Here is a 456561-nt window from a genome sequence, read left to right on the forward strand (position 1 = left end):
CTTGACTCATTATGGTGATACTCCATTACCAAGGAATGAGCGCGCATCCTAGCGATAAACTCCAATGAATCCCATGATATAAGCCATAAATTCGATTAATTACGTTTAATTTTGCATAAAATACTCAAGAAACGGGATATACCGCACATTATCGAATACCGGATTCAATCGCCCACCAGCGGATAATGCCCTGCTTTGCCGTGGATCCCGAAGCCCGCCACCACCACCTGCTCCGCCGTCAGCGGGGTGCTGAACAGGAAACCCTGGAACACATGACAGCCCTGGGCACGCAGGGCCGCCAGTTCGTGCTCGTCCTCCACCCCCTCCGCCAGGATGCCGAGCCCGAGACTGGTGGCCATGGCGACGGTGGCCCGGATCACCGGCAGGTTCAGACCGACCACGAAGGAGCGATCCAGCTTGATGGTATCGATGGGCAGGCGGTTGAGGTAGGCAAGGGAGGAGTAGCCGGTGCCAAAGTCGTCGATGGCGATCTTGATCCCCTGCTCGCTCAGGGCGTCGAGGATCTCGATGCAGCCCTTCATGTCCAGCATCAGCACGGTTTCGGTCAGCTCCAGCGTCAGCAGCCTGGCATCGACGCCAAACTCCCTCAGCTGCTCGGCCACCAGCTCCGGCAGGGAGGGGGTGAGCTGGAAGCCGGACAGATTGACCGAGACCGGCACCCTCACCTGGTATTGTTGCTGCCACGCCCCCATCTGGGCCAAGGCGGTGGAGAGCACCCAGCCCCCGATCTCGCGGATCAGCCCCATGTCCTCGGCCAGGGGAATGAACTCCGCCGGAGAGACCTGCCCCAGCACAGGGTTGTACCAGCGCAGCAGTGCCTCGTAACCGATCAGCTTGCCCTGCGCCACATCCACCAGGGGCTGATAGCAGAGGCTCAACTCCCCCCGGCCTATGGCCTTGGCCAGGAACTGTTTCAGGGTCAGCTTGCGGTGCAGGCTCTGCTGCATGCTGGGGGTGAAGCGCTGCCAGCGCAGGCGGCCCATCTGCTTGGCCTGATACATGGCCATGTCGGCGCGGGTGATCAGGTTGTCGCCGTCATCGGCGTCGTCCGGATAGATGGCAATGCCGATGCTGCCGCCTATGGTGACCTCGGGCACCCCACTCAGCTGCAGTGGCTTGGTCATCTGGGAGAGCATGAGATCCGCCACCTCCTGCGCCCGTTCGCTTGACTGGTTGAGCGGCACCAGGGCCGTGAACTCGTCACCGCCGAGGCGGGCCAGTTCGACATCCCGCGGGCAGATCTGCTTGAGCCGGCCAGCCACCCGCTCCAGCAGGCGATCCCCCGCCTTGTGGCCATAGTTGTCGTTGACCAGCTTGAAGTTGTCCAGATCCATGAACACCAGAGCGAAGCGCCCCCCCAGGCCGCAATAGGCCTCGAGGGACTTCATCAGGCCGTAGCGGTTAAGCAGGCCGGTGAGGGAGTCGTGCCAGGCCAGGTGGCGGTGCTCCAGCTCCTCGAGCTTGCGATCCGTGATGTCACGCATGGTGAGCAGGATCCTGGCCCCTTGCTGGATGTGGCGAAACTGGTACTGGAACCAGCGCATCCCCTTGAGGGTACGGCACTCCCCCTCGGCCACCACCTCGTCGAGATGGGACAGACGCCGGTAGAAGGCCTCATCGCTGCCGGAGAAGATCTGTGTCAACTGGGTGATGGCATTGCCGAAGCACAGATCGAAGTGATGGTTGCCGCTCTCGAGCCGTCCCTTGTTGTCGAACAGGCAGGCCAGGGTGTCGCCGGCGGCGAGCGATGACTCCTGATAGAGGGTGTCGGCATCGATCACCGCCTCCGTCATCATCATCAGGCGCCCGGCGATCTCGACCCCGGAGAGGCGCAGGTAGACCTGCTTCCTGACCCCTTTGGGGGAGATGGTCCACCACTCGTTGTAGCTGCGGCCCTGCTGGAAGTCGCCGAGATAGCGCTGCAGCAGCAGGTCGATGGCGGCGGCCATGTCGGCCGAGAAGTCGCGGGATTGCAGCTCGGTCAGTGAGCTCGCCTCCCACAGCACCAGCGCGGCGCCATTGGCCCAATAGATGTGGTGATGCTGGATGTCATAGATCCAGATGGGGGTATGCAGCACATCAATCGCATTCAGTAAGCGTTCGTCTAGCGTATTCATGTTGGGAAGTGATTCATGATGGAGCTCATAGCAACACCAGCCACGATGACGCGCCGAGCGGGGCCCTCGTGCTGGTACAAAATCAGATCCAGCCCATAATCTGGAAAAAAGCATGCGAAAAGAGGGCCGACTTCATATGAAAACGCTACATGTGATACCCATGGTCAGAAAAAATGGACTCACACTGGTATGGCTGGGCATAGCCGTAACCATTGCTATGATTTTTATACTTTTTTTGCTCCGCGAACAACCCTTAATCCCCGCCATGATCGGTCTGCTGGCTGGCTTGATGATGACGCTTATCGGGGCTCTGAAACTAAGTGAGCCTCATTTAAGCCTCTCCCTGTGTCACGATTGCCTGCAATATCACCATAAGTACGGGGGTTGGATCCTGAAATGGAGAAATATTCAGCGGATCGACCAGCCACGTATCCATTTAGGGTGGGATCTGGTCGCCCTGCCCTACATCGGCTTGAAAATTAAGGATTACGACGATTTTTTGACGCTGATCACACCCAGGCTGGCCGTCCGCCTGCTGACCGAGCAGCGGGCCGTGCTGCTGCAGGCGATCAACAGCGAGCGACCTGAGTGCCTGAGCGGAGGCTGCGGCGCCAATCTGCTGGGAGAGGGCTTGCTGGAAGAGAGCCGGTTTCGCTCCCCCTCCGGCCAGCGCTACGAGGGGGTCATCGCCATGCTGGGCAACCGCATGGTCCGCCTGCGCGATCTGCTGGGCTATGACCTGCTGGTACCCGACAACAGCCTGGATCGGGCACCCGCCGAATTTATCCGCCTATTGAACCAGTACAGACGCGAGTCGAATCTAATCCAGATCAATTAAACGCCGGATTGCGCTTGCCAAGCCGGGTGACTGTTTCATATGGTCACTGGCTTGTTACATTCAGAACACCCCTTATACCGCTTATGAAGTACATCGAAGAGTTCTATCTGTTCGTCAAGGTGGTGCAAGAGGGCGGTTTCTCCCACGCCGCTGCTGCGCTGGGCATGCCGACCGGCACCGTCAGTCGACGTATTTCCCAGTTGGAAGAGCAACTCGGCTGCACCTTGCTGCACCGCTCCACCCGCAAGCTGCGCCTCACCGACGAGGGGCTGCGTTATTATGAGCGCCTGTGCACGCCGCTGGCCGAGATAGAACAGGCAGCCGGCGAGATCCAGGGCCAGGAAACCGACATCAGCGGCGTGATCCGCCTCGCGGCCCCCATCGCCCTCTCCAATACCATCCTGATCGACATGCTGGCCGACTTCGGCCTGCGCTACCCCAAGGTGCAGTTCGACATCAGCCAGACCAATGATCACCATCCCCTGTGCGAGCAGGACAGAGACCTGATGTTCTTCAACGGCGAGCTGCCCCAGGTGCTGCCCAACGCCCAGTGCCTCGGCCACATCGAGTATGGGCTGTTCGCCTCCCCCCTCTACCTGGAGAAGATGGGGACCCCGTCCCACCCGGCCCAGCTGGAGGAGCACGATCTCATCTATTGCTGGCCACATCAGCACTGGCAGCTGATCGGGCGGGACGAGCAGAGGGTGCAGGTCAAACGGGCCGCCCGGCTGACCGTCCATCAGACCCAGGCCGCGGTGCGGGCCGCCCGCCGTCACCTTGGCATCGTCAACGCTCCGCTGCACTATGTGCACCCCTTCCTGCAGGACGAGCAGCTGGTGGCCGTCTTGCCGGACTGGCGCTCGGATCGGCGCCCCTTCTATATGCTGCGCTGCCAGCCCCAGTTCACCCCGTTGCGTGTTAAGATGTTCGCCGAATTTGTCGAGAAATACTCCGCCCACTACCGCAATCGCCAATGGGACGAGCAATTTTCACCGGCCACCCCCCAGCCCCATTGCATCTGACGGTTGGCGGCCCACACTTAGCGCAACTCTCGTGACACAGGTCTGCTAACACCATGAATGTATTGATATGTGATGACTCAGGGTTTGCGCGAAAGCAGCTGGCCCGGGCCCTGCCTGAGGACTGGAACATCAAGCTGCACCAGGCGGCCGACGGCCTGGCAGGGATAGAGCAGATCCTGATGGGGCACGGCGATCTGATCTTCCTGGATCTGACCATGCCGGAGATGGACGGCTACGGAGTGCTGGAGACGCTCAAGCGAGAGGGGCTGCGCAACAAGGTGATCGTGGTCTCCGGCGACATCCAGCCGGAGGCCCATCAACGCGTCATGGCGCTGGGCGCCCTGGACTTCATCAAGAAGCCGGCCGCCCCCGAGACCCTGCGCGCCCTCCTCCAGCGCCACGGCCTGTGGCAGGAGGCGAGCACCGCGAGCCGCGAGCCCACAGCCCCCGTCCACCCGGTGTTGGCCGAGAGCGCCATCCCGTTCAACGCCGAGCTGCGCGATGTCTATCAGGAGCTGGCCAACGTCGCCATGGGTCAGGCCGCCGATCTGCTGGCACGCCTGCTCGACGCCTTCGTGCTGCTGCCCATCCCGAACGTCAATGTGCTGGAGGTCTCCGAGCTGCACATGGCGCTCTCGGCCGCCGCCGAGTCGGATACCCTCTCCGCCGTCTGCCAGGGCTTCATCGGGGCCGGCATCGCCGGGGAGGCCCTCATTCTGTTCCACGACGCCAGCTTCCAGGATCTGGCCCGGCTGATGAAGCACCAGGGCGTGCTGGATCACGGTGCCGAGCTGGAGCTGCTGATGGACACCGCCAACGTGTTGATCGGCGCCTTCCTGCGCGGCTACGCCAGCCAGCTCGATACCCCCTTCAGCCAAGGCCATCCGGTGGTGCTCGGTCAGCACAGGCCGATCCAGGATCTGATCCGCACCAACCAGAGCCGCTGGCGCCGCACCCTGGCCATCGAGATCAACTACAAGATCCGGGACTACGAAGTGCAGTGCGATCTACTGCTGCTGTTTACCGAAGATTCCATCGCCACCATGAACAACAAGATCATGCACATGCTCTAGCGGTTTGCTCCCATCGCCAGCATCCATAACAACATCAAGCACATTCTCCAGGAGTGACCATGGAAATCCGTGAATTTCATTGGCTGATGAACATAGTACAGAACCTGGACGTGGGGCTGGTGGTGCTCGACAGGGAGTACAGAATACAGGTGTGGAACGGCTTCATGGAGAGCCACAGCAGCCGGCTCGCCGGCGAGGTGCGCGATCGGGTGCTGTTCGACCTCTTCCCCGACGTGGATCGGGCCTGGCTGGAGCGCAAGGCCAACATGGTGTTCAAGCTCAACAACCGCGCCTTCAGCACCTGGGAGCAGCGCCCCTACCTGCTGCGCTTCTCCAACTACCGCCCCATCACCGGCTCGGCGCCCCACATGTACCAGAACCTGACCCTGGTGCCGCTGGCCGACTTCGGCGGCCAGGTCACTCACATCGCCATCATGATCTACGACGCCACCGACGAGGCCATGCTGATGCTGGACAGACGGCAGGGCTGATGCTGTTACTCCGACCTCATGAAGAAGGGCGCCCCGGGGCGCCCTTCTTTGCATCTGTGACCGAAGCCACTGTTAGCGCCCCATGTACTCGGTGAAGGCGTCGATCACCTCTTCGATGTCGTCGTCATTGATCTGCAGATGGGTCACCAGCCGCAGTTCGCCGTAGCCGGAGAAGAGGATGCCCCGCTCCTTCATGAAGGCGAGCAAGGGGGCGCTCTCACCAGAGCTCAGCCGCAGGAACACCATGTTGGTCTGCACCAGGTCCGGATCCAGCTCGATGCCGGGCAAGGCCGCCAGCCCCTCGGCCAGCCGTCTGGCACGGCGGTGATCGTCCGCGAGGCGGGTCACATGCTGCTCCAGGGCGAACAGCCCGGCCTGGGCCAGGCTCCCCGCCTGGCGCATGCCACCGCCGAGCATCTTGCGCAGCCGTCTGGCCCGCGCGATCAGGTCCTGCGCCCCCACCAGCAGGGATCCCACCGGTGCGCCCAACCCCTTGGAGAGGCAGATGGAGACGCTGTCGAAGGGGGCCGCAATCTCGTGCACCGCCTGACCGCTCGCCACCACGGCATTGAACAGCCGGGCGCCGTCCAGGTGCAGCCGCAGCCCCTGGCTGTCGGCGAAGCGGCGCATCTCGTGCAGATAAGCCAGCGGCAGTACCTTGCCGTTGTGGGTGTTCTCGAGGCAGATGAGTCGGGTCTGGGCAAAATGAGCGTCATCGGGGGCGATGGCGGCGCGCACATCGGCCAGCGCCAGGGTGCCATCGGCCTGCATGGGCACCGGCTGCAGGGCCACCGAGCCCAGCACGGCCGATCCTTGCGCCTCATAGCGATAGATGTGAGCGGCATTGCCGAGCACGGCCCCTTCCCCACGCTGGCAGTGACTCATCATCGCCAGCAGATTGGACATGGTGCCCGATGGCACAAACAGCGCAGCCTCTTTGCCCAGCAGCTCGGCGCCGCGGCGCTCCAGCGCGTTGATGCTGGGGTCTTCCCCATAGACATCATCGCCCACCTCGGCGTGCAGCATGCTCTGGCGCATGGCATCCGTGGGCTGGGTGACGGTATCACTTCGTAAATCGATATAGCGCATGACATCCTCCTGATGCAGGAGGATGAAGTTAGCCAGCCAGGGCTGACTTGGCAAGCAAACCGTCGCGGGAATGTGAGCCCGCTGACGGCTCACCAGGGCAGCGGCCTCCCCTGCAAGTCCACAAATGAGCCCGACTGCGCCAGCGACAGACCCGCGATGAGATCCAGCAGTTGCGGCGCCACCAGGTTGGGATCTTGCAGGCTGTCCGGGGGCAGGTCGTGCAGGAAGGGTTGCTGCATGGGGGTGTCCATGAGTCCGGGGTGGACCGTGATGACCCCGGCCTGAGGGAAGCGTTCGGCCCACTCGGCGGCCAGGATCCTGGCGCCCATGTTGAGTGCGGCCTTGCTCATCCGGTAGCTGTAGCGGCTGGTCGAATGTGGACCGCCCACCTCCTGGCTGCCCAGGCTGCCCGCCAGATCGGAGAGGGAGCAGAGCCACAGACGGGCATCCGGCGGCATCAGCCGGCTCAGGCAGGCGCCGAGGGCAAGGTGCGGCCAGGCATTGGCCTGCAGGCTCTCCCCCAGCCACTGGGGTGTGACCTCTTCCACCCGCCGCTCCGGCATGAAGTTGAGATCATAGAGCAGGCCTATGGTGTTGATCACCACGCTCGGCAGCGTCGCGGGCTCATAGAGGGTGAACAGCGCCTCGAAGGAGAGCGGATCCACCTCCTGCAGCGGAAAATAGCGGGCCGGATCCAGCCCCTTTGGCGGCAACCTGCCCGCCAGCTGCCACTCCTCGCCACGCTTGGCCAGCTCCCGTGCCAGCGCCGTGCCCAAGCCTCCACTGCCCAGGATCAGATAGCCCATATCACTACCCTTGAATTTGCCGTTTGTTTAGAGGGTATCAGAATAATGGCCGACGGCAGGCCGGTCGCCTCTCCCTGACTCAGGCATCGCCCAGATGGCGGCCAAATTCACGGGCCAGCGCCAGGTCCAGAAAACCGTCTGCCTGCTTGTGGCTGCGCAAAAACTGGTAATAGGCGAGCAGGGTCACCAGCTGGTGCTCGTCAGGCAAGGGGGAGTCCGGCATCCGCTCCTGCAGCAGAATGCCAGCTGCGGCCAAGGCCTCCCTGTCGACCACCTCGGCCTGACGATAGAGGTAGCCGCAGCCGGTGGCGAGCCACTCAAGCGAGCAGTTGGCCCCCATGGCGATCTGGTTGGCCTTGCCCAGACCGGGCTCGGCCCCCTTCAGATATTTGCGCAGCAGCGCCTCACTCAGCCCCACCTTGCGGGCGAAGGCGCTGACACTGCCCTCCCCGATCAGGCTCTGCAGCCTAGCGGCAAATCCTTCCATCTTTCTCTTCCCCCAGAACCAAAGTTCGAATTTGCGAGGGGCGCATTATTGCCTTGTCCAACAGAAGAGACCAAGATGCTGGCAGCATTTATTCCTCTTCATCTATCCGCCTAGGAGTCACCATGTCCGTATCCCGTCTCGCCCTGCACGCCCAGGGTCCGACCTTCTCCCGCCTCATCATGGGCTACTGGCGCCTGATGGAGTGGCAACTCTCCCCGGCCGCGCTGCTGGATCTGATGAAATACCACCTGGATCTGGGGGTGACCACCATAGATCACGCCGACATCTACGGCGGTTATCAGTGCGAGGAGGCCTTCGGTCACGCCCTGCGCCTCGAGCCCTCCCTGCGCAGCCGGATGGAAATCGTCAGCAAGTGCGGCATCGCCCTCACCGCCAAGCCGGAGCATGCCCTCAACCACTACAACACCGGCAAGGCCCACATCATCGCCAGTGCCGAGGCCTCCTTGCAAAAACTCGGTACCGACCATCTGGATCTGCTGCTGATCCACCGCCCGGATCCGCTGCTGGATGCCGATGCGGTCGCCGATGCCTTCATCACCCTCAAGCAGGCGGGCAAGATCAAGCACGCCGGGGTATCCAACTTCAGCGCCCGCCAGTTCGAGCTGCTGCAATCGCGCCTCGACTTCCCGCTGGTTACCAACCAGCTGGAGATCTCGCCGCTCAACCAGGACTGCACCCTGGACGGCACCCTGGATCAGTGCCAGCAGCTGCGCATCAAGCCGATGGCCTGGTCCTGCCTCGGTGGTGGACGGCTGTTCAACGATCCCGCCTATGGCCCGCTGCGCGCCGAGCTCGAACAGATCCGCCATGAGGTGGGTGCTGAGCACATCGAACAGCTGGTCTACGCCTGGGTGATGATGCTGCCGAGCCAGCCGCTGCCGCTCATCGGCTCCGGCAAGCGGGAGCGGATCGCCGCCGCTGTCGCCGCCGAATCCATCCAGCTCAGCCGCCAGCAGTGGTTCCGCATCCGCAAGGCCGCGCTCGGTTACGACGTGCCCTGACCCTCGCCGGCAAACCGCACAAACAAAAACGGCATGGAGTGATCCATGCCGTTTTGCGTTATCGAGACGATTCAACGATGGCGCTGGGGGCGACCACGAGGTGCATCTGTCTTCGGTTTGGCCTGATTGACTGTGATAGTGCGGCCGCCTATTTCGGTGCCATGCAATCCGGCGATGGCCTTCTCGGCATCCCCGTTGACAGGCATTTCAATGAAGCCAAATCCCTTGGACTGACCGGTATCGCGGTCGATGATGATATCGACCTTCTCTACCTCTCCAAATTGGCTGAACACATTTGTCAGTTCGTCGGCCGTCATCCGGTACGACAGATTACCTACGTAAATCTTCATGCCATCCACTCTCGATTCAAGGTGCCTTATCTATGCATCCACCGACCTGGAAGTAAGGGCACAACCCCCAGGCCGGACCTGCCATGGCATCATGCCGTGGCACTCCCCACCCCGTAGCCCAAGTCATTGATCTCTTGGACTAACGGAGCAGGAAAGATCAATTCGAATCAGAGGCAGTATCTGAGCTTTATGGCAAATTGTCGAGAAAATAGTCAACTCATATGGGTTGCAGCACACTCAGCACCTCGCCGAGGGCACGACGGCCGTGCCAGGCTCGCTTAAAGCCGAAACGGTAGATGCCGGGCGCCACTTCATGGGTGCCTTCCCGGCTCAGCCCCAGCAAGGCTGCGGCCTCGGCCAGGGTGTCGGCATCGAGCGCGAGATCCAGGCTGAAGTCGAGCCACTGACCATCGTGACCCACCTTGCGATCCCGCGCTATGCCGACCAGCGCCGATCTGGGCAGGGCCAGCGCCTTGTCGTCGCCGCCGTTGAGCAGATAGAGGTGGCGCTCGTCCCAGGAGAGCTCGGCCAGCCGCCAGCGCTGCCAGTTGCGCGGCAGCACCATCATCAGCAGCACTATGCCGCCAAACACCAGGCCGACCCAGGGCAGCAGCCCCATCTCGGGGTAACCCAGCCACAGCGCGGCCACGACTGTGCCCAGGCTCGCCAACAGCAGGCCGATCATGACCCCGTAGAAGCGTCGCACCGGGGGCATCAGCCAGCATATTCCCGCCTGCGCTGCCAATTCACTGACTCTCATCTCCAGCTCCTCTCTCGATTGGAACGGTCTTGGTGTTCCTGTTTGGCGTTGGCGCGCATTGTGCGTGAGCCGGCCCGCCCGTGGCAACCCGCTTGGCGATGCGGATGACGACCGGCCGGCTCTGTTGATATGATTGAGGTTCTCTGAGCCCAGCCACGCCACCATCGTCGAGAGTCTCATGCTTGCCACCACCTTGCTGTTCATGACCAGTGCCCTCTACGCCGAGGCCATCGGCGGTTACTCGGCCGGTTGCCTGACCCATGCCATGGCCCTGCCGCTGGAGGGACCCGGCTATCAGGTGATCCGCAGCAAGCGGCTGCGCTACTACGGCCATCCCGATCTCATCCACTACCTCACCCAACTGGCCAACCAGACCCGGCTGGCGGGCATGCCGGATCTCTATATCGCCGATCTGGCCATGGCGCGGGGCGGCCCCTTCAGCTCCGGCCATCGCAGCCACCAGACCGGCCTCGACGCCGACATCTGGTTCCGGATGGCCGATCGCCCCATCAGCAAGTGGGAGCAGGATGCCCCCAAGGAGTGGGCGCTGATCGACGAGCCCAGCTACCGGCTGCTGCCGGGCCGCTTCGGGCCGCAGCAACTCACGTTGCTGCGGCTGGCCGCCAGCCAGCCCGAGGTGACCCGCATCTTCATCAACCCCGTGCTCAAGGCCGAGGTGTGCCGGCGCGCGAGTGACGAGCCCTGGGTGCACAAGCTGCGTCCCTGGGTTGGCCACTTCAGCCACTTCCACGTCAGGTTGCGCTGTCCGGCGGGCAGCCCGGATTGCCAACCCCAGGCGCCGATCCCGCCAGGCAACGGCTGCGGCGCCGAGCTGGCCTCCTGGATCAAGGACAAACCCCAGCTGCCCAGGGTGTCAATGAGCTACCAGGCCCCGGTGCTACCGAGCCGTTGTGGCGGCTGACCACAAGCTGGTATGGTGTCAGCGCCGAATCATATAGATCCAATGGAGACAACAAGATGGCCACTTCTCTCTGGCGCACGACCACGCAGAGCCTGTTGATGCTGACCCTGCTGCTGGGGTTGACCGGATGCGGCATGAACAACATCCCGACCCTGGATGAACAGGTCAAGGCGAGCTGGGGCCAGGTCGAGAACCAGTACCAGCGCCGCGCCGACCTCATCCCCAACCTGGTGGCGACCGTCAAGGGCTATGCCAACCACGAGCAGGAGACCCTGAAGGCGGTGACCGATGCCCGCGCCCGGGTGGGCAGCCTGCAGCTAAGCGATCCGTCCCAGCTCAAGGCGTTTGAAGCCGCGCAGGATCAGCTCTCCAGCGCGCTCTCCCGACTGATGGTGGTGGTCGAACGCTACCCGGATCTCAAGGCCGATCAGCAGTTCCTCACCCTGCAGGCCCAGCTGGAGGGCACCGAGAACCGCATCGCGGTGGCTCGCCGCGACTACATAGAGGCGGTGCGCCAGTTCAATACCGAGATCCGCACCTTCCCGGGCGTCATCTGGTCCAAGCTGCTCTACTCGGACTTGACCGCCAAACCCAGTTTCAGCGCCAAGCCGGGTGCCGATGAGGCGCCCAAGGTCAGCTTCCAATGAGCTCAGTGATCCGCTGGCTGCTGCCCTGCCTGCTGCTGTGGGTGACGGCGTTGCAGGCGGCCCCCGCGTTTCCGGCCCTCAGCGGCCGGGTGGTGGACGAGGCGAGCCTGATGTCGCGCAAACAGGCGCATCAGCTCACCCAGCAACTGGCCGCCTTCGAGAAGCGCAGCGGCATCCAGCTGGTGGTGGTGTCGGTCGACAGCCTGGATGGCAACACCATCGAAGAGTACGGCTATCAGCTCGGTCGTCACTGGGGCATCGGTCAGAAGGCGCGCAACAACGGCGTGCTGCTGCTGATCGCCCAGGATGAGCGCAAGGTGCGCATCGAGGTGGGTTATGGCCTGGAGGGGGCCTTGCCCGATGCCATCGCCGCCAACATCATCCAGACCCGGATCCTGCCCGCCTTCAAACGCGGCGACATGGTGGCCGGCATAGTCGCCGGCAGCCAGGCCATCATGCAGGCCCTGGCCGGGGAATACCAACCGGCGGACGCCCCCAAGCAGGACGACAAGCTGGGGGGCCCCTGGCTGTTCATCCTGGCGGTGATCGTGATGCTGGTGCTGCACAACCTGCGAGGTGGCGGCGGAGGTGGCTCGGGCGGGCGTCGCCGGGCGGCCTATCTGGCCACGGGCTTCGGGGCAGGTCGCTCCGGCGGCGGTTTCGGTGGCGGCGGCTTCAGCGGTGGCGGCGGCAGTTTTGGGGGCGGTGGTGCCTCCGGTGGCTGGTAATCAGGGATAAAGAGACAACATAATGATTTCGAAACAGTTTTATCACACCTTGCAGGCCAGGGTACGGCAAGCCGAACAGGCAACGGACGCCGAGCTGGTCACGGTGCTGGCCCCGGCCAGCGATGGGTATCGCTACATCCCCACCCTCTGGGCCGCGCTGCTGGCCATGCTCACCCCCCTGCTGGTGTTCCAGCTCGGCTTCTGGCTCGGCTGGTACGAGATCCTGCTGGTGCAATGGTCGGTCTGGCTGCTGCTCAGCCTGCTGTTCCACTGGACCCCCATCAAGATGCGGCTGATCCCGAGGAAGGTGCGCCAGCACCGGGCCGCGCTGATGGCCCGCCTGCAGTTTGTCGAGCAAGGGCTGCACCGCACCCGGGACAGGCTGGGGGTGCTGATCTTCGTCTCGGTGGCCGAGCACTATGTGGAAATCCTGGTGGACGACGGCATCGCCCAGCACATCGACAACGCGCAGTGGCAGCAGATCATCGACGACTTCGTGGTGCGGGTGCGCAACAAGGAGGTGGAGCAGGGTTTCCTCGAGTGTGTGGAGCGTACCAGCGCCATCCTGACCGATGCGTTCCCGGCCACCCGGGATCAGAACGAGTTGCCCGACAGCCTGATCATCCTGGACAAACCCTGAACTGGTGTAAAAAACCGGCATTCTGTTCAAGGGATAGGCATTCGATAAAGATTCTGAAAAATAAGGGGAAAAGTGTTTGACCCCGGGTCAGCTTTCCCCTAAATTACGCCCCGTTCCGGCGCAATGGCGCAACGAACCGGTGTTGGCTGAACACCTTAAACAGCAGACAAAAATTTGGTGAGGTGTCCGAGTGGCTGAAGGAGCACGCCTGGAAAGTGTGTATACGGCAACGTATCGAGGGTTCGAATCCCTCCCTCACCGCCAAATAAAGCAAAAGGGCCTGTCGCAAGACAGGCCCTTTTGCTTTATCCGGTGATGGGCGGCTCGGTTCTAACCCTGGTTCGACAAGGGGGGCAGGACAGCCCCCTTGGACAGCCGCAGGCTGCCCGCAGGGCGAGCGCCAGGGATGGCGCGAGTCAATCCCGACCCACCGCCAAACAGTAAAACCCGACCTCATGGTCGGGTTTTTGCTTTGAGGGCCTGTCGCAAGACGGGCCCTTTTGCTTTATCCGATGGCCGAAGACGCAAGCACCCCTTGCTTCAGCAAGGTGGTGGTCACCCTCCCGGACGGCCAAAAGCTGCCCATGGGGAGCGTGTGTAATCCCGATTGAACACTCCATCGTAATACCCCCCCAGCCGGGCTTTGCTGGCTGGCCCCCCCTGGTTGCCACCGCCTCTCCCCTGCTCGACTCGACTGTAAAAACCACTTTCTCCCCTTCCCCTCATGATTCTCTCTCCCCGGCCGAAAACAAGGGGGATGCCGGCGTCGGTTTGGCCTCTCAGATATTGTTCATCGATTGGATATCGTTTTGAAAAACTGATAGTTAAATGGCTACACTAGCCGCATTCAATACATAGGGATCTGGATACATGAGTCTGATCGGTTTGCTATTTGCCTTGGCAGCCATATTGGGTGGCAACATGATCGAGGGCGGGCATCCGAGCGCCCTGCTCGATCTGCCCGCCTTCCTCATCGTGATCGGGGGAACCGTGGGGGCCGCCCTGACTCAGTTCCCCTTCTCCGTCGTCGGTAAAACCTTCAAACGCTTCAAGTGGCTGCTTACTCCCCTCAAGCTCGACATGCTGGAGCAGGCCCAACTGCTGGAAACCCTGGCGGGCAATGCGCGGCGCAGCGGCATGCTGGCGCTGGAGGGCATGATCGACGACATCAAGGATCCCTTCCTGCAGAAGGGGGTGCAGATGATGGTCGACGGTTACGAGAAGACCAAAATCCACGAGGTACTGGAGAACGAGATTGAGTTCGAGCAGGAAGATCTCGAGCAGACCGTCAAATTCTACGAGGCCATGGGCGGCTACTGCCCGACCATGGGGATAGTCGGTGCCGTGTTCGGCCTGATCCATGCCATGGGGCTGCTCGATCAGCCCGACAAGCTGGGGGGCGCCATCGCGGTGGCCTTCATCGCCACCATCTACGGGGTCGGCGCCGCCAACCTGATCTTCCTGCCGTTTGGCAATCGCTACAAGGGCTTCGCCCACCAGATCCGCCACTACAAGGAGATGACCCTGACCGGCATCCTTTGCATCGTCGACGGCGAGTCGCAACAGCGGCTGCAAGTGACCCTGGAACCCTACCTCGGAGGCCACGGTGGCGAAAAAGAAAAAGGCTGAGGCGCCGGAGAACCATGAGCGCTGGCTGGTCTCTTATGCCGACTTCATGACCCTGCTGTTCGCCCTGTTCGTGGTGCTCTACTCCTTCGCCATGGCCAAGCAGTCGGAGACCCGGGTGCTGATCCAGGGCTTCATCGAATCCCTCGGCAAGATCGGCCTCATCTCCCTGCCCGCCGGCTCCCCCGTGATGCAGGGCGGCACCGGCATCCTGGAGCCCGAGTCCAAGACCACTCCGGGGACCTCAGACAAGGAGAAGGTGCTGGAGACGGAGGCCCCCACCTCGGCCGCCGATCCCTTCAACGAGACCATAGGCGCCTCGGAGAAACCCAGTGCGACCGAAGCCTGGCCGCACAAGACCAAGGAGCAGGAGTGGGCCACCCTCACCAAGCAGAAGCTGGAGCAGCAGCTCAAGAACCAGATTGAGTCCAAGGATCTGGAGGTGGAGCAGCTCGGCAGCCAGCTGGTGATCCGCATCGGCGAGAAGAGCCTGTTCCCCGCCGACTCGGCCTTCCTCCAGCCCCAGTTCATTCCCCTGGTCAACAAGGTGTCCGATGTGCTGGCCGACATCCCCGGCATGGTGGTGGTGACCGGCCACACCGACAACTCGCTGACAGCGGTGGAGCTCTATCGCAACAACTGGGAGCTGTCGGTGCTCAGATCCGCTGCCATCGTCCATATCCTGCTGACCAACCCCAAGCTCGATGCCAGACGGATTGTGGCCCAGGGCGTGGCCGACACCCAGCCTCGCTATGCCAACGACACAGCTGCACACCGGCAAGCCAACCGGCGGGTGGAGATAGTGCTCTCCCAGGGCAAGGCGGCGGAACAAGCCCTTCCCCTCCTGGCCCCCTGATGAAAAGACCCCGCATTGCGGGGTCTTTCGTTTTTCCGATTAGTTTATTTTTCAAGCGAACTTGCCATTTTCCTTACCCCGTAAAAGCGATTGAAAATGATTCTCAAACAGGAAGATTGACCTTGCTAGCAAAAAGCGATTTTCCTCCCGCTGATTAATAATTAATCCTTTGAAATGACATGTAAATCAGTATGGAACTGGCATAATACGTAGCATCCTTGTTAAGTCACATGATTAATTCGGTTAGGGAAAACTCCTATGTTTGCTGATATTGCTGTCCAGCATTGGGCCTTTGCTGTCTATGTCATTGGGGCCATCTGCATCTGCCTGACCATGATAGGCGTCGCGGCCTTGCTGGGGGGGCGAGCCTATGGCCGCGCCAAAAACCGACCCTTCGAATCCGGCATCGAATCCGTCGGCAACGCCCGTCTGCGTTTCTCCGCCAAGTTCTATCTGGTCGCCATGTTCTTCGTCATCTTCGACGTCGAGGCGCTCTATCTCTTCGCCTGGTCCGTTTCCGTACGGGAAAGTGGCTGGGTCGGCTTCATCGAAGCCACCATCTTTATCACCCTGCTGCTGGTAGGCCTCATCTACCTGTGGCGTATCGGTGCCCTCGACTGGGCCCCGAAGAAGCGCGTCCTGACTGACAAGAAGCCAGACTGATTTACCGATTATCCCTTTGAGGTTGCACCATGAAGTACACCCTGACCCGGATTGACCCGGATGCGCCCGTTGAGCGCTACCCCCAGGAACAGCGCCAGACCGTCGATGATCCGCTGGCGCAACAGGCGAGCCGCGGCATCATGATCGGGCGGCTCGAGGAGGTGTTGCAAGACACCGTCAACTGGGGCCGCAAGAACTCGCTCTGGCCATACAACTTCGGTATCTCTTGCTGCTATGTCGAGATGTGTACCGCCTTCACCTCCCCCCATGACGTGGCCCGCTTCGGCGCCGAGGTCATTCGTGCCTCGCCACGCCAGGCGGACTTCATGGTGATCGCCGGCACCCCCTTCATCAAGATGGCCCCCGTCATCCAGCGCCTGTATGAACAGCTGCTCGAGCCAAAGTGGGTCATCTCCATGGGCGCCTGCGCCAACTCGGGCGGCATGTACGACATCTACTCAGTGGTGCAGGGTGTGGACAAGTTCCTGCCGGTCGACGTCTATATTCCCGGTTGCCCGCCCCGCCCCGAGGCCTTCCTGCAGGCCCTGATGCTGTTGCAGGACTCCATCGGCAAGGAGCGTCGCCCCCTCTCCTGGGTGGTGGGCGATCAGGGGATCTATCGCCCCGAGATGCCGGCCGAGAAGGATCGCAAGCGGGAAGAGCGCATCCAAGTCACCAACCTGCGCACGCCGGATGAGATCTGACCATGAAATTGACCCGAGAGTTTCCCAATAACTACAGCATGGCCCAATGGCAGCCCTCCGATCACGCCGATGCCCAGGTGGTCGGCGAGCTGTTTGCCCATTTCGGCGCCGAGCGCTTCACCGTCCAGACCACCCGTACCGGGGTGCCTGTGCTCTGGCTATCCCGCGATCTGCTGCTGGATGTGGTCAGCTTCTTGCAAAAGCTCCCCTCCCCCTTCGTGATGCTGTTTGACTTGAGCGCCACCGACGAGCGGATGCGCAGCCATCGCCACGGCCTGCCCGAGAGCGACTTCACCGTCTTCTACCACCTCATCTCCATCGATCGTAACGCCGATGTGATGCTGAAGGTGCCGCTGATGGAGAGCGATCTGCACCTGCCGACCATCAGCCGCCACTTCCCCAACGCCAACTGGTACGAGCGGGAAGTCTGGGATCTGATGGGCATCACCTTCGATGGCCACCCCCACCTCACCCGCATCATGATGCCCAAGAGCTGGCAGGGTCACCCGCTGCGCAAGGATTACCCGGCCCGGGCCACCGAGTTCGATCCCTTCATGCTCGACGCGGTCAAGCAGGATCAGGAGCAGGACAACCTGCTGTTCAAGCCGGAAGAGTGGGGCATGAGCCGGGGCAACGAGAACGAGGACTACATGTTCTTGAACCTCGGCCCCAACCACCCCTCCGCCCACGGCGCCTTCCGGCTGGTGCTGCAGCTCGATGGCGAGGAGATCCGCGACTGCGTGCCCGACATCGGCTATCACCACAGGGGTGCCGAGAAGATGGGCGAGCGCCAGTCCTGGCACAGCTACATCCCCTACACCGACCGGGTCGAGTACCTGGGCGGGGTGATGAACAACCTGCCCTATGTGCTGGCGGTCGAGAAGCTGGCGGGGATCACCGTGCCCAACCGGGTCGACATGATCCGGGTGATGATGTCGGAGCTGTTCCGCATCCAGAGCCACCTGCTGTTCCTCGGTACCTATATCCAGGACGTGGGGGCCATGACCCCGGTGTTCTTCACCTTCACCGACCGGCAGAAGATCTATCTCATCATCGAGGCCATCACCGGTGCGCGCATGCACCCAGCCTGGTTCCGCATCGGCGGCGTGGCGCACGATCTGCCGATCGGCTGGGCCCGCCTCATCCAGGACAACCTGCTGAGCTGGCTGCCCAAGCGGCTGATGGAGTATGAGAAGGCCGCCATGCGCAACAGCATCTTGCGCGGTCGCACCATAGGCGTCGCCGCCTACAACACCGCGCAGGCGCTGGCCTGGGGCACCACGGGCGGCGGTCTGCGCGCCACCGGCCTCAACTTCGATGTGCGCAAGTGGCGCCCTTACTCCGGCTACGATCAGTTCGAGTTCGAGGTGCCGGTGGGCAGCAATGGCGATGCCTACGATCGCGCCACCGTGCGCATCGAGGAGATCCGCCAGAGCATGCGCATCATAGAGCAGTGCATGAAGAACATGCCGGAGGGACCGTTCAAGGCGGATCACCCGCTCACCACACCGCCGCCAAAAGAGCGCACCCTGCAGGACATCGAGACCCTGATCACCCACTTCCTGCAAGTGTCCTGGGGGCCCGTGATGCCGGCCGCCGAGTCCTTCCAGATGATAGAGGCGACCAAGGGGATCAACAGCTACTACCTGACCAGCGACGGCTCCACCATGAGCTACCGGACCCGGATCCGCACCCCGAGCTTTGCCCACCTGCAGCAGATCCCCTCGGTGATCCGCGGCCAGATGGTGTCGGATCTCATCGTCTACCTGGGCAGTATCGATTTCGTTATGTCGGATGTGGATCGTTAAGTCCCCGCAGTGACGGGACAAGAAGAATAAACGACAAAAGGTTAAGTCATGAGCCAGCAATGTCAGTGCAAAAATACATCGTCCTCAGCGGGACAGAGTGCGTGTCAGGGCAAGGGCGACGGATTCGCCCTGAGCCAGGCCGAGCGCGACGCCATCTTGCATGAGACGCACCACTACGAAGATCCCCGCGCCGCCAGCATCGAAGCACTCAAGATAGTGCAGCAGGCGCGCGGCTGGGTACCGGACGGTGCCATCCATGCCATCGCCGCCGAGCTGGGCATCCCCGCCAGCGACGTGGAAGGGGTCGCCACCTTCTACAGCCAGATCTTCCGCCAGCCGGTCGGCCGCCACATCATCCGTGTCTGTGACAGCATGGTCTGTTACATCAACGGCCATGAGCAGCTGCTGGCGGGTCTGAAAGATGTGCTGGATCTGGCCCCTGGTCAGACCTCGGCCGACGGCCGCTTCACCCTGCTACCGGTCTGTTGCCTCGGCAACTGCGACAAGGGGCCGGCGCTGATGATCGACGACGACACCTTCGGCGGGCTGGATGCGATCGGCTTGCTTAAAACCCTGGAGGCTTACCCATGAGCCTGGCATCCCTTGGCACCGCCAACCGCACCCCCCGTGCCCCCGAGACCCATCCCCTCACCTGGCGGCTGCGCGACGATGGCCAGCCGGTCTGGATCGAGGAGTACCAGGCCAAGCAGGGCTACGAGGCCGCCCGCCGCGCGCTGGGCCAGATGAGCCCTGACGAGATCGTCAGCACCGTCAAGGACGCGGGCCTCAAGGGCCGCGGTGGCGCCGGCTTCTCCACCGGGGTGAAGTGGGGCCTGATGCCCAAAGACGAGAGCATGAACATCCGTTACCTGCTCTGCAACGCCGACGAGATGGAGCCGAACACCTACAAGGATCGGCTGCTGATGGAGCAGTTGCCCCACCAGCTGATCGAGGGGATGATCATCTCCGCCAAGGCGCTCAAGGCCTACCGCGGCTACATCTTCCTGCGGGGCGAGTACGTGGATGCCGCCATCCACCTGCGCCGTGCGGTGGAAGAGGCCAAGGCCGCCGGCCTGCTCGGCAAGAACATCCTGGGCTCGGGCTTCGACTTCGAGCTGTTCGTCCACACCGGCGCCGGTCGTTACATCTGCGGCGAAGAGACGGCGCTGATCAACTCCCTGGAAGGGCGCCGCGCCAACCCGCGCGCCAAGCCCCCCTTCCCCGCCGTCTCCGGCGTCTGGGGCAAGCCCACCTGCGTCAACAACGTCGAGACCCTGTGCAACGTACCCGCCATCATAGGCAACGGCGTGGCCTGGTATCAGGGGCTGGCGCTGCCGGGCTCGGAGGATCACGGCACCAAGCTGATGGGCTTCTCCGGCAAGGTCAATAATCCTGGCTTGTGGGAGCTGCCGTTCGGCATCACCGCCCGCGAGCTGTTTGAGAACTACGCCGGTGGCATGAAGGCCGGTTATCGCCTCAAGGCCTGGCAACCGGGCGGCGCCGGCACCGGCTTCCTGCTGCCCGAACACCTGGACGCCCAGATGTATGCGGGCGGCATCGGCAAGGTCGGCACCCGCATGGGCACCGGCCTCGCCATGGCGGTGGATGACAGCGTCAACATGGTCTCCTTGCTGCGCAACATGGAAGAGTTCTTCGCCCGTGAATCCTGCGGCTGGTGCACCCCCTGCCGCGACGGCCTGCCCTGGAGCGTCAAGCTGCTGCGGGCACTGGAGCGCGGCGAGGGCCAACCCGAGGATCTCGCCACCCTGGAGCAGCTGTGCAGTTTCCTCGGCCCGGGCAAGACCTTCTGCGCCCATGCCCCCGGCGCCGTCGAGCCCCTTGGCAGTGCGATGAAGTACTTCAGGTCCGAGTTCGAGGCCGGGGTCAAGGCCCCCCATGACAATCACAAGCTGTTCAAGGGTATCCAGCCCAATCTGCTGGGCGAACGCTGGTAACACGAGGCGTCATGCCTGCTGCGAGCCATGGATTTTATCTAATTTGATGTCAGGGAAGTTGTATGGCCACCATTTATGTAGACGGTAAAGAGTTCGAGGTAGACGGCGCAGACAACCTGCTGCAAGCCTGTCTGTCGCTGGGTCTGGACGTCCCCTATTTTTGCTGGCACCCGGCGCTCGGTAGCGTCGGTGCCTGCCGCCAGTGTGCGGTCAAACAGTATCAGAATGCCGATGACAAGCGCGGCCGCCTGGTCATGTCCTGCATGACCCCGTCCACCGATGGCACCTATATCTCCATCGAGGACGAAGAGGCGAAGGAGTTTCGCAAGACGGTGGTGGAGTGGCAGATGACCAACCACCCCCACGACTGCCCGGTGTGTGAAGAGGGCGGCGCCTGCCACCTGCAAGACATGACGGTGATGACCGGCCACAACAGCCGTCGCTACCGCTTCACCAAGCGCACCCACCAGAATCAGGATCTCGGCCCCTTCATCAACCACGAGATGAATCGCTGCATCGCCTGCTATCGCTGCGTGCGCTACTACAAGGATTACGCCGGTGGCGAGGATCTGGGCGTCTATGGTGCCCACGACAACGTCTACTTCGGCCGGGTCGAGGATGGCACCCTGGAGAGCGAGTTCTCCGGTAACCTGGTGGAGGTCTGCCCCACCGGCGTCTTCACCGACAAGACCCACTCCGAGCGTTATAACCGCAAATGGGACATGCAGTTCGCCCCCAGCATCTGCCAACAGTGCTCGGTCGGCTGCAACATCAGCCCGGGTGAGCGCTACGGCGAGCTGCGCCGCATCGAGAACCGTTACCACGGCGCGCTGAACCACTACTTCCTGTGCGACCGCGGCCGCTTCGGCTACGGCTATGTCAACCTGGCCGACCGCCCCCGCCAGCCCCTGCTCCATGATGGCAACGACCGACTCGCCATCACGGTCGACGGCGCCCTCAACCGCGCCGCCGATGCCCTGCGCACCGCCGCCGGTGTCATCGGCATCGGCTCGCCGCGCGCCTCGCTGGAGAGCAACTTCGCCCTGCGCGAGCTGGTGGGTGCCGACAACTTCTATTGCGGTGTCGAGCAGAGTGAATGGGAGTGCCTGCAGAAGATGCTGCATATACTGCAGCACGGCGGCGTGCGTACCCCCAGCCTGCGCGACATGGAGGAGGCCGACGCCATCCTGGTGCTGGGTGAAGATGTCACCATGAGCGCCGCCCGCATCGCCCTGGCCCTGCGCCAGGCGGTCAAGGGCAAGGGCCGCGAGCTCGCCCGCAAGCTGAAGGTGGACCTGTGGCAGGTCGCCGCGGTGCAGACCCTGGCGCAGAACGATCGCTACCCGCTGCTCATCACCAGCCTGGATCAGACCCGCCTCGACGATGTGGCCAGCGGCACACTGCATGCGCCCCACGCCGATCAGGCCCGGCTCGGCTTCGCCATCGCCCACCTGCTTGATGGCTCGGCCCCGACCCCGCACGACTTGAGTGCCGATCAGCAGGCCCTGGCCACGCGCTGGGCCGAGCTGCTCGGCAATGCCAAGAAGCCGCTCATCATCGCCGGCTCCGGCGCCCGCTCCCAGGCCCTGCTCGAGGCGGCCAGCAACATAGCGCGCGCCCTCAAGGGTCGTGCCCAGGAGGTGAGCCTGGCGCTGGTGGCGCAGGAAGCCAACAGCCTGGGGCTGGCCATGTTGGCCGCATCGGAAGCGCCGCTGGAAGCCGCCCTGAGCCGTATCGAAGGGGAGGAGAAGCTGGCGCTGATCACCCTGGAGAACGATCTCTATCGCCGCGCTCCGCGCAACCGGGTCGATGCCGCCATCAAGCGCCTGCAGCATCTGCTGGTGGTCGATCATCAGGACACCCAGACCGCCCAGCAGGCGAACCTGGTGCTGCCTGCCGCCAGCTTCGCCGAGGCCGACGGTACCCTGGTGAACATGGAAGGTCGCGCCCAGCGCTTCTTCCAGGTCTATGCCGCCGCCTTCTACGACGCCGACATCCAGGTACGCGAGAGCTGGCGCTGGCTGGCCGCGCTGCAGGGGGCGCTGGATCACACGCCGCTGCGCTGGACCACCTTCGACGAGGTGAGTGCCGCCTGCGCCGCCTCAGTGCCGCTGCTGGCCGCCATGCTGGAGGCCGCGCCCAACGCCGGGCTGCGCATCCGTGGCATGAAGCTCGCCCGCGAGCCGCACCGCTACAGCGGCCGCACCTCCATGCTGGCGGATCAGAACGTGAGCGAGCCCAGGGTGGCTCAGGATCCGGACTCCCCCTTCAGCTTCTCCATGGAAGGCTACGCCGGTGCCCGTCAGCCGATGCAACAGGTGCCGTTCGCCTGGGCGCCGGGCTGGAACTCCCCCTCTGCCTGGAACAAGTTCCAGAGCGAGGTGGGTGGCAACCTGCGAGCCGGCGATCCCGGTCGCCGTCTGCTAGAGCCGGGTGAAGACAGCCTCGGCTGGTTCGACACCATCCCCGCCCCCTTCGGCGCCCAGGCGGCGCTGCAGGTGGTGAGCTACGAGCAACTCTTTGGCGGGGAAGAGCTCTCCGCGCGCAGCCCTGTCATCCAGGCGCGCATGGCCGCCCCCGAGCTGGTGCTGAACCCGAGCGACGCCGCCCGCTTCGCCCTCCATGCCGGCAACCTGGTAGCCTTCTCCTGGGGCGGCCACCACTGGCGGTTGACCCTGCGGGTCAGCGAGCGGCTGGCACAGGGGCTGCTCGGTCTGCCGCTGGGCGCCCATGGCCTGCCGACCGCGCTGCACCAGGCCTATGTGACTGATCTGCAGGAGGCCATAGCATGAGCGATGAAATGATCGACCTGTTGCTGGAAGTAGGCAAGGCGCTGATCGTGCTGGTGGGGATAGTGGGGGCCGGTGCCTTCATGAGCTTCATCGAGCGCCGTCTGCTGGCGCTGTGGCAGGACCGTTACGGCCCCAACCGGGTAGGCCCCTTCGGCTTGCTGCAGCTGGCGGCCGACATGGTCAAGATGTTCTTCAAGGAGGACTGGATCCCGCCGTTCGCCGATCGCCGGATCTTCGTGCTGGCCCCCATCATCGCCTTCACCTCCTTCATCCTGGCGTTTGCTGTGGTGCCCATCACCCCGACCTGGGGGGTGGCGGATCTCAACGTGGGTCTGCTCTACATCCTGGCCATCGCGGGGCTGGCGGTCTACGCCGTGCTGTTCGCCGGCTGGTCGAGCAACAACAAGTACTCCCTGCTCGGCAGCCTGCGCGCCTCGGCCCAGACCCTCTCCTACGAGGTGTTCCTCGGCCTCTCCCTGATGGGGATAGTGATCCAGACCGGCAGCTTCAACCTGAGAGAGATCGTCGAGGCGCAGGCTGGCCTGTGGAACGTGGTGCCCCAGATCCTGGGCTTCGTCACCTTCCTGTTTGCCGGCGTCGCCGTCACCCACCGTCACCCGTTCGACCAGCCGGAGGCCGAGCAGGAACTCGCCGACGGCTATCACATCGAATACGCGGGCATGAAGTGGGGTCTGTTCTTCGTGGGCGAGTACATCGGCATAGTGCTGGTCTCCTCCCTCATCGTGACCCTGTTCTTCGGTGGCTGGCACGGCCCCTGGTTGCCGCCCTTCATCTGGTTTGCGCTGAAGACCGCCTGTTTCATGGTGTTCTTCATCCTGCTGCGGGCTTCCCTGCCCCGCCCGCGCTTCGACCAGGTGATGTCCTTTGGCTGGAAAGTCTGCTTACCGCTTACCTTGCTCAACATGCTGGTAACCGGCGCCGTAGTGCTGATAAATGTGCAGTGAGGCACGACTATGAAAATTACTAGCATTATCAAGGGTGTTGGCACCCAGTTACGCAGCCTGGGGATGGTGTTCTCCCATGCCTGGCGGCCCCGTGAGACCCTCAGCTATCCGGAGCAGGCGGTCTATGCCGCCCCCCGTTTCCGCGGTCGCATCGTGCTGACCCGGGATCCGGACGGTGACGAGCGCTGCGTGGCGTGCAACCTGTGCGCCGTGGCCTGCCCGGTCGGCTGCATCTCGCTGCAAAAGGCGGAGCGGGACGATGGCCGCTGGTACCCGGAATTCTTCCGCATCAACTTCTCCCGCTGCATCTTCTGCGGCCTGTGCGAAGAGGCCTGCCCCACCACCGCCATCCAGCTCACGCCGGATTTCGAGATGGGTGAGTATCGCCGTCAGGATCTGGTGTATGAGAAGGAAGACTTGCTGATCAGCGGGCCCGGCAAATACCCGGACTACAACTTCTACCGCATGAGCGGGATGGCGATCGACGGCAAGCCCAAAGGGGAAGCCGAGAACGAAGCCAAGCCCATCGATGTCAAGAGCCTGCTGCCCTAGGAGTCAATCATGGAACTGGCATTTTATGCCGCGGCCCTGGTCGCCGTTTACAGTACGCTGCGGGTGATCAGCACCAGCAATCCGATGCATGCGCTACTCAATCTCATCATCTCCCTCATCGCCGTGGCCATGATCTTCTTCTGCCTGGGGGCCTCCTTCGCAGGCGCCCTGCAGGTGATCGTCTACGCCGGCGCCATCATGGTGCTGTTCGTGTTCGTGGTGATGATGCTGAACCTGGGGTCATCCCAGGATCAGGAGCGCAACTGGCTCACCCCCATGACCTGGGGTGGACCCGCCCTGCTCTCCCTCGTCCTGCTCGGCTTTCTGGCCTATGGCATCCTCGGGGTCACCGGTGGCGAGCTCGGCCTGACCGACGTCAGCGCCAAGGAAGTCGGCATCGCCCTGTTCGGCCCCTATGTGCTGGCGGTGGAGCTGGCCTCCATCCTGCTGCTGGCGGGTCTGGTCACCGCCTATCACCTCGGTCGTGAAGACAAGAGCGGGGAAGTGCTCTCCGTCCCCAAACCCACCGCTCGCCCGTCCCAGGAAGGAGGTCAGTCATGAACGGAATCCCAATGGAATACGGCCTCCTGCTGGCCGCCATCCTGTTCTGCATCGGCCTGTGCGGCCTGCTAATTCGCCGTAACTTGCTGTTTATCCTCATGAGTATCGAAATCATGATGAATGCATCCGCGCTGGCGTTCGTGGTGGCTGGCAGCCGCTGGGCCCAGGCCGACGGCCAGATCATGTACATACTGGTGATTTCTCTGGCGGCAGCGGAGGCCAGTATCGGCCTCGCTTTACTACTGCTGCTCTATCGTCGTTACCACACCCTGAACGTGGACACTGTGAGCGAGATGCGCGGATGAGCCTCTTATACCTGACTTTCCTGTTTCCCCTGTTGGGATGGCTGGTGCTGGCCTTCTCCATCGGCCGCTTCGGTGAGCGCAGCTCGGCACTGATCGGCGTCGGCAGCATCGGCCTGTCGGCCCTCACCACCCTCTGGGTCGGTCTCGACTTCATGACCAAGATGCCGGTGGGCGGTGTCTACACCCAGACCCTGTGGCAGTGGATGTCGGTGGGGGAATTCACCCCCACCTTCCGCCTGGCGCTGGATGGTCTGTCGCTGACCATGCTGGGGGTGGTGACCGGGGTGGGTTTCTTCATCCACCTGTTCGCCTCCTGGTACATGCGCGGTGAAGAAGGCTATTCGCGCTTCTTCACCTACACCAACCTGTTCATCGCCAGCATGGTGTTCCTGGTGCTGGCCGACGATCTGCTGTTCGTCTACCTGGGCTGGGAAGGGGTGGGGCTGTGCAGCTACCTGCTGATCGGCTTCTACTACCGCAACCCGGCCAACGGCGCCGCCGCCCTCAAGGCGTTCGTGGTGACCCGGGTCGGTGACGTCTTCCTCGCCATCGGCCTGTTCATCCTCTACCGCGAGCTCGGCACCCTCAACATCCATGAGCTGCTGGTGCGCGCCCCCGTGGTGTTTGCCGAGGGCTCCCCTGCCCTGTCGCTGGCCTGCCTGATGCTCTTGGGCGGCGCGGTCGGCAAGTCCGCCCAGCTGCCGCTGCAGACCTGGCTGGCGGATGCCATGGCGGGTCCGACCCCGGTCTCGGCGCTGATCCACGCGGCCACCATGGTGACCGCCGGCGTCTACCTGATTGCCCGTACCCACGGTCTGTTCCTGCTGGCCCCCGAGATCCTGCATCTGGTGGCGCTGGTGGGTGCCATCACCCTGGTGCTGGCAGGCTTTGCGGCCCTGGTGCAGACCGACATCAAGCGGATTTTGGCTTACTCCACCATGAGCCAGATCGGCTACATGTTCCTGGCCCTCGGGGTCGGTGCCTGGGAGGGGGCCATCTTCCACCTGATGACCCACGCCTTCTTCAAGGCGCTGCTGTTCCTCTCCGCCGGCGCCGTCATAGTCGCGACCCACCACGAGCAGAACATCTTCAAGATGGGGGGCCTGCGCAAGAGCCTGCCGCTGGTCTATGCCTGCTTCCTGGTGGGGGGCTCGGCACTGGCCGCGCTGCCGCTGGTCACCGCCGGCTTCTACAGCAAGGACGCCATCCTGTGGCAGGTGCAGGCCAGTGGCCAGAGCGCCCTGCTGTGGGCCGGTCTGGTGGGGGCCTTCCTGACCTCCCTCTACACTTTCCGTCTGATCTTCATCGCCTTCCACGGCAAGGCCCAGACCGAGGCCCACACCGGTCACGGCCTGGCCCACAAGCTGCCGCTGCTGGTGCTGCTGGTGCTCTCCACCGCCGTCGGCTCCATGATAGTGCCGCCGCTAGCCGGGGTACTGCCGGCCGGCCCGGGTGACAGCATCGAGGAGGGACGCCACAGCCTTGAGATCCTCTCCGGGATCATCGCCGTGGCAGGCATAGCGCTGGCCGCCTTCCTGTTCCTCGGCGAGCGTCGCCTGGCGAAGGGGATCGCCGAGAGCGCTCCTGGTCGTCTGCTCAGCACCCTCTGGTTCAATGCCTGGGGCTTCGACTGGCTATATGACTGGATCTGGGTCAAGCCCTACCTGCTGGTGACCCGACTGCTCGGCAAGGATCCGCTGGATCGGATGATGAACCTGCCCGCCGTGCTGGCCCAGAGTGGCCACCAGCTGCTGGCCTGGACGGTGTCCGGCAAGTTGCGCTGGTACGCAGCCTCCATGGGGATGGGCGCCGCCCTGATCCTGGCCCTGCTGTTGCTCGGCTGACCCCGATGCGGTCCCTGAACTCACGGCAGGCCCGCTGGGCCTGCACTGCAGCTAGCAGCATGACTAGCAAATAGACGAGAGCTGATATCGTGACCTTACTCTGGATCTTGTTAATTCCTTTTATCGGCGGCTTGCTCTGCTGGCAGATGGAGCGGCTCGGTGGGCAATTCGTTCGCTGGGTGGCGCTGCTGTCGATGAGCGCCTGCCTGTTGCTCTCCGGTGCCATCTGGCTCAGCGGTGACTTCTCCCTCGCCAACCCGGGCCTCCCGGTCTGGGCGGCCGAGTGGCAACAGCCCTGGATCCCCCGCTTCGGCATCTCCCTGCACCTGGCGGTGGATGGCCTCTCCCTGCTGATGGTGATGCTCACCAGCTTCATCGGCGTACTGGCCATCCTCTGTTCCTGGAAGGAGATAGTGCAGCGCATCGGCTTCTTCCACCTGAACCTGCTCTGGATCCTGGGCGGCGTGCTCGGCGTCTTCATGGCGGTGGATCTGTTCCTGTTCTTCTTCTTCTGGGAGATGATGCTGGTGCCGATGTACTTCCTGATCGCGCTCTGGGGCCACTCGGTCACCGACGGCAAATCCCGGATCAACGCCGCCACCAAGTTCTTCATCTACACCCAGGCCAGCGGCCTCATCATGCTGGTCGCCATCCTCGGGCTGGTGCTGACCCACCACGCCGCCACCGGTGTCTTCACCTTCAACTACCTCGACCTGCTCAACACCCCGATGAGCATGGGCGTGCAGTGGCTGCTGATGCTGGGCTTCTTCGTCGCCTTCGCAGTCAAGATGCCGCTGGTGCCGCTGCACGGCTGGTTGCCGGACGCCCATAGCCAGGCGCCGACCGCGGGCTCGGTGGATCTGGCGGGCATCTTGCTGAAGACCGCCGCCTACGGCTTGCTGCGCTTCACCCTGCCGCTGTTCCCCGAGGCCTCCGCCGAGTTCGCCCCCTACGCCATGCTCCTTGGCCTGTTCGGCATCGTCTACGGCGCCCTGCTGGCGTTCGCCCAGACCGACATCAAGCGGCTGGTGGCCTACACCAGCATCTCCCACATGGGCTTCGTGATGATCGCCATCTACTCGGGCAGCGAGCTTGCGCTGCAAGGGGCCGTGGTGCAGATGATCGCCCACGGCCTCTCCGCCGCCGGCCTGTTCATCCTGTGCGGCCAGCTCTACGAGCGGCTGCACACCCGGGACCTGCGCCTGATGGGCGGCCTCTGGGGCCGACTGCGCTACCTGCCAGGGGTGATGTTGTTCTTCTCGGCGGCCTCCCTCGGCATGCCGGGCACCGGCAACTTCATCGGCGAGTTCCTGATCCTCATCGGCAGCTTCCAGGTGGCCCCGGTCATCACCGTCATCGCCACCTTCGGTCTGGTACTGGCCTCGGTCTACTCCCTCATCATGCTGCAACGGGCCTGCTTCGGTGCGCCCAAGGATGAGAAGCCGCTCAAGGGGCTGGATGGCCGGGAACTGGCCATGATGCTCACCATCGCCGGCCTGCTGGTGCTGCTCGGCCTCTATCCCCAGCCCGTGCTCGACACCGCCAGCAGCAGCCTGCTGAGCGTGCTGCACTGGTATGCGCTGCCAAGCACAGGAGCGCTGCAATGATGCTTTCTCTTTCGCCTTCTTCGTCCACGTCAGGAGCACTGTCATGACGTTCACCGCTTCTCAACTGCTGGCCCTGCTGCCCCTGCTGCTGACCACCGGGGCCATGGTGGCCCTGATGCTGGCCATCGCCTGGAAACGCTGCGATGACACCGCCTTCGCGGTGACCATCACCGGCCTGAACCTGGCCCTCTTCTCCCTGCCCATAGTGATGGCCCAGGGGGATCAGGGTGTCACCCCGCTGCTGCAAGTGGACAGCTATGCGGTCTTCTACATGGGGCTGGTGCTCATCGGCGCCCTGGCCACCTGTACCTTCGGCCGCTCCTGGCTCAAGGGCTATCCGGACAACCGGGAAGAGTTCTACCTGCTGCTGCTGATCGCCACCGCCGGCGGCCTGGTGCTGGCGGGCTCTCGCCACCTCGCCTCCCTGTTCATCGGGATCGAGATGCTGACCCTGCCCATGTTCGGCCTGGTGGGCTACGCCTACCGCGAGCGTCATTCGCTGGAGGCCAGCATCAAGTACATGGTGCTCTCTGCCGCCGCCACCGCCTTCCTGCTGTTTGGCATGGCGCTGCTCTATGCCCAGGCGGGCAGCCTGAGCTTCAGCGACCTCGGCCTGACCCTGGCCCAGAGCCCGGCTCACCATCCGCTGCTGATGGGCGGCCTGGGTCTGATGCTGGTGGGCTTCGCCTTCAAGCTCTCCCTCGCCCCCTTCCACCTCTGGACCCCGGATGTGTACGAAGGCGCCCCCGCGCCGGTGGCCACCTTCCTCGCCACCGTCAGCAAGATCGCGGTGTTCTGTGTGCTGCTGCGCTTCTACCTGGCGGTGCCGGCCACCTCGGATCCCATGATCCACTGGCTGCTGGCGGCCATGGCGGTCATCTCCATCGTCATCGGTAACCTCTTGGCGCTGATCCAGACCAACATCAAGCGGATGATGGGTTACTCCTCCATCTCCCACTTCGGCTACCTGCTGGCGGTGGTGGTGGCGAGCCGCCTCGGCCAGATGCCGGTGGAAGCGGCCGGGGTCTACCTGCTGATGTACCTGTTCACCAGCCTGGGGGCCTTCGGCGTCATCAGCATGATGTCCAGCCCCTATCGCGGCAAGGATGCGGACTCCCTGCACAGCTACCGCGGCCTGTTCTGGCACAGACCCTACCTGACCGCCGTGATGACGGTGATGATGCTCTCCCTGGCGGGCATCCCCATGACGCTCGGCTTCATCGGCAAGTTCTACCTCATCGGGGTGACGGTCGATGCCCAGCTGTGGTGGCTCTCCGGCGCCATAGTGCTCGGCAGCGCCCTGGGGCTCTATTACTACCTGCGGGTCATGGTCACCCTCTATCTGCGGGAACCCGGCATGCAGCTGCGCGATGCCAAGGCCGACTGGGCCTTCTCCTCCGGCGGACTGGTGGTGCTGCTCTCCGCCATCCTGGTGGTGGCGCTGGGTATCTACCCCCAGCCGGTCATCAGCCTGGTGCAGGGCTTCCAGAACGTGGTGCTGCGCTAGCATCACGCTCAGTCCCAACGAAAAACCGGCCTTTGTGGCCGGTTTTTTTTATCTCGCCAACTTGCCGAGGTACGTATCGCGTCGGCTCGGCTCGCCGGCCAACCCTCCCCCTTCAGCCCGCTCTGCCATCTGCCATCTGCCATCTGCCATCTGCCATCTGCCATCTGCCATCTGCCATCTGCCATCTGCCATCTGCCATCAACTCACAGAACCGGATGACAGACTCTTGAGCCAATAAAAAAACCGGCCACGGGGGCCGGTTTTTGATTTTCTGCGCAGTACGGGGCGGGATTAACCCAGGCGTACCCGCGCGTTGCGGAACATCCGCATCCAGGCACCATCCTCGCCCCAGTTGTCCGGGTGCCAGGAGTTCGCCACCGTGCGGAACACCCGCTCCGGGTGCGGCATCATGATGGTGGCGCGACCGTCAACAGTCGTGACCGCGGTGATACCAACCGGTGCGCCGTTCGGGTTGGCCGGGTACTGCTCGGTCACCTGACCGCGGTTGTCGACGAAGCGCAGCCCCACCAGACCGCTGGCTTGCAGCGCGGCAAGGTGAGCGGCATCGCGCACCTCCACCCGCCCTTCACCGTGGGAGACGGCGATGGGCATCACCGAGCCCGCCATGCCCGCGAAGAAGGCGGAGGGAGAATCCTGCACCTGCACCAGGCTGAAGCGGGCCTCGAAACGTTCGGAGCGGTTGCGCACGAAGCGCGGCCACAAGTCGGCCCCCGGGATCAGGGTGCGCAGGTTGGACATCATCTGGCAGCCGTTGCACACGCCCAAGGAGAGGGTATCGCCGCGCTCGAAGAAGCGCTGGAACTGCTCGCGGGCACCGTCGTTGAACAGGATGGACTTGGCCCAGCCTTCCCCCGCCCCCAGCACGTCGCCGTAGGAGAAACCGCCGCAGGCCACCAGGGTCTGGAACTGCTCCAGCTTGATGCGACCGGACAGGATGTCGCTCATATGCACATCCACCGCGGTGAAGCCGGCACGATCGAAGGCCGCAGCCATCTCCACGTGGGAGTTGACCCCCTGCTCGCGCAGCACCGCCAACCGGGGGGAGACCCCACGGGCGATGTAGGGGGCGGCCACGTCTTCACTCGGGTTGAAACTCAAGCTGGCGTGCAGACCCGGATCCGCGGCGTCCTGACGGGCGGCGTGTTCCTGATCGGCGCACTCCGGGTTGTCGCGCAGGCGCTGCATCTGCCAGCTGGTCTCGCCCCAGGCGGTACGCAGGGCGGTGCGGCTGGCGCGATAGAGCTCATGGCCCTCCCGCTGCAACGAGATGACATCGCCGTCACAGGCGGTGCCCAGCACGTGGGAGCAGGCCGCCAGACCGTGACCGGCCAGCAGGGTCAGCACCGCTTCCTTGTCGTCGCGGCGCACCTGGATGACGGCACCCAGCTCCTCGTTGAACAGCGCCGGCAGCAGCTCGCCACCGATGCGATCGAGCTGGATGTCGAGGCCGCAATGACCGGCGAAGGCCATCTCGGTCAGGGTGACGAACAGGCCGCCATCGGATCTGTCGTGGTAGGCGATGAGCTTGCGATCCGCCACCAGTGCCTGGATGGCGTTGAAGAAGCCCTTGAGCTGGACCGGATTGTCGAGATCCGGTGCGCTGTCACCGAGCTGGCGATAGACCTGGGCCAGGGCCGAGGCACCGAGACGCTGCTTGCCGTTGCCCAGATCGATCAGGATGAGATCCGTCTCGCCGAGATCGGTACGCAGCTGCGGGGTGACGGTGTTGCGCACGTCCTCCACCCGGGCGAAGGCGGTGATGAGCAGGGAGAGCGGCGAGGTGACGCTGCGCTCCTCGTCATCCTGCTGCCAGCGGGTCTTCATGGACATGGAGTCCTTGCCGACCGGGATGGTGATGCCAAGCGCCGGGCAGAGCTCCTCGCCCACCGCCTTGACCGCCTCGTACAGGCCGGCATCTTCCCCCGGGTGACCGGCGGCAGCCATCCAGTTGGCGGAGAGCTTGACCCGCTTCAAGGAACCGATGTGGGCCGGTGCCAGGTTGGTCAGCGCCTCGGCCACCGCCATGCGGGCGGAGGCGGCGTGGGAGAGCAGCGCCACCGGGGTGCGCTCGCCCATGGACATGGCTTCGCCGTGATAGCTGTCGTAGGTGGCGGCGGTGACCGCGCAATCGGCCACCGGGATCTGCCAGGGGCCGACCATCTGATCGCGGTTGACCAGGCCGGTCACGCTGCGATCGCCGATGGTGATGAGGAAGGATTTCTCCGCCACGGTCGGCAGGCGCAGCACCCGCTCGGCCGCCTCGCTCAGGGTGATGCCGTCCAGCTGCAGCGCCTTGCCACGGGCCGGCAGGCTGGCCACGTCGCGGTGCATCTTGGGGGCCTTGCCGAGCAGCACGTCCAGCGGCAGATCGATGGGCTGGTTGTCAAAGTGGCTGTCGGACAGGGTGAGATGCTTCTCTTCGGTGGCGGTGCCGATCACGGCATAGGGGGCGCGTTCGCGCTCGCACAGGGCCTTGAACAGCGGCAGCTTGTCCTGGGCCACGGCCAGCACGTAACGCTCCTGGGATTCGTTGCACCAGATCTCCAGCGGGCTCATGCCCGGCTCGTCGCTGGCGATGGCGCGCAGGTCGAAGCGACCACCGCGCTCGCCGTCGTTGACCAGCTCCGGCATGGCGTTGGAGAGGCCACCGGCCCCCACGTCGTGGATGAAGACGATGGGGTTGTCATCGCCCAGCTGCCAGCAGCGATCGATCACTTCCTGGCAGCGGCGCTCCATCTCGGGGTTGTCCCGCTGCACAGAGGCAAAGTCCAGATCCTCGGCGGACTGGCCGGAGGCCATGGAGGAGGCCGCACCGCCCCCGAGGCCGATGTTCATGGCCGGGCCACCCAGCACGATCAGGGCGGCCCCGACCGGGATCTCCCCCTTCTGCACGTGCTCGGTGCGGATGTTGCCGATGCCGCCCGCCAGCATGATGGGCTTGTGGTAGCCCCGCACCTCGACGCCGTTGTGGCTCGGCACCTTCTCCTCGAAGGTACGGAAGTAACCGAGGATGGCCGGACGACCGAACTCGTTGTTGAAGGCGGCGCCGCCGAGCGGCCCCTCCTGCATGATGTCAAAAGCGCTGACGATGCGGCTCGGTTTGCCGAAATCCTGCTCCCAGGGCTGCTCGAAGCCGGGGATCCGCAGGTTGGAAACGGAGAAGCCCACCAGACCAGCTTTGGGCTTGGCGCCACGGCCTGTCGCACCCTCGTCGCGGATCTCGCCGCCGGAGCCGGTGGCCGCCCCCGGGAAGGGGGAGATGGCGGTCGGGTGGTTGTGAGTCTCCACCTTCATCAGGATATCGACCCGCTCCTGGTGATATTGGTACTCACCGCTGGCGGGGCTCGGGAAGAAGCGGCCACCCTCGCTGCCTTCCATCACGGCGGCGTTGTCTTTATAGGCAGACAGGACATGATCCGGCGTCTGCGCGAAGGTGTTCTTGATCATCTTGAACAGCGACTTGGGCTGCAGCTGTCCGTCTATGGTCCAGTCGGCGTTGAAGATCTTGTGACGGCAGTGCTCGGAGTTCGCCTGGGCAAACATGTAGAGCTCGATGTCGTTGGGGTTGCGACCAAGCCGGGTGAAGTTCTCCACCAGGTAGTCTATTTCGTCATCGGCCAGGGCCAGACCCAGTGCCACGTTGGCCTCCGCCAGCGCGGTGCGGCCACCGGTCAGCACATCCACCTGGGTGAAGGGGCGCGGCTCCTGGTGGGCAAACAGGGCGCTCGCTTGGCTCAGCTCGTCGAACACCGTCTCCATCATGCGATCGTGCAGCAGGGCCGCCAGCTCGCCGCGCTGGGCGGCGGTCAGGGCCTGCTTGGGCTGCAGATAATAAGCAATGCCGCGCTCCAGCCGCTTGACCTGGTTCAGGCCGCAGTTGTGGGCGATGTCGGTTGCTTTGGAAGACCAGGGGGAGATAGTGCCGGGACGGGGGGTAACGAGAAACAGCTGACCGCTGGGGGTGTGTTCTGGGATGGTCGGGCCGTAGCGCAGGAGCTGGCCCAAGGTCGCTCGCTCGGGCGGCGACAAGGGGGATGATAGCTCGGCAAAGTGCACATATTCGGCATAGACGCTCTCTATCTCTACTCCTCTCTGCACGCAGCTTTGCAGCAGCTTGTGGACACGAAACTCAGACAGTGCTGGGGCACCACGCAAGATTTCCATATACCTTTCTCACCAAGTTTTAGAGTGTGGGGGGATTTGAGACGCGCGTATTATAGGGATCAGGCCCACAACGGACAAACGTTTTTCTCACTTAGACCGATGTGACTCGCTCCACACACTCTGGTATAAAGGAGCCTCTTTTTTGACAAATGCCGATTTTTTCAACAAGGGTATTCAACTACTTGCGCTGCATTTTTCGACTGTGTATCGGGATGTTGCTGACGCTGGCCCTGGCCGGCTGCGACTTCTATTCCCCCTCCAGCCAGCTGGAGCAGATCCGTCAACGGGGCGAGATCCGGGTTGGCACCCTCTATGGCCCCACTTCCTATTACCAACGTGACGACATCGCCCAGGGCTTCGATTACGAGCTGGCGCAGAACTATGCCGACTGGCTGGGGGTCAAGCTGACCATCATCCCGGCCTACAGCACCGCCGGGCTGGTCGAGCTGCTGGAGCAGGGCAAGCTGGATCTCGCCGCCGCCGCCATAGTGGTGACGCCGGAGCGGCGCAAGCTGTTTCGCTTCGGCCCCGGCTTCTACCAGGTCTCCCCCAAGCTGGTCTATCGCAATGGCTCCCCCAAGCCGAAGGATCTCGGCGACATCAAGGGCACCATAGTGGTACCCGCCGGCTCCACCGGGGAGGATCTGATGAAGATACTCGCCAAGCAGTACCCCAACCTCGACTGGAGCACCAACCGGGATGCGGATGTGGAGGAGCTGCTCAAGCAGGTCGCCGACGGCAAGCTCGACTACACCGTGGTACAGGACACCGTGCTGGCCCGCGCCCAACGCTACTACCCCGAGCTCACCGAGGGGCTGACCCTCGACAAGAAGCAGGCCGTAGCCTGGGCCATGACCAAGCTGCCCGATGACAGCCTCTATGCCAGCATCATCGACTTCTTCGGCCAGCGCTTCATGGACGGCTCCATCGCCAAGCTGGACGAGAAGTACTTCGGCCATGTGCAGAACTTCGACTTCGTCGACACCCGCACCTTCCTGCAGCGGGCCAAGAGCCGGCTGCCCAAATACCAGGAGCTGTTCCAGACCCACGCCAAGGAGATCGACTGGCGCCTGCTGGCGGCCATCAGCTATCAGGAGTCCCACTGGGATCCGGAGGCGCGCTCCTATACCGGGGTGCGCGGCATGATGATGCTGACCGAGCCCACCGCCAAGGCGATGGGGGTCAGCAACCGGCTGCACCCGGAGGAGAGCATCAAGGGCGGCGCCCGCTACCTGCAGGAGATGATGGAGAAGGTGCCGGACTCGGTGCCGGACGACGAGAAGGTGTGGTTCGCCCTCACCGCCTACAACATCGGCTACGGCCACATGATGGATGCGCGCCGCCTGACCAAGGAGCTCGGCAAGAATCCCGACGCCTGGAGCGATGTGAAGGAGGTACTGCCGCTGTTGCAGCAGGCCCGCTGGCATCGCAAGGTGCGCTACGGCTATGCCCGGGGTGGCGAGGCGCGCAACTACGTCAACAACGTGCGCCAGTACTACCAGAGCCTGCTCTGGCTCGACAACGAGCAGCAGAAGGCCCACCGCCGCGAGGAGCTGGACGAGGATGACAACAGCGAGCCGGCAGCGAGCGATGAGCACCCCACCATCATCGCCGAGGTGGTCAAGCAGATCATCGCCCCTTGACCCGGGTGTGTTATCCGGTTGAGTTCTCTGTTAACATTGTTCCAGGCCTGAGCCTGTCTGACAGGTGCTTATCGCAACATATTCATCACGTTGCGATACTGATAACAGAATGCACCGACGGGCCTCAACATCAGTGCCAGGATGACCAGGGAGGAGAACAAGATGCGAACTCGCAGAAGAGCCACGTTGACCAGGAAGACCAAGTGTTCCTGGAGCCCAAGACGCAAGCTCAAACTCAATGACATGAAACGCAAGATATGGCGCCGAAACCGCTCCTACACCTTGCTGATCGCAGAGCACACAGAATAAAAAACCCGGCAAATGCCGGGTTTTTTAATGCCTCACGCCGGCTCGATCGGACTCGCCGCAAGGAGCACCGCCCGCTTAGAGACCAGGCTGTTGCAGTGATTGCAGAAGTAATCCACCGCCCCGCAGGCCCTCAGCCGCTCCAGCGCCTGCTGGCAGCTCGGGCAGCGGGCCAGGATCCGGTAGCGGGTCTGGCATTGGCCACAGGCGGTCTCGCCGCTGCGGCTGTCCAGCTCGGCGCTGCAGGCCGGGCACGTCAGGATGCTCATCGATGACTCCTCATGAAGTGAATGAGCGCCGGGTGGGCCCAGGGCTCATCAACCTCCCGGTTCAAGGTAAAAAAACGGCTGCCGCGAGGGCAGCCGTCTCGGCTTATTTCTTGCTCTTGGTCCGCGCCTTGAGCAGGCGGTCCCGTTGCCGCTCCTGGCTCATGGTCAGGGTATTCTTCCTGCCCTCGAAGGGGTTGGCAGACTCCTGGAACTCGACCCGGATCGGGGTGCCCATGATCTTCAACGACTTGCGGAAGTAGTTCATGAGGTAGCGCTTGTAGGAATCCGGCAGATCGTTGAGCTGGTTGCCGTGGATGACGATGCGCGGCGGGTTGTAGCCACCGGCGTGGGCATACTTCAGCTTGACCCGGCGACCATTCACCATGGGCGGCTGGTGATCTTCCTGCGCCATCTGCATGATGCGGGTCAGCATGGCGGTACTGGTGCGGCGGGTGGCGGATTGGTACGCCTCCTGGATGGACTCGAACAGGTGACCGACACCGCTGCCGTGCAGGGCGGAGATGAAGTGCACCCGGGCGAAGTCGATGAAACCGAGACGACGGTCCAGCTCGTTCTTGACGTCCTCCTTCACCTTCTGATCCAGACCATCCCACTTGTTCACCACCAGTACCACGGAGCGGCCGGAGTGGAGCACGAAGCCGAGGATGCTGAGATCCTGATCGGTGATGGTCTCGCGCGCGTCTATCACCAGCAGGCAGACGTTCGCATCCTCAATCGCCTTGAGGGTCTTGATGACGGAGAACTTCTCCACCGTCTCGTGCACCTTGCCACGACGACGCACCCCAGCGGTGTCGATGATCACGTACTTCTGATCGTCACGCTCCATCGGGATATAGACGGAGTCGCGGGTGGTGCCCGGCATGTCATAGACGATGACGCGGTCTTCACCCAGCATGCGGTTGGTCAGGGTCGACTTGCCGACGTTGGGACGACCGACGATGGCGAACTTGATGGGCAGGTCGGCGAACGGGGTCTCCTTGGTGTCTTCCCTGGTGTCCAACTCACCGGCGGCAACCATGCGCAGCAGGGCTTCTTCGTCGAAGTCCTCTTCCAGTTCCTCTTGCGCATCCTCCTCGCTGCCAGCGGCGGCCTCGACCAGCTCTTCCAGGTGGGGGGCCAGCGCCAGTTCCAACAGGCTCAGCACGCCACGACCGTGGGCGGCGGCGATCTGGTAGACCTCCCCCAGCGCCAGAGCGTAGAACTCGGACACGGCGGAATCACCGTCGATGCCGTCGGTCTTGTTGGCGACCAGGAACACCTTCTTGTGGGTCTTGCGCAGGTGCTCGGCGATGGCTTGATCCGCCGCCGTCAAACCCGCCCGCGCATCCACCATAAACAGCACCACATCGGCTTCTTCGATGGCCAGCAGGGACTGCTCGGCCATCTTCAGCTCGATCCCCTCCTCGGTGCCATCGATACCGCCGGTATCGACCACGATAAATTCCAGCTCGCCCAACTTCGCCTGGCCGTATTTACGGTCCCGGGTCAGGCCGGGAAAATCGGCGACCAGGGCATCCCGGGTACGGGTCAGGCGGTTAAACAGGGTGGATTTCCCCACGTTGGGGCGGCCCACCAGGGCTACTACAGGAGTCATAAAAGCCTCATTCTCAAGACGACAAAGGCTCCGGGTCCGAAGACCAGGAGCCGGATATTCAGATTGAAGGGTGATCAGGGACGCTGCAAGGCGTACAACTTGCCACCACGGCTCTGCACATACAGGGTGTCACCGTCCACCAGGGGGGCGGCATAGAGACCACTGCTGTCGAGCTGCTGCATCGCCTTGATGGTACCGTCGGTACGATCCAGCCAATACAGGTAACCTTCCACATCGCCGACCACCACGTAGTCACCGAAGATGACGGGGGCGGTGACGCTGCGATTTTCCAGCTGGGTGTTGGACCACAGCTCAAGTCCGTTGCGACGATCGACCGCGAACAGGTGGCTGCGACTGTCGGTCAGCACTATGGCGTTGCCGGTCACCGCCAGGTCACGATAGCCGGAATACTTGCGCTTCCACACCTCGTCACCGGTCATCAGCTTGCGCGCCATCAACTGACCATTGTAGGCGATGGCATAGAGCTCATCACCGGCGATGAGCGGGGTCGCATCCACGTCCACCATGCGATCCAGTTCGGTCGCACCGCGGGGATCCGCCACCTTGGACTGGCGCACCGGCTGGCCATTGCTGAGCAGGGCGATGCCGACCTTGCCATCGGCACGGCCATAGAGCACGGCGCCGTTGGTGATGACGGGGGCACTGGCACTGCGCAGGGTCAGCGGGGGCTGCTCCTCGGACAGGGTCCACTGCTGCTTGCCTTCGTCGGTGTCCAGGGCAATCAGGCGACCGGAGGTGGTCAACACCACCACCCGACCATCCTCGACCGCCGGGCTCGCCACCACTTCACCCGGCACTGTGGTCTGCCACAGCACTTCCCCGTCCGCCTCGTTCAGGGCGTAGACCACCCCGTTCTCGGAGCCGAGGAACAGCTTGCCGTAGCGAGAGACCAGACCGCCGGAGAGACGGGCGCTGCGCTTGTCGACATTGGCCGGCAGTTCCGCCAGATCCACGCTCCACAGCACCTGACCGCTCTTGCGATCGAAGGCGGTGACATCGCCATCCCGGGCGGCGGCATAGATATGATCTTCTTCCACCGCAGGTTTCAACTGGGAGTAGAAGTCACCTATGCCATCGCCGACGGAGGAGGACCACTGGGTATCGGCGGTGAACGCCGACTCCACCACCGGCAGCGCGGCCATCGGGGTCAGATCTTCTTCCGAGCTGAACAGGGAGCAGCCCTGCAAGGCCAGGGAGACCGCAACCCCCAGCATCATTCGTTTGTACAGATTACGCATCCGGTGCCCCACCCGCAGTCACGGCTGGCAGCGCCAGATCGTCCATCTTCAGCTTGAGCTCGGCGCTCGCCTGCAGGCCGCCGGCATCGGCCGCCGCCTGGTAGGCTTCGCGCGCCTCTTCCGGCTTGCCCTGCTTGAGCAGCACATCGCCACGGGCCTCGGCAACCTGGGCCTTGAAGGCGTCGTTGTTGATCTTGGCGAGCTGGGCCAGGGCCTCGTCGGCCTTGCCCTGATCGTTCAGGACCCGGGCCAGACGCAGGGCGGCGATGGGCTTGAGGCTCTCGTCCCCGCCTGTCGCGACCAGGGTCAACTGCTCGACCGCCAGATCCAGCTTGTTGGCCTTGACGGCAGCCGCCGCCAGTTGCAGGGCCGCCAGCTCGGCGTAAGCATCGCCCTTGTGCGCCGTGATGAAGCTCTTCGCCTGCTCAAGGGCGGCATCGTCGCCCTTGGCCAGCTGGGCGGTCATCTCGTTGTAAGCCTGGGAGGCGGCCTCCTGGCTGGTCAGCTGATGCTCGTTGTAATAGCGCCAGCCAAAGAGGCCGACCAGGCCGATCACAGTCCCTGCAAGTACCGAGGTCCCGTTCTCTTTCCACCAGCTCTTGATGACTTCGACCTGTTGTTCTTCGGTGGTATAAACTTCCACAGCTTATTCTCCTTTAGCTGCCAGCAGGGCGATGGCGGCATCGACCGTGACGGTCTGTTGCTCGGCCTGGCCACGCAGATACTTGATGGTGATCTCCCCGCTTTGCACCTCGGTCTCGCCGAGGATCAGGGCAATGGCCGCGCCGCTCTTGTCGGCACGCTTGAGTTGTTTCTTGAAGTTGCCGCCACCGCAGTGGCTCATCAGCCGCAGATCCGGCAGCGCATCACGCAGCCGCTCGGCCAGCTGGAAGCCGGCTTGCTCTGTGCCCTCGCCCACCATGGCGAGATAGACATCCACCGCCGGGCGGATGTCGGCGTTGAGCTCGAGGGTCTCCAGCATCAGCACCAGTCGCTCCATGCCCATGGCAAAACCGACCGCCGGGGTCGCTTGACCACCGAGCTGCTCCACCAGACCGTCATAGCGGCCACCGGCCAGGACTGTGCCCTGGGCACCCAAGCTGGTAGTGACCCACTCGAATACGGTGAGGTTGTAATAATCGAGACCGCGCACCAGCCGCTCATTCACCTCATAGCGAATGCCGGCCGACTCGAGCAGGCGCTTGAGCCCCTCGAAGTGGGCCAGGCTCGCCTCGCCAAGGTGATCGAACAGGCGGGGGGCGTCCGCCAGTATGGCCTGCACCTTCTCATCCTTGGAGTCGAGCACCCGCAGCGGGTTGCTGTACATGCGGCGCTGGCTCTCTTCGTCCAGCTGATCCTTGTACTGCTCCAGATAAGCCACCAGCGCATCGCGGTAAGCGGCACGCTCCTCAGTCTGGCCCAGGGTGTTGAGCTGCAGGGTGACGTGATCGCTGATGCCGAACAGCCGCCACAGGCGATGAGTCAGCATGATGAGCTCGGCGTCGATGTCCGGCCCGTTGATGCCAAACAGCTCGACCCCGAACTGATGGAACTGGCGATAACGGCCCTTCTGGGGACGCTCGTGACGGAACATGGGGCCCATGTACCACATCCGGCGTTCCTGGTTATACAGCAGGCCGTGCTCGATGCCGGCACGGACGCAGCTGGCGGTCCCTTCCGGACGCAGGCTCAGGCTGTCGCCGTTGCGATCCTCGAAGCTGTACATCTCTTTTTCGACCACATCGGTCACTTCACCGATGGCGCGTTTGAACAGATGAGTCTGCTCGACGATGGGCATGCGCACTTCGCTGTAGCCATAACTGGCCACGACCTGGCGCAGGATCTGTTCCACTTTCTGCCATACCGGGCTCTGCTCCGGCAGGCAATCATTCATACCGCGAATCGCTTGGATCTGTTTTGCCACGTTGATACTCGAGAAAAAGACGTGAAATTTGGCCGCATTATAGGGATTTTCGACCCCGAGGTAAAATCAGGGTGCCCAGATGCGGGATTTAAAATCAACTACCTAAAGCCGGGGCCACCCCAGGTGGCCCCGCTCTGGTTGAACCTTTACCGGTTCAACCCTTGTCTATCTGGATCTGGTTGGCCGGATCCAGCATGGCCGCCCGGGCACGGATGCGCCGCTCCAGGGTCGGAATAAGATCCTTGTTGTCGAGCCGGTCGACTCGCTGCCCCCCTTCGTAGAAGGCACTCTTGTTGGCGGCGCCCGCCAGCCCCAGATCCGAGACCAGCGCCTCGCCCGGGCCGTTGACCACACAGCCGATAATAGAGACATCCATCGGGGTGATGATGTCTTCCAGCCGCTCTTCCAGGGCGTTCACCGTGCTTATCACGTCGAACTCCTGACGCGAGCAGGAGGGGCAGGCGATGAAGTTGATGCCACGGGAGCGGATGCGCAGGGACTTGAGGATGTCAAAGCCCACCTTCACCTCTTCCACCGGATCGGCGGCCAGCGAGATGCGGATGGTGTCACCGATGCCATCGACCAGCAGCATGCCGAGCCCGATGGCTGACTTCACCGCGCCGGCGCGGAAACCGCCCGCCTCGGTGATGCCGAGGTGCAGCGGCTGCTCGATCTGCTTGGCCAGCAGGCGGTAGGCACCCACGGCCAGGAAGACGTCGGACGCCTTGACGCTCACCTTGAAGTTGTCGAAGTTGAGGCGATCCAGGTAATCCACGTGGCGCATGGCCGACTCGAGCAAGGCCTCGGGGGTCGGCTCGCCGTATTTCTCCTGAATATCGCGCTCCAGGGAGCCACCGTTGACCCCGATGCGGATCGGGATGTTGTAGTGGCGCGCACAATCGACCACGGCGCGCACCCGCTCCTCATTGCCGATGTTGCCCGGGTTGATGCGCAGGCAGTCGGCGCCGTATTCGGCCACTTTCAGGGCGATGCGGTAGTCGAAGTGGATGTCGGCGACGATGGGAATGCGGGTCTGCTGCTTGATGAGCTTGAAGGCTTCAGCCGCCTCCATGGTGGGCACCGAGACCCGGACTATGTCCGCCCCCACCCGCTCGATCCGCTGGATCTGCTCGACGGTGGCGGCCACGTCCGTGGTCTTGGTGTTGGTCATGGTCTGCACAGTGATGGGGGCATCGCCCCCAACCGGCACGTTGCCGACCATGATCTGCTTGGATTTGCGACGAATGATGGGGGATTCGTGAGCGGACATGGCGGACAGATTACTCCTGCGGCAGTGAGAAGCGAGCAGTCCGGCCGTTGTTGTAACGGCTCATGTCGAAGGACTTGCCCTGATATTCGAGATTGACCGCCATGGGCGCGCCAACGATGAATTTGAGTGGCTCGGGTCCTTCCAGCACGAGTACGTCATTTGCCTTCTTCAGACCGCTGAACAGGGTCTTGCCGTTGGCATCCTTGACATCCAGCCAGCAGTCGGCGGTGAAGCTCATCTTGAGCTGGGGTACCTTGCCCGGCTCGGTGCTGGCTTCATCGGCCGGAGCCACGGTCGCCACCGCGGCAGACGCCTCGGTTGTCACCGCGGCGCTGACCTCGACAACGGTCGGCTCGAGGGCAACGGCATCGCTCACCACGGGGTCGACGGCAATGGCCACCGCCTCGGAGGCGACGGGCAGCACGGGATCGGCCACATCTATGGCGGTCACCGAGTTGGCACTCGGCATGTTGCCGGTCGTCCCCATCTCGGTCGCCGCCAGGGCGTCATCACCGGCGGAGCGACGAGCCGTGCTCTGCCACCACCAGGCGATGGAGAGCGCGATCAGCACCAGGATCACCAACCAGGTCACCACCTTGAGCCGACTGTCGTTGGCTTGCTGGCGGGAGCGGCGGGAGAAGCTCTGCATGTCGATGTTATCGGGTGGCGTCAGCCCCAGCTTGTCGTAAGCCGCCAGTATGGTTTCCTCGGGGATGCCGACCAGCTTGGCATAGGCACGCAGATAGCCGCGGATAAAGGTATGAGAAGTGTGCTTGTCATAGCTATCCGCTTCGATCTCGGAAATCAGGGTCAGACGAAGGTGAATGCGGGACGCAACTTGCTCTCGTGTCCAGCCGAGCTGCTCACGGGCGTTGCGCAGCAGTTGGCCTGGGCCTACTGCCTGGGAGTCGTCTTGAAAATCGTGTGGCTGTTCAGTAGTCATTGGCTAAGTAACGCTTGGCTTGTTGCGAAGTGGGATATTGCTTTACCAGCTCAGTCCCGAATTGGTGAAGTAATGCCGGCTTGTCCATGGCTTGCGCCAGCCGTAGCCTCAACCAGAGGCTGTCCTCGTTTTCGTCTGCCACCTCGGCAAAACGAACGAGGTAAGACTGCACGTCAGGCAGCTTGCCATCTTTCATGGAAAGCTCGGCCATGTCCAGCAATAACCTTGGATTGCGAGGATTATACCCCAAGGCCAGACGATAGTATTCGCCAGCCTTATCATTTCTATTATTTTGCAGGGCGCAGAGCGCCGCATTCTCGTAGGTATCGGCGATCTTGACATAATCCGGCTGGCTGACCGCCTGCATGAAGGCCTTCTCGGCTTCGTCGAAACGCCCCCGGTTACAGAGGAAGGCACCGTAGTTGTTCATCGCGTCAGCATTGGTCGGATCTATGTCGAGGGCCTTGCGATAGTTGGTCTCGGCCGCCTTGAAGTCTTCGACCTGCTGGTAGAAGTAGGCGAAGCCGATATAGACCTGAGGGTTGCTGGGGTCGTACTGCAGGGCGCGATCAAGATTGAACTTGGCCTGTTCGGCATTGCCCTGGCGCAGATATTGAATGCCCAGATCGAGACGAGTCTGGGCAGCCGCCTTGAAGTCGGGTCCCACTTCACGCTGGGTCGAATTCTGGCCAGCGTAAGTGGTCTCGGTGACACAGCCTGGCAGCGCGCAGAGCGCCGCCACTACGATCAATGTACGGATATCCATTTCCTGTCTATACAATGGCTTAGCGGTTCAAACCATTTTGACGGAAATCCCATCCCGTTGCATCCGATTTTTCATGGTGCGTTTGGTGCGGTCGATCACCTCCCCCACCAGCTGGCCACAGGCCGCATCGATGTCTTCTCCTCGGGTCTTGCGCACTATGACGGTGAAGCCATATTCCATCAGCACCTTGGAGAAACGGTCGATGCGACTGTTGCTCGGCTTGCCGAAGGGGTTGCCCGGGAAGGGGTTGAACGGGATCAGGTTGATCTTGCAGGGGGTGTCTTTGAGTACCTTGGCCAACTCGTGGGCCTGCTGCATGTCGTCATTGATATGATCGAGCAGCACATACTCCACGGTCACCCGGCCACCGTTGGCATTGGACTTGGCCAGATAGCGGCGCACCCCGGCGAGGAAGTTCTCGATGTTGTACTTGTCGTTGATCGGCATGATCTCGGAGCGCAGCTCGTCGTTCGGCGCGTGCAGGGAGATGGCCAGTGCCACGTCAATCTGGTCACCCAGCATGTCAAGGGCAGGCACCACCCCTGAGGTCGAGAGGGTGACGCGACGCTTGGAGATGCTGAAACCGAAGTCATCCATCATCAGCTTCATGGCCGGTACCACGTTGGCCAGGTTGAGCAGCGGCTCACCCATGCCCATCATCACCACGTTGGTGATGGGACGCTTGCCACCGACGACCTTGGCGGCGCGCCACACCTGACCGATGATCTCGGACACCTTCAGGTTACGGTTGAAGCCTTGTTGGGCGGTGGAGCAGAAGGTGCACGCCAGCGCGCAGCCGACCTGGGAGGAGACGCACAGGGTGGCCCTGTCCCCTTCCGGGATATAGACGGTCTCGACTTCCTGATCGCCGACCTGCAACGCCCACTTGATGGTGCCGTCGGAGGAGCGCTGTTCGCGGCTGATCTCAGGTGCACGGATCTCGGCGATGGTCTTGAGACGCTCACGCAGCGCCTTGTTGACGTTGTTCATCTGATCGAAATCATCACAACCAAAGTGATAGATCCACTTCATTATCTGATCTGCCCGGAATGGCTTCTCGCCCAGCTCGACGAAGAAGGCACGCATGGCATCCCGATCGAGATCCAGCAGGTTGGTTTTTGTTTCGCTCATCAATGGCCTCAGCTCACACACTTCATAAATTATTGGCTGACTTACGTCAGGGGGCGGCATTGTACAAATAATGGGTCTGGCTTTCCACCTGGAGAATAAGAGGAGTTGGCCCAAAAGACCAAAAAACAAAAGGGAGCCGAGGCTCCCTTGGTCATCACCGGGTGAAATCAGCCGCGCGGGCAGATCTCGTCGTCGGAGAAGAAGTAGGCGATTTCACGGGCGGCAGAGGCCGGGGCATCGGAGCCGTGCACGGCGTTGCGATCGATGCTCTCGGCGTAGCAGGCACGCAGGGTACCGGCCAGGGCCTCTTTCGGGTTGGTGGCACCCATGATCTCGCGATGGCGACGGATGGCCTCTTCCCCTTCCAGCACCTGCACCATGACGGGACCGGAGGTCATGAAACCGACCAGCGCATCATAGAAAGGCTTGCCCTGGTGCTCGGCGTAGAAACCGGCGGCCTGCTCGCTGCTCAGGTGCAGCATCTTGGCGGCGATAACCTTCAGGCCAGCGCTCTCGAAACGGTTGTAGATGGCACCGATCAAGTTCTTGCTGACAGCATCCGGCTTGACGATAGAAAAGGTACGTTCGATAGCCATTGAGATCTTTCCTTAACTACAGAGTTTTATTGTAAGAATCCATGTTCGGCGGCGATTATACGTAAACAAAAACCGAAATAACACACAAAAAAGCAACTTTTTATTAAACAAACACATCGCTAAAACAACATCACCACTCATCTTGTCCCAGTGCGTCGGGAAAAAATGTGCGCTTGTGCACGATCACCGTGTTAACCCGCTAAAACTGTATCTATTGCTCAAGAAAACAGCACCATCGAAAAGGGCACCCTGGGGTGCCCTCGTTCTTCGTCATGCCGCTCAGCGCGTCTCCGCCAGCAGGGCTTGCGCTATGGTGCGCATCCCCAGGGTATTGGCGCCCGGTGACCACAGGTTGTCACCGTTCTCGCTGAAGCAGGCGGCGAGGTCGACGTGCAGCCAGCCCTGCCCCTCGTTGGCCACGAAGCGGGAGAGGAAGCCCGCCGCGTTGGAGGCACCGCCCGGGCCACCGCCCGGCACGGGGCGGCTGTTGGCCGTGTCGGCATAATGGGACGGGCACTGCTGCCGGTGCCAGGGCTCCAGCGGCAGCGGCCAGGCCGGCTCCTGCTCGGCATCCGCATAGGCCATGGCGCGACTCACCAGCCCCTTGTCCAGCCCGAACAGCGCGTTGTAGCGTCCCCCCAGCGCCATCACAGCCGCGCCGGTCAGGGTCGCGGCATCGATGACCAGCGGCGCCCCCGACTCGGCGGCGAGCTGCAGGCCATCGGCCAGCACCAGTCGCCCCTCGGCATCGGTGTTGACGATCTCCACAGTGGTGCCGTTCTTGTAGGTGAGGATGTCCCCCAGCTTGTAGGCATGGCCGGAGACCAGGTTCTCGGCACAGCAGAGGATGAGCTTCACCCGCTTGTCGAGCCCACGCAGTATGGCCAGCGCCAGCGCCCCTGTCACTATGGCGGCGCCTCCCATATCATGCTTCATGGTCAGCATGCCCTGGGAAGTTTTCATGGAGTAGCCACCGGAGTCGAAGGTGATGCCCTTGCCCACCAGGGCGGCGGCCACCGGGGCCTTGGGATCCCGGCTTGGATTGAAGTCCAGCTCCAGCATCACCGGCTCGCGATCGCTGCCACGACCGACCTGATAGAGCCCGACCCAGCCCGCCTGCTGCAGCGCCTCCCCCTTGAGGATGCGATGGCTGATGCGATCCGGCGCCAGCTCGGTGATGAAGGCGGCCGCCTCCACCGCCAGATCCAGCGGCCCCAGCTGTTCCGGGGTGGCATTGGTCATCTCGCGCACCCAGCGGCCGCACAACCAGCGCGCCTCCAGCTCCTCCCTGTCCTCTTCGGAGGAGGTCGCCCACTGCAGCTCGACCTCGGCCTTGGGGGTCTGCAGGCCCTGGGCAAAGGCCCACTGCTGCTCGCGTTCCCAATGACCGCAGAGCGCGGCCTTCTGGATCCCCTGACCACAGAGGCGGCGGGCCGCCTGCTGAATGTCCAGCAATGGGGTAGCGGTCACCAGATGGATCACCATGCCATCGGTGCGGTGCGAGAGCAGCGCCCCCTCGCCCCACTCGGGGGCGGCAAATTCGCGACTCAGCCAGACGTTCATGCACACACCTCCTGCAACCAGCGGGCGATAGTGCGCAGGCCGTGGCCCTTGGCGCCGGTCGCCCACAGCTCGTTGCCCGATTTTTGATAGGAGGCCGCCAGATCCAGGTGCACCCAGCCCTTGCCCTCATCGCGCACGAAGCGGGAGAGGAAGGCGGCCGCGGTGGTGGCACCGGCGGTGCCTTCGGCGGAGGCCACGTTGCCCAGCTCGGCGAAGGCCGAGGTGAGCTGGCCCGCATGCCAGGGTTCGAGCGGCAGGGGCCAGGCCTTCTCGTGCTCAAGCTTGGCGGCCACCAGGGCGCGCTGCTGCTCGGTTTCATCCAGCGCGAACACAGCGTTGTAGTCGCGGCCGAGCGCTGTCTTGGCGGCGCCGGTCAGGGTGGCGGCATCGAGGATGTAGGCGGCGCCACTGCCGCTCGCGGCCAGCAGGCCATCGGCCAGCACCAGGCGCCCTTCCGCGTCTGTGTTCTGGATCTCGACCGAGATGCCGTTCTTGTAGGTGAGGATGTCACCGAGCTTGAAGGCGTGGCCGGAGACCAGGTTCTCGGCGCAGCAGAGGATCAGCTTGACCCGCTTGTTCAGGCCGCGGCTGATGGCGAGCGCCAGGGCGCCGGTCACCATGGCGGCACCGCCCATGTCGGACTTCATCGGCAGCATGTTGTCAGAGGACTTCATGGAGTAGCCACCGGAGTCGAAGGTGATGCCCTTGCCCACCAGGGCCGCCACCACGGGGGCGTTGCGATCCCCGGTCGGGTTGTAGTCCAGCTCCAGCAGCACGGGCTCGCGCTCGCTGCCGCGGCCCACCGACCAGATCCCGATATGGCCGGCCTCACGCAGGGCTTCTCCTGCGGTGATGCGGGCGGTCACCAGATCGCCACCCAGGCCGCGGATCAGCAGCAGGGCCGACTCCGCCAGGCTCATGGGATAGATCTCTTCCGGGCAACCGTTGGTCACCTCGCGCACCCAGCGGGTCGCGCGGATCAACGCATCCAGCTCGCAGGCCTCGGCGGCACTCTGCTCGCCGAAGTGCAATTCACGCTGCCCCTTGGCGGCATAGAAGCCCTGGGCGAAGGCGTAACGGCGCTCCAGATCCCAACCCTCGCCGGCCAGGCTCACCCGCTTGATGCCGGTCGATTCGAGTCGGCGGGCCGCGCGCTGGATAGTGCGCAACGCATCCTTGTCCAGATGGATCAGGGTCTCGTCACCGCTGAAACTGAGCAGGGCGCCTTCGCCCCAGACGGCGGCGGCAGCCTGGGCGGATAACCGTACGTTCATCATGTCAGCCATCTTCTCTTGCTTCCTTTTTTATGGGCACTTGCATTAACGAATAGGGGAATAACGAATACAAAAAAGGCCGTACCCCCGAGGGTTACGGCCTTCACCATATCATTACTGCGCCATGAGATGCTGCACGTGCAATTCACTCATGTGTAATTAACGTCGCATCAATGGCGTTCGGAGGCGAGGTTGATGGTGTACTTGGGCAGTTCCACCACCAGATCCTCGTCCGCCAGGCGGGCCTGGCAACTCAGGCGGGATTCCGGCTCCAGCCCCCATGCCTTGTCCAGCATGTCATCTTCCAGCTCATCGCTCGGCTCGAGGGAGTCGAACCCCTCCCGCACCACGCAGTGGCAGGTGGTACAGGCGCAGGACTTCTCGCAGGCATGCTCGATCTCGATGCCGTTGCGCAGGGCGATGTCCAGTATGGTCTCACCGGTCGCGCCCTCGAGGGCAGCGCCGTCCGGACAGAGTTCGGGGTGAGGCAGAATGATCAGTTTTGGCATATTACACCTTGTTGACGTTTTGGCCGGTCAGCACCTTGCGAATGGAAGCATCCATGCGACGGGCCGCAAACTCGCCACTGACGGCATCCGCCGCCTCGATGGCATCTTTGATTTGATTGGTGGTGCCCGTGGCACGCATGGTCAGCAGGTGGGCGATGGCGGCGTCGATCTCGGCACGCTCGGCCGTGCTCAACAGCACCTCGCCATCGGCGGCCAAGGCGGCATTGAGGCTCTCGACCACGCGATCGGCCTCGACCTGCTGCTCCGCCAGCATGCGGGCCTCCATGTCCTGCTGGGCATTGGCGATAGAGGCGCTCAGCATGCCGAGGATGTCCTCCTCCGCCAGCCCGTAGGAGGGCTTGACCTGGATCTCGGCCTGCACACCTGAGGATTTCTCCATGGCGCTGACCGACAGCAGCCCGTCCGCATCCACCTGGAAGGTGACGCGAATGTGGGCGGCGCCGGCCGCCATCGGCGGAATGCCGGTCAGGGTGAAGCGGGCAAGGGAGCGGCAATCCGCCACCAGCTCGCGCTCCCCCTGCACCACGTGGATCGCCATCGCTGTCTGGCCATCCTTGAAGGTGGTGAACTCCTGGGCGCGGGCCACCGGGATGGTGGTGTTGCGCGGGATCACCTTCTCGGCGAGGCCACCCATGGTCTCGAGACCGAGGGAGAGCGGGATGACGTCCAGCAACAGCATCTCGGCATCGGGCTTGTTGCCCACCAGGATGTCGGCCTGGATGGCGGCACCGATGGCAACCACCTTGTCCGGATCTATGCTGGTGAGTGGCGGACGCTGGAAGAACTCCCCCACCAGCTCGCGCACCAGCGGCACCCGGGTGGAGCCCCCGACCATCACCACCTCCAGCACTTCCACCTGCTCCAGACCCGCGTCGCGCAGGGCGCGGCGACAGGCCAGCAGGGTGCGCTTGACCAGCGGCAGGATGAGCGCATCGAACTGGGCGCGACTCAGCTCCCCTTGCCAGCCGGCGAAGCTGCAGGCCACGCTGTCGGCATCGGTCAGGCCGTGCTTGACGGCGGCCGCCACATCCAGCAACTCGCGCTGGGTGCGGGCCTCGAGCTGGCCGCTCAGGCCGGCCTGCGCCTTGATCCAGTCCGCCAGCAGGTGATCGAAGTCATCGCCACCGAGGGCGGAGTCGCCACCGGTCGCCATCACCTCGAACACGCCGCGATGCAGGCGCAGGATGGAGATGTCGAAGGTACCGCCGCCGAGATCATAGACGGCGATCACCCCTTCCTGACCGGAGTCGAGACCGTAGGCGATGGCGGCCGCGGTCGGCTCGTTGAGCAGGCGCAGCACGTGCAGACCGGCCAGCCGGGCCGCATCCTTGGTGCCCTGACGCTGGGCGTCATCGAAATAGGCAGGCACCGTGATGACCACGCCGTCGAGGGCGCCACCGAGCGAGGCGACGCCACGTTCGGCCAGCGTCTTCAGGATCTCGGTCGAGACCTGCACCGGGTTGACCAGCCCTTGACGGGTCTGCAACTGGGGCATGCCGTTATCGGCGGCGACGAACTGATAGGGCAGCTGGCGGGTATCGATGTCGGCCAGCGCCTTGCCCATCATCCGCTTGACGGAGACGATGGTGTTGTGGGGATCGAGGGCGGCTTCGCGCTTGGCGTCGAAACCGACCCGGATGGCGTCGGCCTGATAGTGCACCACCGAGGGCAGCAGATCGCGCCCCAGCTCGTCACACAGGGTGTCGGCGTGGCCACTGCGCACGGCGGCGACCAGGGAATTGGTGGTGCCGAGATCGATGCCAACGGCACGTTTATGCTGATGAGGTGCGGCGCTCTGGCCGGGCTCGGCGATTTGCAGTAATGCCATGGGTAATCAAAATTCCAGCGTTAGAGGTTCAAGACTCGAACAGCGAGTCTTCGAATCGTTCCAGCTCCTCGAGGAGCTTGTCGACAAACTTGAGTTTGCGCACGCAATCGGCGGCAGTCTGATCCTCACCCGCGGTGAGACAGTCGGTCAGCCGTTGCATCAGCGACTGATGATCATGCCTGATCTCGCGGCGAAAATCTTCGATGGCGCGCTCAGGACTGGATTCCCCCTTCAACTCGGCAAGACGCTCACGCCACTCCAGCTGTTGCATCAGGAAGGCGGTATCTTGCAGGGTCTGTTGCTCGCCACGGATGTCGGTGCCACGCAGGGAAAGCAGATACTCGGCTCGGCGCAGGGGCGCCTTGAGGGTGGTGAAGGCATCGTTGATCTGGGCAGCACGCTGCACCGCGGCCAACTGCTCCCGTTCCGGGGCTGTGGCAAAACGATCGGGATGGAACTTGGTCTGCAACTGGCGGTAGGTCTCTGCCAGTTGTCGGGTATCGAGCTCGAAGCCCTGTGCCAGCCCGAACAGCTCGAAATGATTCATCTTGGATCCTCAGACAAGGAAGCTTGCGCCGCAATCACACTCGTCTTGAGAGTTGGAACGGCCGGATGGGAAGTCACCTTCCCGTCCAGCCGTATTGATTACCAACGCCTCAGACACTGAAGCTTTCGCCACAACCACACTCGCCCTTGGCGTTGGGGTTGTTGAACTGGAAGCCCTCGTTGAGGCCCTCCTTGACGAAGTCCAGCTCGGTGCCATCCAGATGGACCAGGCTCTTGGCGTCGATGATGATCTTGACGCCCTTTTGATCAAACACCTGATCCTCAGCGGTCAACTCATCCACGAATTCGAGCACATAGGCGAGCCCAGAACAGCCGGTGGTCTTGACGCCGAGGCGCAGGCCGATGCCCTTGCCCCGGTTGGTCATAAAAGAGGAAACCCGCGCCGCTGCGGCATCTGTCATGGTAATGGCCATACTGCTCTCCGGACCTTAGAGACCTTTCTTCTGCTTGTAATCGGCGATGGCGGCCTTGATGGCATCCTCCGCCAGAATGGAGCAGTGGATCTTCACCGGTGGCAGAGCCAGCTCTTCGGCGATGTCGGTGTTCTTGATGCCGGCAGCCTCGTCCAGGGTCTTGCCCTTGACCCATTCGGTCACCAGGGAGCTGGAGGCGATGGCGGAGCCGCAGCCGTAGGTCTTGAACTTGGCGTCTTCGATGATGCCGTCGTCGCTGATCTTCAGTTGCAGTTTCATCACGTCGCCACAGGCCGGGGCGCCGACCATGCCGGTCGCGATGCTGGGGTCGTTCTTGTCGAAGCCACCTACGTTACGGGGATTCTCGTAGTGGTCGATTACTTTTTCACTGTAAGCCATATCTAACTCCTGCTAATTCCGTTGTTCACCAAACCCTTGCCTCTCTGGCAAGCGATCAGTGATGAGCCCATTCGACCGTGTTCAGATCGACACCGTCCTTGAACATCTCCCACAGGGGGGACATCTCGCGCAGACGACCGATGGAGTCGCAGATGAGCTTGATTGCGTAATCAATCTCTTCTTCCGTGGTGAAGCGACCGATGCTGAACCGGATGGAGCTGTGTGCCAGCTCATCGTTCATCCCCAGGGCGCGCAGCACGTAGGAAGGCTCCAGGCTGGCAGAGGTACAGGCTGAACCGGAAGAGACCGCCAGATCCTTCAACGCCATGATGAGGGATTCACCTTCCACGTAGGCGAAGCTGACGTTCAGGTTGCCCGGGACGCGATGCTCCAGATCACCGTTGATATAGACTTCTTCGATATTCTTGATGCCATGCCACAGACGCTGGCGCAGGGCCATGATGTGCTGGCTCTCGCTCGCCATCTCTTCCTTGGCGATGCGGAAGGCTTCGCCCATGCCGACGATCTGGTGGGTCGGCAGGGTGCCGGAGCGCATACCGCGCTCATGACCACCACCGTGCATCTGGGCTTCCAGGCGCACCCGCGGCTTGCGGCGCACGTACAGGGCACCGATCCCTTTCGGGCCGTATACCTTGTGGGCGGACATGGAGAGCAGGTCGACCTTGAGCGCTTCCACGTCAACCGGGATCTTGCCGACGCTCTGGACCGCGTCCACGTGCAGCAGGATCTTGCGGGAGCGGCACAGCTCGCCGATGGCGGCGATGTCTTGGATCACGCCGATCTCGTTGTTGACATGCATGATGCTCACCAGGACGGTGTCATCGCGCAGGGCGCCTTCGATCTGCGCCAGACTGAACAGGCCGTTGGGCATCGGCTCGAGGTAGGTCACCTCGTAGCCTTCACGCTCCAGCTGGCGGCAGGTGTCGAGCACCGCCTTGTGTTCGGTCTTGGAGGTGATGATGTGTTTGCCCTTGCCAGCATAGAAGTGGGCAATGCCCTTGATGGCCAGGTTGTTGGATTCGGTCGCGCCGGAGGTGAAGACGATCTCGCGAGGGTCTGCACCGATCAGCTCTGCCACTTGATTACGGGCCTGATCCACCGCCTCTTCGGCCTGCCAGCCGAAACGGTGAGAACGGGAGGCAGGATTGCCAAACAGGCCATCCATGGTGAGGCACTGCATCATTTTTTCTGCGACACGCGGGTCCACCGGACAGGTTGCCGAATAATCAAGGTAAATAGGCAGTTTCATGTTTTTCTCCGTTACGACGGGGTCACACAGCGACCCGTCGTGGAAAGCACGTTTATAGTTGGACTTTCAAGCTCACATCACCGCGTTCAGCCCGTTCAACCAGGGACAACACGGTCTTCATTTGTTCATCTTGCTTGCCAGCGATGCGTCGCACGTCGGCTTGACCCACCAACTCCGCCAGGGTGATGTCCCCCAGGAAACTGGAGATGCGCTCGCTGAGATCGCGCCACAGGGAGTGGGTCAGACACTGGGTACCGCCATGGCAGCCCCCCTTGCCGAGACACTTGGTCGCATCGACCGACTCATCGACCGCGGTGATCACCTGACCCACCGAGATCTCGCCAGGGGCCAGTCCGAGACGATAACCGCCACCCGGACCACGCACGCTGCTCACCAGCCCATGTTTGCGCAGACGGGCAAACAGTTGCTCCAGATAGGACAAGGAGATGCCCTGGCGCTCTGAAATATCAGCCAGGGGCACGGGCCCCTGCTCTGCATGCAACGCCACGTCGAGCATGGCTGTCACAGCGTAACGTCCTTTTGAGGTCAGTCTCATATGCCTTACCGTCTTGCGAACAAATCAATATGGGCACATGGTCACATACCCGACTAAAACAGTCAAGTATATGGTTGAGTAAATCAGTCGGGATTAATCCTGCGGCCGGGCTTTCTGCACCGAGGTGAGAATACCGCGCAATATATTCAATTCAACCACTTCCGGCCGGGCACGATTGAACAGACGACGCAGCTTGCTCATCACATGACCGGGGTGCTCCTCGGTGATGAAACCGGTCTTCTGCAGGGTCTGCTCCAGGTGCAGATAGAACCCTTCCAGCTGCTGCGCACTGGGATAATCGACCCGCTCCTCGTCGGATTCGGGCAACTGATCCTGCAGCCAGCGCATCCGCACCTCGTAGCAGAGGGTCTGCACCGCCATGGCCAGGTTGAGGGAGCTGTACTCGGGATTGGCCGGGATGGCCACGTGATAGTGGCACTTCTGCAGCTCGTCATTGGTGAGACCGGTGCGTTCACGGCCAAACACCAAAGCGGCCGGGTGCTTCATTCCCTCCGTCACCAGCTTCTCGCCCGCCTCGCGGGGGTCCAGCATGGGCCAGCTCAGGGTGCGGGAGCGGGCGCTGGTGCCGATGACCAGACCACAATCGGCGATGGCGTCATCCAGCGTCGGGACGATGCGGGCATTGGTCAGCACGTCGCTGGCCCCCGCCGCCAGGGCGATGGCGTTGTCATCTGGCAAGGCTTGCGGATCCACCAACACCAGCTGAGTCAGCCCCATGGTCTTCATGGCGCGTGCCGCGGAGCCCATGTTGCCGGTGTGAGAGGTGTTTACCAAAACGATACGAATCTGATCCAACATGCCCAGTCAATCTTCAGTCAAAAAATGGCGCGTAATTGTAACATAACCAATCGCTATTTTGGCACCGGTTCTGACGCCACATTTCAGCACAAAAGTGGCCATTCGTATAACCAACCAGCATGAGCGCCGAGAAAGCGCGAGCTAACCTTAGAGGGTACAAGGTGCATCACCCGGAGTCGCCACCCCATGCTGCCCGCCTGGCTCTACGAGCAGTTACCCAACCTCTACCTGCTGCTGTCGGCGGGGCTGCTGCTGTTCGCCCAGACCCCGCTGCTCTGGCTGGCGGCGGCCCTGCTGTTTGTGGCAGGCGCCCTGGTCTGGATGATGCGCTCCAACTACAGGCGCACCGATCTCGTCATCTTCCCGGCCAAACACTGGTTTCAACCCGAGTGGTACTACGAGGCCCTGCCCTTCGCATGGCTGGCGCTGGGGCTCTTGCTGCTGCGCCTGCCCGACACCACGGCGCTGCTCGCCCTGCTACCCTGCCTGTGGGGTTGTCGTTGCCTGTGGGCCCGCCGCCATCGTCGCCACCATGCAGAGGGCATAGCACGGCACCTGAGGCGCAGCTCAGCCCACCGGCGCGGGCACTGGCTCCTGCGCTGAGCGGGTGCGCTCGACCAGGGTCGCCAGATCCATCAGGGGGTACTTCATCAGGCTGGGCAATGCCTCCAGATCCAGGCTGTCCAGCAGGTTCTTCAGCTCCAGCCCCAGCTCGGTATCCCCTTCGATCTTCAGCCTGCGCTGGAAGAAGAGGGAGTCCGGATCTTCCTTGCGACCGGCGATCAGGATGAGATCGTGACTGCAGCCACTGAAGCAGACATCGGCCCGCTCGCAGTCAGGGGCCACCACCAGCCTGCCCTCCTGCGCGCTGATGAACCAGCTGAGTTCGAGATCGGAGACCTCGACCTTGAGCCACTTGCCCGCCAGGAAATCGAAGTCTCCGTCCAGGATGGCCTCCTTGAACACTTGCGCCAGCAGGCGCTCCATCAGACTCTGTTGCAGGGTGAAGGGCACCAGCTTGAGCGGGCGGCGCAAGAGACGGGGTGCCTGTTCGACCAGGCGACGTTGCAGTTGTTGAAACACAATAAACTCCCAGTTTTTTGCGCATTCAAGCACAGGGGCCGCGGCAGGATCCTGTTGAAAATCAAACTTGTGCCGACTTACCTCAAGAAGGGTAAAGCCACCTAAAGCTGCCTCAGGTCAAAAAGTGGGGACGCGTCGATGCATACAATCGAGCCACTTTTGCATTTTTTGCCCTCTCGGAGCGTACTCGATGGAATTACTCTGTCCGGCAGGCAGCCTGCCGGCACTGAAAACGGCCGTGGATAATGGGGCCGATGCGGTCTATATCGGCTTCAAGGACGACACCAATGCCCGCCACTTTGCCGGTCTCAACTTCACCGACAGCAAGCTGGAAAGGGCGGTGGATTACGTACACCAGCACGGCCGCAAGCTGCACATCGCCATCAACACCTTCGCCCACCCGGGATCTGACGCCAGGTGGAAGCAGGCGGTGGATCGCGGGGTGGCGCTCGGAGCCGATGCCCTGATCATCGCCGATCTCGCCGTGCTCGATTATGCCAGCCGTCACCACCCCGACATGGAGCTGCACGTCTCGGTGCAGGCCAGCGCCACCAACGCCGCCGCCATCCGCTTCTACCAGCAGCACTTCAACGTCGGCCGGGTGGTGCTGCCGCGGGTGCTCTCCATGCATCAGGTCAGGCAGTTGGCCCGCGAGACCGACGTCGGCCTCGAGGTGTTCGCCTTCGGCAGCCTCTGCATCATGGCGGAGGGGCGCTGCTACCTCTCCTCCTACATGACCGGGGAAAGCCCCAACACGGTCGGGGCCTGCTCACCGGCCAAGTTCGTGCGCTGGGAGGAGACCCCGACCGCCCTCGAATCCCGCCTCAACGAGGTGCTGATCGACCGTTACGGCCCCGGGGAAAACGCCGGTTACCCGACCCTGTGCAAGGGGCGCTTCGAGGTGGATGGCCAGACCTATCACGCCCTGGAGGAGCCGACCAGCCTCAACACCCTGGGCCTCCTGCCCGAGCTGTTCCAGACCGGGATCCAGTCGGTCAAGATCGAGGGCCGCCAGCGCAGTCCCGCCTATGTGGAGCAGGTGACCCGGGTCTGGCGCGCCGCCATCGACAGCTACCAGGCCAATCCGCCAGCCTATAGCGTCAAGGCCGAGTGGGATGCCCAGCTCGCCCGCGTCTCAGAGGGGAGTCAAACTACCCTGGGCGCCTATCATCGCCAGTGGCAATAAGGAGACCCCATGCCATTTCTGCTCGGGCCAGCCGGCTCTGCCGCCAGCCTCTTCCGTCAGCGCGAGGACCTCATCTGATGCAATTTTCTCTCGGGCCCCTGCTCTTCTACTGGCCCAAGGCCGACACCCAGGCCTTCTACGACGCCGCGGCCCAGAGCCAGGCCGACATCATCTATCTGGGGGAGACGGTCTGCAGCAAGCGCCGCGAACTGAAAGTAGATGACTGGATTACCCTCGCCCGTCAGGTGGCCGGCTCGGGCAAGCAGGCCGTGCTCTCCACCCTGGCGCTGATCTCGGCCCCCTCCGAGCTCAAGGAGGTCAAACGGCTGGTCGACAACGGCAGCCTGCTGATCGAGGCCAACGATCTCGGCGCCGTCCAGCTCGCCCGGGAGGCCGGCCTGCCCTTCGTCTGCGGGCCGGCCATCAATGCCTACAACGCCGACGTGCTGCGCATGCTGCTTAAGAACGGGATGACACGCTGGGTGATGCCGGTGGAACTCTCCCGCGACTGGCTGGTGCAGCTCAGTCAGGATCTGGGCCCGGCCCGTCAGCAGTTCGAGGTGGAGGTGTTCGCCTACGGCCATCTGCCGCTCGCCTACTCGGCGCGCTGCTTCACCGCCCGCTCCCTCGACAAGCCCAAGGATGGCTGCGAGCTCGCCTGCATCCACTACCCCACCGGGCGGCTGGCCAGCAGCCGCGAAGGGCAGAAGGTGTTCAATCTCAACGGCATCCAGACCCAATCCGGCTACTGCTACAACCTTGGCAACGAGATCAAAGGCATGGAGGGCTTGGTGGACGTGGTGCGCCTCTCCCCCGAGGGGATGGAGACCCTGGACATGCTGACCCGCTTCAAGGCCAATAAACAGGGTCAGGCCCCCCTGCCTCTGCAGCAGGAGCGGGACTGCAACGGCTACTGGCGCCAGATCCCCGGCATGAGCCTGGTGGAATGAACCAGGATCCCCAGACAGCAAAAGGCCTTGGCGCGTCGACCGCCACGGCTACTGAGACCAGAAATCCCCGGCGTAAGCCTGGTGGAATGAGCCAAGAACCCCAGACAGCAAAAAGGCCTCGTTGAGAGGCCTTTTTTACATCGCTCGCATCCAGTATCAGGAGGCTTGCTTGCTGCTCTTGCCCTGTGCACTGGCACCCGGCGGCAGCGGCTTGCGCGCCATCAACTCCAGTTCGAGCAGGGCATAGCGGTGCTCGATGAAGTCATACACGTTGTTGGCGAGCGCCAGCTTGAAGTAGCTGATGGCTTCCTTGCGGTTGCCCTTGGCCAGCTCAAACTTGCCGAGGTAGAAGTAGGTTTCACACAGGCGCTCTGCCAGCTCCCGGTTATCCTTCACCCCTTTCACCACGTTGCCCATCAGCTGGGTGGCGTTGATCTCGCCGGTATAGAGGCGCACCAGATCCCAGTTCCAGGCGTCGTCGTCATACTTGCCCAGCCGCTCGCGCATCCGGCTCATGGCCGCCGAGGCATTGAGCTTCTGCTCGGCCAGATAGAGCCAGAGCACCCGGTAGGGATCTTCCGGTTGCGCCTCGTAGAACCGCTTCATGTCGGCGGCAGCCAGCTCGGGGCGGTTGCCGTAGTAGAGCGCTATGCCACGGTTGAGGTAGGCGTAGTCGTAATCCGGGGCCAGCTCGAGGGCGGAGTCGAATGCCTCGTAGGCCTCGTCATAGTTCTGTTGCTGAACCAGATAGACACCGATGAAGTTGTAAGCCTCGGCAAAATCGGGTTTTTCCCGCAAGGCGCGGTTGAAATCCAATCTGGCAAGGGAACGCAACCCGACCCGGTCAAACACCACGGCACGCTCATAAAACAGTTCGGCCCGCTGCTCTGTCGTCAATTCCATTTCACTGAGCATCTGCCCGAGTCGCGCCAGCGCCAACTCGCTCTGGTAAGAGACCTGCAGAGGGGTCGCCAATACCAGTGAAGCGGGTTGCGGCTTGGGAACTTGAGGAGCTTCAACCTGACTGCTACTGCTGCATCCCCACATGGGGAGCAACAACAGGATACCCGTGAGGTATCCAATCCCTTTCCTGACGTTCAATGAACACTCCGACGCTTACGCTTGACCCGCCATATGGTAAAGGTCCACCGACAGTTTGTCATGTGGCGGAACCCCTATCCTTCAAATAAATCAGGATTCGACAGGGTATCCGGCATCACTCCAACCACGAAAGCCCCCATCGACACTGACCACCCGGCTATAACCCATCTTCTGCAGGTTGGCGGCGGCCAGGATGGAGCGAAAACCCCCACCACAGTAAAGGTAAAGCTCGGTGGCTGGATCCGGATAACGGGTCTCGATGTCCCGCTCTATCACCCCGCGACCCAGATGCTCGGCCCCCGGCAGGTGACCTTTCGCCCATTCGTTATCTTCCCGCACGTCGATCAGATGAAAGGCCCTGCCCTCCTCTTGCCAGCGTTTGATCTGATGCACGTCAGTCTCTTGCACCTGGGGGCGAACGGCCTCTACCAGCGCCAGAAAACGGGGATTGTGATGCATGGCTTGCTCCTTGTTCTCGCACATTTAACCCAATTAATGGGGAGCATAATGACTCACCCTGACCCTAAGAGAAAGGGCGCCTTGTGGCGCCCTTGTCGATTACGGCAGGATCTCTTGTTGATCCGCACCCTCTTTTTCCACCTGGGTCGGCAGCATGTGCTCCCGCTTGACCCCGAAGAACATGGCAGAGGCACTCGCCACATAGATGGAGGAGTAGGTCCCGAAGGCCACCCCGATCACCATGGCGATGGCAAAACCGTGGATCAGCGGACCGCCCTTGAGCAGCAGCGCCACCACCACCACGAAGGTCAACCCCGAGGTGATGATGGTCCGGCTCAGGGTCTCGGTCATGGAAAGATCCATGATCTCGGCGGTATCCCCCTTGCGCACCTTGCGGAAGTTCTCCCGCAGGCGGTCGAACACCACTATGGTGTCGTTCAGGGAGTAGCCCACCAGCGTCATCAGCGCCGCCAGCACGGTCAAGTCGAACTCGTACTGGAAGTAGGCGAAGATACCGAGGGTGATGATGACGTCGTGCGCCAGGGAGAGGATGCCCCCCATGGCCAGACGCCATTCGAACCGCACCGCCACGTAGGCCAGGATACAGAGGATGGAGGCCAGCATGGCCAGGGCACCGTCTGTCGCCAGCTCGTCACCCACCGAGGGACCGACGAACTCGACGCGCTTGAGCACGGCACCTTCATCGATCAGCTTGGCGGCCGCCAGCACCTCGTTGCCCTGCTGCTCCACCTTGACCCCCTCTTTCGGGGTCATGCGCACCAGCACGTCGCGGCTGGAGCCGAAGAATTGCAGGGTAGCCCCTTCAATCTTCTGCTGATCCAGTGCCTCGTGCATCTTGTCCAGGCTCACCGACTGCTGGAACCCCACCTCTATGGTGGTGCCGCCGGTGAAGTCCAGCCCCCAGTTCAGACCGCGATCGAACAGGCAGAACAGGGCGAACATCGTCAGCAGGGCAGAGAACACCATTCCCGACTTGGCGAAGCGCATGAAGGGGATCGGCTTTTCAAAATGTAGAATCTGAAACATGTCTCTTCCTTAGATCGGCAGCTTGTCGATGCGCCGTCCACCCCAGGCCAGATTGATAATGGCGCGGGATACCGTGATGGCCGTAAACATGGAGGCGGTCAGACCGATGCCCAGCGTCAGGGCGAAGCCCTTGATGGCGCCGGTGCCGATACCGAACAGGATCACACAGGTGATGAGCGAGGTGACGTTGGAGTCGGCGATGGTCGAGAAGGCACGGTCGAAGCCCATGTGAATGGCTTGCTGCACCCCGCGACCATTGCGGATCTCTTCACGAATACGCTCGTAGATCAGCACGTTGGCATCCACCGCCATACCCAGCGTCAGGACGATACCGGCGATACCCGGCAGGGTCATGGTGGCACCCGGGATCATCGACATGATGCCGACGATCAGCACCAGGTTCATGCTGAGGGCCAGGTTGGCCACCCAACCGAAGGCACGGTAGTAGATCCCCATGAACAGCACGATCACCAGCATGGCCCAGCCGATGGCTTCCATCCCGCTGTCGATGTTCTGCTGGCCCAGGCTCGGGCCTATGGTGCGCTCTTCCACGATCTGGATGGGCGCAATCAGGGCACCGGCACGCAGCAGCAGCGCCAGGTTGTGGGCTTCGTTGGCGTTGTCGATCCCGGTGATGCGGAACTGGCTACCCAGTCGTGACTGTATGGTCGCGACGTTGATCACCTCTTCCTGCTTGCGGAACTTGCGCTTGCCATCCGGGCCAGGCTGACCCACCGGCTTGTACTCGATGAACACGGTCGCCATGCCCTTACCAACGTTGTCCTTGGTAAAGTTGGCCATCTTGTTGCCACCCTGGCCATCGAGCTTGATGTTGACCTGGGGACGGCTGTATTCGTCGAAACCGGACTGGGCACCCACTATATGGTCACCGGTCAGGATGATGCGCTTTTGCAGCACCACGGGACGGCCGTTGCGATCGTTGTAGACCTTGGAGCTCGGCGGCACCCGACCATCGGCGGCAGCCTGGATATCGGCGCTCTCATCGACCATGTGGAATTCCAGGGTCGCGGTCGCGCCCAGGATCTCCTTGGCACGGGCGGTGTCCTGGATACCGGGCAGCTCGACCACGATGCGCTCGGCCCCCTGTTGCTGCACCAGCGGCTCGGCCACACCCAGCTCATTCACCCGGTTACGGATGATGGTGATGTTCTGCTCGAGGGCGTACTTCTTCACTTCCTTGATCTTGGCGTCACTCAAGCCGGCCAGCAGGATGAAGTCGTCACCCTTCTGCTCGGTGGTGAAGGTGAGATCCGGATTCTGGCGGCGCAGGAAAGAGGCGGCCTTGGCCTGATCTTCTTCCTCGCGGAACACCACCTGCACCTGATCGCCCACCCGGCGCACGCCGGAGTAACGGATCTTCTGGGTACGCAGCTCGGTGCGGAAATCCTGCACCATCTGCTCTTGCTGCTTGGTCAGCGCCTCGGCCATGTCCACTTCCATCAGGAAGTGCACACCACCGCGCAGGTCCAGACCCAGCTTGAGCGGCGCCGCACCTATGGCTTCGAGCCAGGCCGGCGTGGACGGAGCCAGGTTCAGGGCCGTGATAAAGTTGTCGCCCAGCTTGCCGGCAACGACATCGCGCGCCTTGAGCTGATCTTCGGTGTTGTTAAAACGGACCAGGATGAAGCCGTGTTCGAACGCCGCATGCTTGACCGGGATCTGAGCCGCCTCAAGCGTCTCCTTCACCAGATCCAGCGTCTCTAGTTTGACTTCGGCGCCGCGGCTGGCAGATACCTGCAGGGCCGGGTCTTCGCCGTAAAGATTGGGGGCTGCATATAGAAAACCGATGGCGATCACGAAGACCACCATCAGGTATTTCCACAGCGGATAGCGATTTAACACGCTGTGCTCCTCGGGAGATTAAAGGGACTGGATAGAACCCTTGGGCAGAACGGCAGAGACGAAATCACGTTTGATGGTGACTTGAGTCTGATCGTTCAGGGCCAGCACCAGGTATTCGCTATCGGCGGAAACCTTGGCGATCTTGCCGACCAGACCGCCGGAGGTGAGCACTTCGTCACCCTTGGCCAGGGAGCTCATCAGATCACGATGAGTCTTGGCACGCTTGGCCTGGGGACGATAGATCATGAAGTAGAAGATAAGGCCGAACACGGCCAGCATGATGATCATTTCCATGCCACCACCCTGTGCACCCGGAACCGCGCCTTCTGCATATGCCTTGGAGATAATGCTCATTTAACAACCTCTTGTTTGATGTAGATTTGATAACTAGATTATAAATCGTTGTTATTTCACGTCATTTTCAGCTATCGGAGGCACAGGCTTCCCTTGCCGACGGTAAAACTCAGTTACAAAGTCGTCTAATTTACCCTGCTCGATCGCGTCCCGCAAACCCTGCATCACCCGCTGGTAATAACGCAGGTTATGGATGGTATTCAGACGAGCGCCGAGGATCTCGTTGCACTTGTCCAGATGGTACAGATAGCTGCGGGTGTAGTTCTTGCAGGTGTAGCAATCGCAGTCCGCGTCCAGGGTGCTGGTGTCTTCGCGATACTTGGCGTTGCGGATCTTGACCACCCCATTGGTGGTGAACAGATGGCCGTTGCGGGCGTTGCGGGTCGGCATCACGCAGTCGAACATGTCGACGCCGCGGCGCACCCCTTCCACCAGATCCTCCGGTTTGCCCACGCCCATCAGATAGCGTGGCTTGTCGGCCGGGATCTTCGGGCAGACGTGCTCGAGGATCCGGTGCATGTCTTCCTTGGGCTCACCCACGGCGAGGCCACCGACCGCGTAGCCGTCGAAGCCGATCTCCAGCAACCCGTTCAGCGATACATCCCGCAACTCTTCATACACGGAACCCTGGATGATGCCGAACAGAGCGTTCTTGTTGCCCAAAGCATCAAACTTGTCGCGGGAGCGCTTGCCCCAGCGCAGGGACATCTCCATGGACTTGCGCGCCTCTTCGTAGGTCGCCGGATAGGGGGTGCACTCGTCGAAGATCATCACGATGTCGGAGCCCAGATCGTACTGGATCTCCATGGATTTCTCGGGGTCGAGGAAGATCTTCTCACCGTTGATGGGGTGACGGAAATGCACGCCCGCCTCGGTGATCTTGCGGATGTGACCCAGGCTGAACACCTGGAAACCACCGGAGTCGGTCAGGATCGGGCCCTGCCAGTTCATGAAATCATGCAGATCACCGTGGGCGCGCATCACCGCCTGCCCCGGCCGCAGCCAGAGGTGGAAGGTGTTGCCGAGCAGGATCTGGGCGCCGGTCTCGCGCACCTCTTCCGGGGTCATCCCCTTGACGGTGCCGTAGGTGCCGACCGGCATGAAGGCCGGGGTCTGCACCACGCCGCGTTCGAATACCAGCTGACCGCGACGGGCGCGGCCGTCTGTGGTTTTCAGTTCAAATTTCATTGCTACCTCGATTCAGTCAGAGAAACAGTCTGACAGCAGAGGACCCGATGGGCCCGGTATAAAGGGCGAGGCTTATGCCTGCGCCCGGCGACGGGTGACGAACATGGCGTCCCCGTAGCTGAAGAAACGGTACTGCTCGGCCACGGCCGCCTGATAAGCCGCCATCACATGGTCATAGCCGGCGAAGGCGCTGACCAGCATGATCAGGGTCGACTCCGGCAGGTGGAAGTTGGTGACCATGGCATCGACGATCTGGAACTCATAACCCGGGAAGATGAAGATGTCGGTGTCGCTGAAGAAGGGCGCCAGCGGCTTGCCCTGGGCCAGGCTCACCTTGGCCGCGCTCTCCAGAGAGCGCACCGAGGTGGTGCCCACCGCAATCACGCGGCCACCACGAGCCCGAGTCGCGTTGATGGCATCCACCACCTCCTGTGGCACCTCGGCATACTCCGAGTGCATGTGGTGATCTTCGATCCTGTCCACCCGCACCGGCTGGAAGGTCCCCGCCCCTACATGCAGGGTGACGAAGGCCGTTTCAACCCCCTTGGCGCGGATCTTTGCCAGCAGGGGCTCATCGAAGTGCAGCCCCGCGGTCGGCGCCGCCACGGCGCCCGGCTTCTGGTTGTAGACGGTCTGGTAGCGCTCCTTGTCGGCGTCCTCGTCGGGCCTGTCGATATAGGGCGGCAGCGGCATGTGGCCGATGGCCTCCAGGATCTCCAGCACCGGACGCGGGTCCAGAAAGTGGATCTCGAACAAGGCGTCGTGGCGGGCGCGCATCTCGGCCTCGACCTTTTCGCCATCGGGACCGCCATCCAAAATGAGCCGGGTGCCGGGCTTGGGCGACTTGGAGGAACGCACGTGAGCCAGCACGCTGTGCTCGTCCAGGATGCGCTCCACCAGCACCTCCAGCTTGCCGCCGCTGGCCTTCTGGCCAAACATGCGCGCCGGGATGACCCTGGTGTTGTTGAACACCAGCAGGTCGCCGGGGTTGAGCCGGTCCAGCACATCCACAAATTGACCATGGCGCAGGGCGCCGCTTTGACCATCGAGCTGCAACAGACGACTGGCGGTACGTTCCGTCATGGGATAGCGGGCAATCAGCTCGTCTGGCAGATCAAAATGAAAATCGGATACTTGCATCTTTCACCTCGGGGGAATCGGCGGCTAGTCTAGTTATCCCCTTCCAGCAAGGCAACCCAAAAGACCAAAAACCCAAGAGAGACAAGGGATAGCGCTCGTTTTTGTGACACCTTGCCGGTTAATGATTCTTTAATGATCTGTATTGACCCTGATCATGTTTTGGCGCCAGCGGCTGGACTATGGTGAAACCAGAGACACAAGGAGTCCCACCATGATGACCCTGTCCGAAATCATGACCGAACATCCCTTCACCCTGGGGCCACAGAACAGCGTCAAACAGGCGATGGATCTGATGCAGCAGGAGCGGATCCGCCACATCCCCATCGTCGACGAACACCATCACCTGCTGGGCCTGGTCACCCTCTCCGACATCCTGGCCACCCGCGAATCCAAGCTGCTGCTGATCAACCCGGAGCGGGAGGCCGAGTTCACCGACAGCGTCCAGCTCGACGAGATCATGACCCGTCAGGTGGCGAGCGTGGATCCCCACGCCGGTATCAAGGAGGCCGCACTCTATCTGCAGCGCCACAAATATGGCTGCCTGCCGGTCATCCGGGGCAGCAAACTGGTGGGCATAGTCACAGAGTCGGACTTCATCGCCGTCGCCATCAACCTGCTGGAGCTGATGGAGGAGCAGGAGCCACCTGCGGACTTCTGATCGCCAAAAACTGTAATTAAATTACAATAAAAGCGTTTTCAGCGGAAAAAATCGGCCATTAATCTGAAAGCCTTTCATTTTGATTGAAAAATTACACCACAACCTTGATTTGTGATCGTCGTCACACTATAGTGCCCGTCATGCAATTATTGCCGAAGGGGAGATAAGGGATTGTGCACCCGGGTCTTCTCTTCATATGTCTGCAAGTTTGCACACCCCGTAGTAAGTCTTTGCTGTAAAGCATTTGTTATATCGCCATTCCTTGTTTGATGACCCGGCCCTATCCTCGCGATAGCGCCGGGATTTTTTTGTCCGCCTCTCCCTGCCCCCCCTCTTTCGCGCCACAGGCCGATTGCCGCCCTAGCTTCCTCACATTTCATAAAACAAGATCCCATCCGGGCCTTGAAAATGTGAGCTACAGGACAGAAATTGAACTTCGCCAATGAGTTATCTTCGAAGGCCTGAGATATTCATGTTAGGTACAGTTGCGATGGGCTATCTAATAAGTAGATTTAAGTGATTCAAAATTGTGGCTTTAACCGATTAGCGAAAGGCCCTATGATGACCCCATCGAAAGTTAAGCGCCTCGTCTGGCAAGACTCTTCACTACCGGACGGGCATATGTACATCACCAAGGAGCAAATACATGTCTACCTATATCAACACTGAAATCAAGCCGTTCAACGCTACCGCCTACCACAATGGCAAATTCGTTCAGGTGTCTGACGCTGACCTGAAAGGCAAGTGGTCCGTGGTGTTCTTCTACCCGGCTGACTTCACCTTCGTTTGCCCGACCGAGCTGGGCGACCTAGCCGACAACTACGCTGCATTCAAGAAGCTGGGCGTCGAGATCTACGCCGTCTCTACCGACACCCACTTCACTCACAAGGCCTGGCACGACACTTCTGACACCATCAAGAAGATCCAGTATCCGATGATCGGTGACCCGACCGGCGCCATCACCCGCAACTTCGGCGTGATGATCGAAGAGGCTGGCCTGGCTGACCGTGGTACCTTCGTGATCGACCCGCAGGGCGTCATCCAGATCGTTGAAATCAACGCCGGCGGTATCGGCCGTGATGCTCTGGAACTGCTGCGCAAGGTCAAAGCTGCCCAGTACGTTGCCGCTCACCCGGGTGAAGTGTGCCCGGCCAAGTGGCAAGAAGGCGATGCCACCCTGGCCCCGTCCCTGGATCTGGTAGGCAAAATCTAAGCCTCCTGCTCTCCAAGACCGGCCCATCCAAGGGCCGGTCTGCTTTCTGGCTCAGTGCTTTCTGTATTCACTGCTTTTTGCATCCAGTGCTTCTGTATCCAGTAATAGTGCCGACCCGCCATAACAAGAAGGAATTCGAAGATGTTAGATAACAACCTCAAACAGCAGCTCAACGGTTACTTGCAGTACATCGTCAATCCCATCGAGATCAGCGTGTCCGGCAATGACAGCGACAAGTCCGCGGAGCTGCTGGCCCTGGCCACAGAAATCAGCGACATGTCCCCCAAGATTTCCATGACCGATGGCACTGCCGCTCGCAAGCCTTCCATGAGCATCGCACCGAAGGGCCAGGCCCCGCGTGTTCATTTTGCCGGCATCCCCATGGGTCATGAATTCACCTCCCTGGTGCTCGCCCTGCTGCAAAGCGGCGGCCACCCCTCCAAGGCCGATCCGGCCGTGCTGGAGCAGGTCAAGAACCTGAAGGGTGAGTTCCACTTCGAGACCTATATATCCCTCTCCTGCCACAACTGCCCGGACGTGGTGCAGGCCCTGAACCTGATGGCCACCCTGAACCCCGGCATCACCCACACCATGATCGACGGTGCCCTGTTCCAGGATGAGGTGAATGAGCGTCAGATCATGGCGGTGCCGAACGTCTACCTGAACGGTCAGCCGTTCAGCCAGGGCCGCATCTCGCTGGAAGAGATCGTCGCCAAGCTCGATACCGGCGCAAGCGAACGCAAAGCCGCCGAGCTGAGCGAGAAAGCCCCCTACGACGTACTGGTCGTCGGGGGTGGCCCGGCTGGCGCCGCCGCCGCCATTTATGCCGCCCGTAAAGGGATCCGTACCGCCATCGTCGCCGAGCGTTTCGGTGGTCAGGTGATGGACACCGTCGGCATCGAGAACTTCATCTCCGTGCCCTACACCGAAGGCCCCAAGCTGGCCGCGAGCCTGGAGCAGCACGTCAAGCAGTACGGCGTGGAAGTGATCACCGAGCAGCGCGCCGCCGCCATCAGCAAGGATGGCTACGTGAACGTGGCGCTGGCCTCCGGTGCCACCCTCAAGAGCCGCGCCGTGATCCTGGCGACCGGTGCCCGCTGGCGCGATCTGAACGTGCCGGGCGAAGTTGAATACCGCACCAAGGGCGTGGCCTACTGCCCGCACTGCGACGGTCCCTTCTTCAAGGGCAAGCGGGTCGCGGTGATCGGTGGTGGTAACTCCGGCATCGAGGCCGCCATCGACTTGGCCGGCATCGTCGAGCACGTCACCGTCGTGGAATTCGCCGACACCCTGCGCGCCGACGAGGTGCTGCAGAAGAAGGCGCGCTCCATGGGCAACATCGACATCATCATGAGCGCCCGCACCACCGAAGTGATAGGTGACGGCAGCAAGGTGGTCGGCATGGATTACGAGGATCGCACCACGGGTGAGATCAAGCATCTGGCGGTGGCCGGTATCTTCGTACAGATAGGTCTGGTGCCGAACACCGAGTTCCTCAAGGGGAGCGAAGTAGCACTGACCCGCTTCGGCGAGATCGAGATCGACACCAAGGGCGCGACCTCACTGCCCGGTGTCTACGCCGCCGGTGACGCCACTACGGTGCCGTTCAAGCAGATCATCATCTCCATGGGTGCCGGTGCCACCGCCGCGCTGGGGGCGTTCGATTACCTCATCCGCAATGCGGCGCCGGAAGCGCAAGCCGTCAAGGCCGATGCCGTGACCGCCTGATAGGCGCATCGCCAATAAAAAAGCCGACTCCCTGGAGTCGGCTTTTTTTATCTCCCTTGCAGGCCTGGCATGAGAGAGATAGTGCCTCCCTGACCAGACGGCTTGCTAGCCCTGACCTCCCCGCCCCAATCGATAACCCCAGCACAGGCGGGCTATCCTTAATGGGGTCCCATCACGGAGGTAGTCAAAATGAGGCTCATGTTGTTGTTGGCAGGCCTGCTCTTCGCCGGCACTGCCTTCGCGTTTCACTGTCCCATGGACATGAAGAGGATTGACGATGCTCTGGCCGCGGGCCCTCCCATCAGTGCCGAGCGGCTGGCGGAGGTGAAGCAGCTGAGGGCCGAGGGCGAGACCCTGCACAAGGAGGGCAAGCATCAGGAGTCCATCGATACCCTGGCCAAGGCCATGACCCTGCTTGGCATCGATAAGACCTGATCCCGCCTGCACATCCTGGCGACGAGAGGCATCATCCGGCCGGTGATGCCCAACGCAGCGGCGATACAAACAACAAGGCCCTCGCCATGGCGAGGGCCTTGTCATGCGGGAGCCGTATCACGCTCATCGAGCAAACGGTATGCCGCTTACTCCCCCTCGATGCGATAGATGCGGTTCTTGCCAGCCCGTTTGGCCTGATACATCGCATTGTCGACCATGGCCAGCAGCTCCTCGGGGGTGCGGCCATTGCTGCTGCCGATGCCGGCACTGAAGGTGACCAGCATCCCCTTCTCCCGCCACTTCAGCTCGCTGACGCGGCAACGCCACTGCTCCATCAGCAGCTCGGCCTCCGCCAGCGTGCCGTGTTCGAAGAGGGCGACCAGCTCCTCGCCGCCGTAACGGCACAGGGAGGCACTCTCACCCAGCAGCTCCTGACCCAGCTCGACGCTGCGACAAAGCGCCGCATCTCCGCCGGTATGGCCATAGACATCGTTGATCTGTTTGAAGTTATCCAGATCGACCAGGGCCAGCACGAAGGGGCTTCCCTCCTCATGCAGCTGACGAAGGCGCCCATCCAGGAAGCGTCGATTGTAGATGCCGGTCAGGGCGTCCCTGTGTGCCATGTCAAACGACTCTTGCAGATGATCGGACACCTGATTCAGCGCCTGATCCAGCAGCGCCATCTCCGGGAACACCGGCAGGACGCTCGATGAGGGCCCACCCATAGCGCCGGCTCCGAGTTGGCGGATCCGGTTGACCAGGCTGTCGATGAGCACCAGCAACCGCAGGCGGAAGAAGGCCGACATGGTGATGAAGAGCGCACAAGCGACGACCAGCAGCCCCAGGGCGAGGCTGCCCCCCAGCACGGCCACCGAGTCTCGCCTTGGCTGGACGGTGATGGCCAGCCAATGTTCACGCTTGGGTAGCGTCCCATAGGCCACATACTCGTTGCTCTGCTCCGAGTAGAAGGAGCCGGATTGTGAGGTCAGGCGCGCCAGCCAGGGGGCCTGCAATATCTGGCCGTTGTAGGCCGACTGCGAGCTCACCAGGATCTGGTTGGTGCGGCGATCGATCACCATGTGGCTCAAGGCGTTGTCCCCGTACAGCATGTCTCTGAGCATCTGCGACCATTCCGCGACGTTCACATCGGTGCCGATGACACGGGCCCCCTCCTGCTGGCCATCCGTCAGCCGATGGGCGAGGGTCAGGATATAGTCGCCGGTTAAGATGTCCTGATAGGCCGGCGTCCAGTAAAACGTCCGGGCCGCCAGCGCCCCCTTGAACCAGGCGCGGGAGTTCACATTGACCCTGGCGTTCACCCAGGCCTGATCCGCCTCCTCACTGCCGGAGAAGAAACGTCCGGTCGAGTCGGCATAGAAGATCAGCGTGATCAGGGAGTCGAGGGCGGCCTTGTTACCCCAGAGTTCGCGGTATTCCTGCCGGGCCCGGGTCGACGAGATCACCGGGTTCAGTTTGTCCGCGGTAACCTCGACGGCCATCAGCTGCTCGATGTGATCGAGCATTCTCGCCTCGGCGACCACGGCCATGCTGTTGAGGCTGACCAGCTTCTGCTCAACGACCACCCCATGGTTGTAGACCGAGAGGGCAAACATGCCGCCGATCCCGAGCAGCATCGGCAAGGCCAACAGCCAGAGATAGCCCGTAATAAAGGCAAAATTTTTCTTCGTGCGTTTGAAAATCAACATATCTGGGGTCCTGCTCATCACCTCGTGGTGCAACCTGCATGCGGCATGGCTCCATCGGAGGGCGCACAGTATGCCGCCATCACTTTAGGGGTAGTGAATCATTTTCCCGACCTCATTCAACTGTGATTCAGGCAACTTTTTCATCAAAATGGGGTTTCGTTAAGTGGAACAGAGAGATAGGAGATATTTTCTGGACAAAAAAAAACCAGTGGGCAAGCCCGCCGGTTTCGCCCGCCGCGAGGAGGGATCCTGGAACAAGGGGACAAACGGGGCACTTCGTCGGCAGACAGCACCATCGGCATGGGGCTTTCGTGAACATCACCCTGCCCGTGTCTCCCCCTGGTGTCCCCCATCGCCCGGGGCTAGACCCGGCCGCTGTAGACCAGGGTGCAATAGTTGAAGGCTATCTGGCCATCGACGGCGCAGCGGGCAAACTCGCGGCGGATCAGCGCCGTCAGCCCCTCATAGGCCGGCGTGCCCATGGAGGGTGCATAGGAGGAGGAGTTGAGCCGCCCCAGTACCCCATCGAGGTCGAACAGCTGGCGGTTTTCGAAGCGATCGAGCCGATAGTCCCCCTCGAAGAAGGCGCGAAAATCGGCCTCGCCGAGATTGCGATGGTTCACCTCCTCATAATCCCCGGAATAGGTGCGCAGCCCCGCCTCATAGGCCTCGAGGAAGGGGGTATTGGTCAGCCTGTCGTTCCAGATCAGCGCTACCCGGCCACCGGGCCTGAGCAGCCGACGGCATTCGGCCTTGAAGGCGGCGCGGTCGAACCAGTGAAAGGCCTGGGCGACGGTGACGAGATCCACGGCGCCCGCAGGCAAGCCGGTCGCCTCCGCACTGCCACTGTGCCAGCTGAGGTTGCCGGCCCCCGCCAACAGCCGCTCGGCGGCGCTGCGCATCTCGGCATTGGGCTCCACCGCCCACAGCTGACTCACCCTGGGCGCCAGCAGCGCCGTCAGTATGCCGGTGCCCGCCCCTATGTCGGCGACCACAGCCGAGGGCCCCATGCCGAGCTCCTGCGCCAGAAAATCCAGCATGGCCGCCGGGTAGCCGGGGCGATACTTCACATAGGCCTCGACCCGGGCCGAGAATCGCTGGGTACTGTCCATTGCTCACTCCTCTCTGGTTATCTCTGTGCCAACCCTGCGCCACGCCGCCCACTGGCAATGATTCAGGCATGGGCGCGCGTCGCCCTCCCCTGGTGGCCAGATTCACTATGCCACTACACTCAACACAGCACGAGCACATCAGGTCGGCTATCCAGCACCGCAGGAGTCCCCATGCCGAGATCCCGCTATCTACTCCCCCTCATCGCGGCCCTGCTGAGCGGATGCGGCGCCGAGGTGGTTGGCACGGCCGTGATCAACGGGAAACTGCAGGCAGAGCAGGCGGAACAAGCCAAGGTGCAGGCGGAGCAGCTCAAACTGCAGCTCGATGAGGCCATGAGAGCCACCCAGGCTGCCGCTTCCGCGGCCAACGCCCAGTAAACACACCGCCCCGTACCGGCTCACCCCTTTACCCGACTCGCATCACCACAGGAGGATTGCCATGAGAAGAGTCATCGTCTCTGCCTTTGTGTCCCTCGACGGCATCATGCAAGCCCCCGGCGGGCCAGAAGAGGACCCCACCGGCGGCTTTGCCCTTGGCGGCTGGATGTTCAACTATGCGGACGACAGCATGGACATCTCGGCCGCGGGCTTCGACGGCAAGGATCGCGAGCTGCTGCTCGGGCGCAGAACCTACCAGATCTTCGAGGCCTACTGGCCTTATCAGCCCCATGATCACCCCATCGCCAAGACGCTCAACGCCGCGAAGAAACACGTCGCCTCGCGCACCCTGACGCGGCTCCAGTGGCACAACTCGAGCCTGCTTGAGGGCGATGTCGTCGCGGCCGTCATCGCCCTCAAGGGCCAGCCTGGCCCCGATCTGCAGGTGATTGGCAGCGGCAACCTGATCCAGACGCTCCAGGCCGCGACCCTGGACCCGTCGCTGGGTATGCCACTGCCGGGTATGCCGCTGATAGACGAGTACCACCTCTGGACCTTTCCGGTGGTGCTTGGCCGGGGCAAGCGCCTGTTCGGCGAGACGGCCAGGCCATCGGCACTGCGGCTGGTGCGCTCCCGGGTGTCAGACTCCGGCGTGCTGATGAGCACCTATGTGCCGGACGGCGATATCCAGCCCGGCACCTTCCCCGGCAGCGCACCGAGCGAGCTGGAGTTGGCCAGGCGCCAACGGATGGCCAATGATAAATGGTGACGAAAAAGGACCCGCCTCCCTTGTGGCGGCGCAGGACGGCCTATCAGGATGGAGAAATGACATGAATACCCCCGCAAAGAACACCATTTGCCTCTGGTATGACGGCGACGCAGAGGAGGCGGCGCAGTTCTACGCCAGCACCTTTCCCGACTCCTCCTTCGGTGCCGTCTACCATGCGCCTTGCGACTTTCCGTCTGGCAAGCAAGGGGATGTGCTGACGGTCGAGTTCAGGGTGATGGGGATCCCCTGCCTCGGGCTCAATGGCGGACCCGGGGTCAGGCACAACTGGGCGTTCTCGTTTCAGGTCGCCACCCAGACCCAAGCCGAAACGGATCACTACTGGCACGCCATCATCGACCACGGCGGCCAGGAGAGCGAGTGCGGCTGGTGCCAGGACAAGTGGGGCATCTCCTGGCAGATCACCCCGGTCGCGCTGTTGCAGGCGATCACCGATCCCGACCCCGCCGCCGCCAGGCGCGCGTTCGAGGCGATGATGCAGATGAGAAAGATCGACATCGCGACCATAGAGGCGGCGCGCCGCGGCTGAGATTATTATCGCCTCAGGACGCATCTCGTATAAAAACAAAGCCCTCGCCAACTGGCGGGGCTTTTACTGGGGATAAAACGGCTGGTTCAAGTGGGAAACTGATTGCCTATCAAATGCCATATCAGGCACCGTACCACAAACCTTTAGTCAGACAACATCACCTCGATAAAGGCCTTGGCCGCCGCGGTCAGGGTTTTATGGAGGCATAGAACAGCGAAAAAACGCGCAGGCGCCCGCGCAGTTCCGGCATGATTTCCACCAGAGTGCCGCGCGCAATCCGCTCGGCGACGATGAAATCATAAGCCTGACAAATACCCAGCCCGCTCTCTGCCAGCGACACGACACCGAGGGGATCATCTGTGACCTCCAGCGCGGCCTCCGGCATCCAATCCACATCCACGCCCCCCTCGCACAATTGCCAGGGGAGCGCGCGGCCGGTGCTGGGGATCAAAAACAGAATACAGCGATGGGTTTTTAATTCCGCCAACGAAGAAGGCATGCCCATGCGCTCGATATAGTCGGGCGCCGTGAATAGCCCCAGGGGTACCTCTTCCAGCTTGCGCGCCAGCTCGTTACGGCTTGGATGGATACTGCTCAAAATAGCGACCGGCCAGTGCCTGCGCCGCTGCCAGTGCGGCGGGGGGCAATTCCTTGGCCACAGCGTCGCGCCACTCAGCCGCCTTGCCACTGCCGTTGGCCGCGGCAACCGAGAACCAGGCATATGCCTGTTTGACATCCTTCGGCACCCCTTGGCCGCTGGCATACATCATCCCCAGGCTGGTTTGCGCCCCGGCATACCCCTGTTCGGCGGCCTTGCGGTACCAGGCCGCGGCCTGCTTGAAGTCCTTTGGCACCCCATCGCCGCGGTAATACATCACCCCCAGGCTGGTTTGCGCCCCGGCATACCCCTGCTCGGCGGCCTTGCGGTACCAGGCGACCGCCTGCTGGTCATCTTTTGGTACCCCCTGCCCGTGTTCATACATCACCCCCAGACTGGTTTGCGCATTGACCTCACCCTGCTCGGCGGCCTTGTGATACCAGGCGAGCGCCTGCTTGAAGTCCTGTGGTACCCCATCGCCGTGGTAATACATCAGGCCCACATTGTTTTGCGCATCGGCATCCCCCTGCTCGGCGGCCTTACGGTACCAGACGAGCGCCTGCTGGTCGTCCTGTGGCACCCCTTCACCCCGTTCATACATCACGCCCAGATTGAACTGCGCTTTGGCATATCCCTGCTCGGCGGCTTTACGATACCAGGCTAACGCCTGCAGGAAGTCCTGTGGCACCCTTTGGCCGCGGTAATTCATCACCCCCAGGTTGTTCTGCGCCATGGCATACCCCTGTTCGGCGGCTTTGCTGATCCAGGCGAGCGCCTGCTTGAAGTCCTGTGGCACCCCTTCGCCGTTGTAATACATTACCCCCAGGTTAAATTGCGCATGGGTATCCCCTTGCTCGGCTGCCTTGCGATACCAGGCAGCGGCCTGCTTGAAGTCCTGTGCTACCCCCTGGCCGCGGTAATACATCAGTCCCAGGTTGTATTGCGCCCCGGCATCCCCCTGCTCGGCGGCTTTGCGGTACCAGGCGAGCGCCTGCTGGTCGTCCTGTGGCACCCCTTTGCCGTGGTCATACATCACGCCCAGGTTGAATTGCGCATTGGCCTCCCCCTGCTCGGCGGCTTTGCGATACCAGGCGAACGCCTGCTTGTCGTCCTGAGACACCCCTTGGCCGGTGGCATACATCAGGCCCAGGCTGCTTTGCGCCTTGGCATCCCCCTGATCGGCGGCTTTACTACTCCAGGTGAATGCCTGCTTGAAATCCTCTGGCACCCCTTGGCCGGTAGCATGCATCAGGCCCAGGTTAAATTGCGCCTGGACATCCCCTTGTTCGGCGGCCTTGCGATACCAGGCCGCGGCCTGCTTGTAGTCCTGTGACCCCCCTTGACCGCGGTAATACATCAGGCCGAGGTTGTATTGCGCCCCGGCATCCCCCTGCTCGGCGGCCTTGCGGTACCAGGCAAGCGCCTGCTTGAAGTCCTGCGGCACCTCTTCGCCCGTGGCATACATCAGGCCCAGGTTAAATTGCGCCTTGGCATCACCCTGCTGAGCCAGAGCGACAACATCGCCTGCCGGGGCCTTCACGCTGGCTTTCTCTTGCTTGTCTGTTGTCGGCTCCGCTTGCCGATCGGGGCAACCGGTTACCAGCAACACCGCCAACAACGGTGCCAACATCGTTTTTTTCATCCCTGGATACCGCCCTGCTGATGTTTGTTCCCCTTTCGCATTGTAGTGCAGCCGGTTATTGAGTCTCCAATCACCACGGGATGGATGGCGCTGCCAGAACTCGGTGGCCTGGTGCAACCACAGAGCGCAGTCTCGATGGATGTCCGGCTGGGTGGATTGAGAGTCCTCAGGGGAGTTTTATTGCGAGCGATGAACATGCCGCGGCCTTGTTGATCAAGGCCGAGACCGGGCCACCACCAACGCCGCCAGAATACGAATAAAAAAGACCCTGCCAATGCAGGGTCCTCTAGTTTCCAACTTCAATGTCACGATTTCCAACTTAAATGGCCGTGATCATCACCACCTGATCACGACCATTTAAGTTGGAAACAGGCAGGTCAAAAAATTCAATAAGTTATCGATACCCAATGTGACATTTAAGTTGGAAACTCAAAAGCGAACCTCCACCTGTACCACAAGCAAATAAGGCATTGAAGTTGGAAACCAATCTCCGTTTGACCTGATAGCGTTCATGTAACTTAATTACAAAAATAGGTGACTATTGCAGGTGGCTTCACCTGCGAGGCGGGCAGCGAAAAATCCACTTCGATGCATAACGCCTCACGGTTGAAGTCGTCTATCACATTGAACAACCGTACCGATGCGTATTCCGGCCAAGTTGAACAGCGATTCCGGAATCTGTGTACACCATTTCCGGAAAGGATGCCGACAGGGAGTACTCGAGCAGAAGCTGAGCTTTGAGGGGAGGCATCTTTTCGACTCGCCGAACAAGCCAGCAGCCAAGCACAGCACAGCACGGCACGGCACGGCACGGCACGGCAGTTATCATGCCCACAGGTCGAATCATGACCGTTCATTTGGCTCCAGAGTACGTGTCCAGAGCAGTCCGGAATAGGTGTTCATTTACGGCCGGAATATGCAACCGAGCGGCCATCAGACAGTTGGTCATGCATGAAGTCCATCGACCAGCAACTATTGGACCGCCAACGCCGCCGGTTTGGCACGTACCAGCCGTTTCCTGGGCTTTATCCGCAAGTTGAGTGCCAGTTCCAGATAAATCCGGTGAGCTAAAGATCCTGTATATGAATGGATATTGATGAACTCGATTACCATTCGCTGACCACTTTTTTACTTTGTGTGTCGGGTGTACCGGACGCTCTCCGCCGTTTTTTTCCTGCTAACTTGGCAAGTTGAAGTGGTGAGACGGGCACTGGGGGCAGGAAGCTATCAAGCTGGTCGGCAATATTCATTGCTCGCATCAATCTGACGACGGTGACTAGATCGGCATTGCCTGTCTCGGCGTGGATCACTTTCTTGCGAGTCACACCTGCCAGTGTTGCAAGTGCTGCCTGAGTGATATTGAGATTCAACCGTACCCGCTGCAATCTCACCCCCAGCTCTTGGGTGATAGCATCGACAGGATCGCTATTGGAGATGTTCATGTTATGTTCCATTATCGGGACACTGGAGCCTTTTTATGCCGTTAAGTTCCATATATGGAACATAATAGAAATGACGAGTAACACCGTCAAGGTTCCTTTTGGGGAACTAATTTGGCAATAAATGCCATATAAATCCGTTTTCAGCTCTATCGTATTTGCTAAATATTCAACGGGCCACCGTACAACAGGCGGGTCATCGAGAAGCCTCAGGAGCAGTAACATGACGCATCAAACCCTCACCGTAGAAAATAGCCGCATTCGCGTCACCGTCAGCCGCGACCTAGCCGATCAATTCCTGCCTACGGGCGTTATCGGTCGCGATGAATCCCCCGGTCAGGCGCAACGTGGTCGTCTGCTTTCTGCCGCGATGGGCAAATTGGCCAGCGCAACCGAATTGCGCCTTCGGCTCACTAACGCTATCGAGCTGGCTGATGTACTCGCGCTGGCCCACAAGCTCCTGGTGCGTGATTATCTGGAGGAGCACAGTCACTACAACGTCAACGAGGTGATCATGCGCCTCGAAGAGGGTCATCTCATGCACAAATACATGGCCCAAGAGGTCACGCTTGCCAACGAGTATGCTCGCGGTGTCTTGAAGCCAATTTCGCAAGACGACGCCCGTCTTTACGTGGCGTCAAAGGTGATGGCTGGGGTGCTCTCCCCCCATGAATGCAGGCAACTGGAAACCCGCGTTGAGCTATTGCTGAGCCGCATTGGCATCAATGCAACAGAGGCCCTGGATAAAGCCCGTCACGCCTTGCAAGCGCAGGCCAACATCGCGCACTACTATCACATGTGTCGTGCCAATATGACGGGTTGGGAGATTGAGGTCATCGGGGAACTACCGGCCCAAGTGGGCCTATCTCGGTTGCTGCCAAAGGACGATTGATGTATCGCAATCCCAGACCCGATAAAGTCTGCTGATACAGGGTTTTATCGTTTCCAATTTTAATGACCGCGAGCACCCATGAATCGCTCTAAAAAGATCAAATCTGATCTGTTTTGTAATTTAATTGCATATTTTATGGACGAGAATAAAAAAGACCCTGCCAATGCAGGGTCCTTGAGTTTCCAACTTAAATGGCCGTGATTACTTGGCGTAATCCTCGGTGGGGATACAGGAGCAGAACAGGTTGCGATCGCCATAGACGTCGTCGATGCGGTTGACCGAGGGCCACAGCTTGGCGGCGCGCACGGCGTCGGAGGGGAAGACCGCCTCGGCGCGGCTGTAACCGCGCGCCCACTGCTCGTCCATCACGTCATCCTGGGTGTGGGGTGCGTTGACCAACGGGTTGTCGGTCAGGCTCCAGTGGCCGTCCTGCACCTTGGCGATCTCGGCACGGATACGGGTCATGGCCTCGACGAAGCGATCCAGCTCGCGCTTGGATTCGGATTCGGTCGGCTCTACCATCAGGGTGCCCGCCACCGGGAAGCTCATGGTCGGCGCGTGGAAGCCGTAGTCCATCAGCCGCTTGGCCACGTCCATCTCGCTGATGCCGGAGGCTTCCTTGAGCGGACGAATATCCAGGATGCACTCGTGGGCGACGCGGTTGTTACGACCGGTATAGAGCACGGGGAAGGATTCCCCCAGCTTCTTGGCCAGGTAGTTGGCGTTGAGGATGGCCACCTGAGTGGATTTTTTCAGCCCCTCGTCCCCCAGCATGGCGATGTACATCCAGCTGATGGGCAGGATGCTGGCCGAACCGAACGGGGCCGCCGACACGGCGCCGTTGTTGCGGCTCTCCTTGTCGGTCTTGACCACCGCATGGCCGGCCACGAACGGGGCCAGGTGTTGTTTGACGCCGATGGGGCCCATGCCAGGGCCGCCGCCGCCATGGGGAATGGCGAAGGTCTTGTGCAGGTTGAGGTGGGAGACGTCCGCACCGATGAAGCCCGGCGCCGTCAAGCCAACTTGCGCGTTCATATTGGCGCCATCCAAGTACACCTGACCACCGTGCTGGTGCACGATGTCGCACACCTCCTTGATGGTCTCCTCGTACACCCCGTGGGTGGAGGGGTAGGTCACCATCAGGCAGGAGAGCTGATCCCCCACCTCGGCGGCCTTGGCACGCAGGTCGTCGAGATCCACGTTGCCGAACTTGTCGCAGGCGGTGACTATGACCTTGAGGCCCGCCATCTGGGCGGACGCCGGGTTGGTACCGTGGGCGGAGGCCGGGATCAGGCAGACATCGCGATGCCCTTCGCCGCGGGACTCGTGGTACTTCTTGATGGCCAGCAGGCCCGCGTATTCGCCCTGGGCGCCGGAGTTCGGCTGCATGCAGACGGCGTCGTAACCGGTCACCTTCACCAGCCAGTCTTCGAGATCTGCCAGCAGCAGCTGGTAGCCCTTGGTCTGGGCCAGCGGGGCGAAGGGGTGCAGCTTGCCAAACTCGGGCCAGGTCACCGGGATCATCTCGGCGGTGGCGTTGAGCTTCATGGTGCAGGAGCCCAGGGAGATCATGGCGTAGTTGAGGGCCAGGTCTTTGGCCTCGAGACGGTGGATGTAGCGCAACATCTCGGTCTCGGAGTGGTACTTGTTGAACACCTCGTGGGTCAGCACCGCATCGCTGCGCAGCAGATCCTGCGGGATGGCCTGATGAGCCTGGGCCTTGGCATCCAGTGCCTCGACATCCAGCCCGTGCCCTTGGCCCAGGAAGAGCTCAAACAGCTCGGCCACGTCGCCACGGGTGCTGGTCTCGGACAGGGAAACCCCGACGGCGCCATCCAGATCGGCCCGCAGGTTGATGTGCAGGGCCTCTGCCTTGGCGATCAGGGCTGCCTTGTCGGCTGTCAGCACAGTGATGGTATCGAACCAGCTGTCGTGCTTGAGGCTCAGCCCCTTGGCCTTGAGCCCCAGCGCCAGGATGCTGGTCAGACGGTGCACCCGGGAGGCGATGGTCTTGAGCCCCACCGGGCCGTGGTAGACGGCGTAGAAGCTCGCCATGTTGGCCAGCAGCACCTGGGCGGTACAGATGTTGGAGTTCGCCTTCTCGCGGCGGATATGCTGTTCACGGGTCTGCATCGCCATGCGCAGGGCAGATTTGCCACGGGCATCCTTGGAGACGCCGATGATGCGGCCCGGCATGGAGCGCTTGTAGGCGTCGCGGGTGGCGAAAAACGCCGCGTGGGGGCCGCCGTAGCCCATGGGCACGCCGAAGCGCTGAGCGGAGCCGAACACCACGTCGGCGCCCAGTTCACCGGGAGATTTCAGCAGCAGCAGGGAGAGCATGTCGGCACCGACGCAAGCCAGCCCCTTCTGGGCCTGGACCGCGGCAATCAGGGCGCGCAGATCGGTCACATTCCCGGTGGTACCCGGGAACTGGAACATGGCACCGAACACCTCCTCGCTCACCGCCTGGGCAGCCGGGCCGACGCTCACGTCGAAGCCGAAGTGCACCGCGCGCTCCTTGACCACGTCGATCACCTGGGGGTGAACATCGTCGGCCACGAAGAAGAGGTTGGATTTGGACTTGGCCATGCGCTTGGCGAGCGCCATGGCTTCGGCGGCGGCGGTGGCCTCATCCAGCAGGGAGGCGCTGGCCAGATCCATGCCGGTCAGATCCAGGGTGAGCTGCTGGAAGTTGAGCAGCGCCTCGAGACGGCCCTGGGCCAGCTCCGGCTGATAGGGGGTATAGGCGGTGTACCAGCCCGGGTTTTCCAGCACGTTGCGCAGGATGACGTGGGGTACGTGGGTGTCGTGATAACCCATGCCGATGTAGCTCTTGGCGATCTGGTTCTGGACGGCGTAGCCCTTGAGCTTGGCCAGCGCCTCGACCTCGGTCATGGGGGCACCGATGCCGAGCGGGCCCAGGCGGCGGATGGCGGCGGGGACCGTCTGTTCGATCAGATCGTCCAGGCTCTCGGCACCCACTTCGGCCAGCAGGGCACGCAGTTCTTCCTCACCCGGGCCGATGTGACGGCGGATGAAATCGGTTTTTTGCTCGAGTTCAAACAGTGACTGGGTCATTTCCCTATTCCTGATAGATGTTCCTGATAGCCGGCATGGGCCGACTCCACTCATGTTCTGGGTACCGCGGGCACTCTTCTGGCGCGGGCGGCACCGGATGCTGCGGGAGCATCGGCGGGGGGTCGCGATGCTGGCGCCGGCTCACCCCCTGATGCGGGTGACAAGCTGATTGGCGCGGGCGACTTCACCCCGTCCACCTAGCGACGGACGCCGGTGGGCTGTCATACAAAAAAGCCCTGCAAATCATTGCAGGGCCCGACAGTCTTACTCTTCGTCTACCACGTTCTGGTAGCCTTCGGCATCCAGCAGGTTGGCCAGCTCAGCGGCGTCATCCAGCTTGATGCGGAACAGCCAGCCGGCGCCGTAGGGGTCGGAGTTGACCAGCTCGGGGCTGCCTTCCAGCTCTTCGTTGATGGCGATGATCTCGCCGCTCACCGGGCTGTAGATGTCGGAGGCGGCTTTCACCGACTCGGCCACGGCGCAGTCTTCACCGGCGCCAATTTGCTTGCCCACTTCCGGCAGATCGACAAACACCATGTCTCCCAGCAGATCCTGGGCGTGTTCGGTGATACCGACCACGGCCTCACCGTTGGCTTCAACACGGACCCACTCGTGGGAGGTGGCATATTTCAGTTCGCTCGGGATATGGCTCATTTGTGCTTCCTTTATGCTCTTGGATCGCTTCAACAAAAATGGTTCGGCGAAGGGGCACCCCTTCGCCGCGATGGATAATTACACCAGGGGCTGGCCGTTACGGACGAAGGCCGGCTTGGTGACTTTGACGGTGACCAGCTTCTTGCGGATCTCCACCTGGGCCTCGGCGCCGATGTCACGGGGCACCCGCGCCAGGGCAATACTGTAGCCCAGGGTGGGGGAGAAAGAGCCGGAGGTGATCACACCTTCGCGAGACTCACCGCTGGCGCTGGTGAAGGTGATCGGCATGCCGGCACGCAGCACCCCTTTCTCTTCCATCACCAGGCCCACCAGCTTGGGCTGGGTACCGGCGGCCTTCTGGGCCTCCAGCGCGGCGCGGCCGATGAACTGGCGATCGGCAGGCTCCCAGGCCAGGGTCCAGGCCATGTTGGCGGCGAGCGGGCTGATGCTCTCGTCCATGTCCTGGCCGTAGAGGTTCATGCCGGCTTCCAGACGCAGGGTGTCACGGGCACCCAGGCCGCAAGGGGCCACGCCGTTATCCAGCAGCGCCTGCCACAGGGCACAGGCCTGCGGCTCGGGCACCACGATCTCGTAGCCATCTTCCCCGGTGTAGCCGGTGGTGGCGATGAACAGATCCCCCGCCTGCACGCCGAAGAAGGGCTTCATGCCGGCGACGGCGGCGTTTTGCTCGGCGCTGAATACTTTGGCTGCCTTGGCCTTGGCCTGCGGGCCCTGCACCGCGATCATGGCGAGCTCGGGGCGCTCGGTCACGCTCACGGCAAAATCGATGGCGTGGTGGCGGATCCAGGCCAGATCCTTGTCGCGGGTGGCGGAGTTCACCACCAGGCGGTAGAAGGTATCGGTCAGGTAGTAGGTGATGAGGTCATCGATGACGCCACCGTCCGGATTGAGCATGCCGCTGTAGAGGGCCTTGCCGGGGACGGTGAGCTTGGCCACGTCGTTGGCCAGCAGGTGTTGCAGGAAGGCTTTGACCCGCTCGCCGGTCAGGTCGACGATGGTCATGTGGGAGACATCGAACATGCCCGCATCGGTGCGCACCGCGTGGTGCTCTTCCAGCTGGGAGCCGTAGTTGATGGGCATTTCCCAACCGTGGAAGTCCACCATCTTGGCGCCAGCTTCCAGGTGTTTGGGATGCAGTACAGTAGTCTGGATCATCGCTGTGTTTCCTTAAGCGTTAGCGACAACACTCGCAATCCGTCCCATCTCGCTTGAACATCAGGAAGGGAGACAGGATCACAAGGTCTGTGCTCGTTCCCGCCCTTGCGGGCAAGAGTGATTCCTTGAACGGAGCGGATTATATGACAAGAGCGCTAGGGCGCCGCTCAAAAAAAACTAATCCGCTCACGGCAAACTGACACCAGACACTAAGGTAAAAACAGTGATAAAAACAGTACATGACCGACATTTACGAGATTTAATGTTGATTTTTACCGTTACGTCACAATTTGCAGAAAAACGTTTCGCCTGGCGCCAACATTAAAGGCTGACGCCCCGCAGGGGCAATCAGCCTCGTCAGATTAGTTTTGTTGTTAAAAACCCCGAGTAATATTAGATTTTTTCACCCTTGGTCGGCGCCAGCGGCTCGCCGTCCAGTCCCATCGCGGCCCGGATCACCCTCCTACTTCAGCCGGGTCGGCAAATTTTTCCCCTTGGCCAGGGCGGGCAACTCACCGTCCAGCCCCATGGCGGCCCGGATCACCCCTTGCTTGAGCGGCGTCAGCCCATCGACCGCCCGCAGCCCCACCCCGCGCATCAGCTTCTTGAGCGGATGGTTGCCGCTGAACAGCCGCTTGAGCCCCTCCATCGCCGCCAGCATGCGGGCGGCCTCGCTCTTGCGCCAACGCTCGTAGCCGCGCAGGTTGGCCAGCAGGCCGATGTCCGCCCCCGCGCTGTGGCTGCGCAGCAGTTGCTCGGCCAGGGCCGCCGCATCCAGCAGGCCCAGGTTGACCCCCTGCCCCGCCAGCGGATGTATGGTGTGGGCCGCATCCCCCACCAGCACCAGCCGTTCGCGGGCAAAATCGCGGGCATAGCGGGCGGTGAGCGGGATGGCGCTGCGGGCCCCCTCCACCTTGCACAGTCCCAGCCGCCCATCAAAGGCGGCGGTCAGCTGGCGATTGAACCCTTCGTCGTCCAGGGCACACAGCGCCTCGGCGCGGGCGGCGGGCACCGACCAGACGATGGAGCAGAGATCTGGCTGCCACAGGGGCAGGAAGGCGAGCGGGCCATCCGGGGTGAAGATCTGGCGCGCCACCGCCTCATGGGGCTCCTGGGTGCGTACCGTCGCTACCAGAGCGTGGTGGCCGTAATCCCAGCTGGTGAGCGGGATGTCGGCCTGGCGGCGCACCCAGGAGTGGGCCCCGTCGGCGGCCACCACCAGTTTGGCCGAGAGGGCGCGGCCGTCGTCCAGCAGCAGCACTGAACCCGCCGGGCTGCTCTGCAGGCTGGCGGCCCGGGCCGGGGTGAGCAGGCTGATGTTGCTCGCCCCCGCAATGGCATCCAGCAGCGCCAGCTGGATGACCCTGTTCTCGACGATGTGGCCGAGTGCCGGTTGGCGCAGACTGGCAGCATCAAAATCGATATGGCCGAAGCTGTCTTGCTCCCACACCTGCATCCTGTCGTACGGCTGCAGGCGCCGCGCCGCGATCCCGGCCCAGGCACCGACTCCTTGCAGTATCTGCTGGCTGGCGAGGCTCAGGGCGCTGACCCTGTTGTCCGGCGCGTCCCCGAGCGCGGGATCGGGCAGTTGCCCCTCCACCACCACCACCTTGAGCGCACTCTCCCTGAGCGCGGCGGCGAGCCCAAGGCCCACCATGCCACCACCCACGATCACCACATCCACCGTCTGCATTTGCATCATCTATTTCCTTTCATACCCGGCCGCACCGGGCCACCGGGAACATAAACCGGGGCAGGTCTGGCCTGCCGGTCGGACGCTCGACGCATCCCTCACCTTGTCGCCGTCTGGCTGACGAACCCCAGCGTCTGGGCTGCCAGCGGTGCCTTGAGGCAGGGCAGCAGTCCCATCAGGGAGAGCGCCAGATTGCGGCCCGCCACCAGGGGTGCGTGGCCATTGGAGAAGAGCTGGGCCAGGGACGAGGTCAGCCAGATGGTGTGGGCCTGATCCTCCTGGCGCCGCCGCCAGTAGCGGCTCAGCACCCCGAAGCTGCCGATCTCTTCCCCGGCCGCCAGCGCCTGGGCCACCGCCTGGGTGAGCAAGTCCAGATCGCGCATGCCGAGGTTGAAGCCCTGGCCGGCGATGGGGTGCAGCAGATGGGCGGCATTGCCCACCAGCACGGTGCGCTGGGCCAGCGGGTAGTCGGCGGCGGTCAACACCAGCGGATAGAGGTGGCGCTGGCCGCTGCGCTCGAAGCGCCCGAGCCGCCAGCCAAAGGCCTGCTGCAGGCGGGTCAGGAAGGCGGCGTCATCCAGCGCCATCAGTGCATCCGCCTCGGCTCGGGCGACACTCCACACCAGGGAGGAGAGCCCGTCCTGCATCGGCAGCAGCGCCAGCGGCCCCCCCTCGGTGAAACGTTCGAACGCCCGGCCAGCCGGATCTTGCGCCGTCCTGACGGTGGCGATGATGGCGCTCTGCTCGTAGTCGTGGCGGGTCACCGCCAGCTTGAAGTGCTGGCGCACGAAGGAGTTGCCCCCGTCGGCCGCCACCAGCAACCGGCTCTGGTAGCGCTCACCGCTCGCCAGGGTCAGGACCACCCCCTCCTCGAGCGGCTCAATGGCCGAGAGCTGGGCCGGGCAGCACATCCGGATATGGGGGCAGGCGGCGATCCCCCGCTGCAGCTCGATGCCCGCCGCCGACAACTCGATCACCTGACCGAGCGCGGGCAGTCCGTACTCCGCCGCCGACAGCCTGGCCTGGCCGGGATGACCCCTGTCCGAGACGTGGATGTCGGTGATGGGGGCGCAGTGAGGGGCGAAGCGGGACCAGAGACCGTGGCGCTCAAGCGCCTCGCAGGTACCGGCCGAGAGGGCGATGGCACGGGCATCGAAGCCGGGATGGGCATTGAGTTCGGGGGCGCTCGCCTCCAGCAGCAGGATCTGCAGGGGCGCACCGGTCGGCCCGCGCAGGGCCGCGAGGGAGAGCGCCAGCACGGCGCCACTCATACCACCGCCGACGATAGCCACATCGACGTGAACCAGAGAGGATTGAGACATGAGATGAGGGGAAGCAGCTAAAACATGGGCTCATGCTATCACAAAGCCGGGGGGCAGGATGCGAAGCCACGGGCAAAAACCGATTCTGGGCCATCGCTTAGCCGGGCAATCCGCTGCCAGGATTGGCCGCCCCCAATACAACGCTCCCATACACAAAGAGCGCCCTTCGGCGCTCTTTTCATGCAATGACGGGCACAGTCACGGGGATCAGTGCAGGGTCGGCGGCGTGTTCGGGGCATCTGGGCGCTTGCCGAACTCTTCGAAGGTCATCATGACCCCGAGACGCACGTGCTCGTAGAGCACCAGGAAGGAGGCTTCGTTCTCGTCATCCTCCTGATCGAACTCGGCAGAGACCTGGGTGATGCTGGCGATGTCCTGGATCATCTCCTGCAGCTCTTCCGAGGCCTTGGACAGCTCCTGCTGCACCACGCCGAAACCGGCAAGGAAGGCCTGGGACCAGTCCACCAGGGCGTCGATACGCTCATCGAGCGGCTCCTCGTCGCTTGGCAACAGCAGCTCGACCCCTTTCTGGGCCATCAGGCTCTCGATCACCTCGTGATAGAGATCGGTCATCAGCTGGCGCACCGGTGCCGGCAGACCGAAACCGTCGTTGACCAGATCGTTGAAGGGGGGCAACCAGCTCTTGTCATCCAGTGCCACGCCACCGCAGACCAGGCCACAGATCACGCCATGGGCCTCGACAGCCGTAGCCATCAGCTCGTGCTGTTCCATCAGGTCGGCCACGACCGCGTATTTCGGGGGGTTCGTTTTGCTCATCGAAGATCCGCTCAAAGTTCAGGCAAATATGCAAAATTTATGGCAAGGATCCTAGCATTCTCCCCCTTCCAGGGCCAGCAAGGCCTTGAAACTTCTGTATCTGCGCTATATAGTCCCGCCCAGTTGTCCACGTGGATAAAGGCGGAAATCAGCCCCGCCGTATTGAGGAAGGCATGAGCATAGAGGCCGTAGAAATCGTCATCTTGGGACGTCCCTACAAGGTATCCTGTCCCCTGGGACAGCAGGATGCCCTGCGCCAGGCCGCCGACCAGCTGAGTGACAAGCTTATCGAGCTGCGTCAACGCTCCAAGGTCTCCAGCAATGAACAGCTTGCCATCATGGCGGCGCTCAACTTCTGTCATGAGCTCTGCCTTGAAAAAGACAAGAACCACCAATATTCTGAGACCATGGACAAGCGGATCAAGATGCTGCAGCGCACCATCGAAGCTGCCTTGATCGAGCACGGACAATATGGTGATTCCAGCGAGCAGGGCCTGCAGCCCTAAACGCGACCCGTTTTAAAATTCCCTGGGATGTGCGTCAGCCGGTTCAAGTCCCCGAGCCGATAATCATACCCAACAGGAGTTCTATCTTCTGACTATTGCGCATGCTCGGCCCGACCGAGAAGCCTGCGGTCAGTTTAGATCTCCGCCTTGAACTCACGGTTCAAGGGCCCAAACCGGCAACGGCATCTCCGGGGTACCTAGTGCAAAAGCCCGTCATTGATATGACGGGCTTTTTTTATCCGCGGCCCGCGCCCAGCCCCTCCAACACCGCAAAACCTTTATTAAAAATACGCATAATATCAATGCGATATCTATTTGTTATTTTTTTGTTGCTTCAGCCTTGCGAACTCTCCCTGTCTCACCTAAAAATGTAATCGATTACATTTTAAACACAGGAAGCTGGAATGAGCCGCACCACCGCCCCCGTCAACCCCATCTCCATGGCCGCCGTGGCGGCCCGGGCCGGGGTGTCGGTCGCCACCGTCTCCAGGGTGCTGAACCATCAGGAGGGCGTCACCGGCAAGACCAAGGCCAAGGTCAACCTCGCCGTCGAGGAACTCGGCTACCGGGTCAATCAGCTGGCCAACAGCCTGCGCACCGCCAGAAGCTGGCTGCTGCTCATCATGGTGCCCGACCTCAGCAACCCCTTCTACATCGAGATAGTGCGCGGCATAGACAGAGTGGCCCGCCAGCACGGCTACTTCGTGCTGCTGTGCGACACCGGCGCCGATCCGGGCCGGGAGCGCTCGGCCTTCGAGCTGCTGCGCACCCACAGAGCCGACGGCGCCATCTGTCTGGATCCCGACTCCATCCAACTGGGGCTGAGCCAGGAGATCAACGCGCTGCCCTGGGTCGCCTGCTGTGAGTTTGACCCCGCCATGCCGGTTCCCTACGTGGGCATAGATAACCAGGCGGCGGCGGCGGAGGCGATCCGCTATCTGCTGAGCCGGGGCCACAGCCGCATCGCGCTGATAGGCGCGGATCCCGCCTACCTCTACGCCCGCCAGCGCGAGGCCGGGGTCCGCCAGGCCCTGGCAGAGGCCGGACTGACCCTGGCGGAGGAGTGGAACATCCGGGTCACCAGCTTCAGCTTCCTGGCCGGGGCCGAGGCGGCAAAGCAACTGCTCCGTTGCCCGCACCGTCCGACTGCCATCTTCGCCGTCGCCGATGCGCTGGCCATCGGCCTGATGCACAGCCTGCAAGAGGCGGGGCTGCGCATCCCGGACGACATCGCCATCATGGGCTTCGATGACATCGCCATGAGCGCCCAGCTCAATCCGCCACTCACCACCATGGCGCAACCCATGGACGAGCTCGGTGCCGAGGCCGCCCGCCTGCTGCTGCAGCGCTTGAATGCTCCCGACACCCCGCTGACCGGCCGCCTGCTCCCCCATCGGCTCGTCAGCAGAGGGAGCGCCTGATGCAAGCCCCCACAAGCAGGCCATTCTGGCTGATCACAACAGGAGAAACTGATGAGCCTCAGTGTCGAATTTAGCGGCGTCTGCAAGGACTTTGGGCCCATCCGGGTGCTGCACGGGGTCGACTTCAGCCTGGCGCCGGGGCGGGTCTACGGCCTGCTGGGGGAGAATGGCGCCGGCAAGTCCACCCTGATGAAGATCCTCGCCGGTTACGAGCCGATCAGCGCCGGGCTGATCCGCATCGATGGCGAGGTGCGCGGCTGGCACTCCTCCCGCGAGGCGGAGCAGGCGGGCATAGTGCTGATCCACCAGGAACTCAACCTGGCCGAGCACCTCACCCTGACCCAGAACCTGTTCCTCGGCCATGAGCTGACCCGGGGCGGCCTGCTGGACGAGCGCACCATGGCGACCCAGGCACAGCACTATCTGGAGCTGGTCGGGCTGCAAAGCGCCCCCGCCACCAGGGTGCGCCAGCTCATAGTGGCGGAGAAGCAGCTGGTGGAGATCGCCAAGGCGCTGTCACGCCAGGCCCGCCTGCTGATCATGGATGAACCGACCGCCACCCTGACCCCGGGGGAGACGGCGCGGCTGTTCGCCCTCATCGCCAGGCTCAAGGCGCAGGGCACCACCATCATCTACATCTCCCACAAGCTGGACGAGGTCCAGCGCATCACCGACGAGGTGGTGGTCATGCGCGACGGCCGCTTCGTCAGCCGGGGCGAGACATCGTCGTTCAGCCGTCAGCAGATGGCCAACCTCATGGTGGGGCGCGAGATGTCGGACATGTTCCCGCCCAGGCTGCTGCCGCCGGAGGGCACGGAGATCGCCCTCGCGGTGAGCGGGCTCTGCGTCCCCGGCTGGGTGGAGGATCTCGACTTTGAGGTGCGCAGCGGCGAGATCTATGGCTTCGCCGGGCTGGTAGGGGCCGGCCGCACCGAGGCCTTCGAGGCCATCCTCGGCTTGCGTGAGCGCAAGGCGGGCAGGATCCAGCTGGCAGGCAAGGAGGTGCGCATCGACAGCCCGCGCGCCGCCGTGCGCCAGGGGCTCACCTATCTGCCGGAGGATCGCAAGGGCAAGGGGCTGCACCTGCAGCTCGGGCTGGCCGAGAACCTCACCCTGATGACGCTGGCACGCTATGCCCACCCCTGGCTGGACAAGGGGGCGGAGCGGGCGGCCCTCACCCGGGCCATCAATGATTTCGGCATCAAGGCCGGCTCCCACTCGGCCCGGGCCCGCATGATGTCGGGGGGCAATCAGCAAAAATTGGCCCTCGCCAAGTTTCTGCACCCGGACCCCAGGGTCATCGTCCTCGACGAGCCCACCCGGGGGGTGGATGTCGGTGCCAAACGTGACATCTATTTCCTGATCCAGCGACTGGCCGCCGAGGGGCGCGCCGTCATCGTCATCTCGAGCGAGCTGATCGAGCTGATCGGCCTGTGCCACAGAGTCGCCGTGCTGCGGGCCGGCCGCCTCCAGGCGGTGCTGCCCGCCCATCATCTGACCGAAGAGGAGTTGATCGCCTATGCAACAGGTACCCACTGAAAGCCGCAAAGAGCGGTTGCTCTCCCTGCTAGCCGGGACGGGCCCGCTGCTGGGGCTGATCCTGCTGTGCCTGCTCGGGACCCTGCTCAACCCCGACTTCGCCACCCTGGACAACTTGCTCAACGTGCTGACCCGCACCGCCTTCATCGGCATCATAGCGGTGGGCATGACCTTCGTTATCATGTCCGGCGGCATCGATCTCTCGGTCGGCGCCATGGCCGCCCTGATCGCCGGCGCCATGATCCTCGTCATGAACCGGCTCGGCGCCGGGGCGCTGGCGGATGCCCCCCTGCTGGTGGTGATCCTCGGCATAGGGCTGGCCTTGCTGCTCGGCCTGTTGTTTGGCGCCGGTCACGGCCTGCTCATCACCAGGGGCAAGATTGAGCCCTTCATCGTCACCCTCGGCACCCTCGGCATCTTTCGGGCCGTCCTGACCTATCTGGCCGATGGCGGCGCCCTGACTCTGGACGATGCCCTCAGCGATAGCTACAGCCCCGTCTATTACGGCAGCCTGCTGGGCGTTCCCATCCCGGTCTGGGTCCTGCTGCTGGTGGCGCTGGCGGGGGGGCTGCTGCTCAACCGCACCGCCTTCGGCCGCCATGTGCAGGCCATCGGCTCCAACGAGCAGGTGGCGCGCTACGCTGCCATCCGGGTCGATCTGGTCAAGCTGCTCACCTATGCGCTGCTCGGGCTCTGCGTCGGCATCGCCACCCTGCTCTATGTGCCGCGCCTCGGCTCCGCCACCCCCACCACCGGGCTGCTGTGGGAACTGGAGGCCATCGCCGCCGTGGTGGTGGGAGGCACCTCCCTCAAGGGGGGAGAGGGCCGCATCTTCGGCACCCTGGTGGGTGCCATACTGCTGTCGGTCATCAGCAATATCCTCAATCTGACCAGCATCATCAGTGTTTACCTCAATGCCGCCGTGCAGGGCATCGTGATCATCATGGTCGCCTTCATGCAACACAGGCGTTGAGACTGTTGTGGACAGGAAGGCGAAGAAACGGCAGTGAAACGAGCGGCGGGGTCTTCCCTCGCCAGCGACAAGGAACGGGCGCAAGCCCAACAGTCAAGAGGCTATCAAGATGAACAAGATGCTACATACCCTGGGCGCCTGCGCCCTGATGATCGCTGCCGGCAGCGCCTCGGCGGCCGAGAAGATGACCCTGGGGGTCTCCATCCCGACCGCGACCCACAGCTTCACCGCCGGCATCGTCTGGTGGGCCAACAAGGCCAAGGAGGATCTGGAGAAGGCCAATCCCGATCTCAAGGTGATCGTCAAGACCGCCGCCAATGCCCCAGAGCAAGCCAACCAGCTGCAGGATCTGCTGACGGTCAACAAGATAGACACGCTAGTCATCTTCCCGTTTGAGTCAGCCTCCCTGACCAAGCCGGTCGCCCAGGTCAAGCAGAAGGGGGTCTATGTCACTGTGGTCGATCGGGGGCTGACCGACGTCAGCGCCCAGGATGCCTACGTGGCCGGGGATAACACCGCCTTCGGCAAGCTGCCGGCCGAGTTCATGGCCAAGACCCTGAATGGCAAGGGAGACATAGTCGCCCTGCGCGGCATTCCGACCACCCTGGACAACGAGCGCTTCGAGGCCTTCAGCGGGGTGATGAAGCAGCATGGCGGCATCAAGATCCTCGACGCCAAATATGGCAACTGGAACCGGGATGATGCCTTCAAGGTGATGCAGGACTTCCTGACCCGCTTCAAGCATATCGACGCCGTCTGGGCCGCCGATGACGACATGGCGGTAGGGGTGCTCAAGGCCATCGATCAGGCCAAGCGCACTGACATCAAGCTGGTGTTCGGTGGCGCCGGGGCCAAGGGGGCGATCAAGACCCTGATGGACGGCAGCGATCCCCGCATCCAGGCCAACGTCTCCTACTCCCCCAAGTTCATGTATGACGCCATCATGCTCACCGCCCAGGCTCGCCTCAAGGGCGAGCGCCTGCCGGCCAACACCATCATCCCCTCGGTGCTGATCACCCCGCAAACGGCCAAGGAGTTCTACTTCCCCGACTCCCCGTTCTAAGGGATGGCTGGCGACCGGAGGCTCCGGTCGCCAGCCTGTCGTCCTGAGACTCATCCCTCTTTTATCCAGGAGTGCCCATGAAGACCATCAAGGGACCGGCCATCTTCCTCGCCCAGTTCATGGGGGAGCAGCCGCCATTCGATACGCTCAGCGGCCTGGCGGACTGGGCCGCCGGCCTCGGCTTCCGCGGCCTGCAGCTGCCGACGGACCCGCGCCTGTTCGATCTGGGTCTGGCGGCCAACAGCCAGGATTATTGCGACGAGATAAGCGGCCTGCTGGCCGAGCGGGGCTTGGTCATCACCGAGCTCTCCACCCATCTGCAGGGCCAGCTGCTGGCCGTCCACCCCGCCTATGACAGCCTGTTCGATGGCTTCGCCCCGGCGGCAGTGCGCGGCAAGCCCGCCGCCCGCACCCAATGGGCCGCCGACCAGCTCAAGGCGGCCGCCCTCGCCTCCCGCCGGCTCGGACTCAGCGCACACGTCACCTTCTCCGGTGCCCTCGCCTGGCCCTATCTCTATCCCTGGCCCCAGCGGCCCTCCGGGCTCATCGAGGAGGCCTTCGCCGAGCTGGCCAGGCGCTGGCTCCCCCTGCTCAATGCCTTTGACGAGGCCGGGGTGGACGTCTGTTACGAGCTGCACCCGGGGGAGGACCTATTCGATGGCGCCACGCTGGAGCGCTTCCTCGAGGCAACCGGCGATCATCCCCGCGTCAACGTGCTCTACGACCCCAGCCACATGCTGTTGCAGCAGCTCGATTACCTCGCCTTCCTCGACCTCTATCACGAGCGGGTGCGCGCCTTTCACGTGAAGGATGCCGAGTTCAGGCCCTCGGGGCGACAGGGGGTTTATGGGGGCTACGCCCCCTGGCTCGGGCGGGCGGGGCGCTTTCGCTCCCTGGGGGATGGCCAGATAGACTTTGGCGCCATCTTCAGCAAGCTCGCCCAGTACGACTACCCCGGCTGGGCCGTGCTGGAGTGGGAGTGCGCCCTCAAGCACCCGGAGGATGGCGCCGCCGAGGGGGCCGACTTCATTCGCAATCATATTATCCGGGTCGCCGAGCGCCCCTTCGATGACTTCGCCGGCAGCGGCCTGGCGCGGGAGGCGGTCAGAAGCCTGCTCGGCCTCGGCGATAGCTTGAGCGGTAATTCGGGCGGCAAGACAGGAGAGAAAAAATGACGAGACGACTGCGTCTGGGCATGGTGGGCGGTGGCCAGGGGGCCTTCATCGGCGCCGTGCATCGGCTGGCCGCCCGCATGGACGATCACTATGAGCTGCTCGCCGCGGCCCTCTCCGCCGATCCCGCCAACGCCCGGGCGAGCGCCCTCGCCCTCGGGCTGGATCCGGCCCGCGCCTACGAGGATTACGCCAAGATGGCCCAGGCTGAGGCGGCCCGGCCCGACGGCATCGAAGTGGTGGCCATCACCACCCCCAACCACCTGCACGCCCCGGTGGCGCGCGCCTTTCTCAAAGCCGGCATCCACGTGATCTGCGACAAGCCGCTGGCGCTGACCCTGGCCGAGGGGGAGGAGCTCGCCCGGCTCGCCCGCCAGCAGCGGCGGCTGTTTGCCCTCACCCACACCTACTCCGGCTACCCCATGGTGCGCCACGCCCGCGAGCTGGTGGCCGCCGGTGAGCTCGGCGAGCTGCGCTACGTGCAGGTCGAGTACCTGCAGGACTGGCTCGCCAACCCCATCCCCCCCGGTCAGAACAAGCAGGCGGACTGGCGGGCCGATCCGGCCCGCGCCGGGCGGGCGGGTTGCCTCGGCGACATAGGCACCCACGCCTACCAGCTGGCGGCCTTCATCACAGGGCAGCTGCCGAGCGAGCTTGCCGCCGAGCTGCACAGCTTCGTGCCGGGGCGGCTGGTGGACGATCACCTGCAGGTCTGGCTGCGCTACCCCAACGGGATGCGTGGGTCGCTCAACGCGAGCCAGGTCGCCAGCGGCGAGGAGAACCGGCTGCAGATCCGCCTCTATGGCGACAAGGCCAGCCTCATCTTTCGGCAGGAGGAGCCTAATCAGCTCTGGCTGACCCCTATTGGCGGGGCCAGCCAGCGGCTGACCCGGGGCCGGGTGGAGAGCGCGGCGGCGCGCCACGCCAGCCGGGTGCCCGCCGGTCATCCCGAGGGCTATCTGGAGGCCTTCGCCCAGCTCTATACGGACGCGGCCTTGCAGATCCACGCCCTGGCGTCTGGTCTGGCGCCGCCCCCCGAGAGCCTGGCCCTCACCACGGTGGAGGACGGGGTGGCGGGGATGCGCTTCATCGAGGCCAGCCTGGCCAGTCACGCCGCCGGACGCTGGCTCCCGCTCTCCTGACGCCTGCACAGGAGGGACCCACCGCACGCGGCCCTCCTCCTTCCAGTCACCGACAGCGGGCAATAAAAAGCCCGCCGACGAGGGCGGGCTCTTCACCTATCTTCGATGCACTCAGACGGCCATCTGCTCGTGGGGCGAGCCATGGTGGCGCAGCCAGGTGAAGCTCAGCACCACCAGCAACACCATCAGCGTCATGATGGCGCCCAGGGTCACCTGCCCTTCCATCGGGAAGCAAGCGGCCAGCAGGGTGACTATACCCGCCCCCAGGTTCTGCATCCCCCCCAGGATGGCGCCGGCGGTCCCCGCCTGCCCCGGGAAGGGCTCGATGGCGCAGGAGGTGGCGGTCGGGTAGAGGATGCCGCTGCCGATGAAGTAAACAGCCGCGCCGCCCACCAGGGAGGCCGCGCTCACCAGCCCGAACAGGCCAGGCACCAGTATGATGAGCGAGCCCAGCGCCAGGAAGACGATGCCAAGGCGCATCAGCTTGCCCTGACTCAGGCGGAAGCTCAGCTTGGCGGAGAGCCAGGCGCCGAACAGATAGCCGGGCAGCGGCAGCACGAACAGCACGCTCACGGTACGCGCGCTCAGCTTCAGTACGTCGCCGAGCAGCACGCCCGCCGCCGCCTCAAACACCGCCAGGCCGGCGAAGGTCGCCATCAGGCAGAGCAGGTTGCCCTGGAAGCGTGGATTGCCGAGCACGTGGCGATAGGCGGCACCGACCCGCAGTGGCTGTTGACGCGCGGTCACCGGCAGGGTCTCGCCAAACCAGGCCAGCAGGGCCAGGGTGGTCAGGGCGCCGAAGCCGAACAGGAACCAGTAACCGGCGCGCCAGTTGAACAGCTCGGTCAACCAGCCACCCAGCACGGGCGCCAGCAGCGGGGAGAAGATCACCCCCATGCTCACCAGGCTGTTGGCCCGGTTCAGCTCGGCGCCGCTGTAGCGATCGCGCATCACGGTGCGGCTCATGGCACCACCGGCACCTGTGCCCAGCCCCTGAATGAAGCTGCCGATCAGCAGCGCCATGAAGCTCGGGATCAGCTGGATGGTCAGGGTACCCACCAGAAACACCATCATGCCGATGAGCAGCACCGGGCGACGGCCGATGCGATCCGACAGCGGGCCATAGACAAACTGGGAGAGCCCGTACGGTATGAGGTAACAGGCCATCACCGCCTGCAGCTGGCCGGAGGCCACATCGAAGTCCCCCGCCATCATGGGAATGGAGGGCACATACAGGGTCTGGGTCATCTGACCCACGGCGACCATCAGAATGGTCAGAAGAAACAGGGGGTAAAAACTGTGCCGATACATATCTCAGTCCCGCAAATCATCAAAAAGCTGCCGCACCCCTGGCAGATAGCTGCGGAGGGGATCCAAACAAGGGTCAATCAAGGGTAAAAAAACAAGGCGGAGAACCCGCACCGGCCGGGAGCAGGACGCTCCCTTGGCTTGCCGTGATCTTAGTGATTCAGCTCACAAAAAACGAACGAATCTTTATAATCGGCTTTCCCTAGTTTTTCTAATATAACTATCTCTATGCCCCTTTCCGGCTCGCCAAATCAAGGTGTTATCTGCTCGGCGACCTGGCCTGTTCATAGCGGGCCTGATGACTACGAGAGCCGCACGCGGCCATGGGCAGAGAGGCCGTGGATCATGGGTCCGGCGCATCGGGGACGGGAGTTGTTCAGGCAAAATCGGATGACGGGCGGAATAGAAGGAACAGATAAAAGAGATGGCCCCATGACGGGGCCATCTTGACCTCAGCGGGTCATCATCTGCTGCACCCGCTTGGCCGCCTCTTCAGGCGTCTCTTCCTTGCGGGGCGGAATGTTGACCCCCTTCTGACACGCGGGCTTGGCGGCCATCCGCTCCATCCAGGCTTGCAGATGAGGCAGGCCATCGATGGAAATCCCGCTCCAGTCATGGATCCGCACCCAGGGCCAGGTGGCGATGTCGGCGATGCTGTACTCGTCGGCCAGGTACTCGTGATGGGCCAGATGGACGTCCAGCACCTCAAACAGGCGGCGCCCCTCCTTCTGATAGCGTTCGATGGCCGCCGGGATCTTCTCCGGGAAGTAACGGTAGAAGACGTTGGCCTGCCCCATCATGGGGCCGACCCCGCCCATCTGGAACATCAGCCACTGGATGGCCTGGGAGCGGCGCTTGGGGTCCTGCGGCAACAGCTTGCCCGCCTTCTCCGCCAGATAGAGCAGGATGGCACCGGATTCAAACACGGCGAAGTCACCGTTGTCCCGATCGACGATGGCCGGGATGCGGCCATTGGGGTTGATCGCCAGAAAGTCGGGCTGCTTCTGATCCAGCGCCGACAGGTCGAGCGGGATCACCCGGTAGGGAAGGCTCAGCTCTTCGAGGGCAATGCTGACCTTGAAGCCATTGGGGGTTGCTGCAGTATAGAGATCGATCATCGTGGGCTCCTTGTGATTCAAGCCTGGGCACTTGGACGGGCGCTGACCCGTTCATGCCAGTCCTGCAAATGCAATTGGTTGGGGGCGATGCGCAGTCCGACCACCTTGCCAAAATCTATGGTACAGAGGGTCAGGATATCGGCGATGGTGAAGCGCTCTCCCGCCACATAGGGGACCTCGGCCAGCCGCTCGTCCAGCTTGCCAAACCAGGCCAGCGCGTTCTGCTTGCACTCCTCCCCCCATTCGGGAAAGGGGGTCTCGCGATCCTTGTAGAACCCGGTGATGTGGCGAAATGCCATGCCGGTGGGCAGCCAGAGGTTGAACTCGATGAAACGGCTCCACATCTCGATGGTCGCGCGCTCCAGTGGCGTGGTACCGAACAGGTTAGGGTCGGGATAGAGCTCCTCGAAGTAGCGGCAGATGGCCAGGGTCTCGCTGATATGGGTGCCGTCATTGAGTTCCAGCACCGGGATGCGTCCGGCCGGGTTCTTGGCCAGAAACGCCGGGCTCAGGTTCTCCCCGGCCCCCAGGTCCACTTGCTGATAGGTCATCTCGACCCCCTTCTCCGCCAGAAACATCCTGACCCGGCGGGCGTTGGGAGCACGCTTGAGCTCATACACCTTCATCTCATTCTCCGTTGATCGCCATCCTGTTCGCCGTGTCCGTCGACCCTGAGAGTGACACAAAGCCGCGGCGCAATACCGGTCAGTTATGACAAATATTGCGCCGCTTGAACAGTCCATCAGTGGAGATAACTAGCTGAGCAGCCCTGCGGATTGGCGCTGGCGCAGCAGGGTGAGACGGGCCAGCAGGGGGAAATAGGACTCCAGCTTGCTCTGCAGCACACGGCTGCAGGCGGGATCCGCCAGCTCAGCCTCATCCAGCACAATGCCGTTGGAGACGAAGTAGAAACGTGGATCCCGCACATCCGGCCCCTGGGTGGGCAGGTTGTCGGCCTGCCGGCTCACCCGCAGCGGCAGGACGGGCAGTCCCAGAGGTGCATTGCCGAGCGGCCAGGCAAACTCGGGCCAGGCAACATCATCCTCTTCCTGCAACAGGATGGCGGCCTCCCCCGGCTCCGGCCGCCATTGTGCCGGTTGAACGACGCGCACCTCGTCGACGCAATGACCCTCACCACTGACGGCTTGCAACGCGATCAGCACTCCCTGTGCCGTCGCAGCCGATGGTTTTTGACTGATTAATGACAGATTCATGGTTCATATCCCTATGCTCACCACAGCCTGTTATTCAGCTGCCGCGATAAGACTAGACCAAAAAGAGCCTTTATTGGAGCCGTCAGATCTGGCAATCGTCAACGCGCAGGAACCCATGTATAACGGTTGCCATTCCTGAATATCCTGATAAGATACCGCGTCCTTTTGTCCCCCGTTCTTTAACATCCAGTGGTGAACCTATGCATCCGATGCTGAATATCGCCGTGCGCGCTGCGCGCAACGCCGGTCAAGTTGTAGTAAAAGCCTTCTCCCAGCCTGAGAATATCGAGGCTATCCAGAAAGGCAGCCATGACTTCGTGACCAACGTTGACCGTGAAGCCGAAGCGGCCATCATTCACACCATCAAAAAATCTTACCCGGAACACAGCATCATCGCTGAAGAGTCTGGTGAGATTGCCGGTACCAATCCGGACTACCAATGGATCATTGACCCACTGGATGGCACGACCAACCTGGTCAAAGGCATTCCGCACTTTGCCGTCTCCATCGCCCTGCGCGTCAAGGGCAAGACCGAACAAGCCGTCGTTTACGATCCTATCCGTGACGAGCTGTTTACCTCGACTCGTGGTAACGGCGCCCAGCTGAACGGCTACCGCATCCGTGTCGGCAAGGCCAAAGAGATGGCTGGCACCGTACTGGCGACCGGTTTCCCGTTCAAGCAGAAGCACCACATCGAACCCTATCTGAAGATGTTCCAGAGCATGTTTATCGAGTGTGCCGATATCCGTCGCGCCGGCTCCCCCGCGCTGGATCTGGCCTATGTGGCCGCCGGCCGCATCGACGGCTACTGGGAAATCGGCCTCAAGCCTTGGGAAACTGCCGCCGGTGAGCTGCTGGCCAAGGAAGCCGGTGCCATCGTCACCGACTTCGTCGGTGGTCACAACTACGAAAACTCAGGCAACATCGTGGTCGCCAACCCGCGCGTCCTGAAAGAGATGCTCGGCAAGATCCGTGAGAACCTGCCGGACTCCCTGGCCAAATAAGCCGGTGTTTTCCAATAAAAAGCCAGTCAGCTCAGCTGACTGGCTTTTTTTATGGCCGTCGTACGGGAAGAACGTGCCTTCGAAGGTTGCAAGGGAGGTGCGGCAACAAGCGCCAACATGGGGCAGACAGGAATGTAGAGAGGATAGAGGCGGCGCCGTCGCTCAGATGGTGCCGTTGCGCCCCATGTTGATCACCACGCGCCGGTTCTTGGCACGGCCACCTTCGGTTTCGTTGGATGCCACGTGTTGCTTCTCACCGTGCCCCTCCACCGAGATCTTGCCCTCCTCGACGCCAAGATCCATAAACACCTGCTTGATGGCGTCGGCCCGCTTCTCGGAGAGCTTCTGATTGGGCCAGCGCCCGCCATAGCTGTCGCTGTAGGCGTCGATCACCACCACGTCTATGCTCTTGTCCGCCTTCAGATACTCGCCGATCATCGCCAGCCGCCGCTTGGAGGCGGTGGACAACTCGTCGCTGTTCTTGTCATAGGAGAGCACGCTGAACGCGATGTCGTTGAAGTTGTAAGGCAGCAGGCCGCTCAGGCAGTCCATGAAGGCCTGGTATTTGACTCTGAAGTTGACCGAGGAGAGCGACACCCGCACCGGCCTGTCCTGGCGATACCAGTCGCGATACTGGAAGGTGGGCATGCGCCCCCCCTCCAGCTCATCCAGCATGGTCCAGGCGGTCTGGCCGGCCACCAAACCGTCAAACTGCTGGTAGAACTGCAGCTGGCTGATCTCGCGGCCAGCCACGCCCGGTCGCCAGATGGGGGGCATGATGCCGAGGCTCACTCGCTGGGTTCGCGCCTGGGGCCGTTGCCCCTTCAGCTCGAAATCCAGGTTGATCTTGCGACCGGCACGGCTGACGAAGGCCCCCGTGCCCCAGCGGGGAATGGGGTGCTCGAGGCGACACTCCACCTGGGTGTCCGAGGTCAAACGCCAGACGGATTGATCCAGGCCGGCACCAAATTCGGTGACCCCCGCCTGCAACTGCATACTCACTGATATGCTGACCAACCCTAACACCCAAGCATTCAACGGCTTGCCCTCCATACGATCTCGGATTAGGTATCGGCAGGGGCTGGGCAAGCTTTAGCAACAAACCAATGTGGCCTGAGGAGAAAAGCCGAGCGAGTGGCCTCGGCCTGACAAGCGGCAGTGCATCGGGCAAAAATCGCGGGCCAGGCCGCCGCTGACCGGTCGTCCGGGGGGACAAGGGCGCGCTTTTTTGCCATAATGCCGCCTTCTTTCACGCCGACCGAGATACCATGACCGACGCAGTTCACACCCTCAAGGGCCGCTTTCGTGGCTTCTACCCCGTCGTCATCGATGTTGAAACCGCCGGGTTCAATGCCAGCACCGACGCCCTGCTGGAGATCGCCGCCTATACCCTCAAGATGGATGAGCAGGGCTGGCTCCTGCCCGATCAGGTCTTTCACTTTCATGTCGAGCCGTTCGAAGGCGCCAACCTGGAGAAGGCGGCGCTGGAGTTTACCGGCATAGATCCCTTCAATCCGCTGCGCGGTGCCGTCAGCGAGAGAGAAGCGCTGACCGAGATCTTCAAGGGCATTCGCAAGGGAATGAAGGAGCACGACTGCGGCCGCGCCATCATAGTGGCCCACAACGCCACCTTCGATCACGGCTTCGTGATGGCCGCCGCCGAGCGGGCCGGCCTCAAGCGCAATCCGTTTCACCCCTTCGCCACCTTCGATACCGCCGCCCTCTCCGGCCTGGCCCTGGGCCAGACAGTGCTGGCCAAGGCCTGCCAGAGCGCCCGCATCCCGTTTGACAACAAAGAGGCGCACTCCGCCCTGTATGACACCGAGCGCACCACCGAGCTGTTCTGTCATATCGTCAACCGCTGGAAGAGTCTGGGCGGCTGGCCACCGGTCAACCCGGATGAAGTCCCCGCCGATGACAGCCCCCAGTAGTCGCGCCGGAGCATGAGAAAGAGGCTGCCGTGGCAGCCTCTTTCCATGAGGCAGCTGGGGCACCACCTCATGCCATCTGGTTCGACCAGAACGGCATAAACAGGGCCATCCAGCACCGTTTTTAGCATTCCATCCCGGCCATTCCGGATTAGCTCGGCAGGAATGCCGTGAAGAGGCTATTTTGCCGATTTTTTTCTCGACATTTGTCACGTTTTTCGCAAACTAGCTGACTTTCACACGACAGACAGCAACACAATCTATAAGGAAATCAAATGAATCCTGTTGTTATCGCGGTTGCGCTGATGCTGGTGCTCAGCCTGCTGCGGATCAATGTGGTGGTCTCCCTCGCCATCGGCGCCATCGTGGGCGGCCTGGTCGGCGGGCTCTCACTGGAGACGACGCTCAGCACCTTCAGTGGTGGCCTGGGTGGCGGCGCCGAGATCGCCCTCTCCTATGCCATGCTGGGGGCCTTCGCGGTTGCCATCTCCCGCTCCGGGATCACCGACTTGCTGGCCCGCAAGGTGATCAGTCAGCTGGGCAAGGATGCCAGCACCTCTCGCATCCTCTGGGTCAAGACCCTGCTGCTCTCCTCCGTGCTGGGGGTCTCCATCTCCTCCCAGAACCTGATCCCGGTGCACATCGCCTTCATTCCCATCCTGATCCCGCCGCTGTTGCACGTCATGGCCCAGATGCAGATCGATCGCCGCCAGGTGGCCTGCGTCATCACCTTCGGCCTGACCGCGACCTACATGCTGTTGCCGGTGGGCTTTGGTGGCATCTTCCTCAACAACATCCTGGCCAAGAACCTGATCGATAACGGCGTGCCGGTCGAGCATGGCCAGCTGCCGCTGGCGATGGCCATTCCGGTGCTGGGCATGTTCATCGGCCTGCTGGTTGCGGTCTTCATCACCTACCGCAAGCCACGCCAGTATGATCTGGAGAAGATCCTGGCCGCCGAGCCGGAGACGGTCGAGCTCAACCTCAACCACATCTGGGTCGCCCTGCTGGCCATCGCCGTCGCCCTGGGGCTGCAGCTGATGACCAACAGCATCGTACTCGGTGCGCTGGCGGGCTTCGTCATCTTCACCTGTGGCGGCGTCATCAAGTTCCGCGAGAGCCAGGATGCCTTCACCCAGGGCGTGCGCATGATGTCCCTCATCGGTTTCATCATGATCTCCGCCGCCGGCTTTGCCGCCGTGATGAAAGAGACCCATGGGGTGGAGAGCCTGGTGCAATCCGTCTCTGCGGTGATCGGGGATCAGAAAGGGCTCGCCGCCTTCCTGATGCTGCTGGTTGGCCTGCTGATCACCATGGGGATAGGCTCCTCCTTCTCCACCGTGCCCATCATCGCCACCATCTATGTGCCGCTGTGCATCCACCTCGGCTTCTCCCCCATGGCCACCATCGCCCTGGTGGGGGCCGCCGGTGCGCTGGGGGATGCGGGCTCTCCCGCCTCCGACTCGACCCTGGGCCCGACCTCGGGCCTCAACGCCGATGGTCAGCACGATCACATCTGGGACAGCGTGGTGCCCACCTTCATCCACTACAACATCCCGCTCATCATCTTCGGCTGGATTGCCGCCATGGTGCTCTGAGTCAGCGACTAAGATAGCTGCATACGAAAAGGCGACCCTGGGGTCGCCTTTTTTGTCTCTACAGGGAGGCGCCTCGGCCTCGTAATACCGCCGAGTGGACTCACTCCTGCTCTCCCCGTAGAGGAGCCCGGCAGAACCGGCGCTAGGCCACAGAGCCTCCCCTGCCCCCCATTGCCAGGCCAGCATGGTCCCGCTGGAACCCAACGTCCCCCAAGAAACATGCCCACCCTGAACAGGGTTGTGAGCCAGCCCCTCGCCGCCTCCCTCTGGCCATAGCTGAATGGCTGATGGGCGATCAGGGCACATGCCCCAGACCCAGCAAGACACCCCTACTCCTCTTCTGCCATCGACGCTCACGGGATACGAGATGAAGGAGAGCATCTTTGTTCGCGTAGAGGAGATAAGAGCGTCTCAACCTTCCCACCACTCAGGTGAATGCCCATAAAAAAGGCGCTGTCCCAATTACGTGTTGAAAGGCTAACCTTGAAGTAGGTCATCACCCTGAGGGCCGTCGTCATGGATACCCAAGCCTTTCAACACCTGCTGTCTCTCTTCCCACAGCTCACTTTACGCCAGCGCCGTCTCGCAGAGCAGGAACTCACAATCCCCCATCCCATCACCTCGCTGGCCGCTCAACTCCCTGCTTGCCGATGTTGCCCCCACTGTCAGGCCGAGGCCGCGCAATTGGCCCCCTGGGGCTGGAGCCGAGGACTGCGCCGTTATCGCTGCAAGCAGTGTCAGCGCACCAGTTCCGTCCTGACCAAGACGCCCATGGCCAGACTGCGCAAGGCCCAATGCTGGGAGGACTACGCCCAGGCACTCATCGACGGCCTGACTGTCCGACAAGCCGCCCTCCGCTGCGGGGTCTGCAAAAACACCGCCTTCTTGTGGCGTCACCGTTTCCTGAAAGCCATGGCAACCCATCAGGCGGCACGGGAAGAGGGTATCGTCGAGGTCGATGAAACCTTCTTCCTGGAATCGTTCAAGGGGCAACGTGGATTGCCCCGTCCAGCCCGCCGCCGTGGTGGCAAAGGCCGCCCCCGTGGCACCGGACCGGATTACATCCCAGTGATGGTGGTGCAGGACAGAGCTGGCCATCTGGCTGATTTTCAGCTTGAGCGGCTGGATGCCAGGACCGTCAGGACGGTGCTGCAGCCGCTAGTCGCGCCGGATGCGGTGCTCTGCAGCGATGGTGCTGGGGTGTATGCCAGTTTCAGCAAGTCGCAGGGCATGACCCACCAGGTGGTGCACAACCGTGCGGGAGAGCGAGTGGTGGGGGCGTATCACATCCAGCATGTGAATGGTTACCATCGGCGGTTGAAGGAGTGGATGGAGCGGTTCCATGGGGTAGCGACCCACTATCTGAGGAATTATCTGGGCTGGCGTAGGATGCTGGAACGTTATGGGCAGGAAGTGGATGTCCCACATTGCTTGCATGAGGCGCTGGGGCGCCCCATGCAACACGTAATTGGGACATAGCCATAAAAAAGGCCGCTCGATGAGCGGCCTTTTATCAGTGCGATCTGGACTTAGCTGTCGCGGCGCTTGGGGCCACCGAACTTGCGATCCTTGTTGAAGCCACCTTCACGGCGCTCCCCGCTCTTGTTGAACGGACGGTCACCGCTGGGACGGCGATCCTTGTTGAAAGGACGGTCCTTGTTGAAGGCGGGACGATCGCTGGACGGACGGGGAGCAGTGTTGCTACCGGCCGGCACTTCGGTGTAGTGGCTGATCTGCAGCGGACGCTGACAGACACGGGCCTTCTTGATCACTTCCAGCACATCGGCGGTCATGCCCTTGGGCAGATCGACGGTGGAGAAGTCATCGGCGATATCGATGTTACCGATGAAACGGCTCTCGATGTTCGCTTCGTTGGCGATGGCGCCAACGATCTGGCCCGGCTTGACACCGTGGTTAGCACCCACGTCTACGCGGTAACGCTCCATCTCTACGTCAGGATTGTCTTTGAGCGGGCGCGGCTCCAGGGAAGGCATGCGACGGGCAGGACGATCGCCACGGTCGGCGAAATCACGGGGAGCACGATCACCGAAGTCACGGCGCTCGAACTCACGGCCAGCACGATCGCTTGCCGGTTCAGTGATGGAGTCATCCAGCAGCAGCGGTTGGTCACCCTGCACCAGCTTGGCCAGGGCGGCAGCCAGCTCCAGCGGATCGGCAGAATCTTCTTCGATCAGCTCGTTCACCAGGTTCACGTAGATCTCAAGCTCTTCGCCCATCATGGTTTCCCGGATGCGCTCCTTGAACTTGGTCATGCGGTGCTGGTTGATGTCCTCGGTGCTCGGCATCTTCATCGGCTCGATGGCCTGACGAGTAGCGTGCTCGATGGCGCGCAGCATGCGGCGCTCGCGGGGAGCCACGAACAGGATGGCCTCACCCTTACGACCGGCACGGCCGGTACGGCCGATACGGTGAACGTAGGATTCGGTATCGTACGGAATGTCGTAGTTCACCACGTGAGTGATGCGCTCAACGTCCAGACCACGGGCGACGACGTCGGTGGCGATCAGGATGTCCAGCTGGCCTTGACGCAGCTTGTCGACGGTACGCTCACGCAGCTTCTGCGGAATGTCACCGTGCAGGGCTTCACAGGCGTGACCACGGGCGGCCAGCTTGCCGGCCAGCTCTTCGGCCGCGTTCTTGGTGCGTACAAACACCAGTACGGCTTCGTAGGGCTCGACTTCCAGCAGACGGGTCATGGCGTCCAGCTTGTGCAGACCGGTCACCTGCCAGTAGCGCTGGCGGATGGTCGGTGCAGTGGACGTCTTGGTGATGATCTTGATCTCTTTCGGCTGCTTCAGGTGCTTCTGGGCAACACGACGGATCTGGTCCGGCATGGTAGCGGAGAAAAGGGCAACCTGACGGGTGGCCGGGCACTGTTCCATGATCCAGTCCACGTCGTCGATGAAGCCCATACGCAGCATTTCATCGGCTTCATCCAGCACCAAGGCTTTCAGACCGGAGAGATCCAAGTTCTTGCGACGGATCAAGTCCATCACACGACCCGGGGTACCCACGACAACCTGAGCACCACGACGCAGGGCGCGGGTCTGGGTTTCGTAGGAGGAACCACCGTAGATCGGCAGGACATGGAAGTCCGGCATGTGCTTGGCGTAACGTTGGCACGCCTCAGCAACCTGCAGCGCCAGTTCACGGGTCGGTGCCAGCACCAAAACCTGGGTGTTACGGTTACCAGCTTCCAGACGAGACAACAGAGGCAAGGCAAAAGCAGCGGTCTTCCCTGTACCGGTTTGCGCCTGCCCCAGCAGATCGTGTCCCGCCATCAGGTGGGGGATTGCTGCGGCCTGGATGGGAGACGGGCGCTCATAGCCCACGTCCTGCAGCGCTTTCAATACAGGCGCGGCCAGTCCAAGCTCACTAAAAAGGGGCAGTTGTTCGGTATCAGACATAGATTCGATTCTTCCAGATTAAGGCAGGCGGCTAACACCGCGGAATAGCAAAAAGGCGGCGATTATAGCGCCACTTTGTTCTGCTGTCTTGAAAAATGTGATAAGCATCTCAAGACGTTGGCAATTATAGAGGGATCTCGCGACTATGGCTTGCTTATTTTGCACGCATGGTGCGTTATTGCAGATCACTTCTCGCGAAAGTCCTTGTCCAGCTTGTGTTTTAACACTGCCATGGTGAGCCGGCTGGTACACAACAAACGCCCCCTTTCATCCCGAATTTCAATCTGCCAGACCTGGGTCGTGGCCCCCAGATGCAGGGGCGAGCAGCGCCCTGTCACCACCCCTTCCCGCTTGGCCCGCAGATGGTTGGCGTTGACCTCCAGCCCCACACAGTAGCTGTCCGGTCCGACCGCCATATTAGCAGCCAGCGACCCCAGCGTCTCCGCCAGCACCACGGAGGCGCCGCCGTGCAGCATGCCGAGTGGCTGATGGGTGCGGTGATCCACCGGCATGGTGGCCTCCAGCCAGTCGGGACCAAAGGCCGTGTAGCGGATGTCGAGATGGGCCATCAGGGTATTGCGGGAGCTGGCATTGAGCACGTCGAGGCTCATGGGTTTGCGCCAGATGGGGGCGATATCTTGGTTCATGACGAGATGACTCCTTGTATGATCAATGGGTTGAAACATGCTGCGTCAGAGAGAACGCACAAGAAGAGATGCCCCGCAGTGCAGGGCATCCGGCAAAAATGATAACCGACTCACCAGGGGTAGGTCACCCCTGGCCACTCGGCCCAGGGCAGCTCCCGCCCCGGCAAGCGCGGGGCTGACCAGCGCCACGTATTGCCAAGCCAGGCGCGCAACTCGCGCTCCAGCTCGCCATCGCTGAGCGGTGCCTCGGCCACCTTCCAGAAGAACAGCTCCACTTCCACCTCCGGCAATACCGAGGGGTAGAGATAGACCCCGCCCCAGAACTGGGGCTCCCGCTCAGGGCTCCACAGGCCATAGGCGAAGGAGCGCTTGGCCAGAAACTCGGAGCGCTGCCACTCCAGATCGGCCTCGTGCTGACCCAGGCTGAAGTGGGCGGAGGGCCAGACATCGTCGGGCCGAAACAGCTGTTGCAGCTGCTGCCGCTCCCGCAGCATGGCGACGAACTCCACCACCGCCTGCTCCGGACTGGTCGGCAGCAACAGGAAGTGCGGGTGCCGAAAGGCGGGCGGCACCCGGAACCGTTTGGGCAGGGTCAGCATCAGAGCAGTTCCAGCAAGGCCTGCAGCGGGTGCTTGAGTTTCTCCCCTTCCATGCGTTTGACCTGGCTGCGGCAGGAATAGCCGGTGGCGAGGCAACGGGCCTTCGGCAAGCGGGCCAGCGGCTCGGCCCAACTCAGCCCGTAGATCCCCTTGGAGTTGTCCACCTGCTTGGCATCGTGGCCATAGGTGCCGGCCATGCCGCAGCAACCGACCGAGACCGGCTGCAATTTGGCGCCGATGCGGCCGAACAGCGTGCTCCAGTCGCCGTGGGTCGAGGGCTTGGCGGTCTTCTCGGTGCAGTGGGCAAACAGATACCAAGGTTCGGCCTGCTCGCCATCCACCGCTTTGGCTTCAGGGGCGGGCAAGGTGTCTGCCGGAAGAGAGAGCAGCCACTCCTGGGGCAGCAGCACCTGGAAGTCGCCACGGGCGGCGCCCAGCGCCTTCACATACTCATCCCGATAGCAGAGCACCAGGGAGGGATCCACCCCCACCATGGGGATGCCAAGGGCCGCGATCTTGTTGAGGAACTGGGCACTGTTGGCCGCGGTGCGGGCGAAGGCACGCAGGAATCCCTTCACGTGTTGCGGCTTGCCGTTGGGCTTGAACGGCAGCAGATAGGGCTGATAGCCCAGCTTGCTGGCGAGTCTCACCAGGTCGCGCACCACGGGGGCATCGTAATAGCTGGTGAAGGGATCCTGCACTATGAGCACCACCTGCTGGCGCTGCTCCGCCGTCATGGCCTCCAGGCCCGGCAGGTCGAAGTAGCGGGCGCGGTGATCGCGAAGAGAGTCCGCCAGGGTCGGCACCGAGAGCAGCGGCACATCCACCATGCCGATGCTCTTCTCGGTCGTCTTCTGGGCCCACTCTTTTTCCAGGAAGAAGTTGACCAGCTTCGGCGCCTTGGCGAGCAGCGGCGCATAACTCTCGACGGTGCCGACGAAGTAATCCTTGGGACCACGCAGATAGCGGCTGTGATAGAGCTGCATGAAGCGGGCGCGGAAATTGGGCACATCCACCTTGATGGGGCACTGGCTGGTGCACGCCTTGCACGCGAGACACCCTTCCATCGCCTCCATCACCTCGTGGGAGAAGTCATACTGGCCACGGGCGCGGGCCACCGTATTGCGGAACTTGTCGACGATGGCCTTGATGCGCAGTCCGCCGCTTTGCAGCGCCACCTCCTCAGCGAGAGGATCGAAGCCCTGCTCCGCCAGCTGGCGCAGCCATTCGCGCATCAGGCCCGCCCGGCCTTTCGGCGAGTGGCGCCTGTCCTTGCTGATCTTGACCGAGGGGCACATGGGGGAGTCGGTCTCGAAGGTGAAGCAGAGGCCGTTGCCGTTGCAGTCCATGGCGCGGGTGTAGCTTGTCCGCACCGCAATCGGGATCTGGCGGTCGAACTTGCCGCGCTTGGGGCCGTCTACCGACACCAGCTCGGCCCCGCTGCCATAAGGTATACAAATTTTGCCGGGGTTGATGCGGTTGTCGGGGTCGAAGGCCCCCTTCACCCGCTGCAACTCCTCCCACAGCTCGCCGAAGAAGGCGGGGCTGTACTCGGAGCGGAAACCCTTGCCGTGCTCGCCCCACATCAGGCCACCATATTTGGCGGTGAGCGCGACCACCTGATCCGAGATGCGGCGCAGCAGCACCTCCTGCTCGGGATCGCACAGATCCAGCGCCGGCCGCACGTGCAGCACGCCGGCATCGACGTGGCCGAACATGCCGTAGTCGAGGCCATGGCCGTCGAGCAGGGCGCGAAACTCCATGATGAAGTCGGCGAGGGATTCCGGCGGCACTGCGGTATCTTCGGTGAAGGCCACCGGCTTCTTGCGCCCCTCGGCGTTGCCGAGCAGCCCCACCGATTTCTTGCGCATGCCGTAGATGGTCTCGATGCTCGGCAGGTGGCTGCACACCTGATAGCCGATGATGCCAGCCTCGCCGCGCGCCAACAGCCCATCGATGCGCCGGCACAGCTCGGCCACCTTGGCCTGGTGCTCGGTTTCATCGGTGTCGGCAAATTCGACGATGTTGAGCCCCTGCAGATCCTTGCCGGGCACGTCCTCAATGAACGCCTTGACCGAGTGCCAGATGATGTCGGCGCGGGCCAGCCCCAGCACCCGGGAATCCACCGTCTCCACCGACAGGGCGTGGGCCTGCACCATAAAGGGGGCATTCCTGAGGGCCGAGGGGAAGCTGTCGTACTTGACGTTGACCAGGGTGCGATAGCGCGGAATGGCCGTGATGTTGAGTCTGGCCTCGGTGATGAAGCCGAGCGAGCCTTCAGAGCCGCACAACACCCGGCTCACATCGAGGGTGTCGCTGTCGGGCTGATAGAGATGCTTGAGATCGTAACCGGTCAGGAAGCGGTTGAGCTTGGGGAAGATCGCCTCTATGTCGGCGCGGCGCTCCTTACCGATGCGGTACAGGGTGCGGTAGATCTCCCCTTCCCGATTCTCGAGGGCCAGCTTGTCGGCCAGACGCGAGCCGGTGACCGGCTCTGTGGTCATGAGATCGCCGTTCTCCAGCACGGCTTTCAGGCCCAGCACGTGATCCGAGGTCTTGCCGTACACCAGGGAGCCCTGCCCCGAGGCATCGGTGTTGACCATGCCCCCTAAAGTGGCGCGGTTGGAGGTGGAGAGATCCGGCGAGAAGAAGTAGCCGTGGGGTTTCAAATAGGCGTTGAGCTGATCCTTGATCACCCCGGCCTGGGCCCGTACCCAGCCCTCCTCCAGATTAATTTCCAGGATCTGGTTCATATGGCGCGAGAGATCGACGATAATGCCGCCGCCCAGGGACTGGCCATTGGTGCCGGTGCCGCCGCCGCGAGGGAAAAAACTCAAGGCGGCATAGGCGCTCTCCTGAGCCAACCTGAGCATGACCGCAATGTCATCCGCGCTACGCGGATAGAGAACCGCCTGAGGTACGACCTGATAGACGCTGTTATCCGTCGCCATCGCCAACCGGCTTGCATAAGACTTTTCGATATCACCACGAAATGCGCTGCGTCCTAGCAACTCAAGAAACTGCAGGGTTGTGGGTGACAAACTGTCCTGGTAATCGAGTCTCGGGATCATGAATCCTTGTTCCCATCCTTTGCTTGATGCCGGAACTCCGGCGACAACGACCGCCAGGCCCGCCTCTATCGGGCTGCCTTGGCCGATCCGCTCACTGAGCGGGCAGTATATCAGCTAGAAAACCGCTTGCGCTCTGCAATCTTCACCATTTGAAAGGAGGACTTTTATGGCTCACCACAGCCATGTTATCAGTACGTTTGTCAGCACCGAGAAACAGGCTTTGACCCTGTCACTGTTCGGCTGCATCAGCTTCGCCATCTTCGGGATCGGCTACGGCCTGTTCGTCGGTTCCAACGCCATCATGCTCGATGGCATCTTCACCCTGTTCAGCATGGGCATGACGGGTTTAGGGTTAATCACCGCCTACCTGGTGACCCGCCCCTCCGACGATCGCTTCCAGTACGGCTACGCCCACTTCGAACCCATCACCAACGTCATCAACGGCACCGTCATCCTGCTGCTCTGCCTCGGCGCCTTCTATAGCGGCATCACCTCCTTGCTGGAGGGCGGACGGGAGATCGACCTCGGCCACGCCCTCATCTACGCCGCCGTCTGCACCTTCTTCTGCGCCATCATCTACCGGATCGAGGCCGGCGTCGCCGAGCGGCTCGACTCCGAACTGGTGCGGGTCGACTCCAAGGAGTGGCTGGTCGACACCCTGCTCAGCGCCACCCTGCTCATCGGCTTCGTGGTCGCCATCGGCCTCGAGGCCATCGGTTACGGCCACTACAACCGCTACATAGACCCCGTGCTGGTCACCCTGCTCGCGCTGTGCGCCACCCTGATCCCCATCAAGGTGCTCGGCCGCAACCTGCGTGAGGTGCTCAAAGTGGCCCCCAAGGGGGATGTGCCCCAGCGGGTCGAGCACGAAATAGAGGCCCTGCGTCAGCGCCATGGCATCGAGTGCTACAGCCATCTGGCCAAGAGCGGGCGCCGCTTCGATCTCGAACTCAACATTCTGGTCGCCCCGGATCAGGAGTGGTCCGTCGAGCGCCAGGACGCCCTGCGCCAGGAGCTCTGGTCCCGCCTCGGCGACACCCTGGGCGATGCCTGGCTCTCGGTCTGCTTCACCCGCGAGAAGCGCTGGCTCTGATCTGCCCCGTGGCGAAGGCCCTTGCCGGCCTTCGCCCATCGACCGGCAATCGCATCATCCCCCTTGCCAACGCCGCCATTCCCGTTATCATCGGGACTCACTTTCGCTAAAAGGTACAGTTGCCCATCATGGACAACCCTCGAAGTTGCTCATTTATCCCCCCCGTCAAAACCTATCTCTATCTGCTCAACCAACGCCTCTGAATCGCGCCGTCGCTATCGCTTTCTAGTTCGGCACCCTTGCCGCCATCTGCGTCTGTTCAATTGAGGTCATGTCATGGAATTTTTACTGGACCCTGCCATCTGGGTCGGTCTGTTCACCCTGATCATCCTGGAGATAGTGCTCGGGATCGACAACCTGGTGTTCATCGCCATCCTGGTGAAGAAGCTGCCTCCCGCCCAGCGGGACAAGGCGAGGCTCATCGGCCTGTCGCTGGCCCTGCTGATGCGCCTCGGGCTGCTCAGCATCATGTCCTGGCTGGTCACGCTCACCCAGCCCCTGCTGCAACTCGGTGAGTTCGCCTTCTCCGGCCGGGATCTGATCCTGATGGGCGGCGGCCTGTTCCTGCTGTTCAAGGCCACCACAGAGCTGCACGAGCGGCTGGAGGCCAAGCCGGAGGAGCAAGGCCCGGCCGGCGTCTATGCCGGCTTTGGGGTGGTGATCGCCCAGATCCTGGTGCTGGATGCGGTCTTCTCGCTGGACTCCATCATCACCGCGGTCGGTATGGTGGATCACCTCGGCGTCATGATGGCCGCCGTGACCATCGCCATGGTGGTGATGGTGCTCGCCTCCAAGCCGCTGACTCGCTTCGTCAACGCCCACCCGACCGTGGTGGTGCTCTGCCTGAGCTTCCTGCTGATGATCGGCTTCAGCCTGGTGGCGGAAGGCTTCGGCTTCCATATCCCCAAGGGCTATCTCTACGCCGCCATCGGCTTCTCGGTGCTGATCGAGTTCTTCAACCAGCTCGCCCAGCACAGTACCCAGCGCCATGAGTCCAGGCAGCCCCTGCGCGAGCGCACCACGGCCGCCATCTTCAAGCTGATGGGCGGCAACCGGGCCAGCCAGCTCCAGCAGCAAGATGAGGAAGAGGATCAGGGTGCCCCCCGCCCCATCAGTTTCGGGGACGAAGAGCGTTACATGGTGACCGGGGTGCTCTCCCTGGCGGAGCGATCCATTCGTACCATCATGACCCCCCGCGCCGAGATGGAGTGGATCGATCTCAACGACTCCATCGACGAGATCCGCGCCCTGCTGCAACGGGCACCCCACAGCCTGTTCCCGGTCTGCGACGGGGAGCTGGACGAGATCATCGGCGTGGTCAAGGCCCGGGATCTGCTGTTTGCCCTGAACGAGGGCCAGTCCCTTGCCCAGCTCGCCAAGCAGAACGACCCCATCATAGTGCCGCAGACCATCAACGTGATCCGGCTGCTGGCGGAGCTGCGCCAGGCCAAGGGCAGCCTCATCCTGGTGGCGGACGAGTTCGGCGTCATCCAGGGGCTGGTCACCACCCACGATCTGCTGGAGGCCATCGTCGGCGAACTGCCGGACGAGGACGAGACCCCGGACATAGTGCCCGACGGCGAGGGCTGGCTCATCAACGGCAGCACCAACATCCACCATGTGGAGCAGGTGCTGGAGTGCGATGGCCTGGTGAGCGACAGCGACGAGTACGTGACCCTGGCGGGCATGCTGCTCTCCCACTTCGGCGTCCTGCCCGACGCGGGCCAGCAACTGCGCCTCGGCAAGCTCTGCTTCGAGGTGCTGGCGGTGAGCGAGCGTCGCATCGAGCGGGTGCGGGTAATCCCGCTGAACGGCTGATAGCTCTGCCATGCCTTGATATGAAGAGAGGGCCCGCGGGCCCTCTTTCTCATGGTGCTAGGCAAATTGCTGCGTGAGCGACAATTCTCTTCTGCAATTACCCCTCTTTTTCACAATGACACCGGGGGGTAGAGTCGCCTCAATCCCACCATGAGGAACTCAACATGCCACACGATGCCCTGTTCTGCCCCCTGCGCCTCGGCCAGCTGCACCTTAACAACCGAATCGTCATGCCCCCCATGACCCGCTCCCGCGCCAGCCAGCCCGGCGATGTGGCCAACGCCATGATGGCCACCTATTACGCCCAGCGCGCCGAAGCCGGTCTGATCGTCAGTGAGGGCACCCAGATCGACCCTCTTGGCAAGGGCTATGCCTGGACCCCGGGCATCCATAGCGCCGAGCAGGTCGCGGGCTGGAGGCTGGTGACCGAGGCCGTGCACGCCAAGGGTGGCACCATCTTCGCCCAGCTCTGGCACGTGGGTAGGGTCACCCATCCGGACAACATCGGCGGCGCCCAACCCATCTCGGCCTCGGCCATCCCGGCCGCCGGCGTCAGGGTGTTCGTCGACAACGGCAGCGACGCCCCCGGCTTCGTCGAGACCGCCACCCCGCGCGCCATGAGCCAGCAAGACATCGACGCCGTGGTCAGCCAGTTCCGCCAGGCCGCCCGCAACGCCATGCTGGCCGGCTTCGATGGCATAGAGCTGCACGCCGCCAACGGCTACCTCATCAACCAGTTCCTCGACTCCGAGTCCAATGCCCGCACCGACGGCTACGGCGGCTCGCTGGCAAACCGGCTGCGCTTCCTGAGAGAAGTGACCGAGGCGGTCAGTGCCGAGATAGGGGCGGATAGGGTCGGCGTGCGGCTCGCCCCGCTCACCACCCTCAACGGCACCGTAGATGCGAAGCCGCAGGAGACCTATCTGGCCGCCGCCAGGCTGCTGGGGGAGCTCGACGTGACCTATCTGCACATCGCCGAGGCCGACTGGGACGACGCCCCGCTGATGCCGGAGGACTTCAAGCAGGGGCTGCGGGCGGCCTTCCCCAACACCCTCATCTATGCGGGCAAGTACGACGGCGCCCGGGCACGGGCCGCGTTGCAGGCGGGTTGGGCCGACATGATTGGCTTCGGTCGCCCCTTCGTGGCCAACCCGGATCTGCCGAACCGACTGCGCCACGGCTACCCCTGGGCCCCACACGATCCGGCCACCCTGTTTGGCGGTGCCGAGCAGGGGCTGACCGACTACCCCCTCTATCAGGGGATCCGCGAGCCGCAATCCGCCTGAGGCGAGGCGACGAGCCAGCAAGCCATAAAAACCAACGCGCCCCTGAGGGCGCGTTGTGCTTTGTCGCGGCGGCAGCCGTTCACACAGAGCCCTAGTTGAGGGTGACCCCGTGACAGGCGGCGTAGCATAGGATCTCCCGGGTCAACCGCGCCTTGTCCGCCAGATCGAGCCAGCTCGCCTCCACCCCGTTGAGGGACAGCCGACAGAGCTGCTCCCGGCTGGCGCCGAGCTCCGCCACCAGCGCCTGGAAGTTGGCGGCCATGTAGCCGCCGAAATAAGCGGGATCATCGGAGTTGATGGTGACGCACAGCCCCTGCTCCAGCAGCTGGAGCACGTTGTGATCGGCCATCTGCGCGAACACCTTGAGCCGGGTGTTGGAGAGCGGGCAGACGGTGAGCGGCAATCGGGTGTCCGACAGGTAGCGCAGCAGCTCGGGGTCGTCGACACAGCGCACCCCGTGATCGATGCGCCTCACCTGCAGCTCGTTGATGGCCTGCCAGATGTAAGACGCCGGTCCCTCCTCCCCGGCATGGGCCACCACCGGCAACCCCAGCGCCCTGGCCTGGGCAAAGACCCCGGCAAACTTGGTGGGCGGGTTGCCCAGCTCCCCCGAATCGAGCCCGATGCCGTGGATCCGCTCCAGGAAGGGCTCGGCCTCGCGCAGGGTGACGAATGCCGCCTCTTCACTGAGATGGCGCAGGAAGCTCATGATCAGCCGCCAGCTGATGCCAAAGGCCAGCTCCCCTGCCTGCAGCGCCCGCTCTATGCCGCCGAGCACTGTGGCCAAGGGGATGCCGCGGGCACTGTGAGCCTGGGGATCGAAGAAGATCTCCACGTGCACCACCTGCTCGGCGGCGCAGCGCTCGAGGTAGGCCCAGGTGAGATCGAAGAAATCCTGCTCGGTGATGAGCACGCTGGCGCCGCGGTAGTAGAGGTCGAGGAAGGATTGCAGGCAGTCGAACTCATAGGCGGCCCGCAGGCTCTCGACATCGGGCCAGGGCAGGGCCACCCCGTTGCGGCTGGCCATGGCAAACATCAGCTCCGGCTCGAGCGTGCCTTCGATATGCAGATGCAGTTCCAGCTTGGGCAAGCCGGCAATAAAGTTATCCATGATGACGGCTCCATCGTCAGACCCAGTGCGGGCGCCCCCTTGAGGCGCCCTCCCTCTGCCCCCATTGTGCACCTATCTGGCGCGGCGGGGGAGACTTGTCATCAAAGCGCCTTATAATGGCGACACAAAAAATCATAACCGATTGAAGACATTCAAAGTCGGCGCCCGCCTCGCGTCCGCTCTTGCGCCCTACAAGGAGTTCTTATGAAGAAAAACGTCATCTGTGATATCGACGGCGTCATACTGCACAACAACGATCTGGTGCCCGGCGCCGACCGTTTCGTCCATCGCCTGCTGGAGCAGGGCAGCAAGCTGCTGTTTCTCACCAACTACCCGGCCCAGACCCAGAAAGATCTGCAGAACCGCTTCCGCTCCGCCGGCATCGAGGTGCCCGAGGAGTGCTTCTATACCTCCGCCATGGGCACCGCCGACTTCCTCAAGCGCCAGGATGGCAAGAAGGCCTATGTGATCGGCGAAGGGGCCCTGACCCACGAGCTCTACAAGGCCGGCTTCACCATCACCGACATCGATCCCGACTTCGTGGTGGTGGGCGAGACCCGCAACTACAACTGGACCATGATGCAGCTGGGCGCCAAGTTCGTGGATCAGGGGGCGCGCTTCATCGCCACCAACCCCGATACCCACGGCCCCATGATGTACCCCGCCTGCGGTGCCCTCTGTGCCCCCATCGAGCGGATGACAGGCAAGAAGCCCTTCTACGTGGGCAAGCCGAGCGCCTGGATCATCCGGGCGGCACTCAACCGGATGGAGGCGCACTCCGATGACACCATCATCATCGGCGACAACCTGCGCACCGACATACTGGCGGGCTTCCAGGCCGGCCTCGAGACGGTGCTGGTGCTCTCCGGCGTGAGCAAGGTGGCCGACATCGACCGCATGCCGTTCCGACCGAACCACATCTTCGACTCAGTGGTCGACATCGATATCGTCTGAGCCCGCACTCGGGGCATCCTCATGCCCCGGCAGGGCGACCCCTTGGCAGGGGGAGGCAGATCGTTTAACTTAACTGCAACATCGTTAAGAAAAGTAAACGATAACGGGATCGGGACGATCCCGTTGCCCCTCCGCCATCGCAAGGAAGCCCCATGAAGAACCTGAATGACTGGATCCTGCTGGACCAGCACCCCGTCTCCCCCACCCCGCTGACCCCTCCGAGCGATCGCATCAGGGCGGGCAATCCGAGCCAGACCCTGTGGAATCACTACTCGGATCCGAGTCAGCAGTTTCACGTGGGCTTCTGGGCCTGCGAGCCGGGACGCTGGGCCGTCCACTACACAGAGCACGAATATTGCCAGCTGCTGGAGGGCGAGGCGCGGATCCACGACGGCCAGGGCGGCCAGCTGCACCTCAAGGCGGGGGATCAGTTCGTCATCCCGGCGGGCTTCGTCGGCGAATGGGAGACCCTCATCCCTTGCCGCAAACTCTATGTGATCTTCGAACCCGCCGCGGCCTGACGTCCACGTCAAGCACCCGCCCTTTTCCTGCCGCTTGTCCATGCCGCCAGCTTGACGCTTGCGGCATGATTTTCTGCGGTTTTCCCGCTTGCAAAAGGGTTTTACGCTAGGCATTGTGATTGGCGAGGAATGTAAATGGAATTTCGAGCCCAAACGTGGGGGGCTCACATAAAAATCAAGAGGATTACCGCCAATGTGTTCTATTTTCGGCATTCTGGACATCAAATCCGATGCAGCAGCCCTGCGCAAATCGGCCCTGGAGATGTCCAAGCGACTGCGTCACCGCGGCCCCGACTGGTCCGGCGTCTACAGCTCCGACAAGGCCATTCTGGTGCACGAGCGCCTGGCCATCGTCGATCCGGGCAATGGCGCCCAGCCGCTCTACAACCCCGAGCGCACCCACGTATTGGCCGTCAACGGCGAGATCTACAACCACAAAGAACTCGAGAAGAGCCTCAAGGTCGACTTCCAGTTCCAGACCCACTCCGACTGCGAGGTGCTGCTGGCACTCTACAAGGAGAAGGGCCCGGCCTTCCTGGACGATCTCAACGGCATCTTCGCCTTCATCCTCTATGACGCGGAGCAGGATGCCTATCTCATCGGCCGCGATCACATGGGGATAATCCCGCTCTATAGCGGCCGCGACGAGCACGGCAACTTCTATGTCGCCTCCGAGATGAAGGCCCTGGTGCCTGTGTGCAAGAGCGTCGAGACCTTCCCGCCCGGACATTACCTCTGGAGCAAGGATGGCGAGCTCAAGCAGTGGTACCAGCGCGACTGGATGGAATACGACGCGGTCGAACAGAACGTCAGCGACAAGGCCGAGCTCAAGGCCGCGCTGGAAGCGGCGGTCAAGCGCCAGCTGATGTGTGACGTGCCCTATGGCGTGCTGCTCTCCGGTGGTCTCGATTCCTCCGTCATCTCCGCCATCACCAAGCTCTACGCCGCCCGCCGGGTGGAAGACGATGGCAAGAGCGAGGCCTGGTGGCCGCAGCTGCACTCCTTCGCCGTGGGCCTGGAAGGCTCGCCGGATCTCGCCGCCGCCCGCAAGGTGGCCGACCATCTGAACACCATCCACCACCAGATCCACTTCACCGTGCAGGAAGGGCTGGATGCGCTGACGGATGTCATCTATCACCTCGAGACCTATGACGTCACCACCATCCGCGCCTCCACGCCGATGTATCTGATGGCCCGTTACATCAAGGCGATGGGCATCAAGATGGTGCTCTCGGGCGAGGGCTCGGACGAGCTGTTCGGTGGTTACCTCTACTTCCACAAGGCGCCGAACGCCCGGGAATTCCACGAAGAGAACGTGCGCAAGCTCGCCTCTCTGCACCTCTATGACTGCCTGCGCGCCAACAAGTCCATGGCCGCCTGGGGCGTGGAAGGCCGCGTGCCCTTCCTCGACAAGGAGTTCATGGACGTGGCGATGCGCCTGCAGCCCGCCGACAAGATGTGCGGCAACGGCAAGATCGAGAAGCACATCCTGCGCGAAGCCTTCGAGGAGCTGCTGCCCCACGAGGTGGCCTGGCGTCAGAAGGAGCAGTTCTCCGACGGCGTGGGTTACTCCTGGATCGACAGCCTGAAGGCCATGGTCGAGGTCGAGGTGACGGATCAGATGTTCGAGGCAGCCGCGTTCCGCTTCCCCATCAACACCCCGCTCACCAAGGAGGCCTACTACTACCGCGCCATCTTCGACGAGCACTTCCCGCTGGAGTCCGCCGCCCGCACAGTACCTTATGGCAAGTCGGTCGCCTGCTCCACCCCGACCGCGCTGGAATGGGATGCCAAGTTCAAGGAGATGGCCGACCCCTCAGGTCGCGCCGTGATGGACGTCCACCAGCAGAGTTACTGATCCGTTGACGGACAGCCTGTTGGCCCAAGCGCCAACATCAAAAAAGCCCCTTTCTAGGGGCTTTAATTTTTGGTCATTGTTCGCAGACGCTCGTCGGCTCAGCTGGCCGCCGTTGCCGCTGGTAGCGGCATCAATCCTTCTTCGCCTTGTTGGCAAAGAAGATATCGGCCTGAATATCCTGAGTGCGGACGGTAAAGATCTGGTTGGTCAGCGCCTCGGTCAGTGCTTCCGCATCCTTCATCACCCGCAGATTGAAGTCGTTGAGCATGCTGTTGGCCGCGGCCTTGTCCGTTTTCACCGTCTTCAGATAGCGGGCTTCCACCTCTTCTTGCTCTTTGGCGATCTCCGTCTCCCAGCTCTTGTATGCCTGCTTCACGATCGGAGCCAGTTTGGGGTAATCCGTCATCACCAGGGTCTGCAGCTTGCGGTATTTCCAGTAGATGGAGTCACTGTCCGCCTTGTCGCTGCCCAGAGCATAGTGGGCCGGATACGCCTCCAGGCCGCTGTAATAGGGCACAAATGCGGTCAGATCCGCCATCCCGAGGCCGACATAGGTCACCTCCCCCACCTCTTTCGGCATCCAGGGACGCACTTGCATCACATGGGCCTCATAGGTGCGAAACACGCTGATGGGGCGCCAGGGCTCCTGCCCGTTCAACCCCTTGCCGTAGGGGTCGTGCTCGGTGCCATCATAGTGATTGCGCAGCACCGCCTTGACCTCATCCAGGCTCATCTTCTTCTCGGGAGTCAGATAGACCGGGAATTGCCGGCCCGCATCCACCGCCTGCTTGAGCGAGGGGTTGAACATCTGCTGTATGGTCCAGACCCTGGGATCGTTGTAGGTACGATCCCGCTCGTCATCGCGGGTATAGGCCTTCGAGAAATTGAAGGCCCCATCCTTTTGTGGCTGGTAGAGCCCCTTCTGCGTCGCAAACTCGATGAGATTTTTTGAGCCCATCATGTCGGCACTCTTGGGATCGTATTGCTGCAGGCGCCCCTGATTGCCCGAGGCGAAATACTGGTTGTTGGGCACACGCTGCGCCATCCAGTGGTGGCCGGTCGCGGTTTCCAGATACCAGAGCTCGTTATCGTCCACGACGGCAACGCCGAAGCCCTCGCCCGCCCCTATGGTCTCGATGATGTTGCCAAGCAGGGCGACCGCCTCGCGGGCCGTGCCGGCGCGGGAGAGCAACACATCCGGAATGTCATCCTCGGTGATGCCCTTGTCCTCGACGTAAGGATCGAAGGCGAGCGCCGCCGGCGAGGCGAAGATAGATTCGGTACCGCTGACCCCGACGCCTTTCTCATAAAACCGGTCGCACCGTGCAGCTGGGTCTTCCAGTTCGGCACAGTGGTGTAACGCAGGGAGTTTTTCGGCAAGGGGTAGCTGAAATCATTGGCGCCGTTGTGGGCCTTGGAGCTGTGCACGCCGCTCTGCCCCTGCTTGGCCGGATGGATCACGAAATGCTGGGCTTTCAGCGCATCGCTGTCGGCACTGCGGGCCACCATCATTGAGCCATCGGCGGTGGCCTCACTGCCGACCAGCAGGGTCGTACAGGCGAACGCCGAAGAGAAGAGAGCCAGGTTGATAGAGAGTGCGACGACGCACTTCTTGAAGGAATGCATAATATCTCCTTGTGGCAGAATTAACGTAACGCTCGGCCCTCCCATATCGGGATGAATATAGGTAAGGCGGTGGTATGTTCGGTGAATATATATTCCCTGTGACAGGCCGGCTGATTATTCAAGCCACCTAGCCCAAGGCAATAGGTCAGGAAGATTATTTCCAGATGGGCAATAAGAGTTCAGGAGTTGTGCGGACAGGCCACCCATCATAAGCAATGCGTCTCACATGTCATGCACCCCAGATTGGCACAGACCCATGTTCCCGATAGGCGACCCTTCATATCTGCCTGAGTGTGGCGATACTAGGTTTTATCCACTGACATAAATGTGACAAAAGGCTCAAAACACCAAAAACGCATTTTTTTCAATTTAAAGTGTCGCCAAATCTGGCAATGGCAGAATCCTTGTCACGACTCAGCGCCCCGTTGCGGGAGCCCTATCCCCACAGCCCTGGAGTCGCACTATTGTGTGCACGCCGAGCCCATTAAAGGCCTCAACGAGCCGATTAAATGACGCTGGGAAGCTTAACCATATGGATTTTTAAAGCTGGGTTATCTTATATGTGGAGCCTGAGCGCATAGCTATATGGAAAGTACAGCTTACCTTTGGCGCCTGCACGGCTTGCATAAGGTCATCATCACCATGGGGCCTGACGATGCTATATAAACGAACATGACGGCGGCTTATTATTTACCATTTCCAAGCCATCAATAGCCTAGAGATTCAAGCCTTATTCCGCCCTCCCACTCATCCCCTTAAATACCCGCGTTCATTTTGCCTGTGACTGCACGCAATCGATCGTAATAAAGGGAATGCAGACATTCCGTCCGACGCTCTTTGCTGGTTTGACCACAAGCACGACTGCCCCACACTGGCCAAGATAGGGGCTCCTGCCTCTCCCCCATTCCCGTTTTTCGCATATTCACTGCCACTCTGGCTACTTGGCGAAGGGGCTCGCTCGTGTCACATTGTTCCGGCTTGGGAGCAACAAAAACAACACAAGGAGAATCTGATGAAGCGACTGCTATTGCCGCTGGCGCTTGGCGCCACCCTGTTCCACGGCGCGGCCCTAAGCGCCACACCAACCTGGACCCAGGCCCTGCCCGATTACAGCCAGGTGTATGACGAGAGGCGGGATCCGGCGCAGGATCTCGCCGCGGCGACCGCCAAGGCAAAGAGCGAGGGCAAGAAGGTCCTGCTGCTGGTGGGCGGTGAATGGTGCAGCTGGTGCCAGGAGATGAACCACTTCCTGGACCGGGAGCCGGACCTGGCAAGCCAGCTCAAGCAGACCTTCGTGGTGGTCAAGGTGAACGTCAGCAAGGAGAACAAGAACGAGCCCTTCCTCAAGCGCTACCCCGAGTATCTGGGGGTGCCCCACTTCTATGTGCTAGATGCGCAGGGCAAGCTGCTGGAATCCTTCAACACCGGTCTGCTGGAGCAGGGGAAGAGCTACGACGAGACGAAATTTGGCAAGTTTGTCGCCTTCTTCCAGCCCAAGACAACCCCTGGCTGAATGACCGGGCCATGATGCAAACGCCCCGCACGGTCGGCTGACGGTACGGGGCGTCGGCTGTGTATCCCTAAACTTGCAGTCATTGGCCTCAGGGCTGAGCATCCGGTTACGGCTTTTGGCGCAGGTAGAGATCGCTCAGCAGTAGCCATCGATTTCTCCGCTTGAGCGATGCAAGGCGGTCATCAATGAATCCCCGACTTTCCATGCAAGGATGAAGAGATGTTACGGATATTGGGCAAGGCCTCGTCAATCAATGTGCGCAAAGTGCTTTGGACCTGCGCCGAAATAGATCTCCCTTTCGAGCGAGAGGAATGGGGAGCTGGCTTCAAACCGACTGATACCCCCGAATTTCTGGCGATGAATCCGAACGCAATGGTGCCGGTCATTCAGGATGGTGGTTTCACGCTGTGGGAATCGAACGCCATCATCCGCTACCTGGCCTCGCGCTACGGTAACGCCACTCTCTACCCAACCGAAGCTCGCGCGAGGGCCATGGTCGATCAATGGATCGATTGGCAATCGTCGGATTTGAACCGGTCTTGGAGCTACGCATTCATGTCGCTGGTCAGGCATTCACCCTTGCATCAGGACAGCCGGGCACTCAGCGCAGGTTGTGCGGATTGGTCCAGATACATGCAGACCCTGGATCGGCATCTCCAATCAACGGGGGCTTATGTGGTTGGGAACAACTTCTCACTCGCAGACATCCCAATCGGTCTTTCAGTCAACCGCTGGCTGGAAACGCCATTTGACCGTCCATTACTGCCAGCAGTGAGTGACTATTACCAGCGATTAGGTCGTCGGCCTGGCTTTCGCCTGTATGGATGTAACGGGACGCCCTAGTCGAGCAAGGCAAGATGAGGATAGCAACGAGAAAAACGGCAGGCCGGGATAAGCAGACCTACCAACACAAGAGATCAAAGCTGGGCATCCGACTGATTGGCGGGAGCGGCCTTGATGAAGGCCTGCAACTGCTCGCAGTTGGCGCGATGTGGTTGATGATGGGGGAATCTTCCAGCGTCATGTCGTATATGTTGGGCTTCGAAACAAAGCCCAACATTCATATCTTGAATATCATTCGCCCGGTTTATGCTCATGAGGCTTTAGCGCTGGATGTTCCTTTTGCTTTTTAGGCGTAACCCGTTGCCGCTTATCTGGTGTTCCGTCTTCATTTTTTCTTTTTGGACCAGGTTTGATTCCCATCATTAACTCCTTCTAACAGTGGTTGACGTGGAAAATAATACTTACGGCTGGGCATCCGGCTGCAGCTCCGGGGCGGCCTTGATAAAGGCCTGCAGTTGCTCGCAGTTGGCGACGATGCGGGTAATGGTGGGATAGTCATCCAGCGTCATGTTGTAACGGCGGGCGTTATAGACCTGAGGCACCAGCATGCAGTCCGCCAGGGTCACCTCGTTGCCGACGCAATAGACACCGGCGGTGGTCATCAGCAGCGGCTCCAGGGCCTTGAAGGTCTCGTCAATCCAGTGGCGATACCAGGCATCACGCGCCGTCTTGCTCTGTCCCAGCTCCTGCTCCAGATAGTTGAGCACCCGCAGATTGTCCAAAGGGTGAACGTCGCAGGCGATCATGTTAACGATCTGGCGCACCCTTGCTCGCTCCTGGGCGGCCGAGGGCATCAGCGGATGGGCGGGATAGGTTTCGTCGAGGTATTCCATGATGGCGACCGACTGACCGACCTGCACCTCGCTGTCGATGAGAAAGGGCACCAGCCCCTGCGGATTGATCCGGCGGTAAGCCTTCTCCTTCTGCTCGCCCTTGCCCAGATGCACCGGGTGCTGCTCATAACTCAGTCCCTTGAGTTGCAGCACCAGGCGCACCCTGAAACTCGCCGATGAACGCCAATATCCAAACAACTGCAGCATAACTCTGTCCCTCTTACGCTTGGCGGACGGCGAGTGGCGAACGAAAATCGGCAGGTGGCCACCACCTGCCGTCTCCCCCGCCGACTCCCCCGCCGGCCACGGCTTCCTTAGCTCGTCTGGCTGGCGCCTCCTTGCGTGACGCGCTGCAAAATGGTGCCAAACAGACTCATTCCATTGCGATCCAGCATCGCGATGGACACTGTATCACCAAAGCGCAGGAAGGGTGTAGTGGCCTGACCTGACTCGATTATTTCCAGCATACGCAGCTCGGCGAGGCAGGAAGAGCCGGCGCTGCGGTCATAGTTGGAGACGGTGCCTGAGCCTATGATACAGCCCGCCCCGAGCGGCCGGGTCTTGGCGGCGTGGGCGACAAGCTCATGGAAGTTGAAGGTCATGTCCACCCCCGCATTGGGGGCCCCGAACAGGCCACCGTTGAGGTGGGTCATGAGCGGCAAGTGCACCTTGCCCTCCTGCCAGTCGCTGCCCAGCTCGTCCGGGGTGATGGCCACCGGCGAGAAGGCGCTGGAGGGCTTGGACTGGAAGAAGCCAAAGCCCTTGGCGAGCTCGCCCGGGATGAGGTTGCGCAGGCTGACGTCGTTGACCAGCATCAGCAGCTTGACGTGGGTGGCCGCGGCCTCCGGGCTCGCCCCCATGGGCACGTCGTCGGTGATGATGGCCACCTCAGACTCGAAGTCGATGCCCCACTCCTCGGATCCCATGACGATGGGACCACGGGGGGCCAGGAAGCTGTCGGAGCCCCCCTGGTACATCAGGGGATCGTGCCAGAAGCTGTCCGGCATCTCGGCGCCGCGGGCCTTGCGCACCAGCTCCACGTGGTTGACGTAGGCGCTGCCATCCGCCCACTGGTAGGCGCGGGGCAGCGGGGAGAGACAGGCCGCCTCATCGAACGGGAAGGCCTCGGGGCAGGCACCGGCGTTCAGCGCCTCATAGACGGCGGCAAGCCGCGGGGCCGTCTCGGCCCACTCATCCAGCGCCCCTTGCAGGGTGGGGGCGATCGCGGTGACCCGCACCGCCCGACTCAGATCACGGCTCACGACCAGCAAGGCGCCATCGCGCTTGCCATTGTTCAGGGTTGCCAGTTTCATAAAAGTCCTTATTTGCCGCTGTGGTCGGGGTTGAGTGCCGGGCGCAGCCAGCTGTTGACGTAGCGCGGGTTCTCCACCCCCTCGCACAGGCTGCCGACGCTCAGGGCGTCGCGGGTGTCGAGCATCACCGCCACCTCGTCGGTGAAGGTCTTGGCATGGGCGCGGCCGGCCGCGAACGCCTTGGGATGCGGGCCGTGGGTGAAGCCGGCGGGATGGAAGGTGACCATGCCCCGCTCTATGTTGTCCCGGCTGAAGAAGTCGCCGGCGTGGTAGAACAGCACCTCGTCGAAGTCGTCGTTGCTGTGGTAGAAGGGCACCCGCAGGGCGCCGGGATCGCTCTCGATGGGGCGCGGCACGAAGGTGCAGACCACGAAGCGGCTCGCCACGAAGGTGGAGTGGGCCGAGGGCGGCAGGTGATAGCGGTGGCTCATCAGCGGGCGGATGTCGCGCCAGTTGAGGCGCACCACGCAGAGATCCCCGTGCCAGCCCTGGGCATCGAGTGGGTTGAACGGCCAGGTTATGACCGACACCTGATCGTGACGCTTGACCTGCAGCGACCAGGGATTCTCATCCTGCTGGGCCAGGAAGGCGTCGTCGATGGCGGGCACGTCCAGCGCCGCCGGATCGAAGATGGCGTGCTGACCCACCAGCCCCTTGTCCGGCAGCTGATAGCTGTCCCCCGTCGCCTCTATCATCAGGATGAACAGCGGCGCGGTCGGCTCGATGCGCCACATGGTGCCACGGGGGATCACCACATAGTCCCCGTCCCTCAGGGTCAGATGGCCGTAATCGCAGTAGAACTCCCCGCTCCCCTCGTGGATGAACAGCAGCTCGTCGCCGTCGGCGTTGCGCACCAGGAACGGCATGGTCTCGGCCAGGCGCCAGATCCGGTAGCGGCAGTGGGCATTGTGCAAAATGTCCGGCATCACCCAGGGGGAGAGGGAGCTCACCTCCTCCTGCAAGCCGTTGAGATCGAACGCCCGCGGCCGCAGCGGTCCCTCCCAGTTGATCCAGTCGGTGGGGGCGTGTTTGTGGTGCATGTGCGTGGCGGGGCCGAAGAAACCGGCCCGCCCCAGTTCGCGCTCATAGATGGCCTGCTCGGGCAGATCGGCATGAGCCTGGCGGGAGTGGGTCCCCTCCCGGTGGGGGAAACTGATCCAGTTACGCATGGCTGAGTACCTCGTATGAAATGAATACCGCTCGACGGTCTCGCATCCCGTTACGCATCGCTGGGCTCGCCGCTCAAGACGCCACGGCGGATCTGGTCCAGCTCGATGGATTCGAACAGTGCCTGGAAGTTGCCCTCGCCGAAGCCTTCGTTGCCCTTGCGCTGGATGATCTCGAAGAACACCGGGCCGATGACGGTGTCGGTGAAGATCTGCAGCAGGATGCCATCCTTGGTCGGCGAACCGTCGATCAGGATGCGCAGCGCCTTGAGCGCCTCCAGATCCTCCTGATGCCCCTCCACCCGGCTGTTGACCTTCTCGTAGTAAGTCTCCGGGGTCGGCATAAAGCCGGTGCCACGGCCACGCAGGGTGCGGATGGTCTGATAGATGTCGCCGGAGGCCAGGGCTATGTGCTGGATCCCCTCCCCCTTGTACTGGCGCAGGTACTCCTCGATCTGGGACTTGTCGTCGGAGGACTCGTTGATGGGGATGCGGATCTTGCCGCAGGGTGCCGTCATGGCGCGGGAATGCAGGCCGGTCAGCTTGCCCTCGATGTCGAAGTAGCGGATCTCGCGGAAGTTGCCGATCCGCTCATAGAAGTTCGACCAGAGATCCATGTTGCCGCGCTGGACGTTGTGGGTCAGGTGATCGATCTCAAGGAGCCCCGCATCCACCTCGGCCATGCGCGCCTGCCAGTCGGGATAGAACACGAAATCCACGTCATATATAGAGCCCTTGTCGCCGTAGCGGTCGACAAATGACAGGGTGCTCTCGCCGATGCCGTAGATGGCGGGGATGTTGAGCTCCATGGGCCCTATCTTGCCGACGAACGGCTTGGCCCCCTTGCCGATGGCATGTTGCTGGGCCTTGCCCGCATCCGCCACCCGAAACGCCATGCCGCACACGCTAGGCCCGTGCAGGCTGGCGAACTGCTCGGCCTGGGAGTGGGGCTCGGCGTTGACCACGAAGTTGATGTCTCCCTGGCGGTAGAGCCAGCACTGCTTGTGCTTGTGCTGCGCCACCTCGGCGAACCCCAGCGAGACGAACAACGCCTTGAGGGCGGCGATGCCCTTGGGATCCGGCGCCGTGTATTCGACGAATTCGAAGCCATCCGTGCCGAGCGGATTGATGGTGTGGGAACGGGAAGAGGAAGTGGTCGTCATGATGCGCTCCTTGCGGCGCTGCCCTGTGGCAGCTGCCATGGCCAAACCGATGCAGATCCGCGCTGGGGGATCTAGTGTTAACAACTTGTTTCATTAGAGGCAGCGGGCGCGCAGAAGAGAAGAGGCGGGATGACGATAGTTTTTCCGGTTACCCCGTCAAAAATGTAAATGAATTGTGACATTGAAGGCGCAGCCTTGCGGGGCAACCCATGGCGACCCGCAGGGCTGTCAGCCCTGGCTTACAGCCGCCACTGTCTGGGTTCGATATGGGGCAGGCGCTCCCGCACCCGTTGCAGGCGAGCGGGGCTGGGATTGATGAGCCAGGCCTCTGCCCCCAACGCCAGCAAGGGCAGATCGTGCGGGCTGTCGCTCAGGGCCAGGGCGATCTCGAGACCCAGGATCCTCGGCAGTATCTTGTGTTGGCCATGACAGTAAAAACGCGGCATCAGGCCACCAAAGCGGTAGTGCATCCGCGAGCCGATGATCCGGTGCGGCATGCCTGGCAACTGCCGATGAAGCTGGCCACGCACCAGGGCGCGGGGGCTGGCGGAGAGCACCCAGCAGCGCTTGCCCTCGGCCACCAGCAAGGCGCGCGCCTCCTTGAACAGGCCAGGGCGGGTGCGGCAATAGTCCCGCACCAGGGCGCGCCAGCCGAGGGGCGAGAGCCCTAGGGTGATGGCCCACCAGATGAGCGAGATCCCCCGCTGCCGCTGGTTCGGCAATAGATAGACAAGCCCTCCCAGCGCGATCAGCGGCAGCAGCAACAGCGGCCAGCGACGACGGCGCAGTATGTAACGAAGCAGGCCGGCGTGGCTGTCGCCCGGGGCCAGGGTGTCGTCAAAGTCCGCCAGGATCCAGCCCGTGGGCAAGGCCCCCAGCTCGTGGCTCATTCGCTCAGCCCGGCGATAGCGGCATGGAGTTCGGGGGTGAGGAACTCGGCCCCCTCCTCCGGCGGGCAGATGAAATCGAAGGGCACGCCATCCAGGCTGAAACTCAGCCGCCAGGCATGGAGGTAGCCGCGATCCGCCGGGGTGCCGCCGTAGCGCTCGTCCCCCAGGATAGGCGCCCCTATGCTTTTCAGGGCGACCCGGATCTGGTGGGTCTTGCCGGTCTGGGGCTTGATGCGATAGAGCCGCAAGCCTTCGCGCACCGGGCAGGAGTCGAACCAGCTGATGGCGGGATTGTCCAGGCTGCGTGCCAGCATCCAGCTGCCGCCTCGCCCTTTCTGCATGTCGCCCTTGACCCAGCCCTGCTTCTTCTTCGGCTTGCGATCCGAGAGCGCCAGGTACTGCTTGCTCACCCGCCGCTCGGCAAACGCCATGCTGAGCGCCCGATTCGCCGCCGGGGTGCGGGCCAGCAGCAACAGCCCCGAGGTCATCTTGTCCAATCGATGCACGGGGTAGAGCTCCAGCCCGGTCTCGGCACGCATCAGATTGATCAGGCCGGGCGCGCCCGCCTCATCATGCATACCAAGGCCTGGCCCCTTGTTGATCACCATAAAATCTTTCTGCTGCGACAGTATCCGGTACATCTAGAACCCTTTAGAATGACATTTATTAATAAGTTGTGATCGGGCGACTGGCCACACCCCATGGACCTTCAGCACAAGAATCGCACGGATGAAGAGATGCTTGCTTTGGCTGCTATTGCTCGTTGCCAGTTCCCCCCTCCAAGCCGGTGAGCGCTCGCTCGACTCTCCCGATCGGGTAGTCCTGCAGCTGCGCTGGCTGCACCAGCCCCAATTTGTGGGCTACCACATGGCCAAGGCCAAGGGCTTCTATGCCGATGTCGGCCTGGATGTCGAGATCCGGCCGGGTGGCAAGGGAATAAGCCCGGTACAGGAGGTGCTGGCCGGGCGCGCCGATTTTGGCGTCGGCAACACCGAGGTGCTGACCGGCTATGCCCATGGCGAGCCCCTGCTGGCCCTCGCCAGTGTCTATCAGCACTCCCCCTCGGTGTTCCTGGCCCGTCGTGACAGCGGCATTCTCACCGTTGCGGACATGAGGGGCAAACGGATCATGATGTTTCCCGGCCATCAGGATGCCGAGCTGCTCGCCACCCTCTACTATCAAGGGCTGCACGAGCGCCAGCTCACCCCCATTCCGACCTCGGTCAATATCGACGATCTGATCGAGGGCAAGGTCGATATCTTCAACGCCTATCTCAGCAACGAGCCCTTCTACCTGGAGGAGCGAGGCATCGCGGTCTCCATCATCAACCCTCGCAACTACGGCATCGACTTTTACAGCGACATCCTGTTCACCACCCAGGCGCAAGAGCGGATCGACCCGGCGCGGGTGGAGCGCTTTCGCGCCGCCAGCCTGAAGGGGTGGCGCTACGCGCTGTCCCATCCGGCGGAGGCCATTGCCCTGCTGCGCAAGGAGTATGGCGTCAACCGCAGCCAGGCTCACATGGAGTACGAGCTGCAGATGAGCAAGGAGATGATACAGCCGCTCTATGTGGAGATCGGGTATATGAATCCGGACCGCTTCGGCCACATCATGGAGCAGCTGACGGAGATAGGCCTCATCCCGCGGCCCCTGCCGCTGGCAGACTTCCTCTATCAGGCCCCCTCGGAGCAGTGGGCATTCTGGCGCCCCTGGTTCTTGCTGAGCCTGGCCGTGGGCGCCCTCATCCTGCTGCTGAGCATCTACCTGCTCATCAACAACGAGCGACTCAACCGGGAAGTTGCCCTGCGCAAGCTGCGAGAGCAAGAAATATTACAGCTGGCGCGCCAGGATCCGCTCACCGGGCTGCCCAATCGCCTGAGCCTGATGGAGCAACTGGAGCTGCAGATCCAACACCCCGATCCCGGCTGCCTGCTGTTCTGCGATCTCGACAGCTTCAAGCAGGTCAACGACAGCTACGGCCACAGCTGTGGCGATGCCCTGCTCTGCCAGCTGGCGGAGCGGATCAATCACAGCCTCGGCCACCGACGTTTCTTCGCCAGGCTGGCGGGGGATGAGTTCGTGCTGTTGCTGCCCGACCACGACAGCTGGCAGGCCGAAGAGGTGGCCGAGGTGATCCGGCTGGCCATGATCCCGCCCTTCGAGGTCAATGGCCACTCCCTGTCGGTCGGGATCAGCGTGGGGGTCAGTCCCTACCAGGCCGGCTGGAGCGCGGAGCAGTGGCTGATCAACGCCGATCAGGCCATGTATGGCGACAAGGGCATAGTGCTGGAGAAACAGCGGACCCTGGGTTGAGTCGCCCCTCCCGGGCTTTCTCGTCACCAATCCATGCAGTCCTCATGCAACAAGGCCACCCTGGGGTGGCCTTGTTGCATTTTCTGCATTGAGACGGTCCCCGAGTCAGCCGAAGGTCTGCCCCAGAGACTTGAGTTGCCGTGCCTTGGTGAGCAGGATATCGCTCGATTCGTTCACCACCTGCATCTTGCTGCTGTTGGTGTGGGAATGCTGGGAGATGACGTTGACGTTCTGACTGATGTCCTCGACCACCACCTGCTGCTGCACCGCCGCGGCCGAGATCTGGGTCGAGAGCGCCACCACCTGCTCTATCTCCGTCAGCACCTGCTGCAGGCTGTCCGATCCCTGCCGGGTCAGGGCCACGCAGGACTGGGTCTGCTGCAGGTTTTTCTGCATCATCCCCTTCCAGTCGTTCAGGGTGCGCTGGATCTGCCCTATGCTGCCCTGGATCTGCTCGGTCGCCTTGTGGGTGCGGGTCGACAGGGTGCGCACCTCATCGGCCACCACCGCGAAGCCGCGCCCCTGTTCCCCCGCCCGCGCCGCCTCGATGGCCGCGTTGAGGGCCAGCAGGTTGGTCTGATCCGCTATCCCCTGGATCTCGTTCATCAGCACCCCGATGCGCTCCGACTCGTCGGCCAGCGCCACCGCCGCACTGAAGGCGTGCTCGGCCTGGGTGGCCAGCTCGGTGATGCCCTGCTGGGTGTCCCCCAGCTGCCGATCGGTGTGCAGGCAGTGCACCTTGGCCTGGGCTATCTGGCTATCCGTCTCCTCGATGTTGCGGGCTATCTCATGGGCCGTTGCCGCCATCTCGGTGATGGCCGCCGCCACCTGCTGGGTCTGGATATCCTGCTCGGCGATGTCGGCACTCGCCTCACTGGAGGCCGTCTTGAGGTGCACGGCCAGATCCTGCAGGGAGAGGGTCGCATCCTCCACTCGCCCCAGCACGGTCCGGATCCTGGCCTGCAGCAGCTTGATGTGGAAGTCCGCGATAGCCTTGGGCTCATTGCCCGAGTAGATGAGCCGGGTCAGGCTGTCGTACTCGCTGGCCAGCTGGCGCAGGTAACGGGGGGTGCCGATCAGCTCGTGGCGATAGAGCAGGACAAGCCAGGCCAGCGGCAGCAGTATAAACAGCGGCCCCCAGGCGCCCAGCAGATGGAGGCTCCCCCCCAGCATCGCCAGCAGCCCGAGCAAGGCCACCCCATGGCGCACCCAGCGGCCCAGGGCGACACCGGCGCGGCGCTCCCCGCGCTCACTCGCCTTCAGCCTGGTGTAGGTGCGGGTGGCAATGGCCTTCAGCTCGGGTTCGGCGCGGCTGCGCACCGACTGGTAGCCACTGATCCTGCCCTGCTCGAAGATGGGGGTGACATAGGCATCCACCCAGTAGTAACGGCCATCCTTGCAGCGATTCTTGACCATGCCGCGCCAGGGCTTGCCCTGTTTCAGCTTGCCCCAGAGATCGGCAAAGGCCACCTTTGGCATGTCCGGATGGCGCACCATGTTGTGATGCTGACCTATCATCTCCGCCTGGCTGTAGCCCGCCACCCGGCAGAAATTTTCATTCGCGTAGGTGATGACACCCCGCATATCCGTGGTGGAGACCAACTGCTCATGGGCGGAAAAATCTACTTCTTCATCAACGAGATGACTCTGCGTCTTACTCATGGCACACGCCTTTTGTGTTAAAACTCAATTAGCGTAGTCAAGGCGATTGACCCCGACAATAAAGGCCCTCATTCCGTAGGGAAACTGAGGGCCTTTCTGTTCATTTCATGACGCTGCGCTCAATTTTCCCTGGTCGCGCTCAGCTCCTGCTCCCGGATAAGCTTCTTGTTGACCTTGCCGACACTGGTCTTGGGGATCTCCTGCACGACCCGGATCTGGCGCGGGATGGCCCAGCGGTTGATGCGGCCGCTATCGACGAAGTGCTGCAGGTGGGTCGCGATGGCTTGTTGATCCAGGTGGTTCCCCTCCTTGCACACCACCAGCGCCAGCGGGCGCTCGCCCCACTGCTCGTCCGGGATCCCCACCACGGCCACCGCGTGAACGGCGGCATGGGCGCTGATGAGATTCTCCAGCGCCAGCGAGCTTATCCACTCACCGCCGGTCTTGATCACATCCTTGATGCGATCCTTGATCTCCACGGTGCCGTGGGGATCGATGGAGGCCATGTCCCCGGTGTGCAGCCAGCCGCCCTGCCAGAGCTCGGCGCCTTTTTCCGGCTCCTTCAGATAGCCCTGCGCCAACCAGGGGGCGCGTACCACTATCTCCCCCATGGCCTGGCCATCGTGCGCCACCTCCCGGCCCTGCTCATCGATGATGCGCAGATCTACCAGCGGGATCGGGGTGCCGGTACGGATCCGCAGGGGGAGCTGCTCCGCCATGGGCAGCGCCAGCTCCTCTTCGCTCAGGTGGACCACGCACAGCAGTGGGCAGGTCTCCGACATGCCATAGCCGGCGTGGATCAGAATCCCCTTGTGGTGTGCCTGGGTGGCCAGCCCCAGCGGCAGGGCACTGCCCCCCAGCAGCATCTTCCAGCCCTCAAACGAGGTCTGTCTGGCCTCCTCGCAGTCGAGGATCATCTGCAAGATGGTCGGCACGCAGTGGGAGAAGGTCACCCCCTCCTCGCGATAGAGGCGCACCAGCTTGTTGGGCTCATAGCGGCCCGGATAGACCTGCTTCACCCCGAGCATGGTCGCCACATAGGGCACGCCCCAGGCGTGGACGTGGAACATGGGGGTGATCGGCATGTAGACATCGTCGGATTGCAGCAGCGACTGGCCCGCGTGGGCCGCCAGGGTGCCGAGTTCGTTGAGGGTGTGCAGCACCAGCTGGCGGTGGCTGAAATAGACCCCCTTGGGATCCCCCGTGGTGCCCGTGGTGTAGAACAGGGTGGCCACCGACTGCTCATCGAAATCGGGGAAGTCGAAGTGACAATCCGCGTCGGCCAGCAGTGCCTCGTACTCGCCCAGGCTGGGCAGGCTGGTGGCCTGAGCCTCGCCATCGGTGAGCTGGATATAGCCGCGCACCGTAGGGAGCGCGCTCTGGATGGATTCGAGGATCGGCAGGAAGTCATCGTGCACCAGCACCAGGTGATCCTCTGCGTGGTTCATGGTGTAGGCGATCTGCTCCGGTGAGAAGCGCACGTTGACCGTGTGCAGCACGGCGCCAATCATGGGCACCGCGAAGAAACATTCGAGGGAGCGGTGGCTGTCCCAGTCCAGCAGGGCGACGGTGTCGCCGGGCCCGACTCCGGCCGCGGTCAGCATGTTGGCCAGGCGCTGGATACGCTGGTTGAGGGTGCGATAGTCGTAGCGCAACCTGTCTGCGTAGACTATCTGCTGATCGGGGTGATAGCGCACTCCCGACAGTAACAGACTCTTGATCAGCAACGGATAAGCATGGGCTCCCTGCGCTGGCGGTATGATCCTGGTCTTCACCATATTCACTCCTTGCGATTCATATGCTCAATGCGATGACTGACGAAGGGGGCATCCCTCCCCCTGTGAACTGACCTTGCCTGCGCCGCGCCTGCCGCTCAGGCATCGAGACTCAACAACAGGGCTTCCGCCTGGGGCCAGGGGCCGAAGCCGCTGGCCGGGTTGAGGTGACCCACCTCCCCGATATCGACCAGCTCACTCCCCCAGTCGTGGGCCAGGGCGCGCACCGCCTCCTGGCTGGCCAGGGGATCGTTGCGGCTCATGGCCACCAGGCTGGGAAAGGGCAGACGCATGCGGGGCAGCGGGCGCCAGCCACCTTCCGCCATGGCTTGCGGGCTGGGGTAATGGGCCGGCCAGCTGGCGTCCAGATCCGGTGGCGTGACCAGCAGCGCCCCCTTGATCGCACCTTGATGGCGCGCGGCCCAGTGCGCCGTCATCAGCACCCCGGCGCTGTGCGCCACCAGGATCACCGGTCCCTCTATGGTCGCCAGCGCCTGCTCAATGGCGTCGACCCTGGCCTGGCAGCTGAGCTTGTCCGAGGTCAAAGGCGGCACCGTATGCACCTTGGCCAGACGGGCCGCGAGCAAGGTTTGCCAGTGATCCGATACATGGTCACGCAGGCCGGGCACGATCAATACCGTGGCCCTGGTGTGCAATTTATTCATCTCACTCCCTCATGCTGGCTCGGCGCGGGCCAAGCGATTGAGAGACACAGTAAGGCGCCCCGCCGCCGGCTGCTTTACCTTGGGTGCCATGGGCTTGTCATTTTGTGACAGGGGGAACGAGGCGGCGGCGACCGCTTGGCCAGCGAAAAACGCGGCGCCCAGAATGGTGATCAGATGAAACACAGGACTAATTGACTAGTGACAAGTCGCTTCTCATTTTGTAAATGAAATGATAAAAGTAGGTTAATAACAAGCAAGTCAGCATGTGAGCCGTTGTCATTGGAGCTGTAATATGACCCTCTTCGCCAGAGCCGCTACCCTTACCAATTATCTCGACGTCGCCCGCCAATTGGGATTGAACACCCCCAGCCTGCTGGCACAAGCCGGACTCAGCGCCTCTGTGCTGGATGTCCCCAACCAACGGGTTCCCGTCTCGGCCATCGTCAAGTTGCTCGAGCTGTCGGCCCGGGTCGGTGCTTGCAGCAGCCTGGGTTTGCGCATGGCGGAACATCGCCAGCTATCGGACTTTGGCGAGGTCAGCCTGCTGCTCAGCTACCAGCCCAATCTGCGTGAAGCCCTGCAGGTGATGGTGCAATACATCCAGCTGTTCAACAATTCGCTGGCGATCTTCATCGAGGAGGCGGGCAAGACCGTCATCATCCGCGAGGAGATCATCACCGATGCCCCCATGCCGTCACGCCAGGTCACCGAGCTGGCGGTGGGCGTCATGTATCGCTTCTGCGCCGCCCAGGTCGGCGTCGGCAGCAACTGGCACCCCATCAGCGTCAACTTCACCCATGATGCGCCGGCGGATCTCAGCCTCCACAAGCGCCTGTTTGGCTGCAAGCTGGAGTTTGGCAGCGAGTTCAACGGCATAGTGTGCCAGTCCGTCGACCTGGACGTTCCCAACCCCCTCGCCAATCAGGCCATGGCCCGCCATGCGCGCCAGTACCTCGACACCCTGCTGGTGGAGACCCAGCAATCCGTGCTGGTGGAGGTGCGCAAGGCCATCTACCTGCTGCTCCCCATGGGGCGCGCCACCATAGAGCAGATCGCCAGCACCCTGGGGATGAACGTGCGCACCCTGCAGCGTCATCTGGAAGAGAGCGGCGCCACCTTCAGCGAGCTGGTCAACGAGGTGCGGCGGGATCTGGTGATCCGCTACCTGAAGAACGCGGGCTACTCCCTCGGTCACATCGCCGACATGCTCGGCTACTCCATGCCCAGCTCCTTCACTCGCTGGTTCAGCGCGCAGTTCGGCATGCCCCCCGCCACCTGGCGCTCCCGCCACAAGATAGTGCCCAAGGCGGTCCAGAGTGCCCGCACCAGCCTGGCCTATGGCTGAGTGACCCCCTGCGGGAGGCGACCCTCCCGATGCCATGAGATAACAAAACAGAGAGGGGAGGCAGATGCCTCCCCTCTCTGTTACTGCTTCTCCCTTTGTCAGGCCTGCCGACAACCCCTCACTGACATCGACAGCGGCGGGCAGCTGACTCGCGCAGCCTTGGTTACGTCTGATGAGGAGGGTTCGACGTGGGTGGCAAAGCGGTGCGCCCTGAGGGTCGTGACATGCTGGCCGACAGACGTAAGAGAGGGAGGCATCCTGCCTCCCTCTTATTGCTTTCTGGGTTCTCAATCATCCGAGCCTGGCGTGCTCGTCCGCCCTCTCCTCTTAACCGACGTCGACACTGGCGGCCATCTGGTTAGGCGTTACCTTGGCGGCGTCTGGCGAAGAGGGCTCCTCCTTTGCCTGGGGGGACGCAGCCGCCAGCCCCTTGGGGCCGGACAGCAGGAAGTAGGACAGCGCCGGGATCCCGATCAGCGCCCCCAACATGTTCCACAGGAACATGAAGGTGAGCAGTATGCCCATGTCGGCCTGGAACTTGATGGGGGACCAGGCCCAACCCACCACGCCGGCCGCCAGGGTGATGCCGACCAGGCCAACCACCCGGCCGGTGAAGGCCACGGCGTTGCGATAGGCCTCCATCAGCGGCATGCCCTGGCGCTGGTAGTGCAGCTGCACGCTCAGCAGATAGAGCGCGTAGTCCACCCCTATGCCGACCCCGAGCGCGATCACCGGCAGGGTCGCCACCTTGACGCCTATGCCCATGGCCACCATCAGCGCCTCGCACAGCACCGAGGTGAGCATCAGCGGCACCAAGGCCACCAGGGTCGCCCGCCAGCTGCGGAAGGTGATGAGGCAGAACAGGGTCACCGCCAGATAGACGTAGAGCAGCATGGTGCGGTTGGCGTCGTGCACCACCATGTTGGTGGCGGCCTCGATGCCGGCGCTGCCCGCGGCGAGCAGGAACTGGCGATCCGCCGTGCTGTTCTCACGGGCGAACTTGTCGGCGATGGCCACCACCGCGTTGAGCGTCTCGGCCTTGTGATCCTTGAGGTAGGCGATCACCGGCATCACGGAGCAGTCGGTGTTGAACAGCTCGGGGGCGTTGACCGAGGCCTGCTGGGCGGCATAGTTCAGCACGTTCTGGTTGCGCTGGATGCTGGCGAGCTTGGGGTTGCCCTCGTAGGTGCCGGCGGTGATCTGGCGTACCGCATTGACCAGCGACGAGGTGGCCTGCACCCCCGGGTACTGCTGCAGATCCCAGGCCAGGCGGTCGGCCAGGATCAGGGTCTTGTAGTCCAGGCAGCCTTCCGGCGCCGTCTTGATCATCACCGCGAACAGATCGCTGGAGAGCGCGTAGTGACGGGTGATGTAGCCGTTGTCCAGGTTGTAGCGCGAGTCGGCCCGCAGCTCGGGCGCCCCGCTGTCGAGATCGCCGATCTTCAGCTGCTGGCTGACCAGGAAGCCCCCAATCCCCATCGCCAGCCCCGCCAGCACTATGCCGGTGGCCCAGTTGCGGGTGGTGAAGCGATCGAGCAGATCCCACAGCTTGCCGAAGCCCCGGTGCGCCGCGGCGCGGTTATCGATCCGCAGCGCCCGCTCGGCCGCCTTGCGACCGACCCCGACGAAGGAGAGCGCCACCGGCATCAGCAGCAGGGAGGTGAAGATGAGCACCGCCACCCCTATGCTGGCGGTGATGGCGAGATCCTGAATGACCGGGATGTCGATCAGCATCAGCACCGCGAAGCCGACCGCGTCGGCGAGCAGCGCCGTGACCCCGGCGAGGAACAGCCGGCGGAAGGTGTAACGGGCGGCGATCAGGCGATGGGTGCCGCGGGCTATGTCCTGCATGATGCCGTTCATCTTCTGCGCCGCGTGGGAGACGCCGATGGCAAAGATCAGGAAGGGCACCAGCACCGAATAGGGGTCTATGGCGTAGCCGAGCCAGGCGACTATGCCCAGCTGCCACACCACGGCGATGAGGGAGCAGCCCACCACGAGCAAGGTGCTGCGCACGCAGCGGGTATAGAGGAAGATGATGCCGAGCGACGTCAGCACCGCCAGGCCGAAGAACATGATCACCTGGATGAGGCCGTCGATCAGGTCCCCCACCAGCTTGGCGAAGCCGATCACCCGGATCTTGTACTTGCCCTGCCCCTCCTCGCCCGCCTGATGGGGCGCCCCGGCGAACTCGATCTTGTCGCGCAGCTGCTCGATGCGCTGGGAGAACTGGTGGTAGTTGAGCGGCTTGCCGGTGGCCGAGGCCTTGTCCAGCAGCGGCACTATCAGCATGGTCGACTTGAAGTCGTTGGCCACCAGGCTGCCGACGATGCCGGCCCGGTTGATGTTCTGGCGCAGCTGATCGATGTCGGCGGGGGTGCCTTTGTAGGAGTCGGGCATCACGGGGCCGCCCTGGAAGCCCTCCTCCGTCACCTCGGTCCAGCGCACCGCCGGGCTCCACAGGGACTTCATCCAGGCGCGGTCCACGCCGTCGCCGAGGAACAGCTCGTCGTTGACCTGCTTGAGCACGGCCAGGTAGTCGGGATCGAAGATGTCACCCTGGCTGTTCTCCACCACCACCCGCACCGAGTTGCCAAGGCCCCGCAGCGAGTTGCGGTTCTCCAGGAAGTTTTTGATGTAGGGCTGGCTCTGGGGGATCATCTTCTCGAAGCTGGGGGACAGGGTCAGCCTGGTCATCGCCATGTAGCCGAACACCAGGGTGGCCAGCGTCATGAAGAGCATGAATAGCGGCCTGTGGTTGAACACCATCCGCTCCAGCAGATTGCCGCTGCGCTTGTCGAACTGTGCCAGGTCGCGGATCACCGGCATGGTCTCTTGCTTCACATTGCTCATGTCTGCGTTCTCGCTCTCGTTATTCTCGTTATTCTCGTTATTCGGCGGCCAGGGTGCGCACACCACGGCTGCCGACCAGCGCCAGCGTCCCGCTCGCGGTCAGCGCCGCGCCGGCCACCGGTGAGGGTTCGGCCTGGGGCAGTCGCTGCAGAGGGCCGTTGCCATCCTGCACCCGCAGCATCTGGCCGGCCTGGGTGAACAGGCGATAGTGGCCATCGCTGCCTTGCACCGCCGCGCTGATGCTGATGGGCAGGCCACTGTCGAGCTGGGCCCAGTTGTTGCCCCCGTCGGTGCTGCGGAACACATGACCGCGCAGGCCATAGACGATCAGCTCGCCGGCCCTGCCGATCACGCCAAAGTAGCTGCCTTCATAGGGGGTGGGAACGTCGAGGAAGCGCTGCTGGGTCTCGTCCCACTTGCGCAGCAGGCCCTGCTCACCGACCAGATAGAGTCCGTCGCCGGTGGAATTGATGGCATTGAGGTGAAACCCCTGCGGGTTGTCGGTGCGATCCTGCAGCGGCGTCCAGCTCTGGCCGCCATCCTCGGTGCGCAGGATCAGGTTGAAGACGCCGACCACGTAGCCGAGCCGGTCGTTGGCGAACCAGACGTCGAGCAGCGGCTTGTCGGCCCCCTCCTCCACCAGCCGCTGGCCCTCTTCGGTCAGGGCGGCCCACTGCTCGTTGTCCGGCTCGGCCTTGGCCAGGGCCGAGTAATGGCGCAAGACCAGCTCGCCTATCTGGCGGCCGTCCAGCTGTTTTTGCCAGCTGGTGCCGGCATCCTGGCTGTGCAGCACCACCCCATCGCCGCCCACCGCCCAGCCCTGTTCGGGGGTCGGGAAATAGACCGCATTGAGATCGGCGCTCACCGGCACAGTCGCTTGCTGCCACTGCTTGCCGGCATCGTCGGAGTAGAGAATATGGCCGCGCTGCCCCACCGCCACCAGCCGCTGGCCGGCCGTGGCCAGGTCCAGCAAGGGGCTGCGCTGGGCCAGCGCGCTCGGTTTGGCCGGCAAGTCCAGCACGTCAACATAGTCGGACGCCTGCGCCGCGCTCGGTGTCAGCAGGGCGCAGAACAACCACGGTGCCAACTTCTTGAATGAACCCATACCACGTCCTTTTGTCAGGGCGCGCCGGGGGACTGTGCCCCCGGCGCCAACATCAAGGGGTCCGGCCCCTTCCCGGGAGCCGGACCTCTGTGACGACTAGCGGATCCCGGCCCCGGCCAGGGACTCCGGCGACCACTTGGCCTTCGACAGGGAGGCGCCATACTTGATGCCGCCGTAGGGACCCACCACACCGTTGATGTTGTAAGAGCCCGCCACCAGGTCATAGATCATGAACGGCGTGGCATCCGGGGTCTGCTTGTCGTAGCTCTGGCTCAGGAAGGCGAAGGAGCCGCGATAGAGCTGACCACGGGCGTCGTACTGGTCGGAGGCCAGCGCCATCCAGCTGTCCTCGTCGATGTAGAAGCGACGCTTGGCATAGATGTGGCGCTCACCGGCCTTCAGCGAACCTTCCACCACCCAGACCCGGTGTTTCTCCCAGCGCACGAAGTCCGGCGACAGGGTGTTGGGGGTGGTCAGCGCCCTGGCATCGGGTTCATAGGTCAGCTTGTAGGTGTTGTAGGGCACGATCATCTCTTGCTTGCCCACCAGCTTCCAGTCGAAGCGATCCAGCGCCCCGTTGAAGACGAAGACGTCGTCATAGGTGCCGGCGCCCGAGGTCCCCGGGTTCGGGGTGTCATAGGCCAGGTTCGGTGCCAGCTTGACCCGGCGCTGCCCCGGCAGGTACTGCCAGGCCTTGCGCGGTTGCTCCAGGGGGTTGGCGGCATCGCGCAGCATGATGGCCTCACCGGCACGGCGGGCGGGCCCGGTGTAGTACAGCTTCATCTGGTAGTAGGTGTCCCTGGCCGAGATGGGCTTGGCCATGTCCTCGTAGATGGCGTAGTTGATGAAGGCCTGACCTGTGGTGGAGAGCGCCGCCACACCGGACGAGTCGACGTTCCAGGAGTCGTACTTGGTGGCGATGTTCACCCCCTGATAGCGCAGCAGGAAGTTCCACATCACCTCGGCCCCCGACTGGGGGATCGGGAAGGGAATGCCCGGCAGCACGTTGTCCACCGCCAGCCCGCCTTCCAGGGTCTTGGCGCTGAGCGCGTTCTTCTTGGTGTTGTCCAGCACCGCCTGTGGCAGGGCCACGCTGCGGTGCGTCGGGTAGACATCGACCCTGAAGTCCGGGAAGCGGGTCAGCAGCTCGGCGGTGGTCGCGGTCAGCTGGCCCTTGTACTGGGCCAGGTTCTTGCCGTCGATCACCAGCAGCGGCTTGTCGCTGGCATAGGGATCGGGGCGCATGCTGTCGCCGGCCTTGAAGCTGGCGGGCGGGGTGGTCAGGCCCCCGGTGTAGGCCGGGATGCTGCCATCGCTGTTGGCCGCCACTTCGGCGCCGACCTGCGTCAGGCTGCTGCCCAGTTTGCCCGCCTCGGTGGCGGTGACGGCCGCCTCGGCCTGACCGATGAGGGCCAGGGTGAGGGATGCGGCCAGCACTGTCCGTTCACATTTCATCATGTTGTGCTCCTGCTCGGTGACTCACCGAGGATCAGTAAGAGGTCTTCAGGGTCAGGTAGATGGCGCCTCTGTCTTCCGTGGTGGCGCCGCCACCGGAGAAGGAGGAGTAGCCGCCTGCGTAGCAAGTGTTGCGTTGGGTCGCGTCCAGCGCATTCGGGGTAGAGCCATCGGTGCCGCCGTCGTTGCAGTCGGCCGACTTGCCGAAGGAGTCCACGTATTTCAGGTCGACGAAGTACTGGTTGTAGATGGTGGCCCCCAGCCCGACGGCGTAGTTGCCGGTGTCTTTCGCCCCGCCGGCCTGCACCGGGGAGATGCCCGCCAGGCCCCAGTTGACCGACAGCGGCATGCTCATGTCGACACCCGGGAGCACCTGATACCAGATAGGCGTGAAGTTGACCGCCAGCCCCCAGTTGTCCGTGGTCGGCTTGTCGATGCCGGTGTAGCTGTCCTCACCCTTGTAGAGCGCCTTGTTGTGATCGTTCAGATCCAGCAGGTTGCTGTAGTAGAGCTCGCCGAGCAGGGCGGCTGCATCGAACAGCGGGGTGTCGGCTATGGTCATCAGGCCGTTGAGGGTCCAGTGCAGGGTCTCGCCGGTGGCGCTGTAGCCATCGCTGTCATCGGTGATCACCCCGGTACTGTCGTGGCGCGGAGGCAGGGCCCCCAGGCCGGCGGCCAGTCCACCCGGGCCCGAGGCACTGAGCAGCGCCGGGATGCTGGAGAGCGGCATGTTGTGGCGATAGTTCAGGTCGCTGCCGACGCTGACCCCGGCCACGTCCTTGGAGAGGCTGAGGCCGAAGATGTCGATGTCTTCGCCATAGGCCAGGGAGTAGCTGGTGGTCGAGATGGAGTTGCGCAGGTTGAGAATCGGGTTGGCGGTGGCGCCACGGACACTCAGGCCACGGGCATCCAGCACCGCCTGGGGCAGGATGTCGGCGGTACGGCGGTAGAAGGCGCCCAGGGTGCCGTCCAGTGCCTCCGGTGACCACTTGGCCATGATGCCCCAGTCGCCGTGCTTGCCCGGCTCGATGTCTTCACCGCGGCGAATGTTGCTCAGGGTGCCGCTCGGCCCGGCCAGGCCGGGTCCCCCGGTGTGACCCAGCAGGAAGGACTGGGCGCCGAAGCCCACCAGATCCGAGCTGCCGTAATAGGTGCCCGCCTCCGGCAGACGCGCGGCATCCCACTCGAGGAAGTACTGGGCGGCGAAGGTCAACTCCGGGTTGAGGGTGAAGGAGGCCGAGATCTGGTTGCGCGGCACGAACAGCTCCTTGGCCTCGGTGCCCGGGGAGGCCGCCAGCTTGGCGAGATCCAGGCCGGACTGGCCGTAGCTCATCGAGTGCACCGGGTTGAGCAGGGTCTCACCCCAGTAGAGGTTGTGCTGGCCGACCTTGACGCTGACCAGGGATTCGTCGCCCACCTCGGAGCTGAAGAACACGAAGGCGTCGAGCAGCTCGCCGGAGGGACCGTGATAGTAGCGATCGGCGTAGTCGCTCAGGTGACGGTTGCCCGCCACCGGGGGCAGCCCGACGATGCCGGAGCTCGCGCTGTTGCCGTTGATGAAGGGGTTGTCATCGGCGCCGACGTCGTTGTAGGCGTAGTCATACCAGCTGGCGGCGCTGATGCGAAAACCCTTGTTGCCCTGATTGACCACGTCCAGCTCGGTCAGCAGGTCGAAGCGGGTGGCGACGGTGTCACCGGAATCCTTGAAGTTGTAGTCGCCATCGTTGTTGTTCGGGGTGGCGAGCATGCGGTCATCGGCACTCTCGGTACGCATGCCGTAGTTGAACTTGCCGGTGTTGTCGAAGCGGACAGACCAATCCTCGCTGTCCGTGTCGATCTCGACGGCCTGGGCGGCTGGCATGAGGGCGGCCATGATGGTGGTGGCCAGCAGGCTGAGGCGAAGGGCGCCGCAGCCATGACTCGATTGCTTGTAATCCATTACAGTCTCTCCGAGTGTTGTCGTCGTTTTGTTATTTTTGTTGCCGTTTCCGTTGGCTTTTTTATGGCGCTGGCCGGGGCGTTTCGCCGGGTTTGGCAAGCTGGCCGTTGGCCGGTTGCCTCCCCTGGGTATCGCTTGTCCGAGTGCGCTCTGTGTTCTTAGTGCCGACTGTAAGGCCTCGCTCAGGGGGCGCGCTTGCCATTGAACGTCAGTCACTTTTCATTTGGTGACAGCGGCTGCATCCCGCGGCTGGCGTGGGATTCGCTCGTCGTCGACCGGCCCCATACAGCCCCTGTTCAGCTGAAAACAGTGATCTGGGCGACAGAAAAGGCGCCAAGGAAACCGGGGAGGAAAACCAGCGGGAAGCGACGGGTCGGTGCAGGATAGCCAAGGGAAAGAGGCGGGCATGGCGGGCAAAAAACAACGGGGAGTGCGCGAGCGCCCTCCCCGTGGATGGCTAACCGTCAGCGCAGTATGGTGCAGCCGGTGGCGGCTTGCAGCGCCTCGAACTCGATGCCGGGGGCCATCTCCACCAGGCGCAGGCCGGCGGGGGTGACATCCAGCACCGCCAGATCGCTGATGATGCGATCCACCACCCCGACCCCGGTCAGCGGCAGGTTGCACCACTCCAGGATCTTGTGTGCGCCGCCCTTGGCGCAGTGCTCCATCAGCACCACCACCCGCTTGACCCCCGCCACCAGATCCATGGCGCCGCCCATGCCCTTGACCATCTTGCCCGGGATCATCCAGTTCGCGAGATCGCCGCGCTCGGACACCTGCATGGCGCCGAGCAGTGCCAAGTTGATGTGACCGCCGCGGATCATGGCGAAGCTCTCGGCGCTGTCGAAGAAGCTGCTGCCGGGCAAGGTGGTGATGGTCTGCTTGCCGGCGTTGATGAGATCCGGGTCCAGCTCCTCCTCCCCCGGGAAGGGACCTATGCCGAGCAGGCCGTTCTCGCTCTGCAGCCAGACCTCCATGCCGCTCGGGATGTAGTTCGCGACCAGGGTCGGCAGGCCGATCCCCAGGTTGACGTAGAAGCCGTCTTGCAGCTCCAGGGCGGCGCGTTGCGCCATCTCTTCACGGGTCCAGGCCATGTGATAAATCCTTTCTCACTGTGCGCAGGTCGCTGCGCTGTTCAAAATGGGGGGAATCGAGTGCCCGTCGCGACACCTCAATACCGGCATGATCGCTCGGTCAGCTCCTCAGGGTGCGTACCTCGATGCGCTTCTCGGGATGGGGGTTGAGCACCAGCCGCTGCACGTAGATGCCGGGCAGGTGGATCTCGTCGGGGGCCAGCTCGCCCACCTCGACTATCTCCTCCACCTCGGCCACGCAGACGCGCCCCGCCTTGGCACAGAGCGGGTTGAAGTTGCGCGCCGTCTTGTTGAACATCAGGTTGCCCGCCTTGTCGGCCCTGGCGCCCTTGATCAGCGCCAGATCGGCGGTCAGGGCGCGCTCCATGACGAACCACTCACCGTCGAACTGGCGGGTCTCCTTGCCCTCGGCGATAAGCGTCCCGTAACCGGTGCGGGTGAAGAAGGCCGGGATGCCGGCGCCGCCGGCTCGCAGCTTCTCCGCCAGGGTACCCTGGGGGGTGAACTCCAGCTCCAGCTCGCCCGCCAGGTACTGGCGCTCGAACTCCTTGTTGCCCCCGACGTAGGAGGAGATCATCTTCTTGATCTGGCGGCTGTAGAGCAGCGGCCCCAGCCCGAACTCATCCACCCCGCAGTTGTTGCTGATGATGGTGAAGTCGCGCTTGCCGCTCTCGCCCAGCGCCTCGATGAGCCGCTCGGGGATGCCGCACAGGCCGAAGCCGCCCGATGCGATGGTGATGCCGTCCTGCACCAAACCGCTAAGAGCGGCCTGGGCGCTGGGATAAATCTTGTTCATAAATACCTCTCTGGCTAATCCATTGGCCACGGGGGCGCTGTCGTGTTTATTGCATTTTCTTGATTTGAGGTGATGTCGCGAGCGTCCGATTACGCTCACGCTTCGAACCCATGAATTCAGTTGGTGGTGTAGGTTCGATTAGTCGCGCAGCGGCGTAATCGGACGTTTGTTATCAAGGCTTCATGCCCCAGTGCATCAGCAGCAGGACCAGGGCGGCGAGGAAGGTGGTCTCCCCCACCATCAGCAGGATCGGCTTGATGCCCACCCTGGCCAGCTCCTTGAGCTGCGTCTTCATGCCGATGGCGCTGATGGCGATGACCAGGCACCAGCGCGACAGATCGTTGATCCCCCCCTGCACCACGGCGGGCACCCAGCCGGTGCTGTTGATGCAGGCCAGCACCAGGAAGCCGACGGCGAACAGGGGCAGCAGCGGCGGACGCTTGCCGGAGGCGGGATCCGCCCCCTGCATGCGGGTGATCATGGCGGCCACCACTATCACCGGCAGCAGCATGGCGACCCGCATCAGCTTGACCACGGTCGCCACGTCCCCGGTCTCGGTGGACATGCTGTAGCCGGCCCCCACCACCTGGGCGACGTCGTGGATGGTGGCGCCGAGGAAGACCCCGGACTCCACCGGCGTCAGCTCGAAGAAGCGGGCGATCATCGGGTAGAGGATCATCGCCAGGGTCGAGAGCACCGAGACCCCGATCACGGTGAACAGGGTGGCCCGCTCCTTCTGCGGATGGTTGGGCAGGGACGCGGCCAGGGCCAGGGCGGCGGAGGCGCCGCAGATGGCGGTGGCCCCCCCGGTCAGCATGCCAAACAGGCGCTGGAACCCCATCAGCTTGGCCGCTACCACCGAGAGTCCTATGGTGACCACCACCAGGGTCACCACCAGCAGCACCGGCATCCAGCCCAGCTCGGCTATCTGGCCGAGGGTGATGCGCATGCCGAGCAGGGCGACCCCGATGCGCAGCACGCTGCGCGCCGTGAACTCGATGCCCGCCTTGCAGGTCCCTTCGGCGGAGAGGAAGTTGAGCCCCATGCCGAGCAGCAGGGCAAACAGCAGCACGGGGGCGCCGTAGTGTTCGGACAGGAAGGTCGCGGCGGCCGCGACCGTGATGCTGACCGCCATGCCGGGCACCAGTTCGCGCACCCGCTGATAGCGATCTGTCATGGCTAGGGTGTGCATGGGATAGACTCCTGCGGTTCGATGACGATAAACAGGCTCTCACCCTCCTGCTCGACCGGATAACGGCCGACCCTGAGCTGATCCGAGTTGAGCAGATAGCCGGTATGCAGGTTGAAGCGCAGGCCGTGGGCGCAGCACTGGATCACCGCCCCCTCCAGCCGGCCCCCGCACAGGGAGGCGCCCTGGTGGGGACAGCTGTCATCGATGGCGTGGAACTGGCCGTCGATATTGAACAGCGCCAGGCTCTTGCCTTGCGCCTCGATCAGCGCCCGCTTGCCCGGCGCGGGCACCCGCTCGGCCGGCACGGCGATGCGCCGCCCGCAGGCCGGCGCTTGCCGCGCCAGCGCCTGGTGCAGCGCGGCCAGCAGTTGCTCGGCGGGCTGCGCCCCGGACAGGGTCAGGGCCTCGTCGATGACGAAGCTCGGCACCCCCTGGCTGGCCGCCCCGGCGACGTCGCACAGGAAGGGAGCCCCATCCCCCTGCAGGCTGCTCACCAGCGCGGCGGATGAGAAACCGGCCGCCTCGGCCAGGCCCAGCAGGGTGGCGCCATCCCCCAGATCGGCGCCCCGCTGGAAGTGGGCCACAAAGAGTTGCTCCAGCAGCGCCTCCTGCTGCGCCGCCGTGCCCAGCTGGCTGGCACGCTGCCACAGTCGATGGGCGTCGGCCGTGTTCGGCATGCGGGGAATGTTGCCAAAGTCCAGGCTGAGCCCGACGCTGGCCGCGGCCTGCTGCACCTGGGCCTGGCGCAGCCGCACCGCCTGCGCAGAGCCGAGGCGATGCTGATAGAAGCTGTTGAAGTCCTCCCCCTGCACCGGCAGATAGGGCAGCAACTGCACCCCGCGCCAGCTCACGGCGACCCGCACCTCGGGCCGCTCGACCCGCAACCGGGCCAGGGCCTGCTCCAGCTGGCGCTTGCCGATGAGGCACCAGGGACAGATAAAATCGAAATAGACTGCAATGTTCAGGGTACGACTCATGCCCTTTCCTCCGGGTTCTCGGTCCCTGTCCGGCGGCCTGCCGCGGGACAGCTCATATCCATCAAATCAAAATAGCCCCCTGTGTTCGGGGCACCGCTCATGCCCCTTCCTCCGGGTTCTCGGTCCCTGTCCGGCGGCCAGCCGCAGGACAGCTCACATCCATCAAATCGAAATAGCCCCCTGTGTTCGGGGCACCGCTCATGCCCCTTCCTCCGGATGCTCGGTCCCTGTCGGCGGCCTGCCGCAGGACAGGGAAAATCAACATGGTTCCCTGTTGTCAGGGTACGACTCAGGCCCTTGCCTCTGTGGTATGGGCGGCGCCGGTGACGGGGGCGCAGGCAACGGGTGGCTCGGACTCCCCTTCCAGCCTGGCGACATCCTTGTGGTAGTGGCGCTTGCCGTAGAAGAAGACGGCCGCCGCCGCGATGCTGATGAGCGGCACCAGCTGGAAGGCGTTGTCCAGGCCGATATGGTCGGAGACGCGGCCGGTGATGAAGGGGCCGGGGGCCAGCCCGAGCAGGTTGTTGGCCAGGGTCAGGGTGGCGAAGGCGGTGCCGTGCACGCTGTAGTGGGTCAGGTTGGCCACCATGGCGCCCGCCGGGCCCGAGGTGCCGGTGGCGATGAACATGCCAAGGCAGATGAGGGCCAGCTGGGGCAACCCGAATGGCAGGGCGAAGGCCAGCGACAGCAGGGCGCAGCTCCCGAGGCAATAGCCAATGGCCAGGCTGATCTTGCGATCCGGTCGATCTCGGCACAGCTTGTCACTGAGCATGCCGCACAGGATCATGCCGGCGCCGCTGCACAGCACTATGATGGCGGCCACCACCCCCGCCCTGTCCGTGTCCATCCCGTAGAAACGGTTCAGGTAGCTCGGCATCCAGACGATCACGGTGCCGCCGACGAACAGCTGCAAGCCGCTGCCGACGTAGGCCGAGAGCACGGAGCGCGTGGAGTAGAGGGTGCGCAGCGGCTTGCCGTGCGCCTTGCCAGCCGCCCTGGCTCCCGCCGGGGCGATCCGCGCCTCCTTGACGATGAGGGGGTAGATGGCCGCCAGCAGCAGGCCGAACAGCGCCATGCCGGCGAAGGCCCAGCGCCAGCCCAGCAGATGGGCCAGCACGCCGCCGGTGGCCATGCCCAGCACAGAGCCGAACATGCCGCCCGAGATGAAGGCGCCGGACAGGGTGGCCCGCATCTCCCGCGGGAACACGGACACCACCACGGCGATGCCGACGCTGCCATAGGCGGCCTCCCCCACTCCCACCAGGAAGCGGGCGATGAACATCTGCTCGTAACTCTGGGCCAGGGCGCAGCCCAGGGTCGCCAGGCTCCACAGCATGGCCATGATGGCAAGGCTCTTCACCCGACCGAAACGGTCCGCCAACAGGGAGAGCGGGAAGGTCAGCAGCCCGACCATCAGCGCCACTATGCCGCTGAGCAGGCCAAGCTGGGTATCGGAGAGGGTCCACTCCCCCTTGAGCATGGGGAAGACGGCGTTGAGCACCTGGCGCGACATGTAGTCGGAGATGAGCAGACCGAAGGTCAGCGCAAACACAATCCAGGCATAGCGACGCGGTACGGCAGCCTTGCCAGCGTCGACATCGTCATTGATATGATAGGTAGCCATACAGTCCCTCGTGCTACGACAAATTGGGTGGGGTACTCAAGCAGCGAGCCTGCGAGTCACCCACCGCCTTCCTTTGGTGATAGATGACTCAATTGCCCGCCCCCCGCATGTTGCAAGGGCAAACGTCATTTGGCAAACAGAGTTATAGGGGGCGCAGCCTCTCTTTAGTCGAGCTGCGACCCATCTGGCTCAGACGCCCCGTGGCACGCCTTTCTCCCCGGTACGGCGATTGGGCGCCATGCCGTTGGCCTGCAGCGTCTCTTCGATGCTGTCGTACTGGACGCCGATGCGATAGATGGCGCGGGCCTCCTTGCCGTTCGCCACCTCACGCCCCAGCTCGTGGGCGACCCGCACGCACTGGCGGATCTGCTCGACCGAGCTCATGCGCTGGCCGTGCTGGCCTATGATGGTGTCCTCGATGCCGCAGCGCGGGTGCAGCCCAATGGACATGGCCATCATGTTGAAGGGCAACACGTTCTTGAGCAGGGATTCGGCGGTCAGGGTGCAGCCATCCGGTGCGCGGTGGACGAAGTTCATGAAGTTGAACGGGTTCGGGCCGTCGAAGCCGCCGCCGATGCCGATCCAGGTCAGGTTGAGCGGCCCCATGTAGACGCCCCTGCGCACCAGCCGCTCCAGGGTCTCCATGGCGTGCATGCCGGTCAGCTGGAAGTGGGGCTGGATGCCGTTGGCCATCAGTCGCTTGAGGTGCTCGGCCACCCAGGCCGGACCGGCCGGGACCGTCATCTCGCTGTAGGCCGCCTTCAGGGCCGGGTGCTCCAGGGAGGTGCCCGCCAGGTATTCCGGGTAGAGCAGCTCCATGATGTTCATCTGGGTGGTGTTGATGGCGACCGTGACCTGATCCGGCTTCGGCGTCAGCTCGGCCAGCATGTGGCGGGTGTCGTCCGACAACCACTTGGCCGCCTCCCCCTCGCCTTCCGGCGCGAAGGAGATGGAGCCGCCGACCTGGATGATCATGTCAGGCACCGCCTTGCGCACCCCGGCGATCAGCTCGTTGAACTTGGACAGGCGCTTGGAGCCGGAGCCATCCAGCTCGCGCACATGCAGGTGCAACACGGTAGCGCCCGCTTCGTAGCAGTCGACCGCCTTCTGGATTTGCTCCTCCATGGTCACCGGGATGTCTTCCGGGAAGTCGCCAGGCGCCCACTCGGGACCGTACGGGGCCACGGTGATCACCACTTTTTCCATGTTTTCCGGGTGCAGGGAATCGTCAAAGAATTGCATCTGTTCTCTCCTTGAATGAAGACTGGCTGTGTGCCGGGCAACCCTGCCCGGCGTGATATCAGAAGGGTTGGTCGCCCATGATCCCGGCCCGCTCCATCTTGCGGTGGCAGGGCGGATAGTCCATGGCGGCATAATGCTGGGTGCTGCGGTTGTCCCAGATGGCGATGCTGTTGGGCTGCCAGCGCCAGCGCACCTGATACTCGGGGACATAGGCCTGGCTTATCAGATAGCGCAGCAGATCGCTGCCGCCCATGCTGTAGTCCTGACCAACGCGCACGTGCTCCGGGGTGTGGTAGTTGGTGAAGTGGGTGGCGAAGGCGTTGACGAACAGGATCTTCTCGTCGGTGTCCGGATGGGTGCGCACCACGGGGTGCTCGGCATCCGGGAACTGGGCCTTGAGCGCCAGCCGCTTCTCGATGGGCATGGCCGCCCCGAAGCTCGCCTCTATGCTGTGGCGGGCGCGCAGGCCGGCGATCTTCTGCTTGATCTCCTCCGGCAGCTTCTCATAGGCCACCACCATGTTGGCCCAGAGGGTGTCGCCGCCCACCGGCGGGCACTCCACGCAGCGCAGCACGCAACCGAAGGGCGGCTTGTCGCGCCAGGTGGCGTCGGTGTGCCAGGCGTTCTCGTAGCGATCGTTGGGCACCTCCGGCGACTTGTAGATGCGCACCAGCCCGGGATGCTCGGGATCGCTGCCCGCCACCGGGTGATCCTCCAGCTCGCCGAAGCGGCGGGCGAAGGCCACGTGATCGCTGCGGCTGATATCCTGCTGCCGCAAGAACAGTACCCTGTGCTTGAGCAGCAGGGAGCGGATCTCGGCGAACAGCCCTTCATCATGAACGGCATCCGCCAGGTTGACGCCACTCAGTTCCGCTCCGATATGGCAGGTCAGTTGTTCTACACGCATGTCATGCACTCCCTCGATGACAAGTCTGTTGCGCCATGCGCCTCGCAGGCCGGCTCCTCCCATGAGGGGCCGCCTCGCGCGCTTGCTAGATAACGAAAACCGATGAGCCCGTGGTCTTGCGCGACTCGAGATCGCGGTGGGCCTGCACCGCATCCTGCAGCGCATACTTCTGGTTGATCTCGATCTTGATCCGGCCGCTGCCCACGTGGTCGAACAGCTCATTCGCCAGGGCCGTCTTCTCGGCCGGGTCGGCGATGTAGTCGGCCAGAGCCGGACGGGTCAGATAGAGGGAGCCCTTCATCGCCAGCAGCTGCGGGTTGAACCCGTCGATGGGGCCGGAGGCGGTGCCGACGCAGACCATCAGGCCGCGGCGTTTGAGGGAATCGAGCGAGCCCAGGAAGGTGCTCTTGCCGACGCTGTCGAACACCACGTCGACGCCGGCGCCCTCGGTCAGTGCACGCACCCGCTTGGCCACGTCTTCATGGCTGTAGTCGATGGTGAAGTCACAGCCGTGGGCCCTGGCCACCTCGGCCTTGGCCTCGCTGGAGACGGTACCAATCACGGTCAGGCCGAGCAGCTTGGCCCACTGGGCGACGATGAGCCCCACCCCGCCCGCGGCGGCGTGCAACAGGATGCTGTCACCGGGTTTGAAGTCGTGGATGCGGCGCATCAGGTAGGCGGACGTCAGGCCCCGCATGGTCATGGCGGCCGCCGTCTCGAACGCTATGTTGTCCGGCAGCTTGATGAGCGGGGCGGCGGGGATCAGGCGCTCGGTCGAGTAAGCACCGAGGGTGTTGAGGAAACCGGTGTAGGTGACGCGATCGCCCACCGCCACATGGGTGACGCCCTCGCCGATGGCCTCCACCACGCCGGCCCCCTCGACGCCCATGCCGTTGGGCATGGGGATGGGGTAGGTGCCGTTGCGAAAATAGGTGTCGGCATAGTTCAGGCCGACCGCGGCATGGCGCAGGCGGACCTGGCCCGGACCGGGTTCACCGACCGCCACCTCTTCGTAGCGCAGCACTTCCGGGCCCCCGGTTTCATAAAAGCGTATGGCGTTGGCCATCTCAGTTCTCCAATCCGTTCGTGAGTGAAACTCTTCGTCCGGATTGAATCTAGGGGGTTACGTAAACGGCCGCTTTTCATCGGGCGACAGCCACTTTTCATCTCATGACAACCCCGCTCGAATTCGTTGCCCCCCCTCGGGGAAGACGCCAGAATCGGCCCTGACCCACCATGACGGCGCCGCGACGGCGACCGCCCATGTTGTTGGCAATGAGAGATACTTGATTGAATTAAATGGAATTATCCAAGAGGCAGCCGCCTGAGCCTGCCGATTGGCGGGCCTTTGACTTAAGCATAATTGACGTTAACGTCAACGTAGTGTGAGATGGGTATATCCGCAGCATGAAAGGAGTCACTATGTCTAACTTATCCCATTCGGCCGGGGCGCGTTTTCGCACCGCGCTGGCCAACGAGAAACCCCTGCAAATCGTCGGCACCATCAACGCCTACATGGCGCTGATGGCCGAGCGTAGCGGCTTCAAGGCGCTCTATCTGTCCGGTGCCGGGGTGGCCAACGCCTCCTTCGGCCTGCCGGATCTGGGCATGACCTCCATGAACGACGTGCTGATCGATGCCGAGCGGATCACCGCCGCCACCCAGGTGCCGCTGCTGGTGGATATCGACACCGGCTGGGGCGGCGCCTTCAACATAGCCCGCACCATCCGCGCCTTCGAGCGGGGCGGTGTCGCCGCCGTCCACATGGAAGATCAGGTTGCCCAGAAGCGCTGCGGTCACAGACCCAACAAGGCGGTGGTGAGCATGGCCGAGATGGTGGATCGCATCAAGGCGGCGGTGGATGCCCGCACCGACGAGAACTTCGTCATCATGGCCCGCACCGACGCCCTGGCAGTGGAAGGCATCGAATCCGCGCTGGAGCGCGCCGCCGCCTACGTGGCCGCCGGGGCCGACATGATCTTCGCCGAGGCGGTGACCAAACTCGACCAGTACGACCGTTTCAAGCAGGCGGCCGGGGTCCCCATCCTCGCCAACATGACCGAATTCGGCCAGACCGAGCTGTTTGACAAGGGTCACCTCGCCGACCACGGCGTCGACATGGTGCTCTACCCCCTGAGCGCCGCCCGCGCCGCCAACCAGGCCGCTCTCAACGTCTATCAGCAACTGCGCCAGGATGGCCACCAGCGCGCCGTGGTCGACAGCATGCAGACCCGGGAAGCGCTCTACGACTTCCTCGGCTACCACCACTACGAGCAGACACTGGATCGCCTGTTCACCAAGGAATGACAGACCCGCCGGTCGCCCCCTGTGTGACAGGTAAGGGGCGGCCGACAGGCTCAAATGTATAAGGAGAGACAAGCAATGAGCGCAATCACCGAGACCACCACCCCCGTCTTCAAAGCCAAGAAATCCGTGGCCCTGAGCGGCACCGCCGCCGGCAACACCGCCCTCTGCACCGTGGGCCTCAGCGGCAACGATCTGCACTACCGTGGCTATGACATCCTCGATGTCGCCACCAGCTGTGAATTCGAGGAGATCGCCCACCTGCTGGTGCATGGCCATCTGCCCAATGTCGCCGAGCTGGCCGCCTACAAGGCCAAGCTCAAGGCCCTGCGCGGCCTGCCCTCCGGTGTCAAGACCGCACTGGAGCAACTGCCTCCCTCCGCCCATCCGATGGACGTGATGCGCAGCGCCGTCTCGGTGCTGGGCTGTGTGTCGCCGGAGAAGGACGACCACAACCACCCGGGTGCCCGCGACATCGCCGACAAGCTGATGGCCTGCCTCGGCTCCGTGCTGCTCTACTGGTACCACTTCAGCCACAACGGCAAGCGCATCGAGGTGGAGACAGACGATGACTCCATCGGCGGCCACTTCCTGCACCTGCTGCACGGACAGACACCACGCGACTCCTGGGTGCGCGCCATGCACACCTCCCTCATCCTCTACGCCGAGCACGAGTTCAACGCCTCCACCTTCACCGGTCGGGTGATCGCCGGCACCGGCTCCGACATGTTCTCCTGCATCACCGGCGCCATCGGTGCCCTGCGCGGGCCCAAGCACGGCGGCGCCAACGAGGTGGCCTTCGAGATCCAGAAGCGTTACGACAATCCCGACGAGGCGGAGGCCGACATCCGTGCCCGCATCGAGAAGAAGGAGGTGGTCATCGGCTTCGGTCACCCTGTCTACACCGTCTCGGATCCGCGCAACAAGGTGATCAAGGAGGTGGCCCGCGAGCTCAGCAAGGAGCAGCACAACTCCAAGATGTTCGACATCGCCGAGCGGCTGGAGTCGACCATGTGGGACGCCAAGAAGATGTTCCCGAACCTCGACTGGTTCAGCGCCGTCAGCTACCACATGATGGGCGTGCCCACCGCCATGTTCACCCCGCTGTTCGTGATCGCCCGCACCTCCGGCTGGTCGGCCCACGTCATCGAGCAACGCATCGACGGCAAGATCATCCGCCCGAGCGCCAACTACGTGGGCCCGGAGGATCTGGTGTTCGTCCCGCTCAAGGATCGCAAGTGATGAACAGCCACTATCGCAAGCCCCTGCCCGGCACGGTGCTGGACTACTTCGACGCCCGTGCGGCGGTCGAAGCCATCCAGGCCGGCGCCTGGGACAAACTCTCCTACACAGTCCGTGTCCATGCCGAGAAGAATCAGGAGCGCAAGTGATGACCAACGCACAATACCGCAAGCCCCTGCCCGGCACGGCGCTGGACTACTTCGACGCCCGTGCGGCGGTCGAAGCCATCCAGCCCGGCGCCTGGGACAAACTCTCTTATACCGCCCGCGTCCATGCCGAGAACCTGGTGCGCAAGTGCGACCCGGCCATCCTCGGCGAGTGCCTCGGCCAGATCGCCTTGAATAAACGCGATCGCGACTTCCCCTGGTTCCCGGCCCGGGTGGTGTGCCACGACATCCTGGGCCAGACCGCGCTGGTGGACTTGGCCGGTCTGCGCGATGCCATCGCCGATCAGGGCGGTGACCCCGCCCAGGTCAACCCCGTGGTGCCGGTGCAGCTCATCGTCGATCACTCGCTGGCCGTGGAGTGTGGCGGCTTCGATCCCGATGCGTTCGCCAAGAACCGCGCCATCGAGGATCGCCGCAACGAGGATCGCTTCCACTTCATCAACTGGACCAAGCAGGCGTTTCGCAACATCGAGGTGATCCAGCCGGGCAACGGCATCATGCACCAGATCAACCTGGAGAAGATGTCGCCGGTCATTCACAACGACAGGGGCCTCGCCTACCCGGACACCTGTGTCGGCACCGACAGCCACACCCCTCACGTCGACGCCCTCGGGGTGATAGCTGTGGGCGTGGGCGGCCTGGAAGCCGAGAACGTGATGCTGGGGCGCGCCTCCTGGATGCGTCTGCCGGAGATCGTCGGCGTCGAGCTCAGTGGCAAGCCGCAACCCGGCATTACCGCCACCGACGTGGTACTCTCCCTGACCGAGTTCCTGCGCAAGGAGAAAGTGGTCGGCGCCTATCTGGAGTTCCGTGGTGAGGGCGCAGGCGCCCTGACCCTGGGGGATCGCGCCACCATCTCCAACATGGCACCGGAATATGGCGCCACCGCGGCCATGTTCTTCATCGATCAGCAAACCATCGACTACCTGCGGCTCACCGGCCGTGACAGCGAGCAGGTCAAGCTGGTGGAGACCTATGCCAAGGAGGCGGGCCTCTGGGCCGACTGCCTGGCGAATGCCCAGTACGAGCGCGTGCTGCACTTCGATCTGTCCAGCGTGGTGCGCACCCTGGCGGGCCCCTCCAACCCGCATCGCCGCCTGCCAGTTTCCGACCTGGCCGCCCGCGGCATAGCGGTGGATCTGGACAAGGCCCGCGCCCAGGAGGCCGACGGCCTGCTGCCGGATGGCGCCGTGATCATCGCCGCCATCACCAGTTGCACCAACACCAGCAACCCGCGCAACGTGATTGCCGCCGGGCTGCTGGCGCGCAACGCCAACCAGCTTGGCCTGACCCGCAAACCCTGGGTCAAGTCGTCCCTGGCACCGGGCTCCAAGACGGTGGCGCTCTATCTGAAGGAGGCGGGCCTTGACCACGAGCTGGAGCAGCTCGGGTTCGGCATAGTGGCCTTCGCCTGCACCACCTGCAACGGCATGTCCGGCGCACTGGATCCGGTCATCCAGCAGGAGATCATCGAGCGCGATCTCTACGCCACCGCCGTGTTGTCGGGCAACCGCAACTTCGACGGTCGCATCCACCCCTACGCCAAGCAGGCCTTCCTCGCCTCGCCGCCGCTGGTGGTGGCCTATGCCATCGCGGGCACCATCCGTTTCGATATCGAGAAGGATGTGCTGGGGGTGGTGGACGGGCGCGAGATCCGCCTGAAAGATATCTGGCCGTCGGATGACGAGATCGATGCGGTGGTCAGGGCCTCGGTGAAGCCGGAGCAGTTCCGCCAGGTCTATATCCCCATGTTCACCATAGAGGAAGACCATGGCCCCAAAGTGGCGCCCCTGTATGACTGGCGTCCGCAGAGCACCTATATCCGTCGCCCACCTTATTGGGAAGGGGCGCTGGCGGGTGAACGTACCATGAAGGGCATGAGGCCGCTGGCGCTGTTGCCGGACAACATCACCACCGATCACCTCTCCCCGTCCAACGCCATCATGATGAACAGCGCGGCCGGTGAGTACCTGCACAAGATGGGCCTGCCGGAGGAGGACTTTAACTCCTACGCCACCCACCGCGGCGATCACCTGACCGCCCAGCGCGCCACCTTCGCCAACCCTCAGCTGGTGAACGAGATGGCGGTGGTCGATGGCCAGGTGAAGAAAGGCTCGCTGACCCGCATCGAGCCGGAAGGCAAGGTGACGCGGATGTGGGAGGCTATCGAAACCTACATGGCCCGCAAGCAGCCGCTGATCATAGTGGCGGGTGCCGACTACGGCCAGGGCTCGTCCCGTGACTGGGCGGCCAAGGGCGTTCGACTGGCAGGGGTGGAGGTGATAGCGGCGGAAGGCTTCGAGCGCATTCACCGCACCAACCTGATCGGCATGGGGGTGCTGCCGCTGGAGTTCAAGCCGGGCACCACCCGCCTGACCCTGGGGCTGGATGGCACCGAGACCTATGACGTCAAGGGTGCACGCACCCCGCGCACCGATCTCGTGCTGGTCATTCACAGGCGCAACGGCGAGACGCTCGAGGTGCCCATGACCTGCCGCCTCGACACCGCCGAGGAAGTCTCGGTCTACGAGGCCGGCGGCGTGCTGCAGCGCTTCGCCCAGGACTTCCTGGAAGCGACCACCCACAAGGCCGCCAGTTGATATATGGTATTCCCCCTCCCCTTGCGGGGCGGGGGAATCGACCCTTATTACCCGAATCATTCAGGACGATCCTTATGGCCCATCCATCTGTGGCTCACCCAGGCCAAGTGAAAATCCCGGCCACCTATCTTCGCGGCGGCACCAGCAAGGGGGTGTTCTTCCGCTTAGGTGATCTGCCCGAGCGCTGCCAGGTGCCGGGCCCGGCCCGCGATGCGCTCTTCATGCGCGTGATCGGCAGCCCTGACCCCTACTCTGCCCACATGGACGGCATGGGCGGCGCCACCTCCTCCACCTCCAAGTGCGTGATCCTGGCCAAGAGCCGCCAGCCGGATCACGACGTGGACTACCTCTACGGCCAGATCGCCATCGACAAGCCCTTTGTCGACTGGAGCGGCAACTGCGGCAACCTCTCCACCGCCGCCGGCGCCTTCGCCATCCATGCGGGGCTGGTGGATCCGGCCCGCATTCCCCACGACGGCATCTGCGTGGTGCGGATCTGGCAGGCCAACATCCACAAGACCATCATCGCCCATGTGCCGATCAGCAACGGTCAGGTGCAGGAGACAGGTGACTTCGAGCTGGACGGGGTCACCTTCCCCTCCGCCGAAGTCGTGCTGGAGTTTCTCGACCCGTCCGACGATGGCGAGGACGGCGGCGCCCTCTTCCCCACCGGCAATCTGATCGATGACCTGGAAGTTCCGGGCATCGGTACCCTCAAGGCGACCCTGATCAGCGCCGGTATTCCCACCGTGTTCGTCAATGCGGAGGAGATCGGCTATAGCGGCACCGAGCTGCGCGAGGCGATCAACGGCGATCCCGAGGCGCTGGCCCGCTTCGAGGCCATTCGCATCGCCGGCGCCCTGCGTATGGGCCTCATCAAGACGCCTGCCGAGGCGGCCACCCGCCAGCACACCCCCAAGGTCGCCTTCGTCGCACCGCCCAGGGATTACCGCACCTCCAGCGGCAAGGAAGTATTGGCTGGCGAGATCGATCTGCTGGTGCGGGCGCTTTCCATGGGCAAGCTGCACCACGCCATGATGGGCACCTGCGCCGTGGCCATCGGCACCGCAGCGGCCATCCCCGGCACCCTGGTGAACCTGGCGGCCGGTGGCGGCGAGCGCGAGGCCGTGCGCTTCGGCCACCCCTCAGGCACCCTGAAGGTCGGCGCCCAGGCGAGGCAGGTGAAGGGTGAGTGGACAGTGACCAAGGCGGTGATGTCGCGCTCCGCCCGCATCCTGATGGAAGGCTGGGTACGGGTGCCGGGGGATGCCTTCTAGCCCCGGCAAGTCCTTCCGCCATCGAAATGAAAAGGCCCAGGCAACTGCTTGGGCCTTTTTATGGTGATGATCCTGTCGGGGCCTGACATCCCCCTGCCCGCTGGCAAGGGCCCCTGCTTATCCGCCAGCTATTGGGGGCGCGGCACGCACTCCACGTGGCGAGGGATATTCTTGCTCGCATCGCCGCCGATCAGCCGCTTCACCTGGCCATCCGGGCATTGGCCGTCGTCGACATAGACGACCCTCCCATAGGGGATGGTGCCTGGCGGGGGATCCTGGCTCAGATACTCGATGTGGGTCGGGGCGAAGTTGGCACAACCCGACACCAGCCCCACCAGCAACAGCCCTCCTGACAACACAACTCTCTTCCATATGACAACCATCGGCCGTTCCCTCTGTGTGATCCTGCTACTGCGCCAATCTGCGCACATGCCCTCCGTCCTTTCAACCCAGCCAGTGTAGTCACCGATCACCGCCGACCGATAGCCTCCCCCGGCGGCGCACCGACGGATCCAGACACAACAAAAAACCAACCCCTTTCCCATATTGGAAGCACTGGATTGGCCCTCTATCCCTCCTGCTGAGGAGATGGGAACTACGTGCCGTCAGGCTGCTCGTGAATGCATGCCGTCACGGAGGATGAGAACGCTACTCAAACCATTAGCAATTCCACCGTATGAACAGAGCAGTACACCGTCGAACACATAGATGTGTTGCATAAAAAGAGCGCAAACCAGGCCATCAAGACGCTGGATGCAGGGATGAAGCAGCTTGGTGTTCAGCGCTCTTACATTGGGGTGCAGGATAATACGCTAGATGCCACTGTCCGTAATCTCAGCACCACTCATGAATGTCTGAATGCGGTACGATCCCGGCTCAAAGGTACCAATATGGCTAGTGAATCGGCAAATTCAGTGCGCACTCAGATCTTGCAGCAAGCCAGCTCGGCTATCTTGAGCCAGACCAATAGCCGCCATAATATGGGGATCAGTCTATTTCAGGCTTGATCGGTATTAACCAGAAGTTCTTCATGACATTCGAGCCATAAAATCCAACATATAAATTTAATATGCATTTAGCGACCTGTGACACGAACACCTTTTGGTACTGGCAAGAGCCGTTGATGCATCATCTATACCCTCTGTAAATCCGACGAAACAAATCCAGGCACCTAACATGGGATCGGCGAAGAGCCTAAAAAAACGCCTGCTAAAAGCAGGCGCTAGCGTATTTATTTTATCAATCAGATATAGCGGATAGCTGTCAGCACCATCACCACAGCCATGCTCGCCATCATGGGCACGAAGGTGCGTTTCACCACATCCACCGGGCTCAGGTTGGCGATGCCGGCGACGGTAATGATCACCCCAGCGACCGGCGAGATGGTGCGGCCAATCCCAGCGGCAAACAGGATGGGCACCAGCAGCAGCAGCGGGTTGATGTCGAACTGGCCCGATACCAGCGGCACTATGGGGATGAACGCCATCACGGGGGCATTGCCAGAGCCGGTGATGAAAGCGGTCAACAGGATGAAGAGGGAGAATACCAGCGACAGCCCGAGGGGGTTGAGGTCGAAGGACTTGGCCAGATCGATCAGCTGGGTGATGGCACCGATATTGGTGAGGCCGGCAGAGAAGAACTCGGCCGCCAGCATCAGGGTCAAGACGCTGCCGAATATCATGCCGGTACCTGTCAGCCAGGCTTCGAAGTTGGCAAACGCCTTGTTGAGAGAGCGGTAACGCAGTGCCTCAATGATGATGCAGAGGGTCATGGTCGACATCATGGCCACCGGGATGGTCATCTTGATGACGCTGACAAACAGCTCGGAGAAGCCGAACAGAAACACGAAAGGGATCACTGGCAGCAGGGCGTAGTAGCCAGGTGTGTTTTCGTGTTTTGCCTCCAGCTCGTGCAGATACTTGCCCCGCTCGGCGGCAGCATCGTGCCCCTCTTTGCGGTCACAGTGACGCTGCCACATGATGTTGACGAACGGTATGGTCACCAGCAGCGCAATCTGGAACAGCAACTGGTGATCCACCACAAATGGCATCACCTCGATATGGATCGCCTTGGCACCGATCACCGCATTGATCTGGCCGGGGCCAAACTCCCAGGCGGTGGGAATGACGATGGTCGCCACCGCCGTCTTGGCGCTGATCCCGGCGTTACGCAGCAATGGATAGAGGGTGCCCATCAACAGCAGGGAGAGCGACGTCGCCCCCGTGATGAAGACATAGAGGATAGAGACCAGCAGCAGGATTATGGCCAGCAGTACATAGGGATTCTTGAGAGCCATGATTGGCTTGGACGTGGCCTTGACCAGAGCGGCAGAGGCACCAATCTGGTTGAGGTAGGTTGCCACACCGGCGATCGCCACCAAGGTCAGACCGGTGGAGGCCAAACGGGAGTTGGTCACCATGGCAAACTTCTCCCACAGATCGAAGAACCAGAATCCCTGGCTGTTCTCGGCAGGCAGAATATTGCTGATCCCCGCCCACTGGGCATAGGCCAGCAGCACCAGGCCCGCCGTCAGCAAAGTTGCCTGCGGGTTGAATCGCTTGAGCATGGCGTAGGCAACCAGCCCCACCACCACCAGGATCAATATTGTCGACATATAAAACACCCCTTTTACAGCACGGATTACGGCCCAATCACACCAGATTGTTATTTCTTTAAATTGGGGTATGGAGGTTATCAGTGGTCTCTGCAAAATAGAACTGGCGGGTGTGACAGGCACCTCAATAATAAATATTTCTCAATATTCAGATACCTGAAAAATATCTCGCTATCACAATCACTATTTCCATAACGTGGGGATGCTCTCACTTATTATCACACGGCTGCACGACCCCTCATGAAATGTGCATGTCGGAAGTGGCCGTTATTTTTCACGGCCCCCTTCTCACAGCCGGATTGAGCCGGGGCTATATAGGATTACCATCGTCAATTAACCATCTTGAATACGGTATAAAACAGCCTGGCGATGACAGATTTATGGACCTGTTGGCTGTCCACAGGAGAAGGGGATATAGAGAATAACTGACGCTTTGTTGGAATAATATGCACCGGGCTGGCTGATCGAGACTGACTATCGCGTGGTGTATGGCGATGACGTGCTCCCCGATTTGGATAACCAATGGCAGGATAGCCTTAGTCCAAAGCTGTGCTGCAGGGTAGTCTGCCAGCCAACACCAACTGGCATACATCAGTGGCATGCCAAGCATGCATATACACAAAAAAGCCCAAGCGATGAATCGCTTGGGCTTTCTCTGAAGATGGCGGAGGAGGTGGGATTTGAACCCACGGATGGTCGCCCATCGCCGGTTTTCAAGACCGGTGCATTCAGCCGCTCTGCCACCCCTCCGAACGGCGTGCATACTACGTCAGGCCCTCGTTCATATGCAATACATATTTACTCTGGGATAGTAGGGCGCAACAGGCTGGGGGGCCGCTTGAAATCAGCGCTCGTCATCCACACATTCAGTGCATACAATGCGTTAACGAAGCGGAATCTGCCGCCTCAACCCGGAAATCAAGAGGACACCAAGATGGATACCCGTTCTATCTACACTGGCACCCAGAGTGCCGCGCGTGACACCAACAAAGTGCTGCGCAACACCTATATGCTGCTCTCCCTCACTCTTGGCTTCTCTGCCGTGGTGGCCGGGGTTGCCACCGTGATGAACATGCCGCCCCTGCACTGGGCCGTGTTCCTGATCGGTGTCTATGGTCTGATGTTCCTGACCCAGAAGAACCGCGAAAACGGCATGGGGCTGGTGTTCACCTTCGCCCTGACCGGCCTGCTCGGCTATAGCCTGGGCCCCATCATCAACATGTATATGAATAATGGTGGTGGCGAGATAGTGATGACCGCACTCGGCGGCACCGCGCTGACCTTCTTCGGGCTGTCGGCCTATGCCCTGACCACCAAGCGTGACCTCTCCTTCATCGGCGGCATGCTGTTCGTCGGTTTCTGGGTGCTGCTGGTGGCCATGGTCGCCAACATCTTCCTGCAGATGAGCGCCCTGAGCCTGGCCCTGTCCGCCATGTTCATGCTGTTCTCCTCTGGCGCCATCCTGCTGACCACCCAGCAGATCATCCGCGGCGGCGAGACCAACTACATCTCCGCCACAGTGACGCTCTATGTGTCCATCTACAACATCTTCCTGAGCCTGCTGAGCCTGCTTGGCGGCAACCGCAACTGATGAACAACCCCGCTTCGGCGGGGTTTTTATTGGCACCTGTTTTTGTCAGGATAAGTTGTAAATCAAGGATATGAAGCTAAGCGGCCCTGATCCAAATCAGGGCCGCTTAGCGCTTGGCGGGTTAGTATCCCGTTCTCGTTTCATTCAAGGGTTGCTCTTGTCTCATGCCCATGGACTTCTCCAGTTTGTTGCGCCGTCTGCTGACCGACAGCCACATCTACTTCGCCCTCAAGGTGCTGCTGGCCATAGTGGGTCTGCTCGCCTTCGCGCTGATCAGTGGCGACATCTCGCTGACCGTGCTGCTCTCCCTCGGGGTGGTGGCGGGTGCCATCGCCGAGACCGATGACAGTCTGTGGGGCCGGGTCAAGAACCTCGCCATGACGCTGGTCTGCTTCCTGTTTGCCTCCCTCTGCGTGCAGTACCTCTTCCCTACCCCCTGGCTGTTCGCCCTGGGGCTCGCGGGCTCGACCTTCATCTTCGTGATGGTGGGGGCGCTGGGCCAGCGTTACGCCACCATCAGCTTCGGCTCCCTGCTCATCGCCATCTACACCATGCTGGGGGCCGCCAAGGCGCCGGATCTCTTCTACCAACCGCTGGCGCTCGGCGCCGGCGCGCTCTGGTACGGGCTGGTCTCCCTCGTCTGGCTCTGGCTGCTGCCCTACAAGACGCTGCACGAGCAGCTCGCCCAGAGCTACTTCGCCCTCGGCCGCTACCTGCTGGAGAAGTCCCGCTTCTTCCCGGCCGACGAGCACGGCGCCCAGGCCATTCGCCACAACCTGGCCCAACTCAACATCAACCTGGTCAATGCCCTCAACCTGACCAAGACGGCGCTCAACGCCCGCCTCAGCACCCGCCATCAGGCGGCGCCCGAGCTCGCGAGCCTGCTGCGGCTCTATCTGCTGGCACTGGAGATCCAGGAGCGCGCCACCTCCAGCCACTACCCCTACAGCAAGCTGGAGGCCGAGCTCAAGCAAGGCATAGTGCTGGATGGCTTCCAGGAGGTGTTCCTGCAACTCTCCGAGGCCTGCCAGCGGCTCGGCTACGCCATCCTGGTGCACAAGCCCTATGCCCACCACAAGCGCATCCACTGGACCCTGGAGGCGCTCGGCGATCAGCTGGAGTTTACCCACCTCAAGCAGCACTATCCCAAGACCCTGCTGACGCCGATGAAGTTCCTGCGCCGCAACCTGGCCAGCATCAACCAGCTGCTGGCCAGCGCCGAGGAGCTGCAGAACCCGGCGCTGCCCTCAGCCAACCTGCCCGCCCTGGCAAGGCCGACGCCGCTGCCGCTGCTGACCCTGCTCAAGCAACACCTCACCCCGAACTCCATGGTATTTCGCCACGCCCTGCGCCTCTCCCTCGGGCTGGTGGTAGGCTACGGCATACTGCAGGCATTCAGCCTGGACAAGGGTTACTGGATCCTGCTGACCGTGCTGTTCGTCTGCCAGCCCAGCTACAGCGCCACTCGTCGCCGGCTGGTGCAACGCATGCTCGGCACCTTCGCCGGCCTGCTGATCGGCGTGCCCGTGCTCTGGCTCTTCCCCCAACTGCACCTGCAACTGGGGATCATGGGGCTGGCCGCCTTCCTGTTCTTCACCCAGGTGCGCAGCAACTACAGCGCCGCGGTCTGCTTCATCACCCTCTATGTGCTGATGGCGTTCAACCTGCTGGACGGCATCGGCTTCGCCATCCTGGGCCCGCGCCTGCTCGACACCTTCCTCGGCTGCCTGCTCTCCTATGCGCTGGTGGCCTGGCTGTGGCCGGACTGGCAATACAAGCGGCTGCCGACGCTGATCGCCAACTCCCTCTCGGCCAACGCCCGCTATCTCTCGGCGGTGCTCGCCAGCCTGCACCGCCAGCGGGATGAGTCCCTCGACTACCGGGTGGCCCGCAAGTGCGCCCACCTCGCCGACAGCGAGCTGGCCATGGCCTGGCAGAGCATGCTGGTGGAGCCGAGCAAGCGCCGCCGCTTCCTCGAACTCTGTTTCACCCTCACCTGGCGCAACCACGCCCTGCTCTCCTACATCTCGGCGCTGGGGGCCCATCGCGACAAGCTAGAGCCCATCCCCGAGCTCGACGAGATCAGCCGCCACATCAGCCATACCCTGGAGCGGGCCGCCGGTCATCTGGCCGGCGAGGTACCGGCCCAGCTCGAGGGACAGTGCCCGCTCATCGCCCCGGACAGCAGCGAGGAGCAGCTGATGCTGACCCAGCAGCTCAATCACATCAGCCAGCTGGCGGATGAGCTGCTGATGCTGGCCAACGATGGCCAGCTGCTCACCCAGCAAGGACAATGACCTAACAGTGCCGGCGGATAAGAGGCTGATCCTGGTCCATATGGATGGCCAACTGCGCACCCGGCAGGGACAATGACCTGATCAGCACCAAGACAGCGCCGGCGGCTGAATGGCTGCCGCCGGTTGCTCAGTTGGGATCAAGGCGCTACCATGCCCGCCCAATCCTGATAGCCCCCGAGGAGCCCCTTATGTCTGAGCAGCCGCCCGAAACGCACGTGCTGGAATTCAATGACCACATCATAGAGACCGATGCCAAGGGCTATCTGCGTCATATCGAGGACTGGAGCGAGGCGCTGGCGCTGGTGCTGGCCGAGCAGGAAGGCATAGTGCTGGAGGAGCCGCACTGGGAAGTGGTGCGCTTCGTACGGGCGTTTTATCTGGAGTTCAACACCTCCCCCGCCATCCGCGCCCTGGTCAAGGCGATGGAGAAGCAGTACGGCCCCGAGAAGGGCAACAGCCGCTACCTCTACAAGCTGTTCCCGGAGGGACCCGCCAAGCAGGCGACCAAGATAGCCGGTCTGCCCAAGCCGGTGAAATGTATCTAAAAACCGGCCCGGTCTCTCGCTGTGAGACCATGAACAGGTTCTAAAAAAATACCGCGCCGAGGCGCGGTATTTTTTTGTTCGGCGTTCGTCAAACCCGCATCAGGGGTTGTACGCCACCACAGAGCCGCTGAGCCCGGTCATCTGACCTATCTTGCTCTGCATTCCCTGTAGCTTGGCCTTGGAGACATCCGGCCCGATGAAGACCCGGTTGAGCTGCCCCTGTACCGGCGTTCTCGGCGAGGTGTGGGCCGAATAGCCCGCCGCCCGCAGCTTGCTCACCAGCACATTGACGCTGTCCACGTTCTTGAAGGCGCCGAGTTGCAGGATCCAGCTGCCCTGGGCAGGCGCGGCCGCGGCGGGCGCCGGGGTCGTGGGCTGCTGCACCATCTTGCTCGCGATGAGATCGTCCATCGACTTGATCTGGCCAGCCTGCTGCTTGGTCTCCACCGGCTTCTTCACCTCGACCGGCTTGGGCGGTACCAGCTTGGGCTTGGGCGGCTCGACCGGTTTCTTGGCGATCACCTCGGGTTTGGGCTGCGGCTTGGGCTGAGTCACCGGCTGCTGCGCCTGGGCGGCTGACGGCTGATTGGCGGCCAGGGTCACAGCCCCCCCGATCTCCTCCACCTGCCACTGCTCGGCCGCGGCGGCCTCCTGCTGGCTGGCCACGTGCTCGGCCGGCAGGGTCGTAGCCGCCGAGACCTGCAGCGCCGGCTTGGCCGGCTCCAGTTCCGGGCGCAGCGGGATCTTGGCAAACGCCTCGTCCTTCTGCTCCAGCTTGTGGCCGTCCATCAGATCCGGCAGAAAAATGACAACCAGGGCGACCAGGATGACGGTCCCCACTAATCTGTTTTGAAACTTCGAAGCCAAGTTAACTCCTACCCATATTGCTTAGCCGTTATTGCCGGGTCGATGGCGCCGAGCAGGGACATCGCCCGCGGTCGGGGCGGCATCGGCGTCGCGCAGGCCGTCGTACCCGCCGGAATGTCGGCGACAGTGTAAAGCGAACAACACACAATGACCATATCAACTGGACTCGATACGGCCAGACCAGGAGTCGGGCTGGCAAGCCCCAGCGGTGCAACCCAGGTCTGACCGATTCCTGCCGGACTAGGCCTGAGCCGTCGGCTCTGCCAGCACGGCTGCGACAGTGTAAAACGAGCCGAAGACGATGACCATGTCCTCCGGCTCAGAGGCAGCCAGTGCGGCGTTATAGGCCATGCTGACCGATTCGAAGGTCGCCGCCGGGCCCTGCTCCCCGAGCGCCGTCGCCAGCTGGGCCGCCGAGGCGGCGCGGGGGCCGTCGAGGCTGGCCAGGAACCACTGGTCGACGAGGCCATCGAGCTCGGCAAGCGAGCCGGCCATGTCTTTGTCTTTCAGCATGCCGACCACGGCGCGCCGTCGCCCGTTGCAGGGGATCTGGCGCAGCTGGCTGGCGAGGTAGGCCGCCGAATGGGGATTATGGGCCACATCGACGATCACCAGCGGGTGGGTCTGTAGTCGCTGCATCCGGCCCGCCAGGCAGGCCTCTGCCAGCCCCTGCCTAATGGCCGCTTCCGGCAATGGCAGCCCAAGGGACTCCAGCGCCGCCAGTACGGTCACTGCGTTCATCAGCGGCAGCGCGGGTTTGGGCAGATCGCTCCAGTGGTTAAGGCCGTGGTAATCCCAGCCACTGTCGTGCTCGGTGGCAGAGAAGTCGACACCGACCTGACGCAGGCAGGCGCCGAGACGCTGTGCCTCGCTGGCGATGGTCGCCGGCGGGTTGGGCTCGCCGCTGATGGCAGGCTTGCCGGCCCGATAGACGCCGGCCTTCTCCACCGCCACCGCCTCCCGGGTATCCCCGAGCCAGTCGCAGTGATCCAGCGCGATGGAGGTGATCATGGCGACATCGGATTCCACCACATTGGTGGCGTCGAGCCGTCCCCCCAGCCCCACTTCCAGCAGCAGCACGTCCGGCACGGCACGCCGGAACAGCCAGAGCCCGGCGAGGGTCGCGAACTCGAAGAAGGTGAGCGCTATCTCGGCGCGGGCGGCTTCCACCGCGGCGAAGGCGGCGCAGTGCTCGCTATCGGCCAGCTCGGTACCGTCGACGCGCACCCGCTCGGTGAAACGCAGCAGATGGGGCGAGGAGTAGACCCCGACCCGGTAGCCGGCGGCCATCAGTATGCTGGCGGCCATGACGCAGGAGGAACCCTTGCCGTTGGTGCCCGCCACCGTGATCACCTTGAACGGCAACCGGGTGAGACCCATGCGACGGGCGACGGCCCCGACCCTGTCCAGCCCCATGTCGATGTTGACCGGGTGGATCTGCTCCAAATAAGAAAGCCAGTCGACCAGCGACCGGCTTTGGGATTGTTGCATGTGCGAACTCATGTTCAGTCTTCGATGACTTGCTGGTTCATCAGCTTGGCCAGCAGGCTGGCCAGGCGATTGCGCATCTCGCGGCGATCGATGATGAGATCGATGGCGCCCTTCTCCAGCAGGAACTCGGAGCGCTGGAAGCCTTCCGGCAACTTCTCGCGCACCGTCTGCTCGATGACGCGCGGGCCGGCAAAGCCGATCAGCGCCTTGGGCTCGCCCACGTTGATGTCACCCAGCATGGCCAGGCTGGCGGAGACGCCACCCATGGTGGGGTCGGTCAGCACCGAGATGAAGGGCAGGCCCGCCTTGGTGAGGCGATCCAGCGCCGCACTGGTCTTGGCCATCTGCATCAGGGAGAACAGCGCCTCCTGCATCCGCGCCCCACCGGAGGTGGAGAAGCAGACCAGGCCGCGGCCTTCCTTCATGCACTCCTCGACGGCGCGCACGAAGCGGGCACCGACCACGGAGGACATGGAGCCCCCGATGAAGGAGAACTCGAATGAACAGGCGACGACCGGTACCCCCTTGAGGGTCCCCTTCAACACCACCAGCGCATCTTTCTCTCCCGTCTCTTTCTGAGCGGCAGACAAACGATCCTTGTAGCGCTTGGAATCCTTGAATTTCAAGATATCTTGCGGTTCCAGCTCGGCACCGATCTCGGTGCGGCCCGGCTCGTCGAGGAAGCTCTCGAGGCGGGCGCGGGCGCTGATCCGCATATGATGATCACACTTGGGGCACACTTCGAGGTTGCGCTCCAGTTCTGCCCGGTAGAGCACCTGTTCGCAAGCACTGCACTTGGTCCAGACCCCTTCCGGGATGTTGTGACGACGCGGTGTAGTGATCTTGCTCTTGGGAAGGATCTTCTCAAGCCAGCTCATGGAATTCCTTAATGCTTTTGTGCCTGACAAAACGCATCGGGCCTAGATTGTTCAATGACTTAACGGCTCGATGGCAATAAATAACGGGTCATTAAACCACAAATTTTCGGGCCCAGTTACTAAAAACTGGTCGTACCCGGTGCCGAGTCAGGCAGCCAGAGCGGGCCGAGCGGCAACTGCGGCAGGGCAAACTCCGCCGGGTAATCCACGTCCACCAGATAGAGGCCCCCCGCCTTGGCGGTCGGACCGGCCAGATTGCGATCCCTGGCGGCCAGCACCTCGGCGATCCATTCCACCGGTTTGAGCCCCTGCCCCACCAGCAGCAGGGAGCCGGTGATGTTGCGCACCATGTGGTGCAAGAAGGCGTTGGCGCGGATATCCAGCACTATATAGGGCCCCTCCCGGCTGACGCAGAGGTGGGTCACGTTGCGCCAGGGGGTGTTGGACTGGCAGGCGATGGCCCTGAAGGTGCTGAAATCGTGCTCCCCCAGCAGGCTCTGACCCGCCTGGTGCATCAGCGCCGCGTCTATGGTCTCGTGGTAGTGGCTGACACCGCTGCCGAGGATGGCGGGGCGATAGTTGTGGTTGTAGATGACATAACGGTAGCGACGGGCGGTGGCGCTGAAGCGGGCGTGGAACTCCTCCCCCACCTCCTTGACCCAGCGCACGGCGATGTCCGGCGGCAGGTTGGAGTTGAGGCCCAGGGTCCAGGCGGACTCCGCGCGCACCGCGTGGGTATCGAAGTGGATCACCTGGCCGGTGGCATGCACCCCGGCATCGGTGCGACCGGCGCACTGGATGGCCACCGGATGGTTGGCGATGCGGCTGATGGCCTTTTCCAGCTCGGCCTGCACGCTGATCACTTCGCGCTGACGCTGCCAACCGAAATACCGGCTGCCGTCATATTCAATACCTAGGGCAATTCGCATGGATAACTTTTGTCTTATAAGGAAACGATGAAAGAAACGGGGCGGATTATACGCGCTCAGAGCCAAAAGTCCCAAACCACAGCGCGGCCGGCATGGACGAGGCCATCAACAGCAAGGGCAGCCCGCGGGCTGCCCTTGTCATCATCCCAGACCGACGGGGTCTATCCCAACCGTCTGAGCAGCTTCTCGGCCTCGGCACGCTGGTGTTCGCTGCCCTGGGCCGCCGCCTCGCTCAGCAGCTCGCGAGCGCTCTCCTTGTCGTCGATCTCGAGGTAGGCGCGGGCCAGATCCAGCTTGGCCCCCACCCCGCCATCGTCGGCATCCACATCGAAACCGGTGGACTGGGGCAACACCTCGGGGAAGCCATCCAGCCCCACGTCCAGGGAAAAGCCCTGATAAGGTTCCTGCTCGGCACTGCTGGCATTGGCCTCGGCCAGCAACTTGTCGATCTCGACATAGTCGTTCGCCTGCGCCTGCGCCCGTGGCTTCAGATCGCTCGGATGGGAATCCACCTCGGTGAAGGCATCCTCGAAATCGGCAAGCGCCAGCTCGTTGGGATCCCAGGCCGGCGCCGCGGTTGCCGCCTTGGCCTGGGTGGGCTCGAGTCCCAGCTCCGCCAGCATGTCGTCGATGTCGTCCTTGCCATAACCGCTGGCATCGCTGCGCGCCACCTGATCGGCCGCCGGCTCGTCGAAGCCGGATTCGAAATCGCTCAGGTCGAAGTCGGCGAGCTCCTCGTCGCGGCGGGAGCGAGTCGCCTGCTGATCGTGATCCCGCGCCAGATCGGCATCCAGCTCGGCAAACAGCGCCGCCTGCAGCTCCTCCTCACTCATGATCTCGTCGCGGGAGCGGGCGGAGGGGTTGAACTCCCCTGCCAGGTCGAGATCCGGCTCGGAGGGCAGCTCGAAGGCGCCCTCGTGGGCCAGATCGAGCTCGGGCACCAGATCCGGATCCCGGCCGGGATGCACTGCAGCGGGTTCTTCGTCGAACGCCGACAGGGCCAGATCGCCGTCATCGCTGAAGATGACATCCGTCGAGTCTTTCGGCTCGGCCACCGCCACATAACCGTCCGGCCCATTGAGATCCGGCATGGGGTGCATGGGCTCGTCGTCGGCGATGCCGACCGTCATCAGCTGATCGAACTCGCTGCTCTCTTCGCTCATCACCATGGAGGTCGACTCGGAGAGGCTCTTCTCCTGCTCTTCCAGCTCACGACGGGCACGGGCCCGCAGCCAGAGCGTCACCAGCGCCAACACCAGCAGCACGGGCAGCAGTATGATCATGGCGAGGTTGAGCGGCGAGGCGAGCAGCTCCATCAGCCAGTTCTGCTTGGGCGCAGGGGCCACCACCGGCGGCACCGGCTGGGCCTTGAGCTCGGCCACCTCTTTTTGCAGCGCGGTCTGATCCTGCAATTGGACCTTGAGGGTCTCCACCTCTTCGGTCAGTGCCTGCAGGCGCAGCTTGAGCCTGTGGTTCATCTCGGTGACCTGACCGAGCTGGGCATTGGCGTCTTCCAGTGCCAGCGCCATCTCGGTGGAGGGCTTGCCGACCGGGGTACCCAGATCCGCCGGCAAGGGAGCCGGGGCGCTCGCACCGGCGGCGCTGGCCGTTGCCGCCTTGGCGACGGCCACCTCGGTGGCGGCTTGTGGCGTGCTCACCTTGGGCGCTGCCGCCGGGATGGGCGCCGCCTTGGCAACCGGGGCCTTGGCCGGCACGGCGGCGGCCTTGGTCTCAGCCGGGCTGACGGGCTGGGCCTGCTTGCTGGCCAGGTATTTGGGGCTCAGCCCCTTCCAGCTGGCGTTGTCGCTGTTGAAGCGCTGACGCGCCTGCGCATCGGTGATGCGGCTCGCCTCGGCGGCCGTCGGCAGCAGAATGCGGGAGCCCACCAGGATGTGGTTGATGTTGCCATCGGCAAAACTGCGGGGATTCTTGTCGTAGATCGCCACCATGGTCTGGTAGACGCTCACCCGACTGGAGGGGCGATGCTTGCTCGCCAGGCTCCACAAGGTATCGGTGGGATGGACCGGGCCATAGCTGCCCGCCTGGGTGCTGGCGGTCTGACGCACTATGGGCTGCGCCTTGGGCAGGCTGGGCTGTGCCACCGGCTGGGCCTGTGGCTGAGGTTGAACCAGCGGCGGCGCGGCGTCATCCGGCCCCTTCAGCTCGACAAAGAAAGGTTCTTTCCCCGACTCATCGGCCTGAACCGTGCCCAGAAGACCCAATGCGAGTAGCGTTGCCAGCGTTATGCGGGAATGTCCCATATTCGTTCCTTCGTATGACGGCCCTATCACATTGAAAAATCTGGATAGTTACCCCAAAACAATCGGCTCAATATAAATCAGGCTAGCGTCTCAAGCCAGCAATCCGACACATTTAGCACCCCACTCCTGCCAGAATGCTGGCAAGAGTGTAGGAAAAAACTTAATCGACTGATATCACGCAAAATTTTTAAAACCGGAGAGTGCGGTGCCGGTCACATCCGGGCACCAGCACCGGTCAAGGGGCGGGGTTCCCTTCCCGCCAGGGCCGGTGTCAGCCTCAGAGGTAGTCACGCACCAGCAGTTCGGCGATCTGCACGCTGTTGGTCGCCGCGCCCTTACGAACGTTATCGGCCACGATCCACATATTGATACCGCTCGGGTGAGAAATATCCTGGCGCACCCGGCCGACCAGCACCTCGTCCTTGCCGGTGGCGTCGCGCACCGGGGTCGGGTAGTCGGCGTCGTCATCGAACAGGGTGACGCCCGGGGCGTTGCGCAGCAGCTCCTTGACCTGATCCGCATCCAGCGGCTGGTGCAGCTCGACGTGGACCGCCTCGGCGTGACCGTAGAACACCGGCACCCGCACGCAGGTCGGGTTCACGGCGATGTTGGCATCCCCCAGGATCTTCTGGGTTTCCCACACCATCTTCATCTCCTCACGGGTGTAACCGTTGTCGGTGAAGGCGTCGATCTGCGGGATCAGGTTGAAGGCGATCTGCTGCGGGTAGAGGGTCGGCTCCACCGGACGGCCATTGAGCAGGTGCGCGGTCTGGCCGGCCAGCTCGCTCACCCCCTCCTTGCCGGAGCCGGAGACGGACTGATAGGTCGCCACGTTGATGCGGGCGATGCCCACCTCGTCGTGCAGGGGCTTGAGCGCCACCAGCATCTGGATGGTGGAGCAGTTCGGGTTGGCGATGATGTTGCGGTTGCGAAAATCCGCCAGCGCGTCCGGGTTCACTTCCGGGATCACCAGGGGGATGTCTTCGTCGTAACGGAAGCAGGAGGTGTTGTCGATGACGATGCAGCCATGCTCGGCGGCGATCGGTGCCCACTTGGCAGAGATCTCGGCCCCGGCGGAGAAGAGCGCGATCTGCACCTGGCTCCAGTCAAAATCCTCCACGTCCAGGATCTCGCGGTTCTTGCCACCAAAGCGCACGGTATCACCGGCGCTGCGGCTGGAGGCCAGCGGATAGAGGGTGGCGACCGGGAAGGCACGCTCCTCCAGGATCTCGATCATGGCCTGACCCACGGCGCCGCTCGCGCCCAATACCGCTACGTTGAATTGCTGACTCACTGATGTTCTCTCCTTTATGGATGCCGATGACGCGCGAAGCATCACCGCTGGCAGGCGGACCTGCCTGATAGCGGGTTTGACGGTGCCAAACCACACAGGGGGCGGACCTGAGTCCGCCCCCTCGTTGATATTGAACCCGATTCAGATCGGGCGGATGACAAAGCCCAGTCGGGCCAGCCTGTCGCTGGCGAAGGGGCCGCAGACCAGCAAGGATGATAGCTCCCGCCGCTCCGGGTAGTGCTTGCGCTGCTCGTCGAAACTGCCTGGCAGATCGATGCGATTGCGAAAACGGGCATCGTCCCGGCGCACGTCATAGATAAGGTGGACCAGCTGCTTTATCAACGCCTGATCCGTGGCCTGGCCCGGCGTCAGCTCGCGCACCTCGGGGGCTGGCAAGAGCGCTTGCAGATCCTGGCGCGGGTCGCGGCTCTGCTGCTGGCAGAGTGCCTGATAGAGCATCCAGGTGCCACGCGCCTTGCCCTCCAGGCTGTAGCCGGCGATGTGCGGGGTCGCGAGCTCGGTATGGGGTACCAGGGCGCGCAGGGGTTCCGGCTCCCCTTCCCATACGTCCATCACCAGCCGCAATGGCTCGTCACCCAACTGACGGGCGAGCAGCGCCTGGTTGTCCCACACCTCGCCACGGGAGGCATTGATGAGGAACTGCCCCTTTGGCCTTGCCGCTATCTCGCGCTCCCCCAGCAGGTGGAAGGTGGCATCGACGCCTTCGCGGGTGAGGGGCACGTGGAAGCTGACAACATCGGCCGAGAGTGCCATCTGGTAATCGACGAAGCCCGCGGCCCCCTCGGTACCCTTGCTTGCAGCCGTGATGGCATTTGCCTCGCGGCGGGCCCGCGGCGGATCGCAGCGCAGCACATTCATGCCGAGCGCCTCGGCCTTGCCCGCCACACATTCGCCGGTATTGCCGGCGCCGATGACGGCGAGGCTCATCTCGCTCAGGTTGAGCTCGTGGCGCTCCGCCAGCACCAGCAGGGCGGAGAGCACATAGTCCCCCACCGAATATTTGTTACAACCGGGGGCGCTGAAGAAGGGGATGCCCCGCTCGGCCAAGAGCGCCTTGTCGATGTGATCCGTGCCTATGGTGGCGGTGCCCACGAAGGCCAGCCGCGGACAACTGGCGAGCAGTCTGGCATCGACCCGGGTCACCGAGCGCACCAGCAGCACCTCGGCATCCTGCAGATCCGCCGCCGCTATCTGCCGCCCCGGCAGGGGTACCACCTCGCCAAACTCGGCAAACAACTCGCAGGCGTGGGGCATGTTTTCATCAACGACGATCTTCATCGGGCTCTCTTCTTGGTAACTGAATGCGCGCAACCGGCCACAGGCGCGCCATTCTAGCCCATATGGCGCAAGTTTTCAGAGGCATCTTCTCGGGCCGGCAGTTGCCACCGGCGCCCCGCCCCAGCCCAGACGACGGGCGTTTTCAGCCTCCGCTGCCCGGGCCGCCCTCCGCGCTCAGTCCATACTGCCCCATGCCCATGAGCCCAGGGGGATATGTAACAAGCTGTTGCCCCCCGGCCCCGCGGCTTGACCGGCGAGCCTGGGCTGGCACAATGGCGCCTCTTCCATCACCGCCACCGAACCGCCCCGTGACCAGCCCTGTTATGTCGATTCATGCTTCTTCCTTGCCGCGCCGCCAGGTGCTGGGTTTCAGCGCCGCCCTGATCCTGCCCTTGCTGCTGCTGACCTGCCTGCCCTGGCAACCCTTCCTGACGAGCGCCCTGCAATCGGGCTGGTTGTGGGGGCCCTACGCCCTCACCCGCATGGTGGACTTGCCCGGCCTCGTCGTCACCATCGCCGCCCTGTTGCTGCTGACCCGACACAAGCTGACGCTTAAGCCTCCCGCCCTGCTGGCCCTCGGTGGTGCCCTGTTGGCAGTGCTGGCGGGGGACTGGGCCATCAAGAGCCTCATCAAGCAGCTGACCCAGGAGCCGCGCCCCTATCTGCTCTGGCTGGAGAGCCAGAACCTGATCCCCGCCATCTCGCAGTTCTACGCCGCCAGCGTGGCGGAGCGCAGCGAGCAGGTGCATGCGGCCAGCCAGCTGCTGGCGCTGCCCCGGTGGCTCGGCAACCACTGGCAGGCGGAGGTGAACTACGCCTTCCCCTCCGGTCACAGCATCGCCGCCATGAGCCTCGCCCAGTTCTTCGGCCTGATCTGGCTGGCCCGCGCGCCCCGCGGCGTCTGGCTGCTGCCGCTCTGGGCCATCGGCATCGCCCTGTCACGCACCCTGATCGGCATGCACTGGCCGCTGGATGTGCTGGCGAGCGCCCTGCTCGGCAGTCTGACCGCCCTGTTCGCCGCCCGCTGGTGGCTGCACCACTACTGATCCGGCACCAGGACGCGACAAGCCAATAAAAACGGGCACCCTGGGGTGCCCGTTTTTCGGCTCATGATGAGGTGACTCAGCCCTTGCTCTGCCCCTGCCAGCCCTGCGGGTACTTGTAGCCAGCGAAGCGCTTGGCGGCATAGGCCTTGAACTCGGGGGAATTGTAGGCGGCAATCACATCCTTGGCGAACGGCTTGTCGGCATCGGCGCTCTTCACCACCACCCAGTTGATGAAGTCGTAGCTGCGCTCGAGGAAGAGCCCCTCGCTGAACGGGATGCCGCTGGAGGCGGCGAAGTTGCCATTGATGACAGAGAAGTCCACATCCTCCCTTGAGCGCGGCAGTTGCGCCGCCTCCAGCAGCACCAGCTTGATGTCGTGCGGATTCTTCACCACATCGAACTCGCTCGCCTTGAGCGGGTTGATGCCCTCCTTCAGGGTCAGCCAGCCCAGATCCTGCAGCATCAGCAGCGCCCGCGCCTGGTTGGTGGGATCATTGGGGATGGCGACCGTGCTCCCCTCTTTCAGCGCCTTCAGATCGCTCAGCTTGCCCGAATAGAGTCCCATGGGGCCGGTCGGCACCTGGGTGATGGGGGCCAGCGACAGCCCTCTATCCTTGGCGAAGCTCTCCAGATAGGGCTTGTGCTGGAAGCAGTTCACATCGAGCGAGCCATCGGCCAGGGCGATATTGGGGGTCACATAGTCGGTGAACTCCACCAGCTTCACCTGGTAGCCCTTGGCCTCCAGCTGCGGCTTGATGGAGTCGGTCACCATGTCGGCAAAATCCCCGACTGTGGTGCCGATCACTATCTCTTTCTTCGCCTCATCAATGGCAAAGGCTGACAATGGCAGGCTGCTGGCGAGCAGAGCGAGGGCGGAGAGCTTGAAGAGGGAACGGCGCTGCATGGGGACTCCTTGTCAAAATGATCGTCGAAACGGTGGCCGGGTTGCGACTCCTGCCCTGCGAGCAGAACCACCACAACCATCTAGCCATCCAAATGGCTAATTAAGCTCACCATAACAGAGCCACCGCCCTTCGCCAAGCGACAAAATCGGCTGAGCTTGCGCAAAGATGGCGAGCACCAGTGCCGATGCCGAGGCGCGGCCCGTCACCGCTCCTCGCGCGAAAATCTTTGATAAGCCACACAATAATGATGAGCAGGATCTCGCCATCCCGGCCTCATCCGGCATAGGATGGTCATTTGGTGCCCTTTTTCTACCGGGTACCCAAGAGCGGGCCTGTGAGCGCAGGCATTATTCAGGGGCGGTAGCGTCTTGCCCGCCCAGTCAGCAACAGGAGTGGCTGTGTTCGATCACGTTGAAATCAAGACCGTCAGGTTTCAGGCATGCCGGCGCTTCTATGAAGCTGTCTTCACTCCCCTGCAGATAGAGCTCAAGTGGGCGGATGAGCAAGCTGCGGGGTTTGGCCAGATTGAGCAAGACAAGGTGAGCTTTCTGATAGAAGGCGGCGAGCAGAGCCCCCCCGGCCACATAGCCTTTCGCGCCAGACACCCCGCCGAGGTGGATGCCTTCCATCAGGCCGGTATCGAGGCGGGTTTTCGCTGCAATGGGCAGCCAGGGCTGCGCCCCCACTATGCCCCCAACTATTACGCCGCCTTTCTGCTCGACCCCGATGGCAACAATATCGAGGCGGTCACCTATCTGGGCGACGAGTAGCGCAGTCCGACCGTGCGGGCGCCATGCCCTCCATAGCAAAAAGCCCCGGCGTCATCGACACCAGGGCTTTGGGAATACACCGACGGATTAAACCGACAACGCCTTACTTGACCGCCTTGCTGGCGTTCTCCATCGCCTGCTTCTCGGCGGCGCCGAGGATGGCAGTCTGGCGATTTTGCTCTGCCAGGTAGCAGGTATCCTTGCTGATCCCCTGCGCCTGGCAGTCCGCCATGCGCTGGGCAGGGCTGGAACAACCGGCCATCAGACCAGCGACGGACATAAGCAGAATGATTTTCTTCATGGTGATTCCCATCGTTAAGTTAATCGCGGCGCACTCTTGAACAAGGGCTGGAACTGCTTTAATAACAAGATCTTCCCACTCGTTCGGCCGGACTCGTTGCCAAATTTGGCGACACTGGTCTTAGCACTGTCAGGTGCTTTTTCATGGCCCGACTCTAGCGCCGTCCGCCCGGTGCGTCACTGGCGCTCTGGTAACAATTTGTTTCTCTCTATATAAAAAGGGGTATCGCGCCGAGCCTGCTCGCCGCTCCCCATGCCGTTCGCGGGCCACCTAGCACGCGATCCCTTGATAAGGAGTCACCATGTTGATCACCTCCACCACAGGCCTGCTGGTCGTCGATATTCAGGGCAAGCTGGCCCGCCTCGTCGAGGAGAGCGAGCCCCTCATCGCCAATACCGCCCGGCTGGTGCAAGGCGCCCAGGCGCTGGGCTTGCCGGTGATCTGGCTGGAGCAAAATCCGGACAAGCTCGGGGCCACGGTGCCCGAGCTACAGCCGCTGCAAGCCGGGGCACAGGTGCTGCCCAAGTTCAGCTTCGGCGCCCTGGGGGAGCCGCAGGTGGCGGCGGCGATCCAGCAGAGCGGTGTCAGCCACTGGCTGGTATGCGGCATCGAGGCCCATATCTGTGTCTATCAGACGGTGCAGGGGCTGCTGGACGGGGGCGCCCAGGTGTCATTGGTGGTGGATGCGGTGTCGTCCCGCACCGCCGCCAACAAGACGGTGGCCGTCGATCAATTGGCGGCATTGGGGGCACGGCTCAGCTCGGTGGAGATGTGCCTCTATGAGCTGCTGGGGGATTGCCGCCATCCGGCATTTCGCCAGATCCTGGCCCTGGTGAGATAAGCGCCATGATGGATAACATGGCGCCCTTTATGTTTGGTCTGGTCGCTTTCCAAGTCGCACTTGCAGTGACCATGATCGGCATGGCGGCTACCCGTCTCTATCTGGGCTGGCTCTGGATGGGTGCCATGCCCTTTTACACACTCTGGTGGCTGCTCCTGGGCTACCCCCCACTCCTTCCCGAGGGGTGGTCAACGCCGTCCCAATAAAGAGCACCGAGGCCCGGGCCAATCACAATGACTCACCTTCCCCCAGCCTCTCTTGCAGATAGCGATAACCACCGGTGCCGTCGGGCACGAAGCTCAGCCTGTGGGTCAGGCCGGGGGGCGCATCCTCGGGATGGTGGGAGACGAACAGCAGCTGGGTGCCTTGGCCTATGAGGCGCACCACCATCTCTCGCACCAGATGGCGGTTGAGGGGATCCAGCCCCTGCAGCGGCTCGTCCAGGATCAGCAGCGGCGGATGCTTGACCAGCGCCCTGGCGATCAGCACCAGCCGCTGCTGGCCGAAGGAGAGGGAGTGAAATGGCAAGGCCCCCTGCGCACCGAGCCCGAGCAGGCTCAGCCACTGGTTAGCCAGCGCCAGCTGGCGATCGCCGGGGCGGCTGTAGAGGCCGATGGAGTCATAAAACCCCGACAGGATCACCGTCAGCACAGAGCCATTAACCCGGTAGTCGAGGTGCAGCGCCGGGCTGACCAGACCGATGTGACGCTTGATCTCCCAGATGCTCTCGCCGCTGCCACGGCGTACCCCGAACAGCACGAGATCGTTGCTGTAGCCTTGCGGATGATCGCCGGTGATGAGGGCGAGCAGGGTCGACTTGCCGGCGCCGTTCGGGCCAACCAGCTGCCAGTGCTCCCCCTCCCCAATGGTCCAGTCGAGCCCGTCGATCACCAGCTGCTCGCCATAGGCGACCCGCAGGTTGCGCATCTGCACCCGGGGGCCGGCGGGCAAGGGCGCGGGCGCCGTGAGCGGCGGCGGCAGCCGCGGACTCTGCCCCTCGACCCGCGCCAGCTGGGCCACCTCCTGGCTCCCCAGCACGGCGTCGCGCTGCCCCGCCAGCAGCAGACACAGCTCCCCGAGCAGGCCGAGGTGGCTGGCGAAGGGGGGGATCTCGTCGAATCGATTGACGATGATCACCAGGCGCTGCCCCTGCGCCACCAGATCAGCCAGCAGCGCCATCAGCTCGAGGCGCGAGCCCTGATCCAGGCCATCGAACGGCTCGTCCAGCACCAGCAGCTCGGGCCTCGACAGCAGGGCGCGGGCCAGCAGCAGCTTGCGTCCCTCACCGCTCGAGAGATGACGGTAGGGACGATCCCACAGCGCCGCTATGCCAAAGCGCGCCAGCAGCGCCCGTGCCTGCGGCGCCTCCCCCACCTCCAGCATCAGGGTCGATACCTTATACCCCGCCTCCTCTTCTTCCCCCAGCATGTCGGTGTTGCGCCGCTGCCAGTCCTGCTCCCCCAGCTGCTGCTGCGACTCGAAGGAGAGGCGCACGGCATTCAGCTGGCCCAGGGCCTGCCCCGAGCGCAGGCTCAGCTCGCCGCACAGGGCCGAGGCCAGCGCCGTCTTGCCGCTGCCGTTGCTGCCGACGAAGGCCCAGCACTCTCCCTGGGCAAGAGTAAGTTCGGGGATGAAGAGGGTACGGTCACCGCGAAGGGCCAGCCTGGCCGAGTGCCACTGCAATAGGGTCATGGATCCATCCTGATTGTCTGTTTGCCGTTACCTTAACAGGGTTCACATCAGACCACAGCCATGGCGATTCCCCCCTGCGGGCGAGCAGGGGCGCACCTAACAACAGAATGATCTATAGACAAAAAGATCACTAATGACAGATGCGAATAGCTCTCAATAAAACACGATCGTCGTCACATTGATACCCCCATATGGGCTCAAATGGGGTTTATATGAACCCCTTCACAACTCTGAATTGAGAGTCTTTTGAATCGTATTTTCTCATGTATAGATGCCAGCGCACCTCGGACGGTGCGCCCTTAAGATGGAGTTTATCAATGAGAAAGACATCGTTAGCGTTGGCAATCACGGCCCTGCTCTCGGCCCTGCCTGCCGTCTCGGTTCAGGCCAATGAGAGTTGTACCCCCCTCACCGGCAGAGAGGCCGGCATGGATACCGGTCGCGGCAGCGCAGCGCGTTGCCTGCCCGGCATCAACCCCCTGCAGGATCAGCAGTGGCACCTGCTCAACAGTGGCCAGGATGCCTTCAGCCCCCGCGCCGGCGTGGCAGGCAATGACCTCAACCTCTGGTGGGCCCACCGCACCGAGGTGCTCGGTCAGGGCATCAACGTGGCCGTGGTGGACGATGGCCTGGCCATCGCCCACCCGGATCTGGTCGACAACGTCCGCCCCGGCTCACGCAACGTGGTGACCGGCGGCGACGACCCGACGCCAACCGATCCGGACAGTGCCCACGGCACCTCGGTGTCCGGCATCATAGCCGCGGTGGATAACGCCATCGGCACCAGAGGCGTGGCGCCCCGCGCCCAGCTGCAGGGGTTCAACCTGCTCGACAACGACAGCCAGCAGTTGCAGCAGGATTGGCTCTATGCCCTCGGCGACAGCCCGGCCAGCGGCGATAACCGGGTCTTCAACCAGAGCTACGGCATGAGCCTGGTCGATCCACAAAGGGCCGACGGGCTGGACCAGCTACAGCTGGATCGCCTGTTCGAGCGGATGACCCAGCAGGTGCAAGGGGCGGCCTACATCAAGGCGGCGGGCAACGGCTTCAGCCGGATTGCCGCCGGCAACTATGCCCTCAACCGCAGCGGCGGCGATCTAAGGTTGCCGTTTGAAAACAGCAACATCGATCCCTCCAACAGCAACTTCTGGAACCTGGTGGTCAGCGCCAGCAACGCGAACGGAGTGCGATCGTCCTACTCCAGCGTCGGCAGCAACGTATTCCTGACGGCCCCCGGCGGGGAATACGGCACGGACGCGCCAGCCATGGTGACCACGGATCTGCCTGGCTGCAACATGGGTTACAACCGGCTGGACGATCCCAGCACCAACCGGCTGCACGGCAATCCGCAACTGGATGCCAGCTGTGACTACAACGGCGTGATGAACGGCACCTCCTCGGCCACCCCCAATACCGCCGGGGCCATGGCGCTGCTGATGTCCGCCTATCCGGACCTGTCGGTGCGGGATCTGCGCGATCTGCTGGCCCGCAGCGCCACCCGCCTCGATGCCGAGCAGGCGCCGGTGCAGCTGAGCTACACCGCCGCCGATGGCCAGCGCCGTCAGGTGACGGGGCTGGAAGGCTGGGAGCGCAACGCCGCCGGCATCTGGTACAGCCCGACCTATGGTTTCGGGTTGGTGGATGTGAACCGGGCCCTGGTCGATGCCGCCACCCATGAGCCCCTGCCGCCGCTGGTGCAGCTGCCGTGGCAGCAGGTGACGGTGCGCGATCGCGCCGCCGGGGCCATCCCGGATCTCGGCAGCGCCCCGACCCGCTCCGGCGCCCGGGTCGATCAACCCCTGACCGTGGAGGCGGTGCAGGTGCTGGTCAGCCTGGATCACCAGCGCCTACCCGATCTGCTGATCGAGCTGGTCTCCCCCTCCGGCACCCGCAGCGTGCTGCTCAACCCCAACAACAGCCTGGTGGGCCAATCCCTCGACCGGCAGCAGCTGGGCTATGTGCGCACCCGGGGACTGCGCGACATGCGCATGCTCTCCCACAAGTTCTACGGCGAGCAGGCTCAGGGCGAGTGGCGACTGGAGGTGACCGACGTCGCCAGCGGCAACCGCCAGGTTGCACTGCGCAACCTCAGCACCAACGCCCGCAGCACCCTGACCGAGCGCAACAACAGCCAGCCTGGCCAGTTGCTCAACTGGTCCCTGCGGGTGCTCGGCCATGACGCCGCCCCTCTCTAATTGCACAGGAGTCACAACATGAAACACAGCTTACTCAGCCTTGCCCTGGCAGGCCTGCTGGCCTCGCTCTCCACTCAGGCCATGGCCGGGGAATCGGTGCTGATCGACGGCAAGCAGTACAGCACCATAGAGGTGAACGGACAGACCTACCTGACACCTTACAACGGCAGCAAGAAACGGGTGGCCCGCAGCCTGGACGGCCAGGCAACCCAACCCAGCCTGCGCAGCGGCGACATCTTGCTGCAAGGGGCGGCCAGCCCCGAGCTCACCGTCAGCGGCACCCTGCTGGTGGAGGCCGACGACAATCAGGCCAGGGCACTGGCCACGCGCCACGGCCTGCGCTTCAAGCAGAGCAGCGGCGGCATCGCCCTGCTGGAGGCACAGTCCGGCACCGATCTGAACGCCGTCGCCACCCGGCTCAAGCAGGAAGGAGTGAAGGTGCAGGTCGAGCTGGCCGGCGCCGAGCAACAGCCCAGGTGATCTATCTGCTCCCCGAGCCGAACACTCATGCCATCGAGGGGGCCATAGGCCCCCTTTCTCCATTCTCACCTCCCCCGATGGAGACAAACCGGGTCGCCCGCCAAGGCTCCGATGCGACCGCGGTCACAACTTCGCACCCTTGCCCCCAACTGCACATTTAGCGCCCCGCCGAGGCAAGGCGGGCCGACGCCGACTTGCTAACCTGCCTGCGGCCCGGGCTCATGACCACGCACGGCCCGCCCGATGCCTTCATCGATATCCATGGCAAGCCGCCAGCAGAGCGGCCCGGTCAGCTCCCGGAGTCGGTATCACACTTACCTTTTTATTCAGACAGTTACGAGGAGGCCTCCATGCCTATCACCACCACAAGAATGAAAGCGGTTTCACTTTCCGTCAGCCTGGCCCTGGCCGGGATCCTGGTGGGTTGCAACCAGAACGACTCCGACGCCCCCATCGTCAAGGATGACGCCTATTACCGTGCTCAGGCCGAAACCATGGTGGCCAGGCTGACCCTGGCCGAGAAGCTGGATCTGCTCTCCGGCCCCGGTTATGGCAGCGCCAACGGCGCCGTCAACGTCAAGCAGGATGTCGCCGGGGTGGCGGGTTACATCAACGGGGTGAGCCGCAGTGCCGACGGCATCGACATCCCGGCCCTGAAGCTGGCCGACGGCCCGGCGGGCCTTAGGATCAGCGCCAACCGCGACGACGACAGCGCCACCTACCATGCCACCGCCTGGCCCATCGGCTCGCTGCTGGCCTCCAGCTGGGACGTCGAGCTGGTCGAGTCCGTGGGGGAAGCCATGGGGGATGAGGTCAGGCAGTACGGGGTGGACATCCTGCTGGCGCCGGGCATGAACATTCAGCGCAACCCGCTCAATGGCCGCAACTTCGAGTACTACTCGGAAGATCCGCTGCTGACCGGCAAGATGGGCGCCGCCATGGTAAACGGGGTGGAGAGCAACGGGGTGGGCACCACCATCAAGCACTTCTTTGGCAACAACTCCGAGACCAACCGCAACCAGATCAACGACATCGGCGAACCGAGAACCTTCTGCGAGATCTACCTGCGCGGCTTCCAGATCGCCGTGGACGAGGCCCAGCCCTGGGCGATCATGACCTCCTACAACAAGGTCAACGGCACCTATGTGAACGAGCGCAGAGATGCGGTGACCGAGGTGCTGCGCGACGAGTGGCAGTTTGACGGCCTGGTGATGTCCGACTGGTTCGCCGGCGACGTGGCCAACAACGCCTACAAGCAGGTGCTGGCAGGGCAAGATCTGATCGAGCCTGGCAACGTCAAGGAGCAGCTGCAGCAATCCATCGACCACGGCGATCTGAGCGAGGCCAAGGTGACCGAGGCCGCCATCCATATCCTGACCCAGGTGATGAAGAGCCCCTCCTACAGCCAGCTGGCCGTCAGCAACAGCCCGGATCTGGCCGCCCATGCCAAACTGGCTCGCCAGGCCGGCGCCGAGAGCATGGTGCTGCTGCGCAACGAAGCCGCCGCCCTGCCGATTGCCGCGACCAGCAAGGTCGCCAGCTTTGGCATCAACCAGATCAACACCTACAAGGGTGGCACCGGCAGCGGGGACGTGAACGCAACCGGCACCACCACCATAGCCCAGGGACTGGCCAGCCGTTTCCCGGTCAACGAGGCGCTGCAGAGTTACTACGGCGATTTTTATGAGGCCAACAAGGTCTATCACGAGGGCCAATTCGGCTCCAAGGGGTTCTATAGCTGCGCAGAGGCCGCCGTCGGCCCCGAGCTGACCGGCTTGATCGCCACGGCCGCCAGCGAGCAGGACGTGGCGGTGATCAGCCTGGGCCGTCAGGCCGGCGAGGGGGCGGATCGCAGCAACAGCAAGGGCGACTACCTGCTCGGCGATGACGAGACCGCCCTCATCGATGCGGTGAGCAACGCCTTCCACGCCCAGGATAAAAAGGTGGTGGTGGTGCTCAACGTCAACGGGGTGATAGATACCGCAGAGTGGAGTCACAAGGTGGACGGCATCCTGCTGGCCTACATGGCGGGTCAGGAGACCGGCCACGCGGTGGCGGATGTGCTCTCAGGCGCGGTCAACCCGAGCGGCAAGCTGGCCCAGAGCTTCCCGCAAAGCTACGCCAGCGTCCCCTCCTCGACCAGCTTCCCCGGTGAGGACACCGACGGCGACGGCGAGCCGGACGATCTCTATTACAACGAGGGGATCTACGTCGGCTATCGCTACTACAGCACCTTCGACAAGGCCGTCTCCTACCCCTTCGGCTTTGGCCTATCCTACACCAGCTTCGGCTACACCAGCCCGGCCATCGCCAGCAATACCCTGGCCGATGGCGCGGCCGGCAGCATAGTGCTGACGGCGACCATCACCAACACCGGCGGTGTGGCGGGCAAGGAGGCGGCCCAGGTCTACATCACCGCCCCCGAGGTCAAACTGAAAAAACCGACCATAGAGCTCAAGGCCTTCGCCAAGACCAAACAGCTGGCCCCTGGCGCCACCGAGCAGCTGAGCTTCACCATTCCGGCCAGCATACTCGCCAGCTTCGATGAGGCCAGCAACCAGTGGATCCTGGAGCCGGGCAGCTACAGCGCCTACATCAGCCCCTCATCGGACGTCTCCGCCACCACCCCCGTCACCTTCAAGCTGAGCAAGGAGATAGTGGTGAGCAACACCACGGCGGGCGCCCTGGCCCTGCCAAGCGGTGTGGATGCCGCCACCGTCACCACGGTGACAAAATAAGAGGACGGGAGCGGCGCCCCGGCGCGCGCTCCCATGAGGATCCGAGCACCTTGACGGGACCAGGCCTGCGCCTGGTCCCGTTCTTATTGGCGGGTATTGCGGTAGGCCAGCGGGGTCATATTGGCGTTGGCCTTGAAGAAGCGATTGAGCGCACTCTGGGAGGAGAAGCCCACCAGATCGCTGATATTTTGCAGCGGCTGCTCCCTCTCCCCCAATAACCGGCAGGCCTCCATCATCTTGACCCGCTTCAGGATGGCGGAAAAACTGCTGCCCTCCCCCTGCAATTTGCGGTTCAGGGTCCAGCGGCTGATATTCATGGCCGAGCAGACGTCCTTGAGGAGATGGTCATCGCTGTCCATGACACCGCCGCGGATCCGGTGACGGATAAGGTCAGCCACCAGATTGGCAAAGGGCACCCGCTCATCGATGTCGGTGCAGATGCTATCCAGCTGACTTGTCTGCAAGCGGCACAGCAAGCCGTTGTAGCTATCGATGCGGGTATCCAGCAGGGCATTGCCGATGAGCAGGGTGTTGCCCGGCTGATCCCAGCGGCAGTGGGTACCGAAGAAGTGATCCAGCTGGCGGTGATGGGCAGGCGGCCTGCCGACGAACCCCACCGACACGGCGAGGGCGGGCACATAGGCCCGCAGGATCCGGAAGAGGATGACAAAATTGGGGATGGCCTGGCTCGCCCCCAGGGCGGCGGGTCCTTGATTGATGTACTCATATTGGGTGTGCAGCGCCCCCAACCTCACCTGATAATCGTCGCAGTTGCCGATGACGGTGCGATAGCGCAGCAGGGCCTCGATGGCGGCGCGAGGGGATGGCTGGTTCAGGCAGAGGCTGATGAGCACCGGATAGTGCTCATAGAGCTGAGCGATCTCATAGGACAAGATGCCCTCGTGAAATCCGCTCAGATAGCCCTGCATCAGACTCAGCAGGCGGTAATGGCTCTGGGCCAGGATCCGGCCATGCTCACGGTTGATATCGAATGGGGTCAGACCGGCGGCCAGCAGCAGGGCATCCGGATCTCCCCCCTGTTGCTGACAGGCCGTCAGCATTCTCCTGAGAACTTGATTTGCTACGCTCTGTGCCATCTGCCTACCCTGGCCTCATAAAACACCAATAACTGATTGATGGGCGAGCGCAGGCGGAACCTCTTTCTCCAACCCGGCTCGCATGACCTAAAAATGCGGATCCGCCAGCCTGTCCATGACATGGCAGGCTCATTATGGGGGGATGAGGAAGGGCGCCGATGTAACGGAGTGTAAGACCACGATCTGGCACGCTATTTTGGCGCAGTAGGAGGCAGTCATCGGACAAAAAACAAAATAGAAATGCACCGTATTCCGACATAAAAACGGCGCCCTCTCGGGCGCCGTTTTTATTTATCACAGTGCGGCACTATCGCCGTATGGCATCCGCAAGCGCGGCTCAGCTGGCCTGGTGCTGCTCGGCCAGATAGAGCCAGGTGTCGACCACGGTATCCGGGTTGAGCGACACAGAGTCGATGCCCTGCTCGACCAGCCAGGCGGCGAAGTCCGGGTGATCGGACGGGCCCTGGCCGCAGATGCCGACATACTTGCCCGCCTTGCGCGCGGCCTTGATGGCCATCGCCAGCAGCGCCTTGACCGCCTCGTTGCGCTCATCGAACAGGTGGGCGATGAGGCCCGAATCCCGGTCCAGTCCGAGCGTGAGCTGGGTCATGTCGTTGGAGCCGATGGAGAAGCCATCGAAGTGTTGCAGGAACTGATCCGCCAGCAGGGCGTTGGAGGGCAGTTCGCACATCATGATGACCTTGAGGCCCCGCTCGCCGCGGCGCAGGCCGTTCTCGGCCAGGATCTCCACCACCTGCTCCGCCTCGCCCACGGTGCGCACGAAGGGGATCATCACCTCGACGTTGGTCAGACCCATGACGTCACGCACCCGCTTCATCGCCTCACACTCGAGCGCGAAGCAGGGACGGAAGCTGTCGGCGATATAACGGGAGGCACCGCGGAAGCCGATCATGGGGTTCTCTTCGTGGGGCTCGTAGCCACGACCGCCCACCAGGTTGGCGTATTCGTTGGACTTGAAGTCCGACATCCGCACTATCACCCGCTCCGGCCAGAAGGCTGCAGCCAGGGTGGCGATGCCTTCGGTCAGCTTGGCGACGTAGTATTCACGGGGGCTATCGTAACCGGCGATCATCTTGGCTATGGTGGCCTGCAGCTCGGGGCTCTGCTGATCGAACTCCAGCAGGGCCTTGGGATGCACGCCTATCATGCGGTTGATGATGAACTCCAGGCGCGCCAGGCCCACGCCGGCGTTTGGCAGCTGGGCGAAGTCGAAGGCCCGATCCGGGTTGCCGACGTTCATCATGATCTTGATGGGCAGGCGCGGCATGTTGCCCACCTCGGTCACCGCCACCTCGAAATCGAGTTCGCCGTCGTAGATGAAGCCGGTGTCCCCTTCCGCGCAGGAGACGGTGATGAGCTGACCCGCCTCGATGCGAGCGGTGGCGTCACCACAACCCACCACGGCCGGGATGCCCAGCTCACGGGCTATGATGGCGGCGTGGCAGGTGCGGCCGCCGCGGTTGGTGACGATGGCCGAGGCCCGCTTCATGATGGGCTCCCAATCCGGATCCGTCATGTCGGTAACCAGCACGTCGCCGGGCTGTACCTCGTCCATCTGGCTGATGGAGGAGATGACCCGCGCCGGGCCAGAGCCAATCTTGTGGCCGATGGCACGCCCCTCGATCAGCACCTTGCCGCCGGACTGCTTGAGCGCGAAACGCTCCAGGGTGTTTGCCTCCTGACGGCTGCGCACCGTCTCGGGACGGGCCTGGACTATGTAGAGCTGGCCGTCCTGACCATCCTTGGCCCACTCGATGTCCATCGGGCGGCCGTAATGTTGTTCGATGATGAGCGCCTGTTTCGCCAGCGCCATCACCTCGTCGTCGCTGATGCAGAAGCGGTTGCGCTCGGCATCCTGGGTGTCGACGATCTTCACCTGACGACCGTGACCGGCGTCCTCGGAGTAGGTCATCTTGATGAGCTTGGAGCCCAGCGTCTTGCGCACCACGGCGGGGCGGCCGGCCTTGAGGGTTGGCTTGTGCACATAGAACTCGTCCGGGTTGACGGCCCCCTGCACCACCATCTCGCCGAGGCCCTGGCTACCAGTGATGAAGACCACGTCGTTGAAGCCGGATTCGGTATCCAGGGTGAACATGACGCCGGAGGAGGCCAAGTCCGAGCGCACCATGCGCTGCACCCCGGCCGAGAGCGCCACGCCCTTGTGGTCATAGCCCTGATGCACCCGGTAGGAGATGGCGCGATCGTTGAACAGCGAGGCAAACACATGCTTGATGGCGGTCATGACGGAGTCGATGCCGCGTACGTTGAGGAAGGTCTCCTGCTGACCGGCGAAGGAGGCATCCGGCATGTCCTCGGCGGTGGCGGAGGAGCGCACCGCAAACGACGCCTCAAGCCCGGCACTCAGCTTGTCATAGGCGGCACGCACGGCCTGCTCCAGCGCGGGCTGGAACGGTGCGTCCACCACCCAGTCACGGATCTGCTGGCCGGCCCGGTTGAGGGCGGCGATGTCGTCCACGTCCAGGCTGTCGAGCAGGTCGTGGATCTTGCCGTTGAGACCGCTTAACTCCAGAAACTCGTTAAACGCAAAGGCAGTGGTCGCAAACCCGCCAGGGACGGATACACCGGCACCGGAGAGGTTGCTGATCATCTCGCCAAGGGATGCATTCTTGCCGCCGACTCGTTCTACATCCTGCATTCCGAGCTGTTCGTACCAGAGTACGTACTGTTGCATTTGCATGTCTCCAGATTGGTGGGCCAGGGTGCCTACGCACCTGCTGTGCCAAATTATGTGTTTTTGTTGGTGTGCTGTTGCCAACGACCATGAAAACGTTTTCTACTTATTGTCAAAAAAATCCCCGTGCAAGATTTGGGGATGGCCGTCTGACACAGACATTCTACAATGCCGATACAAAAAGGTAACGACTCAGGTTTGCAAGCGAGTTCACAACTTGGAAACAGCAGACCTGTTGACAAAAGTGATATGGTTTCGAGAGATACTTCCTGCTCGCAACCCCGCCAGCCCGCATCACAGGAGCGCATCGTGCACACCGTATTCTATGTATCCGATGGCACCGCCATCACCGCCGAGGTGTTCGGCCATGCCGTGTTGAGCCAGTTCCCGCTGGTGTTCGAACAAGTCACCATTCCCTTCGTGGAAACCCTGGAGAAGGCGCGTCAGGTACGGGCCAGGATCGATGAACAGTTTCGCCAGACCGGGATCCGCCCCATCCTGTTCCACACCATAGTCGACGCCCTGGTACGGGAAGAGGTGCTCAAGGCCCAGGCCAGCAGCCACGATTTTCTCAACACCTTCGTCAGCCCGCTGGAGCAGGAGCTGGGGATCAAGGCCGAGCCCAGGCTGCATCGCACCCACGGCATGGAGAACCGCAAGCTCTATGACGATCGCATCGAGGCGGTCAACTTCGCGCTCACCAACGACGACGGCATCACCACCAGAGAGTACGACGAGGCGGACATCATCCTGATCGGCGTCTCCCGCTGCGGCAAGACGCCGACCAGCCTCTATCTGGCGCTGCAGTTTGGCATCCGCGCCGCCAACTACCCCTTCATCGAACAGGACATGGGCACGCTCGAGCTGCCAACGCCCCTCAAGGCCAATCGCCACAAGCTGTTCGGCCTCACCATAGCGCCCCAGCGGCTGCACGAGATCCGCAACCAGCGCCGCGCCAACAGTCGCTACTCCTCGCTGGTGCAGTGCGAGCAGGAGCTGGCAAGCGTGGAGCGGCTGTTTCGCCAGGAGGCGATCCGCTTCCTCGATACCAGCTCTCATTCGGTGGAGGAGATCAGCGCAAAAATTCTGGAGGCTACCGGGCTGCGTCGCCAGCTCTGCTGATAGAGCGAGCAGACGCGGCGGCCCCATCGAGGAATAGGCCGCTGGCAAGCTGGCAATACGGATGAGGGGCAGTAAAAACGGAGCCAACAGTGAACCTGTGGCTCCGTTTCACATCATGAACGGGGAGGCATGGGCGGGTTGTTGAGCTCTCTGTTGTTCATCAGCATGGCATGAAAGTTCAGCAGGCCATGGCGTCTTCGTATCCGCTCGCTCAACCAGCAGGCGGGTAGCAAGCCCACACCGGCGGCCACCGCCAGTACCATGGTGACATGCGCCACCAGATAGTCGCCTCCCTGCCATCCCCAGACCAGCCCGCAGGCCGCCGCCATGGTCAGCAACATGGGGGAGAGCCAGAGCGCCAGCCAGAGGGTGACGGTCAGCAGAGCACCCACAATACACTCGATCATATGAGTCCTTATTGGAGAAATAGCCATAAACCCACAACCAAATCTCCGAGTCAATAACCACAAAACCAATCGAACACAAAACCAGCAATCGCTTCACAACCCCCTTCCCAGATCATGAAAAACCTGATTAGAGCCGAAAAAACCACCCGAACATGAGGAAATCAGGTGCATTGGCGGTCGATTATCACTATTCTGCTCGGGTTGGTAGCTGCCACAAAAAACAACAAGTGGCACACCGTAACGAAATTAATACGGATTTCGTCACGTTTTCAGCACGGAGTGCCGACCGGCTCACAGGATGTGGGGCGGCAGACGAGACGACAGACGAGTGACTTCAGCGACGTAAGGAAGGAAGAATGGATCTTCAACAAAACGGCGAAGAGTTGAAACGCGGCCTGAAAAACCGCCATATCCAGCTCATCGCATTGGGCGGTGCCATAGGTACCGGCCTGTTTCTCGGCATTGCCCAGACCATCAAGATGGCGGGCCCCTCGGTGCTGCTCGGCTATGCCATCGGCGGCTTCATCGCCTTCCTCATCATGCGCCAGCTCGGCGAGATGGTGGTGGAAGAGCCGGTCGCCGGCTCCTTCAGCCACTTCGCCTACAAGTACTGGGGTGACTTCGCCGGCTTCGCCTCCGGCTGGAACTACTGGGTGCTCTACGTGCTGGTCAGCATGGCTGAACTCACCGCGGTTGGCATCTATGTCCAGTACTGGTGGCCCGAGATCCCGACCTGGATGTCGGCCGCCTTCTTCTTCGTGCTGATCAACGCCATCAACCTCTCCAACGTCAAGGCGTTTGGCGAGATGGAGTTCTGGTTCGCCATCATCAAAGTGGTGGCCATCGTCGGCATGATTGGCTTTGGCGGCTATCTGCTGTTCTCCGGCGGCGCCGGTCCGGAAGCCAGCGTGACCAACCTGTGGGCTCAGGGCGGCTTCTTCCCCAACGGCATCAGCGGACTGGTGATGGCGATGGCGGTGATCATGTTCTCCTTTGGCGGGCTGGAGCTGGTCGGTATCACGGCGGCAGAAGCCGATGATCCCGAGAAGAGCATTCCCAAGGCCACCAACCAGGTGATCTACCGCATCCTGATCTTCTATATCGGCGCCCTGGCCGTGCTGATGTCCCTCTACCCCTGGGTCAAGGTCGTCGAAGGCGGCAGTCCGTTCGTGATGATCTTCCACGCGCTGGACAGCAACCTGGTGGCCACGGTGCTCAACATAGTGGTGCTGACCGCCGCGCTCTCCGTCTACAACAGCTGTGTCTACTGCAACAGTCGCATGCTATTTGGCCTGGCCAAGCAGGGTAACGGCCCGCGCAGCCTGCTCAAGACCAACAAGAGCGGTGTGCCACTGGTCGCCCTCTCGGTGTCTGCCGCCGCTACCCTGCTGTGCGTGCTGATCAACTACCTGATGCCGGGCAAGGCCTTTGGTCTGCTGATGGCGCTGGTGGTCTCCGCCCTGGTCATCAACTGGGCCATGATCAGCCTCGCCCACCTCAAGTTCCGCAAGGCCAAGCAGACCGAAGGGGTAGAGCCCAAGTTCAAGGCATTCTGGTACCCGTTCGGCAATTATCTCTGCCTGGCCTTCATGGCCGCCATCCTGGTCATCATGTACCTGACCCCGGGCATGGAGATCTCGGTGATGCTGATCCCGGTCTGGCTGGTGGTGCTGGCGATCGGCTATCAGTTCAAGCCCAAACGTCAAGGACGGGTTGCCGCCGAAATCGGCTGACCTGCCCCTCCCTGATTTGATTCAAATGCCGGTCGCTGACCGGCATTTTCATATCCGGGCCCTGCAGTCATAACGACTGCAGAAGCCCGACAGGCCCCCTCCCCTATCCCGACGCATGCCTGACGGATCATCTGCCAGCGCCCTATGCCCCCTCGATCCGTCGCTAGCTTACAGCCCAGTAATGTGCCGCGCCGCCCGCCTGACAGCAAAAAGCCCGAGGCGATTGCCTCGGGCTTTTTTCACACTAGCGGTCAACGGGCCGCGGCATCACTCCAGCAGGAAGACGGCTTCCACGTTGTCCGTGATGCTGATCTGCTGCTGTTGATAGCTGTTCTCCATCATGTCTGCGGCAGGTGCGGCGGCGGCCTTGAGGGCCCGGCTATAGACCGGCATGGGGGCGCTGTTGCGATACTCGACGCTGTAGACCTTGCCGAGCTTCATGCCGAAGGCCTTGGCCAGGGATTCCGCCTTGCTCGTGGCGTCAGCCACCGCGCCAAGACGGGCCTGCTCCTTGATGGTCTGGGGCGATTTGAGGCCGTATTCAATCTGGGAGACGGACTCCAGGCCCGCCTCGAGCGCGGTATCCATGAGCTGGCTCAGTTTGTCGAGCTGATAGAGTTTGACCGCCAGCTGGCGCTGGGCACGGTAACCCACCATCTCGGGTTTCTTGTTTTGCGGATACTGATACTCGGGGGAGACCACCAGATTGCCGGCCTCCACATCGGTACGCTTGATGCCCAGCCCTTCCAGCTTGCCAAAGAAGGCGGCCACCTTGGTGTCGACCTGCTGCTTGGCCTTGATGCCCTGCTTCTCCAGCGCGGTCACGGAGACGTTGAGGGTCAACATGTCGGGCTCGGCCTTCTGCTCGGCGTAGCCACTGACCACCAGATGCGGTGCCTGGGGCACCTCGATGGCCAACAAGGGGGCACTGACAACCAAGGCAGACAGGGTAAGAAGGGAACGCCACATAGAAAAAAACCTCAATCGATTAGAGTGAGGTCATTATGCCCGTCGTCGAATGAGATTCATATGTCGTGCAGGGGGGGGATATGGTCCAGCACCTGGTTGGTCATATCGATGTTGATGCTGATCTCGCTGCCAAGCAGACTGCCATGACTCGCCATCAGGGGGGCAGACTCGCGCGCACCGAGCAGGCTCTCTTCTTCGAAATGGAAGGAGTCCCACGACAAAACATGTCCCTGGGAGGGCAATACCGGCTCCGGCGCAGTGATAACCGCCAGCGAACTCCAGTCAAAATCGTCCCCATGACTGAGCAGATCCTGCAAGGAGCTGTCACTCAGGCTCTGCAGTGAATACTCCTGTTGTCCCAGCTCGTGGCCAACCAGCACCACCATGTGGGGCAAGAGTGCATCCTCTGCTGGCGTGAAGCTGATGCTGGATGCGGCGAAGTCCACATTGAGCGACCCCGCTACCTCTCCATCCTCGCTCTCCAGATCCAGGGCGCTGATCTTGTCACCCGTCATCGTGGCCTGATAGCCAAAGCGGCCGGTGCAGAGGATGCTATCCTGCCCGTCCCAGCTGTAGCGAATGCCATCGATGTCGACCCAGTTAAATGACTGCATGGTGACCCTCTCCTGATACTGCCGTTATCTTAACTTCCCTCATCCTCAAATAATAGGGACCGGGCATGCCCGGTCCCCTTGCTTGATTAAGGATCAACCTTCAGATTGCCCTGATTCAGCAAGTCCTCGATGATCTGTAGATTTGATTTACCCGCAGTCAAATCCACATTATCGAAGGAGATGGTATGAGTAGTGGTACCGGCTCCCGCAGAACCATCCAAATCGATCGTCAGGGTCGATTTGTTGGTACCCGGACCTGATGCAAAGGTAAGATATTGATCCAGTGTGGCTGCATTGGCATGCTCCCCACTCAGCATCTCACTCAGGTCCAGTACATCCCCACCATTACCAGGGGTGAAGTCCTTGATGGTATCTGTCCCACCGGCATCGCCCGCCTGCCACTTGAAGGTATCCTTGCCTGCACCGCCCGTCAGGGTGTCACTACCCGTGCCACCGATCAGCAGGTCATTACCCAGTCCGCCAATCAGCGTATCGTCACCGGCCAAACCAGAGAGAGTGTCGTTCCCTTCACCGCCCTGAATCACATCCGCCAAGGCCGACCCGGTGAAGGTGGTACCAGCTTCGATGGTCACATGCAGATTGGTATTGGAAGCAGCATCATTATCTGCATCCTTAACCCCGACCTGGAAGTCCAGCTCGGCATCCAGTGTGGTGTTTTCCGAAGTGATCAGGCCGATGTCGGAGACTTTCACCACGTCGCTGTCGGTCTGGCCAGTGAAGTTCGTGGTCGAATTCGAACCACCCGTATCACCGAAGGCCGCATTGAAGTTCAGCGCCGTAGTAGTGGTGATGTCCTCCACGCTGGTCAGGATCTGCGCGCCGTAGATCTGCCAGTCTTCACCTACACCGTTGTAGTCATTGTGTTCGATGACAATGGCCCCATCGTTGTTGTCCAGGGTAATGCCATAAGCCAGCAAGGCTGCCAGAGTCGCTGCGCTACTGCCAGACCTGGCGATATCACTGTTGCTGATCACCAGAGCCCGAGTGGTTGTTATGCCACCCGTGCCGATCAGTTTCAGCACCACCACTAGGTCTTCATTATTGATACCGTCGAACTTCAGGAAGATCCCCTCCGCCCGGCCATCGGGGTTGGCTACAACGGTACCGGTCGGGTTGGTGGTATGGAATGTCAGGTCCAGCACCTCACCCTTGCCGATGGTATCGCCAGCCACACCGTTCGCCGAGTTCGAGACGCTGACCCAGGAAGCCGCCTGGGTGAACAACTCGCCATTGGCAAATATGTTGGTGTTAACACCACCGGTCTGCAGATTGTTGGTCCCGGTACCCCCACCCGGCTCTGCGGCACTCCTGAACTGGACATAAAAATCATTGTCCAACTTGGCCACAGACACATCTGGCTGCGAGTTATCCGGCACACTGCCACCCGACGCGTAGCCCGTGATACTCAAGGAGGCGCTGGTTTTGAGGACACTGAAACCCTCGATCGGTTCATCCAACGATACCGTGTAGGTACCGTTGATCTTGTCGAAGATCAGTGTACCGGTTGCCTCCTGCGTGATTCCTGGACTGGCCGGATTCGGCGCGTAATTGAACTCAATATCAAAGGTGGCCGTACTAGCGTTCTCCGACACCCAGGTGACCAATTGCGACGTAATGGCCGAGCCACCAACGGTCCCCGTCAGGCCGATGGCATTGAAATCCGAGTCGGACGACGAGAACGGCCCTGTGCCGCGATTATCCGCACCGGTGCTGTAATCGAACACACCAGTGCCACCACCCGGGTTGCTGCTGTTGGAGTACACCAAGTTGGTGCTGGCCTGGATAGTCGGTACATCATCTTCTACCTGAATTAGCAGATCACCAGCCAGCGGCAGCGGGTTGACCCCATCGGAAGCTCGAATGGCCCCGGTCAGATTCAGCGTCAGGATCTCGTTGTCATCACCATTGGCATTCGGGTGATCCAGCGGCCCAAGCAGGGTGAAGGTGTAGGAACCATTGCTCTGCACCACCAAGGTGAAGACAGTTGTCGCACCTGCCATCGCCGTCAGAGTACTCCCAGAGAAACCGTAGGTGACCGCCACCCCATCCGAGGTCAGGGATGGCATGACATTGGGAGTGGTATCCAGACTGAACTGGCCGCTGCTCGTACCGACCAATAGCTCAACCAAGCTTCCGGAGATGATTGTCGTCTGGGCATCGCCATCGGTGATGCCGCCAGGCAGTTCGTCCTCGTCCACCTTACCGATCACCGGTGCAGCATCCTCGATGTTGATCGTCAGAGTAGCGCTCGCTTGATCGCCATCCTTGTCGACGATCACATAGTCGAAGCTTTCGCTGGTGTCCGCTGCAACGCTCTGCGGCGAGGTGTAGCCCCATGCGCCTGTGGCGAAATTAAAGGTCAGCTTGCCACCCAGAGCCGTCGTGATGTTGGTCAGCTGCTGATCGCCATCCATAACTCCGTCCCAGGCGTAGGTCGTGCCATTGATCTTGATGGACATGATCCGCCCCGGACCATCGGCACCGAATGAATCGTCATCGCCGCCACCCACTGCGTTGTTGTTGCCGAGCAGAACGTTGCCGCTGACGAAGTTGCCCGAGATCTGACCAAGCAGTGTATTGATCAGGCCACTAAAGTCGGTTACCAGAATAGGGGCTCCGCTACCATCGAGATCAACATCCTGCAGACGGGCGGTGTTGATACCGTCCCCCACACCAATAGTGGTGACGTTGATGGCATTGCTATCGACAAAGGTGTTCCAAGCCGTTGCCGTCGCGTCACTCAGCGAGTTGCCACCAGTACCTAACTGCTCATTGGGGTCTCCGTCACTGATGAAGAAGACCTGGTTGCTCCAGCCCTCAATCGGGGAGTAAGACACCATGGTTTGCTGGATCCCGGCAGTAAAATCGGTGCCGTCGTCAAACGGGCGATTGGCAATGATGCTATCTACTAGCGCATTGAACGCAGCGATCGATGTCACAGAGGCATATGCCAGTGGGTCCGAAGAGAACGCCACTATGGTGATTTTCACATCGCCATCGGTACCGTTGAACAGCGCCTGTCCCGCCGCCTTCACGGCGTTCATCATGGTTGTGAACTCGCTATTGCTGATACTGCCGCTGGAGTCCAGCACAAAGGCGACGTTGAAGTCCTTGTCACTGGACTCAGCAACTGTGGCCGTGTCGTTCTTCGCCAGCGGCGTATCATCATCGACATTGATAGCCAGCGTGCCGTTCGCGGTATCGTTATCGCCATCGGTCACTTGATAGTTCAAGGTAAACGCTTGGTTGTTCTCCTGATCCGCATTCGCATGCTGGATAGGCGCGTTCTGCGTCACGCTATATGCCCCTGTGGTCGAATTCAGGGTTACGGTCAGCACTGTGGTCGCGCCCTGTTTGACCAACAGAGATCCTGCGGCATTTGTTTCATAGGTAAAGCCAGCCGGCGCCCCCGTAGTCAGCCATTGCACAATTCCCGCACCATCCGCCCCGAAGTTATGAGCGAGGATGCCGTTCGTGTTTACCGCATTGTCATCGTCATTCGGACCATCCGGAATGCCGTTGGCCAAGGCGTCGTCGTCAAGTTGCACCGTGAGATTACTGCCGACGCTCGGCATGTCGTCATCAAAGGTGATGGTCAGCGTACCCGTGGTGGTGCTGTTGTCCGCGTCCTTGACTGTGTAGGTCAATGCCGTCACGGCATCGTTTTCGGTATTGTCTCCCGGCTGACCATCCAAGGTGGCGTGCTGCACGTTATCCAGCAGCGTCACGGTATAGGCTCCCGTGCTCGGGTTCACTACCACGCTGAACAGCGGCCCCCGTGGACCCGTGGCCGTCAGCGTATTGTTGGCGCCATTCCAGCTGTAGTTCACCGTTTCCTGGCCAACCGTTCCACTGGTGCCGTGCATCGCAGCGAAGTTGACGCTACCCGCGCCGTCAGGTCCAAATCCGAAGGTCAGGGTGCCACTGAACGTGGCTTCGTTAGTGTCTGGATCCGGTGCCACCACCAAATCGCCCGTGGTGCTCGCCGGATTGCCACCAGTCAGACCGTCGTCATCCACCGCGGCAGTGGTTGAACCACCGGTTGGCACATTGGCATCGGTGATGTTGAAGCTGGCAGCCTTGGTAACAGCATCACCATCACCATCGGTCACGGTAAAGGTCAGGTTGTCGGTCACTGGGTTGGTGGTATCCACCGACGCATCGGCCGTGTAGCTGTAACTGCCGTCCGCTTTCACCTTGAGCACACCATTGCCAACATCCACAACCTGAGAGTAACCATCACCGCCAAAGGTCAGTGCAATGCCATTGATATGACTGACTCCGGCACCATCGGCACCAGGCACAAAGTCGAAGGCCCCCAGTTTGGTGGTACCTTCCGCCACGCTTTGCGCTGCCTCATCGGTAGCGCTCGGCATGTCGTCATCAAAGGTGATGGTCAGCGTACCCGTGGTGGTGCTGTTGTCCGCGTCCTTGACTGTGTAGGTCAATGCCGTCACGGCATCGTTTTCGGTATTGTCTCCCGGCTGACCATCCAAGGTGGCGTGCTGCACGTTATCCAGCAGCGTCACGGTATAGGCTCCCGTGCTCGGGTTCACTACCACGCTGAACAGCGGCCCCCGTGGACCCGTGGCCGTCAGCGTATTGTTGGCGCCATTCCAGCTGTAGTTCACCGTTTCCTGGCCAACCGTTCCACTGGTGCCGTGCATCGCAGCGAAGTTGACGCTACCCGCGCCGTCAGGTCCAAATCCGAAGGTCAGGGTGCCACTGAACGTGGCTTCGTTAGTGTCTGGATCCGGTGCCACCACCAAATCGCCCGTGGTGCTCGCCGGATTGCCACCAGTCAGACCGTCGTCATCCACCGCGGCAGTGGTTGAACCACCGGTTGGCACATTGGCATCGGTGATGTTGAAGCTGGCAGCCTTGGTAACAGCATCACCATCACCATCGGTCACGGTAAAGGTCAGGTTGTCGGTCACTGGGTTGGTGGTATCCACCGACGCATCGGCCGTGTAGCTGTAACTGCCGTCCGCTTTCACCTTGAGCACACCATTGCCAACATCCACAACCTGAGAGTAACCATCGCCGCCAAAGGTCAGTGCAATACCATTGATATGACTAACTCCGGCACCATCGGCACCAGGCACAAAGTCGAAGGCCCCCAGTTTGGTGGTACCTTCCGCCACGCTTTGCGCTGCCTCATCGGTAGCGATCGGACCATCGTCTTCGAAGCGGAACGTTCCGTTGGCCCCTAGATCGAGGCTGGCCTCGGCACTGTCACCATCGGCATCGGTCACGGTCTGCACCAGGGTCAGCACACCATTGCTCAGCGTCAGGCTGACACTGTCATCCGCGCTGCTGGTATTGCCGTGCCAGACATTGTCCAGCAGGTTCAGAGTCACGGCACCACTGATCGGATCGATGGTAAAAGTGAAGTAATCCACTCCGTTGGCACTGCCGGTGATAATGTTGAACGCTTGATTGAGCAGAATTTGAGCGCCCTGACCATTGGTCGCCTGCGGATCGACCGCGTAGAGGCCGCTCGCCACGTTGCTACCGCTCAGTGCCAGGCTGTAACTGATACTACCTGCCCCATCCGACCCGAAGGAATGACTGAACTGGGCTTGCACCGTAGCGGCCGCCAGAGTGGCACTCGCAATACCATCGCCACCCACACCGCCCAGTGCGGGCAGGCTCTCATCCACCATCACGGTCCCCAGACCCGGCGCCTCAACAGCTAGCCCCACTGTCGGGCCGTCGTCGTCAAAGCTGAACACCGAGCGCTCGCCATCGGCCAGCACTATGCTGTCCGAGACCCTCACCGGATCGCCATCGGCGTCGGTACGGATCACCTCATACTGCAGCGCCAGGCTGCCCTGACCCAGCAGCAGGCTCAGCGCTTCGTCAAACAGTCCGTCGCTGCCATGTGCCAGCGCTTCGAATTGGGTGGTTTGCAGTTGCAGTACGCCACCGCCTACATCGACGATCTGGATGCTGAAGACAATGTTGCCATCGCCGTCCACACCGTTGAGGGTACCGCTGCCAACGGCCACCAGGGTGATGGCTCCGCCGTCGGTGGCACTCAGATTGGTTGACAGGCCACCCAGCGGGACGCCAGTGAAGCTCATCGTGCCGCTCAGCGTGCTGGCACCGTCCGAGCCATAGCTACCCCCCACGCTGAACAGGCTGACCAGCCCGCCCACCACCTGGGTGGTAACCCGGGCCAGGGCTCCCGGGGCATCGTCGTTAACATAGCCGTCGGCCCCTTCGCCATTGGCATAGTGGTCGGCCGCACCGGTAGTTTCATCCAGCGTCACCGCCAGCGCTGCCACGGCTTCGCCATTGGCCTCCACCGTCAAGGTCGGGCCATCGTCGTCGAAGCTGAACACCGAGCGCTCGCCATCGGCCAGCACGATGCTGTCCAAGACCCTCACCGGATCGCCATCGGCGTCGGTACGGATCACCTCATACTGCAGCGCCAGGCTGCCCTGATTCAGCAGCAGGCTCAGCGCTTCGTCAAACAGTCCGTCGCTGCCATGTGCCAGCGCTTCGAATTGGGTGGTTTGCAGTTGCAGCACGCCACCGCCTACATCGACGATCTGGATGCTGAAGACAATGTTGCCATCACCGTCCACACCGTTGAGGGTGCCGCTGCCAACGGCCACCAGGGTGATGGCTCCGCCGTCGGTGGCACTCAGATTGGTTGACAGGCCACCCAGCGGGACGCCAGTGAAGCTCATCGTGCCGCTCAGCGTGCCGGCACCGTCCGAGCCATAGCTGCCCCCCACGTTGAACAAGCTGACCAGCCCGCCCACCACCTGGGTGGTGACCCGGGCCAGGGCCCCCGGCGCATCGTCGTTAACATAGCCATCGGCCCCTTCGCCATTGGCATAGTGGTCGGCCGCACCGGTAGTTTCATCCAGCGTCACCGCCAGCGCTGCCGCGGCTTCGCCATTGGCCTCCACCGTCAAGGTCGGGCCATCGTCGTCGAAGCTGAACACCGAGCGCTCGCCATCGGCCAGCACGATGCTGTCCGAGACCCTCACCGGATCGCCATCGGCGTCGGTACGGATCACCTCATACTGCAGCGCCAGGCTGCCCTGATTCAGCAGCAGGCTCAGCGCTTCGTCAAACAGTCCGTCGCTGCCATGTGCCAGCGCTTCGAATTGGGTGGTTTGCAGTTGCAGCACGCCACCGCCTACATCGACGATCTGGATGCTGAAGACAATGTTGCCATCGCCGTCCACACCGTTGAGGGTGCCGCTGCCAACGGCCACCAGGGTGATGGCTCCGCCGTCGGTGGCACTCAGATTGGTTGACAGGCCACCCAGCGGGACGCCAGTGAAGCTCATCGTGCCGCTCAGCGTGCCGGCACCGTCCGAGCCATAGCTGCCCCCCACGTTGAACAAGCTGACCAGCCCGCCCACCACCTGGGTGGTGACCCGGGCCAGGGCCCCCGGCGCATCGTCGTTAACATAGCCATCGGCCCCTTCGCCATTGGCATAGTGGTCGGCCGCACCGGTAGTTTCATCCAGCGTCACCGCCAGCGCTGCCACGGCTTCGCCATTGGCCTCCACCGTCAAGGTCGGGCCATCGTCGTCGAAGCTGAACACCGAGCGCTCGCCATCGGCCAGCACGATGCTGTCCAAGACCCTCACCGGATCGCCATCGGCGTCGGTACGGATCACCTCATACTGCAGCGCCAGGCTGCCCTGATTCAGCAGCAGGCTCAGCGCTTCGTCAAACAGTCCGTCGCTGCCATGTGCCAGCGCTTCGAATTGGGTGGTTTGCAGTTGCAGCACGCCACCGCCTACATCGACGATCTGGATGCTGAAGACAATGTTGCCATCACCGTCCACACCGTTGAGGGTGCCGCTGCCAACGGCCACCAGGGTGATGGCTCCGCCGTCGGTGGCACTCAGATTGGTTGACAGGCCACCCAGCGGGACGCCAGTGAAGCTCATCGTGCCGCTCAGCGTGCCGGCACCGTCCGAGCCATAGCTGCCCCCCACGTTGAACAAGCTGACCAGCCCGCCCACCACCTGGGTGGTGACCCGGGCCAGGGCCCCCGGCGCATCGTCGTTAACATAGCCATCGGCCCCTTCGCCATTGGCATAGTGGTCGGCCGCACCGGTAGTTTCATCCAGCGTCACCGCCAGCGCTGCCGCGGCTTCGCCATTGGCCTCCACCGTCAAGGTCGGGCCATCGTCGTCGAAGCTGAACACCGAGCGCTCGCCATCGGCCAGCACGATGCTGTCCGAGACCCTCACCGGATCGCCATCGGCGTCGGTACGGATCACCTCATACTGCAGCGCCAGGCTGCCCTGATTCAGCAGCAGGCTCAGCGCTTCGTCAAACAGTCCGTCGCTGCCATGTGCCAGCGCTTCGAATTGGGTGGTTTGCAGTTGCAGCACGCCACCGCCTACATCGACGATCTGGATGCTGAAGACAATGTTGCCATCGCCGTCCACACCGTTGAGGGTGCCGTTACCAGCGCCCATCAGAGTGATCGCGCCGCCGTCGGTGGCACTCAGGTTGGTTGACAAGCCGCCCGCTGGTACGCCAGTGAAGCTCATCGTGCCACTCAGCGTACCGGCACCGTCCGAGCCATAGCTGCCCCCCACGTTGAACAAGCTGACCAGCCCGCCCACCACCTGGGTGGTGACCCGGGCTAGGGCCCCCGGCGCATCGTCGTTAACATAGCCATCGGCCCCTTCGCCATTGGCATAGTGGTCGGCCGCACCGGTAGTTTCATCCAGCGTCACCGCCAGCGCTGCCACGGCTTCGCCATTGGCCTCCACCGTCAGGGTCGGACCGTCGTCTTCGAAGCGGAAGGTCCCGTTGACACCCAGATCGAGACTGGCCTTGGCACTGTCGCCATCGGTGTCGGTCACGGTCTGTACCAAGGTCAGCACACCACTGTTCAGCGTCAGGCTGATGCTGTCATCCGAGTTGCCGGTGTTGCCATGCCAGACATTGTCCAGCAGATTCAGGGTAACGGCACCGGTGGCCGGATTGATGGTCAAGGTGAAGTAGTTCACCCCGTTGGCACTGCCGGTGATGACGTTGCCGACCTGGTTGAGCACTATCTGGGCACCCTGGCCATTGGCTGCCTGCGGATCGACCGCATAGAGGCCGCTTGCCACGTTATTGCCGCTCAGTGCCAAGCTGTAACCGATGCTACCCGCTCCATCCGCCCCAAAGGCATGACTGAACTGAGCTTGCACCAGCGCCGCCGTCAGGGTGGCGCTGGCAATGCCATCGCCCCCCACGCCACCCAGCTGTGGCACACTCTCATCCACACTGAGTACACCCAGTTCGCCGGAACCAGGAACCAGGGCCACCCTCGGAACATCGTCCAGGATCACGGCATCCAGGCTGGCACTGGTGCTGTCACCATCGCTGTCCGTCAGCACAACGTTGAAACTTTCGGTCAGCGCAGTGTCATTGGCAGGCTGAGTGTGAGCCTCGTTATCGCTCAGGGTATAGCTGTAGGTGACGCTGCCAGTTCCGGTCACGGGGTTATAGCTGATGCCAGTGACCAGCAGCTGATTGCCCAGAGGGCCAAGGATCGCCTGCGGGAAACCACCGATGACCTGACCGTTGCTGATAAGCGTGACGCCACCCAGCGTCAGGCTCTGGACACCGTCCGCCGCATTGAAGGTAAAGGTACCACCCTGGGTCAGGGCCGCTGCGTTGGGGGCACTGCCATCAACCAAAGAGGCTTCATTCAGGACAAGCTCACCCCCCTCGACTTGCAATCCCCCCAGAGAAACAGGCTCATCCAACGGGGTGATAGTGATGGCCAGCGTTGATGTGTCCGTGTCTTCGCCATCGGTCACTGTGTAATTCACCGGCGGAACAGGACCCGTATAGTTGAAGGTCGGAGTGAAAGTAAAAGTACCATCGGCATTGATGATTAATGTGCCTATACCGACCAAGGTAACAGCCACACCGGCCGGGATGCCAAGGTTAGCCCCCCAGTCATATGAGACGATAGAGGCCGCGAAAGGACCATCAGGATTGGTGCTGTTGAGCAGTAGATCGCCACTGATGGCCTGATTTTCCTGAGTGACGGCTGGCTCATCTTGATCATCGAGCTGATTCTCAGGCAGGAGATCATCTTCCTGCAGCAGATCCTGCACCGTCAGGGCATCATGGCTGGTATCAAACCCGGCGGCAGCTATGGTCGCATCACCGATCCGCTCGATCGTCACGAAACCACCGTTACCGCTGGCCCCGGCGACCCCGCCAATGCCACCGCCGCCACCACCGGCGGCAGGAGCGCCACCCGCAGCTGAAGCCTCGAAGCTCTTGGTCGGGTCAACCCCTTGCAGAATAGATTGTTGCAAGGCCGCAATTTCTGGAGGGAGGTTGCTGTTCTCGGCCGATGATGAGGGTTGCCCTTCGGCCGGTATATCTGTCTCGGCGGGGGCGGCTGCGGCCTGCCCGGGGTTGTCATCGTAGGGTGCCAACATCAATTTCGCATCGTCGGCAATATTGAGCTTGGCTCCCGGTTGTAATATCTCGCCAGGCTGGAGAGGACGGCTGCTGCCATCGGCAAGCAGGATCTGAACATTGCCTTCCACGGAAGAGACGACGACGGTTTTGTCGATGATTTGGGTGCGCATATCCATTGCTCCAGAGTGACAGATCTTGATGGATACACCTTAGATAGGTCCCCGGTACGTTTCAGTTGCAAAAAAGTACAACATTGAATCTGTTCAGCTCCATCCGATGCAGCGAATCGAACAATGTTTTTTTACACAACCAAATCAATAAATTAACAAAGCTTCTTTTGGCTCTCCTGTTGATACACTATGGAGAAATGGCCAGACTTATTCTAAACGGGTATAAAAAAAGGCCCACATTGGGGCCTTTCGGGAGCGAGAACACCGCTTATGAGAGTGGGAACGCCGGATGGACGAACCCCTGATAACCGTCGATGTGCAGTTTGGAAAGCACTTCAACCTGCTGCTGATCTTCCACACGGGTGGCAATGGTGGTGACGCCCGCATTGTGTGCGGCACGGCAGACGGCCGCCAGGAAGGAAGTGTCGGCACCCGGCTCCATGACTTGGCTGGTATAGCCATGATCCACCTTGACGTAGGCGGGTGACAGCTCCTCCAGATAACCGAGGGACTGGAAGTGGCGACCGTAGTGATCGACCCCCCACTGGAAGCCATGCTCCTGCAGCACATTCACCAGGGCAGTCACCTGCTCCTTGTGTTTCATGATGGCGGCCTCGGGTATTTCGAACAGCAAGTGTTCTTTCAACTCGGCATGCAGACCCAGATACCCCCTCAGCCACGTCAGGAATTCATCGGAGCAGAGGGAGCCTGCCGTGATGTTGACGGCCAGCACCAGATCGGGTTGCTGCCTGAGCAGTGGGGCACATGCCTCCAGCACCGCCTGATCGAACTCGCCACCCAGCTTGAACTGCTCGATGGCAGGCAGGAACTGGCCGGCAAAGTAGTCGGTTCCATCACGGGAAATCGAGGCGAACAACTCGGCGTGCAGACGCACCCCGTTGTCGAAGCGGCAGGCTGGCTGCGCCTTGAAACGCCACAGGCTCCGGGCGATCGCGTCCTGTACCAGGTCACGCCAGGCCAGACGTCCCATCAGCCCTTGATCCGCTCCCCCTTCCATGACGACAGCGCCGCGCCGCTCGTTGCGTGCTTTGCCAAGCGCATTGTCAGCCTTGGTCAACAGAGCGGAAAGATCGTCATCACCATCACGACCGGCGATGCCGATCACGGAGAGCGCTCCCGCCTCACCCATGGGATTGACGACCAGATCGGCGATGCGGTTATTGATAAGCTCCGCCAGGTCCTTGAGCTGCGACAGATCATCGGTCGGGCAGAGCAAGGCATACTCGGTGGCCGAGATACGGGCCAGCGCCGCCCCATCCCAACCTTTCAGCAACTCGTTCAGAACCTGGGCGATGGACTTGACCATGTTGTCCCGCGCGGCAAAGCCCTCTTCACGGTACAGATCATCCAGCATGTCGACGGCCACCAGCATGACGCCACCCTGACCAGCCTCGGCGATCCAGGCATTGACCTGGCCGACGAAATAGGAGCGGTTACCGAGCCCGGAGACGGCATCCACATAGACCCGTGCCCTCAGGTTCTCGGCCTCGTCAGCCTGCTCCTTGAACTGCAGCGCCAACTTGCTGGAGAGGGTATTGATGGCCTGCACCACCTGTTTCAGTTCACGGCTTTTTGGCTCGGGGATCGCATGCCCGAAATGGTGCAGCTCTATCTCGACCGCCTGATCGCAGATAAGTTTGAGCGGCTTGAGCAGGTAGTTGAGCGCCCGCATCAGCAGGATGGTGGTGAGCAGGAATCCGACCAGGAACCAGGTCGCCAGCTCGCTCATCCCCTTCCAGAGTTCGTAATAGGCTTGCCCCGGATGACCCACGATCTTCAGCTTGCCCAGCTGCAGCCAGCCCGAGGTCAGAATAGAATCATTGGATACCTCAGGAAACAGACCCAGTTCGATGAACCACTGCGGCACTCCCTGGATATCGCTGCTGTTCTCGAGTTCGATGACATCCTTGGAGGCCAGCAGATCCAGCCGCACCAGCTTGTAGTAACCGCCGTCGAACACGGCCTTGATGACGGATTCGGCACTCACCTTGTCCCCGTTCTCCAGATAAGGCGTCAGCGCCAGACCCAGTGCGGTGGAGGTATTGATGACGGTAGTTTCCTGCTGCTGTGCCAGATAGTTGCGAGTCGAATTGAACTGCACCCAGTAGGTGGCAGCAAACAGCAACCCGAACAGTAACAACATGGTTGCCAGTAATTGTCTGTAGAGCGTCATAGGTTAATCATCCAAATTCACCACAGGCCGAGCCAATCGCCCTGAAGTCATGCGATTGCGTAAATCAGTCCATAATCCCAAGCGTGATGACTGTCCGGCCAGTTCCCCTTGGCCACGCGCCTTCATCAACCACAAGTGACTACCGTTAAAGCTGTAAATAGGCATCAGATCCGCCCGCTGGCTGGCCGGGCGAATGGCACCGACGAGATTGTCCAGGATCAGAGGGACAGATGCGGGCGTCTCATAATAGGCAACAACCATATGAAACTGGTTATAATCCAATGCCTTGACATATACCATTCGCATTTTTTCATCCGGAATGCCCAGTTCCAGCAGCGTAAAATACTTGGAAATACTGAAATCTTCACAATCACCGCCGGCGGCCCCCAGAAATTCCAGCGGGGTCGCCCAGTAATCTTTCTTGCGCCACAGCTTGATATCATCGATGAAACGCATCTGGTTGAAAAACTGGTTCACCTTCTCCAGCTTCTGCCGCTCCGACAGGCCGGCTGCCTGATTCTGTACGGCCAGCGTTCGCCAGCTGGTGACCCGTTTGCCTGCACGTGCGCCGTAAGTTTGCTCCGCCCTTTGCACCAGTTTGAGATCGTCGGATGACAATGGTTGGCTGGCACACAGCAGCAGGGGGAGCGAAAGCAGACACAACCACAGCAGATGGCGCAGCCAACGCAGGGATGGGCAGATGCACCAAGCCGGCCAGGGCATCTCACACGCGCTTGCCTTCCACCACAATGTCACATCATTCCCCTGCGGCATTCATGATTGTTATCTGTTGAAAACTGAAAGCGGAAAGGAATGACTGCAGCAAGCTGCAGTCATTCCTCGCCTCGACATCACGTCAGCGCGATCGCCATCAGTTGTTGTTGGCCTGCCAGTCGGCCGGCTGCTGCACGTTCATGGCATTGAGCAGCCCCCCCATGGCATTGAGGATGCGGTAATCCGCCAGCAGGGAGTCATACTCGGCCGTGATGTAGCTGCGGCGAGCCTCGAACAGTTCGTTCTCCGTGTTCAGCACATCCAGCAAGGTCCGCTGGCCCAGGCCGAACTGCTTCTTGTACGCCTGCACTGTGTCATAGCTGGCGTCCACGTGCTCTTTCAGGAAGACTTTCTGCTTGGCCAGTGACTCCTTGGCGTTCCAAGCCAGGCGAGTGCCCTCTTCCACCTGGCGGAAGGCATTCAGGTGGATGTCTTTTGCCTGGGAGTAGAGTGCCGAGGTGGCCTTGCTTTCGGCCAGATCGGAGCCGCCACGGAACAGGTTGTAACGCATCCGGACCATGGCGGTCAGGTCATCGTTACGGCCCTTGACCGCGTCTATGTCCTCATTCCAGTTCTGATCCACCTCGAAGGCCACGTTCGGATAGAAGCCGGACTTGGAGCCTTCATGCTGGTACTTGGCCTCTTCGATATCCTGCAGGGAAGAGAGCAGAGTCGGGTGTACCTCGGTGGCCGTCTTCAGTGCATCCTCCAGGCTGGCAGGGATCATCTGGGTATTGGGCGCCGGCTGCACCAGATCCTTGGGCACTTCATTCACGACCCGGATGAACTCACTCTCGGCATCCCGATAGTTGTTCTCGGCCGCCGCCTGGTTGGAGTAGGCGCGCGCGACACGACCATCGATCTGAGTCTGGTCGGCGGTCGAGCCGAGACCTGAATCAGTCCGCTTCTGGATGTCGCTGCGGATCTGCTCGTGGGTTTCCAGGTTCTGCTTGGACAGCTCCAGGATCTCCTGCTGACGCAACATGTTGAGGTACACCTCGGCCGTACGCAGTGCGGTGTTCTCCGCTTCGGAGATCATGGCCAGACGCTGGGCATTGGCTGCGGCATCGGTCCGGGCTACATTGCTGCTGACATCGAAGCCGTCAAACAACATCTGGCGCAGGCTGATCCCGGCCTCTTTGCGGGTCATGGAATCATCGATGGTCTGTGAGTTGTTACCCGCAGCACGGGTCGAGGGGCTATCGGTCTTTTCATAACCGACGCCACCCCGCAGATCGATGGTGGGGTAGTAGCCGCCCTTGGCTCCATCGTGCTGGTACAGTCGCGCCTGATAGAGATCAAAAGCTTCCTTGATTTTCGGATGGGTAGCCAGTGACTGTGCCACTGACTGTTCCAGTGTTTGAGCCTGGCTCAGGCTCGGAAACAGTGCTGCGCCACTAACCAGCATGGCAACAATCGTCTTCTTCATGTTATCTCCAGTCATGTTGTTTTTAGATTGTTGGCTTATCGTTCTCTCAGTGCCGACTGTTTAGCCCGCAGGATGGGCTTTAGCAAATAGTCTAGGACACTTTTTTTACCAGTAATAATATCTGCACTGGCTAACATACCGGGGATGATGGGAAGTGCGTTAAGCTCATCCCCCAAGTAACTCTTCTCGGTGCGGACCCGGACCAGATAGAAGGAGTTGCCCTCTTCATCCTGGATCGAGTCGGCACTTATCTGTTCGACCTTGCCATGTAAGCCTCCATAAACGGTGAAATCATAAGCGGTTATCTTGACTACGGCCTCCAGCCCAGGTCGCAGGAAGGCGATATCCTTGGGCGAGACCTTGGCTTCCACCAGCAGGGTATCTTCCAGCGGCACTATCTCCATCAGATCCATACCAGGCTGGACAACCCCACCCAGGGTATTGATCTTGAGCTTCTTGATGGTGCCCTTGAGCGGCGCGATCACGCTGGTCCGATCGACCCGGTCGCGCAGCCCGACCTGCCCCTCGGACAGCTGGCTTAGTTTTCCTTGCCGCTCGTTGAGATCGGTCTGTGAATCGGCGCGGAACTTCAGCGCGATATCGTTGCGTTTGGAAATGGTCTCCCGCAGCACCGAGTTGAGTTTGGGGATGAGCAGGCGATTGGCCTCAAGCTCCCCCTGCATCTCGTTGACCTGTCGCTCCAGCTTGATCAGTTCAACCTGAGGCACTATCCCCTCCTTGGCGAGGGGGCGGCTGATGTTCAACTCCTGGCGAGCCAGATCCACGCTGCGCGCCACCGTTCTTATCTTGGCGTTGAGCTCTATGGTTTCCTGCTCTTTCTGCTCGATCTGCTGGCCGAGGATATAGAGCTGGTTGTTCAGGTTATTGAGCCGCTCATCCTGGACCGATTTCTCACGCGTCACATATTCGGCGAAGACGTTCTCGAACCCGTCGGGGAAGACGATGGGCTTCTTATCGATGACCACCTGCTCACGCCAGCCGAGATTGGGTTCGCTTTTGACCACCACGCTCTTGATCTCGGCACGCAGACGGGCGATGTCGCCCTTGAGGATCACCAGCTCCTGTTCACGCTCGCGAAAGTCAGACTTGAAGCGGGTGTCATCGATGCGCAGCAGCGGTTGCCCCTTCTCGACTATGTCCCCCTCCCTGACGAAGATTTCCTTGACGATCCCCCCTTCCAGGTTCTGGATCACCTGCAGCTGACGTGACGGGATCACCTTGCCCTGACCTATGGTGACCTCATCCAGCTCCGCCCAGGCGGCCCAGATGATGGCACTCATGAAGAACAGGAAGCAGGACCACAGCAGTGCCCTGGCCCGGGTCGGCGTGGTCAGCAGAACGGCGGCGGCGCCATCGTCGACATACTCGAGATGCTCTGGCAGAACAGCGTCTGGTGCCGTTTTCTTGAACCAGTTTTTAGGCATTGGCCGTCTCCTGCATTCGCACCTTGCCTTCCTTTAGTTGTTGCAATACCACTTCTTTGGGCCCATCGGCCACTATCTGTCCCTGCTCCACGACGATGACCCTGGAGGCGACGTCCAGCATGGAAGTCTTGTGGGTGATGAGGATCAGGGTGGTCTCCGGCCCCAGCCGTGCCAGTTCCTGTTTCACGTGCATCTCCGACTGGTTATCCATATTGGAGGTCGGCTCGTCCATCACCAGTATGGGGGGATCGTTGAGCAGGGCACGGGCCAGCAGGATCGCCTGACGCTGGCCACCGGATAGCTGGCGTCCGCCCTCACCGATCTGTCTGTCCAGGCCATTGGGATCCCGGTTGGTAAAATTGGTCACCCCGGCGCGCTTGGCCGCCCGCAAGACGCGCATGTCGTCCACCAGCGGGTTGCCGAGCATGATATTGTCTCGCACCGAGCCAAAGAACAGGGTCACATCCTGCGGCACACAGCCGATGTTGCGGCGGATGGCCGCCGGCGGCAGCTGATCCAGCTCGAAGCCATCGAGCCGCACCAAGCCATCAGTCGGGCGATACAGCCCCATCAACAGCTTCTCCAGCGTGGTCTTGCCCGCCCCGATCCGGCCTATGATGGCGACCTTCTCACCCGGCTCGATACGCAGATTGATGTTGTGCAGCGTGCTGCTTTCCATGCCCGGATATTTGAAGGAGACGTTTTCGAACTCGATGCGGCCCAAGATAACGGGGTGATGGATGTATTGTTTGCCCTCTTCCTGCTCACCCGGCGTCATCATGATCTTCTCCAGGATATCCAGGGCAGACTTGGCCTGGTTGTAGCGGGTGGAGAGGACGGAGAGTTGCACCATGGGCGCGATGGCCCGGCTCGACAGCATGACCGCGGCGATCATGCCCCCCATGGTCACCAGTCCTTCCGAGATCTGGTAGACCCCGACGATGACCAGGCCCACGGTCACCACCTGCTGGATGTAGCTCGCCAGAGACGACATGGAGTTGGTGATGCGGCGGGTCTGCACACCCCAGGTGGAGATGTGGGACACCGCCTGCTCCCAGCGATGCTGGAACATGCTCTCGGCACCGAAGATCTTGACGGTCTCAAGGCCGGAGATGCTCTCGATCAGGTTGGCGTTCTTCTGGGAGGCAAGGCGGGAGCCCTCCTCGATGGACTGTTTGAGCGGCTCCTGAATATAGAAGCTGTACGCCACCAGGATCAGCATGGCGACGATGGGCACCACCACCATGACACCGGCGAAGAGCCAGATGATGAACAGGAAGAAGATCGCAAAGGGCAGGTCAATCAGGGTAGAGACGGTGGCTGAGGTAAAGAACTCCCGCACCGATTCAAACTCCTGCAGATGCTTGGCGAAGGCCCCCGTCGAGGCGGGGCGGGACTCCATCTTCATCCCCATCACCTTGGCGAAGATCTTGGCCGACAGCAGCACATCGGATTTCTTGCCGGCGATGTCGATGAAGTAGCTGCGCAGCTGGCGCATCACGAAGTCGAAGGTGAACACCACCATGGCGCCCACCGCCAGCACCCAGAGGGAATCAAACGCCAGATTGGGCACTATCTTGTCGTAGACGTTCATGGTGAACAGGGGGCTGGCCACCGCAAACAGGTTGATGAGGATGGAGGCGATCAGCACATCCCGGTAGATACCCCGGGATTCGAACAGGGTGCTCCAGAACCAGTGACCGTCGCGGGTCTCCAGCACCTTGGGGGAGCGCTCATCGAACTTGAACTGCTTCTTGACGAAGAACAGCCGGCCATTGTATTCGTCACCCAGCTGGGCCAGGCTGACCCACTGGGCCGCATCGCCGGCCTGGGGAAAGATCACCCTGCCCTGGGTCCTGTCCTCATTCCACTCCAGCAGGATGCAAGCGCCGCCGTGGCGGGTCTGCAGCACGCAAGGCAGCAGCAAGGAGGAGATGTTCTCGAGCGGCTGGATCACTTCACGGGCAGAGAGGCCGCCACGCTCGGCGGCGCGGGAGAAGAGCGCGGTACTCAGGCGACCGGATACCAATGGCAATCCCGTGGTCAGGGCATCCTGACTGTTGGGCACGCCATAAAAGCGGGTCAAGAAGACCAGGCATTCCAATAGCTCATCGATTCGGCTAGTTTCTGCTTGCATAGCATCCTGTCAAAACATGATTGAGACGGTTGTCGCGGGGAAATATCGCCATCCTGATTATGCCGGCGACCTCTTGAATAACAGAGCAGGGATCCCGTCACCGAAAGCCGACAACCAAATTAGCGCACAGGGCGATGATGTCACTCGTCATCGCCAGACCCAAATACCATCAAGCCGGGCAGCGATGGTCCATGCTCGGCGCCCGATGACGATGAGAATGCGACATCAAGTGCAAGAACCTCTGTCCGGTTAGGAAATAAAATTATTGATGACAATATCTTTTTCAAGCCGACCATCATATCAAGGCGACTTGAATGAAACTATACTGCAAAGACTGAATTTCATCTAATAACCCCCTGTTTTTTTAATGAAATTAGAGTGACAACTCATTAACGCCGGCGAGCGAGAAGGGTCTGCCAAGGCGAGATCCCTGGGCTCCAGAGCGGGCCAATTCGCTGGCAATGCCGGCCATCGCCGTCCAGCGGTTTTCACACCAGACCGGTGCCAACAGGGTCGGACGACGGGCCGAGGCCGAGATGCGGTGATAGACCACCTCGGGCGGCGTGTGCTGGATCATGGCGACCGCCGCCTCCACATACTGCTCCAGCGTCAACACCTTGAGGCGCCCCGCCTGCCAGGCCTTGCCGAGGGTGCTGCCTTCCACTACATGGAGCGGATGCAGTTTGATCCCCTCCACCCCCGTTTCTACGATGCGATGCAAGGTGTCCAGGCTGTCCATGGGGACCTCCCCCGGCAGGCCGACGATCAGATGGGCACAGACCTTGATGCCACGGCTATGGGCCCGCTGGACCGCATCGGCATAGGCGGCGTAGCCGTGACCCCGGTTGATGCGCTGCAACGTCTTGTCACTGGCGCTCTGCAAGCCCAGCTCCAGCCACACCTCATAGCCTCGAGCCTGGTAGCCGGCCAGCAGATCCAGCACCGCATCCGGCACGCAGTCGGGGCGGGTGCCGACGCAGATCCCCACCATGTCGCTGACCGACAACGCCTCCTCATACATGCGCTGCAGGTATTCCACCTCGGCATAGGTGCTGGTATAGGCCTGAAAATAGGCGAGGTAGCGTTTGGCCCGGGTGACCTCGTCCCGGCGGGCCAGCAGTTGCTGCACCACGGAGAGCTGCTGGGCCGACTCGTCGGCGAAGGAAGAGACGTTGCAGAAGGTGCAGCCACCGCGCCCCAGGGTGCCGTCTCTATTCGGGCAGGTGAAGGCGCCGTGAATGGAGAGTTTGTGGATCTTCTGGCCGTGCCGCTGCTTGAGATCCTGGCCGAATGTATTGACGAGTTCGTGTAACTGCATGACACCTCCGCTAAAGGGGCGCCATTGTACGGGCGGGAGCCAGTCGGGAGGCTGAGCTGGATCAAGCGAAGCCGGGAACCAAAAACATATAAATATTCATCATATACCGAATAAGTATCCGCCAACTGGGGGTTCAGGGTACTTTTGGAAACCATAGCGTCGACATGCATGATGAGAGAAGAGCCGAAATGGATCTCATAACTCTATGTAAGACATTGAAATTTCTTCAATAGCCCGCATGGAGATAAATGCAAGATGAAGAATGCCGAAATGTGATCCCTGCCAGACCTCATGACCCAGGGTTGGTAAGATTACTACAGTTCACCGGCACGATGCAGTCGACCACTAAAGCCAAAGTTATCAGCATAAAAAACCACAATATATAAATCTTAAAGATTTTTATTGAGATAATTCCCCCTAAACACTCTAAAACCGACATTTTGTTATGACGATGTAACATTGCAAACAGTCCGGATGTCCAATTGACCTTGCCTGAAAATCCCATTAGTTTGGAGATTCGCCACCTCAGGCGGACGGAACCACAAGAGCCAATCGCAATTTATGCAATCTGTTGATGACAGTGCGATGGAAGGCCGAGCAAGGGAGAAATGCAATGTCACTATATGATCCAAAGCTGGAGAGGGATAACTGTGGCTTCGGCCTGTTGGCCCACATGGAAGGGGAAGCCAGCCACAAACTTGTCCGTCTCGCGATGTCAGCCTTGGCTCGCATGCAGCACCGCGGCGGCATCTCCGCCGATGGCAAGACCGGCGACGGCTGCGGCCTGCTGCTGCAAAAACCGGACAGCTTCTATCGGGCTGTCGCCGAGGAGAAGGGATGGCACCTGGGCCGCAACTATGCGGTCGGCATGCTGTTCCTGAACCCGGACCCCGTCCTGGCCCAGCAGACCCGCGACATCATCGACGAGGAGCTAGAAAGAGAGACCTTGAGTCTGGTCGGTTGGCGCAAGGTGCCTATCGATACCAATGTGCTCGGTCCCATCGCCAAGGCCTCCCTGCCCAGCATCGAACAGGTCTTTGTCAACGCGCCGCCAGGCTGGGTCGACAAGGATCTCGAGCGCCGCCTCTATATAGTGCGCCGCCGCATCGAGAAGCGCATCAGCGACGACTACTTCTATGTGGTCAGCCTCTCCAACCTGGTCACCGTCTATAAAGGACTGTGCATGCCGGTGGATTTGCCGCGTTTCTATCTGGATCTCGCCGACATCCGCATGCAGGCCGCCATCTGCGTGTTCCACCAGCGCTTCTCCACCAACACCAGCCCGCGCTGGCCCTTGGCGCAACCGTTCCGTTATCTCGCCCACAACGGCGAGATCAACACCATTGCCGGCAACCGCCAGTGGGCCAAGGCGCGCAGCTACAAGTTCGCCACCCCGCTGATCCCTGACTTGCAAGAGGCGGCCCCCTTCGTCAACACCACCGGCTCCGACTCCTCCAGCCTCGACAACATGCTGGATCTGTTCCTGGCCGGTGGCATGGACCTGTTCCGCGCCATGCGCCTGCTGATCCCGCCAGCATGGCAGAAGCACCCGAACATGGATGACGATCTGCGCGCCTTCTATGACTTCAACTCCATGCACATGGAGCCCTGGGATGGCCCGGCCGGCATCGTCATGACCGATGGCCGCTACGCCACCTGTGCGTTGGACCGTAACGGCCTGCGCCCGGCCCGCTACGTCATCACCAAGGACAAGTTCATCACCCTCGCCTCCGAAGTCGGCACCTGGGACTACACCCCGGACGAGGTGCTGGAGAAGGGCCGGGTCGGTCCGGGCGAGCTGTTCGTGGTGGATACCAGCAACGGCAAGGTGTGGACCAGCTTCGAGATCGATGACGATCTCAAGAGCCGTCACACCTACAAGCAGTGGATGGACAAGCACTGCAAGCGGCTGGTGCCGTTCGAGCAGATGGATGACGCCAGCACCGGCGCCCGCGAGTTCTCGGACGATCAGCTCAAGACCTATCAGAAACTGTTCGGCTACTCCTACGAGGAGCTGGATCAGATCATCCGCGTGCTCGGCGAGAACGGCCAGGAGGCGGTGGGCTCCATGGGGGATGACACCCCGATGGCGGTGCTCTCCTCCAGCCAGCGTACCCTGTACGACTACTTCCGCCAGATGTTCGCCCAGGTCACCAACCCGCCCATCGATCCGCTGCGGGAAAATCACGTCATGTCGCTGGCCACCTGTATCGGCCGCGAGCAGAACGTGTTCAACGAGACCTTCGGCCACGCCCACCGGGTGCTGTTCCAGTCGCCGATCCTGCTCTACTCCGACTTCCATCAGCTGCTGGCGCTGGAGGGGGAACACTACCGTCATGCGGTGCTGAGCCTCAACTACCAGCCCGAAGAGGGGCTGCAAGGGGCGCTTGAGCGGCTGTGCAACGACGCAGCCGACAAGGCACGCGGTGGTACCGTCCTGCTGATCCTGTCGGATCGGGACGTCAGTGCCGATACCCTGCCCATCCCCGCCGCCATGGCGGTGGGCGCGGTGCAACGCACCCTGGTCGACAACAACCTGCGTTGTGACGCCAACATACTGGTGGAGACCGCCAGCGTGCGCGACCCGCACCACTTCTCGGTGCTGCTGGGCTTTGGCGCCACCGCCATCTACCCCTATCTGGCCTACGAGACCATCGCCAAGCAGGTCGAGGAAGGCGTGCTCAAGATGAGCCTGCGCCAGGCCATGCTCAACTACCGCAACGGCATCAACAAGGGCCTCTACAAGGTGATGTCCAAGATGGGCATCAGCACGGTGGCGAGCTACCGCTGCTCCCAGCTGTTCGAGGCGGTGGGTCTCTCCCAATCCGTGGTCGAGCTGTGCTTCCGCGGCGTATCCAGCCGTATCCAGGGCAGTGACTTTGGCGACATCCAGCAGGATCAGGTCAACCTGGCCCGCCAGGCCTGGCTGGCGCGCAAGGAGCTCACTCAGGGCGGCCTGCTCAAGTTCGTCCACGGTGGCGAGTATCACACCTACAACCCGGATGTGGTGCAGACCCTGCAAGTGGCGGTGCGCTCCGGCAACTACGCCGATTACAAGGAGTACGCCCGCCTGGTGAACGAGCGGCCGGTCGCCACCCTGCGCGATCTGCTCGCCCTGAAACAGGGCACCAACCCGGTGGCGCTGGATCAAGTCGAGCCTGCAGCCAAGCTGTTCCCGCGCTTCGACTCCGCCGCCATGTCCATAGGCGCGCTGGGCCCTGAGGCGCACGAGGCACTGGCCGTGGCCATGAACCGCCTCGGCGGCAAGAGCAACTCGGGCGAAGGTGGCGAAGATCCCAAGCGCTTCGGCACCGAGAAGAATTCCCGCATCAAGCAGGTGGCCTCGGGCCGCTTCGGCGTCACCCCGCACTACCTGATGAACGCGGACGTGGTGCAGATCAAGGTGGCCCAGGGCGCCAAGCCCGGCGAGGGCGGCCAGCTGCCCGGTGACAAGGTCACGGCCCAGATAGCCAAACTGCGTTATTCCGTGCCCGGCGTGACCCTGATCTCGCCGCCGCCGCACCACGACATCTACTCCATCGAGGATCTGGCCCAGCTCATCTTCGACATCAAGCAGATCAATCCGGATTGCCTGGTGTCGGTCAAGCTGGTGTCCGAGCCCGGCGTCGGCACCATCGCCTGCGGCGTGGCCAAGGCCTATGCCGACTTCATCACCGTCTCCGGTTATGACGGCGGCACCGGCGCCAGCCCGCTCAGCTCGGTCAAGTATGCCGGTTCCCCCTGGGAGCTGGGCCTGGCCGAGACCCAACAGGCCCTGGTCGCCAACGGCCTGCGCCACAAGGTGCGGCTACAGGTGGACGGCGGTCTCAAGACCGGTCTGGACATCATCAAGGCGGCCATCCTCGGCGCCGAGAGCTTCGGCTTCGGCACTGGCCCCATGGTAGCGCTCGGCTGCAAATATCTGCGTATCTGCCACCTGAACAACTGCGCCACCGGCGTGGCCACCCAGGATGAGAAGCTGCGCCGCGAGCACTTCACCGGCCTGCCGGAGATGGTGATGAACTACTTCAAGTTCATCGCCGAAGAGACCCGCGAGCTGATGGCCCAGCTGGGGGTGACCCAGCTGACGGATCTGATCGGTCGCACCGATCTGCTGGAGGCCCTGCCCGGCCTCACCGCCCGTCAGGCCAAGCTGGATCTCTCCGGCATCCTGGCGAGCCCGGTGGCACCGGCAGGCTCCAGCCTGTTCAGCCAGCAGCACAACCCGACCTTCGACAAGGGGCCGCTCAACCTCAAGATGGTGGAAGATCTGCTGGAGGCGGTCGAGCACAAGTCAGGCGGTGAATTCCGCTACGACATTCGCAACACCGACCGCTCGGTGGGGGCGCGCCTGTCTGGCGAGATCGTCAAGCGCCACGGCAACCAGGGCATGGCGTCCGATCCGGTTCGGGTCCACTTCAACGGCACCGCGGGCCAGAGCTTCGGCGTCTGGAACGCCGGCGGCCTCGAGATGATACTCACCGGCGACGCCAACGACTATGTGGGCAAGGGCATGACCGGCGGCAAGCTGGTGGTCAAACCCCACGTCGGCGTGGCATTCAAGTCCCACGAGGCGGCCATCATAGGCAACACCTGCCTCTACGGCGCCACCGGCGGCAAGCTCTACGCCGCAGGTACCGCGGGCGAGCGCTTCGCGGTGCGCAACTCCGGCGCCCTGGCGGTGGTCGAGGGGATAGGCGACAACGGTTGTGAATACATGACCGGCGGCATAGTCACCATACTCGGCACCACGGGCGTCAACTTCGCGGCGGGCATGACAGGCGGTTTCGCCTACGTGCTGGACGAGTGCGGCAACTTTGCCAAGCGCACCAACCCCGAGCTGGTGGAACTGCTGGACGTGGCGGATCTCGCCATCCATCAGGAGCACCTGCGCGGCATCATCACGGCGCACCTGAACGAGACAGGCAGCTCGCGCGCCGAGGAGATACTGGCCAACTTCGACTCCTATGTGCCCAAGTTCAGGCTGATCAAGCCCAAGTCCAGCGACGTCAAGTCCCTGCTTGGTCACACCAGCCGCTCTAGTGCAGAACTCAGAATCCAGGCGCAATAAGGAGGGAACCCTATGAGCCAGAACGTATTCCAGTTTATCGATGTCCAGCGGGTCGACCCGCCGAAGAAACCGCTCAAGATCCGCAAGATCCAGTTCGTGGAGATCTACGAGCCCTTCAACCAGGCCCAGGTGGGCATGCAGGCGGATCGTTGCCTCGACTGCGGCAACCCCTATTGCGAGTGGAAGTGCCCGGTGCACAACTACATCCCCAACTGGCTGAAGCTGGCCAACGAGGGACGCATCCTGGAGGCGGTGGAGCTCTCCCACCAGACCAACAGCCTGCCGGAGGTGTGCGGCCGGGTCTGCCCGCAAGATCGGCTGTGTGAGGGTGCCTGCACCCTCAACGACAGATTCGGCGCCGTCACCATAGGCAACATCGAGAAATACATCACCGACAAGGCGTTCGAGATGGGCTGGCGCCCGGATCTCTCCAAGGTGATCCAGACCGGCAAGCGGGTCGCCGTCATCGGCGCCGGCCCGGCCGGGCTCGCCTGCGCCGACGTGCTGGCGCGCAGCGGTGTCAGCGCCGTGGTGTTCGACAAGTATCCGGAGATCGGCGGCCTGCTGACCTTCGGCATCCCCTCCTTCAAGCTGGAAAAAGAGGTGATGCAGCGCCGGCGCGAGATCTTCGAGGGCATGGGGATCGAGTTCCGCCTCGAGACCGAGGTGGGCCGGGATGTCACCTTCGCCGATCTGCTCGGTGAGTTCGATGCCGTCTTCCTCGGGGTCGGCACCTACAAGTACATGAAGGGCGGCTTCGAGAATGAGACGGCGCCCGGCGTGTATGACGCCCTGCCCTACCTCATCTCCAACGCCAACCGACTGTTGGGCTTTGAGAAGGCGCAGGCCGATTACATCGACTTCGCCGGCAAGCAGGTGGTGGTGCTCGGCGGTGGCGATACCGCCATGGACTGCGTGCGCACCGCCATCCGTCAGGGTGCGGACAAGGTGATCTGCGCCTACCGTCGCGATGCCGAGAACATGCCGGGCTCCAAGCGGGAGGTGAAGAACGCCCAGGAGGAAGGGGTGGAATTTATGTTCAACCTGCAGCCCATCGGCGTGGAGCTCGATGCCCATGGCCGCACCTGCGGCATCAAGGTGGTGAGCACCGAGCTCGCCGCCCCCGATGCCAACGGCCGTCGCAATCCGGTGGTTGTGACAGGCTCCGAGCGGGTGCTGGCCGCCGATGCGGTGGTGATGGCGTTCGGCTTCCAGCCCAACCCCCAGCCCTGGATGGCGGAATACGGCATCGAGCTCGACAACCGGGATCGCATCAAGGCCCGCGAGCAGGCGGACTACGCCTTCCAGACCAGCAACCCCAAGGTGTTCGCCGGTGGCGATGCGGTGCGCGGCTCGGATCTGGTGGTGACTGCCATCTACGAGGGCCGCAAGGCCGCCGAGGGGATCATGGACTACTTGGCCGTTTAATCTGCCATCCAAGGTTCACCTCCTCCCAGCAAACAGCCCCGCATCTGCGGGGCTGTTTTTTTGGGTGGCTAACCACCCGTTCACCACGACAGCCGCTAGATGCTCCAATTCTCCGGCAACCGCTCGGTCAGAGTGGAGATGTACTCGAAGGTGCGTGCCCGCCTGGGGGTGGTGAACATCTGGCGCGCGCTGCCCGCCTCCACTATCTCCCCCGCCTCGAGGAAGATCACCTGTTGCGCTATCTGGGCCGCCAGGCGCAGATCATGGGTGGCGATCAGCATGGTGGTGCCTTCCCGGGCCAGCTGGCGCAGCACGGCCACCACCTCCAGCGCGAGTTCGGGATCCAGTGCCGAGGTAGGCTCGTCACAGAGCAGCACCTTGGGTGACTGGGCCAGTGCCCGCGCGATAGCGACCCGCTGCTGCTGGCCGCCGGAGAGGGTGGCGGGCACAGCCTCGGCCTTGTGGCTGAGCCCCACCTTGTCGAGCAACAGCACACCACGCGCCACCGCCTTGGCCTTCGGCCATTTCAGCACCGTCACCAGGCCTTCGATCACGTTCTCCAGCACCGTCATGTGCGGAAACAGCTGGAAGTTCTGGAACACCATGCCAGTCTGCTGGCGCAGGCTCAGCACGCTCTGGCGCGGCAGGTGATGGGAGAAGTCGAGTTCGATCCCCCCCAGCACCAGTCGCCCCGCATCCGGCCGCTCCAGCAGATTCACGCAGCGCAGCAGGGTACTCTTGCCGCTGCCGGAGGGACCGATCAGCGCGGTGACGCTGCCCGCCGCCAGCGCGAGGCCGACCCCCTTCAGCACCCGCTGCCCGCCAAATTGCTTATCAATACCACTCAACCGGATCATGGGACGACCTCCCGGGTCTCTTTATGGGTCAACTTGCGCTCCAGCCAGTCTTGCAGGGTGGAGAGCACCGAGCTAAACAGCAGGTAGATGATGGCCGTCTCGGTGTAGAGGATGAGCGGCTCATAGGTGACGGAGGCGAGCCGCTGAGCGGCCTGGAACAGCTCGGGCACCGTCACCGCCGCCGCCAGCGAGGTGTCCTTGACCAGCGAGATGAAGGTGTTGGAGAGCGGTGGCACCGCGATGCGCGCCGCCTGTGGCAGGATCACCCGCCACATCACCTGGGGCCAGTTCATGCCGATGGAGTGGGCCGCCTCCCACTGCCCTTTCGGGATCGCCGCCAGGGTGGCGCGGATGATCTCCGAGCTGTAGGCGCCGATGTTGAGGGTAAAACCGATGACCGCGGCGGTGAAGGCATCCAGCACTATGCCGGCGCTCGGCAAGCCGTAGAAGATAAGGAACAGCTGCACCAGCAGCGGAGTGCCCCGAATGAGCCAGACATAGAAGCGGACCAGCACAATCAGGGGAGCCGGACCATACAGCCTTGCCAGTGCCACCAGAAATCCAAGCAATATTCCCAGCACGAAGGTGATCAGCGTCAGTGGCACGGTAAAAATAAGCCCCGCGCTGAGCAGGGGCCAAAAAGAGTCGATCATTAACTGCAACCAGGCTGGCACGTTAATTTCCTCGATTGTTATTATGTTGCCGCGATATTATTGCGAGACGTCAGTGCCAAAATATTTCAGCGATATCTTTTGATAGCTGCCGTCTTGCTTGGCGGTGCGCAGCGTCTGATTGATGGCGGCCAGCAATTCCGGTTGTCCCTTGGCGAGCAGCACGGCCGATTGATCCCCCTTCGCCTCGGTTACCGCCACCTTCAACTTGGCATCCGGCTTCTGTTTCTTGAAGTCCAGGTAGGAGAGACTGTCGTTGATGGTGGCATCCACCCGCCCGCTCAGCACCAGCTCCAGCGACTGGTTGAAGCCCTCGGTGGCCACCACCTCGGCCCCCGATGTCTTCGCCAGTTGGGCGAAGTTGCTGGTCAGGGACTGGGAGGATTTCTTGCCCTTCAGATCCGCGAAGCTGTTGATGCTGCTGTTGTCGCTGTGCACCACCACCACCGCCTTGGAGGTGATATAAGGATCTGAAAAATCATATTTTTTCAGCCGATCCGGGGTGATGGCCACCTCGTTCAGCACCAGGTCGTAGCGCCTGGCATCCACCCCGGCGATGAGCCCATCCCACTTGCCTTCGACGAAGTCCGGCTTGACCCCGAGACCGCTGGCGATCAGTTCGCCGATCTCCACATCAAAGCCCACCAGCTTGCCGCTCTTGTCGTGATAGGTGAACGGAGGGTATGCGCCTTCGGTGCCTATCTTGATCACCCCGGCGCTCTGGATAGAGGCAAGACTGGATTGGGCTTCGGCCGAGGTCATCACGGCCAGGGGAAGCGCGGCCAATAAAAACAGGAATCGCAAATGTTTCATTATTTACCTCGTTATATTTATGAGCATCCAACTTCTTGCCAAGGATAATAGGATGAAGCCATGTGATTATTATTCATGGCTCCCGACGCCATCGTAATAACCCGATATTGATGCGGTGTTGACGGCATGGACAAAACATAACGCGGGGGGTGCCGTTATCGAACCATGAAATATGGCGATATTAAGCAAGATAATGACTAACGAAGATGGCGAGGGGATGGGTCAACAAATAGGGATGGGCAAGTACGGGGGCCTCGGCGCACCAGATGCCGAGCCAGCGTTCATGTTTATCATCTTCTGATCACTCGCCGGATGGCGGCACATCCCCCAGCAGATAACGAGGGCCACTACCTTGCCCGGCGGCCTGATCGGCGGGGTTATAGAGGGCGCAGTGCTCGAGCGACAGGCAACCACAGCCGATGCAGGAGGTGAGCTTGCGCTTCATCAGTTGCAGGGCCTCGATGCGCCGATCCAGCAGCCCCTGCCACTGACCGGCGATCCGCTCCCAGTCGCCGCGATCCGGTGTGCGACCCTCGGGCAACCCGGCAAGCGCCTCGCCAATCTCGCCCAGGCTCAATCCCATCCCCTGCGCCACCCGGATGAAGGCGATGCGACGCAGGGCATCCTGCGGATAGAGACGCCGCCCGCCGTCGCTGCGCACGCTGCTCAGCAAGCCCCGCTGCTCGTAGAAGCGCAGGGCGCTGGCGTTGACGCCTGAGCGTTTGACTATCTGGCCGATGGCCAACCACTTGCGCTGCATCTTCATCCTTGACCTCAAGTTAGCTTTAACTTGCACAATCCTGTCTCCCCTCATAAAAGGAGTCAAACGCTTATGGATTACCTGCATGCCCTGCTCGATGCCAACCAGACCTTCGCCCTCAATGGCCGGGACACCACCAACCACTGCCCCATGGCGCTGCACGCCCTGCACGAGATGGGGGCCAGCCCCCAACAGCTGCAGCACTTCTTCACCCATTGGCAGAGCACTCAGGCCCTGCCGGCCGGGGTGAACAATCAGGGCGAAGAAGCGGAGACCCTGTTCGTGGAGCTGCGCCAGCAGCTGGTGCTCCGCTTCGCCAAAGAGGGCTGGTTGCCCAGCGTCGAGGCCCTACTGGCGCGGCGCTGCTCACCCGCGGGGGGCGCCTTTCACCCCCTCATCCGCTTCGCCTGCGCGCTGGAAAATGGCCATCTGGGAGAGCAGGCGGCGGCGCTGGCCGCCTGGCAGTGCAAGGCCCTGATCCTGCCTGCCGGGGAAGGGGCGCCCTGCCGGGACGTCACCCGCCTGCTGGCCGGGCTGTCGGCCCACTGGGAGGGATCGCGCTGGCAGGGCGAGTGGATCACCGCGCGCCTGCGGCAGGTGGTGGCGGATCCGCGCTGGCCAGGCTCGCTGCCACGCAGCCTCGCTGACGGGCAAGATGTGCTGGCGCAGCTGGCCGAAGCCGCCCTGCCCCTCTACTGGCAGACCCGCAACTTCACAGTGCTGCACCTGATGACCGGCAGCCGGGCCGCCGCCATAGTCGCACGCCACCTGCCAGAGGCACTGCAAGCCCCCTGGCAAACGCTGATGTGGCAGGGGGTGGCCGCCGCCTACATCACGGTCGGGGCGCCGGCGCTGCACGCTCAGCGCTGGCCGGATACCACAGGGCTGGATTGGGAGCTGGTGCTGCCGCGGGCGCTGGTCAGCCTGGACGATCATGTGATCAAGCTGGTGCACTGCTGCTGGCGGGAGCGGGCGCGCTCGCCCCATTATCTGGCGGTCGCCGCCCGCGCTGTGGGGCTGCTGGACGCGACGGGACGCAGCGCCGCTTAGGGCGCGGCGATACGGCTGAAGCTGATGGCGGGGCAGAGCGGCGCCACCCCCTGGGTCAGGGTCAGCGGCTGGGCGCGGTAGCTGAGGTGATAGACCCCGGGGCGCGACAAGTCGTAGACCTGGGTCAGCTCCGCATCCGCCCGGCTCTGCTGGCCGGCACCCAGGATGAAGAAGTCGTCGGCGCCGGGGTTGCCCCGCTTGGCGAGCGGCCCCTTATAGGCCACCGGCCGATCCGCCAGGGTGAGATCGATGGCATCGGCGAACCAGCCCTCGAACGGGGTGAACCAGCTCAACACCTCGATGGGCCCCTCCCCCTGGTTGGTCAGGGTCATCACCAGGGGCAGCGGCTCGTTCACCCGGCTTTCGGCCTGCACCGACAGTTCGCACTTCAGGGGGGCGAGCGCGAGCGTAGTCAGCAAGAGCGTCATCATGGCGCCTCCTTCCTTCAAAAGGGGGCCTCGCGGCCCCGGTAGGGATCAATTTTCGCTCGGGGTGTTCTCGGCGAAATACTCGTGATTGTCGGCGTTACCCAGCGCCTTCAGCGGATCCGTGCTCGCCAGGTTGCGGGCATTGGCCTGACCGTAACCCAGATCGTCCGTCCCTGCCACCAGGTTGAAGTGGCTCAGCTCGTGGACTATGGTGCCGGCGCGGGAGTCGGTGCCGGTGACGGGGGCGGTCCAGAAGCTCTTGCACAGGTAGACCTTGTAGGGCTGATCCGGATAGACGTAGGCGAAGTAGCTCTGCTTGCAGCCGCAGTCGAAGGTGAGCGGCTTGTTGTCTATTGCATCCTTGATCTTGCTGAAGTGGGTCTCGGCCTGATCCCAGCGGGAGGCATCATAGGCGCCAAACCAGCTGCGATAGCGCTGACCACTCGGCTTGTCCACCGCCAGGTAGCTGCTGGAGTCGTTGCTGATGGTGCCGGCTGCATCCAGCGCCGTCAGGATGTCGCTCTTCTGGGTGTTGGTGCAGCGCCCGCTGAAGCTGACCGAGGCGGTGACGGCCTGCGGCTCGACCAGGGGAGCGGCCTTGGCCTGCACCCGCTCATCGTTCACCCCCTCCACCCAGAGGCTGACGGCGTTGGACTCGCTGGCCTGGGCCTGCTTGGCCTTGGCGGCCTTCGCTTCCTGCGGCAGGGTCGGCAACCGGTAGCGGATGCTGTATTGGCCCTGGGCGCTCATGTCGTAGAGGCCGGACACCTCGGCCTGCAGCGTCAGGCTCTGGCCGGCCTTGAGCTGCTGGAAGTCCTTGTCGGTCGGTGCCGCCCGCTTGATCAGGGCCCCCTCGTAGCCGACCCGCTGGCCATCGCGCTCCACCAGGAACAGGGGCGCATCCTCGCTGCCCGGCAGTTGCCACTTGAGCAGACGGATGGGCTTATCCCCCGTGTTGGTCAAAGTCAGGTTGACGCGCACATCGTCCGTGCCGCCATCCACCAGGGTGAGCCTGGCATCGAGCCCGGCGGCGCAGAGCGGAGAGGCCAGCATCGCGGCCAGCAGCAGGGCAATTGGAGTTGCTTTCATCATGTTTCCTCATTCATTGAGTAGCGCCATCAGGCGGTTTGCTTCCCTAAGGCCCTCTTTGGGGCCCACTCACCCTAGAGCAGAAGTTTTGCGCCACCATCTCACCATATGGGGGACGCCCCCCATCGGAGGGGGCACCTCGCAACCCCCTCGCCCTGCGACAGCATTGGGGGAGGAAACAGATAAAGGCGTCACTCGTCCCTGCCCTGCCTTTTGGCCATAAAAAACCCCGGCACAGGGCCGGGGTCATAGGGGCAGAGACGCTACTGTCGTCAGATATTGGCCTCGGCCAGCAGCGCCAGGGCGGGCTGGGCATTGGCGGGCACCAGTCGATACGCCTTGTGGTGCTTGACCAGGGTGGCCTTCTTGTCGCCCTGGCTCAGCAGCAGGCCCTGTGCAAAGGCCGCCTGTGCCAGTTGCTTCTCGTCACCGCGCACATAGAGGGTCAGCGGCTTGAGCAGCTCCCCTTCGGCGATATGCCCCTGATACTCGCTGGCCGAGATGACCAGGCTGGACTGACCCTGACTCAGCAGCCGCAGCTTGGCGTCCAGTTCGCTGTCGGTAAACACTAACCAACCCGCCTCTTCCAGCTCGGCCAGCAGGGTGGCGAGCCTAGCGCCCAGCTGCTCGGGCACCGCCATGGCACGGCCGTACTGGCAGACGATGCGCTCCAGCAGCCCCTTGAGATCGGCGCCGGCCCCCAGGGTGCGGCCCTGCTGGATCCAGCCTTTCAGATCCTCCATCACCAGCCGGGAGAAGCGCTTCTCCTTGAGGGAATCCGCCATCCAGGTGCAGAGGAAGTGGCTCTCCTGGGCGGGGGTGCGCTTGCCGGCCTTCTGCTCGGCGGTGCGCGCCAGCTCGGCCAGGCTCTGGGTGGCCATGTCGAACAGGGCCTGATTGTAGTTGGGAGGGGTCATCACGGATCCTCAGAGAGACGGGCGGGTCATCAACAGCGTAAAGGCGCCACTGGCGCCTTTACGGGATGGGGGCTGCTGGCCCCCGCGCAGAGCTTGCCTGCTTATTTCGACTGACGGGGCTTCTTGGCGGCCGCCAGGCGCTTGAGGCGCTGACCCTGCAGCTTGGCTTCGGCCATGGCCTGGGCGGCGGCGTTGTCGGCACGCTGGGGACGTTTGCCGAAGCGACGACGCTCATGCAGTTGCTGGATCAGTTCGTCACGGCTGCTCACCTCGTAGCCCGGCACCATGATGCGGCGGATCTTCTGGCCGATCAGCGCCTCGATCTCGATCAGGGTGCGCTCCTCTTCACGGCTGACGAAGGAGATCGCCATGCCGCTCTTGCCGGCGCGGCCGGTACGGCCGATGCGGTGGACGTAATCCTCGGCCAGGAACGGCAGATCGTAGTTGACCACGTATTCCAGATCAGGGATATCCAGCCCACGGGCGGCCACCTCGGTGGACACCAGCACCCGCACCTTGCCTTCCACGAATTCGCGCAGGGCGCGGCGACGGCTGCCTTGCGCCTTGTCACCGTGCACCACGGCGGCCTTGATGCCATCCAGGTTCAGCTCTTCCACCAGCACGTCGCAGCTCTCGCGGGTGCTGGCAAACACCAGCACCTGTTGCCAGTTCTGCTTGCCGATGAGCTCGGACAGCAGCTCGCGCTTGCGCTTCTGCTCCACCGGATAGACGGTGTGGCTGACGGTGTCGGCGGTGGAGTTCTGCTTGTTGACGCTGATGATCTGCGGGCGGTCCAGCATCAGGTTGGCGAGCTTCTTCACCGCGTCGGAGAAGGTGGCGGAGAACAGCAGGTTCTGGCGCTGCTTGTTGACCGCTTGCAGGATCTGCTGCACATCGGCGCTAAAGCCCATGTCGAGGATGCGATCCGCTTCGTCCAGCACCAGGCACTCGACGCCGGAGAGGCTGAGGTTGCAGGCGGTCAGATGCTCCAGCAGACGACCCGGGGTCGCCACTATGATGTGAGCGCCCGCTTTCAGCTTCTTGGCCTGCACGTCTTGCTTGCCACCGCCCACCAGCGTCAGCACGGTGATCTCGAGGTACTTGGCGAAGTCATTGATGTTGTTCGTGATCTGCTCGGCCAGCTCGCGGGTCGGAGTCATGATCAGCACCCGGGCGTTGGACGGCTGCAGCTCGGCCGGCTTGTCCAGCAGGCGTTGCAGGATCGGCAGCGCGAAGGCGGCGGTCTTGCCGGTCCCGGTCTGGGCGCTGGCCAGCACGTCGCTACCACGACGTATGGTCGGGATCGCCTGTTGCTGCACAGGGGTCATCTCCTGATAACCGCAATCTGAGATGGCGCGCAAAATCTCGGGGGCAAAATCGAACGATTCAAATCTCATATTGGGTTCCTGTGTTCCAGCTGGGCTGTAGTTGGCTTAAGTGGCTTGAGCCGGCTTGTGGCGCGGCATCGGCGAGGCTTGCGGCCAAGGACGGCTGATTCTGACATAGCGTCAGAGAGTGAGCCGGAAAATGGCGGGCGCGAAGTGTAACAGATAGGCGTCACAAATTCCGCCTCAAATGGCCTGTATTTTCATTGTGCTCGGGAGGGGAGATGGCGAGCCACCGCGATCGCCTCGCCCGCCGGCCAGACTTGCCCTCGGCCAGAGGCTGGATTGAACGCGCGCGACGAGGCAAAAGTGCGGCGGGCCAGGCGGCCCACCGCGGGGGAGGATCAGCTGGCCCGATCGCTCGAGCGCTTGCACAAGCGGAAGACGATGGTGGCGACGGCGACCACAAACAGCACGCACGAGGTCATCAGCAGGCACTTGGTCAGCAGCTCGTGATACTGGGCGAAGAAGGGGGAGAGCATGACGAAGCGGCCCACCAGCCCCAGCACCAGGGCCCAGAGGAAGGCGCTGGCGAAGCTTGCCATCACCAGCTTGAACCTGTCCAGATGACCCACCCCCATCAGCATGGGGGTCAGCACCCTGACGAAGGGAATGAAGCGGGAGATGAACATGGCCCAGAAGCCGTATTTTTCCAGCAGACGGGTCGCCTTGGGCAGGCTGCCATCGGGGATCACCTTCTCCACCTTCTGCATGAAACGGGTGCCTTGCAGCGCCCTCCCCTGCAGATAGGCGATCAGACTGCCGCAGCCGGTCGCCAGCGGCAGATAGAGCAGCGGCACTTCCAGGCCGACCACCCCGAGCCCGACCAGGCCACCGGCCAGCAGCACCACGCTGTCGCCGGGCAGCGGCAGGAAGACGAAACTCGATTCGAGAAAGAGGATCACCACCAGGCAGGTGACGAGCAGACCCACGGCCTGCATATGAATAAGCTGTTCAAAATCCTGATGCCATATGGCATGCAGCATGTCCTGCATCTGGTCTGACTCCCGTCAACATAGTGCGAACCCGTCATGACGACCCAAGGGTCCTCACCCGGCAGTTTGTCCCTGTTGCCTCACCCCATACTTCCTGTGGGATGACCGTTATACACCGGTCGAACTGAACAAGAAATTAATGTCCGTCATGTTATGCGCACATTTCCTCGCCAAAAGGCGCACCCAGCCCTGCTGGCGCGGTGGGCGGCAGACGGCGGCGCTGCCCCGTTGGACGATAATATTGTCAGTTGACACAACGACTTGGCTGCCAAGGGGAATAAAAACCGTTACAGTGTAAAAGTTCCTCATCGGACGAGGACATCACGGAGCAAGGTATGGAGCTGATCCCCTCTTCTTACGGCAGAATTCTCTCACTGGCTGGCCTCGGGCTGTTCAGCCTGGCGGCCCAGGCCAACGATGGGTCCATCATTCAGCAGCGCGCCAATGCCGTTGTCTCCCTGATGAGCTTCGCCGTGGTGCCCGACATCACCGCCAGCAACCTGGATATCGGCAGCAGCACCAATGAACAGGCGGCGCTGACCATCACCCAGCTCGGCGGCGGCGCCACCATGAGCGAGGGGTTCCCCATCTATCTGGAGGGCACCCTGGGTTACAGCCGCTACGATCCCCAGTTCGTGTTCAGCGACGGCAATGAGACGCGCACCATCCCGGTCAAGTGGAACAGCCTGAGCGCCACCGGTGGCATCGGCTGGGACTTCAGCCTGCACCGTGACCGCTGGGGCGGCAACCTGGTGCTGCGCCCCATCGGCAACTTCACCCTGGGGACAGTGGCCAGCGATCTGCGCATCGGCGCCGCCTTCATCTCTCACAAGACGGGCAAGAACCTCGATTTTCTCGACGGCGGCCGGCTCAACGTCTATGGCCTGGGGGGATCGCTTATGCTCGACTACGAGCTGTTCTCCAAGAGTCAGGACATAGATGCGGAGCTGCGCTACTCCTATCAGCAGCTGCAGAGCTACTCCGGCACCGCATCCAGCGTCGCCGGTCAGGCTGAGGCGGAGAACCTGGGGCTCTATCTGCGTCGTCGCGCCCCCATGTGGGACTGGACCCTGCTGGATCGCCCGCTGCGCTATGTGCTGGAGGCGGCCCGCACCGAATACCTCGGTGAGCAGCGCGGCCTGCTCGGCTTCAACAGCCTCAACTCCCTCGGCCTCGGGCTCGAACTCGACAGCAGCAAATACGATATCTTCATCAGCCGCACCCGGCTGGTCGGCCGTTATATGTTCAGCCACAACACCAGCGGCTATTCCGTCGGGCTGGCGATGAGTTTCTAACGCAATGGCGCCTTGGCCGGTCTCAATCATAAGAGCGCCATTACCCCATTCGTAAGATGCGATTCGCCCCGGATCTCGGTGAGTGTCACTCGGCCTGCTCAGCGGAGGGACGCCATTCAATCATCCCTCGAGGCAGGGCTCAGATTCCCCCGCCAGCAAGCCGCCATGATGGCCGACGCCGAGCCTTCGCTTGACCATTGCGGCGCGAAGAGGACGGTGGCCGTGGAATGGACGCCGCCCCAACACAGTCGAAACAATGTCGTAAGGTGCTGATATATAGTATTTATATTTTTTCACAGGTTTTTATTTCTGCGTATTTCGTTTTATTTTACTTCTTCCCCTCGCCTGCTAGATTGAGCCCCCGACAGGATGCAATAGATGGACGAGGCCGGCCCAGTCCCCCTCGTGCACATTGATGTCATTACCCGTTTTATTAACTGCTCGCTGTTTGAGGTTACTCTATGAAAAACACCATGATCACCCTGTCTATGTTGCTGCTCGCGGGTGTTGCCCAGGCCCAGGTTCCGGATTTCAGCGCCAGCTGCCCGGGGAATATCAAGGCCCACGCCGAGTCTGGCGTCGTCTCCATCAATGGCAAGAATGCCACCGTCAAGAAATTCAGCCCCACCTATTACGAGGCGAAGTCTGGCAAGACCACCCTCTCCATCATGAACGAGGGTGGACTGAGCATCAGCTACACCGTCAAGCACGGTGGCAACGGCATCTGCCAGACCGAGCAGGCCGCGGTAGCCAGCACGGCCCAGGCCGCCTATAACGGCAGCAACAGCCAGACCAAGCCGGCGGAAAAAGCCTGCCTGAAGGCGGTGGCCAAGGAGAGCGGCGCCGCTCAAAATACCCTGGTGATCGACTATGTGGCCGAATCCCAGGCCGCCACCGGCGTCGACATCAAGGTAGCCAACGATGCCAAGCTGTGGCGCTGCGTCAGCGATGCCCAGGGTCATGTACAGGGCATCAGCCGGGGTTAATCGCTGCTGGCGCCAGGCCATCTGACTCATGCCAGACGAATCGTCGACCCTATAGGCAAGACAACCCTTTCCAGTCAGGCCTTAGCGCCGTGCAGATCCAGGGCCCCTTTTTGGGGCTTTGTCATTTCAGGTATTCCCGCCTACTGCAGACAAGTACCGCTCCCCCTCGCGTCAACGAACCCCATCATGGGTTTTGCCAACACTCTCGCTGTGCAAGGGCGTGCCGTTGGCGCCTGCCCCACGGCGACGACTCTGGGCCATAATCTGTCGTCAAAGACACAAGTGGATAGGGTCATGCCGCAAATGCCCCTTCACGGGACGGCCCCATGGGCGCGATGCTATGCCGTATCCACTCTTTATCCACGAGCGGCGAGACGCTCCTATCTCGGAGGACGATGGATCATGAACCTGACCAAGCAGCAGACAGAGGCACTGCTCGCCATCTTGCAGACTCGCTTTGAGGCAAACATGCACCGCCATGCCGGGCTGGCGTGGTCGGCCGTGCAAGCCAGGCTGGAGGCGGCGCCCACGCAGTTGCGCTCGCTGCAGGCAATGGAGGATACGGGCGGCGAGCCGGACGTCATCGGCCAGGATGAGCACGGGGCCTTCCTCTTCTGTGACTGCAGCGCAGAGAGTCCCGCCGGGCGCAGAAGCCTCTGCTATGACAGAGCGGCACTGGAGTCCAGAAAGGAGAACCGGCCGGAAGGCAGTGCCATGGAGATGGCCGCGGCCATGGGCATCGACTTGCTGACGGAGTCAGAATATCGGGCACTGCAACGGCTTGGCGGCTTCGATGCCAAGACCTCGAGCTGGGTCAAGACCCCCGCCGACATCAGGCAACTAGGTGGCGCCCTGTTCTGCGATCGCCGCTATGGCCAGGTGTTCCTCTATCACAACGGCGCCCAGTCTTACTACGCCGCCAGAGGCTTTCGCGGCCTGTTGCGGATCCAGGTACAAATCTGCGACAACGACTGAGCCAGTTAAAGAGCGGCACCTCAAGCATTGGGATCAAACTAGGCATGCCTCCGGATAGACTGGCTATTTACCCGCTATATTCCACCAGTCACCACTTCTTGTAGCCGGTAAACGGGGTGATACCTTCCGGGCTATCCAGGATCGTCCAAGTGCCGCAGCCTGATTACTATCGAGGCTTAACCCTTAAGCAAGCTCCCATGGAGAGTCGATGAAATGGACTTCACTCCCGTTATTACCTTGCTGCTTGCTCAGCTCTGGTATCTGCTGCCACTGTTACTGATTGCCACCGTGATAAAAACACCCTGGTTCAAGGGGATGGTGGGGGAATGGTTTCTCAATCTCTCGATCCGGCTATTTCTCGACAAGCAAGACTACCGACTACTCAAGAACCTGACCCTGCCGACCGAAGATGGCTCCACCCAGATCGATCACATCATCGTCTCCCGCTACGGGGTCTTCGTGATTGAAACCAAGAATATGAAGGGGTGGATCTTCGGTAATCCTGCACACAAGCACTGGACTCAGCAGATCTACCGCCGCAAGCACAGCTTCCAGAACCCCCTGCACCAGAACTACAAGCATGTGATGACGCTCAAGTCTCTGCTGGGGCTCGCGGACCATCAACTCCATTCGGTGGTCTACTTTATCGGCGATTGCACCTTCAAGACGCCGATGCCGGAGAATGTGCTCAACCGCGGCCTTATTCCCTATATCAAGAGCAAAACCACCCAGCTATTGCGCCAGGACGAAGTGGATAGGATCGTCGATACCATCCAGCGAGGGCGATTGGCCGCCAACTGGCAGACTCATAAACAACATGTGGCGCGGCTCAAGGCACGCCATGGCATGGCCCCCATAAAATCCGTGGCACGCAATACATCCTCAGTTGACCATGGCAAACGCACCGCAGAGCCAGGCACTATCGAGACCGTCCATGCCGTCCCCGCATGTCCTAAATGCGGCAGCCCCATGATCTTGCGTACCGCCAGTCGAGGGGAAAATAAGGGCAACCCGTTTTGGGGTTGTAGCGGGTATCCAAAGTGCAGAGGCGTTGTCTCGCCCTCACCTTAGTGACGCTGTCTGAAAGCCAACTGCCTGAACATAGAGAGAGTCATAGCCTCCAACACCCTTGAGCCAACAGACACTCTGCGTTGCTCAAGAGCTACCCCAACAAAAACAAGGGCGGCCATTGGCCGCCCTTGTTTTCCCTTATGTGGTCATTGAATGGCCGCCATGCGCTTGACGCAGCGCTGCTCCCTGTCATCCACCCGCTTGGCGAACCAGGCGGTGGTGAGGTTACGGGTGATCTTGGGGCTCTTGAGCTGGATGCCGGGCAGCACGGCGCGGGGTTGCCGCTTGCCCGCCTGCTGATCGGCCAGGGTGAAGATCCTGTGGTAGAGGTCGGTCTGGGCAAACTCGGCGCTGTCCCCTGTGCGCAGGCTCTGGTGGATAGCCTGCTTGCTCATGTTGATCCGACTGGCGATGCCGTGGACCGCGAGCTCGGTGTTGCCGGGCTGGTCGGAGTCGTAGCGGATGAGATCCCCATCCAGCGCCAGGGTCTTGCCGCTCACCCGGCTGACGGCGGCCTGGAAGGCGGCGTTGCGACTCGCGTACCAGCCGGCATTGAAGTCGGCGAAGCGATAGAGGGTATCAGGGTAATCGGCGGGGTAGCCGAAGATGTGCTTGGTGCCAAACCAGATGCCGCCACGGCGGGTGAAGACTTCGTGACGGATGCTCTCCTTGACGGAATAGGGGTAGCCCCGGACGTTGGCCTCGGCGAAGGCGATGCTGACCTGCATGGGACCGCCGGTGTGCACCGGATTCATGTTGCCAAACAGGGTCTTGCCCATGGGCACTGTGCCTATCATGTCCTCGAATATCAGGCTCATCTCCCGCTCGGTGCGCAACTTGTCGATGCGCTCGGCGTAGGACTTGCCGGTGGGGGACTCGATGCCGAGGGCCGTGCGCACCACAAATTCGGGGATCAGCAGCTTGGCCGCCCGCCGGTTGATCTCCTTCCAGGCGATCTTGCCAAGGCCGGGCACCACGGGATCCGCCTGGTAGGTCGCCTCCTGCTCCGCCACCGCCAGCACGCTGCAGACGTTGTGATCGCTCACCGCTATGCCCTGGGTCGAGAGTGCGGTCACCACGTCATTGGCCCAGCCCTGCTTGTCGGACACGTTGGCGGGCAGGAAGCGCACTATGCGGCTCTTCATGTCGGCCGGCTTGCGCGGTTGCATGGCCTTGGGTTGTTTGGCCTGTTGCTGAGCGCTGGCGGCGTCCTGCGCCGGGGCCGTCGGCTCGCTGGCACAGCCCGCCAGCAAGGCGGCCATCAGCAGCGGCAGGGCGAGCAGGCGCCCCGTGGAGAAGGAGGAGAGAGGGATCATGAAGGCTTCCGCTAAAGAGACAAGGCGCCGGGCGGCTCGCGCATCATCGATGCAAGGGGGCCCCGAACGCAAACAGGCGGCCATTGTAGTGGATCGGGTGGGCAATCTGAAGGCAGCCGTTCAATCGCGTCCATTTTCGGCTGCCCGCCCCACGGCACCTGCCAGGGCCCGTCGTCACGCCAGCTCAACCCGGTTGCGACCCAGGTGCTTGGCCCGATAGAGGGCGAGATCGGTGCGCCGGAAAAGGGCTTCGACAGCCTCCCCGGCATGGCAGACACCGACGGCTATGCTCACGGTAAACCGCACCCCGTCCCCCGAGACCAGCGTCTCGGTGGCGCGCCTCATCTGCTCCGCCAGGGCATGGGCCTGCTCGGCCGGGGTGCCGGGCAGCCAGAGGGCAAACTCCTCCCCGCCCAGCCGCGCCACCACCCCATTCGGCGGACAGTGCTGGCGCAGCAGGCAGCCGAACTCCCGCAACACGTTGTCACCTATGCCGTGGCCATAACGATCATTGATCTGCTTGAAGTGATCGAGATCCAGCAACAGCAGCGGGGTCCCCGCCTCGGCACGGGCCTCCAGCACGGAGCGAAACGAGCGGCGATTGGAGAGCCCGGTCAGTTCATCCGACATGGCAAGCGACGCCAGCCTAAGGTGGGTGCCGTGCATCTGTTGCAGCAACAGCAGCACTCCCCAGGCTGTGGCCAGCATGCCGAGGGATCGCAGGCTGTCTTCGACAGTGGAGAGCCACCAGGGCTGGAAATAGGCCTCGTCCATCACATCGATGGCCCCCGAGACGAGCCACACCCCCAGGCCGGCAGAGAGGAAGAAGTAGGTCTTGCTGGAGATCTGGGCGCACTGCACCACCCAGAACATAAACAGCAGGGTCACCACGTTGATGGCCTCGGCCAGGGCACCTATGGTGCGCAGATGATTCTGCGCCAGACTGTCGAAACAGTAGGCATCCAGACAGGCGACCAGCAGCAGGGAGCCCAGCAGGGCAAGGAGAACGCAGCGGCGGCAGGGGGAGAGGGAAAACAGTCTGGCCGGGTGTATGGATAAACTGGGGAGAGTCTTCATCGTCTTTCTGGCTCCTGAACGTCACTGTCCCTATCCCGATGCGACCGCTTTCGGACCGCCAGGCCAGTGCCCATTGTGAGCCGATATTTCCATAAAAAACAATCCCCTCACCACAGGGGCGAGGGGAACTGTGAGCGAGGCGAGGATGCGCTGTGCCGGGTCATGCCACGGGCTCCCTCCCCATGACCTCAGGCACTCTGCCGCAGGGCGCGGATCTGGGCCGCCCCATTGATCACCGCCTGCAGGGAGGCGTTGACCACGTCGCGGCCGATGGCGACCCCGCACATCCGCACGCCATCGACGCTGAGCAGCACATAGGCGGCGGCGCGGGACTCGGTGCCGGCAGAGAGGGCATGTTCCGAGTAGTCGAGCACGTCGATGTGCATCCCGGTCTGGCGCTCCCAGCCGTTGACCAGCGCCGTGATGGCCCCCTCCCCCTCACCACACAGCTGCAACGTGCCGTCCGGGGTTTGCAACTCGAGGCGCAGGCTCTCCTGACTGTCGTGACCGAGCTGGAAGCGGCCGATGCGATAGCCGTGCAGCGGCTCGAGGTAATGCTGCTCGAACAGGGCGCGGATCTGCTCGGGGCTGATCTCGCTGCTGCTCGCCTCGGCCTGGGCCTGCACCCGGCGGCTGAAGTCAATTTGCAGCCAGCGCGGCAGTTGCAGGCCGAGATCTCGCTCCAGCAGGTAGGTGACGCCGCCCTTGCCGGACTGGCTGTTGATGCGGATCACCGCCTCGTAGCTGCGGCCGAGATCGGCCGGGTCGATGGGCAGGTAGGCCACATCCCAGAAGGCATCGGGCTTCTCGGCCGCCAGGGACTTGCGGATCGCATCCTGGTGGCTGCCGGAAAACGCGGTGTAGACCAGCTCCCCCGCGTAGGGGTGGCGCGGATGCAGGGCTATCTGGGTGCAGGCCCCCACGGTCGCGACTATGGCATCCATGTCCGACAAGTCCAGCTCGGGATCTATGCCCTGGCTGTAGAGGTTCATGGCCATGGTGACTATGTCCATGTTGCCGGTGCGCTCGCCATTGCCGAGCAGGGTCCCCTCGATGCGATCGGCCCCCGCCAGCACCGCCAGCTCGGCGGCGGCCACGCCGCAGCCCCTGTCGTTGTGGGTGTGGATGGAGATACTCACCTCGGGACGCGCCTTGAGGTGGCGGCAGAACCACTCCACCTGATCCGCGAAGACGTTGGGGGTGCTCACCTCGACCGTGGCGGGCAAGTTGAGGATCATGGGGCGGGCGGCGGACCGCCACTCGTCGATCACCGCGTCGCACACCTCCACCGCGAACTCCACCTCTGTGCTGCTGAAACTCTCGGGGGAATATTGGAAGCTCCACTCGGTGCCGGGGTTGCGCGCCGCATGCTCGCGTACCCAGCGCGCCCCCTGCACGGCGATGGCCTTGACCCCCTCGCGCCCGCTGTTGAACACATAGTTGCGCTGGGTCGGGTTGACCGAGTTGTAGACGTGAACGATGGCGCGCCTGGCCCCCTTGAGCGCCTCGAAGGTGCGGGCGATCAGATCCTCGCGGGCCTGCACCAACACCTGTATGGTCACGTCGTCCGGGATCAGGTTGCGCTCAATCAGCTCACGCACGAAGTCGAAATCGGGCTGGGAGGCAGCCGGGAAGCCCACCTCGATATGCTTGAAGCCCACATGGACCATCAGCGCCCACATCTGCAGCTTCTGGGCCACCGTCATGGGTTCGACCAGCGCCTGGTTGCCGTCGCGCAAGTCCACGGCGCACCAGAGCGGCGCCTGCGTCATCACCCGGTTGGGCCATTGACGGTCCGCCAAGGCGATGACGGGAGCGGGGCGGTATTTGCGGTGATCGAAGCTCATATTCAGATTCCCTTGGCTGATGTCCTTGAGGCGCGGCGCCGTTGCGGGCGATGACGGTGAGCAACGACGCGACTGGGCAGGCAAGCAGACGGGGTAAGGAGGGGGAAGCGGGTTGGCGCGGTAACGCTGGCCCTGACGGTTGCGCGGGTGGTAACCCCACAACCGGTTTCCTGTGGCCCTTCTTGATAAGAGGGGCCGGCCTGCGCTGCCGGATAAGCAGCTGGCCCTGATCCTCGCACCCCGCTGTTGCAGGCGCAGACGACCTTATGTGATGAGAAACCAGTATATAGAGGCGGGCCGGGTGAGTAATTGCAAAGATTGCGAGTAAAAGCCGCCATGGCGCAATAATTATCAATTTAATGAGATTTAAAGGGCGTATCTCTCCCGTCAATGACGATATTGCCTCTCCTCTGCTCACCTCCGCCCCCATGCCAGAGGGCTGACCCAGCCCGGCCAAAAACAAAAACCCCGCCATCGCTGGCGGGGTTTTTCAGGGTTCGCGTGTCTTGTGCAAAGAAGGAGGGGAGACTCCCCTGCCCTTGTTGCGCAATTCTTAGCGGTTTTTCACCTTCTGGTGCAACTCTTGCACCGAGTTCACATTGGCGGTGGCATCGACGCTGATGGCCATGCAGGTGGCGAACGCCTCATTCAAGGTGGTGGTATAAGCCACCTTGTGCTGCAAGGCCGCACGGCGCAGCTGCTTGGAGTCCTGAATCGCCACCCGCCCTTCGGCGGTGTTGACTATGTAGGTGTACTCGCCGTTCTTGATGCGGTCCAGGATGTGCGGGCGACCCTCGTGCACCTTGTTGACCAGGCGCGGGTTGATGCTCGCCTCGCCCAGTGCGACGGCGGTGCCGTGGGTGGCATCCAGCTCATAGCCCAGCTCCAGCAGCTTGGCGGCGAGATCAACGACCTGCGCCTTGTCGCTGTGACGCACGGACAGCAGGGCGCGACCCTCCTTCGGCACGGCGTGGCTGGCACCCAGCTGGGCCTTGGCATAGGCCTCGGCGAAGCTGCTGCCCACCCCCATCACCTCACCGGTGGAGCGCATCTCAGGCCCCAGCAGCGGATCCACGCCCGGGAACTTGGCGAAGGGCAGTACCACCTCTTTCACCGAGTAGTAGGGCGGAATGATCTCGGTGGTAAAGCCCTGGGATTGCAGGGACTGACCGGCCATGACGCGGGCGGCGATCTTGGCCAGCGGCGCCCCTGTCGCCTTGGAGACGAAGGGCACGGTACGGGCGGCGCGCGGGTTCACCTCGATGAGGTAGATGTCGTTCTCCTTGACCGCGAACTGCACGTTCATCAAGCCCACCACGCCGAGCTCCAGCGCCAATTTCCGTACCTGCTCGCGCATCTCGTCCTGAATTTTCTTGGACAAGGTATAGGGCGGCAGGGAACAACCCGAGTCACCGGAGTGAATACCGGCCTGCTCTATGTGCTCCATGATGCCGCCGATGACCACATCGACGCCGTCGCAGATGGCGTCCACGTCCACCTCGGTGGCGTCATCCAGGAAGCGGTCAAGCAGCACGGGCGATTCGTTGGAGACACTCACCGCCTCGGCGAAGTAGCGACGCAGGTCGGTCTCGTCATAGACGATCTCCATGGCGCGGCCACCCAGCACATAGGAGGGGCGCACCACCAGCGGGTAGGTGATCCGCTCGGCGGTCAGCACTGCCTGCTCCAGGTTGGTGACTGTGCCGTTTTCCGGCTGCTTGAGGCCGAGGCGCTCGACCGCGGACTGGAAACGCTCGCGGTCTTCGGCGCGGTCGATGGCATCCGGGCTGGTGCCGATGACAGGCACACCGTTCGCTTCCAGCGCTCGCGCAAGCTTGAGCGGGGTCTGGCCACCGTACTGAACAATCACGCCTTTGGGCTTCTCGATGCGCACGATTTCCAGCACGTCTTCCAGGGTCACCGGCTCGAAGTAGAGGCGGTCGGAGGTGTCGTAGTCGGTGGAGACGGTCTCCGGGTTGCAGTTGACCATGATGGTCTCGTAACCGTCCTCGCGCAGGGCCAGCGCCGCGTGCACGCAGCAGTAGTCGAACTCTATGCCCTGACCGATACGGTTCGGGCCGCCGCCGATGATCATGATCTTGTCACGATTGGTCGGGGCCGCCTCGCACTCCTCGTCATAGCTGGAGTACATGTAGGCGGTGTTGGTGGCGAACTCGGCCGCGCAGGTATCGACCCGCTTGTAGATAGGGAAGATGTTGTGGCGGGCACGCAACTTGCGCACCTCGCCCTCGGCCACGCCGAGGATCTTGGCCAGCCGCGCGTCGGCGAAGCCCTTGCGCTTCAAGGCGCGCAGGAAGTCGGCGTCGAGCCCGGCCATGCCGCGCTCTCTCACCTGCTCTTCCAGCTTGATGAGATCTTCTATCTGCACCAGGAACCAGGGGTCAATCTTGGTCAGCTTGAAGATACCGTCCATGGAGAGACCGGCGCGGAACGCATCGGCGATGTACCAGATCCGGTCGCAGCCGGCATCCTGCAGCTCGTGACGGATGCGGGTCAGGGAGTCAGGGGCATTGAGGTCGACCATGGGGTCGAAGCCGGTCTTGCCGGTCTCGAGGCTGCGCAGCGCCTTGTGCAGGGACTCCTGGAAGTTGCGGCCTATGGCCATCACTTCACCGACGGATTTCATCTGGGTGGTGAGACGGTCGTTGGCGCCGGCAAACTTCTCGAAGTTGAAGCGCGGCACCTTGGTGACCACGTAGTCGATGGCCGGCTCGAAGGAGGCCGGGGTGCGACCGCCGGTAATGTCGTTCATCAGCTCGTCCAGGGTGTAACCGATGGCGAGCTTGGCGGCGATCTTGGCGATGGGGAAACCGGTCGCCTTGGAGGCCAGCGCGGAGGAGCGGGACACCCGCGGGTTCATCTCGATGATGACCATGCGGCCATCTTTCGGGTTGATACCGAACTGGACGTTGGAGCCACCGGTCTCGACCCCGATCTCGCGCAGTATCGCCATGGAGGCGTTGCGCATGATCTGGAACTCCTTGTCGGTCAGCGTCTGGGCTGGCGCGACCGTGATGGAGTCACCGGTGTGGATGCCCATGGGGTCGAAGTTTTCGATGGTGCAGACGATGATGCAGTTGTCGTTGCGATCCCGCACCACTTCCATCTCGTACTCTTTCCAGCCGATCAGCGACTCATCGATGAGCAGCTCCTTGGTCGGCGAGAGATCCAGACCGCGCTCGCAGATCTCGACGAACTCTTCGGTGTTGTAGGCGATGCCGCCACCGGAGCCACCCATGGTGAAGGAGGGACGGATGATGCAGGGGAAGCCGACCATCTGCTGCACGCCCCAGGCCTCTTCCATGTTGTGGGCGATGCCGGCGCGCGGGCACTCCAGACCGATGCTCTTCATGGCGATGTCGAAGCGACGGCGATCTTCCGCCTTGTCGATGGCGTCGGCGGTGGCACCGATCATCTCGACACCGAACTCGGCCAGCACGCCGTGCTTCTCCAGATCCAGCGCGCAGTTCAGCGCGGTCTGGCCACCCATGGTGGGCAGCACGGCATCCGGACGCTCTTTCTTGATGATCTCGCGCACCACTTCCCAGGTGATGGGCTCGATGTAGGTGGCATCGGCCATCTCGGGGTCAGTCATGATGGTGGCCGGGTTGGAGTTCACCAGGATGACACGGTAACCCTCCTCGCGCAGGGCCTTGCAGGCCTGGGCGCCGGAGTAGTCGAATTCGCAGGCCTGACCGATGACGATGGGGCCGGCGCCGAGGATCAGAATGCTCTGTAGATCGTTACGTTTTGGCATGGTCTCTCTCTTTTCCTCTTAGGCGCGATACTGCTTGATCAATTCAATAAAGTGGTCGAACAGACCGGCACAATCGTGCGGGCCCGGGCTCGCCTCGGGGTGACCCTGGAAGCTGAAGGCCGGACGGTCGGTGCGGTGGATGCCTTGCAGCGACCCGTCAAACAGGGAGACGTGAGTGGCACGCAGGCAATCCGGCAGATTGTGCTCATCGACCGCGAAACCGTGGTTCTGGGCGGTGATCATCACGGTATTGTCATCCAGGCTCTTCACCGGGTGGTTGGCACCGTGGTGGCCGAACTTCATCTTCATCGTCTTGGCACCTGAGGCCAGACCCAGCAGTTGGTGACCCAGGCAGATACCAAACACCGGGGTGTTGGTATTGAGGAAGGCCTTGATGGCCTCGATGGCGTAGTCGCAGGGCTCGGGATCACCGGGGCCGTTGGAGAGGAAGATGCCATCCGGATTCATCGCCAGCACCTCGGCGGCCGGGGTCTTGGCCGGCACCACTGTCAGGCGGCAGCCACGGTCCACCAGCATGCGCAAAATGTTGCGCTTGACGCCAAAGTCGTAGGCCACCACGTGGTATTTGAGCTCATCGGCCGCCGGGGTGATGTGCCCCTTGCCGAGCTGCCAGCTGCCTTCGGTCCAGGCGTAGGCTTCGCTAACCGTCACTTCCTTGGCCAGATCCATCCCCTTGAGACCGGGGAAGGCGCGCGCCTGCTCGAGGGCGAACACTTCATCAGCCTGCTTGCCGGCCAGGATGCAACCGGCCTGGGCACCCTTCTCGCGCAGGATGCGGGTCAGTTTGCGGGTATCGATGTCGGCGATGCCAACGATGTTGTGAGACTTGAGGTAATCGGAGAGGGATTGCTGACTGCGGAAATTGGAGGCAAGTATCGGAAGGTCCCGGATGATCAATCCCTGTGCATGGATTTGACTGGACTCTTCATCTTCGCTGTTGGTGCCGGTGTTGCCTATATGAGGATAAGTGAGGGTGACTATCTGACGGGAATAAGAGGGATCGGTGAGGATTTCCTGATAGCCCGTCATCGACGTGTTGAAAACCACTTCACCAACGGAACATCCCTCGGCGCCTATCGACACGCCTTTGAACACAGTTCCATCTTCCAGCACTAGCAATGCAGTGTGATTCAAGACAACCTCCAGTTATTTAGCTTTAAATTCAGCAATTTACCTGGGTGTTGCGGGTCCGGACGCTGTTTGAAACAGGGCTCAAACCCGGCAGATTTCTGGCAAATTGGGCGCATTCTACTTAAAAACGATCGCATTTCAACGTCTTTTCTCGTTTTAAATGCATCTAAATTCAATAAAAAAGCAACATTACCCATTATCTATGCACTTGATTGCTTTGCAACCCCCTCCCGCAAAAGAAAAGCCAAAACCTGCTGCAAAAGCGGCACCCTGTGCCACTCAAAGTACAAAAACCAATATTTAAATCTTATAAAACAACTGCCTGTGATTTATAAAAAAAACTCACCAGACATTAAAAAGGCCATTTTATGGCAGAAGATTGACAGATAAAAATAGAAAACGTTTTTCTTGCTTTGAATTTTTAGTCTTTTTTGCGTCATGTAAAAAAATGCGGGTACAGGGGAGATTGAGACCCTATCCCGTTACCCTTTGATGACATCTGCGCAATGAGGGCGGGAGGGGGTTTTGATAAAGGTGGGATTTAGGCTGATTCGAAGAAAAATTGATGTGTAACCATCATTTATACAAAAAGGTACAAAAAACCCCGGCGCACCGGGGTTTGGCAAGATCTCGCGCGTAGCGCGCCCGGCCCCTTACTTCAAGTTGAGCACATCCTGCATGTCGTAGAGTCCGGCGGCTTGGCTCCTGAGCCACTTGCCCGCCCGCACGGCGCCATTGGCGAAGGTGAGACGGCTGGAGGCCTTGTGGCTGATCTCCACCCGCTCGCCGATATCGGCGAACATGACGGTGTGCTCCCCCACCAGATCGCCGGCGCGAATGGTGGCAAAACCGATGGTGTTGCGATCCCGCTCTCCGGTGATGCCTTCGCGGCCATAGACGGCGCACTCTTTCAAGTCACGTCCGAGCGTCTTGGCCACCACCTCCCCCATGGAGAGCGCGGTACCGGACGGTGCATCCACCTTGTGCCTGTGGTGCCCCTCGATGATCTCGATGTCGGTGTAGTCCCCCATCACCTTGGCGGCCTGCTCCAGCAGCTTGAACACCAGGTTGACACCCACCGAGTAGTTGGAAGCGAATACGATGCCGATCTGGCTGCCAGCCTGTTTCAGGGCGGCCTTGCCGGCCTCGTCGAAGCCGGTGGTGCCGATCACCATCTGCTTGTGGTGCGCCTGGGCGAACGCCAGGTTGGCCAGGGTCACTTCGGGGCGGGTGAAGTCGATGATGAGATCGAAGTCATCGCGCACCTTGTCCAGGCTGTCGCTGATGCTCACCCCAAGCTTGCCGAGCCCGTTGAGCTCACCGGCATCGAGCCCTATCACGGCAGAGCCCGGCCGCTCCAGCGCCGCACCGACCACGGCGCCCTCGGTGTTGGTGATGGCCTCCAGCAGCACCTTGCCCATACGACCATTACAGCCCATCACGGCCACACGGATCGGATTGTCCATCTCCACCCTCTCATCTGTTTTTATGGAAAGATGACCGTTTTACCAGCCCGCGCCTCCTTTGAAAAGCCCGGCGTGGCCGCCGTTATGACGCCGATGAATAGGCGGCATTTTTCATAAAATCCGAATATCAAACAGGTTTAATCAAAAGAACAGAATCACAACACAAAAACAGTTATCCATCTGGACGTCTATCTTGACCGACAGGCCCCGACTCACTACTGTGGGCGCCCCATAGCGGCAGGAAGCCCGCCACGCTCACCCATTATCCGGGCTGGCTGCGACAGGGAGGTCATGTTCAACCACAGAGGAACACATGATCCAGACCCAACCCAGTGCCAGAGCCCTGCTGCCCCTCCTGGTCTTTCTCGCTCTCTTCATCGGTACCGGTACCTGGCTCACCCTGCAGGGGGTCGAATTCGCCTTCTATCAACTGCCCGCCCCCGTGGCCGCCCTGCCCGCCGTCATGCTGGCGCTGATGCTGGGCAAGGAAGGCTTCAACCGCAATCTGGAGACCTTCTTCAAGGGGGTGGGTGACAGCAACATCATGGCCATGTGCCTCATCTATCTGCTGGCGGGCGCCTTCGCCACCGTGGCCAAGGCCACCGGCGGGGTGGATGCCACTGTCGCGCTGGGGCTCTCCCTGATCCCAGGCTGGTTCCTGCTGCCCGGTCTGTTCCTCATCTCGGCCTTCATTGCCACCGCCATGGGCACCTCCATGGGCACCATAGGGGCAGTGGCACCGGTGGCGCTCGGCGTCGCCCAGGCCACCGGCATCGATCCCGTACTGATGGCGGGCACCATTCTCTCCGGCGCCATGTTTGGCGATAACCTCTCCATCATCTCCGACACCACCATAGCTGCGACCCGCAGCCAGGGCTGCGAGATGAAGGACAAGTTTCGCGAGAACGTCAAGATTGCCGCCCCCGCCGCCGTGCTGGTGATCCTGCTCTACCTGCTGCTGGGCTCCACCGGGGAGGCCCCCGCCGCCACCGCCAGCGCTGATCTGCTCAAGGTGATGCCCTACCTGCTGATCCTGGTGCTGGCGCTCGGTGGCATGAACGTGTTCGTGGTGCTGGGGCTGGGTATCCTGGCCGCTGGCGCAGTCGGCATGATCAGCGGTTATCCCCTCGGCCAGTTCAGCAAGGACATCTATCAGGGCTTCACCAGCATGCAGGAGATCTTCCTGCTCTCCATGCTGATCGGTGGCCTCGGCGCCCTGATGGAGCGCCAGGGTGGGCTGGCCTGGATCAGCGCCCGCATCGCCGCCCTCATCGCGCGCTTCACCCGCGCGCACGATGGCGAGCAGAACGAGAAGGCGGCCGAGCTCGGCATCGCCGGGGTGGTGGGGCTGACCAACCTCTGCACCGCCAACAATACGGTGGCCATCATAGTCGCCAGCAAGGTGGCACGGGATCTGGCCGAGCAGCACGGCGTCACCCCGCGCCGCGCCGCCTCCATGCTGGATATCTTCTCCTGCGTGGTGCAGGGCTTAATCCCCTGGGGCGCCCAGGCGCTGCTGCTCGGCTCCATCTTCGCACTGTCGCCGCTCTCGGTGGTGAGCATGAGCTTCTACCCCATGGCGCTGGCGCTGGCCGCCATAGTGGCGGTGTTCGTCAAGCACCAGCTGCGCGCGGCGGCCGAGCCGTCAACACAGGCCTAAGCCACCTCCCCTGGCCGGGCACGCGCCCTGCGTGTCCGGCCAGATGCCAACCTGTCCCCTCCCGCTTTTAATCCCGTTTTGCCCTTGTTAAGGTAGCCTCAGAGCCCAATCCCCTCACAGGAGCCCCCATGCCAGATCATCAGCCCGAGCATCCCGATGAGCGACAGAGTCTGCGTCAACTCATCCGCCAACGCAGAAAGAGCCTGAGCCAGGCCGAGCAACAGGCGGCGGCCCAGCAGCTGGTCCTTCGCTTCCAGCAGCATACCGAGATCCTGGCGGCCAGACGCATCGCGCTCTATCTGGCCAACGACGGTGAACTCGATCCCCTGCCGACCATTCACTGGCTCTGGGCCCAGCAAAAAGAGGTGTTCCTGCCGGTGCTGCACCCCTTCACCCCGGGTCACCTGCTGTTCCAGCGCTATACCCCCACCAGCCCCATGACCCACAACCGCTACGGCATCGCCGAGCCCGAGCTCGACATGCTGCAGGTGGTGCCCCACAGCACGCTCGACCTTATTTGTACCCCGCTGGTGGCCTTCGATGCCGAGGGCAACCGGCTCGGCATGGGGGGGGGTTATTACGATCGCACCCTCGCCTGCTGGCACGAGCACCGGCTCGGCCCCAAGCCCCTCGGCCTCGCCCACGACTGCCAGCAGGTGGATGCCGTGCCCCAGGAGCAGTGGGACGTGCCGCTGCCCGAGATCATCACCCCCGCCCGCTGCTGGCAGTTCTCCTGACTCGACCGGCGCCTCCTTGGCCCGGCCGGCGCCGGGCGAATGAGGCCAAACAGCGGCCCGGCTGATGCCCTCAGTCGCCGTCGGCCGCATTTGCTCGTCCCTATGACCAATAAACAGGCAAACGATTTACATCTTGGGGCTTTTTGGCCCGGAACGTGAGCGCCAAGGTCGCTCTGGGGCGGATGCTTGGATATAATGCGCCCGCTTTTTCCATAAGGATCCATCATGACTCAAGATGAAATGAAGAAGGCGGCCGGTTGGGCTGCGCTCAAATACGTGATTCCCGGCACCATAGTCGGGGTCGGCACCGGCTCTACCGTCAATCACTTCATCGACGCACTGGCGACCATGAAGGACGAGATCAAGGGCGCAGTATCGAGCTCGGTGGCCTCCACCGAGCGCCTCAAGGGTCTCGGCATCACCGTCTATGACCTCAACGACATCGATGCCCTCAGCGTCTACGTGGATGGCGCCGACGAGATCAACGCCAGTCGCGACATGATCAAGGGCGGCGGCGCGGCCCTGACCCGCGAGAAGATAGTGGCGGCCGTGGCCGACAAGTTCATCTGCATCATCGACAACACCAAGACGGTCGAGGTGCTCGGCACCTTCCCGCTGCCGGTGGAAGTGATCCCCATGGCCCGCGAATACGTGTCCCGCGAGATCAAGAAGCTTGGCGGCAATCCTGTGTGGCGCGAAGGGGTGGTCACCGACAACGGCAACATCATACTGGACGTCAAGGGCATGGCCATCGAAGATGCCAAGGGGCTGGAAGTTCAGCTCAACGGCATAGTGGGCGTGGTCACCAATGGTCTGTTCGCCCACCGTGGCGCGGACGTTGTGTTGATTGGCACCCCGGATGGGGTTGTGACCCAATAATCACAGCGTGAATGGATGACGGCGCCCGATGGCGCCGTTTCTATTTATGGCTCAACAAGTTGCCCGTCCCCGTCTACAACAAACGTTGAAAACTTCAAAGAATTTGACTTTCGTCACAAATATTCCCTCTCCCACACGTTTTTGCTACTTTACGGTTTTCTTCACACGCCATATCCGCACTCATTCTTTGCACATATAGAGGGATCGTCATGACTGCCAAGTTTTCGCTGGAAAAGGACAAAATCAAGGTACTGCTGCTGGAGGGAGTCCATCCCAACACGGTAGAGACCTTCCGTGCAGCCGGTTACACCAGTGTGGAATATCTCAAGACTTCCCTGTCGGAAGAGGATCTGATCGAGCGCATTCGTGACGTACACTTCGTCGGCCTGCGCTCGCGCACCCAGCTCACCGAGAAGGTGCTGGATGCCGCCGGCAAGCTGGTCGCCATCGGCTGCTTCTGCATCGGCACCAACCAGGTCGCGCTCGACGCCGCCCATGTGCGCGGCATTCCGGTGTTCAACGCCCCCTTCTCCAACACCCGCTCCGTGGCCGAACTGGTGCTGGGAGAGATCCTGCTGCTGCTGCGCGGCATCCCGGAGAAAAATGCCAAGTGCCATCGCGGCGTGTGGGAGAAGCTCGCCAACCGTTCGGTGGAGGCCCGTGGCAAGAAGCTCGGCATCATCGGCTACGGCCACATCGGCACCCAGCTTGGCATCATCGCCGAGATGATCGGCATGAAGGTCTACTACTACGACATCGAGAACAAGCTCTCCCTCGGCAACGCCATCCAGGTGCCAAATATGGTGGAGCTGCTCAACATGTCTGACGTCATCAGCCTGCACGTGCCTGAGACCGCCTCCACCAAGGATCTGATCGGTGCCGAGCAGCTGCGCATGATGAAACCGGGCGCCATCTTCATCAACGCCTCCCGCGGCACCGTAGTGGACATCGAGGCCCTGGCCGACGTCATCAAGAGCGGCCATCTCTCCGGCGCCGCCATCGACGTCTTCCCGAGCGAGCCCAAGTCCAATGACGAGGAGTTCCTGACCCCGCTGCGCGGCCTGGACAACGTGATCCTGACCCCCCACATCGGCGGTTCGACCCAGGAAGCGCAGGAGAACATCGGGCTGGAGGTGGCCAACAAGCTGGTCAAGTACTCCGACAACGGCTCCACCCTCTCCGCCGTCAACTTCCCGGAAGTCTCACTGCCGGGTCACAAGGGCTCCAGCCGGCTGCTGCACATCCACCGCAACCAGCCGGGCGTCATGAACCAGATCAACCAGATCTTCGCCGAAGAGGGGATCAACATCGCCGGTCAGTACCTGCAGACCAGCAGCCACATCGGTTACGTGGTGATCGACGTGGAGACGGAGCACAGCGAGAAGGCGCTCGCCAAGCTCAAGGAGATCAACGGCACCATCCGTGCCCGGATCCTGCATTGATGGCCTGAGCCCCTGCGCTCAGCCAACAAAAAGCCCGTCTCGATGACGGGCTTTTTTTCATGTCAGGAGGAAGCTTGCTTCGCAAGCTACCACCAGCCGAGCAGATTGCGGCCAATCAGCGCGCCCCACACCAGCGCATTGAGCGCCAGGGCAATGAAGACGGCGGCGGAGCCGAGATCCTTGGCACGCCCCGACAGCTCGTGATGCTCGGAGCCGATGCGGTCCACCACCGCCTCGATGGCGGAGTTGAGCACCTCGACGATCACCACCAGCCAGCTGATGACGATAAGCAGCAGGACCTGGTTGAGGGAGTCACCGAGCCAGCAGGCCAGCGGCATCAACAGCAGCACAAGCACCAGCTCCTGGCGGAAGGCGGCCTCGTTGATCCAGGCCGACTTGAGCCCTTTCATGCTGTAACCGGTTGCATTGATGATGCGGGTAACCCCGGTCGCGCCTGGCTTTGCCACGATAACTACCTCATTTGGAATGGCTTTCGGGCCCACATCCTAACAGAGCCCGCCAAGGTTTCCATCCGGCGTGTTTTGCTTTATTTTATCCCCTTGCATTTTTGGCATCCCTATCCACGCCACCACCCGAGAATTGAGTCGTATGTCCATTCACACCGATGAATTGCGCACCCGCCGTCTGGAGTCTTTGATCACTCCGAGCGAACTCGCGCACGCCTTCCCGATCAACGACCGCATTGCCCAGAACCTGCTGGATGCCCGCCGCGATGTAGAAGCCATTCTGGCCGGTGAGGATCAGCGCCTGCTGGTCATCGTCGGCCCCTGCTCCATCCACGACCCGGCCGCCGCCCGCGAATACGCCCAGCGCCTCAACCAGCTGCGCGAGCAATACAAGGCGAGCCTCTGCATCGTCATGCGCACCTATTTCGAGAAGCCGCGCACCATAGTCGGCTGGAAGGGGTTGATCAACGATCCGCGTCTCGACGGCAGCTTCGACGTCAATTCGGGGCTGAAGCTGGCCCGCCAGCTGCTGGTGGACATCAATGCGATGGGCATGCCCACCGCCACCGAATTCCTCGACATGGTGACCGGCCAGTACATCAGCGATCTCATCACCTGGGGCGCCATAGGCGCACGCACCACCGAATCCCAGGTGCACCGCGAGATGGCCTCAGCCCTCTCCTGCCCGGTCGGCTTCAAGAACGGCACCGACGGCAACACCCGCATCGCCATCGATGCGGTGCGCGCCGCCCGCCACAGCCACATCTTCTATTCCCCGGACAAGGACGGCAAGATGACCATCTACCGCACCGCCGGCAATCCCTATGGCCACGTGATCCTGCGTGGCGGCCACAGGCCGAACTACGACACCGCCAGCGTCGACGAGGCCTGCGAGGCCCTGGCCGATGTCGACCTGCCCGAGCGGCTGGTGGTGGACTTCAGCCACGGCAACAGCATGAAGGATCACCGTCGCCAGTTGCTGGTGGCGCAGGACATCTGCGATCAGCTGCGCCGTGGCCGCACCGGCATCGCCGGCATCATGGCCGAGAGCTTCCTGGTGGAAGGGCGTCAGGACGTGGAGAACGGCTGCGCCGCCACCTTCGGCCAGAGCATCACCGATGCCTGCCTGTCGTGGGATGACACCGAGACCCTGCTGGCCATGCTGGCAGAAGCGGCGCAGGTACGGCTGAGCAAAGCAAACCTGCGGTAACGGCTGCGTCATCCACCTGCGGCCAGCGCATCACCGATGCCTGCTTATCGTGGGATGACACCGAGACCCTGCTGGCCATGCTGGCCGAGGCGGCACAGGTGCGGCTGAGCAAGCATTCAAGCTAAGCAAGCGGCTCGATACGAAAGGCCAGGCATCATAGATGCCTGGCCTTTTCTCTTTTCCGGCTCACCTCACCGCAAGCTCTCGCTGCGGCGTGAAGCTGCTGTCGTCATTGTCGTAGGGTGGGTTAGCCGCGCAGCGGCGTAACCCACCACGCGTACCTGTTTTGCCCGGCGAACCCAGATACATTGGACTTCGCTGTCGACCGACGTTGGGCTTCGCTGTTAATCAACGTTGGGCTCAGCACCAACCTACGCCAAGCCACCCCTCACAGGCTCGGCATAAACCAGACCCGGCCACCGGCCTCGATGCGATCCGTCCTTATCTGGAACACCCGCTCCAGCAGGGCCTCGTCGATAAGCGCGATTCCCCCCTCGCTCACCAGCCGCCCCTGCTGCAAACAGAGGATGCGATCCGCCCAGTCGATGGCCAGGTTGATGTCGTGGATGGCGAGCACCACCAGCAAGCCCTGCCGGGCCAGGCTCTTGAGCAGCCGCAGCAGCGCCAGCTGATGATGCAGATCCAGCCCTGCCAGCGGCTCGTCCAGCAGCAGCACCCGCCCGTCCGGGTTGAGGCTGGGCCACAGCTGCAGCAGGGTGCGGGCGATCAGCACCCGCTGCTGCTCGCCGCCGGAGAGGCGGCTGAAGTCTCGTGCCAACAGCGCCTCCAGTTCGAGCGCCTCGCACAGGCTCGCCACCGCCCGGTTGCGCACCTCGGGCTCAGTGCCTTCATCCAGCCCCAGGCTCAGCACCTGGAACACCGGAATATGGAACAGCTGGGGCTGGCGCTGGGGCAGCATGGCGCGGCGCCTGGCCAGCTCGGGCCAGCTCAGGTCGGCGATCGCCTCCCCACCGAGCCGCACCGTGCCCTCGGCGGGCAGTATGCCGGCCAGGGCGCCGAGCAGGGTCGACTTGCCGCTGCCGTTGGGGCCGAGCAGGGCCACCAGCTGACCGCCTTGCCAGTCGAGATCGAGCGGCGCCAGGCGCGCGGGAATACTGAGGCCTCGTGCTTCGAGCAGGGAGGATCCAGCCAGATCAGGCATCGGCATCTTGCCTCAGTAGCAGGTAGATAAAGAGCGGGGCCCCGACCGAGGCGGTGATGACGCCGATGGGCAGCTCGCCGGCGCTCAGCACCGAACGGGCCAGCAGATCGGCACCGAGCAGCAGGGCACCGCCCCCCAGCGCCGAGGCGGGCAACAGGAAGCGCTGATCGCTGCCGCCGCACAGCCGCAGCAGATGGGGCACCACCAGGCCGACGAAGCCGATGACGCCGCACAGGGAGACCGCGAGGCCGGTGAGCAGGCAGACCGCCAGCACCAGCCGCACCCGCACCCTGTCCACATCCAGCCCCATCAGCCGCGCCTGGGCCTCCCCCAGCAGCAGCTGTTGCAGGGCCCGCCCCTGCCAGCAGAGCCAGCCGAGGGTCAGCGGCAGCACCAGCCACCACCAGGCCAGCTGCTGGCTGCCATAGGAGAGGCTGCCCATCATCCAGAACATGAACTCGCGCAGGGAGCCATCGTCGGCGAAGTACATCAGCCAGGTCATGGCGGCGTTGGTGAGGATGCCGATGGCCACCCCGAACAACAGTAATTTGGTGTGGCCGAGCCTGGCCCGCCGCGCCAGGCGGATCAGCAGCATGGTCACCAGCAGGGCGCCGCCGAAGGCGGCCAGCGACAGTCCCCAGCCTGGCAGGTAGACGCCGAGGGATTTCGCCACTGCCATCGCCACCATGGCCGCGAGTCCGGCCCCGCTCGACACGCCGAGCAGGCCGGGCTCGGCCACCGGATTATGCAGCATCACCTGCAGCACGGCGCCGCCACAGGCGAGCGCCGCCCCCGCCAGCAGGGCCAGCAGGGCCCGTGGCAGGCGCAGCTCCAGCAGGATGCGCTGCTCCAGCTCACCCAGAGGGTGCCAGGGCAGCAGCAGGAATTCCCCCCAGGCGAGGGAGAGCAGGAACAGCGACAGGACGAGCAGCGACAGGACGAGCAGCCAGCGGCGCTGCCAGCGCTGCTGGCGATGGACGAGAGCGAGATACACAGGGGATCCCCGGAGTGAGACAAGGGCCGGCTCCGAGTCGGGAGCAGGCGCGAAAGGTGCATGATAACAGCGAGTTGCCACCCGAGGTCAAGGATGGTAAGCCCGTGCCAGCGCCTCTATCTCGCCGCTGGCGATCATCTGCTGCAGCGCCAGCGCCAGCGGCTGCCTGAGGGGTTGATGGGGTGAGTGCTTGCTCATCCCCAGATAGAGCATCACAGGGTGCGGCGGGCGATAGGCCGCCTTGATGAGGCCGGCCTCGTTGTGCTGGCGCAGGGCGTAGTCCACCTGGCAGTCGGTGCCTATCATCAGCGGCAGGTGGCCGCGCGCCACCATGCGCAGCAGCTGATCCTCGGTCGGCACCCCGTGCTTGTCGAGCCGCTCGTCACCGTCGAAGGCGGCGAAATAGGCCGAGTTGAGCACATAGCCCACCTCCTGTCCCTGCAGATCGTCGTAGCGGTGCAGGGCGGAGACCGCCGCGGCCTTGCCGTAAAACGCCGGGCGACACTGGTAGTAGGCCGGTTGCAGGTAGTCGATGAAGGCGGCCCGCTCCCGGGTATGGGCCAGCCCTATCATCAGGTCGGCCTGACCGCTCTGCATCTGCTTGAGGGCCCGTCCCCAGGGCACCCGCTTGATCTCCAGCCGGATGCCGCTGCGGGCCTGCAACTGGCGCAGGATATCGATATCCAGGCCCTGGAATTCCCCATCCTCGCCGAGCATGCGAAACGGCGGCCAGACGTCGGTCGCCACCGTCAGCGTCGGCGCTCCCTGCGCCAGGCAACTAAACAGCAGACCAAGCACTCCCCAGCTTGCCTTGCCCATCCCTGTCCAACCTTTGTTGTGCCATCCTTGTGAGCTAAAAATACCCCTTGGCCCCACTTATGGAAACCCGCAAAGAAGAGATAAAATGCGATTGATTTTAAAGGAGAACCTAATGAACCCAATCATCACCAGCATAGGCCTGCTGATCTGCAGCAACGTCTTCATGACCTTCGCCTGGTATGCCCATCTCAAGAGCATGAATCACAAACCCTGGATCATCGCCGCCCTGGTGAGCTGGGGCATCGCGCTGTTCGAGTACCTGTTGCAGGTGCCTGCCAACCGCATCGGCCACACGGTGCTGACGGTCGGCCAGCTCAAGATACTGCAGGAGGTGATCACCCTGACGGTCTTCGTCCCCTTCTCCATCTTCTATCTGAAAGAGGACCTGAAGTGGGACTACCTCTGGGCCGGGCTCTGCATCCTGGGGGCGGTGTTTTTTGTGTTTCGCGAGAAACTCACCGGTGCCTGACGCTATACACTCAACCACATCGATAACCACCGCATCCCTTTGAGCGACGAGGCAAAACATGGAATTGCGAGACATGCTACAGACGCTGGCCAGCCAGGATGGCTCAGACCTCTACCTCTCCACCGGTGCGCCGCCCTGCGCCAAGTTCAACGGCGCCCTGCGCCCCCTGAGCGAGACCAGCCTGGAGCCGGGTGAGGTGGCCAGGATCGCCGCCGATCTCATGGACTCGGAGCAGAAGCAGCAGTTCGAGAAGGAGCTGGAGATGAATCTCGCCATCTCCCTGCCCCAGATAGGGCGCTTTCGGATCAACATCTTCAAGCAGCGCAACGAGGTCTCCCTGGTGGCGCGCAACATCAAGACCGAGATCCCGCGCTTCGAGGATCTCAAGCTGCCCCCTGTGCTGCTCGACACCATCATGGAGAAGCGCGGCCTGGTGCTGTTCGTCGGCGGCACCGGCTCCGGCAAGTCCACCTCGCTGGCGGCGCTGATCGACCATCGCAACCGCAACCACAGCGGCCACATCATCACCATCGAGGATCCGGTGGAGTTCGTCCATCGCCACCGCAAGAGCATCATCAACCAGCGGGAGGTGGGGGTGGATACCCGCAGCTTCCACGCCGCGCTGAAGAACACCCTGCGCCAGGCGCCGGATGTGATCCTGATCGGCGAGATCCGCGACCGCGAGACCATGGAGCATGCGCTGGCCTTCTCCGAGACCGGGCACCTCGCCATCTCCACCCTGCACGCCAACAACGCCAACCAGGCGCTGGATCGCATCATCAACTTCTTCCCGGAGGAGCGCCGCCCCCAGCTGCTCAACGATCTGGGCAACAACCTCAAGGCGTTCGTCTCCCAGCGGCTGGTGAAGACCACGGATGGCGGCCGGCGGGCGGCGGTGGAGGTCATGCTCGGCACCCACACCATCCGCGACCTCATCAAGCGTGGCGAGTTTGGCAGCCTCAAGGAGATCATGGAGAAATCCAGGGCGCTCGGCATGGTCACCTTCGACAGCACCCTGTTCGATCTGGTGGTCGAGGGGGTGATCGACGAGGAGGAGGCGGTGAAGAACGCCGACTCGGCCAACAACTTGCGCCTCAAGATCAAGCTGTGGCAGGAGAAGGGCTCCCTCGCCAACAGTGCGGATGCCAGCGGCTGGAGTCTGGAGCCCACCAAGGATGACAAGGACGAGCTGTTCTAGTCAGGAACTGCCCCTCCCCCGTGAACACATAGCCGCCATGACGGCTATGTGTTCAACAGCGGCGTCGCTGACGCCCCCTCTTCTGCGCATGCCCCTTTACTCTCCATACGGCCACTGGGCGCGCAATCCCCCTCTCGGCAGTGTCGCTCGCTCACATAAATGACAAAAAAATCAATTTGAATCCCGAGCTCGCATGAAAGCCCTTTCGCGTAGGCTTCAAAGGAGGCACAATCAAGGGGATATATCAACAAAGGGGTACTCGATGTTGTTACAACCTGCCAATACAGCAAAATCCAGACAGCTGCTGAACGAGACCATGGCCCTGGTTCTCGCAGGAGGGCGGGGCAGTCGCCTCAAGCAGTTGACCGACAACAGGGCGAAACCGGCGGTGCACTTCGGCGGCAAGTTCCGCATCATCGATTTCGTGCTCTCCAACTGCATCAACTCCGGCATCCGCCGGGTCGGCGTGGTCACCCAGTACAAGTCCCACAGCCTGCTGCGTCACCTGCAATCGGGCTGGTCCTTCCTGCGCTACCAGATGAACGAGTTCATCGACCTGCTCCCCGCCCAGCAGCGGGTGGATGAGGTCAACTGGTATCGCGGCACCGCCGATGCGGTCTATCAGAACCTGGACATCATTCGCGATCACGGCCCCAAATACGTGGTGGTGCTGGCGGGGGATCACATCTACAAGATGGACTACGCCGCCATGCTGCTCGATCACGTCAACCTAGGTGCCAGGGTGACGGTGGCCTGCATCGAGGTGCCCCGCCAGGAGGCGAGCGCCTTCGGCGTGATGGCGGTGGATGAGGATCGCAAGATCCACGCCTTCGTCGAGAAACCCGCCGACCCACCCGCCATGCCCGGCAAGGCCGACACCGCGCTGGCCTCCATGGGGGTCTACATCTTCGAGGCCGAGTATCTCTACCAATTGCTGGAAGAGGATCTCGCCAACGACGACTCCCACCACGATTTTGGCATGGACGTGATCCCGCGGGTGGTCAAGGAGGGCACCGCCTATGCCCACCCGTTCGGCCTCTCCTGCGTCGGTGGCGACCCGCAACAACGCCCCTACTGGCGCGATGTGGGCACGGTGGACTCCTTCTGGGAGGCGAACATGGATCTCGCCTCGGTGACCCCGGAGCTCGATATCTACGATCAGGAGTGGCCCATCTGGACCAGCCAGAAGATGACGCCCCCCGCCAAGTTCGTGCAGGATCAGAACGGCCAGCACGGCATGACCATCAACTCCCTGTTCTCCGGCGGCACCATCGTCAGCGGCTCCTTCATCGTGAGCTCGGTGTTGTTCACCAACGTGCGGGTCGACTCCTTCTGCACCCTGGATCAGGCGGTGATCTTCCCCGGGGTCGAGATAGGAGCCGGTTGCCGGCTGCGCCGGGTGGTGATCGACAAGGGCTGCAAGCTGCCGGATGGGCTGGTGGTGGGGGAAAACGCCTGTGAAGATGCCCGCCGCTTCCACCGCTCCGAGCAGGGCATAGTGCTGGTCACCCAGGAGATGCTGGCCGCGCTGTGATCCCGGGCCGCCCTCCGGGCACGGCACGAAAACAAAAAGGACCCGCCATCGGCGGGTCCTTTTTTACTGATGAAGCGCGCAGATGTTCGGGGATCAGCACCGCTGGATCAGGCCGATCCGGCCGGGTTCACACCACTCGAACATCACCTCCAGGCTCTTGCCGCAGCAACTGCCGCCACACTGCTGGCTCTCCTGCTTGGTGACACGCCCCTTGCGCATCCAGACCCCGAGCATGGCCTCCACCGCATCTTCCGAGGTGTGGAAGTGGCGAGCCAGCTCCCGTCGGCTCACCCTCTTCTGGGTCGCCAGGTAGTCCCCCAGCTCTCGCAATATCATGGCCGCACCTCCCGTCGAGAATCCATCACAGGGTCACCACCTTGCGGGCGACTATGTCGCCGTGGCGCCGACCACCCCACCACAGCAGCAGCAGGGAGAGGCCGTAGCTGGCTATCCACAGCAGGCTCTGCTCGGGGTGGGCGGCGAAGGTGGCCGCCTGATAGAAGACGGTGGCGCACAGGAAGGCCATGTAGTTGCACCAGGCGGCGGTGAACAGGGCCCACTGGCGGCCGGTCTCCCGCACCAGGGCGCCCATGGCGGCGGCGCAGGGCATGTAGAGCAGCACGAACAGCAGGTAGGCGAAGGCACCGGCCGCCCCGTCGAAGTGGGTCTGCATGTTGCCGTAGGTGGAGGTGTCGACCTCCTGCGCCTGCGCGGCGGCCTGCTGATCCTCCAGCTCGCCGACCTTGAGCCCCATGGGATCGGTCGGGTCTATGTCCGCCAGGTTGGCGGGGATGGTGGCGAGCGCCTCCTGCAGGCTGCCCAGCAGGGAGTATTCCGCCGCCTCCTCGTCATCGCCGCCGCCGGCATAGAGGCTGTTGAGGGTCGCGACCACGGCCTCCTTGGCGAAGATGCCGGTCAGGATGCCGACCGTGGCCTGCCAGTTCTCTTCCCGCACGCCTATGGGGTGCAGCACCGGGGTCACCGCCTGGCTGAGCTTGCTCAGCACTGAGCGCTCCTGATCCTGGTTGCCGAAGCTGCCGTCTGTCCCCAGAGAATTGAGCACGCTCAGCACGGCCACCATCAGCACTATGGTCTTGCCCGCCCCGAAGATGAACGCCTTGAGCTTCTGCCAGGTGCGGATCCCCACGTCCACCGGACGGGGCCACTCGTAATCCGGCATCTCCATCACCAGGGAGTCGCTCTTGCCCGGCAGCAGGGTGCTGCGCAGCAGCAAGCCGGTGAGCACCGCCACCAGGATGCCGATGAGGTAGAGACCGAACACCAGGTTCTGGCCGGATGCCGGGAAGAAGGCCACCGCGAACAGGGCATAGACCGGCAGACGGGCGCCACAGGACATGAACGGCGCCATGGTCGTGGTCATCAGCCGCTCCCGCTCCGAGTTGAGGGTGCGGGTGGCCATCACCGCCGGCACGGTGCAGCCAAAGCCCATCAGCATGGGCACGAAGGCCTTGCCGGGCAGGCCGAGGCGACGCATCAGGGCATCCACCACGAAGGCGGCGCGGGCCAGGTAGCCGGAGCTCTCCAGCACCGCCAGGAACAGGAACAGGCAGCCCACCACCGGGATGAAGGTGGCCACCGTCTGCAGGCCGGCGCCTATGCCGTCCGCCAGCACGGCCCCCAGCCAGTCGGGGGCCGCGATCAGCCCCAGCAGGTGGTGCACCCCGTCCACGAACAGGGCGCCCCCCATGATGTCGAAGAAGTCGATGAAGGCGCTGCCCACCTTGATGGCGAACATGAACATCAGGTACATCACCAGCAGGAAGAAGGGGATGCCGACCCAGCGGTTGAGCAGCACCCGATCCAGCCACTCGCTCTGGGCGATGGTGAGCCTGCCCTTCTGCTGGCAGGCCTGCTGGCTCCAGTGATGGATGTGGCCGTAGCGCAGATCCGCCAGCTGCAGGTCGATGTCCTGGGTATGATGGGCCCGCTTGACCAGGTTGCTGGCCGCGGCCTGCTGACCCGGCAGCAGGGTCTCCTGCATGATGTCATCTTCCTCCAGCAGGCGCAGGGCGCGACCGCGCGAGGCGAGGTGATGGGGGGCGAGCAGGCTCTCCAGCTCGGCGATGTCATGCTCCAGCGGCTGGCCATAATCGAGCACCAGGGCGGGTTGCGCCTGACCGATGAACTGGTGGATCTGCGCCTTGAAGGCCGCCACCTGCTGGCGGTTGTGGGCCGACAGCGACACCACGGGGCAGCCGAGCGCCTGGCTGAGCAGCGTCTCGTCTATGGTGACCCGGCGCTTTTGCAGCAGATCCATCTTGTTGAGCACCACCACCATGGGCAGGCCCAGCTCGCGCAGCTGCAGGGTGAGGTAGAGGGAGCGCTCCAGGTTGGCGGCATCGATGACGTTGAGCAGCAGATCCGGTTGCTGGCCCTGCACGAAGCGGCTGGCGATCTGCTCGTCCAGGCTCGCCTCCTGGTTGGCCAGCGCATAGATGCCGGGCAGGTCCATCAGCTGATAGTCATGACCGGCGGCGGAGAACTCGCCCATCTTCTTGTCGACCGTGACCCCGCTCCAGTTACCCACCTGCTGGCGGGAGCCGGTCAGGGCGTTGAACAGGGAGGTCTTGCCGCTGTTGGGATTACCGACGGTTACCAGGGAGTAGCTCATACCGGTTCGACCTCGATGAGTTGAATCAGGCTCTTCTTCTGTTGCAAGTGGCTCATACCGGTTCGACCTCGATCTGCTGCGCAAGGCTCTTCTGCATGGAGAGACAGATGCCCTGGCACTGGATCTGGAGCGGGTCACCCAGCGGCGCCGCCCGCAGGTAGATGACTTCCGTCTGGGGCAGCAGGCCCATCACCATCAGCTTGCGGCGCAAGGCGCGGCCAAGATGGTTCATGTTCTTGATGCGAGCACTCTGCCCCGGCGACAACTGCGTGAGTACCATGACTGACCCCTGAAGTTAAATAACAATGATTCTCTTTTGATACGGCATTATAAGCTGGGTCTTCAACCACAATTTGCGTAAAATCAAACTTTGCTCAGCTAACCCAGACAAGAAATGCCATGACTCCAGACAACAACAGCCGCCTGGTCTACAGCACGGACGGCGGCATGATCAAGGAACAAGCCTCGGTCCAGAGCGCCTCCCCCTTCCCCATCGACGGCACCGTGCGCATCAGACGCGAGACCAAGGGACGCAAGGGCGCCGGCGTCATCACCATCCATGGGGTGCCCGCCGACCAGCAAAAAACCATCGCCACCCTGCTCAAGAAGAAGTGCGGCACCGGCGGCGGGCTGAAGGATGGCATCATCGAGATCCAGGGTGACAAGCGGGAGCTTATCAAGGCCGAGCTGGAGAAGGCCGGCTTCGGCGTCAAGCTGGTGGGTGGTTAATTCCTCCTTGTTTCCCCTGCGCTTTTTCCCTAGAATGCCCGCTCCCATCGAGGGGGAGTAGTCTCGCCGCGGCGCCCCAAATGCCGCGCGCGATCCTGATCAACATACTTGGTGCCAACTCACCATGGTCAGGATGATCCGGGCAATGCCGGATTTGACAAGACCTTTGACGGGCCAGTGCCAATACCGGGGACGGATGGCGCAGGCTTGTCTCTGGTTTATAACAATTCCGTCCCCCGGTTATTTTTATGGAAGCCTTGTTAACCTCAACCCTCAGCGTGGCCATCGCCGAAATCGGCGACAAGACCCAGCTGCTGGCGTTACTGCTCATCTGTCGTTTTCGCAAACCCTGGCCCATCATCGCCGGCATGCTGGTGGCTACCCTGCTCAACCATGCGGGCGCGGCCTGGATAGGCGGGTTCATCAGCAACTGGCTCGATCCCAAGATCATGACCTACCTGGTAGCGGCAGCCTTCATCGCCATGGCGGTCTGGATCCTGGTGCCGGACAAGATGGACGACGAGGAGAGTTCCCTCGACAAGTACGGCCCCTTCATGGCCACCTTCGTGCTGTTCTTCATCGCCGAGATCGGCGACAAGACCCAGATAGCTACAGTACTGCTGGCGGCCAAGTACGACTCCCTGACCCAGGTCATCGCCGGCACCACCCTCGGCATGATGCTGGCGAACGTGCCCGTGGTGCTGCTCGGCAAGCTCGGCGCCGACAAGCTGCCGCTCAAGGGGATCCGCATCGCCTGCGCCATCCTCTTCGTGGGGCTGGGGATCAGCACCCTGCTGTTCGTCTGACCGGCGTCGGCCCAAGGCGCCGGGATCGGCGTGAGCACTGACCCAGAACGCCTGCACGCCGCCAAGACATGGCCAGCCCCCTGGCATCATCGAGCCCCCTCCTCAGGTCGGGGCTTTTTTGTGCCCCCGTGACGGCAGGCCCTTGTCGCACCCGCCCAGGCGGGGCCTGCCCCGGGCCGCGGCGCCGTGCCATAATGCGTCAAACCCCGGTTTCGACCGGCTTTCAGGAGCCTTGCCATGCACCCCACCTCAAGACAGACGCTACTCGACTGGGTCAGACGCGGCCGCCTCGCCCCGGCCAACCTGCCGGCGGCCCTGGCCCTGCTGGAGCTGCCCCCCGCCAGCGCGCGCTGGCAGTGGCTGTTCGATCGCCTGCTGCTCTGGCTCGGCAGCCTCTGCCTCGGCGCCGGGCTGGTGTTCTTCGTCGCCTTCAACTGGCAGGAGCTGGGCCGCCTGTCCCGCCTCGCCCTGCTGGAGCTACCCCTGCTCGCCATGCTGGTGCTGCTGTGGCGCAAGCCGCTGGCGGACACCCCGCGCCAGGCCCTGCTGCTGGCCGTGGCGCTCAACATCGGCGCCCTGCTGGCCCTGGTGGGCCAGACCTACCAGACCGGCGCCGATCCCTGGCAGCTGTTTGCCACCTGGACCCTGCTGCTGATGCCGCTGGCCGCCCTCGGCCGGAGCCCCCTGCTCTGGACCCTCTGCTGGCTGCTCGGCCAGCTGGCGCTGGTGCTCTACTGGCGGCTCGGCCTGTTCGACTTCTTCTTCGCCTTCGATGAGGAGGCGCTCGGCTGGAGCCTCACCCTGTTCAACGCCGCCCTCTGGGGCGCACTCCTGCTGGTGCCCGCCCGCTTCAGGCTGATGCCCTCCTGGCTGCCGGGTCTGGCCGCCGGGCTCGGCGTCACCCTGCTGGCGCTGCTGTCCCTGTTCGAGGCCGCCTCCCCCTGGGTCTGGCCGCTCTGGCTCGGCTGGCTGGTCGCGGCCTATGCGCGCTGGCACGGCCGTTTCATCGCCGGGCTCGCCATGGGTTGCCTGAGCCTCATCGCCGTCATCCTGGCGGCCCTTGGCAAGTGGATGGAGCCCGATGTGAACGGCTTCCTGCTGCTGAGCCTGATCGCCATCGGCCTCTCTGTCATGGCCAGCCGCTGGCTGCAACAACAACGGAGGTCCCATGTCTGAGCCGATCCTCTGGTCGCCCCTGCTGGCTATCCCATCGCCATCGGACTTTCATGGTCATGGCCAGCCGCTGGTTGCAACAACAACGGAGGTCCCATGTCTGAGCTGACTCCCTGGCAGCGGCTGCTGGCCGCCAGTCTGGTCGAGGGTGAGGCGCCCCTCGATGAGCAGCCCCACTGGTCGAGCCGCTTCCTGCTCGGCATAGTCGGCTGGCTGGCCGCGCTCTTCCTGCTGTTCTTCCTGTTTATGGCCTTCGAGGGTGTCATCCGGGAGGCCGACCATGCCCTGGCGATGGGCGCCATCCTGATGGCCGCCGCCCTCGGGCTCAATCGCAAGGCCAGCCGCGGCGATCTCTGGGATCAGTTCGTGCTGGCGCTGGCGCTGGCCGCCGATGCCTGGCTGCTCTATGGCCTCATCGACCGGGTCGATCTGCACTCGGCCATCCTCTGGCTCGGCCTCTGCGCCCTCTCCTTAGGGATCGCCGCCCTGTTCGAGCACTGGTTGATCCGGCTGTTTCACAGCTTCGCCGCCGCCATCCTGCTCACGCTGGGGCTGGCCTGCCTCGGTCTGCAACTGCTGGCCCTGCCGCTGGTGATGGCGGTGCTCACCGCCTGCTGGCTGCTGGCCGAACGCCAACCCAGCCGTCACCAGCTCTATGAGTCCCTCACCCTGGGGCTGGCGCTCTCCCTGCTGGTGCTGGGCCGGCTGCATCATCCGCTGTGGGACGGGGGCGCCAGCATGCTCGACGAGCTGGGCCACTCCCGCCTGCCACTCTGGATCAACCCCCTGCTCTGCGCCGCCCTGCTGCTCGGAGTCATGGTCCGGCTGAAGCTGCCGCTGCTGTATGGCCTGCCGCTGGTGCTGATCAGCGCCCTCATTCCCGGCATGGGGGCCGGTGCCCTGGTGCTGGTGCTCGGCTTCTACGCCGGCAGCCTGGGGCTGATGACGCTGGCGGGCCTGCTGCTGCTCGGCTTTGGCTCCCTCTATTACTACGATCTGGGGCTGACCCTGATGACCAAATCCTGGCTGCTGCTGGGCTCGGGCGCCCTGCTGCTCGGCGCCCGCCAGTTGTTGAAAATCCTCGGCAAGGAGATCCCATCATGAGACGACTCGCCCTCCTGCTGACCGGCCTCGCCATCCTGGCGGGCATCAACTTCACCGTCTGGCGCTACGAGCACGCCATGCGCAGCGGCGAGGTGGTGCTGCTCCGGCTGGCGCCGGTCGATCCCCGCTCCCTGATGCAGGGGGACTACATGCGCCTCAACTACGAGCTCGCTCGCCAGCTGGGGAGCCTGACGCCAGACGCTGCCCCGGCGACCGACACCCTGGTAATCCGGCTCGATGAGCATCAGGTGGCGCACTGGGTGGCCGATGGCAACCCCGAGGCCCCCACCCGGGATCAGCGCCTGTTGCAGGTCCGCCGGCAGCACAACCAGTGGTGGATAGGGCCGGATGCCTTCTTCTTCGAGGAGGGCAGCGGCGCCCAGTACGAGGCGGCCCGCTACGGCGAGTTCCGGCTGCAGGCCGATGGCAAGACGCTGCTGGTGGGATTACGTGACGAGGCATTCAACCCCATAGGCCGCACCCGCTCGGCCTGGTAAGCGGCGGGTGGTTCTAACGAGGCGGGAGAAGGTGCCCCGCCTAGGCTCCCGGCCGGGATAAGCCGGCTAATGCCCCTAGCGTCAGAAGGCCGGCTGCCCCGGCTGCGGCTGGCGAAACCCCGCGACTCGGCGACACTTGAAGCGAACCACACGTAGCAGGAGGGCCGGGATGAGAACATGGATGTCAGTTGCCGCACGCGCCGCCACACTTTCTGCCGCCCTCTCGGTCGCCCTCTCTGTTGGCTTAGGTGGCGTGCTGGGCTGGACGGCCCAGGCCAGCCCCGCGCTCGGCAAGCTGCACTACCTCACCGAGGAGTACAAACCCTACAACTTCACAGGCCCATCCGGTGAGCCCACCGGCCTCGCCGTCGAGCTGCTGCAACGGGTGTGGCAACAGACCGACACCCCGGCGCAGCCGATCGGCATCCTGCCCTGGGCGCGGGGCTACTACCTGCTGACCCAGAAACCCAACGTGGTGCTCTTCTCCACCGCCCGCACCGAGGCGCGGGATCCCCTGTTCAAATGGGCCTGCCCCATCGGCTATGCGGAGATAGTGCTGATGGGGCTGGCCAACCGCGATATCCGGCTCGGGGCGCTGGCGGAGGCCCAGCAGTACCATATCGGCGCCGTGCGCACCGACGTCGGGGAGCAGCTGCTGCTCAACAGCGGCTTCGACGAGCAGAAGATCATGACAGCCAACCGCCTCCCCCAGGCGCTCAAGATGCTCACCTCGGGTCGGGTCGATCTCATCTCCAGCAACAAGACCACCTTGCTGGAGCTGATCGCCGCCCAGCAGCTGGATCCCGCCGACTTCGAGGTGCGCTGGGTGTTGAGCTCGGAGCAGTTCTGCTTCGCCTTCAGCCATCCCATCGACGATGCGCTGGTCAGGGAGTTTCAGCGCGGCCTGGCCCAGGTGCTGGCCAGCAGCGACTTCCAGCAGTTGCAGGCCAAATACCTTCCGGTGCGCTAGCCCGAACTTGCAACAAAAAGAGGCCCACGCGGGCCTCTTTTTTATCGGGGGATGGGAGAAAAGACCGTCAGGCGGCCGGGGCACCATCGAGAGGGGGAGGGACTACTTGACCCGCATCAGGCGATGGCTGATGCCGCCGAACTCGAGCTGGATCGCCTGGGAGCGCTGCATCTTGTTCACCCGTTGCAGCATGGCCCCGTCGTAGCCCTTGCGGACCATCCACTGCATGGGCTCCTCGAAGCTGCCTTCATTGACGATAAAGGTATCTGTGTAGGCGTCGTGCATGATGCTGACCACCCAGATGCGCTGCTGAAACTCCGAGAGTTCCGCAAAGAGATCGGCCACTTTCGCCGTCAGGGCGCGGTAACGGCTGATAACGCGGTTTGCCATGGTAGAGGATGCCTGTGTGGGGGGAGAAGCATCCTAGCATCGCGGGCCCGGGGGCAACAATGCGCGAAATCAAACCAGCGGCGCCCGAGATCCCAACGGCCAGGCCCCAGGCGCAAGGCGACCCTCACCCCAGCGTGCGGCGCTGGCGCTTGACCGCATACATGCGCGCATCGGCCTGACGCAGAGCATCGTCGATGCTGGTGTGGGCCGGATCTATGGCCACCACCCCCACGCTGGCGCCGGGATAATGCAGCACCCGGGACGGGAGCGGCAGCTGGAGCACGCTCTGCTCGAACAGCCGGCGCTGGAAACGCTGCACCGCCACCTCTATCGACTCATCGCCCCGATGAGGCCCCATGCCGACGGCGACGAACTCGTCGCCCCCGACCCGCGCCAGCAGATCGCCGCCGCGCAGGGCCGCCGACAGTTGCCGCGCCAGGGTGACCAGCAGCAGATCCCCCGCCTCGTGGCCGTGGGTGTCGTTGATGACCTTGAAGCCATCGAGATCGATGAAGGCGATGAGCACGGGGTGGCCGGCCCGCTCCGACAGGGAGAACAGCCGATTGAGCTCGTGCATCAGCGCCCGCCGGTTCGGCAGGCCGGTCAGGGGGTCGCTGAGCGCCTGGCGCGACAGCTCCTGGTTGGCCCGCTGCAACTGCTGCAGCAACTGCTCCCGCTCCACATGCTCGGCGATCAGCCGGGCGAAGAAGGCGATGAGCTGCTCGGAGCCGGCCACCAAGGGTTTGTGCTCGGCGCTGGCGGCGCACAGGGTGCCGTAGAGTGAGCCCGAGGAGGTGCGCACCGGGCTGCTCAGATAGGTGTGGATGCCGAGCGCACTGGCCGCCTGGGAATCCCCCCAGCACTCGGCGACGTTGTCGGTATAGATGCGCCCCTCATCGATCGCCCGCCGGCACAGGGTATCGCTCCAGTCCACCGTGATCCCCTCCGGGATCTGCAACCCGGCCACGTCGTTGGCATTGTTGGCATTGTTGGCATAGCGAATGCTCTGCTTGCCCTGCACCAGATCGATCTCGGTGAGATAGGTCGACTCCAGCCCGGTCACCGCCTCCAGCATCTCCAGCAGCGGCCGGGTCAGGCTCTCCAGATCCCGCGCCTCTGTGACCCGCTCCGACAGGGCCTGCAATATCTTGTCCACGCACATCTCCCAGCTTGCATGTCAACCCCGGACACCATAGCCAACCCGGTGGTGGACTATCAAGCCCCGTCGACGCAGGCAGGAGTTCGGTCCGGCAAAATGCCGGCCCCCTCAGGGTTTGCCCCCACGGGAGAGGAGGCCTCCCCGAGCGGCCCGCCCCGATCCGCGCTGCCCGCGCACCATCTTGCGACTCTTAATCGCACCGGACAGATAACGTCGGCAGCCCCTCTTCCCCCTGCCGTCGTCCTGTGGCGGACCGATACACCGGCGGTCAGTTTGGGGGAATCGCCTCCCCTCGCCGCCGGCCCAGCGCCCGGTTTGCCACCGAACTTTGAAGCAGCGCAAGAAACCAACCGATTCTGGCGATTGACTCATCAATTGCGTGGAGAAGACCGAGATGGCTCCGTAAGATGGGCTGTGTGCCTGTTGGCCCCCTTCTCCCCCGCTGATGGTCAGCAACGCACTGTGGTAGCGGCAAGCCAGGGGCGGTAGCAATTCTGGCGGATACCACAGCCCGGTATCCCGCGCCTGCGGCAAGAGGCGAGGACGCCGTCCTCGACCGTTGCCCGTTGCCACCCAGGGTGCCCATCTACATGTAGGGTCGATTAGCGAAGCGTAATCGTCCGCGGTAACAGTCCCCTCTCCCCTTGCGGGAGAGGGTTAGGGTGAGGGGTCGAGTAACGTCTTTATCCGGCGACACGGTATCGGCATGGCTCCGCCATGCAGGACACGAGGGCGCTGCCCTCGACGGGGTTTCGCCCGCCCTTCGGGCTTGGGCGAGTGACTTTGGAAAGACCCAAAGTCACCAAAGGTCTTTTCCCCCACTTGTTCGCCCTCCTGCGTCGGGTTCCCTCGGTTCACCCGTTTGTCCCACGGCACGCGCCGATGGGCCATCCATGGCCCAGCGGCGCTCGCTCGGCGTCCTGCCTCGCGGCCTGAACAAACGGGCTCACCTCAGCGAACAAGAGGGGGCAACACCCAGCCCGCAGCCCCGAGGCCAGCTAACAACTAACAGCTACCTATGTACTCGGGGAATGACCTTATATTGAAGGTCTGATAGTGAGTTATTTAGCCGTGCTAAAGCCTTATTTCTAGAACGTCCGATTACGCTCCGATAATCTAACCTACGGCCCAAGGCTTCCTCTTTAAATAAAAGGAAGCTTAGATTCTCTTGGCTCTATATTACCCAATCCACTAAATAAACTAAAAATCAAAATAGAGAACATATTAATGAAATTGCTCGATGCGCGCATATCTAACTATCGAAGTATAAAGGATGAGCAACATATCGTTTTTGACACATCCACCACTTTAATTGGACCAAATAACTCAGGGAAAACAAATACTTTACGTGCAATTGCACTTTTATTTAGCGGATACGATAACAAATTTTCATATGACAGGGAAAGAGACCTTCCGGTAGATCGACCAACAAAGCAGACATCTGTTATTGGAACTTTCGAGATCCAACCAGAGGAAATCTGGTTTTGGGAAAAATTTGATCGCTTACATGAACTGCATGGAACACAGCGAGATGGTAATACAGTAACACTGTATTTGTATTTCACAGCAACGAACACTCCAGTCTATAGCTTCTTTGCTAATATAAAAAGACCAAATGATCGAAAGAATGACTATTCTAGAGTTCTAAGGTCTCTAGTCACGGAGTTAGTCGAGAAGCATAATGTGATATATATACCAAGTGAAAAGAGCATTGTTGACTTGTACAGTCAACTTCTAGCTCCAAGAGTTAGTGAAAAAGCATCAAGCATACTATCTTTAGCAATAGAGAACCTAAAGGATGAACTAAGAAACATTGGAAGTTCGATAAGTGAAACATTGAAAAAATCAGGCATATCTGAATCAACGGTACAGCTTGAAGTTCCTGGAGATGACCTAAGAAATATCGTAGGTGAATTCAGCCTTTCTGTTACAGATACAGTTAAGACAAATTACACACAGAAAGGGAGAGGCCTTCAAGCAGCAATATTTTATGCTAGTCTCCACTGGGTGGATGAGAGAATAAGAGATGAAGGTAAAATACCATTCTGGCTAATAGAAGAACCAGAGAGCTATATGCATCCAGAATTAGCTAAAAATTGCAAACACATGCTTACAATGATCGCAAATCACAGCATGGCAGTAATAAGTACACACTCAATGCAATTTTTACCACGCGAGCCAGCAGGCATCCATAGTTTCATACTAAAAGATTCAGCAACGAGCATAAAACGGCATGTAAAATACGACGAGGCTTGCAATGCACTCAAAAAAACTCTTGGCCTTAGGTTCAGTGATTACTATAGCTTAGGTGATAATAATGTATTGCTAGAGGGTAAATGGGATGCATATGTAATACGTGAAACCTTAAACCATATTATCTTATTATCAGGTATAAAATTACCCTATCTTTCTAACGCTGTTCTTATTGAAAAAGATGGGGTAAGTGGTTTGGTTGGCTTCTTACGCGCCGTTTATGATCATGTTAGAAAAGAAGTCGCGGCGGTGACAGTATTTGACGGTGATGATGCTGGTGTTCGTGCACGCAAGGAATTACAAGGGTTTTTCAGTGGGCGCGGAGAGTTTCAACCGAACATAGACTTCGTGTCAGTTAGGATGGGTTACCCCATGGAGGGAATATTTCCAGATGAATGGATTAAAGAGTGCAACCAAGAGAATTCTAACTGGTTTAAATCTTGGAGCGTAGATGCAGCAGGTATAGTCGAACCATTCGAAGTTGATGATAATAAGAAAGAAAATTATGCAAAGTTCATGTGTTCCAAGGTACTCGCAGAGAATGACTTATCCTCGCTGGCAATGATGGTTAATTTATACTCTGTTGTTGACAAGGCCCTTGAGGCACAACATAAAAAGCTTTCTCAAATAGAGAATCAACAATAATAAATTCATACTGAACTAGTGTCATTACTTCACGCCCACCAAAAAAAACCGCAGCCCAAGGGCTGCGGTTTTTTTATTGGGCTGACCTTTCAGCCAACAGAGCAACTGGCCTTACGCACGGCGCCAGCTGGTCTTGCCGGCGCTGTCTTCCAGCACTATGCCCATCTCGGTGAGACGGTTGCGGGCGGCGTCGGCGGCGGCCCAGTTCTTGTCGGCGCGGGCCTGGTTGCGCTGGGCTATAAGCTGCTCGATCTCGGCCACTTCCTCATCGGCGTCATTGCCCTTGAGGAAGGCGTCCGGATCCTGCTGCAGTATGCCGAGCACGGCGCCGAGCTCACGCAGGCGGGCACCGAGGCCGGCGGCCACGGTCAGGTCTTCAGCCTTCTGGCGGTTGATCTCGCGCACCAGATCGAACAGGGCGGAGTAGGCTTCCGGGGTGTTGAAGTCGTCGTCCATCGCCTCCTTGAAGCGAGCCACCTGCTCGTCACCACCGGCGGCCTCGGCGGCAGGCAGGTCACGCAGGGCGGTGTACATCCGCTCCAGCGCGGCGCGGGCCTGCTTGAGGTTGTCTTCCGAGTAGTTGAGCTGGCTGCGATAGTGGCCGGACATCAGGAAATAACGCACGCTCTCGGCGTCGTAGTGGGCCAGCACGTCGCGGATGGTGAAGAAGTTGCCGAGGGACTTGGACATCTTCTCTTTATCCACCATCACCATGCCGCTGTGCATCCAGGTGTTGACGTAGTCGCCACCGTGGGCGCAGCAGGACTGGGCGATCTCGTTCTCGTGGTGCGGGAACTGCAGATCCGAGCCGCCGCCGTGGATGTCGAAGTGGTTGCCAAGGTGCTTGGAGTTCATGGCGGAGCACTCGATGTGCCAGCCGGGACGACCCGGGCCCCAGGGGCTGTCCCAGGTCGGCTCGCCGGGCTTGGACATCTTCCACAGCACGAAGTCGAGCGGGTTGCGCTTGGCATCCACCACATCGACCCGGGCACCGGCCTGCAGTTGCTCCAGATCCTGACCGGACAGCTTGCCGTAGTCGGCGAACGACTCGACGATGAACATGACATCGCCGTTGTCGGCCACGTAGGCGTGATCCTTGGCGATCAGGGTCTCGACCAGCGCGATGATCTCATGGATGTGCTGGGTGGCGCGCGGCTCGACGTCCGGACGCACCATGCCGAGGGCATCAAAATCCTGGTGCATGTCACCGATCAGGCGCTCGGTCAGATCGTCGCAGGTCACCTGGGTCTCGGCGGCGCGCTTGATGATCTTGTCATCCACGTCGGTGACGTTGCGCACGTAGTTGAGCTGGTAGCCGCTGTAACGCAGGTAGCGGGCCACCACGTCGAAGGCGACGAAGGTGCGACCGTGACCGATATGACAGTGATCATAGATAGTGACACCACACACATACATGCCCACCTTGCCCGGGTGGATAGGTTGGAATTCTTCTTTTTGACGAGTGAGTGTGTTGTATATCTTCAGCATCTTATGACCACTGCCTGTGAGTAAAATGGCCTGCCATTCTACCCGCATCCGGTGGAGAAAACGAGGCAGAAAACGCGCCGGATCCTGCGTGCCATCTATGCCGCAGGCCCCCGATGGGCTAGAATTGCCACCACTTTAGGCCATAGCCCATGCAACAGCCGCGAGCCGCCTTCGTGCCCGCGCAACATTTGAAAGGACATATCATGGTTACTCTGCACACCAACCACGGCGACATCACCCTCACCCTGCACGCCGACAAGGCCCCGGAAACCGTGGCCAACTTCCTGCAATACTGCCGTGACGGTCACTACGACAACACCATCTTCCACCGCGTCATCGACGGCTTCATGATCCAGGGCGGCGGCTATGCCCCGGGCTTCGAAGAGAAAGACACCCGCGCCTCCATCAAGAACGAAGCGGCCAACGGTCTGTCCAACAAGATTGGCACCGTCGCCATGGCCCGCACCATGGAGCCGCACTCTGCCAGCGCCCAGTTCTTCATCAACGTGAACAACAACGACTTCCTCGACTTCAAGTCCGCCACCAGCCAGGGCTTCGGCTACTGCGTGTTCGGTGAAGTGAGTGCCGGCATGGACGTGGTCAACAAGATCAAGAGCGTCAAGACCGGCAACCGTGGCCGTGTCCATCAGGACGTGCCGGTAGAAGACGTGGTGATCACCAAGGTGACCCTTGCCGACTGATTGTCGACTTCTGCCAGATGAAACGACTGCGGCCCCGGCCGCAGTTTTTCCATCTGCGCGCGCCGCACGCCCCGACTGGCGCCGCCTCGACTACCTGGCCCTTGGCAACGCACGCCAGCGCTCGGCTCATGCCCTGTTGACCGCGGGGCTGTGGGATGAGCTGGGGCAGCTGTGCCAGGACCTGGCGCTGGTGAGCACCCTGACCATTGGGCTCGACAGGCCCGGCAGCGATCTCGATATCCTCTGCCGGCATAGGGATCCCGCCGCACTGGCCGCCCTGCTTGCCGAACGGGGCTGGCAGCGCCGCGCCTTGGCCAATGGCGTCTGGTTGCTGGAGCAAACCCTGGCTGGCGCCGATGGTCACCCCTGGCCCGTCGAGCTCTACGTCACCCAGGAGCGGCTCGAGACCCTGCACGGCTGGCGCCATCTCAGCCTGATGGCAGCCCTGCTCGAGCACTTCGGCCATGACTTCCATCGGGCTGTGCTGCGCCTTCGCCTCGCGCAGGGCCTGAAAGGCGAAGCCGCCATCTGCCAGCTGCTCGGCCTGACGGGCGATCCCTATCTGGCGTTGTTGACGCTGGAGGGGACGGACCCTGCTCGGTTAAACTGGCGACCTACCCCATGACCCACCCAGCCTCTTTCGGGATCCTTAGCGCACCATGACGACCACCCTTTTTATCAGCGACATTCACCTCTGTGCCGCCCGCCCCGACATGACGGCCGCGCTGGTCCGCTTTCTGGCGCACGACGCCCCCGGCGCCGATGCCCTCTATGTGCTGGGGGATCTGTTCGAATTCTGGATTGGCGACGATGATCTCACGGCGCTCCATCAGGAGGTGGCTGCCGCCTTCCTGACCCTGAGCCAGCAAGGGGTGCCCATCTATTTCATCCACGGCAACCGCGACTTCATGCTGGGCAAGCAGTTTGCCAGGCGCGCGGGCATGACCCTGCTCGGCGATCCCTGCGTCATCGAACTCTACGGCGAGCGGGTGCTGCTGAGCCACGGCGATATGCTCTGCACCCATGATGTCGACTACCAGAAGTATCGCCGCATCGTAAACCTCAGATGGCTGCGCTGGCTGTTCCTGCGCCTGCCCCTTAGCCGCCGTCAGGCCATCGCCCACAAGATCCGCGGCCAAAGCGGGACAGAGAACCCCAACAAGCATCGGAGCATCATGGACGTCACCCCGGAGGCGGTCGATGAGCTGATGAGACAGCATGAGTGCCGCACCATGATCCACGGCCATACCCACAGACCCGCCATCCACGACTTCAGCCTCGATGGGGCGCCTGCCCGCCGCATCGTGCTGGGGGACTGGTTCGAGCAAGGCTCTATCCTGGTCTGCTCCCCCGCGGGCCAGCGGCTCGAGACCCGCGCCCTCAGTTAGTCAGGGGCCAATGGTTCTCATATGGCCATTGATGAGCCATACCCGTCCGGGGTGGGATGCAATGCAGATCCCTGCGTATACTCTGGTTTTCTGCACACAATGAGGACGACGTTATGGGCTTTATGACCTGGATCGTATTGGGATTGATCGTCGGCATCCTGGCCAAGTGGATCATGCCGGGCAAGGATGGGGGCGGTTTTATCATGACGGTGATCCTGGGGGTGATCGGCGCCATGGTGGGCGGCTATGTCAGCACCCTGCTCGGCATGGGCACCGTCAACGGCTTCAACCTGCCGAGCATTCTCATCGCGACCGTGGGCGCCTTGATGGTGCTGTTTATCTACAACAAGGTGCGCAGCTGAGCCGCCCACTCCCCCTGGCGCCATCCCTGTGCCCCCCAGAGCCAAGATCCGAAACCTGGTGTTTCGGATTTTTTATGGCCGCCGCGCCAGCCTGAGCGCCTGGCCAGGGGATCATATGAACGCATCCATCAGCAGATAGGTGCCGGGCAGCCGTTGATGCCGATCGATCAGGGGCACCAGCCGCCTGAAATGCTCGGTGGCGCAGTGGGCATCCAGGGCCGCCCGATCGGGCCACTCCTCCAGGAACACGAAGTGCCCTGGATCCTTCTGATCGATGCACAGCTCATAGGAGATGCACAGCGGCTCCGCCCTGGTCTTCTCCACCAGCTCCCGATACAACGGCATGACCTCCTCGATACGATCCAGCTTGATGAAGTCCTGCGCTATGACTCTCAGCATGAGTGAGCTTCCCCCTCGTTTCGCCTGACGATAAATCCAGAAGGCCGACTCTAGCCCAGCCCGATGCCCGATGCGAACCCTTTGAGCAGGAGGATCGTGAGCCATGGCCGGCGCATCGCCCGGTTAGCTTATCGGGTGAGGGGATCGGCCTGACGCTGGCAAGCCCGCCCTTGCCTATCATTGAATAAACCCACGCTGCAGACCAGGTCGGGAGGTGCCTATGACCGAACAGGCGAGAGCGCGTCTGCGAAAACTCATCACCGATAGCGGCAAGTCGCGCGAGGAGTGCGAGCAAGACGGCGTGATCGAGGAGCTGGTAGCAGACACCACCCTCTTCGGCGCCGATCACAACGAGGTCTTGTGTGTGCTGGAGGCATGGTGCGGCTCACCCAGAAGGAGGCTGCTGCTGGAATTCCTCTTCGAGGATTAGCATTCGCTAGCGAGGTACAGCCAAAGAAGGCCCCAGGATCTGGGGCCTTCTTCCATCTGCCTGAGCCCCACCGCCTGGCCGATGGTGCCGCATAAAACGGTGCCATCCGCATCACAGGGAAAGCCTGCAGCACTCTGCGCCGCCCGGGCACTGTCTGGGTTGGGAAGGCGGCACCCTTCACCTGCAAATAGGCGGCGCGACAAGATCAATGGCGGCATTCTGGAGGCGCACTATCTGACCCTGCTGGGATCTGCAACGGGAAGTAAAACGAAGGGGGTTTAGGGGGGACGAATGGCAGAGCGGGCGCTCTGCCGTCATGGTCACACTGGTAGGGTATTACCCGTTACCACAACGTCAGTCACGGGGTCACGGCCAAGTCTGCGCTGGCATTGAAGTTCTGCCCATTGAGCATCCCGCTCGCGGTAATGGTGGTGATGCCCGCCCCCACGGCGGTCGCCACCCCTTTGCTGCCGGCGGCGTTGCTGACGGTGGCCACCGCCTCATCACTGCTGCTCCAGTTCAGGGCCGGGTTGTTGGTCAGATCCAGGAGGCTGCCATCTGAGAGCGTCCCATTGGCGGTAAAGACGGTGATGACAATCGGCTGTGAATCCGAGGGCGGCATGCTGGCGGCAGCCGTGGGGGTCAGGGCCAGATCGGTGACGACGGCATCCGTCACCTCCAGCCGGGCGCTGGCCTCAAATACCCTGCCATTCTCGGTACCCGTGGCGTTGATGGTGGCTATCCCGGCCCCGACAGCGGTCGCACGACCAGTGGCATCGACGGTGACTATGCTGGCGTCACTGCTGCTCCACTGAAGGATCACGTCATGGGTGGCATCTGTTGTCGAGCCATCATCCAGGGTGATCTTGGCAATAAATTGTTGTTGTAATCCTGCCGGGAGGCGGCTCTCTGAGGGGGTGACTTGCAGGCTGGTGATCCGGGTTGCGTCTGTTCCATTACCTCCACCGCCCTCACCGGGCACGGGGACCATGGTTTCGGTATCACAGCTGCCTAAAAACAGCGCCATGGTGCCGATAAGCACATATTTTACATTGAGCACACTCATGATGGATTCCTTGAGGTTTGTGTTCGTTCAATTGTCATCCCTGTCTGATCTGACTTCGTTGATGTGCAAGCGGGCGGTTCCTTTTGTGATAAAGCGTCAAGCGTACGTCAGCTTCTGCCGCTCTGCGCGCAAGAGACGGCGCCCAATACGAGGCCATGCATGGGTCATGATCTCGTTCGGATACCACCGCCTGATGATGGTCTCGCCGGCCTGGCACTCCCCTTTCCCCCGTGAAATCCTGGCCCAGCCACTGCGGTGGTGCGCTATCGGATTGATTCGATGGGAGCTGGGCTGATTGAGCCTGTGGCGAGTGGCGCGGCGCACGGCAAGATGCATCGCCGCGATTGAAACCCGATCCACCGTGCCAAGTCCGCAACAGGTTTCTGAGTATTTTTTGTTCTATCCAACGGTGTCTGCCGCTGATATTGAATGGATAGCCTCAGATGGACCGCCGACGGGATATGGATGCCATCTGCTGGTGGATGACGGCTGGATCAAGGCGCCATGCCCACTACAGAACCCGCACGATAAGCCACAGCACCAGACCGCTTTCCTAGTGGTGAACGATCTCCCATCAGGGCGACACCAACCGCCTGCACTGGACGTGAAGCTGGGAACACAGCCGGCATAAATCCGTGGGGAAAGAATCTGGGCATCGAGGGCGTTTTCCCCCTGCCACTCCCCTGGCCGCTTGAGCTCGTTGCACACCGCTCGCAGGTAGGCAGCTTGGCCTTGCGGGCCTCGCCATGGCACAGGCTCTGGCCATGCCCATGGCGACCAAACCAGAATGCGACCAGATCGAAGAGGCTCCGCCTGTCGTTCGGTTCCACCTGCCCCTCCGGCCAGGGCTTGCCCCTGTCCGGGTCCAGCCCAACGCGCTCGAACGCCAGCTCCTCGTCCTGGCTGGCAAACGGCTTGCGCACTCGTGATATCGATGGCTTTTCCTTGCCCGAGGTTTGCGCTCTAGCTGCCATCCCTCCGCCACCGACATACCGCCATTATCCCTCATCGGGCCTGTTTAACCGCGGCGCCGTCCGGCATGAAGGGGACCTGCGTGAACTAAACTAATTACCTGCTTGCTCGTCTCGACCGACTCGTTCAGCCCGATCACTGGGCAAGCACAGCAGTTGAGGAGATTGTCATGAAGATGTGGAAAGTTTGCCTGATAGCAGCACAACTCCTGCTGGCAGCCTGCGCCTCTAATGGCGGGGCGACGCCTCCCCCGAGCGGGGATGACGGAAGCAATGCCGGCGGTAAGGGCAGTGGCGGCGGGGGCATGGGCGGTGGTTACTTTACCGATGAGCCCAAAGCACAGTTCGGCATGTCTATGGTGACCACTCCATCACCAAAGTGATGGTCACCCGTGTATTTCAAGCTGGTGTTGGCGCCATGCACGCCTGAGGCTGACACCGGCGCCTCTCTCCGGTCACTACAGGACATAGTCATGGATCTGCACACGCTAAAGGCATTCCTGCTCGGCTGCCTAGTCATCAACTATCTCATCCTGCTGGGGTGGTTTGCCGCATTTGTGTTTGCCCACAGCTGGATGTACCGACTGCACAGTCGTTGGTTCCACCTCTCCGAGGAGCGCTTCGATGCCATCCACTACCTGGGGGTCGCCGTCTATAAAATCGGGGTGATGCTGTTCAATCTGGTGCCATATTTGGCTCTGCTTATCGCGACCGGCTGAGCATAGCGGTGTTCTTTCACCGAAGGGCATCCGAAATGACCAAAGACAGTTTCATCTCTGTGGTGATGGGCTTCACCGGCAAGCAGGCCGCGCTGGCCGCCCGGCCCACATTAAAACATCTGCGTGGATCAAATCTGGACACTGAGAGCAAACAAAAAAGGCCACTATCGCTAGTGGCCTTCATAAGTCTTTGATTTTAATGGTGCCCGAGGCCGGAATCGAACCGGCACGCCTCGAAAAGCGAGGGATTTTAAATCTGATATGCGCCCTAATGAAAACAACCACTTACATATAAATCAAAGGGTTAGTAAACCAATGATGGTCAAAAACGACCACCCATTGAAAATTTTGTCGCCACTGTGTCGCCACTTTCATCCCTTCCTGGCCAGCAACGCAGACAGCTTTCTCCACTCAGGGGAAAACAGCCTTCTCAGGTAAACTTGCCGGAGCTTGATGGACAACTTCCTGGCAAAACCAGCCCTTTCCTCTTCTGCGATCAGGTTCTGAATATCCGCCCACAGTACGTCACGTTGAAACCCTGTCCAGATGGCCGGAACTGGAGTGAGTGTATTCGTGTAGCACACCGGTGCCACCCATTCGAACAGCGCCTTCTCCACATGAGCGACAGGAAAGACTCTCGCCACTCTGGCGATGTACCCATAGTCGACCTCGTTATCGACAAAGAGATCAGAGAGCGCCTCGCACAAATCCATGTCAGACAGGAATCTATCCATCATCAAGCTCCATTTGCCTCTACGGATTCAATTTAGACCACAAACAGAAAGAGGGTTCAATCGTACCGCATCTTCCAGATGATCGGGGGCGAAATGTGCATAGCGCATGGTCATGGCGATGGTGGAGTGGCCGAGGATCTTTTGCAGCACCAGGATGTTGCCGCCGTTCATCATAAAGTGGCTGGCGAAGGTGTGGCGCAGGACGTGGGTATTCTGCCCGGCAGGCAGCTCCAGCCCTGCCCGTTCGACCACCATCTCAAAGGCCCGATAGCAGTCACCGAACAGGCGGCCACGTTTTCTCGGCAACTGGGCATAGAGCGCGGGGCTGATGGGCACGCTACGGCTCTTCTTGCTCTTGGTGCGGGTGAAGGTCACGCGGTTGGGAGATACCTGGGACTGGGTCAGCTCTTCCACCTCAGACCAGCGGGCGCCAGTGGCAAGGCAGAGTTTCACCACCATCAGTAGATCGGGGCTTGGGCTCTCGGCGCAGGCGGTCAGCAGGCGCTTGAGTTCATCGGGATAGAGAAAGGCCAGCTCAGCCTCGGCCACCTTATAAGCCCGCAGGCCATCAAGGGGGTTTTCACCCTGCCACTCCCCTAGCCTTTTCAGCTCGTTGAATACCGCCCGCAGGTAGGCATGTTCGCGGTTCACCGTGTTGGGAGTGACACCCTGCTTCTCCTGGTTGATGGCACGCCGATCGGTAATGTCGCCAGATAGGCGGGCTTCACGATAGGCGGCAAAGTCACGGGCAGAGAAGTTGACCGCCAGCGGATCTCCCAAGGAGTGGCAGACTGTCAGCAGCTTGGATTTGCGGGCCTCACCATCGCGCAGGCTCTGACCATGGCGGCCAAACCAGAGTTCAACCAGATCGGAGAGGCGCCGGCCGTCGGTTGGCTCCCCCTGCCCTTCCAGCCAGGGCTTGCCCTTGTCCGGGTCCAGCACGAAGCGCTCGAACGCCAGCGCCTCGCCCTTGGTGGCAAACTGCTTGCGCACACGCGGTGCATTGGGATTGGCCTTGCTAGGCCGCCCTTCCGGGTAGATTTCGGCAAGCCACTTGCCGGATGTCTGTTTTCTTACTGCCATAATCCCTCCATCAAACCACTGTGATTATATACAGCCATCAGTAGAGATTGGGAGTGTTTGGTTTCGGCAAGATAAACTTCGCCTGTGACACAAGCTCCTCGATGAGAGCGAAAAAGGCTGGTATACTCGCACGCTGTTTGAAGATGAGTTTTGGAGTTTTGACCTTGACAATTCGTGCTGTTGATTTGTTCTGTGGTGCAGGTGGCCTAACACACGGACTCGTTAGAGCCGGAATAGATGTTGTTGCCGGATACGACATCGTAGAAACCTGCAGGTATGCCTATGAACACAACAATAAAGCTAGGTTCATTAATCAGAGCGTTACTGATCTAACTGCAGATGAACTTGCTACGCACTTTGAGGGAGCAGAGGTGACTCTGTTAGCTGGTTGCGCCCCATGCCAACCATTCTCCACATACTCCAGAAACAGAAACAATCAGGAAGATGAACGTTCTGGTTTACTTGGCAGTTTTGGAGCCTTAATTGAACAGGTAAGGCCCGATTACGTAACTATGGAAAACGTTCCTGGTATGTTAACCAAGAGTGTCTTTCATGATTTTGTTAAGACTCTAAAAAATAATAACTATTTCATTGATTATAAGGTAGTTTATTGTCCTGACTATGGAATGGCACAGTCACGAAAGCGTCTTGTCCTCGTTGCCGCCCGTTCCTCAGATATAAAACTCATAGAAGCAACTCATACTCCTGATAATTATATTACAGTACGAGATGTGATATCCTCATTGCCTACACTCTTAGCCGGAGAACAGCATAGCTCAGACCCTTTACATAAGGCTCCAGGTTTATCCGACATTAACCTCCAAAGAATTCAGCATTCAAAGCCAGGTGGTACATGGTTAGATTGGCCAGAGCACCTTCGAGCTGATTGCCATCGAAAAGATTCAGGAAAAACATACATTTCTGTATATGGAAGAATGGCGTGGGATAAAGTCAGCCCTACAATGACAACTCAATGTACTGGCTTTGGAAACGGTCGTTTCGGGCATCCAGAACAGGATAGAGGAATCAGCCTTAGAGAAGCGGCATTACTTCAATCGTTCCCTAAGGCTTACAAATTCCTGCCGTCTGAAGCCCAACACGATATGGCAGCGCTTGCCAAAATGATTGGCAATGCAGTGCCAGTAAGGCTAGGAGAGATTGTTGGTATGACAATCCTGGATCATGCTAAATCTCTTCGATCAATTTCCGGAATTTAGACATGTCTTCCCGACCATGTAGATACTCACTGTATGCTTGTTTTGACTGAGTGATCAAATCAGTATATGTAAATATCTTTGCTCCAATAGATTCTAGTTGGCCTTGAATATATTTTTCGCTTCTATTAGGAAATTCATTTTTACCTAATAAGAAAATTACATCTATTGGTGGGACCACTCCATATGAAGGGCAACTCTTAGGGCTGTTTTTATACCATTGTTCTGTTGCCCTGACATATTTATCCCCCTGTTCTACAAGTGCAGGTATATCAACTTTCACACCCGGTCTTTTCATTTCAATAATGATATGTTTACCTGAAATGGTTTTGTATGCTATATCAATTCTGGCACCCTTTATTGCATCTGGCTCTATCTGCTTAAGTTCATTCGTCAACGTTTGCTCAATAATACTGGACCCAGTAACACGCTCCCAAGATGGATCTAGCAACCATAGATGTTTATAAAGGTATTCCTGAACGGCTTTCTCAAGCTCATTATCTTCTGTAATTTTGGCGAAGTGTTCTATCACTTTAATTCTTTGTGAAGTAATGTCATAAAATAAACTCGCCTCAATATCATCTATTGAAACAAATATATCTCTGAAAACACTAGACTCTATGCTTTCAACATTTTCAAGCTTGCTCAAATTATTGTTTATTCGAGCTTTTTCAAAAGCAACGAGAGTGTTTTTTAACACTTCCTTCTTGGTTTCTTTTTGTTCTTCTTCAGAACCACCAAACCGAAAAGTATTTAGTTTTCCAATAAGTCGCCTAGCCACCTTCTCTTCACCAGACTTTAATTCTGATAACCAGCTCGTTAAAATTGGCGTTTCTTTTTCCACCTCTTTTGAACCAATTTCCCTTCTCCACTCATCCCATTTTTTATCTATCTTGTTTAAAGATGCTTTCATAAACTCTGTCACGACTTTATAGCGTGGATCATTTTGCTGAAGCTGCTGTCTTGATGAGGTAGCCATGTCGGGTAATTCATTATCATCGAGGAAATTCATCTCCACTTCCCCTACAAGATAGTTGGTAAACATTCTTGCACTATCAAATGCAGATAGAATATTCTCCTCAAAAACACGGCCATTCGACATTATTGTTATTGTATTATTTGATGTCTCAGAATCAGTTTTCAGCTGCGCAGGAAGTTCGACAGTACCTATATATCCACTCACATAGTATTTATTTTCTTCATACACAACAAGATTATCTAAGGTATCACTTTTTGATTTGTTTTTACATGCTTCCATTACCTTTCCGTTCGAGTTGCCAAACTCCCATAAAAACTGAATATTTCCAAGGTAATCTCTATCTTCCATGGTGATGGGATTACCATTGAGTACGACTTCAAATAGATCACCAGCTCCAATTATGCTAAATCGTCTTGCAAGTCTTTTTCTCAAATAACTTTCAGTTCTATTAATAGATTTTGTCAAATCAGATAATATAATTTTAGTTCCTTTTTCTTCATCAAAAAAAGGGGTTATCCTCGTTGCAGAATATTTAGTACCTGCCTTTATATGACCTTTCAGTTTGCCAACATCAATTTCAAAGGCAGTACAAACTCCGTCTTTTTTTGTATGTACTTGTATCTTATTCGCTAGGGAGAACATGGCTAATTTACCGATTCCCTTTCGCCCCATTACTTGCCTACTTTTAACCTCACTTTTACCACATGCACTGTCCCGCCTAGCATAACCAACCTTTAGAAATTTATTGACTATTTCAGACTCAGTCATTCCATTGCCATCGTCAATAATAGTAACCTCTCCTGATCCTTTATCTAGATCAATTGATACAAGCTCAGCATCAGCATCCCATGCGTTTGATATTATTTCTGTAAGAACGGCAGGAGTGTTGGAATATAATCCCATACCAAGGTGGTTCAAAACATTAAAGTCTATATTTAATTGAAAATCGGCCATCTCTTTATCCCAATAGAAAAAGGCGCATTAGCGCCCTGTTTGTCTTTTTCTAAATGATCTGTGTTCTACCATCACGCCGATGATCTGGATGTGCTGCCGGTCGGAGTGCATGGTGGGGAAGTCATCATTGAGGGGGACAAGTTCAAACACCTCGTGCCCGTTCTCATCGATGCCACGGGGCCGGTACTTCTTGAAGGTGGCCTCATCGCTGCCGTTACTGGCCACCACGTAGTCCCCTGGTTGGGGCGCTTCGTCGGGATCAACGATGATGAGGTCCCCTTCCTTAAACTGCGGCAACATAGAGTCGCCTCGCAGCCAGAGGCCAAAGCCACAAGGGCCTACTTCCACCCCCGCCGTCACATATTCGACATTGCCATCGAAGGCCGTTGCCTGATCACACATCTCGTGCCAGTGGCCGGCCTGCACATAGCTCAGCACCGGCACCCGAGACCCTTGCGGGATCACAGCCGGCTCGACGTTGTGGTAACCAGGTATCGACTTTGTCGCAGGTGGCTCTGATGAGTTGCCATCGCCAGTCAGTAGCCAGTCAACAGTTACCCCCAGCGCAGCCGCCAAGTCATTGAGATAGCGGCCCTTAGGCTGGTTAAGTCCAGATTCCCACTTGCTGATCGATACCCGAGTAATCCCGATACGCCTCGCAAGCTCATCTTGGCTCATTTTCTGCGCACGCCTGCGTGCAGATATGCGGTCATTGATAGTTTCCATAAACCTAAGTTACCACCCAGCAAGGTAACTAAAGCAACGAAACCTCTTGACCCTTATTCGACCCATAAGTTACCTTTAGCCATCACCGACACTTAGGTGACAAATGGAGGGTTTGAAAATGCAGAAAAGCGCAGTTCTAGAGCACTTCGGCACCGTTACGGCGACAGCCAAAGCTCTTGGAATTTCCCATGTTGCAGTCAGTAAGTGGGATGACACCATCCCCCAAGGCCGCGCCTACCAGATCGAAGTGCTGACCGGCGGCAAGCTTAAAGCCGAGCAGCCCCTTACCACGCCAGACCGTGTGTAACTGACAGGAGGTCACCACCCATGATCCTTGCCCCCATCCATATCGATACCCCTGTTTGCACGGTCGAGAGCTTCTCTGAGCGTACCGGCCTGACCCAGCGCACGGTGGAGAACTACGTGCGGGCCGGGCGTATTCCCATCATGCCCAAACAGGGACGCGCTGAAAAAGTGCTGATCAACCTGGTGCTCTACACCCAGCAGGCCATGAACCAACAAGGAACAGTGCCTGCGGCCAAGCCTGTGCGCACTCCCAGAGTGTCGCGCAAGCAGGAGGCTTAAAGCCATGTTTGAACAAGGCATGCCCAAACAGTCGCACTTTCTGCAGCACTTCGATTCCGCCTGTTCGCGCTTTGCCGCCAGTCATTCGCTGGCCGAGGTAGCCCGCGCCGCCGGCATCAACGAGCAGATGCTGCGTAACAAGCTCAACCCTGAGCAATCCCATCAGCTGACCGCCCGGGATCTGGTGGCCATCTACCACGCCACCGAGGGGGACGAAACCCTGTTCGACGGCATGCTGATGGAATGTGGCCTCACTGCAGTAGCCATACCTAAGGCAGACCGCGCCCCTTCCCTGCCCCATCAGGCGATCGATCTGAATGCCAAGGTGGCCAGCATTGGCCAGCGGGCGCTGGAGCTGACCGACCGCGGCCGGATCACCCGCTCGGAGCGCAACACCCTGGTGAGCGTGGCCACCTCGGCCATGGGATCGCTCGCCATCTTGATCCACGACATCAAGGCCCGCTTTCAGGCGGTGCCCGCCCTGGCCTGTGCATCAGACATCCTGATGCAGGCCGCGACCATGTGAAGGGGAAACCACCATGCAACGCATCGACCACGAACAACTCAATCTGGCGGGTCTGACACCCTCCGAACAGATCGCCATGAACACCGCCGGCTGCCTGCTGCTGCGCGATCTGTTCGGCAAGACACGCTCCAGCCTGGACACCGACTGGCTGGCGATGGGCCAGGCCAAGAAAGCCGCCATCTGTGCCATCGCCCGCCAACCGCGGGGCGAACTGATGACCGCCACCCTGTCGGCCCTGCCCCATGCACAGCGTGAGGCGATCAGGCTGGCGGTGATCGCGCTGGAGTATCAGAAAGCGTTTCGCGGCGGCTGTGACAGCAAAGTCTGGCACCCGGCACTGAGCACCAGATCCATCGGGGATATCGAGAGGGAGAAGAAAGAGAGAGCGGCAAGGCTTCGCATGAAGCGTGCCGTGCTGGCGGCAAGCCAGATGACCGGGCAAGGCCCACGCCCCATCGGGCAGTAAAAAGCCCGCATTACGGAGCTGCAACTCCAAGCGGGCCTTTATCAACAACGTATGAGGAAGTCGACATGGCAACTTTAGCGATCCCCTGCGCCCTGCGCAACCTTCGCATCCAACAACGCAAGCTGACGGGCCGCTATGGCACCCGTCTTAGCCAACACCCTGACGGGGTTGCGCTTATGGAACGCACCACCGCACTGGCTTGGGCTTCTCTGTTCAGCCGCATCAACCCCTGCACTCTTTCACAAGGAGCCTGACCATGAACGCACAACCAACCCAGATCAATCTGCTCAACCACCATGCGGCCAAGCGTCTGCGCCAGTTACGGGAGCAGTTGAAGCTGAGCCGCCCCAAGTTTGCCGATCAGCTCGGCATTCCGGCCACCACGCTCAAGAACTACGAGCTGGGATACCGCGAGATCGGCGGGGGCCTGTTCCTGCTGATCGCCAATCACCCGGAGATGAAACATCACTGCGAATGGCTGCTGACCGGCATCGCTACGCCGGAGGTGCTGGCATGAGCGACGCCATCAAGATTGCCCGTCAGGCGCCCCAGCTCGTCGAGGGGCTGCTGGCCGATATGTTCGCCACCAACGCCGAAGATAACCGCATCGCCCTGGGCGGGGTTTACTCCGGCCAGCAGTACATCCAGATCCAACTGGTCGCCACCTGCAATCCGGCCGCCCTGCTGGATGACGACAGCGGTGAGGACGATGGCGAAGAGGGGCCAGCCATGGCCCCGACTCATGGCCCGTTGGTCACTCACTGGCTGGCGGCCCGCGCCGAGTTTATCGCCGCCGGTGGTGAAGTTCGGGGGGATAGAGACATCTCCCGGGAGTTGCTGGCGCTCGGGGCCGTGCGCTCTGTCTATTGGCTGGCACTGGGCCAGGGTGAAACCGCCCTGGCCCGGGAAATCGGCGAGTGGTGGCGCGAGTGCGCCCCGCTGCACGGACAAGGTGAGGTGATCCAGTGACCCATCACCTGCAGCAGGAACTGGCCAGCCTGATGCACCGCTGGCAAGAGACCTATCGGGAAGACGCAGCGCGGCTGCGTCTTTATCAGAAGGAGCTGGCCAATGCGCGCCGACTGCCTGCTCGCCCCCGAGCCAGTATCACGCTGTTACTGCGCCAGTGCGCGGCAGCCCGCCGCATGAGAGCCCATGCGCAGCAGCGCATCCAGGGCTGCCAGTCCCGCATTACGTTGCTATCTGGTACCGCCATCCAATGAGTCGAACAGCCACCCGGTTGCCGCTGTCGAAAAGGACACTGCGGCAGCGTATCGATACCCTTTCCAATGCTCTGCCCGGCGTCAATCTTGACGCCGCTTTCGTTGGCGCACCCGGTCAATCTGATCTGGCGTGGGCCGTGCAAATGCTCGATGGCCTCTCCCCCCAGCTCAGCCTGACCCTGTTCAAGCAATACGTGCGACGCCGCAAAGATGGCAGCACCCGCCATGCCCGCAATGGCAACATCTGGCTTCGTGAGCGGACCAAGCTGGTGCGCAGCCTTATCCAGGCCCTGCCAGTGGACCCTCAGGCCCTGCGCGATGAAGAGAGCCGTAAGCGAGTGGCGCACCAGTTCGCCAACCAGACGGCCGCCATCTGGCACAACATCGAGCAGGGCATCAAAGCCGGCGATGAGCCGGATCTGCTGCTGGCATGGGAGGTCATTCACCAACCTGCCGACCAGTGGGGCTTTATAGGGGAGTTGCCCGAATTCAAAACCGAGGAGATACGTGATAACTGGATCCTGAGCGTGATGGTGCGCCTGCTCTCTGCCAAGTGGTGGGAAAAGCGCATCAACCGCACCTGGGACCGACTGCAGGAGCACATCAACATCGTACTCGGCAAGGTGCGCAAGGGGGTGTCGGCTTATGTGTCGAACGCCACCATGAAGGTGGTGCGCGAGCGCAAGCGGGCCATGATGCGCTGGTTGGCCGAGTCTGAGGTGATGAACGAGCAGCATGACCTGGTGATCTCGATGAAGGATTGCTGGGAGGCCAGCAACGCCAACCCGGTCAACCGCCGCAACGAGATGATGGTGCGGATGCGCGGCTTTGAGGATTACGCCGAAGAGCAAGGGCATGTGGGGGTCTTCGTCACCTGGACGGCCCCTTCCCGCTTTCATGCCTGGACACAGAAGCACGACGGCAAGACCGTAGAGAACAAGCGCTATGAAGGGGCAACGCCGCGGGAAACCTGCGCTTATCTGGCCAAGCTATGGAGCCTGACTCGGGCCGCCCTCAAGCGGGTCGATGCCCCCGTCTACGGCTTTCGGGTGTGCGAACCACATCACGATGGTACCCCGCACTGGCACATGCTGCTCTTTATGCGCCCTGCCAACAAATGGCGGGTGATCAGCACCCTGCAACGCTATGCCCTCACCGATGATCATCAGGAGCTGGTGCGCGAGATCCAGGGGCGCCCGCCCTTCACCAACATCAAACCCCGCTTTGACTGGAAAGAGATAGACCCGGCCAAAGGGGACGCCACCGGCTACATCGCCGCCTATATCGCCAAGAACATCGACGGTGAGCATGTAGATGGTGATCAGGAGTCAGACACTCCTGCTGATCAAGGGGCCCAGCATGCATGTGCTTGGGCCAGTTGGTGGGGGATCCGCACCTTCCAACAGATCGGCGGCGCCCCTGTCGGGGTGTGGCGCGAGCTGCGCCGCATCAGCAACGCCAAGAAGCATGGTGATCTGGTGGGCCCACCTAAACCTGTGTTGCAAGACCCACGCTTTGAGGCCGCCCGCTTTGCCGCGGATAACGGCATCTTCCGCTGTTACCTGCAGGCCATGGGCGGCGCCCTGGCGACCCGGGCCGAACACCCCATCAAGTTGGCCCACCTCATTGAAGAACAGGCCAACGCTTACGGCGAAGACATCAAACGCCTGATGGGCCTACATACCGCCCGACTGGGTGTGCGTACTCGTCTGACTGGGTGGGAAGTGGTGCCTGCCGGTACCTTTGAGGCCACCAAGGCCGCCGAGGGTTCGGCTTGGAGGGTTGGGGTTAAGACGGGCGACAGCCCGGCTCCTTGGAGCTCTGACAATAACTGTACGCGGCCAGATCCTGATGCCTTCGCAGACCAGATCATGAGGGAACAATGGGGGTTATCGCCCTTCTCCATCGACCGGTTACGGTCAGGTGCCAGCGTAAGGGCGGATGGTTTCACCCTCTGGCTGGAGAACGGACAGCTGCAGTCGTGCAGATCGCTCCCAAGCGAGCCGGACTTGCAACTGGAGGGACTACAGCCAGCCGAACAGGGCCAACCAGATGAATACGCGGTACCGGCAGGCGATCCGGACTGGCCGATGCTTGTCGAATTGTGCGGCAAGGTTTACCAGGTGCAAGGACACGCCGGGGCGCACCGTTGGATTGAGATGCTGCCGGAGCCACACCAGTCACACATGTGGGCAGAACTGGAGAAGCTTAACACCCAGGATTGGCAGCAAGAACTGGGCGACTACAACGAGGAGTGGATATGAACAGCATGCAGACCGTAAGCCGCGAAGAATACCGCCGCCTGGTTAATCGGGTGACCTACATTCTCCAGCAATGCTGGCCAGCCAACGAGACCAGTCAATGGGTGGGGATGCTCAAGGGCAAACAGCAGGCCGTGGCCTGCATTATCCTGCGTCACCGCTATTCTCATTCAGAATCGCTGGCTCTGTCTGTCGTCGCCACCGAGGTTACAAACTAGTTTCAGATAAAGGTAAACCACCCGACTGTGCCGCTTCTTTCCTCTAATGGTAGACAGCAAACTTTTTTGATGGCCCGCTCCCCGTGGTCATCGTCCAAGCCGCACCTGACAGCTCAACCGAGCGCACCGATCATGGGGCAGCCGGACAACGGACCTTGACGTGCAAATCATTAGTGAACTGTGCCACCGTGGTAGCATGGCGGCACAGTTCATAATTCCAGACGATGAGTCTTTTATTCTGGTACCAAGGGCTAGAAATTTACGGCCTCACACCCGCTCAAATGGTGAGCAACGCAATATTTCCACAGACCACTTTAATCACCAAAATCAACGCATGACAAAAATACCATGCGTTGCGATTCTGCCTTATAGCGTTTGTTAACTCTCGTTTAGGTCAACTAAACTAAACAAAGATAAAGCGGCAATAGCCTCAGTCACTTTAACACACATAATTAAATATTCTTTGTAGTTCATTTTTACATCTATGCCGTTATTCTGTTTATACGTGATTTTATTTTTTTTAGGGCTGTAATTCATATTGTTATGAAATGATGCATTTCTTAAATGATTATCGTAACACTCAGAAAGCTTATTTAATTCAACGTTGTTGCTTAAACAGCGCAATTTATCACCATTTCCAGTGTTTACATATTTACCCAGCGAGTCAAGACGTTCAAACTTATGAGGGTCCCCCCTCTCTATAGAGTTATTAATACCTGCGGGAATATAGAGAAGCTTTGCTAACACTTCATATGCTGAGCTATAGTGTTTTTTTGTACGATTAAAGTCTGTCGAAGATACTTTAACACTGCCTGATATTTCAATCCCGCGATTTAAGTAAGTAAACACCTGAGAAAACTCACTAAACAACTCTATAAACTCTTCAAATATATCATATACATCTACATTTTGAGTTTCACTAAAATTAACAAGCTCTTTGAGGGAAGCTGCTTTTTCTTTCTCAGATTTTAAGCTTTCATAAATTTCCAAACCATATGAACCGATAATATGATTTAGGAATTCACTAGTATGATATTCCTGTCCTTTTCCAGCGTTCCCCTGAAACTCACATATGTTTTTTGATATGTACTTATCCGCAAGTTCAACTTTACCCTTTCTTAAAAGCGACCAAACCTTCAAGTGAAATCGCATTTTTTCACTATTATAGTTATCATAATTAACTCGATGCTCAATAATTTCAGCTCTTATTTCCTGGTCCATTTCCGCTTGCATTCGCTGCATTTCAAGGCAATTAGACAACGTTGCCGTAAAAATATCACCAGCCTCAACAACTTTGTGTCCCACGCCAAAATCAGGATTTAAATGAACCTGTATCGCATCAAAGTAATCAAAATCACCCTCTTTACAGTTTTTTCCATACCTATATTTTAAATCAGTAACCGAAAACATATTTTCAAGTCCGAATTCCATTTCCTCTTCACATTCAGTACACGGAAAAGAATGATATTGACTATCTTCGCGTCCTATCGTTACCTTTAAAAGATGTTTCGTATCACATGTTTTGCATATGACTCTTGGAGTAATTACCATTATATACTCATTATATTTACGTAAAGAGAGTTAACGTCCACCTAAGGGACTGGCAACATGCATAACACTAAACTCAAACTCAACAGCCATAACCACCGCGGCTCAATGGGACTGGAAACACAACGCGTTGACAGTCCCTCTTGAGACATTTGTTATGCAATTTATATTGGGCGACCACAACCACCACAAACTTGACGACCACTAAAACCAGAAGGTCCAGTAAAAAGTCCCTTCTCTAAAGCCTTACCTGATGGCCCTGAAAAAAAGCCTTCAGTAGTAATAGTGAGCTTCGTAGAAAAAATATGGGTTAATATTTCATCTTGCTCAGATTTTGAAAGCCCACTAAACCAATTATCAAATATTTCTTTATTAGACATTTACTTCCCCTTATTTACTGGTGTATTACCACACAATTGACAACTACCTTTGAAAAAAATATATGGTGATGCAGAGCATACCGGACATACAACATTGCTATCACTAGGATGAAGTTTCTTGAGTGTATATCGGTAAGCATCCTGTGTTACTGAGCTAGAGATATTAGATATATTCTCTTGATCTCTCGCATCCTGCTCCGCAACAAACTTATAAAACCATGTCGCGTCTAACTCTCTGTTAGACATTAGTTCCTGAGCTTCATTCCCAATAGATATGTTTGTACGTCTACCAATTAAGTATGCTTCTTTTCGTTGCTCAAGTTTGAATATTAAGCTACAGATAGAAAGACATAGCAAAGCACCAGATGATATGTAAGATACACCATTCAGAAGTTCCTCATAACCTGTACCTTTAGCCCAAACCAAAGCAAGAGTTATTATAATAGGTACTAGAATCGTTAGTGCCGTAATAACGGTTGTAACAACAGATATCTTATTCAATTCATGTTTATATATATACTCAGCCGATAAAGCATCAGTCCGAATTTGCAATAGTTTGCTCTCTCTAGCAGAGCTAGCCGCCAAATTATTATTTTCCTTTGCCAAAGGCCACCTCTTTAAAAATTGCACAAAAGTTTTTTACGGAAAGTTTCCACATAGTATCGAAACTCTATTTCGTATATATAAAACACGATTTAAAAGTATCACTGACATTTCAAAACCCTGCGCTGACTGGCTTGGCACACGCAGTAAACATGTGCAACCATTCGTCATAATCCGGCAATTAGATTCTGTGGTATCCATCACCTTGTATCCCGTCTCCTGGTAAACAAGATAACTACCTCTGAGGGTTTTAGTTCCCTGCACGCTGCTTTATAACCAGCTTGAAGAAAAGGTAACCATCAATCATCTAGGCTGCCATTAGCATCGTGAATATGACAGATCAGTAGGGTATCAAACGCAGACTATTGCAGTCAGCAAAAAGTTATCTATCAGGCTGATTTCTGTTTCACTTTTTGATGCAGGTCAGCCTTGTGGAGCGAACGAAGAGAGGATCGACAGTAGCAACCAGCGCCGAGGGGCGCCCTGATGACGACCACATCGTGCCAGAACAAGAAAAAATCGGAGGGCGCTATTGCGCCCCCAGTCCTTTCAGTACCATCTGCCGCCCCTCTGGCGTCAGCGACCCCATCAAGCTCAGCACCAGCTGGTTGGTAGTCTTGGCCGAGGGGCTCAGGGTGTGGGCGAACGACAAGGTGGCCACCCAGCTGTGGCCACACTCCGCATCGGTGCACTGACAGTAGAGATCCGAGACATCATCGCTCAGTCGGTTGGTCTTGGTAATGCGGCCCCGCTGGCCACACACTTTGCAATAAACCCGCATTACGCCCCCTTTTCTATCCAAATCAACAGCCTATCTTGCCACAGCGAACACTGTTTGTTTATACAGTTGCACCGATATTCTCCCTAAAATCGACCCAGAGGGAGCGAGGGAGTCCCGCGCTGTTGATGGCATCCTGGATAAGCTCACACAGTGGCAGCACCTCGTTTCTGGCATAGGTCGCATCGTACTTCTCGGGATCTCCAAGCCCGCCCCCACCATTGGTCGGAATGATGCCGGCCAGCGCCGCCGGGAATCGGTGGCTAGTCAGCACGTCCTGGGCGGTGATCCCCTTGATGGCGGCAAACTCGTCCTTGGTCGCAATGTCCCCCACCGGGATCAGCTTGATGCCATCAGGCTTGCCGTCCGGAATGTTGACGAACATGGAGCGAAAGTTCCCCACCCCCTTGCTGCTCGCGATCATCTCCTTCATCTCTTTTTCAGTGTCATCGTCCATATTCGGGTCGGTGGCGTAGAAGATGAACCCCATGTGGGCGCCGTTGAGGAAGTATTTGCGCCGAAACAGGGTGGCGTCCTGGTTGAGCAGGGCCGACTGCAGGCCGCCCAGGTAATCGGGCATGCCATAGACCTGCTGCTCTGGGTCGTACTGCGCCAGCCAGATCACCTCCTCCGGCCGGTAAATCAGGTTCGGCTTGCCCTGCTGCTGCAGGTACACAAAGCAGCCATCCTCACGCCGGCGCAGGTAGACGCTCGATAACGGGTGCAGCCCCACCACCTGGCCAAAGCCGTTGCGCAGCTTGAGCATGCCCGCATCCCCGAACTGCAGGTAGTTGTGCACGAACGCCGTGATGGTGGCGCGCTGGTTGGTGAAGCGCCCCGCCACCATATTGCGTCGCGCCATCAAGATGGCCCCGTGGTGGGCATTGGCCCGCGCCACCTTGGCCAACCCCTTGCGCTCGATGGGCGGCTGGTAATACTCGCCGTAGGGGTTGTAGAACACCCCGGTGTAGTCGGTCATCCAGGCGGTGGGGTCGACCGCTTCCGGCATGCTGAACACCACAGAAGAACGGGTAGAAGGGGTGGCAGTCTTGGCCGGTCGTTGCTGTCGTTTGGTCATGCTGCCTTTCTCTCCTGACTGGTGACCCAGCTGGATTTACGTTTGCGGTTGGTATCGAGCGGCTCATTGGCCACGGCGTGGGCGATAGCAAAGAACACGTCGGCGTGGCCGGTCACGTTGTCGCGGGCGGCGCGGAACGTCATCTGGCCGCCACCGGTGGTGCTGCGTTTGATGGCCAGGAACGCCAGCGGGATATCCCGGTCCGAGCTGTCCCACTCGATGCGGTTTGCCTCCACCACGTCGATCATCTTGAGTACCAGCCGCGACTTGCTCTCGATGCTGTAGTTGATGGGGTGGCACACCCCTTTGAACACAGGCTTGAGCAGGTCATAGACCCCGGAGCCAATGCCGGACACATCAACCCCCAGATAAGTGACCCGGAACTTCTTGGCGATGCGTTCGATCTCCTGCGCCTGGTACTGGAAGTTAAGCCCGCGCCAGTAGTGCTTTTCCAGCACCCGGAACCGCTCGCCGGCGACAGTGGGCGGGGCGACCACCACCAGGGTGGCGTTGTCGCGGGTGCGACTTGGGTCATACCCCAGCCACACCTCTCGCCGGCCAAACGGGTCGGGCCGCCCGGGCTTGTAGTCTTCCCACCGGGTCGGATCCACCCCCGCCCGCTCCATATCCTGGAACTTGAACACCGACAGGGCATCGTCGATAAAGCGGCACAGGTAGAGGCGATCGAACACCTCCTCTGGGTACTCGTCTTTGAGCTCCTCGATGTCGATGAGGTTGCAACCCAGGCGTATGGCATCCTCGACGGTGATGACGTAACGCCACTGCCGATCGGGACAGATGCGGCCCCCGTCGCGCAGGTCGTCTTCACCAGGGAAGTCGATAGCCTGCCGACTTGGGCGAGTACCCTTCCAGCGATCCCCGGTCCAGAACCGGTACGCTTCGTGCACCTTGCTCGATGGGGTCGAGAAGTAGGTCTTACGCCAATGGCTTTGGGTGGCCATGGCACTGGAGACATCGGAGAGCCGCTCGAAGTTGGGGATCCAGCCACTCGCTGAAATCGTCGGCGCTCAGGTGGCCGATCTGGTTCTTACCTTTCTTGCCGCCCCTCCCCTTACTGCTGCCGCCATCTTGGCCGCCTCGGCCACGGCGCGACCGCTCGGCAGCGGGTTCATCGCTACTCTCGCGGCGGGTGGTGAGCGCCTGCTGGCGTTCAGCCCACTTGAGGGCTTTCTCTTTCAGGCTGGCATGGTGGCCAATGAGTCGGTCCAGCTCATCCTGCTCGCCCGGGGTTTTCTTCTCGCGATCCAGCAGCACATTGACCCGGCGGGCAATGGCATCCTCCACCGCCTCATCGGTCAACAGCTCCCGCCAGCCGAGCTTTTCGGCCCAGTAGTAGACAATGCGGCAGGAGTTCAGACCCAGTTCGTCCTTGATCTCCTGGGGGGTCCATCGCTTAAGGTAGAGTCCCTTTGCTGCCTTGCGGATCTCTTCGGGATACGCCACGGCGCCTCCATCGATATGAATGATGGCGCCATCATAGCCAGCCCCTTACCCCCACTTATCCCACTGATGTTCTGAGCAATTCGGATATCCCGCTGGATCCGAATCCCCCCGAACACAACCGGATGAAACCCCCTTCCCGACCCGATAGCCTGAGCCCGTATCAATTGGGAGCAGGCATGAACGAATCAACCTTGAGAACTGGCTTTGTCTGTATCGCCACCGAAGGCAAAGCGGTGGACGGCCGAGACATCACCCGCGACTGGCTGGTCGACATGGCCGAGACCTACGACCCGACCTATTACACCGCCGTCATCTGGCCAGAGCACGATCGCTGGTCCAGCTATGGCACCGTGCAGGCGCTCAAGACCGAAGAGGTCGACGGCAAGCTCAAACTGTTCGCCGTCCTCTGCCCCAACCGGGATCTCGTCTACTGGAACCAAAGCGGCCAGTACCAGTTCTGCTCCATCGAACCGTTCGAGCAGTTCGCCGATCTGGGTCGAACCTACTTGATTGGCCTGGGCGTCACCGACCAGCCCGCCAGCACCGGCACCACCCATCTCAAGTTCAGCAAGAGCAGCAAGGGCCAAACCATCGGCACCAGCGAACCGCTGGATCTCTCCATGTTCAAGCTGCCCAAGCACGAGAAGCCCGACAGCCTGCTCTCAAAGCTGTTCAACCTGCTGTCCAGCCATGGCGAGCACGACCCCCAACCCACCCCCAGCCAATCCGAGGATGAGGAAATGAAACCAGAACAGTTCGATCAGATGCTGGGGGCCCTGACAGGCCTTGGCACCAAGATCGATGCCTTCAGCGCCAAGCTGGAAACCAAACCGGAGACCGAACCTGCCCCGGGCATCGACCCGGTAAAAGAAGACAAGCCCGGCGTCACCACCGAGCAGTTCAACCAGCTGCAAACCCAGCTCAGTGAACTGACCGCCAAGATCGACAAGTTCTCCGTTGAAGTGCCGGGCCAGCGCCCGGGCGCGCTCGGCGGTGACGATACCCCCACCGCATATTAAGGAGCGACCGTGAGTCAGACCCTAACCGTCCAGGCCCGTCAGCGCCTCGAAAAATACAGTGCTGCCCTGGCCAAGACCTATGGCATCCCCGTTAACGTGCTGGACAAACAGTTCAGCGTCATCAGTGGCCCGGTAGAAACCGGCCTGCGCGCGGGCCTGCTCGCCTCTGTCGAGTTCCTGAACCTCATCACCTGCATGGATGTGGATCAGATCAAGGGCCAGGTGGTGCAAGTCGGCATCGGCAAGCTGTTCACCGGCCGCAAGAAAAATGGCCGTTTCAACGGCAAGGTTGGCGTGGATGGCAACACCTACGAGCTGACCGAGACCGACTCCTGTGCCTCGCTCGACTGGGCGACCCTGTGTGTCTGGGCCAACGCCGGCAGCGAGGGAGAGTTCATCCGCCTGGTCGGTGAGTTCATCAACACCGCATTCGCCCTCGACATTGTGCGGGTCGGTTGGAACGGCGTCTCTGCCGAAGAGACGACCGACCCGGAGAAAAACCCGCTGGGTGAAGATGTCAACAAGGGTTGGCACCAGATCGCCCGCGAGTGGAACGAAGGCAGCCAGATCATCAAGGCCGGGGCCGGCAAGAAAATCCACTTCGACCCGGACGGCAAGGGCGATTACAAGACCCTGGACGAGATGGCCTCCGATCTTATCAACACCACCATCGATCCCCTGTTCCGCCAAGACCCGCGCTTGGTAGTGCTGGTCGGTACCGAACTGGTGGCGGCGGCCCAAGCCAAGCTCTACAGCGAAGCCACCAAGCCGAGTGAGCAGATCGCCGCCCAAAAGCTGGCCGAGTCCATTGCCGGGCGCAAGGCCTACATCCCGCCCTTCTTCCCGGGCAAGCGGATGGTAGTCACCACCCTGGACAACCTGCACTGCTACACCCAGCGCGGTACACGCAACCGCAAAGCCGAAGATAACCAGGATCGCAAGTGCTTCGATAACCAGTACTGGCGGATGGAAGGCTATGCCCTGGGCGAACACCTGGCCTATGGCGGCTTTGAAGAGGCCGACATCGAGATCGGCGCCGCACCGGCAGCGCCCGAGGCCTAAGCCATGAGCTCACCCGGTCAACGTCACAAGCAGCGCGTTCAAGCCATGCAGGGGGCCGAGCAGGCCGCCTGCTCTGGCATGGCCACCGGTGCAGTGGCAGACAGCCTGCACCTGCAACTGGTTGCCCTGGAACAGGACATCGTCCGGCTGCGCAAGCTGGCCCGCATCGGGGACCGGGTGAATATGAAACGCGATGAGCTGATGCCCAAGTACCGCCCCTATGTGGAGCGCTATCTGGCCGCCGTTAGTGAGTCTGGCCAGCCCTATCAGAACGAGCTGTTTCAGCGCCTCATCATCTGGGCCTTTGACGTCGGGGATTTTGATGCAGGCATTGCCTGGGCGGAGCTCGCCATTGCCCAGGGCCAACGCACCCCGAACAACATCAAGCGCGACTGGGCCCACTTTGTGGCCGACACCGTGCTGGAGTGGGCCGAGAAGCAGTCCGCCGAGGGCCATGCCGTTGAGCCCTGGTTCTCCCGGGTGTTCGACAAGGTGCGCAATGACTGGCGCCTCAACGAGCGGTTGACCGCCAAGTGGTTCAAGGCCGCCGGTTGCCTGCTGTTGCGGGACCACGACGGCCAACCTCGCCCCAGCGCCGTGGGGGACAGCGCCATCCTGGAGCAAGCCGATCACTGGCTGGCTCAGGCCGACCAGCTGCACGGCAAAGTGGGCGTCGGCACCTTGCGCCAAAAGATTGCCATGCGCCTGCGGGCGCTGAATCCGGAGCAATAAGACTCTCCGCGCCACCGCACCCCGGCGCGAATGCCATGGACAGCCTCTGGCTAACCCAGCGGCAATTGCGTGGCTACAGGGGTGCCCCATTTCAACCAACCAGCGAGGCACGCCATGTTTGCAGGCAAGGACATCGACTACAGCGCCGCCACGATCCGCAATGACGGGTTCTGGCCGGATGTGGCCGTCGCTGACTTCGAGCGCCGCCGCGCCCTGCCTGCCGATCTGGATACCCAGACCACTGGCGCCGCCCTGCTGGCCGCCGTCTCTGAAATCAACCTGCAGTTGGCGAGCCATCAGGCCACGCTGCTGGGCAAGGGCTACACCAGCGCCGCCGAGGTACCCGGGCCCAGCCTGGAAGGGGGCAGCAATGCCCTGACAGAGCAGTACCTGGCCGCCGTATTTGCCCGCGCCAAGGCGGCCCTGCTACCCGAGTTTGCCAGCGTCACCGAACGGGCGACCGCCAACAACCAGGTAGAGCGATCGCCAGACCAACGCGCCCAGCTGCTGGCAGAGAGTCAGCAGCTGGTGCGCAGCATCAAGGGCAAGCGCCGGGCGGGAGTCTCGCTGATATGAGCAACGACATGAACGAGCAACAGGCCCAGGGCTACTTCCTGCAGGCGCTCCACGCCGAGCTGTTGCGGGTATTGCCGGCCAAGTGCCACAAGCGCCTGGATAGCTGGATGGAGAACGGCACCATCAAGCTCGAACCCAAGAACATGGGCCCCACCGGGGTGAACGTGGCCTGGCTCACCTACCAGGCGGTGTTCACCATCGAGCAGTTGCCGTTTCGCGAGCTCGACCCGGCCATCCTGTTGGCCACCGTCGCCGCCTGGGTGCAAGAGCACGACGACTACCGCGAGCAGTACGAGTTGCCCGATCCCGAGTACGCCGCACCCCGAATGACGAGCAGACCGCGGATCTCGAGATCCAGCTCCCCTTTACCGAGCCGCTGCGCCTGGTTGAGCACGAGCAGGGCCCCATCAACTGGGATGGCAAACGCTGGAACGTGGCCCCCTATGACATCTGGGTGGCCGACCATATCAACCTGAACGTGGGTGATACCGGCCATCACCAGATCGGTGGCCAGCCATGATCACCATCACCCTGGATACCCGTCGTGGCAAAGACCAGCTCAACCTGCTGACCCTGCCGCCCAAGCAGCGCAAGCGCCTGGTGTGGCGAGCAGCGAATGAGATGAAGAAGCTGGCTGCCCGTCACGTGCGCCAGCAACAAGACCCCAACGGCCAGCCGTGGGCGCCGCGCAAGCGGGGCAAACGCAAGATGTTGCGTGGCCTGCCCAAGCTGTTGCAGATCCGCGAGCCTCGTCAGGACGTGGCGGAGCTGGGCTTCACCAAGGGCACCATGAGCGCCCACGCCGGGGTCATCGCCAACACCCACCAGAAGGGGCACACCTACAAGGTGACGGCAGCCAGCCGGCGCCGTATTGCCCCCAGCGACGGCAGCAAGAACAAGCAGGCCAGCAAGGCACAAGCCCGCAAGTTGCGGGAACTGGGGTTCAAGCGCCCGGGCAAGCGCAAGCGCTCATACCGCTCGGCCTCGCTGGGCTGGATAACGGGCAACCTCAACTACGCCCAGGCTGGGTTGCTGATCAAGAAGCTCAAAGATGAACCGGTCAAAGAGAGCTGGGAGATCCAGCTACCAGCCCGCCCGTTCCTAGGCGCCAACACCCAGCAGCGCGAACAGGCCTTTGCCCGTGCGCTGCAGAGCATCAACTACGGCTGGGACGTCAACAAGCAAGGCATGAAGGGGAAATAACGGCATGTGGCCTTATGTACAGATCAACAACTTGAACCAGATGCAGGGGCCAGTGACGGAAGTCGAGCGTCACCTGCTGTTCATCGGCAGTGCGCCGACCAACACCAACAAGCTGCTCTCGCTCAATACCCAGTCCGACTTTGACACGCTGCTGGGCGAGGCTGACAGCGAACTGAAAACCAACCTGCTGGCCGCCCGCGACAACGCCGGCCAGAACTGGACGGCCGCCGCCTTTGTGCTACCGACCGACATGGATTGGAAGGATGCCGTTCGCTCCGCCCAGAAAACCCAGTCATTCGAGGCAGTCGTGGTGCTGGGGCAGGAGTGGGACGCGACCAAAATCAACGCCGCTCACGCCCTCAACCAAGAGCTGATCGCCAAGTGGGGTCGCTGGCAAGCCATGCTGCTGGCGGTACCGGGCATTGTCTCCACCGCCGAGGGTGGTCAGGACTGGAGCGAATACGAGGCTGAGCTGGCCGCCCTGCAGAATGGCATCGCGGCTGAATCGGTCTCCCTGGTCCCGCAGCTGTGGCCAAACCTCATCGGGGCTTACGCCGGCCGCCTATGCAACCGGGCAGTGAGCATCGCAGACAGCCCTTGCCGGGTGAAAACTGGCGCTGTGGTCGGCCTTGGCGCGACCCCCAAGGACAAGGACGGCACCGAACTGCAGCTGGCCACCCTGCAGACCCTGGAAGCCAACCGTTACTCGGTGCCGATGTGGTACCCGGACTTTGACGGCACCTATTGGGCCGATGGCCGCCCCCTGGACGTCGAGGGCGGCGACTACCAGGTGATCGAAAACCTGCGTGTTGCTTACAAGGTCGCCCGCTGGATGCGCCTGCGCGCCATCGCCCGCATAGGCGATCGCTCGTTCAACTCCACCCCGGGCAGCACCGAGGCCGCCGTCATGTTCTTTGGCAAGGACCTGCGCCAGATGGCCAGCGCCATCACCATCAACGGCCAGCCGTTCCCGGGTGACATCGCCTCCCCCAAGGATGGCGACATCCGCATCCAGTGGACTGCCAAGAACCTGGTCTCCATCTATGTGGTCGTGCGCACCGTGGACTGCCCCAAAGGGATCACCGTCAACATCATGCTCGATTTGAGCCTTAACAACGGGGAGGGCTAACCCATGACCCGCCGTATTTCAGGCCAGTCCTTCGACACCACCCTGATGGGCACCATGGTGCACATCGAGAAGGCCAGCCTCTCAATCACTGACAACAGCGCCGTGGCGCAAACCCGTGGCATCCCTGATGGCTATATCGATGGGGATGTGGCCGCAGAGCTGGAGTTCGAGCTCGATGCCAAGAACTTCAAGATGCTGTGTGAGAGCGCCAAGCGTCAGGGCAGCTGGCGCGGCATGAAGCCAGACGATGTGCTGTTCTACGCCGACACCGGCGACGAGACCATGAAGGTGGAAGCCTTTGGCGTGAAGCTGGTGATCTCTGACCTGCTCGATATCGATCCCAAAGGCGGCAGCAAGGGAGTGCACAAAATCAAGGGGTTCGTCACCTCGCCGGACTTCGTGCACATCAACGGCATGCCGTACCTGTCGGATGACGACACCCGTCACCTCAAGGGCTAACCGATGGATCTGATCGACCGCGCCACCCAACACGCCGAGCGGATGCTGGCGGCCCAGCTGGATAGCCAGCTTGGCCGCAGCCACTACCAGGGCGAGAGCTTGCACCTTTGCGAAGCATGCGATGACCCGATCCCGGAGGAACGCCGCCAGCGAGTCCCAGGGGTGCGCAAGTGTGTGCCCTGCCAGAGCCGCGCAGAGCGTCGCGGCCAATAAGTATCGAGAACGGGATATGAACCCTATGCCAAACAAAGACCCCACCCTCTGGGCCGCCCTGCTGGCCTGGCTGATGGACAACTGGCCCGCAGTTTCCGGGGCGCTGCTGGCGCTGAGCATTTCGTTTATGCGCATCACCTATGACGGCGGCGGCGGGCGCCGCCGCCTGATCGAATCCACCATGTGCGGCCTGATCACCTTGGCCGCCGCCTCCGGCACCACCCTGCTGGGCGTGCCCTATGAGGCATCCCCCTTTATCGGCGGCATGGTGGGGCTACTCGGCATGGACTTTATCCGCGATCGGGCAAAGACGGTTTTCAACAAGAAGGAGGGATGACATGGCGCTGCGCTGGATTGAAGAGGCTCGCAAGTTCTTGGGCCTCAGAGAGATTAAAGGGCCCAAACATGCCCAGGCCATCCTGGATATGTGGAAGGCGATCAAGCGGGGCGGCATCAAAGACGATGAAACCCCGTGGTGCGCCGCCTTTGTCGGGGCTTGCCTTGAACGGGTCGGTATCCAGTCGACCCGCTTCGAGAGTGCCAAGAGTTACCTGGACTGGGGCGAGAAACTGGATCGCCCCGTGCTTGGCTGCGTGGTGGTGTTCACCCGTGACGGTGGTGGCCATGTGGGATTCGTGGTCGGCAAGTCACCCTCCGGCAACCTACTGGTGCTGGGTGGCAACCAAGGAGATGAGGTGAATATCCGTGAATTTCCACTGACCCGCGTCACCGGTTACCGCTGGCCATTGAATGAGCCGCTGCCGGTGGGTGAGCTGCCGATCGGTACGCCAGCCCGGCTGTCCATGGTGGAAGCATGAGCACCATCAGCAAGGTACTGGGAATTGTTGGCCTGCTGCTGGTGTTGGCGCTCTATGTCAGCCACCGCCACACGGTGGACATGCAGCGCACCTTGACCGCGCAGCAGACCACGATCACTGACCTGCAGACAGCCAACGGCCAGCAGGCGACCGAGCTCCTGGCTCTGCAACGGCAAGCAAAGGGGTTGCGTCTGCTGCTCGACAACCAGAACGCGGCGTTGGCCGAGCTCGACAACCAGAACAGGAAAACCGCCGATGAACTGCAAGAAGCCTTGGCCACGCCGCCGGCGGACCGCCCGGATTGCGCTCGTGAGCCTCTGCCTAGCGATGCTCTGCGCCTGCTCCAGCCAGCCCACGACCGTGGTGCAAACCCAGGTGGTCAAGCGGCTACCTCCACCCGGGTTGGTGCCCCACTGCCCGGAACCTGAATTTAACGGCACGACCTGGGGCGAGGCAGTGGCCTTTATCCCCACCCTGCAGGGCGCACTGCGCCGCTGCCAAACCCAGCTCAACACCCTGAATCACTGGATAACCCAAGAGGAAGCCACCCCATGAACAAACAAACCATCACCCTGACCATCGCCGGCACCGATATCAGCTTTGCGCCCACCCTGGTGGCCTACAACAGCTACATCAACGGGCTGTCGATGAGCGACAAGGTGGCGCCGGCTCACAACTACCTGAAGAAGATCGTCTGCACCGATAGCAAAGAGGCCCTCGATGAGCTGCTCAAGCGTCCCAGTGCCGCGCTGCAGCTGGCGGGCGCCATCAACAAAGAGTTCGCCCCTGATCTGGACATCACCGTAAAAAACTGACCGCGCGTGCCGAGGCCATCGAGCGCAACCAACTGGAGCAGGTGCTGGCGCTGCGACGCTACTACCTGCCCCATGAGGATGACGACATCGAGAGCCTGGCTCGCGCTACCTGGTTAGACAAGTACCACCGAGACTCCAACGCCATCGCCGTGGCCGAGGGTATCGCCAAAGCACTGAACGGATAAGAGACCCCTATGGCCTGGATGGAAAAATTGATGATGCAGGTGGCGTTGGTTGACCAGGTCACCAAGCCCCTTGCCGGCATCAATGCCCAGATGGACAAGGTCAGCAAGGCGGGCCGCCAGGGCTGGAGCAACATGGCCATGGGGGCCACCACCGTCGCTGGCGGCGTCATGGCGATCCAGGGGGCCCTAGGTCCCGCCATCGAAATGGATCGGGCGCTGGCGGAAGTGGCCTCCCTTGATGTGCAAAAGGATGTGCTCGGGGCGCTGGGCCGCGAGGCGCTCAAACTCTCCATCCAGTATGGTGAGTCGGCCACCGAGATCGTGCGCTCCTCCTACGATATCCAATCCGCGATCGCCGGGCTGGAGGGGAACGAACTGCCCGCCTTTACCCGCGCTTCCACCACCCTGGCCAAGGCCACCAAAGCCGATACCGCCACCATCACCAACTACATGGGCACCATGTACGGCATCTTCGAGCAGCAGGCCAAGCAGATGGGCAAGGCCAACTGGGTCGAAAATGTGGCCGGCAAGACCGCGCTGGCGGTGCAGCTTTTCAAGACCACTGGCCAGGGCATGGCCGATGCCTTTGGGGCGATCGGTGCCAACGCCACCGCCGCGGGCGTCTCGATGGATGAGCAGTTCGCCGTGATCGGCCAACTGCAAGCCACCATGAGTGGCGGCGAGGCTGGTACCAAGTTCAAGTCGTTCCTGGCTGGTGTCGGTGGCGCTCAGAAGGCGCTCGGCATGCAGTTCACCGACTCGGCAGGCAACATGCTGCCGGTGCTGACCATCCTGGACAAGCTCAAGATGCGTTACGGCGAGACCATGAGCGTGGCCGAGGGGGATGAGCTCAAGAAGGCGTTCGGCTCGGATGAGGCAGTTGCCATGATCAAGCTGCTGATGACCAACACCAAGGGGCTGGCCACCAACATCAATGCGCTGGCCAACACCCACGGCATGGGCAAGGCCGAGCAGATGGCCGCCTCAATGACCGACCAGTGGGAACGGGTGACGCAAGCATGGTTTGCCATCCGTGCCGCCGCCTTCGGCGTGGTGCTGCCTGCCATCAATGCGGTGGTCGGCGTCTTTGCCGATGGCGCCAATGATGTGCTGCGCTGGACTCACCTCTTCCCGAACCTCACCAAGGTGATCAGCTATGCCGCTCTGGCTTTTATCGGTCTGGGAGTGGTTACCGGCGCTTGGTTGCTGCTCGTCGGAATGGCTCAGTTGGCCGTCGTGGGTCTGGGTATCGTATTCGGGGCTCTAGCGTGGCCCATTCTGGCAGTAGTCGCTGCCATTGCAGCTCTTGTGATGTGGTGGGAACCCATCAAAGCATTTTTCAGCGGCCTCATCTCTGCCATGGCCCCAGCTATATCAACCGTATTCGAGCCTTGGGCCGCCATTTTGCCGGTAATCTGGGATGGCGAGTCTGATCGGCATCATCGCCCAGTGGCTTGGAACAACCAATGAAGCCTCAGGCGCCTTCACCAACATGATCGCACTCGGGGAGGCAGCTGGAACCATTCTAGGAACAGTCTTCAAGCTGTTGCTATCGCCTATCTGGGCCGTGGGTAAAGCCATCCAATGGGTACTGGAAAAACTCAATGTATTGCCAGGGATTGACCTGGATATCAGCTCTGCAATGCCTGACCTCAACCTGCCGAACCCCGAGAACATCAATGCCCCGCTCGCCCGTTATCGCCAGGGCGGCCAGAGCAGCATCCCATCCGGTGGCATTGGCCAGCAGCTGATCCAGGCCAATGCGGCCGCGACGACAGCCAACCAGAAGCCGACCAAGGCCATTCACATCGGCGAAGTGCACATGACCAGCCAGAACCCGATGACGCCGGAGCAGATGGCCGAGAACGCCTGGCTGGAGACCAAGTAATGAGTGAGCCTAAGTACATCGATCTCCTGGTGGTGAACGGCGCCTGGCAACTCGATGCCGGCGGCCAGCCGCGCACCACCCAGGACCGCCACAGCATCGGCCAGGACATCAAGCACCGCATCATGGAGTCGGGGCTGGCCCGCAAGCTCATCGGCGAGCGCAGCCCGACCCTGCGCGCGGATGTGATGACCGAGATTGAACTGCTGGTAGAAGACGACGAGCGGCTGGTGCCGGGCACCATCGTGATCCGTGAAGAGGCCCCCGACCGGGTGCTGGTCACCGCTCGCACCTATGAATTCGGCGAACTGGAGGTAACCCTGTGAACCTGCGCCCAACCGTGGACTTTATGGCCCTGCTGGCCGAGACCGGTGTCCCGACCACCGAGGCGGCCATGGAGGCCGAGCTCAAGAAGGAGGTGGTGGCCGCCGGCTCGCTCATCACCAATGACAGCGACGTGAGCCCGTTCTGGCGCCTGGTGCGCAGCGTGGTGATCACCCCGGCGCTGTGGCTTATCCGCACCCTCTTGGCCGGCCATGTGCTGCCCAATACCTTTGCGGCCACCGCCACCGATGCCTATCTCGATCTCAAGGCCTGGGATGTGGACTTGACCCGCAAGAGCGCCCAGAGGACCCGGGGCCTGGTCAACTTCGTCAAGGCCAACCCGAGCGAGGCCGTCACCATCCCGGCCGATATCTGGGTCACCACCGAGCGCATCAACGGCACCATCTACCGCCTCAAACCCCTGCAGGCGGTGGTAAGCCCTGCCGGCGAAGCGGTCGCCCGGGTGGTGTGCGAGGCCGAGCACGCTGGCGCCGCCTGGAATCTGGCCCCGGGTTACTACAACCTGCTCAGTGAACCAGTGACCGGCATCCTGTCGGCCCGCAACGATGACAAGGAGTGGATCACCACCCAGGGCGCCGATGCCGAGGGCAACGATGCGCTCGGCCTGCGCATCCAGAACCAGTTTTCGGCAGTGGGTCGCTACCACATCGACGCTATCTATCGCTCGATGCTGGCCAGCGTCGCGGGCATTCGTGCCGATCACATCTTCTTCGAGCATGAGGCCCCCCGGGGTCCGGGCACCGCCAATGCCTACGTCCTGCTGGAGGTGGGCGCGACCCCGGCCAGCCTGATTGAGCAGCTCAACGACTACGTGGGCCGCCAGGGCAACCATGGCCATGGGGATGACCTGTTCGTGATGGCCATGCCTGAAACCCAGCACAGCCTCACCCTGGAGCTATGGCCACAGGCCAACCTCACCGACGAGCAGAAGGCCTGGCTCAAGACTGGCGCCGAGAACCTGGTCAAGGCGGCGTTTCGCCAGTCGGCAGACTTCCCGAGCGTCACCCGCACCTGGCCGCGCTCGCGCTTCTCGCTCTCGCAGTTGGGCCGTGAGCTACACAGCCAGTTCCCGCAGCTGCAGAGCCTGCACTTTAGCGAGAGTGACATCCTGTCGGGGTTGGCCATCCCGCGCCTGAGCAAGCTGGCGGTGACCCTGCATGACTAAACACGACCTGCAGGCCCCCACCCTGCCCGATGCCAGCGCCCCCTGGTGGGAGGACGGTTACACCATCAGCCCGGCCCATGCCGAGCCGGGGTTTCTGGCCAAGGGCATCAACGCTTTCTGGCAACGCCTCAAAGGGTGGCTGCTGCTGCCGCTGGCCCAGCAAGACCCGCTGACCTGCTCGGAGTCCCTGCTCTCCCTGCTCGCCTGGGAGCGGGACATCAAGCGATTCAACGGCGAACCGCTGGCGCTGTTTCGCAAGCGGGTCAAGTTCGCCTTCATCAACGCCCGGGACGCCGGCGAGGTAGCCGGCTTCAAGCGCATCTTTGAGCGCCTCGACATTGGCTGGTGTGACATCCACGAACGCCAGGCCGGCACGCCCTGGGACGTCATCACCATCGAGGTGACCGATGGCGCGATCGCCGGCAACCAGCAACTGATGGAAACCCTCATTCAACACTATGGCCGCACCTGCCGCCGCTATCGCTTTCAGGTGGTTTACCCGGTCACCGGCACCCTGCACACCGGTCGCATCGACATGAGCCAGCAGGGGTTCGGCGCATCACTCAAGAGGACAGCATGAGCCAGATCATTACCAACGCCTTCTCCCGCTACTGGCAGGAGTGCCTCGCCACCCAAGTGCCGGTGGTGCTCGATGAGTTCGTGCTGGCCAATGTGCCGGACCTCGATCCCGAGGCCCCCATCAACCCGGACGGCAGCCTGCCAGACGCTGGCCAGATTGTGCATCGCCACACCGTGGACCAGCGCGGGCGCATCAACAACGACGCGGTGGCCTACACCATCGTGATGGACACCACGGTCGGCGATTTCAGCTTCAACGCCATGTACCTCATCAACAGGGCCAGCGGCGTGGTGGGGATGATTGTGCACAAGGGGCTGGAGACCAAACTCAAGACCAATGAGGCCACCGGCCAGACCGGCAACAGCCTGGTGAAATCCATGCTGATGGAGTACGACCGGGCAAGCGAGGCCACCGCCACCCACGTGGACGCCAGCACCTGGCAGATTGACTATGCCGCCCGCCTGCGCGGGATGGACGACGACCTGCGCTTGCAGGCGCTGCAGTTCTTCGGGCCGGCCACCTTCTACGGCAACGGCTTTAATCTGGTCAACGCATCGGGGGTCTACAAGGTGCAGCCCGGGGTGGCCTACGTGGGCGGCCTGCGGGCGGAGCTGAACGAGGTCAAAAAGGTGACTCCAGGCGCCAAGCCGGTGGGGCTCTGGCTCGATATCTACCGGGCAGGCTCTCTGCTCGATGCCTGGGTGAATCACTTCACCCTTAGCTTAAGCGTGCCAGAGCTCACCGACTACCTGGACGCCAACGGCTATCAGCACCATGTGGCCAAGGTGGCCATCGTCAATGCGGACGGCAGCGTCACCGACGTGCGCCGCAAGCGCACCATCGAGCTGACCGGCGATGTCACCGGCAAGGGCATCCTGGAAGATGCCCAGGGCGTCACCATCGCGGTGGAAATAAAGGATGGTAGCCACCGCCACCAGTGGGGCGATCTGGACGCGGTGCCGGAAACGGCAACGCGCTGGCCAACCAAACACGAAATCAGCCTGGAGCAGGTGAACAACTGGCCTGCGACCTCAGAGCTGACGGATACCAGCGACAATAAGTACGCCACTGCGGGCGCCGTGGCCAAAACCCATGCCCGAGCATCGGCAACTTACCCGGTTGTCCGCGTATCAGGCAGTAATGCCCCGGCGCTCAGCGCTTATGCCAAGCTCTGTGAAATGGACAGCAACATCGGGGAAAACGCAAACCTGTACTCCGCCATGGTCTCCGGCGGCGCCAATTATGGCAGCCCCTATAGCCCCAACTATCTGGTGACCCTGTCATCCCGTGGATATGTGGGGATAGGCCCTCTGCCTGACTACCTGGCCAACGTCACCTTTTTAGGGCCAGGTGCGCAACCCGATGACGTTGGCTTTTTGATCCGGCGCCAAGGGGAGCGCATTGAGCTGTGGTTGAAGCTCGCCCCCTATTCGTACCCCGTTTCGATTCAAGTCATCAATGTTGTGAGCGCAGACCCGACCGTCAGCCCGGCGCAAGCCGCTTATCCCGATGGGGCAACGCCAGTCAGGATCAATGCGGTTTACACCACCGCCAGCAAGCCAACCCCCTCAGAGGTCGGCGCAGTACCTTATCGGCGCCTTAGTGAATGGACAGGCAGTGGCATAGAGGGGGCGGTGATTGGTCAGTTGGCCTGGCGAAACTATGGCAATAATCACACCATTTTTGATGCGTCAAACAGCATTGCACCCGACGGTTCTCGCGCGGTGAACCCGCTGAATTCAGAACTAACCTGGGGCGCGAGCCAACCCACATTGATGGGGTGGAATGGGCAGAATACCTATGGTGTCAGGGTGGATAGTGCGCGAGTCGTTGACCCCCACAACCACACTGCCGCACAGGGCAATCAGGATCTCGTCGCGGGAGGATGGGGGCAAGTTGGCACGTATGTTTTTGCTAGAAACCTAAGTCCTACCGACATTGGCATTTCCGGCACGATCCCGGGTTCAAGTTTAAGGCCAGCAAACCCCTCAAATACCTATGATGGCATTCAAGATGTTGCGTTGCCTGGCACCTGGAAGGCCATGGGGTATAGCCACGTAGGTGGTGGTGATGACACCAGGGTAACACTGTGGTTTCGCATCGCGTAATGAGGAGAAATATTGATGAAAATTGAAATGCTCAACGCCAGCAGGCCCCGCCACTTGGCTGGAGATACCGAGTCCGTCACCCTTGATGTACTGTTTAGTCACCTCCCCGAACATGTGCAGTTCACCGCCCGCAAGGATGATCCGGAAGAGCATGGCCGCGAACTGTATAGCCGAGCAGTGTTCGGTGAGTTTGGCGATATTGAGGTGCTCCCGCCACCACTGCCGACCGAGGCCGAACAGCAGACCATCCTCAGTGACAAGCTGAAACAGGCGACTACCGTCATGGCCCCGCTGGAGGATGCCGACAAGCTCGGCATCATCAGTGAACCAGAACGCCAGCAACTCACCGCCTGGCAGCGCTACCGGGTCACCCTCTACCGTCTGCCCCAAAGCGAAGGCTGGCCCGCCGAGGTCTGCTGGCCAAAGGCGCCGCAGTGAGTTGGTCACAAGGGGCGCTGCACTAGCCCGTCAGCACCGCCACGCAGCACACCCGCGCCCAGGGTGTGCTGGGCCAACTCCCGGCCAGCCAAAGCAACGCCATGGGACGCCTGCAGGGGCTGGCGGCGCGGGCTCAGTACCGTCGCCACCCGTTAAGCCATGCCGCCGCCGGGTTGGCCAGCCTGCGGGCCGAACTGGACCAGTTACTGGTGACCGGCCGCTGTCTCACCGTCACCCCCTATCAGCACGGGGTGGGCCAACAGCAGGGCCAACAGTTCAGCCTGGCCGCCCCCAATGCGGTGGCCACCCTGGCCGCCAAGCTGCAGGATGGCGCCGACCCTTTGCTGCCCTCTGGCCAGCTGCATGCCATCGCCTGGCTGGTGACCGGCAACAGCGCCGATGACCTGGCCCAGCAGTTGGCAGCCCTGTGTGCCCTGCTGCCACTGCCTGAGTGGTGCGCCACCCTGCGGCGCCTGCGCGCCAACAATGACACCATGAGCCAGCCCACGGCGGCCAAGGTACCGCGCTGGCGCGCCGATGAGCCGCTGCTCTGGGCTCCGCTGCGCCCGGCCCGCATGGCGCTGGGGGCAGAGCTGGCACAACTAGAAAGCCTGGCCCGGGATAGCCAGACCCCGATCGCCAAGCTGCAGGGGCTGGCGACGGGCCGCGCCGCTCGCCTCGATGCACTGGCCAAGGCACTGGCCCAGCTGGCGGCCCTCTCAGGCACGCTCTGGCACTGGCAGGGTCAGGGGGACGCGGCCAGCCTCGCCACCCAGCTCGGGCAAAGCGCGCCCCCGGATCACAGCATGAGCATGACGGTCGGCGCCCTGCTGCTCTCCCCTTCCCCGCTCACCTTCTGGCAGGAGTTAACCCCATGAGCCAAGCCATGCTGACCCTCGATGGCGAGCCCATCATCATGAAGTCGATGCGGGTGTCCGCATCGATGCAGTTTCAGGACAAGGACCAGAGCGGCCAGACCAGCTCGACCAGCAGCGCCGAACAGGGTGCCAAGGGCAAGGAGCTCGACATCTCCGGCCTCATCCCGTTCAAGGAGGAGCGCATGTTGAGCCGGCTGTTTGAACTGGCTGACGCCAAGGGCAACGGCGGCAAGCGCCACGTTTACCGAGTCGGGTCGCTCTTGGCCAAGTCGGTGAAGGTGCGCCAGGCGAAGTTTGCCGGCCGCATCAGCGCGAACGAGCAGGAAGGGCTGCTGGCCTGGCAGGTGCAGTTCACCCTGAAGGAGTTCAACTCGGTACCGGAGAAGCGCGAGCAGCGCCTGCCGAAGAAGACCCCGACCGTGGGCCAGGGCACCGCCAACACCAGCGCCGCCAAGCCGGGGTCAAAGACTGATGGCAGCGGCGAGCAGGACCTGAGCGGCTTCGAGCGCTATGTACTCAAACCGATGGATGACATGCTGGCATGAAACTCTCGACGTCACTGACCCTCGCAGGCCAATCGCTGCACCTGGTAGACCACGACCTGGTGCTGGATCTCAACGCCGGCGGCCGCGCGGCCCTCACCATTGAAGGGACGGCCCGCAAGGGACAGACCTTCACGCTGGACACCGGCTACAACGGCGACCTGCGCCGCTGGTTCACCGGCTACGTGTACGACGTACAACCCGCCGCCAATGGTGCCAGCAAGCTGCTGTGCCGCGAGCTGGCCGGGGCCTTGGGCTCTCGGCTACCGGTCAGCCAGCAGCATGCCACCCTGCGCGGTCTGCTAGCCTGGCTAACCGATCGATGCGGGCTCACCTTCCTGCTGCCCCAGGGCACCGATTACACCGACCTATCCCCAACTTCACCAGCGCCGGCACCGGCTATCAGTTGCTCGACAACGCCGGCCGCGCCTTCGAAGTAGCGGATTTTGTCTGGTACCAGCAACCTGATGGCGCTATCTACGTGGGCAGCCACACCCACAGCCGCTGGGCAGGCAAAGAGGTGACGCTCGATCCCGCCTGGTCGAGTCGCCAGGCAGGCGACACCCTCACGCTGTCGCCGGTGCCGGCCATCCGCCCCGGGGCCATCATCAACGGCAAGCGGGTGATGCGGGTGCGGCTCAAGGGCGACGAGATGACCCTGACCACGGCCACCCCGGGCAAGGCCACCAAGTCGCCAGAGCGGCGCAAGATAGAGGGGGAGTTCCCCGAGCTGGCCGACAGCATGCACCTGCCCAAGTTCGGGCGGGTCGAAGCCATCAGCGACCAGGCCAGCGCCGGCCAGCTCAATGACCCGTTCCATCCCCGCTATGCGGTGGACGTGCAACTGCTTGGCGAAGATGGCCAGCCGGACAAGGCGGCTCCCCTTTATCGGGCTGTACCGCTGCCGGTGCAGTTCGGCGGGCAGGAGCAAGGCCTGCTGCAGTTCCCCCTTGAGGGGACGCTGGTTGAGCTGGGATTTGCCTTTGGGCGGGCCGACCGGCCCTTTATCCGCACCGTGCTCGGCAATGGCTGGCCCCTGCCGGACATCGCCCCAGGCGAGCAACTGCAGCAACAGCGGGCCGAGGTGTTCAGCCGCACCGATACCGTGGGCAACCTCTACCGCCACACCGACCGGCGTCTGCACGACCGCGCCCTGCAGATGCACCACCAGAGTGACGACTACCAGGGGGAACATGGCCAGTATCAGCTGCAGGTGGCACAACACAGCATCGAGGAGGTGGGCGGGTTCAAGCTCATCGAGGCGCTGGGCGCCATCGAGCTGTTGGCCGGGGATGATCTCACCCTGGGGAGTCTGGGCAACATGAACCAGACCACGGCGGGGGATCTGGTCGAGGTGGTGGGCCAGCTGCGCCGGGCGGTTGCCGGCGAGCTGCAACACCTGGAGGCGCCCCGTTCGTGGATGGGGACCGAGGGCGTGAACATCTTCCGGCTGCTGCTACAGCTGATGAACGTGGTGGAGCAGCTGGCAGCAGCCACTGCCAGCCACACCCACGGCAGTGGGCCAGCCCCCGGTAACAGCGGGGCCATGACGGGACATGGCCAACAGGCCAAGCAGCTGGCCGGCCAGCTATCCCCCATCATCGAGTAAGCCACCAAGCAAAGAAGGCCCCACACCGTGGGGCCTTCTTCTATCTGCCTGACAGCGCCTGAGCATGGCCAGGGAATGGCGCCGCATGAAGAGGCGGCCATCGGGCAGCGCTGCATCATACGTGAAGCCTGCGCACGCTCACAGCCTCCCAGCGCATGCTGGCGACGCCCACCGCCGCGTCTACGTCACGGAAACCGCGCTCTTCCGCTCCCGCCTGCACGCCGCACCAATATAATTTTTTGCAAAAGTGGATTACCGCAAAACCATAGGCCCAGACCGCGCCAGATAAAGGATCTCGGGCGAGGTGAGGATCTGAAAGGATCGAAAGAAATTGCAGGGTTTTACAGTTTGAAAGGGCTCTGACTCGTGACGCCGAAAACGTAACTCGTTGAATGTATTGGGATGGGCGTACTTTCCGTGGGAATTTGAACTATCGGGAAGGATCCATCTTGCCACGAAGGAACAGCTAAAATGCTTTTATGTCAGATAGTTAAGAGTAATGGATAGCATTCTGATAACTGAAGTTTTGAAAAGAACAAAAGCTTTGATGTTCGAGCAGCAAACTGACTTCCAATCAGCATGTATGGAACTTCCATGCTAGAACCAATTAGAGGATTGTCGAATATATCCGAAACTCATACGATACCTTACAAAATCACGTAAGAGAGGCTATCGTGACCCAATCTGATGCCCAAAAAATACTGACTTACAAGACAAAGAGCTCAGAAATCCAATCAATACGAGCAACCAACACTCCCCGCTCATTACTACCCTTTCTAAAGTATTTACTGGCAGCTCTTCCGTTGATGACTGCTGCAATATATCTATGTGGTATGGCATACCATGTTGGCTATCTAGAAGCATATGGTCTTACCAACAATCAGTTCCCCCTAGCAACTGATGAGTCAATTTTGCTTGGGTTCATCTCGCTAGTGCGAATGCTTCAGGACAAGATACTCATTGCTGCGGGCGTGATCGTAGGAATGTTGTCTCTTCTCATTCTGGCATCAATGACAGCCAAATGGCGTAAAGCACTATGGAGAAAAACTTTAATCCCAAATTTGTGCAGCAAGGTTTCTTTATGGGTAGATAGCAAGCGACCCTCGAAGGAGGATTCAGCCCCATACCTCAGTTGGATTGAATGGATAGCTATTCTATACGGCGTATTTGCAGTGCTGACTGTACCCACGGCTCTTGTATGTGCCGTTGCATTGTTTTCCTTTCTCCAAGGCGTTGACACTGCAGGCGAAGAACAAAAGCATATGGCTAAAGGATATTTTGCCAAGCATCAAGCACAGGTGACATTAGCCACCAAAGACAAGCCAATGATCCAAGTAGCCTGTAATACTAGCCATTGCGCATACTGGGATGAAGATGGCACCACTATCTTGCGCCATGATCAGATAAATAAAACTCTGTTTGTTCCCAAAGAAACCAAGAAATCCTGAGCCCTAAAACAAGGCTACCTTGTACAGATATAATGATCTACCAGACACAGTTCTCAAACCGGTGTCTTGTCTACTCGACTAAATCACTGAAAACTCTGTCGCCATTTGGCCAAAAACAAAAAGGCCACTATTGCTAGTGGCCTTTGTAAGTCTTTGATTTTAATGGTGCCCGAGGCCGGAATCGAACCGGCACGCCTCGAAAAGCGAGGGATTTTAAATGCCTATGGGCAGCCTTTAAAAACAATAAGTTACGTAAAAACATAAACTTACAAGCACGACATTATGCAACAGTGCGCGGTGTTATGTGGGCCGCGTGGACAAAATGTGGACATCAGCGAAGTTTGTTGACCGTCAGTGGATTGAGCCGTAAAGCATCCTCAAGGTGGTCTGGGGCAAAGTGCGAATAGCGCATCGTCATGGTAATAGTCGAGTGCCCGAGTATCTTCTGCAACACCAAAATGTTACCACCGTTCATCATAAAATGACTGGCAAAGGTGTGCCGCAGAACGTGGGTGCTCTGCCCTGCCGGTAGTTGGATTCCCGCCCGATTTATCGCCGATTCAAAGTGGTGGTAACACTCACTGAACAGCTTGCCTCGCCGCTTGGGGATTATGTCGATCAGCTCCTGGTTGATAGGCACTGTTCGACGTTTGCCACCCTTGGTGTGGGTAAACGTCAACCGGTTCTGTGCCACTTGCGATTGTGTCAGGTCTTGGATCTCACCCCACCGCGCCCCAGTGGCCAAGCAGAGCCGCACCACGGTACCCAGGTCAGCGTGGCTAGATGAGTCGCAGGCATCGAGCAGCGCCTTGATTTCATCAGGATACAGAAACGCCAGTTCGGACTCAGTGACCCGGTAAAGCCGCATCCCGGCCAGTGGATTTTCTGCCGTCCACTCACCCAACCGTTTGAGCTCATTAAACACTGCCCGTAAATAGGCGTGATCACGGTTAACCGTCGAGGCGCTCACCCCCTTGCCATCCTGCGTTGCAGCCCGCCGATCACTCACAGCCCCAGACAGGCGCGCCTCTCGGTACTTGGCAAAGTCATTACCGGTGAAGTCGCTGGCCAGTGGGTTACCCAGGCTTTCGCAAATCAGCAGCAGCTTGGATCGGCGCTGCTCTCCATCACGCAGGCTTTGGCCATGCAGGCCAAACCAGCGCTCAACTAGGTCGGCCAGTCGGCGAGCGTCAACTGGCGGCTCTACCAGCGGCTCATCTTCTTCACCAAGCCATGGCTTCTCAGCGAACTGCTCAAGCTGCCACTGCTCCCATGCTGTTGCCTCCCCCTTGGTGGCAAACCGCTTGCGTGGGCGTGGGCCACTGCGACCACCAGGGCGGACATCGGCAAGCCAGGGGAACGGCTTGCCGTCATCAAGTTTTCGGACGGTCATAAGAGCTTAATGGAGCAGATGAAATGAAAAAGGCGCCTAGCGCCTTTTGAATATGGGTTATACCCCAACGAACTTCAGAAAGCCTATGACACCGGCCACAAGGGCAAGCATGGTTACGATTAGCCATTTGGTCTGGCTGTGCAGCGCAGCTTGAAGGTCTTCCTTGGTGGCAAATTTCTTGTCGAGCCCGTCAAACTTCTTGTCTGTAGTGTCAAACTTTGCATCGAACTTCTTGTCCATGGCTTCGAACTTGCTATCGAACTTCTTGTCCATGGCTTCGAACTTGCTATCGAACTTCTTGTCCATCGCATCGAGCTTGCTATCGAACTTCTTGTCCATCGCATCGAGCTTGGTATCGATCTTCTTGTCCATCGCATCGAGCTTTGACTCAAAGAGATCCTGTCGTCCAGCCATCTTTTCCAGCCGGATCTTGATATCTGTTGTATCGGCCATCAGGACTTTCACCGAGTCTTTGACGTCGACCATATCCTTCATGATGTGCTCAACACCAGACTCAAGACGAGCAACACGAGCTTCTAGCATTCCTCCTCCTCCTCCACCACCATTGCCATCATTGTTGGGGATATCATCAACGGCTCTTATAGTCGGCCTGCGTGCCTGACTAATGGGGATTGCGTCTTGATTACTCATGTTCTTCTGCATCCTCATCTAGAACATGACTCTCGTTGGAATCAACTTCAATCCCGTCAGAGATTTCCTTCCATTCCAGAATGCGAAAGGCATCAATGTTCCAAATTGTACCGCAATTCCGGCAAATCAATGGATAGACTTTAAGCTGAGTTGGCGGTTCTGTGTTTACGCCACCCCATTCAAAAGCTTCAAGTATTCTATGGTGTCTGCCATCGACCCCAGTGTCTGAAGACTCGTATGTTGTTGCAACATAATTCGTTGCTCCACATTGCGAGCATTTAGGTTTGAACCCCTTATCAGAGAAGTACTCGGCGATAACCTTAGGAGTTATCTTTTCAAATCGAATCTTGAGTGCATCTGACATCATGTTTTTTGACATAAAAGTCGCCTTGATCTTCTGATTATCTTCACACCACCCACGATATGCAGCTGCTGTTCTGGCTATCGTCATAATGCATTAAAACTTCTTACCTGCCCACGCCACGCGGCCAACGATATGCACATCGGCCCGCTGGTCCTTAGTCACCACCTGGGTTTCATAGCCGGGATTATCTGAAATGACTTTGATCCCGCCGAGTACATCGAATTGCAGGCGTTTGACCAGCAGGCTGTCTCCGATGCGCAGCACATAGAGGCCATCGCGCAGGGCTTCGCCGTTGCACAGGCTCACCAGGATGATGTCGTTGTTACTGATGGTGGGCTCCATACTGTCGCCCTTGGCACGGATGACCGCCAGCCGTTCCGGTGCCAGCCCCTCTTTCTTGAGCCAGTCAGTGCGAAACGCCATGGGATCGGTTTTCAGTTCGTCGGAGACGGTCGCCCCAAACCCGGCAGAGGCAAACACCTGATAGCAGTCGACCAGGGTGTAATCCTGCATCCTGTTGTCGATGCTGGCTGACGCTTCGCCAACGGAGAGCTCTTCTTGATGACCAGGCCGGGCATAGAGCGGGACTTCAGGAAGCACGGTCACCTGTTCAGGTTGTTCACCTAGACCCAGGCAGAGCCACAGAAACAGCCGAGGCTCGTGGCCACAGATTTGAGAAACCTGGCCAACAGAAGGCATAGTTTCGCCAGTCACATACTTGCGTAAAACCGCATCACTGACCCCTACCCTGCGCGCAAACGACTTATAGCTCTCTCTGCCTATCAGAGCTTCCATTCGCTTCGCAAACCCTTTCATGTCAAACGCAGTCCCGTTAAGTATCTCCATAAAACAAAAGCCTCAGGTCGTTTCGAGATCTTTCGGTTGCGCAATGTCGCGCAGCCGTATATTCTCACCCCACAAGTCCCGTTGAAACCTACAGATCGCAAATCAAGAGTTTCAACGCATTGAAAGGTAATAAAAAGAGAGATAAGGACGCAGTATGGCGCAACGTGATACCAAAAAACAGCCTAATGGGGCGCAAGACGCACCCTTAGGTGACAACGCTCAACCGCAAGTTGACCCGCTGGCTGAAGTGCTGCGCCAACTGGCAACCATCAAACAGAGCCTTTCGCTCTCCATGCTGCCAGCCATCCCGCTGGACGCCTTCCTCACCATGCTGCGGGACGAACTCAAGTTCGACCTCCCCCTGCGCACTGCGCAAGACATGATCAGCGATGGCCGTTTGCCCATCGTTCCCAAGCTGCGCGCTGGCGACAAGCCGTGGGTCAACCTGCAGCGCTGGCGCGAAATGACCAAGGAGCCATCGAACTACTTCAAGTTTGTGCATGAGAACTCCAGTCACCGCGTAGCCAAAGCCGCTACCAAAAAGTCAGCGCAACGTGCCGCTGCCTGACCTAACGGTAGCGATTGAGCACAAGGGGATAAAGTGTCAAACCAACGCACTCACTCACACAGCCATTTTGCCGTGGCCTGCGACTTGTTCAAACAGGCGCACAACATCAGCCAGCTGGCGGAAGACATCGGCATGTCTAGCCATGTGCTGCACAACAAGTTCAACCCGGCGTGTGAACGGCACAACCTGACTGCCCAAGACTTGATCGCCCTCTACCACGCCACCGGCAACGACACCCTGTTTGATGGCCTGCTGTTTGATTGCGGCCTGACTGCCGTTCGTCTCCCTGCCGGCACAGCCAGCGCCCCAGAGGCCCGAGCCATGCGGTCGCTCAATGCAGGCGCCCAGATCATGGGCGTCACCGCCCAGGCAACCACCATCCTCGCCGGTGACCGCGTCACCAAATCCAACAGAAACACCGTAGTCGGCGGCTTGTGGGCTGGCATCGAGCACCTTGTGCTGCTGGCAACCGAAGTCGAAGACCGCTTTCACGCCGTCCCTGGTCTTGCGTGTGCTGCCGATATGGCCCGCGCAGCCCTCGGCGCATAGGAGACCAGACCATGAGATTGATTTGCCCCCACTGCGGCGCCCGTGCCAGCACCCGTACTTCCACCCGCATGAGCGTGCTGACAGGCCATGCCTTTTACGCCTGCAGCAATGTCGACTGCGGGCATACCTTCAAGGCCGCGTTTGAGATTGTCGGCACTATCAGCCCATCAGCCATGCCAAATCCGGCCATCGTGCTGCCGACCTGCAAGGGCGTGGGAAAGAACGGCACCCACATGTCAAAGAGCGTCCAGCTCAAGGAGCCAGCATGAAGCTTCGCGCCGAGCAGTCGGGTCTGATCCCGCTGCCCACCCTGCTGTTTAACCGCGCCGTGGTCGTGGGCGAGCAGGCCGAGCCGGTCATGCGCAACACCACCCGCTTTGATGGCAGTTATCTGGAAGACAGCCAGGGCCGCCGTGGTGCCCTGCGCTTCCAGCCACGCCAACAACCCAGCCCGCACTGGCTGACCCAGCTGCTGCAGGCATAACCGGAGGGCCACCCCATGAACACAGCACAGATTTTCGAGCTCGTTCAGCAACCCTGCGCCGCCGACGTGGCACTGGCAGACATGCGCGCCCAGTTTGGCCGCAATGGGGCGGCCAGCCGTTGGTCACGCCTGCCGGCCAAGTCCCGGGCAGTCATCTGTTATGCGGCCGGGCTATCAACCACCGTCGCCGGGCAGGAGCTGGACCAGTTCGACTTTGACCAGCAGGAGGCGATCCGCCTCGCCCTGGGCGAACTGCTGACCACGTTGCACGAATTCGATGGGGGCGTGCTGCACCGCCGTGAGTGGCACCGCTCCACCCGCCGCATTGAGGGGCCAGCCCGCAGCGAGCGGGAACAGGTAGAGCACGAGAACAAGCGCCGGGCCGAGCTCAACGAGCAGGCCGGCATATTGGAAAGCCGCATCGCGGTAATGAGAAAGGTGCCCGGAAACGGGCAATAAAAAACCCCGCTATTGGTGCGCCAACACCAGCGGGGTTTCCATCAGCAACTGAGGTAACTGATATGCGAACTGTAGCGATTCCCACCGCACTACGCAATGTGAAGGCGCTCAACAGCCTGCTGGCCCACACCGCTGGTCGCCGTCACATTAAACGACCCGACGATAAAGCAGCACAGGTTAATGCCGTCAATGCCCATGCCTGGCGCTCACTTTGGTTATGCCTAAACACCAAAGGGGAACGGGTATGACTGTCGACCTGTTTGAACTCGAAGCCCCACAAGACGCACTGGGCACCACCGAGGCGGGCCCTGCCCATATGCAGCCACCGGCACCGGTCAGCCAGCTGACCAAACACTGGGAGGCTGCCGTCGATGAGTTCGCCAGCTCGGGCAGCGATGCCAAGCGCAACCGCAACGTGACCAAGGAGCTGCTGGCACTGGGCGCCATCCGCGCCGTGTACTGGCTGGCCACCGCCAACGTCGAGCTGGCACTGGCAAATGAGATCGCTGAGTGGTGGGCAGACTGCGAACCGCTACACGGCCTGGGGGAGACCATCAAATGAGCCACCAACAAGTCATCGACCAATGGGTCACCAACATGCTGTCCGCCGAGGCCAGCCTGCACGGCCTGCAGCTCGACCTGCTGGACCTGCGCAAAGATGGCCCCCACGGCCAGCGCACTCCGGCCAGAACCCATCTGACCCTGTGCCGTCAAACCCGCCTCGCAGCCCGCCAGGCATCACGCAAAATCCAGTCCCTCTATGCCGGAGGCGCCATCTAATGACCCATCCAATACCAGCCGGGCTTGCCCCGGCTTTGGGCTTCGTGCGCCCTGCAAACAGCAATCCCGTCACGCTGGAGCCCTGCACCAAGTGCAAACAGCCCGCCGTGTGCATGCCGGTAGCTGGCCGCCACGGTCGTCGATCTTATCCCTATTGCGTCGAGCGCTGCTGGCCGCTGGCCCGCGCTGCCAGTGAAACCCTGGTGAAGGCTGACCCTGCTGCTCGTCCCTCGATGCTCTGCAGTTGCTGCGGCGAGTTCAGCCATGTACGCCCAGTCATCCTGTCCGGCGGCCGCATGACCAGTCTGTTTTTCTGCGAGACCACCTGCTGGTCTGATCGTCTGGCAACCCTCGACATGGTACCGACCTGCACCCAGTGCGGCCGCTACCTGCAACCGAACGAATACACAGTTGGCAAATGCGGGGTGTGCAAATGAAAGAGCATAACTTCAACCTCTTCAACGAGATCGTGGTCGACAACTTTGCCGGCGGCGGCGGGGCCTCTACCGGGATCGAAATGGCGCTGGGCCGTAGCCCTGAAATCGCCATCAACCACGACCCGGATGCGATCGCCATGCACACCGTCAACCACCCCAGCACTGAGCACTATTGCGAATCGGTGTGGGACATCGTGCCGCGTGACGTGGTAGCTGGTCGCCCTGTCGGGCTGGTCTGGCTGTCGCCTGACTGCAAGCACTTCTCCAAGGCCAAGGGTTCAACCCCGGTCAGCAAGAAGATCCGGGGCTTGGCATGGGTTGCCCTGCGCTGGGCTGCCCAGATTCGCCCCCGGGTGATCATGCTGGAGAACGTCGAGGAGTTTCAGACCTGGGGGCCTTTGCTGATCGACAATGATGGCAACTCCCGCCCAGACCCGGCCAAGAAGGGCCGCACCTTCAACAGCTTCATCAATGCCCTGCGCCGCCAAGGTTACAAGGTGGAATGGCGCGAGCTGCGCGCCTGTGACTACGGAACCCCGACCATCCGCAAGCGCCTGTTTCTGATCGCCCGCCGGGATGGCGCCGCCATCGTGTGGCCCAAGCCGACCCACTGCGCCCCCGGCAGTATCGAAGTGAAGGCGGGCAAGCTGCTGCCGTGGCCTACTGCTGCTGACATCATCGACTGGTCGATCCCGTGCCCCTCGATATTCGAGCGCAAGCGGCCACTGGCTGAGAACACATTGCGCCGGATTGCCAAGGGGCTGGAGAGGTTCGTCATCAATGCTGCCGAACCATTCATCGTGCCAATTGGCCGGAACTCAGCACTTGCCCCCTTCATCACTGAACATGCCAACGCCAGCCATCAGCGCAATATGCCAGCTGATGAGCTTCTGCGTACCATCTGCGCAGAGGTGAAGGGTGGTCACTTCGCTCTAGTAGCGCCAGTAATCGCCCGGCAGTTCGGTAACTCGGTTGGTCAATCGGTGGAAGACCCGCTGGGGACGGTGATGGCCAAGGCCGATAAGAGCCAGCTGGTGACCGCGTTCCTGGCCAAGCACTACACCGGCGTCGTGGGGGCAGAGCTGACCCAGCCGCTGCCGACCGTGACCACCGTTGACCACAACGCGCTGGTCACCAGCCACCTGATTAAGCTACGCGGCACCTGCCAGCACGGCCAGCCGGTGACCGAGCCCATGCCCACCGTCACCGCTGGCGGGCTGCATATCGGCGAGGTGCGGGCCTTCCTGCTCAAGTATTACGGCACCAATATCGGCCATGCCGCTGATGAGCCACTGCAAACTGTCACCACCAAACACCGGTTCGGCCTGGTGACCGTGCGCGGCGAGGATTACCAGATCGTCGATATCGGGATGCGGATGCTGGAGCCCCATGAGTTGTTTGCGGCTCAGGGTTTCCCTGCTGACTACGTGATCGCCCACGATGCCAACGGCAAGAAGTTCACCAAGACCGCGCAGGTTGCCCGCTGTGGTAATGCCGTGTGCCCGCCACTGGCTGCCGCCTTGGTGCGCGCCAACCTGCCAGAGATGTGCGCAGATGCGCAGGAGGTGGCTGCATGAATGACGCAATCACCAACCTGCAGGGCATCCAGCTGCCTCAGCACTACCTGGTGGGCCACCATGCCATCAACATGTCAGGCGCTGCCGAGCAGTTAGCCCGTGTCGAATGGCACGTTGCCAAGCCGCTGGCCAGAACCTACCTGCACCGCTATCCCGCTAACCCCAAGACCGCCAATGTCTGGTTGCGCCGTATCGTTGAAGTGTGCGCCGCTGCAGCGGCCCGCTTCCCGATCCCGGTTGTCGACCTGCGCAACGATGTGCGCCGCGAACTGGTCGCCGCCGAGTGGGCCCGCCGCTGCCAACAGTTAATGACAACGGCGGGCAACGAGCGCACCGCCGCCGAGCTGCTGACCGATCTGGGCTCACAGGCGAAAGCGTGGCATTTCTGCCCCTCCCTGCCGGTCCACCCCCGCACCAAGGTCGAGCGCTTGCTGTGCCGCCCATTGAACCAGAAAGAACGAGACGACTTGGCCGGCGAGGTGGAACAGTTCGAAGGGGCCGCCGCCAGTCTGCTGATACGCCTGCTTGATGAGTCCTGGTGGCGGCGCAAAATCAACCGCGCCTGGGCAGTTTACTGCGAGCTGATCGCCATCCTCACCGGGCAGGTGCGCAAGGGGGTCAGCCCCTACGCCAGCTCCCACGCGGTGCGAGAGTTCACCCAGCGCAAGGCGGCCCAGCGGGCATGGATGGAGGGCATGAGCGCCGTCAACGAGGAGCTGGGGCAAGAGATCGATCTGGCTGACGCAATCATGGCATCCGTGGCCAACCCCGAGATCCGCCGTCATGAGCTGATGGTGCGCATGCGGGGCTTTGAGGATATGGCGCAGGAACAGGGCAAACTGGGCCTGTTTCTGACCCTGACTGCTCCCTCCAGCTATCACGCCTGGCGCCAGGGCAGCAAAGACAGCTCAAAGACCTATCAGAATGAGGGGTTCAACGGTAGCACCCCAACCATCACCAACCGCCTGCTGTGCAAACAGTGGGCCCGCTTTCGGGCCGCGCTGGCACGCGAGGGGATCATGGCTTTCGGATTTCGGGTGGTGGAGCCACACCACGACGGTACCCCTCACTGGCATTGCCTGCTGTTCATCAACCCAGAGCATCAGCGCGACTTCCTGACCCTGCTCACCTATCACTTCACCGATACCGATCGTAGCGAACTGAAGATGCCAAACGGCGGCCAGCTCGACCACCTAGCCAAGATGACAACCCGTAACAAGATGCCTCGCATCAAGTGGCTGCTGGATGTGAACGACAAGGCTGTCGTCAAGGCCATCAACCCAAGGGTGAACTGGAAGTTCATCGACGAGAGTGAGGGGAGCGCAACTGGCTATATCGCCAAGTACATCGCCAAGAATATCGACGGCCACAAGGTGGGGATGGACTACGAGGCCGAAGCCCCCATTGACCACACCACTATCGCCGTGGCCGCCTGGGCCAGCTGCTGGCGCATCCGCCAGTTCCAGCAGATCGGCGGCCCTGCCGTGAGCGTGTGGCGCGAGCTGCGCCGCTTGGGTGACGAGGTGATCGAGTGGGACTGCGTGCTGGAAGCCGCCCGCCACGCTGCTGACCACAACCGCTGGGGCGACTTCATCAAGGCCATGGGGGGCATCGATGCTCCCCGTAAAGAACACCTGATCCGCCTCTCCAAGCGGCTGGACGAAGCCGCCAACAAATACGGCGAAGACGTTCTCAAGCTGCTGGGGCTGATCACCGACATCGGCATGACCACGGCCGTCACCCGTACCGAAGGCTGGCAAATAGTGCGCAAGGGGGGGGCAGTGCCGGGTTTGGGCGAGCAGCGCGAGCATGCCGTAGGCGAGCGCAGCGAGTTGCCCTTGAGCAGCGGCAGCTGCGCCCCTTGGAGTTCTGTCAATAACTGTACGAAAGGATCCAAATCGGGGGTTCAAGGATCCGCTCTGGCTAAGGAATTGAACCGAATGGGTCTTGATGAAAGCAACGCCGCACTGTTGCAGCACGGCAGCATCATCAACGCCGGAGGTCAGTATGTACGCCTGGTCGGCGATCGGCTGATTGTGAGCCGCAACTGGCCAGGGGCAACCAGTGCGCCGGGACACTGCAGCAAGGAAATGCTGACACCAGTGGAGGCTGAGGTTGAAAAAGCCTTTGCCGATGCAGAGGCTTTACGCCAGGAACAGCTGAGAATGCGAGTGCGCAGCGCTGCCCTGACTCGAGGGAGTCTGGCGTTTGGGAACGATTTGTCGGATGCTGACTTCGAGATTGCCTTTAACGAACTGCACAAGTCTATCGATTGGGTGACGGATGCCGCCATCACTCCCCCATTACCCGAAGAGGTACGGGAGTTCCTGCCCAGTATGAAGCCACACATCAAAGCACTAGCGATTGAGGAAAGAGCAGATGAGCAATAAGCAAACTACCTACACGCCCCAGGTGCACGGCAGCGAAGCCATCGAGAACCGCTGCAGGATCATCCTCGAGCGGCAATGGCCTCAACATGAAATTGATGACTGGCTTAACATGCTCACACCTGGTGAGCGTAGCTATGCGTCTGGCCTACTCCAAAGACGACATCACCAGACCTCACCGGATACCCATCACTCCCCAGCGGTTGCCCATGATGAGTTCAGTGCTTTGACTCGCTGGATTGATGACCCCCCGATTCGCCAAGGTAATCTGAGCGATACAGAGTTCAAACGCGCCATCTGGCAAAAAGTGGACGAAGATAAGTGGTGGTGAAATTACTACCGGGCTCGGCCACATAACCGTTTAGGGGATAGCGAAAGCATGGGTTCTATGGCCGAATATCATGTTTGTATCTTTGTCTGCCGATATGAGGTTTCTTGATGCTTCGCCTTATCTATCATTCGTGTTACTTCCTGCCGCTCGCCGGTCTTTTGCTCTTCACACTTCTGCCAGAGCGCCTGGACCAGCAAGACTTTGGCGTATGTTTAAGCGCTTTCGGAAAGTCCCCATTTTACAAAGTTGAAACGGCAGAACAGTGCGGCAGCATTTTCACCACACCGGACTTGGTCGCGAAAGAGCGTCCTGACAGCTACGACGTTTGGCTTGTCCCAATACAAACGACTGTGAGCAAAAGCACTTTCAGAGACATTTACGATGTGGTCAGTCAACAAGCACCTCATGCATTGAACGGTGCCCCGTCATTTGAAACATGGTGGGCTTCTATCCCGGTGGGGCCATACGAGAAGACTGTCTCATCAACGTTGGGCCGTTACATCTTGAAGTAGGGAGACCTCATGCTGGAACGCCTGCAAGACCTTCTTGCTTCACTGATCATGGAACCTGGAGTGATGAAATTCTTTGGTGGCCTGCTGATGATGCTCTCTTTGGCTGCACTGGCTCTTGGCGGCAGAGCACTCCGTTATGAACGTCATATCGAGCACACCAATAGCATGTTGCAGACGATTACTAATGGCAAAGCGACACTCCCCGCTCCACCCGGGTTGTTTGACCAGTGGCCCATCATCCAAGCCATGATCCCAGAATCGTTCATTGGGTTCGTCACATGGGCCAGCGTTTTCGTGATGGGGTGGATGATGGTGAGCTTTGGCAAACAGATCGAGCGGATGTACTGACCCCTCCGTAATCATCACTTCACCACCGGCAGCTCGCCGAGCGCGGTGGTATAGCGGGGGCTTAACTGCTCCCGCTTCATCATCCACTCCTTGGTGTTTCGGCCGCGGGCCGCGAAGTAGACCTTCCCCAGCCGCCTCTGGTTGATCTTGTCGATGACCTGCATCAGCGCCTCGCTGTGCGGTGCCTGCGATTCACCGGCGAACAGATCTCCCTGCTGCATATCGGCGGGGGTGAAGTCGGCCAACATCACGCCCCCTTTCTGATAACGCTGCTCGTCGCGCCAGATACGAGGGAGGAGTTCCGGGATCAGGGCCAGCAGGGCCCGGGTATCATGAGTGGGTAAGTCCAGCTTGGTGCTCACTTGGTTGCCGTAATAGGGCTCCCGGTCGCTGAACGGGCTGGTGCGAATGAAGATGGTCACATGACGGCAGCACATCCCCTCCCCACGCAACTTCTCGGCGGCCCGCTCCATGTAACCGGCCAGCGCCTGGTGCATGGGGCCTATCTGGGTGATGCGCTCCCCAAACGAGCGCGAGCAGATGATCTGCTGCTTGGCCTGGGCCTCCTGTTCCAGCTCGGCACAGGGGATCCCCCGCAGCTCCTGCACCGTGCGCTCGACCACTACGCCATAGCGGCGCCGCAGTGCCTTGGGATCGGCGGCGACCAGGTCGGCCACGGTCTTGATGCCCTGCGCCTCCAGCTTGGCGGTGAGCCGCCGACCAATGCCCCATATCTCGTCCACCGGGGTGATCGCCATCAGCCGGGCGCGCCGCCCTTCATCACGCAGATCCACCACGCCGCCCGTGGCCGGCCACTTCTTGGCGGCATAGTTGGCGAGCTTGGCGAGCGTCTTGGTAGGGCCAATGCCGACCCCAACAACCAGCCCGGTCCACTGCAGCACCCGCTCGCGGACTTGGCGGCCATAGGCCACCAGGTCGCCGGCCCAGGACTCGCTTAGCTCGATAAAGGCCTCGTCGATGCTGTAGACCTCCACCGCCGGGGCCATCCCTTCCAGAATGGTCATCACCCGGCTCGACATATCGCCATAGAGGGCATAGTTGCTTGAGAACCAGATGCCCCCCATGGCTTCAAAGAACTGGCGGATCTGGAAGTAAGGCACCCCCATCTTGATGCCGAGCGCCTTGGCCTCTGCCGAACGGGCCACCACGCAGCCATCGTTGTTGGAGAGCACGACGATGGGCCGCCCCTTCAAGTCGGGGCGAAACAGCCGCTCGCAACTGGCGTAGAAGTTGTTCACGTCGACCAGGGCGACGGCGCAACGCTTGTTCATGGGCTGTCCACCTGGTGCACGACAAAGGCCACCACCCCGAAGATTTCCAGCTCCTGCCCATCGTTGAAATGGATGGGGCGATAGGCCAGGTTGCCAGGGAGCAAGGCGACTGTGGGCTCAAGCTGCAGCTTCTTCACCGTGAACTCGCCATCGACCGCGGCGACTACCACGCTGCCGTGGCGCGCCTTGCGGCTGCGGTCGACGACCAGCAAGTCGCCATCGCGGATCCCGTGGTCGACCATGCTGTCACCGGCCGCCCGCACGAAGTAGGTGGCCGCCGGGTGGGCAACGCACAACTGGTTGAGATCGATGGTCTGCTCGGTGTAGTCCTGCGCCGGCGACGGAAAGCCGCAGGCCACCGGGGAGAGGAACAGGGGCAGCTCCAACAAGGGGGCATCTAGGGTGGGTTGAGCAAACATGCTGGAAATCTCAAGAAATACTGTATGGATGAACAGTATAGCAAGACGCCAAAATTGGATCACCGTGCGGCGTTTGGCTCCATCTACGCTAACTTAACGATCTCGGCGTGCGAGAGATCAAAATGTATGGGGTGTCGTGTGGACAACCTTACCACTATCCCTGACCATCAATTCCCAAACGATACACCTAGGCGATAAGCCCTAGATGAACACTGTCATATCCGACACATGGAATGGACATATGAAATCTCAGTACTACCCGCCGGTATACCATGGAAAAAATTATCACTGCCCGCGATGTCAGGTTTATTCCTCTCAGAGTTGGACCACGTTAATGCTCGATTTAGGCAACTACTACCAACATTCCGAGTTTGAGGCATCAAGCTGTGCACATTGTCAATTGCAGTCATTTTGGTATCAAGAGCGTTTGATTGACCCGAATAGTAGCTTGGCTGAACCGATGCACCATGACTTGCCTGAGGATTGCCAAGCCGAGTATGAAGAAGCGAGGGATATCGTAGGACGTTCGCCTCGGGGGGCTGCGGCCCTGTTACGGTTGTGCCTTCAGAAGCTGATGGTCCATTTCAAAGCTTCCGGTAAGAACATCAATGACGATATCAAGTTCCTCGTGTCCAAAGGAGTTTCTATCGAGGTCCAGAGAGCATTGGATATCTGTCGAGTGGCTGGCAATAACGCAGCCCATCCCGGGGAGTTAAACATAAAGGACACCCCAGAAATCGCACATATGATGTTCAAGATGATTAACTTTTTAGTTGCTGAACTCATAACTAGGCCAAATGAAATCGAGGCCATGTTCGATAAGTTGCCCCAAGGTGCACGTGATGCTATTGAGGATCGCGATAGAGCCAAGTAGCCAATGACCAAGGGCGCCGATGGCGCCCTGTGTATGTTTCCTGCCGAAACTAACGTCCCCTTCCTTGTGATGAACCGGTACCCTGCCGGCGGTGTTGTGCTGCTGGGCGGGGTGGTGGTGCCGATTTTCCCTGATAAGCGCTGATGCAGGCCGCAGAGGGCCGGAAAGGGACAAAAAGGGAGCATCGGGGACTATTGGGGTTGATTGGTGTCGCGCTGTTGCGCGATACTGCGCGGGCAACGGCAAAATCCGTTGCCGGGATTGGCGTCCCGCTCAGTGAAGCGCACAACACGCGCCTGCGTGTTTTTTTGTGCGGCCCAGTTGTACCCGCAATCTCAGTTATGGCGGGCTGGGCAGGGGCCCTTCGGGGCGCCGGGTCTTTGCTGCCGGTACGCCAACCTTGCTCAGTTCGTCACCAGATGATTGGCGTCGATGGTGGCGATTACCTTCACAGCAAAGGAATCCAAGCCATGAACAGCATCCGCTTCCATGACACCCAGTTCACCGTTATCCCCCATCACGGCCAGCCCTGGCTGACCGCAGCCCAGATCGCCCAAGCCCTTGGCTATGCCAGAGAAGATGCCGTCAGTCGTATCTACACCCGCAACGCGGACGAATTTACCCCTTGCATGACCTTGACCGTCAATTTGACGGTCAAGGGGTTCGGCAATGGCAGCAGCGAGAAAGAGGTTCGGATCTTCTCCTTGCGCGGTGCCCATCTGATCGCCATGTTCTCCCGCACCGCATTGGCCAAAGAGTTTCGCCGCTGGGTGCTCGATGTGCTGGACCGGGAGACCGCCGCCCATCCGCAGCCCCTCACTGTACTGACCGACGACGAGCTGCATTCGCTGGCGTGGCTCTGGCGCGCAGCCGATTACATGATGGGCGCCGCCCGCCGCATCTATCCTCTGCTCGAGGTGGCCGAGCACCGCGAAGCCGGCACCTACTACTCCATCCTCCACGAATACCCTATGACCCTGGCCGCCGCCCAGCGCATCCTGGCCGACAAGACCCGCCATATTCAGAGCGCCACCCACAGCGACCGCGACTGGAACAGGCTGATCCCCCACCTGCACCGCCTGCCTGCAGCAAAAAGTTGGTAATGTGACCGGGTTTTTACCACGATTCACAGAAGTGATGAGTGCCAAGTTTTTCATGCCATGCATGACATCAATAATTTCGTAGTAACGCTAATAAAAGATGAAGGGGATAATCTCCCCTCCATTAATAGTCAACCATAGTAGATATTAAGATGAATACTGTATACTGAGAGTTATAAGTTAAACAGTTTTTCAGTAATCAACCCTATCAACAAGCACCCGACCTCTCCACTCAGCTAAATATATCGAGCCATAAATCTCATAAGATTCAAAATGTAATGCGATATCCTCTGACATAGTTTCCTTTATAGCTCGTGCAGTTTTCAATAGAACTTCAAGATTTTCTTCATCAAGCTCTAGCTTATCCTTATAATAATTGTGAATGTTGTTAAACCGATCCATAGGGTCTGGGTGTTCTTTCACGCCTACTGACGGAACTATCTGTTCTTTTGCATTATTAAAAACATCTAAGTATACGAAAAAAAATAAAGCTCGGTTCACCAAATCGGTTCGCGCTGAAGTAGTTAAAACTGGCCGAGAGAGTGCATCTAAGTCGGCATCCAATTCTTCTTGTTGTGCATATGAGAAAAATTTATGTGTCACAACACCAGAATCAATCGCCGATAAAAACGCACCATCAATTAATTTTTTATCATCTAAGTGACCAAGTAAATGATGTGAATACTCATGTCCACAAATAAATTCTAACTGCCTATCGGTATGATACATTGCTAATTCATGAACATCCCTAGGAACCTCCCCTCTTGGATCTATATCAAAATCAAGAGCCTCAGATTGTAGCATCGTACGTACAGCAATTTTAATGGCTGCAAGTTTAACTTCTATTGGCACTTCCGTTTCATCAAAATCAAGAAAACCTAAGTTCATGAAGTACAAGAAATACCTCAATGATTCTGAAACAGTAATGACATTACCAAATTCAGTTTTTATAATCCGACCATTAGGACGATCACAAAATACAAGCCCTGCTGTTAACGACTCAGCTATGGTCAGGTCATCATCAGGTAAATCCACTATATAATTTTTAAACGGCTCATCGGAGAAATGCTTTTCAAAATCCCATTCGTCACCAGCCTTAAACATGTGACTTCTAACGACTCGAAATATCCTCATGTGATCAAGAACAGTATCAGCTCGTAGCTTTAGTAGATAATCATCCGCAGAGCTTATAGAACATATACGGTCAATTTGTTCCTTAGAGCAAATTGACATATAAGAAGCTCTTTTAATAAATTCCTCATTCATAACTTTATTTATCACCCTCATTCATTGAATAAACCTATTTCATATATTTCGTCATTACAAAAAAATCATCATTCAGAAAACAGCAATCTCACATTCTGCGGCCTCTTTAATCAGATACACCCACTTTACCTTCAGACAATCAGGATACATACGAGCATGTTATCAAAATGCAGATTACTCTCGTGAGTAAAACTGTTCTATTGTGCTGACTTTTATGTTTATGATGGATAGTTCAAATAACGCACACAAAATGATGGTTGTCTCTACTCCTATACTAGGTGACGTACCTCTTCGAGCCTGAAAGGATCTGGCGGAAAGTGAAGGATCGCAAAAAGGATTCGTTATCCCCCGCGCGGCCAGCGCTGGCGCGGGGAGGCGTTGCCCTCCCCCCATCGTTCACCCGCATGGAAATCGACACATAAAGCGCGCAGGCGAGGCGGGGTCCCGATTGCGCGCCAGCGGTGCTGGCAGGGGTCGGCAGGCGGCGCCTGCCGCTCTGGGACGATGCTCGAGGATCAGGGGATATGTCGGGCACAGTAAGCGGGGCGATGCAGTAGCGAAGTGCTCAGACCGTCAGATGAGAGACAAAACAAAGCCCCCTCAATGAGGGGGCTTTTCTTAAGCCATAAGGCGCACACAAACTCCAGGCGCTCGGTGTAACTCTAGCCTCGCCTATGCCGCTTGCCCTGTCAGATCTGACAGTCGGTAGGGATTGAACCTGATGATCTCCTCCCCCGCCCAGTCATTGAGCGCCAGCAGGCTGGCCTTGATGCTGTCTATCTCGTTGATGTCGAACACCTGGGCGGCCTTGGTCACATCGCCAAAGCCGCCGGTGCTGTTGGGCATGACTCCCATCAACTGGGGCGGTACCCGGTGGCTGGCGAGCTGGTCATCCCGGCTCACGTTCTTGATGCTGAGGAAGTCATCCTTGGCGGCCACCTCGGCCACCGGGATCAGCTTGACCCCGTCCTTGCTGCCGCCCGGGGTGTAGAGCAAGAGGTTGCGGAAGTTGCCGGGACCCTTGCTCTGGCGCAGGGCTTCTTTGAGCTTGGCGATGTCCCCCTCGTTCTGCACCGCATCGGTGATGTGCATGATGAAGCCCGCGTGGCTGCCGTTCTCGTAGTAGCGGCGGCGGAACAGGGTGGCCGACTCGTTGAGCAGGGTGGAGTTGAGCCCGCCCACATAGTCGGGGATGCCATAGATCTCCTGGTTGATGTCGGCCTCCATCACATGGCCCACCCGGCCTGCGGACAGCGCCTGCTCCTGGCCGGGTTGGGCAATCCACCAATACTGGTTCAGATCCAGCGCGCGCCGGGTGTACTTGGCACGCAGGTGGTCATAGCGCAACACGCCGCCAAGCCGGTTCTGCACCCCCTGCAGGTAGCCGTTGCCGAAGATGAGGTAGTCCAGCACCAAGCCGGTGAAGGCGGCCAGATTCAGTTTCGGGTGCGGGATGAAGCAGGAGCGCAGGATGTTGCGCTTCACCTGGATGGCCGAGGCATGATGCACCCCGGCCCGATAGACCCGGGACAGCCCATTGAGGGAGAGCGGCGGCTCGTACCAGCGGCCGTTATGCATGGCCTCCAGGTAGTCGAACACTTCCCGTTGCGATAAGACGGGCACCGGCTCGCCAAAGCTGAACGCCTCGATGGCCTCGCCGGGTTTCTGGGTCGCCGTCATCGGCGAGGTATGGCGCTGCGGGCGGCGCTTTCTCATGCGAAAATCTCCATCATGCTGGTATTGGCACCGGTGGCACCTGCCAGCGGCTCATGTAACAGGGCCTGCATCGTGGCCCAGGCAATGTCGGCGTGGCTGGTCTCCTCTGACCGGCTGGCCTCGAAGGTGGGCATCTTGCCGCCCGCGGTCACGGCGCGGCGGATGCTCATAAAGGCGGCCGCCAGATCGGTCATCCCGCTGTCAAATTCCAGCCGCCCCTTGTTCATCACATCCTGGGCCTTCATCACCATCTGGATTTTCACGCTCGGGCTGTACTGGATGGCTGTCACTGCCGGGTAAAACTGCTTCACCAACTGGTAAACACCCTCCCCGATCCCGGTGGTGTCGATGCCGATGTACCCCACGTTGTAGCGCTCGCACATGGCCTTGATGGCCCGCGCCTGAGCGTCGAAGTCCATCCCGCTCCAGCGGTGGCGCTCCAGCACCCGGAACTTGCCGCCCGGCACCGCAGGCGGGGCCAGCACGGCGCAGCCTGCGCTATCGCCCTGCCCACCCTTGGCCGGGTCATAGCCGATCCACACAGACCGGTTACCCAGCGGGCGCAGGGCAAAGGGCTTGTAGTCGTCCCACAACTCCCAACTGTCGACCATGCAGCGCTGCAGGGTGGCGAGCGGGAACACGCTGGATGTGTCATCCATGAACTCGCACATCAGCAGGTTGCGGTATTCCTCCTCGGAGTACTCGCCGCGCAGCTGATCCAGGTCGAACAGGTCGCAGCCGCCGAGCACCGCATCCTCGACAGTGACGATCTGCCGCCATTGGCCATCGGCGCAAAGCTTGCCGCCAGACAGATTGGCGTGGCTCAGGTCTATCTCGACCCGGTCGGCCTTGGGCTTGCCCCGGTTGAAGTTGGCGCCGGACCAGAACGCATAGGCGGGATGGGTGAGGCTGGAGGGCGTGGAGATATAGGTCTGACGCCACTTCTTATGCATCGCCATGCCAGACGCGACCTTGCGGAACTCCAGAAAGCCATGGATCCAGAAATATTCGTCCATGTAGGTATTGCCGTGGTAGCTCTGGGCGGTGCGGGCGTTGGTGCCGAGGAAATACATATGAGCCCCGTTCGGCAGCACCATGGGGTCGCCCTTGAGCTCAACCCCCTCATCCTTGGCAAACTGGATGATGTACTGCTTGAACACATGGGCCTGCGCCTTGCTGGCTGACATGAAAATCTGATTGCGCCCGGTGACCAGGGCGTCGATGAACGCCTCGAAGGCAAAGAAGTAGGTCGCCCCAATCTGGCGCGATTTGAGCAGGTCGCGGATCCGGTGGTGCTTGCCCGCTTCGTACCAGGTGCGTTGATAGCCAAACATGGTCGACTCGAACCGCTCGATTAACCGTTCCTGCTGATCGGGCTCGACCACATTGCGCTCGGGCGCCTTCTTCGGCCCCTTGTTGCGGTTCGCCACCTTGGGATTCAGGTCGGTTTCATTACCGCCGTTGCTGTACTTGTTGACCCGGGCGATCCGCTCCAACTGACGGCCAAGCAGGTCAATCTCCTTGAAGTCGCCGCCGCTCTTCACCTCCTTGGCGATCAGCTGGCACATCCGCGCCTCGATGGCGAAGTCGACCCGGTCAATGGGTTTGATGTCATCCCAGCCGTCGCGCTTCTTCCAGGTCGAGACTGTCCCCTCCGGCGTTTGCAGCAATTCAGCAATGGCGCGGAGCGGGTAGCCCTGGAAGAACAGGTGCATGGCCTGCCGTCTGGGTTCGATATGGGGGAAAAGTAACGGTGCTGTAGTCATGGCGCCAGTCTACCCAGCTCAGGCAACACCAAACGCCCAGCCGCCATTGTGTAACGCCATTACACAATGGCGCCTGATTGCACGATCCCGCCTGTCACCCAGACCATAACCGCGACATCACCACCCAATCACCAAAGGGATCCCAGCTCATGGCTAAGTCCAAATTTTTCCGTGTTGCCGTCGAAGGGGGCACGACCGATGGCCGCACCATCACCCGCGAATGGATTGAACAGATGGCCAAGCGCTACAACCAGTCCACCTATGGCGCCCGGGTCAATATGGAACACATCCGGGGCTATGACCCGACCGGTCAGTTCAAGATGTACGGCGACATTACCGCCGCCAAGACCGAAGAGGTCGACATGGAAGGTGAAAAGCGCCTGGCCCTGTTCGTACAGATCGACCCGACCCCTGAACTGGTCGAACTGAACAAGAAGCGTCAGAAGGTGTTCACCTCTGTCGAAATCCACCCGAACCTGAACGAGAAAGGCGCCTACCTGATGGGGCTGGCCGTCACCGACAGCCCGGCCAGTCTCGGTACCGAAATGCTCCAGTTCTGCAGCAAGGCATCGGCCAACCCGCTGGCCGAGCGCAAACAGTACAAGGAGTGCCTGTTCACCGAGGCGCTGGAAACCGTCATCGAGTTTGAAGACGAAGCCGACAAAGGCCCCAGCATTATGGAACGGGTCACCGCGATGTTTTCCACCCACAAGAAGCAATCCGGCGCTGACTTCAGCGACGTGCATCAGGCCGTCGAAGCCGTGGCCAAAGAAGTGACCACCATCGACGCAGACCTGCAGAAGAAGTTAACCGCACAGGCCACCACCATCACCGAACTGACCAGCCAGCAGGAGTCCACCGCCAAAGCGCTGGCTGACCTCACCGCCCAGCTGGAAGGCCAGGAAGATTTCAGCCACAAGCGCCAGCCCGCCACCGGCGCCCAAGGCACCACCATCGAAACCGACTGCTAAGGACCCCATCCATGCGTAACGAAACCCGCCAGAAGTTCAACGCGTTCACCGGCCAACTGGCCAAACTCAACGCCATCACCAGCGCCATGGTGCAGTTCAACGTGCAGCCGAGCGTCCAGCAGACCCTGGAAACCAAGATGCAGGAGTCGGTCGAATTCCTGCAAATGATCAACGTCATCCCGGTACCGGAGATGAAGGGGCAAAAGGTGGGTATCGGTATCGGCAGCACTATCGCTGGCCGCACCAATACCAGCGACAAAGACCGCGAGCCCAATGACCCGAGCGCCCTCTATCCGCATGACTACGAGTGTGCAAAAACCAACTACGACACCAGTCTGGGTTACAACAAGCTGGATATCTGGGCCAAGTTCCCTGACTTCCAGACCCGCATTCGCGACGCCATCCTCAAGCGGCAAGGGCTCGACCGCATCATGATCGGCTGGCACGGCACCAGCGCGGCGCCCGACACCAACCGCACCACCCACCCAATGCTGCAGGACGTCAACATCGGCTGGCTGGAACACATCCGCCTGGACGCGCCGGCCAAAGTGATGGATGAAGGGGCCGAAGGCTCGGGCAAGATTTACATCTATCAGCCGAAAAATGACGCAGACACCAAAGAAGGCGACTATCACAACCTCGACGCCCTGGTGTTCGATGCCGTCAACGAGTCTATCGCCCCCTGGTATCAGGATGACACCGATCTGGTGGTCATCTGCGGTCGCAAACTGCTGGCCGATAAATACTTCCCCATCATCAACAACGCCGACAACAACCAGGACAAGCTGGCCGGTCAGGTGCTGGTGAGCCAGAAGCAGATCGGCGGCCTCAAAGCCGTGCGCGTCCCCTTCTTCCCGGATGACGCCATGCTCATCACCACGCTGGAAAATCTGTCCATCTACTGGCAGGAAGGCGCCCGCCGCCGCCATATCGAGGAAGAGCCCAAGCGCGACCGCATCGTCAACTACGAAAGCTCCAACGATGCCTACGTGGTAGAGGATTACGACTGCGTCGCCCTGATTGAAAACATCGTCATCGGGCCGAAACCGGCCGCTGGCGGTTAAGGGGGCGACATGACATCACCTGCCCGTCGCAACCGCGAACGCAAACTGGCCGCCCTGCAAGGGGCGGCCAATCCTCAGTTCGACCAACAACGCGCCAACGCCTACGAGCTGCAGCTGATGCAGCTGGCCGAACACCGCCGCACTCTCAAGGGCATCCAAAGCATCGAACGCAAGATCGACGCCAAGCGCCCCATGCTGGCCGTCTACAAACCCTGGATTGATGGCCTGCTGGCCGCCGATCGGGGCGGACAAGATGACGTCCTGGTGACCGTCATGCTCTGGCACCTCGATACCGGCGATCTCGAAGGGGCATTCCCCATGGCCGACTACGTGATCCGTCACGGCCTGAGTACCCCGGACCGCTACGAGCGCACCGCCGCCACCATGATTGCCGAAGAGGTGGCCGACACCTCCATCAAGCAGCAAGAGGCCGGCACCGGCCCCTCCCTGTCGTTGCTGGGCCAATACATGGCCCTGCTGCACGGCTGCGACATCTTCGACCAGGTGCGCGCCAAGCTGCACAAGGCCGTGGGCCGCGCCGCGCTGGCCGAAGGGCTCAAGCCGCAAGCCGCCGAGCACTACCGCCGCGCCATCGAACTGCACGACAAGGTCGGCATCAAGAAAGAGCTCGAAGTCCTCGAGCGTGAACTGAAAAAAGAACAGCAGCCCGACGCCAAAGGCGGCGGCAGCTAACCGAGCGAACCCCGCACCCTGGGCGGCTCGGGCCTGACGAATGCCAGCGGCATACCAGACGGCCCGACCACCGCCCAACCAGCGGATAAACAAACACAGGAGCACCATGAGCACCGGATTCATTGCCACAGCACCGACCGCGCCAGATGAAGGGGAGATAACCAGCAACCCATTCTGGCCGGCGATCTCGCTGGCTGACCTGCGCGACACCGTCCGGCTTGATGGCACCGTCACCACCGCCCGCCTCACCCATGCCGTGGTCGACGCCATCACCAGCGTCAACCGCGATCTGGCCGAGTGGCGCATCGCCCGTCAGGCCGAAGGCCACACCACCCTGGCCGCAGTCCCGAGCGAGGTCATCAACAACGAATCGGTGCACCTGTACAGCTACCGGCGCGCCATCTATGCCATGACCCGCGCCAACCTGCTGGAACGTTACACCGACTACAGCGCCACCGGTGACGGCGTCAAAGGGGCCGATGCCAAGATCGTGAGCTCTGATGACCTCTACCGGGATGCCCGCTTTGCCATTCGCGACATCCTCGGTACCACCCACAACACAGTGGAGCTGATCTGATGCAACTGCGCAGCCAACAGGGCGACACCCTCGATCTCATCCTGTTCCGGCACTACGGCTACACCGCAGGCATCACCGAGCAAGTGCTCAACCTCAACCCCGGTTTGGCCGCGCTCGGCCCCATCATCCCGACCGGAACCCTCATCACAATGCCAGCGGCCCCCACCCAGGCCGAGCAGCCGCTGATCCAGCTATGGAACTGACCATGAGCCGCCTCGACGACGAACTCGAACGACTGGCCGACATCAGCGAACAGCAACTCGCTGCCCGCATTCATGCCGCCCGCATCAGTGGCACCGGCCCGCACTACTGCATCGACTGTGAAAACCCCATCCCGCAGGCGCGCCGTGAAGCGATCCGGGGCTGCGAACGCTGCGCCGAGTGCCAGACCATCAATGAATTCCAAACCGCTCGCCACTACGGCAGCAAACGATAAAAACAGGAGAGCACGATGCCAGAACCGATTTCATCCAGTGCAGCAACCAGCACCCTCACCGGTCTGGCGCTGCTGTTCACCTTGCCGGGCGTTGATCCCGCCATGGTGCTGTCCTCATTAACCGGCGCAGTCCTGTTTATCTCCGCCACCGAAGAACACAGCCGATGGCGCAAAATAGCCCTGTTTGTCGTCTCGTTTATCGTCGGTTTGGTCATGGCTGACCTCGCTTGCCAACTGCTGGGAATGGCCTTACCCGCTGGCGTCACTGTCAGTAAAGCAGTCGGCTCGCTGCTCTCATCCGCGCTGATGGTCCGCCTGCTGCAAACCGCCATGCGCACCGAATTCGGCACGCTCTTAAACATCTTGCTCAACAGGAGGGGGTAACCATGATCCCGACCAGTCCGACCGGCGTGTTTATCTACACCGCCCTTTACGCCCTGATCTGCGCCGCCATCTTCCTGCGCGTCATGCTGTTTGACCGCAAGGGGGGCGAATATCGCGCCTTGCCCGCCTGGCTGGCTTGGCTGCTCTGTGTGCTGTCAGGCTCCATCCCACTGCGCTTTCTATTCGGAGGTATTCCAGTACCGGATCCGGCGTCTTTCGGGCTCGCCGTCTTCCTGCTTTGCGCCGTGTTCAAAACCCATGGCTCGGTGTACCACTTGCTGCCTCGGCGCAAGCCATCAACCACCCCCCATGCCCGCGATATTTACCGGAGGTTCCAGCCATGAGCCTCAAAAAAGGGGATACCGGCACCGCCGTGGCCGATCTGCAGCGCCGCCTCACCAAAGCCGGTTATCCGGTGGATCCTGACGGCTGGTTTGGCGGTGCCACCGAACAGGCCCTGCTCGCCTTCCAGCAAGACTACATGATCGCCGCCATCGGTCAGGCTGGCCCGCGCACCATGGCCGCCCTGCTCGGCAGCGAACGCGGCAACCAGTTGACCATCAACCACATGCAGAGCAGGGCTGACCTGCTGGCCGTGCCGCTTGCCACCATGGCCACAGTTGCCCAGGTCGAAAGCATCGGCGAAGGCTTCACGCAAGACCAGCGCCCGGTGGTGCTGTTCGAGCGGCATGTGTTCTACAAGCAGCTCACCAAGCACCAGGGCAAGGCCACCGCCAACCAGATGGCCGCCAATTACCCCAACCTGGTCAACCCCAAGCGCGGCGGCTATGCCGGCGGCGCGGCAGAGTGGGAACGGCTGCAACTGGCCATCAGCCTGCATCGGGATGCCGCCATCGAGTCAGCCAGCTGGGGCATGTTCCAGATCATGGGCTACCACTGGCAGGCGCTGGGCTTTACCTCGGCCGGCGACTGGTTGGCGGCCATGCAGCGCAGCGAGGTCGACCACCTCAACGCCCTGTGCCGCTTCATCCAGCAAGACGCTGCCATGCACAAGGCCCTGCAGGGCCGCAAGTGGGCCGACTTTGCCCGCCGCTACAACGGCCCCGCCTACAAAGACAACGACTACGACACCAAGCTGGCCAAGGCATACGACCACTTTGCCAAGGTATACCAGGTGCAGGAGGTGGCAGATGTGGCTTAACCTCCTGCGCTCCCCCCTCACCTGGTTGCTGATCGCCTTGGCCATCACCTTGGGCGGCTGGGGCTGGTCTGCCACCTCGGCGGCGACCGCCAAGGGTAAGGTCACCACCCTGCAAAGCGACCTCAAGGCCGCCGATGACAAGGCCAAAGAGGCCGAGCGGCGGGAAAAACTCAAAGACACCACCATCACCACCCTCTCCGGCGAACTGACCAAGCAGGCCGAAGCCGCAGCCCAACTGCAAAGCCAGCTCGGCGAACTGTCGATGACCGCCGCCACCCGCGCCGACACCATCAAGAGGCTCAAACGTGAAAATGCAGAACTCAAGGAATGGGCTGATCGCCCTCTGCCTGATCCTGTTGTCAGGTTGCTCCAGCGCCCCGCCCTCACCGGCGCCGCAGATTATCAGGCTCACCTGTCAGGGCCTGACCCCCTGCCAACTGCCGCCGGCCAGCCCGGCCAATAACGGCGACTTGCTCGACCAGTTGACCCAGACCGAGGCCGCCTGGGCCAACTGCGCCGCCCAGGTTGACAGCCTCATCGCCTGCCAACAACGACATCAGAACGGGAGGGAGTATGGAAAAACCAAAACAGATCCGTGAGGTACTGACCCGCTGTGTGCCCCACCTCAAGACCAACCCGGACAAGCTGCACATCTTCATCGCCCCGGGCAACGTCGAAAGCACCGGCGCCCGCTCGCTCTCGTTCGAGTGGCAATACCCCCTCACCATCGGCATCGAGGACTTTGCCGGCCACCCGGATCAGATCATGGTGCCGCTGCTGGCCTGGTTGCGCCAACACCAGCCCGAGCTGATGACCAACGACGAGCAGCGCAAGGAGGGCATCACCTTCGAGGCCGAATACCTCGCGAGCGACCTGATGGACCTCATCATCACCGTCAAGCTGACCGAGCGGGTCAGGGTGTGGCAAAGCGATCAGGGGATTGGCTGGGAGCATCTGCCAGAGCCGCCAGACGATCCCTACGACGGCATCACCTGGGAACTCTTTATCAACGGGGAACATCAACCATGGCCGCCGACGACCTGAGCCGTCTGACCAGCTGGGCCGATGGCCTGCTGGCAAGCATGGAGCCCGCCGCCCGCCGCCAGTTGGCTGGCGAGATGGCCCGCGCCTTGCGCGCCAGCCAGACCCAGCGGATCCGCGCCAACATCCAGCCCGATGGCAACCCCATGGCCCCGCGCAAGCCTCAGCCCAAACTGAAGAAGGGACGGAGCCGCCTTCGCCGCAAGATGTTCTTCAAAATCAGTAGCCCCGCCTGGCTCAAGGCCCGCGCCAGTGAACAACAGGCCGTGGTGGAGTTTGTCGGCACCGCCAATCGTCTCGCCACCATTCACCAATACGGCCTCAAAGACCGCATCAAGGGCCGCGAGATCCGCTATCCGACGCGGGAGTTGCTGGGTATAACACAACAAGAATTCAATGACTTGGAAGAGGTCCTTCTCAACCATCTCGCCATGTGCCTCTAACCCTCAACAATGAAGGCCATATATAGTGTGAGTGGACCAGCTATGATTGGTTTAAAGCGTCATTTTGTGAGCCTATATAGTTGTAAGGTACGTTCAGTTACGCAATACTGCGCATGAAATCCACACGAGCAGCTATCAACACTGTGGAATTTCAATACCTTAGTACACAGTCCCTGGCTGGTGAGGCTTAAGGCACATGTTCTGTGACGGTTCAACCGTTACCTCACCAAGATAGTTATGGAGACACATATGAAGGCACTCATGTCCGACACGTTCATGTCTGCTGGCTCAATCTTAGATATCAGCAGCAACGCAAAGAAAGACTTATCAAGGGTACAACGTAAGTTGTACAACCAAGGTAAACTGCATGCCACTATGCAAGTAGCAGCTGGGGAGGCCGCACTGAAGACGATTTGGTACTCAACCCCTCGTGCTACCGACAACAGCAATCTGCAGAATGATTGGGTCGTGATCGGCCAAGATATGCAGAAATCGCTCGATAAGTACTCAGTTGAGATCCAACTCATCGAATCCCTGCAGTGTGAAGGAAATGTCTGTGCAGAACACAGCAGATGACGAGCACGAAGTGACTGACACATCCTCTCCGACTCAAGACGGTCAACAACTGGTTGACCGTCTTGAACATGAGCTTCAGGAAAACCCCGATCCTGAGTTGGTTGAAAGGATTGTTCAGTCCCCAGCCATCAAGCGTGTCGTGATGGAAATGCATCAGGGACCATTGCCACCTGCTCGCGCCATGGCCGAGTATGAGCAAGTGCTTCCTGGGTCAGCAGAACGGATTATGAGAATGGCTGAGCTAGAGCAGTCTCAGCGCCATTCCATGCAGAAAGAGCAGCTTGCCCAGCACAAAGAGCTAAGCAAAGGGTTCCTCAATAACGACCGATTAGGTAAGTGGATGGGATTTGCCATAGTTCTTGCGGTTCTTGGCTTTGCTGCATGGATGGCGGACAAAGGTCATCCAACAATTGCGGGTATACTCGTCGGTGTAGATCTAGTTGGCTTGGCCGCAGTATTCGTCATCGGAAGGCTTCTTTCTCGCGACGACCCAAATGGTAACGAATAAGCTGATTGAGCCAACCTTAAGGAAGGACAAAAAAGCCATGACCAGTCATGGCTTTTTCATGTCTGGTCAAGCAACTCTTACAATTCATGCAGCCCTGTGTTTGTCCCCAGCCTAAACAGACATCCCCTGTCCTGACGGAAATCGCTACCCTGCTGCTGGTGTTGTGTGCGGTCGGGTGGGGTTGTGCCGATTGGTGGTTGATGGTTGCGGTTGGTTGCGCGATACTGCGCAGGCAACGGCAAAATCCGTTGCCGGGATTGGTCTCCCGACAGCATCACAGCGCACAACACGCGCCCGCGTGTTTTTTTGTGCGGCCCAGTAGTACCCGCAATCTCAGTTATGACGGGCTGGGCAGGAGCTCCTTCGGGGGCGCCGGATCCCTGTGATGCCCGGTAAGACCAATCCTGCCCAGTTCGTCACCAGTAAGATTGGTCTCTTAGGTGGCGATTCACTGCATCACAGGAATCACACTATGAACAGCATCAACAGCTTTACCCCTGCCGAGATTATCAGCCTGCAACAAGGCCAACCTGTCACCACTTCCCTGAAAGTCGCCGAACTCTTTGGCAAGCGTCATGACGACGTATTGAAGAAGATCCGCAACCTCGAATGCAGCTCAGATTTTCATCTCCGCAATTTTGCGGAGATGTCCCAAGAGGTCGAAATTGGAAATGGGGCAAAGCGTTCTTCCCGTTTCTACGAGATGACCAAAGACGGCTTTATCTTTGTGGTGATGGGCTTCACCGGCGCCAAGGCCGCGGCGACCAAAGAGGCCTATATCAACGCCTTCAACTGGATGGCCGAACAGCTTGCCGCCCAGCGTTCACAACCAGCGATCAGCCTGACCGATGACGAACTCTGCACCCTGACCTGGTGCTGGCGCGCCGCCGACCGGATGATAGAGGCCGCCCGTAGTATCTATCCCCTGCTCGAGGTCGCCGAACACCGCGACGCCGGCCGCTACTACTCCATCATCCACGAGTACCCGCGCACCTTGCAGAGTGCCCAGCAGTTGCTGGCCGACAAGACCCGCCATATCCAGCCTAGCATCCACGGCAAACTCGACTGGAACAGAGTCATCCCCCACCTACGCAGCCTGCCGCTGACCAAAAGTTGGTAATGTGACCGGTCACGCATTAAGAGGCGTGACCGGGCTCACCCGAGCGGGTAACCTGTTTGCAAAACAGAATTATCAATGAAGTGCTGAGAAGGTGATATTAATCTGCAGCATCCAACTCTATTGGATGGAAATAAACTGAGGAATGAAAATGCTTGATTTTTTGGTCACTAGAAAAACTGAGATTATTTTTCTCATATTGGGTACCATCTTCGGCTGGCTAATAAGCCGCTATTACTTCAGAAGAGCATCAAAGGAGGCACCAGAGTGGGCAAAGCCATTGCTCAATAGTTTACCGTCATCTCGGCCGACAGATACACAGTTGATAAGTTTATTCCTGGATTATCTGCGCCATAACCCACTCAAAGAGGAAGTGGAGAATGCAAATGGTGAAGTTGCTAGGTACAAAGATGGCAGGCAGACTTGCAAAGGAAAATTCTCTGTTGCCCCTGGTCTGCAAAAACAAGAACTGAACATAACCTTCCCCGCGATGTTCTTCAGCGATCCTTCCGTAGAACTATCTGGTGACATTTCACGCATTCTATCGAAACGAGCAACTGCTTCCACTATGTTGATTTCGGTTACACCATCGAACACCGAAACGCTTGAATTTAGTTATCAAGCTACTGGGAATTGGTGTGATCCGACCATTATTGGCGGAAATGAGAAGGCTGATTAAGGTGGAGGGACTCGTCCCTGCAAGCACCATCTGGTGGGAACTGCTAGCCAGGGCTTAATGTGTGGCTGAACGAAAATTGGCACCAAACAGCGACCCTCTAGTGAAGGTGATGGATCGTAAAAATGATGTAGTTACCCCCGAGCGGCCATTGCCAGCGCGGGAGAGCAGAGAAAGCAAACTCAAACCCGATGCCCTGAAGGCGGCAGGCTGGGGGCTGATGCATGGGGATTTCTTCGACCATTGTGACCTCGCCGACGCCTTCAATATTCCCCACTCATACGCCAGCAAACTGGTGTGCTACCTGCGCCAACTGGCTTGCGTAGAACTGAAAGCCGAGACACGCAGTGGACCGAGGGAGAAAGGCAAAGCGATAAAGCGGATCTTCATCAAGGTGATCAGCATCCACCCCGAACAACCCAAGCCCGTCCCGCCGGAGCCGCAAGCATCTCTCCGGCAAAAGCTGTCACGACTGGCCAGGGCGATGCCTGCCCCAAAGTGATCCCGTAACCTAGTGTTATATGAACGCATGTTTATAAAGGTGATTTATGGCAAATATTAATGATGTAAAAGCCATTGTTAAAGAATACGAAATTAATTATCGACATCCAAAATTAGATCCATTCATATATTTAGATGAATTTGATTTAATAAATGATAATCCAGCTTGCCCTGCTGAAGCTGAAAAGAAAGGCGTTTACGTCATTTTCAATAGGGATGATATTATATATATCGGAAAGTCATCATCACAAAACAAAGGCATTTGGCACAGAATAGTTGATCATATTTATAGTTCAAGGAAAAGCAACTGGGCATCAGAGGCTACACATTTTGTGGCATGGGCTGTACCTGATGACTCATTTTTTGAGGCTAGCGCTTTAGAGGAGTTTTTAATTTTCAAAATGAAAAATAATCTTCCTTACAATACCGTTGGAAAATAAAAACAACAAAAAATGTAAGCTTGTTTCCCTCGTTCATTGAACTGCACTGCGTGCAGCCTGTATAGATCTGGTTATCACCTGACACCGTTTGACCCTCCCCGCCATTGTGTAACGCCATTACACAATGGCGGCCCCTCGCCTTCCCGGCCATTGCCCAAAACAATGGCCCCATGCAACCGACCCTGACCGAACTCCAACGCCTGATCGACAACCTGATCCGCATCGGCACCGTGACCGAAGTGCGATCCAAGGAATGTCGCGTCAAAACCGGCGACATCATCACCAACTGGCGGCCCTACACCACAGAAAGGGCCGGGGCCAACCGTACCCGCCACCGCCTGAGCGTCGGTGAACAGGTCATCTTGTTGTCAGTCAGTGGCGATCTGCGCAATGCGTACATCCTCGGCTCCCTCAACGCCACCGCCGCAGACGAGCCACTGGCTGACGATGATAATCCGGATCTCGACCGCACCGAGTACAGCGACGGCGCCGTCATCGAATACAACCCGGCGACCGGCGCGCTCAACGCCACTGGCATCAAGACCGCCACCATCACCGCCAGCGTCGCTGTCAAAGCAAACACCCCACTAGTTGAGTGCTCAGACCTGCTCAAGGCCAGGCGCGTAGTGAGCGAAACCGCCAACATCGGCGGCATCGAGGTCACCACCCACGGCCATAAAGACGTGCAACCAGGCAGTGGCCAATCAGGGGGTCCCGTATGAACTGGCTCGGCATGAATGCCGCCAATGGCCGCGCCATCAGCGCCACCGACCACATCATCCAGTCGGTGCGCGACATCCTCATCACCCCGGTGGGTTCGCGCATCATGCGTCGAGACTACGGCAGCGAGCTGTTTTACCTCATCGACCAACCCCAGCATCAGGCCACCCGCCTGCGCCTGATGGCCGCCACCGTGCAGGCCCTCATCAACTGGGAGCCGCGCATCACCATCAGCCGGGTCGATGTGCTGAGCGGCGGCATGAATGGCTCACTCACCGTTGAACTCACCTGGCAACGCAAAGATGGCGGCGCGCCGGAATCTGCCACCATTCCCATCCCAACAGGAGCCGCCCAGTGAGCACCATCACCCTCTCCCAACTGCCCCAGCCAGAGGTGATCGAAACCCTCGATTTCGAGAGCATCCTCGCCGAGCGCAAGGCCTATTTCGTCAGCCTCTATCCGGCAGACCAGCAGGCGGCCATCGCCGCCACCCTGGCGCTCGAATCCGAGCCCATCACCAAGCTGCTGCAAGAGAATGCCTATCGGGAGCTGATCCTGCGCCAACGCATCAACGATGCCGCCGTCGCCAACATGCTGGCGTGGGCCAAGGGGAGCGACCTCGACAACCTGGTGGCCAACTGGAAGGTGCAGCGGCTCATCATCCAGCCAGGGGATGACACAGCCACCCCGCCGGTGCCCGAAATCAAGGAAGATGACGAGGCGCTGATCCTGCGCGCCCTGATGGCGTGGGATGGCCTCAGCGTGGCGGGCCCCACCGGAGCCTATGAGTATTTCGCCCTCTCGGCGGATGGCAAGGTAGCTGATGCCAAAGGATCCAGCCCCGCCCCCGCCGAGGCCCAGGTCACCATCCTCAGCACCGAAGGGGACGGCACGGCCAATGCCACCCTGATCGCCAAAGTCACCCAGGCCTTGAGCCACGAAGACAAGCGCCCGGTGGCCGATCGGCTCACCGTGCAAAGCGCCGGCATCATCCACTACACCATCACCGCCAAGCTGCACATCGACAGCCAGGGGGCCGAGGCCGATGTGGTTCTGCAGGCCGCCCGCGACCGACTCGCCGCCTTTATCAACCCCCGCCGCCGCATCGGGGTCGAGATACCGCGCTCCGCCATCGATGCCGCCCTCCATGTGCAGGGCGTGCGCAAGGTCGACCTGATCGGCTGGGCAGACATCACCCCGAGCGCCACCCAGGCCGCCTACTGCACCGCCTTCACCGTGGAGCGGGCAGCATGAATACCCTGCTGCCGCCCAGCACCAGCCGCACCGAGCGCAATCTGGCCACGACGGGCGCCAATGCCCAGCAGTTGCCGATCCCGTTTCGCTCGCTCTGGTCACCCTGGACCTGTCCCGCCCACCTGCTGCCTTATCTGGCCGCCAGCTGGAGCGTCGACCGCTGGGATGACAAATGGCCCGAGGCCACCAAGCGCCAGGTCATCGCCAACAGCTACTTTGTGCACAGCCGCAAGGGCACCATCGGCGCCATCCGCCGGGTGGTGGAACCGCTCGGCTATCTGATCCGGGTGCGGGAGTGGTGGCAAGAGGCCCCGACCGCCACCCCGGGCACCTTCAAGCTCGATATCGGCGTGCTCGATACCGGCATCACCGAAGCCATGTACCAGGAGCTGGAACGGCTGATCGCCGATGCCAAGCCCATGACCCGCCACCTGACTGGGCTCGCCATCAGCATGGAAACCCGTGGCCCGCTCTATCTGGGGGCTGCCTGCTATCTGGGTGACGAGTTGACCATCTACCCCTACAGCCCCGAAGCCATCGAGATCAGTGGCCAGCAGTGGCACGGCGGCATCACTCACACCATCGACACCATGACCATTCAACCGCAACCCACAGGAGGTGCCCGCTAATGAGCGCCATCTATTTCGCCATTCCGACCGATGCCGGGCAGGCCAAAATTGCCAACGCCATCGCGCTGGGCATCCCGCTGAAAATCACCCATATGGCGGTCGGCGACGGCAACGGCCAGCCGGTTACGCCCAACGCAGCCCAGACGACGCTGGTCAGGGAAAAACGCCGGGCCCCGCTCAACACCCTGTTTCAAGACCCCCTGAACCAGTCACAGCTGGTAGCGGAGCAGATCATCCCGGAGGACGTCGGCGACTGGTGGATCCGAGAGGCCGGCATTTTTTCGGAAGACGGCACCCTGATCGCCATCGCCAACACCCCCGACACCTACAAGCCGCTGCTGAGCAGTGGCGCCGGCCGCACCCAGGTCATCCGCATTGTGCTGATCGTCAGCGACACCAGCGCCGTGGAGCTTAAGATCGATCCGGCCGTGGTGCTGGCAACCCGCAAGTATGTCGATGATGTGATGAAGGCGCACAAGGAAAGCAGGGACCATCCTGACGCCAGCGAATCAGCCAAAGGCTTCGCCCGCTATGCCAGCCAACCCCAAACCGATGCAGGTATCGCCGACGACGCAGCTGTGACGCCGAAAAAGATGCGGGCTGCCCTCAAAAATAAGGGTCTGACGGAATACGGTTCGGCGCTGATTGGGGTGCCAATAGACTGGCCGCTAGCGCAGATGCCGCAAGACATCTGGCCGGACTGCGGCATGGTGTTTTTGTCATGCGCGGGGCAGGGCTTTAACACCGCTACCTATCCAAAACTGGCACAGTGCTACCCGGCAGGGGTGATGCCAGAGCTGCGCGGCGAGTTTATCCGTGGCTGGGATAATGGGCGGGGGGTGGATGCGGGGCGGGGGTTGCTGTCGGCGCAAGGGGATACGCTGCTGAATCACCAACATAACATGATCGGGATGGACAGAGCCTCTCAAGGAGGGGGGAATTATATTTTGCCTAATGAACAATTCCCTATTCTCGGCAAAGGGTTTGCAAGCCCAGTGGCAGAATATCCTGAGTCATCGTCTAATGCTGGTTACAACAACGCCACCGGGTTGATTAAAACAGCTATGAACGGCGCGACAGATGTTGGCCGTCTCGGCGCTGAAACTCGCCCCCGCAACTCCGCATTCCACAAAATCATGAGGGCCGCATAATGGCTGAACTGAACGAACCACGGGTGAGTTGGGGTGCCGACGGCTGGGCCGCGTGCAACGGCTGGGCGCAGGCCCACTGCGCCGATGCAGTGACCGCTGAGTATCTGGGGCCGCAAGATGTGTGGGTATCGGTCGGCACGGGGCTGCCTGCGGGGGCCTATCTCGATGCGCCGCCTGCGCCCGAGGAGGGGCAGGCGGTGGTGCGGCAGGCGGATGGCTGGGCGCTGGTGCCGGACTATCGGGGGGTGACGGTCTATGACACGGCGACGCGCCAGCCAATCGCGATCTCGGCGCTCGGTCCGCTGCCGGAGCTCTGCACGCTGCTGGCCCCCAGCTCGCCATATGACGTATGGGATGGCGCGGCATGGCAGCCTGACGCCGCGGCGGAAGAGCAAGCGGCGCTGTCGGCTACGCAGACAGAGCAGTCAGCCCGTATCGCCACAGCCAACCAGCAGATTTCCATCATAAAACCAGCCGTCGAGGGTGGCTACGCCAAGCCGGAACATACTCAGTTGCTGGCCGACTGGCAGCGCTACCGCTACGAGCTGACGCTGGTGCCGGAACAAGCTGGCTGGCCAGAGTCACCACAATGGCCAACCGAACCGGAGAAGGTCATCTAACCAAGCCACCCCACCCCGCCCAGTGCGGGGTGTTTCGTTACTGCCGCCGTCCGTCACCTTGTCACCGCCGGGCCATTGTGTAACGCCGATACACAATGGCCGCCACTCGCCTGTCATCCCCTGCCCCTGCATCCTGACCCTGCTCGCATCACCTTGTAAAAGCTCCGTCCGGACAACAGGAGAACCTATGGCACTGGACCAATTTCACCACGGCGTGCGCGTCGTGGAAGTCAACGAGGGCACCCGCACCATCCGCACCGTCGCCACGGCGGTGATCGGCATGGTCTGCACCAGCGAAGACGCGGACGCCACCTACTTCCCCCTCGACAAACCCGTGCTGATCGCCAACCTGCCGGTGGCCATCGCCAAAGCGGGCAGCGAGGGCAACCTCAAAAAGTCACTGCAAACCATCTATGACAAAGTCAAAACCATCGTCATCGTCGTGCGCGTGGCCAAGGGGGCCGACGCCGCAGCCCTGACCAGCAACATCATCGGCACCATCAAGCCCGATGGCAGCTATACCGGCCTCAAGGCGCTGGAACGGGCCGCCCCGGTCACCACCGTCAAGCCGCGCATCCTCTGCGTGCCGGACAACTGCACCCTGCCGGTGGCCACCGCGCTGGGGGGCGTGGCCAAGAAGCTGCGCGCCTTTGCCTACGTGCCGACCATCGCAGAAACCGTTGAAGCCGCCCTGGCCTACCGTGAAAACTTCGCCAGCCGCGAGCTGATGCTGGTGCATGCAGACTGGACTGCGTGGGACGTCGCCGCCAATGCCAGCGTCAAGCTCGATGCCTGCCTCAAGGCCGCCGCCATGCGGGCCCTTATCGACAAAGAGATCGGCTGGCACAAGACCCTGTCGAACGTCGGTGTGACCGGGGTCGACGGCATGACCAAGGCCCTGTTCTGGGATCTGCAAGACCCCGACACCGAAGTCGGCCTGCTCAACGCCAGCGAAGTCACCTGCCTGATCCAGTCCAATGGCTTCCGCTACTGGGGCAACCGCACCTGCTCGGACGATCCCCTGTTCTGCTTCGAGAACTACACCCGCACTGCCCAGGTGCTGGCCGACACCATCGCCGATGCGCACATGTGGGCCGTCGATAAGCCCATGACCCCCACCCTGGTCAAAGACATCATCGAGGGCATCAAGGCCAAGGGCCGCGAACTGGTGACCGGTGGGTACCTGCTCGGCTTTGACTGCTGGTACAACGAGGAGCTCAACGACAAAGATACCCTCAAGGCCGGCAAGCTGCGCATCGATTACAACTACACCCCGGTCCCGCCGCTCGAAGACCTCGGCTTCCAGCAGCGCATCACCGACCACTACCTGATCGACTTCGGCGCCCGCGTCGCGGCAGCCGCATAAGGAGCCACCATGGCACTGCCCAAAAAACTCAAACGACTGAACGTATTCCTCAACGGCGATAACTGGGTCGGTGAAGCGGAAGACTTCACCCCGGCCAAGCTCTCCCGCAAGTTCGAAGCCTATCGCGGCGGTGGCATGGGCGGCGCCGTCAACATCGATATGGGGCTGGATGACAGCGCCCTCGATGTCTCCTTCACCTTCGGCGGCTACGGCGACCAGCTCCTGCGCTGCATGGGCGAGCCCAAGGCAGACGGCACCAGCCTGCGCTTTGCCGGCTCCGTACAGCGTGATGACTCCGCCGAGATTGTCGCCGTCGAGATCGTCTGTCGTGGCCGCTTCAAAGAGCTCGACCGGGGCGCCCTCAAGGCGGGTGACAACACCCAAGCCAAGGTCGGCATGGTCAACACCTACTACAAAGAGACCGTCAACGGCCAGGTGATGCATGAGATTGACCTGATCAACATGGTCGAGATCGGCCCCGATGGCGTCGATCGCATGGCCGAACACCGCAAAGCCATCGGCCTCTAACCCACCCAACAACCCAACGGGCGGCCAACAGCCGCCCTCACCACATCAACATCAGGAACAAGCACCATGGAAAACAACGTAGTCTCTATCGGCATCCCAGCCAGCAAAACCATCACCCTCGATACCCCGGTACAGCGCGGCGACACCCAACTTACCGAGCTGACCATTCGCAGCCCCAAAAAGGCGGGCCACCTGCGCGGCCTCAACACCCTGGACATCGTCCAGATGAACGTCGACACCCTCATAAGACTGCTACCCCGCATCACCGACCTGAGCGAGCTCGAGGTTGCGGATATGGACCCAGCTGACCTGCTCAAAGCCGGGGTAGTGGTGGTCGGTTTTTTGATGGGCTCGCAGCAGGAGGCTTACCTCACTGCATAGATGACCTGATGGCAGAGATCGCCATCATCGCCCACTGGCCGCCGTCCGAGATGGCGGCCATGGAAATCAGCGAGCTGATGGGCTGGCACCAACGCCTCGTTGAGACTCACAACCGCATCAACGGGGCCGAAGAACAATGAACCCTCTCAAACTTCAAATCCTGCTCGGGGCGGTCGACAAGCTCACCGCCCCCCTCAAAGCAGTCAGCGGCCAGAGCCGCCTCACCGCCAAAGACTTGGTCGACACCAAGAAAAAAATCCGCGACCTCGAAACCCAAGCGGGTCAAATCGAAGGTTACAAAACGCTGGGTGCCCAGATTGGCGCGACCAAAGCTCAGTTAAAGCAGGCCGAGGGTTCGTTCAGCGAACTGCAACGCAAGATTGCCGAAACACCCAAGCCAACCAGGCTGATGATCAACGAGTTCAACAAGGCCGAAAAAGCCCTCAACCAGCTCAAGACCAAACAGGGGGAAATGATCACCCGTCACGCTCAGATGGGTGAAGCGATGCACAAGACCGGCATCAACACCGGCAACCTCAGTGAAACCCAACGCCGCCTCAAGACCGACCTGGCCTCCGCCAACACACAGCTAGACCAGCAGCGTGCCAAGCTGGGGCAACTGGCCAACCAGCAAAAGCGCCTCAACCAGGTCAATGCCAACTACCGCCAGACTCAGGAGCTGCGCGGCCAGATAGCAGGCCACGGCGCCACGGCGCTGGCGACCGGCACAGCCATGGGCTTGACCACCCTCAAGCCGGTGATCGAGTTCGCCAGAGCTGAAACATCGGTCGTAGACCTCAAAGTGTCCATGATGGGCAAGGGCGGCCAGGTGCGGCAGGAGTTCCAATCCATCAGCGATCTGGCCACCAAGCTCGGCAACAAACTGCCGGGCACCACGGCGGACTTCCAGAACATGATGAGCACGCTGATCCAGCAGGGGATGAGCGCAAAATCCATCTTGGGTGGCCTGGGGGAGGCGACTGCCTACCTCGGTGTGCAGTTGAAAATGCCGTTCGACCAGGCGGCGCTGTTTGCAGCCAAGCTGCAGGATGCCACCGGCACCGCCGAGCAAGACATGATGGGGCTGATGGATACCATCCAGCGCTCGTTTTACCTCGGCGTTGACAGCGGCAACATGCTGGGCGCCTTCACCAAACTCACCCCGGCCATGGGAATATTGCGCAAGTCAGGGCTTGAAGCCGCCAAGGTGCTGGCCCCGCTGGTCATCATGGCCGATCAGGCCGGCATGGCGGGCGAGTCATCAGGGAACGCCTACCGCAAAGTTTTCCAGATGAGCATGAACACCGGCAAGATTGCCAAGGCCACGAAAGGCACCGGATTGAAGCTGAATTTCACCGACGGCAAGGGGGAATTCGCAGGGATGGAGAACATGTTTGCCCAGCTCGCCAAGCTGAAGGGGGTGAACACCGAGCGCCGCCTGCAAGTCCTGAAGGGCATCTACGGCGACGATGCTGAAACCCTGCAGGTGCTGGAGCTGATCATCAGCAAAGGCATGGACGGCTACCGAGCCACCCAGAAGAAAATGGCAGACCAAGCCGCCCTGCAAGAGCGGGTCAATGCCCAGCTCGGTACCCTGGGCAGCTTGTGGGATGCCGCCACCGGTACCTTCACCAATGCCATGGTCAATTTTGGTGAAGCGATAGCGCCAGAGATTAAAGCCATCACCCAGTGGATAGGCGACCTGTCAGAGCGCCTTGGTAACTGGGCGAAGAAAAACCCTGAACTGTCCAACACCCTGATGAAGATTGGCGCCATTGTGTCGGTCGTCACCATCGCCTTCGGCGGCCTGTCGCTGGCAGTCGCCGCCCTTCTTGGCCCCATGGCCATTATGAAACTGACATTCGGGATCTTGGGGGTCACTTTTGGCGGCATACTCGGGGCGATCACCGCTGTGTTGGTGCCCATCGCGGCCTTGATCGCGCTGGGTATTGCCATCGTCAAATTCTGGGAACCCATCAGCGCATTTTTCAGCGGGCTATGGCAGGGCATCATGGCCGGGCTTGCTCCCGTCTTTGAGGCATTCAAGCCGTTCGCTCCGCTGATCGATGGCATCAGCGCCGGGGTTAAAACGCTATCAGGCTGGTTTGGCGACCTGCTTGAACCACTCAAGTTTTCCAAGGAGACGCTGGAAGGGTTCGGCAGCGCCGGCCAGTTCGTCGGCCGCATCCTGGGCGAAGCCTTCAATCTGGCACTGACCCCACTCAAGGCCTTCCTGAAAGGGATCGAGTGGCTGCTTGAATCGCTGGGTATCCTCGAAACCAAGAAGATCCCGAAGTTCGAGATCCCGACAGCCAACACGCCAGGCTATCTGAATGGCAACTTCGGGCCCCCGGCACTTTCCTCGGCTTACACCTACGGTACCGGCCCGCGTATCGTGCCGACACCGACCCCTAAACCGGTCGCAGCCAAGGGAGGAAACTCCACCACCCATCATCAGTGGAACATCGTGCAGCAGCCCGGTGAAACACCTGATGATCTCGTTCGCAAGATTGACCAGCGGCTGGATCAGCGCGAACGGCAAGCCGCCGCCCGTGGCCGCGCCACTCTAGGCGATCGCAACTAAGGAGCAACCACCATGATGATGACCCTGGGCTGGTTCGTGTTTATGCGCTCGACCGTCGCCCCTCAATCCCAGCAAGACGAATGGGCCTGGCGCCACCCGGGCAATAACCGGGTCGGTGCCCGCCCGGCTTACCAGTTCCTCGGCCCTGACGATGAAACCAGCACCCTGAGCGGGGTGCTGTTACCCGAACTGACCGGTGGAGCCCTCTCCCTCGACATGCTGCGCCAGATGGGTGACAGCGGTGAAGCCTTCCCCCTGATCCAGGGCGATGGCGTGATGCGCGGATCATTCGTGATAGAGGGCATCAGCACCACCCGCACCGAGTTTTTCGACGATGGCGCAGCCCGCAAGATTGAATTCAGCATCAAGCTCAAGCGGGTCGATGACAACGACACCACCTTCGGCAACACCCTGCTCAATCGCACCGCGGGCAACCTGTTCGGCCGCCTCGGCGTGGGCAAACTGCTCGGCAGCATCGGCAACAAACTCGGGGGGATCCTCTGATGGGCGCTTTCGACCAGTTCGGCAGTCGCCTGGCCGAGAACTTAGGCATCACCAACCCGCTCGATGCCCTGCGCCAAGGCCACCCGGTGCCGGCTTACCAGGTGCTGGTCGATGGCAGTGACATCTCGGCCGCCATCCGCCCGCGCCTGATGTCGATGACCATCACCGACAACCGGGGCTTCACCGCCGACACCATCGAAATAACCCTCGATGACAGCGACGGTCAGCTCGACATGCCACGCCGTGGGGCCACCCTGCGCGCCCTCATTGGTTGGCAAGGCCAGGCCCTGGTCGACAAGGGCACCTATAAAATTGACGAAGTGGAGCACGGCGGTGCCCCCGATGTGCTCACCATCCGGGGCAAATCGGCAGACCTGCGCGGCGGCATGAACAAACTGCGCGAACGCAGCTGGCACCAGACCACAGTCAGCAGCATCGTCGACCAGGTTGCCGCCCCCTACCAGCTCACCCCCTGCGTGGGTGACTCACTCAAGGGCCAGCTGATCGACCACATCGACCAGACCAACGAAAGCGATCTCGCCTTCCTCACCCGCTTGGCGGGGCAGTGCGACGCCATCGCCACCGTCAAGTCTGGCCGCCTGATGTTCATCAAGGCAGGCCAAGGCACCAACGCCAGTGGCAAGCCCCTGCCAGCCATCACCATCACCCGCCAAGATGGCGACCAGCACCGCTTCTCCGTGGCAGACCGCGACGCATACACCGGCGTGACGGCCTACTGGCAAGACAACAAAGCAGCCGAGAAAAAGAAAATCGAGGTGAAGCGCAAGAAGAAGACCAAGCCGAAGCCGGAACGGCCTCTGCCGCCGGGTGTCGTCGTCAACAAGAAGGAACATGAACTGCTGGTCGGCGACAGCGAGAACGTTAAAGAGCTGCGCCACGTCTATGCCAACCAGACCAACGCCATGCGGGCCGCCCGTGCAGAGTGGGAACGGATCCAGCGTGGGGTGGCCGAGTTCAACATCACCCTGGCCAAGGGCCGCCCCGAGCTCTACCCGGAACAGCCAACCACCGTCAGGGGATTCAAACCTGATATCGACGCTGCCCCCTGGCTGCTCACTCAAGTGGTGCACGACCTCACCAATCAGGGCTACACCAACCGCGTACAACTCGAAGTGAAGCTGGAAGAGCTACCGGAATAAATCTGCGTGGACAAAATGTGGACATTGACGCAAAAACAAAAAGGCCACTATCGCTAGTGGCCTTCGTAAGTCTTTGATTTTAATGGTGCCCGAGGCCGGAATCGAACCGGCACGACGCGAACGTCGAGGGATTTTAAATCCCTTGTGTCTACCGATTTCACCACTCGGGCACCGCAATCGGTATCAAGCCCGCGTGGCGGGCTTGTCAATATGGAGGCACGTTCCGGAGTCGAACCGGACTAAACGGATTTGCAATCCGCTGCATAACCGCTTTGCTAACGCGCCATGCAAAAGAGAGTTGGCTCTCGATTGTCTGAATTTGGAGCGGGAAACGAGACTCGAACTCGCGACCCCGACCTTGGCAAGGTCGTGCTCTACCAACTGAGCTATTCCCGCATCGGTCTGGCTGATTGCCTGACTACGAGGACGCATTCTAGCGATGTTCCTCGTCCAGTCAACCAAAAACATTTAATACTCTGATCGTTCGGGTGTTTTTTGCCCTTACCCCACACTTTTACCGCTCATGGCCGTTTCCCGGCCCCAACGGCAGGGAAACAGCGGTTTGCCTGCCGGCAGACTAAAAGCGGGAGTGGTAGGTCAGATCGCCCCAGGCGGCCTTCATGTACTGGAACATGGACCAGAAGGTGAGCACTGTCGCCACGTAGAGCAGCACGTAGGCTAACCACACCATCCAGATATCGTATTGCCAGATGAGGCCAGTGAGCGACACCATCTGGATCATGGTCTTCCATTTGCCGATCCAGCTGACCGCCACCGAGGAGCGCTTGCCGAGCTCGGCCATCCACTCGCGCAGGGCGGAGATGATGATCTCGCGGCCAATCATGGTCATGGCGGGGATGGTGACCCAGATGGTGTTGTAGTGTTCGACGATGACCACCAGGGCGGCGGCTACCATGATCTTGTCGGCGACCGGATCGAGGAAAGCGCCAAAAGCGGTGGACTGGTTCAGCTTGCGGGCGAGATAGCCATCAAACCAGTCGGTCGCCGCCGCCACGATAAAGACGATGGCGGCCGCCATGTAGGACCACTGATAGGGAAGATAGAACAGGATGACGAAGACGGGGATGAGCAAAATCCGAAAAAACGTCAGCAGGTTAGGAATATTTGTCATTATTTTTCAGCCACTTCTTGTATGCCGCTACATGGTAGCCCCAAGCCGATCGCTGATGCAACCGGGTCGGTGCCCGCCTTGGTCTATGAATCCATCAATAACCTCAGGATGGGGCCATTATGGCATTGGCGGGCCCCCTGCGTCACGGCCCTTGTACGTCGGAAGGGTGAGTTTACCCCCGCTCGACGGCGCTAGAGCGAGTGCCACACATCGTGGGTGCTGTGGGTTAAACCAACTCCTGGCCGATGTCGGATACCACTTGCCCTGAACAGCAGGAGTTTATCCCGGCTCAGAGCGAGTGCAGCGCATCATGAATGGACTGGGCCAGCTCCTGGCTGATGCCGGGCACCTTGGCGAGCTCGTCCACCCCCGCCTTCTTCACCTCCTGCAACCCGCCCAGATACTTGAGCAGGGCCTGCCGGCGCTTGGGCCCCACCCCCGGGATCTCCTCCAGGGTGCTGGTGGTGCGCGCCTTGGCCCGCCGGGCACGGTGGCCGGTGATGGCAAAACGGTGAGATTCATCGCGAATGTGCTGGATAAGGTGCAAAGCGGGCATATCTGCCGGCAAGTGCAGCTCTTCGTGACTATCTCCCAGGATCAGGGTCTCCAGCCCCGCCTTGCGGGTCACCCCCTTGGCGATGCCCACCAGCAGCGGGTACTTGCCGCCGAGAAACTCCAGCTGGCGAGTCAGGATCTCCTCGGCACGGCGCAACTGGCCGAGGCCGCCGTCGATAAACAGCACGTCCGGTACCTTGTCCGGCTCCTGCAGCTTGCCGAAGCGGCGCTCCAGCGCCTGCTCCATGGCGGCGTAGTCATCCCCGCCGGTGATGCCGTCGATGTTGAAGCGGCGATATTCGGATGAAAGCGGCCCCTCCCGGTTGAACACCACGCAGGAGGCCACGGTGCGCTCCCCCATGGTGTGGGAGATGTCGAAACACTCCATGCGGGCGATGGGGGCCTCCAGCTCCAGCAACTCCTCCAGCTGGCTGAAGCGGGCCGTGGTGGTGCTCTTGTGGGCGAGGCGCGAGCGCAGCGCCGTCTCGGCATTGATGGTGGCGAGCCTGATGAAGCGTGCTCGTTCACTACGGGTGCGGCTCTGCACCCGGACCTTGTAGCCCGCGGTCTGACTCAGGGTCTCGGCGATCACCGCCTCGTCTTCCAGTGCCACATCCAGCAGCACCTCGCTCGGGATCTGCCTGCCCCCCTGCCCCGACAGGTAGAACTGCAGCAGGAAGGATTGCACTACTTCCTCGGGCGGCGTATCCGCCGGCACCTTGGGGAAATAGCTGCGCGAGCCGAGCACCTTGCCCTGACGGATGAACAGCACATGGATGCAGGCCGCCCCCTGATCGAAGGCGACGCCGACCACATCCAGCTCGTCGAGCACGTTGCCGCTCACCGACTGCTGCTCGGTCACCCGCCGCAGCGCCTGGATCTGATCCCGGTAGCGGGCCGCCTCCTCGAAGCGCAGATCGCCGCTGGCGGACTCCATCTTGCCCACCAGCTCTCCTATCACCTGCTGGTTCTTGCCCGCCAGGAACAGCTTGGCCAGCTCCACCTGCTGGGCATACTCCGCCTCGCTCACCAACCCGGCCACGCAGGGTCCGGCGCAGCGCTTGAGCTGATAGAGCAGGCAGGGGCGGCTGCGGTTGGCGTAGACCGCATCCTCGCACTGGCGCACCGGGAAGATCTTCTGCATCAGGTGCAGGCTCTCGCGCACGGCGCCGCCGGAAGGATAAGGACCGAAGTACTCCCCCTTCACCTTGCGGGCACCGCGGTGAACGCCGATACGGGGATGCCGGTGGGCGGTGATGATGATCCAGGGGTAGGACTTGTCGTCTCGCAGCAACACGTTGTAGCGCGGCTGGTACTGCTTGATGAGATTGTGCTCGAGGATCAGCGCCTCGGTCTCGGTATGAGTCACCGTCAGCTGGATATCGGCGATCTGGCGCACCAGGGTGCGGGTCTTGATGCTGTCGACGTTGGTGCGAAAATAGGAGGCGAGCCGTTTTTTCAGATCCTTGGCCTTGCCCACGTAGATGCAGGTGCCACCCTGATCATACATGCGATAGACGCCGCTCTGATGCGTCACCGCGTTCAGAAACGCCTTGCTGTCGAAGAGAGGTTCAGGAGAGGTCATGATGGCTCCGGCGACAGACGTCGATATGCTGGTGCGTCACCGCGTTCAGAAACGCCTTGCTGTCGAAGAGAGGTTCAGGAGAAGTCATGATGGCTCCGGCGACAGACGTCGATATGCTGGTGCGTCACCACGCTCAGAAACGCCTTGCTGTCGAAGTGGGGCTCGGGGGGAAGGGTCATCTGCTACTCGGCTAAAAACAAAGGGATCACGCTCATGAGCAGAGGATACTGCGCCCCGCCACCCGAAAGCAAAAGGCACCGGAAAGCAAAAGGCGGCCCGTGCCGCCTTTTGCGCATCAGGGTTTCCGGTTACAGGGTGTCGGCATCCAGCATGCCATAGCGAATGGCCAGATGGGTCAGCTCCACATCGCCATTGATGTTGAGCTTGCTGAACAGGCGGTAACGGTAGCTGTTGACCGTCTTCGGGCTCAGGTTCAGCTGCTCGGAGATATCGGTCACCTTCTGCCCCTTGGTGATCATCATCATGATCTGCAGCTCGCGCTCGGAGAGGGACTTGAAGGGGTTCTCGTCGGCCGAGGCAAACTGGCTGAGGGCCATCTGCTGGGCGATCTCCGGGGAGATGTAACGCTGGCCGGAGTGCACCAGCCGGATGGCGTGGATCATCTCGTCCGGGGCCGCGCCCTTGGTCAGATAACCGGCGGCGCCCGCCTGCATCACCTTGGTGGGGAACGGGTTCTCTGAATGAATGGTCAGCACTATGATGCGCACATCGGGCCGGATCCGCAGGATCTTGCGGGTCGCCTCCAGGCCGCCGATGCCCGGCATGTTCATGTCCATCAGGATCACGTCGGGGTGGTGTTGCCGGCAGAAGGTCACGGCTGTCTCGCCGCTCTGTGCCTCGCCCACCACCTTGATCCCGCGGACATCCTCCAAAATGCGTCTTATCCCTGTACGCACCAACTCATGATCATCGACCAGGAATACATTAATCACCCATACACCCCGTTTTTTATCTCGTTATATGCCAGTTAGGGTTAACACGGCGTCTTGCATCATAACCAAACTCGATGATTTGGCAAACCATGCCCTGTGAAAGTTTGAAACTGCTCGTGAATACTGTTTATTATCAAATAATTATATACAGACTCAACTTTGAAGCGGCATGTCGCCGCAGACCACCGCCACAATGAAAAAAGCCCCGAATTTCCATCCGGGGCTTTTTAAGGCAGGGTAACCCGCTATTACTTGACCGTGCCCGCCTTGGCCGCCTCCCTGGCCCGCAGATCATGCTGGAATTGATACTCCGGCTGGGTCTCGTTGAGGCGGCTGCGCAGCTCGCCGTTGTGGCCAATGGTCACGTGGCAAGAGACGCATTGGAGTTTTTCCCCTTTTTGTTGCATCTCCTGGTAATGGGCGTGCATCTGCAGTGACTTGGGGTTGGTGGCCACCGTTTTTTCCAGCAGTCCCTGGTGACAGGAGAGGCAGCCCGAATCGTAGACAAACTCCTCGCGCCTATCCCGCTTACCGAGCCAGTCGATCTTGCTGGTATCGGTCAGGGTCACCTTGTAGACGTCGTTGAGACCACTGGTCGCTTTCTTCAGCAGGTAGTTGAAGGTGTTGTCATGGGGCAGGTGACAATCGGCACATTCCGCCTTGAAGCCCACCCTGTTGCTACCCCCGTGAATATCATGCCGATAGGCCTCCACCATGGGTTTCATCTCGTGGCAGGAACCACAGAAGCGCTCGTCACCGGTCGCCTTGACCACCTCGGCCCCGATCAGGCTGATCCCCAGGGAGACCAGACCCAGGACGCACGCCAACAGTAGACCGAATTTCATTCGATTCATCAACAAGGCTCCTAGGGGGTGGGACCAAACCAGTCACGGGTATTGTCGTGGCAGGTCTGGCAGAGATTTTGGGACGGCTTGTGCTCGGCATGGCACTCGTAGCAATCGAGATCCAGCTTGTCGTGCAGCGAGTTGTGCGGATTGGTGTGGTTCGCATCCATGAAACGGGTGCGATTCGCCACCTTCTGCGCGCTGCCGTGGCACGCCAGACAGTCCTCGGTCTTGAGCCGCTGATACTGCTTGGGATCCTTCCCCTGGTGACAGTTCTCACAGGTGAAGCCGAGCTTGCCATGATGCGGCTTGAGGCTATGGCTGGCCGCCGGGGAGACGGGCGTCATCGCCGTGACAGGAGGCTCGGCCAGGGCACCGCCGCCAAACCAGAGGCCCGCCAGCGCCATCAGGGTCAGGAATAATGGTCTCATTCCTCTGCTCCTTAAGCCCAAGGCTCTGTTTTAGCGGCATTTTCGCCGGCGATCATGCCATAGACACCGCTATCCAGGCTGCTGCAGGCGGTCAATCGGATATAACCGAAGGTACCGGCGGCGGCTTCACCGCAGACGAAGACGCCGGGAATGGGCTGTTGACTGACCACATCCAGCGCTTCGGCCCTGGGGGTGATGAGGGCGCCACCCTGGCTGTAGTTGTAACGGGGATTGAGATACATGGCGTAATAGGGCGCCTTGCCGATGGCAATGGCGCTGCCCACCACGGCTCTTGGCTTGCCAAAGGCATCCTGATCCTTGGCCATGTTGGCGTTGTATTCGGCGATGGTCGCCTCCAGCTTGTCCAGATCCATCTCGAAGCGGGCCGCCAGTTCGGTCAGGGTATCGAACTTCCAGATGGTGCCCTCGGTGCCATTTTTCGCCTCCAGCGAGAGTTGGAAGCGCTGCTTGTCGTGATAACTGTCCACCCCGGTCTGGTCATAGATGAGGATCGCCTGCTGGCCGGGTTTGAGCTTGCGCCGCTCGGCCAGGATCGCCAGCCCCAGACCCTGACGGTCGTTGTTGTTGTGCTCGTTGATGAAACGCTTGCAGGTCTGCGGGTTCACCAGAATGCCCCAGTTGATGTCCTCGGTGGGGATGGCGAAGGCGAAGCGGAAGAGCGTCATGTGCACCGGCTTGAAGCCCGCCTGCATCATGCACTTGAGGGCGCCGCCGGTGGCGCCTGGACTGGCGGTAGAGACGCAATCGTGCAGCACGCCTATCTCATCGCCGCGGAACTTGCGATCCTGATTGAAGCCACCCGAGGCCATCACCAGCGCCCGCTTCACCTTGTAGCGCTTGGTGACGCCCGTACCGTTGAAGGCGGGATCGTCGTTGCGGCCGAAGTCGGGGGTATTCAGATCGAAGAAATACTCCTCACGCACCCGCACCCCTACCACGCGGCCGGTCGCATCCCGATAGATCTCTTCCAGCTTGACCCGCTTGCGGATCTCGATGTTGGGCAGGTGCTTGGCCATGTAGCCGTGCAGGTTCTTGATGACACCGGTCCCCCCCTCTTTTGGCCATACGACCCGGGCGCGGGAGTGACCGCCGAGGTTTTTAACCCCAGTGCCGTTGCCCATGCTCTTGTCATATTCGACGCCGTGCTCGGCCATGAAGTCGAAGAGCTGCAAGCTGTTTTGTGCGACGACCTTGCTGATTTCGGGATGATTGAAGCCCTTGGACTCCTTCTCCATGTCCGCATAGAGCAGCTCCCAGCTGTCATCCGTCACCCCCATCTCTTTTTGCCACCGGGAACCGACCACCGCCATGTTGAGGCCGGAGATCAGGGAGGAGCCACCGAGACGAGACATCTTGTCGGCGATGACGATTTTCATGCCGGTCCGGGTCTCGGCCGCCTTGATGGCCGCAACGGAGCCCGCGATGCCGCTGCCGACGATCAGAATGTCCATCTCCTCGTCCCAAGGCAGTTGAGTCGGGTCTATGCAGCTCTGGGCCTGATTGGCGGCCGCAGCCGCGGGCAGGGCGGCGGCGATGGACGCAAAGGCGGCTGTCTGCAGGCCCTTGGTCAAAAAATCGCGCCGGGAACGATTGGAATTCTCTTGCATGATGCACTCTCTGCTACTGAAGGAGAGCGCCATGGTCCATAATGCGCGGGCGCCGCTCCATAGTGGCTGACCGCAGATCGGCGCCGGGCTTGATCTGCATCAAGGACGCGGGGACGCCTATTGGGTCTCCTTCCCCATGTCCCCCTCCAGGAGCCACGAATTCATGGGCCGCTTCATCCTCTGTGCCTCCCTGCTCTGGTTGAGCTGGCTCGGGCCGACCCCCGCCAAGGAGTGGCAGGCCAACCTCAGGCCGGTGATCCGCATCGGTGTCATCGCCTTCGATCAGCCCGGCTCCGAGAAGGCCCGCTGGCAACCGACGGTGGACTACCTCAATCGACGCCTGCCGCAGTATCAGTTTCTGCTGGTGAGCGGGGACGTGCGCAGCCTCAACCAACTCGTCGCCTCCGCCACCCTGGACTTCGTCATCAGCAATGGCCTCAAGTTTCTCGACTATCAGCGTCAGCATGATGCGGTACGCCTCCTGAGCCTCAGCCCCCTGCGGGGCACGGCCGAGCAAGCGGTCGGCTCGACCCTCATCGGCCGCGCCGACGCGCCTCCCGTCGGCGACTGGCAGGCGCTGCGACACAGGCGCATCGTCGCCACCAGCCCGGAGGCCTTCGGCGGCTTTCAGATCATGCAGGGGCTCTGGCTCAGGGCCGGGCTCCATCCCGAGGAGGCCTTCCCCAACCTGGTCTTCGCCGGCTTGCCACAGGAGGATCTGCTGCGCCACCTGGCGGAGGGGCGCGCCGAGGTGGCGATACTGCCGACCTGCATCCTGGAGCAAGCCATCGCCCAGGGCCGTTATGACGCCAATCAATTCGTCGTCATCATGCCGCAACCCCAATCCGTGCTCCCCTGCCAGAGTTCGACCCCGCTCTATCCCACCCTGAGCCTGGCCAAGATGGCCCACGTCAACGAGGGCTTCGCCCGGGATCTGGCCAAGGTGCTGCTGGAGATCCCCACCGACTCGGCCGCCGCCCGGGCTGGCCACTATCGGCACTGGACGGTACCGGTCAAGGATGCGGCCGTCATTGCCCTGCAACAGCAGCTGGACGCCGCCAACGCGCAACCATTGGTGGTGCAGGTCTGGTATCAATATCGCGGCTGGCTGCTGATCGCCCTGGGGGGGCTGCTGCTGCTGGGGGGTTATCACCTGAGGGTCAAGTACCTCATCCAGCTGCGCACCCGCCAGCTCAAGGAGAGCAACGCGCGGCTGACCCGGGCGCTGACCGACAATCGCCTCGCCGCCGAGCGCCTGAACCAGCAGCAGAGCCAGCTCTTCTCGGCGCAGCGGGTGCTGCTGTCCGGCGAACTGGCGGCCGGGATGGCCCACGAGCTGAACCAGCCGTTGATGGCCCTCAACAACTATCTGGCGGGCTGTCGGCTGCGTCTGGCGGCGGTACCGCCGGCGCTGGCCGACGTCGAGCAAGGGCTAGACCTGGCCCTCGCCCAGGTGAGCCAGGCCAAGGGGATCATCGCCCGGCTGCGCGACTTCATGCGCAAGGGTGAGGTGCAGGATCGCCTGATCTCCCTCGACGAGTTGCTGCGCGGTACCCTGCCACTCTTCCACGACCAGTTCGTGCGTCAGCGCATCAGCCTGCACCTGCCACAGGGGGAACCCGTCCATCTGTGGATCGACCCTACCCTGATGCAGCAGGTGCTGGTCAATCTGCTCTGCAACGCCAGCGAGGCGGTGGCGCTCAACCCCGACACCCAACCGCCATCCATCGCCATCCGCCAGAGGATCGAGGCCAATCGGGTGATCATCAGCATTCATGACAACGGCACAGGCATGACAGAGGCGCAGCGGGCCCATCTCTTCGTGCCGTTTCACACCAGCAAGAAAGAGGGGCTGGGCCTCGGCCTTGTCATCTGCAAGCGGATCATCGAGTCCTATCGGGGCACCATTTGGGCGGAAGCGGTGCCGCAGGGGGCGGTGATCGCCTTCTCGCTACCGCTCCAGCCACTGGAAGAAGGAGAACAGGAATGAAGGATAACGTCTATCTGGTCGACGATGATCCCGCCGTGCGGGCGTCGTTGGGCTGGCTGCTGGAGGCGGTGCAAATCAGGCTGCAGGGCTACGACGGGGCCCGCAGCTTCCTGGCCGAGGTCGATCTGAACCAGCCTGGCTGCCTGATCCTCGATCTCTGCATGCCGGGGATGAGCGGCGGTGAGCTGCAGGAGGCGCTGAACCGGCTCCCGAATACCCTTGCCATCGTCTTCCTCACCGGTGAGGCGGATGTCGCCACGACGGTCAGCCTCTTCAAGCAGGGCGCCTTCGACTTGCTGGAGAAGCCGGTGGATTCGGCGGTGCTGCTGGCGGCGATCGGCCGCGCCTGCGCCCACAGCCGCGCGGCACATGAGCGTCAGCTCGCCCGCCAGGTGCTGCAGGCACGGCTCGAGCGGCTGTCGCCACGGGAGCGGGAGATCATGGGACTGGTACAGGAGGGCATGCAGAACAAGCAGATAGCGGATCGGCTCTGCATCGCCCTGCGCACCGCAGAGATCCACCGCCACAACATGATGAAGAAGATGGGTTGTACGACCCCGTTACAGTTGGTACAGCTGCTGACGGAGGCTCAGTTTCGTTATCCGGCTCGGACAGCGATGGCTCTGGACATCCCAACCCCTGTCTGAGCGACAATAGAAAAACGGCGCCTCTTGGCGCCGTTTTTCTCGGATGGGCACTCCGACCTCAAAGGGCCAGCAGCGCACGCACCTTGTCCAGATCGCGCTGGGTATCCACCCCGACCGGGGGAGCTTCCAGCGCCTGGGCCACGTGGATCTTCTCCCCGTACCAGAGCACCCGCAGCTGCTCCAGCGCCTCGATCTGCTCGAGCTGGCTCGGCGCCCAGTCCACATAGCGCTGGATGAAACCGGCGCGATAGGCGTAGATGCCGATGTGGCGCTGGTAATGTGCCCCAATCTGCTCCTGACTCTGGGCGAAGCGATCCCTGTCCCAGGGGATGCTGGCGCGGCTGAAGTAGAGGGCGTAGCCATCCTTGTCTGTCACCACCTTGACCGCGTTGGGGTTGAACGCCTCTTCGGCATCCACGATGGGCACGGACAGGGTGGCCATGGGCGCACTCGCGCCGGCCAGATTGTCAGCCACCTGGCGGATGATGGCGGGCGGAATGAGCGGCTCATCCCCCTGCACGTTGACAACGATGGTCTCGGCGGTGAAGCCGTAGTGACGGCACACCTCGGCGAGGCGCTCGGTGCCGGACTGATGATCGGCCGAGGTCATGCACAGCTCGACGCCGGCCTGCTCTGCAAACGGCGCCAGCGCGCTGCGCACCCGCTCGTCATCGATGGCGACTATCACCCGCTCGGCACCGGACTGCAGGGCCTTTTCCACCACGTGCTGCACCATGGGCTTGCCATGGATGTCCGCCAGCGGCTTGCCCGGCAACCGGGTAGAGGCGTAACGGGCCGGAATGACGACGACGAAACTCATGGCTTCAGCTCTTCCAGGGGCAGATGGCGGGCCCGGTTCTCCAGCAGGACGGGGATCCCCTCCTCCAGCGGATAGGCCAGTCTGTCGAAGCGGCAGATCAGCTCGTGAGCTGCCTTATCGTAGTGCAGCTTCCCCTTGCAAACCGGGCAGGCGATGATGTCGAGCAATTTAATATCCAGTGCCAAAATGAGACTCCTTCGACAATTTCGAGCAATTTGATACCAGCATCCAGAGCCACAACGCGGCTCCTTCAACGACTTCGAGCCATTCAATATTCAGCGCCACAGCGCGGCGCCTTCAACATATCTCGATCAATTTGATATTCAGCATCCGGCGCCACAAGCAGGCGCCTTCAGCGCAGTCGTACCGGCGCGCAGGCCGGGCAATGCGATGTCTTATTCTCCCGCGCCGGGGCGAGCCGTCTTCAGGGAGTGCAACAGGCTGTCGAGCAAGGAGGCCGGCAACTCGGCGCTGACCGGCAGATACCACCAACTATCCGGCGCAAAGGCCCGACACTTGACCGCGTCTTTCTCGGTCATCAGCAGGGGACGCTGGTCAAAGCGGGCCAGCAGCTCCTCGGGATCGAACGCCTGGTGATCCGCATAGCCCACGCTCTGCCGCAACTCGTAGCCCAGCGCGGCCAGGGTCGCGAAGAAACGGGGGGGATGACCGATCCCCGCCAGGGCATCGATCACCGGGGGCAAGGGCTCGGTGGCGGGCGCATCATCCCGCACCCGACGCGGCGTCCCGGCCACCAGCTGCATGGCGTATTCGCCCCTGGCGGGGGTACCGCCGTTGCAGATGATGGCATCGACCCGCTTCAGGCGGGTCATGGGTTCGCGCAGCGGCCCCATGGGCAGCAGGCAGCCATTGCCGAAGCGGCGCACGCCGTCCACCACCACCAGCTCTAGATCCCGGGCCAGGGCATAGTGCTGCAGGCCGTCGTCGGTGATGATGATGTCCACCTCACCGCTCTGCTCCAGCAGCCGCACCGCATCGCTGCGCTTGGGGGCCACCACCACCGGGCAGCCACAACGCCTGGCGATGAGCACGGGCTCGTCCCCTGCCTCGGCGGTGGTGCTGGCGGCGCCCAGCCGATAAGGATAATGGGGGGCCTTGCCGCCATAACCGCGGCTGACCACCCCGGGGCGCAGGCCACGGGCCTGCAACTGCTCCACCAGCCAGACCACCACCGGGGTCTTGCCGTTGCCCCCCACCGAGAGATTGCCCACCACGATCACCGGCAGGCTGGCCCGATGGCTTTTGAGCCAACCGCGCCGATAGGCGACGCGGCGCGCACCGCTGATGATGGCAAACAGCAGGGCGAAGGGGGCCAGCAGCCAGCGCCAGCCGCTTCGCCCATACCAGAGCCGATCCAGCATTATCCCTTGTTACCCACAGAAACGTTACCGAACTGGATGGCGCGCAGCTGGGCATAGGTACCCTGCTGGGCCATCAGGGCGGCATGGTTGCCACGCTCGACGATATGGCCCTCGTCGATCACCAGGATCTCGTCCGCCTTCTCTATGGTGGAGAGGCGGTGGGCGATGACCAGCGAGGTGCGCGCCTTGCACAGCTCATCGATGGCCGCCTGGATGTGGCGCTCGGATTCGGTATCCAGCGCCGAGGTGGCTTCATCCAGCAGCAACACAGGGGCATCGCGCAGCAGGGCGCGGGCGATGGCGATGCGCTGACGCTGGCCGCCGGAGAGGGAGGCCCCGTTCTCGCCGACCACGGTGTCATAGCCTTGGGGCATCTTGCTGACGAACTCGTCGGCATGGGCGATGCGGGCCGCCTGCAGGATCTCTTCCTGGCTGTAGCGATCCTCCGCCGCATAGGCGATGTTGTTGGCCACCGAATCGTTGAACAGATGCACATGCTGGGAGACCAGGGCGTACTGCTTGCGCAGCTCGCTCAGGCGATATTCGCGGATGTTGACGCCGTCCAGCAGGATCTCGCCCTGCTCGATGTCGTAGAAGCGGGTCAGCAGGCTGGCGATGGTGCTCTTGCCTGAGCCGGAGCGACCCACCAGGGCCACGGACTTGCCCGCCTCCACCTTGAAGCTGATGTTGTGCAGCGCCGGGGTGTCTTTGGTCGGGTAGGTGAAGGTGACGTTGCGGAACTCGATCTCGCCACGGGCCCGCTCCAGGGTGCGGGTGCCGGTGTCCTCTTCCGGGGTGGAGTCGAGCAGGCCGAACAGGCTCTGGCAGGCGGTGATGCCGCGCTGGAACTGGTTGTTCACGTCGGTCAGGCTCTTGAGCGGCTTGAGCAGCATCATCATGGAGGTGACCATGACGGTGAAGGTACCCGCGGTCAGGGTCGCCTTGACGCTGTCGATGGTGGCCACGTAGAGGAACACGGCCAGCGCGACCGAGGCCACCATCTGCACTATGGGGCTGCCGATGGCGTCCGCCGCCACCATCTTCATGGTCTGCTGACGCATCCGGTTGCTGACCTGGAAGAAGCGCTTGTCTTCCACCTGTTGGCCACCGAACATCAGCACCTCTTTATGACCCTTGAGCATCTGCTCGGTCGAGGTGGTGATGTCACCCACCGCCTGCTGGATGTGGCGGCTGATCTTGCGAAAACGGCGGCTGATGAGGCCAATCAGCACCCCCACCACCGGGCCGACCACCAGGAAGATCACCGACAACTGCCAGGAGTGCCAGAACATCAGGCCGAGCAGACCGACCACGGTCGCCCCTTCCCGCACCAGGGAGACCAGAGTCGAGCTGGCGGCGGAGGAGACCTGACCGGCGTCGTAGGTCACCTTGGAGAGCAGGTTGCCGGTGTTTTGGCGATCGAAGAAACTCATGGGCATGGCCATCAGGTGGCTGAACACCTGCTGCTGCAGCCGCATCACCACATGGTTGCCGACCCAGGCCATGCAGTAGTTGGAGAGGAAGGCGGCGCAGCCACGCAGGGCCACGATGCCGAGCACGAAGAAGGGCATCCATTTCAGCACTGTGCTGTCGTTGCCGTTCAGCCCCTGATCGATCAGCGGCTTGATGGAATAGACGAAGGTGGTATCCACGGCCGCATAGCCCAGCATGCCGATGATGCCGCCGACCAGTCCCAGCTTGCGATCCCGGACATAACCGAGCAGGCGCTTGAAGACGGGCCAGCTCTCTTGTGAGGTTTCTTGTTGCATGAAAAGCCGTTAATAAGGGAAATGACGGGCTATTCTAGCCAAAGCTTGGGTTTCCACCAAGCGTTGCCATCTCCCTCGCCCCCGCCTCAAAGGGAAATGACGGATTATTACCCAGGCCAAAGCCTGTCCCCCCTCCGGCAGATACCCGACACCTGACGCCACCGGCTCAAAACTGAGCCATCTGGGTGAAGAGAAGGGAGCGACGGCTTATTGCCTCGGCCGCCACCAGGCGCCCCCACGCCGATACCAGGGCCCCTGCTCACGCTCGGCCCGGATCTCGAGCCCGGCGTCGCCCGCCTCGATCAAAATGGCCCCGTCCTGGCCGGTCACCCACTGCCTGGCGCGCGCATATCGCGCCACCACCTCGGGGCGGGGAAACTGCCACTGGTTCAGATAGCCCGCGCTGTGGACGACCAGATCCGGCTGCACCGCCGCCACGAAGCCCGGGGTCGAGGAGGTGCGGCTGCCATGGTGTGGGCTCACCAACAGGGTGCTGGCGAGCCCCTCCCCCTCCAGCGCCAACAAACGGCGCTCCGCCTCCTTCTCTATATCGGCGGCGAGCAAGATGCTGTGCTGGCCGTCACTTATCTGCAGCACGCAGCCGTCGTTGTTGTGGCCGGCCCCCGGCCGCTCGGGCCAGAGCACCCTGAACGCCAGCCCCTGCCAGCGCCACTGCTGACCGCGCCGGCAGAGCTCGGTTGACCGATCGAACTGGAACGAGGAGAGCTCGCGGCGTACCGGCAGGGCCTGCAGTATGGCCCGTCGGTTGCCCGCATGGTCCCTGTCCTTGTGGCTGATGATGAGCGCATCCAGCACCCGCACCCCGAGCCGATCGAGCTGCGGCAAGATGACCGCATCGGCCATGTTGTAGCCGCCGGGATAGCGATCACCAGTGTCATAGAGAATGCCCCGCTCCCCGCGGGTGATGAGCACGGACAGGCCCTGCCCCACGTCCAGCACCCGCAGTTGCCAGGGGGTGGGGGCGGGCCAGGCCGCCAGCAGCAGGGCCGCCCCCACCGGGAGCAGCAAGGCGCGGCCACCCGGCCACTGCCAGCCCCCCCACAGCAGGAGCAACAGAACGCTGGCGGGCATCAACCAGCCGGGCACCGGCCACCAGAGCTGCAGATGGTCGGCCAGCAGGCCGAGCCCCCACAGCACCCCCTCCAGCCCCAGATTGGCCAGCCAGAACAGGCCGTGGGCCAGCGTGGTGGAGAGCGGCGCCAGCAGCACGCCGATCAGGGCGAGCGGGATGATCCCGACGCAGAACAGCGGTAGCGCCAGCAGATTGAGCAGCAGGGCCAGCGGCGCCATGCCCTCGAACAGCAGCAACTGCAGGGGCAGCAGGCCGAGCAGCAGCAGGCTCTGCAGGCGCACCAGGCCGGGGCGATCATCCAGCAGGCTGGCCAGCAGCAACAGCGCCACCGCCAGGAAGGAGAGCCAGAATCCGGCCGAATAGAGGGCGAGCGGATCCCACAGCGCGATCACCACGAAGGCCCACAACCAGATGCGATGAGGGGGCCAGTCCCGCTTCAACCAGCGCAGCAGGCTCCACACCCCCACCATGATGAGCGCCCGCTCGGTCGCCACCGCGAATCCCGCCAGGGCGCTGTAAGTGGCGGCGAACAGCAGGGAGACAATAATGGCACCGCGCAACCCGAGCAGGCGGCCCAGCCACCAGCCGAGTACGGCCACCAGGGCGATATGCTGGCCCGAGATGGCGATGATGTGGGTCAGGCCGCTGCCGCGAAACAGTGTCCACTGCTCATCCGTGATACCGCTCTGTTCGCCAAAGCTGAGTGCCGCCAGCAAGGGGGCCTGACTCAGGCCCCGCCAGCCGGCGTCGGCCTCGGCCAACCAGCGCTCGCGCCAGCCCGGAGCCACGGCCTCTATCGCAATGATCCTGCGCAGATTGCCGGTCGCCGTGATCCCCTTGCCGAGCAGCAGTCGCCGCCCGTCCAGCCCCGCCTCGTTGGCGAGCCCGTGGGCGGGCTTGAGGGAGCTCACCAGGGTGATGAGGCTGCCGGCCGTCATGGGCGGCAGCGCCTGGTAGGCGTTGAGGCGAACGAGGGGTTCCGGGCTGAGGGGCCTGTCGTCCAGGGTCGAGACCCGCAGCAGCAGGCGGACAAATTTATCACCCTGAGACTCCGTACTTTGCACCCGTGCGGTTATGATGTGGCTGGTCTGCACCTCCAGCCGCTCCAGCCAGGCCAACCGATACTGCAAGTTGCACTGCATCCAGAGCATGCCAAGCAATAGAAACAGCAGCCGCCAATGACGGCCATAGGCGAGCGGGATGGCGAGGGCCAGCAGCACGCCTCCCCATACCATCGAGGGTAACCAGGGCCAGAGCAGTGAGGAGCTTGCCCCCAGGGCAAACGACAACAGACGCAGATCCATGGAGCAAGTATTTAGCAAGGTTTCAATCATGCCCAAACGACTCATAAAACGCTGGCTGCCCGACCAGGAGAAGCTCAAGGAACACAAGCACTTGCGGCTGTTCGGCAAGTTGCTGCTCGATGCCAACCTCTGGCATCTCAATCGACGCTCCGCCGCGGGCGCCTTCGCGGTCGGCCTGTTCATGGCCTGGATCCCCCTCCCCTGCCAGATGCTGCTGGCGGCGGGGGGCGCCATCGCCTGCCGGGTCAACCTGCCACTCTCGGTGGCGCTGGTCTGGCTCTCCAACCCCTTCACCATGCCGCCGCTGTTTTACGGCGCCTATCTGGTCGGCTGCCAGTTGCTGGGCCAGCCCTCCCAGCACATCGACATCGAGTTCACCTGGCCGTGGCTGGTCTCGGTGTTTGAGACCCTGGCCCCGCCCCTGCTGCTGGGCTCCCTGGTGCTCGCCGTCCTGAGTTCGCTGATTGGCTACGCCTTCATCCGCACCTTCTGGCGCATCAACACGGTGCGGCAATGGCAGCGGCGCAAGGTGGCCCGGGCATGCTGAGTGGCTGGCTCGCCCGCCTCAAGCTGAACCCGGAGAGCCTGCGCCGGCAGAAGTGGTTTGCCCTGTTCGGGGAGCGGCTGTTTGCTCCGGCCCTGTGGCAGAGTGGCCGGCGGGCGCTGGGTGGCGCCATGGCGGCCGGGATCTTCGCCTGCTGGATCCCGGTGCCCATGCACTCGCTCATCGCGGTTGCCCTGGTGGTCGCCTTTGGCTTCAACCTGCCGCTGGCCCTGCTCGCCGTCTGGTTCAACAACCCGCTGACCCTGCCCTTCATGTATCTGTGGGCCTATCGCACCGGCTGCCTGGTACTACAGCAGACACCTGAGCCCTTCCATCTCAACTGGTCCCTGCACTGGCTGGAGCACGAGGCGGCCACCCTGATGCCCCCCTTCCTGCTCGGCAGCCTGCTGCTGGCGGTGCTGACCGCCCTCGCCGGCGGCCTGCTCACCCTGCTGCTGCTCACCCTGGCCCGACGCGGCAAGCGCCCCCGCTAAGCCATTGACTCGGCACGGGATGACGAGACGCTGACACAAGCCTGACTGCCCCCTCGCCTTGCCATCAACTGGCTCTGACACCACACTCCTATCAGCCTGATTTCTCTTTGCACGACAAACCGAGATAAGGAGTCCCCCATGGCCGAACCACTGACCCTCGCCTATGCCAATGGCCGTCCCATCTGCCTGCTACCGGCCCTGGCCAATCGCCACGGTCTCATCACCGGTGCCACCGGGACCGGCAAGACGGTGACCCTGCAGGTGATGGCGGAGGGATTCTCCCGGTTGGGGGTGCCCGTGTTCCTGGCGGATGTGAAGGGGGATCTCGCCGGTCTGGGGGCCGCAGGCACCCCGTCCACCAAACTGGATGCCCGCCTGGCCCAACTCGGCATCCCGGCCCCCGCCTTCGCCCCCAGCCCGGTGCTGTGCTGGGATCTGTTCGCCGAGCAGGGTCACCCGGTGCGGGCCACCGTCTCCGATATGGGGCCCCTGCTGCTGGCCCGCCTGCTCGGCCTCAATGACACCCAGAGCGGCGTGCTGGAGCTGGTGTTCAGGGTGGCGGACGACGAGGGCCTGCTGCTGCTCGATCTGAAAGACTTGCGCGCCATGGTGCAGTTCGTTGGGGAGAACGCCAAGTTCCTCACCACCCGCTACGGCAACGTCTCCACCGCCTCAGTGGGCGCCATACTGCGCAATCTGCTCACCCTGGAGAGTGCCGGGGGCGATCACTTCTTCGGCGAACCCATGCTGGATATTCAGGATCTGCTGCAGACAGACGCCGCCGGTCACGGCCATCTCAATGTGCTGGCGGCGGCCAGGCTGACCCAGTCCAGCCGGCTCTATGCCTGCTTCCTGCTCTGGCTGCTGTCCGAGCTGTTCGAACAACTGCCCGAGGTGGGCGATCCGGACAAACCCGTGCTGGTGTTCTTCTTCGATGAGGCGCACCTGCTGTTCAACGACGCCCCCAAGGCGCTGCTGGAGAAGATCGAGCTGGTGGTGCGGCTCATCCGCTCCAAGGGGGTCGGCGTCTACTTCGTGACCCAGAGTCCGGCCGATATCCCGGACAGCGTGCTGGGGCAGCTTGGCAACCGGGTGCAGCATGCCCTGCGCGCCTTCACCCCGAGCGATCAGAAGGCGGTGCGGATCGCCGCCAACACCCTGCGGGCCAACCCGGCGTTCGATGCGGCCGGGATCATCACCGAGCTCGGCGTGGGCGAGGCCCTGGTCTCCCTGCTCGATGAGAAGGGGCGTCCCAGCGTGGTGGAGCGCGCCTTCATTGCGCCCCCCGCCAGCCGCATAGGCCCGCTCAATGAGGCCGAGCGCCAGGCCCTGATCCGGGGCTCCCTGCTCTACGGCCGCTATGAGGCCAGGGAGGATCGCGACTCCGCCTTCGAGCGCCTCAACGGTCAGGTGGAAACCAAAGACCAGAGCGCGGCGCGGGAGAAGCCGACGCTGGCCCCGGCCCAGGCCGACGCCCCCGCCGAGGGGGGACTGCTCGATGCCCTGAGCGACATGCTGTTTGGCCGCACCGGCCCTCGCGGTGGCCAGCACGATGGGGTGGTGCAGACCGCCGCCAAGAGCGTGGCCCGCACCCTGGGCAACGAGGTCGGCCGTCAGCTGGTGCGCGGCGTGCTGGGCTCCCTGCTGGGGGGCAGCAAGCGCCGCCGCTAAGTCAACTCAGCCGATTCAAGATGAAAAAAGCCCGCCGGATATGGCGGGCTTTTTATGGGACGGAACGCGTGTTCAGCGCCGCACAGATGCTTGCTGTATCAGAGCACCTTGGCGATGGCGTCACAGAGCGGATCTATATCGACACGGGGGATCCCGACCGCACTGCGATGGTCCGTTGCTTACAGCACCTTGGCGATGGCATCACACAGCGGATCTATGTTGGCGCGGGTGATCCCGGCCACGCTGATCCGGCCGGAGCCGACGATGTAGATGGCAAACTCGCTCTTGAGGCGCTCGACCTGATCCTTGGAGAGGCCGGAGAAGGAGAACATGCCGTTCTGCTCGCGGATGAAGCCGAAGTCCTGGCTCACCCCGAGGGCCGCCAGCTTCTCGACCAGCAGCTCGCGCATCTCGCGGATCCGCACCCGCATGGCGGTCACCTCTTCCACCCACTCGGCATAGAGCGCCGGATCGCTGACGATGGCGGTCACCACGGCGGCGCCGTGCGACGGCGGGTTGGAGTAGTTGGCACGGATGACGGTCTTCACCTGGGTGAAGGCCACATCGGCCACAGCCTTGCTCGCGCTGACCAGGGTGAAGGCCCCGACCCGCTCGTTGTAGAGGCCGAAGTTCTTGGAGAAGGAGCTCGCCACCAGCAGCTCGTCGTGACACTCGGCGAAGATGCGCAGACCCTCGGCATCTTCCTCTATGCCGCGGGCAAAGCCCTGATAGGCAAAGTCAAACAGCGGCAGCCAGCCGGCGGCCGCGCTCTGCTTGGCCAGGGCACGCCACTGCTCGGTGGTGGGGTCAATGCCGGTCGGGTTGTGGCAGCAGCCGTGCAGCAGCACCAGCTCGCCGGGTTGCACCTCGGCAAGGGAGGCCTGCATGGCGGCAAAATCGAGCCCCTTGGTCACCGCATCGTAGTACTTGTACCACTTCACGGTCAGTCCAGCCGCCTGGAACACGCTGACGTGGTTGGCCCAGGTGGGATCCGAAATCCAGATGGTGTTGACCAGGCCGTTGCGCACCACGAACTCGGCGGCGATGCGCAGAGCACCGGTGCCACCCGGCGCCTGCGCCGTCTTGGCACGGCCACTGGCCATCAGGGCCGAGTCCTGCCCGAACAGCAGTTGCTGCACGATGCGGGCATATTCGATGTTGCCCTCGATACCGAGATAATTCTTGGTCTTCTCATCGCTGAGCAGCTTCTGCTCGGCTTTCTTGACGCAGTGCAGAATGGGGGTGGCACCGGATTCATCCTTGTAGATCCCCACGCCCAGGTTGATCTTGTGGCTACGAGAGTCGGCACGGAAGGCTTCGGTCAGGCCCAGGATCGGATCCGCTGGGGCGGCAACAACCTTTTCAAACATGGTAGTCCCTGTATTCCATTGAATGTGTTGGGTGGCAGGCGCTTTTTTAAAACAGTGGCAAACAAAAAGCGGCACACAAAAGGTGGCGGACAGAAGCGCTCGTCTGGCAAGCGCTTCGTCAACTCTTTATACCATCGCGCTCAATGAGGGAAAACAGCTTTCTCAACGGCATCTGCGGCAATATCAGCCGATGGCATGCCACTCCGGCGCCAGCGCGCACACCTCGGCCGACAAGCCACCATTTGACTCAATCAAATCGCTACAAATCGCTAACAATGGTCGCGGGATCCGGCTCGGCTCCCAAGGACGGGAACCGGCCGGCGCGCTGGCATAGGCCGCCTTGATAGGCGCCAGCTCCCGTGGCAACCACCAGCTGGCCGGACGGCCGAGCCGCTGGGCCAGTACCTGGACCCGATCCACCCCGGCCGGATCGAGTGCGGTGAGATGGCTCCAGAGGATATGGGGTGGCAGGGCCGCGATCAGAGGTTGCAGGGCGCCAGGATCCTCGAGGGGAATCCAGACCAACAGCGCGTCCGGGGGCAAGGCCAACTCGGCAAAGGCGCCGACAGAATCTGTACTGATCAGCCGCAGGATATCCCCCTCCCCCCACAGGATCTTGCCAAGCCCCGCCAGGGTGCGGGCGGGCAGGGCCACCTCCCCCAGCGTCCGCAGCCAGGGAGCCGCATCCAGCAGGGTACCGTCGCTGAAAAACAGGCTGAAGGGCCGAGAGGAACGCAGCCGGAGCGGCTGATCGCCACACAAGCGGATGCCCTTGTCTTCGAAGTTGATCTGCTCGACCGGGCTGAAGCTCGCCTCCCCCTTGCGATAGAGCGCCGCCAGCACCCGCTCGTTGACCCGCTCACCCAGCTGCCAACCCTGGCCGTGCAGCCACTCCTCGGGCTCGGGCGGCGCGCTGGCCAGCTCGGCCAGCATCAATTCCCGGGTGAGATAGCGGCGGCCGGCCGGGGTCAGCTCATAGTGGTGGTTGCCGAGGACGAGCAGCAGCTGGTTGTCCTTGAGCATGCCGATGAGGGGTTGCCACTGGCGACCGCGGATCACCAGAGGGCTGTCGGTCAGCAGCTGGCGGGCCAACGCCCGCCACTCGGGGTGACTGAAATCGATCAAACGCATCCTTCCCTGTCGGCCGACCTTACTTCAACGAATTGAATAATCTAGCGATTTACGCCAAGAGCGCCAAGGGTAAATAAGAGACAACGTGAACTGGCGCAAGGGAGAATAGAGAAAAAGAGGGTTGCCAGGGCGGCTGACGAGAGGACAGATGGGAGGAACAGACAAAACAAAACGGCCAAGCAAGCTTGGCCGTTTATCCACTAACTCAGTACCAGGACTGGATTAGAAGTTGTATTGCAGGGCAACAGTGAACTCGTCGTCCAGGTCGTCGATACCCTGGATTTTGTATTCAGTGTAAGCCTTCAGCTTGGAAGTGAAGTTGTACTGCACGCCCAGCAGGGTTTCGTCAACCTTGTCAGCATAACCAGTGTTGGTGACGTTGTTCTTGGCTTCTTTGAAGTTGTAGCCGGCCAGGAAGGTCCAGGCGTCTACGTTGTAAGAAGCAGCCAGCTCGTAGCCACGGCCTTCACCCTTGTTACCATTGGCGTCATTCTTCAGGTCGCCTTCGGTGTAGACACCGGCGAAGTAGAAGCCGTTGATGGCATAGTGTGCGCCAACAGCCCACTCGGACTTCTCACCGCTGTCGCCAGTGACGGTGTTTTCCAAGTCGGAGTAAGCGTAACCGGCATTCAGGCCCAGACCGAAGTCGAAGTCATAACCGGCAGCAGCGGCGTAGCCGTATTTACGCTTGGTGTTGGGGAAGATAGTCACGTTGGTGTCGCTGCCAACGTCGGACACTGCAACAGCCTCATCGTCGTTGGTCTGGTAGGACAGCTTGCCCTTGAAACCACCGTAGGTGTTGGAGTAGATGATCTGGCCTTCTTGACGACCGTCGTAGTAGTTACCGTAATCGCCCCATTCGTTGAAGATATCGGTCGGCTCCAGCACGTCGTAGAACGCGGTGTCGGTTTGGCCGAAGATGATCTTGCCGTATTGAGTACCGTCGAAACCAACATAGACATGACGCGCTTGGAATTTACCATCGTTATCAGACTCAACGGTACCAATTACATTACCATTTGCATCTTTAACTTTCTTCGTGTCTTTATCGCTGTTTTCCGAAGCAACCTGCCACTCGGCTTTAGCAATACCAGACCAGGTGTTGTTCAGCGCAACTTTACCGGACCAGCCCAGACGGGAGGAACCGATCAGCTCGGCATCACCAGCGTTGCTGCCAGTAATATCGCTAGCATTGTCGCTGTCAGCGTAGTAGTTAGCCTGAACACGGCCGTAGATATCAAAAGAGGTACCGTCTTTGTCATAAACCACTGCGGCGTTAGCGGCAGATGCGAACAGAGCCGGGATAGCGATAGCCAGAATTGTCTTTTTCATAGTTGTTTCCAATGCCTACTGTAATTAAACACTAAGTCCTTGTTATTCCCTGTGTTAGCGATGTTCTTTGCATCACTATGCCGCCGAGACTATCACCGGGTTTTCCGATCCGCAACGAAAAAACTTGGAACTTTTTGAGAAAACCATAGTCACAGGGAAAAAATTGTGAGCTGAATCCCATATTGTTTGCCCTTTCAGGGAAAACGTTTACAGCGATACTCGCTGCCTGAAACGCCCTTTTTTGGTGGTTTATTGCACGCACAATCCACCCCATGACATAAGTGCGGATCCCGGCCCGTAACCCCTGCCTCGCCTTGCCTCGACCCAGGCCGCCTGTTGCGGGTATCCTGTCTTCTATCCCCTTCGACACGGTCACCGCTCATTCATGCTATCTACCCGCCTCAAAGCCGCCATTCGCAATACCTATCGACAGATTGCCGATGGCTTACCCGGTTTTGTGCCGCGCAAGGAGCAGAATTTTCTGGTGGCCGAGATCGCCAAAACCCTGACCGGCGAATATGACAGGGCCCGTCGTATCCTGGTGGCCGAGGCGGGCACCGGCATCGGCAAATCCCTCTCCTATGCCCAGGGCGCCATCCCGGTGGCGCGCCTCACCCAGAAGAAGCTGATCATCTCCACCGCCACCGTCGCCCTGCAAGAGCAGCTGATCCACAAGGATCTGCCGTTCTATCACCGCCACAGCGAGCTGCCGTTTCGCTTCATGCTGGTCAAGGGGCGTCAGCGTTACTGCTGCGAGCACCTGCTGGAGCAGGCCGCCCAGGGCGCGGAGATGGCCAACTTTGAATTCGATTTCGGCGCCCTGAGCAAACACAAGCCAACGGACGCCGACAAGGCGCGCTATCAGGCGCTGTGGCAGGCCTATACCGACGGCAAGTGGGACGGGGACAGAGACAACTGGGCGCAACCCATTCCGGACCTGTGCTGGGAGCGGATCGCCGCCGACCGCCACAGCTGCAACAAGGCGCTGAGCCACCACCAGCACTGCCCCTTCCATCGCGCCCGCAACGACATGGACGCCGCCGATGTGTTGGTGGTCAACCATGCCCTGCTGCTGTCGGATCTCACCATGGGGGGTGGCATCATCCTGCCGCCGCCGGACGAATGCATCTACGTGCTGGATGAGGCCCATCACCTGCCGACCATAGCGCGGGATCACGGCGCCGCCTCCGCCAGCGTGAAGGGCTCGCGCCGCTGGCTGGAGAAGCTGGCGCAGAGCGCGGGCAAGCTGGCCCGGGCTCTCAACAAGGAGAGCCTGCTCGATCCCCAGCTGAAGCTGCAGGATGCGCTGGCCTCCCTGCAACCCGATCTCAAGGCACTGGAGCAGTGGCTCGCCGGCAACGAGCAGCTGTTTGGCAGCGAGCAGCACCACAGATTTGCCGACGGCGTGCTGCCCGAGCCCCTGCCCATGCTGGCGGAGAACCTGAAGGAGGCGAGCAAGAAGGCGCTGCGGGCACTGGATCGGATGCAGGGCGCCATCGGCGAGGCGCTCAAGGACGGCGAGATCCGGCGCAAGGAGGCCGAGCCCCTGCTGGCGGAGAGCGGTTTTCACCTGCAGCGGCTGGAGAGCTTCTGCGCCCTGTGGGAGATGCTGGGGCGCCACGTGCCGACCGGCAAGACCCCGCTGGCCCGCTGGATGGCCAAGAGCGACGATGGCGACATCTGGCTGCATGCCTCCCCCATCGAGGTGGGCTACCTGCTGGAGGAGTGGCTCTGGTCCCGTTGCATCGGCGCCGTGCTGGTGTCGGCTACCCTCACCGCCCTCTCCTCCTTCAGCTATTTCCGCCATCAGGTGGGACTGAAGGAGCACGATGGCACCCGTTATCTGCGCCTGCGCTCCCCCTTCGATTACCACAAGGCGGAGCTCTACCTTCCCAAGATGGCCCATGAGCCCAGTGCCCCCGCCTTTACCCAGGAGCTGGTCGATACCCTGCCCCGCCTGCTGGCGGGCAAGGAGGCGAGTCTGGTGCTGTTCTCCTCCTACCGGCAGATGAACGAGGTGGCGCTGGGGCTGCGGGCAAAAGGGCTGTCGCTGCTGGTGCAGGGCGAGGCCTCCCGCAACGCCCTGCTCAGCCTGCACAAACAGAAATGCGACGGCGGCCAGGCCAGCATACTGTTCGGCACCGGCAGCTTCTCCGAGGGGCTGGACTTGCCCGGTCACTACCTCACCAATCTGGTGATCACCAAGCTGCCCTTCGCCGTGCCCAACTCCCCGGTGGAAGAGGCGACCGCCGAGTGGGTCGAGAAACGGGGCGGCAACCCCTTCCTGCAGCTGACGGTGCCAGAAGCATCCCGCAAACTCATTCAGGCCTGTGGTCGCCTGATCCGCAAGGAAGCCGATCGGGGCCGAGTGACCATTCTCGATCGGCGCCTGCTGACCAAGCGCTACGGCAAGGGCCTGCTCGATGCACTTCCCCCCTTCACCCGCCGCATCGAGTAACAGGCACCCTGACTTATTTGATAGACAAGTCAGTAGCCATCCCACCGGGAGCCCCATAAACGCCTATTGCTGCTGTGGGGCAAACCTGCAAAAATGAGCCCCTATTTTTCAGTGGGCAATCGCCTGACTGTTCAAGGAGATGAAATGAAACTGACTGTTCTGGTGCCGGCCCTGGCTGGTCTGTTGTGGGCAGGTAGCGCCCTGGCAAGTAGCCAACTGGAAATAAGCAATCCCTACGTGGTGCAGTTACTCGACGGCGTGACCATCAATCCCAAGCTGCTCGACAAGACCAGCAGCTTCCCTATCGGAGCCGGCAAGCACCAGCTGGTGGTGGCCTTCGAAGGCAACTACTCCAACCGTAACGACATCAAGCTGGTGACCGCCGAGCCGCTGGTGATCAACTTCACCGCCGCCGACAACCAGACCCTGATGCTGGATTACAAGAAGCCCCGTACCGAAGAAGAAGCCAAGCAGTTCGTGAAAGAGCAGAAGGTCGTACTCAAGGACAAGAGCAGCGGTCAGGCCCTGGCCAGCGAGCAGTTCGTCATGCCGACCGTCGGTGGCTTCCAGCTGACCCGCGACTACCAGCAAGAGCTGCTCAAGATGGGCAAGGCCTTCAACCAGCCAGCCGCCGTTGCCGTCTCCAGCGCCGCCGTGATGGCTGCCGCCAGCGCCCCGGTCGCAGCTGCACCGAGCAAGGCCCAGAGCAATCCGGAAGCCCTGACCCAGCTGCAAAACTGGTACAACAAGGCCGATGCGGAAACCCGCAAAGCCTTCCAGATCTGGGTGATCCAGCAGCAGTAATGGCGTCTTCATGCCAGCAAACAAGGGGAGCCTGGCTCCCCTTTTTCGTATCTTCCCCCGCCTGATCCCATGTCCCTTCGCATCTTTCATCACGCCACTTACTCCGCCCTGACGCTGCCCGAGCGCCACCGCTTTCCGCTGGCCAAGTATCAGGCGCTCTACCAGAGGCTTCTGGCATTAGGGTATCCGCTGGAGGAGGCCCTCCCCGCCAGCCATGAACAGCTGGTGCGGGTCCACGACGCCGACTATGTGCAGGCAGCCCTGGCCGGTCGGCTCGACAAGCAGGCCATCCGCCGGCTCGGTTTCCCCTGGTCGCCCCTGCTGATCGAGCGCACCCTGCACTCGGTCGGCGCCACCCTGGCGGCCAGCCGCCATGCCCTCACCCAGGGCTGTGGCCTGCAGGTGTCCGGCGGCTATCACCATGCCCACAGGGCGCATGGCAGCGGCTTCTGCCTGTTCAACGATCTGGTGATCGCGGCCCGGGCCTGCTTGGACGAGGGACGCTGCGAGCGGGTGCTGATCGTGGATCTCGACGTCCATCAGGGGGATGGCAGCGCGGCGCTGTGCGCCGGCAGCCGTGACATCATCACCCTCTCCCTGCACGGCGAGCACAATTTCCCCCGCGACAAACCGGCCTCCCACCTGGACTTCGCCCTGCCAAGCGGCATGCAGGACGATGCCTACCTCGACACCCTGGCCCAGGCGCTGTCACTGGCGCTGCGCCTGTACGGCCCGGATCTCATCCTCTATCAGGCCGGGGTCGATGTGCATCAGGCCGATGAGCTCGGCTATCTCGCCCTGAGCGATGCCGGGGTGCGCCAGCGGGACGCCATGGTATTCGACTGCGCGTGGCAGCAGGGCCTGCCCATCGCCGCCGTGCCGGGGGGCGGTTACCGGCGCGACTGGCCGCAGCTGATCCCGCTGCACCTGTCCCTGTTCGAAGAGGCGAAAAAACGCTACGGCTAGCACCCCTGCCCCGCTTGCCAGCTCCTGATAACAACAAGGCGGCCCCGGGGCCGCCTCTTCTTATACAGCGCACAACTGCGCCATGCCGAGCCTGTCACCAGAGACAGGACAGGCACGGCGTCATCCATGGCTCTCGACTCCTCTTTCCATCAGACACATACCATCAGGCATGTGCCACCGGCGTCGGATGTTCACCCATGGGACGCCGCAGCATCAGCAGATAGATAAACGACACGCTGGCTATCATGATAAACAGCAGGTTATCCGAGTAGTGCTGCATCAAGAGCGCGGTATAGGCCGGGCCGAGCAGGCTGCCGATGGTGTAGCTCAACAGCAGCGCCTGATTCATCGCCACCAGCTGATGCTGCTCGACCTTCTCGCAGGCCCAGGCCATGGCTACCGGGTAGAGCGTAAAGCCGGCGGCGCCAAGGATGAAGAGCGCCGGGCCCATCGCTACGGCACCGAGCATCGCCAAAGCGCCAAGGATAACCACCAGCACCTGCATCCGCAGTACCGGCAAGCGACCGAACCTGTCCGCCAGACGGCCTATCGGCCACTGCCCCAGGATGCCAGCACTCACCATCACCGCCATCCAGTAGCCAATACCGGCATCACTCACCCCCTGGTGGTTCAGGTAGAGTGGCATCAGGCCATAGAGCGACCCCAGTACTATGCCGGATATGATGCAGCCATTGACCCCAAGACGCGCCTGACGCAGGCGCAGCATCGGCCACACCCGGGTTGTCCCCTGCTGTTCGCTGTGCTCGTTGACAATGCGGGTGAACAGCAGCGGCAGGATCGCGGCCAATACCAGGCCAGTCACCCAGGGCAACACATCCATCAGACCGGTCGGCAGCGTGCTGACCAAGAGTTGCCCGAGCACTGTCCCCATGTAATAGACCATCATGTAGGCGGCGAGCAGGCGCCCCCGATTGCGCGCGTTGCCGCTGCACATCAGCGCACTCTCAACCACCACCCAGATCATGGCGCAGCCGACGCCTGCGATAAATCGCCAGGTGAGCCAGCTCCAGAAGCCAAGGGTGAGCCCTAACCCGACACAGCCTGCGGCAAAGAGGGCGGAGGCCAGGTAGTAGCTGCGGTTGAACCCGACGCGCTTGATCAGCGCTCCCGCCAGCAGGGTCCCCAGCAGGTTGCCGCTGAAATAGGAGGAGCCGACCATGCCCACCTGCCAGGTCGGCAGATTGTCATGGGCGAGCCAGAGCGGTACCAGGGTATTCAACACCGCGATGGCCAGGGTCAACAGCAGCAGGCCACAGAGCAATAACAGCACTGGCCGGGAGTATGTGGTCATGGATAAAACCGTGAGGAGAGTCAAAATGCGAGCGCATCATGCCACTGCCAAATCCATTGTCAATCGGCACTGAACGAGCGGCAGCCAGGTTTGGCTTCGCACAGGCGTTGCCTCATTGATCTGCCCCTGCAACGCCTGCTCAGCAGCAGGATTATCCCATTGATTAACTGGACCTTGGGCTAGCAGGGAAGGGATATGGTCGATTGAGGATCCTCATCCATCTTTTAGCGACGGTATGAAGGTGAAAACGTGCTGCTGGCGCTGCGCGAGGAGGTGAGACGGCAAAAAGCACAGGGTGACGGCGACCGGCGCGACTGGCCGTAGCTGATCGTTTGAGGAGACCCACAGGCACTTCGGCTGAGGCCATCCCTGAGCCTGGTCCCATCAATAAAAGAGGCGACCCTGGGGTCGCCTCTTTTATTTGCCTCGTCAGCATGGGCCTCCGGTCGTCCGATCAGGTTGTGCCAGTCGAACCCATGGACCCGTCTGAATGAAGGCTGGATGTTTACTTCTGACGCTTCTTGGCGTACTTGCGGCGGGCGCGCGCCTGGCGCTCCTCTTCCCGCTCGGCCTTCTCCTTGGCCTTCTCCTCAGCCTCTTCTGCTGCCGCAACTATCTCGGCGCTCACCATCTCCGGGGTCTCCAGCGAGATGCGACCGAGCAGGCCGGAGCGGAACTCGTTGACCAGGATCTCGGACGCCTTGTGCAGGTCGGCCAGGCCGCCTTTGCGCACGAAGGCGCGCTGACGGGCGATCATCTCCAGCAGCTCGATCTCGGTCTCCGGCAGATCCGCAATCTGGTAGCGCGCCTTGATGCGCTCCGGGTAGGCCTTGATGAAGTAATCGGCGGCGAACATGGCGATGTCGGCATAGTCGAACACCGTGTCCTTGATGGCCGCGGTGACCGCCAGCCGATAGCCGCAGGAGGGCGGGTTGAGCTTGGGCCAGAGGAAGCCCGGGGTGTCGGTCAGGATGACGTTGTTGTCGAGCTTGATCCGCTGCTGGGACTTGGTCACCCCCGCCTCGTTGCCGGTGCGGGCTATGGTGCGCCCCGCCAGGGTGTTGATCAGGGTGGACTTGCCCACGTTGGGGATGCCCATGATCATGGCCCGCACGCCGCGCAGGTCGAAGTTACGCTCCGGCAGCATCTCGTGGCACAGGGCCAGCAGGTTCTTGATCTTCTCCGGCTCCTGCTGGGTCAGAGGCAACGCCTTGATCCCCTTCTCTTTCTCCATGTGCGCCACCCACAGCTCGGTGATCGCCGGATCGGCGAGATCCGCCTTGTTCAGCACCTTGATCACCGGGGTATCGCCACGCAGCTCGGGCACCAGTGGGTTTTCGCTGGAGAAAGGGATGCGGGCATCGAGCATCTCGATGATGACATCGACCTGGGGCATGACCTCGGCAATCTCTTTGCGGGCCTTGTGCATGTGGCCGGGGAACCAGTTGATGGACATATCCGTTACTCTCTAAAAGGGGCTGCGGGCGCGCTGTGGCGGCTGGAGCGGACGTCGGGCGTCGCAAGGGGGCGCATTTTACCTGCTGGAGCCCCAATTTGACAGGCCATTCTAGCCCGTGGCACGGGAACCACCAAGCCGGCGGTCGGGTCGGGTCCGGGGTGTCGACCGCCATGTTGCCTACATAAATAAGTGATTGATACAACATCACATTTAAATCCTGCCTTCATCGGATTGTCATCCACATTCACTAAAAGTGTCATCTGATCCCTCTAGGCTTCGCTCAGGTTTTACAAGGAGCGAACCCCAATGAGAAAAATGGCAGGACTTGCATTGATGATCGGCGCCGCCCTGGCCGCCGGCTGCAACTCCACAAACGACAGCGACACCCCTGAACCCAGCGCCAAGAATGTGATCTTCTTCCTCGGCGATGGCATGGGCCTCAACACCCTGACCGCGGCCCGCATCTACGGCGTCGGGGAAGAGGGTAGTCTCACCATCGACACCCTGCCGGAGACGGCCTTCATCAAGACCTTCTCCCACGACTCCCAGGTCACCGACTCGGCCCCCTCCATGGCCGCCTACATGACCGGGGTCAAGAGCAACAACGGCGTCATCAGCATGGACAGTGATGCCACCCAGGAGAGCGACTGCAGCCAGAGCGCCGGCAAGCCGGTCACCACCCTGCTGGAGCTGGCCAAGGCCGACGGCCGCGGCACCGGCGTGGTCACCAGCACCCGGGTCACTCACGCCACCCCGGCCGCCACCTACGCCCACATCTGCAACCGGGATCTGGAGGCGGACATCGCCGCCCAGCTGGTGCCGGGCGGTGCCGGCTACAACGGCGCCCTGAAGGAGGGGCTGGACGTGGTGCTGGGGGGTGGCAGCAGCTTCTTCCTGCCGGCGGCCGACCTGGGCAAGCGGGAGGATGGCCGCAACCTCATCAACGAGATGCAGGCCAAGGGCTACCAGTTCGCCAGCAACCTGGATCAACTGAACCAGGCCGAGGCGGGCAAGCCGCTGCTGGGACTGTTTGGCTCCAGCCACATGAAATATGACCTGGACAGGCCGGCCAGCGAGCCGTCACTGGCCCAGATGACCCTGGCTGCCATCAAGCAGCTCAAGGACAAGGAGAAGGGCTACTTCCTGATGGTGGAAGGGGGCCGCATCGATCACGCCCTGCACGACACCAACGCCAAGCGCGCCCTGCAGGACACCCTCGCCTTCGACGACGCCATCAAGGCCGCCATCGACGAGGTGAAGAAAACCGACCCCGAGCTGAAGAACACCCTGATCGTGGTCACCGCCGACCATGACCACACGCTGGTGCTCAACGGTTATGCCAAGCGTACCGGCAAGACCACCGCCGACAACCCGGGCGTGCTCGGGCTGGTGAAGAACTACGAAACCGGCGAACCGAGCAAGGATGCCGACGGCATGCCCTACACCATCATCGGCTTCGGCAACGGCTACAACCGGGTGGATGGCTCGCGCAGCAGCGTGGCCGCGCTGGACGATGCCACTGTCTCGGCCGACGACTATCACCAGGAGGTGGTGGTCAAGGTGGGTGACATAGGCAACGAAACCCATGGCGGCACCGACGTCTTCCTCGGCGCCATCGGCCAGGGAGCGGACAGCTTCCACGGCTCTCTCGATAACACCGCCGTGTTCGGCAAGGTCAAAGCTGCGGCCAAGCTGTAAGGAGCATTCCATGAGAACAAGCATGACAACAACCATGAAAAAGACCCTGGTGTGCACCGCCCTGTTCGGTGCCCTGGGTGGCCTGTCCCAGGCCCAGGCCAGCGACGCCAAGAATGTGATCCTGTTTATCGGTGACGGCATGGGCCCCACAGTACTCACCGCTACCCGGCTGTTCAAGGTGGGGGAAGAGGGCAATCTGGAGATCATGAAGCTGCCCCGCAGCGCCCGCATCAAGACCTTCTCCAACGACGCCCAGACCACGGACTCGGCCCCCTCAATGGCGGCCTACACCACCGGCGTCAAGATGAACAACGAGGTGATCGCCATGAGCAGCGACACCCAGGCGGTCGCCCCGGCTAAGGACATCAACGGCAACAAGGGCATCAACAACTGCACCGGCGACAACGGCACCCCGGTGCCGACCATACTGGAGCTGGCCAAGGCGGCGGGTAAATCGGTCGGTGCCGTCACCACCACAGAGCTGACCCATGCCACCCCGGCCGCCACCTACTCCCACATCTGCCACCGGGACGCGGCCTACGCCATCGCCGAGCAGGCGGTACCGGGCGGTGCCGGCTTCAACACCGCGCTCGGGGACGGGGTCGACGTGCTGATGGGGGGCGGTGCCAATCACTGGACCCCCTACAGCGCCAGCAACAAGGGCGGCCGGGCCGATGGCCGGGATCTCACCGCCGAGCTGAGCGCCCAGGGCTATCAATACGTCACCACCCAGGGCGATCTGGCCAAGGTCAGCAGCGGCAAGGTGCTCGGCCTGTTCAGCGCCAAGTCCCACCTCGACTACGAGTTGGACCGCGTCGCCAAGGGGGCCGCCAATACCCAGCCGTCCCTGTCCGAGATGACCGCCAAGGCGATCGATCTGTTGAGCCAGAACAGCCAGGGCTACTTCCTGATGGTGGAGGGGGGTCGCATCGACCACGCCCTGCACGCCACCAACGCCAAGCGCTCCCTCACCGATGCGGTGGCGCTGGACGAGGCGGTCAAGACGGCGCTCGGCAAGGTGGACTTGAGCGATACCCTGATCGTGGTCACCGCCGATCACGACCACACCATGACCATCAACGGCTACTCCGCCAAGGGCAACAAGGTGCTGGATCTGGTCAAGAACGGCGACGGCACTACCCAGAACGACGTGGATGGCAAGCCGTTCACCACCCTGGTGTTCGGCAACGGTCCCAACCGCGCCGACGTGCGCCCCACCCTCACCAGCGATGAGGTGCAGGGAGACGACTACCTGCAGGAGACCGGCGTCAAGCTCGGCGCCGAGACCCACGGCGGCGGCGATGTGATGCTGTTTGCCGATGGTGCGGGCAGCGACCGCTTCAAGGGCACGCTCGACAATACCCGAGTGTTCGGCAAACTGCGGGAGGCGCTCGGCCTGTAAGTGGCAGGGGCCCGCACGGGCCCCTGCTCTTTCGAGCGACAGATGATGAGAAGACTCTTGCTCCCCTTGCTGCTACTCGGCAGCACCCTCTTTACGCAGGCGCGGGCCGACGAGGCGCCGGATCTCGCCGCCCGCATCAGTTATCAGGACAGCGTCACCGGCAGCGACGGCATAGCCCGGGCGAACCAGTGGCAGGAGAAGTGGATGCGGGTCGGCAACCAGGTGTGGAGCCAGCGGTTGATCCCGCTGCCCCTGGCCCGCGCCTACCACGCCAGCCACGACGCCAACCCCGGCCACAAGCACTTCACCCACCAGATGGCGGCCCGCTGGGTCAGCCGCGCCGAGGATGGCGGGCTGCAGCTGCGCTACGCGGATGCCTGGCACAATCAGCTGGTGGAGGTGCCCGCCGAGGAGTATGGCCAGGTCGCCTTCAAGCCCGACTGGGCGCGCATTCGCCATCTCGTGGATCCGGCCCTGCTGGCGGGGATGACCCCCCTCGATGAGGCGGCGCCCGACCAGGCGCGCTGGTACGAAAAACGCGAGGGCAAGCAGCGCACCCGCATCCTCTGGTCAAACCAATGGCAGATCCCCCTGGTGGTGGAGTCCGCCAGCCTGGACGGCTATCGCAGCTACCGCATGACGCTGACCCTCAAGCCGCTGCCCAAGCAGCTGCCCTGGCAGCAGTTGGACGGCTACCAGACCCTGGACCTGCGCGACTTCTTCGACTGAGGGCGCCCCCGCCACGGGAGGCGCTCACTTTACGGGCAGAGATGGTACACTTCGCGTACTCATCCTTGTCCCGGTCCGTTATGCGTATTTCCGTCTTGCTGCTTGCCTTCGGTGCCCTCTTGACCACGGAGTCAGCCCACGCCGTGGTGGTCATCGCGGCCGAGGTGCCCCCCTATGTCATTCGTTCCTACCAGGGCGCCCCGAGCGGCATGGCCATCGAGGTGCTGGAGGAGGCGGCCCGCCGCCTGGATGAACCCCTGACCTTCGAGTTGATGCCGATGGCCCGCGCTCTCATCCAGACCCGCCACCGGCCGGACGTGCTGCTGCTGCCGCCGGTGCGCAGCCCCCAGCGCGAGTCCCAGTTTCTCTGGATAACCCCCCTGCTGGACGAGGCCTTCGTGCTGGTCAGCCACCGCCAGCATCATCCCGCCTCGCTCACCATCGAGGAGCTGCCCGCGCAGACCATAGGGGTGATGCGCGGCTCCTATGGCCAAAGCCTGATCCAGTCCATCGCCGAGACCAGGGTGGAGCCGGTGGCGGCGGAGGCCAACAACGCCAACAAGCTGGCGCTTGGCCGCATCCAGGGCTGGGCCGTGGCCTGGAACACCGCCCGCTATACCCAGCAACAGGCCGGCTTGCCGCTGGCCAGCCTGGTGCGCGGCGAGACCCTGCAGCAGACGGCCATCTACCTCGCCGCCCATCCCGACTTCCCACCCAGCGAGGCGGCGCGTTGGCGCAAGGCGATCCAGGCCATGCGCCGGGACGGCAGCCTGGCCAGCATCATCAAGCAGTACGATTATCAGGCACCCTGAGCCCTCGGCCGGGGCAATTGCCAAAGCCGTCCAGAATGGTTATGGTATCCACATGAAAGCGCTCATGATTTTTTCAAGTCTGCTCACACCCCATTGAGCCCCCGCCCTCGCCCCTGACCGCGAGTCGTTCGGGGGCACCGCCTGTGCGATCTCTTTACAACTTCTGACTTTTTCGACCGACCAGCCTGCCCGCCATCCTGGTCCTGTCCGCCATTGATAAGGAATGCCCTATGAAACAACCTCATCTCGTGATCTCCAGCCTGGATCTGGATCGCATCGAACAGTTGCTCGGCAACCATCCCCAGCACCTGGCCCTGCAAGAGGAGCTGGATCGCGCCGAGATCCGCGAGCCCGCCGACATGCCGCCGGACGTGGTGACCATGAACAGCACGGTGCGCTTCAAGATGCAAAACAGCGGCTCCGAGTTCTGCCTGACCCTGGTCTATCCGAAGGATGCCCAAGGGGACGAATCCAGGATCTCGGTGCTGGCACCGGTCGGCAGCGCCCTGCTGGGCCTGAAGGTGGGTGACAGCATCGCCTGGCCAGGTCCCGCCGGTCGCACCATCCAGGTCGAGATCCTGGAGGTGGTCTACCAGCCGGAGCGAGCGGGCGAGCTGCACCGCTAGTCGCCGCGGACGCGCGTCAGCCTGCTCGGGGCGGCGCGTCCCTTGCTGAGCGGCCAGGCGCCTGTCCTCCTGATCCCGATCAAGCTTTGGGTGCACGCCGCCACTTATCTTGGTCACTCTTTGCCCTCCCCCTTGAGCCTGACCTCGGCCACGGGTATCTTGTTGGCCGCGCCAGCACCCTGGCCGCAGATTTCAGGCTGACATCATGATAAAAATTGCCCTCATCGACGATCACCAGATCGTCCGCTCCGGCTTCGCCCAACTGCTCAATCTCGAACCCGATCTGCGGGTCGTTGCCGAATTCGGCAGCGCCGCCGAGGCGCTGGCGGGCCTGCCCGGCAGCGGCGTCCAGCTGTGCGTGTGCGACATCTCCATGCCGGATCAGTCCGGGCTGGAGCTGCTCAAGCGCCTGCCCGCCGGCCTCGCCGTGGTGATGCTGTCGGTGCACGACAGCCCGGCGCTGATCGAGCAGGCGCTGCAGGCGGGGGCCAAGGGCTTTCTCTCCAAGCGCTGCAGCCCGGAGGAGCTTATCGCCGCGGTACGCACCGCCGCCCACGGCGGCTGCTACCTGACCCCGGATATCGCCCACAAGCTCGCCAGCCACAGCCGGGATCCCCTCACCAACCGGGAGCGGGAGGTGGCGCAGCTGCTGGCCCGCGGGCTGGAGGTGAAGGCCATCGCCGAGCAGCTCGGCCTCTCCCCCAAGACGGTGCACGTCCACCGCGCCAACCTGATGGACAAACTACAGGTCAGCAACAACGTGGAGCTGGCCCACCGCATGCTGGACAGCTGGTGATCCACCGCCTTGCCAGCTATGTCGCCATCTCGCTGGCGGCCTGCTTCATCTTCGCCGCCGGCTGGTTCTGCCTGTGGAGCATCGGCCTGCACCTGGCGGGCGGCCCGGTGCTGGCGGTGCTGCTGTTCCCGTTCGGGCTGCGGCTCGGCTTGCTGCTGCAGAGCCCCCTCGCCTACTGGCCGCCCTTGCTGCTGTGTGAAACCCTGCTGCTCTATTGGCTCGACGGCGAGATAGGCCTGCCAGCCTGGCCGCTGATCCAGGCCGGCACCCTGCTCACCCTGCTGCCGCTGCTCATCGCCCGCCGCCAGCGGGTGCGCAACGACTGGCAGCAGCTGCTGGTGCTGCTGGCCACCGTCACCGCGGCGGCGCTGCTGCAGTCCCTGCTCTGGCACCTGGCCGGGGAGGATGGCCTCACCGCCCTGCTGCTGACCCTGACCGGCGGCCTGACCCTCACCTCCACCTGCATGCTGATCTGGCACTACCTCACCCGCGCCACTTGGGTGCCGCTCGGTCCGGCGCTGATCGATCAGCCGGTGGACTGGCGCTTTCGCCACCTGATCTGGTACCTGCTGCTGTTCGTGCTCAGCCTCTGGCTGCAGCTCGGCCTGCCGGACTCGCTGGTGCGTTTCACCCCTTTCTGCCTCGCCATCCCCATCATGGCCATGGCCTGGCGTTACGGCTGGCAGGGGGCCCTGCTCGCCACCCTGATGAACACGGTGGCGCTGATGGCGGGCCAGGCCTGGCACGATCACCCGCTTGACCTGCTGCTCTCCCTGCTGGCCCAGAGCCTGACCGGCCTGCTGCTCGGCGCCGGCATCCAGCGCCAGCGCGAGCTGAACCAGGCGCTGACTCGCCAGCTCGCCCACAACCGCCAGCTCACCGAGCGACTGCTGGAGACAGAGGAGAGCATCCGCAAGGAGGTGGCCCGCGAGCTGCACGACGACATAGGCCAGACCATCACCGCCATCCGCACCCAGGCGGGGATAGTGCGCCGCCTCGCGCCGGACAACCCTGGGGTCGGTCAGAGCAGCGCCCTCATCGATACCCTGTCACTCGGCATCTATGACGCCGTGCGCGGCCTGCTCGGCCGGCTGCGTCCCCGCCAGCTCGACGACATGAGCCTGGAGCAGGCGGTGCAAAGCCTGCTGCGGGAGCTGGAGCTGGAGCGCCACGGCATAGTCACCCGGCTCGAATGGCGGCTGGCGGACGAGGATCTCTCCGATGCCCAGCGGGCTACCCTGTTCCGGGTCTGCCAGGAGGGGCTCAACAACGTGGTGAAGCACGCCAACGCCAGCTCGGTCCGCATTCGAGCCCAGCAGCAGGGGGAGCGGTTGCAGCTGCTGCTGGAAGACGACGGCTGCGGCCTGCCCGAGCAGACGGCCCAGGGCTACGGCCTGCTCGGCATCCGCGAGCGGGTGCAGGCGCTGGGGGGCAACCTGCAGCTCTCCTGCCTGCACGGTACCCAGCTGACCCTGAGCCTGCCCAGCCGCAAGCGAGACGAGCCCCATGGGTAACAACCCATCCTGGATGATCCCAGTGCCATGCTGAACTTTATGAAGAGCCGCCCGGCCCCCCTGGTGCGGGATCAGCGCGAGATCGATGCCAGCTATCGCCACTGGCGCCTGCACATCTTGCTGACCATGTATCTGGGCTACGCGGTGTTCTACTTCACCCGCAAGAGCTTCAACTTCGCCATGCCGGACATGCTGGCGAGCGGCATCCTGAACAAGGCCGACATCGGCATGCTGTGGACCCTGTTCTACCTCACCTACGGCTGCTCCAAGTTCTTCTCCGGCATCATAAGCGATCGGGCCAACCCCCGTTACTTCATGGGGTTGGGGCTGATGGCGACCGGGGTCATCAACATATTGTTCGGCCTCTCCTCGTCGCTGTGGCTGTTCGCGGCGCTCTGGGTCGCCAACGCCTTCTTCCAGGGCTGGGGCTGGCCCCCCTGCTCCAAGCTGCTGACCAGCTGGTATTCGCGCACCGAGCGCGGCTTCTGGTGGTCGGCCTGGAACACGGCCCACAACGTGGGCGGCGCGCTGATCCCGCTCATCGTCAGCACCATAGCCCTGCAGCATGGCTGGCGCTACGGCATGATAGTGCCGGGGCTCATCGCCATACTGGTCGGGCTGATCCTCTGCTGGCGACTGCGGGATACCCCGAGCACCCTGGGGCTGCCCACGGTCGGCGAGTGGCGAAGCGATGCGCTGGAGATAGCCCAGCAGACCCAGGATGCCGATCTGACGCCGCGCCAGATCCTGCACAAGTACGTGCTCGGCAACCCCTACATCTGGCTGCTGGCCTGCTGCTACGTGCTGGTCTACGTGGTGCGTACCGCCATCAACGACTGGGGCAACCTCTACATGACGGAGCAGCGCGGCTTCAACCTGATGAGCGCCAACTCCGCCATCTCCATGTTCGAGGTGGGGGGCTTCATCGGCGCCCTGGTGGCGGGCTGGGGATCGGACAAGCTGTTCAACGGCAACCGGGGGCCGATGAACCTGATCTTCGCGATAGGGATACTGCTGGCGGTGGGCTCGCTCTGGCTGATGCCCTTCTTCAGCTACGTGATGCAGGCGGCCTGCTTCTTCACCATCGGCTTCTTCGTGTTCGGCCCGCAGATGCTGATCGGCATGGCCGCCGCCGAGTGCTCCCACAAGGACTGCGCCGGGGCCGCCACCGGCTTCGTCGGCCTGTTCGCCTACATGGGGGCCGCGCTGGCGGGCTATCCTCTGGCCAAGGTGATGGAGATCTGGCACTGGAACGGCTTCTTCGTGGTGATCTCGGTGGCGGCCGGGGTCTCGGCCCTGTTGCTGCTGCCCTTCCTCAAAGCCCAGGCGCCACGTCCCCTGCTCACCGAGCCGGCCTGACGGCGACCTTCGGGTCGGTCCCTTGTCTCGCAGTCAGCGTCTCTCCCGCCTTCTGGCCGCCGATCGGCTTGAGACCATCGAGTCCCAGCCCCACCGCGGCCCAAGAGGGGTCATCCGACTATGGTTCGCCATCATCAAGCCCATTTGATTCCCGCTGAACCGGCGAAAGTGCCCCTTATAAGCTTTTGGACTTGAACCCACGGCGTTAGATAGATATGTTGTTTTCATGTGGTTTTATGAGCCAGGCCGCGAGGAAAAAGTCGCACTAACCTATTGAGTCATCTGGCACAATCGGCTTTTGGTACATTTTTCACTCAGCGCGTCATTCATAGAATCTCATATGGGGCTTCTACCCAACTCAAGACAATAATCCTGTCTTGCCTGTTGCCGGATGCAGCAGTCTCTTGTGCCACGGAGTCGCACGGGATCAGGTTCAAGGCCGAACACACTTTCGACAGAGACGTCACTTATGATCAAAAAACTCATTCTCTCTACCCTGCTGCTGTGCGGGCTGGCCAATGCCGCACCCAGCTCTGCCCCTAGTTCCACTCTGGATGCCGTGCTGGAGCGCGGTGTGCTGCGCGTCGGCTTCGATGCCGGCTATCAACCCTTCGAGATGACCAACAAGCAGGGCCAGTACATCGGCTTCGACGTGGACCTGGCCAAGATGGTCGCCAAGGAGATGGGGGTCAAGGTCGAGTTCGTCAACACCGCCTGGGACGGCATCATCCCGGCCCTCTTGACCGACAAGTTCGATGTCATCATGGGTGGCATGACGGTCACCCCCCAGCGCAACCTGCGCGTCAACTTCGCCGACCCCTACATAGTCGTCGGTCAGACCATAGTGCTGCGCAAGGACAAGGCGGGCGAGATCAAGTCCTTCCAGGATCTCAACGATCCCAAGTACAAGATCGCGGTCAAGCTCGGCACCACAGGCGAGCAGGCGGTCAAGCGCATGATCCCCAAGGCCACCCTGCTGCAGTATGAAACCCAGGACGACGCCAAGCTGGAAGTGATCAACGGCAAGGTGGATGCCTTCATCTACGATCTGCCCTACAACGCCATCTTCGCCTCCCAGAATCAGGGCGCCGTGGTGCACCTCGACAAGCCGTTCACCTTCGAGCCGCTGGCCTGGGCCATCCGCAAGGGGGATCAAGACACCCTCAACTGGCTGAACAACTACCTGCGCCAGATCAAGGGCGACGGCAGCTACGACCGCCTCTACAAGAAGTGGTTTGAATCCAACGCCTGGTTGAATCAACTCAAATAACCTCTCAAGGGGCGGCCCGGCCGCCCCTTCACGCAGTTCCCCACACAATAACGACAAGAGAGGTTGTGACAGTGATCAACCCCAAATCCACAAGACAGATGGAAAAACAACCCAATCAGCTGCTCTGGCATGGCATCTTCCTGCTGCTGCTGCTGACCGCCGTCTTTGGCATTTACAAGGCCGTGCAATCGGTGGATTACACCTGGCGCTGGGAACGCATCCCCCAGTACATCGCCTACCAGGCCGAACAGAAGAATTACGCCGAGTTTGACGGCACCGTAGTGGCCGGCACCACGGCCGCCGAGAAGCGCCAGCTGTTCCTGCAAAACGATACCGATCCCGGCCAGCGCCAGCCCATCGCCGCCAGCGGCGCCCAGGTTGCCGAAGGGGATACCGTCTTCCTCGGCGATACCCTGGATATCGAACTCACCTGGACCGCAGGCCCCATCGCCTGGGGTGTCTGGGTCACGGTCAAGCTCTCCCTGGTGGCAGGCATCTTCGCCATCTTGCTGGGCACCCTGGCCGGCCTCGCCCGCCTCTCCCCCAACCCGGCCCTGCGCAACCTGGCGGTCACCTATGTGGAGCTGATCCGTGGCACCCCGCTGCTGGTGCAGATCTTCATCGTCTACTTCTTTATCGGCACCGTGCTCAATCTGGATCGCTTCACCGCCGGGGTGGCGGCGCTCGCGGTCTTCACCGGCGCCTATGTGGCCGAGATAGTGCGCGCCGGCATCAGCTCCATCCACAAGGGCCAGATGGAGGCGGGTCGCAGCCTGGGGCTGACCTCGGCCCAGACCATGCGCTACGTGATCCTGCCCCAGGCGTTCAAACGAGTATTGCCGCCGCTGGCGGGCCAGTTTATCAACCTGATCAAGGACTCCTCCCTGGTCTCCGTCATCTCCATCACGGATCTGACCAAGGCCGGCCGCGAGGTGGTCAGCTCCACCTTCAGCCCGTTCGAGGTGTGGTTCACCGTGGCCCTGCTCTATCTGGTATTGACCGGCACCCTCTCCTTCCTGGTGCGTCGTCTGGAGGTGAAATATGCGCGCAGCAACTGATCCCATCATTGAGACCGGCGACCCGAGACAGATCGACGCCGGGAGGACCAAGGCATGACCATGCGTAACAAAGCGGACCCCATCATCAAGGCCACCGGCGTGGAGAAGATCTATGCCGGCGGCGTGCACGCCCTGAAGAACGTCAGCACCCAGGTGGCCGAAGGGGAGGTGGTGGTGATCGTCGGGCCGAGCGGCTCCGGCAAATCCACCTTCCTGCGCACCCTCAACCAGCTGGAGACCATCAACGACGGCGACATCCTGATCGATGGCATCTGCCTGACCGAGCCGGGGGATGTCAACAAGCTGCGGGAAGAGGTGGGCATGGTGTTCCAGTCCTTCAACCTCTTCCCCCATCTCAACGTGCTGGACAACATCAGTCTCGCTCCCCAGAAGGTGCGCGGTCTGTCGCGCAACGACGCGCAGGACAGGGCCAAGGCGCTGCTGCTCAAGGTGGGGCTGGCCAACAAGGCCGAGAGTTATCCGTCCCAGCTCTCCGGCGGCCAGCAGCAACGGGTGGCCATCGCCAGGGCGCTCGCCATGCAGCCACGCATCATGCTGTTTGATGAGCCCACCAGCGCCCTCGATCCCGAGATGGTGGGCGAGGTGCTGGATGTGATGAAGGGGCTGGCCCGGGAGGGCATGACCATGGTGGTGGTGACCCACGAGATGGGCTTCGCCCGCGAGGTGGCGGATCGGGTGCTGTTCATGGAAAACGGCGAGCTGCTGGTGGATGAGAAGCCGACCGATTTCTTTGACAATCCCCCCTCCCCGCGCCTGCGCCAGTTCCTGAGTCAGGTGCTCTGACGCTGACAGCCATAGAAGGCAGAAGAGGGAGCCCATGGCTCCCTCTTCACGCTGATACAGGCTCAACCCGTCGCGTCTATTTTGCAGCTTGACGTTTTGCTTCATCCAGCATGGTTTGCAGTGCCGGCATGTTGCGCTCGGCCAGGGATTTGCCCACCAGCGAGCTCTCCTGAAAGATGGCCGGCATGGTGTCCAGGGATTTTTTCCCAACCGGACTCTGATAGAAGGCAATCAGCTCCTTGAGCTCGGCGTCGGTGAAATGCTTGCGATAGATGGCGGCCACCTCGGCACTCATGGCTGGCCAGGAGAGATAACGGCCAAACCAGGCCTCCAGTACATCGCGATGCTTGGCCAATTCCTGCGCATGTTCGCCCGCCCCCCGAATGATCAGCGGGATCATCTGTGCCTGCATCTGGGCCTGCAACTGCTCCACTTGCTGCTTGCTATTGAGCAGGTCGACCAATTTCTGAGCAGGATCGGCCCACACACAGCCACTCCACAACAGGGCAATGACCACCCCTCTTTTCACCAACTGCATAACCACCTCTTAAACCATATAAAAACAACAGGTTACATTGAATTTAAATTCAGACCAGTCACCAGATGGCGGTGCAATATGTTAATGAAATTTTAAATTCATTCGGTATGCTGGAACCCAACTGGTCCAACCGGATGCATCACATGGATGTGCAACTGCTGCTGCTCTACCTCTCCCCCGTCTTTCTGGCCTTCATCGGCTGGGAGATGCTCTATCTGCGCAAACACGGGGCGGCCTTTCCCACCGCCACCTACCAGTGGCGGGATCTGTTTGCCAACGGGGCGCTGGCGCTGATGCATCAGGGCGGCGATGCGCTGGCGGCCATCGCCATCGCTTACTGTTATGACGCCCTCTGGGGCTGGCGGCTGCTGGACATCGAACTCAACTTCTGGAGCATCTTGCTGCTGTTCTTGCTGCAGGATCTCTGTTACTGGCTGTTCCATTTCGCCAGCCACCATGTGCGCTGGCTGTGGGCCTCCCACGTGGTGCATCACAGCTCCGAGCGGCTCAACCTCTCAACCGCCTTTCGCCAGAGCCTGATGTACCCCGTCTCCGGCATGTGGCTGTTCTGGATCCCGATGATCCTCATCGGCTTCCCGCCAGAGGCCGTGGTCGCCACCGTGCTGCTGAGCCTGGGCTTCCAGTTCTTCGTCCACACCCAGGTGGTGGGCAAGCTTGGCCGGCTGGAGTGGATCCTCAATACCCCCTCCCACCACAGGGTGCATCACGCCAGCAACGCCAAGTACATAGACCGCAACTTCGCCGGGGTGCTGATCATCTGGGATCGACTGTTTGGCACCTTCGTGGAAGAGGACCCTGCCGAGCCTTGCCGGTTCGGTATCACCAAGCCCATCCGCAGCTTCAACCCCCTCACCCTCACCTTCCACGAGTGGCGCGACATGTTGCGTGAGGCCCGCGGCCTGCCCTGGCAGAAGAAACTGAGGGTGCTGTTTGGCAAACCGGCCGGCCCCGGCAGCGCCTGAATCAGAGCCTTGAAGCAGAGCAAAAAAGAGAGCGCCACCAGGGCGCTCTCTTTCATTGCCAGTCACAGACCCGAGTCAGACATGGGCAAATGACCAGAGCGCGGGAATGAGGCTCACCAGGGTCATCCCGGCCAGCAGTCGCTCGCGGCCACTGAGCCGTTCGGCGCCAGCCAGCTGGCGGCGGCTGTAGAGAAACAGCAGCAGGCCCGGCCCGTAGAGCAGCAAGGAGAGCAGCAGGTATTCCACCCCGGCGGCATAGAGCAGCCAGAGGCCGTAGCCGCTCGACAGCAGCGCCACCGCCCGCATCAAGCCATTGCCCTGCCCACTGAAGGAGAGCTTGAGCAGGAACAGGCCGATCAGCAGATAGGGCACCAGGATCATCGAGGTGGAGATGAGCAGCAGACTGGTATACCCCTTGCCGAGCAGCCACACCAGCAACAGGCAACCCTGCACCGTCAGGCTGGTGAGCCAGAGGGAGGCGATGGGGGTGCCGTTGCGGTTCTGGCGCCGGAAGATGGCCGGAAAGGCGCCGTGGCGCGCCGCGCTGAACGGCACCTCGGCCGAGAACAGGGTCCAGCTCACATAGGAGGCCAGCACCGAGACGATGAGGCCGACACTGATCAGCAGCTTGCCCCAGGAGCCGGTCATCTGGGCCATCAGTCCCGCCATGGAGGGGTTGGGCAAGGCCGCCAGCTCGGGTCTGCTCAATATCCCCAGCGCCAGCACCGAGATGAGCACATAGAGCAGCAGTGCCAGCACCACCCCCAGCACGGTGGCCGTGCCCACATCCCGCCTGTTCCTGGCGCGGGCCGACAAGACGGCCGCCCCTTCGATGCCGGTAAAGACCCAGAGGGTGATCAGCATGGTGTTGCGCACCTGCTCGGAAACCGGCACTGCAAGCGTGCTGCCCCCCTGATCCGCCGCGAAGGTCATCGGGTCGAACCAGTAGCAGGCGAACAGGATGAACAGCAGCAACGGCAGGCTCTTGGCCAGGGTCGCCACCAGATTGAACAGGGCCGCCTGCTGCACGCCGCGGGCCACCAGCAGATGCACGGCCCAGAGAATGCAGGACTCGCCGATGAAGGCGGCCAAGGTGTTGCCCTCGCCAAACCAGATGTGTTCTGGCGTGTCGACGAAGCTGCCGAGGGCGGCGAAGGCGATCACCAGATAGCCCACCACGCCTATGGTGGCGCACAACCAGTAACCCCAGGCGGAGAAGAAACCCACCAGATCGCCAAAGCCGGCGCGGGCATAGCTGTAGATGCCGCCATCGAGATCGGGCCTTAGCCGCGACAGATAGAGAAAACTCGCAGCCAGCGCCAATATGCCCACCCCGGTGACGCCCCAACCGATCAGCACGGCCCTGGCACCGGCCACCTCGGCCATGTTCTGGGGCAGGCTGAAGATACCCGCCCCCACCATGGAGCTGAACACCAGGGCGGTGAGGGACCAGAGGCCTATTTTGCTCTCTTTCATATGCTCTCCTTAGCGCAGCCGACTGGCCAGGGCCTGAATATGCTCGGGGCCTATGCCGCAACAACCGCCGATGAGAGAGGCCCCCACGGCGCGCCAGCGCTCGGCCCAGCCGAGGTAATCCAGTGGCCCCAGATCGGCGCGGATCTCGTCCAGACCGTCGTTGGCGGTGGCCTCCTTGGGCTGGGGCGGAAAAGCGTTGGCATAGGCACCGAGGCGAATATCCCCTCGCCCCAGCGCCTGCAATCTGGCGCCGGCCACCGCCAGCGCGGCCTCGATCACCTCGGGCTGACAGCAGTTGAACAGGATGGCATCCACTCCGACCCCGACCAGCGCTGTGACGGCATCCACCACCCGCTCGCCGGAGCGAAGCAGGGGCTCGCGCCCTGGCGTCTCGTCCTCCAGGGTGAAGGAGACCCAGAACGGCTTGCCATCCGCCGGCAACAGCGCCTTGAGCGCCAGCGGCTCGGCGATCAGGCTCATGGTCTCGGCCAGCCAGATGTCCACCTGAGGCGCCAGCGCCCGAATGAGCGGCGCCGCCAGCTCGCTCACCCTGTCCGCCTCGAACAAGTCGGCACGGTAAGAGCCAAACAGCGGCGGCAAGGATCCCGCCACCTGCACGGCGTCGGTATGTGCATCGGCGACTTCCCGCGCCAACTGGCCCGCCAGCGCCGCCAGCGTTTCCCCCTCGGCGGCAAAGCGCTCGGCGCCGATATGAAACGGCACCAGCGCATAGCTGTTGGTGGTGATGACACGGGCACCGCTGGCCACATAGGCCTGATGCACCTCGCGCACCGTCTGCGGCGCCTCCATCAGCGCCAGCGCCGACCACTCGGGCTGGCGAAACGGCGCGCCCCGCCGTGCCAGCTCACGCCCCATGCCACCGTCCAGTACCCACAATGCCTGTGTTTCCATCTGTCCTGTCTCTTTGTTTTTCTGTGTTTGTCTGTTGTGTACCCGGCCATGTCCTGCGGCGATGCGTCGCCGTCGATGTGAATTCGGCACCCCGGGAAATCAGCCATAAAAACATATAGATGTTTAGATGGCTAAAGCAAGATAAGACAAAGCCGAGCCGACGGCAATCGGTATCACCGGAAATCAGCCGGCAGAAGATGGGGCAACGCAGTGAAAGCGGCAGAAGGCAGAAGGCAGAAGGCAGAAGGCAGAAGGCAGAAGGCAGAAGGCAGAAGGCAGAAGGCAGAAAAGCGTGAGGCCACCCTGGGGTGGCCTCATCTCTTATCTGTGGTGACGGTTTAGCGCCCCGCCAGCACCCGCTTGGTCTGCTTGACCCAGTCGGAAACGCGTCCCTGCTGGGGCAAGCCTTGCCAGATCTGCTCCCACTGGGCCGGGCTCAGGGGGCGACCCAGCCTGCGCTGCACCCCGGCATAGAGGTAGTCATGGGCCGTGGTACGCGCCTGGGCGGAGGTGAGGAACTTAGGCACGGGATCGGTCAGCCGCACGTCCCGCATGCCGAGCAGCGGGTAGTCGCTGTGCACCGCCGCCAGCATGGTCTCGCGCATGGCGGACTCGATGTAGCCACGGGCAAACAGGGCCGTCACCGACTCCAAGGATCCCTGCTCCGGTCCCTGATACTCCTCATCAAACACCGGGCTCGGCTCTGCCACGGCGCTTTGCACCACGGCATCGGGATCCGGCTGCGGCACCACGACGGCGGCCTGGGGGGTTGCGGGCTTGGCCGCGGCGGCGGGCTTGCGGGGCGCGCTCTGGCTGCAGGCCCCCAGGGCGATGGCCAGCGCCACACAGGCCAGCGCACGGGAATAAGACGGCATCTTCATGACTCCTGAACGACCTTCTCGGTCACTATGGGTTCCTGGTGGTCCGCGGCTCATCCCGGCCCGGTCCACCACTTCACACTTATCGTCGACGCATTCTAACGAAAACCGGCCCACTTGGGTCAAGCTTCCCGATCAGACCGCCGGATGTGACTCCTGCGCCAGCTTGTCGCTCGCGATGGGTTCGACCCGGGTGACCAGCAGTTGATCGATCTTGTAGCTGTCGATGTCCACCACTTCGAACTTGTAGCCCGCGTATTTCACCGAGTCGGTGCGCTTGGGGATCTTGCGCAGCATGAACATGATGAAACCGGCGATGGTCTCGTAGTTCTGGTTCCCCGGGAACTCCTCGATGTCGAAGGCCCGCATCACGTCGGAGATGGGGGTGACCCCGTCCACCAGCCAGGAGTTCTCGTCCCGCTGCACTATCTGCTCTTCCATCGCATGGGTGGCCCACTCGCCCATGACGGTGCTCATCAGATCGTTCATGGTGACTATCCCCACCACCAGGGCGTATTCGTTCATCACCACGGCGAAGTCGCCCCGATGATTCTTGAAGTACTCCATCGCCTCGTAGAGGTTCAGGGTGTCGGGGATGATGATGACGCTCTGCACCAGGGAGCCGCTGTTGAGATCGATGCTCTGGCCGCTGATGACGCGGATCAGCAGCTCCTTGGCGTCGACGAAGCCCTTGATGCTGTCGAGGTTGTGATCGCACACCAGGAACTTGTTGTGGGGGTGCTCGGCGATCTTGGCCTTGATGCTCTCCTCGCCCTCTTGCAGGGTGAAGTAGATGAGGCTCTCGCGGGCCGTCATGGCGGAGGTGACGCCGAGGGATTGCAACTCGAACACGTTCTCGATGAGCTGATGCTCCTCACGCTGGATGACCCCCGCCTCGGCGCCCGCATCCATCACCGCATAGATGTCGTCCGAGGTGATCTCGTCGTTGCGGATCATGGAGACCCGCAGTAAGCGGAACAACGCGTTCGCCATGCCATTGAAGAACCACACCAGCGGCATCAGCAGGGTCACGCACAGCAGCATGGGACGCACCACCACCACGGCAACCCGCTCCGGCATGCTCATGGCGAGGCGTTTGGGCATCAGGTCGGCGATCAGGATAAAGAGGCTGGTGACGACCACGAAAGAGACGACCGAGCTTATCTGGGAGAGCCAGGGGCCCTGATAGAAGCTGGTGATGAAGGTCTTGATGGCCGGGTTCAGGGCGGATTCGCCCAGGATGCCACCCAGGATGGCGACGGTGTTGAGGCCTATCTGCACCACGGTGAAGAAGTTACCCGGCTGGGCCTGCAGCGCCAGCACTTTTTCGGCATGGCGGTTTCCCTCGTCGGCCATCACCTGCAACTTGATCTTGCGGGAGGCGGCGAGAGAGATCTCGGAGAGGGAGAAGAACACGCTGCCGGCTACCAGCAGCATTAAAAAGAATAAACTATCGGCAAAACTCATGATTGACCTATTGCGACAGCCGCCTTAGCACAAGACGGCAAACTGGGCCCGGGATACCAGACCGTGAGTCCATCCGGGACTCACACAGGGGCAGTATTCTAGCAGAAAAGCGCCCATTGGGTGGCGTTATCTTAACCTGTCGCCCAATGCAACAAAAAAGGCGCTCAATGCGCCTTTTTATTCATTTCTGACTCAATGCTTGCCGAGCAGGTCGCTCAGTTCATCGGCCTTGGTGTGGCGTACGTCCTTGCCCTTGACGTAGTAGACGATGTACTCGCAGATGTGCTGGCAGCGATCACCGACCCGCTCGATGGCCCGCGCCGCCCACAGCACGTTCAGTACCTGGGGAATGGTGCGCGGATCTTCCATCATGTAGGTCATCAGCTCGCGGATGATGGACTCGTACTCCCGATCCACCTTGTCATCTTCCTTGTAGACGGCGATGGCCGCCTCCAGATCCATGCGGGCGAAGGCGTCGAGCACGTCGTGCAGCATCTTGATGGTGCGGCGGCCCATGTTCTCGAGCGACACCAGCGGCGGCTGCGGCTTGTTGGCGTTGTCGGTCAGCATGCGGGCTATCTTGTCCGCCACGTCGCCGATGCGCTCCAGATCCGTGATGGTCTTGATGATGGCCATCACCAGCCGCAGGTCGGATGCGGTCGGCTGACGCTTGGCGATGATGCGGGTGCACTCCTCGTCGATGGCCACTTCCATGGCGTTGACCTTGTGGTCGTTCGCCACTATCTTGCGCGCCGCGTCCAGATCCTGGATGTGGATGGCCGAGATGGCGTCGGTCAGCTGCTGCTCCACCAGACCGCCCATCACCAGCACCTGGTTGCGCACGTTCTCGAGCTCGGCATTGAACTGACCGGAGATGTGTTTATTGAGGTTCATATTGTCCATACAAATAATCCTTGTTGCTCCGATTATGCCTTAGCCGTTGAACCGACCGGTAATCTGTTTATTGATGCTCATCTTGTTCATACCAATAACCCTTGTTGCACCAACCATGCCTTAGCCGTTGAACCGACCGCCAATCTGTTTCTGGTTGTGCATGTCAGTTATCCTCATCTCTTAGCCGTAACGACCGGTGATGTAGTCTTCGGTCTTCTTCTTGGCCGGGGTGGTGAAGATGGTGTTGGTGTTCGAGTACTCGATGAGCTCGCCCATGTACATGAAGGCGGTCTGATCCGACACCCGCGCCGCCTGCTGCATGTTGTGGGTCACTATCACCACGGTGAACTGGCTCTTGAGCTCGTTGATCAGCTCCTCGATGGTGAGGGTCGAGATGGGGTCCAGCGCCGAGGTTGGTTCATCGAGCAGCAGCACTTCCGGCTCGATGGCGATGGCACGGGCGATCACCAGCCGCTGCTGCTGACCACCGGACAGCCCGAACGCATTGTCGTGCAAGCGATCCTTCACCTCGTCCCACAGCGCGGCGCCGCGCAGTGAACGCTCGGCGGCCTCATCCAGGGTGCGTCTGTCGTTGATGCCCTGCAGGCGCAGGCCATAGACCACGTTCTCGTAGATGGACTTGGGGAAGGGGTTCGGGCGCTGGAACACCATGCCCACCTGACGGCGCAGGGCGGAGACATCCACGCTCTTGTCATAGATGTTGTGGCCGTGCAGCTGGATTTCCCCCTCGATGCGGCAGATCTCCACCAGATCGTTCATCCGGTTGATGCAGCGCAGCAGGGTCGACTTGCCGCAGCCGGACGGGCCGATGAAGGCGGTCACTTGTCCCTTGGGGATCTTCATGTTGACGTTGAACAGCGCCTGCTTGTTGCCGTAATACAGGTTGAGATCCTTGACCTCCAGCGCGGTCTGTTCCGGGCTCAGGTTGAGCAGGTCCAGGGCGGTATGCTGGGTCGAAGTCGGTGTTACGTTGATCATCTGTTTACCTCAAATTCTCTCTGTGGCGGCGGGCATCTTGATGTGCCAGCGGCCGGAACACTTGACTGGCAAGGGGGGCAGCCGCCCGTCCCTTGCCTCACATCAGTCTGGGGTGGCTGGATTAATGCTCCAGCGACCGGAATTTCTCGCGCAGGTGGTTACGAATACCGATGGCCGTCAGGTTCAGGCCGACGATCACCGTCACCAGCAGGAACGAAGTGGCATACACCAGCGGTCGCGCCGCCTCGACGTTCGGGCTCTGGAAGCCGACGTCGTAGATGTGGAAGCCCAGGTGCATGAACTTGCGCTCCACGTGCAGGTACGGGAAGTTGCCATCCATCGGCAGGGTCGGTGCCAGCTTGACCACCCCCACCAGCATCAGCGGTGCCACTTCACCCGCCGCCCGGGCTATCGCCAGGATGAGGCCGGTCATGATGGCCGGGCTCGCCATGGGCAGCACTATGCGCCACAGGGTCTCGGCCTGGGTGGCCCCTAATGCCAGGGAGCCCTGACGTATGGTGCTCGGGATCCGGGCCAGCCCCTCTTCGGTGGAGACGATCACCACCGGCAGGGTCAGGATGGCCAAGGTCAGCGCCGACCAGATGACGCCGGGGGAGCCAAAGGTCGGGCTCGGCAGCGCTTCCGGATAGAACAGCTGGTCTAACGAACCACCGAGCGTGTAGACGAAGAAGCCGAGGCCAAACACGCCGTATACGATGGAGGGGACCCCCGCCAGGTTGATCACCGCGATGCGGATGATCTTGGTCAAGTTGTTCTTGCCCGCATACTCGTGCAGGTAGACCGCCGCCACCACCCCGAGCGGGGTGACGATGACCGCCATCAGCAACACCATGAACACGGTGCCGAAGATGGCCGGGAACACGCCGCCCTCGGTGTTGGCCTCACGGGGATCGTCGGAGACGAACTTGCCGATCTGATGGAACCAGTGTCCCACCTTGGCCGGCAGGCTCATGTCGTTGGGCCACACCACATCCAGCACCTTGGACATGGGCATGGTGATGAGCTCGCCACGCATGTCCTTGACCGTGATGGCGTCCCGATCCGCCTCGCTACGCAGGGAGAACAGCTCCTTCTCCAGCACCTGATAACGATCGTTGAGCGCCTGACGCTGCGCGGCGAGATCCGCCTTGAGCGCCTCGGTCAACTCGTCCTCCAGCTCGGCCTTGCGCTCCTTGAGGCGCAGTCGCTCCAGCTGATAGTTGATGCTGCCGATGTCACCCTTTTGCAGATCGTTGGCCTGTTCGGAGAGCGCGTTGGCACGGGCCAGCACCCGCTGCAGGGCGGGATGCAAGTCCTGGCTCAGCTCGCGGCCATCCTCCTTCACCCCGACGATGTAGCCGTAGAAGTTGCCGTTGGTGGTGCGCTCCACCATGGCCAGCTCGGCCGGCTGGGTCCGGGACTTGATGTCGGTCTCCAGCACCCAGCGGAAGTCGAGATCGACGAACTCGCGGTTGCCGGTCTTGACCAGATAACGGGTCAGCTGCTCGCGCTCCTCCCCTTCCAGCGCCTGGCCGGCGGAGCGCAACCGCTCGACCGGTACCAGCTCGCGATCGTTGATCTCGCCGATCAGCACGCTCTTGTTGCCGCTGGCGTCTTCCAGCTGCCATTCGTAGATGGGGTGAGGCCAGAAGTAGACCAGACCACGCCAGCCGATCAGCAGCAACAGACCCAGTACCGCCACCAGACTCAGGCTGACGGCGCCGCCTGTCATCCAGATCCAGGGGGCCCCTGATTTAAACCACTTACCCATTGTTGATTCCTTGTCCATATACAGAACGGCCCCTTACAGAGAGCTGTATTTTTCGCGCAACCGCTGACGAATGAACTCGGCCAGGGTGTTGAACATAAAGGTGAATACAAACAGGACGAAGGCCGCGAGGAACAGCACCCGGTAGTGGGAACTGCCCACTTCCGACTCCGGCATCTCCACCGCGATGTTCGCCGCCAGGGTGCGCAGCCCCTGGAACATGGAGAAGTCCATGATGGGGGTATTGCCGGTCGCCATCAGCACTATCATGGTCTCGCCCACGGCGCGGCCAAGGCCCATCATCACCGCCGAGAAGATGCCCGGACTCGCGGTCAGGATCACCACCCGGCTCAGGGTCTGCCAGGGGGTGGCGCCGAGCGCCAAAGACCCTTGGGTGAGGTGCTTGGGCACCGAGAACACCGCATCCTCGGCGATGGAGAAGATGGTGGGTATGACCGCGAAGCCCATGGCGATGCCGACCACCAGGGAGTTGCGCTGGTCGAACTTGATGCCCATCTCGTGGGTCAGCCAGATGCGGGAGTCCCCGTGCATGAAGGCGTTCTCGATGAGCGGGCTCAGGGCGAAGGCCCCCCAGCCGATCAGCAGCAACACTGGGATGAGCAGGATGGCGTGCCAGCCGTCAGGCAACCAGGAGCGGCCACGCTCCGGCAGGTAGTTCCAGGCCAGCGCGGTCAGCAACATGCCCATCGGCAGCAGGATCAGCAGCAGTATCACCCCGGGCAGCGAACCCTCGATGATGGGGGCGAGCCAGAGACCGGCCAGGAAGCCCAGGATCACGGTCGGCAGCGCCGCCATGATTTCCACCGTCGGCTTGACGTATTTGCGCAGCCCCGCCGACATGAAATAGGCGGTGTAGATGGCACCGGCCACCCCGAGCGGCACCGCGAACAGCATGGCGTAGAAGGAGGCCTTGAGGGTCCCGAACACCAGCGGCACCAGGCTCAGCTTGGCCTCGAAGTCGTTGCTGGCGGAGGTGGACTGCCACACATACATGGGCTCGGGATAGCCCTCGTACCACACCTCTTGCCACAGGGCCGACCAGGTCACCTCGGGGTGCTCGTTCTCGACGTCGAACAGCTTGAAGGTGTTCTCCTGCTGCATCAGCAACAGGTTGTGGCGGGGGGAGATGGCGAGCGCCGCCAGGGCACCGCCCTCGATCTTCTCGCTCAGCAGCTTGGACTCGCCGGTGGCGTGGAAGAAGCTGACGGTACCGTCCTTGGCGCCGCTGATGAAGCCCTTGCGAAAGTGCTCGGGGGTCAGCAGGTCGACCGGGCCATCGCCCTTGAAGTCGCGGATCTGGGCGAACTGGCGCTTGCCATCCTTCGTCACTTCGAACCACTGGGAGATGACGCCGTTGTCGTTGCCCACCAGCAGGGAAGAGGCGCCGGAGAGCAGCTCGACCCGGGTCACGTTGGCGTTGGGGGCGTTGATCTCCATGACGTCGCGCAGGGAGATGTCGCTGAGGTTGTGGATGTCATAGATCGACAGACGGTTGCCTTCACGCACGAACAGGATGCGCAGGTTGGGGGTCAGCAGCATCTGATCCACGTGGCGCGGCAGGGAGGGAATGGCGTAGTTCTGGCTGCTCCACTCCACTTCGCCGGAGAGGAAGTTCTCCTCGCCGCTCAGCACCGTCATCACGCCACGACCATCTTCGGTCACGGCGGCGGCGGCCATCTTGTCCTTGGTCGCCTCGAACACCATGCCCTTGAGCGCCTTGCCCTGGGGATCGACCACCATGGGCTCCTCACCGAAGGGATACTGCAGGCTGGGTTCGATGACGCGCACGTCGTCGGGATAGGAGACCTTGAAGTAAGGCTGGACGACCTGCGCCTTGCCATCGGCAAAGCCGTAGGCGATCAGCTTCTGACCAGGGGCCGGCGTCGCGACCGTGGTGATCTTGCCCGCGATCTGGGCCTGACCCAGCACCTGACCCACCTTGAGGTTGCCATCATGCTGCACGGCGAAGAAGCTGACCTGACCCTGATCGCTGAAGCGATAACCGATCTCGTTCTGCTCTTCGACGCCGAGCCAGGCGGTCTTGCCCTGCACCGGCAGGGTAAAGGAGGAGGTCGCTTCCATGCTGGCGCCATTGAAGATGGGTTTCACCACATAGAGCAGATAGAAGAAGATAAGCAACAGGGCCACCAATACCAGACCACCGCCTGTGGTGACCCCGTACTTGGCCAACTTGTCCTTGATCCGGCGTTTTCTACTGCCCGCCATGACCAGGTTGATCGATTCCGATGACATGCAAAACCTCAATGTGAGCTAGGCTTGGCGGCATTATATGGCGGTTGCATGACAGTTTTGTTACATCGAGGCGCAGGCAGAGAGGTAATTGCGAGGGAAAATGGTCGCGGTGAAATGGAGCCAACCCTTTGTTTGTACGAGGTGTTTGGACTAGGGTACTGAACCCATCATTCGGCGAGGAGGCGGGCGGCTCCCCTCGCCGCAGTCAGGATGCGGCGTCGCTCGCCTGTTTCGCCGCCAGTTTTGCCGCCTTCTGCTCAGCCCGGCGCCGCTTGAAGAAGGCCGAGAGCTGGGCCGAGCAGGCATCCGCCAGCACGCCGCCACGGATCTCCACCCTGTGATTGTGCCGCGAGTCCTGCAAGATCTCGAACACCGAGCCCGCGGCCCCGGTCTTGAGATCCTGCGCCCCGTAGACCACTCGCCTGACCCGGCTGTGGATGAGGGCGCCGGCGCACATGCAGCAGGGCTCCAGCGTCACATAGAGGGTGGTGTCGAGCAGCCGGTAGTTCGCCAGTCGGGTACCGGCGGCGCGGATCGCCATGATTTCCGCGTGGGCGCAGGCATCGTGCTCGCTGATGGATCGATTCCAGCCCTCGCCTATCACCTCGTCCCCCAACACCAGCACGGCGCCGACCGGGATCTCGCCGATCCCCTCCGCTTTGCTGGCCAGCGCCATGGCATGCTGCATCCAGCGCTCATCCTGGGTGAGCTGCATCTCGGCTGCTCTCTTCTCTGCTGACTCCACGCCCGCTCCTCTTAGATTTCTATCCGTATTCACAACTCAGACGGCTTGGTGCCCATATGCCACCCGCCGCCGCGGCCGGATGCCGCCATCTCGGGTGGGCGGCGATTATGCCAAATCTCCCGCCAGGGCCCAAGTTGCATCTTGTCTGCGCAATAAAGAAGCAATCGGCATCTCCCTGATAAAAAAGGAGTTGCGCCCACTTGCCCAGATCATTAGACTTCCCTCCGTCAGCTCGAACTGACCTCGTCGGTGTGTAGCGCAGCCAGGTAGCGCATCTGCATGGGGTGTAGAGGGTCGGAGGTTCGAATCCTCTCACACCGACCATTTTCCCCGAGAAATAGCCCAGTCCCACGACTGGGCTATTTTTTTATTTCCAGATCTCCCTCTACTTTACCTCCCTACTCTTGTTTATACCCTTTCCTCCTTTATCTGCTTCACCGCGCGTCCCCATCTCCTGCACCTGGCCCCTCGGGAGCGGCATATTTTTTATACAGAACCACTTGAAGCTTTTACAAAGTGTCGCTAGGATACGCCACTTTTCCGCCGGCCATTCAGACAGGGAGGTGGGCATCAGGGTGAGGGAGTCACCAACCGGCTTGCAATCCAATGAGGCAAGCACCCATGACCCAAGCTGTTGAACTTCAACCCGATCAGCCCCTTATTCCGTCACCGCATCCCGACATCGAAACCACCGACGCCGAACCGGGCAACATGGTGCAGCTCGATGTGATCGATCTCGCCGCCCCGGACGATGACTATTGAGCCGGCCAATGAGCCCCTCTCCCCGCCAGCCAGATCGTGGATCCATGGCCAATTCTGCTACTCCGCACCGCCCTTTCCCCCGGCCAAATCCGGTCGACTAAAAAAACAACAAAATGCTAAATAGACGCAGGTTATTGGCATTATTCACTACCTGCATCCCCTCCCATTCCTCCCCTCTCCCCACCGCTCGCTGATACAAACCTACGTTATTGCTCGTCATTTCAACGACAGGGGCCCCAGACCCCCATCCGCTCCATGCATCCGGATCCAGTTTTAAACAACAGTTCACCATTCAATGCCTGCAGGAGCTAGACGCCAACGGCATTTGCAGGATGTATTTCATACAGATGTTTTTGCAAAGCCTGGAGTAAGGTCGGGATTTGTTTTTGCATTGGTAATTTTATTACGTAATAAATTACATTTTTCATGCTGGAGACAGTCCCCGTTCCCTTCGCCTGAACGGGTGCCTGGCCAAGAGCATAACCATCTAGCTAGAGCTTTTACGTCAATCAAATAAATTCATTAAAAACATCAACTTAAATACCAGTCAAAAACACCCGTTTTAAAAATTAGGTTGACGAACCAAGCATTATTTTGCACCTTATGAGTCGTGTTACCCCGCTGTTACGGGGAGTTTAAGAGAAACGGATATAGACGTTAGTCGTAGTTAGTAAGTTCAAAATGTAACTTTCAAAGGAGTGAAACCTATGTCGGCACCGGCCCAGACCATCAGCAGCACCCGTCTGCACATCCAAGGCGAGATGCTTCCCGATTACGCGCAGATCCTGACGCCGGATGCGGTGGCCCTGGTGTCCGAACTGGTGGAACGCTTCGCTCCTCAGCGCAATGAACTGCTGAAGCAACGGGTGGCCCGTCAGGCGCGCATCGATGGTGGCGAGCTGCCGGACTTCCTGCCCGAGACCGCCCATATTCGTGAGGGAAGCTGGACGGTGCGCGGCATCCCGGCCGACCTGCAGGACAGGCGGGTGGAGATCACCGGGCCGGTAGAGCGCAAGATGGTGATCAACGCCCTCAACGCCAACGTCAAGGTGTTCATGGCGGACTTCGAAGACTCACTGGCACCGGCCTGGAATAAGGTGATCGAGGGCCAAATCAACCTGCGCGACGCGGTCAACGGCACCGTCTCCTACCAGAGCCCAGAGGGCAAGTCCTACAGTCTCAAGGCCGATCCGGCGGTGCTGATCTGCCGGGTGCGCGGCCTGCACCTGCCGGAGAAACACGTCACCTTCGACGGCGCCCCCATTCCCGGCGGCCTGTTCGACTTCGCGCTCTACTTCCTGCACAACCATCAGGCGCTGCTGGCCAAAGGCTCAGGCCCCTACTTCTACCTGCCCAAGCTGCAGAGCCATCTGGAGGGGCGCTGGTGGAGCGAGGTGTTCGCCTGGACCGAAGACAAGTTCGGGCTGCCCCGCGGCACCATCAAGGCCACCGTACTCATCGAAACCCTGCCGGCGGTGTTCGAGATGGACGAGCTGCTCTATCAGATGAAGGATCACATAGTGGCGCTCAACTGCGGCCGCTGGGACTACATCTTCAGCTACATCAAGACGCTCAAGGATCATGGGGACAGGGTGCTGCCGGACCGCCAGGTGGTCACCATGGACAAGCCCTTCCTCTCCGCCTATTCACGCCTGCTGATCAAGACCTGTCACCAGCGTGGCGCCCTGGCCATGGGTGGCATGGCCGCCTTCATCCCCGCCAAGGATCCGCTCGTCAACGAGCAGGTGTTCGCCAAGGTCAAGGCGGATAAGGAGCGGGAGGCCCACAACGGTCACGACGGCACCTGGGTGGCTCACCCCGGCCTCGCCGATACCGCCATGGCGGTGTTCAACGCCGCCATCCCGGCCGGCGCCAGGAACCAGATCGGGGTATTGCGTGAACAGGATGCCCCCATCACCGCCGCCGACCTGCTGGCCCCCTGCGAGGGTGAGCGCACCGAGGCCGGCATGCGCACCAATATCCGGGTCGCCCTGCAGTATCTGGAAGCATGGATCGGCGGCAACGGCTGCGTGCCCATCTACGGCCTGATGGAAGACGCCGCCACCGCCGAGATCTCCCGCACCTCCATCTGGCAGTGGATCCGCCACGGCAAGAGCCTCTCCAACGGCAAGGTGGTGACCAAGGCACTGTTCCGCCAGATGCTGGCCGAGGAGCAGGAGGTGGTCAAAGCCGAGCTGGGCGATGCCCGCTGGCAGGCCGGCCGCTTTGCCGAGGCGAGCGAGCTGATGGAGCAGATCACCTGCGCCGACACCCTGATCGATTTTCTGACGCTGCCCGGTTACGAGCGGCTCTGAATCCGGGCCCCGGGCGGGGCTCGTCCATAACAAATCAATGGAAACGTGAAATCAATGAAAGAGGGAACTGATATGGCACTGACCCGTGAGCAACAGATCCAGGCTATCGAGAAAGACTGGGCAGAGAACCCCCGCTGGAATGGGATCAAACGCGGCTACAGCGCCGAAGACGTGGTGAACCTGCGTGGCAGCCTGCAGCCGGTACATACCCTGGCCCAGCGCGGTGCCGACAAGCTGTGGGAGCTGATCCACGGCGGCGCCAGGAAGGGCTACGTCAACTGCCTCGGCGCCCTGACCGGCGGCCAGGCGGTGCAGCAGGCCAAGGCGGGCATAGAGGCGATTTACCTCTCCGGCTGGCAGGTGGCGGCGGATAACAACCTCTCCTCCACCATGTATCCGGATCAGTCCCTCTACCCGGCCAACTCGGTGCCGTCCGTGGTGGAGCGCATCAACAACTCCTTCGCCCGCGCCGACCAGATCCAGTGGGCCAACAAGCTGGGTCCGCAGGATGCCGGCTTCATCGACTACTTCCTGCCGATAGTCGCAGATGCCGAAGCCGGTTTCGGCGGCGTGCTGAACGCCTTCGAGCTGATGAAGAACATGATTGAGGCGGGCGCCGCCGGCGTGCACTTCGAAGATCAGCTGGCCTCGGTCAAGAAGTGCGGCCACATGGGTGGCAAGGTGCTGGTCCCCACCCAGGAGGCGGTGCAGAAGCTGGTCGCAGCACGTTTGGCAGCCGACGTCTGTGGCACCACCACCCTGGTGATCGCCCGTACCGACGCCAATGCCGCCGACCTGCTGACCACGGACGCCGACCCTTACGATGCTGGCTTCCTGACCGGTGAGCGTACCGCCGAGGGCTTCTACAAGGTGCAGGCCGGCATCGAGCAGGCCATCTCCCGCGGCCTCGCCTATGCCCCTTACGCCGACATGGTGTGGTGTGAAACCGCCAAGCCGGATCTGGACGAGGCGCGCCAGTTTGCCGAAGCCATCAAGGCCCAGTACCCGGACACCATACTGGCCTACAACTGCTCCCCCAGCTTCAACTGGAAGAAGAACCTGGACGATGCCACCATCGCCCGCTTCCAGCAGGAGCTGTCCGACATGGGCTACAAGTACCAGTTCATCACGCTCGCTGGAATCCACAACATGTGGTTCCACATGTACGAGCTGGCCTACCAGTACGCCCGTGGCGAGGGGATGAAGCACTACGTCGAGATGGTGCAGGAGCCGGAATTTGCCGCCGCCAGCCGTGGCTACACCTTCGTGGCGCACCAGCAGGAAGTGGGCACCGGTTACTTCGACAAGGTGACCACCGTCATTCAGGGTGGCCAGTCGTCCGTCACTGCACTGACCGGCTCCACCGAGGAAGATCAGTTCCACTGATGACCGCATAACGCGAACAAAAACCCCGGCCTGGTGCCGGGGTTTCTTTTTTTGCGCGTGAGACATGAAACGGGGCAATACCGCCGAGTCAGAGCTCGAGGATCTCCTTGACGAAGGGGATGGTGAGCTTGCGCTTGGCGCGAAAGGAGGCGTTATCGAGTTGATTGAGGGTAGCGAGCAGGGTGCGCATGTCGCGTGACAGCCGATTGAGCAGGAAGCGACCCACGTCGATGGGCAACTTGAAGCCTCGCAGTTCGGCGCGCAGCTGCAGGGCGCTGAGCTTGCCCTCATCGTCCAGCTCGTCGAGGTGGAAACTTACCCCCCAGTCGAGGCGCGAGGCGAGATCCGGCAGTTGCAGCCCCAGCTTGCGCGGGGCGCTGCAGCCGGTCACCACCAGGGTGCCCTCGCCTTTCTCTTTCCAGCGGTTGTAGAAGTCGAACAGGGCTCGCTCCCAGAGCGCATTGCCGGCGATGGCCTCCAGGCTGTCGAGGCAGACCAGCGGCAGGCTCTCGAGGGCATCGAGCATGCTGGGATCCAGCTGTTCGAACTGATCGAGGGAGAGATAGGCCGCGGCGGCGTCGCGGGCGTTGACCTCGGCGCAGGTGGCGTGCAGCAGGTGGGAACGCCCCGAGCCCTTGGCTCCCCAGAAATAGAGGAAAGGCGCGCCCTGACCGATGGCCGCATTCTTGAGGGCGGTGATCAGATGGGCATTGTTGCCGGGATAAAAACTGACGAAGGTTTCATCATCCGGTAATTGTACGGCTAAAGACAGTTGGGCCGGTTGCTTCACTCGTTGGGCTTTGACTGTGACATTTGTGCCCAAGTGTATCATCGCCGCGGCAGATAGAGAACCGCCCGGACTCGGCCGGGCGGTTTGGATCCTCAATAAAGATCGCCAGTGCGACCATTGGTAACGCAGACTGCGCGCATTATCTTCGGCTGCAGAGGATCAGGGCTGTGCCCATTGGTAGCGCAAACCGCTCTCATTGTCTTCGATCTGGCGCAGGCGACTCTCCAGTTGCAGACCGCGTACCAGCTCGGCCTTGTCACCCTGCAGGGAGAGGTTGAAGGTGACCTTGTCCCCCTCCAGCTTGCCGATCGTCACCTTGGTGATGCTGGCCATGCCCTGCAGCATCTTCTGCACCATGATCATGCCATCGATGCCGGACAAGCCTTCCACCACCAGGGTCTGGCTGGAGGCCACACCGGACAGGCGGGTGCCGTACTGTTGCACCAGCCAGCCGGCCAGCGCATCGGCCATCCCCTGCGCCACCTCGGCCTGGGTGCCTGAGCCGGCGCCCTTGGTCAGCTCGGCCAGCTCACCGCCCGCCTTGGGACCATAGAGACCCCAGTCGATGCTCCATTTCCCCTCCTCTTTGTCACCCTCCGGTGTCAGCTTGCCCAGCACCACCATCTCGGCGCCGTAACGCTGGCTCGCCTGGAGGATGGGATCGGCGAAGCGGCCCCAGACGTCGGTGGCATTGACCGCCATGTTGTCATCGAGATCCATCAGCGGAATGCTGACTGGCAGGCCCATGGCCTGGCTCTGGGCGCGCAGCGCGGCGGCCCAGCCATCGCTTGACTGATCCGGCAGTATGCGGCGCTCCCCTTCATCGACCACCAGCCAGATCGCCATCTGCGGCCGGGCGGGCCCAAGCAGGGGAAACTTGCTCTGGGCGATCAGGGCGTTGACTTTGGTGACGTCGAAATCGGCCTTGAGGAACTTGACCGGCCCCAGATCCTGGTAACCGTAGTGCTGCACAAAATCGCCCGGCGCGGCCAGTGCCTTGACCACCGCCGGCTGGGTGAGAATGTCGCGTCGGCCTGTCACCTTGATCAGCACATCGCCCAGTGCCTGGGACTGGGCGGCCGCCATGTCACCGCTGGTCGGCGCCTTGCCCTGATAGAGATCGGTCACCTGGGCAGCCGACACCATTAACGACAGGGAGCAGCAGAGGAGAGTCACTAAGCGTTTAAGCATAAAGAAGATTCTCGAAATGGGAGATGGTGCTTATGGTAGCGGCAAGGCGCGCTTCCCAGCAAGACGGGGGACTGTATAAACAGCGAAGCCGGCGAGGTGCCGGCTTCGTTTTCCCCCTCTCACGAGCAGAAGGCGCTATGGCATCAGGGTTTATTTGGTGCCGAAGATCTTGTCACCGGCATCGCCCAGACCAGGCACAATGTAGCCCTTCTCGTTCAGGCCCAGATCGATGGAGGCACAGTAGAGCTCCACGTCGGGGTGAGCGGCTTCCAGCGCTTTGATGCCTTCCGGCGCGGCGACCAGCACCAGCACCTTGATGGACTGGCAGCCCTTCTTCTTGAGCAGGTCGATGGTGGCGATCATGGAGCCGCCGGTGGCCAGCATGGGGTCGATCACCAGGGCCAGACGCTCTTCGATGTTGCTGACGATCTTCTCGAAGTAGGGAACCGGTTGCAGGGTCTCTTCATCGCGGTAGATGCCGACCACGCTGACGCGGGCGCTTGGCATGTGCTCGAGCACGCCATCCATCATGCCAAGACCGGCGCGCAGGATGGGCACCACAGTGACCTTCTTGCCCTTGATCTGGTCAACTTCCACTGGCCCGTTCCAGCCATCGATGGTAACTTTCTCGGTTTCGAAGTCAGAGGTCGCTTCGTAGGTCAACAAACTGCCCACTTCTTTGGCCAGTTCACGGAAACGCTTGGTGCTGATATCGCCTTCACGCATCAGCCCGATCTTGTGCTTGACCAGGGGGTGTTTGACTTCAACGACTTTCATTATTATCTCCTCTAACCTGCCGCGAAAAAATCGCGGAATCATACAACAAAAGCCGCCGCTTGTGGAGCTTTTCCACGCAAAAACGCGCAAACGATTTCCTTTCTGCTTTTACCACGCCGCTGGTAGAATACGCCCCGAATTTTACCCTCCACTTCTTCATATGACGGGGAATACGCGTGACTGACAAAACCTCACTGAGCTACAAGGATGCTGGCGTGGATATCGATGCCGGCAATGCACTGGTTGAACGTATCAAGGGCGTGTCAAAACGCACTCGTCGTCCTGAAGTCCTTGGTGGTCTTGGCGGCTTTGGGGCCCTGTGTCAAATCCCTGCGGGCTACAAGGAGCCGGTGCTGGTCTCGGGCACCGACGGGGTGGGCACCAAGCTGCGTCTCGCCATCGATCTGAAAAAACACGACACAGTGGGCATCGATCTGGTGGCCATGTGCGTCAATGACCTGATAGTGCAAGGCGCCGAGCCGCTGTTCTTCCTCGACTACTACGCAACCGGCAAGCTGGATGTGGACACCGCCGCCGCCGTGGTGACCGGCATAGGCGCCGGTTGCGAGCAATCCGGCTGCGCCCTGGTGGGCGGCGAAACCGCCGAGATGCCGGGCATGTATGAAGGGGAAGACTACGACATCGCCGGTTTCTGTGTCGGTGTGGTGGAGAAGAGCGAAATCATCGACGGCAGCAAGGTCGGCGAAGGGGACGCCCTGATCGCTCTGGCCGCCAGCGGCCCCCACTCCAACGGCTTCTCCCTGGTGCGCAAGATCCTGGAAGTCTCCAAGGCCGACGTGCACCAGCCGCTGGGTGAGACCACCCTGGCCAACGCCCTGCTGGAGCCGACCCGCATCTATGTGAAGCCGGTGCTCAAGCTCATCAAGGAGTGCGAGATCCACGCGCTGTCCCACATCACCGGCGGCGGCTTCTGGGAGAACATCCCCCGCGTGCTGCCCGCCAACACCCAGGCGGTGATCGACGAGCAGAGCTGGCAGTGGCCGGCGGTGTTCGGCTGGCTGCAGCAGGCCGGCAACGTCACCCGTCACGAGATGTACCGTACCTTCAACTGCGGCGTCGGCATGATCATCGCCCTGCCCGCCCATCAGCTGGACAAGGCGCTGACCCTGCTCAAGGCCGAAGGCGAGAACGCATGGCACATCGGCCATATCGCCAAGGCTGCGGATGGCGAGGAGCAGGTCGTCATCAAATGACCTCCCCTATGAAACGCATCCTGGTACTCATCTCCGGCAGCGGCAGCAACCTGCAGGTCATCCTCGACAGTTGCGCCAGCGGCAAGATAGCGGGCCAGGTGGTCGGCGTCATCAGCAACAAGGCCGATGCCTATGGTCTGGTGCGCGCTCAGGAGGCCGGGGTGGCCACCTCCATCCTGGCCCAGCAGCAGTTTGCCAGCCGGGCGGAGTATGACGTCGCCCTGCAGGCGCTGATGGCAGACTATCAGCCGGATCTGGTGGTGCTGGCCGGCTTTATGCGGATCCTGAGTGCCGATCTGGTGCGCCACTTCGCCGGGCGGATGATCAACATCCACCCCTCCCTGCTACCCAAGTATCAGGGTCTGCACACCCACCAGCGCGCCATCGAGGCGGGGGACAGCGAGCACGGTGCCAGCGTCCACTTCGTCACCGAAGAGCTGGACGGCGGCCCGGTGATCCTGCAGGCCCGGGTGCCCATCTTCGAAGGGGATGACGCAGGCGAGGTGGCGGCCAGGGTCCAGGCCCAGGAGCACAGCATCTACCCGCTGGTGGTGCAGTGGTTCTGCCAGGGGCGGCTGCGGATGCAGGAGGGCACCGCCCTGCTGGATGGCGTGGCGCTCGGCCCGGCGGGCCATGCCTGCGAGTAACCGCTAATCACAGCAAGCAAAATGTAACAAGGGAGGCCTAGGCCTCCCTTGTCATTTCTACCTATTGCTGCGGTCACGTCCGATTACGCCGCTACGCGGCTAATCGAACCTACACCGGATTGTCGATATCGATAAAGGTCACCTCCAGCCCGTGCACCGTCGCCAGCCACTCCCCCAGCGCCTTGATGCCGTAACGCTCGGTGGCATGGTGGCCGGCGGCGTAGAAGTGCATCCCCATCTCGCGGGCGGTGTGGATGGTCTGCTCGGAGGCCTCGCCGGAGATGAAGGCATCGATGCCCTGCTCCGCCGCCAGGTTGATGTAGCTCTGGCCACCGCCGGTGCACCAGGCCACCGAGCTGATGAGCTCGGGACCGCTGTCGCCGCAATGGAGTGGCTCACGGCCGAGTCGCTCAGCAATAAGCTTTGCGAAATCGCTGCCACTCATGGGCTGCTCCAGCTTGCCCACAATGGCCACGCTCTTGCTGTTCCAGGGCTCCAGGCCACGGCGCACCTTGATGCCGAGCAGCTTGGCGAGCTGGGCGTTGTTGCCCACCTCGGGGTGCACATCCAGCGGCAGGTGATAGGCAAACAGGTTGATGTCGTGGGTCAGCAGGGTCTTGAGGCGGCGCTGCTTCATGCCAGTGATCTGGGCCGGTTCCCCGCTCCAGAAGTAGCCGTGATGGACCAGGATGGCGTCGGCCCCGGCGGCCACCGCCGCATCGATCAGCGCCTGGCTGGCGGTGACGCCGGTGACCACCTTGCGGATGCGCTCGCGCCCCTCCACCTGCAGGCCATTGGGACAGTAGTCCTTGATGGCATGGGGCTCGAGCAGGTGGTTGAGCACGGTTTCCAGTTTTCGATGAGAGATCATAAGGGTCCCCTAACACAGTCAGACCCCGCGCCTGCAGGCAGCGGCAAGGGTCCTGGGTTCAAATCGTCAGGCCCCCATGATAATCGAGCCGGGCCGTCAAGGCCATGCGCTCAGGCGGGCAGCTCGATGCCGGCGTCCCGCATCTGGGCCAGCTTGTAGCGCAGGGTGCGCGGGCTGATGCCGAGCCGGTCGGCGGCATCCTTGCGGCTGCCGCTGCACTCCTGCAGGGTGTCGAGGATGATCTGATGCTCCTGCAGCTTGAGCTCGCCGCCCAGCCCCTCCCCCGTCAGGCGCTCAGCCGGGCGCACCAGCGCCTCGTCCGTCTCCTCCAGGATCAGCTGCGCCGTGCCAATCACACCGTCCGGGCTCAGGATCAGGGCACGCTGCATCACGTTGTCGAGCTCGCGCACGTTGCCGGGCCAGGAGTGGGCCAGCAGGCGCTCACGCGCATCCGCCTCCAGCTGCGGCGCAGGCAGCCCCTGCTGACTGGCATGAAGCGCCAGCAGGTGCTCGGCCAGCGGCAGTATGTCGCCCGGTCGCTCCCAGAGCGAGCTCCAGCGCAGCGGGAAGACGTTGAGCCGGTAGTAGAGATCCTCGCGAAACAGCCCGTCCTGCACCGCCTTCTTGAGATCCCGGTTGCTGGTGGCGATGACCCGCACGTCGAGGGGAATGAGCTTGCGGCTGCCGAGCCGCTCCACCTCTTTCTCCTGCAACACCCGCAGCAGCTTGGCCTGCAGCCCCAGATCCATCTCGGTGATCTCGTCGAGCAGCAGGGTGCCGCCCTGGGCCTGCTCGAACTTGCCGGGGCAGCCTTGCACCGCCCCGGTGAAGGCGCCCTTCTCGTAGCCGAACAGGGTCGCCTCCAGCATGTTCTCCGGGATGGCGGCGCAGTTGATGGCGACGAAGCTCTGCTCGGCCCGGCTGGAGTTGTCGTGGATGTAGCGGGCCAGCACCTCTTTGCCGGTGCCGCTCGGCCCGGTCACCATGACGGTGGCCTCGCTCCTCGCCACCCTGGTCGCCAGCTGGAACAGCTCGGCGGTCTTGGGATCCCCATACACCACGGCTCGCTTCTCGATCTTCTGAGGCGGCACATAGCGGCTGACCTGGTTGAGCAGCACCTCGGGGGAGAACGGCTTGGCGAGGTAGTCGATGGCGCCCTCGCGCATGGCGCGCACCGCCCCGTCGATGTTGGCATGGGCCGTCATCAGCAACACCGGCACCTGGGGATACTGCTGGCGGATGTTGGCCAGCAGGGTCAGGCCATCCATGCCCCCCATCTGGATGTCGGAGATGACCATGTCGATGCTCTGGCGCGACAGGGTCAGCAGGGCCCGCTCGCCGCTGTCCGCCTCGCGGCACTCGTAGCCGCCGAGCAGCAGGGTATCCACCAGCGCCTCGCGCAGGCCGTTGTCATCTTCCACCACCAGGATCCGGGCCTGAGTCATGCTACACCTCCCACCACGGCCAATACGGCCTCATCAATATTCACTGACATTGGCCAAACGGCATCGCCACCGGCTCTCAACAGGGATCCGACATGGCTCATGCCACTCCTCCCACCACGGCCAATATGGCCTCATCAATATTCACTGACATTGGCCAAACGGCATCGCCACCGGCTCTCAACAGGGAGCCGATATGGCTCATGCCACACCGCCAAGCCGCATCGCTTGCTGATGCAGGGGGAACGACAGGGTAAAGCAGGTTCCCTCACCGGGGACCGAGGCCACGCCGACCTCCCCCTGATGGGCACGCACCACGGATTGCACCACCGCCAGCCCCAGGCCGGTGCCCTGGGAGCGGGTGGTGAAGAAGGGTTCGAAAATCTGATTGAGCAGCTGGGCGGGTATCCCCTTGCCGTTGTCGAGGATGCGCATCTCCACCCGGGCGCCGCTGCGCACCGCACTCACCAGCAGCGAGTCGGCCCCGGCCTGCTGGGCGTTGGCGATCAGGTTGTTGATGGCACCGGCCAGGGCGCTGCTGTTGGCGAGCAGGCAGAGATCCGGCTCCGGCGCCTCTATATGCAGCGTGCAGCCCTGCTGCTGGCAGAACGCCTCGGCGCCAGCCTGCACCTCCGCCAGCAGCCCCTGTACCGAGACGGGGGCGACCACCTGGTTGTCGCCGTTGCGGGCAAACAGCAGGATGTCGCTGATCTGCTTCTCCAGGTCTTGCAGCCTGGCCATCAGCTTCTGCTGGAACAGGGTGCGCGACTCCGGCTTGAGGGTGCGGTTGGCGAGGTTGGCCGCATAGAGCATGGCGGCAGAGAGCGGGGTGCGGATCTGGTGAGCCAGCGAGGCGGCCATGTTGCCGAGGGCCGACAGCCGCTTCATGTGGTTGACCCTGTCCTGCAGCTGGCGGGTCTCGGTGAGATCGGTGATGAACACCAGCTGGCCGGGCTGATCCGGCAAGGGCTGGGTCGAGAGCTGCACCCGGCGCCCATCGCTCAGGGAGATCTCGTGACCGTCATCCTCGCGGGGCTGGAAACAGCGGGCGATGATCTGGCGCCAGGACTGGCCCTCCAGCGGCTCCCCCAGCAGGGCCAACGCCGCCGGGTTGGCGCGGGTGATCCGACCCTCCCCATCGAGCAGCAGCACGCCGGTCGGCAGCGCCGTGAAGATGGCATAAAGCTGGCTCACCTCGTGTGACTGAAGCGGGTTGTCCTGCTGCAAGATTGTCATAAACCTGACCTCAAACTGGGTTTGGGATCAGGCTATTCAATTTCCATGCCAGTAAAATAACAGCTATATATCAATAGATTGCATATAGGTGTCAAAGCATTGACCTCAGGCTTCCTTGCTCATGCCGTATTTCTTCATCTTCTCCACCAGGGTGGTGCGGCGCATGCTGAGCAGGTCGGCGGCGCGGGCCACCACCCCCTCCTGGGTTTCCAGGGCCTGGCGGATCAGCTCCACCTCGAGGTCGGCCAGCATCTCCTTGAGATTGACCCCCTCCAGTGGCAACTGCATGGGGAGCACGATAGCACTGCCGGGCTCCGGCTCGGGGAGGCTCTGGAACACGGCTGCCAGGGCATCGCGCTCATCCATCTCGGTGAGCCGCTCGTCCCTGGGCTCGCAGGGCAGCAGGCGGTAGCGACCCGGCAAGTCCGCCACGTCGACGATCTGGTTGGGGTAGAGGATCAGCAGCCGCTCGATGAGGTTCGACAGCTCGCGCACGTTGCCGGGCCAGGCATATTGCATCAGGGATTCCATGGCGCGCTGGGTCAGACGGATGAGTCCCCTGTGCTGCTCCGCATGGCGATTGAGCAGCTCCTGCAGCAGCAGGGGAATGTCGTCGGATCGCTCGCGCAGCGGCGGCGTCTCTATGGGGAAGACATTGAGGCGGTAATAGAGATCCTCGCGGAAACCCTGGGTGCGGATCAGCGCCTCCAGATCCCGGTGGGTCGCCGCTATCACCCGCACGTCCGCCTGTACCGGCTTGCTGCCGCCCACCCGATCGAACAGGCGCTCCTGCAGCACCCGCAGCAGCTTGACCTGCATCGGCAGCGGCATGTCGCCGATCTCATCGAGGAACAGGGTACCGCCCTGGGCCAGCTCGAAGCGGCCGCGACGGGCGGCGATGGCGCCGGTGAAGGCCCCCTTCTCGTGGCCGAACAGCTCGCTCTCCAGCAACTCGGCCGGGATGGCGCCGCAGTTGATGGGGACGAAGGGGCCACTGCTGCGGGAAGAGAGTTCATGGATGGCGCGGGCCACCACCTCCTTGCCGGTACCGGACTCCCCCAGGATCAGCACGTTGGCATCGGTCTCCGCGACCTGACTGATGAGGCGACGCACCGCCTGGATCCCCTTGCCCTTGCCCACCAGCAGTCGCAACAGGGTCTGCCCCTTGTCGTGCTGCTGTTGGCGCGGGTGCAGGGAGATGAAGGCCTGGCAGAAATGCAGCTGGCGAGTCAGGGACTCGTACGTGAAGGGAGCGTCTGAGCCGCCGATGAAGTTGCAGTTGGGGTGATCGGCCTGTATCAGGGAGAGAAACGGGATGCAGGGAAAGGCGGTCAGCAGTTCTCCGAGCGAACGTTCCATCAGCTCACCGGTCAAGATCCCCTGCAGCGGACCGGACGATTCGATGGCCACATCGAGTTCGGTTTCTACCACCTCCTGCCAAGGGATCCCCATGAACGAGAGCACAGTACCCAGTTGCTGACGTCGCCGTTCATCGGCATCGACAAGCAATACCCCCATCGCCATCATATCCATCCGTCTTACCACCTGAAGCCAAGTTGTTGTTTTTACGTGATTATTGTTGTTATTTTTAGTGTTTGTTGTTATTTCCGTGCCGATAGAGACAGACACGCACATCATGTGAGGCGCACAAAGTGCCAAAATTATGGCGCGTTGTCAAAAGCTGTCGCGATCGATTCCTGTCGGCGGGACAGCGATCACAATCAGACAGTTTTTGTCATCGAAGAGGCAAAAATAGGTGGGAACCGGGAAAACAGACGAGGAAGGGCTCCGACCGCAGCCGGAGCCAAACTGATGATCAGTGCTTAAGCTGGCCGTGGGGGGCGGCGTAACGGCACTCGGGGAAACGGCTGCAGGCCAGGAACAGGCGACCGACATGGGGGCCCTTCTTGGCTTCCCGCTCCACCAGGGGGGCATCACAGCGAGGGCAATGAGGGGCCTCGTGGGGCTGATCCTCTTCGTCCGGATCGGCAAACAGGTTGTCCACCAGCCCGGCGTCCGGCTCGATGAACGGGGTCTGATCCTGCACCTTGGCCCGCACGGCGGCATGCCCGCCGTGGCGGCTCTCCTCCACATCCACGCCATCGAGCAGCAGCGGGCTGAAGGTGGGCTCGCGCCGCTCACCCGGCAACGTCACCTCGATCTGGGGGCTCGCCTTGCTCAGCAGGGGCAGCAGCTGCTCGCGCAGCTCCTCGACCCGATAATGGCTACTCGCCGGGATCTGCAGCAGGGGCAGGCCCGCGCTGTCACAGGCCGACTTCAGGAAGGCATCGCGCACCTTGCGTTTCTGGTGGCGGTGGGAGCTGTCGTCGAGCTCGACGGCGCAGAGAAAGGAGAGATCTTGCGGGTGGCACAGCAGATAATCGAAATGCTTGGCACTGATCCTGTTGAACGCCTGCTGCCATTTGCTCTTGCCCATCCGGGCCTCCGGCGCCAGCACGTCCGCGACCCGCACCTTGGCAAAGACCCGCGCCTGATCACCGACCGCCAGATCCAGCACCCCGAGGAAGGAGCGCTCGGCCGGGCTGAACAGGGCCTCCTGCAGATCATAGGGCAGCGTTTTGCCTTTCTTGCCTCTGGTCCAGAAGATCGCCAGCAGGAGCAGTACCAATAACACCAATCCCGATACGACTAGGGTATTCATGAGTGCACTATCCAGTTCACAAAACAGAAGAAGGGCCATCACTCTATCACGGGGGAGAAGGGTCAGGCAGCGCAGAAGTGGTGGCCGCCTCCGGCATCGGCGTTTTTTCACTACATTTGCGCAAGGCGGGCTTCATATGGCCTGACACTGCAGGCACAATGCTACAGAAACCCAATTCGAAGGAGAGCAGGATGCAAAAGCAATTGGTCGTCACCGTGATCGGCGCGGACAAGCCCGGTATCGTCGAGAGCCTGGCCGACATCATCACCCAACAGCAGGGCAACTGGCTGGCCAGCTCCATGAGCGAGCTGGCGGGACAATTTGCCGGCATCCTGCATGTCAGCGTCCCCGATGAGCATTACCGTGGCCTGTGCGAGGCGCTGGTGATGCTGCCGGGTCTCACCGTCAGCTTCGCCGAGGGGCAAGTCAGCCAGGAGCCGGAGCGTCAGGTGATGCTGAGCGTCACCGGCAACGACAGGCCCGGCATAGTGCACGAAGTGGCCAGCATACTGCGCCAGCTCAACATCAACGTCGCCGATCTCACCACAGGTTGCGAACCGGCCCCCCACTCAGGTGCCCCGCTGTTCTACGCCCATGCCCTGGTCGCCCTGCCGCCCGGGCTCGAACTCGGCGATCTGATCGCGGCGCTGGAATCCCTCTCCGATGACCTGGTGGTCGACATCGATCAGGCCGTGGCAGAATAGGACTCATTGTCATAAATCTGTCACCTATCCACGCCATAACTGCCGCGCAGACGCAACCTGATCACAGAGGCACCACATGAGCACCGACAAGCAGTATGAAGAGAAAGAGCTGAGTTGGCTCTCATTCAATGAACGGGTGTTACAAGAGGCAATGGACAAGACGGTCCCCCTCATCGAGCGGGTCCGTTTCCTGGGGATCTTCTCCTCCAATCAGGACGAGTTCTTCAAGGTACGGGTATCGGACGTCAAGCGCCGCATCCTCATCAACGAGGTGCACGGCGGCGATGACGACGCCAAGGTGTTGCTGCGCGCCATCCAGCAGAAGGTGATGGCGCTCGGCGAGGCCTTCGACAACACCTATAAAGAGCTGCTGATCGCCCTCGCCCGCCACAACATCTTCCTGGTCAACGAGAACCAGCTCTCCGAGGCGATCCAGCAGTGGCTGCGGGTCTTTTTCAGGGAGAAGGTGCTGCGCCACATCATCCCCATCCTGCTCAACAAGGAGGTCAACCCGGTCAAGTTCCTCAAGGATGAGCACACCTACCTCGCCATCGAGATGAAGAAGGGCGGCCAGGTGATCCAGTACGCCCTGGTGGAGGTGCCGACCGACGATCTGCCCCGTTTCTTCCAGCTGCCGCCGGAGGGAACCCGTCGCAAGAAGCAGATCATCATCCTGGATAACGTCATCCGCTTCTGCCTCGACGAGATCTTCAAGGGCTTCTTCGACTACGACGAGATAGCCGCCTACGCGGTCAAGCTGACCCGGGATGCGGAGTACGATCTCTCCGATCAGCTGGACTTGAGCCTGGTGGACAAGATGAGTGATGGCCTGAAACAGCGCCTCACCGCCATGCCGGTGCGCTTCGTCTACGAGCGGGAGATGCCCGCCGCCATGATAAGCTTCCTCAAGCTCAAGCTGCAGATCAGCAGCTACGACGCCATCATGCCCGGTGGCCGTTATCACAACTTCAAGGATTTCATTGGCTTCCCCAACGTGGGCCGGGACTATCTGGAAAACCCCAAGCTGCCGGCACTCGATTGCCACGACTTTGATGGCTTCGTCAACGCCTTCGACGCCATCACCAAGCAGGACATTCTGCTCTACTACCCCTATCACAAGTTCCACCACTTCACCGAGCTGGTGCGCCAGGCGGCGTTCGATCCGGCGGTGAGTGCCATTCGCATCAATATCTACCGGGTCGCCAAGAAGTCGCGCATCATTCACTCCCTCATCGACGCCGCCAACAACGGCAAGAAGGTGACCGTGGTGGTGGAGCTGCGCGCCCGCTTCGACGAGGCGGCCAACATCGACTGGGCCAACATCCTGACCGATGCCGGGGTCAAGGTGGTGTTCGGGGTGCCGAGCCTCAAGATCCACTCCAAGCTCTGCCTCATCACCCGCCACGAGCATGGCGAGGCGGTGCGCTACGCCCATATCGGCACCGGCAACTTCAACGAGAAGACCGCCAAGATCTACACCGACTTCTCCCTGCTGACCCGCCATCCGGACATCACCGCCGAGGTGGAGGGGGTGTTCGAGTACATCGAGTACCCCTATCGGCGCTACAAGTTCAACCACTTGATGGTCTCCCCCATCAACAGCCGGCGCCAGCTCTATCGCCACATCGACAACGAGCTGGCCAACGCCAAGGCGGGCCAGCCCAGCGGCATCACGCTCAAGATCAACAACCTGGTGGACAGGGATCTCATCAACCGCCTCTATGCCGCCGGCCAGGCCGGGGTGCCCATCCAGATGATCATCCGCGGCATGTGCGCCCTGCGCCCCGGCGTGCCGGGCCTGAGCGAGAATATCCAGGTCATCAGCATCATCGACCGCTTCCTCGAGCACCCGCGGGTCATGGTGTTCCACAACAAGGGCAACCCCCAGCTGTTCATCTCCAGCGCCGACTGGATGAGCCGCAACATCGACGGCCGGATCGAGGTGGGTACCCCCATCTATGACGAGCGGCTCAAGCAGCGCATCCTGGATATTTTGCAGTTGCAGCTGAGCGACACCTGCAAGGCAAGGGTCATCGATGCGAACCAGAGCAACGAATACGTGAAGCGGGGCAACCGCCGCAAGGTTCGTTCTCAGGTCGCGATTTACGACTACCTCAAACGGATAGAGTCAAACCATGGACAATAGTCTGTACGCCGCTGTCGATCTGGGCTCGAACAGCTTTCACATGGTCATCGCCCGCCTCAACGAGGGACGGATGCAGATCGTCGATCGCATCAAGGAGCGGGTCCGACTGGCGGAGGGCATGGACGAGCAGCGCCGCATGTCGGACGAGGCCATGGACCGGGGGCTCGAGTGCCTCAGCCTGTTCGCCGAGCGGCTGACCAACATCAAGCCGGATCAGATCCGCATCGCCGGCACCTATACCCTGCGCCGCGCCAGCAACGCCCGCGCGTTCGTGAGCGAGGCGGTCAAGGTTTTGAACCATCCCATCGAGATCATCAGCGGCCAGGAAGAGGCGCGCCTCATCTATCAGGGGGTCGCCCACACCCAGCATATTGAAGGCCAGGTACTGGTGGTCGACATCGGCGGCGGCAGCACCGAGCTCATCATCGGCGAGGGCTTCGATCACAAGGCCCTCACCAGCCGCAAGATGGGCTGCGTCAGCTTCACCCAGAGCTTCTTTGCCAACGGCAAGCTGAGCGAGCGGTCCTTCAACGGCGCCGTGCTGGAGGCGCAGCATCAGCTCGCCCCCATCATCAACCAGTACCGCAAGCTGGGCTGGCAGAGCTGCCTCGGCAGCTCGGGCTCCATCCGCACAGTGCGCGACGTGCTGCAGGGCGAGGGCTGGACCGATGGCAGCATCACGCTCACCGGACTTGAACGGCTGAAGAAAGAGATGCTCGAGCACAAGCGGGTGGACCAGCTCAAACTCGCTGGCCTGACCGACGAGCGGCGTGAGGTCTTTGCCGCGGCGGTGGCCATACTGCTCGGGCTCTTCACCTCCCTGCCCATAGAGCGGATGGAGTACTCTGACGGCGCCCTGCGCGAGGGACTGCTGTATGAATTCGAGGAGCGGTTGCAGCATCACGACATCCGCGAACGCACCGCCCTGGCCCTCAGCACCCACTATCGCATCGACAAGCGCCAGGCCAACCGGGTCGAGCAGAGCGTGTTGGCCCTGTTCGATGCCCTGAGCGGCCCCTGGCAGATGCCGGAGGAGCCCTATCGCGCCATCCTAGGCTGGGCGGCTCGGCTGCACGAGATTGGCCTCGCCATCAACTACAGCGGCATCCATCGCCACTCCGCCTATATCTTGCAGAACACCGATCTGCCCGGCTTCAACCAGGACGATCAGGCCCTGCTGGCGGCCCTGGTGCGGTTCCAGCGCAAGGGGCTCAAGCTCTCCGAGCTGCCCGCCCTGCCCAACCATGACGAGCAGACGGTGCTGCGTTGCATCCGCATCCTGCGCCTCGCCGTGGCGGCGCACCACAGGCGCCAGGACAACCTGTTGCCGGAATGGAAGGTGCAGGCCGCCGAAGATCAGCTGGTGGTGACCCTGCCGACCGACTGGTGTGACGAGAACCGCCTGCTGATGCAGAACCTGGAGAAAGAGCACCGTTATTGCCAGGAGCAGGGCTGGCCGCTGCTGTTCCAGCTGAGCTGAGCCCCGCCCACGAAAAAAGGCAGCCAATGGCTGCCTTTTTGCTTTCTCGCGGGTCACTGCAGCTCGGGCAGCAGCCACTTGGCGATCTCGAAATAGATGATGAGGCCGGTGCCGTCCACCAGGGTGGAGATGAAAGGGGCCGAGACCACCGCCGGATCGATCCGCAGGCGGCGCAGCACCATGGGGATCACCGAGGCGACGGTGGCGCTCCAGAGCACGATGGCAATGATGGTGAGGGTGACCACCATGCCGATCTCGGGGCCGACTCCCAGGCTCCAGGCCCGCACCCAGGCCGCGATGGCGATGGCCACCGAGATGAGCAGGCCGGTGGAGAGCTCTTTCTTCAGCACTGTGCCGAGGTTGCGCAGACTCACCTCCCCCACGGCCATGGCGCGCACTATGGTGGTGGTGATCTGGGTGCCGCTGTTGCCGCCGGTGCCGATGAGCAGCGGGATGAAGAAGGCCAGCGCGATGGCGGCCTCCAGCTGCTCCTCGAACGCCCGCAGCACTGTGCCGGTATAGGCCTCGGCCACGAACAGGATCAGCAGCCAGCCCACCCGCTTGCGCCACAGCTGCCAGGGGCTCGCCTGCAGGTAGGGGGTGTCCAGCGGCGAGGAGCCGCCCTGCAGCTCGGCATCCTCGGTGGACTCCAGCTCCAAGATGTCGGCGGCGTCGTCCACATGGAAGATCCCCACCAGGCGACCCTGCTCCTCCACCGGCAGGCTCGAGATATCGCGGTCGATCAGCAGGCGGGCCGCCAGCTCCTGATCCGCCCGGGCGTTGATCCGCACCGCCTCACGGTCCATCAGCTCGCTCACCGGCCGCAGGGGATCCGCGATCAGCAGCGACTTGAGGGAGACGCTGCCGAGCAGCTGCTGCCCCTCATTGACCACGTAGAGATGCTGGAACAGCTGGGCGTTGTCCCAGGCGTCGTGGATCAGCTGCTTGGCGCGCCCCACCGTCTCCCGCTCGCCAATGGCCAGGTATTCGTGGCGCATGTTGGCCCCGACCGACTCGCTCGGCCAGTCCAGCAGCGACTGGAAGCTGGATCGTACCGACTCGGGGAAGCGGGAGAGCAGGGTGTCGCGATCCCGCTCATTGAGCCTGCGCAAGATGGCCAGCAGCTCGCGCCTCGGCATGGCCCCCTGCAGCAGGCCGACGAGGCTGGCATGCAGGCGCAGCAGCAGCCGGGCCGCGCAGTCGGGCGGGAGCGAACCGAGCAGGGCGGCCCCCTCCGCCATGGGCAGGGTATCGAAGATGCAGTTAAGCTCTTCCGGACGCAGGGTCAGCAGCTGATCGGCGCGCGCCACTGGATCCAGGTTGTGGGCCAGCCAGCCCTGCAGGGCGGCCAGATCGAGCAGTTGATGACGATTGAGCAGGGTGTGTGTTTTCTTCATCACAGATAACCTCATGTGATCTCAGGCAGGGCCTGAGGGCAACCGGCTAGCACCGGTCACTGTCGATAAGAAAACAGCAATTTGATTGACGAGTAATAGGCAGGAAATGACGCCGTTCGGCGTGTCATCATCCCCACGTACCAGCTTTAGCACTGCATAACGTATCCGGCACGCCGGAAGCCACTTGGGTTAACACCTTAATCCGATGAAAACTGTCCTGATCTTGGGCGTCTCTGGACGTCGTGAGATCAGTGGCCTGTGTTTATGCAGGAGCCTCGCCTAACGAGATGCTGCGAAAAATAGCCACAACCCTGAGGTTGTGCGGGCGGCATCATCGACCAGGGGCGGACCCGAGTCAAGCCGACCGGGCAGCTGGCAATAGCTTGTTACAAATTGAAGGGAGGGACGGCGGATAGGGAGAGGTGGCTCCCCCGGCCCAGGCCAGAGGGAGCAGTCACTCAGCGGATATAGTCGAACAGGGTCAGCTTGCTTATCTTGCTGAAGGAGAGCTGGGAGGCGCTCATGGCGGCCTCCTCCTTGGAGAGCGCGGCTATCACCTCGTACATGTCCGCCTCCGAGACCTTGGCCCGCGCCTGCTGGTTCAGGGTGCTGAGCCCGTCGTTGGAGCTCATCACCTGCTCCAGGCTGTTCAACCGGCTGCCCACATCCCCTTGCCCCCGGTCGACCTGGGTCCTGGCGTTGTTCATGTGGGTGGTGGCATCGGCCACCGCCAGCTGGAAATCCGCCGCCGGTATGGTCGGGTCGCGCAGGGTCGAGATGAAATCGGACATGCCATTGAGCACGCTGTCGTTCTTCGGCGTATCGAGCGCGAAGTTCTGATCCACCCCGCCCGCGGGCAGGTCCAGGGTCAGCTCCAGCCCGTTGAAGGCTATCTTGTTGCCCGCGCTGTAGTCACCGCTTTGCACCACAGTGCCGCCACTGTCCTTGATCTCGTAGCTGTCCGGCGGACCCGCCAGAGTGCTCACGGTGAACTGGTTGCTGGCCAGGGAGGAGTCGTAGCTGTTGCGATAGAAGCTCTCGAAGTTGCCCTGATCCCCCACGCCGACCTTGATGTTGGCCGTGGTGGCACTGGCGGTGCGCCGGGTGGCGACCGTCTCGAACAGGTTGAAGCCGGAGTCGTTGGCCGGGATCTGCACCGTGGGAGAGACCTGGATGCTGCGCTGGCCCGTGTCCCCCTGGAACACGTAGTTGCCGCTGGCATCCTTGACGAAGGGCTGGGTCTTGCTCTGGTTGCCGCCGAAGATGAACTCCCCCTGGGAGTTCTTGCTGTTCATCAGATCGAACATCTGTTTCTGCAGCCCCTCCAGTTCGCTCGCGATGGCGTTGCGCTCCTCCGAGCCCATGGCCGAGCTGTTCGCCTTCTGGATCAGGGTCTGGGCGCTCAGCATGGCGTTGTTGATGGAGGTGAGCACGGTGTCCTCGTGCCCCAGGCTGTTCTCCAGCAGGCTGCCGTTGACCCCGTATTGCTTGAACAGATCGATCTCCTTGGTCAGCGCCATCTTCTGGCTCATGCCGGAGGGGTCTTCCCCCGCCCGGTTGAACTTGTCCCCCGTCATCAACTGCTCATAGGCGGTGTTCTGACGCTCGCTGACCTTGCTCATGGTGGCGAGGTTGCGGTCATAGATCATGTTGGTGGTAATGCGCATGACTTACCTCACGGAAGACAACAGGGTGTCGAAAATGGTCTTGGCGGTGCTGACGATCTGGGCCGAGGCCGCATAAGACTGCTGGAAACGGATGAGGTTGGCCGCCTCCTCCTCCAGGTTGACCCCGGAGACGCTCTCGTAGATGCCGGTGCTCTGGGTCAGCTTGGCCTCGTTGGCCTGCAACAGGGTCTTGGCCTGGCTGGTCTTGTTGCCCACCCCGGTCACCAGCGCGCCATAGGCGTCGTTGAAGGTCATCTTGTCGTTGCTGGTGGCGGCGTTGTTGTTCTTGCGCACCAGCTCCTTGTTCTGCAGCTCCGCCAGGGCCAGGCCGTTGGCGTTGTCGGCGAAACCGTTCTTGTTGTAGCTCAGGTTGAAGCTGTCTTTGGCTTCCACCTTGCCGGTGATGCTGAAGTCATAGCCCGGGCTCTGGTTGGGATCGGCATAAACCTTGGGGCCGCCCAGCGGACTCTCGAGGGCCGCCATCAGGTTCTGGCCCTTGCTGGCCGCCGGGGCCACCCCGATGAGGGTGGTACCATCCGCCGCATAGACCTCGTAGTTGCCACCGTTGTCTATCTTGACGACCTGAGGCGCTGTGGGATCCAGGGCATTGGCACCGAAGCCCGACCCCGCCCCCGTGTTATGGATGCCATTCAGCTTGATCTCGCCCGAGCCCAGATTCTGGGCACTCTTGTCGGCCTTGATGGGGGCCGCCAGGGCGATGTCTTCCGGGCGGGTGATCGCGGCCTTCAGTCCGGCGGCGGCGTGCTTGGTCGGTTGCAGCAGTATCTTGTCGCCGGCGGCCGGGGTACCGGACAAGTCGATCTCGAGGCCGTGCCCCGCCAGCTCGAACTTGGCGGGGGGCGTGGTACCGGTCGCCAGCGAGGTGCGCTTGCCGGTGCCGTCGATGGAGAACACCTCATAGCCGGTGGCGCTGTTGAACTGCACCTCGTAATCGAAGGTGGTGACCTCGGTCCCCTTGCCAGGCACGAAGCTCACGCTGGCGGTGCCGTTGCCCTGGTTGCTGCCGTAGGGCAGCCCCTTGCTGGCCGAGAGGGAGAAGAGATCTCCCCCCAGCTCGTTATCCAGATCCATCCCCAACCGGTTCTGCTGGTTCATGGCATCGGCCATGGCGGCGGCGAGCTGCCCCAGCTCCCGCTTGGAGGGATCCAGATCGTTACGCGCCGTGAACAAGCCACCGATGGCTCCGCCGATGTCCTTGTCGTTGATATTGACCTTGTTGGAGCCAAGGGTGAGCTGCAGGATAGAGTCGCGGGAGTCGGGATCCCCCGCCGCCACCTTGAACTGGGCCACGCCGCCGTCCAGCACCAGGGAGTGGCCTGTGCTCATGTTGACCAGCATGCTGCCGTTGGGCTGGGTCACGGTGCGGATGTCCATCTTCTCGGAGAGCTGGCGCACGGCCTCGTCGCGCTGATCGAACAGCATCAGGTTCTCTTCCGGCGAGCCCTGGGTGCGGATGATGGCCTGGTTCAGATCGTTGATGCTGGTGAGCAGGCTGTTGACCCTGTCGGTCTCGTCGCCGATGGTGGCATTGATGGTGTCAGTCTGCTTGTCGAGCTGGGCAGAGAGGGTCTGGTAGCGGTTCACCATGCCGTTGAGCTCGCTCAGGGTGGTCTTGCGCCCGCCGATCTCGGCCGGCGACTCGTTGGCGGTATGAAACGCCTTGAAATAGGAGGTGATGGTGGTGCCCACGCTGTTGCTGGTATCGCCGAGCAGGCTATCCAGCTGGAACAGCTGATCGTAGCGCGTGCCTGAGGCGTGATAGGCGGAGGTGTCGCGGCGCATCTCCCCCTGGGCATAGTTGTTGATGACCCGCTGGGTCACCATGTCGCCGGTCCCCAATCCGATGGAATTGGTATACACCAGGGTGCGTTCACGTACATAGCCCTGGCTATTGACGTTGACGATGTTGTTACTGGTGGTCTGCAGCAGCCGCTGCTGGGCCATTACACCCGAGGTCCCGATTCCAAGCAGATCGCTTGCCATAACTTACAGCTCCATCTCTGTGTGGCTGGTTGCGGCGTAGCCGGCAATGGCATCACTGCGCAACACCTGTTTCAGTTTGCTGGCGTACTGGGGATCGGTGGCATAACCGGCCTGCTGCAGCGCCTCGAAATAACGGTCAGGGCTGTCCGCCTTGGCCAGTGCCCCCCGGTAACGGGAACCTGAGGTCAGGAAATCGACATAGTCGTTGAAGCTCTCTTCGAACGACTCATAGGAGCGAAACGCCGCCTTCTGGCGCGACGCCACCCCTTGCTCATATTCCAGGGTGCTGACCACCGCCTTGGGTCCCTCCCAGCGGGGGTCGGCCTTGATGCCGAACAGGTTGTGGGTCATCTGCCCCTCCCCGTCCTTGATCACCCGCTTGCCCCAGCCGCTCTCGAGGGCGGCCTGGGCCACCAGCACCGCCGGGCTCAGCCCCAGCTTGTCCGCCGCCTTCTTGGCGAGCGGCATCAGGCGGTTGACGAACTCCTCCGGGGTATCGAATACCTTGCCGGTCGCACCCAGTGCCGCCGCGGGCCGGGCGCTCCCCATGGGGGGCACGGTGCGGTGCGGACGTCTGGGCATGGTCAAGGCCGGTTCGGCCCCCTCCATCCCCTTCTCAGCAAAATCTTTGCCAACTTTTGAGGCTGCGATCAGATCGTTGGGGGCAGAGGTGGGCGGCTGGTAGGGTTTGTAGACCCGCTCGGTGCGTTGCGGCAGCTTGAGCACCCGGCCGTCGTTGTGGGTAAACTGCTTCTCGGGGGAGAACTGCTTGACCACCATCTCGGCCAGGCCGATCCCGCCCTTGCTCGACATGTCGGCCACCCGCTGCTCGTCCAGCATGCCCTCGTAGAACTGGGTGTAGCTGCTGCTGAACGGGTTATCCTCGGTCAACACCGCATTGGCCTGGCGCATGCCCTTGAACAGGGTCTGGGTGAAGATGGACTCGAACTGGCGGGACGCCGCCATCAATGCCTCGGCCTTGCCCTCCTTGCTCATGCCCATCCGGCGCAGCTTGTCCAGATTCTGGACGTCCTGCACCATGCCAATATTGATACCGCTCTGGGTGTCGAACTCTGCCATAACCTTCCTCTTTGCCGCCCGTGGCAAACCCTTGCCGCTATTAATTACAGAATGGCCCGCTGTCCCCTGAGGTGCAGCCTGCTGTGGCGCCGCCAGAGAATAGCCATAGGCTCGCCTGGACAGCCGCTTACAGAATGACCAGCTGCCCCCTGAGGTGCCGCCCGCTGCGGCACCTCCAGAGAACAGCCATAGGCTCGCCTGGACAGCCTCTTACAGAATGACCAGCTGCCCCCTGAGGTGCCGCCCGCTGCGGCGCCGCCAGAGAACAGCCATCAGTTCGCCTGGACAGCCGCTTATAGAATGACCAGTTGCCCCTGGATGGCGCCCGCCTGTTGCAGCGCCTCCAGGATCGCCATCAGATCGCCGGGGGCGACCCCGACCTGATTCACCGCCCGCACCAGATCGTCCAGGGTCGCGCCGGTATCAAACTTGAACATCCGCCCCGGCTCCTGCTGCACGTTGATGGTGGAGTTGTTGGTGACCACCGTCTGGCCGCCCGACAGTGGATTGGGTTGGGAGACCTGCTGATTCTCGGCGATGGTGACCGTCAGCCCGCCGTGGCTGATGGCGGCCGGGCGCAACTTGACCTGGCTGCCGATGACGATGGTGCCGGTGCGCGAGTTGACGATGATCTTGGCGGACTCGCTGGCCGGATCCACCTCAATGTTTTCTATGGTGGCCAGGTAGGAGACCCGCTGACCCGGGTCACGCGGGGCAAACACCTTGATCGAGGTGGCGTCCAGCGCCTGGGCCATGTTGGGTCCCACCAGATCGTTGACCGCGTCGGCCACCCGGCGGGCTGTGGTGAAATCGGGCCGGTTCAGGTTGAAGGTGATGGTATCCCCTTCGGAAAAGGAGTTGGCCACCTCGCGCTCCACGGTCGCGCCGTTGGCGATGCGCCCCACTGTCGGGGTATTCACCACCACCTTGGAGCCATCTGCGCCTTCGGCTCCCAGTCCCCCGACCACCAGGCTGCCCTGGGCCACCGCATAGACGCGGCCATCCAGCCCCTTGAGGAAGGTCTGCAGCAGGGTACCGCCACGCAGACTCTTCGCCTCGCCGATGGCGGAGACGGTCACATCTATGGTCTGGCCCGGCTTGGAGAAGGGGGGCAGATCGGCGTGGATGGCGACCGGCGCCACATCCTTGATCTTGGGCTTGATGTTGTCCGGCACCTTGATGCCGAAGTTGTTGAGCATGGTCCTGAAGGTCTGTTCGGTGAAGGCGTTGTTCTTCTCGCCGGTGCCGGGCAGGCCCACCACCAGGCCGTAACCGATCAGCTGGTTGCTGCGCACCCCTTCCACCGAGCTGAGATCCTTGATGCGGGAGGCGTGTGCCAACCCGAGCGGCAGGCAGCAGCACAGCAGGCCAAGCAGACGGAGTCGATTCATGAGATCTCCTAAATAGACCACCAGGGCCCCGTAAATCCTGAATGGGCCTGAGCCCTGAATAAGCCACTGGGGCCCGTGAGTATCAAGCGGGCCGCCGTGGCCCCCTCGCTAGATGGGCCACCAGGGACCGTTGAAGAAGCTGGTCAGCCAGCCCTGCTCCTGGGTGTTGGCCAGATCGCCGGTACCGCCGTAATGGATCCGCGCATTGGCGACCTTCTGGGACGACACACTGTTCTCCGAGCTCACATCCCCGGGACGAACCAGACCGGTAATGCGGATATATTCGTTGCCGTTGTTGAGCATGATCCACTTCTCGCCGCGCACCAGCAGATTGCCGTTCGGCAATACCTTGACCACGCTGACCGAGATACTGCCCTGCAGGCTGTTGCTCTGGTCCGCCTTGGCCTGGCCCTTGAACGCGCTGCTCTGATCGATGGAGGCAGAGAGGTTGTAGGGGCTCGCCGTCACCGGCACGCCGCCCAGGGTGACCGCTTCCAGATCGAAGTTGTTGTCCTTGCCGCTCTGGGTGTTGGCCTTCTTCGACGCCGAGGTCGATTCGGACAGCTCGATGTTGATGATGTCGCCCACCTTGTGGGCCTTGATGTCCGAGTAGATGCCATTGACCTGCTCGGGCTGGAAGATGGCACCGGTCGGCCGCACCGACACCGGCTCCGACTCGCCATAGACCGGGGCGAACTCGGGATCGTCGGGCTTGGCGGTGTTGGGGGTGCTGGTACAGCCTGCCAGTGTCAGCAGGCTCAGCAGCCATAGGGCTTTCATCATGTACCTCCTAATCAGGTTCGCTGGGTCAGGAAGGACATCATGGAGTCCACCGCCGAGATGACCTTGGAGTTCATCTCATACACCCGCTGGGCCTGGATCAGGTTCACCAGCTCCTCGGTCACGTTGACGTTGGAGGTCTCCAGCATGCCCTGCTTGACCACCCCCAGCCCGTCCGAGCCGGCCGTGCCCTGGATGGGCGCGCCGCTCGACTGGGTTTCCAGGAAGAGGTTCTCCCCCATGGGCTGCAGCCCGGTCGGGTTGACGAAGTCGGTGGTGTTGATCTGGCCCACCACCTGGGACTGGCCATCCCCTTTCAGCTGCACCGACACCTGACCATCCTCCCCCACGGTCACGCTCTGGGCGTTCTCGGGGATCTGGATCTCGGGCTGCAGCGGGTAGCCATTGCCCGGGGTGACTATGGTGCCCTCGTCGTTGAGAGTGAACTGGCCGTTGCGGGTGTAGGCCGCGCTGCCATCGGGCAGCTGGATTTCGAAGTAGCCGCGGCCGCTGATCATCAGATCCAGGGAGTTGTCCGTGGTCTGCACGTTGCCCTGGCTGTGGTTCTTCTGGGTGGCGACCACCTTGGCCCCCGCCCCCAGCATCAGGCCGGAGGGCAGCTCGGTGTCGGCCGAGGAGCGGCCACCCGGCTGGTTGATGTTCTGATAGAGCAGGTCCTCGAAGATGGCGCGGGCCTTCTTGTAGCCGACGGTGCTGGCGTTCGCCAGGTTGTTCGAGGTGACCGAGATGTTGGTCTGCTGGGCATCGAGGCCGGTCTTGCTGATCCAGAGTGCAGGATTCATTTAATGCTCCTTGATTAGCTGATACGCAGCAGCTGGGTTTGGGCCTCGTCGTTTTCCTCGGCGGTCTTCATGATCTTGACCTGAGTTTCAAACTGACGTTGCAAGCGAATGAGGTTGGTCATCTCGTCGACCACGTTGACGTTGCTGCCCTCCAGCGAACCCGCCAGCAGGCCGACCTCGGCGGAGGCGGCCTCACTCTGGCCATCCTTGCGGCGGAACAAGCCATCCTGGCCCTTCTCCACCGCATCCGCCGGCGGCTTGACCAGCTTGATGCGCTGGTAGTCCTCCGCCAGGTTGGGGGCGGCCCCTTCCGGGCGGCCGCTGATGGTGCCGTCACGGTTGATCTCGATCTTCTCCATCGGCAGCGGCATCACTATGGGCTGGCCACCGTCATCCACCACGTTGAGCCCGGTCGAGGTCTGCAGGTTGCCGGCCGCATTCAGCTGCAGGTTGCCCATGCGGGTATAGGCCTCGCCCCCCTTGGGATCCTGCACCGCAATCCAGCCGGGTCCGTCGACGGCGACGTCAAGATCCCGCCCCGTGGTCATCAGCATGCCGTGCTGCAGGTTCTGACCCGGTCGCTCGGTCATGGCGAACACCCGCGAGGGCAAGCCTTCGCCAAACGCCTGCATGCTGCGCGCCTGCTCGAAGTCAGACTTGAAGCCGATGGTGTTGGCGTTGGCCAGGTTGTTGCCACGCACAGCCAGGCTGTTCATGTTCTCCTTGGCCCCGGACATGGCGATGTAAAGCAGGTGATCCATGGGATCCTCCGTCAAACTGATGACTCTGGGGGAACGACTGCAAGTTGGATGCCAAGAACAAATAGAAACGAGAGAAGACGAGAGAAAAAGAGCAAAAAACGGCAGGTCTTGTTGACAGCTAGCTCACCCACTCTATGGCAGCGCTTCTTTAAATAGCAAAAGTAAAAATGGGGTGGCTATAAAATTAGGTACCCATGCCACTGCGCTGGGGACGGGTGTGTTTCATGGCCATTTGTCAAAGGCCGTGATCGTATTCTCATACTGGATTTCAAGCGGGGTGATTTCATCTCGCCACTCATCCGTTACTTCTTTGAATACCGATGCCATGAACAACTGGCTTCACCAAGCACACCATGGTCGACGAGGATGAGGTCTGTACTACACCGACTGTAGCGATCGCTCGGGCCTTGTTGAATAACGTTTCAATGGCGAATTTGGGCAATATTGCCACTCAGATGTTGTTTTTGAAAGGATGTTGACTCCATTAAAAATGGCCACTTAAACGAAATAATAAAAATAAGTCAACCCCCAACAAGGGGCACCAAGTGGAGCTTAATTGATTTATACTGCACTCCTTTTGATTATGGATACCTTCTCATGAAATGTATTTTAGCCTCCTCTTTTATCCTGCTTTCCTCTTCAGCTCTAGCTAATCAGCCTGTTATTAACCACGCTGCAACTTTAGCATATGAAGGCATTTACTCTGGTTGCCAAATGTATCGTTTAAATGTACCTGAAGGTTCAAGCTTGCTTGTTGGTCACAATTTCAATGATACCGGTCCTAATGCTGAAGGGGGTGCATCTGCTGGTCGTATAGGCATGTTGTCAAGCATGGGTTCTAACCCAAAGTATCGTAGCTATTCACTACGAGGAACCAATGACATCAATCAACCAGCAGAGTATAATTCCTACACGTTTATGGAATTTTCTGTGGGAGCAAATTCATCTCCAGATAATTATATGCTATCTCAATCAAAAAACATTGAAAAAGCTACAGTTTATTCCAGCGGCGCGACTCAATTATCGATGAGGTTTTATGATGGTAGCGACCAACCTCGGTATACTGGATTCATACCAAAGTACTTTTCATTATGTGGCAACAGCATCGCCTCATTCGACGCATTAACCAGTCATAGACTCCGAATTTCAGAACAATCCAATTTAACGAATATAAAAGTACAGTTCCCTAAACTTAACCCCCTTACCCAACTAAAGGCTAGCAGTGACCTCAACAGTGAGATTCAGTTGTCTTGGCACAATTCAGATAACACCGCTAGCATCATACGCCATCATAAATACACTCGGATATCTAGAGCCGAAAACATTGGCGCCCCACAAGATCACAAGTTTATAGAGCTAGCTCGTGTCGGTGCAGACAATGAGGATTATATCGACATCAATTCTACTGAAAATGCCTTGAACTCAAGCAAGGAGTATATCTATCAAGTTCAATACTGCGATGGTTATGATTTCTGCGAAGATAATGGAATCAGAGCGATAGGTAAAATTAACTAAACTTCTCGCTACTTCATGATATTTTCTGTATGCAATAGTCACTCTGTATTAGAAATAATTATGAGTGGCTATTTTTATTTTCAGAGATATGGGACTAAATATCTGTTCCTAATAATGCTACACCTTGGCTAATCCATAACTGTTTCTAGGGAAAAATGACGCGCTGTCCATAAAGCAGGGATTCAGATAATAAGTGTGTCACTCAGGTTGAACGGCGAGAGGTAACCAACTGCGGATTGGTATCACCCTTCTACTCACAAAAATAAAAATAGTATCACTATGAATTATCAGCAGTATTACAGGGGAAAAAGTGACAGCGTGTTTGCCCTGAGCCCAGATGACAAGGAGCGCCGAAGCGCCCCTTTACAAGCTACAACCAGCTAATGGGTTAGCGGATCTGCAATATGCTCTGCTGCAGCGAGGTGTTGACCTCCAGGGAACGGGAGTTGGCCTGGAAGTTACGCTGGGCGGTGATAAGGTCCACCAGCTCGGTGGTCAAGTCCACGTTGGACTGCTCCAGCGCCGAGGACTTGATGGAACCAAAGGTGCCGGTGTTCGGGGTGCCCGGCAAGGCATCACCGGAGAGCATGGACTGACGCCAGGAGGTGTCTCCTATCTGGGTCAACCCCTGGGAGTTGGCAAACTTGGCCACGGCCACCATGGCCACCTTGACCGTGGTCGCATTGCTGTAAGTAGCGGAGACGATACCGTCCGCCCCAATCTCGACCTTGGTCAGGCGACCGACGGTGGAACCATCCTGGGTCAACTTGTTGACTTCGAACGGTGAGGCGTACTGAGTCACGGTGCCGAACTTGAACTCGATCTGCTGGGTGCCGTCGGCGCCATTGGTGATGATGCCGGCACCCGGTGTTCCCAGTGCTTCCGTCTTGATGACCGCCGGGGTGGTCGGGGTCACCATCTTGCCGGAAGCATCGAAGGTCACCTTGGCGCTCAGGGGAGCCTGGCTAACGCCAGTGGCCATGGTGGTGGCCGTGCCCCCCACGATGTCGATGGGCTGGTCACCTTTATAGAGGTACATGCGCCAGGCAGTCGGTACCGCCGCCTTGGTCGTGTCAGCCGGGTCTGCTTCTTTCACGAAGTACTGGGTGATGGTATGGGGTTCACCCAGAGAGTCGTAAGCAATCACGGAAGTGGAGGAGGAGTAGGTGTTCAAATCCGTGCGGTCAAACTTGGAAGCATCCGCGGCACCATTGCCCACTGCCTGTGGCTTGGCATCGGACGGCAGGTTGAAGCCGGCATTGACCTGGGATGTCTGGACGGGTTCACCGGCCTTGTCCGGGATCTGGATTGGCTTGGTCGCACTAATGCTGACCGCCTTGGGGGTACCGTCGGCGTTGGTCTCGTAGCCCTGCAGGTAGCCGCCGGAGTTGCTGACCATATAGCTGTTTTCGTTAAGCTTGAAGGCCCCTGAGCGAGTGTAGGTGCGATCCAGACTGTTCATCCCGTCCGAGGTGACGAAGAAGCCGTTGCCCTGGATGGCGAGATCCAGCGCGTTGTTGGTAAATTGCAGCGCCCCTTGGTGGAACTGCTGTGCTACCGCCCCCGTTGCGACCCCGTTGCCGACCTGAGTCTTGGCATTGACGAAGATGGAGTTGGCGTAAACATCCGCGAACTCGGCGCGGGACTCCTTGAAGCCGGTGGTATTGACGTTGGCAATGTTGTTCGCGGTGACGTTCAGGTCTTTTTGAGCCGCATTGATGCCGCTGAGGGCATTGTTGAATGACATGTCTTTATCTCCTTAGATCACTGCTTTAGAGGTCGAGTCCGGGGTCGTGGTCGACTTGCCGTTCGTCCCGCCAATTTCCAATACGTCGGTCAGATAGATGCCACCCAGGCCCTTGAGTTTGAGGGTGCTGGGGTTGGTGCTGGTGCCGAGGGTGACGCTCTCGACCTGGGCGTAGGCCAGTGCCGGGATAGCCTCCGACTTGCCATTCACTGTGCCGTGGATCTCGATCTGGTATTTGCCGCTCTTGGCCAGGTTGCCGTCCTTGTCCTTGCCGTCCCACTCGAAGGCCACGTTGCCCTTCTTCTCGCCCTCGATGGCAAACTCCTTGACGACCTGACCGCTCTCGTCCTTCACCGTCACCTTGAGGTTGCTGGCGCCGTCGCCGGTGGCGATCATGCCGGAGACGGACCCACCCTTCTCCAGATAGCCGGTGTTGGAGGGGATGAGTACGCTCTGGCCCACCAGCGCCGACGCCTGCAGCGCCTGGCTGGAGGTCATCAGGCTGTTGAGGCTGCCCATCTGGGTAGAGAGGCTGCTGATCCCCTCCGAGGTCGACATCGAAGTCATCTGGGACAACATCTGGGCGTTGTCCACCGGCTTGAAGGGATCCTGATAGGAGAGCTGCATGGTCAGCAGCTTCAGGAAGGAGGCCTGATCCAGCTCCTTTTTCGGGGTCGTGGTATTGCCCGTACTGGTCTGGTTTGCCGAAGCCCGGTTGACGCCAAGCAGGCTGTCATAGGTATCTGCCATTGAATCACCGCCTTCTTTTCAAGGATTGCCAAACCCGGTGTCGGGTGGGCTGATTATCGATGCCCGGCAAGCTGTCATAGGTCTCTGTCATGGATAATCAACCCTCAGTGTCAGGACTTGCCGAGGCCGAGCGTCTGCTGCAGCATCTTCTTGGCCGCATCGGCGACCTGAACGTTGGTCTGGTAACTGCGGGAGGCGGCGATCATGTCCGCCATCTCCTCCACCATGTTGACGTTGGGCTTGAAGATGAAGCCGTCCTTGTCCGCCATCGGGTGACTGGGGTTGTACTCCTTGAGCAGCGGCGCATCGCTCTCCACTATGCCTTTCACATCCACCCCGACCGAGGCTTGCTTGTCGGACATGGCCTGATCCAGCTGGGCGGCAAAGACTGGCCGCCGGGCGTGGTAAGTTTTTTCCACGCTGGAGCTGACGCTGTCGGCGTTGGCCATGTTGCTGGCGACCGTGTTGAGGCGGACGGATTGCGCGCTCATGGCTGAGCCTGCAATGTCAAAGACCTTGAACAAACTCATCACTGATCTCCTTTCAACGCCTTGAGCAGGCCGCTTATCTTGCTGTTCATAAATTCGAGGGAGGCCTGGTACTCGAGGCTGTTGCGCAGGAATTCGCTGCGCTCCTGCTGCACGTCCACGGTATTGCCGTCACCGGTATCGGGTTGCAGCGGGTTGCGGTACTGGGTCGCCCCCGGGGCATCCATCTGCAGGGCGAAATGCTTCTCGCTGGTGGTGGCCAGCCCGAACCCTTGCTGGCTCTGGGCATCCTGCAACGCCTGGGAGAAGTTGATGTCCCTGGCCTTGAAGCCTGGGGTGTCCGCGTTGGCAATGTTGCTGGATAGCACCTCCGCACGCTTGGCGCGAACGCTCAGCGTGTATTGATGAACACCAAATGCCTTGTCGAATGAAATTGCCATAGCACACCTCCTGCTTGACGAATGTTTAGCAAGAGGTGTGCCAAAGAGGGACTAGAGGGGGATTATTTGACTTTGTAGACGATGCCGGGGTTGCAGCGGACCATCTCGAACTTGTCGGTGAGGCCGGCCAGGGACTCCGAGGCCCCCAGCATCAGGTAGCCGCCAGGATTGAGGCTGGCGGCGAACTGGTTGAGGATCTTGGACTTTACCTCGGGGGCAAAGTAGATGAGCACGTTGCGGCAGAAGATGATGTCGAACTTGCCGAGCAGGCTGTAGCTCTCCAGCAGGTTCAGCGGCCGGAAACTGGTCAATTTTCTGACACGCTCCGAGATCCGCATCTTGTTGTCGCCGTGCGGCTCGAAGAACAGCTTCTTGCGCTCGGGCGAGAGCCCCCGCGCCAGGGCCAGGCTGTCATAGACCCCCTCCTTGCACTGGTTGAGCATGGTGCTGGAGATGTCGGTCCCCACTATCTGCACCCCGCCCGGCAAGGTGCCCGGCCGTTTGACTTGCTGCTCCAGCGCTATCATGGCGATGGAGTAAGGCTCCTGCCCCGAGGAGGAGGCGGCGGACCAGATCTTGATCGGGCGGCCGCTCTTGCCCAATTCGGGGAAGATCTTGTCACTCAGCAGCTGGAACGGATAGGAGTCACGAAACCACAGGGTTTCATTGGTGGTCATGGCATCGACCACGGCCATCTTCAGGTCCCGCTCACGCACATTCATCGCCCGCGTCACCAGTTCAGACAGACTCTCGATACCAAACCGAGCCATCAAGGGCGACAGACGGCTCTTGACCAGATACTGTTTGTTGTCACCCAGCACTATGCCGCTCTGCAGCGCCAGAAAATGGCTGAATTGTTTGTATAAGTCGTCCGACAGTGTCTTCATGCAGTTAGTTCTTCTTTATTAGAGAGCGCCTTGTACGGCCTTGGCCAATTCATCCGGCTGGAATTTGGCAATGAAATCGTTCGCTCCGACCTTCTGCACCATGGCCTGATTGAACACCCCACTCAGAGAGGTGTGCAGGATAACATGCAAGTCCTTGAGATTGGGATTGTTACGGATCTCGGCGGTGAAGGTATAGCCGTCCATCTCGGGCATCTCGATGTCGGAGATCACCAGCGCAATCTGATCCTTGATGGGCCCAAGCTTGACCATCTCCAGCAGCATGTTGAGGGCCTCGCGCCCATCCTTGGCCAGCACGCACTGCACCCCGATCGCCTCGAGTGCCCGCTGTACCTGCTTGCGCGCCACCGAGGAGTCATCGGCCACCAGCACCGGGCGCCCGTGAGGATTGCGCTCCACGCTGGCTTCCACCAGCTCGGCACTCACCTCGGTCGAGACCGGCGAGATCTCGTTGAGGATCCGCTCCACGTCCAGGATCTCCACCAGTTCGCCATCCACCTCGGTGACCGCGGTCATGTAGTTGATGCGACCGGCGCCCTTGGGGGGCGGCAGGATGGACTCCCAGTTCATGTTGATGATGCGTTCGACCGAGTGCACCAGGAAGCCCTGAATGGAGCGGTTGTACTCGGAGATGATGATGAAGCACTTGCTCAGATCCTGGATCGGGCGCTTGCCCATCGCCATGCTGAGATCGATCACCGAGATGGTCTGGCCACGGATGTGGGCCACCCCCCGCACACTGGAGTTCAGCTTGGGCATAATGGTCAAGGGCGGGCATTGCAGCACCTCGCGCACCTTGAAGACGTTGATGCCAAATCTTTGACGTCCGTTGAGACGAAACAGCAACAGCTCCAGTCTGTTTTGTCCCACCAGCTGGGTCCGTTGGTTGACCGAGTCAAGAATACTCGCCATAAACACTCCCTAAAAAACGCTTGGCACTAATCATGCATGCGTGTTGGCTTGCGTCAGACCATCGCCGTCTCGACAACCGGATCCTGCGACAAACGCAGCAAGCATAGTTAAATACGGTGGTATACGTGAACAACCTATCGGCCGGCACACGAAAATGATTAGTAGACTTTTCCTCATCTTACTGCCGTTTTGCAGCCTCTCTCACGCCATGGCGTCCGAGGTCACTCAATATCTGCAAGAGCAGGCACAGGCGTTCGTACTCGACCAGCTGGAGGTCCCCCTCGATGCCCAGGCCGAGGTACAGGCCGCCTCTATCGATGAGCGGCTCCCCCTCAACCGCTGCGAGGATGGCCTGACCATCTCCCTCCCCGCCAGGATGGAGATCCGCCGCAACACCACCGTCTATCTCAAGTGCGAGGGCGCCGCGCCCTGGGATCTCTACCTGCCGGTGCGGGTCAGCATCCAGAAACCCTATGTCACGGTCGCAGCCCCAGTGGCCAAGGGGGACATACTGAGCGAAGCCATGCTGACCCTGGCCTATCAGGATCAGACCCTGATCCGCGGTGACTATCTCAGCGACCCCGCCCCCCTCATCGGGGTGCGCAGCAAGCGTGAGCTCAAACCGGGCCAGCCCATTCGGCTCACCCAGGTCTGCGTGGTCTGCAAGGGGGATCAGGTCACCCTGAGCGCGGAAAACAGCAGCATGCAGATCAAAACCATGGCCCGAGCCTTGCAAGATGGCAGCTTCGGAGACATGATCAGGCTTGTTAACATTCGCTCAGGCAGACCGGTACAGGGCAAGGTCACGGCCGTTGGGACTGTGGTGGTCCCATTCTGATTGTTGTATTAATGCAGCAATTTTTTTCTAAAGTTCTGACCGCCGTCACCGATAAACAGGTAAGCGAACAGCAAAGCAGACGAAGGTAAACCGTATGGCTATCAACAATATCAACAACTTGGCAAACAACCGGTTGCAGAATACGGCGACCAGCCAGGGTGCGACCAAATCCACGACTTCGGCCGAAGGCAACCGTGCGGCAACCGTCAAGACCGACTCTGTCTCCTTGACCAGCGAGGCGCAGCAATTGCAACAGATGCAGAAAACCCTCAACACCGTCTCGACCGGCAACGAAAGCCGCATCGAGAGCCTGAAGAAGGCCGTGGCCAGCGGGGAGTACAAGGTCGACAGCGAAGCCGTGGCCAAGAAGATGTTCAGTTTTGAAGCCGACCTGGACAAGCGTCTGGGATGATGGACCTGCCTTCACTGCTGCACGCCCAAAACGAGTACCTCTCCCAGATGCAAGCGCTGCTGGCGGAGGAGTTTGACCTGCTCAAACAACATCAGGCCCTGGCCTTGCCGGCCCTGGCCGAGCGCAAGCAGCAACTGCTTGCCACCATAGAAGCGCTGGACAAGAGCCTGGCCGAGCTGCCCGATCTGCGGCAACAGCTCAGTGCCTTCCCCGCCCAGTTGCACTCATTGCAGACCAAGCTGGACGCCTGCCAGGAGCAGAATGACCTCAACGGTCGGCTGCTGGAGCTCAGCATCGTCTCCAACCGTCGATTGGCCAGCTTCCTCAGCAAGCTGAGGGACAGAAACTCCCTGACCTATGACGCCAAGGGCAACACCCGCTCCGGCACCCGCTCCCAGGGCATCAAGGCGTAATACCCTCCCCCTCTTCTCACCCGTTTTAGCGTTTCACAGCACCAGTCGCATCAGCTCGGCACCGTCGGCGCAGGCATGAATGCGCATGACGCCCTGCTCATAGCAGCCGTAGCTCGCCGCCAGCGCCCCTCTCGGAAAACAGATGGATCCCGGATTCATCAGCACCAGCGCCCCTTCCCGCTGCAGCACAGGAACATGGGTGTGGCCGCTGATGAACAGGCTGCCCGCCGGCAAGGGCACCTCGCCGGGGCGGTAGAGGTGACCGTGGCTGACGAACCAGCGCCGCTCATCCACCAGCAGCTGGTTGTAAGGCGCGGTGAGGGGGAAGTGCAACAGCATCTGATCCACCTCCGAATCACAGTTGCCCCGCACCGCCATGATTTGAGGCGCCAACAGATTGAGCCGCTCGGCCACGGCGGCGGGATCATAGCCCTCGGGGACCGGATTACGCGGGCCGTGGTTGAGCAGATCCCCGAGCAGCAGGTAGTGATCCGGCTGCCAGGGGGCAAGCTGCGCCAGCACCCGCTCCAGGGCGCTGAGGCTGCCGTGTATGTCGGAGATAATGGCTATCTTCATCTCTCGTTCCTCATGGCTGGCTGAAATAGAGATCCTTGGTGGCGATGGCGCCCTTCAGGTTGCGGCTCGGCAGGCCGCGCAGGCTGGGATCCACCAGCCGCATCTGGTTGTAGTGATAGACAGGGATGGCGGGCATCTCGTCCATCAGCAGCTGCTCGGCCTGGCGGTAGAGTCCGGTCCGGACTGTGCCATCCAGGGTGTCCGCTGCCTGCTGCAACAAGCCGTCGAAGGCCGGGTTGCAGTAGCCGCTCTCGTTCTGGGGATCCTGGCAGCGGAAGCTGTTGAGCATGGAGGAAGGCTCCACGTAGTCACCAAACAGGAAGGAGCGGGCCAGCATGAAGTCGCCGCTGTCTTTGGCCACTTGATAGGCGTTCCACTCCATATTGTTGAGTTCGACGCTCACCCCCAGCGGCTTCCACATGGAGGCCACCGCCAGCGCCAGCTTCTTGTGATTCTCCGAGGTGTTGTAGGTCAGCGTCAGCTTGAGGGGATGGGCGCTGTTGTAGCCCGCCTCCGTCAGCAGGGCGGTCGCCCTGGCCAGCCGGGTCGGCTGATCCTGCAGCGATAGCTCGGACCTCAATGCCTCATAACCCGGCATGCCGGGCAGCAGGGACCAGGCGGGCTGCTCGCCCTGGCCGCTGACCTTCTCGGTCAGCAGGTGGCGGTCTATGGTCATGGCGAGCGCCTGGCGCACCCGCACGTCCTGCAGCTCGGGGCGGCGCAGGTTGAAGGTGTAGAGATAGGTGCCCAGCAGCGGCAGGCCCCAGATCCGCTCCGGGGTCTCCTGCCTGGTCTTCTGGTAATACTCCAGCGCCACCTTGTTGGTGAGCTGGATCTCCCCCGCCTCGTAGCGCAGCCGCTCGGCGTGCTGGGAGGCGAGTGGCAGATAGGTCACCCGCTGGATCCGGGTATGAGCATCGTCCCAGTACTGGGCATTGCGCTCGGCCTCGATGCGCTCGTTCGGCACCCAGTTCACCAGCTTGTAGGCACCGTTGCTGACCAGCTTGCCGGGCTGGGTCCACTGCTTGCCGAACTTGGCCACCGCCTGCTCGTTGACCGGCACGAAGGGGCGCTGGCTGATGAGCTGCAGGAAGTAGGGCACGGGCCGCTCCAGCGTCACCTTGAGGATCTGATCGCCCTCGGCCACCACCCCCAGCGCATTGAGATCGAGCGCCCCGGCATAGATGGATTGGGCATTGTTGATGCCGGTGGCCAGCAGCAAGCCGGCGGAGGGGGAGGCCTGCGCCGGATCCAGCAGCCGCCGCCAGGCATAGACGAAGTCCTGCGCCCTGAGCGGCTCACCGTTGGACCACTTGAGCTGCGGGCGCAGGAAGAAGCGCCACTCCAGCCCATCCTTGCTGGTCTCCCAGCGCTGGGCCTGGGCCGGCACTATCTTGCCCTGGCCATCCTCGCTCACCAACCCCTCGAACAGGTCCACCAGCACCACCTCGCCCGGGAAGCCGGTGCGGATCTGGGCCGGATCGAGGGACTCCGGCTCGGCCCCGTTGCCCTTGACCAGAGTCTGGCGATCCGCCAGCGGCGGCTGTTGCACGACCTGGGTCGCGTGCAGTGGCGGGGTCAGCAGCAGGCCGAGCAGCAAGGGGGAGCACCAGCGACGGGCCGGCCGAGGGGCAAAACGGTAAAGCATGACAAACCTCATTCAATTCTATGGACTGCAAACAGGGGAAGGCCGGCGGCGCGCCTCGACAGGAATGCATGATGCCGCGCTTGTTATCCCCGAAGACGGCCCGTATTGTATCGGGCTTGCCGAAGAGATGGAGTCTTTCGGGCTGTTTTTTTTCAGGTGTTTTTATGCAGTACGGATGGCAGGCGCTGACAGCAGCCTGACCCGTCTTTCTAGCTACATTTTCAGGGATCTTTATGGGCTACGAGTGGCTGGCGCTGGCAGCGGCCAGTTTATGGGCGATCGCCGCCCTGATTTCGGTCAAACCGGCCCGCCACCTGGGGGCCTTTGCCTACAGTCGCTGGCGGATGTTCCTGGTCAGCCTGATGCTGGGGAGCGCCAGCCTGGCCACAGGCGGCTGGCAGACCCTCACCGAGAGCGCCCTGCCCCTGCTGGCCCTGTCGGGGCTCATCGGCATTTTCATCGGCGATACCGCCCTGTTCGCCTGCATGAACCGGTTGGGACCGCGCCGCAGTGGCCTGCTGTTCTCCTGCCACGCGCTCTTCTCCGCCCTGCTCGGGCTCTGGCTGTTCGGTGAACGACTCGGCGGCTGGCGTCTGCTGGGGGCACTGCTGGTGCTGGCCGGCGTCATGCTCGCCATCCTGTTCGGACGGCGCGGCAACCAGCAACACCACGAATGGGAACAGGTGCGTGGCCACCTCGCCGTCGGCATCGCCCTGGGCCTGACCGCGGCCCTGTGTCAGAGCCTCGGCGCCATCATCGCCAAACCCGTGATGATGAGCGGGGTGGATGCGGTGAGTGCCTCCGGCATCCGCATGGGCAGCGCCCTGCTGGCACACTGCGTGCTGCGGGTGCTGCGGGTGCCGCTCGCCCTGCCGCACAACCCCATCAACCGGCGGGTGCTGGGGATGATAGGCATCAACGGCTTCCTGGCGATGGCCCTGGGGATGACGCTGATCCTGGTCGCCCTGCGTCAGGGTGAGGTGGGCATGGTGGCGATCCTCTCCTCCACCACCCCGGTCATACTGCTGCCCCTGCTGTGGTGGCATTCGGGCCAGCGTCCCGCCCTTGCGGCCTGGGCCGGCGCCCTGCTGGCCACCCTGGGCACGGCCCTGGTGCTGGGCATCAGCGGCCCCTAACGCCCCTCACGCCAGTCTCGAAGAGGCTGGCGGTGAGCGGCTCGCAGACCGGCATCCGGCCAGGTTCAGCGCCTAGCAGATGCCGACTAACTCCCTTCAGAACTGGGCAATCTCATCCTCGGTCAGCTCACGGTATTCACCCGGTGCCAACTCTTCGTCTAGGCTCAGCCCCCCGATCCGCTCCCGATGCAGCCGGACCACCTTGTTGCCGATGGCGGCAAACATCCGCTTCACCTGGTGATACTTGCCCTCGTGGATGGTCAGCCGCGCCTCGCACTCACCCAGCAGCTCGAGCTGGGCGGGGCGGGTCTTGTCGTCCTCGTTGCGCAGGAATACCCCGTCGGCAAACAGCGAGATGGCGTCCGGGCTCACGGGATCGGCCAGCCAGACATGGTAGGTCTTGGCGCACTCGTGGCGGGGCGAGGTGATGCGGTGGGACCACTGACCGTCGTCGGTGATCAGCACCAGCCCTGTGGTGTCGAGATCGAGCCGGCCCACCACGTGCAGCTTGCCCATGGCCGGTTCATCCAGCAACTGGAAGACGGTGGCATGATCCGGATCCTCGTTGGAGCAGACGTAGCCTTCCGGTTTGTGCAGCATGAAGTAGCGATTGCGCTGATCCAGGGTGAGCATGACCCCATCGAACTCCACCTGGCTCTGCTCATTGATGTGGAACGCGGGCTGCTTGACCAGGATCCCGTCCACCATCACCTCACCCTGACGGATCAGCCTGCCCGCCTGGGAACGGGTCAAATCGGAACAATCGCAAAGAAACTTATCGAGCCGCATGCACAACCTCAGAGTCCATCATGAAAGGGGCGTCATTATATAGGCCGAGCCCGACAACGCCAGCAATAAGCGGGGTGGGTAGTCGCATGTGGCCATGACGGGACCGATGGCCGGTGGTAGACTGCAGACCGAGGACCCAGGTTACCCATAATAATAATGTCAGGAAGCCGTATGAAGTCGAGCACACCTCATCCCGTCATCCCCGTCAACCAGCTGCAACCCGGCATGTATGTGATCGCCATCACCAGCCAGACCGGCGCCATGGAAATAGCCCAGATGGGGCTGGTCACGAACCGCAAGCAGATCGAATCCCTAGTGCGGCGTGGCGTCATCACGGTGCAGCTGGATCTCTCCCGCAGCAAGCTGGCGGGCATCGAGCAGATCATCACCCCCGACCCCGTCTCCCCCTCCTCCCCACGCCCGAGTGGCAGCGCCAGCGGCGAAGGCCGCGAACTCAAGATCCGCCGCCTCTACCAGGAGGCCCGCGAGCTGCAAGGCAAGTTCATTCGCCAGCTCAAGGCGGGAGAACCCATCGACATCACACCGCTCGCGACGGTCGCCGAAGAGATGGTGGACACCATGTTCAGCCACGGCGACGCCATGCTCTGCCTGGCCCGGATCCGGGCCAAGGATGCCTACCTGATGGAGCACTCCATGAACGTGGCCATACTGCTGGCCAACTTCGGCCGCTACCTGGGGCTGGAGCGCGACGTGCTCAAGGAGCTGACCCTGGGTGGCCTGCTGCACGACGTGGGCAAGATCATGACGCCGGACGAGGTGCTCAACAAGCCGGGCAAGCTGACGGACGAGGAGTTTGGCGTGATGCGCCAGCACGTGGTGCACAGCGCCGAGATCCTGCTCGCGACGGCCGGCATCACCCCCACCATGCTGGAGGTGGCCGCCAATCACCATGAGCGGCTCGACGGCAGCGGTTATCCTCGCCACCTGAAGGGGGAGCAGCTCTCCCTCTACACCCGCATGAGCGGCATCGTCGATGTCTATGATGCGGTGACGGCGGACCGGGTCTACAAGCAGGGGATGCAGCCAACCCAGGCGTTCCGGATCCTGCTCAAGGGGGCCGATCACCACTTCGATCGGGCGCTGGTGACCCGCTTCATCAAGTGCATGGGAGTCTACCCGGTCGGCACCCTGGTGCAGCTCTCCAACCAGCGGCTGGCCATCGTCATGCAGCGCAATGCGAAGGAGCCGCTCAAACCGGTGGTGAAGGTGATCTACCACGCCACCCAGCGCCACTACCTCGAGGTGCAGTGGCTGGATCTCGCCAGAAACGGGGGCCAGGAGAGCATAGAGAGCACGGTGGATCCCAAGGAGTACGGGATCGACCTCGCCCACTTCGTCTAGCGGATCTGAGACTCCGGTGCCTGCTCGCGGCAATAGCGGAGGAGGAACTCCTCGTCCAGCGGGGAGAGATCGAAACGGACGCAGGCCTCTTCGATGGCCCGGATGTCGTGTTCATGGTGTTCGCTGAGCCAGCGTACGGCGCGGCGCAGATCCTCACCATGGGGCAGCAGGGTATGGTCGCTCATGGGACACCTCCAGTCAGCCATCGGTACCCGCCCATCAAATCGGGCGCTCTCCTACTAGCTTAGTCCACCCTCCTGCCCCGCCTCGATCCTCACTCACGCCTGTCGTGGACCTCAGGCGAACGCCCGTTGCCAATCCTGATCGAACTTCGCGAGCGCCGCATCTACCGCCGGCACGCTCAGCATCTGCTCGGCCACGTCGAGCGGCAGGGTGATGGACTGGCAACCCGCCAGCAGGCAGTCCAGCGCCTGGCGCGGGGTGCGGAAGGAGGCCGCCAGCACCTTGCTGCCGGGGGCGTGCAGCGCCAGCAGTTGCTGCAACTCCCGCACCGTGGCGATGCCGTCACCGCCCTGGGCATCCAGCCGGTTGACATAGGGGGCCACATATTCGGCGCCTGCCTGGGCCGCCAGCCACCCCTGCAGCGGGGTGTAGACGGCGGTACCCAGGGTCGGCACGCCGTTGGCGGTCAGGCTCTTGATGGCCGCCAACCCCTCTGCGCAGACCGGGATCTTGATCACCAGATCCGGGTCCAGCTCACGCAGGGCGAACGCCTCGCGCACCATCTCGGTCTCGCTCTTGGCCATCACCTGGGCAAACAGCCGCGCCTTGGGCCCCAGCACCTCGCGCAAGGCCGGCAGCAATTCTCTTAGCGGCAAGCCCCCGGCGGCGGCGATGGACGGGTTGGTGGTGACTCCGGCCAGCGGCAGTATCCTGGACCAGCGACGCACCGCCGCCACATCGGCGGTATCGAGATAAAGCTCCATATCTGACTCCTCTACAGGCTGTTCAAACTGTCACCATTCTAGCGAAGTTACGCCCTTCGTTTAGTTGATCAAAATCAAAACAGCTTACGAATGAAGGTTGTTATCATGCCAATCAAAAGGAGGCGGTATGATTTTCGACCTTCAACGTTACTCGACCCACGATGGTCCCGGCATCCGAACCCTGGTATTCCTCAAGGGCTGTTCCCTGGCCTGTCGCTGGTGCCAGAACCCGGAGAGCCGCTCCCCCACACCGGATCTGCTGTTCGATCCAAGGCTCTGCCTCGCGGGGTGCGATCTCTGCCAGCGCGCCTGCCCGTCGGCCATCCGCCGCCAGGACGAGGCCCTCTGCATCGATCGCCGCCGGCTCGGCAGGGACAAGCTGGCATCCTTGCGGACATGCTGCCCGAGCGAGGCGCTCAGGGTGTGCGGCCAGGAGCAGAGCCTGGATGATCTGATGAGCGACATACTGCGAGACCGCCCCTTCTTCGAGCGCAGTGGCGGTGGGGTGACGCTGTCCGGGGGCGAACCCTTCATGCAACCCGAACTCGCTCGCGATCTCTTGCGAGCCTGCAAGGCAGAAGGGCTGCACACCACGGTGGAGAGCTGCTTGCATGTGCCCTGGCGGCAGATTGAGCCGAGCCTCCCCCATCTCGATCTGGTGCTGGCCGATCTCAAGCACCTCGACCAGGCGCGCTTCTTCGAATGGACTCGTGGCAAGGTGGCGCTGGTGCTGGACAACCTCAGGCGCCTCGCCAAGCGTGGCATCCCGCTGCAGATCCGGGTGCCCCTCATTCCGGGCTTCAATGCCGACAGCGACAGCATCGCGGCCATAGTCGACACCGCCGCCAGCCTGGCGACCGTCCGGGAGATCCACTTCCTGCCCTATCACACCCTGGGGATGGGCAAATATGCCCTGCTGGACCAGCCCTACCTGGCGCCGGACACACCGCTCGATGACCCCGATCTGCTCCACTTTGCCCACGCCTACGCCCAACGTCAGGGGCTGACCCCTGTCACCCGAGGATAAGATCATGACCCAGCTCGACCTGAATACCCTCAGCCCCC

At 61.6% G+C, this 456561-nt stretch carries 420 protein-coding genes, 6 tRNA genes, 1 other RNA gene, 8 pseudogenes and 1 riboswitch (2 of these 436 cut by a window edge); of the genes and pseudogenes, 226 read left to right on the forward strand and 209 right to left on the reverse strand.

Annotation, left to right across the window (positions count from 1 at the left end; all coding sequences use genetic code 11):
• On the reverse strand, positions 1–10 hold the 5' portion of the coding sequence (locus EL255_RS11765) for an AbgT family transporter (RefSeq protein ID WP_042652358.1). 1556 nt of this gene lie to the left of the window's left edge; 10 of the gene's 1566 nt are visible here — the first part of the coding sequence; it begins with the start codon at positions 8–10; its stop codon lies off the left edge, out of view.
• Between the two features lie 154 nt (positions 11–164).
• A complete protein-coding gene (locus EL255_RS11770) occupies positions 165–2105 on the reverse strand; it encodes a putative bifunctional diguanylate cyclase/phosphodiesterase (RefSeq protein WP_042652523.1) in 1941 nt (646 codons plus the stop codon).
• A 169-nt stretch (positions 2106–2274) separates the two neighbouring features.
• Here EL255_RS11770 and EL255_RS11775 point away from each other — a divergent pair, with 169 nt between their 5' ends.
• From EL255_RS11775 to EL255_RS11790, 4 genes are all read left to right on the forward strand, one after another.
• Positions 2275–2976, forward strand: a complete 702-nt coding sequence (locus EL255_RS11775) for a DUF2982 domain-containing protein (RefSeq protein ID WP_042652359.1) — start codon at positions 2275–2277, stop codon at positions 2974–2976.
• Between the two features lie 83 nt (positions 2977–3059).
• A complete protein-coding gene (locus EL255_RS11780) occupies positions 3060–3998 on the forward strand; it encodes a LysR family transcriptional regulator (RefSeq protein WP_042652360.1) in 939 nt (312 codons plus the stop codon).
• A gap of 53 nt (positions 3999–4051) precedes the next feature.
• Complete coding sequence (locus EL255_RS11785) at positions 4052–5071, forward strand: response regulator (RefSeq protein WP_042652361.1); 1020 nt, start codon at positions 4052–4054, stop codon at positions 5069–5071.
• Between the two features lie 59 nt (positions 5072–5130).
• Entirely contained in the window at positions 5131–5562 is a 432-nt protein-coding gene (locus EL255_RS11790; RefSeq protein ID WP_042652362.1) for a PAS domain-containing protein, read from the forward strand.
• 72 nt (positions 5563–5634) lie between these two features.
• Here EL255_RS11790 and ltaE read toward each other — a convergent pair whose 3' ends face one another.
• From ltaE to EL255_RS11805, 3 genes are all read right to left on the reverse strand, one after another.
• A complete protein-coding gene (ltaE, locus tag EL255_RS11795; RefSeq protein WP_042652363.1) occupies positions 5635–6651 on the reverse strand; it encodes a low-specificity L-threonine aldolase in 1017 nt (338 codons plus the stop codon).
• A gap of 89 nt (positions 6652–6740) precedes the next feature.
• Positions 6741–7457, reverse strand: coding sequence for a Rossmann-fold NAD(P)-binding domain-containing protein (locus tag EL255_RS11800; RefSeq protein WP_042652364.1), 717 nt, complete (start codon positions 7455–7457; stop codon positions 6741–6743).
• 79 nt (positions 7458–7536) lie between these two features.
• Positions 7537–7944, reverse strand: a complete 408-nt coding sequence (locus tag EL255_RS11805) for a hypothetical protein (protein WP_042652365.1) — start codon at positions 7942–7944, stop codon at positions 7537–7539.
• A 122-nt stretch (positions 7945–8066) separates the two neighbouring features.
• Here EL255_RS11805 and EL255_RS11810 point away from each other — a divergent pair, with 122 nt between their 5' ends.
• Positions 8067–8966, forward strand: coding sequence for an aldo/keto reductase (locus tag EL255_RS11810; protein ID WP_042652366.1), 900 nt, complete (start codon positions 8067–8069; stop codon positions 8964–8966).
• Positions 8967–9037: 71 nt separating this feature from the next.
• Here EL255_RS11810 and EL255_RS11815 read toward each other — a convergent pair whose 3' ends face one another.
• On the reverse strand, positions 9038–9283 hold the full coding sequence (locus tag EL255_RS11815; RefSeq protein WP_033129142.1) for an RNA recognition motif domain-containing protein: 246 nt from the start codon (positions 9281–9283) through the stop codon (positions 9038–9040).
• A 250-nt stretch (positions 9284–9533) separates the two neighbouring features.
• Positions 9534–10076: a hypothetical protein gene (locus tag EL255_RS11820; RefSeq protein WP_042652367.1), complete on the reverse strand. Its 543-nt coding sequence runs from the start codon at positions 10074–10076 to the stop codon at positions 9534–9536.
• A gap of 178 nt (positions 10077–10254) precedes the next feature.
• Here EL255_RS11820 and mepA point away from each other — a divergent pair, with 178 nt between their 5' ends.
• From mepA to nuoN, 20 genes are all read left to right on the forward strand, one after another.
• A complete protein-coding gene (gene mepA, locus EL255_RS11825) occupies positions 10255–10998 on the forward strand; it encodes a penicillin-insensitive murein endopeptidase (RefSeq protein WP_042652524.1) in 744 nt (247 codons plus the stop codon).
• Between the two features lie 56 nt (positions 10999–11054).
• On the forward strand, positions 11055–11645 hold the full coding sequence (locus EL255_RS11830) for a LemA family protein (RefSeq protein ID WP_042652368.1): 591 nt from the start codon (positions 11055–11057) through the stop codon (positions 11643–11645).
• Positions 11642–12373 carry a TPM domain-containing protein gene (locus tag EL255_RS11835; RefSeq protein WP_042652369.1) on the forward strand — a complete coding sequence of 244 codons (732 nt, stop codon included), beginning with the start codon at positions 11642–11644 and terminating at the stop codon, positions 12371–12373. Before EL255_RS11830 ends, EL255_RS11835 begins: the two co-directional genes overlap by 4 nt.
• 22 nt (positions 12374–12395) lie before the next feature.
• Complete coding sequence (locus EL255_RS11840; RefSeq protein WP_042652370.1) at positions 12396–13013, forward strand: TPM domain-containing protein; 618 nt, start codon at positions 12396–12398, stop codon at positions 13011–13013.
• Positions 13014–13189: 176 nt separating this feature from the next.
• Positions 13190–13277 (forward strand) — tRNA-Ser (locus EL255_RS11845).
• Between the two features lie 606 nt (positions 13278–13883).
• Positions 13884–14642 carry a flagellar motor protein gene (locus EL255_RS11850; RefSeq protein ID WP_042652371.1) on the forward strand — a complete coding sequence of 253 codons (759 nt, stop codon included), beginning with the start codon at positions 13884–13886 and terminating at the stop codon, positions 14640–14642.
• Complete coding sequence (locus EL255_RS11855) at positions 14620–15495, forward strand: flagellar motor protein MotB (RefSeq protein ID WP_042652372.1); 876 nt, start codon at positions 14620–14622, stop codon at positions 15493–15495. Before EL255_RS11850 ends, EL255_RS11855 begins: the two co-directional genes overlap by 23 nt.
• A 258-nt stretch (positions 15496–15753) precedes the next feature.
• Positions 15754–16158: an NADH-quinone oxidoreductase subunit A gene (locus EL255_RS11860; protein WP_042652373.1), complete on the forward strand. Its 405-nt coding sequence runs from the start codon at positions 15754–15756 to the stop codon at positions 16156–16158.
• A gap of 29 nt (positions 16159–16187) precedes the next feature.
• Positions 16188–16862 (forward strand): NuoB/complex I 20 kDa subunit family protein, encoded by a 675-nt coding sequence (locus EL255_RS11865; RefSeq protein ID WP_042652374.1) that lies wholly within the window; start codon positions 16188–16190, stop codon positions 16860–16862.
• Positions 16863–16864: 2 nt separating this feature from the next.
• Positions 16865–18670, forward strand: a complete 1806-nt coding sequence (nuoC, locus tag EL255_RS11870) for an NADH-quinone oxidoreductase subunit C/D (protein WP_042652375.1) — start codon at positions 16865–16867, stop codon at positions 18668–18670.
• Between the two features lie 48 nt (positions 18671–18718).
• Complete coding sequence (gene nuoE, locus EL255_RS11875; protein WP_042043686.1) at positions 18719–19261, forward strand: NADH-quinone oxidoreductase subunit NuoE; 543 nt, start codon at positions 18719–18721, stop codon at positions 19259–19261.
• A complete protein-coding gene (nuoF, locus tag EL255_RS11880) occupies positions 19258–20625 on the forward strand; it encodes an NADH-quinone oxidoreductase subunit NuoF (RefSeq protein WP_042652376.1) in 1368 nt (455 codons plus the stop codon). Before nuoE ends, nuoF begins: the two co-directional genes overlap by 4 nt.
• Before the next feature lie 62 nt (positions 20626–20687).
• Positions 20688–23417: an NADH-quinone oxidoreductase subunit NuoG gene (nuoG, locus tag EL255_RS11885; protein ID WP_042652377.1), complete on the forward strand. Its 2730-nt coding sequence runs from the start codon at positions 20688–20690 to the stop codon at positions 23415–23417.
• Complete coding sequence (gene nuoH / locus EL255_RS11890) at positions 23414–24382, forward strand: NADH-quinone oxidoreductase subunit NuoH (protein ID WP_042652378.1); 969 nt, start codon at positions 23414–23416, stop codon at positions 24380–24382. Before nuoG ends, nuoH begins: the two co-directional genes overlap by 4 nt.
• A gap of 9 nt (positions 24383–24391) precedes the next feature.
• Complete coding sequence (nuoI, locus tag EL255_RS11895; protein ID WP_042652379.1) at positions 24392–24934, forward strand: NADH-quinone oxidoreductase subunit NuoI; 543 nt, start codon at positions 24392–24394, stop codon at positions 24932–24934.
• A gap of 9 nt (positions 24935–24943) precedes the next feature.
• Positions 24944–25495 (forward strand): NADH-quinone oxidoreductase subunit J, encoded by a 552-nt coding sequence (nuoJ, locus tag EL255_RS11900; RefSeq protein WP_042652380.1) that lies wholly within the window; start codon positions 24944–24946, stop codon positions 25493–25495.
• Entirely contained in the window at positions 25492–25800 is a 309-nt protein-coding gene (nuoK, locus tag EL255_RS11905) for an NADH-quinone oxidoreductase subunit NuoK (protein ID WP_042652381.1), read from the forward strand. Before nuoJ ends, nuoK begins: the two co-directional genes overlap by 4 nt.
• A complete protein-coding gene (nuoL, locus tag EL255_RS11910) occupies positions 25797–27644 on the forward strand; it encodes an NADH-quinone oxidoreductase subunit L (protein WP_042652382.1) in 1848 nt (615 codons plus the stop codon). Before nuoK ends, nuoL begins: the two co-directional genes overlap by 4 nt.
• A gap of 89 nt (positions 27645–27733) precedes the next feature.
• Entirely contained in the window at positions 27734–29251 is a 1518-nt protein-coding gene (nuoM, locus tag EL255_RS11915; RefSeq protein ID WP_042652383.1) for an NADH-quinone oxidoreductase subunit M, read from the forward strand.
• Between the two features lie 43 nt (positions 29252–29294).
• On the forward strand, positions 29295–30758 hold the full coding sequence (gene nuoN, locus EL255_RS11920; protein ID WP_042652384.1) for an NADH-quinone oxidoreductase subunit NuoN: 1464 nt from the start codon (positions 29295–29297) through the stop codon (positions 30756–30758).
• Positions 30759–31049: 291 nt separating this feature from the next.
• Here the strand turns inward: nuoN and purL are convergent, their stop codons facing one another.
• Positions 31050–34943 carry a phosphoribosylformylglycinamidine synthase gene (purL, locus tag EL255_RS11925; protein WP_042652385.1) on the reverse strand — a complete coding sequence of 1298 codons (3894 nt, stop codon included), beginning with the start codon at positions 34941–34943 and terminating at the stop codon, positions 31050–31052.
• A 149-nt stretch (positions 34944–35092) separates the two neighbouring features.
• Here purL and mltF point away from each other — a divergent pair, with 149 nt between their 5' ends.
• On the forward strand, positions 35093–36586 hold the full coding sequence (gene mltF / locus EL255_RS11930; protein WP_042652386.1) for a membrane-bound lytic murein transglycosylase MltF: 1494 nt from the start codon (positions 35093–35095) through the stop codon (positions 36584–36586).
• Between the two features lie 341 nt (positions 36587–36927).
• Here mltF and EL255_RS11935 read toward each other — a convergent pair whose 3' ends face one another.
• The 20 genes from EL255_RS11935 to trmJ form a co-directional block, all read right to left on the reverse strand.
• The gene (locus tag EL255_RS11935; protein ID WP_042652387.1) at positions 36928–37161 is read right to left on the reverse strand and encodes a zinc ribbon domain-containing protein; all 234 of its coding nucleotides are present in this window, start codon (positions 37159–37161) and stop codon (positions 36928–36930) included.
• Positions 37162–37264: 103 nt separating this feature from the next.
• Positions 37265–38776, reverse strand: coding sequence for a ribosome biogenesis GTPase Der (der, locus tag EL255_RS11940; protein ID WP_042652388.1), 1512 nt, complete (start codon positions 38774–38776; stop codon positions 37265–37267).
• Between the two features lie 74 nt (positions 38777–38850).
• Positions 38851–40035: an outer membrane protein assembly factor BamB gene (bamB, locus tag EL255_RS11945; protein WP_042652389.1), complete on the reverse strand. Its 1185-nt coding sequence runs from the start codon at positions 40033–40035 to the stop codon at positions 38851–38853.
• Entirely contained in the window at positions 40028–40678 is a 651-nt protein-coding gene (locus tag EL255_RS11950; RefSeq protein WP_042652390.1) for a YfgM family protein, read from the reverse strand. The genes bamB and EL255_RS11950 overlap by 8 nt, the downstream gene beginning before the upstream one ends.
• 3 nt (positions 40679–40681) lie before the next feature.
• Positions 40682–41959, reverse strand: a complete 1278-nt coding sequence (gene hisS / locus EL255_RS11955) for a histidine--tRNA ligase (RefSeq protein WP_042652391.1) — start codon at positions 41957–41959, stop codon at positions 40682–40684.
• A 154-nt stretch (positions 41960–42113) separates the two neighbouring features.
• A complete protein-coding gene (ispG, locus tag EL255_RS11960; protein WP_042652392.1) occupies positions 42114–43229 on the reverse strand; it encodes a flavodoxin-dependent (E)-4-hydroxy-3-methylbut-2-enyl-diphosphate synthase in 1116 nt (371 codons plus the stop codon).
• A 10-nt stretch (positions 43230–43239) separates the two neighbouring features.
• Positions 43240–44172, reverse strand: a complete 933-nt coding sequence (rodZ, locus tag EL255_RS11965) for a cytoskeleton protein RodZ (RefSeq protein WP_042652393.1) — start codon at positions 44170–44172, stop codon at positions 43240–43242.
• Positions 44162–44953: a PilW family type IVa pilus biogenesis/stability lipoprotein TapF gene (gene tapF / locus EL255_RS11970; protein ID WP_126623341.1), complete on the reverse strand. Its 792-nt coding sequence runs from the start codon at positions 44951–44953 to the stop codon at positions 44162–44164. Before tapF ends, rodZ begins: the two co-directional genes overlap by 11 nt.
• 12 nt (positions 44954–44965) lie before the next feature.
• Complete coding sequence (locus tag EL255_RS11975; RefSeq protein ID WP_042652395.1) at positions 44966–46069, reverse strand: dual-specificity RNA methyltransferase RlmN; 1104 nt, start codon at positions 46067–46069, stop codon at positions 44966–44968.
• Between the two features lie 167 nt (positions 46070–46236).
• Complete coding sequence (gene ndk / locus EL255_RS11980; RefSeq protein WP_042652396.1) at positions 46237–46665, reverse strand: nucleoside-diphosphate kinase; 429 nt, start codon at positions 46663–46665, stop codon at positions 46237–46239.
• A gap of 279 nt (positions 46666–46944) precedes the next feature.
• Positions 46945–48228, reverse strand: coding sequence for an aminopeptidase PepB (gene pepB / locus EL255_RS11985; protein WP_042652397.1), 1284 nt, complete (start codon positions 48226–48228; stop codon positions 46945–46947).
• Positions 48225–49514 carry an aminopeptidase PepB gene (gene pepB / locus EL255_RS11990; RefSeq protein WP_042652398.1) on the reverse strand — a complete coding sequence of 430 codons (1290 nt, stop codon included), beginning with the start codon at positions 49512–49514 and terminating at the stop codon, positions 48225–48227. Before pepB (EL255_RS11990) ends, pepB (EL255_RS11985) begins: the two co-directional genes overlap by 4 nt.
• Before the next feature lie 158 nt (positions 49515–49672).
• Entirely contained in the window at positions 49673–50011 is a 339-nt protein-coding gene (fdx, locus tag EL255_RS11995; RefSeq protein WP_005324284.1) for an ISC system 2Fe-2S type ferredoxin, read from the reverse strand.
• Between the two features lies 1 nt (position 50012).
• A complete protein-coding gene (hscA, locus tag EL255_RS12000; RefSeq protein ID WP_042652399.1) occupies positions 50013–51860 on the reverse strand; it encodes a Fe-S protein assembly chaperone HscA in 1848 nt (615 codons plus the stop codon).
• Positions 51861–51888: 28 nt separating this feature from the next.
• On the reverse strand, positions 51889–52407 hold the full coding sequence (gene hscB, locus EL255_RS12005; protein WP_042652400.1) for a co-chaperone HscB: 519 nt from the start codon (positions 52405–52407) through the stop codon (positions 51889–51891).
• A gap of 109 nt (positions 52408–52516) precedes the next feature.
• Positions 52517–52840 (reverse strand): iron-sulfur cluster assembly protein IscA, encoded by a 324-nt coding sequence (gene iscA / locus EL255_RS12010; RefSeq protein WP_042652401.1) that lies wholly within the window; start codon positions 52838–52840, stop codon positions 52517–52519.
• Between the two features lie 15 nt (positions 52841–52855).
• Positions 52856–53239, reverse strand: coding sequence for a Fe-S cluster assembly scaffold IscU (gene iscU / locus EL255_RS12015; RefSeq protein ID WP_005299770.1), 384 nt, complete (start codon positions 53237–53239; stop codon positions 52856–52858).
• A 55-nt stretch (positions 53240–53294) separates the two neighbouring features.
• On the reverse strand, positions 53295–54509 hold the full coding sequence (locus tag EL255_RS12020; RefSeq protein WP_042652402.1) for an IscS subfamily cysteine desulfurase: 1215 nt from the start codon (positions 54507–54509) through the stop codon (positions 53295–53297).
• A gap of 52 nt (positions 54510–54561) precedes the next feature.
• Positions 54562–55065 (reverse strand): Fe-S cluster assembly transcriptional regulator IscR, encoded by a 504-nt coding sequence (iscR, locus tag EL255_RS12025; RefSeq protein WP_042652403.1) that lies wholly within the window; start codon positions 55063–55065, stop codon positions 54562–54564.
• Between the two features lie 93 nt (positions 55066–55158).
• Positions 55159–55884, reverse strand: a complete 726-nt coding sequence (gene trmJ / locus EL255_RS12030) for a tRNA (cytosine(32)/uridine(32)-2'-O)-methyltransferase TrmJ (RefSeq protein ID WP_042652404.1) — start codon at positions 55882–55884, stop codon at positions 55159–55161.
• 186 nt (positions 55885–56070) lie between these two features.
• Here trmJ and EL255_RS12035 point away from each other — a divergent pair, with 186 nt between their 5' ends.
• Positions 56071–56487, forward strand: coding sequence for a hypothetical protein (locus EL255_RS12035; protein WP_042652405.1), 417 nt, complete (start codon positions 56071–56073; stop codon positions 56485–56487).
• On the opposite strand, the gene ubiT is transcribed toward EL255_RS12035, so the two are convergent.
• Entirely contained in the window at positions 56452–56967 is a 516-nt protein-coding gene (gene ubiT / locus EL255_RS12040; protein ID WP_042652406.1) for a ubiquinone anaerobic biosynthesis accessory factor UbiT, read from the reverse strand. The two genes, EL255_RS12035 and ubiT, sit on opposite strands and share 36 nt — an antisense overlap.
• A 190-nt stretch (positions 56968–57157) precedes the next feature.
• Here ubiT and ubiU point away from each other — a divergent pair, with 190 nt between their 5' ends.
• Both ubiU and EL255_RS12050 read left to right on the forward strand, forming a co-directional pair.
• Positions 57158–58153 carry a ubiquinone anaerobic biosynthesis protein UbiU gene (ubiU, locus tag EL255_RS12045; RefSeq protein WP_042652407.1) on the forward strand — a complete coding sequence of 332 codons (996 nt, stop codon included), beginning with the start codon at positions 57158–57160 and terminating at the stop codon, positions 58151–58153.
• 77 nt (positions 58154–58230) lie between these two features.
• Complete coding sequence (locus EL255_RS12050; RefSeq protein ID WP_042652408.1) at positions 58231–59103, forward strand: U32 family peptidase; 873 nt, start codon at positions 58231–58233, stop codon at positions 59101–59103.
• A gap of 156 nt (positions 59104–59259) precedes the next feature.
• Here the strand turns inward: EL255_RS12050 and nlpI are convergent, their stop codons facing one another.
• The 7 genes from nlpI to queA form a co-directional block, all read right to left on the reverse strand.
• Positions 59260–60204 (reverse strand): lipoprotein NlpI, encoded by a 945-nt coding sequence (gene nlpI / locus EL255_RS12055; protein ID WP_331854090.1) that lies wholly within the window; start codon positions 60202–60204, stop codon positions 59260–59262.
• A 90-nt stretch (positions 60205–60294) separates the two neighbouring features.
• Complete coding sequence (locus tag EL255_RS12060) at positions 60295–60663, reverse strand: rhodanese-like domain-containing protein (RefSeq protein ID WP_042652410.1); 369 nt, start codon at positions 60661–60663, stop codon at positions 60295–60297.
• Positions 60664–60762: 99 nt separating this feature from the next.
• Positions 60763–61710: a protein translocase subunit SecF gene (secF, locus tag EL255_RS12065; RefSeq protein ID WP_042652411.1), complete on the reverse strand. Its 948-nt coding sequence runs from the start codon at positions 61708–61710 to the stop codon at positions 60763–60765.
• A 9-nt stretch (positions 61711–61719) separates the two neighbouring features.
• On the reverse strand, positions 61720–63573 hold the full coding sequence (secD, locus tag EL255_RS12070) for a protein translocase subunit SecD (RefSeq protein ID WP_042652412.1): 1854 nt from the start codon (positions 63571–63573) through the stop codon (positions 61720–61722).
• Positions 63574–63591: 18 nt separating this feature from the next.
• Complete coding sequence (gene yajC / locus EL255_RS12075; RefSeq protein WP_033129086.1) at positions 63592–63927, reverse strand: preprotein translocase subunit YajC; 336 nt, start codon at positions 63925–63927, stop codon at positions 63592–63594.
• A 51-nt stretch (positions 63928–63978) separates the two neighbouring features.
• Positions 63979–65115 (reverse strand): tRNA guanosine(34) transglycosylase Tgt, encoded by a 1137-nt coding sequence (gene tgt, locus EL255_RS12080; RefSeq protein ID WP_042652413.1) that lies wholly within the window; start codon positions 65113–65115, stop codon positions 63979–63981.
• Between the two features lie 72 nt (positions 65116–65187).
• Positions 65188–66255 carry a tRNA preQ1(34) S-adenosylmethionine ribosyltransferase-isomerase QueA gene (gene queA, locus EL255_RS12085; protein WP_042652414.1) on the reverse strand — a complete coding sequence of 356 codons (1068 nt, stop codon included), beginning with the start codon at positions 66253–66255 and terminating at the stop codon, positions 65188–65190.
• 211 nt (positions 66256–66466) lie between these two features.
• Here queA and EL255_RS12090 point away from each other — a divergent pair, with 211 nt between their 5' ends.
• From EL255_RS12090 to EL255_RS12105, 4 genes are all read left to right on the forward strand, one after another.
• Complete coding sequence (locus tag EL255_RS12090) at positions 66467–66913, forward strand: CBS domain-containing protein (protein ID WP_042652415.1); 447 nt, start codon at positions 66467–66469, stop codon at positions 66911–66913.
• 646 nt (positions 66914–67559) lie between these two features.
• Positions 67560–68126 (forward strand): alkyl hydroperoxide reductase subunit C, encoded by a 567-nt coding sequence (gene ahpC, locus EL255_RS12095; RefSeq protein ID WP_042652416.1) that lies wholly within the window; start codon positions 67560–67562, stop codon positions 68124–68126.
• Positions 68127–68267: 141 nt separating this feature from the next.
• Positions 68268–69854: an alkyl hydroperoxide reductase subunit F gene (gene ahpF, locus EL255_RS12100; RefSeq protein ID WP_042652417.1), complete on the forward strand. Its 1587-nt coding sequence runs from the start codon at positions 68268–68270 to the stop codon at positions 69852–69854.
• Between the two features lie 189 nt (positions 69855–70043).
• Entirely contained in the window at positions 70044–70289 is a 246-nt protein-coding gene (locus tag EL255_RS12105) for a hypothetical protein (protein ID WP_042652418.1), read from the forward strand.
• A 146-nt stretch (positions 70290–70435) separates the two neighbouring features.
• Here the strand turns inward: EL255_RS12105 and EL255_RS12110 are convergent, their stop codons facing one another.
• Both EL255_RS12110 and EL255_RS12115 read right to left on the reverse strand, forming a co-directional pair.
• A complete protein-coding gene (locus EL255_RS12110; RefSeq protein WP_042652419.1) occupies positions 70436–71995 on the reverse strand; it encodes a GGDEF domain-containing protein in 1560 nt (519 codons plus the stop codon).
• Between the two features lie 362 nt (positions 71996–72357).
• On the reverse strand, positions 72358–73107 hold the full coding sequence (locus tag EL255_RS12115; protein WP_042652420.1) for a class I SAM-dependent methyltransferase: 750 nt from the start codon (positions 73105–73107) through the stop codon (positions 72358–72360).
• A 171-nt stretch (positions 73108–73278) separates the two neighbouring features.
• Between EL255_RS12115 and EL255_RS12120 the strand changes: the two genes are divergently transcribed.
• From EL255_RS12120 to EL255_RS12130, 3 genes are all read left to right on the forward strand, one after another.
• Positions 73279–73485: a hypothetical protein gene (locus EL255_RS12120; protein ID WP_042652421.1), complete on the forward strand. Its 207-nt coding sequence runs from the start codon at positions 73279–73281 to the stop codon at positions 73483–73485.
• A gap of 61 nt (positions 73486–73546) precedes the next feature.
• On the forward strand, positions 73547–74254 hold the full coding sequence (locus EL255_RS12125; RefSeq protein WP_042652422.1) for a dihydrofolate reductase family protein: 708 nt from the start codon (positions 73547–73549) through the stop codon (positions 74252–74254).
• A 61-nt stretch (positions 74255–74315) separates the two neighbouring features.
• Complete coding sequence (locus tag EL255_RS12130; protein WP_042652423.1) at positions 74316–74801, forward strand: VOC family protein; 486 nt, start codon at positions 74316–74318, stop codon at positions 74799–74801.
• Between the two features lie 187 nt (positions 74802–74988).
• Here the strand turns inward: EL255_RS12130 and EL255_RS12135 are convergent, their stop codons facing one another.
• The 4 genes and pseudogenes from EL255_RS12135 to EL255_RS12155 form a co-directional block, all read right to left on the reverse strand.
• Complete coding sequence (locus EL255_RS12135; protein WP_052445683.1) at positions 74989–75399, reverse strand: LysR substrate-binding domain-containing protein; 411 nt, start codon at positions 75397–75399, stop codon at positions 74989–74991.
• Entirely contained in the window at positions 75374–77029 is a 1656-nt protein-coding gene (locus EL255_RS12140) for an SEL1-like repeat protein (protein WP_052445684.1), read from the reverse strand. Before EL255_RS12140 ends, EL255_RS12135 begins: the two co-directional genes overlap by 26 nt.
• Positions 77030–77964: 935 nt before the next feature.
• A pseudogene (locus tag EL255_RS12150) lies at positions 77965–78106 on the reverse strand (IS3 family transposase); the annotation flags it as partial.
• Between the two features lie 41 nt (positions 78107–78147).
• Positions 78148–78483, reverse strand: coding sequence for a helix-turn-helix transcriptional regulator (locus EL255_RS12155; protein ID WP_042652424.1), 336 nt, complete (start codon positions 78481–78483; stop codon positions 78148–78150).
• A 220-nt stretch (positions 78484–78703) separates the two neighbouring features.
• On the opposite strand from EL255_RS12155, the gene EL255_RS12160 reads away from it, so the two are divergent.
• Positions 78704–79372, forward strand: a complete 669-nt coding sequence (locus EL255_RS12160) for a hypothetical protein (RefSeq protein ID WP_042652425.1) — start codon at positions 78704–78706, stop codon at positions 79370–79372.
• A gap of 201 nt (positions 79373–79573) precedes the next feature.
• On the opposite strand, the gene gcvP is transcribed toward EL255_RS12160, so the two are convergent.
• From gcvP to EL255_RS12190, 6 genes are all read right to left on the reverse strand, one after another.
• The gene (gcvP, locus tag EL255_RS12165) at positions 79574–82450 is read right to left on the reverse strand and encodes an aminomethyl-transferring glycine dehydrogenase (protein ID WP_042652426.1); all 2877 of its coding nucleotides are present in this window, start codon (positions 82448–82450) and stop codon (positions 79574–79576) included.
• A gap of 264 nt (positions 82451–82714) precedes the next feature.
• Positions 82715–83104 (reverse strand): glycine cleavage system protein GcvH, encoded by a 390-nt coding sequence (gcvH, locus tag EL255_RS12170; protein WP_042652427.1) that lies wholly within the window; start codon positions 83102–83104, stop codon positions 82715–82717.
• A 78-nt stretch (positions 83105–83182) separates the two neighbouring features.
• Positions 83183–84280, reverse strand: a complete 1098-nt coding sequence (gene gcvT / locus EL255_RS12175; RefSeq protein WP_042652428.1) for a glycine cleavage system aminomethyltransferase GcvT — start codon at positions 84278–84280, stop codon at positions 83183–83185.
• 463 nt (positions 84281–84743) lie between these two features.
• Positions 84744–85979 (reverse strand): FAD-dependent 2-octaprenylphenol hydroxylase, encoded by a 1236-nt coding sequence (locus EL255_RS12180; RefSeq protein ID WP_042652429.1) that lies wholly within the window; start codon positions 85977–85979, stop codon positions 84744–84746.
• 92 nt (positions 85980–86071) lie between these two features.
• Positions 86072–87295 carry a 2-octaprenyl-6-methoxyphenyl hydroxylase gene (gene ubiH / locus EL255_RS12185; protein WP_042652430.1) on the reverse strand — a complete coding sequence of 408 codons (1224 nt, stop codon included), beginning with the start codon at positions 87293–87295 and terminating at the stop codon, positions 86072–86074.
• 207 nt (positions 87296–87502) lie between these two features.
• Positions 87503–88072, reverse strand: coding sequence for a UPF0149 family protein (locus EL255_RS12190; protein WP_042652431.1), 570 nt, complete (start codon positions 88070–88072; stop codon positions 87503–87505).
• 173 nt (positions 88073–88245) lie between these two features.
• On the opposite strand from EL255_RS12190, the gene zapA reads away from it, so the two are divergent.
• The 8 genes from zapA to EL255_RS12230 all read left to right on the forward strand — a co-directional run bounded on the left by zapA (position 88246) and on the right by EL255_RS12230 (position 95888).
• Positions 88246–88578 carry a cell division protein ZapA gene (gene zapA / locus EL255_RS12195; protein ID WP_042652432.1) on the forward strand — a complete coding sequence of 111 codons (333 nt, stop codon included), beginning with the start codon at positions 88246–88248 and terminating at the stop codon, positions 88576–88578.
• Positions 88579–88594: 16 nt separating this feature from the next.
• Positions 88595–88777, forward strand: a non-coding RNA gene (ssrS, locus tag EL255_RS12200) — 6S RNA.
• A 205-nt stretch (positions 88778–88982) separates the two neighbouring features.
• Positions 88983–89999 carry a LacI family DNA-binding transcriptional regulator gene (locus tag EL255_RS12205; RefSeq protein WP_042652433.1) on the forward strand — a complete coding sequence of 339 codons (1017 nt, stop codon included), beginning with the start codon at positions 88983–88985 and terminating at the stop codon, positions 89997–89999.
• Positions 90000–90050: 51 nt separating this feature from the next.
• On the forward strand, positions 90051–91538 hold the full coding sequence (locus EL255_RS12210) for a sugar ABC transporter ATP-binding protein (protein ID WP_042652434.1): 1488 nt from the start codon (positions 90051–90053) through the stop codon (positions 91536–91538).
• A complete protein-coding gene (locus EL255_RS12215) occupies positions 91519–92511 on the forward strand; it encodes an ABC transporter permease (RefSeq protein WP_042652435.1) in 993 nt (330 codons plus the stop codon). Before EL255_RS12210 ends, EL255_RS12215 begins: the two co-directional genes overlap by 20 nt.
• Before the next feature lie 109 nt (positions 92512–92620).
• Complete coding sequence (locus EL255_RS12220; RefSeq protein WP_042652436.1) at positions 92621–93574, forward strand: substrate-binding domain-containing protein; 954 nt, start codon at positions 92621–92623, stop codon at positions 93572–93574.
• A 77-nt stretch (positions 93575–93651) separates the two neighbouring features.
• Positions 93652–94749: a sugar phosphate isomerase/epimerase family protein gene (locus EL255_RS12225; protein WP_042652437.1), complete on the forward strand. Its 1098-nt coding sequence runs from the start codon at positions 93652–93654 to the stop codon at positions 94747–94749.
• Positions 94746–95888, forward strand: a complete 1143-nt coding sequence (locus EL255_RS12230; RefSeq protein ID WP_042652438.1) for a Gfo/Idh/MocA family protein — start codon at positions 94746–94748, stop codon at positions 95886–95888. Before EL255_RS12225 ends, EL255_RS12230 begins: the two co-directional genes overlap by 4 nt.
• Positions 95889–95999: 111 nt before the next feature.
• Here the strand turns inward: EL255_RS12230 and emrD are convergent, their stop codons facing one another.
• The 4 genes from emrD to EL255_RS12250 all read right to left on the reverse strand — a co-directional run bounded on the left by emrD (position 96000) and on the right by EL255_RS12250 (position 99528).
• Positions 96000–97199, reverse strand: a complete 1200-nt coding sequence (gene emrD / locus EL255_RS12235) for a multidrug efflux MFS transporter EmrD (protein WP_042652439.1) — start codon at positions 97197–97199, stop codon at positions 96000–96002.
• Between the two features lie 449 nt (positions 97200–97648).
• Positions 97649–98314, reverse strand: a complete 666-nt coding sequence (locus EL255_RS12240; RefSeq protein ID WP_042652440.1) for a glutathione S-transferase family protein — start codon at positions 98312–98314, stop codon at positions 97649–97651.
• Between the two features lie 17 nt (positions 98315–98331).
• Positions 98332–98940 (reverse strand): glutathione S-transferase family protein, encoded by a 609-nt coding sequence (locus tag EL255_RS12245; protein WP_042652441.1) that lies wholly within the window; start codon positions 98938–98940, stop codon positions 98332–98334.
• A gap of 129 nt (positions 98941–99069) precedes the next feature.
• Positions 99070–99528 (reverse strand): hypothetical protein, encoded by a 459-nt coding sequence (locus EL255_RS12250; RefSeq protein WP_042652442.1) that lies wholly within the window; start codon positions 99526–99528, stop codon positions 99070–99072.
• 200 nt (positions 99529–99728) lie between these two features.
• Here EL255_RS12250 and suhB point away from each other — a divergent pair, with 200 nt between their 5' ends.
• Positions 99729–100532, forward strand: coding sequence for an inositol-1-monophosphatase (gene suhB, locus EL255_RS12255; RefSeq protein WP_042652443.1), 804 nt, complete (start codon positions 99729–99731; stop codon positions 100530–100532).
• A 162-nt stretch (positions 100533–100694) separates the two neighbouring features.
• On the opposite strand, the gene EL255_RS12260 is transcribed toward suhB, so the two are convergent.
• On the reverse strand, positions 100695–101570 hold the full coding sequence (locus EL255_RS12260; protein ID WP_197720887.1) for a flagellar protein MotY: 876 nt from the start codon (positions 101568–101570) through the stop codon (positions 100695–100697).
• Between the two features lie 230 nt (positions 101571–101800).
• Between EL255_RS12260 and rnt the strand changes: the two genes are divergently transcribed.
• The 3 genes from rnt (at position 101801) to EL255_RS12275 (ending at position 105537) form a co-directional block, all read left to right on the forward strand.
• Positions 101801–102463, forward strand: a complete 663-nt coding sequence (gene rnt, locus EL255_RS12265; protein ID WP_042652445.1) for a ribonuclease T — start codon at positions 101801–101803, stop codon at positions 102461–102463.
• A 272-nt stretch (positions 102464–102735) separates the two neighbouring features.
• Positions 102736–104058: a Na+/H+ antiporter family protein gene (locus EL255_RS12270; protein ID WP_042652446.1), complete on the forward strand. Its 1323-nt coding sequence runs from the start codon at positions 102736–102738 to the stop codon at positions 104056–104058.
• A gap of 516 nt (positions 104059–104574) precedes the next feature.
• Positions 104575–105537, forward strand: a complete 963-nt coding sequence (locus EL255_RS12275) for an IS1595 family transposase (protein WP_042652447.1) — start codon at positions 104575–104577, stop codon at positions 105535–105537.
• Between the two features lie 50 nt (positions 105538–105587).
• Here the strand turns inward: EL255_RS12275 and EL255_RS12280 are convergent, their stop codons facing one another.
• The 4 genes from EL255_RS12280 to ydiJ all read right to left on the reverse strand — a co-directional run bounded on the left by EL255_RS12280 (position 105588) and on the right by ydiJ (position 111803).
• A complete protein-coding gene (locus EL255_RS12280; RefSeq protein ID WP_042652448.1) occupies positions 105588–107486 on the reverse strand; it encodes a DEAD/DEAH box helicase in 1899 nt (632 codons plus the stop codon).
• Positions 107487–107671: 185 nt separating this feature from the next.
• Positions 107672–108133, reverse strand: a complete 462-nt coding sequence (locus EL255_RS12285) for a hotdog fold thioesterase (protein ID WP_042652449.1) — start codon at positions 108131–108133, stop codon at positions 107672–107674.
• Positions 108134–108243: 110 nt separating this feature from the next.
• Positions 108244–108732, reverse strand: coding sequence for a hypothetical protein (locus EL255_RS12290; RefSeq protein ID WP_042652450.1), 489 nt, complete (start codon positions 108730–108732; stop codon positions 108244–108246).
• Positions 108732–111803, reverse strand: coding sequence for a D-2-hydroxyglutarate dehydrogenase YdiJ (gene ydiJ / locus EL255_RS12295; RefSeq protein WP_042652451.1), 3072 nt, complete (start codon positions 111801–111803; stop codon positions 108732–108734). The genes EL255_RS12290 and ydiJ overlap by 1 nt, the downstream gene beginning before the upstream one ends.
• Before the next feature lie 166 nt (positions 111804–111969).
• Here ydiJ and EL255_RS12300 point away from each other — a divergent pair, with 166 nt between their 5' ends.
• The 3 genes from EL255_RS12300 (at position 111970) to EL255_RS12310 (ending at position 116000) form a co-directional block, all read left to right on the forward strand.
• Entirely contained in the window at positions 111970–112896 is a 927-nt protein-coding gene (locus EL255_RS12300) for a cation diffusion facilitator family transporter (RefSeq protein WP_042652452.1), read from the forward strand.
• A gap of 276 nt (positions 112897–113172) precedes the next feature.
• Positions 113173–114714 (forward strand): TerC family protein, encoded by a 1542-nt coding sequence (locus tag EL255_RS12305; RefSeq protein ID WP_042652453.1) that lies wholly within the window; start codon positions 113173–113175, stop codon positions 114712–114714.
• 164 nt (positions 114715–114878) lie between these two features.
• Positions 114879–116000: an alkene reductase gene (locus tag EL255_RS12310; protein WP_042652454.1), complete on the forward strand. Its 1122-nt coding sequence runs from the start codon at positions 114879–114881 to the stop codon at positions 115998–116000.
• A gap of 91 nt (positions 116001–116091) precedes the next feature.
• On the opposite strand, the gene EL255_RS12315 is transcribed toward EL255_RS12310, so the two are convergent.
• Entirely contained in the window at positions 116092–117111 is a 1020-nt protein-coding gene (locus EL255_RS12315) for an adenosine deaminase (RefSeq protein WP_042652455.1), read from the reverse strand.
• A 204-nt stretch (positions 117112–117315) separates the two neighbouring features.
• On the opposite strand from EL255_RS12315, the gene EL255_RS12320 reads away from it, so the two are divergent.
• From EL255_RS12320 to asnB, 3 genes are all read left to right on the forward strand, one after another.
• Positions 117316–118065 carry an HAD-IIA family hydrolase gene (locus EL255_RS12320; RefSeq protein WP_042652456.1) on the forward strand — a complete coding sequence of 250 codons (750 nt, stop codon included), beginning with the start codon at positions 117316–117318 and terminating at the stop codon, positions 118063–118065.
• A 152-nt stretch (positions 118066–118217) separates the two neighbouring features.
• Positions 118218–118586, forward strand: a complete 369-nt coding sequence (locus EL255_RS12325; protein ID WP_042652457.1) for a cupin domain-containing protein — start codon at positions 118218–118220, stop codon at positions 118584–118586.
• Between the two features lie 193 nt (positions 118587–118779).
• Positions 118780–120444, forward strand: a complete 1665-nt coding sequence (asnB, locus tag EL255_RS12330; RefSeq protein WP_042652458.1) for an asparagine synthase B — start codon at positions 118780–118782, stop codon at positions 120442–120444.
• A 130-nt stretch (positions 120445–120574) separates the two neighbouring features.
• Here asnB and EL255_RS12335 read toward each other — a convergent pair.
• A pseudogene (locus tag EL255_RS12335) lies at positions 120575–122115 on the reverse strand (C69 family dipeptidase).
• A 967-nt stretch (positions 122116–123082) separates the two neighbouring features.
• Here EL255_RS12335 and EL255_RS12340 point away from each other — a divergent pair.
• Entirely contained in the window at positions 123083–123583 is a 501-nt protein-coding gene (locus EL255_RS12340) for a thioredoxin family protein (RefSeq protein WP_042652459.1), read from the forward strand.
• Between the two features lie 219 nt (positions 123584–123802).
• Positions 123803–124426, forward strand: a complete 624-nt coding sequence (locus EL255_RS12345) for a glutathione S-transferase family protein (RefSeq protein WP_042652460.1) — start codon at positions 123803–123805, stop codon at positions 124424–124426.
• Between the two features lie 74 nt (positions 124427–124500).
• On the opposite strand, the pseudogene EL255_RS21790 reads toward EL255_RS12345, so the two are convergent.
• The 8 genes and pseudogenes from EL255_RS21790 to EL255_RS12375 all read right to left on the reverse strand — a co-directional run.
• Positions 124501–124613 (reverse strand): annotated as a pseudogene (locus EL255_RS21790) (maleylacetoacetate isomerase); the annotation flags it as partial.
• A gap of 44 nt (positions 124614–124657) precedes the next feature.
• Positions 124658–124786, reverse strand: coding sequence for a hypothetical protein (locus EL255_RS21795; RefSeq protein ID WP_408608773.1), 129 nt, complete (start codon positions 124784–124786; stop codon positions 124658–124660).
• A gap of 41 nt (positions 124787–124827) precedes the next feature.
• Entirely contained in the window at positions 124828–125466 is a 639-nt protein-coding gene (maiA, locus tag EL255_RS12350; protein WP_042652462.1) for a maleylacetoacetate isomerase, read from the reverse strand.
• A 107-nt stretch (positions 125467–125573) separates the two neighbouring features.
• Positions 125574–126572 (reverse strand): fumarylacetoacetate hydrolase family protein, encoded by a 999-nt coding sequence (locus tag EL255_RS12355; protein ID WP_042652463.1) that lies wholly within the window; start codon positions 126570–126572, stop codon positions 125574–125576.
• Positions 126573–126580: 8 nt separating this feature from the next.
• Positions 126581–127741 carry a homogentisate 1,2-dioxygenase gene (locus EL255_RS12360; protein WP_042652464.1) on the reverse strand — a complete coding sequence of 387 codons (1161 nt, stop codon included), beginning with the start codon at positions 127739–127741 and terminating at the stop codon, positions 126581–126583.
• 50 nt (positions 127742–127791) lie between these two features.
• The gene (gene hppD / locus EL255_RS12365; protein ID WP_042652465.1) at positions 127792–128901 is read right to left on the reverse strand and encodes a 4-hydroxyphenylpyruvate dioxygenase; all 1110 of its coding nucleotides are present in this window, start codon (positions 128899–128901) and stop codon (positions 127792–127794) included.
• 239 nt (positions 128902–129140) lie between these two features.
• Positions 129141–129791, reverse strand: a complete 651-nt coding sequence (locus EL255_RS12370; protein WP_042652466.1) for an HAD family hydrolase — start codon at positions 129789–129791, stop codon at positions 129141–129143.
• A complete protein-coding gene (locus tag EL255_RS12375; RefSeq protein WP_042652467.1) occupies positions 129788–130432 on the reverse strand; it encodes a TIGR01621 family pseudouridine synthase in 645 nt (214 codons plus the stop codon). Before EL255_RS12375 ends, EL255_RS12370 begins: the two co-directional genes overlap by 4 nt.
• Before the next feature lie 88 nt (positions 130433–130520).
• On the opposite strand from EL255_RS12375, the gene EL255_RS12380 reads away from it, so the two are divergent.
• The gene (locus EL255_RS12380) at positions 130521–132104 is read left to right on the forward strand and encodes a GGDEF domain-containing protein (protein ID WP_042652468.1); all 1584 of its coding nucleotides are present in this window, start codon (positions 130521–130523) and stop codon (positions 132102–132104) included.
• 105 nt (positions 132105–132209) lie between these two features.
• On the opposite strand, the gene EL255_RS12385 is transcribed toward EL255_RS12380, so the two are convergent.
• The 3 genes from EL255_RS12385 to EL255_RS12395 all read right to left on the reverse strand — a co-directional run bounded on the left by EL255_RS12385 (position 132210) and on the right by EL255_RS12395 (position 136206).
• Positions 132210–133766 (reverse strand): methyl-accepting chemotaxis protein, encoded by a 1557-nt coding sequence (locus EL255_RS12385; protein WP_042652469.1) that lies wholly within the window; start codon positions 133764–133766, stop codon positions 132210–132212.
• A gap of 119 nt (positions 133767–133885) precedes the next feature.
• Positions 133886–135544, reverse strand: coding sequence for a fatty acid--CoA ligase (locus EL255_RS12390; RefSeq protein ID WP_042652470.1), 1659 nt, complete (start codon positions 135542–135544; stop codon positions 133886–133888).
• A 95-nt stretch (positions 135545–135639) separates the two neighbouring features.
• Complete coding sequence (locus EL255_RS12395; protein WP_042652471.1) at positions 135640–136206, reverse strand: RBBP9/YdeN family alpha/beta hydrolase; 567 nt, start codon at positions 136204–136206, stop codon at positions 135640–135642.
• 292 nt (positions 136207–136498) lie between these two features.
• Between EL255_RS12395 and EL255_RS12400 the strand changes: the two genes are divergently transcribed.
• Complete coding sequence (locus tag EL255_RS12400) at positions 136499–137551, forward strand: AraC family transcriptional regulator (RefSeq protein ID WP_042652472.1); 1053 nt, start codon at positions 136499–136501, stop codon at positions 137549–137551.
• 327 nt (positions 137552–137878) lie between these two features.
• On the opposite strand, the gene EL255_RS12405 is transcribed toward EL255_RS12400, so the two are convergent.
• The 12 genes from EL255_RS12405 to EL255_RS12460 all read right to left on the reverse strand — a co-directional run bounded on the left by EL255_RS12405 (position 137879) and on the right by EL255_RS12460 (position 153801).
• Positions 137879–140404, reverse strand: coding sequence for an efflux RND transporter permease subunit (locus EL255_RS12405; RefSeq protein WP_042652473.1), 2526 nt, complete (start codon positions 140402–140404; stop codon positions 137879–137881).
• 37 nt (positions 140405–140441) lie between these two features.
• A complete protein-coding gene (locus tag EL255_RS12410; RefSeq protein WP_042652474.1) occupies positions 140442–141509 on the reverse strand; it encodes a WD40/YVTN/BNR-like repeat-containing protein in 1068 nt (355 codons plus the stop codon).
• Between the two features lie 96 nt (positions 141510–141605).
• Positions 141606–142967: a DUF1329 domain-containing protein gene (locus EL255_RS12415; RefSeq protein WP_232018860.1), complete on the reverse strand. Its 1362-nt coding sequence runs from the start codon at positions 142965–142967 to the stop codon at positions 141606–141608.
• Between the two features lie 31 nt (positions 142968–142998).
• Entirely contained in the window at positions 142999–144903 is a 1905-nt protein-coding gene (locus EL255_RS12420; protein WP_042652475.1) for a DUF1302 domain-containing protein, read from the reverse strand.
• Positions 144904–145367: 464 nt separating this feature from the next.
• Positions 145368–145997 carry a CoA transferase subunit B gene (locus tag EL255_RS12425; protein WP_042652476.1) on the reverse strand — a complete coding sequence of 210 codons (630 nt, stop codon included), beginning with the start codon at positions 145995–145997 and terminating at the stop codon, positions 145368–145370.
• A 100-nt stretch (positions 145998–146097) separates the two neighbouring features.
• Positions 146098–146793, reverse strand: a complete 696-nt coding sequence (locus tag EL255_RS12430) for a CoA transferase subunit A (protein ID WP_042652477.1) — start codon at positions 146791–146793, stop codon at positions 146098–146100.
• Positions 146794–146965: 172 nt separating this feature from the next.
• A complete protein-coding gene (locus EL255_RS12435) occupies positions 146966–147985 on the reverse strand; it encodes a YeiH family protein (protein ID WP_042652478.1) in 1020 nt (339 codons plus the stop codon).
• Positions 147973–148962 (reverse strand): DsbA family protein, encoded by a 990-nt coding sequence (locus EL255_RS12440; protein ID WP_197720888.1) that lies wholly within the window; start codon positions 148960–148962, stop codon positions 147973–147975. The genes EL255_RS12435 and EL255_RS12440 overlap by 13 nt, the downstream gene beginning before the upstream one ends.
• Positions 148963–149251: 289 nt before the next feature.
• Positions 149252–150586, reverse strand: a complete 1335-nt coding sequence (locus tag EL255_RS12445; RefSeq protein ID WP_042652479.1) for an MFS transporter — start codon at positions 150584–150586, stop codon at positions 149252–149254.
• 189 nt (positions 150587–150775) lie between these two features.
• Entirely contained in the window at positions 150776–151828 is a 1053-nt protein-coding gene (locus EL255_RS12450) for a beta-keto acid cleavage family enzyme (RefSeq protein ID WP_042652480.1), read from the reverse strand.
• A 58-nt stretch (positions 151829–151886) separates the two neighbouring features.
• Positions 151887–152735 carry a TauD/TfdA dioxygenase family protein gene (locus tag EL255_RS12455; RefSeq protein ID WP_042652481.1) on the reverse strand — a complete coding sequence of 283 codons (849 nt, stop codon included), beginning with the start codon at positions 152733–152735 and terminating at the stop codon, positions 151887–151889.
• A gap of 85 nt (positions 152736–152820) precedes the next feature.
• On the reverse strand, positions 152821–153801 hold the full coding sequence (locus EL255_RS12460) for a quinone oxidoreductase family protein (protein WP_042652482.1): 981 nt from the start codon (positions 153799–153801) through the stop codon (positions 152821–152823).
• Positions 153802–154157: 356 nt separating this feature from the next.
• On the opposite strand from EL255_RS12460, the gene prpB reads away from it, so the two are divergent.
• The 5 genes from prpB to prpF all read left to right on the forward strand — a co-directional run bounded on the left by prpB (position 154158) and on the right by prpF (position 160325).
• Positions 154158–155042, forward strand: a complete 885-nt coding sequence (gene prpB, locus EL255_RS12465) for a methylisocitrate lyase (RefSeq protein ID WP_042652483.1) — start codon at positions 154158–154160, stop codon at positions 155040–155042.
• 75 nt (positions 155043–155117) lie between these two features.
• Positions 155118–156281, forward strand: a complete 1164-nt coding sequence (gene prpC / locus EL255_RS12470) for a bifunctional 2-methylcitrate synthase/citrate synthase (RefSeq protein WP_042652484.1) — start codon at positions 155118–155120, stop codon at positions 156279–156281.
• Complete coding sequence (locus EL255_RS21360) at positions 156281–156430, forward strand: hypothetical protein (protein ID WP_157013107.1); 150 nt, start codon at positions 156281–156283, stop codon at positions 156428–156430. The genes prpC and EL255_RS21360 overlap by 1 nt, the downstream gene beginning before the upstream one ends.
• A complete protein-coding gene (gene acnD, locus EL255_RS12475) occupies positions 156430–159048 on the forward strand; it encodes a Fe/S-dependent 2-methylisocitrate dehydratase AcnD (protein ID WP_042652485.1) in 2619 nt (872 codons plus the stop codon). The genes EL255_RS21360 and acnD overlap by 1 nt, the downstream gene beginning before the upstream one ends.
• A gap of 74 nt (positions 159049–159122) precedes the next feature.
• On the forward strand, positions 159123–160325 hold the full coding sequence (gene prpF / locus EL255_RS12480; protein WP_197720889.1) for a 2-methylaconitate cis-trans isomerase PrpF: 1203 nt from the start codon (positions 159123–159125) through the stop codon (positions 160323–160325).
• Positions 160326–160453: 128 nt separating this feature from the next.
• Here the strand turns inward: prpF and EL255_RS12485 are convergent, their stop codons facing one another.
• Positions 160454–160684: a DUF6719 family protein gene (locus EL255_RS12485; protein WP_126623346.1), complete on the reverse strand. Its 231-nt coding sequence runs from the start codon at positions 160682–160684 to the stop codon at positions 160454–160456.
• A gap of 402 nt (positions 160685–161086) precedes the next feature.
• Here EL255_RS12485 and EL255_RS12490 point away from each other — a divergent pair, with 402 nt between their 5' ends.
• Positions 161087–161332, forward strand: a complete 246-nt coding sequence (locus tag EL255_RS12490; protein WP_048823089.1) for a flagellin — start codon at positions 161087–161089, stop codon at positions 161330–161332.
• Between the two features lie 236 nt (positions 161333–161568).
• Here the strand turns inward: EL255_RS12490 and dcuC are convergent, their stop codons facing one another.
• On the reverse strand, positions 161569–162939 hold the full coding sequence (dcuC, locus tag EL255_RS12495; protein WP_042652486.1) for a C4-dicarboxylate transporter DcuC: 1371 nt from the start codon (positions 162937–162939) through the stop codon (positions 161569–161571).
• Between the two features lie 662 nt (positions 162940–163601).
• Positions 163602–163689, reverse strand: a tRNA-Ser gene (locus EL255_RS12500).
• 184 nt (positions 163690–163873) lie between these two features.
• Here EL255_RS12500 and EL255_RS12505 point away from each other — a divergent pair.
• From EL255_RS12505 to EL255_RS12515, 3 genes are all read left to right on the forward strand, one after another.
• On the forward strand, positions 163874–164530 hold the full coding sequence (locus tag EL255_RS12505; protein WP_042652487.1) for a Bax inhibitor-1/YccA family protein: 657 nt from the start codon (positions 163874–163876) through the stop codon (positions 164528–164530).
• Between the two features lie 164 nt (positions 164531–164694).
• Positions 164695–166827, forward strand: a complete 2133-nt coding sequence (gene yccS / locus EL255_RS12510) for a YccS family putative transporter (RefSeq protein WP_042652488.1) — start codon at positions 164695–164697, stop codon at positions 166825–166827.
• A 188-nt stretch (positions 166828–167015) separates the two neighbouring features.
• A complete protein-coding gene (locus EL255_RS12515) occupies positions 167016–167372 on the forward strand; it encodes a TusE/DsrC/DsvC family sulfur relay protein (RefSeq protein WP_042652489.1) in 357 nt (118 codons plus the stop codon).
• A gap of 99 nt (positions 167373–167471) precedes the next feature.
• Here the strand turns inward: EL255_RS12515 and dedD are convergent, their stop codons facing one another.
• From dedD to EL255_RS12550, 7 genes are all read right to left on the reverse strand, one after another.
• Positions 167472–168239: a cell division protein DedD gene (gene dedD / locus EL255_RS12520; RefSeq protein WP_042652490.1), complete on the reverse strand. Its 768-nt coding sequence runs from the start codon at positions 168237–168239 to the stop codon at positions 167472–167474.
• 240 nt (positions 168240–168479) lie between these two features.
• Positions 168480–169742, reverse strand: a complete 1263-nt coding sequence (gene folC, locus EL255_RS12525) for a bifunctional tetrahydrofolate synthase/dihydrofolate synthase (RefSeq protein WP_042652491.1) — start codon at positions 169740–169742, stop codon at positions 168480–168482.
• A gap of 2 nt (positions 169743–169744) precedes the next feature.
• Positions 169745–170608: an acetyl-CoA carboxylase, carboxyltransferase subunit beta gene (accD, locus tag EL255_RS12530; protein WP_042652492.1), complete on the reverse strand. Its 864-nt coding sequence runs from the start codon at positions 170606–170608 to the stop codon at positions 169745–169747.
• Between the two features lie 119 nt (positions 170609–170727).
• Positions 170728–171537, reverse strand: coding sequence for a tRNA pseudouridine(38-40) synthase TruA (gene truA / locus EL255_RS12535; RefSeq protein WP_042652493.1), 810 nt, complete (start codon positions 171535–171537; stop codon positions 170728–170730).
• A gap of 161 nt (positions 171538–171698) precedes the next feature.
• On the reverse strand, positions 171699–173798 hold the full coding sequence (locus EL255_RS12540; protein ID WP_042652494.1) for a FimV/HubP family polar landmark protein: 2100 nt from the start codon (positions 173796–173798) through the stop codon (positions 171699–171701).
• Between the two features lie 277 nt (positions 173799–174075).
• Positions 174076–175092: an aspartate-semialdehyde dehydrogenase gene (locus EL255_RS12545; protein WP_042652495.1), complete on the reverse strand. Its 1017-nt coding sequence runs from the start codon at positions 175090–175092 to the stop codon at positions 174076–174078.
• A gap of 141 nt (positions 175093–175233) precedes the next feature.
• Positions 175234–176391 carry a 4-phosphoerythronate dehydrogenase gene (locus tag EL255_RS12550; protein WP_042652496.1) on the reverse strand — a complete coding sequence of 386 codons (1158 nt, stop codon included), beginning with the start codon at positions 176389–176391 and terminating at the stop codon, positions 175234–175236.
• A gap of 323 nt (positions 176392–176714) precedes the next feature.
• Between EL255_RS12550 and EL255_RS12555 the strand changes: the two genes are divergently transcribed.
• Entirely contained in the window at positions 176715–177437 is a 723-nt protein-coding gene (locus tag EL255_RS12555) for a phosphatase PAP2 family protein (protein ID WP_042652497.1), read from the forward strand.
• 76 nt (positions 177438–177513) lie between these two features.
• On the opposite strand, the gene EL255_RS12560 is transcribed toward EL255_RS12555, so the two are convergent.
• On the reverse strand, positions 177514–178341 hold the full coding sequence (locus EL255_RS12560) for a MetQ/NlpA family ABC transporter substrate-binding protein (protein ID WP_042652498.1): 828 nt from the start codon (positions 178339–178341) through the stop codon (positions 177514–177516).
• 399 nt (positions 178342–178740) lie between these two features.
• Here EL255_RS12560 and EL255_RS12565 point away from each other — a divergent pair, with 399 nt between their 5' ends.
• Positions 178741–179112, forward strand: a complete 372-nt coding sequence (locus EL255_RS12565; RefSeq protein ID WP_042652499.1) for a VOC family protein — start codon at positions 178741–178743, stop codon at positions 179110–179112.
• A 103-nt stretch (positions 179113–179215) separates the two neighbouring features.
• Here the strand turns inward: EL255_RS12565 and EL255_RS12570 are convergent, their stop codons facing one another.
• Complete coding sequence (locus EL255_RS12570; RefSeq protein ID WP_042652500.1) at positions 179216–179413, reverse strand: hypothetical protein; 198 nt, start codon at positions 179411–179413, stop codon at positions 179216–179218.
• 301 nt (positions 179414–179714) lie between these two features.
• Here EL255_RS12570 and EL255_RS12575 point away from each other — a divergent pair, with 301 nt between their 5' ends.
• Positions 179715–180254, forward strand: coding sequence for an isochorismatase family protein (locus EL255_RS12575; protein ID WP_042652501.1), 540 nt, complete (start codon positions 179715–179717; stop codon positions 180252–180254).
• 228 nt (positions 180255–180482) lie between these two features.
• Here the strand turns inward: EL255_RS12575 and modF are convergent, their stop codons facing one another.
• The gene (gene modF / locus EL255_RS12585; protein WP_042652502.1) at positions 180483–181946 is read right to left on the reverse strand and encodes a molybdate ABC transporter ATP-binding protein ModF; all 1464 of its coding nucleotides are present in this window, start codon (positions 181944–181946) and stop codon (positions 180483–180485) included.
• 317 nt (positions 181947–182263) lie between these two features.
• Here modF and asp point away from each other — a divergent pair, with 317 nt between their 5' ends.
• The 3 genes from asp to EL255_RS12600 all read left to right on the forward strand — a co-directional run bounded on the left by asp (position 182264) and on the right by EL255_RS12600 (position 187359).
• Entirely contained in the window at positions 182264–184141 is a 1878-nt protein-coding gene (gene asp / locus EL255_RS12590; protein WP_042652503.1) for a serine protease Asp, read from the forward strand.
• Between the two features lie 18 nt (positions 184142–184159).
• Positions 184160–184621 (forward strand): serine protease chaperone, encoded by a 462-nt coding sequence (locus EL255_RS12595; protein ID WP_042652504.1) that lies wholly within the window; start codon positions 184160–184162, stop codon positions 184619–184621.
• Positions 184622–184971: 350 nt separating this feature from the next.
• Positions 184972–187359 carry a beta-glucosidase gene (locus EL255_RS12600; protein ID WP_042652505.1) on the forward strand — a complete coding sequence of 796 codons (2388 nt, stop codon included), beginning with the start codon at positions 184972–184974 and terminating at the stop codon, positions 187357–187359.
• Between the two features lie 83 nt (positions 187360–187442).
• On the opposite strand, the gene EL255_RS12605 is transcribed toward EL255_RS12600, so the two are convergent.
• Positions 187443–188420: an AraC family transcriptional regulator gene (locus tag EL255_RS12605; RefSeq protein ID WP_042652506.1), complete on the reverse strand. Its 978-nt coding sequence runs from the start codon at positions 188418–188420 to the stop codon at positions 187443–187445.
• A 373-nt stretch (positions 188421–188793) separates the two neighbouring features.
• The gene (ppsA, locus tag EL255_RS12610) at positions 188794–191169 is read right to left on the reverse strand and encodes a phosphoenolpyruvate synthase (RefSeq protein ID WP_042652507.1); all 2376 of its coding nucleotides are present in this window, start codon (positions 191167–191169) and stop codon (positions 188794–188796) included.
• Positions 191170–191478: 309 nt separating this feature from the next.
• On the opposite strand from ppsA, the gene ppsR reads away from it, so the two are divergent.
• Positions 191479–192291, forward strand: a complete 813-nt coding sequence (gene ppsR / locus EL255_RS12615) for a posphoenolpyruvate synthetase regulatory kinase/phosphorylase PpsR (RefSeq protein WP_033130900.1) — start codon at positions 191479–191481, stop codon at positions 192289–192291.
• A 113-nt stretch (positions 192292–192404) separates the two neighbouring features.
• On the opposite strand, the gene EL255_RS12620 is transcribed toward ppsR, so the two are convergent.
• Positions 192405–192698, reverse strand: coding sequence for a hypothetical protein (locus EL255_RS12620; RefSeq protein WP_232018861.1), 294 nt, complete (start codon positions 192696–192698; stop codon positions 192405–192407).
• Between the two features lie 356 nt (positions 192699–193054).
• On the opposite strand from EL255_RS12620, the gene EL255_RS12625 reads away from it, so the two are divergent.
• Positions 193055–194431, forward strand: coding sequence for an amino acid permease (locus tag EL255_RS12625; RefSeq protein WP_042652508.1), 1377 nt, complete (start codon positions 193055–193057; stop codon positions 194429–194431).
• 267 nt (positions 194432–194698) lie between these two features.
• Here the strand turns inward: EL255_RS12625 and EL255_RS12630 are convergent, their stop codons facing one another.
• From EL255_RS12630 to EL255_RS12670, 9 genes are all read right to left on the reverse strand, one after another.
• A complete protein-coding gene (locus tag EL255_RS12630; RefSeq protein WP_042652509.1) occupies positions 194699–195400 on the reverse strand; it encodes an SIMPL domain-containing protein in 702 nt (233 codons plus the stop codon).
• Between the two features lie 56 nt (positions 195401–195456).
• A complete protein-coding gene (locus EL255_RS12635; protein WP_042652510.1) occupies positions 195457–196014 on the reverse strand; it encodes a hypothetical protein in 558 nt (185 codons plus the stop codon).
• Between the two features lie 86 nt (positions 196015–196100).
• Positions 196101–206624, reverse strand: coding sequence for a retention module-containing protein (locus EL255_RS21580; RefSeq protein ID WP_232018862.1), 10524 nt, complete (start codon positions 206622–206624; stop codon positions 196101–196103).
• Between the two features lie 268 nt (positions 206625–206892).
• Positions 206893–208818: an EAL domain-containing protein gene (locus tag EL255_RS12645; protein WP_042654728.1), complete on the reverse strand. Its 1926-nt coding sequence runs from the start codon at positions 208816–208818 to the stop codon at positions 206893–206895.
• Between the two features lie 3 nt (positions 208819–208821).
• Positions 208822–209541: a transglutaminase-like cysteine peptidase gene (locus EL255_RS12650; protein ID WP_042654727.1), complete on the reverse strand. Its 720-nt coding sequence runs from the start codon at positions 209539–209541 to the stop codon at positions 208822–208824.
• Positions 209542–209689: 148 nt separating this feature from the next.
• Positions 209690–211021 (reverse strand): TolC family outer membrane protein, encoded by a 1332-nt coding sequence (locus EL255_RS12655; RefSeq protein WP_042654726.1) that lies wholly within the window; start codon positions 211019–211021, stop codon positions 209690–209692.
• 35 nt (positions 211022–211056) lie between these two features.
• Complete coding sequence (locus tag EL255_RS12660; RefSeq protein ID WP_042654725.1) at positions 211057–212466, reverse strand: HlyD family type I secretion periplasmic adaptor subunit; 1410 nt, start codon at positions 212464–212466, stop codon at positions 211057–211059.
• Positions 212459–214603, reverse strand: coding sequence for a type I secretion system permease/ATPase (locus EL255_RS12665; protein ID WP_042654724.1), 2145 nt, complete (start codon positions 214601–214603; stop codon positions 212459–212461). The genes EL255_RS12660 and EL255_RS12665 overlap by 8 nt, the downstream gene beginning before the upstream one ends.
• A gap of 373 nt (positions 214604–214976) precedes the next feature.
• Positions 214977–215921 carry a tRNA modification radical SAM protein MnmL/YtqA gene (locus EL255_RS12670; protein ID WP_042654723.1) on the reverse strand — a complete coding sequence of 315 codons (945 nt, stop codon included), beginning with the start codon at positions 215919–215921 and terminating at the stop codon, positions 214977–214979.
• 613 nt (positions 215922–216534) lie between these two features.
• On the opposite strand from EL255_RS12670, the gene gltB reads away from it, so the two are divergent.
• The gene (gltB, locus tag EL255_RS12675) at positions 216535–220992 is read left to right on the forward strand and encodes a glutamate synthase large subunit (protein ID WP_042654722.1); all 4458 of its coding nucleotides are present in this window, start codon (positions 216535–216537) and stop codon (positions 220990–220992) included.
• A gap of 12 nt (positions 220993–221004) precedes the next feature.
• Entirely contained in the window at positions 221005–222420 is a 1416-nt protein-coding gene (locus EL255_RS12680) for an FAD-dependent oxidoreductase (RefSeq protein ID WP_042654721.1), read from the forward strand.
• Positions 222421–222515: 95 nt separating this feature from the next.
• On the opposite strand, the gene EL255_RS12685 is transcribed toward EL255_RS12680, so the two are convergent.
• The 4 genes from EL255_RS12685 to soxR all read right to left on the reverse strand — a co-directional run bounded on the left by EL255_RS12685 (position 222516) and on the right by soxR (position 225521).
• Complete coding sequence (locus EL255_RS12685; protein WP_042654720.1) at positions 222516–223277, reverse strand: amino acid ABC transporter ATP-binding protein; 762 nt, start codon at positions 223275–223277, stop codon at positions 222516–222518.
• Positions 223274–223930 (reverse strand): amino acid ABC transporter permease, encoded by a 657-nt coding sequence (locus tag EL255_RS12690; RefSeq protein ID WP_269471656.1) that lies wholly within the window; start codon positions 223928–223930, stop codon positions 223274–223276. Before EL255_RS12690 ends, EL255_RS12685 begins: the two co-directional genes overlap by 4 nt.
• A gap of 57 nt (positions 223931–223987) precedes the next feature.
• A complete protein-coding gene (locus EL255_RS12695; protein ID WP_042654718.1) occupies positions 223988–224761 on the reverse strand; it encodes an amino acid ABC transporter substrate-binding protein in 774 nt (257 codons plus the stop codon).
• Between the two features lie 301 nt (positions 224762–225062).
• Positions 225063–225521 (reverse strand): redox-sensitive transcriptional activator SoxR, encoded by a 459-nt coding sequence (gene soxR, locus EL255_RS12700; protein WP_126623350.1) that lies wholly within the window; start codon positions 225519–225521, stop codon positions 225063–225065.
• 72 nt (positions 225522–225593) lie between these two features.
• Between soxR and EL255_RS12705 the strand changes: the two genes are divergently transcribed.
• Positions 225594–226571, forward strand: coding sequence for a questin oxidase family protein (locus tag EL255_RS12705; RefSeq protein ID WP_042654716.1), 978 nt, complete (start codon positions 225594–225596; stop codon positions 226569–226571).
• Here the strand turns inward: EL255_RS12705 and EL255_RS12710 are convergent.
• From EL255_RS12710 to EL255_RS12730, 5 genes are all read right to left on the reverse strand, one after another.
• The gene (locus EL255_RS12710; RefSeq protein ID WP_042654715.1) at positions 226568–227002 is read right to left on the reverse strand and encodes a hypothetical protein; all 435 of its coding nucleotides are present in this window, start codon (positions 227000–227002) and stop codon (positions 226568–226570) included. The genes EL255_RS12705 and EL255_RS12710 overlap by 4 nt on opposite strands.
• 45 nt (positions 227003–227047) lie before the next feature.
• Positions 227048–228091 (reverse strand): M35 family metalloendopeptidase, encoded by a 1044-nt coding sequence (locus tag EL255_RS12715; RefSeq protein WP_042654714.1) that lies wholly within the window; start codon positions 228089–228091, stop codon positions 227048–227050.
• A 269-nt stretch (positions 228092–228360) separates the two neighbouring features.
• Positions 228361–229005: a DUF2913 family protein gene (locus tag EL255_RS12720; RefSeq protein ID WP_042654713.1), complete on the reverse strand. Its 645-nt coding sequence runs from the start codon at positions 229003–229005 to the stop codon at positions 228361–228363.
• A 101-nt stretch (positions 229006–229106) separates the two neighbouring features.
• Entirely contained in the window at positions 229107–230402 is a 1296-nt protein-coding gene (locus tag EL255_RS12725) for a DEAD/DEAH box helicase (protein ID WP_042654712.1), read from the reverse strand.
• A gap of 332 nt (positions 230403–230734) precedes the next feature.
• The gene (locus tag EL255_RS12730; protein ID WP_042654711.1) at positions 230735–231385 is read right to left on the reverse strand and encodes a DedA family protein; all 651 of its coding nucleotides are present in this window, start codon (positions 231383–231385) and stop codon (positions 230735–230737) included.
• A gap of 335 nt (positions 231386–231720) precedes the next feature.
• Here EL255_RS12730 and EL255_RS12735 point away from each other — a divergent pair, with 335 nt between their 5' ends.
• The 4 genes from EL255_RS12735 to EL255_RS12750 all read left to right on the forward strand — a co-directional run bounded on the left by EL255_RS12735 (position 231721) and on the right by EL255_RS12750 (position 235712).
• Positions 231721–232680: a hypothetical protein gene (locus EL255_RS12735; RefSeq protein ID WP_042654710.1), complete on the forward strand. Its 960-nt coding sequence runs from the start codon at positions 231721–231723 to the stop codon at positions 232678–232680.
• Positions 232681–233141: 461 nt separating this feature from the next.
• On the forward strand, positions 233142–233666 hold the full coding sequence (locus tag EL255_RS21450; protein ID WP_042654709.1) for a hypothetical protein: 525 nt from the start codon (positions 233142–233144) through the stop codon (positions 233664–233666).
• 402 nt (positions 233667–234068) lie between these two features.
• On the forward strand, positions 234069–234641 hold the full coding sequence (locus tag EL255_RS12745; protein WP_042654708.1) for a DUF4256 domain-containing protein: 573 nt from the start codon (positions 234069–234071) through the stop codon (positions 234639–234641).
• Between the two features lie 213 nt (positions 234642–234854).
• Positions 234855–235712: a nuclease-related domain-containing protein gene (locus EL255_RS12750; protein ID WP_042654707.1), complete on the forward strand. Its 858-nt coding sequence runs from the start codon at positions 234855–234857 to the stop codon at positions 235710–235712.
• 146 nt (positions 235713–235858) lie between these two features.
• Here the strand turns inward: EL255_RS12750 and EL255_RS12755 are convergent, their stop codons facing one another.
• The 5 genes from EL255_RS12755 to carA all read right to left on the reverse strand — a co-directional run bounded on the left by EL255_RS12755 (position 235859) and on the right by carA (position 244885).
• Positions 235859–237028, reverse strand: a complete 1170-nt coding sequence (locus EL255_RS12755; protein WP_042654706.1) for a DUF1615 domain-containing protein — start codon at positions 237026–237028, stop codon at positions 235859–235861.
• A gap of 174 nt (positions 237029–237202) precedes the next feature.
• A complete protein-coding gene (locus EL255_RS12760; protein WP_048823210.1) occupies positions 237203–238105 on the reverse strand; it encodes a GGDEF domain-containing protein in 903 nt (300 codons plus the stop codon).
• Positions 238106–238293: 188 nt separating this feature from the next.
• Positions 238294–239952 carry a 2-isopropylmalate synthase gene (gene leuA / locus EL255_RS12765; RefSeq protein WP_042654705.1) on the reverse strand — a complete coding sequence of 553 codons (1659 nt, stop codon included), beginning with the start codon at positions 239950–239952 and terminating at the stop codon, positions 238294–238296.
• A 553-nt stretch (positions 239953–240505) separates the two neighbouring features.
• Positions 240506–243730, reverse strand: a complete 3225-nt coding sequence (carB, locus tag EL255_RS12770; RefSeq protein ID WP_042654704.1) for a carbamoyl-phosphate synthase large subunit — start codon at positions 243728–243730, stop codon at positions 240506–240508.
• A gap of 18 nt (positions 243731–243748) precedes the next feature.
• The gene (gene carA / locus EL255_RS12775; protein WP_042654703.1) at positions 243749–244885 is read right to left on the reverse strand and encodes a glutamine-hydrolyzing carbamoyl-phosphate synthase small subunit; all 1137 of its coding nucleotides are present in this window, start codon (positions 244883–244885) and stop codon (positions 243749–243751) included.
• Positions 244886–244951: 66 nt separating this feature from the next.
• Between carA and EL255_RS12780 the strand changes: the two genes are divergently transcribed.
• Entirely contained in the window at positions 244952–245272 is a 321-nt protein-coding gene (locus EL255_RS12780) for a hypothetical protein (protein ID WP_126623352.1), read from the forward strand.
• A gap of 263 nt (positions 245273–245535) precedes the next feature.
• Here the strand turns inward: EL255_RS12780 and dapB are convergent, their stop codons facing one another.
• The gene (gene dapB, locus EL255_RS12785) at positions 245536–246348 is read right to left on the reverse strand and encodes a 4-hydroxy-tetrahydrodipicolinate reductase (RefSeq protein WP_042654702.1); all 813 of its coding nucleotides are present in this window, start codon (positions 246346–246348) and stop codon (positions 245536–245538) included.
• A gap of 313 nt (positions 246349–246661) precedes the next feature.
• On the opposite strand from dapB, the gene EL255_RS12790 reads away from it, so the two are divergent.
• From EL255_RS12790 to serA, 4 genes are all read left to right on the forward strand, one after another.
• Positions 246662–248008: a Na+/H+ antiporter NhaC family protein gene (locus EL255_RS12790; RefSeq protein WP_042654701.1), complete on the forward strand. Its 1347-nt coding sequence runs from the start codon at positions 246662–246664 to the stop codon at positions 248006–248008.
• A gap of 128 nt (positions 248009–248136) precedes the next feature.
• Positions 248137–248745: a 5-formyltetrahydrofolate cyclo-ligase gene (locus EL255_RS12795; protein ID WP_042654700.1), complete on the forward strand. Its 609-nt coding sequence runs from the start codon at positions 248137–248139 to the stop codon at positions 248743–248745.
• A gap of 225 nt (positions 248746–248970) precedes the next feature.
• Positions 248971–249624 carry a ribose-5-phosphate isomerase RpiA gene (gene rpiA / locus EL255_RS12800; protein WP_042654699.1) on the forward strand — a complete coding sequence of 218 codons (654 nt, stop codon included), beginning with the start codon at positions 248971–248973 and terminating at the stop codon, positions 249622–249624.
• A 209-nt stretch (positions 249625–249833) separates the two neighbouring features.
• On the forward strand, positions 249834–251066 hold the full coding sequence (gene serA, locus EL255_RS12805) for a phosphoglycerate dehydrogenase (RefSeq protein WP_042654698.1): 1233 nt from the start codon (positions 249834–249836) through the stop codon (positions 251064–251066).
• An 86-nt stretch (positions 251067–251152) separates the two neighbouring features.
• On the opposite strand, the gene EL255_RS12810 is transcribed toward serA, so the two are convergent.
• Positions 251153–251533 carry a diacylglycerol kinase gene (locus EL255_RS12810; protein ID WP_042654697.1) on the reverse strand — a complete coding sequence of 127 codons (381 nt, stop codon included), beginning with the start codon at positions 251531–251533 and terminating at the stop codon, positions 251153–251155.
• A gap of 142 nt (positions 251534–251675) precedes the next feature.
• On the opposite strand from EL255_RS12810, the gene EL255_RS12815 reads away from it, so the two are divergent.
• On the forward strand, positions 251676–252743 hold the full coding sequence (locus EL255_RS12815; RefSeq protein ID WP_042654696.1) for a 3-deoxy-7-phosphoheptulonate synthase: 1068 nt from the start codon (positions 251676–251678) through the stop codon (positions 252741–252743).
• A pseudogene (locus EL255_RS21835) lies at positions 252727–252868 on the forward strand (3-deoxy-7-phosphoheptulonate synthase); the annotation flags it as partial. The gene EL255_RS12815 and the pseudogene EL255_RS21835, both read left to right, overlap by 17 nt.
• Before the next feature lie 263 nt (positions 252869–253131).
• Here the strand turns inward: EL255_RS21835 and EL255_RS12820 are convergent.
• From EL255_RS12820 to EL255_RS12830, 3 genes are all read right to left on the reverse strand, one after another.
• A complete protein-coding gene (locus EL255_RS12820; RefSeq protein ID WP_042654695.1) occupies positions 253132–253911 on the reverse strand; it encodes an ATP-binding cassette domain-containing protein in 780 nt (259 codons plus the stop codon).
• Entirely contained in the window at positions 253898–254899 is a 1002-nt protein-coding gene (gene btuC / locus EL255_RS12825) for a vitamin B12 ABC transporter permease BtuC (protein ID WP_042654694.1), read from the reverse strand. The genes EL255_RS12820 and btuC overlap by 14 nt, the downstream gene beginning before the upstream one ends.
• Before the next feature lie 87 nt (positions 254900–254986).
• Positions 254987–255718: a substrate-binding periplasmic protein gene (locus EL255_RS12830; RefSeq protein WP_042654693.1), complete on the reverse strand. Its 732-nt coding sequence runs from the start codon at positions 255716–255718 to the stop codon at positions 254987–254989.
• Positions 255719–255830: 112 nt separating this feature from the next.
• Here EL255_RS12830 and EL255_RS12835 point away from each other — a divergent pair, with 112 nt between their 5' ends.
• The 3 genes from EL255_RS12835 to glgC all read left to right on the forward strand — a co-directional run bounded on the left by EL255_RS12835 (position 255831) and on the right by glgC (position 258919).
• Positions 255831–256187 (forward strand): DMT family protein, encoded by a 357-nt coding sequence (locus EL255_RS12835; RefSeq protein ID WP_042654692.1) that lies wholly within the window; start codon positions 255831–255833, stop codon positions 256185–256187.
• Positions 256188–256245: 58 nt separating this feature from the next.
• Positions 256246–257385 (forward strand): type IVa pilus ATPase TapW, encoded by a 1140-nt coding sequence (gene tapW, locus EL255_RS12840; protein ID WP_042654691.1) that lies wholly within the window; start codon positions 256246–256248, stop codon positions 257383–257385.
• Between the two features lie 262 nt (positions 257386–257647).
• Positions 257648–258919 (forward strand): glucose-1-phosphate adenylyltransferase, encoded by a 1272-nt coding sequence (glgC, locus tag EL255_RS12845; RefSeq protein WP_042654690.1) that lies wholly within the window; start codon positions 257648–257650, stop codon positions 258917–258919.
• Positions 258920–259012: 93 nt separating this feature from the next.
• Here glgC and EL255_RS12850 read toward each other — a convergent pair whose 3' ends face one another.
• The 3 genes from EL255_RS12850 to EL255_RS12860 are packed head-to-tail and all read right to left on the reverse strand — an operon-like array spanning position 259013 to position 261831.
• Positions 259013–259255, reverse strand: coding sequence for a FeoC-like transcriptional regulator (locus EL255_RS12850; RefSeq protein WP_042654689.1), 243 nt, complete (start codon positions 259253–259255; stop codon positions 259013–259015).
• A gap of 25 nt (positions 259256–259280) precedes the next feature.
• The gene (gene feoB / locus EL255_RS12855) at positions 259281–261551 is read right to left on the reverse strand and encodes a Fe(2+) transporter permease subunit FeoB (protein ID WP_042654688.1); all 2271 of its coding nucleotides are present in this window, start codon (positions 261549–261551) and stop codon (positions 259281–259283) included.
• Positions 261552–261603: 52 nt separating this feature from the next.
• Positions 261604–261831 (reverse strand): FeoA family protein, encoded by a 228-nt coding sequence (locus EL255_RS12860; protein ID WP_042654687.1) that lies wholly within the window; start codon positions 261829–261831, stop codon positions 261604–261606.
• 119 nt (positions 261832–261950) lie between these two features.
• Between EL255_RS12860 and EL255_RS12865 the strand changes: the two genes are divergently transcribed.
• From EL255_RS12865 to EL255_RS12890, 6 genes are all read left to right on the forward strand, one after another.
• Positions 261951–262280, forward strand: a complete 330-nt coding sequence (locus EL255_RS12865; protein ID WP_042654686.1) for a translation initiation factor — start codon at positions 261951–261953, stop codon at positions 262278–262280.
• Positions 262281–262528: 248 nt separating this feature from the next.
• A complete protein-coding gene (locus EL255_RS12870) occupies positions 262529–263086 on the forward strand; it encodes a TMEM165/GDT1 family protein (RefSeq protein ID WP_042654685.1) in 558 nt (185 codons plus the stop codon).
• Between the two features lie 237 nt (positions 263087–263323).
• The gene (locus EL255_RS12875) at positions 263324–264262 is read left to right on the forward strand and encodes a DUF2157 domain-containing protein (RefSeq protein ID WP_042654684.1); all 939 of its coding nucleotides are present in this window, start codon (positions 263324–263326) and stop codon (positions 264260–264262) included.
• Between the two features lie 93 nt (positions 264263–264355).
• The gene (locus EL255_RS12880) at positions 264356–265363 is read left to right on the forward strand and encodes a DUF4401 domain-containing protein (RefSeq protein ID WP_042654683.1); all 1008 of its coding nucleotides are present in this window, start codon (positions 264356–264358) and stop codon (positions 265361–265363) included.
• A complete protein-coding gene (locus tag EL255_RS12885; protein ID WP_042654682.1) occupies positions 265360–265860 on the forward strand; it encodes a GDYXXLXY domain-containing protein in 501 nt (166 codons plus the stop codon). The genes EL255_RS12880 and EL255_RS12885 overlap by 4 nt, the downstream gene beginning before the upstream one ends.
• Positions 265861–266041: 181 nt before the next feature.
• Complete coding sequence (locus EL255_RS12890) at positions 266042–266830, forward strand: substrate-binding periplasmic protein (RefSeq protein ID WP_084228406.1); 789 nt, start codon at positions 266042–266044, stop codon at positions 266828–266830.
• A gap of 102 nt (positions 266831–266932) precedes the next feature.
• On the opposite strand, the gene EL255_RS12895 is transcribed toward EL255_RS12890, so the two are convergent.
• Together EL255_RS12895 and EL255_RS12900 are read right to left on the reverse strand one after the other, a co-directional pair.
• On the reverse strand, positions 266933–267220 hold the full coding sequence (locus EL255_RS12895; protein ID WP_042654680.1) for a hypothetical protein: 288 nt from the start codon (positions 267218–267220) through the stop codon (positions 266933–266935).
• A gap of 124 nt (positions 267221–267344) precedes the next feature.
• Positions 267345–268382, reverse strand: coding sequence for a GGDEF domain-containing protein (locus EL255_RS12900; RefSeq protein WP_170176007.1), 1038 nt, complete (start codon positions 268380–268382; stop codon positions 267345–267347).
• A 1224-nt stretch (positions 268383–269606) separates the two neighbouring features.
• On the opposite strand from EL255_RS12900, the gene EL255_RS12905 reads away from it, so the two are divergent.
• Complete coding sequence (locus tag EL255_RS12905; protein WP_084228405.1) at positions 269607–271277, forward strand: ATP-dependent nuclease; 1671 nt, start codon at positions 269607–269609, stop codon at positions 271275–271277.
• A 111-nt stretch (positions 271278–271388) separates the two neighbouring features.
• Here EL255_RS12905 and cysS read toward each other — a convergent pair whose 3' ends face one another.
• Complete coding sequence (cysS, locus tag EL255_RS12910) at positions 271389–272765, reverse strand: cysteine--tRNA ligase (RefSeq protein ID WP_042654678.1); 1377 nt, start codon at positions 272763–272765, stop codon at positions 271389–271391.
• 203 nt (positions 272766–272968) lie between these two features.
• Here cysS and EL255_RS12915 point away from each other — a divergent pair, with 203 nt between their 5' ends.
• The 4 genes from EL255_RS12915 (at position 272969) to EL255_RS12930 (ending at position 275216) form a co-directional block, all read left to right on the forward strand.
• A complete protein-coding gene (locus tag EL255_RS12915) occupies positions 272969–273466 on the forward strand; it encodes a peptidylprolyl isomerase (RefSeq protein ID WP_042654677.1) in 498 nt (165 codons plus the stop codon).
• Positions 273456–274091: a DUF4269 domain-containing protein gene (locus tag EL255_RS12920; RefSeq protein ID WP_042654676.1), complete on the forward strand. Its 636-nt coding sequence runs from the start codon at positions 273456–273458 to the stop codon at positions 274089–274091. Before EL255_RS12915 ends, EL255_RS12920 begins: the two co-directional genes overlap by 11 nt.
• Positions 274092–274125: 34 nt before the next feature.
• Entirely contained in the window at positions 274126–274854 is a 729-nt protein-coding gene (lpxH, locus tag EL255_RS12925) for a UDP-2,3-diacylglucosamine diphosphatase (RefSeq protein ID WP_042654675.1), read from the forward strand.
• Between the two features lie 113 nt (positions 274855–274967).
• Positions 274968–275216 (forward strand): GlsB/YeaQ/YmgE family stress response membrane protein, encoded by a 249-nt coding sequence (locus tag EL255_RS12930; protein WP_042654674.1) that lies wholly within the window; start codon positions 274968–274970, stop codon positions 275214–275216.
• A 111-nt stretch (positions 275217–275327) separates the two neighbouring features.
• Here EL255_RS12930 and EL255_RS12935 read toward each other — a convergent pair whose 3' ends face one another.
• A complete protein-coding gene (locus tag EL255_RS12935; protein ID WP_042654673.1) occupies positions 275328–275615 on the reverse strand; it encodes a putative quinol monooxygenase in 288 nt (95 codons plus the stop codon).
• A 220-nt stretch (positions 275616–275835) separates the two neighbouring features.
• Here EL255_RS12935 and EL255_RS12940 point away from each other — a divergent pair, with 220 nt between their 5' ends.
• The gene (locus EL255_RS12940; protein ID WP_042654672.1) at positions 275836–276045 is read left to right on the forward strand and encodes a hypothetical protein; all 210 of its coding nucleotides are present in this window, start codon (positions 275836–275838) and stop codon (positions 276043–276045) included.
• A 358-nt stretch (positions 276046–276403) separates the two neighbouring features.
• On the opposite strand, the gene EL255_RS12945 is transcribed toward EL255_RS12940, so the two are convergent.
• Positions 276404–277111, reverse strand: a complete 708-nt coding sequence (locus EL255_RS12945) for an Ig-like domain-containing protein (RefSeq protein WP_048823207.1) — start codon at positions 277109–277111, stop codon at positions 276404–276406.
• Positions 277112–278252: 1141 nt separating this feature from the next.
• Between EL255_RS12945 and EL255_RS12955 the strand changes: the two genes are divergently transcribed.
• From EL255_RS12955 to EL255_RS21370, 3 genes are all read left to right on the forward strand, one after another.
• A complete protein-coding gene (locus EL255_RS12955) occupies positions 278253–278465 on the forward strand; it encodes a hypothetical protein (protein ID WP_042654669.1) in 213 nt (70 codons plus the stop codon).
• A 90-nt stretch (positions 278466–278555) separates the two neighbouring features.
• Positions 278556–278801 carry a DUF6868 family protein gene (locus EL255_RS12960; RefSeq protein WP_042654668.1) on the forward strand — a complete coding sequence of 82 codons (246 nt, stop codon included), beginning with the start codon at positions 278556–278558 and terminating at the stop codon, positions 278799–278801.
• Positions 278802–278836: 35 nt separating this feature from the next.
• Positions 278837–278995 (forward strand): hypothetical protein, encoded by a 159-nt coding sequence (locus EL255_RS21370; protein WP_157013115.1) that lies wholly within the window; start codon positions 278837–278839, stop codon positions 278993–278995.
• Between the two features lie 177 nt (positions 278996–279172).
• Here EL255_RS21370 and EL255_RS12965 read toward each other — a convergent pair whose 3' ends face one another.
• Positions 279173–279535 carry a DUF7079 family protein gene (locus tag EL255_RS12965; RefSeq protein ID WP_042654746.1) on the reverse strand — a complete coding sequence of 121 codons (363 nt, stop codon included), beginning with the start codon at positions 279533–279535 and terminating at the stop codon, positions 279173–279175.
• Between the two features lie 27 nt (positions 279536–279562).
• Positions 279563–280618 carry a site-specific integrase gene (locus tag EL255_RS12970; RefSeq protein WP_042654667.1) on the reverse strand — a complete coding sequence of 352 codons (1056 nt, stop codon included), beginning with the start codon at positions 280616–280618 and terminating at the stop codon, positions 279563–279565.
• A gap of 53 nt (positions 280619–280671) precedes the next feature.
• Between EL255_RS12970 and EL255_RS12975 the strand changes: the two genes are divergently transcribed.
• A complete protein-coding gene (locus tag EL255_RS12975) occupies positions 280672–281835 on the forward strand; it encodes a DNA cytosine methyltransferase (RefSeq protein WP_232018863.1) in 1164 nt (387 codons plus the stop codon).
• On the opposite strand, the gene EL255_RS12980 is transcribed toward EL255_RS12975, so the two are convergent.
• Both EL255_RS12980 and EL255_RS12985 read right to left on the reverse strand, forming a co-directional pair.
• Positions 281804–283765: a BbrUII/HgiDII family restriction enzyme gene (locus EL255_RS12980; protein ID WP_084228404.1), complete on the reverse strand. Its 1962-nt coding sequence runs from the start codon at positions 283763–283765 to the stop codon at positions 281804–281806. The two genes, EL255_RS12975 and EL255_RS12980, sit on opposite strands and share 32 nt — an antisense overlap.
• A 27-nt stretch (positions 283766–283792) precedes the next feature.
• The gene (locus EL255_RS12985; protein WP_042654666.1) at positions 283793–284491 is read right to left on the reverse strand and encodes a LexA family protein; all 699 of its coding nucleotides are present in this window, start codon (positions 284489–284491) and stop codon (positions 283793–283795) included.
• Between the two features lie 118 nt (positions 284492–284609).
• Between EL255_RS12985 and EL255_RS12990 the strand changes: the two genes are divergently transcribed.
• From EL255_RS12990 to EL255_RS13035, 9 genes are all read left to right on the forward strand, one after another.
• Positions 284610–284798: a Cro/CI family transcriptional regulator gene (locus EL255_RS12990; protein WP_042654665.1), complete on the forward strand. Its 189-nt coding sequence runs from the start codon at positions 284610–284612 to the stop codon at positions 284796–284798.
• 20 nt (positions 284799–284818) lie between these two features.
• Positions 284819–285076 carry a hypothetical protein gene (locus tag EL255_RS12995; RefSeq protein ID WP_042654664.1) on the forward strand — a complete coding sequence of 86 codons (258 nt, stop codon included), beginning with the start codon at positions 284819–284821 and terminating at the stop codon, positions 285074–285076.
• A gap of 4 nt (positions 285077–285080) precedes the next feature.
• Positions 285081–285602 (forward strand): phage regulatory CII family protein, encoded by a 522-nt coding sequence (locus tag EL255_RS13000; RefSeq protein ID WP_042654663.1) that lies wholly within the window; start codon positions 285081–285083, stop codon positions 285600–285602.
• A 13-nt stretch (positions 285603–285615) separates the two neighbouring features.
• Entirely contained in the window at positions 285616–286068 is a 453-nt protein-coding gene (locus EL255_RS13005) for a hypothetical protein (RefSeq protein WP_042654662.1), read from the forward strand.
• Positions 286069–286324: 256 nt separating this feature from the next.
• Complete coding sequence (locus tag EL255_RS13015) at positions 286325–286585, forward strand: helix-turn-helix domain-containing protein (protein ID WP_042654661.1); 261 nt, start codon at positions 286325–286327, stop codon at positions 286583–286585.
• On the forward strand, positions 286582–287037 hold the full coding sequence (locus EL255_RS21800) for a hypothetical protein (protein ID WP_408608774.1): 456 nt from the start codon (positions 286582–286584) through the stop codon (positions 287035–287037). Before EL255_RS13015 ends, EL255_RS21800 begins: the two co-directional genes overlap by 4 nt.
• Complete coding sequence (locus tag EL255_RS13025) at positions 287034–287291, forward strand: hypothetical protein (RefSeq protein WP_042654660.1); 258 nt, start codon at positions 287034–287036, stop codon at positions 287289–287291. Before EL255_RS21800 ends, EL255_RS13025 begins: the two co-directional genes overlap by 4 nt.
• On the forward strand, positions 287288–289555 hold the full coding sequence (locus tag EL255_RS13030) for a replication endonuclease (RefSeq protein WP_042654659.1): 2268 nt from the start codon (positions 287288–287290) through the stop codon (positions 289553–289555). The genes EL255_RS13025 and EL255_RS13030 overlap by 4 nt, the downstream gene beginning before the upstream one ends.
• On the forward strand, positions 289552–289770 hold the full coding sequence (locus tag EL255_RS13035; protein ID WP_042654658.1) for a hypothetical protein: 219 nt from the start codon (positions 289552–289554) through the stop codon (positions 289768–289770). Before EL255_RS13030 ends, EL255_RS13035 begins: the two co-directional genes overlap by 4 nt.
• Before the next feature lie 378 nt (positions 289771–290148).
• Here EL255_RS13035 and EL255_RS13045 read toward each other — a convergent pair whose 3' ends face one another.
• The 6 genes and pseudogenes from EL255_RS13045 to EL255_RS13070 form a co-directional block, all read right to left on the reverse strand.
• Positions 290149–291201 (reverse strand): hypothetical protein, encoded by a 1053-nt coding sequence (locus EL255_RS13045; RefSeq protein WP_157013114.1) that lies wholly within the window; start codon positions 291199–291201, stop codon positions 290149–290151.
• Between the two features lie 281 nt (positions 291202–291482).
• On the reverse strand, positions 291483–291698 hold the full coding sequence (locus EL255_RS13050; RefSeq protein ID WP_126623355.1) for a hypothetical protein: 216 nt from the start codon (positions 291696–291698) through the stop codon (positions 291483–291485).
• Positions 291699–292304: a mobilome CxxCx(11)CxxC protein gene (locus tag EL255_RS13055; protein WP_170176008.1), complete on the reverse strand. Its 606-nt coding sequence runs from the start codon at positions 292302–292304 to the stop codon at positions 291699–291701.
• A gap of 526 nt (positions 292305–292830) precedes the next feature.
• Entirely contained in the window at positions 292831–293082 is a 252-nt protein-coding gene (locus EL255_RS13060; protein ID WP_017786922.1) for an Ogr/Delta-like zinc finger protein, read from the reverse strand.
• Between the two features lie 58 nt (positions 293083–293140).
• Positions 293141–294157, reverse strand: a complete 1017-nt coding sequence (locus EL255_RS13065; RefSeq protein ID WP_042654657.1) for a phage portal protein — start codon at positions 294155–294157, stop codon at positions 293141–293143.
• A pseudogene (locus EL255_RS13070) lies at positions 294154–295621 on the reverse strand (phage terminase large subunit family protein). Before EL255_RS13070 ends, EL255_RS13065 begins: the two are co-directional and overlap by 4 nt.
• 176 nt (positions 295622–295797) lie before the next feature.
• On the opposite strand from EL255_RS13070, the gene EL255_RS13075 reads away from it, so the two are divergent.
• The 25 genes and pseudogenes from EL255_RS13075 (at position 295798) to EL255_RS13185 (ending at position 314830) form a co-directional block, all read left to right on the forward strand.
• Positions 295798–296640 carry a GPO family capsid scaffolding protein gene (locus tag EL255_RS13075; protein ID WP_042654656.1) on the forward strand — a complete coding sequence of 281 codons (843 nt, stop codon included), beginning with the start codon at positions 295798–295800 and terminating at the stop codon, positions 296638–296640.
• A 9-nt stretch (positions 296641–296649) separates the two neighbouring features.
• Positions 296650–297702: a phage major capsid protein, P2 family gene (locus EL255_RS13080; protein WP_042654655.1), complete on the forward strand. Its 1053-nt coding sequence runs from the start codon at positions 296650–296652 to the stop codon at positions 297700–297702.
• A gap of 3 nt (positions 297703–297705) precedes the next feature.
• Positions 297706–298434, forward strand: coding sequence for a phage terminase small subunit (locus tag EL255_RS13085; protein WP_042654654.1), 729 nt, complete (start codon positions 297706–297708; stop codon positions 298432–298434).
• 114 nt (positions 298435–298548) lie between these two features.
• Positions 298549–299010 carry a head completion/stabilization protein gene (locus tag EL255_RS13090; RefSeq protein WP_042654653.1) on the forward strand — a complete coding sequence of 154 codons (462 nt, stop codon included), beginning with the start codon at positions 298549–298551 and terminating at the stop codon, positions 299008–299010.
• Positions 299007–299530 (forward strand): annotated as a pseudogene (locus tag EL255_RS13095) (phage tail protein). The gene EL255_RS13090 and the pseudogene EL255_RS13095 overlap by 4 nt, the downstream one beginning before the upstream one ends.
• A complete protein-coding gene (locus EL255_RS13100) occupies positions 299527–300213 on the forward strand; it encodes a phage virion morphogenesis family protein (protein ID WP_042654652.1) in 687 nt (228 codons plus the stop codon). The pseudogene EL255_RS13095 and the gene EL255_RS13100 overlap by 4 nt, the downstream one beginning before the upstream one ends.
• Positions 300214–300217: 4 nt before the next feature.
• Positions 300218–301342, forward strand: a complete 1125-nt coding sequence (locus EL255_RS13105) for a DUF2586 domain-containing protein (RefSeq protein WP_042654651.1) — start codon at positions 300218–300220, stop codon at positions 301340–301342.
• A gap of 3 nt (positions 301343–301345) precedes the next feature.
• Positions 301346–301801: a phage protein gene (locus tag EL255_RS13110; RefSeq protein ID WP_042654650.1), complete on the forward strand. Its 456-nt coding sequence runs from the start codon at positions 301346–301348 to the stop codon at positions 301799–301801.
• Between the two features lie 3 nt (positions 301802–301804).
• A complete protein-coding gene (locus EL255_RS13115) occupies positions 301805–302014 on the forward strand; it encodes a TraR/DksA family transcriptional regulator (protein WP_042654649.1) in 210 nt (69 codons plus the stop codon).
• Positions 302015–302039: 25 nt separating this feature from the next.
• Positions 302040–302351 carry a phage holin, lambda family gene (locus tag EL255_RS13120; protein ID WP_042654648.1) on the forward strand — a complete coding sequence of 104 codons (312 nt, stop codon included), beginning with the start codon at positions 302040–302042 and terminating at the stop codon, positions 302349–302351.
• Between the two features lies 1 nt (position 302352).
• A complete protein-coding gene (locus tag EL255_RS13125) occupies positions 302353–302832 on the forward strand; it encodes a TIGR02594 family protein (RefSeq protein ID WP_042654647.1) in 480 nt (159 codons plus the stop codon).
• Entirely contained in the window at positions 302829–303260 is a 432-nt protein-coding gene (locus EL255_RS13130; protein ID WP_042654646.1) for a hypothetical protein, read from the forward strand. Before EL255_RS13125 ends, EL255_RS13130 begins: the two co-directional genes overlap by 4 nt.
• Entirely contained in the window at positions 303160–303387 is a 228-nt protein-coding gene (gene lysC / locus EL255_RS21590) for an Rz1-like lysis system protein LysC (protein ID WP_232018950.1), read from the forward strand. Before EL255_RS13130 ends, lysC (EL255_RS21590) begins: the two co-directional genes overlap by 101 nt.
• Positions 303384–303647, forward strand: a complete 264-nt coding sequence (locus EL255_RS13135; RefSeq protein ID WP_042654645.1) for a putative phage tail assembly chaperone — start codon at positions 303384–303386, stop codon at positions 303645–303647. Before lysC (EL255_RS21590) ends, EL255_RS13135 begins: the two co-directional genes overlap by 4 nt.
• Positions 303648–303688: 41 nt before the next feature.
• Positions 303689–303832, forward strand: a complete 144-nt coding sequence (locus EL255_RS21375) for a DUF6890 family protein (RefSeq protein WP_167335821.1) — start codon at positions 303689–303691, stop codon at positions 303830–303832.
• Between the two features lie 9 nt (positions 303833–303841).
• Positions 303842–305720: pseudogene (locus EL255_RS13140) on the forward strand (phage tail tape measure protein).
• Entirely contained in the window at positions 305720–306043 is a 324-nt protein-coding gene (locus EL255_RS13145) for a DUF2590 family protein (RefSeq protein WP_042654643.1), read from the forward strand. The pseudogene EL255_RS13140 and the gene EL255_RS13145 overlap by 1 nt, the downstream one beginning before the upstream one ends.
• Positions 306040–307227 (forward strand): baseplate J/gp47 family protein, encoded by a 1188-nt coding sequence (locus EL255_RS13150; protein WP_042654642.1) that lies wholly within the window; start codon positions 306040–306042, stop codon positions 307225–307227. The genes EL255_RS13145 and EL255_RS13150 overlap by 4 nt, the downstream gene beginning before the upstream one ends.
• A complete protein-coding gene (locus EL255_RS13155; RefSeq protein ID WP_042654641.1) occupies positions 307220–307807 on the forward strand; it encodes a phage tail protein in 588 nt (195 codons plus the stop codon). The genes EL255_RS13150 and EL255_RS13155 overlap by 8 nt, the downstream gene beginning before the upstream one ends.
• Positions 307804–309915, forward strand: a complete 2112-nt coding sequence (locus tag EL255_RS21600; RefSeq protein ID WP_042654640.1) for a phage tail-collar fiber domain-containing protein — start codon at positions 307804–307806, stop codon at positions 309913–309915. Before EL255_RS13155 ends, EL255_RS21600 begins: the two co-directional genes overlap by 4 nt.
• A gap of 15 nt (positions 309916–309930) precedes the next feature.
• On the forward strand, positions 309931–310353 hold the full coding sequence (locus EL255_RS13165; RefSeq protein ID WP_232018868.1) for a tail fiber assembly protein: 423 nt from the start codon (positions 309931–309933) through the stop codon (positions 310351–310353).
• Between the two features lie 65 nt (positions 310354–310418).
• Positions 310419–311231, forward strand: coding sequence for a hypothetical protein (locus tag EL255_RS13170; protein WP_048823202.1), 813 nt, complete (start codon positions 310419–310421; stop codon positions 311229–311231).
• Positions 311228–311776, forward strand: a complete 549-nt coding sequence (locus EL255_RS13175; protein WP_042654638.1) for a baseplate complex protein — start codon at positions 311228–311230, stop codon at positions 311774–311776. The genes EL255_RS13170 and EL255_RS13175 overlap by 4 nt, the downstream gene beginning before the upstream one ends.
• Positions 311773–313382 (forward strand): annotated as a pseudogene (locus EL255_RS13180) (hypothetical protein). The gene EL255_RS13175 and the pseudogene EL255_RS13180 overlap by 4 nt, the downstream one beginning before the upstream one ends.
• Before the next feature lie 674 nt (positions 313383–314056).
• Positions 314057–314830, forward strand: coding sequence for a hypothetical protein (locus tag EL255_RS13185; RefSeq protein WP_126623356.1), 774 nt, complete (start codon positions 314057–314059; stop codon positions 314828–314830).
• A 331-nt stretch (positions 314831–315161) separates the two neighbouring features.
• Here EL255_RS13185 and EL255_RS13190 read toward each other — a convergent pair whose 3' ends face one another.
• Genes EL255_RS13190 through EL255_RS21605 form a run of 4 tightly spaced genes read right to left on the reverse strand, consistent with a single transcriptional unit; the run spans position 315162 to position 318054 of the window.
• Positions 315162–316223: a phage integrase gene (locus tag EL255_RS13190; RefSeq protein WP_042654636.1), complete on the reverse strand. Its 1062-nt coding sequence runs from the start codon at positions 316221–316223 to the stop codon at positions 315162–315164.
• A gap of 57 nt (positions 316224–316280) precedes the next feature.
• The gene (locus EL255_RS13195) at positions 316281–316874 is read right to left on the reverse strand and encodes a hypothetical protein (RefSeq protein ID WP_126623357.1); all 594 of its coding nucleotides are present in this window, start codon (positions 316872–316874) and stop codon (positions 316281–316283) included.
• Positions 316867–317325 (reverse strand): hypothetical protein, encoded by a 459-nt coding sequence (locus EL255_RS13200; protein ID WP_126623358.1) that lies wholly within the window; start codon positions 317323–317325, stop codon positions 316867–316869. The genes EL255_RS13195 and EL255_RS13200 overlap by 8 nt, the downstream gene beginning before the upstream one ends.
• 6 nt (positions 317326–317331) lie before the next feature.
• Positions 317332–318054, reverse strand: coding sequence for a LexA family transcriptional regulator (locus EL255_RS21605; RefSeq protein ID WP_232018869.1), 723 nt, complete (start codon positions 318052–318054; stop codon positions 317332–317334).
• A 184-nt stretch (positions 318055–318238) separates the two neighbouring features.
• Between EL255_RS21605 and EL255_RS13210 the strand changes: the two genes are divergently transcribed.
• From EL255_RS13210 to EL255_RS13265, 12 genes are all read left to right on the forward strand, one after another.
• Positions 318239–318652, forward strand: a complete 414-nt coding sequence (locus EL255_RS13210; protein ID WP_042654634.1) for a hypothetical protein — start codon at positions 318239–318241, stop codon at positions 318650–318652.
• Positions 318653–318685: 33 nt separating this feature from the next.
• Positions 318686–319201, forward strand: coding sequence for a phage regulatory CII family protein (locus EL255_RS13215; protein ID WP_042654633.1), 516 nt, complete (start codon positions 318686–318688; stop codon positions 319199–319201).
• A gap of 11 nt (positions 319202–319212) precedes the next feature.
• The gene (locus tag EL255_RS13220) at positions 319213–319470 is read left to right on the forward strand and encodes an Ogr/Delta-like zinc finger protein (protein ID WP_042654632.1); all 258 of its coding nucleotides are present in this window, start codon (positions 319213–319215) and stop codon (positions 319468–319470) included.
• A complete protein-coding gene (locus EL255_RS13225) occupies positions 319467–319685 on the forward strand; it encodes a hypothetical protein (protein ID WP_042654631.1) in 219 nt (72 codons plus the stop codon). The genes EL255_RS13220 and EL255_RS13225 overlap by 4 nt, the downstream gene beginning before the upstream one ends.
• A gap of 15 nt (positions 319686–319700) precedes the next feature.
• Complete coding sequence (locus tag EL255_RS13230; protein ID WP_042654630.1) at positions 319701–320144, forward strand: hypothetical protein; 444 nt, start codon at positions 319701–319703, stop codon at positions 320142–320144.
• 244 nt (positions 320145–320388) lie between these two features.
• On the forward strand, positions 320389–320706 hold the full coding sequence (locus tag EL255_RS13235; protein WP_042654629.1) for a hypothetical protein: 318 nt from the start codon (positions 320389–320391) through the stop codon (positions 320704–320706).
• Positions 320703–320924, forward strand: coding sequence for a hypothetical protein (locus EL255_RS13240; protein ID WP_042654628.1), 222 nt, complete (start codon positions 320703–320705; stop codon positions 320922–320924). The genes EL255_RS13235 and EL255_RS13240 overlap by 4 nt, the downstream gene beginning before the upstream one ends.
• Positions 320924–321361: a hypothetical protein gene (locus EL255_RS13245; RefSeq protein WP_232018870.1), complete on the forward strand. Its 438-nt coding sequence runs from the start codon at positions 320924–320926 to the stop codon at positions 321359–321361. Before EL255_RS13240 ends, EL255_RS13245 begins: the two co-directional genes overlap by 1 nt.
• Positions 321358–322938: a DNA cytosine methyltransferase gene (locus EL255_RS13250; RefSeq protein WP_042654627.1), complete on the forward strand. Its 1581-nt coding sequence runs from the start codon at positions 321358–321360 to the stop codon at positions 322936–322938. Before EL255_RS13245 ends, EL255_RS13250 begins: the two co-directional genes overlap by 4 nt.
• Positions 322935–325328, forward strand: a complete 2394-nt coding sequence (locus tag EL255_RS13255; protein WP_232018871.1) for a replication endonuclease — start codon at positions 322935–322937, stop codon at positions 325326–325328. Before EL255_RS13250 ends, EL255_RS13255 begins: the two co-directional genes overlap by 4 nt.
• Positions 325318–325656 carry a hypothetical protein gene (locus EL255_RS13260; protein ID WP_042654626.1) on the forward strand — a complete coding sequence of 113 codons (339 nt, stop codon included), beginning with the start codon at positions 325318–325320 and terminating at the stop codon, positions 325654–325656. Before EL255_RS13255 ends, EL255_RS13260 begins: the two co-directional genes overlap by 11 nt.
• 521 nt (positions 325657–326177) lie before the next feature.
• Positions 326178–326516 carry a hypothetical protein gene (locus EL255_RS13265; RefSeq protein WP_232018872.1) on the forward strand — a complete coding sequence of 113 codons (339 nt, stop codon included), beginning with the start codon at positions 326178–326180 and terminating at the stop codon, positions 326514–326516.
• A gap of 14 nt (positions 326517–326530) precedes the next feature.
• Here EL255_RS13265 and umuC read toward each other — a convergent pair whose 3' ends face one another.
• A complete protein-coding gene (umuC, locus tag EL255_RS13270; RefSeq protein WP_042654624.1) occupies positions 326531–327808 on the reverse strand; it encodes a translesion error-prone DNA polymerase V subunit UmuC in 1278 nt (425 codons plus the stop codon).
• Positions 327805–328227 (reverse strand): translesion error-prone DNA polymerase V autoproteolytic subunit, encoded by a 423-nt coding sequence (umuD, locus tag EL255_RS13275; protein ID WP_042654623.1) that lies wholly within the window; start codon positions 328225–328227, stop codon positions 327805–327807. Before umuD ends, umuC begins: the two co-directional genes overlap by 4 nt.
• A 241-nt stretch (positions 328228–328468) precedes the next feature.
• Between umuD and EL255_RS13280 the strand changes: the two genes are divergently transcribed.
• Positions 328469–329101 carry a DUF4145 domain-containing protein gene (locus EL255_RS13280; protein WP_042654622.1) on the forward strand — a complete coding sequence of 211 codons (633 nt, stop codon included), beginning with the start codon at positions 328469–328471 and terminating at the stop codon, positions 329099–329101.
• Between the two features lie 470 nt (positions 329102–329571).
• Positions 329572–330204 (forward strand): P22AR C-terminal domain-containing protein, encoded by a 633-nt coding sequence (locus tag EL255_RS13285; RefSeq protein ID WP_042654738.1) that lies wholly within the window; start codon positions 329572–329574, stop codon positions 330202–330204.
• 189 nt (positions 330205–330393) lie between these two features.
• On the opposite strand, the gene EL255_RS13290 is transcribed toward EL255_RS13285, so the two are convergent.
• The 3 genes from EL255_RS13290 to EL255_RS13300 form a co-directional block, all read right to left on the reverse strand.
• On the reverse strand, positions 330394–331467 hold the full coding sequence (locus EL255_RS13290) for a M48 family metalloprotease (RefSeq protein WP_042654621.1): 1074 nt from the start codon (positions 331465–331467) through the stop codon (positions 330394–330396).
• 672 nt (positions 331468–332139) lie between these two features.
• Entirely contained in the window at positions 332140–333183 is a 1044-nt protein-coding gene (locus tag EL255_RS13295) for a phage portal protein (RefSeq protein WP_197720890.1), read from the reverse strand.
• On the reverse strand, positions 333180–334949 hold the full coding sequence (locus tag EL255_RS13300) for a terminase ATPase subunit family protein (RefSeq protein WP_042654619.1): 1770 nt from the start codon (positions 334947–334949) through the stop codon (positions 333180–333182). The genes EL255_RS13295 and EL255_RS13300 overlap by 4 nt, the downstream gene beginning before the upstream one ends.
• Before the next feature lie 149 nt (positions 334950–335098).
• On the opposite strand from EL255_RS13300, the gene EL255_RS13305 reads away from it, so the two are divergent.
• From EL255_RS13305 to EL255_RS13455, 32 genes are all read left to right on the forward strand, one after another.
• Positions 335099–335920, forward strand: a complete 822-nt coding sequence (locus EL255_RS13305) for a GPO family capsid scaffolding protein (RefSeq protein ID WP_042654618.1) — start codon at positions 335099–335101, stop codon at positions 335918–335920.
• 11 nt (positions 335921–335931) lie between these two features.
• Entirely contained in the window at positions 335932–336984 is a 1053-nt protein-coding gene (locus EL255_RS13310) for a phage major capsid protein, P2 family (protein WP_042654617.1), read from the forward strand.
• A gap of 9 nt (positions 336985–336993) precedes the next feature.
• Entirely contained in the window at positions 336994–337677 is a 684-nt protein-coding gene (gpM, locus tag EL255_RS13315; RefSeq protein WP_042654616.1) for a phage terminase small subunit, read from the forward strand.
• Positions 337678–337783: 106 nt separating this feature from the next.
• On the forward strand, positions 337784–338254 hold the full coding sequence (locus EL255_RS13320; protein ID WP_042654615.1) for a head completion/stabilization protein: 471 nt from the start codon (positions 337784–337786) through the stop codon (positions 338252–338254).
• Positions 338254–338457: a tail protein X gene (locus tag EL255_RS13325; RefSeq protein WP_042654614.1), complete on the forward strand. Its 204-nt coding sequence runs from the start codon at positions 338254–338256 to the stop codon at positions 338455–338457. The genes EL255_RS13320 and EL255_RS13325 overlap by 1 nt, the downstream gene beginning before the upstream one ends.
• Positions 338458–338459: 2 nt before the next feature.
• The gene (locus EL255_RS13330) at positions 338460–338690 is read left to right on the forward strand and encodes a TraR/DksA C4-type zinc finger protein (RefSeq protein ID WP_197720891.1); all 231 of its coding nucleotides are present in this window, start codon (positions 338460–338462) and stop codon (positions 338688–338690) included.
• Between the two features lie 15 nt (positions 338691–338705).
• Positions 338706–339074: a putative holin gene (locus tag EL255_RS13335; protein ID WP_042654612.1), complete on the forward strand. Its 369-nt coding sequence runs from the start codon at positions 338706–338708 to the stop codon at positions 339072–339074.
• A 2-nt stretch (positions 339075–339076) separates the two neighbouring features.
• Positions 339077–339418 (forward strand): phage holin family protein, encoded by a 342-nt coding sequence (locus EL255_RS13340; protein ID WP_084228400.1) that lies wholly within the window; start codon positions 339077–339079, stop codon positions 339416–339418.
• The gene (locus EL255_RS13345; protein WP_042654611.1) at positions 339415–340236 is read left to right on the forward strand and encodes an N-acetylmuramidase domain-containing protein; all 822 of its coding nucleotides are present in this window, start codon (positions 339415–339417) and stop codon (positions 340234–340236) included. The genes EL255_RS13340 and EL255_RS13345 overlap by 4 nt, the downstream gene beginning before the upstream one ends.
• Entirely contained in the window at positions 340226–340699 is a 474-nt protein-coding gene (gene lysB, locus EL255_RS13350) for an Rz-like lysis system protein LysB (protein ID WP_042654610.1), read from the forward strand. The genes EL255_RS13345 and lysB overlap by 11 nt, the downstream gene beginning before the upstream one ends.
• Entirely contained in the window at positions 340593–340835 is a 243-nt protein-coding gene (gene lysC / locus EL255_RS21610) for an Rz1-like lysis system protein LysC (protein WP_232018873.1), read from the forward strand. Before lysB ends, lysC (EL255_RS21610) begins: the two co-directional genes overlap by 107 nt.
• Positions 340810–341280, forward strand: coding sequence for a phage tail protein (locus tag EL255_RS13355; protein ID WP_042654609.1), 471 nt, complete (start codon positions 340810–340812; stop codon positions 341278–341280). The genes lysC (EL255_RS21610) and EL255_RS13355 overlap by 26 nt, the downstream gene beginning before the upstream one ends.
• Positions 341262–341720 (forward strand): phage virion morphogenesis protein, encoded by a 459-nt coding sequence (locus tag EL255_RS13360; protein ID WP_042654608.1) that lies wholly within the window; start codon positions 341262–341264, stop codon positions 341718–341720. Before EL255_RS13355 ends, EL255_RS13360 begins: the two co-directional genes overlap by 19 nt.
• A gap of 249 nt (positions 341721–341969) precedes the next feature.
• Complete coding sequence (locus tag EL255_RS13365) at positions 341970–342296, forward strand: hypothetical protein (RefSeq protein WP_042654607.1); 327 nt, start codon at positions 341970–341972, stop codon at positions 342294–342296.
• On the forward strand, positions 342277–342804 hold the full coding sequence (locus tag EL255_RS13370) for a DUF2335 domain-containing protein (protein WP_048823195.1): 528 nt from the start codon (positions 342277–342279) through the stop codon (positions 342802–342804). The genes EL255_RS13365 and EL255_RS13370 overlap by 20 nt, the downstream gene beginning before the upstream one ends.
• 472 nt (positions 342805–343276) lie before the next feature.
• The gene (locus tag EL255_RS21615) at positions 343277–343924 is read left to right on the forward strand and encodes a Rha family transcriptional regulator (protein WP_042654606.1); all 648 of its coding nucleotides are present in this window, start codon (positions 343277–343279) and stop codon (positions 343922–343924) included.
• 142 nt (positions 343925–344066) lie between these two features.
• Positions 344067–344600 carry a hypothetical protein gene (locus EL255_RS13380; RefSeq protein ID WP_126623360.1) on the forward strand — a complete coding sequence of 178 codons (534 nt, stop codon included), beginning with the start codon at positions 344067–344069 and terminating at the stop codon, positions 344598–344600.
• A 61-nt stretch (positions 344601–344661) separates the two neighbouring features.
• Entirely contained in the window at positions 344662–345099 is a 438-nt protein-coding gene (locus EL255_RS13385; protein WP_197720892.1) for a CaiF/GrlA family transcriptional regulator, read from the forward strand.
• 46 nt (positions 345100–345145) lie between these two features.
• Complete coding sequence (locus EL255_RS13390) at positions 345146–345538, forward strand: hypothetical protein (RefSeq protein WP_126623361.1); 393 nt, start codon at positions 345146–345148, stop codon at positions 345536–345538.
• A 170-nt stretch (positions 345539–345708) separates the two neighbouring features.
• The gene (locus tag EL255_RS13395; protein WP_042654605.1) at positions 345709–346260 is read left to right on the forward strand and encodes a phage baseplate assembly protein V; all 552 of its coding nucleotides are present in this window, start codon (positions 345709–345711) and stop codon (positions 346258–346260) included.
• A complete protein-coding gene (locus EL255_RS13400) occupies positions 346257–346616 on the forward strand; it encodes a GPW/gp25 family protein (RefSeq protein ID WP_042654604.1) in 360 nt (119 codons plus the stop codon). The genes EL255_RS13395 and EL255_RS13400 overlap by 4 nt, the downstream gene beginning before the upstream one ends.
• A complete protein-coding gene (locus EL255_RS13405) occupies positions 346613–347512 on the forward strand; it encodes a baseplate J/gp47 family protein (protein WP_042654603.1) in 900 nt (299 codons plus the stop codon). The genes EL255_RS13400 and EL255_RS13405 overlap by 4 nt, the downstream gene beginning before the upstream one ends.
• Positions 347509–348141: a phage tail protein I gene (locus EL255_RS13410; protein WP_042654602.1), complete on the forward strand. Its 633-nt coding sequence runs from the start codon at positions 347509–347511 to the stop codon at positions 348139–348141. Before EL255_RS13405 ends, EL255_RS13410 begins: the two co-directional genes overlap by 4 nt.
• Positions 348141–349292: a phage tail protein gene (locus EL255_RS21620; protein ID WP_042654601.1), complete on the forward strand. Its 1152-nt coding sequence runs from the start codon at positions 348141–348143 to the stop codon at positions 349290–349292. Before EL255_RS13410 ends, EL255_RS21620 begins: the two co-directional genes overlap by 1 nt.
• Positions 349292–349912: a tail fiber assembly protein gene (locus tag EL255_RS13420; protein WP_042654600.1), complete on the forward strand. Its 621-nt coding sequence runs from the start codon at positions 349292–349294 to the stop codon at positions 349910–349912. The genes EL255_RS21620 and EL255_RS13420 overlap by 1 nt, the downstream gene beginning before the upstream one ends.
• Positions 349913–350099: 187 nt before the next feature.
• The gene (locus EL255_RS13425; RefSeq protein ID WP_042654599.1) at positions 350100–351278 is read left to right on the forward strand and encodes a phage tail sheath protein; all 1179 of its coding nucleotides are present in this window, start codon (positions 350100–350102) and stop codon (positions 351276–351278) included.
• 9 nt (positions 351279–351287) lie between these two features.
• Positions 351288–351806, forward strand: a complete 519-nt coding sequence (locus EL255_RS13430) for a phage major tail tube protein (protein WP_042654598.1) — start codon at positions 351288–351290, stop codon at positions 351804–351806.
• Positions 351807–351872: 66 nt separating this feature from the next.
• A complete protein-coding gene (locus tag EL255_RS13435; protein WP_042654597.1) occupies positions 351873–352187 on the forward strand; it encodes a phage tail assembly protein in 315 nt (104 codons plus the stop codon).
• Positions 352188–352195: 8 nt separating this feature from the next.
• Positions 352196–352327, forward strand: a complete 132-nt coding sequence (locus EL255_RS13440) for a GpE family phage tail protein (RefSeq protein WP_024943529.1) — start codon at positions 352196–352198, stop codon at positions 352325–352327.
• Entirely contained in the window at positions 352324–354771 is a 2448-nt protein-coding gene (locus tag EL255_RS13445) for a phage tail tape measure protein (RefSeq protein ID WP_042654596.1), read from the forward strand. Before EL255_RS13440 ends, EL255_RS13445 begins: the two co-directional genes overlap by 4 nt.
• A gap of 12 nt (positions 354772–354783) precedes the next feature.
• Complete coding sequence (locus EL255_RS13450) at positions 354784–355275, forward strand: phage tail protein (RefSeq protein WP_042654595.1); 492 nt, start codon at positions 354784–354786, stop codon at positions 355273–355275.
• Positions 355275–356435: a phage late control D family protein gene (locus EL255_RS13455; RefSeq protein ID WP_042654594.1), complete on the forward strand. Its 1161-nt coding sequence runs from the start codon at positions 355275–355277 to the stop codon at positions 356433–356435. The genes EL255_RS13450 and EL255_RS13455 overlap by 1 nt, the downstream gene beginning before the upstream one ends.
• An 83-nt stretch (positions 356436–356518) precedes the next feature.
• Here EL255_RS13455 and EL255_RS13460 read toward each other — a convergent pair.
• The 9 genes from EL255_RS13460 to EL255_RS13500 all read right to left on the reverse strand — a co-directional run bounded on the left by EL255_RS13460 (position 356519) and on the right by EL255_RS13500 (position 363564).
• A tRNA-Leu gene (locus EL255_RS13460) sits at positions 356519–356605 on the reverse strand.
• Positions 356606–356646: 41 nt separating this feature from the next.
• A tRNA-Cys gene (locus EL255_RS13465) sits at positions 356647–356720 on the reverse strand.
• A gap of 35 nt (positions 356721–356755) precedes the next feature.
• Positions 356756–356831 (reverse strand) — tRNA-Gly (locus tag EL255_RS13470).
• 181 nt (positions 356832–357012) lie between these two features.
• Positions 357013–357567, reverse strand: a complete 555-nt coding sequence (pgsA, locus tag EL255_RS13475; protein WP_042654593.1) for a CDP-diacylglycerol--glycerol-3-phosphate 3-phosphatidyltransferase — start codon at positions 357565–357567, stop codon at positions 357013–357015.
• A gap of 289 nt (positions 357568–357856) precedes the next feature.
• Positions 357857–359707 (reverse strand): excinuclease ABC subunit UvrC, encoded by a 1851-nt coding sequence (gene uvrC, locus EL255_RS13480; protein WP_042654592.1) that lies wholly within the window; start codon positions 359705–359707, stop codon positions 357857–357859.
• 308 nt (positions 359708–360015) lie between these two features.
• The gene (gene uvrY / locus EL255_RS13485; protein WP_011706579.1) at positions 360016–360660 is read right to left on the reverse strand and encodes a UvrY/SirA/GacA family response regulator transcription factor; all 645 of its coding nucleotides are present in this window, start codon (positions 360658–360660) and stop codon (positions 360016–360018) included.
• A 248-nt stretch (positions 360661–360908) separates the two neighbouring features.
• Complete coding sequence (locus EL255_RS13490; protein WP_084228398.1) at positions 360909–361514, reverse strand: cytochrome c3 family protein; 606 nt, start codon at positions 361512–361514, stop codon at positions 360909–360911.
• 11 nt (positions 361515–361525) lie between these two features.
• Entirely contained in the window at positions 361526–361936 is a 411-nt protein-coding gene (locus EL255_RS13495) for a cytochrome c3 family protein (RefSeq protein ID WP_084228397.1), read from the reverse strand.
• 11 nt (positions 361937–361947) lie between these two features.
• Positions 361948–363564 carry an FAD-dependent oxidoreductase gene (locus EL255_RS13500; RefSeq protein ID WP_170176009.1) on the reverse strand — a complete coding sequence of 539 codons (1617 nt, stop codon included), beginning with the start codon at positions 363562–363564 and terminating at the stop codon, positions 361948–361950.
• Positions 363565–363727: 163 nt separating this feature from the next.
• On the opposite strand from EL255_RS13500, the gene EL255_RS13505 reads away from it, so the two are divergent.
• Positions 363728–365554 (forward strand): sensor histidine kinase, encoded by a 1827-nt coding sequence (locus EL255_RS13505; protein ID WP_048823188.1) that lies wholly within the window; start codon positions 363728–363730, stop codon positions 365552–365554.
• A complete protein-coding gene (locus EL255_RS13510; RefSeq protein WP_042654589.1) occupies positions 365551–366201 on the forward strand; it encodes a response regulator transcription factor in 651 nt (216 codons plus the stop codon). The genes EL255_RS13505 and EL255_RS13510 overlap by 4 nt, the downstream gene beginning before the upstream one ends.
• Positions 366202–366259: 58 nt before the next feature.
• Here EL255_RS13510 and kdsB read toward each other — a convergent pair whose 3' ends face one another.
• The 5 genes from kdsB to EL255_RS13535 all read right to left on the reverse strand — a co-directional run bounded on the left by kdsB (position 366260) and on the right by EL255_RS13535 (position 372569).
• Positions 366260–367021, reverse strand: a complete 762-nt coding sequence (gene kdsB, locus EL255_RS13515; protein ID WP_042654588.1) for a 3-deoxy-manno-octulosonate cytidylyltransferase — start codon at positions 367019–367021, stop codon at positions 366260–366262.
• A complete protein-coding gene (locus EL255_RS13520; RefSeq protein ID WP_042654587.1) occupies positions 367018–367206 on the reverse strand; it encodes a Trm112 family protein in 189 nt (62 codons plus the stop codon). Before EL255_RS13520 ends, kdsB begins: the two co-directional genes overlap by 4 nt.
• A 210-nt stretch (positions 367207–367416) precedes the next feature.
• Positions 367417–368403 (reverse strand): tetraacyldisaccharide 4'-kinase, encoded by a 987-nt coding sequence (gene lpxK / locus EL255_RS13525; RefSeq protein ID WP_042654586.1) that lies wholly within the window; start codon positions 368401–368403, stop codon positions 367417–367419.
• Positions 368403–370172, reverse strand: a complete 1770-nt coding sequence (gene msbA, locus EL255_RS13530) for a lipid A ABC transporter ATP-binding protein/permease MsbA (RefSeq protein ID WP_042654585.1) — start codon at positions 370170–370172, stop codon at positions 368403–368405. Before msbA ends, lpxK begins: the two co-directional genes overlap by 1 nt.
• A gap of 207 nt (positions 370173–370379) precedes the next feature.
• Positions 370380–372569, reverse strand: coding sequence for a DNA internalization-related competence protein ComEC/Rec2 (locus tag EL255_RS13535; RefSeq protein ID WP_042654584.1), 2190 nt, complete (start codon positions 372567–372569; stop codon positions 370380–370382).
• Between the two features lie 28 nt (positions 372570–372597).
• Between EL255_RS13535 and EL255_RS13540 the strand changes: the two genes are divergently transcribed.
• The 3 genes from EL255_RS13540 (at position 372598) to EL255_RS13550 (ending at position 375278) form a co-directional block, all read left to right on the forward strand.
• The gene (locus EL255_RS13540) at positions 372598–373116 is read left to right on the forward strand and encodes a DUF2062 domain-containing protein (RefSeq protein WP_042654583.1); all 519 of its coding nucleotides are present in this window, start codon (positions 372598–372600) and stop codon (positions 373114–373116) included.
• Positions 373110–373607 (forward strand): DUF2062 domain-containing protein, encoded by a 498-nt coding sequence (locus tag EL255_RS13545; protein WP_042654582.1) that lies wholly within the window; start codon positions 373110–373112, stop codon positions 373605–373607. Before EL255_RS13540 ends, EL255_RS13545 begins: the two co-directional genes overlap by 7 nt.
• Positions 373608–373745: 138 nt before the next feature.
• A complete protein-coding gene (locus EL255_RS13550; protein ID WP_042654581.1) occupies positions 373746–375278 on the forward strand; it encodes a helicase HerA-like domain-containing protein in 1533 nt (510 codons plus the stop codon).
• A gap of 179 nt (positions 375279–375457) precedes the next feature.
• On the opposite strand, the gene EL255_RS13555 is transcribed toward EL255_RS13550, so the two are convergent.
• From EL255_RS13555 to EL255_RS13565, 3 genes are all read right to left on the reverse strand, one after another.
• On the reverse strand, positions 375458–376648 hold the full coding sequence (locus EL255_RS13555; RefSeq protein ID WP_042654580.1) for an amino acid aminotransferase: 1191 nt from the start codon (positions 376646–376648) through the stop codon (positions 375458–375460).
• A 183-nt stretch (positions 376649–376831) separates the two neighbouring features.
• Entirely contained in the window at positions 376832–377773 is a 942-nt protein-coding gene (locus tag EL255_RS13560) for a hypothetical protein (RefSeq protein ID WP_042654579.1), read from the reverse strand.
• Positions 377774–378001: 228 nt separating this feature from the next.
• Positions 378002–379111: a porin gene (locus EL255_RS13565; protein WP_042654578.1), complete on the reverse strand. Its 1110-nt coding sequence runs from the start codon at positions 379109–379111 to the stop codon at positions 378002–378004.
• A gap of 385 nt (positions 379112–379496) precedes the next feature.
• Between EL255_RS13565 and dinG the strand changes: the two genes are divergently transcribed.
• The 3 genes from dinG (at position 379497) to EL255_RS13580 (ending at position 383339) form a co-directional block, all read left to right on the forward strand.
• Complete coding sequence (gene dinG / locus EL255_RS13570; protein WP_042654577.1) at positions 379497–381569, forward strand: ATP-dependent DNA helicase DinG; 2073 nt, start codon at positions 379497–379499, stop codon at positions 381567–381569.
• Between the two features lie 144 nt (positions 381570–381713).
• Positions 381714–382373, forward strand: a complete 660-nt coding sequence (locus EL255_RS13575; RefSeq protein WP_042654576.1) for a YccT family protein — start codon at positions 381714–381716, stop codon at positions 382371–382373.
• 69 nt (positions 382374–382442) lie between these two features.
• On the forward strand, positions 382443–383339 hold the full coding sequence (locus tag EL255_RS13580; protein WP_042654575.1) for a histone deacetylase family protein: 897 nt from the start codon (positions 382443–382445) through the stop codon (positions 383337–383339).
• A gap of 163 nt (positions 383340–383502) precedes the next feature.
• Here EL255_RS13580 and EL255_RS13585 read toward each other — a convergent pair whose 3' ends face one another.
• Together EL255_RS13585 and ylqF are read right to left on the reverse strand one after the other, a co-directional pair.
• On the reverse strand, positions 383503–384651 hold the full coding sequence (locus EL255_RS13585; RefSeq protein ID WP_042654574.1) for an MFS transporter: 1149 nt from the start codon (positions 384649–384651) through the stop codon (positions 383503–383505).
• Positions 384652–385156: 505 nt separating this feature from the next.
• Positions 385157–386107: a ribosome biogenesis GTPase YlqF gene (gene ylqF / locus EL255_RS13590; protein WP_042654573.1), complete on the reverse strand. Its 951-nt coding sequence runs from the start codon at positions 386105–386107 to the stop codon at positions 385157–385159.
• 309 nt (positions 386108–386416) lie between these two features.
• Between ylqF and EL255_RS13595 the strand changes: the two genes are divergently transcribed.
• The 11 genes from EL255_RS13595 to EL255_RS13650 all read left to right on the forward strand — a co-directional run bounded on the left by EL255_RS13595 (position 386417) and on the right by EL255_RS13650 (position 398178).
• Positions 386417–387808, forward strand: coding sequence for an alkaline phosphatase (locus EL255_RS13595; protein WP_042654572.1), 1392 nt, complete (start codon positions 386417–386419; stop codon positions 387806–387808).
• A 22-nt stretch (positions 387809–387830) separates the two neighbouring features.
• Entirely contained in the window at positions 387831–389210 is a 1380-nt protein-coding gene (locus tag EL255_RS13600) for an alkaline phosphatase (RefSeq protein WP_408608811.1), read from the forward strand.
• Positions 389211–389255: 45 nt separating this feature from the next.
• Positions 389256–389939 (forward strand): hypothetical protein, encoded by a 684-nt coding sequence (locus EL255_RS13605; protein ID WP_042654732.1) that lies wholly within the window; start codon positions 389256–389258, stop codon positions 389937–389939.
• A gap of 80 nt (positions 389940–390019) precedes the next feature.
• A complete protein-coding gene (locus EL255_RS13610; protein WP_126623362.1) occupies positions 390020–390751 on the forward strand; it encodes a substrate-binding periplasmic protein in 732 nt (243 codons plus the stop codon).
• A gap of 230 nt (positions 390752–390981) precedes the next feature.
• Positions 390982–391377 (forward strand): nucleoside diphosphate kinase regulator, encoded by a 396-nt coding sequence (gene rnk, locus EL255_RS13620; RefSeq protein ID WP_042654569.1) that lies wholly within the window; start codon positions 390982–390984, stop codon positions 391375–391377.
• Positions 391378–391582: 205 nt separating this feature from the next.
• Positions 391583–392173 carry a response regulator transcription factor UhpA gene (gene uhpA, locus EL255_RS13625; protein WP_033131170.1) on the forward strand — a complete coding sequence of 197 codons (591 nt, stop codon included), beginning with the start codon at positions 391583–391585 and terminating at the stop codon, positions 392171–392173.
• Positions 392170–393687 (forward strand): signal transduction histidine-protein kinase/phosphatase UhpB, encoded by a 1518-nt coding sequence (gene uhpB, locus EL255_RS13630; RefSeq protein ID WP_042654568.1) that lies wholly within the window; start codon positions 392170–392172, stop codon positions 393685–393687. The genes uhpA and uhpB overlap by 4 nt, the downstream gene beginning before the upstream one ends.
• Before the next feature lie 27 nt (positions 393688–393714).
• On the forward strand, positions 393715–395046 hold the full coding sequence (uhpC, locus tag EL255_RS13635) for an MFS transporter (protein WP_042654567.1): 1332 nt from the start codon (positions 393715–393717) through the stop codon (positions 395044–395046).
• 469 nt (positions 395047–395515) lie between these two features.
• The gene (locus tag EL255_RS13640) at positions 395516–396316 is read left to right on the forward strand and encodes a transporter substrate-binding domain-containing protein (protein ID WP_042654566.1); all 801 of its coding nucleotides are present in this window, start codon (positions 395516–395518) and stop codon (positions 396314–396316) included.
• Positions 396317–396414: 98 nt separating this feature from the next.
• Positions 396415–397374: an amino acid ABC transporter permease gene (locus EL255_RS13645; protein ID WP_042654565.1), complete on the forward strand. Its 960-nt coding sequence runs from the start codon at positions 396415–396417 to the stop codon at positions 397372–397374.
• 60 nt (positions 397375–397434) lie between these two features.
• Positions 397435–398178 carry an amino acid ABC transporter ATP-binding protein gene (locus EL255_RS13650; RefSeq protein WP_126623510.1) on the forward strand — a complete coding sequence of 248 codons (744 nt, stop codon included), beginning with the start codon at positions 397435–397437 and terminating at the stop codon, positions 398176–398178.
• Between the two features lie 76 nt (positions 398179–398254).
• Here the strand turns inward: EL255_RS13650 and EL255_RS13655 are convergent, their stop codons facing one another.
• Positions 398255–398716, reverse strand: a complete 462-nt coding sequence (locus EL255_RS13655; protein WP_042654563.1) for a DUF2059 domain-containing protein — start codon at positions 398714–398716, stop codon at positions 398255–398257.
• Between the two features lie 143 nt (positions 398717–398859).
• Here EL255_RS13655 and EL255_RS13660 point away from each other — a divergent pair, with 143 nt between their 5' ends.
• Positions 398860–399699 (forward strand): sterol desaturase family protein, encoded by an 840-nt coding sequence (locus EL255_RS13660; protein ID WP_042654731.1) that lies wholly within the window; start codon positions 398860–398862, stop codon positions 399697–399699.
• A gap of 75 nt (positions 399700–399774) precedes the next feature.
• On the opposite strand, the gene EL255_RS13665 is transcribed toward EL255_RS13660, so the two are convergent.
• The 9 genes from EL255_RS13665 to tadA all read right to left on the reverse strand — a co-directional run bounded on the left by EL255_RS13665 (position 399775) and on the right by tadA (position 411055).
• Positions 399775–401175, reverse strand: a complete 1401-nt coding sequence (locus EL255_RS13665; protein WP_042654562.1) for a basic amino acid/polyamine antiporter — start codon at positions 401173–401175, stop codon at positions 399775–399777.
• Between the two features lie 9 nt (positions 401176–401184).
• Positions 401185–402087, reverse strand: coding sequence for a homocysteine S-methyltransferase family protein (locus EL255_RS13670; protein WP_042654561.1), 903 nt, complete (start codon positions 402085–402087; stop codon positions 401185–401187).
• A gap of 338 nt (positions 402088–402425) precedes the next feature.
• Complete coding sequence (locus EL255_RS13675) at positions 402426–402968, reverse strand: hypothetical protein (protein WP_042654560.1); 543 nt, start codon at positions 402966–402968, stop codon at positions 402426–402428.
• A 132-nt stretch (positions 402969–403100) separates the two neighbouring features.
• Entirely contained in the window at positions 403101–404432 is a 1332-nt protein-coding gene (locus tag EL255_RS13680; protein ID WP_042654559.1) for a polyamine export protein PaeA, read from the reverse strand.
• A gap of 192 nt (positions 404433–404624) precedes the next feature.
• Entirely contained in the window at positions 404625–405335 is a 711-nt protein-coding gene (gene phoU / locus EL255_RS13685; protein ID WP_025327511.1) for a phosphate signaling complex protein PhoU, read from the reverse strand.
• A gap of 171 nt (positions 405336–405506) precedes the next feature.
• A complete protein-coding gene (pstB, locus tag EL255_RS13690) occupies positions 405507–406325 on the reverse strand; it encodes a phosphate ABC transporter ATP-binding protein PstB (protein WP_042654558.1) in 819 nt (272 codons plus the stop codon).
• Positions 406326–406446: 121 nt separating this feature from the next.
• Complete coding sequence (gene pstA / locus EL255_RS13695; protein WP_042654557.1) at positions 406447–408096, reverse strand: phosphate ABC transporter permease PstA; 1650 nt, start codon at positions 408094–408096, stop codon at positions 406447–406449.
• Positions 408097–408129: 33 nt separating this feature from the next.
• Complete coding sequence (locus tag EL255_RS13700; protein ID WP_042654556.1) at positions 408130–410367, reverse strand: ABC transporter permease subunit; 2238 nt, start codon at positions 410365–410367, stop codon at positions 408130–408132.
• A 205-nt stretch (positions 410368–410572) separates the two neighbouring features.
• A complete protein-coding gene (tadA, locus tag EL255_RS13705) occupies positions 410573–411055 on the reverse strand; it encodes a tRNA adenosine(34) deaminase TadA (protein WP_232018951.1) in 483 nt (160 codons plus the stop codon).
• Between the two features lie 304 nt (positions 411056–411359).
• Here tadA and EL255_RS13710 point away from each other — a divergent pair.
• The 4 genes from EL255_RS13710 to aceA all read left to right on the forward strand — a co-directional run bounded on the left by EL255_RS13710 (position 411360) and on the right by aceA (position 415575).
• Positions 411360–411436, forward strand: a tRNA-Pro gene (locus tag EL255_RS13710).
• 297 nt (positions 411437–411733) lie between these two features.
• Complete coding sequence (locus tag EL255_RS21385; protein WP_170176010.1) at positions 411734–411874, forward strand: hypothetical protein; 141 nt, start codon at positions 411734–411736, stop codon at positions 411872–411874.
• A gap of 707 nt (positions 411875–412581) precedes the next feature.
• The gene (gene aceB / locus EL255_RS13715; RefSeq protein WP_042654870.1) at positions 412582–414189 is read left to right on the forward strand and encodes a malate synthase A; all 1608 of its coding nucleotides are present in this window, start codon (positions 412582–412584) and stop codon (positions 414187–414189) included.
• Between the two features lie 72 nt (positions 414190–414261).
• Positions 414262–415575 carry an isocitrate lyase gene (aceA, locus tag EL255_RS13720; RefSeq protein ID WP_042654871.1) on the forward strand — a complete coding sequence of 438 codons (1314 nt, stop codon included), beginning with the start codon at positions 414262–414264 and terminating at the stop codon, positions 415573–415575.
• Positions 415576–415663: 88 nt separating this feature from the next.
• On the opposite strand, the gene hda is transcribed toward aceA, so the two are convergent.
• The 3 genes from hda to upp all read right to left on the reverse strand — a co-directional run bounded on the left by hda (position 415664) and on the right by upp (position 418333).
• The gene (gene hda, locus EL255_RS13725) at positions 415664–416365 is read right to left on the reverse strand and encodes a DnaA inactivator Hda (protein ID WP_033131154.1); all 702 of its coding nucleotides are present in this window, start codon (positions 416363–416365) and stop codon (positions 415664–415666) included.
• Positions 416366–416524: 159 nt separating this feature from the next.
• Positions 416525–417556 (reverse strand): DUF2066 domain-containing protein, encoded by a 1032-nt coding sequence (locus EL255_RS13730; RefSeq protein WP_042654873.1) that lies wholly within the window; start codon positions 417554–417556, stop codon positions 416525–416527.
• Positions 417557–417706: 150 nt separating this feature from the next.
• Positions 417707–418333: a uracil phosphoribosyltransferase gene (upp, locus tag EL255_RS13735; protein WP_033131152.1), complete on the reverse strand. Its 627-nt coding sequence runs from the start codon at positions 418331–418333 to the stop codon at positions 417707–417709.
• A 176-nt stretch (positions 418334–418509) separates the two neighbouring features.
• Here upp and purM point away from each other — a divergent pair, with 176 nt between their 5' ends.
• Both purM and purN read left to right on the forward strand, forming a co-directional pair.
• On the forward strand, positions 418510–419547 hold the full coding sequence (purM, locus tag EL255_RS13740) for a phosphoribosylformylglycinamidine cyclo-ligase (RefSeq protein ID WP_042654874.1): 1038 nt from the start codon (positions 418510–418512) through the stop codon (positions 419545–419547).
• Between the two features lie 8 nt (positions 419548–419555).
• Positions 419556–420194 (forward strand): phosphoribosylglycinamide formyltransferase, encoded by a 639-nt coding sequence (purN, locus tag EL255_RS13745; protein ID WP_042654875.1) that lies wholly within the window; start codon positions 419556–419558, stop codon positions 420192–420194.
• A 109-nt stretch (positions 420195–420303) separates the two neighbouring features.
• Here the strand turns inward: purN and EL255_RS13750 are convergent, their stop codons facing one another.
• From EL255_RS13750 to EL255_RS13770, 5 genes are all read right to left on the reverse strand, one after another.
• A complete protein-coding gene (locus EL255_RS13750) occupies positions 420304–421065 on the reverse strand; it encodes a Nif3-like dinuclear metal center hexameric protein (RefSeq protein WP_042654876.1) in 762 nt (253 codons plus the stop codon).
• 110 nt (positions 421066–421175) lie between these two features.
• Entirely contained in the window at positions 421176–422510 is a 1335-nt protein-coding gene (locus tag EL255_RS13755; RefSeq protein WP_042654877.1) for a sigma-54-dependent transcriptional regulator, read from the reverse strand.
• A gap of 198 nt (positions 422511–422708) precedes the next feature.
• Positions 422709–423743, reverse strand: coding sequence for a sensor histidine kinase (locus EL255_RS13760; protein ID WP_042654878.1), 1035 nt, complete (start codon positions 423741–423743; stop codon positions 422709–422711).
• Positions 423744–423848: 105 nt separating this feature from the next.
• Complete coding sequence (locus tag EL255_RS13765) at positions 423849–425270, reverse strand: sigma-54 dependent transcriptional regulator (protein WP_042654879.1); 1422 nt, start codon at positions 425268–425270, stop codon at positions 423849–423851.
• Positions 425271–425559: 289 nt separating this feature from the next.
• Positions 425560–426405 carry a DUF2726 domain-containing protein gene (locus EL255_RS13770; RefSeq protein ID WP_042654880.1) on the reverse strand — a complete coding sequence of 282 codons (846 nt, stop codon included), beginning with the start codon at positions 426403–426405 and terminating at the stop codon, positions 425560–425562.
• A 191-nt stretch (positions 426406–426596) separates the two neighbouring features.
• Between EL255_RS13770 and EL255_RS13775 the strand changes: the two genes are divergently transcribed.
• The 3 genes from EL255_RS13775 to ppx all read left to right on the forward strand — a co-directional run bounded on the left by EL255_RS13775 (position 426597) and on the right by ppx (position 430735).
• A complete protein-coding gene (locus EL255_RS13775; protein WP_042654881.1) occupies positions 426597–427109 on the forward strand; it encodes a glycine cleavage system transcriptional repressor in 513 nt (170 codons plus the stop codon).
• Between the two features lie 76 nt (positions 427110–427185).
• Entirely contained in the window at positions 427186–429255 is a 2070-nt protein-coding gene (ppk1, locus tag EL255_RS13780) for a polyphosphate kinase 1 (protein ID WP_042654882.1), read from the forward strand.
• Positions 429245–430735 (forward strand): exopolyphosphatase, encoded by a 1491-nt coding sequence (gene ppx, locus EL255_RS13785; RefSeq protein WP_042654883.1) that lies wholly within the window; start codon positions 429245–429247, stop codon positions 430733–430735. Before ppk1 ends, ppx begins: the two co-directional genes overlap by 11 nt.
• Positions 430736–430788: 53 nt before the next feature.
• Here ppx and mgtE read toward each other — a convergent pair whose 3' ends face one another.
• The 8 genes from mgtE to flgF form a co-directional block, all read right to left on the reverse strand.
• On the reverse strand, positions 430789–432132 hold the full coding sequence (mgtE, locus tag EL255_RS13790) for a magnesium transporter (protein ID WP_042654884.1): 1344 nt from the start codon (positions 432130–432132) through the stop codon (positions 430789–430791).
• A gap of 124 nt (positions 432133–432256) precedes the next feature.
• A riboswitch (M-box (ykoK) riboswitch) is annotated at positions 432257–432426 on the reverse strand.
• Positions 432427–432590: 164 nt separating this feature from the next.
• Positions 432591–433799, reverse strand: coding sequence for a flagellar hook-associated protein FlgL (gene flgL, locus EL255_RS13795; RefSeq protein WP_042654885.1), 1209 nt, complete (start codon positions 433797–433799; stop codon positions 432591–432593).
• Positions 433800–433802: 3 nt separating this feature from the next.
• Positions 433803–435803 carry a FlgK family flagellar hook-associated protein gene (locus EL255_RS13800; protein WP_042654886.1) on the reverse strand — a complete coding sequence of 667 codons (2001 nt, stop codon included), beginning with the start codon at positions 435801–435803 and terminating at the stop codon, positions 433803–433805.
• A 3-nt stretch (positions 435804–435806) separates the two neighbouring features.
• Positions 435807–436883, reverse strand: coding sequence for a flagellar assembly peptidoglycan hydrolase FlgJ (gene flgJ, locus EL255_RS13805; protein ID WP_042654887.1), 1077 nt, complete (start codon positions 436881–436883; stop codon positions 435807–435809).
• 293 nt (positions 436884–437176) lie between these two features.
• Positions 437177–438274 (reverse strand): flagellar basal body P-ring protein FlgI, encoded by a 1098-nt coding sequence (locus EL255_RS13810; protein ID WP_042654888.1) that lies wholly within the window; start codon positions 438272–438274, stop codon positions 437177–437179.
• A gap of 108 nt (positions 438275–438382) precedes the next feature.
• Positions 438383–439054 (reverse strand): flagellar basal body L-ring protein FlgH, encoded by a 672-nt coding sequence (gene flgH / locus EL255_RS13815; protein WP_042654889.1) that lies wholly within the window; start codon positions 439052–439054, stop codon positions 438383–438385.
• Positions 439055–439068: 14 nt separating this feature from the next.
• Entirely contained in the window at positions 439069–439857 is a 789-nt protein-coding gene (gene flgG, locus EL255_RS13820) for a flagellar basal-body rod protein FlgG (protein ID WP_042654890.1), read from the reverse strand.
• A 14-nt stretch (positions 439858–439871) separates the two neighbouring features.
• Positions 439872–440618 carry a flagellar basal-body rod protein FlgF gene (gene flgF, locus EL255_RS13825; RefSeq protein ID WP_042654891.1) on the reverse strand — a complete coding sequence of 249 codons (747 nt, stop codon included), beginning with the start codon at positions 440616–440618 and terminating at the stop codon, positions 439872–439874.
• Positions 440619–441215: 597 nt separating this feature from the next.
• On the opposite strand from flgF, the gene EL255_RS13830 reads away from it, so the two are divergent.
• On the forward strand, positions 441216–442133 hold the full coding sequence (locus EL255_RS13830) for a hypothetical protein (RefSeq protein ID WP_084228416.1): 918 nt from the start codon (positions 441216–441218) through the stop codon (positions 442131–442133).
• Between the two features lie 388 nt (positions 442134–442521).
• Here EL255_RS13830 and flgE read toward each other — a convergent pair whose 3' ends face one another.
• The 6 genes from flgE to EL255_RS13860 all read right to left on the reverse strand — a co-directional run bounded on the left by flgE (position 442522) and on the right by EL255_RS13860 (position 447375).
• A complete protein-coding gene (gene flgE, locus EL255_RS13835) occupies positions 442522–443880 on the reverse strand; it encodes a flagellar hook protein FlgE (RefSeq protein WP_042654892.1) in 1359 nt (452 codons plus the stop codon).
• A gap of 12 nt (positions 443881–443892) precedes the next feature.
• Positions 443893–444630 (reverse strand): flagellar hook assembly protein FlgD, encoded by a 738-nt coding sequence (locus tag EL255_RS13840; RefSeq protein WP_042654893.1) that lies wholly within the window; start codon positions 444628–444630, stop codon positions 443893–443895.
• 110 nt (positions 444631–444740) lie between these two features.
• The gene (flgC, locus tag EL255_RS13845) at positions 444741–445160 is read right to left on the reverse strand and encodes a flagellar basal body rod protein FlgC (protein ID WP_042654894.1); all 420 of its coding nucleotides are present in this window, start codon (positions 445158–445160) and stop codon (positions 444741–444743) included.
• Positions 445160–445558: a flagellar basal body rod protein FlgB gene (gene flgB, locus EL255_RS13850; RefSeq protein WP_042654895.1), complete on the reverse strand. Its 399-nt coding sequence runs from the start codon at positions 445556–445558 to the stop codon at positions 445160–445162. Before flgB ends, flgC begins: the two co-directional genes overlap by 1 nt.
• A gap of 62 nt (positions 445559–445620) precedes the next feature.
• Positions 445621–446445, reverse strand: a complete 825-nt coding sequence (locus EL255_RS13855) for a CheR family methyltransferase (RefSeq protein ID WP_042654896.1) — start codon at positions 446443–446445, stop codon at positions 445621–445623.
• An 18-nt stretch (positions 446446–446463) separates the two neighbouring features.
• The gene (locus EL255_RS13860) at positions 446464–447375 is read right to left on the reverse strand and encodes a chemotaxis protein CheV (RefSeq protein WP_042654897.1); all 912 of its coding nucleotides are present in this window, start codon (positions 447373–447375) and stop codon (positions 446464–446466) included.
• 232 nt (positions 447376–447607) lie between these two features.
• Between EL255_RS13860 and flgA the strand changes: the two genes are divergently transcribed.
• The 3 genes from flgA (at position 447608) to EL255_RS13875 (ending at position 449038) form a co-directional block, all read left to right on the forward strand.
• On the forward strand, positions 447608–448213 hold the full coding sequence (flgA, locus tag EL255_RS13865; RefSeq protein WP_042654942.1) for a flagellar basal body P-ring formation chaperone FlgA: 606 nt from the start codon (positions 447608–447610) through the stop codon (positions 448211–448213).
• Positions 448214–448307: 94 nt separating this feature from the next.
• Positions 448308–448625, forward strand: a complete 318-nt coding sequence (flgM, locus tag EL255_RS13870; RefSeq protein ID WP_042654898.1) for a flagellar biosynthesis anti-sigma factor FlgM — start codon at positions 448308–448310, stop codon at positions 448623–448625.
• Positions 448622–449038, forward strand: coding sequence for a flagella synthesis protein FlgN (locus EL255_RS13875; protein WP_042654899.1), 417 nt, complete (start codon positions 448622–448624; stop codon positions 449036–449038). The genes flgM and EL255_RS13875 overlap by 4 nt, the downstream gene beginning before the upstream one ends.
• A 33-nt stretch (positions 449039–449071) precedes the next feature.
• Here the strand turns inward: EL255_RS13875 and yfcE are convergent, their stop codons facing one another.
• Complete coding sequence (gene yfcE, locus EL255_RS13880; RefSeq protein ID WP_042654900.1) at positions 449072–449614, reverse strand: phosphodiesterase; 543 nt, start codon at positions 449612–449614, stop codon at positions 449072–449074.
• Positions 449615–449624: 10 nt separating this feature from the next.
• Complete coding sequence (locus EL255_RS13885) at positions 449625–451262, reverse strand: peptide ABC transporter substrate-binding protein (protein WP_042654901.1); 1638 nt, start codon at positions 451260–451262, stop codon at positions 449625–449627.
• Between the two features lie 233 nt (positions 451263–451495).
• Here EL255_RS13885 and EL255_RS13890 point away from each other — a divergent pair, with 233 nt between their 5' ends.
• Positions 451496–452398 (forward strand): DMT family transporter, encoded by a 903-nt coding sequence (locus tag EL255_RS13890; RefSeq protein ID WP_042654902.1) that lies wholly within the window; start codon positions 451496–451498, stop codon positions 452396–452398.
• Positions 452399–452494: 96 nt separating this feature from the next.
• Here the strand turns inward: EL255_RS13890 and rsuA are convergent, their stop codons facing one another.
• Entirely contained in the window at positions 452495–453187 is a 693-nt protein-coding gene (gene rsuA, locus EL255_RS13895; protein WP_042654903.1) for a 16S rRNA pseudouridine(516) synthase RsuA, read from the reverse strand.
• 171 nt (positions 453188–453358) lie between these two features.
• Here rsuA and EL255_RS13900 point away from each other — a divergent pair, with 171 nt between their 5' ends.
• Complete coding sequence (locus EL255_RS13900) at positions 453359–454549, forward strand: HD-GYP domain-containing protein (protein ID WP_042654904.1); 1191 nt, start codon at positions 453359–453361, stop codon at positions 454547–454549.
• Here EL255_RS13900 and EL255_RS13905 read toward each other — a convergent pair.
• Complete coding sequence (locus EL255_RS13905) at positions 454546–454734, reverse strand: hypothetical protein (protein ID WP_042654905.1); 189 nt, start codon at positions 454732–454734, stop codon at positions 454546–454548. The two genes, EL255_RS13900 and EL255_RS13905, sit on opposite strands and share 4 nt — an antisense overlap.
• Before the next feature lie 111 nt (positions 454735–454845).
• Positions 454846–455496 (reverse strand): fructose-6-phosphate aldolase, encoded by a 651-nt coding sequence (fsa, locus tag EL255_RS13910; protein ID WP_042654906.1) that lies wholly within the window; start codon positions 455494–455496, stop codon positions 454846–454848.
• Between the two features lie 127 nt (positions 455497–455623).
• Here fsa and EL255_RS13915 point away from each other — a divergent pair, with 127 nt between their 5' ends.
• A complete protein-coding gene (locus EL255_RS13915; protein WP_042654907.1) occupies positions 455624–456523 on the forward strand; it encodes a glycyl-radical enzyme activating protein in 900 nt (299 codons plus the stop codon).
• Positions 456524–456527: 4 nt separating this feature from the next.
• Positions 456528–456561 carry the 5' end (the start) of a formate C-acetyltransferase/glycerol dehydratase family glycyl radical enzyme gene (locus tag EL255_RS13920; RefSeq protein WP_042654908.1) on the forward strand. It continues 2399 nt past the right edge of the window, so 34 of the gene's 2433 nt are visible here — the first part of the coding sequence; it begins with the start codon at positions 456528–456530; the stop codon falls past the right edge of the window.

Source organism: Aeromonas encheleia (genome assembly GCF_900637545.1).
Taxonomy (GTDB): Bacteria; Pseudomonadota; Gammaproteobacteria; order Enterobacterales; family Aeromonadaceae; genus Aeromonas; species Aeromonas encheleia.

What these genes read in the sequence shown, in the direction of transcription:
- EL255_RS11775 (WP_042652359.1), top strand. Translation starts at nt 2,275, where the DNA reads ATGAAAACGCTACATGTGATACCCATGGTCAGAAAAAATGGACTCACA.
- EL255_RS11780 (WP_042652360.1), top strand. Translation starts at nt 3,060, where the DNA reads ATGAAGTACATCGAAGAGTTCTATCTGTTCGTCAAGGTGGTGCAAGAG.
- EL255_RS11785 (WP_042652361.1), top strand. Translation starts at nt 4,052, where the DNA reads ATGAATGTATTGATATGTGATGACTCAGGGTTTGCGCGAAAGCAGCTG.
- EL255_RS11790 (WP_042652362.1), top strand. Translation starts at nt 5,131, where the DNA reads ATGGAAATCCGTGAATTTCATTGGCTGATGAACATAGTACAGAACCTG.
- ltaE (WP_042652363.1), bottom strand. Translation starts at nt 6,651, where the DNA reads ATGCGCTATATCGATTTACGAAGTGATACCGTCACCCAGCCCACGGAT.
- EL255_RS11800 (WP_042652364.1), bottom strand. Translation starts at nt 7,457, where the DNA reads ATGGGCTATCTGATCCTGGGCAGTGGAGGCTTGGGCACGGCGCTGGCA.
- EL255_RS11805 (WP_042652365.1), bottom strand. Translation starts at nt 7,944, where the DNA reads ATGGAAGGATTTGCCGCTAGGCTGCAGAGCCTGATCGGGGAGGGCAGT.
- EL255_RS11810 (WP_042652366.1), top strand. Translation starts at nt 8,067, where the DNA reads ATGTCCGTATCCCGTCTCGCCCTGCACGCCCAGGGTCCGACCTTCTCC.
- EL255_RS11815 (WP_033129142.1), bottom strand. Translation starts at nt 9,283, where the DNA reads ATGACGGCCGACGAACTGACAAATGTGTTCAGCCAATTTGGAGAGGTA.
- EL255_RS11820 (WP_042652367.1), bottom strand. Translation starts at nt 10,076, where the DNA reads ATGAGAGTCAGTGAATTGGCAGCGCAGGCGGGAATATGCTGGCTGATG.
- mepA (WP_042652524.1), top strand. Translation starts at nt 10,255, where the DNA reads ATGCTTGCCACCACCTTGCTGTTCATGACCAGTGCCCTCTACGCCGAG.
- EL255_RS11830 (WP_042652368.1), top strand. Translation starts at nt 11,055, where the DNA reads ATGGCCACTTCTCTCTGGCGCACGACCACGCAGAGCCTGTTGATGCTG.
- EL255_RS11835 (WP_042652369.1), top strand. Translation starts at nt 11,642, where the DNA reads ATGAGCTCAGTGATCCGCTGGCTGCTGCCCTGCCTGCTGCTGTGGGTG.
- EL255_RS11840 (WP_042652370.1), top strand. Translation starts at nt 12,396, where the DNA reads ATGATTTCGAAACAGTTTTATCACACCTTGCAGGCCAGGGTACGGCAA.
- EL255_RS11850 (WP_042652371.1), top strand. Translation starts at nt 13,884, where the DNA reads ATGAGTCTGATCGGTTTGCTATTTGCCTTGGCAGCCATATTGGGTGGC.
- EL255_RS11860 (WP_042652373.1), top strand. Translation starts at nt 15,754, where the DNA reads ATGTTTGCTGATATTGCTGTCCAGCATTGGGCCTTTGCTGTCTATGTC.
- EL255_RS11865 (WP_042652374.1), top strand. Translation starts at nt 16,188, where the DNA reads ATGAAGTACACCCTGACCCGGATTGACCCGGATGCGCCCGTTGAGCGC.
- nuoC (WP_042652375.1), top strand. Translation starts at nt 16,865, where the DNA reads ATGAAATTGACCCGAGAGTTTCCCAATAACTACAGCATGGCCCAATGG.
- nuoE (WP_042043686.1), top strand. Translation starts at nt 18,719, where the DNA reads ATGAGCCAGCAATGTCAGTGCAAAAATACATCGTCCTCAGCGGGACAG.
- nuoF (WP_042652376.1), top strand. Translation starts at nt 19,258, where the DNA reads ATGAGCCTGGCATCCCTTGGCACCGCCAACCGCACCCCCCGTGCCCCC.
- nuoG (WP_042652377.1), top strand. Translation starts at nt 20,688, where the DNA reads ATGGCCACCATTTATGTAGACGGTAAAGAGTTCGAGGTAGACGGCGCA.
- nuoH (WP_042652378.1), top strand. Translation starts at nt 23,414, where the DNA reads ATGAGCGATGAAATGATCGACCTGTTGCTGGAAGTAGGCAAGGCGCTG.
- nuoI (WP_042652379.1), top strand. Translation starts at nt 24,392, where the DNA reads ATGAAAATTACTAGCATTATCAAGGGTGTTGGCACCCAGTTACGCAGC.
- nuoJ (WP_042652380.1), top strand. Translation starts at nt 24,944, where the DNA reads ATGGAACTGGCATTTTATGCCGCGGCCCTGGTCGCCGTTTACAGTACG.
- nuoK (WP_042652381.1), top strand. Translation starts at nt 25,492, where the DNA reads ATGAACGGAATCCCAATGGAATACGGCCTCCTGCTGGCCGCCATCCTG.
- nuoL (WP_042652382.1), top strand. Translation starts at nt 25,797, where the DNA reads ATGAGCCTCTTATACCTGACTTTCCTGTTTCCCCTGTTGGGATGGCTG.
- nuoN (WP_042652384.1), top strand. Translation starts at nt 29,295, where the DNA reads ATGACGTTCACCGCTTCTCAACTGCTGGCCCTGCTGCCCCTGCTGCTG.
- purL (WP_042652385.1), bottom strand. Translation starts at nt 34,943, where the DNA reads ATGGAAATCTTGCGTGGTGCCCCAGCACTGTCTGAGTTTCGTGTCCAC.
- mltF (WP_042652386.1), top strand. Translation starts at nt 35,093, where the DNA reads ATGCCGATTTTTTCAACAAGGGTATTCAACTACTTGCGCTGCATTTTT.
- EL255_RS11935 (WP_042652387.1), bottom strand. Translation starts at nt 37,161, where the DNA reads ATGAGCATCCTGACGTGCCCGGCCTGCAGCGCCGAGCTGGACAGCCGC.
- der (WP_042652388.1), bottom strand. Translation starts at nt 38,776, where the DNA reads ATGACTCCTGTAGTAGCCCTGGTGGGCCGCCCCAACGTGGGGAAATCC.
- bamB (WP_042652389.1), bottom strand. Translation starts at nt 40,035, where the DNA reads ATGCGTAATCTGTACAAACGAATGATGCTGGGGGTTGCGGTCTCCCTG.
- ispG (WP_042652392.1), bottom strand. Translation starts at nt 43,229, where the DNA reads ATGTCCGCTCACGAATCCCCCATCATTCGTCGCAAATCCAAGCAGATC.
- rodZ (WP_042652393.1), bottom strand. Translation starts at nt 44,172, where the DNA reads ATGACTACTGAACAGCCACACGATTTTCAAGACGACTCCCAGGCAGTA.
- EL255_RS11975 (WP_042652395.1), bottom strand. Translation starts at nt 46,069, where the DNA reads ATGAGCGAAACAAAAACCAACCTGCTGGATCTCGATCGGGATGCCATG.
- ndk (WP_042652396.1), bottom strand. Translation starts at nt 46,665, where the DNA reads ATGGCTATCGAACGTACCTTTTCTATCGTCAAGCCGGATGCTGTCAGC.
- pepB (WP_042652397.1), bottom strand. Translation starts at nt 48,228, where the DNA reads ATGAACGTCTGGCTGAGTCGCGAATTTGCCGCCCCCGAGTGGGGCGAG.
- pepB (WP_042652398.1), bottom strand. Translation starts at nt 49,514, where the DNA reads ATGGCTGACATGATGAACGTACGGTTATCCGCCCAGGCTGCCGCCGCC.
- fdx (WP_005324284.1), bottom strand. Translation starts at nt 50,011, where the DNA reads ATGCCAAAACTGATCATTCTGCCTCACCCCGAACTCTGTCCGGACGGC.
- hscA (WP_042652399.1), bottom strand. Translation starts at nt 51,860, where the DNA reads ATGGCATTACTGCAAATCGCCGAGCCCGGCCAGAGCGCCGCACCTCAT.
- hscB (WP_042652400.1), bottom strand. Translation starts at nt 52,407, where the DNA reads ATGAATCATTTCGAGCTGTTCGGGCTGGCACAGGGCTTCGAGCTCGAT.
- iscA (WP_042652401.1), bottom strand. Translation starts at nt 52,840, where the DNA reads ATGGCCATTACCATGACAGATGCCGCAGCGGCGCGGGTTTCCTCTTTT.
- iscU (WP_005299770.1), bottom strand. Translation starts at nt 53,239, where the DNA reads ATGGCTTACAGTGAAAAAGTAATCGACCACTACGAGAATCCCCGTAAC.
- EL255_RS12020 (WP_042652402.1), bottom strand. Translation starts at nt 54,509, where the DNA reads ATGAAACTGCCTATTTACCTTGATTATTCGGCAACCTGTCCGGTGGAC.
- iscR (WP_042652403.1), bottom strand. Translation starts at nt 55,065, where the DNA reads ATGAGACTGACCTCAAAAGGACGTTACGCTGTGACAGCCATGCTCGAC.
- trmJ (WP_042652404.1), bottom strand. Translation starts at nt 55,884, where the DNA reads ATGTTGGATCAGATTCGTATCGTTTTGGTAAACACCTCTCACACCGGC.
- EL255_RS12035 (WP_042652405.1), top strand. Translation starts at nt 56,071, where the DNA reads ATGCTGCCCGCCTGGCTCTACGAGCAGTTACCCAACCTCTACCTGCTG.
- ubiU (WP_042652407.1), top strand. Translation starts at nt 57,158, where the DNA reads ATGGAATTACTCTGTCCGGCAGGCAGCCTGCCGGCACTGAAAACGGCC.
- EL255_RS12050 (WP_042652408.1), top strand. Translation starts at nt 58,231, where the DNA reads ATGCAATTTTCTCTCGGGCCCCTGCTCTTCTACTGGCCCAAGGCCGAC.
- EL255_RS12060 (WP_042652410.1), bottom strand. Translation starts at nt 60,663, where the DNA reads ATGCATCACAATCCCCGTTTTCTGGCGCTGGTAGAGGCCGTTCGCCCC.
- secF (WP_042652411.1), bottom strand. Translation starts at nt 61,710, where the DNA reads ATGTTTCAGATTCTACATTTTGAAAAGCCGATCCCCTTCATGCGCTTC.
- yajC (WP_033129086.1), bottom strand. Translation starts at nt 63,927, where the DNA reads ATGAGCATTATCTCCAAGGCATATGCAGAAGGCGCGGTTCCGGGTGCA.
- tgt (WP_042652413.1), bottom strand. Translation starts at nt 65,115, where the DNA reads ATGAAATTTGAACTGAAAACCACAGACGGCCGCGCCCGTCGCGGTCAG.
- queA (WP_042652414.1), bottom strand. Translation starts at nt 66,255, where the DNA reads ATGCAAGTATCCGATTTTCATTTTGATCTGCCAGACGAGCTGATTGCC.
- EL255_RS12090 (WP_042652415.1), top strand. Translation starts at nt 66,467, where the DNA reads ATGATGACCCTGTCCGAAATCATGACCGAACATCCCTTCACCCTGGGG.
- ahpC (WP_042652416.1), top strand. Translation starts at nt 67,560, where the DNA reads ATGTCTACCTATATCAACACTGAAATCAAGCCGTTCAACGCTACCGCC.
- ahpF (WP_042652417.1), top strand. Translation starts at nt 68,268, where the DNA reads ATGTTAGATAACAACCTCAAACAGCAGCTCAACGGTTACTTGCAGTAC.
- EL255_RS12105 (WP_042652418.1), top strand. Translation starts at nt 70,044, where the DNA reads ATGAGGCTCATGTTGTTGTTGGCAGGCCTGCTCTTCGCCGGCACTGCC.
- EL255_RS12110 (WP_042652419.1), bottom strand. Translation starts at nt 71,995, where the DNA reads ATGTTGATTTTCAAACGCACGAAGAAAAATTTTGCCTTTATTACGGGC.
- EL255_RS12115 (WP_042652420.1), bottom strand. Translation starts at nt 73,107, where the DNA reads ATGGACAGTACCCAGCGATTCTCGGCCCGGGTCGAGGCCTATGTGAAG.
- EL255_RS12120 (WP_042652421.1), top strand. Translation starts at nt 73,279, where the DNA reads ATGCCGAGATCCCGCTATCTACTCCCCCTCATCGCGGCCCTGCTGAGC.
- EL255_RS12125 (WP_042652422.1), top strand. Translation starts at nt 73,547, where the DNA reads ATGAGAAGAGTCATCGTCTCTGCCTTTGTGTCCCTCGACGGCATCATG.
- EL255_RS12130 (WP_042652423.1), top strand. Translation starts at nt 74,316, where the DNA reads ATGAATACCCCCGCAAAGAACACCATTTGCCTCTGGTATGACGGCGAC.
- EL255_RS12140 (WP_052445684.1), bottom strand. Translation starts at nt 77,029, where the DNA reads ATGTTGGCACCGTTGTTGGCGGTGTTGCTGGTAACCGGTTGCCCCGAT.
- EL255_RS12155 (WP_042652424.1), bottom strand. Translation starts at nt 78,483, where the DNA reads ATGAACATCTCCAATAGCGATCCTGTCGATGCTATCACCCAAGAGCTG.
- EL255_RS12160 (WP_042652425.1), top strand. Translation starts at nt 78,704, where the DNA reads ATGACGCATCAAACCCTCACCGTAGAAAATAGCCGCATTCGCGTCACC.
- gcvP (WP_042652426.1), bottom strand. Translation starts at nt 82,450, where the DNA reads ATGACCCAGTCACTGTTTGAACTCGAGCAAAAAACCGATTTCATCCGC.
- gcvH (WP_042652427.1), bottom strand. Translation starts at nt 83,104, where the DNA reads ATGAGCCATATCCCGAGCGAACTGAAATATGCCACCTCCCACGAGTGG.
- gcvT (WP_042652428.1), bottom strand. Translation starts at nt 84,280, where the DNA reads ATGATCCAGACTACTGTACTGCATCCCAAACACCTGGAAGCTGGCGCC.
- EL255_RS12180 (WP_042652429.1), bottom strand. Translation starts at nt 85,979, where the DNA reads ATGCAAATGCAGACGGTGGATGTGGTGATCGTGGGTGGTGGCATGGTG.
- ubiH (WP_042652430.1), bottom strand. Translation starts at nt 87,295, where the DNA reads ATGTCTCAATCCTCTCTGGTTCACGTCGATGTGGCTATCGTCGGCGGT.
- EL255_RS12190 (WP_042652431.1), bottom strand. Translation starts at nt 88,072, where the DNA reads ATGAGCAAAACGAACCCCCCGAAATACGCGGTCGTGGCCGACCTGATG.
- zapA (WP_042652432.1), top strand. Translation starts at nt 88,246, where the DNA reads ATGAGCATAGAGGCCGTAGAAATCGTCATCTTGGGACGTCCCTACAAG.
- EL255_RS12205 (WP_042652433.1), top strand. Translation starts at nt 88,983, where the DNA reads ATGAGCCGCACCACCGCCCCCGTCAACCCCATCTCCATGGCCGCCGTG.
- EL255_RS12210 (WP_042652434.1), top strand. Translation starts at nt 90,051, where the DNA reads ATGAGCCTCAGTGTCGAATTTAGCGGCGTCTGCAAGGACTTTGGGCCC.
- EL255_RS12215 (WP_042652435.1), top strand. Translation starts at nt 91,519, where the DNA reads ATGCAACAGGTACCCACTGAAAGCCGCAAAGAGCGGTTGCTCTCCCTG.
- EL255_RS12220 (WP_042652436.1), top strand. Translation starts at nt 92,621, where the DNA reads ATGAACAAGATGCTACATACCCTGGGCGCCTGCGCCCTGATGATCGCT.
- EL255_RS12225 (WP_042652437.1), top strand. Translation starts at nt 93,652, where the DNA reads ATGAAGACCATCAAGGGACCGGCCATCTTCCTCGCCCAGTTCATGGGG.
- EL255_RS12230 (WP_042652438.1), top strand. Translation starts at nt 94,746, where the DNA reads ATGACGAGACGACTGCGTCTGGGCATGGTGGGCGGTGGCCAGGGGGCC.
- emrD (WP_042652439.1), bottom strand. Translation starts at nt 97,199, where the DNA reads ATGTATCGGCACAGTTTTTACCCCCTGTTTCTTCTGACCATTCTGATG.
- EL255_RS12240 (WP_042652440.1), bottom strand. Translation starts at nt 98,314, where the DNA reads ATGATCGATCTCTATACTGCAGCAACCCCCAATGGCTTCAAGGTCAGC.
- EL255_RS12245 (WP_042652441.1), bottom strand. Translation starts at nt 98,940, where the DNA reads ATGAAGGTGTATGAGCTCAAGCGTGCTCCCAACGCCCGCCGGGTCAGG.
- EL255_RS12250 (WP_042652442.1), bottom strand. Translation starts at nt 99,528, where the DNA reads ATGAATCTGTCATTAATCAGTCAAAAACCATCGGCTGCGACGGCACAG.
- suhB (WP_042652443.1), top strand. Translation starts at nt 99,729, where the DNA reads ATGCATCCGATGCTGAATATCGCCGTGCGCGCTGCGCGCAACGCCGGT.
- rnt (WP_042652445.1), top strand. Translation starts at nt 101,801, where the DNA reads ATGACCGACGCAGTTCACACCCTCAAGGGCCGCTTTCGTGGCTTCTAC.
- EL255_RS12270 (WP_042652446.1), top strand. Translation starts at nt 102,736, where the DNA reads ATGAATCCTGTTGTTATCGCGGTTGCGCTGATGCTGGTGCTCAGCCTG.
- EL255_RS12275 (WP_042652447.1), top strand. Translation starts at nt 104,575, where the DNA reads ATGGATACCCAAGCCTTTCAACACCTGCTGTCTCTCTTCCCACAGCTC.
- EL255_RS12280 (WP_042652448.1), bottom strand. Translation starts at nt 107,486, where the DNA reads ATGTCTGATACCGAACAACTGCCCCTTTTTAGTGAGCTTGGACTGGCC.
- EL255_RS12285 (WP_042652449.1), bottom strand. Translation starts at nt 108,133, where the DNA reads ATGAACCAAGATATCGCCCCCATCTGGCGCAAACCCATGAGCCTCGAC.
- EL255_RS12290 (WP_042652450.1), bottom strand. Translation starts at nt 108,732, where the DNA reads ATGCTGACCCTGCCCAAACGGTTCCGGGTGCCGCCCGCCTTTCGGCAC.
- ydiJ (WP_042652451.1), bottom strand. Translation starts at nt 111,803, where the DNA reads ATGATCCCGAGACTCGATTACCAGGACAGTTTGTCACCCACAACCCTG.
- EL255_RS12300 (WP_042652452.1), top strand. Translation starts at nt 111,970, where the DNA reads ATGGCTCACCACAGCCATGTTATCAGTACGTTTGTCAGCACCGAGAAA.
- EL255_RS12305 (WP_042652453.1), top strand. Translation starts at nt 113,173, where the DNA reads ATGGAATTTTTACTGGACCCTGCCATCTGGGTCGGTCTGTTCACCCTG.
- EL255_RS12310 (WP_042652454.1), top strand. Translation starts at nt 114,879, where the DNA reads ATGCCACACGATGCCCTGTTCTGCCCCCTGCGCCTCGGCCAGCTGCAC.
- EL255_RS12315 (WP_042652455.1), bottom strand. Translation starts at nt 117,111, where the DNA reads ATGGATAACTTTATTGCCGGCTTGCCCAAGCTGGAACTGCATCTGCAT.
- EL255_RS12320 (WP_042652456.1), top strand. Translation starts at nt 117,316, where the DNA reads ATGAAGAAAAACGTCATCTGTGATATCGACGGCGTCATACTGCACAAC.
- EL255_RS12325 (WP_042652457.1), top strand. Translation starts at nt 118,218, where the DNA reads ATGAAGAACCTGAATGACTGGATCCTGCTGGACCAGCACCCCGTCTCC.
- asnB (WP_042652458.1), top strand. Translation starts at nt 118,780, where the DNA reads ATGTGTTCTATTTTCGGCATTCTGGACATCAAATCCGATGCAGCAGCC.
- EL255_RS12340 (WP_042652459.1), top strand. Translation starts at nt 123,083, where the DNA reads ATGAAGCGACTGCTATTGCCGCTGGCGCTTGGCGCCACCCTGTTCCAC.
- EL255_RS12345 (WP_042652460.1), top strand. Translation starts at nt 123,803, where the DNA reads ATGTTACGGATATTGGGCAAGGCCTCGTCAATCAATGTGCGCAAAGTG.
- EL255_RS21795 (WP_408608773.1), bottom strand. Translation starts at nt 124,786, where the DNA reads ATGGGAATCAAACCTGGTCCAAAAAGAAAAAATGAAGACGGAACACCA.
- maiA (WP_042652462.1), bottom strand. Translation starts at nt 125,466, where the DNA reads ATGCTGCAGTTGTTTGGATATTGGCGTTCATCGGCGAGTTTCAGGGTG.
- EL255_RS12355 (WP_042652463.1), bottom strand. Translation starts at nt 126,572, where the DNA reads ATGAAACTGGCAACCCTGAACAATGGCAAGCGCGATGGCGCCTTGCTG.
- EL255_RS12360 (WP_042652464.1), bottom strand. Translation starts at nt 127,741, where the DNA reads ATGCGTAACTGGATCAGTTTCCCCCACCGGGAGGGGACCCACTCCCGC.
- hppD (WP_042652465.1), bottom strand. Translation starts at nt 128,901, where the DNA reads ATGACGACCACTTCCTCTTCCCGTTCCCACACCATCAATCCGCTCGGC.
- EL255_RS12370 (WP_042652466.1), bottom strand. Translation starts at nt 129,791, where the DNA reads ATGAGCCACGAGCTGGGGGCCTTGCCCACGGGCTGGATCCTGGCGGAC.
- EL255_RS12375 (WP_042652467.1), bottom strand. Translation starts at nt 130,432, where the DNA reads ATGTACCGGATACTGTCGCAGCAGAAAGATTTTATGGTGATCAACAAG.
- EL255_RS12380 (WP_042652468.1), top strand. Translation starts at nt 130,521, where the DNA reads ATGAAGAGATGCTTGCTTTGGCTGCTATTGCTCGTTGCCAGTTCCCCC.
- EL255_RS12385 (WP_042652469.1), bottom strand. Translation starts at nt 133,766, where the DNA reads ATGAGTAAGACGCAGAGTCATCTCGTTGATGAAGAAGTAGATTTTTCC.
- EL255_RS12390 (WP_042652470.1), bottom strand. Translation starts at nt 135,544, where the DNA reads ATGGTGAAGACCAGGATCATACCGCCAGCGCAGGGAGCCCATGCTTAT.
- EL255_RS12395 (WP_042652471.1), bottom strand. Translation starts at nt 136,206, where the DNA reads ATGAATAAATTGCACACCAGGGCCACGGTATTGATCGTGCCCGGCCTG.
- EL255_RS12400 (WP_042652472.1), top strand. Translation starts at nt 136,499, where the DNA reads ATGACCCTCTTCGCCAGAGCCGCTACCCTTACCAATTATCTCGACGTC.
- EL255_RS12405 (WP_042652473.1), bottom strand. Translation starts at nt 140,404, where the DNA reads ATGAGCAATGTGAAGCAAGAGACCATGCCGGTGATCCGCGACCTGGCA.
- EL255_RS12410 (WP_042652474.1), bottom strand. Translation starts at nt 141,509, where the DNA reads ATGGGTTCATTCAAGAAGTTGGCACCGTGGTTGTTCTGCGCCCTGCTG.
- EL255_RS12415 (WP_232018860.1), bottom strand. Translation starts at nt 142,967, where the DNA reads ATGATGAAATGTGAACGGACAGTGCTGGCCGCATCCCTCACCCTGGCC.
- EL255_RS12420 (WP_042652475.1), bottom strand. Translation starts at nt 144,903, where the DNA reads ATGGATTACAAGCAATCGAGTCATGGCTGCGGCGCCCTTCGCCTCAGC.
- EL255_RS12425 (WP_042652476.1), bottom strand. Translation starts at nt 145,997, where the DNA reads ATGGCCTGGACCCGTGAAGAGATGGCGCAACGCGCCGCCCTGGAGCTG.
- EL255_RS12430 (WP_042652477.1), bottom strand. Translation starts at nt 146,793, where the DNA reads ATGAACAAGATTTATCCCAGCGCCCAGGCCGCTCTTAGCGGTTTGGTG.
- EL255_RS12435 (WP_042652478.1), bottom strand. Translation starts at nt 147,985, where the DNA reads ATGCACACCCTAGCCATGACAGATCGCTATCAGCGGGTGCGCGAACTG.
- EL255_RS12440 (WP_197720888.1), bottom strand. Translation starts at nt 148,962, where the DNA reads ATGAGTCGTACCCTGAACATTGCAGTCTATTTCGATTTTATCTGTCCC.
- EL255_RS12445 (WP_042652479.1), bottom strand. Translation starts at nt 150,586, where the DNA reads ATGGCTACCTATCATATCAATGACGATGTCGACGCTGGCAAGGCTGCC.
- EL255_RS12450 (WP_042652480.1), bottom strand. Translation starts at nt 151,828, where the DNA reads ATGCAATTCTTTGACGATTCCCTGCACCCGGAAAACATGGAAAAAGTG.
- EL255_RS12455 (WP_042652481.1), bottom strand. Translation starts at nt 152,735, where the DNA reads ATGCGTGTAGAACAACTGACCTGCCATATCGGAGCGGAACTGAGTGGC.
- EL255_RS12460 (WP_042652482.1), bottom strand. Translation starts at nt 153,801, where the DNA reads ATGGCCAACGCCATACGCTTTTATGAAACCGGGGGCCCGGAAGTGCTG.
- prpB (WP_042652483.1), top strand. Translation starts at nt 154,158, where the DNA reads ATGTCTAACTTATCCCATTCGGCCGGGGCGCGTTTTCGCACCGCGCTG.
- prpC (WP_042652484.1), top strand. Translation starts at nt 155,118, where the DNA reads ATGAGCGCAATCACCGAGACCACCACCCCCGTCTTCAAAGCCAAGAAA.
- EL255_RS21360 (WP_157013107.1), top strand. Translation starts at nt 156,281, where the DNA reads ATGAACAGCCACTATCGCAAGCCCCTGCCCGGCACGGTGCTGGACTAC.
- acnD (WP_042652485.1), top strand. Translation starts at nt 156,430, where the DNA reads ATGACCAACGCACAATACCGCAAGCCCCTGCCCGGCACGGCGCTGGAC.
- prpF (WP_197720889.1), top strand. Translation starts at nt 159,123, where the DNA reads ATGGCCCATCCATCTGTGGCTCACCCAGGCCAAGTGAAAATCCCGGCC.
- EL255_RS12490 (WP_048823089.1), top strand. Translation starts at nt 161,087, where the DNA reads ATGAAGCAGCTTGGTGTTCAGCGCTCTTACATTGGGGTGCAGGATAAT.
- dcuC (WP_042652486.1), bottom strand. Translation starts at nt 162,939, where the DNA reads ATGTCGACAATATTGATCCTGGTGGTGGTGGGGCTGGTTGCCTACGCC.
- EL255_RS12505 (WP_042652487.1), top strand. Translation starts at nt 163,874, where the DNA reads ATGGATACCCGTTCTATCTACACTGGCACCCAGAGTGCCGCGCGTGAC.
- yccS (WP_042652488.1), top strand. Translation starts at nt 164,695, where the DNA reads ATGCCCATGGACTTCTCCAGTTTGTTGCGCCGTCTGCTGACCGACAGC.
- EL255_RS12515 (WP_042652489.1), top strand. Translation starts at nt 167,016, where the DNA reads ATGTCTGAGCAGCCGCCCGAAACGCACGTGCTGGAATTCAATGACCAC.
- folC (WP_042652491.1), bottom strand. Translation starts at nt 169,742, where the DNA reads ATGAGTTCGCACATGCAACAATCCCAAAGCCGGTCGCTGGTCGACTGG.
- accD (WP_042652492.1), bottom strand. Translation starts at nt 170,608, where the DNA reads ATGAGCTGGCTTGAGAAGATCCTTCCCAAGAGCAAGATCACTACACCG.
- truA (WP_042652493.1), bottom strand. Translation starts at nt 171,537, where the DNA reads ATGCGAATTGCCCTAGGTATTGAATATGACGGCAGCCGGTATTTCGGT.
- EL255_RS12540 (WP_042652494.1), bottom strand. Translation starts at nt 173,798, where the DNA reads ATGGGACATTCCCGCATAACGCTGGCAACGCTACTCGCATTGGGTCTT.
- EL255_RS12550 (WP_042652496.1), bottom strand. Translation starts at nt 176,391, where the DNA reads ATGAAGATCGTCGTTGATGAAAACATGCCCCACGCCTGCGAGTTGTTT.
- EL255_RS12555 (WP_042652497.1), top strand. Translation starts at nt 176,715, where the DNA reads ATGTCGATTCATGCTTCTTCCTTGCCGCGCCGCCAGGTGCTGGGTTTC.
- EL255_RS12560 (WP_042652498.1), bottom strand. Translation starts at nt 178,341, where the DNA reads ATGCAGCGCCGTTCCCTCTTCAAGCTCTCCGCCCTCGCTCTGCTCGCC.
- EL255_RS12570 (WP_042652500.1), bottom strand. Translation starts at nt 179,413, where the DNA reads ATGAAGAAAATCATTCTGCTTATGTCCGTCGCTGGTCTGATGGCCGGT.
- EL255_RS12575 (WP_042652501.1), top strand. Translation starts at nt 179,715, where the DNA reads ATGTTGATCACCTCCACCACAGGCCTGCTGGTCGTCGATATTCAGGGC.
- modF (WP_042652502.1), bottom strand. Translation starts at nt 181,946, where the DNA reads ATGACCCTATTGCAGTGGCACTCGGCCAGGCTGGCCCTTCGCGGTGAC.
- asp (WP_042652503.1), top strand. Translation starts at nt 182,264, where the DNA reads ATGAGAAAGACATCGTTAGCGTTGGCAATCACGGCCCTGCTCTCGGCC.
- EL255_RS12595 (WP_042652504.1), top strand. Translation starts at nt 184,160, where the DNA reads ATGAAACACAGCTTACTCAGCCTTGCCCTGGCAGGCCTGCTGGCCTCG.
- EL255_RS12600 (WP_042652505.1), top strand. Translation starts at nt 184,972, where the DNA reads ATGCCTATCACCACCACAAGAATGAAAGCGGTTTCACTTTCCGTCAGC.
- EL255_RS12605 (WP_042652506.1), bottom strand. Translation starts at nt 188,420, where the DNA reads ATGCTGACGGCCTGTCAGCAACAGGGGGGAGATCCGGATGCCCTGCTG.
- ppsA (WP_042652507.1), bottom strand. Translation starts at nt 191,169, where the DNA reads ATGCAACAGTACGTACTCTGGTACGAACAGCTCGGAATGCAGGATGTA.
- EL255_RS12620 (WP_232018861.1), bottom strand. Translation starts at nt 192,698, where the DNA reads ATGATCGAGTGTATTGTGGGTGCTCTGCTGACCGTCACCCTCTGGCTG.
- EL255_RS12625 (WP_042652508.1), top strand. Translation starts at nt 193,055, where the DNA reads ATGGATCTTCAACAAAACGGCGAAGAGTTGAAACGCGGCCTGAAAAAC.
- EL255_RS12630 (WP_042652509.1), bottom strand. Translation starts at nt 195,400, where the DNA reads ATGTGGCGTTCCCTTCTTACCCTGTCTGCCTTGGTTGTCAGTGCCCCC.
- EL255_RS12635 (WP_042652510.1), bottom strand. Translation starts at nt 196,014, where the DNA reads ATGCAGTCATTTAACTGGGTCGACATCGATGGCATTCGCTACAGCTGG.
- EL255_RS21580 (WP_232018862.1), bottom strand. Translation starts at nt 206,624, where the DNA reads ATGCGCACCCAAATCATCGACAAAACCGTCGTCGTCTCTTCCGTGGAA.
- EL255_RS12645 (WP_042654728.1), bottom strand. Translation starts at nt 208,818, where the DNA reads ATGACGCTCTACAGACAATTACTGGCAACCATGTTGTTACTGTTCGGG.
- EL255_RS12650 (WP_042654727.1), bottom strand. Translation starts at nt 209,541, where the DNA reads ATGCCCTGGCCGGCTTGGTGCATCTGCCCATCCCTGCGTTGGCTGCGC.
- EL255_RS12655 (WP_042654726.1), bottom strand. Translation starts at nt 211,021, where the DNA reads ATGAAGAAGACGATTGTTGCCATGCTGGTTAGTGGCGCAGCACTGTTT.
- EL255_RS12660 (WP_042654725.1), bottom strand. Translation starts at nt 212,466, where the DNA reads ATGCCTAAAAACTGGTTCAAGAAAACGGCACCAGACGCTGTTCTGCCA.
- EL255_RS12665 (WP_042654724.1), bottom strand. Translation starts at nt 214,603, where the DNA reads ATGCAAGCAGAAACTAGCCGAATCGATGAGCTATTGGAATGCCTGGTC.
- EL255_RS12670 (WP_042654723.1), bottom strand. Translation starts at nt 215,921, where the DNA reads ATGCAGTTACACGAACTCGTCAATACATTCGGCCAGGATCTCAAGCAG.
- gltB (WP_042654722.1), top strand. Translation starts at nt 216,535, where the DNA reads ATGTCACTATATGATCCAAAGCTGGAGAGGGATAACTGTGGCTTCGGC.
- EL255_RS12680 (WP_042654721.1), top strand. Translation starts at nt 221,005, where the DNA reads ATGAGCCAGAACGTATTCCAGTTTATCGATGTCCAGCGGGTCGACCCG.
- EL255_RS12685 (WP_042654720.1), bottom strand. Translation starts at nt 223,277, where the DNA reads ATGATCCGGTTGAGTGGTATTGATAAGCAATTTGGCGGGCAGCGGGTG.
- EL255_RS12690 (WP_269471656.1), bottom strand. Translation starts at nt 223,930, where the DNA reads ATGATCGACTCTTTTTGGCCCCTGCTCAGCGCGGGGCTTATTTTTACC.
- EL255_RS12695 (WP_042654718.1), bottom strand. Translation starts at nt 224,761, where the DNA reads ATGAAACATTTGCGATTCCTGTTTTTATTGGCCGCGCTTCCCCTGGCC.
- soxR (WP_126623350.1), bottom strand. Translation starts at nt 225,521, where the DNA reads ATGCAGCGCAAGTGGTTGGCCATCGGCCAGATAGTCAAACGCTCAGGC.
- EL255_RS12705 (WP_042654716.1), top strand. Translation starts at nt 225,594, where the DNA reads ATGGATTACCTGCATGCCCTGCTCGATGCCAACCAGACCTTCGCCCTC.
- EL255_RS12710 (WP_042654715.1), bottom strand. Translation starts at nt 227,002, where the DNA reads ATGATGACGCTCTTGCTGACTACGCTCGCGCTCGCCCCCCTGAAGTGC.
- EL255_RS12715 (WP_042654714.1), bottom strand. Translation starts at nt 228,091, where the DNA reads ATGATGAAAGCAACTCCAATTGCCCTGCTGCTGGCCGCGATGCTGGCC.
- EL255_RS12720 (WP_042654713.1), bottom strand. Translation starts at nt 229,005, where the DNA reads ATGACCCCTCCCAACTACAATCAGGCCCTGTTCGACATGGCCACCCAG.
- EL255_RS12725 (WP_042654712.1), bottom strand. Translation starts at nt 230,402, where the DNA reads ATGAGATTTGAATCGTTCGATTTTGCCCCCGAGATTTTGCGCGCCATC.
- EL255_RS12730 (WP_042654711.1), bottom strand. Translation starts at nt 231,385, where the DNA reads ATGCAGGACATGCTGCATGCCATATGGCATCAGGATTTTGAACAGCTT.
- EL255_RS12735 (WP_042654710.1), top strand. Translation starts at nt 231,721, where the DNA reads ATGGAGCTGATCCCCTCTTCTTACGGCAGAATTCTCTCACTGGCTGGC.
- EL255_RS21450 (WP_042654709.1), top strand. Translation starts at nt 233,142, where the DNA reads ATGAAAAACACCATGATCACCCTGTCTATGTTGCTGCTCGCGGGTGTT.
- EL255_RS12745 (WP_042654708.1), top strand. Translation starts at nt 234,069, where the DNA reads ATGAACCTGACCAAGCAGCAGACAGAGGCACTGCTCGCCATCTTGCAG.
- EL255_RS12750 (WP_042654707.1), top strand. Translation starts at nt 234,855, where the DNA reads ATGGACTTCACTCCCGTTATTACCTTGCTGCTTGCTCAGCTCTGGTAT.
- EL255_RS12755 (WP_042654706.1), bottom strand. Translation starts at nt 237,028, where the DNA reads ATGATCCCTCTCTCCTCCTTCTCCACGGGGCGCCTGCTCGCCCTGCCG.
- EL255_RS12760 (WP_048823210.1), bottom strand. Translation starts at nt 238,105, where the DNA reads ATGAAGACTCTCCCCAGTTTATCCATACACCCGGCCAGACTGTTTTCC.
- leuA (WP_042654705.1), bottom strand. Translation starts at nt 239,952, where the DNA reads ATGAGCTTCGATCACCGCAAATACCGCCCCGCTCCCGTCATCGCCTTG.
- carB (WP_042654704.1), bottom strand. Translation starts at nt 243,730, where the DNA reads ATGCCAAAACGTAACGATCTACAGAGCATTCTGATCCTCGGCGCCGGC.
- dapB (WP_042654702.1), bottom strand. Translation starts at nt 246,348, where the DNA reads ATGGACAATCCGATCCGTGTGGCCGTGATGGGCTGTAATGGTCGTATG.
- EL255_RS12790 (WP_042654701.1), top strand. Translation starts at nt 246,662, where the DNA reads ATGATCCAGACCCAACCCAGTGCCAGAGCCCTGCTGCCCCTCCTGGTC.
- EL255_RS12795 (WP_042654700.1), top strand. Translation starts at nt 248,137, where the DNA reads ATGCCAGATCATCAGCCCGAGCATCCCGATGAGCGACAGAGTCTGCGT.
- rpiA (WP_042654699.1), top strand. Translation starts at nt 248,971, where the DNA reads ATGACTCAAGATGAAATGAAGAAGGCGGCCGGTTGGGCTGCGCTCAAA.
- serA (WP_042654698.1), top strand. Translation starts at nt 249,834, where the DNA reads ATGACTGCCAAGTTTTCGCTGGAAAAGGACAAAATCAAGGTACTGCTG.
- EL255_RS12815 (WP_042654696.1), top strand. Translation starts at nt 251,676, where the DNA reads ATGTCCATTCACACCGATGAATTGCGCACCCGCCGTCTGGAGTCTTTG.
- EL255_RS12820 (WP_042654695.1), bottom strand. Translation starts at nt 253,911, where the DNA reads ATGCCGATGCCTGATCTGGCTGGATCCTCCCTGCTCGAAGCACGAGGC.
- EL255_RS12830 (WP_042654693.1), bottom strand. Translation starts at nt 255,718, where the DNA reads ATGGGCAAGGCAAGCTGGGGAGTGCTTGGTCTGCTGTTTAGTTGCCTG.
- EL255_RS12835 (WP_042654692.1), top strand. Translation starts at nt 255,831, where the DNA reads ATGAACCCAATCATCACCAGCATAGGCCTGCTGATCTGCAGCAACGTC.
- tapW (WP_042654691.1), top strand. Translation starts at nt 256,246, where the DNA reads ATGGAATTGCGAGACATGCTACAGACGCTGGCCAGCCAGGATGGCTCA.
- glgC (WP_042654690.1), top strand. Translation starts at nt 257,648, where the DNA reads ATGTTGTTACAACCTGCCAATACAGCAAAATCCAGACAGCTGCTGAAC.
- EL255_RS12850 (WP_042654689.1), bottom strand. Translation starts at nt 259,255, where the DNA reads ATGATATTGCGAGAGCTGGGGGACTACCTGGCGACCCAGAAGAGGGTG.
- feoB (WP_042654688.1), bottom strand. Translation starts at nt 261,551, where the DNA reads ATGAGCTACTCCCTGGTAACCGTCGGTAATCCCAACAGCGGCAAGACC.
- EL255_RS12860 (WP_042654687.1), bottom strand. Translation starts at nt 261,831, where the DNA reads ATGGTACTCACGCAGTTGTCGCCGGGGCAGAGTGCTCGCATCAAGAAC.
- EL255_RS12865 (WP_042654686.1), top strand. Translation starts at nt 261,951, where the DNA reads ATGACTCCAGACAACAACAGCCGCCTGGTCTACAGCACGGACGGCGGC.
- EL255_RS12870 (WP_042654685.1), top strand. Translation starts at nt 262,529, where the DNA reads ATGGAAGCCTTGTTAACCTCAACCCTCAGCGTGGCCATCGCCGAAATC.
- EL255_RS12875 (WP_042654684.1), top strand. Translation starts at nt 263,324, where the DNA reads ATGCACCCCACCTCAAGACAGACGCTACTCGACTGGGTCAGACGCGGC.
- EL255_RS12880 (WP_042654683.1), top strand. Translation starts at nt 264,356, where the DNA reads ATGTCTGAGCTGACTCCCTGGCAGCGGCTGCTGGCCGCCAGTCTGGTC.
- EL255_RS12885 (WP_042654682.1), top strand. Translation starts at nt 265,360, where the DNA reads ATGAGACGACTCGCCCTCCTGCTGACCGGCCTCGCCATCCTGGCGGGC.
- EL255_RS12890 (WP_084228406.1), top strand. Translation starts at nt 266,042, where the DNA reads ATGTCAGTTGCCGCACGCGCCGCCACACTTTCTGCCGCCCTCTCGGTC.
- EL255_RS12895 (WP_042654680.1), bottom strand. Translation starts at nt 267,220, where the DNA reads ATGGCAAACCGCGTTATCAGCCGTTACCGCGCCCTGACGGCGAAAGTG.
- EL255_RS12900 (WP_170176007.1), bottom strand. Translation starts at nt 268,382, where the DNA reads ATGTGCGTGGACAAGATATTGCAGGCCCTGTCGGAGCGGGTCACAGAG.
- EL255_RS12905 (WP_084228405.1), top strand. Translation starts at nt 269,607, where the DNA reads ATGAAATTGCTCGATGCGCGCATATCTAACTATCGAAGTATAAAGGAT.
- cysS (WP_042654678.1), bottom strand. Translation starts at nt 272,765, where the DNA reads ATGCTGAAGATATACAACACACTCACTCGTCAAAAAGAAGAATTCCAA.
- EL255_RS12915 (WP_042654677.1), top strand. Translation starts at nt 272,969, where the DNA reads ATGGTTACTCTGCACACCAACCACGGCGACATCACCCTCACCCTGCAC.
- lpxH (WP_042654675.1), top strand. Translation starts at nt 274,126, where the DNA reads ATGACGACCACCCTTTTTATCAGCGACATTCACCTCTGTGCCGCCCGC.
- EL255_RS12930 (WP_042654674.1), top strand. Translation starts at nt 274,968, where the DNA reads ATGGGCTTTATGACCTGGATCGTATTGGGATTGATCGTCGGCATCCTG.
- EL255_RS12935 (WP_042654673.1), bottom strand. Translation starts at nt 275,615, where the DNA reads ATGCTGAGAGTCATAGCGCAGGACTTCATCAAGCTGGATCGTATCGAG.
- EL255_RS12940 (WP_042654672.1), top strand. Translation starts at nt 275,836, where the DNA reads ATGACCGAACAGGCGAGAGCGCGTCTGCGAAAACTCATCACCGATAGC.
- EL255_RS12945 (WP_048823207.1), bottom strand. Translation starts at nt 277,111, where the DNA reads ATGAGTGTGCTCAATGTAAAATATGTGCTTATCGGCACCATGGCGCTG.
- EL255_RS12955 (WP_042654669.1), top strand. Translation starts at nt 278,253, where the DNA reads ATGAAGATGTGGAAAGTTTGCCTGATAGCAGCACAACTCCTGCTGGCA.
- EL255_RS12960 (WP_042654668.1), top strand. Translation starts at nt 278,556, where the DNA reads ATGGATCTGCACACGCTAAAGGCATTCCTGCTCGGCTGCCTAGTCATC.
- EL255_RS21370 (WP_157013115.1), top strand. Translation starts at nt 278,837, where the DNA reads ATGACCAAAGACAGTTTCATCTCTGTGGTGATGGGCTTCACCGGCAAG.
- EL255_RS12965 (WP_042654746.1), bottom strand. Translation starts at nt 279,535, where the DNA reads ATGGATAGATTCCTGTCTGACATGGATTTGTGCGAGGCGCTCTCTGAT.
- EL255_RS12970 (WP_042654667.1), bottom strand. Translation starts at nt 280,618, where the DNA reads ATGGCAGTAAGAAAACAGACATCCGGCAAGTGGCTTGCCGAAATCTAC.
- EL255_RS12980 (WP_084228404.1), bottom strand. Translation starts at nt 283,765, where the DNA reads ATGGCCGATTTTCAATTAAATATAGACTTTAATGTTTTGAACCACCTT.
- EL255_RS12985 (WP_042654666.1), bottom strand. Translation starts at nt 284,491, where the DNA reads ATGGAAACTATCAATGACCGCATATCTGCACGCAGGCGTGCGCAGAAA.
- EL255_RS12990 (WP_042654665.1), top strand. Translation starts at nt 284,610, where the DNA reads ATGCAGAAAAGCGCAGTTCTAGAGCACTTCGGCACCGTTACGGCGACA.
- EL255_RS12995 (WP_042654664.1), top strand. Translation starts at nt 284,819, where the DNA reads ATGATCCTTGCCCCCATCCATATCGATACCCCTGTTTGCACGGTCGAG.
- EL255_RS13000 (WP_042654663.1), top strand. Translation starts at nt 285,081, where the DNA reads ATGTTTGAACAAGGCATGCCCAAACAGTCGCACTTTCTGCAGCACTTC.
- EL255_RS13005 (WP_042654662.1), top strand. Translation starts at nt 285,616, where the DNA reads ATGCAACGCATCGACCACGAACAACTCAATCTGGCGGGTCTGACACCC.
- EL255_RS13015 (WP_042654661.1), top strand. Translation starts at nt 286,325, where the DNA reads ATGAACGCACAACCAACCCAGATCAATCTGCTCAACCACCATGCGGCC.
- EL255_RS21800 (WP_408608774.1), top strand. Translation starts at nt 286,582, where the DNA reads ATGAGCGACGCCATCAAGATTGCCCGTCAGGCGCCCCAGCTCGTCGAG.
- EL255_RS13030 (WP_042654659.1), top strand. Translation starts at nt 287,288, where the DNA reads ATGAGTCGAACAGCCACCCGGTTGCCGCTGTCGAAAAGGACACTGCGG.
- EL255_RS13035 (WP_042654658.1), top strand. Translation starts at nt 289,552, where the DNA reads ATGAACAGCATGCAGACCGTAAGCCGCGAAGAATACCGCCGCCTGGTT.
- EL255_RS13045 (WP_157013114.1), bottom strand. Translation starts at nt 291,201, where the DNA reads ATGGAATTCGGACTTGAAAATATGTTTTCGGTTACTGATTTAAAATAT.
- EL255_RS13050 (WP_126623355.1), bottom strand. Translation starts at nt 291,698, where the DNA reads ATGTCTAATAAAGAAATATTTGATAATTGGTTTAGTGGGCTTTCAAAA.
- EL255_RS13060 (WP_017786922.1), bottom strand. Translation starts at nt 293,082, where the DNA reads ATGCGGGTTTATTGCAAAGTGTGTGGCCAGCGGGGCCGCATTACCAAG.
- EL255_RS13065 (WP_042654657.1), bottom strand. Translation starts at nt 294,157, where the DNA reads ATGACCAAACGACAGCAACGACCGGCCAAGACTGCCACCCCTTCTACC.
- EL255_RS13075 (WP_042654656.1), top strand. Translation starts at nt 295,798, where the DNA reads ATGAACGAATCAACCTTGAGAACTGGCTTTGTCTGTATCGCCACCGAA.
- EL255_RS13085 (WP_042654654.1), top strand. Translation starts at nt 297,706, where the DNA reads ATGAGCTCACCCGGTCAACGTCACAAGCAGCGCGTTCAAGCCATGCAG.
- EL255_RS13090 (WP_042654653.1), top strand. Translation starts at nt 298,549, where the DNA reads ATGTTTGCAGGCAAGGACATCGACTACAGCGCCGCCACGATCCGCAAT.
- EL255_RS13100 (WP_042654652.1), top strand. Translation starts at nt 299,527, where the DNA reads ATGATCACCATCACCCTGGATACCCGTCGTGGCAAAGACCAGCTCAAC.
- EL255_RS13105 (WP_042654651.1), top strand. Translation starts at nt 300,218, where the DNA reads ATGTGGCCTTATGTACAGATCAACAACTTGAACCAGATGCAGGGGCCA.
- EL255_RS13110 (WP_042654650.1), top strand. Translation starts at nt 301,346, where the DNA reads ATGACCCGCCGTATTTCAGGCCAGTCCTTCGACACCACCCTGATGGGC.
- EL255_RS13115 (WP_042654649.1), top strand. Translation starts at nt 301,805, where the DNA reads ATGGATCTGATCGACCGCGCCACCCAACACGCCGAGCGGATGCTGGCG.
- EL255_RS13120 (WP_042654648.1), top strand. Translation starts at nt 302,040, where the DNA reads ATGCCAAACAAAGACCCCACCCTCTGGGCCGCCCTGCTGGCCTGGCTG.
- EL255_RS13125 (WP_042654647.1), top strand. Translation starts at nt 302,353, where the DNA reads ATGGCGCTGCGCTGGATTGAAGAGGCTCGCAAGTTCTTGGGCCTCAGA.
- EL255_RS13130 (WP_042654646.1), top strand. Translation starts at nt 302,829, where the DNA reads ATGAGCACCATCAGCAAGGTACTGGGAATTGTTGGCCTGCTGCTGGTG.
- lysC (WP_232018950.1), top strand. Translation starts at nt 303,160, where the DNA reads ATGCTCTGCGCCTGCTCCAGCCAGCCCACGACCGTGGTGCAAACCCAG.
- EL255_RS13135 (WP_042654645.1), top strand. Translation starts at nt 303,384, where the DNA reads ATGAACAAACAAACCATCACCCTGACCATCGCCGGCACCGATATCAGC.
- EL255_RS13145 (WP_042654643.1), top strand. Translation starts at nt 305,720, where the DNA reads ATGAGTGAGCCTAAGTACATCGATCTCCTGGTGGTGAACGGCGCCTGG.
- EL255_RS13155 (WP_042654641.1), top strand. Translation starts at nt 307,220, where the DNA reads ATGACTAAACACGACCTGCAGGCCCCCACCCTGCCCGATGCCAGCGCC.
- EL255_RS21600 (WP_042654640.1), top strand. Translation starts at nt 307,804, where the DNA reads ATGAGCCAGATCATTACCAACGCCTTCTCCCGCTACTGGCAGGAGTGC.
- EL255_RS13165 (WP_232018868.1), top strand. Translation starts at nt 309,931, where the DNA reads ATGAAAATTGAAATGCTCAACGCCAGCAGGCCCCGCCACTTGGCTGGA.
- EL255_RS13175 (WP_042654638.1), top strand. Translation starts at nt 311,228, where the DNA reads ATGAGCCAAGCCATGCTGACCCTCGATGGCGAGCCCATCATCATGAAG.
- EL255_RS13190 (WP_042654636.1), bottom strand. Translation starts at nt 316,223, where the DNA reads ATGACCGTCCGAAAACTTGATGACGGCAAGCCGTTCCCCTGGCTTGCC.
- EL255_RS13195 (WP_126623357.1), bottom strand. Translation starts at nt 316,874, where the DNA reads ATGAGTAATCAAGACGCAATCCCCATTAGTCAGGCACGCAGGCCGACT.
- EL255_RS13200 (WP_126623358.1), bottom strand. Translation starts at nt 317,325, where the DNA reads ATGACGATAGCCAGAACAGCAGCTGCATATCGTGGGTGGTGTGAAGAT.
- EL255_RS21605 (WP_232018869.1), bottom strand. Translation starts at nt 318,054, where the DNA reads ATGAAAGGGTTTGCGAAGCGAATGGAAGCTCTGATAGGCAGAGAGAGC.
- EL255_RS13210 (WP_042654634.1), top strand. Translation starts at nt 318,239, where the DNA reads ATGGCGCAACGTGATACCAAAAAACAGCCTAATGGGGCGCAAGACGCA.
- EL255_RS13220 (WP_042654632.1), top strand. Translation starts at nt 319,213, where the DNA reads ATGAGATTGATTTGCCCCCACTGCGGCGCCCGTGCCAGCACCCGTACT.
- EL255_RS13225 (WP_042654631.1), top strand. Translation starts at nt 319,467, where the DNA reads ATGAAGCTTCGCGCCGAGCAGTCGGGTCTGATCCCGCTGCCCACCCTG.
- EL255_RS13230 (WP_042654630.1), top strand. Translation starts at nt 319,701, where the DNA reads ATGAACACAGCACAGATTTTCGAGCTCGTTCAGCAACCCTGCGCCGCC.
- EL255_RS13235 (WP_042654629.1), top strand. Translation starts at nt 320,389, where the DNA reads ATGACTGTCGACCTGTTTGAACTCGAAGCCCCACAAGACGCACTGGGC.
- EL255_RS13240 (WP_042654628.1), top strand. Translation starts at nt 320,703, where the DNA reads ATGAGCCACCAACAAGTCATCGACCAATGGGTCACCAACATGCTGTCC.
- EL255_RS13245 (WP_232018870.1), top strand. Translation starts at nt 320,924, where the DNA reads ATGACCCATCCAATACCAGCCGGGCTTGCCCCGGCTTTGGGCTTCGTG.
- EL255_RS13250 (WP_042654627.1), top strand. Translation starts at nt 321,358, where the DNA reads ATGAAAGAGCATAACTTCAACCTCTTCAACGAGATCGTGGTCGACAAC.
- EL255_RS13255 (WP_232018871.1), top strand. Translation starts at nt 322,935, where the DNA reads ATGAATGACGCAATCACCAACCTGCAGGGCATCCAGCTGCCTCAGCAC.
- EL255_RS13260 (WP_042654626.1), top strand. Translation starts at nt 325,318, where the DNA reads ATGAGCAATAAGCAAACTACCTACACGCCCCAGGTGCACGGCAGCGAA.
- EL255_RS13265 (WP_232018872.1), top strand. Translation starts at nt 326,178, where the DNA reads ATGCTGGAACGCCTGCAAGACCTTCTTGCTTCACTGATCATGGAACCT.
- umuC (WP_042654624.1), bottom strand. Translation starts at nt 327,808, where the DNA reads ATGAACAAGCGTTGCGCCGTCGCCCTGGTCGACGTGAACAACTTCTAC.
- umuD (WP_042654623.1), bottom strand. Translation starts at nt 328,227, where the DNA reads ATGTTTGCTCAACCCACCCTAGATGCCCCCTTGTTGGAGCTGCCCCTG.
- EL255_RS13280 (WP_042654622.1), top strand. Translation starts at nt 328,469, where the DNA reads ATGAAATCTCAGTACTACCCGCCGGTATACCATGGAAAAAATTATCAC.
- EL255_RS13285 (WP_042654738.1), top strand. Translation starts at nt 329,572, where the DNA reads ATGAACAGCATCCGCTTCCATGACACCCAGTTCACCGTTATCCCCCAT.
- EL255_RS13290 (WP_042654621.1), bottom strand. Translation starts at nt 331,467, where the DNA reads ATGAATGAGGAATTTATTAAAAGAGCTTCTTATATGTCAATTTGCTCT.
- EL255_RS13295 (WP_197720890.1), bottom strand. Translation starts at nt 333,183, where the DNA reads ATGAGAAAGCGCCGCCCGCAGCGCCATACCTCGCCGATGACGGCGACC.
- EL255_RS13300 (WP_042654619.1), bottom strand. Translation starts at nt 334,949, where the DNA reads ATGACTACAGCACCGTTACTTTTCCCCCATATCGAACCCAGACGGCAG.
- EL255_RS13305 (WP_042654618.1), top strand. Translation starts at nt 335,099, where the DNA reads ATGGCTAAGTCCAAATTTTTCCGTGTTGCCGTCGAAGGGGGCACGACC.
- EL255_RS13310 (WP_042654617.1), top strand. Translation starts at nt 335,932, where the DNA reads ATGCGTAACGAAACCCGCCAGAAGTTCAACGCGTTCACCGGCCAACTG.
- gpM (WP_042654616.1), top strand. Translation starts at nt 336,994, where the DNA reads ATGACATCACCTGCCCGTCGCAACCGCGAACGCAAACTGGCCGCCCTG.
- EL255_RS13320 (WP_042654615.1), top strand. Translation starts at nt 337,784, where the DNA reads ATGAGCACCGGATTCATTGCCACAGCACCGACCGCGCCAGATGAAGGG.
- EL255_RS13325 (WP_042654614.1), top strand. Translation starts at nt 338,254, where the DNA reads ATGCAACTGCGCAGCCAACAGGGCGACACCCTCGATCTCATCCTGTTC.
- EL255_RS13330 (WP_197720891.1), top strand. Translation starts at nt 338,460, where the DNA reads ATGAGCCGCCTCGACGACGAACTCGAACGACTGGCCGACATCAGCGAA.
- EL255_RS13335 (WP_042654612.1), top strand. Translation starts at nt 338,706, where the DNA reads ATGCCAGAACCGATTTCATCCAGTGCAGCAACCAGCACCCTCACCGGT.
- EL255_RS13340 (WP_084228400.1), top strand. Translation starts at nt 339,077, where the DNA reads ATGATCCCGACCAGTCCGACCGGCGTGTTTATCTACACCGCCCTTTAC.
- EL255_RS13345 (WP_042654611.1), top strand. Translation starts at nt 339,415, where the DNA reads ATGAGCCTCAAAAAAGGGGATACCGGCACCGCCGTGGCCGATCTGCAG.
- lysB (WP_042654610.1), top strand. Translation starts at nt 340,226, where the DNA reads ATGTGGCTTAACCTCCTGCGCTCCCCCCTCACCTGGTTGCTGATCGCC.
- EL255_RS13355 (WP_042654609.1), top strand. Translation starts at nt 340,810, where the DNA reads ATGGAAAAACCAAAACAGATCCGTGAGGTACTGACCCGCTGTGTGCCC.
- EL255_RS13360 (WP_042654608.1), top strand. Translation starts at nt 341,262, where the DNA reads ATGGCCGCCGACGACCTGAGCCGTCTGACCAGCTGGGCCGATGGCCTG.
- EL255_RS13365 (WP_042654607.1), top strand. Translation starts at nt 341,970, where the DNA reads ATGAAGGCACTCATGTCCGACACGTTCATGTCTGCTGGCTCAATCTTA.
- EL255_RS21615 (WP_042654606.1), top strand. Translation starts at nt 343,277, where the DNA reads ATGAACAGCATCAACAGCTTTACCCCTGCCGAGATTATCAGCCTGCAA.
- EL255_RS13380 (WP_126623360.1), top strand. Translation starts at nt 344,067, where the DNA reads ATGAAAATGCTTGATTTTTTGGTCACTAGAAAAACTGAGATTATTTTT.
- EL255_RS13390 (WP_126623361.1), top strand. Translation starts at nt 345,146, where the DNA reads ATGGCAAATATTAATGATGTAAAAGCCATTGTTAAAGAATACGAAATT.
- EL255_RS13395 (WP_042654605.1), top strand. Translation starts at nt 345,709, where the DNA reads ATGCAACCGACCCTGACCGAACTCCAACGCCTGATCGACAACCTGATC.
- EL255_RS13400 (WP_042654604.1), top strand. Translation starts at nt 346,257, where the DNA reads ATGAACTGGCTCGGCATGAATGCCGCCAATGGCCGCGCCATCAGCGCC.
- EL255_RS13410 (WP_042654602.1), top strand. Translation starts at nt 347,509, where the DNA reads ATGAATACCCTGCTGCCGCCCAGCACCAGCCGCACCGAGCGCAATCTG.
- EL255_RS21620 (WP_042654601.1), top strand. Translation starts at nt 348,141, where the DNA reads ATGAGCGCCATCTATTTCGCCATTCCGACCGATGCCGGGCAGGCCAAA.
- EL255_RS13420 (WP_042654600.1), top strand. Translation starts at nt 349,292, where the DNA reads ATGGCTGAACTGAACGAACCACGGGTGAGTTGGGGTGCCGACGGCTGG.
- EL255_RS13425 (WP_042654599.1), top strand. Translation starts at nt 350,100, where the DNA reads ATGGCACTGGACCAATTTCACCACGGCGTGCGCGTCGTGGAAGTCAAC.
- EL255_RS13430 (WP_042654598.1), top strand. Translation starts at nt 351,288, where the DNA reads ATGGCACTGCCCAAAAAACTCAAACGACTGAACGTATTCCTCAACGGC.
- EL255_RS13435 (WP_042654597.1), top strand. Translation starts at nt 351,873, where the DNA reads ATGGAAAACAACGTAGTCTCTATCGGCATCCCAGCCAGCAAAACCATC.
- EL255_RS13440 (WP_024943529.1), top strand. Translation starts at nt 352,196, where the DNA reads ATGGCAGAGATCGCCATCATCGCCCACTGGCCGCCGTCCGAGATGGCG.
- EL255_RS13445 (WP_042654596.1), top strand. Translation starts at nt 352,324, where the DNA reads ATGAACCCTCTCAAACTTCAAATCCTGCTCGGGGCGGTCGACAAGCTC.
- EL255_RS13450 (WP_042654595.1), top strand. Translation starts at nt 354,784, where the DNA reads ATGATGATGACCCTGGGCTGGTTCGTGTTTATGCGCTCGACCGTCGCC.
- EL255_RS13455 (WP_042654594.1), top strand. Translation starts at nt 355,275, where the DNA reads ATGGGCGCTTTCGACCAGTTCGGCAGTCGCCTGGCCGAGAACTTAGGC.
- pgsA (WP_042654593.1), bottom strand. Translation starts at nt 357,567, where the DNA reads ATGACAAATATTCCTAACCTGCTGACGTTTTTTCGGATTTTGCTCATC.
- uvrC (WP_042654592.1), bottom strand. Translation starts at nt 359,707, where the DNA reads ATGACCTCTCCTGAACCTCTCTTCGACAGCAAGGCGTTTCTGAACGCG.
- EL255_RS13490 (WP_084228398.1), bottom strand. Translation starts at nt 361,514, where the DNA reads ATGAATCGAATGAAATTCGGTCTACTGTTGGCGTGCGTCCTGGGTCTG.
- EL255_RS13495 (WP_084228397.1), bottom strand. Translation starts at nt 361,936, where the DNA reads ATGAGACCATTATTCCTGACCCTGATGGCGCTGGCGGGCCTCTGGTTT.
- EL255_RS13500 (WP_170176009.1), bottom strand. Translation starts at nt 363,564, where the DNA reads ATGCAAGAGAATTCCAATCGTTCCCGGCGCGATTTTTTGACCAAGGGC.
- EL255_RS13505 (WP_048823188.1), top strand. Translation starts at nt 363,728, where the DNA reads ATGGGCCGCTTCATCCTCTGTGCCTCCCTGCTCTGGTTGAGCTGGCTC.
- EL255_RS13510 (WP_042654589.1), top strand. Translation starts at nt 365,551, where the DNA reads ATGAAGGATAACGTCTATCTGGTCGACGATGATCCCGCCGTGCGGGCG.
- kdsB (WP_042654588.1), bottom strand. Translation starts at nt 367,021, where the DNA reads ATGAGTTTCGTCGTCGTCATTCCGGCCCGTTACGCCTCTACCCGGTTG.
- lpxK (WP_042654586.1), bottom strand. Translation starts at nt 368,403, where the DNA reads ATGCTGGATCGGCTCTGGTATGGGCGAAGCGGCTGGCGCTGGCTGCTG.
- msbA (WP_042654585.1), bottom strand. Translation starts at nt 370,172, where the DNA reads ATGCAACAAGAAACCTCACAAGAGAGCTGGCCCGTCTTCAAGCGCCTG.
- EL255_RS13535 (WP_042654584.1), bottom strand. Translation starts at nt 372,569, where the DNA reads ATGGATCTGCGTCTGTTGTCGTTTGCCCTGGGGGCAAGCTCCTCACTG.
- EL255_RS13540 (WP_042654583.1), top strand. Translation starts at nt 372,598, where the DNA reads ATGCCCAAACGACTCATAAAACGCTGGCTGCCCGACCAGGAGAAGCTC.
- EL255_RS13545 (WP_042654582.1), top strand. Translation starts at nt 373,110, where the DNA reads ATGCTGAGTGGCTGGCTCGCCCGCCTCAAGCTGAACCCGGAGAGCCTG.
- EL255_RS13550 (WP_042654581.1), top strand. Translation starts at nt 373,746, where the DNA reads ATGGCCGAACCACTGACCCTCGCCTATGCCAATGGCCGTCCCATCTGC.
- EL255_RS13555 (WP_042654580.1), bottom strand. Translation starts at nt 376,648, where the DNA reads ATGTTTGAAAAGGTTGTTGCCGCCCCAGCGGATCCGATCCTGGGCCTG.
- EL255_RS13565 (WP_042654578.1), bottom strand. Translation starts at nt 379,111, where the DNA reads ATGAAAAAGACAATTCTGGCTATCGCTATCCCGGCTCTGTTCGCATCT.
- dinG (WP_042654577.1), top strand. Translation starts at nt 379,497, where the DNA reads ATGCTATCTACCCGCCTCAAAGCCGCCATTCGCAATACCTATCGACAG.
- EL255_RS13575 (WP_042654576.1), top strand. Translation starts at nt 381,714, where the DNA reads ATGAAACTGACTGTTCTGGTGCCGGCCCTGGCTGGTCTGTTGTGGGCA.
- EL255_RS13580 (WP_042654575.1), top strand. Translation starts at nt 382,443, where the DNA reads ATGTCCCTTCGCATCTTTCATCACGCCACTTACTCCGCCCTGACGCTG.
- EL255_RS13585 (WP_042654574.1), bottom strand. Translation starts at nt 384,651, where the DNA reads ATGACCACATACTCCCGGCCAGTGCTGTTATTGCTCTGTGGCCTGCTG.
- ylqF (WP_042654573.1), bottom strand. Translation starts at nt 386,107, where the DNA reads ATGTCCATCAACTGGTTCCCCGGCCACATGCACAAGGCCCGCAAAGAG.
- EL255_RS13595 (WP_042654572.1), top strand. Translation starts at nt 386,417, where the DNA reads ATGAGAAAAATGGCAGGACTTGCATTGATGATCGGCGCCGCCCTGGCC.
- EL255_RS13600 (WP_408608811.1), top strand. Translation starts at nt 387,831, where the DNA reads ATGACAACAACCATGAAAAAGACCCTGGTGTGCACCGCCCTGTTCGGT.
- EL255_RS13605 (WP_042654732.1), top strand. Translation starts at nt 389,256, where the DNA reads ATGAGAAGACTCTTGCTCCCCTTGCTGCTACTCGGCAGCACCCTCTTT.
- EL255_RS13610 (WP_126623362.1), top strand. Translation starts at nt 390,020, where the DNA reads ATGCGTATTTCCGTCTTGCTGCTTGCCTTCGGTGCCCTCTTGACCACG.
- rnk (WP_042654569.1), top strand. Translation starts at nt 390,982, where the DNA reads ATGAAACAACCTCATCTCGTGATCTCCAGCCTGGATCTGGATCGCATC.
- uhpA (WP_033131170.1), top strand. Translation starts at nt 391,583, where the DNA reads ATGATAAAAATTGCCCTCATCGACGATCACCAGATCGTCCGCTCCGGC.
- uhpC (WP_042654567.1), top strand. Translation starts at nt 393,715, where the DNA reads ATGCTGAACTTTATGAAGAGCCGCCCGGCCCCCCTGGTGCGGGATCAG.
- EL255_RS13640 (WP_042654566.1), top strand. Translation starts at nt 395,516, where the DNA reads ATGATCAAAAAACTCATTCTCTCTACCCTGCTGCTGTGCGGGCTGGCC.
- EL255_RS13645 (WP_042654565.1), top strand. Translation starts at nt 396,415, where the DNA reads ATGGAAAAACAACCCAATCAGCTGCTCTGGCATGGCATCTTCCTGCTG.
- EL255_RS13650 (WP_126623510.1), top strand. Translation starts at nt 397,435, where the DNA reads ATGCGTAACAAAGCGGACCCCATCATCAAGGCCACCGGCGTGGAGAAG.
- EL255_RS13655 (WP_042654563.1), bottom strand. Translation starts at nt 398,716, where the DNA reads ATGCAGTTGGTGAAAAGAGGGGTGGTCATTGCCCTGTTGTGGAGTGGC.
- EL255_RS13660 (WP_042654731.1), top strand. Translation starts at nt 398,860, where the DNA reads ATGGATGTGCAACTGCTGCTGCTCTACCTCTCCCCCGTCTTTCTGGCC.
- EL255_RS13665 (WP_042654562.1), bottom strand. Translation starts at nt 401,175, where the DNA reads ATGAAAGAGAGCAAAATAGGCCTCTGGTCCCTCACCGCCCTGGTGTTC.
- EL255_RS13670 (WP_042654561.1), bottom strand. Translation starts at nt 402,087, where the DNA reads ATGGAAACACAGGCATTGTGGGTACTGGACGGTGGCATGGGGCGTGAG.
- EL255_RS13675 (WP_042654560.1), bottom strand. Translation starts at nt 402,968, where the DNA reads ATGAAGATGCCGTCTTATTCCCGTGCGCTGGCCTGTGTGGCGCTGGCC.
- EL255_RS13680 (WP_042654559.1), bottom strand. Translation starts at nt 404,432, where the DNA reads ATGAGTTTTGCCGATAGTTTATTCTTTTTAATGCTGCTGGTAGCCGGC.
- phoU (WP_025327511.1), bottom strand. Translation starts at nt 405,335, where the DNA reads ATGGACAATATGAACCTCAATAAACACATCTCCGGTCAGTTCAATGCC.
- pstB (WP_042654558.1), bottom strand. Translation starts at nt 406,325, where the DNA reads ATGATCAACGTAACACCGACTTCGACCCAGCATACCGCCCTGGACCTG.
- pstA (WP_042654557.1), bottom strand. Translation starts at nt 408,096, where the DNA reads ATGGGTAAGTGGTTTAAATCAGGGGCCCCCTGGATCTGGATGACAGGC.
- EL255_RS13700 (WP_042654556.1), bottom strand. Translation starts at nt 410,367, where the DNA reads ATGTCATCGGAATCGATCAACCTGGTCATGGCGGGCAGTAGAAAACGC.
- tadA (WP_232018951.1), bottom strand. Translation starts at nt 411,055, where the DNA reads ATGCAGCATGCCATGGCGCTGGCCAGCAAAGCGGAGGGGATCGGCGAG.
- EL255_RS21385 (WP_170176010.1), top strand. Translation starts at nt 411,734, where the DNA reads ATGACCCAAGCTGTTGAACTTCAACCCGATCAGCCCCTTATTCCGTCA.
- aceB (WP_042654870.1), top strand. Translation starts at nt 412,582, where the DNA reads ATGTCGGCACCGGCCCAGACCATCAGCAGCACCCGTCTGCACATCCAA.
- aceA (WP_042654871.1), top strand. Translation starts at nt 414,262, where the DNA reads ATGGCACTGACCCGTGAGCAACAGATCCAGGCTATCGAGAAAGACTGG.
- EL255_RS13730 (WP_042654873.1), bottom strand. Translation starts at nt 417,556, where the DNA reads ATGCTTAAACGCTTAGTGACTCTCCTCTGCTGCTCCCTGTCGTTAATG.
- upp (WP_033131152.1), bottom strand. Translation starts at nt 418,333, where the DNA reads ATGAAAGTCGTTGAAGTCAAACACCCCCTGGTCAAGCACAAGATCGGG.
- purN (WP_042654875.1), top strand. Translation starts at nt 419,556, where the DNA reads ATGAAACGCATCCTGGTACTCATCTCCGGCAGCGGCAGCAACCTGCAG.
- EL255_RS13750 (WP_042654876.1), bottom strand. Translation starts at nt 421,065, where the DNA reads ATGATCTCTCATCGAAAACTGGAAACCGTGCTCAACCACCTGCTCGAG.
- EL255_RS13755 (WP_042654877.1), bottom strand. Translation starts at nt 422,510, where the DNA reads ATGACTCAGGCCCGGATCCTGGTGGTGGAAGATGACAACGGCCTGCGC.
- EL255_RS13760 (WP_042654878.1), bottom strand. Translation starts at nt 423,743, where the DNA reads ATGACAATCTTGCAGCAGGACAACCCGCTTCAGTCACACGAGGTGAGC.
- EL255_RS13765 (WP_042654879.1), bottom strand. Translation starts at nt 425,270, where the DNA reads ATGATGGCGATGGGGGTATTGCTTGTCGATGCCGATGAACGGCGACGT.
- EL255_RS13770 (WP_042654880.1), bottom strand. Translation starts at nt 426,405, where the DNA reads ATGAATACCCTAGTCGTATCGGGATTGGTGTTATTGGTACTGCTCCTG.
- EL255_RS13775 (WP_042654881.1), top strand. Translation starts at nt 426,597, where the DNA reads ATGCAAAAGCAATTGGTCGTCACCGTGATCGGCGCGGACAAGCCCGGT.
- ppk1 (WP_042654882.1), top strand. Translation starts at nt 427,186, where the DNA reads ATGAGCACCGACAAGCAGTATGAAGAGAAAGAGCTGAGTTGGCTCTCA.
- ppx (WP_042654883.1), top strand. Translation starts at nt 429,245, where the DNA reads ATGGACAATAGTCTGTACGCCGCTGTCGATCTGGGCTCGAACAGCTTT.
- mgtE (WP_042654884.1), bottom strand. Translation starts at nt 432,132, where the DNA reads ATGAAGAAAACACACACCCTGCTCAATCGTCATCAACTGCTCGATCTG.
- flgL (WP_042654885.1), bottom strand. Translation starts at nt 433,799, where the DNA reads ATGCGCATTACCACCAACATGATCTATGACCGCAACCTCGCCACCATG.
- EL255_RS13800 (WP_042654886.1), bottom strand. Translation starts at nt 435,803, where the DNA reads ATGGCAAGCGATCTGCTTGGAATCGGGACCTCGGGTGTAATGGCCCAG.
- flgJ (WP_042654887.1), bottom strand. Translation starts at nt 436,883, where the DNA reads ATGGCAGAGTTCGACACCCAGAGCGGTATCAATATTGGCATGGTGCAG.
- EL255_RS13810 (WP_042654888.1), bottom strand. Translation starts at nt 438,274, where the DNA reads ATGAATCGACTCCGTCTGCTTGGCCTGCTGTGCTGCTGCCTGCCGCTC.
- flgH (WP_042654889.1), bottom strand. Translation starts at nt 439,054, where the DNA reads ATGAAAGCCCTATGGCTGCTGAGCCTGCTGACACTGGCAGGCTGTACC.
- flgG (WP_042654890.1), bottom strand. Translation starts at nt 439,857, where the DNA reads ATGAATCCTGCACTCTGGATCAGCAAGACCGGCCTCGATGCCCAGCAG.
- flgF (WP_042654891.1), bottom strand. Translation starts at nt 440,618, where the DNA reads ATGGATCACCTGCTTTACATCGCCATGTCCGGGGCCAAGGAGAACATG.
- EL255_RS13830 (WP_084228416.1), top strand. Translation starts at nt 441,216, where the DNA reads ATGAAATGTATTTTAGCCTCCTCTTTTATCCTGCTTTCCTCTTCAGCT.
- flgE (WP_042654892.1), bottom strand. Translation starts at nt 443,880, where the DNA reads ATGTCATTCAACAATGCCCTCAGCGGCATCAATGCGGCTCAAAAAGAC.
- EL255_RS13840 (WP_042654893.1), bottom strand. Translation starts at nt 444,630, where the DNA reads ATGGCAGATACCTATGACAGCCTGCTTGGCGTCAACCGGGCTTCGGCA.
- flgC (WP_042654894.1), bottom strand. Translation starts at nt 445,160, where the DNA reads ATGAGTTTGTTCAAGGTCTTTGACATTGCAGGCTCAGCCATGAGCGCG.
- flgB (WP_042654895.1), bottom strand. Translation starts at nt 445,558, where the DNA reads ATGGCAATTTCATTCGACAAGGCATTTGGTGTTCATCAATACACGCTG.
- EL255_RS13855 (WP_042654896.1), bottom strand. Translation starts at nt 446,445, where the DNA reads ATGAAGACACTGTCGGACGACTTATACAAACAATTCAGCCATTTTCTG.
- EL255_RS13860 (WP_042654897.1), bottom strand. Translation starts at nt 447,375, where the DNA reads ATGGCGAGTATTCTTGACTCGGTCAACCAACGGACCCAGCTGGTGGGA.
- flgM (WP_042654898.1), top strand. Translation starts at nt 448,308, where the DNA reads ATGGCTATCAACAATATCAACAACTTGGCAAACAACCGGTTGCAGAAT.
- EL255_RS13875 (WP_042654899.1), top strand. Translation starts at nt 448,622, where the DNA reads ATGATGGACCTGCCTTCACTGCTGCACGCCCAAAACGAGTACCTCTCC.
- yfcE (WP_042654900.1), bottom strand. Translation starts at nt 449,614, where the DNA reads ATGAAGATAGCCATTATCTCCGACATACACGGCAGCCTCAGCGCCCTG.
- EL255_RS13885 (WP_042654901.1), bottom strand. Translation starts at nt 451,262, where the DNA reads ATGCTTTACCGTTTTGCCCCTCGGCCGGCCCGTCGCTGGTGCTCCCCC.
- EL255_RS13890 (WP_042654902.1), top strand. Translation starts at nt 451,496, where the DNA reads ATGGGCTACGAGTGGCTGGCGCTGGCAGCGGCCAGTTTATGGGCGATC.
- rsuA (WP_042654903.1), bottom strand. Translation starts at nt 453,187, where the DNA reads ATGCGGCTCGATAAGTTTCTTTGCGATTGTTCCGATTTGACCCGTTCC.
- EL255_RS13900 (WP_042654904.1), top strand. Translation starts at nt 453,359, where the DNA reads ATGAAGTCGAGCACACCTCATCCCGTCATCCCCGTCAACCAGCTGCAA.
- EL255_RS13905 (WP_042654905.1), bottom strand. Translation starts at nt 454,734, where the DNA reads ATGAGCGACCATACCCTGCTGCCCCATGGTGAGGATCTGCGCCGCGCC.
- fsa (WP_042654906.1), bottom strand. Translation starts at nt 455,496, where the DNA reads ATGGAGCTTTATCTCGATACCGCCGATGTGGCGGCGGTGCGTCGCTGG.
- EL255_RS13915 (WP_042654907.1), top strand. Translation starts at nt 455,624, where the DNA reads ATGATTTTCGACCTTCAACGTTACTCGACCCACGATGGTCCCGGCATC.